Raw genomic sequence first — 461373 nt, forward strand, 5'->3', positions numbered from 1 at the left:
GGTTCACATTTGCACGGTCTGCAATATCTTGAATGGTTATCTCATCGAATTTTTTTTCATTCATCAGCTCGATGACAGCTGTTTTCAAAGATTCCTGCGTTTTAAGAATTCTCCGGTCCATTTTTGCCATTCGGATATTCACCAATCCTTCTATAATAATGAACAGATTCATTTGTTATGTTGAGTTTTGCCATTATATTAGGCTCTCAGTGCGTGAAGTGGCTGGCAGGCCGATGGACAGAGCATCGTATTTTTGGGTTCGGATTATTGATGGCCTTTATTGCTACAGCTGCAATTCTTTTAATAGTACTTATCCATGGCCCTCTAATCAGCTTGTTTATTTCAATTTTCTTGTTCGCAGCTTCCATTGGGATCATTGGACCTATTTCTTTTACACTGGCGATGGAATCGCAAGGGCATATTGCCGGTAGTGCATCCGCAGTACTCGGTACACTTCAATTTTCCCTTGGTGCCGTTACGTCCCCGCTTGTGGGGATCTCAGGTGAGAATTCGGCGGTGGCGTTTGGAATCACTATTTTTGCGACCAGTCTATTATCCATCATTTCTTATTTCTTACTCATTCAAAAGGCAAAAAACATAAGGTTACAGGAGGATTTGAACTATGATTAATGTTAATGCTCGCGCTGTATTCAGCCCGGAAGGCACATTCAAGCTGACCAGCATAAAGCGCGGGGATTTGTAGCCGCAAACACAAGAAATGCTCTATTTCTGCGTTGAACATCATATTACTCCTGAGATTGAGATTATTTCTGCCAGCCGGATTGATGAAGCTTGGACACGGGTGCTTGCTTCAGATGTACGCTACCGGTTTGTAATCGACATTACCACGATGAATAACGAATAATTAAGTGTTTCAGTATAACTTAAAGAGGCACATCTACATGGACGTGCCTCTTTACAATGATGCGATATACTCAAAAGTTCCGGTCTAATATTGCACCCGTTTGTTCAGCCATTACGCGCGGCGGATAGGGCATCCCATTTTTGAACCACCATTCCACGGATCCTATGATAGCAGCCCCTAGGAATTGAAGTACAATGTCATCATTCAGCCCTTTATTGGTTCCTTCAGAGGAATCAAGTTCAACCTTATACTCTTCAACCACCAAATCGAGGAACCGGCTCCGGAAATGGGCAGCACTTTTTGTTGTTAACATGATGGAAAAGAACATATGATTTTTTTCGAAATATTCGAACCATACGTAATTTCCTTCTTTAAAAGTCATCTCAGCTGCCGACTGGCATAGCTCGCGGAGTTCATTGATATGCTCTTCGATAAGTTTATCGAGTAAATCATACTTATCCATGTAATGCAGGTAAATGGTTCCCCGGTTCACATTTGCCCGCTCAGAGATATCCATAATGGTAATATCATCAAAATTCTTCTCAGTCATGAGTTCAAGTATGGCTTTCTTTATTGCCTGTTGTGACTTAATTACTCTTCTATCTGTTTTCTTCATCTACACGTCTTCCTTCTCTCTAATAATCAACAATTGTTAATGGTTTGTTTGATAATCCACAGATCACGTGAATTTGACGATTGAATATACCTGAATGTTAGTTAGAATTATAAACACAGGTTGATTAAACAATCAATGTTTATTTTCTTGGAAGCGGGATAGTTTCAAAATTCTAAGGAGAGCAGGGGGAGAGCTATGAATCGAATTGAAAAGAGCCAAGAAAAGTATAAACAACTATTTGGCAATACTGTCCCTGGAGCATATGCTACGGATCCTGAATTTCAGGACATCCTAAGCCGCTTTATTTTTGGAGAAGTATTTTACCAAGGTAGCCTGAATAATAAAATGCGTGAGTTGATTACGCTAGTAGTGCTTACGGTCAATCAAACGTTGCCCCAGTTAAACGCTCATGTTCATGCTGCATTGAACGTTGGGCTTACACCGGTGGAAATCAAAGAGGCGATCTATCAGTGCGCACCATACTTGGGTTTTCCCAAAACACTGAATGCGATTCAGGAGATCAATGAGGTTTTCAAAGCGAGAAATATTGCATTACCGCTTGAGAGCCAAAAACAGGTGGAAGAAGAGGACCGCTTCGATAAAGGACTTGCTGTACAGATCGAAATTTTTGGCGATGTCATTCAAAAAATGTGGGAAGGCACGCAGTCAAATCAACAACATATCCAGGATTACCTTTCTTCTTTCTGCTTTGGTGACTTTTACACTCGCGGAGGGCTAGATTTGAAAACAAGGGAGTTGCTGACCCTGTGCATTATCAGCGCACTCGGCGGCGCCGAAGGTCAAGTAAAGGCCCATGTGCACGGCAGTACAAATGTCGGCCTTAACAAGGAGACGCTTATTGCTGCAATTACCCACTGTCTGCCTTACATGGGCTTCCCTAGAACACTAAACGCATTAGCCAGCATTAATGAGTTACTTTCTGATAATTAAGGATAAACTGAGAATCAATTTATATAAAAAGGAGACAACAATTATATGTTTAACGAAACGTACACATTGTCTAACGGTGTAGTAATCCCAAAACTGGGGCTTGGTACTTGGCTGCTAGACAACGAACAAGCTGCACAGGCAGTGCATGATGCGGTGTCCCTCGGATATCGCCATATTGATACGGCTCAGGCTTATATGAATGAAGCGGGTGTAGGCAAGGGGATCCGTTCCTGCGGTATCGCAAGAGAAGAACTTTTCATTACGACGAAGGTAGCTGCAGAAACTAAGAACTATAAGGCAGTTACACAATCCATTGATGAGTCGTTAGCCAAAATGGGGCTGGATTACATTAACCTTCTGATTATCCATAGCCCACAGCCTTGGAAAGAGTTCCGTGAGGAGAACCGTTACTTCGAGGAAAACCAAGAAGCATGGAGGGCAATGGAAGATGCATATAAAGCAGGTAAACTGAAGTCAATCGGTCTTTCTAATTTCCTTCAGGATGATGTAGAGAATATTCTTGCGGGTTGTGAGATCAAGCCTATTGTCAATCAGATACTGGCACATGTGGGCAATACTCCGTTTGAATTGATTGAATTTTGCCAAAAGAATGACATCCTGGTAGAGGCCTATTCGCCAATTGCACATGGCGCTATTCTAAACCATGCCGGGGTTACAGAAATTGCGAAAAAATATGGTGTATCTGTGGCTCAGCTTAGCTTACGATATGATATCCAGCTCGGCCTTGTCGTCATCCCAAAAACGGCAAATCCGAATCACATGAGAATCAATGCCGCGCTTGATTTTGTTATCAGCGATGCTGATATGGAAAGTTTAAAAACCGTTGAGCCTATTCAGAATTATGGTGAACATAGCTTCTTCCCGGTTTTTGGCGGCAAATTATAATACAAACAAATAAATGGAGGTATCCATATGGCAAAGTTCGAAGAAGTTAAAAATGGTGTTCTATTTCCGGCAGGACAAAAAAATGAAGCTTATGCACAATATTTTGTGGGACAAAGTTATCTTCAGCCATTAGTTTCTGATCCCAAAGTAAATGTTGGTGTTGGAAATGTGACCTTTGAACCGGGGTGCAGAAACAATTGGCACATCCATCGGAATGGATATCAGATACTACTTGTAACCGGCGGCGAAGGCTGGTATCAAGAAGAAGGGAACCCTCCACAATTTCTGAAAACCGGTGATGTAATTGTTACCCACGATGGTGTAAAACACTGGCATGGTGCTACAAAAGACAGCTGGTTTGAACATATTGCAATTACTGCAGGAACACCAGAATGGTTAGAGCCAGTATCCGATGAGGAATACAATAAGCTTTAGGTGATCATCATGGGGATGTTGCCGGTGGACAAGGACATCGTCATATAAAAACCCGCGCCTAGCGCGGGTTTTCTTTTTGAGGGGATCAGATATATCCATTTGACCATCACTATAAGATAACAAGTCCCGGTAATGAGGAAGCTATTATTCACAAATTCTTTCCAACAAACCTCCGAGCTGTTCTGCAAGTATTTCATGCGGGACAGGTTTTTCGTTCATAAACCACCATTCGACAACGCCCACATAAGAAGAAGCCAGAAAATGGACAACAAGCTCCTTATTAAATCCTTCGTTCTTGCCCTTTGTGTTATCTACTTCGTCCTTAAACTCTTCAATAAGAAACTCCAGGAATTGATTACGGAAATAGGCAGCTCCTTTACTTGCCAGCATCGTGGAGAAAAAAGTGTAATTTTGATCAAAATATTCTGTCCAAATTACGGATCCTGTAACAAAGTCTACATCTGCTGCTGCTTCGCATCTTACACGGAGTTCATTGATATGGGTTTCAATAAGTTTATCCAGTAAGTCGTATTTATCCATATAGTGAAGGTAAATCGTGCCACGACTAACGTTAGCTTTATCTGATAGATTCTGAATAGTTATATCGTCAAAACTTTTTTCAGTCATTAATTCAATAATTGCTGTTTTTAAAGCTTCCTGCGTTTTAAGAATTCTCCTGTCGATTTTAGACATGTTTCTCACCGATCTTTCTTATTGTCATGAATCTTAAATATTATACTTAATTATAATTATAAACAGCTGTTCAATATTTTATCAATATAAATATATGGGTTGCGGAGATAATTAACAAAATCAATGAATTAGTTCAGTAATGTACAAATCGAATGAAATTAACAATAGGCAAAATCCTTAGTTGGAATATAATAATAGACGTGTGAACATTAAAGTAAATGTGAATATTATTTTACTTCAGTTCGCCTCGATATTTGTATAAGCCAGCCCGCTTGCTCCAAACAGGCGATGTGTTCGATATCCTGCCTAACGTGAAACACTGGCGTGACGCGACCAATGATAGCTGGTTTGTGCACCTGGCTATGACTCCAGGAGAAACAGAATGGTTTGAACCGGTCGATGATGTTTGATCAGCTGTAAGGATTCTACTTGAATCTTCTGATTATTAATAATAATTGAAATGGAGGTTTGCTTTATGGATTACATTAAATTTGGAAATACGGGCATGGATGTTTCCCGATTTTGCCTGGGGTGTATGAGCTTTGGAGAAGTGATGCCGGGTGGACATCAATGGGTGCTTGATGAGGAGAACAGCCGACCAATCATTAAGAGAGCTCTTGAGCTGGGTATCAACTTTTTTGACACAGCAAATATTTATGCGAATGGAACCAGTGAAGAAATTACCGGACGGGCATTGAAGGATTTTGCGAATCGGGATGAAATTGTGCTCGCTACAAAGGTCTGGGGAAGAATGCATCAAGGTCCGAATGGCGGGGGGCTTTCACGGAAGTCCATATTAAGTGAAATCGACAAAAGCTTGAAGCGGCTGGGGACCGACTATGTGGACCTCTACATTATCCACCGCTGGGATTACAATACGCCTATTGAGGAAACGATGGAAGCCCTGCACGATGTAGTGAAATCTGGGAAGGCTAGATATATTGGTGCTTCTGCCATGTTCGCTTGGCAGTTTCAAAAGGCTCTGCATGTTGCGGAGAAGAACGGCTGGACCCGGTTTGTATCCATGCAAAATCACTTAAATCTTATTTATCGCGAGGAAGAACGGGAAATGATGCCGCTTTGCAAGGACCAAAAAATTGCTTCCACACCTTATAGCCCGTTAGCATCAGGAAGATTGATCCGGGATTGGTCAGAAACCACGCAAAGATCAGAGAGCGATCAAATTCAAAAAATGAAATATGATGCGACTGCTGACGCAGATCGCCTGATCATAGAACGGGTTGCTGCTCTCGCAGAAAAGCGCGGTGTCCCCCGCATTCATATCGCACTCGCATGGCTGCTTCAGAAAGATAATGTAGCTGCTCCTATAATCGGTGCGACAAAGCTTTCACAGCTTGAAGATGCTGTAGGTGCTCTCTCGGTGAAGTTAAGCCCTGAAGAAATTTCATTCCTTGAAGAGCTGTATGTCCCGCATCCTGTAGTTGGAGCTTCATAAGAATTAATAAATAATAGGAGGAATTGCAATGGAATATGTAACCTTAAACAATGGGGTTAAGATGCCGATTCTGGGATATGGTGTTTATCAGATTCCAGATCACGAGGAATGTGAAAGATGTGTGCTTGATGCGATAAATGTGGGCTACCGCTCGATTGATACCGCACAGGCATACCGGAATGAAGAGGCCGTGGGCCGTGCGATCCAAAAAAGTGGAATAGCGAGAGAAGAGTTTTTCATCACCACAAAGGTTTGGATTTCTAACGCCGGTTATGAGAAAGCCAAGGCTTCCATTGAGGAGTCCTTGAAAAAGCTTCAACTGGATTATCTGGACTTAGTTCTTATTCATCAGCCATTCAATGATTATTACGGAACGTACCGTGCAATGGAAGAACTATATAAAGAAGGAAAGCTTAAAGCAATAGGAGTAAGCAACTTCTATCCGGACAGATATATCGATCTTGTACAGTTTAGCGAAGTGGTTCCGGCCGTAAATCAAGTCGAAACTCATGTGTTCAATCAGCAGCAAAAAGCACATGAAATTATGAAGAAATACAACACACAGATTGAATCATGGGGTCCTTTTGCGGAAGGAAAGAACGATTTGTTTACCAACGCCAGCCTTCAGGAAATCGGCAATAAATATGGTAAATCAACAGCCCAAGTGGCTTTGCGTTTCCTGATTCAAAGAGGCGTGGTAGTCATTCCCAAGACAGTCAATAAAAATCGGATGGAAGAAAATTTCAACGTATTCGACTTTACACTGACGACCGAAGACATGGCAAAGCTGTCAGCACTTGATACTGGCGAAAGCGCCTTTTTCTCACACTATGATCCACAAACTGTTGAATTATTAACGAACTATGGTAAAAACGATTTGTAATCAAGGTTGTCTCATCGATTGGGCTTGGTTGCATGGGGATGTGTCATGCCTATGCCATAAACGCAACCCCAGTTGACCGAAGCATTAAAGTGTTGACACATTCAGTAAAATCAGATGATTGATGCAATTACCGAGCAGCGTTATGCGGATATTTAGAGCAGGTAGCCAATAGGCGAATTCCCGAAAAAGGGCAAAGGCGGAACCATGTAGTTATAAAGGGAAGTCTAAGTAAATCACCACTGATTTCCAGCTAAGTTTTGTATCAACAGATTATTATACTTAGCCGCATGCTTTTGCTCATCAAGAATAATTCCATACAAAGTATCCTTATAAACGCCATAAGGAAGGCCAAACCAGATCTTTCGATACTTTTCTACTGCAGACAATTCACCTTGGAAAGCTTTTTGCAACCCTGCAATATACGAATGAATATGATCAGGACTTTCATTGCTAACTCCTGTCACTTCATGTCCAGATAATTCTCTGTACATTTGCCGAAACATTTGATTATGCCCTCGTTCATCATTCCGAATAGAGGTAATAACTTCAGATTGTTTTTGGTTAGGAGTAAGACGAATGAGTTGGTCATAAAAAAGTTCATCATTTCGTTCCCCTTGGACTGAAGTCCTCATTAATTCAAGCGCGTCTTGCGTCGAGGTTGCCCAAACAGGAACGAATTGCGATCTGAACCAATACGGAAAAATCATATGCATGAACGTAGCCCTCCGATAATGTAAGTAATTTCACTCTCAATTATATGCACATGAGCCTAGGGTGTGATTAAATATGATTTTCGGTTTGATTTACTCAAAGGTTCATATGAGAGACTATAGGGTGCCAGGTAAATGAGCAGTGGACGTAAGTGAGAGGTTGTTGGAGGTAGGTTAGTATGCTTTGATTGGAATGGAGTGAAATTCATCTTTCTACTGCCTAGTACCAGCTGGTACTGGGCTTTTTTTATTCAGATATGCTTAACGGATGGTTCAATTTGTAAGCTGATTGAAAGCGAACGGTTATCGAGGGGGGAATGCATGTGTATCGAATAAAAACATATGATATGCCGACTACAAAAAAAAGAAGTCGACCATCTTGTTGGCAGACCTCTAGTTATTTTCTAATCTGCAGTCAGGGACTGAAGACTTTCAACTATTATAGCAATAATATGTTCTTATTAGGCAGCGGCTTCAGTTTCTTTTTCCCATACCATGTTAATATCCTCGATAACAAAATCAAGGAATCTGCTCCGGAAGAATTGACTTCATTCGAAGGAGATTGGGATAGCAGATTTCCCTGAGTTCATTGATATGTTCTTCAAAAAGCATGAGGTTCTATATGAAAAGTATTATTTTGAACAATGTATTGTGATGCCTATTCTTAGCTACAATGTATATCAAATTGGTGAAAGGTAAGTTGATTCAAACAATAGTAATATTTGAGGCTGTCCGCTTCATTGCATATAATGAAGGTATCCCCTTCGGGGAGATCGTTAAGGGAGGCCGCGATGATTGAGACCGCATTTGACGAATCATTATTTGCAAGCTTGAAACCGGGCTTAACCTCGTTCTGTTACCGAATGTTAGGCTCCATGGACGATGCAGACGATGCCGTTCAGGAGACGAGTATTCGGGTCTGGCAGAGCTGGAGCACGTTCAGACAGGATTCCTCGTTCAAGACATGGGTCTATCGGATTGCCTCCAACCTGTGCTTGGACAAGCTGAGACAATCCAAACGCCGCGCGCTTCCCGTTGACCTGTTCGACCCAGCCGTCGCCATCGTCGAGCCGAGAGACACGCTGCCGGACTCTGCCTGGATCTGGCCGTCTTCCGACTTTGGAGGCAATCCGGAGGACCGGCTCATCCGCAGAGATACCCTTCAACTGTGCTTCATCGCTCTCCTGCAGACCTTGCCTCCGCGGCAGCGTGCTGTACTCATTTTGAAGGATGTATTTGAATGGTCCTCCAAGCAGATCGCGGAAACGTTGGCGATGTCGCCGGCAGCGGTGAACAGCGCCTTGCAAAGAGCCCGCGAAACAATGGACCGGGCCCAGCTTCGCTCGGATGAGCTCAGCAGCATGGACGTTCAACCGGAGCAGCAACTGCTGTCCCGGTATGTAGAGGCCTTCGAGAAATTCGATATTGCTGCGCTCGTCGCGTTGTTCCACGAGGAAGGCTGCATGTCAATGCCGCCCTTCAAGATGTGGATCCGCGGCAAGGAAGATTTGTCCTCCTTCTATTCGCTTACTCGTTGGCATTGCGAAGGTTCGCGATTGGTGCCCATAACGGTGAATGGCGGTTATCCGGCGTTAGCCCAGTATATACCGGCTAAAGAAGGCTCTGACCTGGTACCTTGGGGCATCCACGTCATTGAAACCAAAGAAAATCAAATCCTGCACGTTCAAAACTTCATTCACACGCCGTTATTTACGCGATTTGGGCTGCTTGAGCGAATTGACCAATGAATTTCGTCATTCGCTTACGTCTATATTATTGAGAATAACCAAACGACGAATATCATGAGAGAGGTGTCTATTAAAATGGAAAAGAGTCAACCGACGAAAGTAACCGTGCAAGCCGTGATACAAGCCCCTGTCGAGAAGGTATGGCGCTATTGGACCGAGCCGGATCACATCACGAAATGGAATCAAGCGTCCGAGGACTGGCATGCGCCGAGAGCCGAAAACGATCTGCGGATCGGCGGTAAGTTTCTGACACGGATGGAAGCGAAGGATGGCAGCATGGGCTTTGATTTTGGCGGCGTCTACGATGTCGTGAATCTGCATGAGGCGATCGGCTACGCCATGGAAGACGGAAGAAGAGTGGATATTGCCTTCGTCGATCAAGGGAATGAGACGAAGGTCGTTGAAACGTTCGACGCGGAAAGCTCCAATCCTGTCGAGTTACAGCAAGCAGGCTGGCAAGCGATCATGGACAATTTCAAAGCCTATACCGAACATAACTAATCATCGCGAAAAAGACGCCGGGAAAGATGCCGGCGTCTTTCTTTTTGAGCCCTAAAATCCTCAGGTAGCCTTAACTTTGTGCCGCATCCATGTTCATGTAGTTAATAGCCCATAGATGGCCGTCCAAGTCCACGAAGCCCCAATGATACATGAACTCATGATCTTCAGGTTCAGCGTGCAATTTCCCGCCCAAGGAGAGTGCGTTATTCACGATTTCATCGACCTTTTCCCGGCTCTCGAAGGCCAATGCGATCGTCATCTGCGCATACTTGCTCGTATTGACCGATTCCTTCTCCGTGAGCGTATTGAAGAATGCTTGATTGATCAGCATGACCTGCAGGTTGTCGCCGATCACGATGGCTACCGAATTCTCATTATCGGGGAATTGCGGGTTGAGCTCGAATCCGAGTCCGGTGAAGAACGCTTTCGATTGTTCTACGTTTTTTACAGGCAGGTTGAAGCTCGTGAATACGGATGTTAATGCCATTTTTAAAACACCTCTTCATCAAAATAGTTTGTGTCATTTATGCCTTCGTTTATATAGACGACAGCCGATCCGGAAATTCATCGGTTTCATAGATTCGGAAGACTGAATTATGAAAAATAACTTGGTATTGCATCTTTGTGCCTGAAGAAAGGTGACGGTCGACAAATTTTACAAAAGGAATCTAGATAGACGAGTTGATGATATTACAGATTTTATTACTAATGAGATCAAAACATTATGGGTGTTTTCTCCTTTATAGCAAAATCACACACAAAGCTCAAATAAAGAACACGAATTATACATATCAATCTCTTAGAATAAAGTCAATCAAAGGTTACACATTTAAGAATTCAGAGGAGGAATAAAGAAATGGCATGGTCGTGGAATCAGGTTTATATAGTGCCTTTAAGTATTGGATCGGTAATGTTTGGGAAGAAAACTGTTAATAAAGTGTTATCAAAGCAAATAGAAACGGATTGGACCATTCACGCAGATTATTTCGAGGCAGCGGTACAGAATGAACATTTAAAACGTAAACTTTCCAGCTAACACTAATTATGTCTATTAAATTAAAAGTTCATGATTCAAACATGCTTTCAACATAAATTACACATACTCAAACTTTAGAATAAAAATATAAGTTAAAGAACATTCATAGGAGGATTTCAAATGGAATGGTCTACATTACTCGTGCTGGTATGTCCTGTCATGATGATTGTCATGATGTTTACAATGAAAGGGGGACACGCTCACGGCTCCCACAATCATCGTGTTGCAACTGAAAGCCTGCATGACCAGTTGGTCGATCTGAAAGTTGAAAATGAGCGAATTCAAAAAGAACTGCAAAGCTTAAAAAAATAGATTGAGAAATGATGCCGTAAGCGTTTATCGCTTGCGGCATTTTAATGTAAAGTGCAGAACCCTGTTTCCGTTGTGCGGAGGTTTGCCGTAAAATGACGTGCAAAGGAACGGGATATCGACGTTCCAGTTCAGGGCGCGAGTGTGTAATAAAGAAGAGGAGATCAGGCTCTTAGAAACACTTGAGGAGTGAGCAGCCAATGGTATGACAGCTGATTCAACTGGAGACGATAATGCATACCTATTAGTTTGCATAAATTCCAGAATTGAATAATGATGGAGTGTGATTATATGAAAAGAGGCTTATTAATTTTAGCTACGTCGCTTGTGATCGTCATCAGCGGCTGTGGAAATACCGCAAATAACGGAAACAAAGCGTCCAATACACCCACTAACACTGCATCTAGCATGGATCATTCAGAGATGGAACATGAGAAAATGACAAGTGAAGTGCCTGAAGGATTAAAGGAAGCAGCAAATCTGGAGTTCAAGGTCGGCGATCAGGCCGTCATTACCGAGGAGCATATGGCCGGGATGAAGGGGGCTACCGCAACCATTGTAGGGGCTTACGATACGAATGTCTACGCGGTATCATATACACCGATTACGGGAGGAGATCCGGTTACCAATCATAAATGGGTTATTCAGCAAGAATTAAAAGATGCGGGAGACCAGCTTTATGTGCCTGGCACAGAAGTGGTGCTTAACGCGGATCATATGCCTGGTATGAAGGGGGCTACCGCAACCGTAGATACAGGTGAGCAAACAACCGTATACATGGTTGACTATACCCCAACAACAGGCGGAGAACCCATAAGAAATCATAAATGGGTGACAGGGGATGAGTTAAAAGCGAAGTAAACGAAGATGAAAGAAAGCAGCCGTCAAGGGCTGCTTTCTTTTTTCTATATATAGAGGCATCTTGCAGAAATTTACGTAAATCCTAACTATACTTAAATAATGGCGAAATAGCCACTCACACCTAACAATTCAACTATATACATACACAATACACTCGCATCACCCCAAACTTTCCGATCCCGGCTATCCATAATCTCCAATTACTCTGTGTGGAAAAGGAGGGGCTTCTCCTCCCCATCCCTGACGAAAATACAGCCCTCATCTATAAACAAGGTGTGGGCTGTTTAATGTTTACTTTTTTTCGCAGCTTGTATTCCAGGCTCCAAGTACTTAGTGCTTAAGAACGATATCCGAAATGCCTAAATAACTGTAAAATTGAAGGGATTATCCGGCGAATTACCCATTACATATTCCTTTACGCATACATATCAGAGAGTAAGGATCTTATGAAATGCCGGAATGTTTTCAATGAACAGGGGGTTCCTAATGTCAAAAAATAATTACCGCAGGATCGGCGCAGGCGCTGCAAGCCTTATTTTGGCCGCTGCGCTGCTGCTCCCGGCTGGAGCTGCGTCTTCAGCGCCATTCTTGCCTCCGCTTCCTGGTGGATTTGCGGAAGCTCCGGGCGTAACTCCGAAATGGGGAGGTGATGCCGGAGATCTCGGAGCGGCCTTCAAGGCGATGCTCGCTGAAATGCCGGCACCCAAAAATTATGTTCCGCACACCGACTCTTTATCTCCGATCAAGGTCATCGTCGAGCTGAGAAGCGAACCTGCAAGGGTTGTGGAGCAAAGTGCGGGAAAGTCCTTCTCACCGTCGCTTCAACGAAACAAGCTCCGCGCCGAGCATGCCGCTTTTAAACAGGCGGCCGCCCTCCTGGGTGCTGCGGCAGGCAGCGAATTTACCGAGGTGTTTAACGGGTATGCGCTGACGCTGCCGGGGAATCAGGTGGACAAGCTGCTTGATCTGCCGGGCGTCAAGGCGGTGTATCCGGACGAGGCCGTACAGGCACCGCCAATAAGTGCGGAACCGCTGACTGGTCTCAGCCCTGTTATTGCCAGCGGCGACTTGATCGGTGCGGACATCCTGATTGACGAGGGAATTACAGGGGAGGGAGTAAAGGTAGCCGTTCTCGACACGGGAATCGACTATAACCATCCGCTTTTAAAGGACCATTATGCCGGGGGATATGATCTGGTCGATGAGGATGATGACCCATATGAAACGGACAACCCGAATCAAATCCCTCCGGATGCCGACGGCACTCCTTATGAAACCGCGCACGGTACACACGTGGCGGGCATTGTAGCCGCCGTGGCTCCCGGTGCGGAGATTTATGCGTACCGCGTACTCGGCCCCTACGGCAACGGATCGACGGAACAGACGCTGGCGGGAATCGAAAGGGCGGCTGCAGACGGCGCTAATGTCATTAACATGTCGCTCGGGTCGGGCTATAACCAGTCCTACGCTCCAGACGCCATTGCAGCTGACAATGCGGTGAAGGCAGGCATTACTGTCGTCATCGCGGCCGGGAATTCCGGAGAAGACGGATCTTATACGCTTACTACTCCCGGCGGCGCACATCGCGCAATCACAGTAGGTGCCTCGACTAAGCCCGTCGTGACTCCTGTAATTCATATAGGAGACGCTGAACCCGTTTACGGGCTACGGGCCTCTTTGTCTCCTGAGCTTACGGAAGAAGAATCAGGCGTGCGGGTAGTCTATGCAGGAGCAGGAACCGCAGCGGATTTTGACAAAGTAAATGTTCAGGGAGACTTCGTGCTGGTGGACCGCGGGGGCGGACTGGATTTTTCGACCAAGTCTTTGAACGCCAAAAAAGCTGGCGCAGCTACACTGCTTATCGCCAACAACGAGACCGAACCTGTGCGCCCTACCTTAAGCCGTGCCGGGGATTATATTCCGACCTACGGAATTACATTGGCCGAAGGGAAGGCGGTGAAGCAGGAGCTTGTGAACGGTGAAGGTACGCTGAGTTACGAGTTGATTGAAGAACCGGAGCGACTGGCAGACTTCAGCTCGAAGGGACCGGGGCTGCCCGACTTCATCATTAAACCCGAGATTATTGCACCAGGCGTTGACATCTTATCTTCCGTCCCTGTGTGGGCCAGTATGGATGGTACCTACGATACGGCCTATGCTGAAGAGGAAGGGACAAGCATGGCTGCGCCTCACATAGCTGGTGCAGCCGCACTGCTACTACAGGCAGGTGAAGACATGCTCCAGAAAGCGCTGGATCCGGAACAGATCAAATCCATGCTCATGAACAGCGCAGAGCCGTTGACCGACCGCAAAGGGTATGAGTACGGGTACTTCGAACAAGGCGCAGGTCTTCCGCATCTGGATCGTGTAATTCAAAGTCCGGTTATAGCCAAGGTGTTCGAACAACTGGATCTTGGAATTTCCGGCTTGGAGCCGGATCCTTATTATACAGGGTCCTTGTCGTACGGAATCCAGAACCGGAACAGTACAGTGACCAAAACCGTCTACCTGGATAATTTGTCTGGAGCTCCGCTTGATTACCAGGCAGAAATTGAATGGTACACCAAACATGCGGGACTTAACGCGTATGCAAGTACCGAAACACTTGAAGTTCCGGCAGAAGGCGCCACTTTTGAAGTTACCTTGTCGATTGGCACTGACGCCAGGGACGGGTTCTATGAGGGTGCGGTCAAGCTGACAGGTACAGGGGGGCAGACGCTGTTTCTCCCTTTGGCCGCAATATTAGGGGATAAACTGAAGCCTGATGCCGTTGATTCAGCAAATGTTTATGATCTGGTCTTTTCGCCGAACGGTGACGGCTTGTCGGACATGAACGGACTGTATTTCTCGGTGAATGAAAGGGTTACGGATCTGAATTTTGAGGTCTCGCGCTTTGACTTCAATACGGGAGACGGGAAGGTTGTCGGCGACATATACGCTCATGGTGGCGATTATGCCAAAGGTCGGCATGAAGTCGAATGGGACGGCAGGATCTATGACAGCGGGACGGGACAGCTTGAACCGCTTGAGGACGGTTTCTACATCGTTACACCGGTATACGGGGAAGACCGGATCCGGCTCGGCGAACAACGGTTCAGCGTTGCCGTTGACACCGGCGCGCCCCTTCTTTCTTCCGTAATGCTGGATGAAGTGGAGCCTCGTGACGGAGAGCGGCAGGCGGTGCTGTATGGAGATATTGTGGACGACCTGATGCTTGAGTTGATTTCCGGAACCAACGGGTATGAGATGGAGGATCTGATTGGGATCAGCGCCGTTTACGAAGCGGCGGACGGGACCACACAGCAGACGGACGGCGTCCTGTACCCGGACGGTTATTTTGAAATCGGGGTCCCGCTCCGCGAAGGGATGAACGATTTCTATATTTACGCCTACGATATCGCCGGGAATGGCGCGGCGGACGAAGACTACGCCCAGCTGCTGAAGTACAGCACCGGTGCCGATGCCATTACGGTAACGCCAGCTCTGAGCGCAGCAAGCGTGATGACCGGACAGCCGGTAACCGTGGAAGTCCGGTTCACAGCGGCCGAATCCGTCTACGGCGCGATGATGAGTCTCGCTTATGACGGCAGACTGAAGACTCCTGTCATTCAGCCGAGCGTCCAGCTGGCTACTTATCAGGAGGAGCATGACCCTGGGGTACCGCTAGCGGAATACACTGATTCGTTCGGCATTTCCGACGGACGACAGGTAGTGCGGTACGGTGTGCAGCTGACGAACAGCGTCTATTCCGGCGAAGGCAGCGTTGCTTCCTTTACCTTTGTTCCTGCTGAGGCGGGAAGCTATACGTTTGAGCTGGGAGACCTGCTGTTCTGGAACGAGGGGCGGACCTTTACCGCTGCAGCCGGACTTGCAAAAGCCCAGTTACAGGTAACGGATCCTGCTAAGCCGGAACCACAGCTGCCCGAACAGCCAGGCGGTCAGCCTAATCCAGCGCCTGTAACGGCAGTACCTGTGACGGGGAATACTTCCACAGTAAATTCAGGAATACTTACGGCGAATGCAACCGGTGCTTCAGCTCTACCGTCAGCTGTTCTTGCCGTATCCGACACGGCGCTGAACCAGGCAGTGCTGCAGGCACATTCGGAATATGCGGCGCTTTCGTTAAGCGATGTGCTCTTCGCAAATTATTCGTTCGTCCGGTTGTCGCTGACCTCTGTACAGGCGGATAAGCTGAAATCTTCTGGTATGGGCCTTATGCTGGAAGGACGAGAATTCACTTTATCCATCCCGGCAGAAGCCTTGGCAGACTTTACCGGGACGAAGGGACTGAGTGTAGAGCTCTCGCTTAGTCACATTTCTGGTGTCCTGACGACAAAAGGCCCGGCCGCTGTATCAAGCGCTCCCGTAGTCAGCGTGAAGAACGGGTGGACATCCGGTACACCTGTCATTCTCCGCCTTCCGTTAAACGCCAATACCGGTGATGACCGTAAAACCGGTGCCTATAAGAAAGCAGCGGACGGTTCATGGACCTACCTGCAGTCCGGCAAGCTGGTTAAAGACGGCAACCTGGAGCTTGAAGTGAAGAGTGATGGAACGTATACCGCTGCAGCCGGGACCGGAACGTTCAGCGATCTGGCGGGGCACTGGGCCAAGGACGACATCGAAGTGCTGGCCGCTCATCAGCTGGTGGCGGGAAAAGGCGCGGCAGGTATGTTCAGTCCGAATGACACGGTTAACCGTGCGGAGCTGCTGACTCTATTGGATCGGCTGCAGGGCAAAGGCGATACATGGCTGACACATATTCGCGAACAGGATGCCCGCCGCCCGCTTACCCGCCAGGAGACGGCGGCGCTTGCAACTGCTGCACTGAAGAACGGAGCCGCTGGTTCTAATGTCAGCCTGCCATTTGCTGACAGCCATTCGATAGCTCCGGATGACAGAGCGGCAGTAGCTTATATGTTCGAACAAGGATATATGAGAGGGGAAGGCTTGCTCTTTAACCCGGCCGGAACCTTAACCCGGGCACAAGCTGCTGTCATACTGAGCCGGATTTTACAGGATTTGCGCACCCCATAAGTCTTGGTAAGCAGGAGATAAACTACTAGACCATTGTGATGCTGAATAGTGGGACTTGAAAGGCTGCCTCCGGGCAGCCTTTTTTCGTCTTCCATTACTTCGATGAAAGGATGAGAGAAAATGATGATGTGTTAAGGGACATGGGAACTCACGATTTATTGACAATACACCACGAAGAATCTTTGATGAACGGTTTGCAAGAGTTAAAATCACGGAGGAAGAATATTACCGGATGAAGAGCATTTTGCGGGATTAAAAAATCTTAATGTATACATGGTTATGATTTTTGCTTGCCTTATTTAATACCTCATTTGATTCATCCACATCCTGGTTTGTTTATAATGCTAAAAAGATCATCTTTTGAGGAGACGAGAAAGATTTGTTAAGAAAGAAAAAACTCATTCATCAAGCAATTCAAAACCAGATGCCTGTAAATGTTCACTTGATCAGCGGTGAAACGTATTGTGGTGTATGTATGGAACATGAGAAGCCTGAATTGTTTATCATCATTACGGGGACAGAATCCAGAGCTGTTTTTTATTGGGCCATAAAACGTGTTACATTTATAAACAAGATCGAACAAAAGGAAAGAAGCTCTACTTAATCATTAATCAGATTGTATTTAGCAGATTCTTTCTTTGTGAATGATTCTTTTTAATTCACTTGCTAGGACTTACTTATGCTCGCCATTGATTTTTCCTTTGCGGAGGTAAGCCTCGATAGTACCGTCGGCAAGCTTCGTCAACCGAACAAGATTGTTGCGGGACAGCTTTGCCCATGATCTGATATCTTCGAAAAATCCTTGGTCAGATGCAGTTACCTTTAAGAGCTGCCCGTCTTGCAGTCGGTCGATACTCTTTTTTACTTGAACGATCGGACCTGGACAGCAGAGGCCACAGGTGTCAATGACTGCATCAGCATTCAAATAATCAGGTACAGACAATATTTCATTTGAAGCCGTATTTTTGTTTTGTGGAACATATTTACTAATCTGATACGTCTTGTAGCCACCTGTCAGATTCTTCACTTTGAACCCCTTTTGTGTTAAGATCCGGGAAGCAGTGTAGCCTCTCAAACCGACCTGGCAGTAAACCCATATCTCCTTGCTAGGATCAAGTTCATCCAGACGATTACGCAGCTCGTCGACAGGAAGGTTTATAGAACCCTCAATATGCCCATTCGCATGCTCAAGTTCGCTTCGAACATCCACCAACATGGTACTGTCCAAATTCCGACCGGCCAAATCCCCGGGTACAAATACTTCAGTCATTCCGTTCATTACATTCTCAGCCGTGTATCCGGCCATGTTCACGGGATCTTTGGCTGAGGAATATGGGGGAGCATAAGATAGCTCCAGTTCAGTTAGATCCGTAACGGAACCCTTAAACCGGATTACTGTAGCAATATCGTCGATTCGTTTGTCCACCCCGTTATAACCGACAGCTTGTGCACCCAAAACCCTGCCATCCCCGTTAAAAAGAAGTTTTAAGGAAAGCGGAGTGGCTCCAGGATAATAGGAAGCATGGGAGTTTGGATGTACATATACAACATGATACGGGATGCCGAGCCGCTGCAAAGTTTTCTCGTTATTCCCAGTGGATGCACCAGTTAAGCCGAATACCTTAATAACGGATGTGCCTTGGGTCCCTTTGTAAGTGGTACCTAAACCGCTGACGTTGTCCGCAGCAATGCGTCCTTGCTTATTGGCAGGTCCCGCCAATGGGACGGCTGCCTTATGTCCGTTAACAAAATCCACGATCTCAACAGCATCACCTACTGCGTAAACATCATTTAAATTCGTTTCCATTCTTTCGTTAACCAGAATATGCCCTTTAGGTCCGAATTCAAGGCCGCTATCTTTCAGGAAGGAAGTATCCGGCGAAACGCCGATGGCCAACAGAACTATCTCGCTTCGTAGAACCGTACCACTGGCAAGATGGACCTGAATTTGCTCTCCAGCCTCCTCAAAGCTCTGAACCATGTCTGAGAAAATAAGATTTACTCCATGATCTTCCAGTTCTTTGGATAATACAGCGGACATCTCGGAATCGAAGGGAGCCAGCAGTTGTGGGCCTGCCTCAATGAGTGTTACTTCCAGTCCGGCTTCCTTCAGATTTTCTGCCATTTCCACTCCGATGAATCCTCCGCCGATGACTACCGCAGAACGTGTACCTTCTTCATTCACCTTTGTTTTGATTTTGTCTGTATCTGGAATGTTCCGTAATGTATGAATTTTGGAACTCTCTATTCCAGGTAGAGAAGGACGGATGGGTTTTGCACCTGGCGACAGAATCAAAGCATCATAGTTCTCCTCATAAGAACCTAATTCCTTACTTTGCACAACAACTTTTTTACCAACCGGGTCAATGGAGATCACTTCACTCTGGATGCGAACATCAATATTGAAGCGCTTATGCATGGCTTCTGGAGTTTGTACAAGCAATTTTGAACGATCCTGTATGGAACCCCCAATATAATAAGGAAGACCGCAATTGGCAAAAGAAATATACGGATCCCGCTCAAACATCACAATATGTGCTTCTTCATCCAATCTGCGTAAACGAGCAGCCGCTGAGGCGCCTCCTGCAACTCCACCGACAATCAATACTTTTTTATTCATGTTTGTTCCTCCAGTAATATTTGTATCAGATGTCTGATTCTTTCGTCTTTAACGGAATAAATGATCTTGAGGCTATTTTTTCAGTCTTCACAATACCTAAAGATCTAAGCTTCTGGAGATGCTGGGAGACCGTTGATTGTGGAAGTTCCGATGATTCCTTTTACAATACATAATCTAACCGGATGGGCTAGAGCCTTTAATAATTCAGCTGCCTGAGCATAGGTTTCAAATTGTTTATCCATTGACTGAGAAATCACCTCGATTCATTAAAACATTATATCGCAATATTATGATATAGAGATATTAAATACAATCCCTACATTGTGTCGAAAATATGGCGGGTTGTATGCATCGGCCAATGTAGTTAATTTTCAAATCAATTTGCTTCATCTAAGAGCAAGGTTATTCGTGTTTCTATTCTGTATTATCCAAATTAATAAAAAATCAGTTACTTACAATCACTATTGACAAACGGGTTAAACGCATTTATGATTTAGCCATGCCAATACCAATACCCCTATGGGTATATGTATTAGATAAAAATACTTCAAGGAGGTTCTGAAATTGCCACTAATTAAAGCAGATCAATCACTGGATTGCAAAGGATTGGCATGTCCAATGCCTATCGTGAAAACTAAGAAAGCAATGGACCAGCTTGAAGCGGGTCAGGTCATCGAAGTTCAAGCCACCGATAAAGGCTCTTTAGCCGATCTTAAGGGATGGGCCAAGAATACCGGACATCAATATTTGGGAACCATTGAAGAGGATAACGTGCTCAAACATTATCTTCGCAAAGCCAGCCCGGATGAGATTAAGGAGCAAAAAAAATATATGCATGTTATCACTAATGAGGAGCTTGAGAAAAAACTGGTGAGTGATGAGATAGCGATAATTCTCGATGTACGCGAACCTGCTGAATATGCCTTTAATCGAATTCAAGGTGCGTTTTCCGTTCCTCTCGGTGAACTGGAGAATCGTTTGTATGAACTCAATCCAGAAGATAGTATCTATGTTATTTGCCGGACGGGAGCACGTAGTGATATGGCGTGCCAGCTGCTAGCCGCAAAAGGCTTCAAAGATGTGCATAATGTTGAACCTGGAATGTCAACATGGTCTGGGCCAACAGAATCAAACTAACAAAATAACATAACAATAAATGGAGGTTTTACGTAATGAGTACTAAAGTAGCTATTATCGCAAGTAACGGTGGTTTGTTTGATGCGTATAAAGTGTTCAATATTGCCACAGCTTCTGCGGCAACCGATGCCGAAGTAGCAATCTTTTTCACCTTCGAGGGATTGAACTTGATTCACAAACAGGCTCATCACCAGTTGCCATTGCCGGCTGGACGTGAGCATTTTGCCGAAGGATTTAAAAATGCCAACGTTCCATCCATTCCTGAGCTGGTTGAAATGGCACAGGAGCTGGGCGTCAAAATCATTGCCTGCCAGATGACTATGGATGTGATGAATTTGCAAAAAGAAGATTTTATCGAAGGAATCGAAGTCGGAGGAGCGGTTACATTCCTGGATTTTGCGAAGGATGCCAATGTCTCATTAACATTTTAATCAAAGGAGGAACCGATACATGGAAGCTACAAACGCACTGAGTGTAATGACAGCCGCGGAACTTACAAGATTGGTTCTGGCCAAGGAAGAGCTGTTCATTCTGGATGTTCGCAATGAGAGCGACTTTAAGGACTGGAAAATTGAAGGTGAAAGGATTGATGTCATCAATATCCCATATTTCGAACTGCTGGATGGTGTGGATCCTGTACTAGATCAAATTCCAGATGGCAAAAAGATCCTTGTCGTATGTGCCAAGGAGGGTTCATCCAAATTTGTGGCTGAGCAGATTGCCCAGGCGGGAAGAGGTAATGTGCACTATCTGGAAGGCGGAATGAAATCATGGAGTGAGCATCTGGAGCCTGTCAAGATTGGTGATTTGAAGAATGGGGGATCGCTCTACCAGTTTGTTCGAATCGGTAAAGGATGCTTGTCCTATATGGTTGTATCAGACGGGGAAGCAGCCGTAGTGGATACAGCCCGGATGGCAGACGTTGTTGAAGAATTTGCGAAAAGCCATGGAGCGACGATCAAGCATACCTTAGACACTCACCTCCATGCAGATCATATCTCAGGCGGCCGGAAATTGGCGGAAAAGACCGGAGGCACCTATTGGTTGCCACCTAAAGATGCTGACGAAGTTACTTTTTCGTATGATAAATTGGAAGAAGGACAGGATATTATTGTTGGAAATACAACGATTCGGATTGAGCCGGTATATTCACCTGGACATACAATCGGCAGCACTTCGCTTATCGTAGACGAACAATTCTTATTAACCGGTGACATCTTGTTCATCGAATCGATCGGACGTCCTGATTTGGCCGGCAAAGCAGAAGACTGGATCGACGACCTTCGTGAAACACTCTATAACCGTTACAGAGGATTAACACAGGACTTAATCGTTCTTCCGGCTCATTTCGGTAAAATATCCGAACTTGGGGAGGGAGGAAAAGTTATGGCGAAATTGTCGGAACTCTATGATAAAAATCCAGGTCTGAATATTCAAGAGGAAGCTGCATTCCGGCGCATTGTAACTGAAAACCTGCCACCTCAACCCAATGCATACCAAGAAATCCGTCAAACGAATATGGGGAAAATGACACCGAGTGAAGAAGAGCAGCGAGAGATGGAAATCGGTCCAAACCGCTGTGCTGTTCACGATAAATAAGAGGAGGATTTAATTAAATGCAAGTAGATCTTGTGATCGACACAAAAGGATTAGCTTGTCCAATGCCGATCGTAAAAGCAAAAAAAGCACTGGACGGTCTTACAACTAATCAAATCATGGAAGTACAATCAACGGACAAAGGTTCTGTCAATGACTTTCAGGCATGGGTCAAACAAACCAAACACGAGCTCATTAAATATGAAGAAGAAAATGGCATCTATAAATTCTTTGTAAAGAAGGTATAAAAAACAAGCGGACACGCATCGGCGTGTTCGCTTATTTCAAGCAATCATAAACAATTCGTACACCAAGTGAGCCATAGCTCTCCTCTTTATAATGACCTTTAGGGCATGTCTTGGTACAGCAGTCAGAATTACTGTCTGCATGCAATCTATCGCTGCATACCGGACAATTATCTTCAAAAAGAGATTTCAACACACTAAACATGTTTAATCACTCATTTCGCATGATTTTACTAGGTATTATTATACCCGCATAATTCTGATTCGTATACATTTTTATTGTTTTCTTTTTTACCCTAAAAAGGAAGGTGGGAGCCGGTGGATATACTGCTTTTAATCATAATGGTATTGCTTGGTCTGGTCGGTTCTTTCTTTTCCGGATTGCTAGGGATTGGTGGAGCGATTATTAATTACCCGCTACTTTTATATGTACCCTCTCTTTTTGGGGTAGCTCATTTCTCCGCCCATGAAGTGTCATCGATTAGCATGTTCCAAGTGTTTTTCGCTTCGCTTGCAGGAGTCATTGCTTTTCGCCGAAAAAAGACTAATGGGGCTGTTGTTCATAAGGGTCTAGTTGTATATATGGGGAGCAGCATTCTCATGGGCAGCCTAGCTGGTGGATATATTTCGGGGCTACTAAATGGGGAAGTGATCAACTTGATTTACGGTATCCTTGCAGTACTCGCGGTTATCCTCATGCTTATCCCGAGAAAAGGAAGCGAAGAACAGCCTTATCATCTAACATTCAATAAAGTCATTGCAATAGCCGCGGCTATATTGGTAGGTATTGTTTCAGGAATCGTAGGAGCAGGCGGCGCATTTATTCTTATTCCTATTATGCTTACTGTTCTCAAAATACCCACTCGTACAACCATTGCATCCTCGCTTGCTATCGTCTTTATTTCCGCAATTGGCGGGTTAATCGGTAAAATCTCGGCTGGGGGTATTCCTTTGGAACCTACAATCTACACTGTAATCGGGAGTCTGCTGGGTGCACCACTTGGATCCAAGATAAGCTCCAAAATGAATGTTAATGTGCTGCGGTACGGATTAGTTGTCTTAATTTCCCTTACGGCAGTAAAGGTTTGGTCTTCCATTTTATAACCACCTGTAATAAATATTTAAGATTTGTATAAAAGATTTTTCATGATATAATACCTATAGGGGTATGTGTATTTAGTAAGATGATATAAGTAGAAAGGTGATGATTTATAATGGATTACAATTATCCGGATGAAATGAAAACACGCTTACGCAGAATCGAGGGCCAGGTTCGTGGTGTGCTGCGAATGATGGAAGAAGGAAAGCCGTGCAAAGAAGTTGTCGCTCAATTGTCTGCCGTACGCAATGCATCCGATAAAGCCATTGCCCAAATCGTCGCAGAGAATCTACATCAATGTATTTTAGCTGAACAAGGTGAGGGTAACCAAAATACCGAGAAAATGGTCAAGGAAGCCATCGCGCTTCTAGTAAAAAGTCATTAACGGATAGCTATAACATAAATAATAAAAAATAAAGGAGAGATTAACATGGCATTCAAAATTTCAAAAGTAATCACACCCCAGAAGGTAGCAGCACAGCTCAAGAATGGGGAGTCTCTTAAATTGCTCGATGTTCGTGAACCTGGAGAATGGGCAGAGGGACATATTGCAGGTGCCAAGCATATTCCGCTTGGACTACTGTTGGAACGGCAACAGGAGCTCGATCCCGCACAAGAAACCATTGTCATCTGTCGAAGCGGAAGCCGGAGCGGTCTGGCTTGCGAACTGCTGACTGAAAAAGGATTTAATGTTGTGAACATGACCGGTGGGCTTAATGCCTGGACGGATAAATTGGTTCGTGATTAAGCCTTACAGGACAGTCAGTAACTAGAGGCATCTTCAGCTGCTGCAGCACAATTGAAAGGACTGGATCAACATGATAACACTTTTGTACTTTTTGACTGGGGCAGTGGTCTTATGGTATTTGCGCCTACTATGGCCCGTTCGTTCACTTTCCTATATTAGTGTTCATAACTGGGTCCAAGCTAAGGAAAGTTTAAATTTGAAAATGCTCGATGTCAGGGATGCTTCGGATTATTTGGAAGGACATATTTCCGGCTCGATAAATATATCTTTAGGGCGTCTTCCTTATGTATGGCAACACGATCTATTTCCTGATGATAATATACTAATTCTGTCCAACAATTGGTACCAAAGCAATAAAGCAGCAAGAATCCTCCGTAAGCATGGATTCCGTAGTTTGTTCACAATACAAGGCAATGTTTGGTCTGCACAATCATGCTTTCAAAAAACACCACCAAAAGGAGGAAGACATTGTGGACACAGGCTCAATCATTAACATTGCAGTGATTGTATTGTTGCTCTGGTTTGTTTATTCCCGTATAAGACCGGCTAAAGGATTAAAGGCATTGAGCGCTGAAGAATTCCAAAATATGATGGAGGGCAATGAGAAACGGATGCTCATAGATGTACGGGAGCCGGGAGAGTATAAGACTGGGTATATCAACGGTGCGAAGAACATCCCCTTATCCCAACTGTCTGGACGTTTAGGGGAAATACCAAAGGATAAAGCTGTTTTTTTATACTGCCGCAGTGGTATGCGAAGTAAAAATGCGGCAAGAATTCTGCTGAAAAATGGTCATACAGGGCTTGTTCACCTGCAGGGGAGCTTGAGCGCCTGGAGCGGTAAGCTGAGACGTTGATAAGGGATTCAGCCCTTTAGGACCTCACTATGTTCTGATCTCATAAGAATGATAAGAGGAGGATGAAGTATCATGTTCCATTATACTGTTGAAACAACCAAATCACCTGAACAAGCGATCTTAGCTCTTACAGAAAACCTGAAGGCAGAGAAGTTTGGCGTTCTTTGGCAGATGGATATGAAGGAGAAACTTCACGAAAAAGGCGTCGATCTTGAGATGACCTATTATATCATGGAGGTTTGTAATCCGGTCGAAGCGAAGCGCGTGTTGTCCGAAAATGCTCTCGTTGGTTATTTTCTTCCTTGTAAGGTAGTGGTGTATGAAGAAAACGGAACTACCAAGATCGGATTGCCGAAACCAACAAGTCTCATTGGCCTTGTAGAAAATGACAAGTTAATTTCCATCGCGTCCGATATCGAGAAGCGCCTTATCGCATGTGTGGATAAAAGTCAGTAATGTTCATATTAACTACTGCCTAGTACCAGTTGGTACTGGGCTTGTTTTTTATTAGCTTAATGGAAATGAGAGGTGAGTGGTGATGAGTAATCTTTAATCAATCACTTCCAAAAACTGTATTTGCGGAAATAAAACTTTAATCAGCTCGACAGCCTGCGGATCCTTGATTTGGTAGATAACTTTTAATCCTTTTCTGGACCCCTCAATGATGCCGGCACTACGCAGCTTCTGTAAGTGCATTGACAAGGTGGATTGAGGAAGCTCCAAGCAGTTTTGCATTTCGGTCACATTACAGCTTTTTTTCTCTATCAACCCTTGAATAATACAAAGGCGAACAGGGTGCGCGATGATTTTAAGCCATTCCGCTTTTCTAATATAGTGTTCTTCCATAAAGTTCACTTCCTTATTGGTTTAGTCTTACATTATAACATCATGATATTGAGATATAAATACTACCTAATGATAGCAATATCATCGCGTGGCTCAAAATTGAGGAGGCGCCAGAACCGTTTTATTGGTTACGTAGAGTATAATCATAGTATATAACTCCATACTAATAAAAGGCTGAACCCAAAGTCATAACCATGACTTAGGCTCAGCCTTTTAAAGCTGTGTCAAACCCGTTAAACCGGGCAGTTATTTACAAGCATTGAGTCTATTCGGATTCAGAACGAGAAAATCACCGGGCAGCTCGGACAGCTTGGCAATCAGTTCATCCATACCGGACTCCAGTTTGAATTCCATTTCCTCCCGGTAAAGCGGAACCAAGAAATAAACCTGAATCTGATTTCCATCATTCGTATGGACTGTGCTGACCTCTTCCGGCAGAGCAAACAGGACCACACCAGACAGCTCAGTGTTTGGCGCATATGGCTCGTAATCCTCCGTATTGGGAATGGTATGCCCGTATCCAAGCCACGTTTGATACATATGCGGGAACCGGGCAAGCATCTTCATCAGCCGGATAGGCCAGTAGTTCTCTTCCGCTTCAAAATCCTCTTGTGTAAGCGGCCAGTCCGCCGGCAAAAATATCATCAGCTCCGCCCGTTCAAGATGCTTGTACTCTTCACGGATCTCCTGGGGGAGGGTCATAGGCAGATCGCTCATCCCATTGGTGTATAGCACTCGGTATGGCTCGTCAGGTGTAGCTTCCATAATGTTCACATCAATATGTACGATGTCTGAAATCAGTTCATGAAACACGCCGGTTTCCCGGTTTGGAAAGACTTTATTAAAATGTTCGTTTAATTCTTCCATGTACAAAATTTCGGAGGGAGGCGTAAGCTGTCGCTCATCTGGAGCGTCATAGCCGTAAATTGTGGTGCCGTCTTCCGATTTGCCCATTTCTTTGCCGCCAAACAGTTTTTTGAAAAAGTTCATGTCTTTGCGCTCCTCTGTACGGGTTTTGAATTTACGAGCGAAATATAGAAAGCTGCGATAACTTCCTGATTCTAGGAGGTTCGAACCCCCTCTTGGAAGTATAACAAAAGGCATCGCCCCGGAGCGATGGGTCTATCGATTCGAATTGCCCGGGATATCCATGCAAAAATGGGACATCTGGGCTTGAGCAGGAGGCCGTAAATCTCGATTGCGTCCGAACAGGGGGTCTGTTGGATTAATACGGATCTTACTCTATGTACCTATTTAGTACATTAGGATACTCTCTTGATGTTGACGTAAGTGCTAGACAGTTCAAAATATATAAGAGTATTAACAAACCCGTCAGGCTTACGTTTGTAAAATCACAGGATTAGAATATCTACTTATAAATGGAATAAAATGGTTGATCTTACCTTATCATGCATTGTACAATTTGTAATGAGACTGATGATCATTATGGCAATCTTTAATCTAACTAATAAAAACTGGCCCTACCTATATTTACAACATTGAGCTCTACTGGGAAGTATGGGGAGATAGCATTTCTGTGCCAAGCTAACGCTCATCTTTAAAGACTAGACAAAGACAAGAGAGATCGTAGTGTGTAATGCAGGGTTTAAGAGACGGAGTCTGGAGATCTGCTAAAAAGCGAGGCCTATGCCGATCGTCCTGCTTTCTTGCACTGATGTTAAGTCTATATACTTAGACATAAAAGCGCAGTCGATCATTCAAGGCATTGCTGAGATTAAGCAGATTGAACGTGGATAGGGACAATTAACGAGCTAATTTACATAAATCTAAATATATACTTGTGAGGTATGCGTATGGTAAAGAGAATAAAACTTCGCACGCTGTTTATAGGAGGGTGTATTACCCTCTTTTTTCTTGTTTTGCTCGGCAGAGTATTCTGGATTCAGGTGCTGGAAAGGGATTTCTGGCAATCCATGGCCATAGAGCAAAGGGCCCATACTTCGGTGATTAAAGCGGTGCGTGGCATGATCGAGGACCGCAACGGCAAGGTGCTCGCTAGCGATATACCAGCCTACACAGTAGTGGTTAATCCAGAAGCGATTGCCGCGCTCGGCATAGGGGATGAAGTTATTATCGGCCTGCATGAGCTGCTCGGCAAACCGGAGGATGAGCTTAAGGTAATCGTGGAAGCTAAGGATAAAAACGGAAAGTATCTGAAGAACCGGGAGATACGCAATGAAGGCTGGAAGTTAGACCAGGAGATGCGCGACAAGGTCAATGAGTTCATAGAGAAACTGAAGGATGAACATGACACTCTTGAGACGGGCATCGGCCTGATCAGAGAGCAGAAACGCTACTATCCTCAACAAACTCTGGCTGCACATATTTTGGGTTATACGGACCGCGACGGTAATGCGGTGATGGGACTCGAGAAGTATTTTGACAATCAGCTTAAGGGTGAAAATGGTGAGCTAATCTACCAGAGTGACGGCAAAGGCATCAAGCTACCCGACTCAAAGGATACATATCAGCCGGTTGTTAATGGAAGTGATTTCAAGCTTACAATTGATAGCACAATCCAGTATTATATCGAACAGGCAATGCAGAAGGCATATGAAGTATACAAGCCCAAGAGTATTACGGTAATCGCTGCTGACCCGAGCACCATGGAAATATTGGGGCTGGCGAATATGCCTACCTTTAACCCGAATGAGTTCTGGAACTATGCCTCTGAACCTGGAGTATTCTTCAACCATGCGATCAAAACGAGATTTGAGCCAGGCTCCACGTTCAAGATAGTAACGCTTGCCGGAGCGGTGCAGGAGAAACTATTCGATCCAGACGCAACCTTTATGTCTGGTTCTATCCGCATTAAGGGGTACGGCAAGCTGTTGTATGATCAAAAGAGAAGCGGGTATGGCGAAATTTCCTATCTTGAAGGCGTGAAGCGTTCAAGTAACGTGGCATTCATCAAACTCGGTTATGAGATGCTCGGTACGGAAAGGCTATTGCAATACGTAAATGCCTTCGGATTTAACGAACCTACCGGTATTGACCTGCCGGGCGAAATCAGTGGACTCGTTAATCCGACACCGAATAATGCTTCAGAGAACGCGACAATCGCATACGGGCACGGTAAAGTACAGGTGACTCCTATTCAGCAGCTAACCGCTATGGCGGCTATCGCTAATGGCGGTAAGTTGATGGTACCACATGTCGTCAAGGAAATTACTGACCCGAATAATGGAAAGATAACTACGACCCAGCCAGAAGTGTTACGTCAGGTCATTTCTGAAGAGAGCGCTCGGGAAACTGGAAGTTATCTGGAGCAGGTAGTTGCGGATCAGGTCGTTGGTACTGGACGCCATGCTTATATTGAAGGCTACAGAGTAGCGGGCAAGACCGGAACGGCGATTAAACCTGATGGTAAGGGTGGATATGATCGTGACAAGGTACACGCGTCCTTTCTAGGATATGCACCCGCTAATAATCCGAAGATTGTGATCTATGTCGGCATTGACGAGCCTGCTGATGCTGCTGGCGGTGGTGCTGCGGCGGGACCGGTGTTTAAAGATATCGTATCCAAGGTATTGCCATATTTGGGTGTGCCAAAAGTTACAACGAGCGATGGAGGCAGTACTTCCGTATCCGTCAAGAATGCACCCTCCACACAGCACTCCGCACCAGATCTAGTCGAAAAATCGGTACAGGCGGCTAAGAAATTGCTCATTGATCAGGGCATTGACTTTAAAACGATCGGAGGCGGAAACAACGTGGTCAGCCAGTATCCGGGGGCGGGCACCCTGCTTGCTTCGGGACAACGGATCTATTTGTTAAGTCAGCAGATTAACCAGGCATCTATTCCTGACCTACGGGGACAATCACTACGTGATGCTCTGGAGGTGCTCAATCTGCTAAAGGTCAAGATTTCCGTCGAAGGCGAAGGGTATATCATTGAGCAGACGGAATCAACCCAGAATGGAAAACGGCTAGTACATCTGAAGCTTAAACCGCGCAATGCATACGGCGAAGATATTCCAGAATCTATGGCGAAAGAGGAAGTTGTGGATGCAAGGGATAATGGAGGTTAGCCGTCTGCTTTGCTAGTTAATGAAGTGAGCGAATGTCTGAAGAATTATGCTCTAAGCATCTTTAAATGAATAGACCTCAAAGTAAGTGTGTTGACGTATAAAGCAGTATGTAGCCTGCTTAAATTATTTTGCTAACATGCTGCATACAAATTCTTGAACATAGAGAGCAGGAATTGCCGAATAAGCAAATATAAAAGACGAATCGGGGGAAATTTTTCATTTCACAGCCAATGGGTTTAAATGAAGTTGATGAAAGCTGGCTTGAATATGGGTCAAATCCATCAATTGATTGCTAATGTCACATCTGAGATGCCAATGGTTTATGCACGAATGATTCAGAAAAATGGATAAGTAAGAAACCTAGAGTTGATCTTGTTGAAGATCAGCTTTTTTTAATCCTAAGAGGGAATAGATACATATTCTTGTCCTTTAACGATATATGTTCTTGACCTCAAATAAACCCAAATATAAGGGTGGATTTCGATCTATAGACATATGTACAAAATACGGGTTTTGTGAAGAAGTTGTCAGGAATGATATTGTACAGTCTGATTCACACTGATTTTCATTAGAATTTATTGTTCTTTAAGTTTTTTAATTATAGCTATTATTCGGTTGTTTTTTGTTTCTTCCTTTTTAGCAATTTCAATATAATTGATCTGCTCTCGTTTAATGTAATCAGGCTGACTTAGAAATGTATCCAGCATGTGATGATCTTCAAGGTTTGTTATAAGGTAATCTGGCAAAACAATATTTCGGTTATTCTCAGATTGTTTAAGACTTACATGGAGTTTGTCTCCGAGCTCTTTATGTACAGCTCTCCGGATAAATTCATTATATACAAAGTAATGTCCATTTTAAAATAAGCAACTTTCCATTTCATTTTACCTTCCAGCATCTTGATCTCACTATCAAATTCATAGACCATACTGAATATCACCCCTTAGAATAAGAAAGTTATTTTCTATATTACGCTAGAACTTTTCACCTTCTTCACTCCATTAACAAAATATGGAATATAGTGACTGTATTCTAGCTCTATATGAAAAAAACCTTCTCATTCTGGATAGAGCCTTTGGCAATCCTGTTTCTAAGATTGAGAATCAACGGCTGCCCCGTTCAACTCCACCTGATAGTTCTAATGTTAAGGGGCTCAATGCCTTGGTGTGATTCAGGTAGATGAAAGCGTCATAACGCTTTGAGATCACTGTCGGCACATAGTTACCTCTTTCCCGTTCAGGATGATACACCACACCGATAGCACGATGCCCTACCATCATTTCATCAAGCGCATGATTCCCCGCGTCCATTAATAGCAGCTGATCCTGAGCTCCGTTTCTGTGCAGAAGTTCTTCCCAGCTGTTCTTGATTGCGGGTGGCACCTTCATTTCTTCCATGGTAGCCCCCCAGCTTTTGCCGGCAATGACAGTACCCTCATAAGTTCCAAAACCGATAGCGTACACTTGGCTGCCATGTTGTTCCCGCAGGAGCTGTCCAACATTAACCATTCCTTCACTCGCCATATCCGTTGCCCGGGCATCTCCGATATGTGTATTGTGCTCCCAGACCAGCACCCGTGCATGCTCCCCGTGAAAATCCATCAGCTTCTCCAGTGCCGACACCATGTGCCGGTCACGGATATTCCAGGAATCCGAGTCGTGGCGGATCATTGTCCGATAATACGATTCTGCGCCTTTTACAGCCATTGCATTTAATTCAGCACTGAGCGCATTCTCCTGATCATCGGGATGAGCTTCCTTCCATTTATCCTGAAGCCTGCCCAGCAGGGTAATGACTTCATCCTCACAGCCCTCTCCATACAAGGAAGCAGAAATCCCGTAGGATTGCTCATCTCTGCTAAAAGGTTCAAAGCACTCAAAAGCCTTCCGGGCTGCTTCAAGATCTGCCTGGTCCTGTGTTGCTAGATATTTCAGAATTTCATCCATGGACTCCCACAGGCTGTATACATCAATCCCGTAAAAACCGACTTTTTCCTTATCAGGTTTATCCTTATTGAAATCACGAAGCCACTCGGCAAGCTCCTGAATCTCCTTGTTAGCCCACATCCAGGTTGGCCAGCGGTTAAAGTCATTCAGTGCTGCTCTCGCATCAGCTGCGGCATCCGGATAACCCTTGATATAACGGTTTAAGGTGTAACAGGAAGGCCAATCCCCTTCTACTGCAATGAACCGGAATCCGTGCTCTGCAATCAGGCGTTTTGACAGCTCTGCGCGGACGGAATAGAACTCCGAGGTTCCATGCGAAGCTTCACCTAATAGCACATATTGAGCTTTTTCCGCATGCTTTATCAGCTTATCCATCGATTCTTTAGTTCCAAAGGGCGTAGCCAGCTGGCGTATAGATTCCATAATTAATGATTCACTCATCCTTCATTTTTCCTCCATGATTTCATATTTGTTCAAAGTTTGCGCGTTTTGGAGTGAAAACATGCGGATGAAGGATTATTGAGCTTTGTAATCTGCAAACAAAAAAACAGATACATTGTCCATACAATAGGAATGTATCCGTTTTTATCAGCCGCCAGAAGGCGGAATTTTAAGTAGACAATTCGTCCAGCATCCCCAACAGCTTCTGGTATTGGTCTATGGTGTAATCATCTTCTACTCTATAACCGGAATTATAAAAAATAATATCTCCTGTGCCATGATCCAGCTGATGGCTCGCTTCAAGGATCCGTTTCAGGTTCTTCGCGGTTCCAACGCTGCCTGAAATAAAATCGGTGTCGTCAGGAAACAGCTTTTTCAGCTCATTAGTGAAGTATGGAAAATGCGTACAGCCTAATACAACAGTCCCGTACTGGCATAAATCAAACCTTGATAATTCTTCTTTCAGATAGCCGATAACCTGCTCTTCATTAAACTCATACTTCTCAGCAAACTCTACTAGCCCCGGAAGTGCCAGACAGTCGACGATATCCTGATGATTCAGACGCTTCACCAGATTATTGAATTTTTCCTCTTTCAGCGTAAGGTTCGTTGCCAGCACCAGCACTTTTTTTCGGTTAACCTCCCACTTTTGCACAGCGGGTTTGACGGCAGGTTCTATACCCAGAATCGGAAAATCATACTTTTCACGGAGTTCATCTATCGCAATACTGGTCGCAGTATTACAAGCAATTACCAGAGCCTTTACACCCTGCGCAGCAATAAAATCAACGGCATTAATGATATAGTCTTTGACTTCTTCCTTGGGTTTCTCCCCGTAAGGCAGGTGCACGGTATCTGCATAAAAGATGTAATCCTCATTAGGCAGAAGCCGTAACGCTTGATGAAGTACAGTAATTCCACCGATTCCGGAATCAAAAAATCCTATCCGCATCATTTCACTCTTCTCTGTATGTTGTGTGTTCTATTTTAACATGTTGCTATTCTCTGTACCATTTTCAGCGCCTAAATAAGTCAAAGCAGCAAATACCCTGATAGGCAGAGTGATTGCTGCTTTGCTGTCTCTTTTATAGTATTAACCTTATTTCAAATACGTTCCTGTCTCACCTATTCCACCGCTGCCATTTAGAACATATACCCGTGCATTCCCTTTACCGGAGCAGGTCAATGTTATTGTGCCGTTTGTAACCGTCTTGCTGTCACCTGTCACTGCGTCCACATAGGTTCCGTTCGGAATACCGCTAAATGTGGCATTGCCCGAGATCGTAACAAGCGCAAAGCTGTCTATGCCTTTGGAGGTATCTGTATATCTTCTTTTAAAAGCTAATTCACCGCTTACGTTCTCTGTGGAATATTGGCCTTTTTGCAGCGCCGGCACGGCTCTACGGATCAGATTCAGCTGCCGGATGTGCTTGGCCAGCGGATAATTGAGTGATTCAGCAAGCGTACCGGTTGCGTTCGTATATTTGCCGAAATCCTGTACTGTTACACTGCCTTCAATGTGGTCGCCATAGTATGCACGTCCGGTTGTGCTGAGCGGCGCATTTGGGCCCGGATCGATAACTTTGCCTTTCTGGAATTCGATTTCGGATCCATAAAATATGGCCGGGATGCCCCTGAAGGTGAACATCAGCGCCAGATTCTCGGCCCAAGTGTCCTGCGTGCCGGCGAATCTTTGATTCTCCGGTGCCTGATCAGGTGCATAGTCATGGGAGTCCACATAGGTCACATTCCAGGTAGCATCGTTATAGTACTGATCACCGCTACGCATGCTGAAGGCTTCCTGCGCAGATTTGAATGCCCAGTGCATCGGGAAATCGATGACATCCATGCCTGATTTCATTGAATAATCCGGAGCGTGATACGAATTACCGATAAGAAAAGCATTGTTCGAGGTCGGCTGCCCTGTGGTTGTTGAATTGTCCGCCCATTCCTGTTCGACAGACAGCTTGTTGGAAGCGTAATCATTTTGACCGTCGCCAGGGTACGATTTCGCAGACTTCCAGGTATAGAATGGCGTTGAAATCGCCGGAATACCGCTGTTCCAGACATCTCTATACCGGGTTGCCACTTCACCGAAGATGAAGAAGTTGGAACCGCCTCTGGCTTTCCAGGCAGGTACGAAATACTTATTGAAAATATAACGGCTTACATGCTTCACGGTATCCACGCGGAAGGCATCTACACCCATATCGATATACTGGTTATAGCTGTTAATCAGATACTGATTCACTACAGGGTTCTCGGTGTTGAGATCCACACAGTCACCGGCAATCTGCCCGGTCTGTACCGTATAGGATTCCCAGGATAAGCTCTTCTCCGTGTGATAGATATTATTGTTGGTTTCTGCAGTCTTCATAAGGGCAAGTCTCGCCTGATACTGCTGGTCGGGTGTCATGGTATCGTAGTTGGCCGGAAGCTTATCCGTAATTTTGAGCAGGTTAGCGATCGTGTCTGCCTTGGTGGCATCCTTCTTGAACATCGGGAACAGATTCTCTTCCCCGAAGTTACCGGTATGATTGACGACAATGTCCTGGATGACCTTGATTCCCCTGGCATGGGCGGCATTGATCAGATCCTGGTAGGATGCTCCGGCTGACTCATACCTTGGATCGACTTTGGCAAAATTGATCGCATGGTAGCCATGATAATCATAACCGCTGGCATTCTGTACGACAGGAGTAATCCAGATGGCGCTGAAGCCGAGCGCTTTGATGTAATCGAGCTTTTGAATCAGTCCTTTGAAATCCCCTCTCCAAGCCGGATCCGAATCAGGATTTCCTGCTTTGGCGTCATCCCAGGCATGAACGTTATTGCTGGTATCGCCATCGTAGAAGCGGGAAGTAATCACGAAGTAAATGGAATCCTCCCGGAAGTCCCCTTTATTGCCGATACTGTACACAAAGCTTTGGGTGGTACGGTTACCGGCTGCGTCGATGACAAGGAACTTTAAGGTCGTGGTCTTGGAGATCAGAATTGATGGTCCAGCCAAACCGACCAGTGCATTCCCGGAAATATATACTTTAGAGCCCGTAGTCGGTTCTGTACCATCATCAGTATAATATGCTGTAGTTGTTGCTGCTTTGTTATCTTTGATATTGAAAGAGACGGTTACTGCGGTGGTGGATTGGCCAACCGGTAAATTCGCTGTAAGGGTTGGAGCCTGCAGGTCGGCATTCAGATCAATTACATAGGCAAAAGACGCCACACTGCCTGCCTGGCCGCTGGTATTGACTCCAAAAGCCTTGATGGTTAAGGAGGAGGACACCTGTATAGGCGAGGTGTACAAAGCCGACGCAGTGGTCGGTGTAGAACCGTTGGTTGTGTAATATATTTTATCGCCGCTATTGCTGCTCGAAAGTGCAACCGTTTGTGTAGAATCGTATGTTTTTGGAGCAGGCGAGACTGTGATTACCGGGATCTTCGGCACTTCCGGATTGGCGTCATACCAGACATTATCTGTGTAATACCAGCTCTCCTTAATAGTTCGTGCCAAGTCGGCTGTCTGTTTGCCATTGCTGTCGTTGAAGATTAGGCTTGTGCCTGCTGCACCGGAAATCGTATAACTGTACCAGTCATTTCCGTCTGAATTCATGAGAATTCCCGGCCATGCCCCACTGACCGGCACCGTCGCCGGATTCAAATTCCAGTAATGAATGCGGACCGCTGAATTCCATGTTGAAGGCTTTTTAAAATGAACCGTGATGCCGGTCGCCGTGGATGTTGGCGTCGGTGAGACGGTAGCTGTCGGTGTAGGTGTTGGAGTGACAGTTGGTGAGGCTGTTGGAGTTACGGTAGGTGTAGGAGATGCTGTTGATGTTGGAGTTGATGTTGGTGTTGGTGTTGGAGAAGTCCCAGGCAGAACATTCACATAATCAATATTAATATTTCCGCTGTCGGCTGCATCGTACTTATAGGTAATCGTATTATTGCCTGCCAGCAAGGTAAGCAGTTCCGTTTGATCGGACCAGGTATCCCAATTGGCCAGATTAGCCAAGGTGGTTTGTTTTACCTTAGTGCCGTTAACATAAACAGATAAAGTCTTGGCACTGCCGGAAGCGTTAGCGTAGTGCAGGGTTGCATTATACGCACCTGCAGCTGAGGCCTGCACAGTGAAGGTTGTAGACGCTCCGCTAGCTGTGTATCCGTCCACAAAGCCGGTTCCGGAATAGCCGGTATGATTAGTATTTACTTTGGCGCCGCCTGACAGGACTGCACTTTCCGCTTCGTACTTCCCGGCGGCAGGGATAATGACGGACCAGTTCTTCCCGTTGTTATTGTCCCAGCTGTCTGTCGGAGCAGTAATATGATAGCAATACGTTAATGTTACACCTTCAGAAACAGTGATGTTGGCCGTGAATGTTGTCCCGTTCTTGGTCATGACTGTATCCGTAAGCGTCGTCCAGTTGTTGGTAGTCCAATGCAAAGTTACAGCAGTCGCTGTGGTGTTCGTGTATGTGACTGTATAATTAGTATTACTGGCAGAAGCTCCTCCGGCTGTCCCGAACAAGCCGAAGCACAGTGCAACAATAATCAGCCAAGAAAGAAACCGCCTCGTTTTATTTCTCACCAAATAAACTACCTCCTCATCGAATGTGAATCGATTTTAGAATGCGCAAACGTTTGCAAAAATGAGAATAAAAGAACACCTTACGCATTGACGTTGTAGCATAACCACCCCCAGGGTCCGACGAAAAGATTCATTGTATGCGCTTGCAAAACAAGATTTACATAAGGTGAAAACACGCTTCCCCTTATCCAATGAATTTTTCTTGATTCTGATTATAGTCTCCCGCTTATTCCCGGTCAATGGATCTTTTGAGCTATAATCACAATTTTTTTCTGGCTAATACTCTCTTATTCTAATGATTAGGTATGCAGAAACCGGTTTCCTCTATTTTCAGAAAAGCCTTGAAAGATAGTACGTTTCTGCAGGAGAAGCAGTCTGGTTTATAGCATTGTAAAGATATAACTCTGGTAATTTAAACAAAAGGAGGAGTTCTGATGAACCCCTCCTCTCCCCCTGCTTAATGCCCAATCATATCAATTGTTGATCGTAAGATTAAACCCTGACTGAATGTAATTCAGGCCCGGATAAGCAACGTTGCTGGTGATGAGATTATTAAAGGTCGCTGATCCATTTCCAGTGTAGGTGTAGATGGCGGCACCTTTATGCGGCCCGGAGAATCGAGATGTGGTGATACCGTCAAGTCCTGTACCATTAATATTAATGTTGTTAAATACAATATTTTCAAAACCGCCTCCGTATCCGAACTGAATTGCATCACGCTGGGTATTGATGATATCAATATTGGTGAAGGTTACATTTTTGATTGCATCATTGGAAGCTTCCAGGTCTATCGCACCGCGTTCACCGCCGTACAGGTCCTTGCTGGTGCCGCTGTTTATAATCGTCGTATCCGAGAACACAACACCGGTATTATTCTGGAAATGGTAGCCCGGGAAGACCGTGTTCATCCGGATGCCGGAACCGCCTACTGTATCAATAATGTAGTTATGGTCTGCCTTGTGGCCGCTTCCGCCAAAGAAAGCTATGGCTGCTGCACGCCAGTTATTTTCAATCGTGTTATACGAAAAGGTGTTGTTTACCCCCGCCGGTGCACCGTTAGTGTTGCTGGTCCAAACCGCAAGCCCGTCATCTCCATTGTTCCGGATGCTGCTGTTGCGCACAACCGAGTTACTGGTACCCTGGGAGAAGTTGATGCCGTCGGCCAGATTATTACGGATACGGCTGTTCTCGACAACCAGCCCGCTGGCATAAATCGCAGGGGTATGCGCATAGTCCCCGACCCACATCCCGCATTCAAAATGCTCCACCCAGACATCATGGATAACCGAATTGGTCCCGAAATTGTCCATGAAGCCTTTATAGATTGCATTCTGTCCATAACGGGAACGTAAGTTCGAGTTCATGTAGACGTTGCTGAAATCCAGCTTGCCGGTAACCCGCAGCGAGATGCCTCCACCCGCCGCATTAGGATTTGTAAATTGAATATTGGTGTGCCATAACCCGGCTCCGGTAATTGTGATGTTATTGATTTTATTGCTGACCGAGCCGATTTCCCACATACTGCTTAAGTTGAAGGTGCCCTCCGGGATATAAAGACTTTTACCGGCTGCAACCGCTGCTGTAACGGCAGCTTTGAAGGCAGCCAGATCATCCTGTCCATCGTTCGCCACAGCACCGTGGTCAGTTACGGATACTGAATTTGCCGGACGGACAATAGCCGCAGGAACCGGTTCGATCTCCAGGAAATCCACTCCGTATTCGTTGCTGTCCCCGTTATTCTTCTGGATACGGATGGTATCGCCGGCTTTGAGCGCAGTATCCAGCTTGAAGTGTACTTCATCAAAACGGAACAGCGGACGTCCGGCACTAGGAGCATCACCCGGCATATCGCCCGAGAAATACTGCCAGCTGTAGTACGAAGTCAAAGATACAGTTTTGACCTTACTGCCGTTAACATAGACATCCAGCGAACCATTCAGGCCCATACCGTCCGCTGAATCTGGCATTGTGAATCGCATAGTAACCCCTGCCCCGCCCTGACCGGATCTTACTGTCCATTCGGCATATGATCCGTTTGACGGGAGCGCGATATACTTCTGCCCGGAAGCTTCCGAAGCGGTCAGTGACTGGTCGAAGGTGGGTGCCGTTTGGAGTGTTGCCGCTCCACCTCTTACGGCATCATCGGTATCATACCGGCTGTAAGGCACACTTGCTCCACGCAAAGCGTAGACCACCAGATTTGTGGTGTTCACATTATTGGTCTGTTTCGAGGCTACTTCGTTGGTATCTGCAGCTACGGTCGTAGTCACCGTGTAGTTCCCATTAACCGCTGTCCATGTTCCCGGGATAGCAACAGTAACCGATGCACCTGCTGCTATTGTACCGTTATAAGCGCCATTAAAAGTCTGCAGGGCTGCTCCCGCGGAATTTTTGAGGACTACAGTAATTGCATGAGCGCCGCCGGCAGAGGCAACAGTGCCCTGATTTTTGAGATTTACCGAAAAGCCAACGCTGTTATTGGCCACTGGGGTCGCAGGGCTCCAGGATGTTGTCCCCACCAGATCGGAGCTTGCTACCGGACTCACTACTAGCGCAGAGGCATTATTGTAGCTGTTGTTGGCATCGTTCTGCTCAATAACCGAATTGTTCTCATCCACCTTGGCACTGAACGTATAGCTGGCTGCGGCTTTAGTTCCGGCATTCAGTGATACCGTTGCAGAAGCCCCGGCAGCAAGGGTGCCTACGGATGCAGAGCCTGCGAGTTCACTGTTTAAGTAGAAATTAACAGAGCTCGCTGGAGAAGCTGCACTGCCGTTGTTTTTCACAACCGCACTCAGCGTAATTGCACTGGATTCATCCGGAGCTGACGGTGTCCAGGTCATCCCGGTAATCGTCAAGTCTGGATTGGGTGCCGGTGTGCCATAAACCTGGAATTCGGCAATTTGGCCGGCCGGTGCCCCACTGTTCGATGTAATGTTCAGCTGCAGGCGTTTCACTGTTGCCGTTACCGGAATAGTAACTGTATTGCCAGTAGCCGGATTAAAGGTATATACCTGTGCTGATACCAGATTACTAAAGGCTGTTGTTGCCTGGTTATGACCCAGCACTTGAATGGTTTGGGTACGCGTTCCCCATTCGGTTGCCGGATTCAGCTTCAGGACAATGGATGAAATATTCTGATTGGCCCCAAAATCAAGGAGTAACGTACTTGGGTTTCCGCTGCCCTCCCAGTAAGTGGCGGTGTTGTTGTCATTCGCATTCGTGGCGACATAGGTCTGGGTATACGAGGAAGCTGTAATAGTTGCGCCGATAGCGATGTTGCCGCCTGGTGAAGCTGTTGGAGATACCGAAGGTGTCGGTGTTGGCGTAACGGTTGCAGTCGGTGTCGGCGACGGAGCCGTTGTTGGAGTTGGAGTTACTGTTGGAGTTACTGTTGGAGTTGCTGTTGGCGCTGGTGTCGCCGCGGCAGTACCATAGATCTCAATTTCAGAGAACTGCGCCGCCGGCCAGCCTGTATTGGCTGTCACGTTCAGCCGGACATACCGCGTGCTTGCTGCGCTGAAATTAATGGTGACGGTGTTGCCTCCAACCGAAGGGTTAAACACGTAGGCTGTGCTGCCGACAATATTGGTGAAAGACGAGCCGTCTGTACTGCCTTGAACTGCCAGTGTTTGTGTCCGCGATTCCCAGGCGGCCGGCAGCTTTAATACGATCTGGTCGATGCTTGTATTCGCTCCCAGATCAACCTGAATCCACTGGGGAAACGCGCTGTTCGTACTCTCCCAGTAGGTGTTTTGATTACCGTCTTTCACATTATTCGGTTCATACGTCTGCGATTGGCCGCTTGCAGTGATCGTTTTGCCCAGTGTCAGATTCGGTCCGCCGGCTGCAAACACGTTTCCGAAGGTTCCGGCAGCGAGATACAAGCTTGAGATCAGCATAGCCGCTATTAGAGACCATACGACATACTTGTTGCGCATTATAATCCTCCTCAGCAATGTGTGGATAGTAATGGGTTAGAAGTAACTACCGATCCTCCTTTCCATGAAATACACACTCATTATAGAGACTGATCAGTCCCGGCTATAAGAGGCATTTCTACGAAAAAGATAGGTATTCCCATGTTCTTTGCAATAAAATCCCCACATCGTCTTTATGCAGAAGGATGACTGAGCAATCTATTGTTTCTTTTCCGGATATTTATCTAAATTTACATTTATCTCTTTAGATTAGCCTAATAATTTACGATATAAATAACGTAGATTTTAAACATCCAGAGATGAGAGAGAGTTGTTGTCGTGATGAGCTTCTTGGCGAATCAGAAAGTATCAGTGAAAATTATGGGGTTAGTCGGGTTGTCGATCTTTTTTATGATTCTGATCGGATATTCGGGACTTCACTACCTTAATAAAATCAATGGTAACGCAAAGCAGATGTACCAGCACTATATGGTTCCAAATGAGCTGATAAATCAGATTATTATCAACAACGCCCAGATTAACGCTCTACAGCTGGAACTGATGATACCTGATAACCAGACAATCTCCAGGCAAAAGGAAATCAATGACTCCATTAGTTCAATCATCACCGGCAGTATTGCCGCCCAGAAGCAGATTGAAAGCATTGGCATGTCGGGCGATGTAAAGCAGCAATACGATACCTTTAAAGGCATGATTGCCAAGAGCAACGAAGCCCGCGATCAGATGTTGGGCAAGCTTGAAGCTAACCAGACGGCGGAAGCTTACACTGTATTTGCTAAGCAGTTGTCACCTATCCGCACCGAAATTATGAATATGCTAATATCTATCAAGAATTTGAATCAGGCTTCTGCTGCCGAGCTTAATAACAGCAATAAAAATGATGCCTCAGCGAGCCAACTCAATTTGTTCGTACTGTTGGCTGCATCTGTAGCGGTATGCGGAACTATCAGTTTGCTGCTCTCGCGCATGATTACCCGCCCCTTGAACAGACTAAAATCGCTGATGCAGGACGCCCAGAACGGGAATCTTTCCGTCAAAGGCAATTATAAATCCAAGGATGAGATCGGCGTGTTGACTATCGGCTTCAATGATATGATTGCCGGGCTCCGGGCAATTATAGCGAAGATCGGCGAACATTCCCAGATGCTCTCCGCAAGCTCCCAAGAGCTGCTTGCCAGCTCCATGCAGACCAGTGCCGCCAGCAGCCATATCGCTGAAGAAATTCAAGCGGTAGCAGATGGCTCGGCTATGCAGCTCAGCGGTTCACAGGAATGCAGCCGGGCCATGGATGAGGTTGCTACCGGAATTCAACGGGTTGCCGAATCCGCATCGGATGTATCCAGCATTGCCAGCTATACCACTGAACAGGCCGTGCTGGGCAGCGGGAAAATCACCACAGTCAGCGGCCAGCTGGACACCATCCTTGGCACCTCCCAGGCATCTGCGGCCGTAATTAAGAAATTGGATAATCATTCACAGGAGATTGGTACAATCGTGGGCTTGATCAGCGGGATTGCCCAGCAGACGAATCTCCTGGCACTTAATGCTTCCATTGAAGCTGCACGCGCCGGAGAGCATGGCCGCGGGTTTGCTGTAGTGGCTACAGAAGTGCGTAAACTGGCTGAACAGTCCAATCAATCCTCTGCTCAGATTGCCTCTATTTTGACGGAAATTCAGACGCTGGTGTTGGAAGCCGCCCAAATGATGGACAAGGAAAGCACCGAGATCCAGGTAGGTCTAACGGGCATGCACGAAGCGAAGCAGACATTTGAGCAGATTGTCGGCTACATTCAGGAATTAAACCAGCAGCTCGAAGAAGTCTCAGCCGCTTCCCAGCAAATCTCAGCAAGCTCTGAAGAGGTTAGCGCTTCCCTTCAGGTCACTAGTGAAATCGCAGGCTCTTCCTTATCTAAAACGCAAAATGTCGCAGCCGCTTCCGAGCAGCAGCTGGCGACGATGTTAGAAGTAGAAGGTGCTGTGAAGTCACTTTCAGGGATGGCCGAAGAATTGCAGGAGCTGTCCTCAAAATTTCGAATTTAATATGCACATCTTAACGAAAGAGCCGCCACATCTGCGGCTCTTTTTGAGTTGCTGTATATAATCTTTCTGGAGGGTGGAAATACTAACCAGCACTTCACGGGTTGACTGTTCCTATATTAAGGTTTAAATTTAAATTGTTAATATGTATTAACTATTAAAACTTTTAAATCATTTTTTTAAATAACTGAGGTGATACCTACTGGATAAACACGATCAGCTCGCTGATTTAATCAGCCGGCACATGATGACACTGGTGGCAAGCTACGCGAAGCTGCTGGATAACAACCTGACGGCACCGCAGTATTTCATTCTGCAGACACTGGCGAAGCAAGATCTGCAGACCAGCTCCTATTTTGCCGGAGTATTGGATGTAACCCTATCCGCCATTACCAACCTAAGCAGCAAGCTGGTTCAGAAAGGTTATATTGAGCGGGTCGTTTCTGAAACTGACAGGCGACAGGTGCTGCTGAAGATTACCGAACAAGGCCGTGAAGTCGAACAAAACATGCTGGACCGCTACCGTCAGCTGACCGCAGGGTTATGGGATGAATTTAATGAAACGGAACTGGATCTGATGATCGGATCCTACCAGAAGATGATTGAACATCTGGAACAGATGATGAATGGAACCAAATTACAACTTCAGGGGGAATAATGTCATGGGAAGATTAGATCATAAGGTAGCTATCATCACTGGAGCAGCAGGTGGAATGGGTAAAGCCGACGCCCTGTTATTCGCTAAGGAAGGCGCTAAGGTTGTCGTTACAGACCTCCAGGAGGAGAAGCTGCAGGAGGTTGTGTCGGAGATCAGGGCTAACGGCGGCGAAGCCATCGGGCTGAAGCAAAATGTTACATCTGAAGAGGACTGGGCCAATGTCGTGGAGGAAACGCTTCGCGCTTTCGGCCAGATCAATATTCTTGTTAACAATGCCGGCGTCTCCGATCCTATACCATTCATGGAACAAACCGTAGAGCGCTGGGAGCGGACGATGAGCATTAATGTCACCAGCATTTTTATCGGTCAAAAAGCGGTTATCCCCCACATGATCGCAGCCGGAGGCGGCTCCATTATCAACATCTCTTCGATCGCCGGACTGACCGGCGGCAGCGGTGCAGGTCCTTACACCGCCAGCAAAGGTGCAGTCCGTATGCTGACCAAAGCTACAGCGGTCGACTATGCAAAGCATAATATCCGCGTGAATTCGATCCATCCCGGTTATATCGAAACGCCAATGACAGAGGATCTGCTGAAGGATGAGAAAATGAAGCAGTGGTTCTATTCACAGACCCCGTTGATGCGGCTGGGCACAGCGGATGATATCGCCAAAGGTGTCCTGTTCCTGGCTTCAGATGATTCCTCCTATATTACAGGTGTTGAACTGCCGATCGATGGCGGTTATTACGCCAAATAAGTTGGAGTTATTTCTCCATTACAAAAGCGGCAGGCCCAGACGATACAATTCGTCCAGCCTGCCGCTATTTTTCCAAAATCCTGCTATACCGCCAGATGCACGGATCCGTCCTCGTAGATGTCCACCCTTTGCGCGCAGAGCAGCATCCCAAGCCCGTTCGCAGTCCCTTTTTCACGGATATCCCTTTGCCGGCGTTCCCAGATCTCCCGGTCATGAATAATGTCGTACTGGTAATAGTTTTCGGTGCCCGCTGCTTCCATCACCTCCACAAAGATGAAGTTATCCTGGAATAGTGTACGGAACCAGTCCGCAGCCTCCGGATGGGAACTAAACTTAGGGAGATCCTGCTCAAAGCGCTCCGGCAAATAACGCTGCTTCAACCTGCCGATCCTTATGTAGTACTCTTCCAGATTATCTGAAGTAATCATAGGTTATCCCCCTTATGATGAAATTTGCATAAAAATATCATATTGAAGGCAATAGCGCCTATGACATTATGCATTCCGCAGGATAAGTTTATGGCAAAATAAAAGACCGGGAGATCAGCTCTCCCAGCCTTGCCTGTTAACGGATATAGTTATCGAGAGCCTTGTTGAGATCCTCAAGCACCTTGTCCTGATTGCCGTGATGGACAGCTTTGACCACACAGTTCTCCAGGTGATCCTTCAGCAGCAGCTTCGCCGCTTTGTCCAGCGCTTTCTGGATGGCAGCAATCTGCAGCAGCACCTCTGAGCAGTCGCGGTCTTCGGCGGTCATTACTTTAACAGCACGGACATGCCCTTCAATTCGGGCCAGCCGGTTAACAATCTGCTTACGGTATTTATGCTCGAAATCCTCGTCATGAAAATCCTCATTTGCATCCTGAACCATAATTACCCCCAGCTTCATTCTGTCTTCTCTCACAAATACCAGCTAGAGGTATTATAACAAGAATAGGTATAGTATGTTTGTTTACTTGTATTTTAGACATAAGGATTTATTATTGTTTGTAGTAGAAGGATGATGTAGTCTCGAAATCACTTAATCTTAAGGCGGGGGATACATGGAGAAGCAAAGGTTAATACGTATCTTTGATAAGCAGGCAAACCAATATGAGAAAAATAGAGAAAATGCCAATCAGAAGCGCTGGCGTCAGCATCTTTTAAGTCATGCGAAGGGCGAGTTGCTTGAGCTTGCTGTAGGAGCAGGTGCAAATTTCTCGTACTATCCCCGCGGGGTTAAGGTTACCGCAACTGATTTCAGTGCAGCAATGCTGGAGAAAGCAAAACAGGCGGCAAACCACTATCATATTGATTGTGATTTCATCTGTTCGGATATTGAAGAAATGAGCTTTCCGGATCAATCATTCGATACTATTGTTTCAACCCTATCCTTTTGCAGCTACAATCATCCATTGATGGTGTTGGAAAAAATCAGCCGCTGGTGTAAACCGGATGGGCATATTCTTTTCCTGGAGCATGGGGTCAGCTCTAATCCTGCGGTATCCACAGTTCAAAAAGGATTTAATCCGCTTTTATATCGTGTTTATGGGTGTCATCATACAAGAAATATTGTCGGACTCATTCAAGAATCAGGCCTCATCATTCATAAGGTGGAAAGCTACTGGATGGGTATGGTCCATCTTATTTGGGCAAAGCCGAAGCTTCTTGATTAAAGTAAAGGTAAACAGTAATTATTAGACCAAAAACCCCCGCAGGATACCTGAAGGGGTTTTTGTGGTTACATCATCTCAACAAGCGCAGCCCGCTCAGAATTACCGCAAGCGTACTTCCCTCATGACTGACCACCCCGGAGGGCAGATTCAGTCCGCCCCAGAAGTTCGATACGACAAGGATCAGAATCACCGCAAGCGCGAATGAGATATTTTGTTTAATTACACGGCTGGTGCGGCTCCCAAGGGTTATAGCATAAGGAATTTTAGTGATATCATCGTTCATCAGCACCACATTTGCCGTCTCCAGCGCTACATCACTTCCGGCTGCTCCCATCGCAATGCCGATGGAGGCTGCAGCCAGTGCAGGAGCATCATTCACACCGTCACCGACCATCGCTACTTTGCCATATTTCCGGGACAATTCCTTAATGATGTTCAATTTGCCGTCAGGCAGCATTTCAGCATGAATTTCTTCAATCCCCACCTGCCGGGCAATGGCTTCCGCAGTATGCCGGGCATCTCCGGTAAGCATAACCACGTGTTTGTTCATCGCCCGGAGCTGAGCAACAGCTTCTGCCGCCTGGGCACGAACGATATCCTGAACGGCAAGCATTCCGGCAAAACGTCCACCGGCTTCTACGTATACAACGGTTTTACCGTCAGCCTCCAGCCGTTCAGCTACCGCCTGCTGCTCCTCACCGATAACAAGATTATGCAGCAGACTTCTTTTGCCGATGAGACAAGTTGTATGATTTACGATGCCGCTAACCCCAAGTCCGGTCACAGCCTGCATCGCAGCAGCCGGTTCAAGCATGATCTGCCTGTCCTCCGCGTGATCTAGAATGGCCTTGGCAATCGGGTGCTGGGACAGCTTCTCCAGAGAAGCCGCGAGGTACAGCAGCTCCGTTTCCGTGACTCCCTGTGCCGGGTATACATCGGTAACCTTCGGTTTACCTTCAGTAAGGGTTCCGGTTTTGTCGAACACAACAGTCTGTATATTGCCTATTCCCTCCAGATGAATTCCGCCTTTGAACAGAACTCCCTTACGGGCAGCATTGGAGATTCCGGAGAGGATCGCGGGCATAATCGATGAGACGAGCGCACACGGTGAAGCAACAACAAGGAAAATCATTGCCCGATAGATTGTGTCCTCCCAGGTCCAGCCGAACAGATACGGCGGCAGTATCATCAGCAGCAGAGCAAGCAGAACAACACATTTTGCATAAATACCTTCGAACCGCTCCACAAAAAGCTGGCTCGGCGGAAGCTCGCTTTTAGCCTCCTGTACCATATGTATAATCCTTGAGAGCAAAGTGTCTTCCGCAGCCTTCGTAACCAGAATTCTTAGTGCACCTTGCCCATTGATGGTTCCGGCGAAAACAGCATCATTCAGAGTTTTATCTACAGGAATGGATTCACCGGTAATCGTCGACTGATCCACCGCTGAGCTTCCTTCAAGAATAGTTCCGTCGCAAGGGATGCGTTCACCTGGCCGGACCAGTACGATGTCATCCTTCTGAAGCTGAGAGGCTTTGATCTTCTCTTCAGACTCTCCCTTTAGCCGCACGGCCTCTTCCGGACGGTACTTCAGAATGGCCGCGATATCCTGGTTGGTCTTCTCCATCGAGTATTCTTCCAGCGCCCCGCTTAAGCAAAAAATAAAAATCAGCACCGCTCCATCCAGCCAGTAGCCGATACTTGCTGCACCGACTGCCGCTACAACCATTAAGAGGTCAACATCAAGATCCTTCTCCTTAATTAAGGTTTCCAGCCCTTCCCAGGCCTTGCGGTACCCGCCGACAACATAGGCCAGAACGAATAATATAACCGCTCCTGCCTGCATCTCCTGCTTCTCCAGTACCCACGCCAATACAATCAGGACCAGACAAGCTGCGGCAATCATAATCCCGCCATTCTTCTCCCATAGTGCTCTTATCCCAGACTTCCCGGGTTCACTGCTAAACGTCATTTCTCCCATTCTATCCGCTCCTGTTCCGTTCTAATTAGTGAGAACTATTCTCATAGAATATATCCCCCCCGGGGGCATATTGTATGTGATTTTTGTCCCACGCAGCTCCCATTACCGGGAAAGAGATTGATCTGATCCGAATCTTGCTTTTCCTTGCGGACTATTGTAGCGTGATATAGAACGTGAACTTAAGAATGTTACCTAAGAATTGCAGTAAAGCCTAGTACTTCAGGTTTCACTGCAATTCATCAACTTCATTCTTAAGTTCATCTTGTATAGTAGTTATTTTTGGAAAAAGCTTGTTTTCACAGGAGGCGCTCATGAATTTTGAGCATTATTATTTCGCCGCCGGGTTCAATTCTGTACCGGATGAGCTTGATCTGGCTGTACTGTTCAGCGGGGAAGGTAAACCTTACCCGGGGCATAAAATGGGACCGGCGGTGCATGATTACTATCTGATCCATACTGTATTGGCTGGTGAGGGCATGTTTCAGTGCGGTAATATCTCGCAGAAATGCCGAACCGGCGATACCTTTGTCATTTTCCCTGGTGCACTGTTCAGTTACCAGGCGGATGACACTTTACCCTGGCACTATGTCTGGATAGCCCTCCAGGGCAATTCCGTAGCCGCTCTGCTCTCCGATGCCGGAATTACTAAAGAACGGCCGCTACTGCATGCTGAGAATGTAGATGAGCTGACCAGTCTATACGAACGGACCCGGCAATCCTTTCAGCAATCCCCCTATCCGCGTCTCGAGAGCCTGGAGGCTTCGGGCTGGGCACGCCTGCTGCTTCATAAATTCGGGCTTAGCAATCTGGATGTGCTGCCAGCCCGCCCTCAAGAAATGCCGGAGATGATCGACCGGCAGATTGACCAGGCCATCCGCTGGATCTCGCTGCAATTCCACCAGCAGATCAGCATCGACCAGATTGCCGCAACACTCGGCTACCACCGGGCGCATCTGTCCAAGGCTTTTAAGCAAAGGACTGGCCTGTCTCCTAAACAGTATTTGCTCAAAATGCGGATGGACAAAGCGAAAGGGCTACTGGAAGGAACGCTAAGCATCGATCAGGTCGCTTCCTCTGTCGGCTTTAACGACGCCCTTTATTTCTCCAAGCAGTTCCGTAAATATTTTGGCATACCGCCAAGTGAATACCGGGCAGCCCTGCGGAGCAACAATTAACAGCGGCTTCCCTGAATACAGCAAAACCCCTGCCGGAGTTCGCAGGGGTTGTTCTTTAAGGCATTGCTTTGTCTAAAATAGAACGGACAAACTCCGTTTTCCCTTCTGTGTAGGCCTCTCTGTCATAGCGGTATTGACGTGCCAGGGAGAGCTTTACCTGCTCGTATGCTTCCACAGCAGAAGGATGGGCCCGAAGATAGTCACGAAAGGCGATGTGCTCGAGGTAGCCTTTGCCATCCTGCGGACATACATAAAGATGATAGTTCATAAATCCGTCATCCGCCGTACGATCGAAAACCTCCCTGCCTTCGATTCCCTGATTGCCACGATGCATATAACCATACTGCTGAAACCGTTCTATAATCTCCGGCAATACGCTATAGCTCTCCATCACCAGATCCAGATCAATGATCGGTTTGGCCGATAAACCTTCAATAGAAGTACTTCCGACATGTTCCACAGTGAGGATCAGGTCGCCGACCATCTCCAGCATCCGCTCCTTAATCTTGTTGAACTCTATTTTCCATCCGGGGTTATAGGGAACCACCTCAACAGGGATAACGGAATTTGCGATGACATCCACCTTCTTCACTAAATATTCCCCCTCTGATCGTCAACTATATTATAGCAACACCCGTCAACTGGGATAAAATGCTACCGGGCGTCTCATACTATCTCTAAGCAAACGGAGGTGAAATCTATGCCTAAAAACAGTGCCGATCCTAAGTACGACCGAGCCAATAATCGTGCCGATAAGAAGGACAATCAGCAGAATCACGCTTCCATTACTGAAGAACCGCAAATGCTGACCAATGATAAAGCTGCCGATTATGTCCCGAGTCTGAACGGGGTTACCAAAAACGAAACGTAACATCATTGCCGCCGGGCTGCTCTTTGTCGATTCAGGACAGGAGCAGCTTTTTTTAATATTAAATCTGTAGCAGATTGACTTGTCCAGGCTGCGGGTGATAGTCTTTTCTTCTAGGGTCAATTAAAGGAGAATTCAGGATGAAAAAAGCAACGATGAAGGATATCGCCCGCCTGGCGAATGTATCTGTAGCTACGGTCAGCTATGTACTGAATAATGTCAAAAACCAGACGATTCCCGACCCCACGCGCCAGAGTATTCTGCAGATTGCCAAGGAGCTGAATTATGTCCCGAATCTCGCTGCACGCTCCCTTGTAGTACAGCGGACAGGAATGGTCGGCATATTAATCAACAAATCTCCCCAGCTTCCATATTGGAAGCGCCAGAGCTATATGACGCTGGTGGACAGTCTTGAATCAAAGCTTACGGAGTCCGGGTACCATACGCTGCTGATCAGTCTGGATCCCCAGAATCCGGCGATGGATGTGATCCGTGAACGGAAGCTGGATGCCGTCTTCGTTGTGGATGTCATGGAGAAGATGTTTTACCGGATTTCTGCTAATTTTGTAGATGGCGTGCCGCTAATTCTGATCGACAGCCTGATCGATGACCGGATGTTTAATCAGGTGAACTATAATTATCCGCTTGCTCTAAAATCCGCTATAGCCGCCGCTGCCGTGCCTTCCTGTCTGATTATGGAGAGCTTTCACAACCATGCGCTCACGAACTGGATTGCAGACAGCTCCGGGTTAGGGAAAAAGAATATCTACATTGCTGCTGATCCGGCAGAAGCACCTGGCGCGCTGGAGGACTTCTTGCAGCAGAACCGCGGAAAGCATGTAATTGTGATGAATGAATTTCTGGCAAAAGCGGTTGAGCATACCGGAATCGCCTCCTCCATTACAGCACTGTGTACCTGCGGCATACCGGAGATTGTCGATACCGCCACCCGAGTCATCCGCTTTCAGAACAACCGCGCGGAGACAGCCTTTGAGCTGATGATGTCGCTTAAGCATATTCAGGAGGATCCAAAAATTTTGGCCGGCAATCAATTTTTAGTTGAAGTTCTCCCTTAAATTTTCTATAATAACTTAAACGTTTAAGTTAAGTTAGAATTAGGAGGTTGTTGCCATGATTCCTTCTACTGCCGTTGCCGATAAGCCGTTGTCTGCGGTTCCTTTGCAGTATCCAAGTCTGTACAAGAACCGGGTATTCCTGCTGTTGTTCTCAGCAAGTACCTTATCCATTCTTGGAAATGCTTTTCACAGTCTGGCGCTAAGCCTCTGGGTACTGCAGTCCACCGGCAGCGCAAAAATGATGAGTATCATGACGATCAGTAACCTCATCCTGTGTTCCCTACTGGGCAGCGTTACGGGTACCCTTGCCGATCGTATCGACCGTAGAACTCTGATCCTGTGCTCCTATTTCGTTCAGAGTCTTACGGTACTGGGTATTGCTTTCACGCTGACACAGCCCTCTCCCTCTTTTCTCCTCATCATCTGCCTTACCGGAATGGTTACTGCTGCCGGTCAATTTCAAGCTCCGGCATTTCAGGCTTCGCTCCTAACGATTGTCGGCAAAGAGCATATTCAGCAGGCAGCGGGCTGGATGACATTGTCCGAGAATATCTCACGTACATTGGGCTATGCTCTAGGCGGCATATTTGTCGCTGCTGTAGGCGGAGCCTGGGCTATATTTGTGGACGGAATGACCTTTCTAATGGCGTTCCTGCTGATCCTGGCCGCCGGTTCCTGGTCAAGTAAATCCGCGGCTGTGAAACCGGCCAAATCATTCAAACAGGACGTTGCCGGCGGCTTCCACTACATCTGGGGCCACTCTTTTGCCAGAGCGATTACGATTCTGCTACCCGTACTCTCCTTATTCTTCCTCTCCTGCCTGATGCTTACCCAAGTGATGGCTGTACAAGTATGGAAGGCGGCTCCCTTTCAGTTTGGACTGCTCGAAGGCAGTATTCCGCTGGGGTATATGCTGGGTTCAGGGATGATCATCCTCGCCGGAAGCCGGATCAAGCACCGCGGCCGCGTGGTCTCTGCAAGCCTGCTGCTGTTAGGACCGTTATACATGCTCCTCTCCGTCACCGAATCAATGAATGCTGCTCTCCCTGTCATTCTGCTGATCGGGTTCACCTTCTCTTTCAGTACACTTCTGATCAATATTATCCTAAGGCTGGAGGTACCGGAGGAGCTGCAGGGCCGGATGTTCGGTGTGCTGGGCTCACTTATGAGTGTAGCACCGCCTATGGGGCTGGCGCTATTTTCGGCGGGTGCAGACGAGTTTGGTGTAGCTTCTGTCATGTTCTCCGCAGGTCTGCTGCTAAGTCTATTCGGACTCGTTTCTGTATTTAAGCTTGAACATATCCGTAAATATAAATGAAGTCAGGCCGCTAGTTATGTAGTAAACTAAGTTGGATTAGGGAACCAGAAGGATGAAGGATGAAGAGCGAACAGGAGTGAACAAACCTTGAGCCACTATGATGCCATTATGCGCCGCTTACGCAGCAATCCGCTGAAAAATGTAACTCCCCTCAAAATGATGACTGCTTATCATGAGGTAATAGACAGCTGCCTGATCGAACAGGGGGAGCACTGGGGAATCCTGCTGTTATTGCCTGCAAGCAGCTATTCTTATGATCAAAAGACCTATCCCGAAGCCAATACAATCGTGCTGATGGATTACAGCAGTCCGGAAGTGGTGCCGGCAATCGTAGAACGAATTCCAAGAGACGCTAAGCTGGTGTTCAAGCTGCAGCAGACAGCCCGGATAGCCATTCAGGAATATTTCCCGCTCCATCCGGTACGCAGCTTCTATTCCTTCTCTACCGAACCGGATCAATGCTTCAGTCCGGATGAAGCCGCCATAGTAAGTGAACAGATAGATGAGCGGCTGCTTTCGTTATGGTACAGTAACGGTTATACCCAGGAAGAAATCAGGTATTATTTTCAAGATGGAGCTTTTTCAGTGGCCTTGTATGATGGACGTACTCCGCTCAGCACCTGTATTGTGTTCCGTAACGAGGAACAGATCTGGGAGATCGGCGCTGTGCATACAGCCGAAGCAGGCCGGAGAAAGGGACTGGCAGCACGTGTAGTACGCACAGCCCTACATCACACACTGCAAAGAGGCTACATCCCAAGATATCAGGTACAGGATTCCAATATGGCTTCCATCCGGCTGGCTGAAGCAGTTGGACTAACTCTTGCCGTGAAGCTTGAACACTGGATCAATTACATAGATCACACGAAATAAGTCAAAGCGCATCTCCTATATGTGGAACTTCTATAATATAATGTTCGTATGAGCTTGTAAGAAGTTTACCGACAACAATACATTTAAAGGAGTTTATTCATGAGCTATCAACCCTTTGGACAACAAGAATATTACCCGCCTCCTCCTTCCCAGCCGGCTCACACCAATGGTAAATCCATTGCTGCACTGGTACTGGGAATACTATCAATCATAACCCCTTATATTGGCCTCTTATTCGGGATCATTGCCATTATTATGTCGGCCATCTCCCTGAAGGAGATCCGAAACCGTTATGAAGGGGGCAGAGGGCTGGCCATTGCCGGGCTGGTCTGCGGCATTATCGGGACGATAATCTACGCACTGCTGATCTTGCTATTTATTATTATTATTATATTTGCTGTCGGAGCGGGTAACGATGCAATTAACACCTTCAACTTCAGCACGAACAATATCTAAGTATCGGCTGCTAAAGATAAGACAGATTTAACAAAAGGAAGCTGACACCGGTTTCGATAACCGGTAACAGCAACAGCTTCCTTTTGTTTACTGCGGCGGGGTACCCTTGGACAATAGAATGTTGATGTTCTCCTGCTGGCGGTATTCTGTCGGTGTGAGATGGAATCGCTTGCGGAACATTTGCGTGAAATGCCGCATGTCCTGGTAGCCCACACGCTCCGCTATCTCAGCCAGCTTCAGCTTAGGATTAAGCAGCAGCAGCTTCGCCTGCTCCAGCCGTAGTGAGGTGACGTACTCCTTATACCCCTGCCCGGTCTTGTGCTTGAACAGCTGACTGAAATACGCCGGATTGAGGAATACCACCGAAGCCATTTTTTCAAGCGACAGATCCTCGGCGTAATGCTCCTTAATATAATGGAGGGCGACATCGATCGCCTTCTCCCCGCTGCCCTTGAGCGGCTCCAGCTCAAAAGCCTGTGAGGCCGAAGCCTCCCTCATCCGTTTAACCACCTGGGGAACCGTGCTGAAATCGTAGCTTAAGCCGGAATGCAGGATTTGAAAAGGGACCTTCAAATAATGGGTAAGATGCTCACGGACCTCCTGCTGAAACTCCTCGATCTCCCCGTTCTCCCGTAAAGTAACCAGACCCAGCAGACTCTGCCGGTCATAGCTGACCACAAATCCCCGTCCATGCCGCTCGACCAGCTCAGACAGAACATTTTCCACGATAAAGTGCTCCAGCCTGACGCTTCTGTCCCCGGGATCCATCTGTACCATCACCAGATAGTAATTACTAAAGTCTTCGATAAAGGGACCAATGTCGAGATTGCCGATATCAAGCCCTGATGCAAGCCGCTGGAACACCCCTTCACGCAAAAATCTCAGGCTCGCCCTCAGCCGCTCCCCCTGCCTGGAAATGTCACTATCCTTCTGGATCTCCTCAGTGAGATTGTTGATTATCTCCTGCAGCTTGTTCTTGCCGATTGGCTTCAGCAGATAATCCTTCGCTCCAAGGCGAACCGCCTCCTGCGCATAAGAAAACTCGCTGTGTGCCGAGATCACAACCCATTTCACATACGGATATCTGCGCTTTGAAATCTTCATAAATTCCAATCCGTTCATTCCCGGCATCAGGATATCCGTCAGGACAATGTGGATATGTTGCTCTTCCATCACCTTAACCGCATCCTCAGCCCTGGCTGCAACATAAACCTGATATTCAGGGTATATATTCTCGATTGTGCGCTTGATACCTTCACGGATTACCCGCTCATCATCGGCGATGAGAATGTTCACGTAAGCGTGTCTCCCTCCACATTAATCGGCAGTAGGATCGCAACCTGCGTTCCTATTCCGGGAAAGCTCTGGATCTGCAGGCCATACGTCTCACCGAACATATGCTGCAGGCGGCGGTGCAGATTCTGCAGTCCGATGCCGCTTTTGCCGGCTTCCTTCGGGCTTCCGCCCGCAAGAGAATCGAGCAGCCGCTGAAGCTGAACTTCATCCATCCCGTTCCCGTTGTCTTCCACGATTAATTTAAGAATATTCCCTTCCTCGCGGGTATACACCTTAAGGATCCCCTGGCGGCCTAGGGCTTCTAAACCATGTTTGACAGCATTTTCTATGACCGGCTGCACCGTCATCTTAGGAACCCGGATAGGCAGCCACCGTTCATCGATGTCTGTAACGATCAGTAGCCTGCCTTCCAGCCGGATCGAAATAATCTTCAGGTAGTGGCCGATCTGTTCCAGCTCTTCCTCAAGCGTGACCTCCGCCCCGTCCTCCCATTGACTGCTGTAACGGAACATGGAAGAGAGTGATAACACCAGCTCACCAAGCTGTTCATTCCCTTCCTCATCGAGCATCCAGTAGATCATGTCGAGGGTATTGTACAGGAAATGCGGATTGACCTGAGACTGGAGCGCATGCAGCTCCGCGTTCTTTTCGCTGACCGACGACAGCTTCACCCGTTCGATCAGCTCTTCGATCCGCCGTACCATCCGGTTAAACGAAGCGACGAGAATGTTAATCTCCTGATAAGAGGAGACATTTACCATGCCCCGGAAATTACCGACTTCTACCTGCCGCATTTCGCGTATCATCTTCTTCAGAGGGGAGGATATGCTCCGTGATACAATGAACGCGATCAGCGTGGATACAATGATCAGAATCGAAATGACAACCAGCAGATAACGCTTCATCTCAATCAGTTCCACATTCAGATCTCTGTCCGGTGTAATACTCATAACCCACCAGCCCGAGAAGGAGAGCTTGGAGGCAACAATCAGACGGTTCGATTCCTGCTGGACCATTACCTCCTCTGAGGTCTGCAGGGAAGGCAGATTCTCAACCACCGGCGACGGATCCGTAGCGGATGAGACAAAACGGCCATCCTGTGACATCAGATAGACCTGGCTGTGCGCACCAAGCTTCAGGTTGTCTAATGCATCAAGTACGGGCTGAGGATTAGTCTCATAGAGGACAATACCAATCGGCTTATGCTCATTGAGGTCGAAAATTTGCCGCCCGAAAGCGAATACAGGACTGTCCTCGACCTGGTCAATCAGCGAATGCTCGTAGACCCCCAGCCAGACCATTTTCCCGGAAGAAGCGCGCAGCTGTTTGTACCAGTCCTCAGTCTTGTAATCCGGGTCAACCACATTCATATAGTTACCGTAATTATAGATTTTCCCCTTATCGGTTATGACATGGATTCCTACCAGATCATCACGTGAATAAAAAATAGAGCCGATGATATTGGTGATGGTCTGTTCATTGATAAAGGCTACTGCTGGTTCATCCGTTGTTTCATTGAGCAGGCGAATCATCTCAAAATTATTGCTTAGGGATTTCGATAAGGCATCATACCCTTTATAGAGTAAGGTGAACAGCCCCGCCGTTTGAGCTACATTCTTCTGCGACAAATCGCTGATCTTTTCATGCAATTGAACGGTAGTCCGGTTATAGTACAGCAGGCTGACGATAAGCAGAATACTGGACATGCAAAAAAGAAACAGCAGAAACAACCGATGATGGATGGAATGAAAGCCGTTTCGCATAGGACTCTCCTCCTTCTTAGCACCCTGTCCTGCCGTTCCCTATTATAAATCCAATGCTTTTTGTAAAGCAACGCTAATTAACCCTTGACTGCCCCTGCTACCATGCCCTTCGTAATGCGGTTTGATAGGAAGAAGTAGATCAGAATAACCGGCAGCGCGCCCATGACGAGGAATGCGCCAATATCTCCATAGTTGACCGAATACTGGCTGACGAAGGTATATACCCCGAACGGCAATGTTTTCAGCTTCTCGGATGAGATGAAGGTTGCCGCGAGAATATATTCATTCCAGATATTGATGAAGGTCAGAATGCACACGGTCATCACCGGAGGTATCGACACCGGGAGAATGATGCTGCGGAAGATCCGGTATACACTGGCCCCGTCGATGAAGGCAGACTCTTCAATCTCATGTGGAATGTCCCGCATGAAGCCTGAGAGAATAAAGACGGCGATCGGCGTGGAGAAGGCAATATACGGCAGAATCAGCGACCAGTGCGTATTCAGCACATGAATATGTTTGAAGATGATCATCAGCGGCAAAAGCGTAGCCTGCATCGGGATCATCATCCCCATCAGGAAAATCGTCATCACGATATTGCCGTATTTCCAGCGGAACCGTGAGATCGCATAAGCTACCATCGAGGCCAGGACAATGACGCACACCATCGTTGTTGCGGTAACAAATACACTGTTACTCAAGTATTTCAGATAACTGCCTGACGTGTAAGCCTCACTGTAGTTATGCCATTGGAACGATTTCGGAAAGGAAAAGAAGCTTCCGTCCATAATCTCTTCATTGGTCTTCAGGGAGTAGAGCACTAACCATAACAGAGGATATAACTGCGTGACTACAGGAATGGCGAAAAGAAGATACACGATTCCTTTTTTTAATTTTTGCATGACCGCGCACTCCTTTTCTAATTAAACTTTCGTTCAATCCGGTTAAAGATCGTATTGATGAAGCCGGTAAAGACCAGGCAGACCACAACCAGGAAGGTCGCAATCGCACTGCCATAGCCGTACTTGAAGGAACCGAATGAGCTGTTGTACATGTGCGTGGAGATTACATCCGTTGCATGTGCCGGACCGCCGCCGGTCATAACCATAACGAGATCAAATGCCTGCAGGGAACCGATAAATGCTAGTACAATAGATATTTTAAAGATCGGGACAATCAGCGGGAGGGTAATGTAACGGTCCGCTTTGAAGCCGTCTGCCCCGTCTATTTTTGCCGCTTCATAAAGCTCATCCGGAATATTCTGAACCCCGGTATACTGAATCAGCAAATGATAGCCGAAGTACTGCCACAGGGATACAAAATAAAGCGCGAACATCGCAATTTTGGGCTCAGTCAGCCAGTTATGTGTCCAGCTGTCCAGTCCCAGGGAGACCAGTACGCCGTTAAGCATACCGCCCATGGATGTAGGGTTGTACACAGTTTTCCACAATTGCCCGATGATAACGACGGACAGGATGACCGGTGTAAAGTAAATGGATACAAGTGTGTTGCCTCTTCTCAAATAACGGTTAAGCAAAATTGCCATGAACAGGCACAGGGGAATTTCTATCATGGAAGCAACGGCATATAGCAGGGTCCTTCTTACGGACGGCCAGAACACCGGATCATTAAAGAACATATCCTTGAAATTGCCGAGGCCGATAAATGTCGAAGCCGTTAAGCCATCCCATTTGAGCAGGCCTGTGTATACAGACACTAGAATGGGAACAAACACAAGGCACACATACAAGAGCAGACATGGCAATACGAAGACGGCTATTGTACGCGCTGGCACCTTAAGTACTTTCATCTTTCCCGCCTCCTAAACAAGCAGATTCTTTGTCTATATCCATTAGAACCCGGTGCGAAGAAGCCCTATTCAGCTCACTTCGCACCGGTAATGGTAGCTGTATTCGTTAGTTCTTATTTTTTATTCTTTATTTGCTTCAAAAGCGGTTTGGTGTTCTTTGGCAACTGCAGCGGAATCCACTTTTTGCACGAACAGGTTCTGGATGCTGCTAAGGTGTACTTGGGCAGTGGCCGGGTTCATGGTGTTATCAAATGCCAGGTCGCCGCCCTTCACTTGGTTGAACAGGCCAGCAATGTTAACAGCCAGATCAGAGTAACCGGCAGCTTTCAAATCGCCGTCTACTTTTTGACCGATACCTACTGCATTCTTCAATTCAAATTGTTTCTTAGGATATTCGGAAGCGAAGAAGTTGAGGAAATCTTTGGTTTCCTGCAGGTGTTCGCTGTTAGCCGAAACTGCAAATGCACTGCCTGGTGCCAGCATAAATTCGTTAGGGTCACCCTTGCCGTTAACTGTAGGGAATTGGAAGGCTCCAACTTTACCGGCTACAGAAGAAGCGTCAATGGCGCCTGTTTCCCAGGATCCGATGGACCACATTGCGGCTTTACCGGTTTTGAAAATGTTACCGCCGGCATTGGCATCAATTGAAGTTGCACCGTCAGGGAATGCACCTGCCTGAACCAGCTGCTGGAACGCGTCTACCGCTTCAATGAAGGCCGGATCTTCAAAGGTCTTCTTGCCGTCCAGCACATCCTGGAGGAATCCTGGACCGCCATTGGTGCGCAGCAGGATGTTCATGAAGAGGAACGAACCTGTCCAGGAATCCTTTTCACCGATGGCCATTGGGGTAATGCCTTTATCCTTCAGGATTTTGACATCCTGCAGCATTTCTTCGAAGGTAGTTGGTGTATTCTTGATTCCGGCTTGGTCGAAGAGTTCCTTGTTGTAGTAAACCACTTCGATATTGTTGCCGTCAGGAAGCGCATATACATTGTTATTAAAGCTGTAGTAGTCCAGCAGACCTTTCTGATAGGTATCCTTCAGGCCATTCTGGTCCAGCATATCGTTCAGCGGTGCGAACAATCCGGCATCTACGAATGGCTTCATTTGTGCGGCCGGGTTAACAATCGTAATGTCAGGTACTTCTTTAGAAGCTGCCTGTGTTTTCAGTTTCACTTTTTGCTGGTCTGTGTTCAGGGTATCCAGCTCGATTTTGACATTTGGATGTTCCTTCATGTACTGGTCAGTCAGCTCATGAATCATTTTGTAAGCTGGTGTAGCCGGGTCGGGATAGATGTTCTGGAAGGTGAGCGTTACTTTTTTGCCGCTGTCCGTAGTTGCAGTAGCCGTGTTGCCGCTGTCAGTGCTCTTCGGTGCGTTAGTGGCTGCGCCTTCATTGCTGTTGTTGTTCGAGTTCCCGCAAGCTGCCAGGCTGAGTGCCATTACTGCGGTTAATCCGATTGCAAATGACTTCTGCATTTTTGTTTTGACCATTTGTTTAATGCCCCCTAACTCGTGATAGGCTTATTATCATCTGATTAAGCGCTTCCAACAAGGTGCGAACTACAGAATAAATGTTTGTTTTTTCTATATATCCGTCTTATCCTTTAAAAGCCCGTTCTACGGCGGTTTATCGTTTCTTCCGGAGGACGGGGAAAGCAAAAAGCGGCAGCCAATAGGGATCAATCCCTTTATAGCTACCGCCTCTGCCCCGTGATTTATATGTGTGAAATTGTTAAGTTTGAATCAGCCTACAGATCGTAAGTTCAGCTGAAATAGTAAAATAGTCGATGGTATTGTTATTGTCCCCGCTGCCACTCCTTCAAGACACTCAGCAGTCCGGGAACATCCAGTCCGTCCAGTGAAAAGGCTTTGCGCAGCAGATCATGGGGAATGAATTCATCATACTTCCCGAGGTAAGGCGCCTCATCAGGCCCGAGCAGAGACAGCGGATCTGTTGCCGCAGTGCTCTCGGCAATGATCTCCTCCTCCAGTGTTTCGGCGTCTGTACGCCCGGCCACAACCATATAATACGGCTCCATCGGCACGATGGAACGCAGCCCTAGCCTGCCCTTGAGGTTGTTCTTCAGCAGGCGCTCCAGCGTGCGGAACTGCCGGCTTCCGGCCCAGGGCAGAATGAACATGGAATCACCGCCAGCGGGCAGCACTTCGCGCGTCAGCAGGCCGCTCTCCTTGGCCAGACGGCGTGCCCGTTCAAGCCTTGCTGCGGCGCTTGGTGCAAGATACGGATAGAGTGCCGTTGATCCCAGCACCTCGCGGATTTTGGCCATGATGCGGGTATGCACATCGCCGCCTGCACCCAGCCATAAGGTGTCGACCTTGCCGCGCGAGCTTTTGACATAGACCGCTTTGTGCCGGGTGTCAACCTCCTCAATCTTCCACAGCTTGCCGGCGAGGGTGAAGCAATAGCCGGGCGGCGGGACCGTCGTAATTGAGCCGATTTCCTCGGTGCCGTTATACACCACATGTTCTTCATCGTCCTTGAACACCGCATAGAAACGGAAGTTGTTCACGATCTTCTCCCCGGCCAGACCAATCAGCACCGTGCCTTCCTCCATCTTTTCGATATGACCCATGCCGATCATATATTCCATAAACGTATCATAGTCAGCGGGATCAATTCCCCGGAAGGAAGGCAGGCTCAGGACTGCCTCCTTCAGATCCTCCGGCTCGGCTTCGCCCATACTCTTCAGAATGCTCATCGTCTGATGATACAGCAGCCCTACCGGAAGCTGTCGCACGTTCAGCGGCTCGACCCATTTCTCGCGCACGTAGAGCTCGATAACCGCGATCGCGCGCAGCAGCGTCCACGGCATCCGCGCCGGAAGCTGCGCTTCCTCGTCCTCTTCCTCCGGCGTGACGAAGATCATCTCCGAGGCGGCATCGCCGCGCCGCCCGGAGCGTCCCAGCCGCTGGACGAAGCTCGCGCAGCTGTAGGGTGCCCCGAGCTGGAGCACGCGCTCCAGCTCGCCAAGGTCAATGCCCAGCTCCAGCGTAAGCGTCGCTGCGGCCACTGCCGGACCCGGACCCTGCCGGAGCGCGGCTTCCGTCTCTTCGCGCAGCATCGCGGAGATGCTCCCGTGATGCACATGGAACACATCCCGCTCGCCGCGCTTCGCGGCCATCCGCCGCATCTCCAGGATGGTCTCCTCCGCATCGGTGCGGCTGTTAGTGAAGACCAGCGCCTTCTTCAGATGCGTATGGTCATAGATGAACCCATAGTAAGCCTGGCGCGCCCGTTCCAGATGCTCGGCTTGCACCTCGTCCCGCGCATCAGGGAACGAGAAATGCTCGACGCTGAGGCGGAGCTTGCGTCCCCCTTGCGGCGCCGAGACCTCCACGCTCTCCCGCGTTCCGGCAGCCAGCCATTCCGTCACGGAGGCGTAGTCGCTGAGCGTGGCGGAGAGACCGATCCGGCGCGGATGGCAGCAGGCCATCCGCGAGATCCGCGCCAGCTGGCTGAGCACCTGGATCCCACGGTCCGCGCCCATAAACGCATGCACTTCATCGACAATGATGAAGCGCAGATCATGGAACAAGGCCGGAATGGCGTTCGGCCTGTTCATGAGCAGACCTTCCAGCGACTCCGGGGTAATCTGGAGTACGCCAGAAGGCTTCTGCATCAGCTTCGTCTTATCCGCCTGCGGCACGTCGCCATGCCAGTGCCAGACCGGGATGTTGCCTTCGCGCAGCAAATCATTTAACCGTGTGAATTGATCATTAATCAGCGCTTTGAGCGGCGCAATATATAGGATTCCCACGGAGCCGGACGGGCGCTCGTATAGCTCGGTCAGCGCCGGAAAAAAAGCCGCCTCCGTCTTGCCGGAAGCCGTGCCGGAGGCAATCAGGAGATGATGCGGCGTATCGAACAGCACGCGGCAGGCATCTACCTGCGCCTCACGCAGTGTCTCCCAGCGGTTCTTATAGATGAATTCTTTAATGAAAGGAGCCAGCCTGTAGAACGGATTGTCACTCATAGGTCAAACTCCGCGAGCAGCCCGTCCAGCTCATTCTCTTCTGCAGCAGCCGGTTTGGATGTCCGTTCGCCAACCAGCTTCTCGAAGGAAACCTCCGGGTGCTGGCTGAGCGTATGCAGCAGGTCCATGAAGTCACGCACGACTTCGCGCGGAGTCAGTAGCTCGTCCGCGCCGAGTCTGCCGACAGCCTCCTCCATGAAATGCACCAGCTGTTCCTGTGTCAGCCTGGACTCATAACCGTAATGCAGGGCATGTATATCCCGCAGCTTCTGCAGCAGCACCAGTATCTCTTCATGCGAGAGCATCTCCAGCGCAATGATCGGGCCGGTGAAGTTGTTCAGTCCGGCTGCGCCGTACCGCCCGGCAACAAGCCGGGAACGAAGTGCTTCGTAGCTGAACAGGCCGCGGCGTCCGTCCTCAACGAATTGCGGGGTGCCCCCGATGAAGATCCCGAGGCGTTCGGCCTTACCCTGCATGGTGTCATTGAACATGGTCAGCAGCTTCTCATAGTTGCTCTGGCGGGAGATGCTGTTCGTGATCTTATAGAGATTCACGCCTTCATCAATGAACAGCAGCAGCCCCTTATAACCGATCGCACCGGTGAATTCTGCCCAAAGCTTCATATAATCGTACCAGTTGTCATCGTCGATAATCACGCCTACACCCAGCGCCTTCCGCGCCTCTGTTCGGGTGGCGAACTCGCCGCGCAGCCAGCGCAGCGCATCCTGCTTCAGCTCATCTTCTCCATGCTTATGCCCGTTCCAATACGCGGCCAGCACCTTGGCAAAATCAAAGCCGTGCACCAATCCGCGCATCTCGGAAGCCACGGTATAGATCCGCTGCTCCACCTCTTCCCCAAGCTGCGGGGAATCCGGCAAATAACCGTTCTCCTTCATCACCGCCTGCTGGAGGGTAACAATCCATTTCTGCAGCATGATTTCCAGAGCACCGCCATCAGGACGTGTGCGTGTCGATAGGTGGCTCATCAGCTCCCGGTAGGTTCCCAGGCCCTGCCCCTTGGTTCCGACCAGCCTGCGTTCCGGCGAAAGATCGGCATCAGCGACTACAAAGTCCCGGTCCATCGCATAGTTACGGATAATCTGCAGCAGAAAGCTTTTGCCACTGCCGAATTTACCGGTGATCAGCTTGAAGGCGGCGCCTCCTTCGGCAATATTGTCCATATCTCGGAGTATCGCTTCCACTTCCGGCCGGCGGCCGACTGCAATGTGCTCCAGCCCGATTCGCGGCACTACCCCTGCGGTCAACGAGTTAACCAGCGCCGTTGTCATGCGTTTTGGTATTTTCAATTCATTCATTCCGGAATTCACCTCATTAAATAGTGCAGCATAGGAATCCATTCTTCAGCTACTTGTTCTCCATCGACCAGCAAATCACCGAGGAGGTTCATTGCAAGCTCATTGATTTCATCAAACAGCAGCTCCGGCATCGTTCCTGCGGCAGCTGCTAATTTGTTCACCGTGTAGAGCCCTTCCTCTTCAGCCAGCGCTAGCACCGCTTCACGCTGCAGTGGAGTCAGCTCTGCATTAAACTGTTCCCATTCCGGATGTTCCCCGGCTTCAGTTTGCGCGATCACAGTTTCCATGATATCCGCCACTGCCTCCGGTTCATCCGGCTCTACGCCAGTAACTTGTTCAGCGGGTATGTCCGTCTGCTGTTCAATCATTTCCGGCTCAGCATTCTCATAGTTATTTTCCGGCTCAGCTGATTCCTCCACCGTTAGCAGCGTGCGAACCACCTCGGAATCGTTCTGCAGTTGCTCCAGCTTCCGCTGATCAATGATAACTGCTGGCCCCTTCGCTTCCTGCTCAGCTTTGCGGAACTCCCGCTGCAGATACTTGCTGATCAGCTCGTCCATGTCCGCATCGACCTTAATATCCTTCAGCCGTCCGCGATAGCCCATCAGCTCCCGCAACTTATTCTCGGTCAGACGGAACAAGCGGGTGATCAGGCTGCGTAGCGGCGGTGATTTGCTGATCCTTACAACAGGTACAAGCACTGAATAGCCATAGAGTGAGATGTCATATACTGCACTGCGGAACAAATACCGCTCTCTCATTACCACCGGACCCGGCGGAAACATCTCTATCAGATTCGATCCGTGCTTGCGGGCGACATAAGCATCGATTAGAGCCACAACCAGAGGGATGTATCGTTCGGCAGCTTCTTTACCCTCACCTAAATAGAACTTGGATTTGCTGATATCATAGTCAGACATCACCGTTAAGACTTCGAAGGTCAGCTGCTCCGGGGCAGCTGTCAGGCAGCGCATTAATTCAATCTCTGCCAGATCACCAGCAAGTCCGCGGGAACGGGCAACGATGCCCGACAGCGGAACCTCCAGCTTATGGACGAAAGCGAAGTCGGCCATCCAGCCGCCGAGATATTGATCCAGCCGTTTGTACTGATCCCTGTACGCTTCCCATATCTGGCCAAGCTGGCGGTAACCGTCCTGCGGATCTGTCCAGCCCACCCCGTTGATCAGCTCATACACATGCAGAAAGATATAGGAAAGATCCGTCTTAGGATACCTTCCCTGCCTCACCTCATCCCGCCAAAAGAAATACCATCTGCTCTGTGCTCCGGTCATATGCCCGTAGGTAGGCCAATAGCTCTTAAAGGGGACAAACAGCGCCGCTGGCCCCTTTTCTCCGGCCAATTCCCTGGCACGTGCTACGAATTGGCTTTCTGTTGTCGTCACCGGTTCAGGCTTCTCGTCCATATCCCAGAGCTGAATCTGCACCGCATCCTCTGAACTTTTTTGGGGTTTAGCGGCGGTAGGGATGGTTGTCCCGGATTTCACTTCACTACGCGGAGGGATAGGAACGTTCTGCTCCGTACTTTCCCAGACCAGTTCCGTAAAATGCGGCTGGTTCCTTTCACTTGTCATCTTCATCACTCCAATTCACTGACGGCAGACACGATCTCATCCAGATCTTATGAAAAAACGGTCCTGTTCACATGGTGTGAAGGAACCGTTCTGTTCGCGAATTATCCGAGCCTCTTGTACAATTCACTATTCATATTAGCATTGTTGCCGGAATGACTTCAAGTAGCAGATAGACAAGTTTGTGTACCTATTCGAGTTCGATCCCTTTAGTCTCTTTCCCCAGCAGCAGCACTGCAAATGCACCAATGACAATCGTTACGAAAAACAGCATGAATATCGAGCTGATGCCGACAGATTTTCCTACGAGCACACCGACCAGCAGCGGAGCCAGAATCCCGCCGATCCGGCCAAAGGAGGTAGCCAGCCCCGCACCTGTGGAGCGGATGGCTGTCGGATACAGCTCAGGAGTGTAGGCATACATACCGCCCCATGCGCCGAGATTGAAGAATGATAGGCAGATCCCGGCAGCCATCAGCATGCCTTCTGTCGTCGCGTTACCGAACCAGGCAGCACTACCAGCAGTCAGCAGTAAATAAATAACAAGCACAAACTTACGCCCGAACTTCTCTATGAAATACGCGGCTGTGAAATACCCAGGCAGCTGAGCGAGCGTCATGATGAGCACGTATTCGAAGCTCTTGACGAGGCTGAATCCTTTCAGCACCATCACCGTAGGAAGCCACAGGAACATTCCATAGTAAGAAAAGACAACCGTGAACCAAAGAATCCATAGCATAATCGTCGAACGGCGGTATTCCGGCGACCAGACGGCAGCAATCCGCTTACCCAGCGGTACCGGTGCTTTTTTCTTCATTTCCGCAAACCGCGGAGAATCCTCGATGGCACGGCGTAAATAAAGAGCGTATAACGCCGGAACGGCCCCTATGGCAAAAGCTACACGCCAGCCGTAATCCGGAATGACGAAATAGGCGATTAAGGCCGCAGCGATCCAGCCCACCGCCCAGAAGCTCTCCAGAAGGACGACAGCCCTTCCTCTTTCCGCAGCAGGCATACTTTCGGATACCAGCGTTGAAGCAACGGGTAATTCTCCGCCCAGGCCGAACCCGGCAATAAACCGCAGTACACACAGTATGGCAAAGCCTGCCGCAAAAGCTGATAAGCCGCTCGCCAGGGAGAAGATCAGCAGCGTCCATAACAGCACCGATTTTCGGCCGAAACGGTCGGCCAGAATGCCCGCAGCCGCAGCACCGGCTGCCATCCCTAGAGAATTTATACTGGTTAAGAGTCCGATCTTCTCCGGACCCAGCTCCCACTCTTTGGCCAGCGCGGCTACGACAAACGAGATCATCCCGACATCCATGGCGTCGAACATCCAGCTTAAACCAGCGCTCAGCAGCAGCTTGCGCCTCTTCGGATCGCGCAGCAGCGTCATTTGATTCATCCTCAAGCACCTCTTTCTAACTCCGACTATTCTACCTGGAACGATTTGTTACTCCTACACATTTTAATTTTGCAATGATTAAAAATCAAGGAATAACGCAGCATTAAAGTATTGCCTAGCCAGTGACTGAAAATAACAGGTCTGCACGGAAATTGCCGCAATCATCAGCATGTTCTGTACAGCGTCCTTTTGCGACCGTGTGAGATGCGTAAGCCTGTCCATTCTTTTCTCCAGAAATCCAATGATGGTTCTGTCCGTTTTCCAGGAATATTCCTTATGGGCACTCCGTTCAGCGATCCCCTGTGCCTGCAGAGCCGGACTTGTCTTGAGGTCCTCAAACAGCTCGGCATACCCGTAGTACAGTTCCGCTGGTTCAATCAGATCATCATCATCACGTTCGGGCTTCAGGAACAGGATGCAGAAGAGCTGGCGGATGCTCTCGAAATCAAGCACTGCTTTGAGGTCGTCTATTATAAACAGAAGCGCGGCCTGATTCACAGAATATTTCTTCCCTTCCCGCGGTGATCCTAAATATTCTTTGAAATCGCGTTTCACCCAGTTCTGCATAGCGGTAACAGATAATGTGGAATACTCAATCAGATGTCCCAGGGCAGCAATATCTGCAAGTGATAGGCCTCTGACTCTGGTACCTTTTATAATTTTCTGCAGGATCGGAGGGATATCCGTAGATAAAAAAGCAGGCAGGGATAATCCCTTCTGCACCTCTTCCTGATGGAATTTTGTCCAGGCTTCTTGCAGTATAGACAACGGCTTCCGTTCTCCATTTTCAGTCAGGGATAGCAGCAGACCTGACATTTCTTTGCGGCTCAAAGTAAAAGCTTCCATAGATGGCACCCCTTCGCCATTTGATTTTTCGTTTAAAAGTTCGTACAATAAGTTCATATGAACTCATAATATGAGTATAACCTATTTTAAAGACGAGAGGGATGGTAAAGATTTTATGGGTATAGGACTTAGTTTGACGTTGGTGGCTATTTTGATTATCTTAACCGCTTTTTTTGTAGCTACGGAATTTGCAGTGGTACGGCTTAGAGGCAGCCAGGTGAGCCAGATGGTTCTCGACGGCAAGAAGAATGCACTTGCTGTGCAGCGGGTTTCCGCTAACCTGGATGGTTACCTGTCTGCTTGTCAGCTTGGGATTACCATCACTGCACTCGGTATCGGGGCACTTGCTGAACCGGCTTTTGAGCAGCTTCTGCTGCCACTGTTCGATATGGCGAATATCAGCCACAGCGTCAGTGAGCCTATTGCGTTCGCACTAGCCTTCATCATTGCTACCTTCCTGCATGTGGTCGTGGGTGAGCTTGCTCCGAAGACTGCAGCTATAAACATTCCGGAAAAAATCGGTCAATTTACTTCACCGCTGATTATTTGGTTCTACAAAATTCTTTACCCTTTGATTTGGATTATGAACGGCTCCGCCAATATGCTTGTCCGTCTGTTCGGGATGAAGCCGGCCAGTGAGCATGGTGATGCACACTCCGAGGAAGAAATTCGTCTGATCCTCTCTGAGAGTTATGAGAACGGAAAGATTAACAAAGCAGAATACGGTTATGTGAACCGCATCTTTAATTTTGACGAAATGCTGGCGAAGGAAATTATGGTGCCGCGGACTGATATGATCTGCCTATTCTCCAACCACTCCTTGAAGGAGAATTTTGACATCATCCGTAAGGAACAATACACACGTTTCCCGGTTGCTGATGGCAGTAAAGACAATATTATCGGCATGATCAACACGAAGCAGCTGTATTTACAATATGATAATGATCCTGATTTCGATTTCAAAAAGCTGATTCTGCCGCTGTTGACGGTATCCGAGGTTACACCGGTCAAAACCCTGCTGACCCGCATGCAGCTGGAGCGTGTACACATTGCCCTGCTACTGGATGAATACGGTGGTACCTCAGGTCTGATTACCATTGAAGACATCCTGGAAGAGATTGTCGGAGAGATTCGTGATGAGTTCGACGGTGATGAGAGAAGGAATGTGGAGAAGCTCAGCGATACCCATTACCTGTTCGACGGCAAGGTCTCACTGCTAGAGATTAAACAGAAGGCCGGTATTGATTTGCATGATGACGAGGTAACGACTATCGGGGGCTGGCTCTACAGCCACTTGGACGAGCCGGCAATCGGCAAAAGCATTGACCACGAGCATATTACCCTGACGGTGCGTGAAATGAATAAGAACCGTATCCGCAAGGTTGAGGTGCATATCGGTCAGAAAAATACGGCAGATTCGTCGCAGCATCAGGAATAATCAGGCTCTATGTAAAGTTGAAGGATCATTTATAGTGTGAATCATATAAACTCTTATATAGAAGAAAGGCGCCCCTTTACAGGAGCGCCTTTGTTTTGCCCATATCCGAACGGATCCGATTAACGGTTAAATGGAATTTCTCCCGTTAATTCAAACAGAAATAGCGGCAGAAATTCCAGTTAAGCAATAATCTTGCTCATATAATACTCGTCCACCCATTCTCCGCCGATGTTCAAAGATTTCCTCTTCATGCCTTCAATCTCGAATCCGCATTTCTTATACAGTGCGATACCCCGCTCATTATGAGTCATAACAGTAAGCTCGAGGCGTACAATACCCACAGTGCGTGCCCAAGCTTCCATCTCCTGAAATAATCCGCTGCCGATCCCCATACCCTGATACTGCTGCAAGATACCAATAACAATATAGGCACTATGTTTATTCCGCCTTACGCTGCCGCCCCTGACCGATAAGTATCCTGCAAGCCCGCCATTCACCTCTGCTCCGATCAATATCGAAGTTGAAGACGCGGTAAAACTTTCAATCATTTCTTTGACCTGCTGCAGTCCGGTCTGACGTTCATCCGGCTCCAGCAGCATAAATGAAGACTCCCTGTCCAGAGTATGCTGCAGATTTAACAGTCCGGCAGCGTCCTCTGGAACGAGCTTCCGCAGTGTTACGATCATGGCCAGTCCCCCAATTTCCTTACACTACTCATTCATGTATTTCTTAAACAGCCGGCTCCCATTGCCGTCATAACCGAGCTGGGTGTAGAAATGGTGAGCCTCTACCCTTCTGGCGTTGCTTGAAAGCATGATCTTAAGCGCACCTCTGGATGCAGCCGTTTCTTCCGCATACCGCATCAGTTCGGTCCCATAGCCCTTCCCCCGTAGCTGCGGCGCTGTAACTACGCGTTCAATTACGGCGATGGGACGATCGCCACTTAACGCATCCATGCATAGATGAAGGTGCAAGGTTCCCGTAATCTCACCCGCCACATCATACACGTACAGAAAACTCTCCGGATTGCCCGCAATCTGGCTGATTCTCAAAGGGGATACATGGACCTCCTGTTGATCCGGAAGCAGAATACGGTACAAGGCTTCAATCGCAGCGGCATCCTGCGGCAATGCTTCTCTGATCATCAAAACCGCATTCTCCTTTGTTATTAGATGAATTGTTAAGGTCACCTTCAACAGCGGCAAATCATCAGAACATTCCCATCCGGGTCTTTGAAATTGAACCAGTGATCATGCTCAATATCTGTAAGTATCTCTGCCCCGCTCGCTTTAACATAATCATAAGCAGCATCAATATCCTCTGTGTTCAAATGAAAGGAAGGTACTTTGAGCACGGATTCAGAAGTGAAGATTTTACTGTCTAGAACAATTCCAGGGCCCTGCATCGGCACCACATATAAATGTCCGAACAATACCTCGCCATCCAGCGGAAGTCCCAATAAGCTGCAGTACCAGTTCTTTGACCTTTCAATGTCGCTGACCGGGATGAAGACGGCGCCAATCTGATTCAAAATCGGACTTGTCACAGCGAGTATAGCCTCCTCTTAGAGTCACAGAATAGGGTTTACTACCTATTAATTCGATAAAATCTGCCAATTCCCTGCGTTCTTTAGTGAAGCGGCAACTACTTATGATATAATTTTGACAAATTATAAATAAACGTCAGGAGAATAATTTTGGCTAATTTATCACTCGCGCATTTGAGACTGACACCGCCCAAAATATTATCGCTCGGATTTATCCTTCTGATCGCGGCCGGAACACTGCTATTATCTTTACCTGCGGCTTCGACTGGCGGCCGGATTTCATTCATTGATGCATTATTCATGGCAACCTCAGCCACCTGTGTTACCGGACTTGCTGTTATTGATACCGGTACCGAATTGACCGTATTCGGCCAAGTTGTGTTACTGGTACTGTTCCAATTTGGGGGTCTGGGTTTCGTAACAATGGCGACTTTGATTACGCTGGTGCTCAGTAAACGAATTTCATTGAAAGAACGGCTGCTCCTCCAGGAATCGATGAACCAGAATTCGATGCAGGGAATCGTAAAGCTGATCCGCCGGGTGTTAATCTACTCGCTAGTCATTCAGCTCAGCGGAGCCATTTTGCTTGCTGCAAGATTTTTGAAAGATATGCCGGTTGGCAAAGCCTTGTACTACGGATTGTTCCATAGTGTTTCTATCTTCAACAACGCCGGCTTCGATCTCTTCGGAGACGTCCATGGGCCATTCAGCGGCCTTACCCGTTATGTGGAGGATCCGATTGTGAATATTACCTCCATGCTGCTGATCTTCCTCGGCGGCATTGGCTTTATCGTATTGTCAGACGTAGTAGACTTTCCGAAACGCAAACGGCTGACCCTCCATTCCAAAGTGGTTCTGTCTACTTCGGCAGCTCTGATCGTGACCGGTGCGGCGGTCTTTTTCTGGCTGGAGCTGAATTCTACGCTGAAACCGCTGCATACCGGTGGCAAAATTATGGCCTCCTTCCTGCAGGCTATTACCCCGCGTTCCGGCGGCGTCACTACGATTGAGATCCCGCTGCTGCGCGAATCCACCCAGTTTCTAATGATTCTGCTGATGTTCATCGGGGCTGCTCCCGGATCTACCGGCGGCGGAATCAAAATCACCACCTTTGCCCTGCTGGTCGTTACTGTATATGCCAGAATTCGGGGCAAGGAGGATATCGTCGTGTTCCGCCACCGGATATCCAAGGACAATGTCTATCGGGCGATTACAATGACCCTGTTATCACTGATTCTCGTCGTAACCGCGACCATGCTGCTATCGGTTACAGAGAGTGCTGACTTTCTGACCGTGCTGTTTGAGGCTGTGTCCGCCTTCGGTACCTCAGGTATTACGATGGGGCTGACACCGGAGCTAACGACGGCCGGCAAAATTCTGATCATCATTCTGATGTTCGTTGGACGAACAGGCCCCCTTACTCTAGCTTATGCGATTAAACCCAAAAAAAATAAAGAGCTGTACCGGTACCCCGAAGGCAACATTACAATCGGATAAATGAATAAAAATGCGACCCTTAGCAGGCAGGCACTGTTGTCCTCCTCAAAGCGGTCGCATTTTTTTTGCTTATTATTCTTCTTCGTCCTCCTGGGTGTCCAAAGCGGCATCCAGCAGCTGATTAAAAAAATCATCGTCATTCTCCAGCAGAGTATCCACTTCAAGGAACTGCTCTTCACTTCCCGGCTCGCCGGCGAAGCTTAGGCTGTAGTCCCATTCACTGCCGCGTTTGCTGAAAAAAGTGATCTCATACGGGAACTTATGCTGCTCAATGGTGAATACGGTTCTCCCGACAAAGCTTTTGTCTTCCTCGCGTTTCAGCTCTGCTTTGACAATTTCTACGTTCATGCTTTTTCCTACCTTTCATCAGTTCAATCTCACATCCCCAGTATAGCATTGATATATGGGCAATTTCCTCTCTTTACTGCGCAATTGACTTTTTTCATCCGGCGGTTAATAATTTAATACAATGCATATCTAGAACTAAAAATATACCAAATGGAGGAAAACCAATGATCGATTTTGCAGCAAAGCTTAGTAAGTATGCGGATTTGGCTGTTGAGATTGGAGTTAATGTCCAGCCGGGACAGACTCTGGTAGTGAATGCACCGATTTCCGGAGCCGAGTTTGTGCGCCTGATTACTGCTAAAGCCTACGCCAAGGGAGCAAGTCTGGTCAAAGTAAACTGGAGTGATGAATTCGTCACCCGCCAGCAATTTGAGCATGCCGCTCCGGAAGTATTCACAAAAGCACCTACCTGGTATGCCGGGGAAATGACCGAATTTGCCGAGAATGGCGCTGCCATCCTGAATGTTATCGCAGAAAATCCCGATGCGCTCACAGGCATTGATCCAGAACGTATCGCCAATTTCCAAAAGACACGCGGTGCAGCACTTCAGAGATACCGTGAGCTGCAGATGTCCGACAAAGTCAGCTGGAGCATTGTGGCTATCCCTTCTCAGCCCTGGGCTGACAAAGTATTTCCGGATGTGCCGGCTGAAGAACGCGTGGATAAGCTGTGGGAAGCCATTTTCCATACCGTGCGTTTAGACCGTGAAGACCCGGTAGCCGCCTGGCAGGAGCATTTGGACACCCTGGAGCAGAAAGCCAATGTCCTTAACGCCAAGAAATATAAAAGCTTGCATTACATAGCACCCGGTACCGACCTCACTATCGAGCTTCCGGAAGGCCATCTGTGGGCACAGGGTGACAGCATCAACGCCAAGGGCCATTCCTTCGTCGCTAATATGCCAACCGAAGAAGTATTCACTGCACCGCTGAAGACAGGTGTGAACGGTACTGTTAGAGCTACCAAACCGCTCAGCTACGGCGGTAATATTATTGACGGCTTCTCTATTACCTTTGAGAACGGCCGCATCATCAGTGTAAGCGCCGAACAAGGCCAGGATTCACTGGAATATCTGATCGGCCTGGATGAAGGTGCGAAATACCTGGGTGAAGTTGCGCTCGTACCGCATAAATCCCCGATCTCCGAATCGAACATCCTGTATTTCAATACCTTGTTTGATGAGAATGCCTCCAACCATCTGGCCATCGGCACAGCTTACGCTTTCTGTCTGGAAGGCGGCAAAGAAATGACTCAGGACGAGCTGACTGCACATGGTCTTAACACGAGCGTTACCCACGTTGACTTTATGATCGGATCGCCTGAGATGGATATCTACGGCATTTCCGCAGACGGCACACAAGAACCTGTCTTCCTCAAAGGAAACTGGGCATTTTAATAATTACAGATAAAGATGGGAGGAGCTGAACCAATGCTGGATTTCAAGCAAAAGCTGGAGAATTACGCCCTGCTTGCGGTTAAGATCGGAATCAATATTCAACCCGGACAGACACTGGTGATCAATGCAGATATCGTTTCTGCAGAATTAGTGCGCCTTATCGTGCGCCAAGCCTATGAAGCCGGAGCCAAGCTGGTCAAGGTTAATTATAGCGATGAAATCGTTACACGAACCCGTTACGAACTCGCGCCGTCCGAAAGCTTCCTTGAACCGCCGAAATGGCAGGCGGATGAACTCGAGGACCTGGCCCGGAATGGTGCAGCCTTCTTGAGCGTTGTTTCCGCCAACCCGGATCTCCTCAATGGAATCGAGGCCAGCCGGATCGCCGACAATCAGCGTACAGCCGGTACAGCCATGGCCCCGTATCGTGAAATGATGATGGCCAATCATGTCAGCTGGAGCATTGTTGCCTACCCTTCCACTACCTGGGCGGCCAAAGTATTCCCCGATGCAGCACCAGAAACACAGGTTGATCTGCTCTGGGATGCAATCTTTAAGGCTGTCCGCGCCGATCAGGAGAACCCTGTGGAAGCCTGGAGCAACCATTTGGCCGGCTTGAAACAACGCTGCGACATCCTGAATGAGCGGAAATACCGCAAGCTGCATTTCACTGCAGCAGGCACAGATCTGACCCTTGAGCTGCCAGAAGGACATATCTGGTGTCAGGCTGGTGCTGTAAACGGACGGGGAGTTCCTTTCCTCGCCAACATTCCGACTGAGGAAGTGTTCACGGCGCCGCTTAAGACCGGTGCCAGCGGCAAGGTGAGCAGCACGAAGCCGCTTAGCTACGGCGGGAATATCATCGACAAATTCACCTTAACATTAGAGAATGGCAAGGTAACAGATTTCTCAGCAGAAACAGGTCAAGAAGCCTTGGCTTCGCTGCTTGCGATGGATGAAGGATCTGCTTACTTTGGAGAAGTGGCACTGGTGCCCTTCCATTCTCCAATTTCGGAAAGCGGAATCCTCTATTACACTACCCTGTATGATGAGAATGCCTCCTGTCACCTGGCTCTTGGTGCAGCTTATGCCTTCACTCTGCAGGACGGCATTGCTATGACCAAGGAACAGCTTGCCGGGCATGGAATGAACCAAAGTCTTACCCATGTCGATTTCATGATGGGATCGCCGGAGATGAACATTGACGGCATTACGGATGACGGTAACTCAGAACCGATCTTCCGGGCAGGAAATTGGGCTTCAAGCATCTAACCTCCTTCCTTTTTAATGTAAAAACTAAAGCCCCCCGCTTCTCTTATGAGAAAGCGGGGGGCTTTTTGCTCAAATTTGAAGTTTTGTTCAAATAATATTCACATAATTGTTGAAATTAATTCACAAATATGTCACAATACAATTAAGGTTTGTATTTCCAGCTCATAGCCTTATCAAATTTAGGAGGGAATCCTATGAAAGAATCATTGTCCCAGAACCTGGAGCCGAGAGAAACAGAGCGGACCAAGATTCAGCCTCCCACGGACGCAAGCATCGTAGCCTCCAATGCCATCAAATACACAGCTTACATCATGCTGCTCTTCGGTTTCCTATACTTCCTGATTGCCTACCTGGCACCAATGCTGTAAGGATGTTAAATTATATAATCACTCTAGAAAGCGCTTACGGCCCATAACTTCCCTTAGGAAGCTATAGGCCGTTTTATTATTTACCAAGACATAACTTTACGGATCCAGGCTATTGCTGCAGGTGTCCATACATCCTCCATTGCTGATTGCAGCCAGGCTGCTGCTTCCTCGCGGGAACCCTTAAACGAAGATAGGTTATTAACCTCCATCCAGTGTCCCGCTGTTTCAAAGGACGTGCTGTTCCAGCCGTTAGCCTCGCCTTCGGCATTAAGCCTGGCTTTCACGCCGGAGATCACAATATCCGCTGTTCCTTGCAGCTCAGTGAGAGCATTGTCAAACGCTGTTTTCTTTTCTTTAGCCTTCATATCTGCAAGAGCACGCAGCTCACGTGTTTCAATTCCTTCGTTGTCCCGGATGATCTGCAGGAGTAATACAGCTTCTCTGCTGGCTAAGCCGTTGTTGTAACGCTCCTCAATCTCTTGTATGCTCCCTACTGCAGCAGCAAATGCAGGGAACCAATCCCGCGAGACCAGAATCGCTTTTTTTCGGATGAATTTGCCGTAGCCGGCTAATCCTTCTCCCGGAAATCGGGCACGCCAAGCCCAAGGGTCAAGCTCCGAACCGGTATGCCAGTTCTCTGCCTTGGTCAGTCCGTTTACCGAAGGATGCTCTGGTATCAGCTGGGCCAGCGGCAGAATCCCCAGTCTGGCAATAACCTCCGCCATTTCTTCGAATGTAATTACAATGCCTTGCTCTTCCACACTCTTCATCACGTTTCCTCCCTGCGTTTAATATTCATATGAATTACTCTTTACCACTCTCTTCACCGGATCGCATGCATCGGATTCCGGCAATAAACGTTTTGATCAGCCGGGTTAAGCTAACCTCCAAATCTAACGGCATGCCGAATCCTCCCTGATTCTTGAGGGAAGCAAATCCGTGCAGAATACTCCTCAGCCCGCGGACTGCATGCAGCCCGCCTTCTTCACCAAGCTCATACCCTGCAAGCACATTGATGATTAAAGACAAAATCTGTCCGCCCGCCTCCTCAAGTGAAGTATTTCCCTCTTCCGGAGCCCGTAGCGTAGTTTCATATAGACCCGGATGCTGCCTGGCAAACTCAACATAAGCTCTACTCATGGCATGAACCGCTGCATCTCCACTGATGCCTACGATTGAGGCTTCCATAGCAGTCTGGAGCTGTTCCAGCCCGTGGATAGCCAGCAGTGTGCGCAGCTCCTTAAGCCCATTAACGTGATTATACAACGATGGAGAGCGTACGCCCAGCTTGGCCGCAAGTCCTGCCAGCGTCACTTCTGCAATGCCTTGTTCATCAGCCAATTCCGCCGCTGCAAGTACCAGTGTATGCGTATCTAGCCCTGCTCTGGGTGACATTCAATTTCCTGCCTTTCTCAGTGATTGCTGCGCTTTATTAATGGCCTGCTGCATCGCTGCGTGAGGGTTTTTTAACAGGTTGCCATGACCGGGTGCGAGAATAGTGGGTGATGATCCCAGCAGCTTCTGAGCGCTCGCAAGAGCTAATTCCTTGTTCCAGGTAGCCATAGCCGGAAAAGGGAATAATGGCACTACTGTACCCGAAACAGCCGTCCTCCGGAAGGTCTGGAAAGCATCTCCGGCAATCAGAGCGCCGCTGCGCTGATCTAGAAAGGACATTGATCCCGGGGTATGCCCTGGAGTGCTGATAGCTTGCAGTGACCCAACCAGATCTCCCTCATGCAAAAGTACATCCGCTACGGTTTTTAGTTTTTTCGGTACCGACCCTTTAATCGGTGTCTGAGGCTCACCTGGACGTAAAGAACGGTCACCTCTCAACAAGGCAGCATCCCGCTCAGAGATGTAGACCTTGGCCTCAGGAAGTTGTCTCTTAAGCTCATCTAAGGCTCCCACATGATCGCCATGGGCATGAGTCAGGACAATCCGTGTAATCGGCTTCTGCAGCTTGGCAGCAGCCGCAATAATCCCTTTAGTACTAAACGGCAACGCCGCATCGATTACAGTAAGTTCTTGTTCTTCTATAACTAGATAACAATTTACGGGAAATAAATTCGGCATCCAAGTTAACTGTAATAAATCCCCTGCTTGAGTGACTCTCATGATAACCCCTCCCAAAACTAATGTCATTAGTTACAATATAAACTAATGACATTAGTTTTGCAAGAGGGATCATGAATTATTCCAGCCTGTCCTCCGCATGTTTATTGGAGCGTCTAATCATTAACCACTGAAGCCAGGTAAACCCGATGAAAAAGATTATAGCTCCCACCAGAATGCTTGCTACGCTTTTAGTTACATCTAGCTTCTCCTTTGCCATCAGGTCATCGCCGAACATCCAAACAGCCCAGAACATGCTTGCCGCTGCCCCGCTGATCAGATTTCTTTTCTTCAGACGCTTTACATCTCCAGGCTTGTCCGGCATTAAGAACAGACCTGCTCTAATACTTCTGACCGTAAAATATAAGCAACCGACCATAACGATCAGGAAACTGTCCAGCCAATACTTCAGCTCCCATTCCAGCACAAAAGCTTTTACAATAATACTGATCATGAACCCGACAAATAGAATACCGAAACTGTGAGACCGCAGCTTGTGAACCTCTCCTGTGACTCGCTCATCCTTGATTGCTTTCCGTTTCATCCTTCCTGCTCCTCCCAAAAAAGTTCATCCAGCGTCGTTCCTAGGACTTTGCAGATGGCAATGCACAGACGGATCGTAGGATTGTATTTGCCGGCTTCAATCAGACCAATCGTCTGTCTCGTAACCCCCACTGCTTCTGCGAGCTGTTCCTGGGAGAGATCCTTCTGAACCCGCGCCAGCTTCAGCTTCATGTTCTTAAGTTCACTCACCGGATCCCCTCCTTTATTGATCGCCTTATTTGCCGATTGTAAACTATAACGGACATAATGTACATTATACATTGCATTCACCAAGTAAAAAAAGCATCCCGAGGGATGCTTCTTAAAATCAATGAGAATGATTCAGTAAAGTAAATCAGCCAAAACGGCCCATAATGTATTCCTGTGTCATTTGATTCTCCGGATTGCTGAATACCTTTTCTGTCTTGTCATATTCGACGAGTGAACCCAGATAAAAGTATGCAGTGTAATCTGAGATGCGCGCTGCCTGCTGCATGTTGTGCGTGACGATGACGATACGAAGCTCTTCCTTCAGTTCCTTGATCAGCTCTTCGACTTTACCTGTAGATACAGGATCAAGTGCCGAAGCCGGCTCATCCAGCAGCAGGATCTGCGGATTAACCGACAATGCGCGGGCGATACAGAGACGCTGCTGCTGTCCGCCCGACAAGGCGAGTGCCGAGTCTTTCAGACGGTCTTTAACCTCGTCCCACAGGGCTGCACGGCGCAGGCTGCTCTCCACAATCTCATCCAGTGCGGCCTTACCTTTAATTCCATGGTATTTTGGGCCGAATGCGATGTTGTCATAAATGGATTTATAGAAAGGATTCGGCTTCTGCCAGACCATTCCGATCTTTTGGCGCAGCTTGATAACATCCGTTCCGGAGGCATTGATGTCTACACCGTCAATCCAGATACTCCCTTTCGTTGTCGAACCGGAGATATCATCGTTCATCCGGTTTAAGGAACGAAGGAATGTCGATTTGCCGCAGCCCGAAGGCCCGATCAGCGCTGTAACTGTATTCTGGGCAAAGGGAAGGCTGATCCCCTTTACCGCTTCATATGTTCCGTAAAATATGCTCAGGTTTTCGGTTTGAAATGATTCCCGCACCGCTGCCGCTGTTCCCATCTCTTACTCCTCCTATTAATCTCTAATAATTACTGATTAGTTCATTCTTTTGGATGCTGTAAGCTTGCGGTAAATAAATCTGCCGAAGTAACGGGCAAGCAGGTTAAACAGCAGGACCATAATTACGAGCACCGCCGAGGCTCCGGCAGCGATTTGCATTGCATCCGGGGCCAGACCTTCACTGTTAACTTTCCAGATATGCACAGCCAGTGTTTCGGCCGGACGGAACGGGTTAAGCGGTGAGTTCGAATGCAGCGGATTCCAGTCTGAGAAATTCAGGCGAGGGCTGCTCATCCCAGCTGTGAACATAAGTGCCGCTGCTTCCCCGAAGACGCGTCCTGCGGACAGGATCGTTCCGGTGATGATCGTAGGCAGTGCAACCGGAAGCAATACCGAAGTCACAATCTTCCATTTGGAGAGCCCGAGCGCAAACCCTGCTTCCTTTTGCTGCTTCGGTACGGTTCGGAAAGCCTGCTCCGTAATCCGCACCATCAGCGGCAAGTTGAAGAATGTCAGAGCAATCGCACCGGAGATCAGCGAGAAGCCAAGATCAAAGTAGTTGACGATCAGGAGGAGGCCGAACAAACCCACAACAATAGACGGGAATGATGAGAGCACCTCTACGATCAGACGAATGAAACCGGTGATCTTACCTGGACGTGCATATTCCGCCATATAGATCCCGGCGCCAAGGCCGAGCGGAACGGTGATGATTAAGGTGAGCACCAGCAGATACAACGAATTGAACAGCTGCGGCCCTACTCCTCCGCCTGCGCGGATTTTTTGCGGTGCTGAGGTCAAGAAATCCCAGCTGATATGATTGAGTCCGCGGACCAGAATATAACCCAGCAGCCCAACCAGAATGGCTACAATCAGCAATGCGAAAAAGACGATAAGCGTAGTGGCGATTTTGTCTGCAGTTCTCGGCTTCAAATCTTATTTCTCCTTTCGAGCATTCTTACGAGGAGGACGAAGATAAACGTCATCAGCATAAGAACCAGCGCCATACTCCATAGCGCGTTATTTTGCGGCGAGCCCATCGTTGTGTTCCCCATACTGAGCGTAATTACACTGGTCAATGTGGAAGCCGATTCAAAAAGCGAGCGCGGCACGAAAGGCGCATTACCGATAACCATCTGCACAGCCAGAGCTTCACCGAACGCGCGGGCCATCCCCAGAACTACCCCAGTCATAATGGCTGGCAGCGTAGTCGGAAGAATCACCCGGGAGATTGTCTGCCACCGTGTGGCACCGAGCGCAAATGAGGATTCTTTCAAATTTTGCGGCAAAGAAGCAAGCGCGTCTGCAGCCACGCTTGTAATGGTCGGAAGAATCATAACCGACAGCACAAGCGCGCCTGCAGCAACCCCGATGCCCTGGCCGGGAAAGGTGTTTCGCAAGAAGGGAACAATAACACTGAGTCCTACAAAGCCGTACACTACGGAAGGTATCCCTGATAGCAGCTCGATTACCGGCTGCAGCAGCTTCTTCCCCCAGCCCGGAACAATTTCGGTCATGAACAGAGCGGCACATATACTAAGAGGACTTGCAATAAGTGCAGCGAGCAGCGTGACAAGGAATGAACCAGTAATAAAAGGCAGTGCCCCGTATGAAGGTGTATCCGCTTCAGGTGCCCACTTACTGCCAAACAAGAAATCCGACACCTTCATTTCACCGCTGACAAAGTTAGCGATCCCTTTAGACGCTACAAAATAGACCATTGATACAATGATCACGATTAGTAACAGCACACAAAAGGACATATAAATACGCCCTAAAAAGTCTTCAATATGATGTTTTTCAATCCGTGTTTTCTTTGGTTTTACCCGCAAGGTGCTCCCTCTTTCTAAAGTGAAAAGAGAGGCAGAAGATTTCCGCCTCTAATCACATGAAGTTCTAGTGGATGATATCCAGTGATAATTGTGTTTTTAATTATTTCTTAGTTACGTTGCCTTCCACATCACGGGAAACCTGCATTTGATTTGCCGGAATGTAGCCAAGGTCAACAACGTCGCCGTTTTGTACTTCGTCAGTAAGCATGTAATCAAGGAATGCTTTTACGATCTCATTCGGCTCGCCGTTAGTGTACATGTGCTCGTAAGCCCAAACCGGATATTTACCGCTAATTACGTTGTCTACAGAAGGCTCAACACCATCATAGTTCAGGGTCTTCACGGTATCGTCAAGGTAGGACAGAGCCAGGTAACCGATAGCTCCCGGAGTTTCACCGATCATTTTCTTAACTGTACCGGAGGAATCCTCTTGTACAGAGCCTTGAAGATCTTCCGTTTTGGTTCCAAGCGCAAAGTTTTCAAAGGTTGCACGGGTACCGGAGCTGCTTGGACGATTGATGATTTGAATCGCCTGATCTGCACCGCCTACATCTTTCCAGTTCGTGATTTTGCCTGTGAAAATGTCAACCAGCTGCTGCTTGGTCAAGCTGTCTACGCCTGCATCCGGGTTGGATACAGCGGCGATAGCCACAACTGCTACCTGATGGTCAACCAGTGCTTTTGCTTTTTCAGCATCGGCATCCTTCAGTTTCTCTTCTGCAAATACATCGGAGTTTCCGATATCCACTTGTTTCTCAGCAACCTGTGTCAATCCGGTGCCGCTTCCTCCGCCTTGAACCTGAATGTCAACGCCGTTATTTGCGTCCATGAAGCTTTCTGCTACTTGCTCAACGAGCGGCTGCAGGGCTGTAGAACCCGAAGCCAGGATCGATCCGCTTAAATCACTGCCGCTGCTGCTTTCTGTAGGTGTATTTGTCGCAGCTGCGTTATTGCCCCCGTTATTAGTTGCGGTATTATTTCCGTTGTTGCCGCATGCCGAAAGTGCCACTACGCTGGTTAATGCCAAAGCCATGATCCACGATTTTCTGAATTGCATTGATTTTGTTCCTCCTAAAGTTTGGTTAGCCTCTGCTTTTTTGCTTCGGAAGCATTAGCTTAGGTTTTGTGTGGTTGTGCCCCATCGAATCTGCTTCTGACAAAACTCACTTTGGAAGCTTCCTCTATGTTGTCTCTCTGCTTTACTCTTCTTATTCTAGAGCTCGTTCGTTAGAGAAAAGTCTTGGTTTTGTAAAACGGAAGATAAAAATACTAATAGAAAATGTATATCATTATAGATATAATCTATATTAGAGATATAAAACGATAAATTTTCAGTACGCATCTGGGGGAAAGTCATGAATATAACCAAACTACAAATCGTTGTTCTGATAGAAAAATATAAAAAGGTAACGGATGTGGCTTTTGAGATGGGCTTGAAGCAGCCAACTGTAACCTTTCATATGAAAAGTCTGGAAAGTGAACTGGGTACCTCACTTTTTCAATACCGAAGCGGCCGTGTACTATTGACCGATGCTGGTCGTGCGCTGTATCAATATGCTGTAAGAATCGTTTCCCTGGCTGTTGAAGCAGAGCGTAGTGTTAAGCAGTTCTCTTCGCTTACTTCAGGAAATCTGGAGCTGGAAGCTTCTTATATTCCTGGTACATATGTTTTGCCAAAGCTGCTCTCACAATTCATTAATCTGCATCCGGGCATCGATATCTCATTAAAGGTACAAAGCGACCTGCAATTGCGGGAACGGCTGCGGAGCCGGGAAATCCAGATGGCAGTATTGCATCTGGCGGATAGCGGCGATGACTTTTTTCATACGAAGATTATGGCTGACGATGAGGTGGTACTTATCTTTGCACCGGGTCATCCATTTGCACAAACTGCGGAATTAACAGCCGAGCTGCTAGCGCTTGAGCCGTGGATTCAGCATGAACCCGCTTCTTATTTGGGGGAGACGGCTGACAAATGGGCACAGGCTAACGGGGTCCGGTTATGGAATCATGCTGTGGTGAATTCTCCAGAAGCACATAAAAGAATGGTTAGTGAAGGAGGCTCCGTGGGGTTATTCTCCAAGGCGGGGATCGAAGCGGAATTGGCGCTGGGAAGTCTGCGTTATGCCCCCCTTCCGGGCAATCAGGCGGAACAGGGCGGGTTTGTACTGGCATGGCGGAAAGATCATACGCTGACACCGTTGCAGCAGGCATTTATAGAGGTTGCCGGCGAAAGCGGGTCCGCAGATTAAGCAACATATCGTTTATTAACAAACATTTTCTATATATTACCCAAATGTAGTCGTTATATTTAATGACATTAATAATTATAGTTAATGTCATTAAATAATAATAAACCGGCATGTCTGCTCTGCTTTTTGGGAAAGCTCGCATGATCATGCCGGTTTATTATTGTTTTAGTTTCTCTCAGCAACCAAGGTAAAGGTCTTGGGAATTCCCTTGTCATACACATCTGACGACAGGTTCGGCTCTTCAGCCAGCTCGCGGATGATAAGTCCGCTGCGTGCTGCCGCTGTCACAAGCTCCCCTAGTGTCCAGCGCCGCCAATAAACCACACTATGCTTCTGTTCACTTCCAGGCTCCTGCCCTGTAGCAGGCAGATATTTGGAATACGATACCTTCTTCTCTTCCAGGGTCGTGTCGAAATAATCACCGTCTACCTTATGCTTGCGTACTTTGGCTGTCGATCCCTTAGAGGTAATCAGCTTGGTCGTAACCGGATGGAAATCCCGCAGTACGAACCGTCCCCCGGGAGCCAGCAGCTGATAGACCGTGTCCATAAATGGCGTAAGATCGGTAAAATAATGGACAATCCCCATCTCGGCAAAAACAATGTCATAGGAGCTATCCAATGTTCCTTCTGGCAGCTTCAGAACATCAGAGACGATATACGTTAGCTTCACGCCTGCTTCCTCCGCCAGTTCAGCTGCATAACGAGCGTTGGCTTCAGAGAAGTCTGCTACACTCACCTCAGCTCCGAGCAGGCTGAGCGCCACAGCTTTCATACCATTTGAACCCATGAGGTTCATAATCTTCTTCCCGCTTACCTCTCCTATATAAGCATTCAGCGGAAATAATCTGCTCTGCGGATCTTTAGCCAGCTTTGCGGCAGCTTCCGCAGGTGTGCCGAAACGGCTGGTCCAGGCAGCATACGTATCTTCGTTCCATGTTTCCTCACTGGAGGAAGCCGCTGCTGGCTGGTTCAAATCATGATCATTCATTATGTTAAATACCCCTTTTATGTGTGAAGTTAGCTGTTCCTCTGCTTACGATGCGCTGGGAAGAGAATCTTCAATCCCCAGTGTTTTTTTGCGTCCTGCATATAAGTAGACAGCCAGTCCTGCCATTACAAGCAAGCCCCCGGTCCATTGCAGTCCGTTCAGCTTCTCTCCAAGCAGCAGGAAAGCCAGAATACTCGCCCCAACCGGTTCTCCGAGTATATTCATTGAGACTGTTGTAGCCGATACATACTGCATCAGCCAGTTGAATAATATGTGGCCAAAGACAGTCGGTACCACAGCCAGCAGAACGAAAATCCCCCACTCTTTCGGCGGATAATCAAAGAACGGAATACCGGCCAGCACATTATAAACCGCGAAAACTATAGATGCGGAGATAAATACAATTAGGCTGTACAGATAAGACGGCATACGGGAAACAAGGCGCTGGCCAACCATCATATGTACCGCAACAGCGGCAGTTCCGCCAATGGACAACAGATCACCTTTTACATTATCCGGAGACAGTCCAATATCACCCCAGCCGATAAATACGGTTCCGAAGATCGCAATCCCAAGACCGGTAATCGCAGAGAGTGTGCTTTTCTCTTTATACAGTACATAGCACCCAATCATAATAAAAACGGGTTCCAGCGCCATTATCATCGTTGAGCTGGCAACGGAAGTGAATTTGAGCGAGCCCATCCACAGTAAAAAATGCAAGGCGAGCATCATACCGGAGAATCCGAGCAGCACCCAGTCTTTACGGCGCAAGGCAAAGGCTGCTCCGCTGTAAGGCCGGGCAAACGGCAGCATCAGCAGCGAAGTGAACAACAGCCGGTACATGCCTTGAACAGAGGCCGGAGCCGAGGACCATTTAATAAAAATGGACGAAAAAGAGATGGCCACAATTCCAATCAGCATTAATAGCGGAACCGGAACGGGCGGTTTTTTAGCATTCACAGCAAAGCGTCCTTTCAGGTCAGTTAGATGATACCTATGTAAATTTACCTCAATTTTCGAAAAAAAGCAGCTTTTTCAGGAAAAATCATTTGATAGAGGCACAAGTTCCTGCTGCCCGCTAGAACTCATGCCTCTAAGAGTGTACAGCTATTCAGCTTATGTTAAGGCTTAAGAATCACTTTGATGCAATCCTCTTCTTTCTCTTGAAACACCTGGTAGCCATGCTCCGCTCTGCTGATCGGCAGCCGGTGGGTGATAATGTCAGTGGGATCGAACTTATTCTCCTTGATCATCTTGTAGAGGGTCGGCATGTAGTGAATGACCGGTGCCTGCCCCATTTTCAGTGAAATATTGCGTTCAAATAACTGGCCAAGAGGGAACAAATTATAGTTGAGGCCATACACACCGACTAATTGGATGGTCCCAAATTTACGGACTACCTGAGTCGCAATCCGGAAGGCCCCAAGCGACCCGCCCTGAAGCATCAAGGCTGTCTCCACCTTTTCCGCTACTGTCTTTTTAGCATCCAGCCCGACACAGTCAATGACTACATCCGCTCCGCCGCGGGTAATCTCCTTGAGATGCGCCTCGATGTCCTTGACTTTTTCAAAATTAAAAATCTCCACATTATTTGTCTTTTTGGCATGCTGTAGACGATACGGGACATGATCAACGGCGATCACACGGGAAGCTCCCTTCATCCAGGCGAACTTCTGGGTCAGCAGGCCGACCGGACCGCAGCCCAGGACAATTACGGTATCTCCGGGCTTCACACCAGCACTTTCAACCCCCCACCAGGCGGTAGGTACAATGTCAGAGAGGAAGAGCAGCTTCTCATCCTCCATCTCCGCATCCTCCGGCACCACGAACGGTCCGAAGTTGCCATAAGGCACTCTAAGCAATTCTGCCTGGCCACCGGCATAACCTCCGTACGTATCTGAATAACCCAGGAATCCTCCGGTGTCCTTGGCCTCATTCGAATGATCGCACTGGCTTTCCATCTCATGCTGGCAGAAATAACATTGTCCGCAGGCTACGTTAAAGGGAATGATGACACGGTCCCCTTTTTTCACTTTAGTAACCTCCGGTCCCACATCCTCGACAATTCCCATCGGCTCATGCCCGATGACGTAATCATCATGCATGCCCGGAATTTCGCCGTTATAAATATGCAGGTCGGAGCCGCAAATTGCGGTAGAGGTGATGCGTACAACAATATCGTCCTTTTTTTCCAGCTTAGCGTCGGCTACTTCCTTGACTTCGACTTTCTTTTTCCCTTGATATGTTACTGCCTTCATGACGAGGTCCACTCCTTTGGAAATAGAGTAATGAACTTAGCGGGCTACAGTGGTTAGCAGCATACTATGTTATAACCCTAAACTCCTCTGGCTTATCCCCAAATCTGAAAGTCTTAACCCTCAATATGCCTGAAAAAGTCAAATACACCCTCCATCAGAAGCCAAGCTCCAAGACCAGCGGCTGTCAGAAGAACGATGAACAACACCAGCCAAACCCTGATATGCCGTTGCCGAGTGCTTCTCCTGCTTAGCCCCACTTCCTCATCAGTCTTCCAATACCAGTCCTTACCGGGCTTCATGAGGGTTTCGACGCTCCTTCCGTGCCGGCAGGCGGATACAGCAGCGGGGAGTACATCATCAGCGCATGGTTCTCCGCCACAGCCTCATCCCCTGCAAGTTCTCCGCTGCGTGTCAGCACCTTGCGCCGGATGATGTTGCTGCGGATGTAGCCGCCCCATGGCTCCAGGCTGATCACATGATCCGCCTCGTATACTTCATAACGGTACATTTGCTCCGCTTCGCATCTCCACTCACCATGCAGGTGAGTGGCATCCAGATGAAGCTTCAGCTGATACGTATGCTCTGTATTGTTCTTGAGCTGCAGATCAAGGTAATTATAGGCGCATGTAGCTCCACTGCCAAAAGGCTGAGTCCGGCGCTCATCCGGGAAGACATCATAGCTGTGCCGGTGCCGCTCGGTTACGGTCAGTGGTGTGTGCAGCGTCATCCAGTAGATCAGATTGGATAGCTGGCATAACCCCCCACCCGTGCCGGAACGAAAACCTCCGGAATAGAGAACCATTCCGTCCAGATAGCCTTTGCGGCGGGTCGGCTTGCCGATGCTTCGCCAATAGGAGAAGGTCTCGCCGGGACGGATCAGCAGTCCATCCAGTTTCGCTGCGGCCAGCCTCAGGTTCGTGATTTTATTGTACTGGAGCTGCATATCTACATTCCGTAAACTGCGCAGCAGCGGTGTTGCATGACTGGCTGCTTTATGGTCCAATGGGTCAGCCGTGCGAACCTTCGCCTTTTTAACAGGTCGGGTCAGCCATTGTAAGTATCTCTTCCAGGTAAAATACCGCTTGCCGGCAAACAGCCTCAGCCGGGAACGGCGGATTGGCTTCATCGCGGTTTTCACTGGATTCATTGAAACGTTATTTCATCGGCAGGACTCAGGCTTACAAACCTTCCACCGAGCACTCCATTGTGATGCCTCACAATTTCTTCACCGCTTAGCTTTCCATTATCGAAGGTACTGTGTGCATCCTGAACGAGTATACTGTTGTAACCCATACTGTAGGCACAACGGCACGTAGTATCCAGACAGAACTCCGTTTGCATCCCGCAGATCACAAGATCTGTAATTCCTTGACGCTGGAGCTCTTCATGCAGCCGGGTCCGGTGAAAAGCATCCCAGGTCGGCTTCTCAACGATTGTCTCACCTTCCCGGGGCTTCACAAGGCTGCTGATCTCCCAGGTCGGCAATCCCCTGGTATACTCCTCGTCTTCCGTATGCTGAATATACACAACCGGAATGTTTGCGGATCGCGCTTTATCGAGCAGAGATACAATCCGGTTCATTACATTGTCCACGTCATACAGCTTCATATCCGGATAAGAAAACATCGCCTCTTGAACATCAATAATTAGCAGTGCGGTTGACATTGATAACTCCTCCTTGGCTCTTCGATACTACTTTACTATTTATACTGAAAAAGATTATATCAGACCAAGAGGCCCAGTAGATCCGCAACAGGTGAAATTTCTGGATACGCTTGAATCAGGCGGTCTCTATCATCCACCGGGTTACAATCGCGGCTTGCACGGTTTTGCTACCCGCTTGTCCGGCTAACAATTTGGATGGGGTTTCCATCCGGATCCTGAACCCATCCTGAACGCAGACCGTTCAAGAAATCATGTGGTTCTGACAGCAGCACGCCACCATTCTCCAGCACATATTGTACCGCAAGGTCAGTGTCTTCTGTCCACAGGACAATTTCACTGCCGGAATTCGCCCCTGGTGTCAACCCGTGTATTTTATGGGTAGATTCCTTGGTTGCCAGCCCGACCTTAAACCCGTCCAGCACAAATTCATGATGTACCGCTTGACCCTCAACTTCGGCAGTAAATGTCAGCTTAAACCCAAGCATTTCATAGAACTCCCGTGAAGCGGCTAAATCGCTGACGTAGAGATTAATCTGCGGCGATTTGAATTCCATGGCAGTACCTCCTTTTTTATGAAAAAATGATCATTCCGCTATTCCATATTATAACTTTTCATAAGGCAATACAGCAAAAAAGGGCATCTCAAACACCATCAAATGGTGCTAAGATACCCCTTTGTTCCCTGAAGTTATTTGCCCCGCTTGTTATACCAGATCAGCGCATGCAGCTGCGGCAGCACCCGTGCCCGGTTCATCTCCGGATCAGCGATCACAAGATTGAACAGCCATTCCAGCCGTCCTAAGAGACGTGCCGAGATGTCCCCCGGTTCCGTCACATTCTCATTCCCGGGCTGCAGGTAGAGCGGAACTCCTGGATAGCGCTGATGCACGCTTTTGGCATAGGCATAGTCTTGTTCGTCAAACACCACGACCTTCAGGCTGTGCGCAGCTTTACCTTGCTCCTTCAGCTTAATCATGATGCTGTCCAGCATCGCCCAGTCCGTCTTCATTCCCGAGCTTGGCGGCTTGGGGCTGATCGTCAGTGTATCGATCTCATAGAACCAGTCCTGCCAGCGGCTGCCCTGTGTTTCGATAGCGGCTTGAATGCCGCGCTCATGCAGCAGTGCAACAAATTCCGCCATACTGCTGCCGAGCAGGGCCGGATTCCCGCCGGAAATGGTTACAGAGTCAAAGTTCTGGCCGGCCAGCGCAAGAAGCTCATTCATAATCTCCTCCGGCTCCAGCATCCGTACAATATCCTTGGCAGAGCCATCCCAGGTAAAGGCGGAGTCGCACCAGCTACAACGGTAATCACAGCCGTAGGTACGGACGAACATTGTTTTGACACCGATCACAGCGCCCTCCCCTTGAATCGTCGGGCCGAAGATTTCAATTACCGGTATCTTACTCACAGTCACAGCCCCCGTACAGGCGGTAGGCAGGTCCATCCTCCGGGATATCTGCAGCAATTACCTCTGCCCAAGAGGTTGGCGTCTCCCACAGCTTGACTGAATACAGCGGCAATGATGCCTGTTTCAGTTGATAGGCCACATAGGCAGACATATTCTCTGCAGTTGTACGGAATCCGAGCAGCGCCACTTTAGAACCGGAATTCTGAAGAGTTTCCAGCACAGGCTCATTCCCCATCGCCAGAAAAGCATGGTCCAGACGGTCTACCAGAATTTGCTGCACAATCGCCTTAATGTCGCTAAAATCCACAACAAAGCCTTCATCAGAGTGCCCTGCTTCGGTTAAAGGTTTGCCTTTTAACACAACTTCAAGCTTATAGGTATGCCCATGCAGGTTGCTGCATTTGCCTTTGTGTCCGACCAGCTGATGAGCGGAATCAAAGGTGAATATTTTGCAGACCGATACTTCGCCCAGCATTATAGACCACCTTTCGTTTGTTCTGCCATGTATTGCTCAAGGCCGCGCTGACGCAGCAGACACGCCGGACAGGTGCCGCAGCCGCTGCCCACGATGCCGTTATAGCACGTCAACGTGTGCTCACGGATATAGTCAAAGTGACCCAGTTCATCGGCCAGCTTCCAGGTTTCCTTTTTATCCAGCCACATCAGCGGCGTATGAATAACGAATTCATAGTCCATCGACAGATTGAGTGTCACATTCAGGGACTTCACGAACACATCCCGGCAGTCGGGATACCCGCTGAAATCCGTCTGGCATACACCGGTGATGATGTTGGCATAGCCCAACTGTTTAGCCAGAATCGCGGCAAAGGACAGGAACAACAGATTACGCCCGTCCACGAACGTACTTGGCAGTTCCCCATCTTCTCCGGCTTCAATCTCGATGTCATCCCGTGTTAAGGCGTTAGGTGCTAGCTGATTGAGCAGTCCCAGATCCAGAATATGCTGCTTTACACCAAACTTTGCAGCAATCTCTTTGGCAACTTCAATCTCGGCTGCATGCCGCTGATTATAGTTAAAAGTAACTACCTGAACCTCTTCGAAGTGCTTAATCGCCCATACGAGGCAAGTGGTGCTATCTTGTCCGCCGCTGAATACAACGAGTGCTTTTTTATTCATTTTCCGTTCTCCTCTCCACTACTGCTCTGGGCCTTACCGATTATCAACTTTCTCCGGATACATATCATGATTCATCAGCCGGTGCTCGGCCATCGCTTCATACTTGGTTCCCGGACGTCCCCAGTTGCAGTAAGGATCAATCGAAATGCCGCCGCGCGGTGTGAACTTGCCCCACACTTCGATATAACGCGGATTCATCAAGGAGATCAGATCATTCATAATAATGTTGACACAATCTTCATGAAAATCACCATGATTACGGAAGCTGAACAAATAGAGCTTCAGCGATTTGGATTCAACCATCTTGATATCCGGAATGTAAGAGATGTACATCACGCCGAAATCCGGCTGCCCGGTAACGGGACACAGACTGGTGAACTCCGGACAATTGAATTTCACAAAATAATCACGGCCGGGATGCTTGTTATCGAAGCTTTCCAGGATTTCGGGAGCATACCCGAATTTATATTGTGTTCCCTGATTGCCCAGCAGGGTAACTTCCTGCATTTCCTCTTTCATTCTGCCTTCTGACATGACAAAAAACCCCTCTCTTTTCCTGCGGCTACTGCCGGATTCGGAAAGAAGAACGAGATTTCGAAAACTTGGCTCTACTAAGAAGACAAACCTCAAAGACACCAGGATACGGCATTCTCTAGCCGTCTGGCGGTCAGGTTGTTGTCTTATTGACGCATGGGCATAACATGATAAATATACATTGTCGATATGCACAAAGCGGCCTTAGTTTTTTATAGAGGGAGTTTGCGAACCTCTCCTGCGGCATATACGCAGAATTCTTCTTATACTTATACTAGCGTCTTGAACTATATCATGTTTCGCGGATCGCTGGCAACCCTCAAAGATGATCCAAAATTAGTGAACACAGCATACCTAGCGCGGCCATAAATCCGGTCAGCGGACCTCCCTCCTCATAGGCCTCCGGCATCATGCTGGAGGATACCATCGAAATGATTCCGCCCCCGGCAAAAGAGGCAATAATCGCCGTTGTATATCCGCTGGCATGATCCATAAAGCTATAGCCAGCACCCGAGGCGAGCGTCGAAATAACGAGTACGCTGAGCCAGAGCAGCATCACCTTAGTTTTGCTGTAGCCATCCTGTTTGAGTCCGGCCGTACTGGAGAGCCCCTCGGGAATATTACTGATAAAAATAGCAATAACTAACAGCAGGCTAACCCCCTGACCGGAGATCAGGCTGGCCCCGATCATGATGGACTCAGGAATCGCATCCAGCACCGTACCAGCAAAAATCGCCAGCCCGCTGCCATTTCCCTTGGAGCCGCCAGCACCTCTAACGGACCGTTTGCGTCCGGAGCCGCCTTTTCGCGAGATGTACCAGTCGAACAAGGTGAATACCAGCGCACCGGCTGTAAATCCGATAATGGTCGGGAGAAGTCCACCATCATTAGCGGAATCGTCCAGCAGCTCATAGGCGGCGGCTCCGATTAACACTCCTGTTCCGAATGCCATAATAAAGCCAATAAACTTTGTCCGGATAGGCAGAAAAAGCGCCATTAGCGCACCAATTAGTACAGCAGATCCGGAAACCGCTCCCCACAGGACAGCATTCAACATCAGCTTCACCTTCTACAGTCAATTTGAATTGCATAGAATGCGCATAGTAGTATTGTACACTCCTGAATAAGCAGGCAAACATTGCAGCCGTGTTCTTCCTCCTGCTTCTGTCAATGTACTATGAGTTTCCGGTGAGATTCATACAATAAATCATTAATGTAATTAATCAAAATCTTCAACGTTTATTGCCACAGTTGGCCGTTCAAGCTAATTTTACAAAATGGATTCAATTTCAATGAAAGGGGTAACTTAAAAATTATAATCTCCAATAACAAGGATGGGATCAGCCAATGGAACAAAACGTGCAAAAGCTTATGGAATGGCTTACCTCAGAAGTAAATGAAACGATTGTAATTACTAAAGAGGAGCTGAATGATTTGGATACGGTCCATTTCAGTTTAGAGAGCGTTGATTACCGGGATTCAGAGGATACCATCGATGATTATCTGGGCGACGCGCTGATCTTGAGAGGTTCGGGAAGCACCTTGAATGCAGATGGTGATCTTGTGCCGCTTCCGCAGCAAAGCTATGAAATCGCCGTAAGCGGTCTTAAGCTGCAGACAATTGACGCCGATAAAGTCGAGCTGCAGACGGACCGTGCGAAATATACCCTTACTTTGAGTTAAGCGATATAAAAGGCCGCGGGAATTCCCGCGGCCTGATTTATTCTTCTCCGATAATCTTCACTTCGGTCTCCAGTTCCACGCCGAATTTGTCTTTAACTGCAGCGCGCACGTGCTGAATTAGCCCAATGTAATCACTTGCGGTTGCATTATCCGCGTTAACAATAAATCCGGCATGCTTACGGGAAACCTCAGCACCGCCGATCCGGGTTCCCTGCAGACCGCTTTCCTGAATCAGCTGGCCGGCATAACGCCCTGGCGGCCGTTTGAAGACACTGCCGCATGAAGGATATTCAAGAGGCTGCTTTGACTCCCGCAAGTGAGTAAGCTCATCCATTGAAGCTTTGATCTGAGCCGGATCCCCCGGCTTCAGGGCAAACCGCGCCTCCAGCACAATATATTCTCCACTGGCAAAAATGCTGTGCCGGTACCCCCACTCCAGATCATCTCCTCGTAAAGTGACCATTTCACCCGATTGGTTAAGGGCAAGGGCACTCTCCAGTACATCCTTTACTTCTCCGCCGTATGCTCCGGCGTTCATATACAGAGCTCCACCGACTGTTCCGGGAATACCACATGCAAATTCCAGGCCTGACAGTTTTTGTTCCAGGGCATAATAAGAGGCATCAATAATCTTAGCACCGCACTGGGCAACAAGAAGCTCCCCTTGAATTTCTATTTGGCTAAGCTCCGAGGTCTGAAGGACAATCCCCCTTATACCGCCATCACGGATAATGACATTCGAACCGTTACCCAGAATGGTGAGCGGAATGTGATTCTCGCGTGCATATGTAACTATGGTTCGGATTTCCTCATACGAAACGGGCGCAGCCAGGATGTCCGCTTTGCCTCCTATTTGGGTGAACACATAAGATTTCAGCACTTCACCGCTTCTAACTACTCCAATGGGAAGCAGCTGCTGCAAATCTTCTTGAATTTTATTGATATTCATCGTTCATGCTCCTTTAACTACCTGAAAATGATGATCTACATATATCCGAAGGAAAAAGAATGGCATTAATCTATGCAGAATATACCGAGAACTCAGAGCCTAACTACGGCAACCACAACTGTAACAACGAACAGGCTCCCTTGTCAATGACCGGGAGCCTCGCTTGAAATTGTCCTATATAAATTATGCGGCAATTTCATAAAATATAATCTAAGCCTGTGCCGAAGCAGTGCTGTTACGGTATTCGGCTCTGCGTTTGGCCCGTTCTTCCTCTGTCAGCCGGGGGCAAGTATAGCAGTAGCTTCCCCCTTCTGTACGGTAGTAAAGGCAGCAGCGGTTGCGCATTTGGACCGTAGAAGCCGGATCAGCAAGTGCTTCCACCTTCCGTACCTTCACGTGGAACGGATTTCTCGCAAGCTGAAATACTGCTGCAGGCATTTCGTCCGTCAGATACTTGTAGTCAGCTTGTACGGTCTGCATAAAGACGCTATTATTGCCGTCGGCCAGCATTTCAATATAGTAATTGAATTTGGTTGGCAGCTGTCCCCAAATCTCACTGAGTCCAAGGCCTGAAACCTTAGATAATACACTCAGTAGTGGTGCTGCAGTTTCCTGATAGAATTGTGTTAACCTGCCGTTTCGCCAGCAGATCCGCAGCTCAGGATCCGTAGGAGCCGGACTGAAGTTCGATTCGTCTAAGGAAAAGGCTACCCGCCAGTATCCTTCAGCAGGAATGAGATGCACAGACAGGCTGGACAAGCTGACCTCTGGCATCGCAGAGTAAACAGAAATTGCGTACTGCACGGCAAGCGCCACGTTGCCGAATGACCCGGCGAAATAAGACGCCGCTACTTTGTCATCCAGCCCCTTGATCATTGGCCGGTAGCACTCTATAAAGGCCCTCATGCCCTCTTCACGGGCCAGCTCACTAGCGGCAAAAGAATACCTCGCACCCTCTGGTACTACGGGATGAAGATCAAATTTGCTGCCAAAATCTTTTATCAGTTCAGGTGTCTGTGCCTCATCCATAGTAATTCCTCCTTTGTTCCCTGCACCTTCAGCGGAATCTACAAACCAGCTGCCTTTGAGGCTGCAAGCTCATAAGGCAGGCACAATGGCACGCCGGTACGCGGATCTGGAACAATGTCACATTCAATACCAAATACTTTGCGTAGAACATCGGGTGTCATAACCTCTGCAGGAGTACCTTCACTGATTACCGTACCCGATTTAATCGCCACCATATGCTGAGCATAACGGGAGGCATGATTCAGATCATGCACCACCATGATGATGGTTCGCCCTTCTTCCTCGTTCAATTTCTGCAAGAGCTGCAGCACTTCCAGCTGGTGAGCCATATCAAGGAAGGTAGTCGGTTCATCCAGGAACAGAATATCTGTCTGCTGGGCTAGGGCCATAGCTATCCAGGCCCGCTGGCGCTGGCCACCGGAGAGGCGGTCTATCGGGCGATCGTGGAACTCCTCCATCCCCGTCACTGTAATCGCGTTTGCGATAATGCTGCGGTCCTCAGGCGTCATCGTTCCGAATCCTTTTTGGTGCGGATAGCGGCCATACCCAACCAGTTCGGATACCGTCAGTCCGTCAGGAGCTGTCGGATTCTGCGGCAGAATCGCCAACTGGCGGGCCACTTCCTTGGTGGATAGCGTATGAATCGATTTTCCGTCCAGCATGACACTACCGCTCTTAGGCTTCATAATCCGTGCCATGGTTTTGAGGATGGTGGATTTCCCGGATCCGTTTGCCCCTACCAGCGCCGTGATTTTTCCAGTCGGAAGCGACAAGTTCAGGCCATTAACAATCGTAGCCTCTGCATACCCAATGCTTAACTGTTCTGTGTTCAATCGTTCTGACATGATATCCACTCCTTACGAATTTTTATTATTTCAGGCCTTTGATCTGGCTAACAAATATAAGAAATACGGTGCGCCGATGATTGCCACAACGATACCGGTCGGTATCTCTGCGGGCTGCAGAATCCACCGGGCGATGGTATCAGCCGTAATTAACAGCAGAGCGCCCACTAATGCGCATGCCGGCAGCAGCACCTGATGTTTCGGACCAACCAGCCTGCGGGCCAGATGAGGTGCGATGAGACCCACGAATCCAATGCCGCCGCTTACGGCAACACAGGCACCTGACAGAATGACTGCTGCAGCCAACAGTAGAATACGTTCCTTCTCCACCGACAGCCCGAGCCCTGCCGAAGTCTGATCGCCCAGACTCAACAGATTAAGCACCCGGGACTTATAGAAGGCAAATGGAAGCAGAATGACAATCCAAGGCAAAAGCGCAAGTACAAACCGCCAATCCCCGCCCCATATTTTACCGGCCAGCCAAATCGACACGAATTGAAAATTCTGCGGATCCAGCCTTAAGGATAGAATAAGCTGGAAAGCGTAGATACCCGCTCCTACTGCAATCCCAATCAGAATCATTCTGGTGGGTGACAAGCCGTCTTCACGGCGATAAGACAAAACATAAATCAGTGCGGCAGTAAAAACAGCTCCTACCAGTGCCATCAGCGGAAGTACATAAATATGGGCAGCGGTTGTAGCCGGTACAAACGAGATAAAAATGATGACAGCAAATCCCGCACCAGCATTGATGCCCAGTGTGGATGGCTCGGCCAGGGCATTGCGCGACAGACCTTGCAGAATGCAGCCTGATACAGCAAAGCCTGCACCGACGAGTATTGAAATCACGATGCGCGGCAGCCGGAAATCAAACAGAATGAGCTTTTGCTGCTCAGTTCCGCCGCCAAGCAATGTATGTAAGACATCAAGCGGCGACAAGCGCATGAGTCCGGTATTCATGCTGATCACAAACATGACAATAATGAGTATTGCCAGCAGAGATATTATGGTGATGTCGCGGCTGCGTCGCGGCTTCACTGCGGGAGAGGCTTCGAATCGGTTCATTACAGCTCCCCCTTCCGCTTGCCTGCCAAATATACAAAAAACGGTACGCCGATAACAGCAATTAAAGCGCCAATCGGAGTTTCATAAGGGGCGTTAATAAGTCTGGCCGCAATATCAGCAAAAATAATCAGAAGGCTTCCCAGCACCGCCGAACAGGGCAGGATCCACCGGTAATCCACGCCGACCAGATATCGTGTTATATGCGGTATTATCAGCCCGACAAAAGCGATAGGTCCTACTGTCGAAACAGCCGCTCCTGCCAGAATCACGACGACAATCATTCCGGTAAATTGTACTAGCCTTGTGCGCTGCCCAAGCCCTGCCGCTACATCCCGGCCCAGACTTAGCAGGGTAATCGAGCGTGACAGCAGCATGGCGAGAATCAGTGCTCCCGTAATCCATGGTGTCATGATTCTAAGCTGGGTCCAATTGGCCCCTCCGATGCCGCCAGCCATCCAGAAGGCGATGTCTTGGGAAAGATGAAACAAAATTGCTACCCCTTGGCTCACGGCAAGTAACAACGCGCTTACTGCTGCACCTGCCAGAGTAAGCCGCAGCGGCGTCAGACCGCTGTGGGAAAGTGAACCTATCCCGAATACCAGAATAGATGCTGCTGCGGCACCGATGAAGCAATACAACATGATGTATAAAAAGGATGTCGCTGGCGCTAAGGCAAAGGTTAATGCTAACGCTGCGCTGGCACCTGCATTCAGGCCAAGCAGACCAGAGTCTGCCAGCGGATTACGGGTCATTCCCTGCATAATTGCTCCTGCGACGGCAAGACAGGCTCCGACTAAAGCGCCTGCCAGTGCGCGGGGAATCCGCAACTCCCTGATGATCTGATGCTGCTGTAGATCCGGGTTAAACCTGAATACAGCTTCCCAGACCGTTACCAGCTTAATATCTGCCGCACCTACCGAAACGGAAAGCGCGAGACCGAAGACCATTGCTGCAAGTCCGAAAAGTAAAATGAAAGCTGCCGCAGCTGGTCTAGATTTCAGCGGCATCGCTCCATCCATCTTTGTATGGTTAGCTGTAGAATGTGTAGATGCGGCCATAAGTCTTCCCCTTAATGGATTAAATTCAAGTCATCGATGATAACGAATATCAGTTGATTGATACTGTATATCATTCTCATTATCGCAAATAAAAGAAACATGTACAAGACTCCAAGGATCTCATGAAAAATTTGTTCTATTTTTCACAATACTCCTAAAAAAGATGCAGGCCTTATACCCGAAGGTAAAAGAACCTGCACATTTCCCGAGCGGTTGTGAAATTTCAGCTCACTTATTTTACAAGCGCGCTAAGTACATCATCAATCGTTTTGGAATTAGCATAAGCGCCGCTGTAGAGCCAGCTGCCGGATGCACTGAGTTCGGTAACATTTCCTGCCTTAACCGCAGGAATACCCTTCCAGATGGGTCCGTTCAGAATTTCTGATGCATCTGTTTTATCGCTGTTTACAAGGAAGATATGATCGGCAGTCAGTTCAGCCAGTTTCTCAAGTGAAATTGGATTCCAGGTCGCTCTAGAGTCAGCCGGAATCTCTGTTACAAGGTTAGGAAGCTTCAAGCCAAGGTCGCCGTATAATACAGCGCCACTGCTGCGTGTCTCATCCACAATAAAGAAGCTCTTTTGCACCAGCCACAGAATGGCAACGGATTTGTCACCGAATGATGCTGTAATTTTTTCCTTAGCATCAGCAGCCTTCTGGTCGTAGTCAGCAATTGCTTTTTCAGCCTCAGGAGTCTTATTCAGCAGGTCACCGATTGTAAGCAGCGTTTTGCGCCAGTCCTTGCTGATTTCATCGCCCAGTACATAGGTAGGTGCGATTTTGTTCAGCTGATCATACAGACCATTCTGCACAGTGCCTTCAGACTGGACGATATGGAAGTCCGGTGCGAAGCTGGTTACAGCCTCCAGCGGAAGATCGTAGCTGATTGTAGGCACATCTTTAAGCGCGTCGGACAAGTAGTCCTGAATCCCGTTTGACACCGACCATTGGGCAACTGGAGTTACCCCGAGTGTTACCAGATAGTCTTCCAGATAAGAACCAAGCACACGCTGTGGATTTGCCGGAACAGTTACTTTATGTCCCATGGCGTCAGTCACAGTCTTCTCCGCAGCCGGAGCAGCGGTTTCTGCCGGTGCAGCGGTAGCCTCAGCTGTTGCCGCAGGTGCAGCACTTGAATTAGCCGTATTGCCATTGTTGTTATTGCCGCAAGCGGACAATAAAACAGTCATAGTCAAGAGGCCGGCCAACACCAGCTTCCTACTCCCGGATTTCTTTTGATCAAATAAAAACATGTAATACCCCTCCTGTATATTTATCCTTTTTGGTCAAAGGTTTTTGGAATGCCTTCGCCTTAACTCTTTAAATGATATTGATTCTCATTATCTATGTCAATATATTATTTATTTCCCCATCTGTATACTGAGAATCAGATCGGTTAAATTAAATAAAAAACGGCTGCATCCGTGAAATACGGAAACAGCCGTCTGCTGGAATATACCTGTCTATTTGTGCAAATGATAGGGTACTGTCGCTACAACAATATCTTTTTGATTCATTAAATACGAGCGGATGAACAAGCTGGTCTGGTTATGCAGAATCGCCTGCCACCAATGCTTAGTGATAAACTGTGGAATCAGAATTGTAATATGGTCTGTCGAAGCAGTCTTCCACTCTACCGTATCGATAAACTTCACTAATGGACGGATGATGCTGCGGTAACGGGAACGAAGGACAATCAGGCGGACGCCCGGATTCCATTCCTCCCACTTTTGCTCCATCTTGTGAATCTCTTCTTCATCAAAACCAACGTAGACAGCGACCACATTTTCGGTCAGAGACTTCGCATAGCTGATCGAATGCAGCACGGCACGGGTAACACCAGCGACCGGAACTACTACTGTACTGCCCTTGATACACGGTTTATCTGTAGATGGGCAAATGCGCAGCTGATCTGCAGTATTCAGATAATGGCCGTGAATGCGGTGGAATACGATCATAACAACCGGCAAGAAGATGAAGGCCATCCAGACACTTGAGAATTTCGTAATAATGAAAATCAGTGTAATTGTAAGTGTAGTGAGCATACCCACTGTATTGACGGCGAATTTGTTTTGCCAGCCCTTTGGTCTATCCTTATACCAATGCACCATCATCCCAAGCTGGGATAAAGTGAACGGGATAAATACCCCTACCGCATAGAGCGGAATCAGGCTTTCTGTATTTCCGTGGAACGCAGCAACCAGTAATGCTGATAGCACTCCGAGAAAAATAATACCATTAGAGAAGCCCAGCCGGTCTCCGCGGACCATAAAGGCATGGGGCAGGTATTTGTCTTTGGCGAACATAAAAGCAAGCAGCGGGAATGCCGAATATGCCGTATTTGCTGCCAGGAACAAAATCACAGCGGTGATTCCTTGAATGAAGAAGTACAAACCGCCGCGGCCGAAAGTGGATTCAGCAATTTGTGAAACAACGGTTGCTTTTTCATCAGGCATTACTCCGTACCAGTAGGCCAGAAGGGTAATTCCTGTAAACATAATACCAAGGATAAGCCCCATCATCATCAAGGTTTTGGCTGCATTTTTTTCTGCCGGCGCCTTAAAGTTCGGGATCGCATTCGATACCGCTTCTACCCCGGTCAAGGCCGAACAGCCGGAGCTGAATGCCTTAAGCAGGAGGAACAGGCTGACGTTTGATACAGCGGACCCGATTTCAGGCACATTGGCATGAGCGCCGCCGGTCATGTATTTGAATACTCCGGCAATAATCAGGACAAAGATAGATACTACGAACAAATATACCGGGATTGCTATAAAAGAAGCCGATTCTGTAACACCGCGCAGATTGACAATTGTTAATAGTAATATAACGGATACCGCAATCAGTACAGAATGATCATGCAAACCTGGAAAAGCGGATGTAATCGCGTCTGTACCGGCTGAGGCACTAACCGCAACAGTAAGAATATAGTCTACCAATAAAGAGCCTCCGGCTAACAGACCGGTAGGAACACCCAGATTGCTCTTGGCCACGATATACGCCCCGCCCCCTTGCGGATAAGCGAAGATCGTCTGGCGATAGGACAAAATAAGTATGGCCAGCAAGCCCAGAACGGCTAATGCAATTGGCAGTGAGTACCAGATGGCAGTGAAACCTGCGGCCACCAGTACAATCAGGATTTGTTCCGTTCCGTAGGCTACAGACGAGAGCGCATCAGAAGACAGGACAGCCAGTGCTTTCACCTTGGATAACTTTTCATGATCGAGTTCGTTCGACTTCATCGGACGCCCGATCAATAGTCGTTTTACCTTGCTTACCATTGTAGTAACAGTTCCTCTCTTTGTGAGTTGAAACGGTAGTACCGTGCGCTGTTTTCATAGGCGGATTTCATAAATGCAGGCACAAAAATAAGCATACGGAAATGATCCGCATGCCTAGGCATGGTCATTATCCCACCCTTGCTTACGAGGTTAGCTGGCGGATTCGGGCTGTGGTAGCCCTACAGTTGCGGTCATTCTGGCCGCTTCCGATTCACCCCAATGGCCTTACGGCCAAGTTTGGTTCCCCCGTTTTCCCTTCGGAAAATTCAGCGCATATTCAACTTCTCACAAGGTCTAATGATAGTCTACAATGCATTTACAGTAAAGCTTTGAATCAAATGAAAAAAGAATGAAAAAACATCCAAAACACGCAAATCCAAGATCGGGGATAAGGTGATCTTTCATTCTCTTGCATTATCCCTCATTACCTTGGTTTTTGAGTGTTTTGGATGCTAAATGTGACAGAAAAATCAGGAATAATTTAGGCTTGAAATTCAGTCTACCCTCTGTCTATTCCGTCTGATCAGTCTTGCGTCCGGTCCACAGCAATATTGTGATCAGCACAAACGCTGTCAGAGCCATTAATGGAATTGTAATGAACCCCAATAAGTTAATATAATCCTGATTACAAGGAACGCCGACGGTGCATGGAAGCACTTTGCTCAGCGCAGGAATCTTCTGCTCGGCATAGTGATACAGTGAGATGCTCCCGCCAATAATACTTAATGGCAATACGTAGGGAATGATGCGCTTATCCCCCCGGTACGTGGCAATTCCAAGCAGAAACAGCTGCGGATACATAAAGATACGCTGGAACCAGCACAGCTTACAGGGTTCATATTTGAGGACTTCACTTAAGTACAAGCTACCGGCAACGGCAATGATGGACACAAACCAGGCCAGATACAGACAGTGGCGACGGCAAAAGGTAGAGAATTTCATCACTCGGCAACCACCGCTTCAGAAGCGACTTTGATCTGGGCGTCGATGGCTTCAATATTAAACGGTTCTTTAACCATCACTCCATTAACAAATACGGTTGGTGTTGAACTAACTCCGACGTTTTTAGCAAGATCAATATCGGTCTGTAATTCATCCATATAGGTCTTGTCTTCAATATCTTTGCGCAGCAAATCAAAATCAACCGGTAGGCTTTCCTTCCGGGCCAGATCCACTAAATAGTCTGTGGTCGCCCATTCCTTGTTCTCGTCGCCCTGATTGGCATAGAGAGCGTCATAATAGGTCCAGAATGCATCACTGTTCTGATGATAGACAGACAATGCGGCGAGTGAAGCTGTAGTCGAATCCGGGCCGATAAAAGCCATGTTTACAAAATAAAAGGCTGCTTTATCCTGATTCACATACTCCTGGACAATCTGCGGCTTAATAACACCGGTGAATTGAGCGCAGGCCGGACATTTAAAATCACCGAATTCGACGATTTTGACCGGTGCCTCCTCTTTTCCGAGTCTTGGAAGTTCACTGTAGTTAAAACTTACCGGCTCGGCGGAAGAACCCTCATTAGAATTGTCCTTTGCTGCCAGCAAATATAACCCTACAAAGATAATGATGACTAAAGCTATTGTGCTGACAATCAGGATTCTCGTTTTCTGCTTCTGCTGCTCCAGCTCTGCCTTACGTTTCTCCTGTTTGCTCATTTGGGGAATCGCGGCGGTTTTCCGTTTGTTTTGGCTCAAATGAGAGTTCCTTTCTGTCCATTAGGACTTATAAGATATGAATCATATAATTTAAAATTATATAATTAAACTTCTCACTTTGGCAAACAAGAGCTTACACGGCCTCCGGTTTCATTTGCCTCCCATTCTGTTCATTCTTATCCTGCACTTGTAGAAGCTCCGTCTCCGCGGACGGCAGCCTAATATTCAAAATAAACTCGGTACCTTTATCAACCTCCGACTCTGCCCAGATCCGTCCATTCATTAGCTCTATCAGCTTCTTACAAATCGCAAGGCCCAACCCTGTCCCTTGATACTGCCTGCTATTGGAGGCATCCAGCTGGGTGAACGGCTGAAATAGCAGCTCCAGTTTTTCCTGAGGAATTCCAATCCCTGTATCTTTAATTCTGAATGTTAATCCCTGGTCATTCTCTTGCACACCAGAGGATTCTACAGTTACATGTACCTCACCAAATGGAGTGAATTTCACGGCATTACCGATTAGATTCACCATAATTTGGCGGATCCTCAAGCTGTCTCCGATCAAATATTCTGGAATATCCCCCGATACCTGCAAATGGAGCTGCAGATTCTTTTCTCTGGCGGTTGCCTCAAACAAATGTATACACTCCTCCAGTAACACAGGCAGTTGGAAAGTTTCACTACGCAGCTGCATTCCATCTGACTCCAGACGGGAAATATCCAAAACATCATTTATGACATTAAGCAGCGCCTGACTGCTTTTATATTGCAGCCGCAGCATTTCCTGCTGATCCAGATCCTCAATATCCTCTGCCAAAAGCTGATTAATTCCAATAATCCCATTCAGCGGTGTTCTGATTTCATGGCTCATTATGGCCAGAAATTCACTTTTCATCCGGTCTGCGCTTTCCGCAGCTTCCTTGGCAATAATCAGCTCCTGTTGAAACTTAACAATTGCGGTTACATCCTCTGCAACGATATATACGAGCCGCTGTTTGTCATTGATGAGCGGAAAGACAGTGGTACTGCAGATCAGCCTTCCTCCGCTTTTTATTTTCACTGCAAATTCCAGCTTAGCAGAGTGCCCTTCCACCGCCTGCTTAACCGCTGCCTTAAGTAAGGCCTCATCCTTTGGAGTGCACAGGATCTTTCTGTAATCACCCAGCTCTTCCTTTCCATAACCGGTTGTTTGCCGCAATGAAGGATTGGCGCTGATGACTTTTTTACGGAACGGATCGATACAGAGCACCATATCCGGGCTGGATTCAAACAATGCCGTATACCGCTGTTCATTGAATTTTGCCGAGAAGAGGACCCGTTTACGGTCTTTATAAAGAAGAATCAGTACGATTAGTACGATTAATATAAACGATCCGGCAAGGATCATACCGAGGAATGAATCTGCCAGTAAGGGAGCTGTACTTGAATAACTGAGTGTCTCGTCTGCTGGAAATGACGCACCTGACATCACTGCATAATGTGTTCCTGTTAAGGTAGCGGTCAGTAATGATACAAGCATTATTTTTTTCGCCGTGAACATGTTATAGTCATTTTCTATCCATTTGGGGTTGTACGAAGCAGTAATTACTGGAACAGCTAAAGAGAAAACAATGGACAGCAGGACAGAAAGCTGGCTCTGCTCATAGTCACCGGCAAACTTCATAGACATAATTCCGCTAAAATGCATGATGAGAATACCACTGCTGAACAATATACCGCCAAACGCCAAATAACCCTTGCTGCGTGTATAAGGACTACCTAGGAGCAGAAGAAGCGCGTAAGACGCGGCTATGGACACAACCAGGGACAGCAGCAGCAACGGAAGATCATACGATACCGTGATCTCCAGTTTCATAGCCCGCATGCCGATATAATGCATACTCCACATCCCAGTACCCAGAATGCAGGATATTATAAAGATAAAGCGATACCCTCGCTTTCCCCGAACCAACCGCTCTGCCAGATCAAGGGTAGCAAAACAGGTAAGTAATGCTATTACAACGGAAAAGAGGACCAGCAGCTCACTGTAATGATTCTGATGATGCAGCATTCGCCCCTCCCCCTTTCTTCTTCAGTAATGTAAAAGTATACTATTTACACTACCTTTACCCGACAAGAAACGGCACGAATCGGCCAAATTGGATCATAGCATGGTCAATTTTATCAAAAAAAAGAAACGGAATACTCTCCCAAGGAGATAGTATCCGTTCCGTAAGGCCGTTATTTACTACAAAAGGCACAGCGTAATTGCTCAGCGCCATGCCTCATGTAGATATATATTTACGCGCCGGCTTCCTCCGTCAACAACTGCATCTTCAGCAGTTTAATTCGGGAAATCCGTTTGTTGTCTGTCTCGTCCACCACAAACAGATGGCCGTCAAATTCGAAGGTCTGACCTTTTTGCGGCGGATTAACCTCCAGCTTGGAATACAACCAGCCGCCGATAGTATCATAGTCGTCCGTCTCCATATGAAGTCCCAGCAGGTCATTAATTTCTTCAATCAGCATAAGACCATCAATAGAGTATTCATCCTCCCCCAGCTTCTCAACGCCGGGACGTTCTTCATCGAACTCATCCTGAATCTCTCCGACAATCTCTTCCATAATGTCTTCCAGGGTAACCATGCCCGAAGTACCGCCATACTCATCAATCAGAATAGCAATTTGAGTCTTGGCACGCTGCATTACCTTAAGAAGAGCACTAATCTGGATCGACTCCGGAACCGTAAGAATAGGACGAATCAATTCATTGTACTTCGGAGCCTGCTCACGGATCATATCCTTAATATGAATGAATCCGAGAATGTGATCTTTATCGCCGTCGCAGACCGGATAACGGGTTCTCATTCCATCAAAGGCGATTTCCAGGTTCTCCTCTGTAGAGAGATGGCTGTTTAAACAGATCATTTCAGTACGGGGAATCATGATCTCCCTTGCCATAGTATCAGCAAATTCAAAAATATTGTCTACCAGTGTCATTTCGGTATTGTCGATGAGCCCGCTCTTATTGCTCTCCTGCATGATAATACGGATCTCTTCCTCGGTGTGCGCTGTTGCCAGCTCCGAAGCCGGTGACAAGCGGAAAATGCGAAGCAGTCCCCGGGCCAATCCATTCACGATCCAGATAAACGGATACATGATCCGATAGAACACATTCATGGCTCCCGAGGTTAGCAGAAGTACCGCTTCCGCTTTGTTCACAGCAATGGTCTTGGGTGCAAGCTCTCCAAGGACAATATGCAGAACCGTGATAAACATAAAGGCAATAATCAGTGAAATCACATAAACGGCTGTATCGCCAAAGCCTAAGCTTGTTACAAGGGGCCCCACAATCGTGGCTACTGCCGGTTCTCCAAGCCACCCCAGAGCAAGCGAGGCAAGCGTGATGCCCAGCTGGCAGGCGGACAGATAAGCATGCAGATTGTGTACAATATTTCTTGCTGCGAGCGCTCTTTTGCTGCCTTCCTCAATCAGCGATTCAATGCGGCCACTGCGTACCTTGACCATTGCATATTCTACCGAAACAAAAAAGCCGTTAAACAGCACAAGCAAAATAATAAGACCTACATGTAATATACCGGGTAAAGGGTCGCTCAATTTATACTCCTATCCACCGTCTCCTCATTCGGGCGGATAGGCCCACCTCCTTCGTTTGTTCAAAATGTCAGCCTGTATACCGTCAGCTGTTCCTTTCAGAATCAATTTCCCAATGCCTTCATCTCCTGACTGAAATCACGAATTTATAAATATATACAATATTATATTATTACTCGCAGTACAAAAACAGGTCTAAACCATTGTAAAATATGATCTAGTTGTCTTTCTCTGGGACATCCCTACCCCAAAACGTATAAAATGAAGACATCTGCGTAAAACTTTTAATATATATGTTAAATCCTCAGAGCCCGCCCCGTCAACTTTTGTGCTCTAGTACCAAAGAAACAGCAGACCGCCTTGAAGGGGGTCTGCTGTTTCTTTGAATTGTTTTCTATGGATGGGAAGCAGAAGTAAATTAACGCCAGTTGCGGGTTGGCGGATTGCCTATAACCCCTGGATATTGGTAAACGAGCGGTTCATCGAAGGTTGCGTAATCGAAATTGACCATCAGCAGTACGGTCCGCTGACCGGTAGTCGGATCGCTGATAATGATGTGATCACGGCCGGCTGCTTCAAGAACGCCTTTGTATATCTTAGCATTCCACTCTTTGTTGTTCTCATATGTGTAATAGAAAGTACCTATCTTACCCAAGTTAAGACGGAAAATATTCTCGATATAGGATTGTTCGAAGACCGGGGCGGTTGTCGGCATCACCGTTCCAGTCGGAGTCATCGGACTGCCGCTTGTAACTTGAGGCGGGACAGTTCCCATTGTACCCATAGTACCCACAGATCCCATAGAACCCATAGTTCCCATTGATCCCATAGTTCCCATTGACCCGGCTGGCATCATGCCACCGGAAGCGTTGCTGCCCATCATATAAGTAACGGGACGGTAAGGTTGACCTATCATTTGTAAAAACCTCCTAATAGTTGTTAGCCAGGGAGACAGACTCTCGAATTACTTCCTATCAGTCCGCCTGTCTCCTGCGGGCTGCGTTGCCTAGTAAACAGCCGGGCAATCTCCAGCAGTCGGGGTAAAGAAGCAGTGGGCTTTGTAGCGTCCGGTATTTCTCTGGTTATACCACTCGGCAGGACAAGCTCCCACAGGACGGAAGAACCATAAGGCATTGGAAGCCGGCCAGGTTCTTTCACCTCCTACAGCTCTTTGGGCCAAGCGGATATCCCTATCCCGCGCCCGCTGATAGAAATATCCCTTCTGCGGGGCTTCGAAGCCGCCCGGACTCTGGTACACCATATCATTCACATTGCGAATGTTTTTGAAGTCCAGACAATTGCCTAGAATCCGGTTCACACCTACATTGCCAACCATCAGCATGCCCGATTCCCCATCCTCTTCGGCCTCAGCCCTCATGAGCCGCGCGAGCACCCTTACATCTTCTGAGTTCGCTTTGATGACGGCCACGCTTTCTCCTCCTTGTACTTGATCCGTTAAGGTATCCGTATTCCGGACCGCATGACCGGATTTCCGGTTAACCTGCTTCACAAGCATCCACTTTTCTTAACTGCTCGCTGTATTGTATGTGCATCCGCCTAAGAGGTGACAGTCAGTGCCCAATTTCTTCCCGGGACTTTTATTAGATTGATTTAGGGTTCATAAATCATTTTACGGGTCATACCTCCATCAATCACCAGCTGTGCGCCGGTAATAAAATTATTCTCCGGCTCCGTTAAATAAAGACAGGCCCGGGCAATGTCTTCCGGCTTACCTACCCGTCCGGAAGGATGCTGTCTATGGTCAATCTCACGCAGCTGCGCATAATCACCGGTCTCAATCCAGCCGGGACTGATACAGTTCACTGTGATCCCGTCCTCCCCTAATGTGACCGCCATGGCATGCGTTAAGGCTGAAATTGCTCCCTTGGAGGCCGCATAAGCTTCCGTATTAGGCTCAGACATTAACGAACGGGTAGAAGACAGATTCACAACAGCGCCTCCTGCTGCATTCTTACGCATGATTTTAGCTGCCTCACGGGTGGCCAGAAAAACACTCCGGGCATTGGTGTTTAGCACCTTGTCCCATTCATCCGCTGAGAGCTCGTACAGCGTCTTGATGTGCGCATTGGCAATCCCCGCATTATTTATCAGGATATCGATGGTACCGTATTTGCGGGCAGCATGGTCGACTAAGTCAATAATCTGTCCCTCTATACTTACATCACAAGCCACGAATTCAGCAGTTCCGCCGGTTCGTGTGATTTCCTCCGCTGCTTTCTGCCCAAGAGCTGCATTCAGCTCTGCAATAACCACATTTGCACCTTCAGCAGCATAAGCTCCGGCAATTGCTCTGCCAATACCATGACCGGCACCGGTAACAATAACTGTTTTATCTGCATATTTCACGAGGTTGATTCTCCCTTCAAAAAGTTAGCTTAGCATAATATAAATATCCCCTTGTTCCAAAACCGGAAACAAGGGGATTGTACAGCAAAACGTATTATATAGTAAACAAGACGCCATAAGCTCAGCAGCTCTTTTTGAAGACAAGATCTATTCCGCAGTAGAGTAATGAGGATGCCGCTGAAAACCATGGTATCTTGTCCCCTGGTATGTCAGTAATCCTTTATCCCCTTCTGCACTCATTCCATATTCATTCCCGTCCACCTTGAACTCCATCCGCGCACCATCCTGAGCTTCATAGGTTAAATAATAGGTCGTGCTGGTGCGGCTGGTCTGGCTTTCATCCTGAAGCTGCTGCTGGCGGACTTCACTGCGTTTGCTGACGATACGGGCGGGGATGGTCAGCAAGGGTGAACTGTTGTTGCGGCTCCATTGAAACAATCCCCTGCCCACAGATACAGCAGCTATGCCAATCATCACGACGAGGAAAATCGGTATCACCGTTCCGGTAAGATCAAACATCCAAGAAGGATCCGAGCCCATTCCCATGACTTATTCCCCCTTAATCCCCAAATACTTGCGGCTGCTCCCTGAATCTCTCCAGGGTGCTTCTGTACATGTATATGCCCTTAGCCGCAAATACAGCATCATAAAAAAGAAAATCAGGGACATGGCAGCTGCAATTCTATAAAACATAAACAAAAAGACCACGTTGCCCTCAGTTTCGAGAACATATGTGGTCTTTGCAATCTTCTATTTGTTCTAACATATTAAGCATGTACAAGGTCAAGGAGTTGTTTGGTTTCGTTCTCTTCAACTGGAAGCATACCGTTCTCAGCCCAGCAGGCTCTGCATTGTTCTTCGGTTTCACACAGGTGGGCATCATCGCAGTTATAGCACAATTGCAGCAGGTTTCTAGTCGTATAATCCGTTTCAAAAGTTGTCATTGTAATCGCTCCTCTTTGGGATTAAAGTTTGTGAAAAAATGAACTTGCTTTCTATGTGTTAAATATATCACAGGATTTGTCGTTTGTCATGTGATTTTTTTCACATTTTTAAAGAAAATTTTAAATACGTTTTTTTGCTTAATCATCTTTAGTTAAGTTAGGTTTAATACAACCGTTTTGTATAGCTTTCGTTCAGCGACTCCGCTACCTTCTCTGCACTCATACCAGGCAGCTTCACATGATCAGCTATCATCTGAGCAATATTCGGCAGCTTCTCTTTAGACATCCATGATTCAGGATTCCAGAGGCTGGAACGTTTAAGTGCCTTGGCGCAATGACTATAGCACTCCTCTACTTCTATCACAATCCCGACAAGCGGATTACGGCCATGGGATTCCATTTGCTGCAGCAGTTTCTCGTCCTTGACGATATACGCCCGGCCGTTCACCCGCAGAGTCTCTTCCAGGCCCGGTATCATAAAGATAAGACCAGCTCTCGGATTGGATAAAAGATTCCGCAGGGAATCCATTCTCCGGTTGCCCGGCCGTTCAGGAATGACTAAATGTCTGTCATCCAGAACAAGTACAAATCCGGGGGCGTCACCCCGGGGAGATACATCACAACGTCCCTCATGGTCCGAAGTAGCTATCATTAGCAGCGGCGACTGGGAGATAAACTGCCGGCAATGCCCGTCGAGGATATTAATCACTTTGTTTTTAACGAGTTCGCCCGGGTATCCGAGTATAGCGCGCAATTCTTCTTCCGTTTGGATAGTCTCAAAGTCAGGCACCGTCTTCACTCCGTATGTACGAATTTATAATACAGAATCTTCCTGCCCATTATATCACATAGAACGTGAACGATTGAATGCTTCAAAAAAAGAAGGCTGCCTGGGCAGCCCTCTTTTCGATCCGCAACACTACATAACCCGCCAGCTGACGCCTCCATTGGTTGTCTGCAGCAGTATCGATCTGCGGTCCACTTCTTTTTGGATGAGAAGCCAGCCTACATCGTTTGAGATGAACTGGAGCTTCACAATCTCCGGATATTCCAGCAGCTTGGATTGAAGTACACTGCTAGCAGGCAGTGATGTCCAAGTCTGACCCTGGTTTACCGTTTTGTACATCAGATTTCCATTCAGGATCCAGCCGACATCAGCATTTAAAAAAACAGGGGGCAGATGGCGGTTGACTCCAGTCTGGCTGCTGAGTGCAAAGTTTACGAATTTCCAATTGTCTCCACCATTCGCTGTAAAATAACCATTATAGGTAACGCTGTTTTTTTTATCAATTTGACAGGCTACCGGAAGCCAGCCGGAGGTGTTATCATCCCCGAAAAACTCGGGTTCGCCGGTAATGACCTTATCGCAGCCTTCCCATTCTTCATTCACCAGAATTTCCGGTCCCGGATTCCAGGTTGTCCCGCTATCACTGGTCATATAAATTTTGGGCAGCGCACCCGTCTGGAGTGTCACAAAGCCTCGGTTCATATCCTTGAAAATCATTCCTGTTATAACCCCTGCCATAGGAATTGAATTGTTAGGCAGATTCGGATTATACTGCTCGTTCTGCATTACCATATTCCAGGTTGCTCCGCCATCCGCAGTAACGTACAAGGCCTTGCTCTCTTTGGTGGCATTCGCATCCCATGAGGTCATCAGCCAGCCGTTCTGCGGTGAATTAAAATAGATGGACGATATCGTATTTGAATCGGGAAAGGAAGATACTTTCCAGCTCCGGCCGCCATCTGTCGTACGCAGCACCACTGTCTCTGTCATGCCAAATGCACTACGGATAATCCAGCCGTTACTCGGATCCGTGAAAAAAATCTCTTCGCCGTAAACCGGATTGGACAGGAACTGCACATTGGCAGATGGTGATATATTAGCCCATGTCCCGCCGTTATCCCTGGTCATATAGAGCCGCAGCTCATTTTTGGTGACGCCCCAGGCAAGACCCACCGATGGATTCAACAGCCGGAAATCAGTCAGCCGGGTCTGAATTTGATATTTGGGTGCACTCTCATTCGTTACGTTCTTGGCATCCCCAGGTGTAATCAGGGTTATCGTCTGCCCCTCTTCCGGCGCTTCCGTCGGCTGTGGGGGCTGTGATGGCTCAGGGACCGGGGATGAAGAGCAGGCCGAGAGGATCAGCAGGATCATGAGAAAAGCAATCGCTGTTCTCAGAAGCTTGAAGCCTGTTGTTTCGGATGACAAGACTCTCTCCCCTTTTCGTATCTTGATTATTTTCGATTCAACTTACTGTGCTTGTATCCGTAGAGCCAATAAACCAGCAGGCCGATAATCAGCCAAAGGATAAAGCCGATCCAAGTCTCTCTGCCCAAATTATACATCAAATATCCGCAGGCTGCTGCACTTAGCAGCGGGATGAACGGTACCCATGGTACTCTAAAGCCTCTTTTAAGGTCTGGGTGAGTCCGGCGCAGCACAATAACACCTAGTGATACGACCAGAAACGCAAACAATGTACCGATACTGGTCAGATTAGCCAGCCGGTCAAGCGGGACAAAGCCGGTCAATACCGCAATTATCCCTCCGACCACCCAGGTGCTGCGTACAGGTGTATGTGTCTTCGCACTAACCTTGGATAAAACCTCCGGCAGCAGACCGTCCCGTGAGATGGCGAACAAGAGCCGGGTCTGGCCAAACAGCAATACGAGCAATACCGTAGTCATACCGGCAATAGCGCCAACTGAGATTAATCCGGCAATCGTATTCTGATTTACGAAACGTAAGGCGAAGGAAACCGGATCACTTACATTCAGGCTCTGGTAAGGTACAATACCGGTTAATACCAGAGAGACGGTAATGTAGAGAACCGTACAGATCGCAAGCGAAGAAATAATACCAATCGGTAAATCCCGTTGGGGACGTTTGACCTCTTCAGCTGCAGTGGATAAGGCATCAAAACCAATATAGGCAAAAAATACGGTGGCTGCCCCATTCACAACCCCCTGGAAGCCGAACGGGAGAAATGGTGTCCAGTTTTCCGGTTTCACGTAGAAAACGCCGGTAAAGATGAACAGAAGCACCACAGATAATTTAATTACAACCATAATAGCATTGAACCTGGCTGTTTCTTTGACCCCCCGGGTTAATAAATAAGAAATCAGCAAAATAATTATCACTGCGGGTAAATTAATAAAAGTTCCTTTGTCCGCATTATAAGCCCCGGAGAGCGCCGTGGGCAAATGTACTCCGAATCCATCCAGGAGTCCCTGAAAGTAACCGGACCAACCGCTGCTAACCGCCGCAGCCGCAACTCCATATTCGAGTACCAGATCCCAGCCCAGGATCCAGGCCAGCAGTTCGCCAAAAGCAACATAGCTGTAAGCATAAGCACTCCCGGATACCGGAAGTGTAGAGGCGAACTCTGAATAACAGAGTGCTGAAAGTACACAGGCGAATCCGGCCAGTACAAAGGACAATACCAGTCCGGGTCCGGCATGCTGTGCAGCTGCAACTCCTGTCATAACAAAAATGCCGGTGCCTATAATCGCTCCTACACCGAGTGTGGTAAGATCAAGTGCCCCCAAGGTTTTGCTGAGTTTGCCGGCATTGTCACTAAGAGGTGCAACCAGCGGTTTTTTGCGGAATAAATCCATACTTCTTTTCTCTCCTGTCGATAGTAGATGTGTGTGTTGTGCTAGGGTGAAGTAGTCAGCAATTTGATGCCAAGCCCTATAAAAATAACTCCGGCAGTAAGATTGGCACCCTCTTGCATACGGGGCTTCTCCAAAAACTTACTGCTGAATGCACCTGCAAAATATGCAAGCAGTCCAAAAATCAAAAAAGTCAGAATAATGAAGACCAGTCCCAGCACTACCATTTGCAGCGGTACAAAGCCGTGATCATAATTCACAAATTGCGGCAGAAAGGTGAGAAAAAAAATCGCTACCTTCGGATTGAGGATATTCATCAAGAGCCCTTTCCGCAGCAGTGCACGCTCGTCCTTCTTCTCTCCTGCCTTCAGCACCATTGCCGTTTTGCGGTATTTCAGGGATTTAAAAGCCAAATTGAACAAATAAACGGCTCCGGCAATTTTGAATACCGTAAAAATCACCGGTGATGTAGTCACAATGATCGAGATCCCTAGTGCAGCGGCCAGGGTATGTACAGTGTTCCCCAGTGCCAGTCCGGCAGCTGTATAAACACCCGCCCTGCGTCCATTCGTAATCCCCTGAGTCACGGCAAAGATGAGATCCGGTCCAGGAATCAAAATCAGCAGCACTGCGGCTCCAATGAACAAAAACAAGGTGGATATCGTAAACATAATTCTCCCCCTTCTGCCAAATATTATAGTTAGCATGCCCGTTTTCGGGTAATGGATTAAAAACAGGATGCTTGAAAACACTATACTTAGCGATTATGATGTTTAAGATTGGACACAAAAAATTCAAACTCGGAGGAGATGTAACAATGGCCCCCCCATTCAAGCCCAATCGTGTCGTGGTTATCGGCACAGGTGCAGTAGGAACGACAACTGCTTATACCCTGCTTCTACGCAGACGCATGCAAGAATTGGTACTCATAGATGTTAATCATCAGAAAGCACTTGGTGAAGCACTGGACATGAACCACGGCATGCCCTTTGTCGGCGGTGTGAAGCTATGGGCAGGTACCTACGAAGATTGCAGGGAAGCGGATATTATCATCGTAACCGCGGGTGCATCCCAAAAGCCTGGTGAGACCCGAATCGATCTTCTGCGTAAAAACATCTCGATCTTTAAAGACATCATCCAAAAAATTACGAAATACAACCAGCACGCCATTCTGCTGATTGCAACGAACCCGGTCGATATCCTGGCTTACGCCACTCTTAAAATCAGTGGCTTCGACCGCAGACGCGTCATCGGTTCCGGTACAGTGCTCGATAGTGCACGTTTCCGTTATCTGATCGGGAAGCATAAAGAAATCGATCCGCGCAGCATTCACGGTCAAATTATCGGTGAACATGGAGATTCGGAGCTTCCGGTATGGAGCCTGTCCAATGTCGCCGGAATTGATCTTGGTTTCGACGAAGCTGAACGCCAGGAAATCTTCGAAGACACCAAAAATGCCGCTTACGAAATTATCGATGCCAAAGGCTCTACTTCTTATGCAATTGCGCTGGCACTTGACCGTATTGTCGTTTCTATCCTGGACAATGAAGGTGCTGTGCTTAACGTCTCTACCCTGCTCAACAACTATAACGGGGTTTCGGATGTATTCCTGGGTGCGCCATGTGTGGTTGACCGCTCCGGTGTACGCGAAGTCCTTGATTTACCGCTCAGTGAAGAAGAACAAGCATTGTTCCAGAAATCGGGAGAAAAACTCAAGGCAGAAATCTCTAAGCTTGAACTGTAATCCAATCGCTGCACACAAAAGAAACCGTCCTTCCAGTGTATGGCATACCACCACTGCTAAAGGACGGAGTTTACTCACCATGTCATCTTGATAATATAACATGAAACATTTTTGCCTGACAATGATATTAGTATCTTGGTTGCAATTAACATCCCGCTTGAATGAGTGGAAAAAAATGATCCGCAGGCTGGCGCATTTGCTCCAGCCTGCGGATCATTTTTGCATTATCTGATGACAGGACGTTTATAATACTCCCGCAATACTTGTTCTGCTTCTTTACCATAAATGTCAAAACCGACATTGGAAGAGGCTTCCTCGGCCTTATACAAGCGAGTGCTCCAGTCCCACCAGAAGAATCCTGCAAACCAGGGCTCGTCCCAGAACGTTTCAAGCGCCGAACGGTAAAAATTCGCCTGCTCCTGTTCCGAAGCAGGAAGCTCTTTATGCGTAAAGTCCCACGGCATAGTAGCACAGCCAACCGCGCTGCGGCAACCGATTTCGATAAAGACAAGCGGCTTCCCGAAGCGCTCAGATAACGCCTTCAGCCGCGGCTTCTGTTCCTCCCAGGCGAGGCGCATGTTCTCGTAGGAATCACCCGGAACGGAGGCTACCGGATAATAGGCGCTTGTGCCAATATAGTCTACAGCATCAAGCCAGTCGATGCCCTCCTCTTTGCCGTGATTCGCATTGTATACGATAGGACCGGTGTATAAGCTTTTAACCTCACCTATTAAATTGCGCCATTCTGTTTCCCTTGACTCTGTTGCCACCATTTCACAGCCGATACAGAACATCTCACATTCAAGCTCCTCTGCCAGCTCTGCGTAATGCTTGATGAAATTCGTATAGGATTTAAACCAGGCTTCCCAGTAACTGTCCCCTTCCTCAGGAAAACCGATCCGCGCTCTCCAGATGCCATCCCTTGAATTTACTACCGGCTTCAGGCATACCTTCAGCCCCAGCTCCTTCGCCAGCCGCACGGCATGCTCGATATCCCTGTCAGTCATCGTATATCCGTAATCAAAATAAATATTTGTTGAGTGCACAGTATCTTGCCATGTCCAGAAGGATAAGGCAATCCATTCACTTCCGGTTTCTGCCAGTTTGCGCAGTGAATCCTCAGCATAGGGCTGTCTGAACGCCCCTCGCGTTGATTCCCAGCCATAGGTCATTCCTTTAAAAAACAGTTCTTTCACAGTCCAGTCCTCCTATTAAATGATCGTAACTTGCTTCTCTCAACGCTGCTTATAATAAAAGTTTATATACCTATCTTTTGTTAGGATAATTCAAAAACATTGTAATAACAAGTTATTTATTTATGAATAATGCCTAAAGCTGTTGCAGCAGTAATCTGAAGACAAAAAAAGCCGGCGAACTGTTTAGTCCGTCAGCTTTTCGAAGTATGTTTACATAATGTAGATTATGTTACTCAAATACTTATGCTTCCATCATTGGCATGCTAATCTGCAGTCTGGCCATCGCTTCTTCCTTCTCGCGGCTCGTGATATGTGTATACACTGTTGTCGTTTGAATTGACGAGTGCCCCAGCAGCTCCTGAACCGTTCGCAGATCCGCCCCCTTGCGCAGCAGCATAGTAGCGAAGGAATGCCGCAGCTTATGACTTGAATAGGGCCGGCGGTGCGCCTCAGGTACACCATTCTGAAACCGTCCGAATGTATCAGCTGCGATCCCCTGGATACCACGGATGGAGAGCCTCCGGCCTTTTTGGGAAATAAACATCGATTCCTCTTTGCTGCGCCACGGGGTAAGCCGTTCTTTCATTGCCTGCTCCAGATAAGGAGCTACATCCTCCGGAACCGGAACATTGCGCCATTTCCGCCCTTTCCCGAATACACGGAGTAAGCGGCGTTCCGCGTTATAATCACTCAGATTAAGCGTATGAACCTCACCTACCCGCAGTCCCATATAGGACATGAGTAAAAAGACAGCCAGATTGCGGCTGCGGTATTTGCCGTCTATAGCAGATAAAAACCGCTGCAGGTCGCCTTCATCCAGATAGACTGGTTCACGGTTCTTTTCGGTTTTGGACTTCTTGATGCCTGCCGCCGGGTTGACGCTAAGCAGCTCAAGCTCAATCAGTGCTTTGAACAGGCAGTTAATCGAGGCATGTTTGCGGTTACGTGTAGCATCACTCACCCCACGTTCACGGACAGAAGTCAGATAGGAGACTACATGAAGTTTTTTGACGGATTCAAGCGGTTTGGAGTTTAGACCCTCCAGAAACTCGCGTACATCGGCCAGATAGGATTTCTGTGTATATGCTGTATAACCCGCATCCTTCATCCAGATCAGAAATGCCTCCAGCTCTTCCTCATAGTCTGATTCCGAATCATTCATCACTATCCCCCCATTTCCGAAATCCTATTGTACCATAGACACATTCCCTGTAAAATCAATTCTCTTTCCTAAATCACCACAACTGAATCTCAGCTGTTGGCCGCCTCTTCACGCCACTTGACAGCATGGGTCTGAACTATGTTTAAGAATTCATTAAGTGCAGGTGAAATCCATTTTTTGTGATGATAGACGATCTGCGTGGCTACACGCTGCGCCTCGTCATTCCAATTCAGCCGGGCCAGCTTGCCCTCTGCCAGCTCACTTCTCACCGTTATCAGCGGCAGGAAGGAGATACCCAGTCCCGACATCACACACTGCTTAATTGCTTCAATACTCCAAAATTCCAAGTTAGGATCTGGAAATACGCCATGACTGTTCAAATGACGCTCAAAAAGTGTCCGGTAGGTGCAGCCCGTCTCGGTATGGAGAATGGTTTCATTTTTAAGATCGGTCGGTTCAACCTCCGCTGCCTTCATAAGCGGGTGATCCAGCGGTGCTATCATTGTCATGGCCTCATGAATCAGCGTTTCACATTGTAAATCCTTATACTCCGTCTCCGGCTGAAGCAGAAAAGCAACGTCAAGCTCACCTGTACGGACAAAATCGGTCAGCTCCCAGCAAGCCCCGGGCTTCAGCGTAATCTGAACCTGCGGATGACAGCCGCGGAATTCCTTAATAATTCCCGGCAGCCGGAAGGCCGCCAGCGATTCTGGCGCACCAATGCGCAGTACACCGGACAGCTCCGTCTCTGAGCGCAGCGCATCGCGCGCCAATGAATGCATCCGCGAGATTTCCTGCGCATAGGGAAGTAAGCGGCGTCCGGCATCGGTGAGCATGATCTTTTTGCCGATCCGGTCAAATAAAGGCTGGCCGAGCTCAGCCTCCAGGGACTGGATCTGTGCTGTAATACTGGACTGGGCATAGTCCAGCTTCTGGGCGGCCCGCGTAAAACTGCCAGCTTCCACTACAACCAGGAATGTGAATAAATGCCGTGATTCCATAGAACGTTCATAACCCTCCCCTGATTCATGCTATTATCGGTATTTTGAATGGATAGTATTTAATAATTCCGTTTTTCCAATGGATTCATTATCTGATACTCTATACTTAAATACAAGGAAAGCGGGACTATTATATGAAAGAAAATCATTCACTGGAGCGTAATATCGGGATGCCGCAGGCGATTGCCCTTTACATCGGCGCTGTCCTTGGATCGGGGGTGCTGATTGTTCCCGGTCTGGCGGCGGAAATGTCCGGCCCGGCTTCCCTGCTGGCCTGGGGGTTCATGACCCTGCTCATTCTACCCCTGGCGTTGTCCATGGGACTGCTCTCCGCCAAATACCCAAACGCAGGCGGGGTATCGTATTTTGTCACTTTGGCCTTCGGGCCGAAAGCCGGGAGCCTGGTCGGCTGGTTCTTTCTAATGTCCGTTCCGATCGGCGGGCCGGTAGCTGCTCTGACTGGGGCTGGTTATATGACGGCAGCCCTCGGCTGGGGTGACGGGGCAAGAATTGCGATAGCTGCAGGCATGCTGGCCATCGGACTAGTCACGAACTGGATAGGCATGCAGGTAGCGGGCAAAGTACAAATCGCTGTCGTAATCGCCATTATTTCAGTATTAGTCTTCTCGTTCGCCGCAGCACTGCCGCGGATGGAAAGTGCACATTTCACACCATTTATGCCTCACGGCTGGACCAGTATCGGGCAGTCGGCGGCCATTCTGTTCTGGTGCTTTATCGGCTGGGAGGCAGTATCGCATCTGTCTGAAGAATTTAAGGACCCGCAGCGTGCCGCGGTTAAAGGCGTCACCATTGCCGCCATTATCGTCGGAGTCCTCTACTTCCTGTCGGCACTGGCCACTGTCGGCACCCAAAGCTACCTCCGGGGCGGAGCAGACTCCTCGCTGGTCTGGATCATCAGCCAGCCGCTGGGTTCGTGGGGCGGATTCATAGCCGGGTTAACGGGGCTGTTCATCTGTACAGCTACGATTATTGCTTATACCGGTGCAGCTTCCCGTGTGGCGTTCGCGTTGTCCCGCCAAGGATATGCCCCGAAATGGATGGGGCGTTTATCAGAACGATATCATACGCCTACCGGGGCGATAGGGTTTTTGCTTACCTGTTATGCAGTTGTATTATTCCTGTATGGTAGTGGTCTATTGTCCATTACCACCTTGATTCAGTTTCCTAATGCCACTTTCATTTTGACCTATATTGGCGGCTGTGCTGCAGGCATCCGGCTGCTCAAAGACCACCGCCCCGGTGTCATAATCAGTTGGATTTCTTTTGCGGCTACGGTGGCTGTGTTCCCTTTTACCGGCTGGGCGATTGGCTATCCGCTGGTCATCACTGCGGTATTCACAATTATTATTTTATTAAGAAATAAACATGCTTCTATTGCTGACCTGTCTGAGGTAAATACCCAGCAGGAGAAGTCCAAAGTAATCTAAACATACCTAAACATACACCAAACCGGTTATCCCATACAAACAGGCCGCGTCATCCTTATACCTCAAGGATAACGCGGCCTGTTCTCTTTTCCATTCTGCTTCTATTGAATTACCACAGCAAAAACAGCTGAGGTCTGATTAAGTGTGCTCTTCCCGTCACCGATCGTCCAGCTCGCAAAATAAGTGTAATAATATACCCCCAACGTAATCAAGACTCCGTTGTTTCAGAATGTACAAATAGGTTTATGGAGTGGAGAGAGTCTACCTATATTCAGTTAAAAGGAGAGATAAACTTACTATGTCAGATAAAAAGATCATTCTAGAGCCTGCCGCCCTTAAATTTGCCAATGACAATGCGGAACCCCCTTTTCTGCCTGACCTGGGTCCGGAAAAAGGCCGTGAGATTGTTAACAGCGTACAATCCGGCGAAATTTATAAGCCTGAAGCTGACATTCAAGATCTTACTGTCTCCGGCGGTCCCGGCGGTGAGGTGCGTGTGCGGATTCTCCGTCCGCAGAATACAACTGGCAAAGCTCTCCCTGTTATTCTATATATCCATGGCGCAGGCTGGGTATTCGGCAACAGCCATACCCACGATCGGCTCATCCGTGAACTGGCTGTCGGCGCCGAAGCTGCAGTAGTATTTCCGGAATATAGCCTATCTCCAGAGGCCAAATATCCAACAGCTATAGAAGAAATCTATGCAGTGCTGGAATGGATTGCCCGGGACGGCGCTGAGTACGGACTGGACAGCGGAAAATTGACGGTAGCCGGTGACAGTGTCGGTGGAAATATGACAGCGGCCATTACACTGATGGCAAAAGAACGCAGCGGGCCGAAAATCGTCAAGCAGCTGCTCTTCTATCCGGTTACGGATGCCTCATTTGATACCGAATCCTATCACTTGTTCGCCGAGGGATATTTCCTCCAGCGAACAGGCATGCAGTGGTTCTGGGATCAGTATACTACTAGTCCCGAGGACCGTGCACAAATCACTGCCTCCCCGCTCCGTGCCAGTCTCGAGCAGCTTAGCGGTCTGCCAGAAGCCCTGATCATTACCGGAGAAGCAGATGTACTCCGCGATGAGGGCGAAGCCTATGCTAATAAATTGCGTGAAGCTGGTGTGGCCGTAACGGCTGTGCGTTTCCAGGGTATCATCCATGATTTTGTTATGCTGAATGCCCTGGCTGATACTGAGGCTAAAAAAGGCGCTTTGCTGCTGGCAACCGCTTGGCTGAAGCAATAAATCCTGTCACTACAGATTTCGATAACAGCCTGGCCAGCCCGGAACTCTCCGGAACTGGCCAGGTTTTTTGGTATGCATATGAACTAAAATGATTTTTAGGTTACATAATATTAAGTATGTAAACTAAATAATGTTTTTTTCCATAATCAAGAAACTTTATTGTAATCAGGAAGTCTACTTCATATGAGAAGAAATAAGGAGTTGAGCTGCTTGTCAAAATTCAAACTTAGTTTTACTGCATTTCTGGCCTCCGGCCTGCTTGTTTACAGTATGGCTTCTATAACAGATGCCAGATCATCAATTATCAATCCGCTGAATACCCACTCTGCCCTTTTCGCAGCTGCAAAGGCCTCCCCATCCCCAAAACCTGCAGCCGTTCAAGTGCGCTGGCAGGCAAAAGCAGATGGTGGCGGATTCAGTGCCGGGAAACAGCCCGTCTCGAACGGCGTCATCTATTATTCAGCCAACAACATCCTGTACGCCCAAAATATCAGCACTGGCAAACTGCTCTGGTCTTATAGAAATGCTGTCAATCCGCAAATTGTAACGAATAATTCGGTCTTTGTCTTCGCTAACAGTGATCATCTGCTGAAAATCTCTGCCACTACCGGCAAGCTGATCTGGAAGGTTAAGGTAGCCCAGCTCCCGATGGAAGTCGGCGGGCAAGCGCGTCTGATTAACGGGAAAGTTATTTTTGCCAATGAGCGCGGAGGTATTATCGCCTACAATCCCGTTTCAGGCAAGAAGCTATGGGAAAATCCAAAGATCCCCATGTACGCAGGAAGCCTCTACGGTGAGTATAAAGGGGTTTTAGTTGTATCCAGCACTGTCAATAATATCCGCTCACAATTTTATGGTCTGGACCCGGCAACAGGTAAGCCGTTATGGAGAACGGAAGGAACATATGATCTCATCTCTGTAGATGGAGGGAATTTCGTGCTGCAGAAGCGGGCCAGGGAGCAAAACAAGACAGTAGCAGCCCCTGTGCCGGGTCATTTATTGACTCTGGTGCAAATGAACCCCGCAACCGGAAAAATAACAGGGGAGGAAAATTATCAGTCGCTGGATGATATCAAACGTATGGGCAGCTTCTACACTTTTATTGATAAAACTTATATCTATACGGCAAGTGGAGATCTTGATCAGTCGGAAATTTCGCTTACCCGCTTCACACGCGGCCAAAATGATTCCACTGCTTCCAAAAGCTATGACGGATACGGAACCTGGGTTGCCGGCCCTGTGGAGGGAATGGCATTTTTCCAGCAAGGCACCAAATTAACTGGAGTCAATCTCGCAGACGACCGTATTATAACGTTCAATACCCCCTCCAGCAAAATCGTCAAAGTGGAGAAGAAAGATCATTACGTATTTGCAAGCTATGAGGACGGAAGCTTCTCGGTCATGGATGCGGAGTCTGGAACATCGCTCGGCCAGTTTAACACCGGATTATCCTATACTTATTTCGGCAATGTAGCTATTGATAACGGAACAGCACTGATTCGATTTGAAAGTAAACTGTTCGCTGTCTCATTGCCGAAATAAAAGAAAAGGACTTCCCCCGGAAGTCCTTATTACTGTCTATCGAATTGTCCGCAAATATTCGCCAATTCTTCGGGCAGCCTCAAGAAGCCGCGCTTCATCCTCCACCAGGGCAATCCTTACAAACCCTTCCCCTTGTGCCCCAAAAGCATCGCCAGGAATGACCACCACACCGGTCTTCAGCACCAGCTCATGGGCAAACTGTCGCGACCGTCCCTCCTGTCCCGCAAAAGCATACCCGTCAGGCAGCGGTGCCCAGATGAACATCGTTGCCGCGGGGCTGGGAACGGCCCATCCTTCCTTGGTTAGCGCTTCAACAAACAGATCCCGCCTGCGCTCATACAGAGGGGCCACCTCAAGCCGACCATTCCCCTGCATCGCCATCTCTAGCGCCAGAACCGCTGCTTCCTGCACCGGATTGAACACACCGTAATCAACATTGCCCTTCAATTCACGGAGAGCCGCGACCGCCTCACGGTTACCGGTCATGAAACCGATGCGGCAGCCAGCCATATTAAAGCTTTTGGAGAAGGAATGAAACTCCACTGCCGTATGTATTGCTCCAGGCACCTGCAAAATGCTTATCGGACGGTAATCACCAAAGCCCATCTCGGAATAGGCAAGATCGTGGATCACTAGCACATCCCATTTGCGAGCAAGGGCAACCAGCTTCTCCATATAAGCCAGGTCTACTGTTACAGAAATCGGATTTCCGGGAAAGCTGAGCAGAATAAAGACCGCTTCCTGCCATACTGCCTCCGGTATGCTGTTCAAATCCGGCAGAAACGCATTTTCCTCAAGCAGCGGAAGCGGCCAGGCTCTAACTCCGGCTAATGCCAGCGCCCCTGTGTAAATCGGATAACCCGGGTCAGGTACAATCGCGAGGTCACCCGGATTACACAACGCTAAGGCGAGATGGGCCAAGCCATCCTGCGAACCCATTAATGACACCAGCTCTTCCTCCGGATCAACCTTTACCCCAAACCGCCAATTCATCCACTCCGCTGCCTGCTTACGGAATCTAGCACTTCCTTTGGAAGCCGGATAAGCATAACTATCCTCTCTAAGCACTGCCGCACTTAAAGCTTGGCGAATTTCAGGAGCGGGCGCCTGATCGGGGCTGCCGATGCCGAGATCAATAACATCCAGACCTGACCTCCGGGCCTCCTCCTTCCAGCCGGCCACCTCCGAAAAAATCGATGAGCCTAAATGTGAAAGCTTGTCCGATCTCCATTTTTGCCTGGAGGCTGCTTTGTCTGTTTTCAAAACTCTCCACCTGCCTGTTTTTGAATCATTATAGCATGGGCCGGGAATAGATGGGGGAAGCCAGTTAGCAAATGGTATAAAATAGTAATTTACGCTCTTTTTTTACCGGGAACTTGGCCGCGGACTGTAATAAAAATCGTTATAAAACAAAACAGCGTATAATTTAAGTTATACGCTGTTTTTTCAGGCCGAAATGAGCTGCTTTTTGACCAAAATGACGAACCATTTAAATATGCGGAACTATTAACAACTTCCTCAACAAATCCTCAACAAAATGGAAAGTAGGCTTTACATTTATTATTTTTAATGATATTTTAGTTATGGAAAGCATGCTTTCCATCTTTCGCAGTGAGGTGATCCTTTGAAAAACAGGCTAGAGGAAATACGCAAACAGCACGGTATTAAGCAGGAGGAGCTTGCAGCAGCACTTGAGGTATCCAGACAGACGATCGGCTCGCTCGAAAATGGAAGATACAACCCTTCCATCATTTTAGCTTTAAAAATCGCCCGTTATTTCAACCTGTCCGTTGAGGAGATTTTTATCTACGAGGAGGAACAGAAATGAGAAGATCATCGGCTTTCTACGCAGTACTGCTGTTCATCGGAATCTGCGCAATTGCGGCAAGCTTCTTTTTTAACAATGAGGAATTCAAGGCTCTCTCGGGTACATTGATCGGCATCGGGGCGGGCAGTGCGGGGGTTAGTATATCAAGCTTATTAATGAACCGTGCTGCACGCAAAAACCCTGAGCTTGAGAAGCAGACCAGCATCGATTATAACGATGAACGGAATACGGTTATCCGTAACCGAGCCAAAGCCAAGGCTGCAGACATCACGCAATGGCTGATCATGGCGATCGCCTATATTACGATTCTTATTTCAGCCCCTTTATGGGTAACACTTGCTGTAGTTGTTGTATTTTTGATTTACCATTTCATGAGTCATTATCTGATGGTCCAATACCAAAAAAGTATGTAAAACGCAGCAGCGCCAGCCCGCAAATCAAATACCTTACGGCTGGTGCTGCCTGTGCTTCAGTAGTTGAACCACTAATTCCACAATCTGATAACCTCAATCAGCCCAGTCCCGTTAAAATCCAGCCTGTATACATCCGGTTTGGACATGTTAAGCAGGAAGTCTAAATCGTACTTTTTGTCATAATGATTCATAATCAAAGTCATTACAGCCCCATGTGTGCCTAAAGCTATCTTCCGTCCGTTATAATTCTTTAATAACTCTTCTACAACGGTTACAGCCCGGCTCTGACATTCTGCATTCGATTCTCCCCCCGGCAAAGAAAAACTAGGATCAATAAATGACTTCTCCAATAGCGGAATTAACTCCTCATCAGGCAAACGTCTATCTTCATTTAGAAAGATTCTTTCTTTAAGGTCTTCGTATAAAAGCACCTCTCGGCCGCTGGCCCCAGCCAAATCCCCGATGGTTAAAACTGCCCTCAGATAAGGGCTTGAGACAAAAACCTCTATATCTTCTTGTTTCAATAAATCAGTTACTTGAAGGGCATCCCTCTTCCCTTTTTCCGTCAAACCTCTGGTTCTTTCGTTTTTGCTGCTCTCATTCATTGGTGATTCACCATGTCTTACCATATAAACCGATGTGAGCATAGCTTCCTCCTGAAGTATATTTTTCCGGATGATTAATGAAATACAACTTTCACACTATATTAGAAATAACTGGTATGTCAATGTGAAAAGTACTAGTCTTGCCAGGACAGGCATAGGATAGGGTATTACGAGTGAAGGTGGGAAACCTTATGTCCAAGAATAAACGCGGCAAAGCACTCTGGCGGACGCCGTCCCGCAGCAGAGGAACCTGTCCAATCTGTGGAAGCACACGGATTAAACTGCTCTATATTGGCAAAAGTGCCGACGGCGGTAAGCTGGATGTCTGCAAAAAGTGTGACGGTAAGCAGGTGGTTTAACCACCTAGCCCCGCTTAACGCAGGATGTGTATAGCACTCATAGTTAAGGGGAGCACCGTTTTGCACGGCACTCCCCTTTATTGAAGTTAAGTAAAATCCTGTAATTCATGCTGCGGTACCCAGTTTCGGACTCCGTTATCCTCCAAAATCCCTAAGGTCACATCCGAAATATGCGGGTCAGCCAGCAGCTTGTCCCTCACCTTAAACTTGATATCGTCAGCATCCGCCAGCGATAAGCCCTGCCGCAGCTCGATCAGGCCTTCTACATGATAATAACGCCCCTCCTGCAGAATCCGCATCTGAAAAATATCAGTAACCTGCGGATCGTCGAAGATGATCTTCGCTACCTTATCCTCGATTTCCGGTGGTGCGGCCACACCGATCAGTCCAACCATATTGTCATAACCTACACGGAAGGCTACCCCGATCATCATAAAAGCAATCAAAATGCTCGTGATTCCGTCAAGCAGATGAAAATCGCTCAGCGCGGTGACCAGTACGGCAATCATGGCCAGCAGCCCCCCTGTTGTTGCTACCAGATCTTCATAGTAGACAAGCCGGGTCGGAGGAGCCGCCCGTTTCACATTTTTGAGTGAGACAGTAAGCTTGCTGAACCCTTTAGCCTCAACCCGCGCTTCATGCAGCACTTCATTCATAGCCTTCACCCACACAAATCCGTCTGCTGCAATCGACAGCAGCAGGACCAGAACATTGATCCAATAGCCTCCGGAATCCTCAGCCGGGTGCTTCAGCAGATGGAACCCTTCCAGCATCGTTTCATACGCCATAACTGTAACGACAATTACCGCTACCATACAGAACAGGTTGATGACCCTTCCGAAACCGTCCGGAAAGCGGCGGGTGGGCCTTTTCTCAGCCAGGACACTGCCCGTAAATACAAACACCTGATTGACGGCATCGGCAATCGAATGCATCATGGTTGCGAACATTGAACCGCTGCCGGTCATAGCAAAAGCAACTGCTTTAACCATTGCGATGCAAGTATTGCCGATAGCTGCCGATCCTGAGGATCTGTTGCCTTTTTTGATCAAATTTCCAATCGATTCGCGTTTCTCATCCATAATTCTGGCAGCCTCCTTGCGCATCTGTCCATTTACCGGCACATCCGCACCGCAAATGATATCCGATTTGTTGTCCACTCATCCTATGTACTTATTTAACCTTATGTGGACAAATCCTATCACTTGTAAATAGAGGAGACTGTCATCAATTGCCGCAATCCTTTACTTAAATCCCGTTTTAATCCACAGCCTGGAAATATCGAGAAACCCGAAGGAGCCGGTATGCAGGCCGAACAAACTCTGATTAAGCTGCGCTCTCTTGTTCATATGGCATCCATAGAGTAGCCATGCATTGTCGCGGAGAACGTCTTCCATCTGCTCCAGTAGTCGGCATCTGCCATCTTCAGGCAGCTCTGCAAAGTGATCAAGCTCTTGCTCTAATCTGTCGCGCTGACTATCTTCCAGCAAAACATGAAGATGATTAGACTTGTTCACAAAATAATTGATCATCCCCCACTGCCAGTCATCCTCCAGCACTTCTTCCGCAAACACAAAATCAGCCTGGCACATGATTTCTTTCAGATTATAATCCTTGTAATCCAGCAGTCTAAATTGCAGGCCAATTCCGGCTCCGCGCCGCTGAAGCCATTCCGCTTCCTCCCGTTCATCTTTCTTGGGAAGATAGCCAAGGGTGATGACTTCACCGCTGTAGCCGCTTAAATCAAGCAGCTTTTTCACTTCTTCAAGTGAAGGTTCAACCCATGTGTTCTTTCGGCTTCTCCAGGGAAGGAAACTGTCAGCAGGGGTAATCCGGTTGCCTCCGAGTTCTCTTATCAACGCAAGCGGATGATATAGAAGTCTCATTGCCTGACGAAAATGAAGATTGTGCTGAAGTCCTTCTTTGCGGAAATTCGTGAGGATGTATCTGCATCCCAGAGCCGGATAGTCTATGCTGTTATTCGTGCATGGCTCTGAGGACAGGCGGAATTCCTCTACCTCCGGAAGCTGGTAGTGGCGTTCACTGGCCCTCTGATCCGGCAAATACCAGATCTCCACCCGGTCCAATAGCGGCCGGATGCCGAAATAATCATCAAATGCAGCAAGCACCAGAACATCATCACTCAGATTCATTACCCGGTATGGGCCGGTTCCGAGTGGTTTTTCCGCAGAGAACTCCACATCGCAGGGAAGAACCGACATATAGATTGAACTCAGCAGGTGCAGGAAAAAGCGATTTGGCCTAGACAGATCAAAGCGGATACGATGATCCCCTAGTAGCTCTACACCTGTAATGTGACGGAAGTGCCACAAGGCCGGACTATTCTGATCCTTCAAACGCTGCAATGTCTCCTTGACATCCCTAGCTGTCATGACCCGGCCGTGATGGAACCGCACACCTTTGCGCAGATAAAAAATATAACTGGTATAGGTCTCATTCACTTCCCACATGTGGGCCAGAGCCGGTACAAACCGGCCGCCGGATGCTTCATAAGTCACCAGTGTGCTGTACATTTGACCGATCAGAAAGGCTTCAAAAGCGGTATATACGCAGGAAGGGTCCAGCTTCTGCATATGCCGGTTGCGTGTGATCCGCAGGACATCAAGACCCTCCGTCGATTCAGTCTCACTGTGATAGCCCATTTGCTTATTTAGCATAGTCAGCAGACGTTCCTTTAAAGGGCCGTTTACCTCAGGCAGACCGATTAGGTCTATGCCCTGCTTAATCTTCCCCCTGCCAATAAGCTCCTGTAAGGCATCTTCCAGCACTTCGTCCACACTGCGTATAAAGGTCAGTTCGGAAATGTGTCCTCTGCCTCTTCCCGGCTGCCAGTGAATGAACGACTTCTCTTCAAGCTTGCGCAGGATAAACTTCACATTCCGCGGGGTGCAGCAAAGAATCTCTGCCAGCTGTTCAATACTTACCATCAGGGTCTCATGTATTCTAAAAGGTGTATTAACCTCCGCGGCCAACCGGAGAAAATGAGAGATATTGTTATCCAAGCTCATCGCTCCTTTAAAGGTGAAAGGGGTTGTGTAAAACTTACACTTTTATTTCCCCCTTTTATCTTTACAATTATACATAACAAAGCGTTGATTAACAGTCCCAAAAATCTGAAAGAAGACTAGGAGATCTACAAGCTTATGAAACAACATCTACAGCATATTCATCCTTTGGCATGGACAATTATTATCGGGACCATGTTCGGCCGGCTGGTAACATCGATGAGCATTCCTTTTTTATCCATTTATTTGACCCAGGTGCTCGGCGCTTCCCCTACCCAGACAGGCTTTACAGTAGCGGTTAGCTCGCTTGCAGGCGTGATGATCAGCTTCTATGGCGGGTATATCTCCGATGTGATCGGGCGCAAAATCGTCATGCTGGTCTCTGTATTCGGCTGGGCCTGTGTCTTCTTCGGCTTCTCTGCCGCACAGCATTTGTGGGTGTTCTTCCTCGTAAATACATTGAACGGGATTTGCCGCGCTGTGTTCGAACCTACCTCACGAGCGCTGCTCTCGGATATTACACCGCCTGAGCACAAGCTGCTCGTATTCAATCTAAGATACGCCGCTGTCAATCTTGGCGTAGTCTTCGGTCCGATCATTGGCCTTCAGCTCGGTTCAGCCAAATCGACCTTTCCCTTTCTGATTGCCGGAATCGTCTATATCGCTTATGGACTTGTACTGTTCGCGCAGTTCCGTGCGCACCATTCTACGCTGCCGCAGCGTTCAGAAGCTCAGGCACCTAAACTGCGCGCGGCACTGGCAACCGCTGGCCGGGACCGCGTATTCCTTCCTGTGCTTCTCGGTACCATCTTCTGTGTACTGGGTTATGGACATTTCAGCTCCACGCTAGCACAGTATCTGGCGATGAATACGCATTTTACGAATGGCGGAAAGGTGTTCTCGTATATGCTGTCACTAAATGCAGTGACCGTGCTGGTCGTCCAGTACCCGATTGTCCGCACGGCCAGCAAGTTTTCGCCCATTGTGCCCCTAATTCTCGGGAATATCTGTGTAGCGCTAAGCATGCTGCTGTTCGGAATCGCTGGCGGAGTCGCTCTTCTCATGGCTGGTGTCATCCTGTTCACAATCGGTGAAGTACTGCTCTTCACCATGATGGATATGCTAATCGACCGGATCGCCAAGCCTGAGTGGAAAGGCACTTATTTCGGAACCATCGGCTTCAACGGCCTGGGCAGCGTAATGGCACCTATCCTTGGAGGCATGCTGCTGGATCAGTTTGGCGCCACTAACGGTCCTGCAGTGTTTGTACCGCTGGCACTGACTACCGCCCTCGGGCTTCCGTTTCTGATCACTGCCCACAGAAGATTTAAGGCCAGAGAACTGGCTGAATCCGTAATCGTCAAGCCGTCCAGCGTTAAAATCGGCTAATGTTAAAAGAAAATAAAAGATTAGACTGACCCCGGAAATTGAAACAGCGACAATAAAGGACGAAAAATAAGGTCCTAGACTGTCGCTGTTTTTATTGAATTAAGGTTCTCCGTTAGTCGAAAGCCGCTGCGCTTAAAAGAATTTTAGCATCCCTATTTGGTTGCATTCTTCAGCAAACCATACTGCATTGTCCGACCCGAAAACAATGCCATGAGGTTCCGCATTCGGTGTCGGAATAGGGTATTCGGTAATTACGCCGCTCGTGGTTATACGGCCGATTTGATTTTGCCCCCATTCAGTGAACCACAATTCGCCTTCCATTCCTGGCGTAATTGCATGTGGTCGCGCTTCTTTGGTCGGAATTTCATACTCAGTTATTTGACCACCAGTCGTGATCTTTCCAACTTTATTTCCTTGGATCTCGACGAACCATACCGCCCCATCTGAACCACATGCTAATCCGACAGGACAAGCGTTTTCCGTCGGGATCATGAACTCATAAATTTCTCCATCTGGAGTAATTCGTCCGATCCGATTGGCTTGGTTCTCCGAAAACCACATTGCGCCATCAGCACCTCTTGTTATGAACGAGGGGAAGCAGTTTTCTTGAGGCAAGGAATACTCACTGATCTCGTGATCAATCGATATTTTACCAATTTTATTGCCCGATGTTTCCGTAAACCAAATGGATTGATCCGGTCCTACTGCGATGCCGAACGGCGATGCGGAGCGTGTCGAGACTTCAAACTCAGTCAGTCGACCGTCGGGAGTTAAATAGCCGATCTTGTTCGCTTTATATTGCGTAAACCATAAGCCCCCCTCCATATCGGCCACAATCGACATGACACCAGCCTCGGGCGTCGGAACCGGGTAAGAAGAATATTTTCCATGAACCGTCATACGTCCAATTCGATTTCCTCTCTGCTCTGTAAACCAACAGGCCCCGTCCGGTCCAAATGTGATCCCATATGGCCCTGAGTCTAGTTCGGGAACCTTGAACTCTAGAATTTTAGCTTTCATATGCTATCCCTCCTTAGCACCTCACATCTTTGTTTTCATCTCCAAGAGTTCGCCCAGATTGCCGCTAATAATAGCCCCCATATAACTGTTAATCAGCTCCATTTTGGTATCCCACCATCGAATCTTCAGTAGTTCGTCAACCACTTCCGAAGAGTATCGTTGCCGAATTTCTTTCGCTGGATTTCCACCGACGATGGTATAGGGTCGTACATCTTTTACTACGACGGCACGTGCACCAATAATTGCGCCGTCCCCAATGGAGACACCTGGCATGATCGTTGCCCCTCGACCGATCCAAACGTCATTTCCAATGACGGTGTCTCCTTTGATAGATAGCTGTTCCAGCGTAGGCACATATGCCTCCCAACCATTAGCGAAAATGTTGAAAGGGTAGGTCGAGCCATCCATCCGGTGATTGCCGCCTCCCATAATAAATGTCGTTTCAGCAGCAATTGAGCAAAACTTACCAATCAGTAACTTGGTGCCGATTGCTTCATAATGGTACAACACCTGCTCTTCGAACAATTCGCCATCTTTGGCATCATAATATGAATATTCCCCCGCCACTATGTTGGGTTTATTAATCGTATTTTTGATAAATTGTACATTACGGTTTCCTGGAATTGGGTACTTATCGTTCGGATTCGGCCCTAGCACAAAAATCACCCTCCTTTTTCAATGAAAATTTTGAACATCAAAAAACCTCCTGGTCCTCATGGACAGGAGGTCATAGCACCGAAAGAGAATGCGCGCTTATGCGAATACAAGCAACGGCAATTACTCATTCAAAGGTGCAAAAAGCCCAGACCTCTCCTATCCAGAAAACCAATAAATGCCGAGGTTTTCTTAATGGATAGGATTAATAGATCATGGACTAGATCACCCTTTCGGTTTTAATTACCAAAAGCATACCATAAAATCATATATTTTAACAAATCCATTGGCTGTACAATACTCTTATTGAATGTACTAGCCCGTTAGAGTGAATAAGCTCGATAAGCCCCGTACTTTCATACGGTGTGAAAAGAGCATCCATTATATGGACCGAACGCAACTTAATGGGGTCATTATTTTTTCTAAGCGTAAAGTTCATATCCCTATTAGGTAACATAATATTGTTTATGTTGCTCTATTGGTTTCTTCCAAATAATGTTATACTCTCTGTTTAGAGTATAGTGTTAATTTTCCTATATATTATTGATACATTCGCTGGTATTCCCCTATCCGCTCTTTTATATAAACTCTCACAGTCTGAGGTTCCAAAACCTCCGCATCAGCAGGCAGTGTAAACACCATCCCGCAGGCTTGTTCAAAACTGTACATGTTCACTGTTACAATCTGTGAGTTCCCGTCTTTCACAGTCTGAATGACATCGAATTTTGCTCCAGGTATCTGCTTTCCTTTATCCACTCTGACTGTGACCGGGTAATATTCCGCTGCTCTTCTAGATTGTTTAAAAGCTTCCTCTCCGCTCTTCCAATACATTTCCAGAGAGAAATCTTCAGGCAGCTCATATTTCTCTTCGAGCAGATGTACAGCGCTGATCCGCTCACATTTAAATGTCCGCAGCCCCTCCGCCCTCTCGCATAAGGCCACCAGATACCATTCCCCCTGTTTCACAACCAAGCCGTATGGCTGCAAAATACGCGTAGAGAGATCCCCGCTCACTTTACGATATTCCACTCTGACTTTGTGCCCTGTCCAAAGCGCAGTACGCAGCGTCTCCAGACCAGGCAGCGCAGTATGTCCGCTCCACCATGGTGTATCATCGAAATAAAAAACATTTTTGGCCTTGCGAATATCCGCCTGATAAGGAGCGGGCAGTGTTTTTTCCAGTTTCAGCAGGGCATTGTTCAGCTGGATGCGGGACTCACTCTGACTGCCTGTATGAAATCCCATGCCTGTTAAATAAAGATGAATGACTTCGTCGCCATTCAGCTGCCGTAGATTGACCGTATAACCCTCCATCAGGGAAATCCCGCCGTTCGGTCCGGTTGAAGTAACCATGGGAATCCCCGCTTCGGCCAGCACATCAATGTCTCTATAAATAGAGCGGACGGAGGTTTCGAGAGCAGCAGCCAGCTCGCCTGCCTTCATCTTCCCCCTGGATTCGATCAGCAATATTATCGCAATCAAACGGTGTACACGCACAGTGCACCCCCCTCAAAAAATTTCCTGTCAGTCCGCCCACTATTCTTGCCACTCTGCTGTCAACAATAGAAGTATATTATGGAATGTATCAGAGAGAAGGAGCTGTTGTAAATGAACATTGGCATATTAGGCACGGGATTTGGTGCATACCACGCCTCCATACTCAAGAAATTTCCGGAAATCGGCCGGGTGATCGTCTTCGGACGGAATGAATCCAAGCTGCACAAGCTACAGCAAGAACTGGGTGTTGAGATCACTACCTCCTTAGATGAAGTCATCTGTGATCCCGGCCTTGATATTATTGATATTTGTCTGCCCTCAGCCCTGCATAAACAATACACTTTGGACGCGCTTCAGGCGGGTAAACATGTATTTTGTGAAACTCCGGTCTGCTTGTCTGCTGAAGATGCCGCTGCAATGAAACATGCTGAAGAACAATCCGGAAAGAGCGTCCTCGTCAACCAGTTCATCAAATTTGATCCGGCTTATCAGTATTTGTATGAGTCGGCGGTGCAGAAGAAATACGGCAGGCTTCTTAAAGTACGTTTACTCCGGGAAACCGCTCCCTTATGGGGAGATTTGGGACTGGGCACTATTACTACAAATTTGATGATTCATGATCTTGATTTCGTAAGCTGGCTGTTAGGCGGGACCGCTCCATCCTGGGTATGGGGGAGTCAAGGCGGACAAGAAGGACAAGCACTGGTAGAGGCTATTTTCAACAACCCCAATGTTTCAGCAGAAGTCATTGCTTCGTCGTTAATGCCGGCAGCCTATCCTTTTACGGTGGGCTATGAAGCTTATTTTGAACGGGCTAAACTGGAGTTTCATGAAAAAGATGATATGCAGGGCGGTGTGGATATTGCACTTTACGAATACAGTGAAACAGGCAGTCAAGAAATTGTCTTGGACAAAGTGAATCCATATGAGAAAAGTCTGCAGCATGCGCTACAGTGTTTCCAAGACGGTTCGGAGTCCTTTCTGTCACTGGAACAGGCGCTGATCTCTCTACATACTGCACTGGAGCTGAAAAGTCGCCTGGCTGTTCCTGCAAGTTAAGCAGCTTGCTGTTGCGGATTGGCTAGACACTACGAATTTTTACGTATTCGTCTGCGGTATGTAACAGTAAGCTTAATTCAGGGGGGATCTGGCCCCCCCTTTTTTCTGTATTTTACGGAATTAAGGTGAGTTAAAAGGTGAGAGTAAATGTGAAGTATTGGAGGTGAGTGGATTTTTTGGGTTTATTATTGTGAATTTTTCATATGATGTAATTGCATAAATAAAGAGTATATTTTGCCAGATTTTCTTAAGGTTTTTGATCGAATGACAGATTATCGTAATAGAACGGAAATTAGGTTTACATATATAATATTATGTTAACTATTAATGTTTATGAAATCCTGTCCATCCTCCCCATCTCCTATATCCTGGCGTTCCTTTTTTGGTATAATCAGGTAAATAAGCTTAGGAGGGGATTTTCAATGAAAGATGACCCTGCCAATCCGCAAGAACATAATCCGTATAATGAAGCTATGCGCCCGGCAACGGGCAATTCCTACTGCTATAAGCAAATACCTTCACGTATTGTGCCTGATAACATTGACTGGTATATGGAACCAATGACATTCGAGACGCAGCATGAAGCCTTTGAATGGATCTCCAGCGGTCCTTATAATGAAATCGGCTATCTTTATACCGGATATCAGACAACGGATGAAAAGCTGGCTAACATCCTGCTATTTGAGCTTGTCAGAAGCAATACACTCCACGGTCCGCGTTTTCGGGTCCAGGCTGACTACGAATTCCTGAGTACAGGACTGCTCTATAAAATATGGGTTACCCCGCTTGCTGAGCCTGATGCTGAAGACAAAGCTTGAGTAATTTATGTTTGAAACCAGCTATTCGCCGAGCTTTAAGCTCGATTCGCGCTGGATTGCCACTTGCAATCTTTGGCTATATCTTAATATAAGTTTACATAATATATAATATGTTAACTTATATTTTATGTTGTGCTATTTTATCTTTAAAGATAAGTTTGAACAGCGTAACTGCAGCATAAAAAAATTCCCTAAGTAGCTGCTGGTAACAAGCCACCATAAGCAGGGCATACAGGGAGTGATACATCTCCGCTAAAGGTTAAAATCCGGCGGCCATTTAGCCAATGTATAGCTTCCCACTCTGCCCTGACGTACCCTAATAACCCCAGGAACGGTAACCCTTCTCAGCAATTTCAACCTTTGAGTACCGCTTGGAGGCCGACACCAGCACGATCCATGCGTTATATAAACGGCTGAACCGATTAGCCGGCGTACCCGCTATTTTTTGAGCTTAGGGGCGCTTTCCGTACTGAAATATTGGCTTGGATTCCCCTGTTTCGGATTGAAGCGTTCCTTAAATTCCCCATTCGTATACGCTCCAATAACCCGATGCCAGAAATTGCGGGCTGGTGTATTGGCGCGGATCTGCGACACCTTCCAGTCACCGGGAAACATATCGAATAGTCGGTGTGCGGCCCAGGTACCCACACCGCTGCGGCGGTATTTTTGCAGCACGAAAAATTCAGTCATATAAAACTGCCCTTCAGGATTACGCAGCAGACGGTCCACCAGTGCGAATCCGGCGATATTGCCGTCCGCGGTAAACAGATAAGCGAATTTATTGTTACCGCTGTTCCAGTAAGCTTCTAGACCCGGATATGACGGAAAATTGCCGTCACGGTCTACCTCAAGCTCCAGATACCGGGTGAAATCATATAGATAAAACTGCATAAGTCTGCTGATTATCTGTCTATTCTCCTTGGGAACCAATTCGATTCCAAGTTCCATTAGGTTCACCTCAACGATTCACATTTTACTTCACATCATATAACTTTGTCCCCTCGGGAGCAAGGTCAGTGCGTACACCACCATTCCCGGCCAGCTGCGAAACATGATAAGATAGACAGACACCCGTATTCACTCAACCTTACAGCATACTAAGAAAAAGGTGATTGTCATCAGCATTCAAAAGAACAGCGACCGTAAAAACCTTGATCAAAGGCTGCATCTTATGCCCTGGTTTGTTCAGCAATTCATAGACTATAAACGACCTGATCTGTCACCCTCTACCCTTTTGGAATACATCCGTGATTATGAATCGTTTTTCGGCTGGTTAAGGGCTGAGGGTCTGTCTGCTGCGGACAGCATTGCTAATATCACCCTGCTCGATCTGGAAACGCTGCATATGGATAGTATCACAGGCTACCGCCTGCATTTGACAACACGTGCCGAAGGGACTAACACCCGGGTAACAGTCTCTCGTAAGCTCTCTGCCCTGCGCTCCCTGTTCCATTATCTCAGCCAGATTGCCGAAGATGAGAATTTCTACCCTCTGCTGAAGCGTAATATTATGGCCAAAGTAGAGATCAAGCGGATTCATAAGCCCAAGGATACCGCCGCCAAGCTGAAAGGAAAAATCCTGGAGGATGAGGAGCTGCTGGAGTTCGTAGGCTATATCTATGAAGGCTATGGACGGGATGTAGAAGCCAATAAGCAGGCTTATTATTCCTTTCAGCTGAACCGTGAACGGGATGCCTGTATCGCCAGTCTGATTCTGAACTCCGGGCTTCGTGTATCTGAAGTAGTCAATTTGAACGTCGATGATCTGGATATTAACAATAAGCTGCTCTATGTATACCGCAAAGGGAATAACGATGAAACCTTCAAAACACCGGTTTATTTCCGTGAGCAGGCCAAAGATGATCTTGCGCTCTATTTAAGTCTGCGCCAGACGCGCTACAAAACGCCAAAACGGGAAAAGGCCCTGTTCATTGCTCTGCCAAACGGCAGCCAGGAAGGTAAACGCATGACTAAACGGGCCATCCAGGAGATGATCATCAAATATGCCAAACGGTTCGGCAAACCTTATCTAACGGTTCATAAGCTGCGCCACTCTTTCGCTACAGACTATTATCTGCAAAATGATATCTACAAAACCAAAGAGCAGCTTGGACATGCCTCCACAGAAACAACTGAGGTCTATGCCCATCTTACAGACAAAACGATGTCTGAAGCGATTGAGCGGCGTGTGGAAAGCTGATTATCTTATGTATTACAATATCTAAATACTTAGTTATGGAGGGAATTTCTCTTGTCTGAGACTCAAGACTATTCAACTTATTCAGCGGCTGAACCGCCGCTAAATCTGCGTGCAGACTGCGAGCAGTGCTTCGGGTTATGCTGTGCCGCCCTGCCTTTTGCCGTTTCGGCCGACTTTGCTATGGATAAAGCAGCAGGCCAGCCCTGCCACAATCTGCAGGCGGATTTTCGCTGTGGGATACATACCCGGCTCCGGGAGACTGGTTTTCGGGGATGTACGGTGTATGACTGTTTCGGTGCAGGACAACAGGTATCCAGCGTCACCTATGGCGGTGTGAACTGGCATCAGGCTCCGGACACTGCGTCCCAGATGTTTGAAGTTTTCCCGGTTATGCGGCAGCTTCATGAATTACTGTGGTATTTAACTGAAGCCCTGGGCTGGCCTGCGGCGGGTCCCATTCATCATGCACTGGCTGATATGCTGAAAAAGACAGAGCAGCTCACTATGCTCACACCTGAGTCGCTGCTGGAGCTGAATGTTGGGGCCCACCGCGGTGAAGTTAATGAACTGCTGCTGCGGGCAAGCGAGCTTACCCGGGAAGCAGTTCGCCGCAACTTGAAGCAAACACCAAAACGCCAGAAGAACTACGGCCGCGGAGCCGACCTGATTGGAGCCAAGCTTAAAGGCGCCGATCTGCGCTGCGTTAGCCTGCGGGGAGCTTACCTCATTGCTGCCGATCTGAGCGGTGCAGATTTGCGGGCGGCCGACCTGATCGGTGCGGATTTCCGGGATACGAATATCTGCGGTGCCGACCTTTCTTCCAGCCTGTTCCTCACCCAGTTCCAGATCAATGCTGCAAAAGGAAATGCCGCAACGAAGCTGCCTGCAAGACTCACCGCTCCTACCCACTGGCTTGATTAGAGAGTTGGCTTAACCGAATATCTCCATGGGGATCGAACTTATTCAACCATGATCCGGTCACCTTTGCTTGGAGGCGTAGAAATGACCAGGAATTCAACTTCAGCGCCTGATGTATTGAACATCTGATGCGGAACCAATGGATGAACCTCGATTCCCTCTTGCGGATTAAGCACAATTTCCGTACCCGCTATTTCGAGAGTAGCAGTACCTGAGAGTACAAAGAAGAATTGCCGGGCTTGCTGATGATAATGCTTCACTTCCGCCGTGTTTGCCGGCATTCTTTCATGAATTACACTCAGATTATTGTTTTTAACTAGATGCCAGCCATCGCATAGGTCTCCCCATGTATAGTGTTCCGCATTCTGCTTGCTTATTTTCATCTCGTTCGATCTCTCCCGCTGTTTTGCTTCGTTTAGCGGCGCCGCTGCTCTTGTTCCCGAGTAACGGTACCGCTCCTCCTTCAGACCAGTCTTATAAAAAGTATCATTTCAGCAGCAAAGCTGATTTTTTGGTCATTCTATTGTGAATTTTTCATATGTTGAAATTTTGAAAATCAGATCGTTGTTCCCACAAAAGGTTGGCAATCCCTTCAATGTCGTTGATGCTAAATAGCTTGTCCTGCCAATTTTCCGCGATGGCAGCCTGCTCCATCGTCTCCCAGACGGCGATTGCTGCGATATTGCTGGCCTGCTTGAGCAGGATCCGATCCTCATCGCTATGCAGAAGCACAATTTTGGGATACGCTTCCTGCTTGAATCCTTCAACGATCACATAATCATAGCCGGAGAAATCAGCAATCAGCTTGGATAAGCTGGTGCTCCGTTCTTCAATCACAGAAGTCCGGATATTATTCGTTATAGCAACCGCTGCCGCGCCTGCCTGACGCTGCTTCCAGGTATCTGTTCCGTGATGATCCATATCATAATTATGGGCATCATGCTTGATGACAGCGACACTGCAGCCCCTTTGCTTCAGCAAGGGTATCAGAGCACAAATCAGCGTCGTTTTCCCGCTGTTCTTGTAGCCGACAACCTGGCAAACTGCCGGCAGCTGAACATTTCCCCGCTGTCCGCCGTTCCGCTGCTCTGTCTTACCGGTATTTCCCCTGAGTCTTGTCCTTCTTCCAAATCGCTTCATTCTGCTTCGCCGGCCCTCCATCCCTGCTCTACCCAATAATCTCACCAGGCAATTTCAATATCTTCACCTGATCTCCTGCCGCCAGTCCGCGTGCTTCCGGCGGGACGATGATCAGACAGTCACTGTCTTTAATCGTTACCATGACTGACGACTCATCGATTCCCGCGGGATAGGCGTAAATGCTACCGTCACGGATTTCCAGCCGGGCACGGACAAACCGGGTATAGTTGTTCACTTTGGTATAGTCCGCACCCATAAACGCGGTCCATTCCGGCAAAAGCGGCTGCGCAGCTCCCAACATCAATGAAATGACCGGCCGGGCAAAAAGCTGGAATCCGACAAAACAAGCTCCCGGATTGCCTGATAGTGCCAGAAGCAGCTTCCCGCCCCGCACTGCAGCTGTCGTGACGCTCCCCGGGCGCATGGTAACTTTGTTAAAGAGCATTTCTCCTGTTTTTTCCCGGACCAGATCGCCCATGATGTCATAGTCACCAACGGACACACCGCCCGTTGTAATGACGAGATCATGCGTTTCCAGCGCCATCTGGACCTTACTGCGGGCCAGCTCCAGGTCATCAGCGATCGCTCCAAGCATCACTGCCTCACCTCCGGCCTCCCGTACGAGCGCTTCCAGCATCGGTGAATTGCTGTTGCGTACTTTACCCGGCTGAAGCGGTTCATCTACGGCCAAAAGCTCAGATCCGGTTGCAAATATCGCGATTTTCGGCCGCCGATGCACCTTCACCAAGGGAATCCCAAAAGCTGCCAGCACTGCGATATCACCCGCTGCAATTAAGCGGCCGGCCGGCAGCACCAGCTGGCCTTCCTTCAATTCAAAGCCGCGCGGTGTGATGTTGCTTCCAGCCAGCTGCGGTTTACGAAGTAAGACGAAGGTCTTCCCGTCCCTATCTCTGCTCTCAGTAATTTCGATCATTACCACTGCATCAGCACCTTCGGGCACCTGGGCTCCGGTCATAATACGTGCAGCAGTTCCGGGAGTAAGATCTGCTGAAGGTACAGCTCCGCATGGAATATTATCGATGACTTCCAGCCATACCGGATTCTCTGCATTACACTCCTGAGTATCTGCGGCAATAACTGCGTATCCATCCATACCCGAACGGTTAAATGCCGGAAACGGATTCGGGGCGTTGACCGGTTCAGCCAAATAACGTCCGCAGCTTTGGCTAAGCGGAACCTCTTCTATCCCAAGCACTTTTGCATATTGCATTACCCGGGCTTGCGCTTCCTTCACCTGTATCGCTTTGCGCTGAAATTTATGATCCTGCATATTATCCCTATTATTCATTAGTGCCTCCATTCTCCTTCAGATCGCGGGTTAAGTGATGTTCCAGCACTTGTTAGTGTTCTGACTATTTTAACATGCTTATCTATAAAGTGAAATTTCACTTTGCTGCCGCAACCCAAAAAGGATACCTCCGCTGGCGGCGTAGGCATCCTTGACTATATTTGCACCTCATAGATACTGGTGTATTTCAAGCTTAATCCTGTTGTCATAATCTCAATATGATAGGTTATGAAGCGCGGATGACCCGCACATCAGCCGGAATGACCTTTTCCCCTTCATAGAGCATAAACCGTCCGTTCTGCCACTCTACCCTCAGCAGCCGGTACTCATCTGACTGATACTGCCAGACATGCTGTGTTCCGCCATTCATATAAGGAGTCTGGCCTGTGACAGTCGCATACCCTTCGTATTCTTCCTCAAGAAAATAGGTATAGTCATCCAACTCCAGTGTAGCCGGCACTTCTGCAGGATTATCCAACCGCCCGTCAATTGGCTGATAGAGACTGTACTGCAGCTGTTCCCGCTCTTCAATATATAGATACGCAATCCGGCTGCCGTCACGTAATGTTAGTACGACTGCGTTGCGGCCGCTAGTCTGCGTCCGTCCGGTTACCTCATAGGTTACCAGCGAAACCTCACAAATATCACCGGGAGCGAGATTAAGCATACTTTTCGGCGCAGCCGGTGCCTGGGGTTTGGAGAAGATATTTCCGATTCGTTTCCATATGCTCAATTTCCATCATTCCTTTTGAAAAATTTGTAGGCTATATAAGCTCAATATTAGATTTAGTTTATATAACCCTGTTAGCCCTACCCGCGGATGAAAGCCGCGATAATTAGAGCACCTGTTACATGCAGCGAGCCTGCCAGCAGCCCGTAGCCTATTTTGCCGAGCCGGGTTCCATGGTCAAGGTCAATGGTGGCCCATTTGCCAAGCAGCAGCTCTACAGACTTTTCGAGGATAAACAGCATCCAGAAGGAGACTATGGAGACCACAAGTGCATCTCCCAAACGGCTCGATGCAGCAATAGAGGACGATAAGATATAACCTTGCGCCACGAGTTTCAGCACAAACCGGGTGGTAACCGCCATATTGCCTGCTTTCAATTCTTCCAGATCGTTATAACGGGTAAACAGCGAATCCACGAACATCAGCACAAAAAGCAGCACTGCGCCGCTCACCGTCCACACAACCATGGACACCAGAGTATGGAAATCCATTGCTTTAGCCCCCGCTTGTTCAGTTTGCCAGCCCGGTATAGAAAGCATAGATAAGGCGAAGGAGAAACAACTCTACTGTCTCCCCTTCGCCTGTAACCACCGGCTCAGGACCGGCTAATACCCTATGTTATTGTTTCTCGTACTGCTTCATCAGGGCAGCCAGTTCGTCTTCCACAGCCTTATCCTTGTTAAGGTTCTCGAATTCATCGTCCAGCGATTTGTTGCCTGAGCTCATTTCGTTGCTGGCTTCGGCTTGTGCTTCAGCTTGAAGCATCTTGTCTTCCATCCGTTTCAATCCGGCGGAAGCTGAATCGGAGCTAAATCCGCTCATCGCTTTGTTAATCTCGGTTTGTGCCTTAGCAGCATTGTAACGGGCTACCAAAGTTTCACGCTTGTTCTTCATCTGCGTGAGCTGTTTGCGCATTTCCTCCAGCTTGGCGCGCAGGTTGTCAGCGGATGCTTTGTTCTGATCGAAGCTCGTCTTATATTCAACAAGCTTGACCTCTGCGGCTTTCTTCTCTTCCAGCGCACGGCGGGCCAGATCGGCATTGCCTGCCTGAGCAGCGGTATGGGCCTGCTGGTTACGCTTGGCTACCAGTGCTTCCTGTTCTTCGTACAGCTGCTTGAATTTCTTCTCAATGGCGATTTGGGCGGCAACCGCCTTTTCAGCATCTTCCAGATCCTCGGTCATATCCCGGATGTACTGGTCGGTCATCTTTACTGGATCCTCTGCTTTGTCAATAATCGCATTGACGTTAGACATGGTCAGATCACGCAATCTTTTAAATATAGACATGGTTCATTCCTCCAAAATAAAAGTTATTTGCTCATTTGTTATCTTTTACGCAGGGAGTTCCATTATCGTTTCAAATTTGTTGCGCTAAATATTGATCCACCTTGCTGTTTACCGTTTCGACGACTTTCAGTATGCCTTCTTTACTCAGGTCGTCGTAATGAATGCCCATGACAACTGTGACCGTCCGGTTCAGCGCAGAAGCAGCTCTTAGGGCAATAGCCTCGCTGATCGTATGCTCTTTGTGATGAGGAACGGCCGAGGTCGTTGCTCTCACTGTATCACCATCCGGGTATGCCGTGCTGGCTGCTCCAATATGGCGGACACCGCCGGTAATCAGCAGCAGCAGGTCACGTCCAACGGGTACCGCAGACAGTTCAATATCGTCAAGCTCATATTCAAGTGAAGACAACAGTATCCCCCCTACCCATTATATTAACCTCTGCACACGAAGATATCTCAGGGGGACGGAAAAGAAGTGCCTCCAAGGCAATTAAATGCCGGATTCTTTAAACAATTCCGCGGATCTCGTCCAGTGACGAGATATTCTCCTCATGCATGAACTGCTGCAGTTCTTCCACTAACGAGCTTCCTGCCCGCAGATTCATGAAGTTGTAGGTTCCCACCTGGATAACTGTAGCTCCGGCCATAATAAATTCAATGATATCCGTAGCGGAAGTAATACCGCCCATGCCAATCACGGGGATTGATACACGGTGTGCCACTTGATGCACCATCCGCAGAGCCACCGGTTTGATCGCCGGGCCGGACAAACCTGCGTACAAATTATTGAACACGCTGCTGCGGCGGCGCACATCAATCTTCATCCCGGAGATGGTGTTAATCAGCGATACGGCATCCGCACCTTCAGCTTCACACATTTCCGCCATCTCCGCGATGTCTTCCGCATTCGGTGACAGCTTCACTGCCAGGGGCAGCTTCGTAGCAGCTCTTACGGCACGGACAACCTCCTGTGCGGCTGGAGTCTTCACGCCAAAGGCAATACCGCCCTCCTTGACGTTAGGACAGGAAATATTAAGTTCAATCATATCAACCGCAGGCTTGCCCGCAAGGGTGCGCTGGTCGGCATCACGCTGAATCAGCTCAGCACCCTGCACATAATCCGGCAGCGTATTCCCGCCAAGATTCACGATCCGGGCTGTATCCAGCGTCTCCCAATAAGGAAGCTCTTTGGCCAAAAATGCTTCAACTCCCGGATTCTCCAGGCCGACACTGTTCAGCATGCCTGACGCTGTCTCATACACGCGGACACCAGGGTTTCCGGCTTTGGCATGGAGAGTCAGCCCTTTGCCGGAGATTCCTCCCAGCAGCGAAACATCATAGAGCTTGCCATATTCTTTACCGAAGCCGAACGTGCCTGAAGCCATAACGATCGGATTTTTAAAATGAACACCGGCAATAATTGCCGAAGTATTAGGCATTGTATTAATCATGGAAAAGCACCTCCTCTGCAAGGAACACGGGTCCATCTGCGCAGGCTTTGCGCTGTCCGTCACGGCAGGATACGCTGCATACCAGGCAAGCACCAATTCCGCAGGCCATCCGGTTCTCCAGGGAGAGATACACATGAGGACGTTTGCCGGAAGTCTCGGCAGCAATACCCTTCAATTGCGCTGCCTTCAGCATGGGATGTGGACCACAAACGAAGATATGATCATAACTGGTGAAATCCACACGATCCAGAATCAGCCCGCCGACGTCCACTGTTAGCTCAGCGGCTAATGGACGGAAGGCCTCCGTACGGAAGGATTCCCGGCTGAAACCAAGATATATGTCACTGCCTTGAAGCTCTTTGGCACAATAATAGAGCGGGGCGATGCCGATTCCGCCACCGACCAAGGCGACTTTACCCTCTACGGCCGGAAAACCATTCCCAAACGGCCCTTCCAGCTGAATCTTGTCCCCCGGAGTCAATTCCGCAAAAATTTCAGTACCTTCTCCTACTACATGATATAGAAATTCGACCCCATCATCGTTCACTTGATGTATGCTGAGCGGTCTGGACAGCAGCGGATAGGCCCCCCATGCCCGCAACATGTAGAATTGACCCATTGTTCCGCCGTAATCCCCTTCAACCCGAAGGTGGTATACTCCGTTAACCAGCCGCTCGTTACTTATTACCGTCGCCACGTTATCAAGCTCCTTCAAATTTTATCTTATTAACCATGCCTTAGAAAGAGTTTAAAATCTGTGACAAACTTCACAATAATAAGTGTCTATTTTCGTTTCCAGATTCCGCGTTCATAAGGCCCGGGCACGTTTCCTTTGTCTATTCCGCCGAGGGCTTCCTGAGCATGAAGTGTCCAGTAAGGATCGCTAAGCATCCCTCTTCCAATGGCCACCAGCTCTGCCTTTTTCTCGGCAATCACAGCCTGTGCTTCTGCGAAGTCATCAAGCCGCCCTACGGCAATAACCGGAACCTGGAGACCGCTGCGGATGTACTCTGCCAGATCTACCTGATAGGCCGGCCCTGCATTAGGGCCCCCGTTCGAGCCAATCGGGCCTTCGCCGCCTGAGGATACATGGAATAAATCTACACCAGCCGCCTTATACCGCCGGCAGAACTCCAGCGCATAAGCTTCATTATATCCGCCTTCCACGTACTCCTTGGCGGAGACTCTCATGAGCAAAGGCATTTCGGGCGGCAGCACTTCTTTGACGGCCTGGACTACCTGCTCTCCGAATAATATAGGATCGGCTCCATATTCATCCTCTCGTACATTCGTTAGCGGGGAATGAAACTGATGAATCAGATATCCGTGCGCACCATGAATCTCGACTGTATCAAATCCGGCCTCCACCGCTCTCCGTGCACCTTCCCGGTATGCGGAGACCATCTCGGCAATCCCTTCACCGGTAAGGGCCAGCGGAGTCTTGGAGCGTTCATCGAATGGAATGGCCGACGGGGCTACAGGCGGATCGGCATCGAGCGCTTTCCGTCCGGCATGCCCTAGCTGAATTGCAATTTTGGCACCGTAGGAATGTACGGCGTCTGTTATTTTACGGTAGGCCCCGATCTGCTCATCTCTCCAAATCCCGGTATCCTTATTAGTGATCCGGCCATCCGGATGCACACCGCTCATCTCTACAATAATAAAACCTGCACCGCCTACCGCCCTGCTGACATAATGTACGAAATGCCAGTCATTCGGTATGCCGTCCTGGTTTTCCACCGCATACTGGCACATCGGCGGCATCACTACCCGGTTTTTCAGGACCAGCGCCTTTAATTCATACGGAGTAAACAAATCAGACATTTTCCGTTCCCTTCCTTCACTTTTCATCGATGGGGCTTCCGGGCTAATCTCCCGATTAATCAAGTATACACAACTTTTCTGCAGCGTTAAATCTTTACCTGTATGACAGGAAATCCGGCATAAATCCCCCGCGCCTTGGAGATAACAAGGAAAGAAAATAGTGGCCTGAAGCTGCAATAAGGAGGCGAACCTGCAATGAGGCATCTGTTTAAGAACCGGAAACTCTATATTCTTGCCGGACTGTTCTTTATTCTGTTCAGCCCTGCGGCTTACCCGGGACCCGCTTCAGCCAGCATTCCTGCAATTCAGGAGACATCAGGATATGAACAGAAGCAAGCTGTGGAAAAAGACAACCAGCAGGCTATGCCGGCAAACGCCTCCACTCAAGCTGCAGCACGGCGGAATAAACGAAATAAAAGCCTGACACTCAACCAGCTGCTGAAGAAATACCCGGAAACTTTCCTGACACAAGGACCGCGGAACAGAATGATCGCGCTGACCTTTGACGATGTGCCGGATCCGCGGTTTACACCTCAATTACTGGATGTCCTCCGGAAATATCATGTAAAAGCCACCTTTTTCGTTGTCGGAAGCCGGGCGGAAAAACATCCTGCGCTTGTAGCCTGGATCGTCCGGGAGGGGCATGTCATCGGCAACCATTCCTATAACCATCCTGAATTCGGAAAAATAGGTGTGAATGAATTCCGAACCCAGATTATCCGCACGGAAAATATCATTTCGGCCCTGGCCGGATATAAGCCAAGGCTGATACGGCCGCCTTACGGAGATATCAGCGAATCTCAGCTGAAATGGGCCAAGGCCCGCGGGTACAAGCTGGTGAACTGGAATGTAGATTCACTGGACTGGAGGAGCCTGCCCAAAGCGCAGGTCCGGAACAATATTGTAGCTCATGCTGGGAAAGGTGCCATTATCCTGCAGCACGGTGGAGGCGGCCGGGGAAGCAATCTGCAGGGCACGATCCAAGCGCTTCCGGAAGTGATCACCATTATGCGTAAAAGAGGGTATACTTTTGTTACAGTTCCTCAAATGCTGCAGCTTCCTAAGGATAAATAGCGGATAACAAAAAAACGGATACCCTCCCATTCAGGAAGGTATCCGTTTCTGAGTCCGCAGGCTGTTCAGCGGGCTATTCAATAATATACAGATTCACGTATTGGAATCCAAACTCCGCCACCGAGCTCTGGCTGCCGGGGATAAAGATATCAATCCGGTTGCCCTTGATTGCGCTTCCCATATCTGTAGCGGTGGCAAGGAACGCCTGCTTGGGCAGACCCGGGTGTGAATGTCCGGTTACCAGCACTTTGGTGCCGAGCGGGATCACGCTGGGATCAACGGCAATCGTGCCGAGCTTCAGCGGATTGCCGAAATAATCGACGGCACCCCAATCTCCGTTCTCGCTGGCTGCAGAGGAATAAGCAGAAGCTTTGACCTGCAGCACTTTATCATAGCTGAATTCCTTACCCCATGCCTGGACTGTATTTGTTGCCGCTTCCACGGTCAACCCTGCTGCTGTGATAATGGAAGCCTTGGACGCTGTAGCTGCCTGGGCAACCAATTTCGGTGAAGTGATGCCGGGGATGGTCAGGTTTAGACCCGGATAAATATTTGTGGCGGAAACCCCCGGGTTAGCGTTCATAATTTTGTCCATGCTTATGCCATAATAGTTGGATAGAGTATAATAGGTTGTACCTGCTCCTGCGGTATGTACGCTATCAGCCTGGGCGGGTGCTGCCTGCAGCAACGCACTGATCCCGATGGCCGCAGCAAATGCGGTTATGGCGCTGAATCTGATTTTCATATGTGCCTCCTTCATAGCCTTCTTCATGCTGGCATCTAAAGTGCATAGATTTATTAACACAGGTATGAATATATCACAATTTTGTAACCTATGCCTAAGAAAATGTTACCAATCTGTTATTTATGCGCTGATGTCCGCTTTTTTAAAGGATCCAAAGATTACATAACGTTTATAAAAACCATACATTTCATAAAATATTAAGATTATAAGGCTCAATTAAGCGAAAATTTTACACAGATTTAACATTTCTCGCTTTGGCAAATAGTAGAATGATAGAATGACAAGAAGAAACGGTTTTGCCGTCCTTCTGGGATGTTATCCGTTAAATTAGACATTGAGGCACACTTGGAGGGTCTACGAACGTGAATACAGATGAGAAAAAAAACAACCACACCAGCCCTGCTACCGCTTATCTTAACCGGGATCTGAGCTGGATCGAATTTAACCGCCGCGTGCTGGCAGAGGCTCAAGACCCGGATAATCCGCTGATGGAACGGGCTAAGTTTCTGGCGATCGTGTCCAGCAATCTTGATGAATTCATCAGTGTCCGCGTCGCCGGAATCCAGGATCAGATCAGAGCGGGCTATACCAAAAAGGATTTTACCGGCTTTACTCCTTCCGGACTGTACAAACGTCTGGTCAAACGGGTTACCAGGATCATCGCCGACCAATACCGCACCTTCCGCGACCTCTCCAGGCATTTGCATAAAGAAGGTATCGTTTTCGTCAATTATGAAGACCTGACCCATGCCCAGGAGCAGTCCATTGAAGAGTATTACCGTGATATTATTTTTCCGGTTCTGACGCCGATGGCCGTTGACCAGAGCCGTCCTTTTCCGCTGGTGCACAGCCAGTTCATCTATCTGGCAGTTGTGCTTACCCGTAAAAACAGCCAGGAGGAGGAACCTTATTTCGCGATCCTGCAAATCCCATCTAATCTGCCAAGATGCATTCCGCTGCCCCACCGCTCTAACAGCAAAAAGCGGCAGTTCGTCTTTATCGAGGATGTAATCCGCCATCATATCCAGACCCTGTTCAGCGGTTACGACCCGGTTGCTGTCAGTGAGTTCCGCTTAACCCGGAATTCCGACCTGACTATAGATGAGGAAGGCGCAGAAGATCTGCTGGAGGAAATCGAAAAAGAGCTGCGTAAACGCCGCCGCGGCGTCCCTGCCCGGCTTGAAGTGCAAAAGGGGATTCATCCCTATGCACTGGAGCAGCTGCAGGCCGAATTCGAGCTGGAGGATTTCGTCTTTGAAATTGAGGGGCCGCTTGATCTCGGCTTCCTGCGCGGATTCGCAAACAGCTTAAAAGGGTTCAATTATTTGTTCGATGCTCCGATTGAACCGCAGTATCCGGCGGAATTCGATGAGAATGAGGACTTCTTCGAGGTACTCCGCGAACGCGATGTGCTTGTCTACCATCCGTACGAATCCTTTGATGCGATGACCGACTTCATCACCCAAGCCTCCGAGGATGAGCATGTCATGGCCATCAAAATGACTCTCTACCGGGTAAGCGGCAACTCGCCGCTGATCGCTGCCCTGGCCCATGCCGCTGAATCCGGCAAGCAGGTCACTGTTGTTGTCGAGCTGAAAGCCCGGTTTGATGAAGAACGGAACATCGCCTGGGCACGCAAGCTCGAGCAATCCGGCTGCCACGTTGTTTATGGTCTGGTCGGCCTCAAAACCCATGCCAAAGTCACCCTGATTGTCCGTCAGGAAGGCAACGAGCTGCGCCGTTACGTACATGTAGGAACCGGAAACTACAACGACAGTACAGCCAAGGCTTATACTGATCTCAGCCTGTTCACTGCGAACAATGAGATCGGGCTGGATGCTTCCGAGCTGTTCAACCAGATGACCGGTTATTCCGCCAACTTTGACTGGAATGCCTTCATCGTTGCGCCAACCAATATGAGCCTGTCGCTGCAAAAGCTGATTCTGCGCGAAGCTGAGCATGCCGCAGCCGGCAGACCGGCGCGGATTATCGCCAAGATGAACTCCCTGTCCAATCAGGAGGTCATTGACAGCCTGTATAGCGCAGCCCAGGCCGGTGTGTCCATCGATCTGATCGTACGCGGCGTCTGCTGCCTGCGGCCGGGGATTGAGGGCCTCAGTGAGCGGATCAAAGTCCGGAGCATCGTCGACCGGTTCCTGGAGCATTCCCGGATCTATTACTTTGAGAATGGCGGCAAGCCGGAGGTTTACCTGTCCAGTGCAGACTGGATGACCCGCAACCTGACCCGGCGGATTGAACTGATGTGTCCCGTGAAGGATACCGGGATCCGGGGGCAGATTGTGAAGATTCTCGAACTGACGCTTAAAGACAATGTAAAAGCCAGCTTCCTGCAGCCGAACGGATATTATGAACGCCCGGACGACAAAAAGGCCCCTTTCCGGAGCCAGTTCGCCGCTATGGATGTTAGCCGTTGGAAAGGTAGCCGAGTTTTACCTTCACCGCCCAAGCATTCCTGAACGCCTTCAGAGCGTTCTCTATGTCCTCGAGCCCTATAAGGACTGTCGAGGTGCCATGCAGCTCTAAATCAAGCGTGTTGCCGTGCAGCTGAACTGTGAGGTCGCGGATGATGCCGATTTCGGTACTGTCCAGCGCGATGCTCAGCTGCACAAGTGTACCAAGCTTATGGATCAGCTCTTCGTCGGAAGCCAGCAAAATGTCCTTATGTGTCTGGGACAATTTCTGCTTCCGGCTTTTTGTGCTGTAGGATGCGATCAAGGCACTCAGAATCAGCTGCCGGTGGGTCAGTCCGCGGATCGGCGAGTTCATCAGCCAATAGCGGGTATGCCGCTTGGACTGATAATAGTTGATATTGGAGCCTGTACGGTGCAGCATCACAGAGACATAGATCAGCATTTCCTGCTCGTTCCTGTCCCCTCCCCCTTCAAAAGCATGAAACAAGCGGAGTGCAAGCTTATAGATATGGTCTAAATGCTGCTTGGAGGTGTGAATGTCAAAGCGGATAATCGTGTCCAGACTGAATTCCAGCGCACTGTCACGCACAGGCTGTTCAGGTCTCAGGAGATCATGCAGCATGCCTTCGCGTAGCCCCTCCCCGCTGATCAGCGCCTCTTTTGCTCCGATATATTGATATACGGTATGGAAAATAATCAGCCCGGAGATGATAATATCCGCACGGCTTTTGGAGAGCCCGTCCAGCTCTTTGCGCTTCTCATAAGGCATGGCCGGGAGCGTCTCCATAAACCGGGCGATGGTCTCACCGGATAAGATATAACCATGCGAATTCGGCAATGAATAATCCCGGTTCTTCTGATCGAGCTTGCCGAGTGAACGGAGCGTCCCGCCAAGGCCGTACAAGGGGAGGCCTGCACCGGTGCCCAGCCAGTCATGCTCAACCAGCCTGCCGGTTACATAAGCCTGAAGCTTCTTCACCTGCTCTGCGTTCCAGTTGCCGCTATGGCTGAACATCAGATTCGTATTGACCGCGCCGAACGGAAAGGAAATACTCTGCTGATAGCGGCGCCCGCGGAACAGGGTAACCTCCGTGCTTCCCCCGCCGATGTCGATGACGAACCCGTCCTGAACGTCCGAAGCGTTGATCACACCCAGAAATCCGAAGTAAGCCTCCTGATAACCGCTGATGACTTCTATGGTAATTGAGGATTCGGCCGACAAATATTCTATAATCTCGGAGGAGTTGGCTGCGTTGCGGATCGCAGCTGTGGCTCCGGCGCGGATTTTCTCTACGCCAAAAGCGCTGCAGATTTCCTTGAACTGGCTCAGGACCGGAATGATCGTATCCATGTCCTTCTGCTCCAGCCTGCCCTCTTTTGTAATCTTCTCACTCAGACGAGCAGAGTATTTGCACTCCTTGATAATTTTGTAGCCGCCTTCTGGTGTCGTATCATAGATTACAAGCCGTATAGAGTTGGAGCCAATATCGATTATGCCAATCCGGCAAAGATCATCTCTCATCTGTATGTACTCCTTTTCAAGTTGATTGGCCATTTTATATACTATATCACCCATTATTGCCCCAGCCAAAAGAAAAAAACGGCTTCCGGAGTGTATTCCGGGGCCGTTTTTGCATTTTTATAGCACTTTGCTCAAGAAATCCTGGGTCCGGGCATGCTTCGGATTGCCGAATACTTCTGCCGGTGTACCCTGCTCGACAATGTATCCGCCGTCCATAAACAGGATGCGGTCGCCGACCTCACGGGCAAAGCCCATTTCATGAGTTACAATGACCATCGTCATGCCCTGCTCAGCCAGTTTCTTCATTACCTCGAGCACCTCGCCGACCATTTCCGGGTCCAGTGCAGAGGTTGGCTCATCGAACAGCATCACATGCGGCTGCATCGCCAGCGCCCGGGCAATCGCGATCCGCTGCTTCTGTCCCCCGGACAGCTGTGCAGGGTAAGCATCGCGCTTATCTTCAAGACCTACGGTACGTAGGAGCTCTATGGCAATTTTCTCCGCTTCAGACGTCTGCTGCTTTTTCACTTTCAGCGGAGCCAGCATAATATTCTGCAGGACGGACATGTGCGGGAACAGGTTGAACTGCTGGAAGACCATGCCCATTTTTTCACGGGTCTGATTGATATCATGTTTCTTATCCGTAATGGACTGGCCTTCAAAGGTAATCTCGCCGCCTGTAGGCTGCTCCAGCAGGTTCAGACAGCGCAAGAAGGTGCTTTTACCCGAACCGCTGGGTCCTATGACGACTACAACCTCGCCTTTTTTGATCTCCAGATCGATTCCTTTGAGGATCTCCAGCTTGCCAAAATGCTTTTGCAGGTTGTTAACGGCGATCATCCGTATTCAGCCTCCTTTCTAATATGCCGAGTAGCTTGGATAGTGTAAAGGTCAGTATAAAATACATTACGGCGATGACAACCAGCGGAGTTAATCCCTCATAGGTAATGGTCGTAATGGTTCTTGCTTCAAAGAGCAGATCCGCTACCCCGATCATCGAGACGATGGAGGACTCTTTAATGATTGTAATAAACTCGTTACCGATAGCCGGCAGCACATTTTTGAGCGCCTGCGGAAGCACGATATACCGCATGGTCATCCCTTGCTTCATTCCGAGCGACCGGGCCGCCTCTACCTGACCGCGGTCTACCCCCTGAATACCCGCGCGGAAGATTTCCGCCAGATAAGCCGAGCTGTTAATGGTCAGGGTAATCGCCCCCGATTGAATCGGAGAGAACTCCAGGCCGAATTCCGGCAAGCCGTAGTGGATCAGGAACAGCTGCACCAGCATTGGTGTCCCGCGCAAAAATTCAACCCAGGCGGATGCGATAAAACGTAGAACTCTCCATTTGGACATACGCAGCAGCGAGACAATAATCCCCAGCACAAAGCCGAAGAACACGCCCATTACCGCCAGCAGCAATGTATACTTTAAACCGGAGAAGAAAAAATTGCGGTATTCATAAGCCATATCAAAAATATTCATCTCTTGGCAAAACCTCCTGTTCTTCAATTTTCAAAAAAATAGAAAACAGCGAATTATCGCTATTTTCTACTTAAAGAGCATTACTCTGCAGCAAGTGCGGCCGCAGAAAAACTCTGCATCACAGGTTGTGTCAGGTAAAAAGCTTATTCGCTCTCGGCAAGCTCGCTTGCCGCCGCTACATACTCTTCGATCTTGCCTTCGGAGTTCAGGCGGGTCAAGGTAGTATTTACTTGGTTAAGCAGTTCTGTGTTGCCCTTCTTCACGCCGATTACATAACCGTCATCTTCCACTTCAGGTTTAGCATCCGTAATGACAAGGCCTTTAACATTCTTCACGAAGGATTTGGCAACCGGTCCTTCCATAATGGATGCATCCACACGGTTAGAATTCAGCTGCAGCACGATTTCGGAAATTTTGCCGAGCGAAGTCAGCTGTGCGCCTTCAATGCCTTTGGCAATATCTTCCTGGATCGAACCGGTCTGAACACCGATCTTGGCACCCTTCAGGGAATCCATGGTAGCAAATTTATCTTTGTCAGCTTCACGTACGACTACTGCTTGCTCCGCTTTATAGTAGATGTCGGACAGGTCGACTGCTTTTTTGCGTTCTTCAGTCGGGCTCAGGCCGGAGATCACCATATCCACTCTGCCGCTGGACAGCTCATTTAAAAGGGAATCGAAAGGCAGATCCTTGATGACCAGCTCAGCGCCCATATCTGCAGCGATATCCTTGGCAATGTCGATGTCGAAGCCTACGATAGTGTCTTTGCCGTCAATCACTTTATGGAATTCATATGGCGGGAAATCTGCACTTGTACCCAGTGTCAGCGTTTTGGCGGCTGTACCGGTATTGCCGGCATTAGTGTCCGTTGATGCAGCATTATCATTGTTGTTGCCACAGCCGGTCATCAGTCCTACCGCAAGCAGCATTCCTAAAGAAAGTTTACCCCATTTGTTCATCTTTATATCTCCCCTATTCTCTCTTAAATTCTCTAAGTTGTCCCATTGACCGATTTATTATAAATCACTGCGCATGAATATGCAAAGACATTTTTGTGACAAGACTCGTTCATTTGAAGGTTAAGGCATAGTGATTTCAGCAGCTAAAGCCCGCCCTGTTTTGCACATGTTAAGGCAAGAGGTATATACTAGGTATCATCTCCAGTTGCTTCCGAAATAACCCGGATCACCTGGACTGGTTCACGGGCTCCATCCGTGTGGTATTAATTACCTAATGCTTACGAAACATTTTATTACGGTGTGGCTCAGGTGAATTTACTCACAAAGCATAGATATATGCTCACCAAGCCATTTTATACGACCTCTCAGGAGGATTAGCTCACAAAACTTAGGTATATGCTTTCGAAGCGAGTTTTGTACGATGTGTCTCAGGAGGATTAGCTCACAAAACTAGGTGTATGCTTTCGAGGCGAGTTTTGTACGATGTGTCTCAGGAGGATTAGCTCACAAAACTTTTAGGAGGTGCTCTCATGCTTTTGGAAGCTATGTACCATGTACCCCGTGACAAGTGGGCTTACGCCTACGATACAAAAACTATACATCTGCGTGTACGCACCAAAAGGGACGATGTGGACTGTGTTACAGCCCTCACCGGAGACAAGTATGACTGGGAACATACCTTTTATGAAATTATGATGGAAAAGGCCGCATCCGACGATAAGTTTGACTACTGGGAATGCGCGGTCCGGCCTAAATATAAACGTCTCAGCTACACTTTCCGTGTCAGCAAAGGCCCGGAGGATGTATATCTCCTTGACAATGGCATCCGCACGGAGTGTCCTCAGCCGCCAAATCACTTCTACGAGTTTCCCTACATACACCAAATCGACCTGTTTCAGGTGCCCAAGTGGGCCAAGGATGCGGTGTTTTATCAGATTATGACCGAGCGCTTCGCCAACGGCGATCCCGGGAATGATCCGGAAGGAACCGAGGCTTGGGGCGGAACGCCGAAGCTGGATAATTTTTTTGGCGGAGATCTGCAGGGTGTACTGCATCATCTAGATGATCTGCAGGAGCTTGGCATCAACGCCGTTTATTTCACACCGCTGTTCGTCTCCCCTTCCAACCATAAATATGACATTGTGGACTATAAAAAAGTGGACCCCCACTTCGGGGATAATGAGCTCCTGAAGCGCGTCGTTGAGGAATGCCACAGACGGGGTATCCGGGTGATGCTCGACGCCGTATTCAACCACTGCAGTGACAAGTTCCCTCCATTTCAGGACGTGCTGGAGAAGGGCGAATATTCTGTTTACAAAGACTGGTTCCATATAAACTCCTTTCCTGCTGAGGTTGTCGACGGTATTCCTACCTATGACACTTTCGGCTTTTTTGGCAATATGCCGAAGTTCAACACCGCCAACCATGAGGTCAAAACCTATCTGCTTGAGGTGGCCGAATATTGGATCAAGGAGATCAAGGTCGACGGCTGGCGGCTGGATGTCGCTAATGAGGTCGATCACCATTTCTGGCGCGACTTCCGCAAGGTTGTCAAGGCCGCGAACCCGGACGCTTATATCGTCGGCGAGGTGTGGAGTGATTCCCTGACCTGGCTGCTCGGTGACCAGTTCGATTCGGTCATGAACTATCCATTCTCCGGCACGGTGCTGGAATTCTTCAACGGGGGCATGGACGGGATTACCTTCGGACACCGGATCGGCAGCTTACTGATGCGCTATCCGCAGCAGACAAACGAGGTTGTCTTTAATCTGCTGGGCAGTCATGACACCCCGCGTCTTCTGACGGTTGTCGGGGAGGATAAACGCAGGCTGAAGCTCGCCGTCGTCTTCCTGTTCACCTTTATGGGGACACCCTGCATTTATTATGGCGATGAGATCGGGCTCACGGGCAATGAGGACCCCGACTGCCGCAAATGTATGGAATGGGATGAGGAGAAGCAGGACCGGGAGCTGTATGATTTCTACCGCATGATGATCGCCCTGCGTAAGGAAAACAAGGCGCTGCGCGAAGGCCGCTTCCGCATCCTCCTGGCCTGCGAGAATGATCCGTGCATCGTCTATGAGCGGGCGGATGAAATTATCCATTTCACGGTCTGGATGAACAATTCCCCCGTCCCCCGCACACTCAGCCACCCGATGGAGACCGACGACTGGCTTGATGCGCTGACCGGTGACCCGGTAGCTCCCGTAGATGGAATGATGAATATCTCGCTTGATCCGTATGGCTACCGGATTCTGTACCGTAATCTGGAGCAGCCTTCGATTTAAAACTGTTACCTTCAATACAAAAAAAAACCAAAGGCAGCCTTGAACTGAATACAGTTCTAGACTGTCTTTGGTTTTGTCTGGCTCACGTTGCCCCTCATTATTTTAACTCATATGGATTAATACTGCCCGTTAGTTCAAGTTTTTGGTAAGAAGTATTTCCAATGGTTGTGTATCAAGTATTAAGCATCCTGCATCTTTGTAGCCTAATTTTCTATAAAAATGTTGGGCTCCTTCATCAGCCTGAGTGGATGTCATAATCAGATTGTAGCCCTTTTGTTTCATTTGTTCTTCCCAGAAGAGGACAACTTGCTTGCCTGCCCCCTTATCTCGATATTGTTCATCGACCCAAATCATGTTCATGAATGGGGTGTTGTCCCAAAAGTACCCATACCTCATCCATCCGATATTACTATCATCCTGATTTCGCAGAATGTATATTTCATTTCCCTTTATTTTTGGCAGTATTAAGCTCTCAGAAATATGATGGTCATGGTTTCGTATGTATTCATAGTCTGACTCCGTTGCAAAGGCGATCCTCAACTTAATTCCTCCTTTATGCCGCATTAAAAAATCTAATGACATTCTAACAGAACATTAATAAGCACCGACAATAAATAACATCTTTAATTAAACTCTACTGCCCGTTAGCTTAACGAGAGCATGCAATCCATAACTTTATTTTTATGGGCTTGTGCCTTGTTATTCAGACTCATACTAGATCTCTCGAACGGCCGTACATAATAATTGCATTTGTCCTCTTCATGCATTACACTCTTTATATTGACAAATTTGCAGGTCTATAAAAGGAGGTCCACGCGCCTATGTGCCCCCGTACTAAAGAACAAAATGAGCTCATACGGTTGCAGCGCCGAGAACAGATCCTGGACTTCGCCGCGCGTGCCTACTTCCGCACCGGCGGCAGCTTTGATATTCGGGACGTCGCCCGCGAGGCCGAGCTCGGTTACGGCACGGTATACCATTATTACCCGAACCGGCATTTACTAATAGAAGAGGTGTTGGCCAGCGGCTTTGAAAGATGCGAGCAGGCCCTGGCAGAATGGTCTAACCTCAGCCGCAGCACCTCGGATAACAGGCAGCTATTGACGTATTGCAAGATGCTGCTCCGGCTGTGGCAGTCGGATGCCCGCGCATATCTCGTCTACAAAATGGCGACGGAACATTATTCAGGCTTGCCTGAGAAGGATCAGCATCCCGCCCGGAGACGATTCCTGGAACGGCTGTACCTTCCGCTCAAATCGATCGCGCAGAGCGAAGACGACAGTATCGATTATATGCTTGCCGTGCTGGTTGGCTGTTGCAGTGTGCACTACTATGCAGGCACTTCCGAGCTGGACGTCGACCGAATTGCCCAGCTTGCGATGCAAGCTATTACGAAGGAGTAATGATAACAAACATGGTCATCTTAAAAAGCAAACATGAAATCGAAGGCATCCGCAAAGCATGCCAGGTGGTGGCCGAATGCCATCGTACGATCGCCCCGCTCATCAAACCGGGTATTACGACGAACGAGATAGAGCGCATATTCGAGGACATTATTTTGAAGCACGGCGCCAAGCCATACACGAAGGGCTACAAGGGCTATCCATATGCGACCTGTGCCTCAGTCAACGACGTGATCGCTCATGGCTTCCCTACAGATAGGCCCCTTGAGGAAGGCGATATTGTGACGATCGACACGGTCGCAGAGCTCGACGGCTGGCTCGGCGATTCAGCCTGGAGCTATGCGGTTGGCAAGATCTCTCCGGCCGCTGAGAAGCTGATGCGCGTCACCAAGGAATGCCTTGACCTCAGCATCGAACAGGCCCGGCCCGGCAATCGGCTCGGTGACGTGACGAGCACAATCCAGCGGCATGCCGAATCGAACGGCTTCGGCGTTGTGCGTGACCTTCTCGCCCATGGCATCGGCCGGGACCTGCACGAGGCGCCTACGTATATGCATGTCGGCAAGCCCGGCAATGGCCTCCGCATCAAGGAAGGCATGGTGTTCACGATCGAGCCCATGATCACCGAAGGCACCTACTACATGTCAATCGATCAGGACGGCTGGACCGCCCGTACACTGGACCACAAGCTCGCCGCCCAATATGAGCATACAATCGCCATCACTGCTGAAGGTCCACAAATCCTGACCGCGCAATAAAATAAAAAGAGGCCGGCCAGCGAAATGGCCGACCTCTTTTTTATGGGTTACGCCAGGATACACCCAGCCATCCTGATAGGTTAGGTTGTAAGATCATCAATCGCCTGGACAGCTAGTTTCAAAGCTTTTATTCTTCGCTCCAGCAGTGTTCTTTGCGGACTACCCGTCTTTGACTTTGCATAACTGTTTTGAATGGATGGAAATAACCCTATAATCACCTGACGGGCTTCTGCTAAATCTTCCTGTATGTAATTAAGTGGCTCTTGATTCCAGACGTGTTCAAGCATGGCTAAACCGATGGAAACAGCTTTAAGCCGCTTCTTTACAAGGGTTGTATTGGCGCCATTTTGAGTCATCTGGGACAAAGCATTTTCCAGTTTACGGATTGTCGATTCTAAGGATTTAATGGATTCCAATTGATCAGCTTGTGATACATTTTCCATGCGGGTACTGTCCTTTCTTTTGATTCTGCTGATTTGCAAAAAAGAACACACTGCTAAGATTTGATCCTGGCGGTGTGTTCTTCTGCTTTTGAGGTGTGAACGTTTTTTTATTATAAGCTATTCCGTGATGCTATCATAGATGTCGATGTACTGCTGTGCGGAAACACTCCAGCTGTAGTCACCGGCGAAGGCGTTTTTCGTAACCTTTTTCCAGTGCTCCGGTTTGTGGTAGTAGGATACCGCCCGGCGCAGGGTAAACATCATATCGTGGGCATTGTAATCCTTAAAGGTGAAGCCGTTGCCCTCGCCAGTCTCCTCGTTATAGGCATGAACCGTGTCGTTGAGCCCGCCGGTTTCGCGCACGACCGGAATACTTCCATACCGCAGGGCCAGCAGCTGGCTGATGCCGCAAGGCTCAAACTTGGATGGCATCAGGAAAATGTCGCTTGCCGCGTAGATTTTACGGGATAACGCGTCATTGAACAAAATCTGGGAAGAAAGCTTGGTCGGATAACGCCATGCCGCCTCACGGAACCAGCGCTCATAGGATTCGTCACCTGTACCGAGCAGGACGAATTGGATATCGTCATAATACAGCAGCTCATCGAGTACCCGTGTCAGCAGATCCAGGCCTTTGGAATCGACCAGCCGTGTAACCATCGCAACCATCGGGATGTAGGGTGCCACCGGCAGACCCAGTTCCTGCTGCAGACCCAGCTTGTTCTCGGCTTTTTTAGCCAGATTTGAGCGATATTTCGTGAAGATTTTGCTGTCCGTATTCGGATTATAGCTCTTGGTATCAATGCCGTTTACGATTCCGCTCAGGCTGTCGGCGCGAGAATTCAGAAGCCCATCCAACCCGTAGCCGTAATATGCTGTACGGATCTCATCCGCATACGTCGGGCTGACCGTAGTGACATGATCGCTGTGGACGATTCCGCCCTTCATGTAATTCACGTTGCCGTAATACTCTACGCTGGTAAAATAACTGCTGTCCAGACCGAGCAGCTCACCCAGCACCGAATACGGGAAAACGCCCTGATACAGCAGATTGTGAATGGTGAATACCGTGCGCATGTTGCTGTAGAAAGGAATATGGCGGTAGTGCGCCTTTAGCAGCAGCGGAACAACGGCAGCATGCCAGTCATGGCAGTGCAGCACATCAGGCTGGAAATTAATACTCGGCAGACACTCCAGCACCGCGCGGTTAAAGAAGGCAAACCGTTCACCATCATCCATATATCCGTAGATGCCGTCCCGGCCAAAATAATATTCATTATCCACGAAATAAACAGGAATGCCTTCATAGACGATTTGTTCAATGCCGCAATATTGATTGCGCCAGCCGACAGGCACATCGAGTACAGCCACAGGCTCCATCTGCGAGCGGAATTGCTCGGGAATCCCTTTATATTTAGGCAAAATCACCCGTACATCCACCCCTGCACCCTTCAGCGCCTTGGGTAAAGCTCCAATGACATCGGCCAGACCTCCCGTTTTGATAAACGGATGGGCTTCGGCGGCGGCAAATAAAACTTTCATTCCAATTTCCCCCTTAGTTGTACGAATTCTCTATACCAAACCTGCTTTGGACTTGCGTCCCGCCTTTTTCAGTACCAGAAAACTAAGCGGCGGAAGTGTCAGCTCCAGGCTGTTCAGCTGGTTATGCCATTCTTTCTTGCTGCTCTTCATCGGTTCATTGTGAATCCCGGAACCCCCAAACTCGATATTCTCCGAGCTGAATAGTTCTTCATACGTACCCGGCCGCGGGACGCCGATCCGGTAATCACGCCGTTCCACCGGCTGAAAATTAATAATGATCAGCAGGGTGTCTACAGGCTTCTTGCCTCTGCGGATATAGGAAACCACGCTTTGGCCATTATCGTCTGCATCAATCCACTGATAGCCCTCCATATCATGATCCAGCTCCCACAGTGCCTTCTCTGTCACGTAGAGTTTGTTAAGTGCAGCGGTAAAAGCAAGCATCCGGCGGTGGCTTTCGTAATCCAGCAGCAGCCAGTCGAGCTGCTCCTGATCCTTCCACTCGATAAACTGTCCAAACTCACCACCCATAAACAGCAGTTTCTTGCCGGGATGGGAGATGTGATAACCCAGCAGCACGCGCAGTCCGGCAAACTTTTGCTCGTAGGATCCGGGCATCTTGTCTAACAGTGATTTCTTGCCGTGTACGACTTCATCATGAGACAGCGGCAGAGCATAGTTCTCGGAATAGGCGTAGCAGATGGGAAAGGTCAACAAATTATGATGATAGGGCCGGGCCCCGAAATCATGTTCTATGTAACCCAGTGTGTCATTCATCCAGCCCATATTCCATTTGTAATTAAATCCCAGGCCGCCTTCATGTGCAGGCGCAGTAACGCCCGGCCAGGCGCTGGACTCTTCAGCCATCATCAGCGCTTTTGGATAATAATGAAAAATGGTCTTGTTCAGCTGCTGAATGAAACTGATCGCCTCCAGATTTTCCAGTCCCCCGTTCCGGTTGCGCCGGTATTGGTGTTCCTGCTTCTCAAAATCGAGACGGAGCATGCTTGTCACCGCATCTACACGCATTCCGTCAATATGATAAACATCGAACCAGAACAGTGCATTTGAGATCAGGAAAGAGACAATCTCCGGCTTGCTGAAATCAAAGGAAAGGGTCCCCCAGCCCGGCTTCTCGGCCAGCATAGGATCGGCATATTCATACAGCGGAGTTCCGTCAAACATTCTGAGGCCATGTGCATCTTTGGCAAAATGCGCCGGAACCCAGTCCAGAATAACACCGATGCCGGCCTGGTGAAGATGATCAATCAGGTACATCAGCTCCTGTGGCTCTCCATAACGGCTGGTTGCAGCGAAATATCCCGTTCCCTGGTACCCCCATGATAAATCATAAGGATGTTCGGCGAGCGGCATAAATTCCACATGGGTATAATTCATCTCCACCAGATAGGGGATCAGCAGATCGCTCATCTCACGGTAGGTATAGAATTCACCGTCTTCCTTCTGCTTCCAGGTGCCGAAATGCATCTCATAAATGTTCATCGGCCCGTTGTATGGTGCTTTGTTCTTCCGCTTCCACTGATTGTCGCCCCAGCTATAGCCGCTGATATCCGCAACAACCGAAGCCGTGGCCGGCCGCACCTCTGCCTTAAACGCGTAAGGATCTGCCTTCAAAAAGCTTGCACCGTCAGCCGATACAATCCTGTATTTGTAAAAAGTTCCCGGCTCTATGCCCGGAAAAAAACGACTCCAAAATCCTGAATCGGGTATCTTATATAACGAGTCCACGTCCTGCGTTCCATCCCAGCCGTTATGATTACCAGCCAGTCCTACATATGTCGCATGAGGAGCCCACACGGTAAAGCGTACGCCCGTCATTCCTTCTTCAGCGGCAATGTGCGCGCCCAGCATCGTATAGCTGCGATAATTCGTGCCCTCATGGAACAGGTAAATATCATCAGATGACGGGAGGTTTACTGTCTTAAATATGTCAGGCAAATCATCACCACCTTTTTGTATAGGATGCACCTATAACATTACCCGAATGTTGGGCGTTTGAAAATGATTTATAAGGCAAAAACAGGGTTTCTCTGAATAAAGAAAATTATTCTGTAATTTTTCCTGCTGTATAGCAATATATTTCACCTATGTCGTTTCAAGCGCTTGTAGTGAGTTTATATTACAAGCATTGACAAAAAAATGGGAGGGATAACAAATGAGTAAAAAAGAATGTGTCGCCATGCTGCTGGCAGGCGGGGAAGGCCGGAGATTGGCCCCCTTAACTTCCACTATGGCAAAACCCGCAGTCCCTTTCGGAGGACAGTATAGAATCATTGACTTTCCCCTCAGTAATTGCGTGAATTCCAAGATAGATACCGTTGGCGTACTGACACAGTACGAAGCGAACTCCTTGCATCAGCATATCGGGTCAGGTGAGCCATGGGGGCTTCATTCCAAACCAGATCAGGGCGTAAAGCTGCTGCCTTCCGGAGTAGAAGGCCGTGACACTTATACGGGAACAGCAGATGCCATCTATAAGAACATTGAATTTATTGACAGCCATAATCCGGAACATGTGCTGATTCTTTCAGCTGATCATATTTACCATATGGATTATCGCAAAATGCTCGATTATCACATCGGCAAATCCGCTAAGGCAACCATTTCAGTTATGGAAGTCCCATGGGATGAAGCCAGCCGCTTCGGGGTGATGAATGTTAACGAAGAACTCCAAATTTCCGAGTTTGCGGAAAAACCAAAAGTGCCGCAAAGTAATCTTGCTTCGATGGGAATTTACTTGTTCGAGTGGTCCTACCTAAAGGATCATTTGCTGCGCGATGCCGCTAATCCGGCCTCCAGCCATGATTTCGGTAAAGACGTTATTCCGACGATGCTTGACGGCAATGATCAGTTGTTTGCTTACCGCTTCAAAGGATACTGGAGGGATGTAGGCACCGTAGACAGCCTCTGGGAAGCTCATATGGACCTTCTACAAGAGGATGAAAACAGCTTTAAGCTGGATAATGCACAGTGGCCAATGTACAGCCGGGCCCGCCGTAACAAACCGGCGGCTGTTAAACCGCGCGTACAGATCAAAGCAGAGGATTGCTTAGTGAACGAATCTTGCCTGCTTGAAGGCAGCCTGCAGCGTTCCGTAATCTTCGGGGGTGTAGAAATCGGCAAGCTTAGCCGGATTCATCACAGTATTGTAATGCCGAATGTCCGCATCGGGCGCGGCGTCCTGATTGAGAATGCGATCATCGGCGAAGGTGCGGTCATTAAGGACGGAGCAGTCATCAAAGGAAGCAGCGACAATATCGTCGTTGTCGGCCCTAATGAGATTGTGGCCGCCAAACCCGTTATCCGTACACAGCCTTCCCGTCTGCTGCAAGAGGTCTATGAGAAGACCGGCAGACTCCGGGCTGAAGGGCTTCCTTCTTAAGCCTCTTCCCTCAGCATAATCAAACAAATAAAAGGGCTGAATTACCGGTCTTGCCGACCGGTAATTCAGCCCTTTTAGCTATATCTTAATCAGGAGCGGACGCTTATTCGTAGCCATTCTCCGGAAGAGCCGGAGCTGTCGGACGCTCTTCGGTAAGCGGCAGAATAACTGTCACCTGCGTACCTTTGCCGAGCTCACTATCCATTTCCAGCTTCCCGTTATGAAGCTCCACAATCTGCTGGGATATCGCAAGCCCGAGTCCGGTCCCTCCATTCAGCGCATCGACCTGGAAGAACCGGTCACGCACCCTGGAGAGATGCGCTTCGCTGATGCCGATTCCGCTGTCCCGCACGATTACAGCCATTTCACTGGCTGACAGGCGCTGGGCGGACAGGACGATGCTGGAATCTTCCGGAGAAAATTTCACGGCATTATCGACAAGATTGAGGAATACCTGCTTCAACCGGTTCGGATCACCTTTGATATAGATCGTGTCCTCACACTCCAGCACCAGATGAATCCGCTTCTTCTCCGCTTTGGCCCATATATTCAGGATCGTCTCCTGCAGCACTACCTTAATGTCCATCAGAACGATGGAGAGCTTCATTTCATTCTGCTGCAGCTTCGAGAAGTCCAGAATCTCTTCAACGAGTCCGATCAGGCGGTCACTTTCCTTGGAGATAATCCCCATACCCAGCTTGGTCTCTTCCGGGTCGTAGCCGCCCGAAATCAGCGTCTCACTCCAGCCCTTGATACTGGTGAGAGGTGTCCGCAGCTCATGAGAAATCGAGGAGATAAAGTCGTCCTTGATCTGATTGCTGCGGATAATTTCATCCGCCATATAGTTGAGCGTAGAGGCCAAATCACCGATTTCGTATCTATAATTACCTTTGATGCGGGCGGTGAACCTCCCCTTCGCCATTTGGGCCGAAACCGCGGTAATATTGTTCAGCGGTTTAACAATCGAATTGGCCAGGCCGAAGCTGAACAGGACTACAATCACCATTACCGCCGCACCGATACCGATGGATGCCAGTGTAAGATTCAGCAAATCTTTATCGATCCGCTCCATCGAGGTAAGATATCTGATTACATACTTGTCGCGGCTGCTGACCTGAATTAACTTGGAGACAGCCATTACACTTTCATTCGTTCCCGCTTGTCTGCCTACCCACCGGCCGATACTGCCGCCTACTGCTTCAGGTACGTCACTGGTAGTAATGGTACGGTCAGGCTGAAAGCCCGTTGAACTGGTAAGGATATCCCCGCTGGTTGACAGGACTTCCAGCTCTGTATAGTCCATGCTGAAGAAATCAAGCACCTTTTGCAGCTGATTGGGCGACCGCTCACCCGAAATTTCATACTTCAGGAATTCTTCCGCCGTGCTGATGTGGGTCGTAATCTTACTGTACACGCTGTCGTAATAATACGTCCGGATTGCCAGCAGGAAGATAACCTCAACGAGGAGAAGCGCCACAAAGACTACCAGTATATAATGCAGTACAATCTGTCTGCGCATCCCCTTCTTGATCATTGTCCTTGACCCTTCCATTTATAGCCGTGCCCCCATACAGTCTGCAGGTATTCAGGCTCCGACGGATTGTTTTCGATTTTTTGGCGCAGCCGGCGGATGTTCACATCCACAATTTTGGGATCTCCCATGTATTCCTTACCCCAGACATGATCCAGCAAGGAATCGCGGCTGAGCGGCGTGTTTTCTTTCTCCAGGAAAAATTGCACCAGTGAAAATTCAGTCGGCGTCAACTCAATGGCTTCCCCGCCGCGTTTGAACTGCTTAGAGATCAGATCAAGTGTAAACGGACCGGAATGGAAGGACACCTTCGCCGACTGCTCGCGGTGCACATTAACCCGGCGCAGCAGCGACTGAATACGGGCAATCAGCTCCGTCGGACTGAACGGTTTGCTGACATGGTCATCTGCTCCTACGGAGAGCGCGTAGACCTTATCCTGTTCCTGTACCTTTGCCGTCAAAAAGATAATCCCAAGCCGCTCGTTGGTTTCCCGGATACGCCTGCACACCTCAAAGCCGTCGATCCCCGGAACCATGACATCCAGCAGTGCGATATCAATATCGGGTACCGTAGTCAGCTTATGCAGCGCTTCGTTGCCGTCAGCCGCCTCCAGCACTTCAAACCCGTTGCGTTTAAGATTAATAACAATAAAACTGCGGATAGATTCTTCATCCTCCAGAATAAGTACTTTACTCATCGATTCCCTTCCTTTCGATTGGAGCGGTTATTTTATCGCTGTCGCTCCCGCCCGTGCTCTGCACCAGTTCTCCCCGGTAGCCGATTACCTTATCCATATCGCGCCCCAGAACTTTCCATCCGCTATTTTTGACGCGGTCCCATTCTATCTGCGTGAAGAAAGATACCTCTACAACCGTCTCCCCTGTATCAGACAGAATAAACTTCAGGGACTTATCCTGGACAGACTTCGTATCGACCGTAATCCTCCCGTGCCACTCCGGCAAGAAATCAATCACGAAACGGTCCGACGGATCACGGTATTTCTGCGCCGTAAAGGTCAGCCCGTCCTTGCCGTCCCATTTGTAATAGGAAGTGAAATAAGGGATGGTCTCCGGATCAAAATATTCCCAGCCTTTCGGCGGCTCAAGCAATCCAATTTCAATAATGCCGTCCCCGTCCATGTCTTCACTGATGATTTTTCTGTCCTTAAAGGTACGGGCATCCCCTGGTATCACCACGCGCAGCTTGTTATTCTCCATAACAACCATTGTCGTATAAGCCGAGCGGGAATCCACTGCCGCATCCAGTACTATACCTTCTTTATTCTCTGCTACTTTTCCTGAGACAATATTGTAATAATTATAGAAATAAGGGTCCAGGTTATCGAGCTGATCAAGCACCTTGAAGCCGTCATTAAACTGATAGGTGGTGATTTTGTCCACTTCATTGCGTTTGAAGTACACAACCGTAATATCGGAAATCCCGTCCTCGTTCAGGTCATCAATCAGGTATTTGGTATAGGGTTGTGCAAGCCGTTCCTCCAGCTCACCGCCGGAATAGGAATACACCACTACCCCCTTCTCATCACCGCGTGAATAACCGGTAATAATGTCCAGCTTCCCGTCACCGGTTACATCCTTCAGATCCACCGATTCCAGCTGCGTGCCGTCACCGTCAAAGACGAGCTTCTTTACCCAGCCATCCTCCACTTTCTCAAGAATCATGCCGTGGATTAGAACAGACTCATTCTCGGTTAAGTAAAAAACCAGCGTCTCCATCTTTCCGTCCTTATCGAGATCCTCCGTAAAAATGGAACTGTCCTCATCTCCCGCCGGACGGATCAGCGATGCGCTGGCCGGCATCTGTGATTTAATGGCCATCATCAGCGAAGCTTTGTCGGCAGAGAGCTCCGGCGACTTCATCTTCGAAACAGGATCGCTGATGAAGGTACAGCCCGACAGTAGGGACATGGAAAGAGCTACCGCCGCCAGACGCCTAAGAACACGTATATTCAACTTCATCACTCTTTCCTTGTTTCGTGGCTCAAATAAGCTACAGATGGATACGTTCCTGCGAAGTCAGACGGCGTCCTTTGACATCATGTTTAATTTTGCCGTCTTCCAGCACCCATAAACGTGTGGCATACCGTTCCGCCAGCTCCAGCGGCAGTACGGTCACTACCGTAAGCCCCGTTTCTTTGCATAGCTTGCGCAAGGTCTCCAGAACACTCTCCGCTGTCTTCGGGTCAAGACCGGTCACCGGTTCATCAGCCAGAATCACCTTCGCTCCATGCACTAGCGCACGGGCAATCGCCACCCGCTGGCGCTCACCGCCGCTGAGCTGGCTGGTCTTCATTTTAGCTTTATCAAGCAGCCCGAGCAAATCGAGCTCGTCCATCGCACCCATATAATCATCCGAGCGAACCATCCCCGTGACCATCCGCCACAGCGGAGTCTGTGAGGATTGGCCGATCAAAACATTCTTCAGTGCAGTACGGTTCGGATTCAGTTCCGCATTCTGCTCCAGATACGCCCACTCGCGGCGGATCTTCCGCCTGCCGGTGAACATATTTCCCCGAACGTTAACCCCGTCTACTCTAAAGTTCCCCTTGTCCCATTTCTCGCGCAGCGCCAGGCAGCGCAGCAGCGTCGACTTGCCGCTTCCGCTGGCCCCCAGCAGCACAACCAGTTCACCCGGTTCTAATTGAAAGCTAATATCCCGCAGAACAGGAAGTTTATCCTCCCCGACTGCTTTGGCTAAATGTTCAACTGTGATCATAGTTCAGCCTCTCCCTGTCTTCATCTCTAATCTATAGTGTACTCTGAAAGCGGGATCAATTTCCATGCGGACATCCGTTCTTATCTTACCTCAATTCAGCTGCCGTGGCGAGAATAATAACCCCGCTAAGCCGAACAATATATAGAAACCGCCAAGCAGCGCGAACACGCCGCCGCCCCAGCCGAACTCAAGCAGCAGGCCGCCAAGACCCGGGCCGATAATACTGCCTACACTATAATGAAACGAAGAAACCACATTGGCAGCGGGCAGCAGATGACGCGGCAGAATATCTGCTGCATAGCTAAGTCCCAGCGAGAAAAAGGAACCTACAAGCCCGCCGGCCACCATCAGCAACAGCAAGGTCAGCAGAAAATGATCTCCTGCAAGCGGCAGCAGCGTGAAGGCCAGCCCGCCGGCCACACCGGCAAAAATCAGTATTTTCTTCCGTCCGTACCGGTCACTCCACAGTCCCAGCGGCAGCTGAAGTACCAGGCCGCCAATGCCTGCGAACGGCAGCAGCGCAGCGATTTGATCCGCGCTGAAGCCTGTACGCAGTCCGTACACCGGGAAATTACTGTTCAGGCTCGCCTCCATATAGCCGTATAGCAGTGCCGGAATCAGTGCATACCAGGCTAACTGGTAGCTCCGTCCAAACCGTCTGGCCTGGCCCTCCCCATGTTCCACTTTATCCGGATGAGAGTCAGGCAGCTTGAGCAGAACCAGCAGCAGAACGAGCACAAACAAACCGGCAAGGATCAGAAAAGGCGCTGCCTGGCCAAACCGCAGCAGGCTTATGCCAAGCGGCCCAAGACTGAAGCCCAGGCCGTAGGACATCCCGTAAAGCGAGAGATTACGGCCCCTGTGCTCGGCGGGTGTCATAAGCAATACCCAGAGCTGAGCGGCATAATTAATGGCGGAGTCGCCGATGCCGACGAGCAACCGCAAAATAAACCAGGCCTTGATCCCGGGCAGCAGCGGGAACAGCAGCAATGTCACCAGCACAAGGCTAATCCCGGAAGCAATTAGCTTCTTAAAGCCGATTGCGCCCAGTACCCGTTCAGCCACAAGGGTCATAGCGAATGATCCGACATAAAGGGCAGCGGCGTTAAGCCCGTTAAGAGAGGAAGAAACTCCTTTTTGCTCCAGGAGAATGGAGAGCACCGGCAGCAGCAGCCCTTGGCTGAGCCCGGCGGCGATAATAACCGTAATAAGGATGATGTAATTCAGCCTGCTATTCAAATGATGTGAAGCCTCCTAAAAGTTTTGTGAGCATATGCTTCCTTAGATTAGTTCTTCATATAAAACTTGCTTCGGTAGGCAAACACCGAACATTATAGTGGACAACCTTCTTCAAAACAAGAGATAATATATAGAAGTGACCGATTTCCTGGGGGTGCATGCTGCATGGGTTATGAACTGAAAATTGATGTTTCACCTGTATACGAACTGCTCGACAGTTTCATGCTATATGTAACTAGAAAATGGATTTCCAATCTGGATATGGGTCCCGACTGGATTCGTGATATTGACGGCCGCATTCTTCCGCAGCAGGTGACTGCGCTCAGACAGGCAGCCGAATGGCCTTTTACCGACTATGATGTGCTCTATGTCTGGGCTTACCACCGCCAGCCGGCATCGAAGGTGACGCAGTTCCTGGAGGAGCTGGAAGCTTCTTCGCTCGAGGAATGCTTTGAACGCACAGCGCCGCTTTTCCCCAACTTTACAATGGAAGAATGCGCGCGGATCAAAAAGGACTATCCCCCGCTCCTGCAGCTATGGTATGAGCAATACTTCCGCCATGTGGAGCCAAAGCTCCTGCCCATACTCATCGAAGACGCTTCAGAGAAAAAAATGCTCGAGAGCAAAATGGGCGCTGCTGCGCTGATTGAATATGCATCCGGCGGCGTGGTGATCGAGGATATCCCTGATCTGCGGACAGTGGTGCTCCTGCCTACCATACATAACCGGCCGATCAACATGTATTGCTTCTACAATACCCTGATGATTATACAGTATCCTGTAGATGTCCCCTCGGACAATGAGGACGAACCGCCTACCGTGCTGCTGCGCCTGACCAAGGCGCTGTCCGATCCGACCAGGCTCCGGCTGCTCCGTTATGCGGCCCACGAGCCCAAAACATTGTGGGAGCTGCAGTCGGACCTGAACCAGACCAGTGATATGCTGATGCATCATTTACTTATGCTGCGTGTCGCGGGCCTGCTGCGGGTCCATCTAGGCAGTGAAGGTGAAGGCAACGAGCGCTATAGTGTCCGTCCGGACGGCGCCTCAGATCTGCAAATGTTCTTAGAGTCGTATATTCGTTTATAATAGTTATACACAGACAGAGAAAGCTGACAAAATTTATAGGAGTGAGCGTTATGAAATATTTGACCCAACAAGTTATCTTCGATCTGGACGACACCCTGGTACATTGTAATAAATATTTTGACCTCATTCTGGGGCAGTATTTCGAACTGATGTCCGACTGGTTCAGCGAGTTTGGACCGGCAACCAGCGAATTCCGCAGCAAGCAGGTGGAAATCGACGTGGAGACGGTAAGTACCAGCGGTCTTGCCAGCGACAACTTCCCGAAATCCCTGATTGCCACTTACCGCTTTTTCTGCGCCAAATATAACCGTGCGGCCGATCCCTATCAGGAAAAGCAGCTGATGAAGCTCGGTCTCAGCGTCTACGACCAGGAAGTCGAAGCTTACCCGGGCATGGTGGAGACACTCGATGCGCTGAAGCATGACGGTCATGACCTGTACCTCTATACAGGCGGGGACGATACGATCCAGCAGCGTAAAATTGAGCAAATGAAGCTCGACGTTTATTTTGGTGACCGGATTTTTATCCGCCAGCATAAAAATATCGAATCGCTTGAGAATATTCTGACTTCTTATCCTTTTGAACGGAAACGCACCTGGATGATCGGCAATTCACTGCGCACAGATGTACTTCCTGCCCTGACTGCGGGTATCAACAGTATCTATCTGAAACAGCAAAATGAATGGCTCTATAACCTGATCGAGCTCCAGCGGGAAATGCAGCAGTCGGTCCTGACCATCTCCTCTATTCATGAGGTCCCTCCGGTCATCCGCTCGGCATCGCAGCGCAAAAATCACGGCTGATAATGAACCAGGCCTTCTGTTAGAAATGCCATAGGCAGCCTGCACCAGGTGTGTTTATACTGTTTGAGTAGATTTTTCATCTCATGCAGGAGGTACAAATGAACAATAACGTGAATCCTAAACACACACGGAATAAGATGACCTCCCCTACCCCCGCAACGGACAACAAACGTCTTTTGCCGATGCTGCTGGGCGTCGTGGTGGTCATTCTGGTCATTACGCTGGTCTATGTCACTACAGGCGGTAAAGCCAGCGACAGCGATGTTTTTGAGGGGCTGCCCAACTACACGGATGTCAAAGGCACTATTGTGGTTGACGGGCTGAAGGTTGAGAAGCAGCCGCATCTCGGCAGCGGGAACGCCAAGGTCAAGGTCATTGAATTCGCCGATTTCAAATGCCCGGCCTGCAAGAAGTGGACAGCAACTTATCTGGATACCTTCATTAAGGATTATGTAGACACCGGAAAAGCGGACTTCTACTTCATGAATTTCGCATTCATTGACCGGGACTCCTATCTGGCAGCAAGTGCCGGGGAAGCTATTTATAATCAAAGCAATGAAAAGTTCTGGGAATACGTGCATAAGCTATATGCCAATCAAGGCGACGAAAGCAAAATCTGGGCGACGCAAAAGTTCATTCTTAATTTCGTCAAAGAGAACATCGAGGGCATTGATTACGCCCGGTTTGAGCAGGACTTGAAGAACCACACCTATATGTACGATGTTAAGGAAGACTTCAAAATTGCCGGAGCCTACGGCGTAAACGGCACACCTAAATTCATGGTGAACGGTATTCTGCTGAAGGATTCCTCTTACGAGGGGCTGACCGCAGCGGTTGAAAGCGGATTGGCAGAAACCGCCAAGTAATCCCGCATCATTTAAGCACTCCGCAAAAAGATAAGGATGCGGCACGGCAGGAATCCCTGGCCCGGGCCGCATCCTTTTTTTTGTATTCTTCAAGGAAAATTTATTAGATCATTCGATGCTAAGCTGCCCCGTATCCATATTGGCCAGTACCAGCTTGCCTTCGAGCGGAGCGCCGTCCTCAGCTGTCAGCTTCAGCTTGCCGGTTCTGCCTTTTTCAATCAGCGCCTTCACCTGGGCGTCGGTAAGTGTCCGGCCATGATTTTCTTTCCAGATTACAAATTTACAGCCTTCTTTATAGTGCGAGCAGCCATATCCTTTACGCCCCATAAAGATCGTTCCCCCGCAGCCGGGACGCGGGCAGGCTCCGATGATCTTCGGTCCAGTATCTGCTGCAGTCTCAGCACCAGCTTTAGGCTGACCTGCACCTGCGGTTGTACCGGCAGAAGCACTGGCTCCTGCTCCACTGCGTTTGCGGGAGGCGCCGTTCCGCCCTTTGGAACCCGCCTTAATTGAAGGCGTTTCGCCTTCAAAGGAGGTTTTGGACGCGCGCGACTGTACCCGAACCTTCTCTACGATCATCGAGGCGAAACGTTTGACATTCTCCATAAACTGGCCGTCCGCCGCCGTACCTCTGGCAATTTCATTCAGGCGCCGTTCCCATTGTCCGGTCATTTCCGGCGAGGTCAGCAGCTCAATCCCCGCTCCGCGGATCAGCTCGATCGCTGTCCGTCCCTTTTGGGTAATCGCGATCTTTTTGCCCTGCATTTCAATGTAGCCGACGTTCTTCAGCCGCTCAATCGTTGCTGCCCGGGTAGCCGGAGTACCAAGACCTGAATCCTTCATGGCATCGCGCAGCTCCTCGTCTTCTATCTGCTTGCCTGCGCTTTCCATCGCTTTGAGCAGGGTCCCCTCCGTGTAATGCTTAGGCGGCTGCGTGTCTTTTTCCTTAACTACCGCGTCGCTGCAGAGGACCTCGTCAGTCGGGGAGATGGAGAACGGCTCGTTCACCTCAATCTCCTCTTCCTCTTCGTCTTCCTTGCCCTTCCCCTTAGCCGACTTCGCTTTATCCTTCTTCTGGTCGCCATAAATGACCTTCCAGCCGAGACTCAGCAGTTCTTTGACCGTCGTTTTGAAGCTCTCACCTTCAACTTCAGTAAAGACCGTATGCACTTTATACTCCGCAGCCGGATAGAACTGTGACAGGAAGCGCCGCACAATCAGGTCATACAACTTAGCCTCATCTGCGCTTAGCCCCGATGCTTTGCGGTTTGTCGGCAAAATGGCATGGTGATCTTCCACCTTGGAGGGATTGCAGATAAATTTATTGCCTTTATGGACCAGATTGCGGTTCGCACCTTTTACCCATTCGTCATAGGAAGTCCCTTGCAGCGCAGACAGCGTCTTATGCATCTCAGGGATGTTCTGCTCCGTTACATAGTTGGAGTTGGTCCGCGGATAGGAAATCACCTTATGCTTCTCGTAGAGCGCCTGGGCGATATCGAGTGTTTTTTTGGCCGAAAAAGCGTACTTACCGTTCGCCTCACGCTGCAGCAGCGTCAAATCGTACAGTTTGTTCGGATACTCCTTGGTATCTTTGACCTCATAGGACGTAACGCGCGCGGGTTTCCCCTTGACCTTGGCAGCCAGCGCTTCAGCCTTCGCACCATCCGTAAGGCGGTCCCCCTGCCACATACCCTTATAAGCTACCTCGTTCTGCGTGAAATGACCCTCGACTTCAAAAAACTTAAGTGATGAAAAAGCTTCAATCGTCTTCTGGCGGTCATAAATCAGCGCGAGCACCGGTGTCTGCACCCGGCCCACGGACAGCAATACATTATGCTTCGTGGTGAATGCGCGGGAACCGTTCATCCCGATCAGCCAGTCGGCCTCACTGCGCGCCCTGGCGGCTTTGGTCAGATTCTCATACTCCGAGCCATCCTTCAGCTCCTGGAATCCTTTGCGGATCGTCTCCGGCGTCAGGTCGGAAATCCACAGCCGCTTCACCGGCTGGCCCAGCTGCAAATGCCGCTGAATCAGCGAAAAAATATGCTGCCCCTCCCGCCCGGCATCACAGGAGTTGACCAGCAGATCACTGCGTTTGGCCAGCTCGCCGATCACCTTCAGCTGATCAATTGTGCGGGCGTTCGGCACCAGCTTGAACTGGTCGGGAATGATGGGTAAATCGTTAATATTCCACTTTTTGTATTTGTCGTCATAAGCTTCCGGTTCGGCGAGTCCGATGAGATGACCGATCGCCCAAGTAATGATGTACTGCTCCCCTTCTAAATAGGAACGGTAATTTTTGGCCTTCGGTTCTATTGCGGCGGCGATATTCCGCCCCATATCCGGTTTTTCCGCAATAATGAGTGTCTTCAAAAAAAATCGCTCCTTAACCTTCAATCTTCCAAAATGCGTCCAGTTTTCTATTATACCATTATGTTAAACGAAATTCCCGCTAATAATCAGTATAATCATTTAGAAGGGAGACGCGGAATAAGCTTGGGTAAGCCCTTGAAAGTTAACATGGAGCCATTACTGCATTATGCATAATAACGAAGAGAACACTCCGGACGGGATTACTTATTTCAGCTGCTCTCTTAATACCGCTCCGAGCTCGGAGGTATAACGGGTTAATCTCAGGCTTATTTCTGTCTTCATGACATCACGGGTCAGTCCAAACCGCTCCTGGTAGCCGCGAAACAGAATTTTATAGTACAACAGGAAATCCTCCTGCTCATCCTCCAGCACTTTTATATTCCGCTGCTTGAGCTCCCGCTGCAGCCGGTAGGTATCCTGCATCACCCGATTCTGGATATACCGTCCGGCCATTAAATACGTCCGGGTAAGCATGTTGCCCGACCGGTCAACCTCCTGCATACTCTTGCTGACCATGGTGTCTATGTAAGGAAGCAAAATGAGATCCCGGACCATCGTGCGTTCCAGGGTAGTGAGCATTTTTCCGCTGTCGCCCTCTTCCTTATCCTTTTGCTCATACTGTTCTACATGCTCGGTCATTAGCATTTTGGTTTTCCACCTCTCGTTTCCGTTTAGTTTGCTCATTTATAATGCCCCCCAATCTGTTCGGCGCGTTCCAGAGCAACCCCGGATTCAAGCAAGGAGGACGCCCGGATCAGCGCTTTGCTGCCATACCGTGTTTTGATCTGATCGATGGTACGCTCTCTTCTATAGGTCCGTTCCCGGTCGTCAAACAGCGTAAGCTGCAGGACACTGTCATCGGTCAAATGGGAAATAGATATAGATAAACGGCTTAAAGGCATCCCGGTCCAATGGTCGATAAACAGGTGATAAGCCGCTGCTGCAATCTCATGAGTTAAGGACGACGGCTCCGGCAGGGTCATCTGACGGCTATACGAATTGGACCTGTTACCGTCTGTTTCCGAGACTGCAATAGATACCACTGATCCCATATACCGGTACCGCCGCGCCCGCTGGCACACCTCAATGACCAGTTCCAGCAGTACGACCTCAATATCCTCCAGCCGGGTGTACAGGTTCCAGCGCAGCGCCTTCCCATGACCCACCGATTTGATCTGATGGCGGATTCCTGTTACTACCGGGCTAGGATCGATGCCGCGGGCCGTCTGCCAATAATACTCCGCCTGGATATCGCTCTGTTTGCCCATTGTCATACGCATTCTCCGCTTAAACTCCCCCAGCTCCATCCGCGCAATATCACCAATGGTGGTTATCCCCATACGATAGAAGTTTTTACTCATCCGGCCGGCCACCATAAACATTTCATGTACCGGCAAAGGCCAGAGCTCTTCAGACAAATTGTCATACCCGAGCCGGAAAATCCCGCCTTCCCGCTTCTTCGAAAGGTTGTTTGCCATCTTGGCAAGTATTTTTGTCGATCCGATCCCTACCCTGGTCCAGACACCGGTAGATAACAGGACATGCTGCTGGATGCTGCGAATGATCTCCTGCGTTCCTCCTCCAAAAAAGGTCAATGAGCCTGTTACATCCAAGAACTGCTCATCGATGCTGAAAGGCTCCACAAGGTCCGTATAACCATGGTAAATTTGCGAAATAAGCAGCGATACCTTTATATAAGTACTCATTCGCGGCCGTATAACCACAAGTCCGGGGCACTTGGCCATGGCTTCACCCACACGTGAGGCGGTGGTTACCCCCTGGGCCTTGGCGATGGGGCAGGCTGCTAGCACAATGCCGTTCATCCGCGCCGGATCCCCCACTGCGACAGGCTTATCTTTATATTCAGGGTGAGCAGCTTTTTCGACGCTGGCGTAAAAGGATTGGCAGTCCGACAGTAAAATAATTCGCTCTTTAGACATAGCGTTTCTCCTGTAACGGTTGCCCTGGCAGCATGCGGTCGTCACAGCTGCCGCAAACCTTGATCTTCCGCTGAGTAATCTTGCCGGCATTGTCCAGGTATATGAGTTCAAGTGTTTGGCCGATACTCATTCTCACGATTGATCGCCTCCGCAAATATAAGAACATTTGTTTGTATTATAACCACGATAGGGATTTTTAAGCAATGGTTTGATTTTCCACGCCAAAAAAAATCCCCGCCAGCCACTTAAGGTTGACGGGAAAAGCATTCGAACGGTTGAATTTGAAAAATATGGTTGTGAAATCGACATGAAAAATTTACTATTGTAAAAAGACATAGTTGATGGAGGGGATAACTTGACTACTAACCAATGGATACCGATTCTTGCTGCGTTTATCGGAGCTGCTTGCTGCTGGGCCGCACTCATTAATAAGCGTAAGAATAAGTAGAATCACAGTGAGTGCCTGTTCGCCGGGTCCCGCTCTTCTTACAGTTACTTGGAGGTGTTTTAATGAATAATATTGGGTTCTCAGGAATCACGATGATCTTATTGATCCTGGGTTTGCTTCTGCTTGTTTTCTTTTCAGCCCTGGTTAGGAGCATCCGGAATAAAAAATAGCAAAGTCGTAGTGCATGCAAGGCTTGTCGGGTTATGATGAGCCACCAATTGGATTCAATACACCGTTCAAGCCCTCTTCTGCTTCCACTTTAAGGCTAGCTGTTTCTTACTTCCTGTGTGCTGCAATTATCCGGGAGAGCGCCTCTGCGCTGCTAATCACTTCCTTCGCATTGCTTCTGCGGTCCCAATACTCTATCTTGCGCTCACCGGCAGACTTGCCGACGACCAGCACAACCGGAATGCCGATCAGACCGGCATCCTTGAATTTGACCCCTGCCCGTTCATCCCGGTCATCCAGCAGCGTCTCAATCCCTTGCCGGGTCAATTCACCGTACAATTCCTCAGCCAGTGCAGTCTGTTCTGTGTCTTTGGCCGACATCTGGAGGATATGAACCCGGTATGGCGCAAGACTCTCAGGCCAGATAAGCCCCTCGTCATCACGGCTCTGTTCAGCGACTGCCGCCAGCAGGCGTGAGACGCCAATACCGTAACAGCCCATGATCATGGGCTTACTCCGGCCGGAGGCATCCAGGTAGGTGGCACCAAGCTTCTCACTGTATTTGGTACCCAGTTTGAAGACATGTCCGATTTCGATGCCCTGATGGAAATGCAGTACGCCATTGCCACATTTCGGACAAGCCTCCCCTTCCACGGCATTGCGCAAGTCAGCCACATGCTCCAGCGGAAAGTCACGTCCAGGCACAACGGACCGCAGATGATAATCCTTTTCTCCCGCTCCCGCTATTCCCTCCGCCATTGCGGCAACAGCTGCGTCAATGACCAGCGGCAGCTGCAGTCCGACCGGCCCGACATATCCGCTCTCCACTCCGGCAGCAGCCAGTACATCACTATAATCAGCGAGGGATACCTCGTTAACGCCGATAGCTTTGGCTACCTTAATCTCATTAACCTCATGATCGCCCCGGACAAGCACGGCAAATGCTTTGCCGTCCCCTTCATAAATCAATGTCTTGATGATACCCTCCGGCTTAATCTGCAGCTGCTCTTCCAGCTGGGCAATCGTCCGCAGTCCTGGTGTATGGAATTTCTCCATAGCCGCCCGCTCCGCCAAGTCCGCATGAACCGCAGCCGCTGGCCTATTTACCTCAGCCTGCTCAAGATTAGCCGCATAATCACAAGCAGAGCAAACGGCGATCGTATCCTCACCGATATCGGACAGCGCCATAAATTCGTGATTCTCCCCTTCACCGCCGATCGCCCCGGCATTCGCCTGGACGGCCTTGAAATGCAGCCCGCAGCGGGCAAATATCCGCTGGTACGCCTCATACATCAGCACATAGGCAGCATCCAGCCCTTCCCAATCCGTATCGAAGGAATACGCATCCTTCATCAAAAATTCCCTGGCCCGCAGCAGACCGGACCGCGGCCGGCGTTCATCACGGAACTTGGTCTGGATCTGGTACAGTGTAACCGGCAGCCTGCGGTAAGAACTGATTTCACCACGGACGAGTGCGGTGATCACTTCCTCGTGGGTCGGTCCAAGCACAAATTCCCGTTCATGACGGTCCTGGAGCTTGATCAGGTCCTTACCGTATACCTCATAGCGTTCCGATTCCTTCCACAGCTCAGCGGGCAGCATGGAGGGAAGCAGCACCTCCTGGGCTCCGGTAAGCTCCATTTCCTCCCGCACAATATTCTCAATCTTGCGCAGTACCCGGCGTCCCAGCGGCAGATAGGTATAAATCCCGGCCGCGAGCATGCGGATGTATCCGGCCCGCAGCAGCAGCTGATGGCTTGCTGTTTCGGCTTCAGCCGGCGCTTCGCGGAGAGTAGTCACTAATAGTTTGCTTTGGCGCATAATAATCAACCTCTCTGATTGGATCAGACCTGTCTAGGTCTGCCTTATGGTCTGGAACGCAAAAAAGACATATCCGTCAGGGACGAATATGTCGTGTTACCACCCTAGTTCAACCGTCAGGCTAAGCCTGGCAGTCCTCTATCCGGATAACGGCCGGGGCCGGCAGCACTTCAAACTCAATACTGCAGCTTCCAAGGCAGGGTGCGCTTCCATCGCTAATTGAAGGACCTTTCAGCCGGTGAGCCCTCTCTCTGTTCTAACGAATTCAGAAACGCAGATCCTTGATCAACGCTGTTACGTGATTAATATGGTATTTAATCTATATGATATTGCAGAACGCGTCAAGCCTGTCATGAAAATGCCATGAACGGAGCAGCGTATCCCGAAGTTTATGGCATACGTTTACACTTTGAAAGTTAAAAATTGTTAATTAAAAGTTTCTTAATTCATGGGCTTACATATGAAATTATTATGACTATATACCGAATATATGAATAGAGCATATCCAGGCTACTTTCAGCCTCTAATGCATCCAAGGGGGAGACATTGCCATGTATACAAAAATAAAACACACTATCCACAACTTCACGTCACGTTCGCTGCAAAGGAAAATGATGATGCTCTTTGCCATTATGCTGATTATACCAATCATCACGGTAAGCTACTTTTCCTTTACCACCTCCAGCAAGCAATTGGAGTTCAGAATGCAGGAAGCCACGCATACAAGCGTTGACATGCTGGCGAATAATATCAGTGAAACGGTGACTGCTGCCAAGGAGAATGTACAGCAGCTTAGCCAGCAGCTGAACTCCGCTGATCTTGACAATAAGACAGCCGGGACCCGTACGCTGATTGATTTGTTCGTGAAGGAACATCCGGAGCTTGAAATACTTACTTCGGGGAATGAGAACGGAGCCTGGATGAAATCACCTGACCCCGGCAAGCAGGATTATGATCCGCGCACCCGCGACTGGTACATCGAAGCGATGAAAAATCCCGGTAAAGTCACACTCACCGGCCCAAGCATATCTGTAACTACCGGCAACTACACCCTGTTCATCTCTGAATCACTAAAAGACGGCAAGGGAGCCGTTGCTACCACCCTTAATCTGAAAGTGATCGGTGAACGGATCAGCAATATTAAGCTTGGCAAAGAGGGCTATTACTTTGTGGTTGACCGGAATAACAAGTTCGTCTCCCACCCGGTCAAAAAAGCCGGTGATGATATTGTGGATGATGTCGCTAAACTTCTGGTCAATGACAGTGGCAGCTTATCCTATACCAATCCTGATACCGGGGTAGAGATGCGCGGTTATTATACTACCGACCCTACGACAGGCTTCATCGTCGTTGGTGTGCTTCCCGCCCAAGAGTTCTCGGACGCTGCTATGCCGATTGTCTACACGAGCTCAATTGTCCTGGGAATCGCGCTGGTTATCTCCCTGATCTTGATGTTCTTTATCGTAAGGGCAATCTCCCGGCCGATCAGCAGGCTGAACCACTCCGCCCGCCGGGTTAGTGAAGGGTATCTGAATGAACAGATTAAGATAGACCGTGCCGATGAAATCGGCGAGTTAGCCAAGAACTATAATCTCATGGTGGAATCGCTGCGAAATATCGTGACAGACATCTCGGATACTTCCGGCCTCTTGGCCGCATCCAGCCAGCAGCTGACGGCTACGACCGAAGAGAATGCCAAGGCGACCGCCTATGTGGCTGAGCTCGTTCAGGATTCAGCCGCCGGAGCCGATACACAGACTTCGGCTATGATCGAGACTTCCCGGGCCATGGAGGAAATGTCCGCCGGAATCCAAAAAATTGCCGAAGCCGCTGCTTCCATCGTCGATTCCTCGGCAGACACCGAAGCCGATGTCCACAGCGGAAGCCAGAAGATTGAACAGGTCAGCCGCCAAATGGATGCTATCCGCGAGTCCACTCACCTGTCTTCAGAGCTGATCGGGCAATTAAACGGTTTAAACACTCAGGTGTCGGCGATGAGCAGTGCGATCTCCAACATTGCCATGCAGACTAATCTGTTGTCACTCAATGCCGGAATTGAAGCAGCACGCGCCGGAGAACACGGCAGAGGATTCGCCGTCGTTGCAACGGAAGTTCGCAAACTAGCCGATCAGTCCAAGTCCACCGCCGGTAATATTCAGGAAACGATCGAGCAAATGACAGTGCTGATTGATCAAACCTATGAAGCGATTCATAACCGGGTTGCGGCAGATGTCGATCTGGGCATCCAAGTGATGGATGAAGCTAAAGCAGCTTTCGTGAATATTGAACAATCCGCTGCCAGAATCAACGGCCAGATCCATGACATCTCGGCAATTACCGAAGAAATGTCTGCCGGGGCTGAGGAAGTTGCTGCTGCGGTCCAAGAAATCTCTAACATCTCACGCACCACATCCGACGCTCTACAGAATGTTACCGCGGCAACAGAGCAGCAGCTCGCCTCAATGGATGAGATCACCGCTTCTTCCGGTGAGCTGTCCAAGATGGCCGGTGACCTGCAGCAAAAAGTCGAACGCTTCAAGCTGGAGGAGTAGGCAAATCGCCTATCCCTCCTCCCCTTCCGGAGGATCCGCCATACCGCAAAAAGCCGTCCCCCCCATTTCCATTGGGGGGACGGCTTTTTTAGATCCGGCAGATATATAATTTAGACGAGAACGGTCGATCCCATCAAATATTTGTCAACCTCACGAGCGGCTTCGCGGCCTTCATTGATAGCCCAGACCACGAGACTTTGTCCGCGGCGCATGTCACCGGCAGCAAAGACCTTATCCACATTCGTATTGAACTTGCCGTAACGGGCTTTCACATTGCTGCGGCGGTCCGTATCCAGGTTCAATTCCTGGATGATATCCTGTTCCGGTCCGTCGAAGCCGATCGCGATCAGCGCGAGCTGAGCCGGATATACCGCTTCTGTTCCCGGAATAGGCTGATAGATCTTGCGGCCCGTTTCATCCACCATACGGCGGATTTGCACGGTGTGCAGCTCTTTCAGGTTGCCTTCCTCATCACCGACGAATTTAGTAGTCATGATGGAGAATTCACGCGGATCATCGCCAAAGATTGCTTTGGCTTCCTGCTGTGCATAGTCAAGTGTGTACACATTCGGGAATTGCGGCCACGGGTTCGCGATCGGGTCGCGTTCCAGCGGTGCTTTTTCATGTGTACCGAACTGGGTGATGCTATTGCAACCATGCCGCAGAGATGTCGCCACACAGTCGGAACCGGTATCTCCGCCACCCAGCACAATCACATCTTTGCCTGCCGCAGATACGTAATTGCCATCCTCCAGATTGGAGTTCAAATAGCTCTTAATCGTGCCGTTCAGGTAATCCATCGCGTACATTACACCGTTCAGCTCGCTGCCTTCTACATTGAACCGGCGCGCTTTGGTCGCTCCGCCGCACAGGACAACAGCATCATATTCGTCAACCAGCTGCTGAGCAGGAATATCCTTGCCAATCTCTGTATTCACTACGAAGTTAATGCCTTCAGCAGCCAGCAGATCAACCCGGCGCTGTACCACGCGCTTATCAAGCTTCATTGTAGGAATACCATATGTCAACAAACCGCCGACGCGGTCGCTGCGTTCAAATACAGTCACTGTATGTCCGGCTTTGTTAAGCTGAGCGGCTGCCGAAAGGCCTGCCGGACCGGAGCCGACGATGGCTACTCTTTTACCGGTGCGTTTCTCAGGAGGATTAGGGACGACCCAGCCTTCCTCAAAGCCTTTATCAATGATTGCAAGCTCAATCGTCTTAATGGTAACCGGCTGGCCGATCAGGCCGACGGTACAGGAACCTTCACAAGGTGCAGGACAGATGCTGCCCGTAAATTCAGGGAAATTATTCGTCTTGTGCAGACGCTCCAGCGCTTCCTTCCACAGTCCCCGGTAGACCAGATTGTTCCACTCGGGAATCAGGTTGTGAACCGGGCAACCCGATGTGCCGCCTGACATGTCAATGCCGGTATGGCAATAGGGGGTTCCGCAGTCCATACAGCGGGCACCCTGCGTCCGAAGCTCGTCCTCGGTAAGATGATGATGGAATTCTTCCCAGTCTTTGACGCGCTGTTCAGGATCCCGGTCACCTGGGAGCTGGCGCTTATACTCCATAAATCCAGTAGGTGTAGACATATTTACGTTTCCCCCATCCGTTCTCTTCGTGTTGATTATAGTACATTGTAGCATACTGCGGCAGATTCATGTCGATCAGCGCAATGAAGTACCTGCACATTCTATACTATTTTTAAGTTTAGCAATTCTAATTTTAACTATATTAGCATTCAATACTTTCGCACTGTAATGGATTAATCTGCTGATTATTTGTACTATTTCACATGTTGTGTCAGAGAAAACGCTTTTTCGTTAAACCGTACGTTGATAAACGTAGAATCGGTAATCATACGGGTTCTGCTCATCGCGAATTCCCTGTATATTGGAGACCTCTTCCCATTCATCCCACTCTACTTCAGGAAACTTCGTCTCTCCCGCAAATTCCTCATCAATCCGGGTCACGATCAGCTTATCGGCATACGGGAGCATCATCCGGTAAATCTCAGCTCCGCCGATGACCATCAGTTCATCTTCTTTGAGTCCTTCGGCCAGCGCTTCCTCCAGCGAATGAATCACTTCCGCCCCTTCCGGCTGAAAGCTGGTATCCCGTGTTATCACGATACTCTTTCTGCCTTTAAGCGGCTTTCCGCCGAGCGATTCCCATGTTTTGCGGCCCATAAGCATCCGTTTACCGAGAGTCTGCTCTTTGAAGAAGGCGAAATCCCGCGGCAGATGCCATGGCATATCATTATCCTTGCCGATAACGCCATTAGCGCCCATCGCCCAAATCATGCTGATACTCATATTTATGCCCTCCTTGTCAAAGAAACATCATGTCCCCAAAAAGATTAGATTGCGACCGGAGCTTTAATTCCCGGATGGTATACATAATTCTCAAATTCGAAATCTTCAAAAGTATAGTCAAAAATACTCTCCGGCTTTCTGCGAATATTCAGCTTCGGCAACGGATGCGGTTCCCTGGACAATTGGGTAGCCACCTGTTCCAGATGATTTGTATAAATGTGCACATCGCCGCCGGACCAAATGAAGTCGCCTACCTCTAGTCCCGTCTGCTGCGCTACCATATGTGTAAGCAGTGCGTAGCTGGCAATATTAAAAGGCAGGCCAAGGAAGGTATCTACCGACCGCATGGTTAGCATGCAGGAGAGCTTGCCGTCCGCTACATAGAACTGAAAGACAAAGTGGCAAGGCGGCAGCTTCATTTCCTCAATCTCGCCTACATTCCAGGCACTGACGATATGGCGGCGGGAGTCCGGGTTGTGCTTGATCGATTCGATCACTGCGGAAATCTGGTCAATCGTCCGGCCATCCTTACTCTCCCAGGCCCGCCACTGCGAACCGTACACCGGTCCCAGCTCACCGTTCTCGTCGGCCCATTCATCCCAGATGGAGACACCGTTCTCCTTCAGGTACGAAGTATTTGTATCTCCCTTTAAGAACCACAGGAGCTCGTATACTACTGATTTCAGATGGATGCGCTTGGTTGTAACCAGCGGGAACCCTTCGGACAGATCAAAGCGAAGCTGACGCCCAAATACAGAAAGTGTGCCGGTTCCTGTGCGGTCGCTTTTTGTTGTGCCATGATCGAGTACATCCTGAAGTAAATCCAAATATTTACGCAAGGTATTCGCTCCCCTCCCCTTTTTTTCTTCTCCCAGTTTACCATGACCTGACCGCCCTTGTAACTTCCCAAAGCGCAGAAAATGCAATTTCCTGCTGATCCCTCCCGGCCATCCGTACAGTGATTCCCTCTTCCTGTAAATAGTGGAAACTATGCTGCTTATAAAATCCAATTCCGCCAATTTCGACTATTCCCAGATCTTCAGCTCCGTACGTCCCTCTTCAGCAATCAGCTTAGCCTGACCTCCTATCGGAAAAGTGATCAGCGGAGAAGTATGCCCAAAGTTCACATCGGCGATGACCGGAAGCTGCTGCAGCTCCTTTTTACTCCTAATGATCGTACACAGTAATTCCGGCGTTATCCGCGATGCCCTTTGAAATCTGCCGATTACCAGCCCTCTGACCTGCTCAAAGCCCGGCTGATGAATCAGAGATTGCAGATCCCGGTCGAAGGTTTCCGGACTGGATTCAAAGTCATCCTCCAGAAACAGAATTGCCTCCTCAAGGCTTGGCATAAACTCCGTACCCTGCAGCAAATTCAGCGTACACAGATTCCCCCCGATAATGATGCCTTCCGCTGCTCCTGAATGGATCGTATATGGACCGGCGTTAGGCTCAAAGATACGATTGTCCTGATTCCGAAACCATTCATCGTCACTCCACTGCGCAGAGGGTTGTACAAGGATCTCCACGTCCTCCATCATCATCTGGATAAAGTGCTGGATCGTATATTCATTCCCGTGCCGCATGGCCAACGTCGAAAAATGAGGACCTGAATACGTAATCAGTCCGGTTCGGGTGTATATCGCACTTCCTAGCGCTGTAATATCAGAGTAACCGCAGAGACGTTTGGGATTAGCGGCAATCAGCTCATAATCAAGCTCCCGCAGTAACTGGTTACAGTTGTGGCCCCCCAAGGTCGTCAGTATCCCCTTAACCTTAGGGTCGCGGAACGCCGCATGAATATCTTCTACTCTGGAGCTGACAGAAGAGGATGAGAACACATCCAACTCATAAGCATGCTCGGCAAAAGAAACGTTGAACCCGAGTCCCTCCAGCAGCCCTTTGGATGCCTCAATTTGTTCAGGGGCTATGATCCCCAGACTATTGGATGGTGAGATGATGCGGATTTCGTCTCCGGCCTGCAGTTTAGCTGCTCTCATAGTTTTAAATCTGCGCTCTCCGCTTTCCATAAGGTCGTGTTTCGTTTCAATGCCGTAAGTGCGGGCTTCTTGTTCAGAAATATTTCGCATGAATTAAGCCCTCCAAAATAAAAGTATAATTCTAAAAAAAGGGACTCCCTCCGCCATTCCCATGACATTGGAAGTCCCTTCTATGATGTGTCGCGTATGCAGACGGTTATTTATTATTTCACAACGTGGATTGGGTGGCCCTCTACCAGCTCAGCCGCTTCCATGACAATTTCGCCAAGGGTAGGATGGGCGTGGATTGTCAAAGCGATGTCTTCGAGCGTAGCGCCCATTTCAATTGCCAGACCCAGCTCAGCAATCAGGTTGGATGCTTCAATACCCACGATTTGTGCACCCAGTACGAGGTTGTTCTCGCTGTTAGCCACAATCTTGATGAAGCCTTCCGGAGCGTTCAAGGAAACCGCACGGCCATTGCCCGCGAACGGGAATTTGCCGGCTTTTACTTTGTAGCCCTTGTCTTTAGCTTCTTTTTCAGTCAGGCCTACGCTGGAGCACTCAGGATCGGTAAATACAACCGCCGGAATGACTTTGTAGTCAACAACTGATTTGTGGCCGGAAATCGCTTCTGCAGCGATCTTGCCTTCATAGGAAGCTTTGTGTGCCAGGGCCAGCCCTGGAACGATATCGCCGATAGCATAGATGTTAGGGATATTAGTGCGTCCTTGGTGGTCAACTTTGATCAGACCGCGTTCGTCAAGCTCGACACCGATCAGATCAAGACCCAGTTCGCCATCTGTGTTTGGACGGCGTCCTACAGTAACGAGCAGGTAATCCGCTGTAATCTCTTTGGACTCGCCGCCCACGGAGTACTTCACGGTTACTTCCTTGTCGTTCTGAACAGCGCTTTCCGCTTTGGCATTTGTTACGATCTCAATGCCTGTCTTCGCCATGTTCTTGGCAACCAGACGGGTCATATCTTTATCGAAGCCTGGAAGTACAGTGTCCAGACCTTCAATGATCGTTACTTTAGTACCGAATTTGGAGTACATCTGGCCAAGCTCGGCACCGATGTAGCCGCCGCCGATAACGATCATGCTCTTAGGGATCTCAGGCAGATCCAGAGCTTCTGTCGAGGACAGGATACGTCCGCCGAACGGGAAAGGCTTCAGCTCAATCGGACGGGAACCTGTCGCGATGATACAGTTATTGAATTTGTAGCGTGGGGATTCATGCTCATTGAACAAACGGGCTTCGTTTGTGCTGATGAACATAGCTTCTCCGCTAAATACTTCGATTTTGTTACCCTTCATCAGGCTGGTAACACCGGTGGTCATTCTTTTCACGACACCGTTTTTGAATTCCATAGTTTTGGACCAGTCTACCTTTACGTTCTCAGCAGTTACACCGAAAACTTCGCCGTGCTGTGCAGCTTCATATTGATGGGCTGCAGAGATCAGGGCTTTGGACGGAATACATCCGCGGTTCAAGCAGACACCGCCGAGCTCTGATTTATCCACGATCAGTACCTTCTGGCCGAGCTGGGCGGCACGAATTGCCGCCACATACCCGCCGGGACCTGCACCAATTACCAATGTGTCGATTTCGATTGAAGCGTCTCCGACTACCATTTATTACACCTCCATAACTAACATATCAGGATTTGCAAGCAGGGTCTTAATGTAATTCATGAAGTTCTGGGCTGTTGCACCATCGATAATCCGGTGGTCAAAGCTCAAGGACAGGGCCATTACAGGAGCTGCTACGATTTCGCCGTTCTTCACAACCGGTTTCTCAGTGATACGTCCGGTACCCAGAATGGCAACTTCAGGGAAGTTGATGATCGGAGTGAAGAACATACCGCCGGCGGAGCCGATGTTACTGATGGAGATCGTGCTGCCTTTCATTTCATTAGGAGCCAGTTTACCGTCGCGTCCGCGAACAGCCAGATCAGTGATGGCACTAGCGATCATCCAGATGCTCTTACGGTCAGCATCCTTGATTACCGGAACGATCAGACCATTGTCTGTATCTGTTGCGATACCGATGTTGTAGTATTTCTTGTAGACAATTTCGTTAGTGGCTTCGTCAATCATCGCATTAAGCGCAGGGAATTGACGGGAAGCTGCAACCAGTGCTTTGACGATGAACGGAAGATAAGTAACCTTCACGCCTTTCTTCTCGGCAACAGGCTTCATGCGGGCACGGAAGGCTACCAGCTCGGTAACATCCACTTCGTCCATGATAGTAACATGCGGTGCAGTGTAAGCCGATTTAACCATAGCGTTAGCGATAGCTTTACGGATACCCTTGAATGGTACGCGTTCTTCTTCCAGGCTTACATTGCCGGATGCTGCAGCTGGAGCTGCTGCTTTTGCTGCAGGCGCTGCTGCCGCTGGAGCAGTAGCTGCTGCCGCAGATGCTGCAGGTGCTGCCGCTGCTGGTGTGGCCGCAGGTGCTGCGGAGCCGCCCTTCAGGAAGGCTTCAACATCTTCGTGAGTGATCTTGCCGTTCTTGCCGGAGCCGTTCACTTTGGAGATGTCAACGCTTTGGTCACGGGCGAATTTGCGTACACTTGGTGTAGCCAGAATGTCACGGTTAGGAGCTGGAGCAGCAGCCTGTGCAGCAGCTGGTGCCGGTGCAGCTTCCTGAGCTGCAGGAGCTTCAGCATGGCCGCCTTCCTGCTGTGGAACTTCGCCTTCAGCAGCGATAATGGCTACAACTTCCCCTACGCGGCATACCTGTCCGTCTTTCACACGTACTTCAAGCACAGTACCGTTGACCGGGCAAGGAACCTCTACTACTGCCTTGTCATTCTGCACTTCCATTACGATATCGTCGTCAGTTACTTTATCGCCGACTTTGATATGCATTTTGATGATTTCGCCTTCGTGCAGACCTTCACCCAATTCAGGGAAACGGTATTCAAAGTTCACAGCGCCGCCGGTTGCAGGGCTGCTTGTTGCAGGAGAAGAAGTAGTATCCGCTCCGCCTTTAGCTGCATCTGCCTCTTGAGTGGACTGCGGTTCTGCATGGCTTGCTTCCTGCTCAGGAACATCGCCTTCTGCATCGATAATTGCCACAACTTCACCTACGCGGCAGACTTGACCGTCTTTAGTGAAGACTTCAAGCACTGTGCCGTTGACCGGGCAAGGAACCTCTACTACTGCCTTGTCATTCTGAACTTCCATTACGATATCGTCATCGGTTACTTTATCGCCGGCTTTGATATGCATTTTGATAATTTCGCCCTCATGCAAACCTTCGCCCAGCTCAGGGAACCGGTACTCAAATTTTGCCACCTTGATAACCTCCTAAAAGTTTTGATAGCATAAGCTGCCTGTATTCACTTCGCAAAACTGACTTCGAAAGCATACGCCTAGTTTGTTAGCATCTACTTCTTCGAATCACTTCGCAAACTTGCATCGAAAGCATACGCCTAGTTTTGATAGCATAAGCTGCCTGTTATTCACTTCGCAAATCTGACTTCGAAAGCATACGCTTAGTAAGTATTTTTAATGTATTGCAGAAACGGGTGCCGCCCTTAAATAAGGACGGCAGTTTGAAACTTATTTAGAATTCCATTACTTTCTTCACGGCTGCAATGACGCGTGCCGGTGTAGGAATCCAAGTATCCTCGATTTGCGCGAAAGGATAGATGGTATCCGGACCTGCTACACGAAGAACAGGCGCTTCAAGATGCAGAATTGCTTTTTCATTGATTTGAGCGATGACTTCGGCAGCAACGCCGGAGCTCTTTTGTGCTTCTTGAACTACAATGGCACGATTGGTCTTCTTCACAGAAGCAACAATGGTATCGATATCAATCGGGCTAACGGTGCGCAGATCGATAATTTCAGCCTTGATGCCTTCCTTCTCAAGCTGATCAGCGGCTTTGGTGGCAGTATGTACCATCAGACCGTAAGAGATAATAGTAACATCCGAACCTTCGCGGACAACGTTCGCTTTGCCCAGCTCGACGGTATACTCACCTTCCGGTACCTCTGCGCGGAACGCATGGTACAGGTTCAAGTGCTCCATGAAGAATACAGGGTCATTGTCGCGGATCGAAGCGATCATCAGTCCCTTGGCATCATACGGGTTAGAAGGAATAACAACTTTGATCCCCGGGCTTTGGGCAATCAGGCCTTCAAGAGAGTCAGTGTGAAGCTCAGCAGCCTTGACGCCGCCGCCAAAAGGAGTACGGAACACGACTGGAGCGTTATATTTGCCGCCGGAACGGTAGCGCAGGCGTGCAGCCTGAATAACGATCTGGTCAAGAGCTTCAAAAATGAAGCCGACAAACTGGATTTCAGCGATTGGACGGAAGCCCTGTACCCCGAGACCAAATGCCAGACCGCCGATTGCGGACTCGGCAAGCGGTGTATCGAACACACGGTCTTCGCCAAATTCTTTCTGCAAACCTTCTGTTACACGGAATACGCCGCCTACATTACCAACGTCTTCTCCAAAGATCATAACATTAGGGTCACGATTCAGTTCAACGCGCATTGCGTCACGGATTGCTTCTTTCATATTCATTTGTGCCATTGCCTGATATCCCCCTTATTCAAAATCGGCTTTTTGCTCTTCCAGATGTTTCGGAGTTACCTCGAACATGCTGTCGATCAAGCCTGAAACGGTCATTTTTTCGGTTTGCTCTGCTTTTTTGATCTGCTCGTTCACAGTCGCTTTCGCTTCTTCTCTTACGCGCAGCGTGTCTTCCTCGGTCCATAGGCCTTTCTTTTCCAAATACTTGGCAAGACGGGCGATAGGATCCTTCTCGTTCCACTGGCCTTCTTCATCCTTGGAACGGTATTTGCTGGCGTCATCAGACAGGGAATGCGGACGGAAACGGTAAGTCACAGCTTCAATCAGCGTAGCTCCTTCGCCTTTGCGTGCACGTTCTGCAGCTTCCTGCACTGCCGCAATAACTGCGAAGACATCCATACCGTCAACTTTGATACCAGGGATACCGGCTGCTACTGCTTTGTGAGCAATGGATTTGGCAGCCGTCTGCTTAGCGAACGGAGTCGTAATCGCATAGCCGTTGTTCTGTACAAAGAAGATGACCGGCAATTTGAAGCGTCCGGCAAAGTTCAGGCCTTCATAGAAGTCGCCTTCGGAAGAACCGCCGTCACCTGTATAAGTAATTGCAACATTCTGTTGCTTCTTCAGTTTGAAGCCCATTGCGATCCCTGTAGCGTGCAGAATTTGCGCACCTATGATGATTTGTGGCATTAATACATTAACACCATCCGGAATCTGGCCGCCGTGCTGGTGACCGCGGGAATAAAGGAAAGCCTGATATAATGGAAGTCCGTGCCATACCAGCTGTGGAATATCACGGTAGCCCGGGCACACGAAGTCTTCTTTCTGAAGTGCGAACTCACTGCCGATCATGGTTGCTTCCTGGCCGGATACCGGCGCATAGAAACCAAGGCGGCCTTGACGGCCAAGATTGACGGCGCGGTCATCCCATGTACGGGTGAATACCATGCGGTACATAATTTCTTTCAGTTGATCATCGGTAAGTGCAGGCATCATGTCCTTGTTGATAACTTCTCCATCTGGAGAAAGCACCGTAAGGGCCTCCACGTCCTCTGTATACACTTCATAAGGAACTCTAGTCATCATCTTCACCTCAATAAAAAAATTTGAATATCAGTGGTCTCTGTTATAGAATTATTATACACCTGTTTTATCTGTTTCGTCAAAGAAATACGCATAAAATTTATGTTTCCATAAATTATGTATGTATAACAGGTGATCAATTTTCCTATAACAGATTTGCTTTTTTCAAGCAGGTAAATGATCTTTGGCACATTTACCGCTTGGGTAATTTTAACGCAAGCACACGGTTAATGCAAAATTCGACAAGAAAGGTGACGATTCAGTGATGAGTGAACCTGTTTTTCTGAAACGTACAATCGTTAAACAAACACTTTGGAGCGAGCATCTGCAGGAAGAACGAAAGCTCCGGATTTATCTTCCCCCAGGCTATAACGAAGTACTCAGCTATCCTGTTGTTTATTGCCAGGACGGAGAGGAATTCTTCAATTTTGGCCGGATCGCCACCCTCGCCGGGCAGCTCATTATAGAGGAAGACATTGAGCCGTTCATCATCGTAGGCGTTGAAGTGAATGTCGCCGTCCGGACACAGGAGTATGCTCCCTTTGGCAGCCGGTTCAGACAATACCTTGCCTGCTTTGCCGAAGAGATTATTCCCTTCATTGAACATAATTATCCGGTCCGCCGTACCCCGGATGAACGGATCATTGCCGGAGACTCCCTGGGAGGCAGCGTTTCGCTACACCTGGCCCTTGCCTACCCCCGCCTGTTCAACCGCGTCCTGAGCCTTTCAGGCGCCTATTATCCGGAGTCCCGCGACATTATTGCCCTGGAGGAGGATCTCTCCTGGCTGGACATTAATATGTTAGTAGGACTGCAGGAGACAGATTATCAGACGGATACCGGAGTATACGATTTCGTCCAGATGAACCGGGAAACCAAAGCCCTGCTTGAATCCCGCGGTGCAACGGTCTCCTACCGTGAAAAGGACGGCAAGCATCTTTGGGGATTTTGGCAAAAAGAACTCCCAGAATCATTACTCTATTTCTTTACCCCATGAAACAGCATAAAAAGGCGAAAACGTGAACATTATGCCAGAGTATGTACATCTACAGCTTGTTTGCGCTTCCATTTTGCGGCGGGCACACGGTGCCCGTCCTCTTTTTCTAGGATGGCAACCGATTAAGCCCGGATTTGAGTGTACTAAAGCTTTTCTGAAATAATCCGCTCCAGCAAAACATCGCAGCCGGCATTGATAAGGTCATAGACCTGCTCAAAATTACCTGTAAAATAAGGGTCCGGTACCTCACGCAGTTCTTCGTCCGGCAGCAAATCCATGAAAAACAGCAGCTCTGCCTTATCCCCGCCGGGAAGCTTGCGGACATTGACGCCGTTGGAGTTGTCCATGCAGATGATATATTGAAACTTCTCAAAATCACCACTGCTCACCAGACGTGCTGTCATATTCTCATAGCTAATCCCCTTCTGGTCGAGAATACGCCGGGTCCCTTCATGCGGCACTTTACCAATATGCCAATCCCCTGTTCCTGCAGAATCCACACCGATACGCTCTGACAGATGGCGTTCCGCGATTTTGCTGCGGAGAACTGCCTCAGCCATAGGCGAACGGCAGATATTACCCAGACATACGAATAACACATTTACGATTTCTCTCACCTCCCGGAGATCTTTTTTTTGCCATATAAACTGTGCGGCTTCTATATAGAAGAAACCCGCTCTATACATTTTACCGCTGCCTGGTCCAATTGTACAACTTTTCGATCTGCATTATACTTGTTCAGGGTGACAAACTATACATCAGAAGAAGGAGGGGGATTGTTTTGCCATCCAAACGAGTTGTTATATTCGCCGGCGGTGCGCTGTCCGAGGACTTGCTGCAACAAATAGACGAAGATGATTTTATAATCGGAGCTGACCGCGGAGCTTTGTTCCTGGTTTCCCATGGCTTTACACCGGATATTGCTGTCGGCGACTTTGATTCCGTCAGCCCGGAAGCGCTGGAACAGATTCAAGCAGGCAGTAAACAAACAATTACCTGCGACCCGATCGACAAGGATTTGACCGACAGTGAAATGGCGCTTGACCTGGCACTGGGCACCCAGCCTGAATCCATCCTGCTGATGGGTGTAACAGGCACACGAATGGACCACACTCTGGCCGGCATCCAGATGATGACGAGAGCAATGCAGCGGCAGGTGAGCTGTTCAGTGATGGATTCACATAATTATATCACCCTTACCGGGTCGCAAGCTTTTGTTCAGGAACGCGGATTCACCTATGTCTCCCTGCTCCCCCTGACACCGGAAGTAACAGGAATCACCCTGCAGGGCTTTCAATATCCTTTGGAGAATGCCACGTTGAAACTGGGCCAATCTCTGGCTGTCAGCAACCGGCTGATCGAGGAGTCCGGCACGGTTACTATCCAAAGCGGACTGTTGCTGATCATCCAAAGCAGGGATTAATACATAGAAATCCGGAGACATCGTTGTAACCTTTGTTTCAAAACCTAAAAACCGGGAATCCCTTGCCAGATAAGGAGTTCCCGGTTTTTTTGCGTCTATTAGAACGATAAATATTAAATTTTTGTAACTTTTAATGATTTTTTAATAAAACGCTTCCAACCCGCTCCCAGCTTGAATCCAAGACAGTTATGGGAAAATATAGGCGGTGAATAAACTGATATACTACGAAACAGAGAAAGAAGAATACAAGATAGATACAAACCTGGGAGGTACTACAACATGAACAAGCAACAATGGTTCAAACAAGCGATTATCGTGGGGATAAGCACTACAATTGGCCTAAGCACTCTGATGGCTACAGGAGCCGGTACAGCACCAGTTGCTGCCGCATCGGTATCGTCCTCTACTGGACAAAGCATTGTAAACTTAGGCAAAAAATATTTGGGTGTGCGTTATCAGTTCGGCGCATCTACTTCTACTACTAGATATTTTGACTGCTCCTCTTTTACTAAATATATCTTCGCCAAATATGGCATTAACCTGCCGCGTACTTCTGTTGCTCAATCAAAAGTCGGAAAAGCCGTATCCAAAGCGAATCTCCGTGTTGGCGATCTGGTCTTCTTCTCCAGCGGCAGCAGAGCTAATGGTAAAAACGTGACTCACGTAGCGGTATACGCCGGCAACGGCAAGATTCTACACACGTATGGTTCCCCCGGTGTCACAGTGTCAAACCTGAACTCCGGCAACTGGAAAAGAACCTACCTGAAGGCACGCCGCGTACTGTAGAGCTTCTTAATAACAATCAGCCTGCAGGGCCGCCTTCGGGCGCCCTCATTATATATCCGGTTCCGCGTACCGTATGAATCAGCTTATTGCGATGGCCTTTGTCAACCTTCATGCGGATATGTCTGATATAGACATCTACCACATTGGTGTCTGCAGGAAAGTGATACCCCCACACCTGCCTTAAGATTTCGTCCCGGGGACAAATTTCCCCTTGATGCAGAGCGAGATAATAGAGCAGATCAAATTCTTTGGGGGTCAGCATGAGCTCGATTCCATCCCGGCTGACCAGCCGGCGGCTGGAGTCGAGCATTAGGCCATCGACCTTAAGCAGGGATTCAAGGCCGCGCCGTCGTCCCGTAAGCCAGAGCAGGTTCATTACTCTGCATCTGAACTCACCCATGTGCAGCGGCTGTTGCATATATTCATTTCCACCCGCTTCAAATACCGCAACGGCATCATCGCCAGCACCCTCACTTGCAATAACCATCACCGGCAAAAAGGTCCCCTGTGCCCGGAACTCCGAAACGATGCTCCAACCGGCCCATTCCCCGGCATTTAGCAGCTCCGCCAGAAGCAGAACGGGATGAACTCTGGCTAATAATAAGCGAAGATCCTCGAGATCTTCGCTTATTGCCGTCTGCAGCCCCAGACTGCCGAGAGCTTCTTCAATCTGCAAATGTACCTTTTCCCTGTTGCGGATGCTTTCCTGCGTTTCACCGGCTTCACGGGCAGTCCCAGATATATACCAGGCGATGATTTCGTTCATGGTCTCCCCTCCCCGCATCCTTTTCAGCCTTGCGGCAGTACACCAGCCGCAGATCAAGCTTAGATTTCCCCCAAAGCAAAGAGACCATTCCACATAGGAACGGTCTCCACAATAAGTTTTACTACATTAACCAAAATACCGGTGATATACGCTGCGGGCGGCTGCTACATCACTAGTCCCATGAATCAGAGCCCGCCCGTCGGCAAAAATCACCAGACGGTAAGGTTCCTCCGTAAACGAAACGAGATAAGGATTGCTCTCGACCTTTCCGCTTCCCAACCTGGAGAGCCGTGCAGCCGTCTCCTGCAAATCCAGCTTTTGGCGGTGTGCCGGCCGGATTTGTACAGTATCCCTACCGCATAACACATCACTGCGTTCTGTATTAGCAGCGGTCAGATAAGGATAAATCGCATGGCTGCCACAGGACGGGCAATCCGCCTTCTTCGCCGCCTTTACCCCAATCTCCTGGTGCTCATTGCGCCACACATCAAAACTCAGTAGCTTGTCCCGAAGCTGGCCCTGCCGCCCCCCTAGCAATTTGAGCGCTTCAGCAGTTCCGTTAGCCGTAACTAGCTGTACCGCCTGCGGCAGAATGCCAGCAGTGTCACAGGTATCTCCGCCGAGCGGAACGGTACCCAGCAGACAGTTCAGACAAGGAGTTTCTCCCGGCAGAATCGTGTAGGTTATCCCGTAGCTGCCGACACAAGCTCCATAAATCCAGGGAATCCCGTGTTTCTGAGCCATGTCATTGATTATCAGCCGTGTATCAAAGTTATCTGTACCGTCCATGATGAGGTCCACTCCGGGCAGCAGGCCTTCCAGCTCTTCCGCACGAACATCCAACACATGGGCCTCAATCACGATCCCGGAATTAATCTGCTCCAGCCTGGCTTTTGCAGCCTCAGCCTTTGGCATTCTGCTGCTGGCATCTGCTTCTGTATATAGCTGTTGCCGCTGTAGATTACTCCACTCCACATAGTCCCGGTCGGCAAGAATCAGTCTTCCGACACCGCAGCGGGCGAGTGTCTCAGCAATGCCGGTACCGAGCGCACCTGCACCGATGATTAACACACTCGAACGGGCGAGGCCCGCCTGCCCCTCCGCCCCAAACGGTGCAAAGCGGACTTGGCGCGAATAGCGGCCGTCTCTACCTGAACTATTGATATCTTCACTATGGCTCATTCCTGACAGTCCCCCCATATTGAAAAGCCGGGAAACAGCAGCTGGTCCACTGCTTTTCCCCGGATTTTAGATTAAACTATACCGTCTGTACCTGTGCTGACCACTGCTCGACATCCCAAATCTTCGTGACCCAATCCTCGTAGAAATCAGGTTCATGAGAGACAAGCAGAATCGTGCCTTTATACTCCTGCAATGCCCGTTTCAGCTCCGCCTTGGCTACGATGTCCAGGTGGTTCGTAGGTTCATCGAACAGAACCCAGTTGCTCTCACGCATCATCAGCTTGCATAGTCGCACCTTAGCCTGTTCACCCCCGCTCAGCATGCTAAGTGGACGGGTAATATGCTCGTTTTTCAGACCGCAGCGGGCCAGATGGCCGCGCACTTCATTCTGAGTAAGACTGGAAAATTCGTTCCACACGTCATCTATCGGTGTAATATTGGCTGCCTTAACCTCCTGCTGAAAGTAGGCTGCATTCAGATAATCACCCAGGTAGGTTTTACCGCTGTATACCGGAATTACGCCCAGAATCGACTTCAGCAGCGTGGATTTACCGACACCATTGCAGCCGACAATCGCAATCTTATCCCCGCGTTCAATCGTCATATTCAGCTTAGGCAGCAGCGGACGGTCGTAGCCGATTTCAAAGTCAATGCCCTCGAATACGGTTTTGCCGCTGGAGCGGCTCTCTTTGAACGAGAAGCTCGGCTTCGCCGCCTCCTCCGGCCGGTCAATCCGCTCAATGCGGTCGAGCTGCTTTTCACGGCTTTTCGCCCGCCCAGAAGTGGAAGCACGCGCTTTGTTTCGTTGGATGAAATCCTCCTGCTTCTTGATATAATCCCGCTGCTTCTCATAGGCCTCAATATGCTGGGCCTTGTTCATTTCCGCCATATCCAGAAATTTCTCATAGTTCGCAGTATAACGGGTCAGCTTGGCGAACTCCAGATGGTACACCACATTAACGACTTTATTCATAAATTCAGTATCATGGGAAATCAGCAAAAAAGCATAAGGATACTGCTTCAGGTAGTTGGTCAGCCAGTCGATGTGCTCAACATCCAGGTAGTTGGTAGGCTCATCCAGCAGCAGTACATTCGGCTTCTCCAGCAGCAGCTTGGCCAGCAGAACCTTCGTCCGTTGTCCTCCGCTCAGCGAAGCTACATCACGATCCAGACCGATTGCCGACAAACCCAGACCGTTGCCCATTTCCTCGACTTTAACATCAATCAGATAGAAATCTCCCATATCCAGCTGCTCCTGAATTTCACCCATCTGCTCCAGCAGCAGCTCCAGTTCTTCAGGTGAAGCATCGCCCATTTTCCCGGTAATCTCCATCATTTCACTCTCCAGCTCAAGCAGCGGCAGGAAAGCATCCTTCAGCACGTCACGCACCGTTTTACCTGGTGTAAGGTTCGTATGCTGATCCAGATAACCGTAGCGCACTCTCGGTGTCCATTCTATTTTTCCGCTATCCTTCAGTAAGGTTCCGGTCAAAATATTCATCAGTGTCGACTTGCCGACGCCATTCGCTCCCACCAGTCCAACATGCTCGCCGGCCAGCAAGCGAAAGGACACATTCGTGAATAACTGCCGGTCTCCAAAGTTATGGGAAACGTCTTCTACAGTAAGTAAACTCATAAATTCTCAGTAAGCTCCTATCTATTTTTAACATGAGGCCAATGTTCTGTCAGTACATATAACGACCATTTTAACACAAGTAAGGGCTCCACTGAAATAGGGATTTACCTATTCTGCGCTCCACAAGAAAATTAAATTGATATTTTTACATTTTTTTCTGAAATAACCCGCTTCGTTTTGCAGAAATATGGAGTCTGCCAGTCTTCCTCAGCAGCTGCCCTAGGACCTGAACTAACTTACCGTTATGCTCAAAAGGATCCTGTTGCAGTGGCAGGCTGCTCACCTCCACTTGTCCGCCCAATGCCGCAGCCAGCAGCTCCGCGGATGACCGGCTCGCCAGCGGCAGGCAAACCTGCCAGTTCGTATGAAGCGTAAGTCTGTTCCGGCGCAGCCAGTGCAGCGTATCCTCCAGCCGCCAGGCTGATCCGGAAGCCACCAGCAGCGGTATATCACTGTCTGTAAACTCCTCGAGTGCCCCTTCGTAACCGCCGGTTCCAAGATCCATCACGATATATGTATAGTTTTTATTTAGCAGTTCCGTTAAATCACCTTTCACCGGACGCTGCCAGAAATCAATTCCTTTCCAGCTAAGCGGAGCCTCAGAAGTGCCCATTTTCCCTGAATGTACCGGAAAATCAAGCAGGCTGCAGATCCGATCATATATGGAAGATTCCGGGCTGAAGTCAACCCATGCGGTGGGACCCTTCCGGGCCAGACCGCTGCTCACTGCTAGTGAGGTATGCGTCGTTCCAAGACCTGCGGATACGCCGAGCAGTGCAACAACAGCAGTCTGGCGCTTTACGGATAATGCCGGCCGTATCCCGCTTGTAGACGGTTCGACTATAGAATCTGAAAGAGGCTCAAGCGCCTGTAATACTTCTTCCGCGCTTTGAAATCTTTCCTCCGGATGATAGCGCAGGAGCCGCCGGATAACAGGAATCAGAGCCGCCGGAATTCTGGCGTTTAGCTTGGCTTCCATTCCCGGCACCCAGCGGCTGTACGACCCGCCGGAAACCATATACAGCATAATCGCTCCCAGGCCGTACAGATCCGACGCTGGCCCGCTCTGCCCGCTGCCGTATTGCTCGGGAGCCGCGAAACCGGCGGTACCGAGCTTCTCCGTATCCTCTCCTGCTCCCTTTCTATAGCTGCGGGCGATTCCGAAGTCTATCAGCATCAGCCCGCCTGCTCCGGTCAGCATAATATTAGCCGGCTTAAGATCGCGGTATATAATCGGCGGATGCTGCCCATGCAAGAACGCAAGCACTTCCAGCAGCTGGCGGGTATAGGCAAGGATCCGTCCCGGCTCCAGCGGTTCAGCATTTGCCTTCATAGATTCGGCCAGTGTCACCCCTTCAATATAATCCATGATCATATACCAGTAGCCTTCTTTATCCGGCGCTAAAAAATCGGTAACTCTCGGAAGCAGACGGTGGTTCAAAGAGATCAGCAGTTTCGCCTCCGCTTCCACGGCTCCCGCTGTCTTTTGATGGCTGATGCTTTCCTTAACCGCCCACAGCTGCCCTGGCAGCCGCATATCCTCAGCCAAATAGACATGGCTCATTCCACCGGAGCCGATCAGGTTCATAATCCGGTACCGCTCTCCTATTAACTGTCCGGGTGCCAGTTTTGTTTGAAAGGTCATCGTTAACATCCCCCTGATTAAACTTATACAAAATCCTATTTATATAACAAAAAAAGAGAAAGCACGCCGCAGCTGATGCCATCCGGTACGAGGCCGGTGGTGCAGACAACGGGATACTTTCCCTTTGGATGATACAATTTAGCGATAATATTTCATCTGATTAATATTTAATCATATAAAGCGTTATCTCGTCACGGTTATGGAACAGCTGTTTCGCCCGCTGAACCTGCATCCGCTCGCCTTCAAACATGGCGATAATCTCCTTGATTACAGCCAGCGGCTTCTTGTGCATCAGCTTCACTGTGACTACCGCTGTTCCGCCAGGTGCAAGGCTGTGGAGCAGGCCGGTGACCAGCTTCGCCATCAACTTCGGACTCCAGCTCATATCGCAGACCAGCAGATCAAATTCATTATCCCGGAATTTGACTTCCCCGGCATTTTTGCGCAAGATCTTCAGCCCGGGCAGATTGCGGAGCGATTCATGCATCAGTGCAGGATCAACCGCGGTTACTTTAAGTCCGCGTTCCAGCAGGAATGAGGTCCAGCCGCCGGGTGAAGCACCAATATCAACCGCATTACGGAAGCTTGAGAACGGAATGGCAAATTCCTTCTCCGCCTCCATCAGTTTGAATTTCGCCCGTGAGATCTGTCCGTCTTCCTTGCGGAAGCGGATCATACCGCCGTTCCAGCTGGACAGATTGTCCTCAGGCCGGGACACCCCGGCGTAAAGCGCTTCTCCATCTGCATAGACGGAAATCACCCAGGCAGGGTCCTGCACGGTGAAATCAGCCTCCAGGCTTTGCACCCGCTCCTGCAGCCACTCGCGCAGCTCACCAGGGCTGTCCTGCCAGAACGAGGTCGCTCCCTTGCGGACATGCAGCGACACCTTCTCACCTTCCAGCTCGCTGCGGCGGCTTAAATAAACGGCCAACCGTTCCAAAGCGGAGAGATCACCCTGATCCTGAAACTGTACCGGCTGAATATGCCGCAGGAAGATCGGCAGATTCGCGCTAAGTACCCGCGATACTTCTTCCGGTTCACCCTCCAGTGTGGCCAGGAAAATCTCTCCCGGCAGCAGCAGCGTGCTTTTCACCGCCCCGAACAGGCGGCGAAGCTCTTCCTGAGCGTATGGGGCAAAGCCGTGATTGGCCGTGCAGATGTAACGTGAAAGAATCTTTTCTTCCGGAGCAGCAGTCTGCTCTCCGGTTGCTTGTGTTAAATCGTTCAAATCATCTGCCTCCAGGTCTGATTTTAATCCAGGGACGACCGTTATCCCATTCAACATCGACGGGAATATCAAAAGTAGCCAAGATCATATCTTTCGTTAACACTTCTTCTTTGGGGCCGGAGCCCGCCAGCTTTCCGTCACGGATCAGCGCCACATGGGAGAAAAGCGGTACGATTTCCTCAACATGATGTGTGACATAGACTACCGAAACATTCCGCTGCTTCAGCTTGTCAATCTCTGCAAGCATTTTCTCACGTTCATAGAGATCAAGTCCGGCACAAGGCTCGTCCATGATGAGCAGCTTAGGGTCGGCCATCAGGCATCTGGCCAGCATTGCCTTTTTGCGCTCTCCCTGAGACAGGGTTCCGAACGGATGATAGGCGAGATCACCCAGATTCATATCTTCAAGCAGCTTAACTGCCTGTTCCTGTACCTGCTGCGGAATCGCCTGATAGAAGCGAAGATAAGCGTAGGCGCCGGTGGCAACCACTTCCCATACAGGATCGCTGAGCGACAGCTTTTCCATCAGCGAAGGGCCGATGTAACCAATTTCCTTGCGTACCTCACGCAGATCGCATTGGCCGTATTTATAACCGAGCACCTCAACGGATCCGCTACTCGGGAATAAATATCCGGTCATCATCTCCAGAATTGTGGTCTTGCCTGAGCCGTTGCGCCCAAGAATGACCCAGTTCTCACCCTGCTTCATTTCCAGTGATACATCGTCAAGAATCAGGCTTTGTTCTCTCCGCAGCGTTAGATGTTGTAATGATATCATTTATGAGGTCACTCTCCTTATGAATTCCAGCATCCGTTCTACAGAGCCCATTGAATAATAAATTTCCGGTTCAGCAATCCGGTCAGCAGAGGTCACCAGAAGTGCTGGCACGCTGGATATACGGTACCGGCTGACCAGCCCCGGCAGCATATTTATATTAGCTTCGGCTATAACCAGCTCAGCAGGCAGGAGATGCGAGGCAACCTCCAGCATGCGCCGGGCGGCCTTACAGGTACCGCACAGCGGGGTATGCAGGAATACAACCAAAGGCTCACCGGACTGAATCAGCTCCTCCATAAGCTCCTGCTCGCTCAAGCTTTTAAATTCTGTCATTTACCGGCCGCTCCTGCAGCGATCCCGGCAAGCACTTCATCAGTAACCGGCCCATTGTACAATTCGGTTCCCTCTGGTCTTGCGACATAAAGCAGCTCATACATTTCTCTGCGGCCCCAGCTGCTGGAGGTATGCAGGTAAATTTGGCGCGGAAACAGCCCCTCAAGCACCATACGTCTGCACACCTCATCCCCGCTGTAATCATCCGGCCCCATGTCATAATCGAGCGACAATATATTAACCTCGCACTCACGCAAGAGCAGCAGGCATTCTTCAGTTGTTCTTGCCAGCGTAAAACCCTGCGGCAGCTTGCGGCAATCGTCCATAAATATATTAATCACGGCTACTCCTCCGCTTCATACCATTTCAGCACAGCTGCAATTTCCTGGCGGTGGCTTCCGTCAGGCCCTTTCGCGGTCTCCATGGCAACAACCGCATGACGGATGGGCTCTGAGAGCAGCAGCTCCCGCAGACTGTGCTCCCCGATATAGCCCTTCCCGACCCCGGCATGCCTGTCCCTCCGCAAACCGAAGGGAAATAATGAATCATTCAGATGAACCGCAGTAAGATTACGCCAATAATCCAGTTCAGTCCCGCGCTGCAGCAGCTTCTCTGTCTGCTCGGGATTCCAGATCCCAGCGGCAAAAGCATGGCATGTATCAAAACAGAACCCGATCTTCTCCGGAAAACGGCTAAGCTCACGGACTTTGACCAGCTCTTCGAGTGTCATGCCTTCACTTCCGTGATTGCCGGCCTGATTCTCGATCAGCAGCTTTGCCCGGCCATCCCAGGAGCTAAGGGTATCGTTCATACATTGTATAATATTTTGGTAGCCTTGTAACGGCTCCATTCCGGCAAAATGTCCAAAATGCACTACAATACCAAGCGAGCCGCAAGCCTCGGCGATCTCCAGATCATTGCGCAGTGACGCTACCATTACCGATCTGGATGCAGCGCCCGTTGTATCAGCCGCCATATTGGTCGGGTAAGGGGTGTGGGCGATGGAGACCATATTGTGCTTGCGGCAAAAAGCGGCGCAGTCCTCCGCATCCCGCCTATCAAGCGGCTTCGGCTTCAGACTGCGCGGATTTTTCGGAAAATATTGAAAACATGCCGCACCGCTCTCCCAGGCAAAACGGGCCGCTCGGCCGTATCCGCCGCGGATGCTGACATGAGCCCCGATTTTGGGGCTACCCTTCATGCTGGCAGTCCGGGCAATAGAACACCTTGCGTCCGGTCAGCTCTGTTTTGACAATGGTTCCCCCGCCGCGCAGGCATGGTTCGCCTTCCCGGTCATATACTTTACACTGATCATTATACGAGCCGGTAACGGTATCGCCGGCCATAAACGGCATCTCCATGTATCCGCCGATTTCGGTTGCTTCCGTCAGTACTTTGCGCATACTCTCGTACAAGCGGTTGATGGCCTCCGGCGGCAGGTTCTGCACAAGCGTAGAAGGCAGCAGCCTGGCTTCAAAAGCAATCTCATCCGCGTAGCAGTTGCCGATTCCCGCCATAACCTGCTGATTCACAAGCAGACTTTTTAGCGCCCCTCTCCGGCCCTTCAGCAGCGCAGCGAACCGCTCTGCGGTCATCCGGCGGTCCAGCAACTCAGGTCCCAGCTTGCCCATGGCCGCTTCGCTTTCCTTCACCGACAGCAGATGCAGGTACCCCAGACGCAGACCCATGAAGTATAGAATATGGTCACCAAATGCCAATTCCACCTGTGTGCTCCGTTCAGGACGCTCCTCCTCCGTGCCGTAATACAATATGCCGCCCAGCATCAGGTGAAGCAGCAATCTGCGCCCGTCATGCAGGTGGAACAAAATATGCTTCGCCCGGCGTTCCACAAAAACGATACGGGCACCGAGTAATGCGTTCCTAAAGTCCCCGGCCTCCATATTGATGGTTTTCTCTCTGTTCACGGTCACACCTGTAATCGGAACATTTATAAGATGCTGACTGAGCAGCTTTCTGTAATTCTCCATTTCCGGCAATTCCGGCATTCAACATCGTCCCTTCTAGGTTGGTAACAAACTCACACCTTTGCCATTATACACCGAGCATCGATATTAGTTCAGCTAAATCGCTGCAAATTTCATCCGGTGTCACGCCTGTTACTGTTTTATAGTGTTCAAGATTGTCCTGAGTAGTCAAGCCTGTCAGCACAAGGATCGTCCGGCAACCCGCATTGGCCCCCGCCGAAATATCCGTCCGCATATTATCGCCGACCACAACAGCCTCTTCCTGCTTAATGCCCAGCACCGACACGGCATAATTGATCAGGTGTGATTCCGGTTTGCCGATAACTACTGGCGACACACCGCTAGCGGCTTCGATGGCTGCAGCAAGCGTCCCCGCTCCCGGCATCACTCCGTCATCCGACGGCAGCATCAGATCGGGATTAGTCAGCACAAATTTCGCACCGCCCATGATCCAGCGGGAAGCCTGTGCCAGTGAATCATATGTAAAAGATCTGTAGATGCCCTGCACAACATATTGCGGGTCATCTGTGACAATCGTCAAGCCAGCTACGGCGCAGGCTTCAATCAGGCCCTCTTCTCCCAGTATCGCCACCCTAGCTTCCGGTGATTCCTCAGCGATATAGCGTGCAGCTGCCAGCGAGGAAGTGCAGACTTCACCCGCCTTGGCTTCAATGCCCATTCCGCTCAGATGTGCGGCTACATTAGCGGGGGTCCGCGAAGAATTGTTCGTTACAAACAAAAAAGGTATACCTGCCGCACGTAGCCCTGCTACCAGTTCATCAGCGCCGGGGATCATCCGGCCACCGTGAAATAAAGTTCCATCCAGATCAATGAGCAAGCCTCCGATATCCTTCATAATCCCCCTCCAGTTCCTTTGGATATTTAATTAACACCATTAATTAGTAATCTCATTAATTTTAGAAACCAGCTTTTATTACCGCTCTAATTTCAGCTGTGCCGTTACAGAACACAAGATTATATGTGGTTAACAGGCAGGATAATCCCGCCCTCATTTCGCCATATTCTCCTCTGCTTCGTACGCTTGCTAAGGCTCTTTTGCTTAAATTTTAACATCCTTAGTCGAACGTTAGCGAACCGCTGCAGCGTCAGGCTATTTTTGACACTACCCTGTCATTTCCTGCGCTTTCCCGGAAAATAATTTGATTTCCTCAGCCATTTCCCCGGGGATTTCCCAGCTTCTCCGCTTACTTTCTCCGGTATACGGGGAAGGTGCAGAACTCCTCAGCAAGCAGGGTTTGAGGGAAAATCGCCTGTGCTTCCTCCAGTAATGGAGTCAACTCCTCCTGTGACACGTAACGCGAACTGAAGTGAGTCAGCAACAGTTCACGGCCTTCCGCTTCTCGGGCCAGTTCTGCCGCCTGGACAGCAGTGCTGTGGTGATACTGGTAAGCCATCTCCGCCAGATCATGGGCGAAAGTTGCTTCATGGATAATTAGATCAGCCCCCTGCGCCAGCGGCAGACTCCCCGGGCAAGGTCTGGTATCCCCCAGAATGGTTACGATGCGCCCTTTTTTGGGCTCATGGACCACTTCGGAAGCCCGGATTGCTACTCCGCTCTCCGTAGTCACATCTTCGCCCTTCTTGAGCTTACCATATAACGGGCCAGGCTTAAGTCCATAGCTCTGGAGCAGCTCCGTGTTCAGACTGCCCGGGCTGTCTTTCTCCGTTACCCGGTATCCATAGCTGTCAATCCGGTGCTCCAGCAGACCCGCCTCAACCTTAAAGGTTTCATCCTCAAATACCAGCCCGCCGGTATGCTCCACAATCTCGAGCTTGTAAGGCATGCGTGATTGGCTTACGGACAAGGAAACGTCCAGGAAAGCCTTCAGTCCCGGAGGACCATACACTGTCAGAGGAGCCGTGCCGCCCTGATACCCCCGGCTGGACAGCAGCCCCGGCAAGCCGAAAAGATGATCACCATGCAAATGGGTAACAAACAGCTTCTCCAGCTTGCCCAGCCGCAGCGGTGAACGCAGCACCTGATGCTGTGTCCCTTCTCCGCAATCGAACATCCAGAAACTGCGTCGTTCCTCCATCAGTCTGAGGACAATCGAGGTTACATTGCGCTGCAGTGTGGGAACACCGGCATTCGTGCCAAGAAAATAAATTTCCATCCTAAATCCTCCTTTCCTTCTTCTTCGAATGAACACGCGGCCTTTGCCGCCGCATCTCTGAAATGAATTTTACCCTTTTTGGGAGAGGAAATCATCTTTACCTGTATCCTTCCCAAAATAACTTCATACTCCAGCAAAAAACCTCCCTGTACGGGAGGTCCGCTGTGAAGGGGTTCTCCCCCTTCCGATCAGTTGTGTATCCTCAAGAGAGTCTATAGCTTCTCCACATTAAAATACTGTGCTTCCGGATGGGCGAAAACCATTGCCGATACTGAAGCTTCCGGCTCCATCATAAAGCCTTCAGTCAGATGAACGCCGATATCCTCCGGAGAGAGGAGCTTAAACAGCGGCCCCTGATCCTCAAGATCCGGACAAGCCGGATAACCGAAGGATACGCGGATCCCCTGGTAACGTGCACCATGTCTCTGCTTCATGGTCATATCGGCAGGATCAGGGAAGCCCCAGGTATCCCGCATCATATGATGGACACGCTCGGCCAGGCCTTCGGCAACCTCCAGCGCCACGGCCTGCAAGGCATGGGAGCGGAGATAGTCGCCTTTTTCCTTCAGCTCTGTCGACATTTCACGGACCCCATGGCCCGCGGTCACGACCAGGAACCCGACGTAGTCCATGATGCCGCTGTCCACCGATTTCAGGAAATCGGCGAGGCAAAGGTAAGGTTCAACATTCTGCCGCGGAAACGTAAAGGTATGCAGAATGTTGGCGGTGTTCTGCGGGTCGTAGATCAGAATATCATTGCCCCGGGATTGTGCCGGGAAGAATTGGTACATCGCATGCGGCGTAATCGTACCTTCAAGGATTGCCTGATGCAGAATATCGTCCACCGTTTCCTTAAGCTCTACCGTACGCGGATCTCCGGCGGCAAGCTGGGCTTCCACTGAACCGCGCAGACCCAGGTGATGGCCAAGCAGCATCTGCATATTCACATAGGGAACAATATGGCCCAGCGGATAGCTGCGCAGGACATGGCGTTCCAAATCCGGCGGGGTGAACACAGGTGCGTCTGCTGAGATCTTCGAACGGACAGCCCGGGTCAGGACCGGAAGCTCCTGCTGCGGAGCCACAACGACAGCCGCTTCTGCTTCCTGGCGCACTTCTTCCTCAATCTTCACCCGTTCCTCCGGATTCATCAGCCGGTTAGCGATATCCAATCCATCCATAGCATCCTTGGCGTACAGGACAAGGCCATCATATTCCGGGCGGATGCGTGTCTTGGTGAATTTACGTGTCAGAGCAGCGCCGCCTACCATAATAGGCACATCAATTCCTGCAGAACGCAGATCCTGAGCGGTTGTAACCATCTGCTGTGCCGATTTGACCAAGAGGCCCGAGAGCCCGATCGCATCGGCCTTTTCCCGTTTGAATGCTTCAATGATATTCTCCGGTGGTACCTTTATACCCAGATTGATGATCTCATAACCGTTGTTGGACAGGATAATCTCGACCAGATTTTTGCCGATATCATGCACATCCCCTTTGACGGTGGCCAGCATAATCTTCCCCTTCACAGAGGTCTCATCCTTCTGCATAAATTGCTCCAGATGTCCGACAGAAGCCTTCATCACTTCAGCGCTTTGCAGTACCTCAGCAACGATCAATTCATTGTTATTAAACAGTCTGCCAACCTCGGACATTCCAGCCATCAGCGGACCATTGATGATTTCCAGCGGACCGCTTTTCGTCAGGGCTTCATTCAGGTCAGGAATCAAACCTTCCTTGGTGCCTTCAACAACGTAAGAGGCGAGCCGTTCCTCCAGCGAAAGATTGGATATCTTCTCTTTCTTCTCCACTTTCTTCTCACGAAAAGCTGCAACGAATGCTGCCAGCGTCTCATCATTGGTGTTGTAGATCAATTCTTCGGCCAGACGGCGCTCTTCTTCCGGAATGGAGGCATACCGTTCAACCTTCTCGGTATTTACAATCGCATAATCCAGTCCGGCTTTGGTGCATTCATACAGAAAGACCGAGTTCAGGACCTCGCGTCCCGCTTCCGGAAGCCCGAACGAAACGTTACTGATCCCCAGAATCGTATGCACCGCAGGTAAAGCTTCCTTGATCAGGCGGATGCCATCAATCGTTTCTTTGGCGGAACCGATATACTGCTCATCTCCGGTACCGACAGGAAACACCAGCGTGTCAAAGATCAGATCCTCTGCAGCCAGTCCGTACTTGTTCACAAGCAGATCGTAAGAGCGTTTGGCAACCTCCAGCTTGTCTGACGCTTTAATCGCCTGTCCGGTTTCGTCAATCGTCCCTACGACAATTGCCGCCCCGTACTTATGAATCAGCGGAGTTACCAGCTCGAATTTCTCTTCACCATCTTCAAGGTTAATGGAGTTAATAATCGCCTTGCCCTGGCAATATTGCAGCGCCAGATCAATCACCTTAGGATCAGTGGTATCGATCATCAGCGGTACCTTAACCTTTTTGACTACGAGTTCCAGGAATTGCTTAATGTCTTCGCTCTCATCGCGGTCCGGGTCCTGCACACAGACATCGATCACCTGCGCACCGCTCTTAACCTGAGCACGGGCTATTTCCGAAGCTTCCTCGTATTTGCCTTCCACGATCAGACGTTTGAATTTCCGTGAGCCCAGCACGTTCGTGCGTTCACCGACCATGTAAGGACGATTGTCACTCTCTACATAAACAGGCTCAATCCCTGACAATGCCGGCGGGTGAGATCCATCCAGCTTGCGGGGTTCGTAGGTTGTTAGCAGCTCGGCCATTGCCCGGATATGATCCGGAGTTGTTCCGCAGCAGCCTCCGGCGATGTTCAGCCAGCCCTTTTCAGCAAAGCCTGCCAGCTTACGGGCCAGTGAATCCGGAGATTCATGATAGTTCCCGTTCTCATCCGGCAATCCGGCATTCGGATAACAGCTCACAGCCGCCGAAGAAATCGCTGACAGGGAGCGGATATGATCGCGCATGAACTCCGGTCCGGTCGCACAGTTAAGTCCGATGGAGATCGGCTTCAGGTGCTCAAGCGAGATGTAAAAGGCTTCAATATTCTGACCCGCCAGAGTTGTTCCCATCGGTTCAATCGTTCCCGAGATCATAACAGGCAATGTAATACCCGTCTGCTCAAAAGCATTTCTGATCCCGATACTGCCTGCCTTCACATTTAATGTATCCTGGGAAGTCTCCAGCAGCAGAGCATCCACTTTTCCGTCAATAAGGGCAACGGCCTGCTCCTGATAACTGCTAACCAGCTCCTGAAAAGTCACGCCTCCGGTCACGGAGAGCGTCTTCGTGGTCGGCCCCATTGCGCCGATCACATAACGGGGATGTTCAGGCGTATCGTATTTGTCTACGGCGTTCCGGGCAAGCCTAGCTGCTTCCAGATTAATCTCCCGTGCCCGCTGGGGAATATCATATTCCGCAAGCACCACAGAAGTCGCACCAAAAGTGTTCGTCTCAATCAAATCCGCGCCGGCTTCAAGATATTTTTCATGGATGTCCTGAATAACCTCCGGCCGGGTAAGCACCAGCATTTCATTACAGCCGTCCAAGTCTTCTCCGCCAAAATCCTCACCGGTAAGGGGCACTTGTTGAATCATTGTACCCATTGCTCCATCCAGAATCAGTATGCGCTGCTGCAAGCTTTCAGCAAGTGTATATTTAGCCACTTCATATCCCCCCAGAAAAACGTTAGAGTAAGTTTAGCAGAATAAAGCAAAATCGGAAAGCCTTCCTTTCCACTCTGCATAATTGTTATTATTTGTAGGCAGTCCTCAGGAACCATTATTAAGGTAATACAGTGAGTTCTTTACTCGGCATGGAATGCTGTGTGCGGGCCGTTACATGGGATGTAACGCTATATTTGCCCTCTTGAGCAAAGCTGCCTTCAGCCTCATATGTACCGCTCCCGGAGGATGTTCCTTTCAGCTCCAGCTTTATAGATTCATCATTTATGTTCACGATTTCAAAGAGCACTTCCTTGGCATCATCTACCGCTTCACCGGCCTGAGTAACCACCGCTTTAAAGCTTACTGGCTCGTGTACCTTGACTTGCTCCGGACTCCAGCTCAGCTCGACCTTAATCGGTTCCATGGAGACGTTTACGGCAGCCTGCATATGGTTATGCTCTGAACTGTTTTTTGAACATCCTCCTAGTGTTGACATCGAGACAATAAATAAAAGTGCTATGAGCTGCTTAGGTTTGATCATCAGGCATCCTCCAGTCGGATAGTCGGTTTCCTTATGAAGCTTACAGCGCGAGTAAACCATTCTTTCTCTATTATACACATAATATTCACTTTTTCAGAGAATGACTACCTTTTCACATATATTCATATCATACAAAAAACCGGCTCCCTAATGAGAGACCGGTTCTGAAAGAATTGTTATAGCGATTGTACCAGCGGAAGGAGCTCGGAGAGATGCCCGATCTGGTAGTCCGGCCGAATCTCCGGATTAGCCTTTTTACCCGTCCGGTTAATCCAGACCGTGGTAAGACCTGCAGTCAGACCGCCTAGAATATCCGTCGTAAGCTTATCACCGACCATAACCCCTTGTTCCGGAGCAATGTCCAGCAGATCAAGCGCATGTACGAAAATATCTTTGTCGGGCTTACCTTTACCGAAGCTTCCTGAAATGACCACATGATCAAAATAAGGGATAAGCTCCGGAACACCGTCCAGTTTCTCCTGCTGAAGAGCCGGACACCCGTTTGTGAGCAGCAGCAGCTTCACCTTACCGCGAAGCTCATCCAGCACTTGAAGCGTTTCTTCATACATATAAGGCCGCTTCCGGCGTTCCTCGGCAAATTTGGCGGCTAGTTGTTCAGCCAGTGCTTCATCGTCGACTCCTAAGGAAGCCAGGCCGCGTAGCCAGGATTCTTTGCGGTATCCCGGAGCAAGCTGCTCCAGTTGTCGGAATTCCGGCTGCTCCCCGGCTGTGAAATTCGCCCATAGTGCTTCGAAGGGATTGATTCCGATCATCTTCGTAAATGGAAACGTCTCATATGTCTCGTAAAGGCTTCTGGCTTCCCTGCGGACAGCTGCTTCCAGCTCCACAGGATCAACGTCGTTTCCTGCTGCCTCGCAGGCCGCACGGAAAGCTTCTTCAACGCTCCGTTCATCCCAGAGCAGTGTATCGTCAAGGTCAAATAGTACGGCGGTAATCGGCATAATAACGCTCCCTCTCCCTATGCTGGTCTAATTTGCTACTCGTACACTACTTCAATATTATTAGCTTTTGCGAACTCTGTGAGGCGTTCACCCATTGCCGCGGTGTTATAACGGTTCAGGAATCTGGAGAACACCCATTGCTTGCGCTTGCCTTTATATTTAAGGGAAACCATACTGCGGGACACAATAATCTTCTCAATTTCTGATGCCTGCAGCCAGCGTTCACGATTATATTTAATAGTAGAAACTCTGGCCCGTTCAACCTTCAGGTATGGACGGCGGAAGAACAGAAGCGCAGCCAGTAAAAAGTAAAGAACAACACCGAGCCAATTGGCGAGAATCCCACTGCCTTGAGCTTCATCTACAGAACCAACTACCCAGAACATGATGCCGAGCAGCAGCAGAACTAATGGAAAAACGATGTTGCGGCCTTTAAAAATATCGCTGTCTTTGGCAGCTGACGCTGATTTTGAAGCATAGATGGTTTCTTTACCTTGCTTCTTCCGTTGCTTATTGACTTGCTGTGTGTTGCGTTGAACCATTCTTTCCCAAGAACGGGCCATGTGAGTTCCCCCTAGTCATCCTAAAATATCTATGACAAAGGCACAGGACTAATGTTTAAGCCCCTTGTTGCCCTGATCATCGTTATCCACGATTTCAATCGTATCAAGTTGTGCACGGAAGTTGCTGCGGATGTTGCCCAGATAGATCTCGCGGAGCTTAGCGCGTTCTGCCAATTCCTCTTCATTCAGGCCGCTGCTTTTCTGTTTGCGGGCCAATTCATTGATGCGTGCGACCAATTCGTCTATATTCAATGCTTTCCCCTCCCCTATAAATTCATTCTAACTTTGCCATGAGAAAAAGAGCTTGTCAAGGTCTCCTCCCTGAAAGCTCTCCATGTTATTCTATCGTGTTAAAATTATAGTTAATATACAGGCAAGGTTAGCACATCTCCGGCCTGGATGTCACTGCTCTTCAGTCCACTTGTCTCTTTAATTCCTTCTATATATACAACGATCCTCATGTTATCCGGTTTATGTTCACGTGCAATGCTCCAGAGTGTGTCACCGCGCTCAACAACTACCCGCTTACCTTCTGTCATTGAGGACACCGAACCGGCAAAAACATTACCTACAACTGTAAAACCTGAAACTACGAGCATAAACACTAAGGCAAGCTTTATAAAGTTATCTTTCACAAATACCTTCATCAGCATACTGAACAAAGAGGCTGCGGAATCCTTTAGATTTGAAACATAAGTTGAAGCAGAATCATCTCCGGCAGACTGAACCTCACGGGCTTCATCGTAGATGCTGCGGTATGTACTGTATTTTAACATTATCATCGACCTCCAAACACTTGTTCTTAATTTCAAAAATAATATAACACGAACAAGTGTTTTGATCAATAGTTTTTTCGAACAATTGTTCCCCTAAATTTATGAGCAAGCTTTAGGGTCATTTCCAACTGTTACTATGCTAATTTGAAAATTTTAGAACTTATGTTTGTACGAACGGAAGTTCTATGTTATAATTTTCCCAAACATACTATATGGGGTTGATTCCAATGTCAAAGATTTCGAGTCGTCAGCTGGCGATCCTGGAATTTATACGTAACGAAGTCCGCAGCAAGGGTTATCCTCCGTCTGTCCGGGAAATTGGGGAAGCTGTCGGTCTTGCATCCAGCTCCACAGTACATGGTCATTTGGATCGTCTTGAGAAGAAAGGCCTTATCCGCCGTGACCCTACGAAACCGCGTGCGATAGAACTGCTTGGACAGGAAGATTCTGAGAATGTACATCAATTTGTACAAACAGTAACCCGCATTCCTGTTGTAGGTAAAGTCACCGCCGGGGTGCCTATTACAGCTACAGAGAATATCGAGGACTATTTCCCGCTTCCTAGCCACTATGTAGGCGACAACAAGGTTTTCATGCTCTCTGTACTAGGAGACAGCATGGTTGATGCGGGAATTATGAACGGCGACTACGTCATTGTCCGCCAGCAGCAGACAGCAGACAATGGAGATATCGTCGTTGCGATGACTGAAGAAGATGAAGCTACTGTTAAGACATTTTATAAGGAACGAGATCATATCCGCCTGCAGCCGGAGAATCCGGCTTATGAACCGCTCCGCTTGAACCGTGTTACCATTTTAGGCCGAGTCATTGGACTTTTCCGTGATATCCACTAGAATCTCCCCCTCACAAAAGCTGTTTCGCCCTCCAGGCGGAACAGCTTTTTCCGTTCTATTAGCAACACAATAAAATAAGAACACTTGTTCTTAATGGTAAAATTCATCACCACTACCCTCTTATAACGGAACCCCAGCAGCATTCCACACATATCCTGGTAGCAAAAGGAGTGCTGATGACTTTGCCCAATTACCGGATAATTGTTGATCTGTCGCAGCGCATGATGTATTTACTGGATAATAACATTGTGACCCGTGGTTTTCCCGTTGGAATCGGCACCATGCTAACAGTTTCACCTGCAGGCGAGTATACTATCATTAACAAACAGCCCAACCCTGGCGGTCCCTTCGGAGCCTTTTGGATGGGGCTGTCTAAACCGCATTACGGCATTCACGGAACGAATAATCCTGCTTCGATCGGTCATAGGGTCTCACATGGCTGCATCCGGATGTATAATGAAGATGTTCTTGCTTTATCTCGTATAGTCCCCATTGGGACGCGCGTGACAATTAGGGAGTAAATCCAGTGCATAGTCCGCATGTTACTCCATGACAAAAGAACACCTCTACCCGCGCTTGCACGGACAGAGGTGTTTTTCATTTATTCATATGATGTTCAAACAGCTTATTAGGGCTATCCCCAACAACAGCTTCGGCTACAGCACACTGCGCAAAAGTCTGATCGCAATACGGTTCAGGCGCAACGCTTCCCGGATCGACACCCTGGCAGCCAGTAATTCACGTCTGGACCGGCTGGGATTGGGCACCCGGCGCAAATTCTCATTGATTTCCTCAAGGCGCTCCCGTAAAACCGCTCTTTGTGCCAGCAATACACGAATCGCTCTGCGAATTCTTAACCGTTCTGTTTCTGTCATAATTCCACCTCTTTTACGTTTGATAGTATAAGAGATGCAATTATGGCTTCATCGGTTTGTGTGAACTGGCAGTTGTTATTTTTTGGGCAGTCGCACCCGGAATTCATACTCCGTACGTTTGTAAGCCATTCCCGCCAGCATGATATAATCAGGTGTCCATTTTTGCAGAGGTCCTGCGTAATCAGCGATAACATGCGGCTTTCCGTCTAGCATCTGTACTACGTATATATTCGCCTCAGCGAGCGCAGCAGTGAACAGGTCAGCATCGCTTACCAGCACCTTATAAGTCGCATTCAATACGGTCCCTCCTTATTGGCTGATTCATATTTAGCGCGGATTTCAAGGTTTTTGGAATAATTGTACAGGTCTAGGGCCGTTATCCCTCTGCGTGCAAGCTTAACAAACAACACAAAAGCGTAGATACACGCCACAGCAGATGTCAACCAGATCAACACGGCAAACACTCCGAATCCACTCAGAAAATAAGCCCCTGGCGTTACACTCATCGTTCGTCTACTCCTTCGACAAGCCATGCAATGGCCTGTAAATGATATTAATATCTGCCATAGCCCAGGTCCGTCTAACGGCCATGATAAAAAGGTAAAAACAATAGTGCAAGGCCAATAACTGCAAAAATTCCTGTGCCGATAGCAGAAAAAACAAAATATGCTTTTGGCGGTTCCTTGAAAGCTTTCCAGCCTTGGGTAATCTGCCAAAAATAACGTGGTTTAATCGTAGCAAACACCGCTGTTCCCGTCCAAAGCACAAGAAACGCGGTCATAAACCAGGCAATTCCTGCAGGCATCCCTACCACTTCCATTCCAAATTAAAGGCTATGTCCATACCGTCATTCCAATATAATCCAAATGTGAATTGCTGTAAATGAGAAATCATTCTAACCCATGTATACAAAAAGGCATTACCATGAGCTTCCCCGTTAATGGAGCCCTCTGATAATGCCTTATTTTATCTGTTCCGGAATTTACTCCGCAAACAATAAACCGCATTCAACCTATAGCATAGAAAAGAATCAAAACCACGATGGTCAAGGATGAGGCGAACGACAACCAAGTAAAAAAATGCTTCCAGTAGTTATTTTTCATCTGACTTGTATACCACCAATATTGTGCTCCGCTGGTGCTCTGCACCATCACGCGAAGATTTGACAACTGAACCATAACAGATGTTAACTACCTGCTCATCCCGTAGCCCTTTGAGGAATTCATTCGCCTTGTTCTCCGCATAAAAATTATCCCCGTCCACAAATTCTTTTACCTGTATCATAATATCCTCCTTTAATTGCATTCAATAAACCGCATCAAGATCATATGGGAATCCCTATATTTAAAAGCGACGAAATGCACATGGCCCATCACCCCTTGGCTAACATTTAATGTAAAATCCTTCTAAACGAACAGCAAGGCACTCCGCAGCTCTCTGTGGAATGCCTTACTATCAGCCTAGCTTACCATTCCACATAACAATAATCAAACTGTATTGGCTCAATTTTTCCAATTTAAGTGACATAACAAAGTAGAATCATGCTGCTAAAGCATATATCTATTATTAGGAATCTTTATAAACTGCAACAATTCTATCTGAAGTTGGAAATAATGCATAAAAGATTATAATACAATAAAAATTATCAGGAGGATTTCTCTATGCCCAGTTATTATTTTAAAGAAATATGGACTCCTCTAAAGCTGGTCGGGATCAAGTTTTTCCGGGACGACGAGCTAAGGCTGTGGGTTAAATTATGGTCAAAAAAGCGCACGCTGCTTCGTTAAGTTAATATTTTATCTCATCACCATCCAGCCGTGAGAATACATCTAAATCCACAACGCCATGTCCTTTCCAGAGCTGACCTTGCCGGATCGTTCCTTCTTTTCTAAAATAATTCCTCAGCAGTACCTTCTGGGATTTACTATTCTCCGGCATTACAAAGGCTTGAATACGGTTGATCCCTAACTCCTTAAACAAATATTCCGTCATCGCCTGAACTGCTTCTGTGGCAATCCCCTGACCCCAAAATCTATCGTCAAGCCTGTAGCCTATGGTGATCATATTTACATCCTGAACATAATCAAATATTTCTGCCACGCCAACAATACGTTCTGGCTCTTTGTTCAGGCAGATTCCCAGGAAAATCGTCTTCTTCTTAAGAAAATCTCTTTCAAAATGTCCTATCATATTGGCCACTGTCTCTTTATTTTTCTTGAGCATTACTGGAGAGTGCACGAACAACCTCTCATTGCTATAGATTTCAAACAGCTCGTCGAGATCTGAATCAGTTATTTTCCTTAATGTAATTGCTGCGGATTCAATTTGTGGAAATTGGTCAAATGGGCTTTTACTCATTTATCCCGCGCCTCTCGTTATATAATCCAATCAATGCCTAGCCGCTATTAATTTACCATATATCACAATATCTTTCTATGTATTGCCGCTACATTCATTAGAAAAAAAGTGCTATCACCCTTTCCCACTCGTAAACCTGGGTACGGTTTATGACCTGGGTCGTGTATAATGATCTGAACATTACTTAATAACTTGTTAATTCAGGGTTTTAAACAAATTACTTTTTTAATGCAAGGTGTTCCTTCTATTTTATGTGAGCATTTTGTATTTTGTGGGCACTACTGATTTGTAAATTAACAATTGATAAAAAGGGCCGTCCAGGGTTACTCCTGTGACGGCTCTTCATTTGAACGATATATTTTTTCTTCAATCGCTTCGAGTATGAACGCATTGCGACTCATGCCCACTGCCTTTGCTGCAATGTCAATACGTTCTCTGTCGCCCTACCATCTTTACAAGTCAGGCAAGCTTACAATCGAACACGGCCCAGAGCTGATACAGTGCTTCCAAATTAATTCTCGTTACTGCTGGGACACTCATAAGCTGCGGCAGCGATCAAATTTGGCAGATTCCACGCAGAACACAGATTGGTTCAATGAACTGCGGATAAGAGAAGAAGTCCTTGAGCTGACTGGGAGGGCACAGACGCTATGAAATGGGGAGAGTTAGAGCCGGGGCTGCCAGTGAGGATCATTAGTGGTTATCATAAGGGTAATACAGGTAAGGTATCGGCCGTTGAAACGTTTGGGGCGGCCCATACCAAATCGGGGCTCTTGTGGACATTGCGGAGCCGCTGTCGCCAGGCTGGGAAGAGTTTGAGTTATAGACTTCAATACCCCGCTAATATAATCACTGGCTGGGGGCTTTATTACTTAATGTGATATTTAAGTACTTCCCCGAGTTCCGAGTAATATTGGGTTAATCGCAGGCTAATTTCCGTCCTCATTACATCGCGTGTCAGTTCAAATCGCTCCTGGTAAACTCGAAACAGAATTTCATAATAAATCAGGTTCAAATTATTACACAAACAAAACCCACCAAAAAACTGGCGGGTTTTGTTTAGTTATTCCAATTCCAAAACGCGTTAGCTCTAGTAATAATCAATCTTTCAATCCATGTGGCAAAATCAATGTTGAATCTAATCGTTGGGGTTTCGAACCCTTGCTCGTGATTTTGAAACAATAAGTAACCCTTATTTTCTTTAACCTTACTAGAGTCTATGAGAAAAAAGTCTCCTATATAATAAGCGATTGGAATCCAATGATCAGGGATGAAATCGAAGTGGCACTCAGCAATTTTTGATAAGCTGAAGAATTCTACTCCCGAACCATACTGATCTTTAAACAGAAATGCACCATTTGAAAACTGTAAAAACTGCTTGTATTGTTCAGGAAACAACCAGCCGTTTTGTGAGGCGTAACTTTCTATCTCCTCCAAAGAAACCGGTGGGTTAAAGATACATTCCGTTTGATATATAATACCGTTTGCATTATATTGCAATATGCGATTTCCATCTAATATACTCTTTAAAGAATTTAAGTTACTTAATAGCTTATCCAATATTACTCATCCTTTATTGTAACTCGCCCACCATGCCGTAATTAAAAGTTGATGAACTAATCGTGGAACAGGCATAAGGTTAGAGTTTATATTTTGACCACCATATTCTCTCGATTTAATATGATGAATATCGTAGTCTTCCCAATTACAACCCGGATTCCCATAAGTGCTAATGTACCAAGAAATATAGGTCCCTCTATCGGTATTAGTCCAGGTTACTGGATTAGATACAGGTGTCCAAGTTGTAAAATATGGTTCAATATTAGTTTTCCCAGAAAAACTATCAACATATTCATAATAAGGCATAGCTGTATTATTATACAAATTAGGTACAGTTTGATTGAAGTAAGATCCGGCTATTCCCCCAGTGTCAGTAATGTTGCAGAACCCCCCCTTTTTTTCTAATATTTAATTATAACTCTTATACTTGCAACTAATTTATCTCCAGCTTTCATCGAGCTATTTTGTGCGGTTTTTGCTGTTGTATATGCCCCACCTTTTGAAGTAGCAAAAAATAATGAATTTGTAACTGATACTTTATCAGGCTTGTCACCTTAATTAGCTGTGTACTCAATTATATGCTGAACTTCTCTGCTATTGAGTTCTCCAGTAACATAATTTGTAAACATAATTCCACCATTAGCAGCTGTTTGAACCAACCCTAAACTACTTACTTTTTTCAACTACTTTTTCATTAACATAATCCTCAAGAGATATCGTGTTTCCGGCCTCGTTGAAAAGCACGACATTAACGTCATAGTAACCTATAGAGCTATTCTCAGACAGTTCTGGAGAGGACCCTAGATATTGGTAAGCTTCTTGTAAAAGAACATCATCAGGAAATTCCTCTATTTTAGATTTTATAGATTCAACTTCTTCTTCAAAAACAGCTATCTTCGATTCATTATATTCCTGGTTTGCTTTTTTAAAGGACTCACTATTAACTGAATATTCTTGGCTCACATCTTCTGCAAATACAGGTGATGCCAATGAAAAGAGTAGAATTATCGAGAATAAAAGTTGGTACAATTTCTTCGACATAAAGCATTTCGTTAGTAATATATTATCGAAAAAGCGGCCTTTTTTTCAATTATTACCATATAATTCCTTTATATGGAATAATGTACATAGCTAAAATTGATAAGTTTTGTATTATTTTGAATAATTTTAAAATTGAATTTAGTTCTAATTTCACTAGCGAAAATAAAATATACACCTACCTAGTATAACCATTCAAAACTCAAACTCTCCACGACGATAATAAGCATCGGCTATCTTTATACTATCCCAGCTAAATTTCCGTAATGGTCCACCATAATCAACTGTGCAGCCGGCAAGATCCCCAGAGGTCTCAGATATGGTAACCCGTTTCTGGATTAACGCAGCAGCAATAAAATTCCGCATCTGTTTAAATACTTTGTATACATTACTCAAAATAATTCATTCACTAAAAAAGAATGTTAACAGAGCTATTCCTAGTACAATAACTCCTATGATCATCATCACAATCCATTTTCTGTTTTTCAAATAGTAATATCCCCCAATTGATAATAGTGCCCCACCCATCATTGCCATGATTAATGATTGTCTCTGATCCCCACCATCATTATCATTAGTTAATAAAGATATGCCTAGAAGAATAGCTGCCGCACTAAAGTGGACACCAAAGGCTCTTAAGGTTTTTTTCATCGTTACACTCCTTAAGATAAACTGCCCCACCGAACTGTAGTAAGGGTATCAGTTATTCCGTATAACCCCAATATAATTCATTTTCCACATTATGTATTGTTGATTATGTATCTCGTCCAATAAATTCCTGTGATACTCAAGTGCAACTTGATGAGTTATCCATATTTTACCTTCAGCTTTCTTCATAACACTTACCATAAGATCACGTGATCTTTTGGTAAATCTATAAAGGTTAATCAGTGTGTTTGCATCAAATACAAAAAGACAATTGCTCCATAATTTCTGAAAGTCTTCCGGAGTCGGAGTGTTGTATCCGCTAAATGTATCTCTCAATGCATTATCCCTCGTATTTATTCTTGAAGCAGGAAATGATATGAAATTTATTCAAGAACGCTTAGGACATGGCAGCGTGAAGATCGCTTCTGATGTTTACTCCCACATATCCATAAAAATCGAAGTAAGGAGCATGGAAAAATATGAAGCACATATAAAATCCATCCTCGAATAGCCCTAACAATTTTGTGGGCAATTTGTGGGCACCGTCTTATTAAGGCCCCAAAACACCCCCTACGCCCACACAAAGAAAAACCCCCGGCGCCAGAGGCGTCAGGGGTTGCTTACATCCTAGTAAAGAGTCATGTATTGAGCTCTTTCCCACTCGTGAACCTGGGTACGATAGATGTCCCATTCGATTTCCTTCAGTTCATAGAAGTGAGCCAAAGCATGTTCACCAAGGGCTTCAGTGATAACATGGCTGCGGATCATTTCGTTCAGTGCTTCTTTCAGATCGGACGGCAGGCTTGGAATGCCTTCTTCAATCCGTTCTTCCTCAGACATCACGTAGATGTTACGGTCGATCGGAGCCGGAAGATCAAGTTGCCGCTTGATTCCGTCAAGACCTGCCTTCAACATTACAGCAAGTGCAAGATACGGGTTAGCTGCAGGGTCCGGATTGCGGACTTCAATACGTGTACTGAGTCCTCTGGAAGCCGGAATACGGATCATCGGGCTGCGGTTGCTCGCAGACCAGGCTACGTAGCAAGGAGCTTCATATCCAGGAACCAGACGTTTGTAAGAGTTTACTGTAGGATTCGTGATGGCAGCAAAAGCACGTGCGTGCTTCAGGATACCTGCCATGTAGTACCTTGCAGTTTTGCTCAGGCCGAGCGTATCACTTTCATCATAGAACATGTTCTCATTGCCTTTGAACAAGGATTGGTGAGCGTGCATCCCGGATCCGTTCATACCAAACAGAGGTTTAGGCATAAAAGTAGCATGCAGGCCATGCTGACGGGCAACCGTCTTCACGACGAGCTTAAAGGTTTGAATTTGGTCAGCGGCTTTGATCGCATCAGCATATTTGAAGTCAATTTCATGCTGGCCGGAAGCCACTTCGTGGTGAGAAGCTTCAATTTCAAAGCCCATTTCTTCAAGTGTCAATACGATTTCGCGGCGGCAGTTCTCCCCAAGATCCATCGGCGCCAAATCGAAATATCCACCCTGGTCATTCAATTCTGTAGTAGGATTACCCTTCTCATCGGTTCTGAACAGGAAGAATTCCGGTTCAGGTCCAACATTCATAGCAGTGTATCCCATCTCTTCTGCTTCCTTGAGACAACGTTTGAGAATACCGCGCGGATCGCCGGCAAATGGTGTTCCGTCAGGCATGTACACATCACAAATCAGACGTGCAACCCGGCTGTCCGTCACCCAAGGGAAAATCACCCATGTGCTGAGGTCCGGATAAAGATACATGTCAGATTCCTCAATACGTACATAACCTTCAATGGACGATCCATCGAACATCATTTTATTGTCGAGCGCTTTTTCAAGCTGGCTTACAGGAATCTCAACGTTTTTGATCGTTCCGAGCAGGTCGGTAAATTGCAGGCGAATAAAACGGACGTTTTCTTCCTTGGCGATGCGGATAATATCCTCTTTAGAAAAGCTCACTTTACCCTCTCCCTTTCAACTCTCTTTAGTTGTTTATTTATTAAAAAACCGGGATAGCTCGCCTTGAATAAGAGATACTTGTCCCGGTCTTTTACCCGAAACCAGTTCCTGCTTAAGCAAACGGTGAAGCTGTGAATCAGACAACTCTCTACGTCTAACCTCTGTATCAGGGGTAATTACCGTAGCTTCTTCGGATTCCTTCGAGACAGGGTTCATTACCTGCTTAATGCCGGCAATATTAACACCTTTCTCAATTAATGCTTTGATCTCCAATAGGCGCTCTACATCATTAAATGAGAACAAACGCTGGTTGCCGGAAGTGCGCGCGGGCACAATCAGGCTGTGTTGCTCATAATAACGAATTTGTCTAGCAGATAAATCGGTTAACTTCATTACGATTCCTATAGGAAATAATGCCATATTTCTGCGGATTTCATCACCCATGACTCATCCAACCTTCCAATGATCTTTTTCTCATCTCATTGTACATTTCTTAATTTGGCGTGTCAATGGTATGTTAGTTTTCTTTACAACATTAGTAGATTACTGCGAAACAGCAGGTGAACTGGGTGTAAGCTACAAAGGATGAAGTCTACCGCAGTATATCACATCGGACAATCCCGAAGCAAAAAGACGGCGGAATTATAAAATAAGCGTACCGCCTGTTTGAAAAAAAATAACCCTGCTTCAATAAGCAGGGTTATTAAGTATTATCTTCCGCCTGTAAAAGGATTAATCTCATTCGTAAGGTCTCTTCCGGCTTTTTTCTCCTCAGCGGAAATCCGCTTGCCCAGAGCAGCATAATACCAAGCCATAGGGAGAACAGTTAGTAGCAAAATGCCAATACTTATAAGTGCTGTCATAATTATCAGCTCCATTCTTACTGATATTATAACATATTTTCCCATATGAAAAAATGACTTGCTATAAGAGTTTGCGCTCCCGCATACATTGCAGTGCCATTAACACGCCGAATTTCACATGGGAATAGGTTAACCCGCCCTGCATATAGCCGATATACGGCGCCCGGATGGGTGCATCCGCAGATAACTCCAAGCTTCCGCCCTGGATGAACGTTCCTGCCGCCATAATGACAGGATGCTCATAGCCAGGCATATCCCATGCTTCAGGAACGACATGGCTGTCAACTGCCGCGGCACGCTGAATACCTTGCACGAAGGCTATAAGATGCTCCGGACCGTCAAAAGCGACTGCCTGGATCAGATCGGTACGCGGCTCGTTCCAGGCTGGCTTAGTTGTAAACCCGCAGCGCTGGAACACTGCAGCAGCAAAGATACTGCCCTTCACAGCCTGTCCAACGGTATGCGGCGCCATGAACAGCCCCTGGTAAAGACCACGGGTCGTCCCGAGCATCGCACCAACTTCACCGCCGATGCCCGGTGCGGTCAGCCGGTAGGCTGCCAGTTCTACAAGGTCGCTGCGCCCGCAAATATAGCCGCCGGTCTCTGCAATCCCGCCGCCGGGGTTTTTGATCAGCGAGCCGGCAACAAGATCAGCCCCGACCTGCGGCGGTTCCAGCATTTCGGTGAATTCACCATAGCAATTGTCTACAAAAACAATAAGCTCAGGCTTCAAAGCTTTTACTTTGGTCACCATTTCTCCGATTTCAGCAACAGTAAAGGAAGAACGCCAGTCATAACCGCGGGATCTTTGAATCCCGATGACTTTTGTCTGGTCATTAATGGACAGCGCTACTTCATCCCAGTCAATTTTTCCGTCAGAGGTAAGCGCAGTCTCTTTGTAGCCGATCCCAAAATCGGCTAATGAGCCTGTTCCGTCACCCGGCTTGCCCACTACTTTATGCAGCGTGTCATAGGGGCGTCCTGTGATATACAACAGCTCATCTCCTGGACGCAGAACTCCAAAGAGTGCCGTGGAGATGGTATGTGTCCCGGAAGCGAAATGCGGGCGTACCAGTGCGCTTTCTGCGCCAAAGATATCGGCATACACCAGATCCAGGACCTCACGGCCCCGGTCATTATAGGCGTATCCGGTTGACCCCGCAAAATGGAAGTCGCTGACCTGCTGGCGCTGGAACGCCTCAATCACCTTCCACTGATTGTGATCCACTATCTTGTCGAGCGCTTTAACCGCACCCTCAATCTCAAGCTCAGCGGCCTCTGCCGCCTGTAAAATATCCTCTGCAAAAACAGCCATTTCCCCTTATTCTCTCCCAACATTACATTTACTTAACATGTACAGTTACTGTACAACAAACTCAGCAAGCTTGTATCCCCACTTTTCATAATCCTCTTTGTTCAAGCGGACGCTGTAAAGCACATCATTCTCTTCGTAATTGGTTTCCAGCACCTCTCCGACCCGGTACAGCAGTGAAGACAGGTCCCCGCGATCTCCGGGAATCCGGAAAACAAGCGTATCACCAGCCAGTTCATCGGCGATCAGTCCGGTTACACGGGTCAGATCCTCAGCATTAAACGCACTGATCTTCAGATAGCCTTGGCCCGACGGCAGCATCTCCAGCTGTTCCGGCTGGCAGAGATCGCTTTTATTAAACAGAACGACCCTTGGTTTGCCGGCAGCTCCGAGATCCTGGAGAATTGAATCCACAACCTCCATTTGCTCCTCACGCATCGGAGAAGAAGCATCTACTACATGGAGCACCAGATTGGCTTCATTTACTTCTTCCAGAGTTGCCCGGAAGGAGGCCACCAAATCATGCGGCAGGTTCTGAATGAACCCTACCGTGTCAGTGAGTACGACTTCTTTGCCCACAGGAAGCTGCAGGACACGTGAAGTCGGATCCAGTGTAGCGAACAGCTGATTCTCAATATAAACATCAGCATCCGTCAGCTGCTTCAGCAGTGTAGATTTGCCGGCATTGGTATAGCCGACCAGCGCTACCTGAACAGCACCGCTCTTGCGGCGGCGTTCACGGTGCAGCTCACGCGTCTTGACGACATCATCCAGCTGGCGCTTCAGTTCCGTGATCCGGTCCCGGATATGACGGCGGTCTGTCTCCAGCTTGCTCTCCCCTGGACCTCTGGTGCCGATTCCGCCGCCAAGCCTGGACAAATTCTTGCCGTGACCTGACAGACGGGGCAGCAGATAGGAGAGCTGTGCCAGCTCCACCTGGATGATGCCTTCCCGCGTCTTAGCTCTCCCGGCAAAAATATCCAAAATCAGCTGCGTACGGTCAATGATTTTTAGATCCAGAGCTTCTTCAAGGTTGCGGACCTGGGCTCCGGACAGCTCCTGGTCAAAAATTGCCGTATTAGCTCCCAGGCCGTCTGCCGCCATCCGCAGCTCTTCTACCTTGCCTTTGCCGATAAACCATTTCGAATCGGGAGTTTCCTTGTTCTGGCGGAGTACATCCAGCACCTCCACCCCGGCAGTCTCAGCCAGTTGAACCAATTCTTGCAGTGAAAGCTCAGGATCGATGCCCGTGCGTTTGATTTTGTCTGTGACCAGACTGACCAGAATGGCCCGGTCCTGAACATCCGTTTGTGTATCATGTGTTATTGCCATGAATGTAGTACTCCTTATCCTTTTAGCTCTTGGGATTTATCTTTCATTATCTGTGCTTTACTCAACATCTGCGGCCTACAGCTTGAAATCCTCCGTCCGCAGCGTCATTAGCTCCTGCTTGCCGGGGCTGTTGCTCTCATATTGATTTAGCAGTCGCACCGCTTGCGACCGTACGGCCTTCTCAATGGAATTACGTACATAGCGGGCATTGCTGAAAGCATGAAGACTTTCCGTCTTCTCAATCAGCAAATGCTGCTTTAGTTTGAGTATAGCCTGCGGCATTAAAATATAGTCCCGCTCTTTGGCCATCAGCTCGGCAATCTGCAGCAGCTGATCGATCGTATAGTCGGGAAACTCTACCTGAATCGGAAAACGAGAAGGCAAGCCTGGGTTGCTCATAAGGAAATAATCGATCTCACCGGAATACCCGGCCAGAATAAGCACAAATTGGCTGCGGTGATCTTCCATAGATTTAACAAGTGTATCTATCGCTTCCTTGCCAAAATCCTTATCTCCACCCCGGGCAAGGCTGTAGGCTTCATCGATAAACAGAATGCCACCAAGCGCCTTTTTCACCAGATCCCGTGTTTTTTGTGCGGTATGTCCAATGTATTCACCTACCAGATCCGCACGTTCTACTTCGATAAGGTGCCCTTTGCTCAATACGCCCATTCGCTGAAACAGCTTAGCTACGATTCTTGCCACGGTTGTTTTACCGGTTCCGGGGTTCCCCTTAAAAACCATATGATACGCCTGACCGCCACTGGCCAGCCCCGCCTCGCTGCGCATCTGTGCGACTTGCAGGAGCGCGTAGATTTCAAATACAAGTTCCTTGATATTATCCAGGCCGACAAGGGCATCAAGTTCCCGGCTTAATTCCTGGAATAATCCGCTATGGCCGTGATTTTTGGTGGGCACAGCCCCGCTGCTGTGTTCACCTGCCGCAATGTTTACCGCAGGTGGCTCTTGATTCCGCAGCACAATATTAATCTGGCGTGACGGTCTGCCTTCCTCCCGTCCGCTTGCCGCTGCTACGCGTCCGTTCACCTTGTTCACCTCATTATCCAGGGCTGACTTGCTCTAACTCAAGTCTATTCCGCCTATTGAGGTCTTATTAGCAGTTTCGGGATATTTATGCTTGCCATGTTCATTACATGGACAGCTGCTGCATTTTCCATTTGGTATATGCCAGAATTTCCCGGGTCTTATATTTCAGCATGGACATGGTTTGAGATTCTGTCAGACCCAGCTGCGGCGAGGCATAGCCGAATTTCCTAGCCATCTCCAATGCCCGCTGTCCATGAAAGGTATGGGTAATGATTACAGCTGACTTCATTCCCTCCTGCTGCATAATCTTTTGGCTGAATTTCAGATTCTCGTAGGTGCTGGTAGATTCATTCTCCATCAGAATCGCGTCATCAGGTACACCATGCGCCACCAGGTAATTCCGCATTCCTTGACCCTCGGTATATTGATAATCTGCCTTATCCAGACCTCCAGAAACGATAATGCGGCTGAACATCCCTTCATTGTACAGCTTCAGTCCATAATCCAGACGCTCCTTGAGACCCGGACTGGGTTCATCTCCCCACATGGACATCCCCAGGATAATGCCGGCATCCGCCTTCGTCATCGGCGTAGTTGTCTCCGCATTATTAATAATATTAAATACAGCCGCGCACCAAAGTAAACCTGCAACCACCAAGATAAAACAGGCGATCAGCAGGTTGCGCTTCGGTCTTGAACGCCCTCTCCGGGATACCTTGCGGATGGGAGATGAGCCTTTTTGGTATACATACCATTCCATTTCTATTTCCTCCTGAATTCTCCGTGGTGAAACAATTCGGCACGGTGCTTCAGAGAAAGAGCAAAATAAGGAAAGGCGTGTGCGTCTATGCTGCGCAGAATACTCTTGGCTGTTGCCCAGGCCAGATTATAGTCACTGTCCGTAATATCTTCCCGCTCCAGTGCTTCCTCAAGCTCATCCTCATCGAGCAAAAATACCTCACCGTTCCACAGTACTACAACATCCAGATACAAATCATCAAACCAGGGGACACCTTGATCCGTAACCCCCTGAACCTTGCAGGTGTCTATGTACCATTGTACAATATTCTGCCGTTCATCAAACATGGCCGTTACAATATAATGGCTATCCTTGGGAAAATACTGCAGCCATGAATAGCCTTTGTCCGCGATACGGTATGTATGTCTGCCGTAGCTCTTCCACAGAGGTTCCTTCAGCCCGTAAATAGTATAAAGTGTGATATAACCGCTGAATTCCCGGGTTTCCACATAGCGGCAGGCAAAATGGCGGCGCGTAATCCGGCGCCAGTTGGCCCGGTCTCCGAATTTACGTTTCATATGAATAACCCTCTCGAATAATGGTGTATCCAGCTTAACACATTTGGCAGACACACTCAAAACAAGACTTACAAAATACGACTTCTGTCTGTGCCTACAGTTCTACGCACACAAAAAAAAACGGCAGCCGTACCTCCAAAGATTCAGAGGTACGGCCGCCGGAATTATGCCTGACTGGCAAAAACCATTCTAATACTTGTTCTTCCTAATTCTACAAAGGAGCTGCCGGATCCGTTCCTGCCTCGGTACTGTCATCCGGCCCGGCGTTGCCGCTGCCCGGTGTAACTACCGGAGTGGCAGTCGGTGCCAATGTGGCTGGAGGCGGGGTGGTAGTACTCTCAGGGGAATTTGTAGGTGCTCCGCCGTTTCCGGCTCCATTCCCTGCACCATTGCCGTTCCCATTCCCTCCACCGTTACCATTACCATTGCCGTTGCCGTTATTGCCGCCAGGAACACCGTTTCCGGCACCATTCCCGTTCCCGTTATTTTCACCGTTACCAGGGTTATCTGTCGGTTGATTGGGATCAAGCGTCGGTTCCGGCTCCGTTGTAGGGGCTTCATCCTGTACTGCAACAGTAACAGCTCCGGAAGGCTCGCTTTCCGTATCCAGTTCAGGATAGTAAGCTGTCACATAATACTCATACGTTAATCCAGGCATAGCGCTGATATCGCCTACACTGGAAGACATCGTGTTAAGTAACTGACTATAATCAGCCTCTGAAGTCTCGCGGCGGTAGATGCGGTATTCCACACCTTCCGTCTGCGCAGGCTCCCAGCTGAGGTTAACGGTCATCGTGGATGGGTCATAAGCTGCAGTTAAGCCGTTCACTGGCTGCACCGTTTCAGGTGTTGCCGTTGGTTCAGTCTTCACCGCACCCTCAGGTGTAGGGAAGGACTTGCTTGGGACTCCCTCCAGCGCCTCTTCCATCACCTTCCCCCAGAAGGCGGCAGCAAGCGGGCTGCTGTTCTTAAGCAGGTGGGTCTTGTTAGGCTTGTCATACCCCATCCAGACAGCTGCGGTCCATTCCGGCGTATATCCGACGAACCAGACGTCACGGTTAGAGCTGATTCCTTCATAACCGCTTTGAGTGGTACCGGTCTTACCGGCAACCGGACGGTTAATTTTTGCTTTTTTACCTGTTCCGTCTGTGACGACCTCTTGCATCATTTGGGTCATCTGGTAGGCTGTATTCTCACTCATTACCCGCTCAGGGGTTGTGTTCGCTTTATATACCGTTTCTCCATCGCTGTTGGCAATCGACTTAATCGAGTATGCTCCCCTCAGTTCCCCGCCGTTTGCAAAGGAACTGTAAGCCTGGGCCATTTCCAGTGTATTCGTCCCTTTACTCATTCCGCCGAGCGCGAGCGACAGATTCTTATCATCGTCACTCAGATTAATACCAAGTTTTTTCGCAAACTGGAAGCCGGTATTCACACCGATTTCATTCAGCAGCCAGACCGCCGGAATATTCTCTGACTTCGTAATCGCCGCGCTCATGCTGATCGTTGACGAGTACCCGTGCAGGTTGTTCGGACAGTAGGTACCGAAGCACTGTTTCTCGTTGCTGAGCATGGATTCGCTTGTAAACTTGCCTGATTCAAGTGCCGGTGCGTAAGAAACAATCGGCTTAAAGGAAGAACCCGGAGAACGACGGCTGCCGTTAACACGGCTGAAGCCTTTTTTCTCATAGTTACGTCCGCCCATCAGGGCGACAATGCTGCCGTTCTCCTGATTGATGATGGTCATGGAGCCCTGTACAAGCTCATCGTCCACACTTTCCTCAAAGTTATCTTTGTCGGCAAAAGCATCCTCCACGGTTTCCTGGGCATGCTTATCCATCGTGGTATAGATTTTGTAACCGCCGATGTTCAAATCGTCCTCTGTCAGTCCGAATTTCTCTTCTGCTTCATCAATTGCAAAATCAATAAATGCCTGATAACGCTGCTTGCTTTCCGGCGGCTTGTAGTTATAATCCACCACTTTAGCCTCATCCATCTGTTCCTTGGTGATATAACCCTGATCATACATGAGCTGCAGGACTACTCCCCGGCGCTCTTTGGAGAGCTCAGGATTGCGGAGCGGATTGTAGCGGGAAGGGCCCTTCGGCATCGCTGCCAGGGTTGCAATCTGCCACAATTCCAAATCCTTAAGGTTACTCTTGCCGAAATATCGAATCGACGCTGCCTTGATGCCATACACCGTTCCGCCGAAGGGAATACGGTTAAGATACATCGTGATAATTTCAGGTTTGGTCTTTGTATTCTCCAAAGCTACAGCAATGGATACCTCTGTTGCTTTACGGAAAAAGGTCTTATCGCGTGTAAGGAAGATATTCTTGGCCAGCTGCTGGGTAATGGTACTGCCGCCCTCCACCATACTGCGGGCTGCAATATCCTTTACGGCTGCGCGGCCGATCGACCAGAAATCTACACCTTTGTGTTCAAAGAACCGTTTATCCTCTGTTGCAACGAAGGCGTTAACCACCTGCTCCGGAATGTCCTCGTATTCGACCGGATCGCTTTTCTCGAGCGACAGCTCTCCGATCAGGTTCGCATTCCGGTCAAAAATTTGCGTTGGCGGATTCACCGTTAGTTTGTCCTGATTCTCATTCAACAACTTCTGGCCGTTAAGCATGATGAACAGGTAGCCTCCAAGCGCACAAAAAATCGCCAGCGCCATTGCAAAAAATAAACTCCACAGCACACGTTTCTTGGTTAGAAACTTTTTCTTTTTCTTAGACTTCCCTTTGGAATTCGACTGGTTCTGTTGTCTGTTTCTATTGTTCGTCCTGGATATTTCGTCTCTGGACATGCTGCCTCCTGACTCCCTTTCGGAAATATCTTCAAATTTGTCGGCACGAATGAAAAGAACAACCTTCGCAGGTTGCTCTCGCGCACTCTATTCAAACGGTTTATAAACAAAAAAGTTTCGCTTTAAAACAGTAAATGTTATTCTTCGTTACCGCTATCCTGCATCAAAGAGACGCTGCGCTGCGGTGTGAAGGTCGAGATCGCATGCTTGTACACCATTTGCTGGCGCCCGTCACTGTCGATGACAATTGTAAAATTGTCAAACGCTTTAATGATTCCCCGGATTTGAAAACCGTTGGTTAAATATACTGTAGCAGGGATATTCTCTTTACGCAGCTGGTTCAAGAACGTATCTTGGATGTTAATGGACTTGTTCATATGACGTACCCCCAATGGTTCAATTAGATTGTTCAGAAGTATATTCAACACCTGAGAGAAACTTTCCTGCTATTATACCACGTAACATGCAGTTACATCAATTAAGTAAATAGTGCGGACTGGTTTGTTCGATGTGTACAATCGTGTGATCATAGCCTGTTCTCTCATGTATATGTTAAATCTTCGGCCCCTTCCCGTCAATCTCGCCGCTTTTGGTTGTTACTGAAAAGGCAATAACCCCGCCTGTCTTTGGACAGGCGGGGCTCCATGCAAAGGTTAAATAAGCGGAGACTGGATCAACGTTGCAAAATTAAACGGATGGACATGCCCGTCGTTCAGTGTGGTCTGTCCTGTGACAAAGTGAACGTGCTTACCATTGCCTACGGGTATTGCCGGTCCTGTCCGGATCTTTTTAAGGTTGTGAAAATGGCCGGCAAAATCCGTTTTGCTGAAATCAATTTCATGAACATGGCTGTTTCCGACCCGGATGGCTTGCCCAGTAATTCCTGCGAAGCGATGATTATGCCGGTCCGCGCCTTCTTCGGCCAGTTTCGTACTGCCTTCAAATTCATGCACATGCCGCTGAGCCCGTTTGGGGTATTTAGGCTTTTGCTTAATAGTTGAACTTCGCTTTTGCATCCTGTGCCCGCCTCCTTACAATTATGAATTCCAATAGCATTCTATTAAAAAAGTTAATTGTTAGTGCTAGGCAAGTTTCAGAGAAATAAAGATACTACTGAACCTATTTTGCTAAAAACAAAAAAAGATGCCTTAAAGTGCACATTCACACACTTCACAGGCATCTTAAAGCTGCAGACTATATTAGCAATAATTATTGTATCAAAGCGTACCCTCAAAACGGCGGGAGATAATCTCATGTATTTTCACAAGATTCTCCGCATAATTCTGTTCATTAAAATCTTCAATCCACTGGATTTCCTTCATATGACGGAACCAGGACAGCTGCCTTTTGGCGAACCGGCGGGTATCGCGTTTAAGCAATGTAACTGCCTCTTCCTGCGTCAGCTCTCCTGCCAGATAAGCCGCTATTTCCTTATATCCCAGGCCCTGCAGCGATACCAGGCTTCTATTGTAGCCTTTGTCGAGCAGCCCTTGCACTTCTTGGATTAACCCCTGTTCCAGCATCTGGTCAATGCGGTCCTCAATACGCTTATAGAGGATCTTTCGGTCCATAGTCAGACCTATAAGACACAGCTCGTACGGGGATTCCTTCTTCTGATCTGCCTGGGCAGCGGAAAGGGTGACCTTGGTCTGGTGATGAATTTCCAGCGCGCGGATAATCCGGCGTCGGTCATTGGGATGCAGCCGGGCAGCACTGTCCGGGTCTACGGCAGCAAGCCGGGCATGCAGCGCCTCTGCCCCGTGCTCTTCAGCAAACGCATCCTGCTCACTCCGGAACGCCTCATCCGCAACTGCCTCAGAGAAGCGGAACCCGTAGCACAGAGACTCAATATACAGCCCCGTTCCGCCAACAATAAAGGGCAGCTTGCCTCTGGCACTGATCTCTTCTATCAGCCTTTTGCCCTGCTCCTGAAATTCTGCTGCTGAATAGGCATCCTCGGGATCATGAATATCGATCAGATGATGGGGAATACCTTTCATTTCAGCGGTGGTGATCTTAGCTGTCCCGATGTCCATCCCGCGATACACCTGCATGGAATCTCCGGATATGATTTCGGCATTATAAGCCGCTGCCAGCTCCAGGCTCAGCCTGGTTTTGCCGACTGCCGTCGGCCCCAGCAGCACCAGTACTTTATGTTTAGCCTCAGTTGTCAATGTGTATCACCCCGTACGATATTTTAGCGCTCCCCCGGAGCAGCTCCTCGAAACCGAGCCGGGCAAATTCGCCGCTTAATGCCTTCTCCTTGAGCAGGACGGTTTTCCGGGCTACCCGGACCGCTTCTGCGACACTCTCGGCCGAAAGGGCTGCCGTGTTGGCAAATTGGCGCAGCGGCGAGATCGCCGAGGAGTCCATCAGGGGAACCCTAAACATCGGGTCAAAATAAACAATATCGATGCTATTGTCCGGCAGAGCGCGTAAATACTGTAAATGCTCGCTGTGCACCACTTGGATACGCCGCAGCGCTTCATTTACTTTAATCTGTCCAGAGGTATAGTGCCTCATGCCTTCAAGAAGCAGGGCATAGAGCGGCAGTGAGCTCTCCAGTGCTGTTACAGCCGAATCTGCGCCTCCATGCACCGCAAACAGAAGTGAATCACTGCCAAGACCTGCGGTGCAGTCCAACACACTGTCTCCCGGCTGCATTCCTGCAGCTTCGATCATGGGATCAGGTTCGCCTTTCAAAATCCGTTTCGCCCGGACAAAGCCCATGCTGGGATGGAACTCCATAGGCGGCATTCCCGGCGTAATCAGCCGGACTGCTTCCTGGAGCACTACCAGGATTTGCTCATCCCCGTACCGCTCTACCAGCTTCTTCATGGACATTTTGCCCCGCGGCGCAAAGCTTGTGCCGGTATGCTCAGCCAGGCCTTCAGCCCGCTGAACAATTTCCGGTATCGGGTCAAAGCCCGTTGTTATAATCATGTTGCCTCCGATCTGCCTGCCTTCTTAATCTTTACTACATAACACGTTTGAACAGCTTCTCCAAATCATAGGCGGAGAAGGATACAACGATCGGGCGTCCATGCGGGCAGGTATAAGGCTGCTTGCAGGCTGCCAGCCTTGAGAGAAGCGCTTCGACTTCCGGCTCCGTCAGCTTCTGGTTAGCTTTAATGGAAGCCTTGCAAGAGCAGAGAATGGAGGATTTCTCGCGCAGCTTCGCCAGATCAATCGAACGCTCGCCCAGTACCCATTCCGCCATTTCTTCTACCAGCGCCTTTTCTTCCCCCTCCGGAAACCAGTAAGGCAAAGAGCGGACCAGGAATGTCTGGCCGCCGAAATGCTCCAGATAGACGCCAGCCTGCTGGAACCAGTGAAGCCGCTCACTGAGCTGGCGGCTCTCCGATGGTGTAAACTCCAGAGTAATAGGCAGCAGCAGCTCCTGCGAGGCATCCTCTGGACGACCGAACTTCTCATAGTAATATTCGTAGTTAATCCGTTCATGTGCAGCGTGCTGGTCAATCAGATACAGCCCGCTGTCATTCTGGGCAATGATATAGGTGCCGTGATGCTGGCCGATATAGTTCAGTTCAGGAAACTGCGGAAGACCGGGTTCGGCATTACCGCTAGGGGCGTATAACTCCTCTGCCGCAGGCAGGTTTCCTCGCCCGGGCATGGCTGCCGGCTGACGGTAGCTGCCGCCGCCCTCGCTTGTCCGGGGACGCGCAGGGTTCTGGGGATAGCTGCCGTTATAGGCAGACGCACTCTCCCTGGCCTGAGGCTGGAAGGCCTGTACAGCTCCGGGCCACTGATCGCGGGCGCTGCCAAACAGCGGCGCATTGCTCTCTGCGCCGCCACGGCTCACAGCCGGGGAGCCGAAGCCGCCGCCGGATACACGTGGATATGTCTCTCCTCCAGGGCCAGGCAAATCCTGTACTACTGGAGTTCCTACGGCAGACTCCGGTGGCTGCGGTATAGTTCCTTTGGTAAAAGCAAACTGCTCCTGAATGAAGGAGCTGCTGCCTTTCCCGCCGAGCACTTCCTTACCAGGGCGGGGAATCAGGCTTTGACCGAGCAGAACCTTGCGGAGCTCCTGTTCAACAAAGGCATACAGCTCATTTTCCTTACTAAAGCGGACTTCCAGCTTCGCCGGATGCACGTTGACATCGACAAGCGACGGATGCATATCAAGCTGCAGCACAAGCAGCGGATAACGGTTGATCGGCAAGAGTGTATGATATGCCCGCAGGATCGCCGCATTCAGGCCGTTGCTGCGGATATAACGACCGCCCACAATCGTGGTGACCGCATTCCGGTTGGAACGGGTCCATTCCGGCCGGCTGATATAGCCTGAGATCCGGTAATCCGGATCTTCTGCACTTACCGGCAGCATCGCCTTAGCTGCGGATGTACCATAGACAGCAGCGATGACCTGAAGCAGATCACCGTTGCCGAGGGTATGCAGCAGCTGGTTGCCATTATGATGCAGCGTAAAGGAGATATTCGGATGTGCCAAGGCCATCCGGTACATCGCATCCGAAATATGCCCCAGCTCTGTCTGGATGCTCTTCATATATTTCAGCCTTGCCGGGGTATTATAGAATAATTCCCGTACAGCCAGATCACTGCCCTTCCCGGACGGATTATCTTCATTGCGGATCAGTTTACCGCCTTCGATATCGATCACTACGCCTTTACCGTCATCGCTGCTTGCGGTCAGCAGTGATACCTTTGACACGGCCGCAATACTGGGCAGTGCTTCGCCCCGGAACCCGAGGCTGGTGATCTGGAACAAATCACGGCCATTGGCAATTTTACTCGTTGCATGGCGGTAAAAGGCGGTCTCGCAATCCTCAGGCTCGATGCCTGAGCCGTTGTCTTTAACCCGTATACTCTGCAGGCCGCCCTCTTCTACCGTAACTTCAATGCGGGTACTTCCGGCATCAATCGCATTTTCTACCAGCTCCTTTACAACAGAAGCAGGACGCTCTACCACTTCTCCGGCAGCAATCTGGTTGGCAATATGCTCGTCCAGCACATGAATTTTGGCCATGAATCGTTCACCTCGCGGTTATATAGATTGAAGTTATGACTATCAAATATTGGAATTAGCCGCGGATTTTAATCCGGCGTCTGCCGCACTATTATAGGCCCTTTGCTTTCAATTTAAGCTCGTTCAGCAGGCTCATAGCCTGAAGCGGAGTCATATTCATGAGGTCAGCGCCCTGCACGGCAGCGACCAGCTCCTTCACTATAGGGTTCTCCTTCGCTGCAGGCACAGCTGCAGTTTCCACACTGCCCTTCCGGCTCTTGCGCGGCTCTTCTTCCCCGAAAATCGACAGCTGGACCACTTCCTGTCCCGGTGCAGCTTCAAAGGAAGCCAGCGAAACCGCTGCCTCGGCATAAGCCGTACCGCCGGAAAGAGCTGCATTGGCAGAAGGTGAACTCTCTGTTCGCAGAGCATCCATTGCTGGCGCAGCAGAGCTTGCCTTCGGATGGCCTAAAGATTGCTGAACTTCTCTAACTTCGCCAGACAAGCCCCGTTCTTCGTAACCGGCACCGTAATTTAGGACTGCGCTGCCCGGAGGTGCCGCTTGCTCAATGCTTTGGAGTAATCCGTATGCCCGGTCAATAATGCCTTCAGGCAGTCCTGCCAGCCGTGCGCAATAGATGCCGTAGCTGCTGTCAGCCGCTCCAGGTACGAGCTTGCGGAGGAAGTTCACTTTGTCGCCGCTTTCCTGAACAGCCATTGAATAGTTGCTCAGCCCCTGGAGACTCTCCTCCAGATGAGCCAGCTCATGAAAATGCGTCGAGACAAGCGCTTTGCAGGCAATCGTATCATGCACGTATTCAATAACCGCCTGGGCAATCGCCATCCCCTCGCTGGTCGAAGTTCCCCGCCCAAGCTCGTCGATAATAATCAGACTGCGCGAGGTTGCTTTTTCGGTCATGACCTGAATATCAGCCATCTCCACCATGAAGGTGCTCTGCCCGCCGATCAGGTCATCCGCTGCTCCAATCCGGGTAAAGATTCGGTCAATCAACGGCACCTCAGCACTCGTTGCCGGCACGAAGCAGCCGATTTGCGCCAGGATACAGATGAGCGCTACTTGGCGCATATATGTGCTTTTACCAGCCATATTCGGTCCGGTAATCAGCAGAATATTGCCTTCGTCCTTGGTGAGTGTACTGCCGTTAGCAATAAAGGCTGAATCCTTCAGCACCGCCTCCACAACAGGGTGACGTCCGCCCTCCAGCCGCAGGTCATATCCGTCCGACAGCTTAGGCTTAACAAAACGATGCTCGGCGCTGACCGCTGCGAGGCATTGATAGACATCGATTTCCGCGACTTTTTCGGCCAGGGCCTGCAGGCGCGGAATTTGTGCGGCAATGCGGTCACGCAGTTCGGTAAAAAGACTGTATTCCAGATCTGTCATCTTATCCTGTGCTTCCAGAATTAAGGCTTCCTTCTCTTTGAGCTCCGGTGTAACATAGCGTTCGGCATTAGCCAGCGTCTGCTTACGCTCATATCTGCCTTCAGGCAGCGAAGATAGGTTGGAACGGGTGATTTCAATATAATAGCCGAAGATTTTGTTATAGCCGATCTTCAGGGACTTAATGCCTGTCGCGACCCGCTCCTTCGCCTCCAGTTCAGCAATCCAGCGTTTGCCGCTCGTGCTGGCTTCACGCAGCTCATCCAGACGCTCATGGTAGCCTGTCCGGATTATCCCGCCGTCACGCACTGACACGGGTGCATCTTCAACAATCGCCATATCAATATCATCACGCAGCTCGGCACACTCATCCATGGAGGCTCCGATTTCCCGCAGCGTCGCCGACCCGGAAGTCAGGCACATGTCCTTGAGTGCCGGAATCTGTGCCAAAGACAGCTTAAGTGCGTTCATGTCGCGGCCGTTGGCACTGCCGAAGGCAATGCGTCCGACCAATCGTTCCAGGTCATAAATCTCTTTGAGGGCTCCGCGCAGATCTTCACGTACGATAAACTGATTATATAAATAATCGACTGCTTCCAGCCTCCGCTCAATCGGAGCACGCTGCAGCAGCGGCTTATCAATTCTCCGGCGCAGCAGACGGCCGCCCATCGAGGTTTCGGTGCGGTCCAGCAGCCAGAGCAGCGAGCCTTTTTTGGAGCGTTCACGCACAGTCTCGGTCAATTCCAGATTTCGGCGGGTAAACGGATCAAGAATCATATAATTCCCAGGCTCATAAGGCGAAATCTGGCTCAGCTGGCCGAGCGAACGGCGCTGGGTTTCGCTTAAATAGGAGATCAGGAGCGCCAGACACTTGCCCCGCTCCTTTTCCAGGCGCACCCATGCCGCTTCACCAAACTGGCGGCGGGCTAATTCCTCTTCCCGTTTATCCCAAGGAGTGTACACTACAGGCTTGGCCAGCAATGATGCTTCACTACGGAGCTGCTCCAGCAGCGCGGCATCCCCGATAATCTCCGCCGGTTCATAAATACCAATCTCGTCACGCAGCCACTCTGCTCCTGACAGAACAGACGTTACGTACAGCTCCCCTGTCGTCAGATCGCAGGCAGCCAGCGCCATCATTCCGTCATCTTCAGTGACACACACGAGATAATTATTGCTTTTATCCGTAATAATCTTCCCGTCCATAACGGTCCCCGGTGTCACCACACGGACGATATCGCGCCGCACCATACCTTTGGTTACAGCCGGATCATCAAGTTGCTCGCAGATCGCGACTTTGTAGCCTTTTTCAATCAAACGCTGTATGTAACCTTCGGCTGCATGATAAGGCACCCCGCACATCGGAATCTTCTCATCACCGCCGCCCTCCCGGCCGGTTAACGTTATCTCAAGCTCCTTCGAGGCAAGAAGCGCATCATCAAAGAACATTTCATAGAAATCGCCCAGCCGGAAAAAAAGGAATGCGTCCTGCGCCCCTTCCTTTACCTTTAAATATTGCTCGATCATCGGCGTATATTTTGCCATTGTTAACCTCCATGCAAATTCTTCTGTATTCTCTATTATACCAGAAACTCGCATAGCAAAGTTACTCTGCCAAATCATTAACCATTATTACCAGTAGTCCGGTAAGCAAAAGGCGCCAGGCAGATGACCAGTCCATACATTATAATGTAAGATTATGGACAGAGACAATTTCTAACGCAGACAAGGAGAGGATTTGGATGATTCGAAAATTGCATGAAGCTGACCGGACACGGCTGATGGAACTCGTCGGACGCAATCCGGCAATCAACCTGTATATTATCGGGGACGTGGAGAATTTTGGCTTTGATCAGGAGTTTATGGAGCTGTGGGGCGAATGTGATTCCGCGGAGGGTCCGCTAAAAGCAATCCTCCTCCGTTACTATAACAGTTATCTGCCTTATGCCGAGGGCCCATTTGATGTTGACGGCTTTGCCGGGCTGATTCGCATGAATAAAGGGGCTGAAATGATTTCCGGAGCTGCAGATGTTGTGCAGGCTTTTAGAGGACGGATGAATATCCGGGAGGAAAAGCAAATGTACTTCGCGGAGCTGAAGGAATTGAGAGACGTTACCCGCCCCGCTGCAGATGCTTCGATTGACATCCAAAAGGCGGCGTTACACCATGTTGATGCCATCTGTACACTGACAGACCAGATCGATGAATTTCTCAGCAGACCTGACGATTCGCGGAAAAGTCTGCACAAAACGCTAGAAAGCGGCACGGGCCGAACTTATTTCGTGGAGCAGAACGGGAAGATTATTGCCACAGCATCCACCGCTGCAGAGAATTCCCTGTCGGCAATGATCGTTGCTGTAGCAACCCATCCGGAATACAGGGGTCAAGGACTTGCGTCTCGCTTAATGACTCAGCTGTGTACCGATATGCTGGCCGAAGGCAAATCCCTGTGCCTCTTCTACGATAATCCTCAAGCCGGCCTGATCTACAAAAAGCTGGGCTTCCGCGATATCGGCTCATGGACGATGATGTATTTAAATCCGCCATTATAATTTGTTTACAGGGACAAATAAAAAAGATAAGCGCTGAGGACCTTTGAATCGATTCCGGCGCGCTTTGTGAGCAGATCAGAGGGATTAATACCTTTGATTTTGGCTGCGGCGCGCTTTGTAAGCAAATCAAGGGGATAAATACTTTTGATTCTCTCGCTGGCGCGCTTTGTGAGTAAATCAGAGGGATAAGTACCTTTGATTCTCACGCTGGCGGCACATGTTCTTCATTCAGTCTGTTTGTCCTGCCACAACATGCGGATGTCGCGTGACTCATCCCATGTCCGTTCTGCTGCGATGTACTCCAGCAGCGGTTCAATATACCGGGCGGCCTGCGCATAGCCGCGAAGGGACCTCAGCTGCGCCTGCAGCGGGATAAAAGCTGCGCGCAGCGGGGTTTTGTTGCCGCTGTAATAAGCGGCATGCAGGTCTTCCCGGTCGAGCGGGCGCAGCGCAAGGTCTTCGTAGCGGCTCACAATCAGGTGAGCCAGGAAGACCGCGCCTTTGGCGATGACCGGGGACACCAGGAAGCTCGGCAGGGTCCGGTATTCAAAGCCGCCATGCGGCTGAATCCGGAAATCGCCGAGCACTCCGTATCGCGGACGCCGGGCAGTCGCCCTGGCGTCCTCGAGCAGCATCAGCGGCAGCGCGAGGTAGTTGTCGAGCGCGCGCAGCAGCGGCGCCGTCAGCGTCACGCCGCTGAAGTGCAGATGGCCGCCGAGGGCCCAGCCTCTCAGCGGCATCCCTCCCGCACGCCAGCTTAGCGAGCGGTCGGCGACGAGCCGGTCCGCTGCCCGGGCGGCGGACATCAGCTGCGCCAGCAGCGCGCGCGGTTCCCCGCGCGGCGCAGGGCGCAGCTCAGCGACCGGGAACAGGCCCTGCGTTCCCGGAGGCCCGGCGTCGCAGCCCGCGACGCCATCCAGGGGCAGGAACCGCGACGCGGGCACGACGCGGCCGGAGCTTCCCCGGAGCAGGAGGAACTCCGGGTCCATGCCCATCAGCAGACTGGGGCGGCCGGGCTGCTCCCGGGCCAGTGCCAAGGCCAGCGCCCGGGAAGGGGCCTGGAATGGCGCCGGCAGCGGCTGGCCGGGTGTGTTAAGCAGCGGAATAACATCCTCTACTGCATAATGCCGGTCGCCCATAGCGGTTAACCACACCTCTCCACTATCCAGCCCCAAGCTGTAAAGTGCGCGGATCGCAGTTCCCCGCAGCAATCCGGCTGTTCCGCGCCGCATGACCGGAAGACTGCTCCCCTCCTGCTCGCCTTCCCAAGTGCCAAAGCCGCTTGCTACATTCCCAAGCCCGTCTCCGTCTGCGAATCCCGCATTGACTGTCTCCCGCTCAGTAGCGGTTCGACGACCGCTGCTATGCCGGTCCTTTCTCATAGCCTGTCCTGTACCTAGTGACTGGAGCTGAATTACCTCAAGATTAAACACACTAACCCGGTAACGCTGTTTATACGTAATGCTCACTGGTTCAGAACCATATGTATTTACTGCCTTTTTATTAGAATTACCAGTCTCCGCTTGCCTCGGCTTTGCCCTTACAGCAGGATTCATTGCCGCTTGGAGCCCGCAGCGCAGCAGTCTGGCTTCCCGCTGACCCGGCGTTAACCCGACGAACACGTTAAGCCCTTCATTCATCGCCTGACTCCTTCCCGTAATCTCTCTTACCGAATCATCCGCTGAATCCTTCTAACAATCGCTTCATTCACTCACCATCTGATTCCTTCCCACCATCGCTCCGTTCACTCATCACCTAACTCCTCCCGCCACCGCTCCATTCACTCGCCACCTAACTCATCCCCGCTATCGCTCCATTCACTCATCATATAATCCCTTCCTGAATTGCCCCATTCACTCATCACCCAACTCCTCCCGCCATCGCCCCATTCATTCCTCAACTAACTCCTACCCACCAATGCCCCATTCATCCCCCCTCAAACTCCCCTCCGCAACACCCTTCATTCACCAACTCTAACCCCCACCGCTTCCTCATGCTTTTCAGTCCTTTTGCCGTAGCCCAGTGGACACCGCCCCTCGCCAGCCTCAAGGCAATCATCAGAGGCATCCACCTGACCTCATACCTTCCGGTATTTCCTGTACAGAAATAAAATTAAAAAAGGAGGGCATTCGCCCTCTTCGCCGCCGCCCTCTTTACATATAATGGACCATAACCCATCAGTATTCAGCCGGCGGCGGCGCCTTCCTTCCTTACAGCTCATCATCCAGGGCGTCAGGGTCCAGATCATCATAATCGAAGCTTTCACCATCGAAATCATAATCTTTGTCTTCCAGATCGTCGGCCTGATCACTGACATACACACGGACCTTGGTCTCAGCCACCAGTTCCGCCTCAAATTCCCGTTCCACACGGAGCGTAACACTTCCGCCGCCTGGTGATACTCCTGCTTCCACACAGTTTGGTTCCTGCGTTGCCTCCGCAGAGACCTCAACCGTGGAAGCACGGTGTCTCGGATCCAGGTATGACAGCGGAATAAGCTCCACGTAGGAAACCGTTTCTTTGGCTACCTCGGTTTGCTTGTTTTTGTCATACGAGTACCAGATGTTTACATCGTAAGTACCAATTACTTCGATTCCGTTCCCGGCGGCAACCGCTTCGTACTGGTGGTTAATGATCCAAGCCCCCAGAATACTAGTCGGATGATGTGGCGGAGTCACGGTATGGGTTGCTGTAGAGAACTTACGACCTTTGCCGCAAATTGCCTTCGTAATGATCTCCCTTGTTTGACGTTTATGGCTTAATGACATCTTTAAACCTCCTCCATACAATCATTCACTATCAAGTGTATGCACGTTCTGGGCATTTGTTGATTGTTAGAGTAGAAATAAATTTGGGTAAGCCCTCCATCCGCCCCGTTATAAGATTCATAGTTCATTTTATTGCTGAAATCACCCGGTTATGATACCTAGTTCAAATGGTTTTGCTTATAAAAAAACATCAGCACCCCCATCCTCGGGAGCGCTGATGCCTATTGAAACTTCAATTATCCTTACTTCATCGTACAAGCTGCTTTCCTAGATTCGTTCCAGGAACCAGACCTTTTAAAGAATTACTGCGGAATGACCCGCACAATCCCCAGATCCCGGTGCCTGCTCAGATCAATGAAATCCTCCTCAATGTTAACGAGCGGACGCAGCGGGTCATGGGCGAGAATCAGAATGATTTTACCGACCCGGCCGTCTGTCAGCTCTACATCATTCCCTAACATGGACTGCATCAGCTTATTAATAAAGACACTGCAAATATACGGGTCAAGCTTACCGAATGCATTATCCTCCATCTGCCTCAAAACCTCATATAACGGCGCTGCAGGACGGTAGAACCGTTCGGAGGTCATGGCATGGAAAATATCAGTTACCGCAACAATTTTGCTGAAATCGGTGATCCGGTGTCCAAGTACGCCAAAGGGATAGCCGCTGCCATCCATCCGTTCATGATGCTGCAGGGCCACAAGCGCCTGTTGATGGTTCGTACCTACGGTATCCCTGATCAGTTCATATCCGTACGTGGTATGCTTCCGCATCAGTGCCATTTCTTCCTCATCCAGCGGACCGGCTTTAGTCAGTATTTCCGATGGAATCATGATCTTCCCGATGTCATGCAAGGTTGCCGCGATGGTCAACATACCCAGCTCTTCCGGCTTAAGCTTAAGCCATTTGCCGAGGAGGGTAGACAGAATCCCGACAGCCACATTATGTCTGTATGTATAATCGTCCTTCGGCTGCAATGCAGCCAGTATTCCAAAGAAATCGTTCTTTTCGCTAACCTGCTGGATAAAAGGAATAACTTCATTTCTCAGCTCGATCATTGGTAGACGTTTGCTTTTGTTATAGCGCAGCTGTTCAAAAATACTCTCCATTGCAGCAGTACAATCATCTACAGCAATCTGATAAAAGGTCGCGCTATCCACCTGAACGACATCCTGAGGCTGGAGCATAATTCTATGCTGGCTGATCAGACGGATATGGTCACCGGTTAATAGTGTCTTCGCGGGCAGAACAAATACACCCTTATGATTGAATAGATTGTCTACAAGCTGCTTGCCAAGATATTGTTCATTATTGATGTTGTTTATTGTTCTCACCTGCCAGAGCAGAAATTCACGTGAGCGAACGATCTGCAGAATTGAACTTCTTCAGCCCTATTGCTTCTAATAACAATAACAGTAATCGGTTTAACGGAACAAAAACTGAAGGGGGGGACGATTCAAACTCACTTTTTGTTTCTATATATCTTATCGTAATTTTACACAGTAATGTGAATACCTGTCTCTGAATTCCTACTATGTATGTATTACCAATTGCCCTTGAAGGAGGACAGGCGTTTCACCGGCTTCACTTCAACCGGAACTTTATGGCGTTTGGCAATTTTTAAGTACAGCGCCAGCTCACGGCATACCTGCAAAATCGCAGAACGGACCTCGAACTCCTCCCGTGTATCCGGTAGCTCCATCTGCTGAAACTCCTGCTCGACTCCCTCCAGCAACCGTTCTGTCCGGCCTGTGTATTCCTCCGCCAGCACATCCCCGCTCAATTGGTCGAACAGCTCGGCCACCATGTCCCCATGCGGAAGCTGCCGGTAGACCTGGGAGAGCAGCTGCATCATATTCTGGATCGATTCCAGCTGTTCCTTGCGCATATAGAAGTAGACATTCCATGCTTCGTCCGGATGAATCACATGATTCTCCATTTCTCGTGAGGCTGCTGTCAGTCCCCGCTGCACTGCCTCGTTCGCACCGATCAGCTCCTTGCCGTCCCACAAATAGGAAGGATCACGCAGCGTTGTAGCCATCTGTTTGAAAATCACTGAAAAATACCCGTCGACCTCCTTGCGGATACCGGATATGACACTCCCAGTCTCCGGCATATAAATCAGATTCACAAGACCGGCCGATCCGAGTCCGATTGCCAGCAGTTCAATCTGCTGGAGCAGGACATGCACGGAAAGCTCAGCTTGTCCAAACACACGGAATACGATAACAGAGCTTGTTACAATCCCTTCCTTGAAGCCCGACTTGACGATCATCGGAAAGCCGAAAAGAACGTAAAGCCCCAGCACCCAATAATGAAAACCCAGCACATAAAAAAGAATACAGCCTATTAAGAGTCCCACAAGCGAGGCGGAAAAACGCGCCGTGATTGTTCGAAGACTCCTTTTACGCGTTGTTTCTACCCCGAGAATCGCGAGCAGGCCGGCACTTTGCGCATTAGGTATACCCGCGGCGGCTGCCAGCAGAATTGACAGCAGCGTGGCAGCCGCTGTTTTGATAATCCGAAATCCCATGAACATACCTCTCCTTGAATGTTTTGCTTCATTTTGCAGGGTAAGATATAGACATGGTACAAGATTTTGCAAGGAGACACAATATGACATAAGTTTCAAATCCTCGACAATAGCAGCTTCTCCACGTACACGACCAGTTGGTACATTGCTGTAGCAACTGCTGCGATTATCAGCAGGCTCGACATCACGAGCGTAAAATTGAACACCTGAAACCCGTAAATGATCAGATACCCGAGTCCCGATTTGGCCACCAGAAACTCGCCGACGATCACTCCCACCCAGGACATGCCCACATTTACCTTCAACGTAGAGACAACTGTAGGAAAAGATGCCGGAAGGATCACTTTGAAAAATTCCTGCACACGCGATGCCCCGAATGAACGCACGACTTTGACCAGATTGGGATCAACACTGCAAAAGCTGTTATAAACCACCAGCGTAGTAATGATAACCGTTATGGATAAAGTGGTGACTACTATCGCAGTAAAGCCGGCTCCGAACATCACGATGAAGATCGGCCCGAGGGCCACTTTCGGCATACTGTTGAACACTACCATATACGGGTCAAGCACTGCCGATAAAAAGGGCGACCACCAGATGATGACGGCCAGCAAGGTGCCGAGCAAGGTTCCCAGCACGAAGCCAACTACCGTTTCTCCTACGGTCATCCCTAAATGCGGCCACAGGCTGCCGCTGGCCATATCCTCCCAGATTTGCCGGAAGACCTTAGTCGGATAGCTGAACAGCAGCTCATCGATCCAGCCCAGTCTGGCGCCTGCTTCCCACACAAGGAAGAAAAGGATTAGCAGGCTGCCGCGGACGGCCATAACCCTGCTGCGCCAATGCCGTTTTTTCTTCTTATAATCCAGATGCTTCTGCTGCAGCCACAGCTCCCGGGGAGCCGGATTCTCATTCACTTCGTCTGATTTCACGGGCTTTCCCTCCCTGCCAGCTCCATTTCCTTCCATACTTCATGAAAAAGCTCCGCAAAACCGGGCAAATCCCTCGCGTATAGCGGAGGTGTGCTGCGGATGTCTTCAGGCACCTCAAAAATTCTGCGGATCCGCCCCGGATTGCGCTGCAGCAGGATTACTCTACTGCTGACGGCGATCGCTTCGGACAGATCATGAGTCACTAGAACCGCTGTCGTACCGCGCCGGCGCAGGGTTTCCGATACCAGATCCTCTAATTGCAGCTTAATCTGGTAATCAAGTGCCGAGAAAGGCTCATCCAGCAGCAGCAGACCCGGATCCGTCGCCAGTGTGCGCACCAGTGCTACCCGCTGGCGCATGCCTCCAGACAGCTGGGCCGGGTAGGCCTGCTCTTTGCCTGCAAGGCCCATGTCCGCCAGAAGCTCCAAGGTTTTTGAGCGGGAAGCAGCATTCAGGTTTCCGGTCAGCTCCAGTCCAAGCAATGCGTTATCAAGGATGGTCCGCCAAGGAAACAGATAATCCTGCTGGAGCATATATCCTACCTCGGGAGAGGGTCCCTGAATCAACCGTCCGCAGACCGAGACTTCGCCGCGTGATGGCTGCAGCAGCCCTGCGATGATGGACAGCAGTGTCGTTTTCCCACAGCCGCTCGGTCCAACGAGGCTGACAAATTCACCCTTTTCCACGTTCAGATTCAAGTCCTCGATGGCAAGAGAAGCCTCGCGGTCACCCAGATAGGCGTGCGTTACTCCCTTCAATTGCACAACTGGAAGCATATCAGCCCCTCCTAAAAGTTTTGTGAGCACTGCTCCTTTGACTGATCTTCGTACAAAACTTGCTTCGGAAGCATACGCGTAGTTTTGTGAGCAATACTCCCTTAACTGATCTTCGTACAAATCTTGCTTCGGAAGCATACGCGTAGTTTTGTAAGCACTGCTTCTACCTAATTACTTGGCTGCTCCTGATTTAATGCTGGCTTCAGCCTTCTCAGCAAAGCTGTTATCGACAATTTTGCCAGCTGGAACACGTTCCTGCAGTTCTCCTGCATTCTCGATCACATCGAGCAGATTGTTCCATTCCTTGTCATCAATAACCGGATTTACTGCATAAGTGTCCTGTTCCTTATAGCGCTTAATCGCAGAGATGACGATATTCCGGTCCGTCTTATCAAAATACGGCAGCACCGCATCAGCGATCTCTTCAGGACTATGCTCCTTCACCCACAGCTGCGCCCGCTGGATCGCGTTTGTGAATTTTTGTACGGTGTCGCTATTTTTATTAATGTAACTTTTCTTAGACATAAAGACTGTGTATGGCAAATAGCCGCTTTCTACACCAAACGAGGCGACTACCGAACCCCGCCCTTCACTTTCAAATATGGATGCCTGCGGCTCAAACAGCTGCACGTAATCCCCTGTACCTGAGGCGAACGCACCGGCGATATTGGCAAAATCAATATTTTGGATCAGTGTGAGATCCTTCCCGGCATCAATGCCTTTGTTCTGCAGGGTAAACGCACCAGCCATCTGCGGCATTCCGCCCTTACGTTGTCCAAGGAAGGTTGCCCCCTTCAGCTGATCCCAGCTGAATTCACCTTCTGCCTTGCGGGCGAACAGGAATGTGCCATCCCGCTGGGTCAGCTGTGCAAAATTGATTACCGGATCATCAGCTCCCTGCTGGTATACATAGATTGATGTTTCTGATCCAACCAGCGCCACATCAATGGCTCCGGAGAGCAGGGCAGTCATCGTCTTATCGCCGCCTGGAATGGTCTGCAGCTCGACCTCCAGCCCCTCATCCTTGAAGAAGTTCTGCGATAAAGCCACGTACTCAGGTGCATAAAAGACAGAACGGGTAACTTCGCCGACCTTCACCTTTACCGCAGCCGACTCTCCGCCGCAGCCCGCGAGCACTGAAAAACACAAGATGACGATCATGAGCGCCAGTATCTTGTTTTTCATCCTTCATTCTCCTTTCTTCCCGGGTCTCTTGCCCTTACCTAAAGCATATGCACATGCCTATGGAATGGTTAAAGCTGTTAAATAATATCGTTTGCGCATGAATTGCAGCCATATTTCGGGTTCAATCAACCAATTCCCACTGGACATCGGGTATTCACAAAGAAATACACAGTCATATTCGGATTATATCGAAGTAAAACAATGTATTCCGACGAATAACACTGATTATTATTTGAATTTGGACATATTTAACGATATTTCACACTTTTAAGGGTGTGCAAACGTTTTACCTAAACCAATTATTCCACTACTATAATTATTAAAGCGCTTACGATGATACATATTATTGAAGAAACTAATTAAAAGGGGTTTTTGCAGATGAATCTTGATCTTACCCGGCTCCCGGGACGCCGTATTTGGTATTCTTTGGCTGTGACCGGGCTTGCTGCCGCTGTCTTGGCAGGCTGCTCAAATAATGGGCAGGACAATCTTAATAACAGCAGCCGGACCGCTGTATCGAGCCCGCAGGTTTCACCTTCCCCTAGCTCCGCTGCAGCTCCGGCGCAATCCCCGAAGTCAGCTTCAGCCTCCGGCACTGCTGTGGATGAACAGCCCTCCACCGTTTTTTATGAGGTTTTCGTCCGTTCCTTCAGTGATTCTGACGGCGATGGGATCGGTGATCTGCGCGGACTTACCGAAAAGCTCGATTATTTAAATGACGGAAATCCTGACACTACAGATGATCTGGGTATCGGCGGGATCTGGCTGATGCCGGTTAATCCGTCCCCCAGCTATCATGGTTATGATGTCACCGATTACCGGAGCATTAATCCGGACTATGGGACACTACAGGATATGCAGCAGCTTGTGAAGGAGGCTCATAAACGGGGAATTAAAGTCATCATGGATCTGGTTGTCAATCATACTTCCAAGGAACATCCATGGTTTGTGGAATCCGCTAAGAATAAAGACAGCAAATTCCGGGACTTCTATGTCTGGGCAGAAGATCAGAACCGCCCGGTTAGTGGAACCAGTGCTGCCGGAAGCGGAAATCCCTGGCACTCCCTGCTTGGCAGCCATTACATGGGCACTTTCTGGGACGGTATGCCGGATCTGAATTTCGACAATCCGGAGGTTCGGAGCGAAATGGAGGATATCGGGAAGTTCTGGCTGACACAAGGTGTCGACGGCTTCCGCCTGGATGCGGCCAAGCATATTTATGAAGATCTTTTGTCTGACAAAAGCGCTGCTACAACAGCAAAGAACGTTGCCTGGTGGCAGGAATTCCGCAAAGCGATGAACGAGGTTAACCCGAAAGCCTATATTGTAGGAGAAGTATGGGAGAACTCCGCGGTTTCTGTTGGTGCGTATTTGGACCACGCCTTTGACTCGGGCTTCAATTTTGGCCTGGCCGAGGCGCTGGTCAATTCCGCCAAGACGGAAAAAGACAGCGGGGCTGTTTTTACCCTGGAGCGTACCTATAAGCTGTATTCACAGATTTCCGGGGGCAGCTTTACGGATGCTATCTTTCTGACCAATCATGATCAGAACAGGGTGATGAGCCAGCTCGGGAACAATCCTGACCATGCCAAAATGGCTGCAGCAATGCTGCTGACACTGCCTGGTAATCCATTTATTTATTACGGGGAAGAGATAGGCATGTTAGGCCAGAAACCGGATGAGGGGATTCGTGAGCCGATGCAGTGGTCTGCGGACGGGCAAAGTAAGGGTCAGACTACGTGGGAGCAGAGCAGCAATAATGCCAGCAATCCGGGTGGTGATGTGGAAAGCCAGCTGCACGGAAGTAGCTCGTTGCTTGACTGGTATCGCCAGCTTATTGCACTCCGGAGCAGTGTACCGGCGCTCCAAAGTGGAGGAATACGTGATTTCGTCTCCGGTAATGAGGGGATTATGGCCTTTGAACGTATTACAGCCGGGCAGCAGGTACTGGTCGCCCTCAATCTGACAGGCAAGCCCCAAACCCTCAATCTTCAGAACGGAGAAAAGGGCAAACCCTATTCCAAGATCTTAAAAGCCCTTCCGGGGGAAGCGGAACTAACAGGAGAAACCCTCACGCTTCCACCGTATACAACAGTCATTCTGGAGTAACCGCATGCGAAGAACATAACATCCACTGGCATAACGCGGAGCATACTTCTGCTTTGGTGGCAGGTATCGCAATCATCCAGTCTTCAGTGGACACGCTGCTCATCCGGAGCAGCCAGCCGCCGGCGGCGTCTTCCATATAACAGGCATGCTGTAATGTCCAGCCACCCTTGCTGCGGGAACATAGCTTTAATTCTCCGTCCGCAGTCGGGCTTTTCAATACTCTGGCCAGCTGTGCGGAATTGGCCAGGTCGCCAGTCTCTGCAATCAGGCATTCTGCTAAAAAATACAAGGTACAAGAATTAGCCTTCGCCTTCAGCTCCTCGAATTTCCGTTTGGACATTTGTAGAGCTGGCAGATTTGTGGGTACTGAATCCGTATAATCAAAACAATTAAATAAGTAATAGCATGCCCGCTTCACCTTTCCGGGCTCCGTAAGCTCATAGCCGAAGGAGTCCGGATCGTGAATGCTGTAAATACATGTCCGTTCTTTATGTACTTGCAGGCAAAGGTCATGGGTATGATCTCCCTCGCTGTATTTCAACCGGCATATCCGTTCCGCAGACACTGCCTTTTGCAGTAAATCCGATACTTCCTTCCCCTCAAAAGCTTCAGGGAACAGAAAACGCCCCAAGTATGCCTTCTCATTATTATTCACAGCCCTATTTCCTTCCCGGATTCCCAGGAGCACAGGAATCGCCAGCAATAAAATGCTCCAACCTACTAAACTTGCAATCTTTATGTTATCATAAGCTAATTTTAAGGTAAAATTAAGAAATCAAGGGTATGATCATAGCATGAAATACTTGTAGCGAGGTGATTTCAAAATGAGAATGCTCATCACATTTCAGAACAAACTGGTACCGGTTTACTTCACTACAGAAAACAAACAACCTACACAAAAGGTGCTCCGGCTCCTGAACAGTACACTTGAACTCAAGATCCAGAAGGGTAAAAGCGCTCTGCAGAAATGTTTGAATTCACTAATTAGTATCGAAATTAAAGGCTCTGAAGCTATATTGCACAGTTACAGTGAAAATGATTCACTCGCGTTATCCCTCTATTGATAGAGGGATTTTTTTTGCGCAGAAAAAAAGCACGCTCTCTCTTTACGCAGAAAGAAGGTGCTCCGCTCTATATGTTGGCCGAGTTGCTGTACGTCAGCGGCAGGCATCAGCTTATCCGGTGGTTTTTGTATTCTTCCTTTTCAGCCTTCTGAATCCGCAGCTTGAACAACTTCACCAAATTCAGCCGTGTCTGCTCTTCGTGACAGTTGTCCAATTTCTTAATGATAAACCGGTCGATGGACATGTCATTCGCTCCTTTTCCAGATTCTATTCCCTGCAAGAGCGGTTAGGAAATAATTCCCTTCCCCCTCGTAACACCTATATAACCGGGACCCGGGAACCTTAAACTCAGCTCGAAAAGGCAAAAAAAGGCCGGTGTCGGCGCATATTCACTACATATTGATGTTCTGTTTCATATTGTTTCCATGCAGCTGAAGATATGGTAGCCCCGCAAAGAAAAGAGGATTCCTGTCGCTAAAAAAAATTTTTGTTTCGACGGATATTTACAAACTAAATATTAAATGCTATATTATCGATAGTTAATATTAAATATATATTTAAGGAGAAATCATAATGTATAATGTTCTTTTTATCAAAGCAAACAACCGTCCTGCAGAGCAAGCTGTCAGTGTTCAACTTTACAACGCTTTCCTCGCCAGCTACAAAGAGTCCCACCCGGAGGATCAAATCACTGAGCTTGATTTGTTCGCTGAACAACTTCCTTACTACGACAATACCCTGATCACTGGTATCTACAAAGCAGCCCAAGGATACGAAGCAACCCCTGAAGAAGCTGCCGGTGCTGCACTTGTTAAGAAATATCTGGATCAATTCGTTGCAGCTGATAAAGTTGTATTCGGATTCCCGCTCTGGAACATGACTGTTCCTGCTGTACTGCACACATACATTGACTATTTGAGCCAGGCAGGTACCACATTCAAATATACTGCTGAAGGTCCTGTAGGTCTCCTGACCGACAAAAAAGCAGCTGTTCTGAACGCCAGAGGCGGCATCTACTCCGAAGGTCCTGCTGCAAGTGCTGAAATGGCTGTCAACTTCGTTAGCGGCCTCCTGAACTTCTGGGGCGTTCAAGATATCACCAAGGTAATCATCGAAGGACACAACCAGAACCCGCAGCAATCCGCTGAGATCATTGCCAAAGGTCTGGAAGCTGCAAAATCCGCTGCTGTATCGTTCTAATACAGCGCCAGCGTTAAAGGTCCGGTAAGCAGTTTAGAAATCAGCTTTTCCATCAGGCATCTGTATTATAGAAACCGGACTTTTATTTATATATAGCAAAGGCACAGCTCCCGAGGGCCGTGCCTTTGCACATAAGAAGGCCATCAGAAACCTGAGCAGTCAGCTGCAGGGTTTCTGATGGCCTTCTTCTATTTCAAGCTCTAATGGTCAATGGAATCCCGTCTGCTCGTGATTCCTTTTCTCGGAAGTTTGGCTAAAGAGCCTGATCAATACTCATCTAGTACCCGCTGCCATCCGGAATTACGTGTCCGCGGAGCTGCCTTTACTGCTGCGGCAGCCGTTTTCCGTTTTTGCTTGACCTCTTTGCTGTTTTGGTAACGCAGCTCCTTTTGGGTTTTGCGGTAGTTAAGCAGCCGCTTCTCCTCCAGGACACCGCTTGCTACGGCTTCAAGCACCGCACAGCCTTCCTCCCGTTCATGCTTGCAGTCACTGAAGCGGCATTCTGCCGCCAGGCTGCTGATATCTCCGAAAGCAAGGTCAAGTCCGCCATCATCCTCCCACAGCTGCAGTTCACGCATTCCCGGGGTATCGATAATAATCGCTCCGTCCGGCAGGACGAACAGTTCACGGTGGGTTGTTGTGTGCCTACCCCGGCTATCCCCTTCTCTGACATCCTGGGTAAGCTGCAGGTTCTGACCGCTTAGCCAGTTGACCATCGTCGACTTGCCGCAGCCGGAAGAGCCGGTCAGCGCTACGGTCTGCCCGCTGCGGATATACGGCAGCAGCTTATCACGTCCGTCACCGAGCAAAGCGCTGACCGCATGAATAGGGACACCGGGCGCGGCCCGCTCCATCTCCGCAATTTTCTGATCAGCATCCAGGCACAGATCGGCTTTGGTCAGCAGGATAACCGGATTTGCTCCGCTGTTCCAGGCCATGATCAGATACCGCTCCATCCGCCGCACATTAAAGTCATCGTTTAATGCACTAACAAGAAATAAAGTGTCCACATTGGCAGCTACAATCTGCTCCACTTGCGTATTTCCTGCCACTTTACGCGAGATAACGCTGTGTCGGGGAAGTACACCATGAATGACGGCATGTTCTCCGCCATCCTGCATTGCCAGGGTGACCCAATCACCGATTGCCGGGAATTCTCCCGAGTCTGTGAGGGTATGCCGGAGCCGTCCAGCCAGTTCCCCCCAGGTTTCCCCCGTCTCCGTCATGACCCGGTATTTGCTTCCGAAATCACCGGTAATTCTGCCGGGAATACGTCTATTGCCTTCCTGTTCCTGTTCGTGGTGCTTCTCGCTCCACTTGTTTTGCCAGCTTTCATTCCATCCGTATTGTTCAATAGTCATTGTAGGTTGGTTCCTCCTGAATAGTTGTGAGTGATTTGATGCTGTTTTACTTCATACATTTTTGCTTCCATCTGTTTTCTGGGAACACAAAAAGCCGCCGGAACAAATTGTTCCGGCGGCGGATTTCAGATCCGAAGAAATGAAATCAGGTACAGAAAACTGCGGTCTGCCACGATTGGTGATAGACCAGCACTTCTCCGTGCGTCATATAGGCATAACGAATACATGAATTGTATCAGTCATGCCAAACCACGCAAAAAAAGCCGCCGGAACTCAATACGGTTCCAAGACGGCTCTAAAAGGCATCATAAGAGCTTACCCGCTAAGCTGCGTCACATTACACTGCAGCCGCTGTTCCCGGAAGACACGTATCCACAACAGTTATTACCGATAGCGAAAGTACTGTATAAACTGTCATATAACATCGTCTCCTTCCGAACTAATATGCTGTAACTATAAACGCTCTTTCCGTAAATTGTCAACTGTAAGCACTAAAAATTTTCTATATGCTGAATTTTACCTAAATCAGATTTTTCAGCTCATCCAATTCGTCAATCGTTTTCCATGGATGCACATCCAGGTTATTGTCCCAAGGATGATTACGTTTGAGCCAGACCGTCTCCATTCCCGCCTTGCCTGCCCCCCAGATGTCATTAACCGGATGATCTCCGATAAACAGCGTATGTTCCGCACTAGTCCCGAGACGTTCCAGCGCCAGCCGGTAAATATCCGGATCAGGTTTGCTGATCCCGGCTTCACCTGAGATCACGATGGCCTTGAAATAGCCGCGTAATCCGAGCAGGTCGATTTTACCGTTTTGCAGATGCTTCTTTCCGTTCGTAACCAGACCAAGGATATAGCCGCGGTCGCGGCAATAATCCAATGTCTCCACCGCATACTTCATGAGTGCCCCGTGGCTGGTATAAGTCTCGTCATAATATGCCCGGATATCAGCAGCTACTACCTGAGTTTTCCAAGGGAGCACTTCACTAAGCTCTGCAAAAAATCCGTCTTTATCCCGGTAGCCGTCTGCATCCCGTACAATCATATCCTCCACAACACGGTGAGCTTCTTCCGCAGACAAATGCCCCAGCAGATCCTTTACAAACTGCGTACTGAAACTGCGGAAGGTATGATCGCGGTCCATGAGTGTGTTGTCCAAATCAAACAGCAAGGCCTGCTTTTCCTTCATCCCATAAATCTCCTTCTCTACTGCATTTCTAGAGATTCATTGTACTATGTCCCCCCAAGCAAAGAAAAGACTGCCCTGCAGATCAGAAGTCCGGGACTTCATGCTGCTGAACAGTCTTTTCATAACGCTATATCTATTCAAAATGCTCCGGCCGGTGCGTCAGCATCATTTCTTCCTCAGTAATGTAAAGCGGGAACGGTGGTGTTTCCTTCAGATATCGTTCAGTATGCAATAGACGGTAGTGTACTTCAGGCAGCCAGGCGTCCTCAATAAGCGGCAGCTTACCGGTATCGCTAATGTAATTATCCACAGCAGATTGAACCAGGTCCAGGTAATAAGGTACCAGCTTGTCAGCTTCCTCGAAAATTTCAAAGGTCTCACGCGACATATAGAACTTCTGCTGCGGCACTCCGCCTAAATAACGTTTCAGCCGCGAAAGATCAATGCTCTTATCCTCCAGAATCAGTGCGGTACGATTAATCGGCGCAGGCATGTCTTCTTCAAATTGCCTGACAGCCTGCTTAATTTGCGGCAAGGTCACTGTGATCGAATCTGAGATTGTATTTTTTTTAGCGCGTTTGAATATCATACTGAAAGTCTCCTCTCGTAGTATATGTCAGATAACGCTTACAATTCCAGTTTATTCGTTTTTCGGACATTTAATCAGCAGACCAATCAACTGTCACAAATTCTCCCCATCTATAAGATCATTAAGTGACATTTTTAAACAAGCACCAGTTATAGGGAACAAATGATCACATAAAAGAAATACGCACATCATCCTGAATTTCGAGCTATTTTGTAGGACTGCTTCTTCCGTTACTTCACATTTTCCCAATGCGTCCACATTTCGGGTGGGTTAAGTTCATATTTGTCGTTCTCCCGGTACATGAATTGATGCATAATAAACTCGCGGCGGATCGTAGCAAAGTCCTCATGGAACTGCTGGATGAACTCGTTGATCGACTTCTCGGAATATACAGTACCCGGTTCCAGCTTCTCGACAATATACTGCAGGGCGATCAGCTTTTTCTTGTATTGTGCAGGAATCTGGCGGAGCCGTCCGTCTTTGGCAAAAAAGTTGCGCAGCACCGATTCCTTCAGGCTGCTTTCCGGTGACTGCTGCTCCATCTCTTCCGTCCCTTTGGAAAAGATAAAGTTCAGTGAGGCATTCGAGCCGGCCTTGATAAACTCGGGATTCATCTTAAAATACACGGTATTCTTGTCTCTGCGCTCCATGATCATCGAGGCTTCGCGCAGTTTCGCAGCATGATGGGTCACGGTCGGCTGCGACAGATTTAAGCGCTCGGCAAGCGCCTGCCCATGGATCTCATCTCCTTTGGATAACAGCAGCAGAATGCGGAGTCTGGTCGGATCGGATAACGCTTTATGGTAGTTCACAATTTTATCAAGCTGCACTGGGGTCACGCTCCCGTAGAGTTCATAAGCTAACAAATATAGAGATAATTCATTTAGATATATATCTAATTATATCCCAAAAATGATTGTCCGGCAACTGCGATTCGTGATCTTTCCGCTTAGATGGTGTAAAATTTAAATTTAAGGTACCATTTAGGATAGAAATTATCTTCCAGGAGGTCGCAGTTTATTATGAAAGACGTCATTATTATCGGAGCAGGTCCTTGCGGGCTCTCAGCAGCTATAGAGTGTCAGCGCCAAGGGCTATCCAGCCTAATTATCGAGAAAAATTTCATCGTTCATTCCATTTTTCTGTATCCGACCAGCATGCAGTTTTTCAGCACAACGGCATTGTTAGAAATTGGAGATGTGCCGTTCACCTCGCCTAATGACAAGCCCTTCCGCCATGAAGCACTGGTCTATTACCGCCGAGCCGCTGAGCAGCACGGTCTGGAAATCGCCTCTTATGAAGAAGCGCTGAGTGTTGAACGGAAGGAGGACGGCAGCTTTACGGTACATACGGTTAACAAACGGGGCGTACACCAGAGCCGTCAAGCTGCCAATGTGGTTATCTCTACCGGATATTTCGACCAGCCCAATCTGATTGGCATCCCCGGGGAGGAGCTGCCAAAGGTTACACATTATTTTGGTGAAGCCCATCCTTACACAGGAATGAAGGTGACCGTCATCGGCGGCAGTAATTCTGCTGTAGACGCGGCACTGGAGCTTATTCGTGTCGGCGCGTCCGTGGATATGGTCTATCGCGGAGCCAGCATTTCGGAGAACATCAAACCTTGGGTCCGGCCGATTTTTGAAAGCATGGTTACCAAAGGGAAAATCACTCTGCATCTGGAGTCCCGGGTCACAGAAATTACGCCGGCTTCTGTTACCGTAACCAGACATAGCGGTGAAAGCACCGAGCTTGAAAATGATTTTGTGCTGGCTATGACCGGGTTCCGCCCCAGCCGGACGTTATTATCTTCGGCAGGGGTGCATATGAACGATGATTTGGATAAACCGGCATTTAATCCGGCCACCATGGAGAGCAATATTCCCGGACTCTATGTTGCAGGAGTTATCGCTTCGGGCCGCAACGCCAATGAAGTCTTTATTGAAACCGGGCGGGGGCACGGCAAGCTGATCGCAGATCATATCGTCTCAAAACAGCTTACTTAAGATAAGGAGTCCTCTTGCAGATGGATATCACCTCTCTGCTGCTGCTTGGCCTGGCGGCGCTCGGCGTTATCAGCAGTAATTCACCTATCACAATTGCTATGGTCGTCCTGCTATTGCTGAGAGTGCTTGGGCTGCAGCAGACCTTTCCCTGGCTGGAAAAGTACGGCTTAACGCTTGGAATCATCATCCTCACGATCAGTGTGATGACCCCCCTAGCCAGCGGAAAAATCTCGCTGCAGAGTATCTGGCACTCCTTTTTCCACTGGAAATCACTGGCGGCCATCGCTATCGGGATGCTTGTTGCTTACCTCGGCGGACGCGGCGCTGTGCTGATGGGCAGCCAGCCGACAGTCGTTGCCGGCCTGCTGATCGGAACCGTGCTTGGCGTCGCTTTATTCAAGGGAGTACCCGTCGGACCGCTGATTGCGGCCGGCATCCTCTCGCTGATTATCGGCCGGGGGTAAGACTCCTCTACTTCATATCACAGCAATGGCTGCCTCATTCGCTCTAGACGAGCAGGGGCAGCCTTTTGGGGTTTGCAGTTCACTTTTATTAACTCTATTTCAGTAATTTCCGCCCTCTACCCGGTACTGTTTCTCCAGCTCAGAACGGTAATGCGGGTCATAAGTAATCTGCTTCGCCGGAGTACAGTCAAGAAAACCGGGATTGCCTGATGGCTTTACCGAACCCCCCGGAGACCACACAGCTTCCTTTACTTTACGGACGACTTCTTCGTCAATATAGATATCTTTCGCCTCTGCACTCTCTGCTTCAACGATGCTTAGAGGGACCGCCAGCACCTTGCTCTGCTCACAGTTATGATGATTTGCATAAGTGACAGTGATCCCGAGACTAACCCAACCGCAGTCTATCGGCTGCCGCGTATATATTTCCACGAGCAGTTCATTCACCCGAGCTGGCTCAAGTAGAGTAAATCCCGCAGAATTTTCTTTCAGGCAGCCACCGCAGGCTTGCCCAAGGTAGACACCGGCCGGCAGCTGCAGCCCGACCTCAGCATGCTCCACTGCCTCCAGCGGACCGATTTGAATCCACAAGTGATTCAGACCCTCTTCATTCTCGATAGCTGATTTGGCAAAACGCGCTTTAATCATCCTATTGGCCCTCCTTTAGCATTCTGGCTATCGTATCCTTAAGCTCTAACCGGAGCTCAGGGGAGATACGCGGACTTACCGTCAGCATCACATCTTCACTGACCACCAGCGTCTCACCCGACAGAATCTGCTCCGACTGAAAAAACCTCAGACGTCCTCCAATCTTCGCTATCTCTTCCTCTGACAACTCCGCCAGCTTGGCCTGAATCTCAGCCAGACTCTCCCCGCTCTTGGACAAGGTTAGAATAGCCCGCAGATGCATCAGATGACGGTCTGTATATACACGCTTATTTCCGGCAAGCTCCAATGCAGGTAACAGTCCGATCTGAGTGTAGTACCGTACGGTTCTCAGGTTCATAGCCGGTTCTTCCTGCTGCAGCAGTTCCGCCAGCTGTTTGCCGGTATAGGTATTCATTGCTCCCAGCTCCTTTCAGCTTGAGTTACAGTCAAATGTTATAGTTACACTTTACTGTAATCAAAGTATAAATGCAACCAAAAACGGCCCCCCAAGGACTCTTGAGGAACCGCTTATTATTGTCAATTGTTCTACACTTTAAGGCCGTCTATAGCTGTCTACATTACTGTCAACCGTCCAGCCGCTGGACATTGAATAGCCGGGCATAGCTGCCCTCCAGAGCCATCAGCCCTTCATGGGTTCCGCGTTCAGTGATTTCCCCGTTCTCCAGAACCACGATCTGATCTGCGTGAGTGATGGTCGATAGCCGGTGAGCAACGATCAGCGTGGTACGTTCCGAGGATAGCGACTGCAGCGACTGCTGAATCAGATGCTCTGATTCCAGATCCAGCGCCGAGGTTGCTTCGTCCAGAATCAGCACCTTCGGGTCTTTGAGGAAGACTCTGGCGATCGCCACACGCTGCTTTTGCCCCCCTGAGAGCTTCACTCCCCGTTCCCCGACCTCTGTGTCATAACCGTCAGGCAGCTGCATGATGAAATCATGGGCATTGGCCGCCTGTGCTGCGGAGATAATCTCTGCTTCACCTGCCTCTGGATTCCCGAATAGAATATTATCGCGTACCGAGCCGCTGAACAGGAAGTTGTCCTGCAGCACCATCCCGACTGTGCGCCGCAGGCTCTCCTGGGTCAGCCCTCTGATATCCTGCCCGTCCATCAGCAGGCGTCCCTCAGTAATGTCATAAAAACGCGGAATCAGGCTGATCAGCGAAGACTTGCCTCCACCGCTCATACCGACAAAAGCAACCGTCTGTCCCGGACGGATACTTAGGTTGATCCCCTTCAGCACCCAATCGTGCTCATCGTTGTACTTGAACCACACCTGGTCAAAATCAATTGCTCCTGCCGCATTCTTAAGCGGCTTCGCCCCCGGCTGATCAACAATATCATAGGGCTCCTCCAGCAGCTCCATAACCCGCTCCAGCGATGCCGAAGCCTGGGTCAGGACCGTCGACGAGTTGATCAGCCGACGCAGCGGAGCATACATCCGGTCGAGGTAGCCAAAGAAAGCGACAAAGGTGCCAAGTGTCAGATTTCCGTGGATGACCTGGTAACCGCCGTATCCGATGACCAGCAGCGGGGCCAAGTCTGTCAGCGTATTGATAATAGCGAAGGTAACCGCGTTCCAGCGAGTCTGGGCCATTGCTTTTTCCAGAAATTTACCGTTTATGCCCTCGAACTGCTTCTGATCCACACGTTCCATGGTAAAGCTGCGGATAATGGCAATGCCCTGAATCCGTTCATGTAGATATCCCTGAATGGCTGCCAGTGCCTGTGACCGGTCCTTGGTCAGAACTTTCAGGCGCTTGTATAAAGTGTTTACAGCAATGCCGTAGAGCGGCAGAACCGCAATAGATACGAGCGCTAACACCGGATTGAGGTAGAACATGAATGCCAGTGCGATGACTAGTGTAAACATATCCAGCCACACATTCATCATTCCGACTTCGACAAGGTTTTTGGACTGCTCCACGTCATTAATGAACCGGGAGATCGCTTCACCGACTTTCGTATTCTGGTAATACCGCAGTGATAGGCGCTGCAAATGACTGTACAGCTTATTGCGCATGTCGAACAGCACTTTGCTGGTGATCAGCTGGGCAAAATATTGGCGGTAATATTCTACCGGCCCTCTGACAAGGACAAACAGCACAAATGCGCCGCTGAGTACAATCATGAGCTTCGACACCCGCTCCGGGACAGTCAAGGCTGAATTCGTCAATAGATCGTCAACCACATATTTCAGAATCATCGGCAAGGTCAGCGGAATACTGAATTTGATCATGCCGATAATCAGCGTCAGCACTATCCATTTCATATAAGGCCGGACAAAAGTATAATAAGATTTCCATTGCTTCACAAAAGGTTACGCCCTTTCTTTTCCCAAGCACGCTTGGGTACTGTTGACATTTCCGCTCTACAGTGTTTTTATATTTTTAAGTCCATAAGTACGATTGCAGTACCCGAACTTCAGGAGGATAATGATGTCTAGACAATTTGTGACGGAAGCCGTCATGATGGCGATCTACGGCCAGCTTCTCGTACCGCAAAGCCCTGTGGAATATATTGTGCCCTATACGACCGTAATGGAATTATACGAACTGCGGGACAGCGAAGAACCGCTCATGAACCGGGCAGACGATGATTTGCACGTCAAACTCAAGATCCGCGAATTGATCGCTTATTTTGAGGAGCCGCTCAATTCCAAGAAGATTAACCGTTGCCTGTCCGTTCCCTGGGCTAAGAGCTCGGGCATTCTGCTCGGCGGGCAAGCACAGATTACCATCATCAACAGCATCGACAATGCGGCTTACGGAGAGCTGTTCGACCCGATCGAGACCGAACTGCTGCTAACTTCACAGCGGGAGAAGGTACCGATTCTGACGGACCAATTCGAGCTGATCCAGCGCATCATCGAAGGCGGAATCCCGGTACAGGTGTATGACATTGACGATTTTGATTTTGCCATGGAGGAAGAAACCTTTCACCGTTCCCAATGATGCTGCCCCCGGATGGGCAAGGCAGCCTTACCGGTTCTTATTCCTGCACAAAAAGCCCCTGCCTCTTGGCAAGGGCTTTTTGTGTCAGACTAGAATTTCAGCCTCATACTTGCGAAACATTACCGGCCACGGGCAGAGGAATATACTTATACTCAATATCATCTTCAGCCTCTACATAGATGATTGATAAGCTATAGCCTTCCATGTACCAGAGATCCTGCTCCTCCATATAAAAAACAATGCCTTCCTGCTCGGCCTGTGTGGCAGGACGGGCAGGCGCTTCAGTAGCGATTCCCAGCGAAAAACCGGGATGCAGCCCTCCGCCTGAGCTGTAACGCGGAAATAAACGGATATAATCGCCTGTCTGCAGCGTAAGCTCCTTCTTGAACCAGGCAGCGGCTTCCGGACTAATTACCATATCCATTCCTCTTGATGCACCTCCGTTTCTTCTTATCATACTTAAAAGATGACCATATTCCAAATCATCCGTTCTATTTTATCATACAGCTTATTCAGAATTTGTTCAAAATTATGTTTGACATTCGTTAGATACTGGTGATAAACTCGGAACATAACGAAGCGTCTTCAAGTTATTACCAAAAAAACATTGAAAGGGTGAGCGCGGTGTTGACCATTGTACCAGTTGATTTTAATAACATTGTCGGCAACTACACACAACAGCATACCGAAGCAGCCCAAGTAGTGGAAACCCACTGAATCATGCGCACGGCCGTACTTGATTTCAGTCAGGCTAATCTCTTCCATGTCTTATGTGCTGCATTATAGCACCGTGGACATGATAATTGCTGTATCTTACAGGCATATCATCCGTTTAGCGGAGGATATGCCTTTTTGTATGCTGTTAAAGAGTTATCCACTATTGACCAGATTCCAAAAGCACGCAACGAAACCGACAAAACACCTTAACACGAAAGGAAGGGATTCCCCTTGTTCTCCGTACTCCGCGATCTCGGCTGGTTTTTTCGCCGGGAAAAAAGGCGCTATTCTGTTGGCCTTATTTTACTAATTGTAGTTGGTGTATTGGAACTGCTGCCCCCTCGTCTGCTTGGCAATGCCATCGATGAAATTGTACGCGGTTCGATCACCTCAGGTTCCTTGATGAAATACATCGGACTTATCGTTCTAATGATGCTCATTATTTACTGGATCACTTACATCTGGATGCACAAGCTGTTCGGGGGCTCCAACCTGGTAGAACGCCTGCTGCGCTCCCGGTTCATGAACCATCTGATGACGATGACTCCCTCCTTCTTCGAAAAAAACCGTACCGGTGACCTTATGGCCCGGGCAACCAATGACATCCGCGCCGTAGCAACAACCGTAGGCTTCGGCATGCTGACGCTGGTGGATTCAACGGTCTATCTGTCCGTAGTGCTGCTGGCGATGGGATTTCTGGTCAGCTGGAAGCTGACGCTTGCGGCGGTTCTGCCGCTTCCGCTGATCGCGGTTGCGATGATTTTCTACGGTAAGGCTATCCATGACCGCTACAGCCTGGCACAGGATGCCTTCGGTGACATGAACGACCAGGTGCTGGAATCGGTGTCAGGGGTGCGGGTAATCCGTGCATATGTACAGGAAAGACTTGATGAGAAACGATTTGCCGACATTACAGATGATGTATACCGCAAAAATATGGCGGTGGCACGGGTCGATGCCTTCTTTGAGCCGACCATCCGCTTTTGCGTAGGACTGAGCTACATAATTGCCCTCACTTATGGAATCTATCTTGTCTTCCGTAATCAAATTACACTTGGTGACCTTGTCTCCTTCAATATGTACCTCGGGATGATCGTCTGGCCGATGTTCGCGATCGGCGAGCTGATCAATATTATGCAGCGCGGCGGCGCTTCACTGGAGCGGATCGATGAAACCACGAACACCCGTCCGGATGTGGAGGATGTCGCCCAGCCGGTTCCGGTAGCCCAGCCTACAAGTATTGAACTAAAAGATGTAACCTTCCGCTATCCGACTTCAACCGTCGATAATCTCAGCGGAGTGAGCTTCTCCCTGTCCCAGGGACAGACGCTGGGTGTAGTCGGCCGCACCGGCAGCGGTAAATCTACGCTGCTGAAGCAGCTGCTGCATGAGTATCCGGCCGGCGAAGGTGAAATCAAGATCTCGGATGTTCCCATTCAGAACATCGCACTGGACCGCCTGCACAGCTGGATGGGCTATGTGCCGCAGGAACAGATCCTGTTCTCCAAGTCTGTGCGTGAGAACATCCAGTTCGGCCACCATAATGCCAGTGATGAGCTGATTATGCAAGCGATCACGGCAGCCGCTTTCCAGAATGACCTTGGCACTTTGTCTGACGGTCTGGATACACTGGTCGGCGAACGCGGCGTCTCCCTCTCGGGAGGACAGAAACAGCGCGTCTCGATCTCGAGAGCCTTTATCGCCAATCCCGACATTCTGATTCTGGACGATGCGCTGTCCGCCGTTGACGCACGTACCGAAGCCCGGATTATCGGGAATATCCGCGAGGAACGCGCCGGCAAAACCACACTGATCTCCACCCACCGCCTCTCTGCCGTTGAGCATGCCGATCTGATCGTCGTGCTGGATAACGGGCATATTATTGAACGCGGAACACATCAGGAGCTGCTGGCCATGAACGGATGGTACCGTGAGCAGTTTGACCGCCAGCAGGTGGAGAACAATCTAGATTAATTCATGAATAACGTATAGGGAGGTGTCACCGTTGACACAGAGTACAGGCAAACGTCTGCTGCAGTACGCACTGACTGCCAAAAAAACCTTCATCGCAGCGCTTCTGCTGCTGACCATCGGCGTAGCGGCTGAGCTGGCGGGGCCTTTTATCGCCAAGAACATGATTGACAACCATCTGCTCGGGATTGAGAAGCCATACTATCAGACCTCCTCTTCCGAAGATGCGGCTGAATATAAGAATAACTTCTATAAACGCGGCGACCGTTTCGCCGGGGGTGAAGCCAAAGGCCAGGAGATCCGCCTCCTGCAGGTAGGCAAGAGCTTCTATTTCATCAATGAAGCAGTCAGCCAGGCCGAAGGGGACCGTTCCTTCAAGGATGGGGAGCTGCAGATCAAGTACGGGGATCAAATCTCCGTCTATCCGGCCGTAAAGCTGTCTGCAGACGAATTATTTGCTTTTTATAAGCCTGAATTTCCGGGGATTTATGAGCTGGTGGGGCTGTATGCCATCTTCCTGGTCATCTCTATTCTGGCCGAGTTCGGCAAAACCTACTGGCTGCAATCGTCAGCCAATCAGGTCATCCGCAAGCTGCGAACCGACGTATACGCTCATATCCAGCGGCTTCCGGTGTACTTTTTTGACAATCTGCCTGCGGGCAAGGTCGTCTCCCGGGTGACCAATGACACGGAAGCAGTGAAAGACCTATTTATAGCCGTGTTATCCAATTTCAGCACAGGCATTATTAATATCATTGGCGTGTATGTTGCCCTGTTCCTGCTCGATGTGCGGCTTGGCCTGATCAGCTTGTTCATTGTGCCGATTATTGTACTGTGGATCGTGCTGTACCGCAAAGTAGCCACTAAATACAATACGATCATCCGTTCAAGGCTGAGTGAAATCAATGCCATTATTAACGAGTCGATCCAAGGGATGTCGATCATCCGGATTTTCCGCCGCCAGAAGCAGAGCCGCGAAGAATTCGAGCATCTCAACGATGATTATATGAAATATCAGAATAAAATGCTTAATCTGAATGCCCTCACCTCCCACAATCTTGTGAACTCACTGCGTAATCTCTCCTTTGTGCTGGTGCTGTGGTATTTCGGATTTGGCAGCCTAAACGGCTCCACTTTCGTGTCGCTTGGCGTCCTCTATGCTTTTGTCGACGTGCTCGGGCGGATGTTCCAGCCGATTACCGGTATGGTGAACCAGCTCGCGAACCTGGATAGCTCCATGGTCTCCGCAGGCCGCGTATTTACACTGATGGATGAGCCGGGTGAGCCAGTTACAGACGGTTCGATGCCGCGCTATAAGGGGAACGTGGTCTTCAATAACGTCTCCTTTGCTTACAAAAAAGATTTCGTTCTGCGTGATATATCCTTTGAAGCACGTCCGGGTGAAACGGTAGCCTTGGTAGGCCATACCGGTTCAGGAAAAAGCTCGATCATCAATCTGCTGTTCCGCTTCTATGATCCGCAGCGGGGTACAATCACGATTGACGGCCAGGAGGTTACTTCCATTCCCAAGCAGTGGCTTCGCAGCCACATGGGGATCGTGCTTCAGGACCCGTATCTTTTCACCGGCACCATCGCTTCCAATGTCAGTCTCGGGGATGAACGCATCAGCCGGGAGCGGGTAGAGCGGGCGCTGCGTGAAGTTGGTGCGGATAAACTGCTGTCCCATCTGCCGCTCGGCTTCGATGAACCGGTAGTAGAGAAAGGCAGTACACTATCCGCCGGCCAGCGCCAGCTCATCTCCTTTGCCCGGGCACTTTCATTCGATCCGGCAATTCTCATTCTGGATGAAGCTACCTCCAATATCGATACCGAAACGGAGAGTATTATTCAGGAAGCGCTGGAGGTGCTTAAGAAGGGCCGCACCACCTTTATCATCGCCCACCGCCTGTCGACCATCCGCAGCGCAGACCAGATTCTGGTGCTGCACCACGGAGAGATCGTCGAGCGCGGCAGCCATGATGAACTGATGGCCCTGGGAGGCCGTTACTTCCGGATGTACCAGCTCCAGCTCGGAGCCGGCGCTGCGGGCGCAGTGGAAACTCCAGTTGCGACTGCAGAACCTTCCGCAGCTCCGGTACTGCAGCCTTCGCTTAAGCAAGGGTAAGCCACACTGCCCATGGTATGGAATCCAAATAAGACAGTCCTCAGTTATTGAGGACTGTCTTTTTTAGAGAGAACCGAACCTAATCTCATGACCCGCCGGTTGTTGCAGAAGAATTCCATTGAAGATGGAACATTTGTTCTATATAATGGTAAACAATACATAAATGAACGGAGGAATCTAATGTGATTACTTATAGACTGAGCAAGCAGCAGGCCCGGATGTTTTTGCTGCATCACCAGCGACTGGTTCCTGGAGGTCTCTGTGGCGGTAAGCAGAGTATTGTGGACTATGTCCGTCATGTTGGCTGCATTCAATATGATCCGCTCAGCATTGCCGGACATAATCATGAGCTTGTACTTCAGGCACGTGTTCCGGGTTTTGTCCCCGGGCTGGCGAATGAACTGCTGTACACAGACAGAGTACTGTACGACGGCTGGGACAAGAATATGTCGATCTACTGCACAGAGGACTGGCCCTATTTTCGTCGGTTAAGAGACCAGGCGTTAGCACGGCAACATGGAAATGAAGTTCTGCTTAAGACGATAATGCAAGTACGGGAAGCGCTGATCGAGCGCGGGCCGCTCTCTTCTCTGGATCTGGAAGGGAAAGAGAAAATGAACTGGGCCTGGGCTCCGGCCAGAATTACGCGTGCTGCGCTGGAAACGATGTATTTCCGGGGCGAAGTTTCCGTACATCACCGTGTACATACCCGCCGTTATTACGACTTCACCGCCCATCTGCTGCCGGAACATATTCTAAACACCGATGAACCTAATCCCACACAAGAGCAATATAATGACTGGTATGTGCTGAGGCGTATAGGCAGTATCGGGCTTCTGTGGAACAAATCCGGTGATGGCTGGCTCGGCATTTCCGGGCTGAAGAGCAAAGAGCGGACTGCAGCTGTAGAGCGCCTGCTGCTGAATGACAGTATACGTGAGGTGCATGTAGAAGGTCTTAAGCTGCCGCTGTATATGCGGAGTCTAGATGCACCGGAGCTTGAAGCAGTGCTGCTGCGGGAAACGGCAGGAGCCGATGACCAAGCCGGGACCATGAATGGTGACAGATTCGCAGCTGCGCTGGCTCCGCTCGACAATCTGCTGTGGGACAGAGAGCTGATCCGGCAGCTGTTCGGGTTCCATTACCGCTGGGAGGTGTACAAGCCTGCAGCAGAACGGGAATTTGGCTATTATGTGCTGCCCCTGCTCTACGGCGACCGTTTTACGGCCAGATTTGAGCCGGTGATGAACCGGAAAAACGGTGTTCTGTCAATCAACAGCTGGTGGTGGGAGCCTGGCGAAATCCTTACCGCCGAGATGATCCCGGTGATCGCTGATGCTATCGCATCGCTTGCCCGCTGTAACAGGGCTGTCGGCGTAGTCTTCTCACCGGAGGTCATCCAAGGCTGCGGTCTCCAGGAGCTGTCGGATGCGGTAAATGACCTGTGCAATGCACAAGCGTAGATTATAGTAGTAACTCTTCTATAAACAAACAGACTCTCTATACACAGATAATCTGTGTTTAGAGAGTCTCTAATGGACGTTATGTATATCCATCTTCTTAGATGGCTATTTGCTATACGTCTGCTACCTGTAAAGTAGAATCCGTGTATTATTCTTTCATTCAATAAACCGCTCCTCTTCCAACCCCAGTTTCGTATACATCTCCGTGCAATACCCCTGCAATTTAATTTCCAGTCTGCTGGCCTTGTTCTTAAATCTTTTCAGCTCGCGGATCATATGCGCCCTGCCCCCCGGAGTAAAGGTCTCCTGGATTCGCTCCTTGAAATAATCATGAACGATGTGATTGCGCTGCTTCCATACGGCCTGCAGCTGGTTCGTCTCTTCTTCCGAGAATGGAAAATGATGCTGGATTTCTTTGATGAGTTGGCCGAGTGAATTGCTGAGTTTGCGCTGATACAAATCAGAGAGATCCGCTTCTGTGGGCGTTTTCCCCTGAGACAGCTTCGTGAGCAGCAGCAGGTTGGTCAGCTGCTGTTCCAGAGCCTGACAATAATAGACTGCCAGTCCGAAATAAGCAAATAGCTCTTTGGATTGTTCACTCTCCGGTAGTTGTGTATCCTTCATCTTTCCTCCCCTTCTTTATCTGTATATTTTTATTGTCTCATAAATTCTTGCCGTAATCCATGCGGCTTGAGCGGTACAAATAAAACCCGCACAACAGCATGATGTACATCAGAACATGGGCAAAGGAGCCAAGCAGACTCCTAAAGGACAGCTCGTCCGCGTTCATCAGCGCATTCATCATCGGTGCTGCCGGAGGTAAGAGGACAGGCACCACCGGGCCCGGAATGAGCTCTTCGAGCTTCTTGCCGCCGACGGACACAATCAGAATAATCAGGAGGATTCCAATAGCATAGCTGCTTTTGGGCACCCAGGAAGTCTGTAAATAAAGGGCAATGGATATACCGAGCATGCCCAGCAGCATATGCCCGGCAAAAGCCAGCGTCATGTGATAAAGCCCAGCAGGCTCAACGAAGCTCCCGGTCACAACCGGATAAACAACCGTCAGCAGAGCGAGCACTAGTGTGAGCAAAGCAAGCGTCAGTATCCCTCCCAGACCATATTTCACGCTACTCCGCAAATGTACAATGGTTACCTGCCGCTGCACCGCCTGTTCATGGTTAAGAAAGCTGAGTCCCATCCAGGCACATCCTATAAACAGAATGACGGCGGTAGCCGCATAGCTGCTCATTACCGGATTAGGCTTATAGGTATAGAGAAAGAGCACGGAGATTACAATGGAGGCTACTGGTGCAAAATATCGCTGCGAGAACGTATAACTCTTCAACATATAGGCGATAAGCGGTCTCATCATGCGGTGGCCTCCCCGCTCTGTTTTGGATCCATCCACTGTTCGAGTCCGCTCTTGCCACTGCGTTGTTCCAGCGATAGGACTGATCCGCCCATATCCAGGATATGGCGCAAAAATTCATCCGTCCACGCAATTTCTACTTCCCATTCCATACACTCTTCTCCAGTATAGCGATGATGTACGTACTGGGAGGAAATATAGCCGGTTAGTTCTGTCATTGCTGTATGTGCCTGTTGCGAAAGCGCCGTGCTTAATATGTATGATGAAGGCTTGTCCCGAAGCTTCCCAGCATCTGTTATCATCAGTGTCCTGCCCGCCTGAAGCACATGTACTCCGGCATCCAGAGCTTCTACACATAATGGTTCATGGACGGAGAAGACAAGAGCGGTACCGCTGTGCTTCAATTCCTTCAGGAGTTCAATTAGCGTATGCTGTGCCGGGAGATCAAGTCCGGATAATGGCTCGTCCAGCAGCAGCAGCTCCGGTTCACCAAGCAGGCTCTGAATCAGATTCACCTTTTGCAGCATGCCCTTGGAGTATCCTGTCATAGCCTGTTTACGAAACGGCGATAGCTGGAAAGCCTCAAGCAGCTGAACAATCTTATTCTCAAGCAGTGCCGTTGACATCCCGCTAATCCGGCCCATATTATATAAATACTCTTCCGCTGACATCCTGAGCCCGGGAAACGCCTCAGGCGCATAACTGATTCTGAGCTTTGGTTTCGCCGGGAGCAGGCTCCCGGAAGAAAGCTTGAGCAGCCCGGCTAAAATCGCAAGCAGCGTACTTTTGCCTGAGCCGTTGCGACCGATTAGAGCTGTGGCTGTTCCGGTATTAATGGTCATGGATATATCATTTAGAACCGGGTGACCATTATACAGCTTGGTTGCCCCGGATAAGTGTAACAATTGCTGCTGTTGAAGTGTCATTCCGCTGACTCCCCCTCAGAGATAAGCTTACCCTGCAAATTTCATTACGATAGAAGCCGTATCAGAAGCCGCATAACTTACTTCTTAAATTATTCGCCGGATTACCCCTGCTTTCCTCTTGAAGCTGAGAGTTTGACTGACGTATCCAAACAAAAAAGCCAGAATCCCTTCAGTTACTTTACCGAAGGCGGCTCTGGCTTTGTATGGCCTTTGTCAGTTCACTGTATTAAGCGTATACCTCTACGGCACCGCTAATCAGGCGGCAGGCCATTGCAGCACTACGGCAGGCATCAATGCACTCCTGGCAGTGTGTCTGCTTATGTCTGCTGCTCTCATCGGCACAGCGTTCGCAGATTTCCGCGCACAGGCGCAGGATTTCAACCACGAATGGACTTTGACGGGTCATTGCCTGGATGGCATAAGAACAAATATCCGCACATTCCCGGTCAAGACGGATGCTCTCCCGTAGGGTTGCAAGATCATATTCTTTCAGGCTTGCGACATAGCTATAGTTACAGGCATTCATAGATTTGATACATGCGTCAATGCATTCCTGATATTGAATTCGGGTCATAGCCTTATACCTCCTGCGATCATTATAGGTTATGCCTATGTATTAACCTGCAAGGTAAAGAACGAACCAAACGACTCAGGAAGGACCGGATGTGCTGACCGGAATAAGGATTGTTGCCGGAGCTGCATGAGCCTTACGGATGTAGTCCTTATCCTGGACATAGGAAGCCTGTATTACAGGCTTCTCCGGACAGTGCCTGGCCGGGTCAGTGTGCGCTTCTCCAGCTGCAAAAGCTGAGTGCGCAGCTCACCGGACGAGAAGTGCTCCCCGATAAATACCGCTACATCAGGCACCTCACCCTGAGGGGTGATTTTCATAAAATCGGCTTCTCTATAAGCATATTGGAACAAAAACCGGCTAGAGGTGTCGCTAAACGTAACAATTCCTTTGGCCCGGTATACATCGCGTGGCAGCTCTTTAACGAACTGCTCAAATTCCTCACTGTTTACGGCACGCTTAAAATAATGGGTATAAGCCATAACATGGTCATGGGTAGGGTGGGCATGCACCGTGTGAGTCCCTTGGGCAGACTCTCCGCCCTCCGTAATCCCTTCCTCTGCTTCTTCATCGTCCCGCCCTTCCAGATGTACCCCGCCCAAACTTCCCAGCAGGATCTCCGGTTCCAAACCGCAGCGCACTGCCGGCAGGATCTCCGCATAAGCATTCCATTTGCGCAGCACATCCGATATTTCATCAGCTTCCTCAGCTGTGACCCGGTCAGTCTTGTTCAAAATAAGCACGGATGCGCAGCGGATCTGTTCCTGCATCAACCGGTACGTTGAACCCTGCTGCGAGCGGTACAGCTCAAGGAGATGCGCAGCATCAACGACAGTAATCAGACCTTTCAGCTCCACCAGCTGATAAAGAGAGGTTTCGGTAACCGCATCGACGATTTCCAGCGGATTCGCAGCACCTGTGGCTTCAATGACCACAACATCCGGTGATTCTTTCTTCACCAGCGTTGTCAGCTCTGTGCTGAGGTCGCCGCGGCTGGTGCAGCAGATACAGCCGCCGAGCATCTCTGCCATCGGAACCGATTGCTCTACCAGAAGCCCGTCCAGATTAACTTCTCCTAATTCGTTCATCACCACTGCCGGGCGGAGACCCTGGGCTTTCCAGTGGTCCAGCAGCCGCTGCAGTAAGGTTGTTTTGCCGCTGCCTAGAAATCCTGACAATATATAAACCGGCAATGCCTGTTTCAAGTTTCATCGCTCCCCAAAAATACCGTTATGGTAGCGAGTTTACTACAAATATGTATACACAAGCAAGGAGCAGCTGCGGGGGACTCGCCCCCGCCCCTGATAACCCCGGCTTGTCTTTGCTCTCTTCTTCACCTATTATGAGGGTAAAATGACTAATAAGGAGTGGTCCCATGTCATCCGTTGATGAACATCGCCGCGAAGCACCGCAAACGGTATCCTGTTATATTATTACGGTCTCGGACACAAGAACGATGGAAACTGATACCGGAGGAGCGTTAATCGCTTCCATGCTGGAAGAGGCTGGTTATCAGGTTGTGGGCCGCAAGATCGTTAAAGATGACTATGAAGAGATTCGCGAGCTGGTCTACAAAAGCTCCGTCCATTCCGGAATCGAAGCCGTGCTGCTGACCGGCGGTACGGGAATATCTCCCCGCGACACCACCTATGAGGCCGTTGCCTCCCTGCTGGACAAATCGCTGCCGGGCTTCGGTGAAATATTCCGCCTGCTCAGCTTCACAGAAGACATCGGCTCCGCCGCCATTCTAAGCCGGGCCATTGCCGGCACCATCGGCAGCACGGCTATTTTCTCGATGCCCGGCTCCACCGGAGCGGTCAAGCTGGCCATGAGCCGGCTGATCCTTCCTGAGCTGCGTCATGTCATGCGCGAGATTTATAAACAGGGTTAATGGCTTCCCAGGTGTTCCAGCAGTCCGCCAAACAGCTCTTTAGCTTGTCTGGTGTATTTGCCCTTCTCCTTTTTCATGGAGGTATGGAGCAGAGCGGCGTGGCTGCTGGAAGAGAGCCTATGCATTTCTATGATCTGATCATGCTGACCGCTGCCTTTAAATAGGATTCCAGCAGTTAATGCAACAGTGAGCAATAGTAGCCGTTGATTTCTCATGAATATCCACCTCTCAGCCAGGATAATGTTAAATCCTCTTATTCTAAGATGGCTGAGTAATAGCTATAGTATGCAGCCGCTGGCTTTGCTTCACTTCCGGCATACAGACTCACTTATTAATAGAGTTAATCTCTCGGTGGTTCTTCATGAACATCCGTATCAGGCAGGGTAGTCACCCAGCGTGTAAATTCAACTGTGAGCCCAGCCCTTGTTGGAGCACAGAGAAACGGCCCAGCCTGCACAGCCGTCTTATACGGAAAACGGGCAACCCGGATCGTACGCCAAGGATGTATATCCGTTCTGGCTCTGAGAATAACAGCATCTTCTAAGCGTGAGGCACGGATGGTGATATTCTCTCCAGTCCATTCAGGTACAGGGGACAAGGACCAGTCCGAGTACTCATCCGTAACAACGGCTCCGACATGGGGCACGCCATCATTCAGCTCTATTCCAGCTTTTATCCACTCTGTGGGGCTATGCCACAACATAATCCCAGCCTGGTCATATAACGCTGTAAGACTTCCGCTTGCAAAACTGACTTCAACCGCAGATGAATCCTCCCAGTCTGCAAGCAGCGCGTGCCCGTTGTCATGCTGGAATTGATACATTGTTTTCTGCCAATAATCACTGCCTTCTACTGCTTCAACAACCAAGCTTCCCCCATGCTCCATTACGGATTGCGGCTGATTGCTCCATACCCCATCCTGCCAATTCACCGGCTTCTTCATCTTACCGCACCCCTTCGTATCAGATTCATCAGAAATCGATTCCAGTTTAACCTTTTTTTATTTAAAATGCTGCAATTTCTTTTTCATCAGCGTATTGATTTGCTCCGAGCTCATAAGCATAACTACGATAAAGCCGATCATGGCGCCCGGCAGAATCATGAAAGTACTCCGGGCAGCAATCCACCCCAGCATTGGCGGCAGGAAGGCCCCACCGGTATAAGCCAGCGCCATCTGATAGCCCATGATTTTCTGGGAATTCTCTTTGCCGAACCGGGCTGGAGTCTCATGTAGCATACAAGGGAAAATCGGCGCCGACCCCAGACCAATCAGAATAAAGCCAATTAACGAAAATACCGCTGGAAGCGGCAACGCCAGCACCAATGCACCTAACAGTGAAATCACCAGACCTGCGCGAATCAAAACTTGGTTACTGTATTTAAAAGTAATGAATCCGGTAATCAGCCGCCCGGCAGTGATTCCCCCGTAGTAGAGTGAGACCCAGCCGGCGGCAGTTGCTGCAGACAGATCCTTGGCATTGACCAGAAAACTGCTCCCCCATAATCCAAGCGTTGCTTCAACACCGCTATAGAACAGGAAGGTGATCATTGCCAGTTTTACGCCTTTAATCTTCAAAACATTACGTTCCGTACCCGCAGGTCCGGCAGCCTCTCCAGGCTGTACCGCTCCCTGGCCATTTTTCTCTGTTTTTTTCCATAGAGGCAAGGTCACAAACAGCAGGAACACTAATGCAAACTGAATCAGGCTGACGGTTAAAAAGCCTTTTCTCCAGGAGTCTCCGTTCGAGATATAGCCCGACATAAGGATTGGACCGAGCATGGCTCCGATTCCCCAGAAGCAGTGCAGCCAGCTCATATGATGCGCTTTATAATGAGTCGCCACATAGTTGTTCAGACCGGTATCAATGGAACCGGCTCCAAGTCCCAGCGGTAAAGCCAGCACAGCCAGCCAGATCACTGAAGAGGAATATGAGAATCCCAATAACGCAAGGGCTGTTACAGCGACACTGATAAAAGTAACCTTGCCCGTGCCCAGACGCTGCAGCACAGCGCTGCTAGCCAAACTGGAGATAATCGTTCCCCCGACCACCACCATCGACAGCAGCCCCGCAGTTTCTACAGGTGCCCCGTAATCCAGCCGCATAATCGGCCAGGCTGCGCCAAGCATTGAATCCGGCAGTCCTAAGCTGATAAAGGCCAAATAAATTATGATTAGAAAGAATGTTGCCATTTTATTTTCCCACCTACGTTTCAGATTTGGTTAATTGCAGGCCCGGTTCCAGTGTCCGCAGTGTCTGCACGATCATGCCCTGTAAATAGTCTGCTGCAAAATCTTCGGTCAGTCGGATGTCCGGAACGGTACTGCCCGGTAAAAATAAGCTGCATTGTTCCACTACCGAGCGCAGATGATGATCCGTTAAAAAGCTTCCGTATAGCACCACAAGATCAGGATTCAGCACACTGTTGACCGCAGCTGTCAGTTTGGCGATGGCTTCGGTAATCCGCTCAAATGACGTAATCAGCGAGGGATCCCCCCACGGAATACCCAGCGGAATATTGGCTACCTCACCGGCGAAGCCCCGTTTGCCTTTATGCAATCTGCCATTGATGTATATTCCTGCCCCGGGGCCAAAACGGTCCGGAAAATACATATACACTACCGAGGATTCCGCAGTTTCCTGCAATCTGTTGCAGTACCCGATCACTGCAGCATTGACATCGTTCTCCAAGACAACCGGTTTGCCGTAACGGTTCTTGAAGTGCTCTGTTACAGAAATGTCGCGCAGAGCGATATAGTCAGAGACCAGCATTTTCCCGTCGATCTCTGCTCCCGGCAGACCGAAGCCAATCGCCTGAATAGCGGAATACTGCAGCATAGCCTCGTCAATCAGCGTTTCAAAGCTGCTGAGATCAATCCGGTTCACCGGTATACTTACCTCATGCAGGCGCCGACCCGACAAGGTGACGACCGTTCTGCGGATCTGAATCCCGCTATCCTCTTCATATGGAAACAGAATCAGGGCCAGTGAATGTTCGTCGTTATATATGTATTGCTGGGCCGGTCTGCCCCCGCTGGAGGAAATCATATCCCCCTCCCTCACTTCCTGCTGCTCCACCAAATATTGCAGCACTGTGCCTACTGTAACAATGCTAAGACCCGTGTTCTCGGCTATTAGCCGCTTCGTCGCCTGCCCCTGCTCCTTCAATTCTTTACGTACCAGATTAATATTCACTTCTCTGATAACCAGCGCATTGCCGCCAATATTTTTCATCCTGTTCACCCCGCTTTATATAATACTTTATAAAAGTATTTTAATAAATAGACTGTTTACATATTCTTTCGGATACTTTTTCGGATATTTGTACAAAACCATAAATTTAAAAGCCCGGCAGAGTTCTGCCGGGCAAAGTTCTTCATTATAGACAACAGCTTACAGATCAGGATGCTCGTGTTTTGCTTTGAGACGGCTCCAGCGGCGCTGAACTTCGCTCTCGAAGCTGCGCAGTGCCGGTTCGTTCTCCGGCTTCAGCAGATGGCGGGTTTTGCCCATTGTCTTCAGCCAAGCGGAGACCTCAATACGTTTGTCCTTGTCTTCCGGATTGTACGTAATGTTCGTTGTGCCGTGTTCCACTTCATACAGCGGGAAGAAGCAGGATTCTACCGCCAAGGATACAATATCCGCGCCATCTTTGTCCTCGGACATCCAGTTGAGCGGGCAGGCAATCAGAATTTTACCGTAGACCAGGCCTTCATTCTGTGCATACCACTGGGCCTTGGCAGCCTTCTTCAGCAGATCCTGCGGATACGCTTCACAGCCGGTGAACACATAAGGAATATTAGTAGCCGCCATAATCTGGGCTGTGTCCTTATGCTGGGTTAACTTACCCTGCTGGGTCTTGCCGATGCTTGAAGTAGAAGTACGGTGACCGAGCGGTGTTGAATACGACTGTTGTGCACCGGTGTTCATATAACCTTCATTGTCATACTCGACGATAATCATTTTGTGTCCGCGCAGGGCAGCACCAATGGCTGGCCCCATCCCGATGTCCATACCTCCGTCGCCGGTTACCATTACGAATGTAAAGTCCTCTTTCAGGCCCAGTCCGTCGAGCTCACCGCGGCGTTTGCGTTCCCAGAACATTTCGACCACTCCGGACAGCGTTGCTGCACCGTTCTGGAAGAGGTTATGGATGAACGTTGATTTATGCGATGAATAAGGATAACCGGTAGTAGTTACCATTGCACAGCCCGTATGGTACAGCGCAACGATATCGCCTTCAATTCCCTTGAAGAATAATTCAAGACCCGAGAAAATCCCGCAGCCCGGACATGCCCCGTGACCCGGAGACAGCCGTCTCGGTTTCTTCATCAGGCTGCGAACCGGAGGAACCCTCACGGCCAGCTTGCCGGTTTCTTCATTCTTAGTGACAGTAATCAATCCTGTCTTCAGCAAGTCGAAATTCATTGGCTTCAGCAAGCGCTGAGGCGCCTTATCGGGTTCACCCGGATTGTGGCCATAGTAATCAAATGGTACTTCTACACGGTCAGCTGCAACAGCATCCATCGCCAGCTGGAAGAAATGATGGCCGTCTTCAGCATAGAAGTCCTTGCCGCCAAGCCCGTAAATCCGGCTGATTACTTTGGTCGTTGTGTTTCCATAAGTGAACAGTGCCGCCTTGATTTCGTTAACCATATTACCGCCGTGTCCGCCGACGGAATCTGCACGATCACCGACCGTAATGGCTTTAACATTCTTGAGCGCTTCAGCAATTTGCTTCTGCGGGAATGGGCGGATCATATTCGGTGAGATCGCACCTGCTTTGATTCCCTGCAGACGCAGCTGATCCACAACATCCTTGATGATCTCGGATGCGGAGTTCATCAGGAAGACTGCCACATCGGCATCCTCCATCCGGTACTGCTCAATCATAGGATAGTGGCGTCCGGTCAGCTCAGCAAATTCCTGGGCGATTTCTTCGAATACTTCTCCGGCATTATACATCGCCACGGATTGCTGATAGCGGTTATTAATATAATCCGGTTCATTCATATAAGGACCGACTGTAACCGGGTTGTTGCGGTCTAGGGTATCGGTGAAGCCAGCCGGCGGCTGTTCGCCTACGAATTTATGGACATCTTCGCGGTGGGCAAAAGCCTGTACCCGGCGCTTCTGGTGGGAAGTAAAGTAGCCGTCGGAAGCTACCATAACCGGAAGACGAACTTTTGCATGTTCTGCCAGCTTCAGTGCCATCAGATTCATGTCGTAGACCGACTGCGGATCACGACACATCAGAATCGGCCAGCCGGTATTGAGTGCAAAGTACAAATCGGAGTGGTCACCGTGAATGTTGAGCGGTCCCGAAATCGAGCGGCAGATCAGGTTCATGACCATAGGCATGCGTGTACCGGCTTGTACAGGCAGCTGTTCAAGCATGAACATGTATCCTTGGGCGCTCGTTGCGTTAAATACGCGTCCGCCTGCTGTAGAAGCGCCATAACAAATCCCTGCTGAACTGTGCTCGCCGTCCGATGGTACGAGCATAATATCATGCTGTCCGCTGGCTTTCATCGTATCGAGGAACTGGGCAACCTCCGTCGATGGCGAGATCGGGAAATACCCCATGACATGATAGTTGATCTGATGTGCAGCATAGGCTGCCATCTCATTGCCTGATTCATATAGGAATTTCTGCTCTACTTTGGAAGAGCCTACTTCTTTTTCATAATCAATAGCCATTGTTCATTCCGCCTTTCTTACCAGATTATAATTGCGTGACCAGATCAAATGTATGATGCACAGTGTGGCTGTCTGCGTAGCCTTCCTTCTCACGGATACTGGATAGTGCCGAGGTCGGGCAGGCGCCGACGCATTTCAGGCAGCCTTTGCAATATTGATAATCGATACCCAGCAGGAACATTTGCGAGCGTCCCTTGCGGTCAAGCCGTTCTTCCCAGACAAAACACTGGTCAGGGCAGACGGTGTCACACTGCGCACAGTTGATACAGGACTCGATCTCAAAAGCCGGAATCATGCCGGAACGGGAAATACTCAGGTTCTTCAGGAAGCTGCCGCCTGGATTGATAATCGTGCCCCCGATAGGTTGAGTTTCATAGCCGAGCGGCGAAATATCGGAACGAACGTATTCAGGCATGCTATCCCCTGCCGCAAGGTCGAAGTGCATAAACTTCACTTCATTGTAGCCGCGGTCAAAGGTCGTAATTGCCGATTGTACAGCCTGCGGATATTTTTTGCCGAGCGACTTCTCGATAACGCCCTTCATCGTCTCGGTATCCAGGAACGGGCAGAGCCGGAACAGCGCACCCAGCATCGCCATGTTTACACGGTTCTTCTCTTTCAGTGCAATGCTTGTCGCGTCGATCACGGCAATTGTACCAGCCTTCATCTTCAGCAGCTCTTTGAGTTCTTCCGGCGTCTTGGCCGAGTTCACAAGAACAGTACTGTCTTCATTAATTCCGCTGGTCACATTGACGGTCTTGGCAAGCGCTTCGTGGAATACACCAACCACATGGGGACGCTCTACCGGCGAAGTATCACGGATGTGCGTATTTAAATCACAGAACCGGATGTGGGCCTTTACAGGAGAGCCCTTTTTCTCCGAGCCGTAAGACGAGAAGCTGACGCCGTTCAGTCCTGCTCCGACGACCCCCGCCTCTGCGAGCATCTTACCGGCCAGGTTAGCGCCGAGTCCTCCAATGGACTCCAGCCGGATCTCAAAAAATCCGAGATCGTTTACTTTTGGTAATTGTACCACTGACATAACCCCTTCCTGAGTGTCAAGAATAATAACATCCTTTTGACTTTTTCATTGATTGTAACGTGATAATAACTGTTGCGAATGTGATAAATCTTGCATTTTCCACACCTGGGGAATCACAATTATTTATGGATTTCGATTGGTTTCTTTATACGCGACAGTGCGGCGTTACTTAGAGAGAAAGTAATCTGCCATAGAAATTGCAAAATGTGAAAATTGTGTGTAATCCTTCATTTCCCAAGGGTTTCTTGAATACAAGACCAACCTTAATTTAGCAATAAAATTAAAAATTAAGATGTTAAATTTATCACATTAATCATGATTAATATCACAGTAGGAATCTGCAAGCGTACGAAAAAATAAAAAAGCCCATCCGCAGATGGGCTGACAGGCTGGCTTCTAATAAGTCCACCAGTTGCCGGACATCACGATCATCGAAAACAGCTTGATGCTGTCCTCGTAGTAATCTTCAGCAGCACTGCCGGCCGTGTGGCTCCAAAGTGAATTCAGCCAGCTCTGGTTACTAGAAGAGGTCATTGCGCTTACTCCAAATGGAGCATAAAAGGCTCCGCTGTTATAGCTGCCAAACGTTGTACCGTTAAGCTTATAACCGTCTTTGATGCTTCCAGGCGTACTGTTTACTTTGGTCTTGATCCAGCTGTTAAGCTGCGTAAGCTGGGCAAGCGCACGATTGTCACCGGAAACCAGATAGTCGGTAGTGATCCGCCATGGCGTACGACAGGAGTTATAGTTGTAATTCCCGTCATTGGCATCCTCCAGAAAGCCGGCTGCAGCTGGTTTATAGACACCACCGGAATAGACCACGAAATCAGGCAACAGGCCAGTGCCCGCACTATAGCCCGTGTAGAGGCTGTTTATAATGGAGTACGTTTTATCGGCTACACTAGTCCAGCGCGTATCACCGGTTGCCGCCTTGAACGCCTTCAGATGATCCAGCATGAAGTCTGAGGGCCGTGTAGCCGTGTTATAGTTACCGCTGTTCGCCCAGTCGCCCAGACGGATCGTCCACTGCGTCTGATTGATCTCATTGTCCATGATGGCTCCAATGATATTATTCGCAGCCTGCAGATAATTGACCGTGCCCGCACTGCCCCACTGCCGGTCTGCAAGCAGAAGCGCAAAAGCAATATCCATATCCCCGTCAGTGGCGGAATCCTCCCCCTCGATATTCTGAAAGCTGCTGTTCTGCTTCCAGGACATCAGATAGGGATTGATGGAACTGGGATGGGCGGTGTAATAATTATATAGTCCGTTAAAATACGTCTGCGCATTGGTGTCATATCCGGCCATCAAAACTGTGAAGAGCATGCCATAACCATGGGCTTCGGAAACGGTTTCCCCGTCTGAGTTATATTTAACATAGTATTTTCCGGTACCAGCCGGTTTAAGATAAGCAGCTTTCCACTCATTCCACTTCGTCTTGACTGAGTTGTCCATACTAGTCTGCGTAACATTATTCGGTTTGATGGTCCCGCTGGTATAGGTAGTGTGCTGCGGAAACGGCTTGTTGACGGCAGCCAGTGCAGAGCCGGCCGGCAGAACAAATAGTGCCAGACATAAAATAATAAAACTCTTCCATCCCGGCTTACCCTTGCTTTGCTTGTTCATAACGATTCACTCCTCAAGTTTGGTCAGCCTCCAGCGGCATGGTCACGCAACACATGGTACCCGGCTGTCAACGCAAATGCTTAAGCCAATGATTTCATGAAGCAATGAAACAGGCAAAACCAGATTCGCACACCTCCCTCTATTCGGAATGGGGGTTTTTCTTAATCAGATCGAAAGTTAAAGCGCTTAAACTTTCACGGCAAAAAAATAATTGTGCCGACATGCTAAATATAGTCTTCCATTTTATTCCTGTCAATATATAAAACGGCCAGAATAGTGCATAAAGAAGCTGCCCTTCGCCACATGTCTATATTGCGGAAGGACAGCCTTTTAGATAAACCTTAGACAACAAATCTTCTATTCTACATCCTGCTGCATATGCTCTGCGATCAGTTCCTGCTTGCGAGTCCATACTTTTTCACTGAGATTTACACGGTACACCTCAGGATTCAGCTTGCGGAGATACTCCGGCCAGAACAGATCGAGCTGTTCCTGATGATAGCTGCGGATTTCATCCAGCGCAGGCAGCTTGTAGACCTGGAATCCGTTCACAAATATCGGCTCTAGCATCGGCAGCGCCTCATACTTGTCGACGTTCTTGCGCAAATAAGGATGCAGCGGATTGAACAGCTTAATGCGGCCGCCGCTGCGCGGAGTCTCCTCTTCAGGGAAGCTGATATAATCCGCCATCGCCTTGCCATTGGTTCCGACTATGCGGAACACTTCTTTTTTGCCTGGAGTCGAGACCTTCTCAGGGTTGGAGGAAATCTTGATCGTCGGAATCATTTCACCTGTAGGCGACTCAATTTCAACCAGCTTGTACACGCCGCCAAGTGAAGGCTGGTCAGAAGCGGTAATTAGCTGTGTGCCCACGCCCCAGGTATCGATGGCTGCACCCTGCAGCTTGAGGTCCATAATTGTATTCTCATCCAGATCATTGGAAGCAACAATCTTAACATAGTCCAGGCCGGCCTCATCCAGCATCTTGCGTGCCTGGATCGACAGATAGGCCAAGTCTCCGCTGTCGAGGCGGATGCCGTTCATCCGCTTGCCCTGTGCTTCCAGCTTCTTGGCCGTGTTAATGGCATGCGGCACACCGCTGCGGAGTGTATCAAAGGTGTCAACGAGCAAGGTAACGCCATCCGGCATTACTTTGGCATAAGCATCAAAGGCTTCCTGCTCACTTGCAAAGCTCTGTACCCAGGAGTGTGCATGAGTACCTTTAGTCGGAATGCCGAACATTCTGCCGGCCAGCATATTGGAGGTGGCATGAAAGCCGCCGATATAAGCCGCACGTGCACCCCATACTGCCGCATCAGCCTCCTGGGCTCTGCGGGTTCCGAATTCCAGCAGGGTATCACCGGGAGCTACCTGCTTGATCCGTGAGGCTTTGGTAGCTATCAGCGTCTGATAGTTCATGAAGTTCAGAATCGCCGTTTCGACAAGCTGGGCCTCCATAATTGAGCCTTCAACGCGTACAAGCGGCTCATCCGGAAAGACAAGCGCCCCTTCCTTCATGGAGTGGATCGACCCCTGAAAATGAAACTGCAGCAGCTCCTCAAGAAAGGCAGGTGCATAATTCTCTTCCTGCTCGGACAAATAGCGGACATCATCTTCGGTAAAGCGCAGGTCACTGATGTACTGGGCAATGCGCTCCAGACCCGCAAATACGGCAAACCCGTTCCCGAAAGGCAGCTTGCGGAAGTAGGCTTCAAACACCGCTTTGCGTTTATGGGTTCCGTTCACCCAGTGGGCATACATCATATTGATCTGATATTTATCGGTATGTAGAGCAAGCTCTCTCCTCAAATCCTCATCTCCTAAATTCTCTCTAGTATGCGGTAACGACCTTCGCTCCAAGACTCCCCTGGAAATGCCCTAATGCCCAAAGATGACCGTCCGGGTTAAAACTGGCCACAGCGTCTTCGTGTATGATGAGATCAAACCCTTTGTTGTATGCATCAACTGCGGTGTGCAGAACACAGATATCGGTGCAGACGCCGATCAGATGCAGCTCCGTAATCCCGCGTTCGCGCAGCTTCAGCTCCAGATCGGTGCCGCTAAAGGCGCTGTAACGCGTTTTGTCCATCCAATAGATCGAAGACCGGCTGGCCTCATATACGTCTTTCAAAGTGCCGTACAATTCCCTGCCGCGGCTGTCCCGCAGATTATGCGGCGGAAACAGTTTGCTCTCCGGATGATACGGATCATCCGCTTCATGCAGATCTACAGCCATTACCACGTAATCGCCGTTCTCGGCAAACTTCCTGGTCAGTTCGCTGACTCTTGGCGCAATATCAATCCCCGGCTGCCCGACAGGCAGACTGCCGTCAATAAAATCATTGGTGAAATCTATCACGATCAATGCCTTCATTATACTGGCCTCCTTAAGGCTGGGTTAAAGGGTTATCCGGTTACCAGACATCTTCCTACGTATAGATAGACAATAACGGCTCATGGTCTGTGAACATATACAGTTGTGCAGGTCGCTGGGAGTACTGGTTGGAGCTGACCGGATTGCCGGCTTCGTCCCGTACTTCCTTTAATATACCCTGACGGCTACGTGTTGAAGTAATTTTGCGGATGAAGTTCGGCTCTTTGAATTCCGGCACTACCGTTTGAATTACCTGATACAACTCGCTTAATGTGAAGTGCCGGGGCAGAAACTGCCGGGCAATCGTGGTCTGCAGCATCTGCTGCTGAATCCGCAGGTAGGCATCAGTGATGATGTCATGATGGTCAAAAGCCAGCTCCAGCTCCTCCAGGGCTTCCTGAAGCGTAAACAGTCCGACTTCGCCCGCGTCATCAGAGGCTTGTCTCTGCTCCAGCATCCATTCCTCCACCAGCGCAAAAAAAGCATGGCTGATAATCCACCCGCGCGGATCACGGCCAGGCGTACTATACACGCCAAGGTATTCCAAGTGCCCGCCGTCGACACCAGTTTCTTCTTTCAGCTCACGTGTTGCCGCATCATATATAGATTCATCTTCCTGGCAGAACCCGCCCGGTAAGGCCCACATCCCGGCACATGGCCATTTTTTCCGCCGGATCAGCATTACCTTTAGTTCGCGCAGGGGAAGTGTCTTGGTGACTGTCTTCCGTTCCCGCTTGGTCAAAGTGAACATCACAATGTCGGCCGGAACTCCGTCCGGGGTGCGGTACTTTTTGGCGTTATAGGTTTGTTCCACGTTCTCGCTCACTTTAGATCATCCTTTGCCGCAGCTTTTGTTTGCTGTTCGTATCTTTTAATGTACCAAACCTGAACTTCTAAAATCAACAAATCTGCCGCATTTATATTTGAATAAAGGGACGGATCTGCATCCGCCCCTCCGAAAATGGTTTAATCTCCGCATGTGGACGGCGGCGCTTCTGTTCCGGCTTCCACATTGATTTTCTCTGACACAGTGTCCCGGATTACGGAAATAACCAGCTGCAGCAGGTAATTAATATCGCTCTGGCTCTGCTGGAACTCATTCACGACCGGAATCCCGTCGATTTCATCCTGCAGGACTTCGATTTCCTGTTCAATCTTCGCTACCATATCTTTATTGCCGAAGCTCTCAAAGGCGACAATCTCCTTCTGCTTCTTCTTGATCGTGGCAATCAGCCCCTGGACCCGCTCGTGATTCTGGATTTTGAGCTCAGCCTGCTGGAAATGCCGCACTTCTTCACTTGTCGAAATCATTGAAGCGAGTTCCTTCGCTTTGCCCATAATATCCTCACGCACAATCAGATCACGGGTGTTGAAGCTCTGCATGCCATATTTATTGACACTCGGGTTTTCCTGGCTCACTAACATCGCCTCATTTCACTATAATTTAGAGAACCGCTGCGGCTTCCGCTACATAGTCCCCTTTAATGTACCAAGTTTTGGTATCTGTAATTCTAACCTGTACAAAGCTGCCGATCAGCTCACGCGGACCTTCAAAATGAACCAGCTTGTTGGCTCTGGAGCGCCCGGAGAGCACACTTGAGTTATTCTTGCTCTCACCTTCTACCAGCACCTCTACCAGCTCACCCAGCATCCGGTCGTTGCTGACCCTGCTCAGTTCTTTAATCAGGTCATTCAGGCGCTTCAGGCGCCCGTTCTTAACCTCCTGCGGAACATTATCCTCCATCGCGGCTGCCGGTGTTCCCTCGCGAGGAGAATAAATGAAGGTATACGCCATATCATAACCTACTTCGCGGACTAGCGACAGGGTCTCTTCAAATTGTTCCTCGGTTTCACCCGGGAAACCTACGATAATATCGGTCGTCAGCACCGCATTGGGCACACTTGCTTTGATCTTGCGGACCAGCTCCAGATAAGCTTCCCTGGTATATTTACGGCTCATCTTCTTAAGTACCGCTGTACTTCCCGACTGCACCGGCAGATGAATATGCTCTGTCAGATTGCCACCTTTGCCTAGCACTTCAATCAATCTATCGTCAAAATCACGGGGATGAGAAGTCATGAAGCGGATACGCGGAATATCAATCAGCCGCATGTCATCCATCAGATCCCCGAATGTATAGTCTTTGTCTATAAAATCCTTGCCGTATGCGTTCACATTTTGCCCTAGCAGTGTTACTTCCTTGAAGCCCAGACGGGCCAGCTCCCGCACTTCGGCAATCACATCCTCCGGCCGGCGGCTGCGCTCCTTGCCTCGGGTAAACGGCACGATGCAATACGTACAGAACTTATCGCAGCCGTACATAATATTAACCCAGGCGCGCATGCCCTCCCGCTTTTTCGGAAGATTCTCAATGATGTCGCCTTCCTTGGACCAGACCTCTACCACAAGCTCCTTGCTGAACAGGGATTCCTTGATAATCTGCGGCAGCCGGTGAATATTATGTGTCCCAAAGATCATATCCACGAAGCCGTGTTTGGCCATGATCCGGTTAACGACACCTTCCTCCTGTGACATACAGCCGCAGACTCCCAGCAGCAGGCCCGGCTTTTCCAATTTCAGCGTTTTGAGATGGCCCAGCTCACCGAATACCTTATCTTCTGCATTCTCGCGGATGGCACAGGTATTCAGCAGAATGATATCCGCATCATTCCGGTCTTCCACCGGAAGATAGCCCATTTGCTCCAGCATGCCCTTCATCGTCTCGGTGTCATGCTCATTCATCTGGCAGCCGTAAGTGGCAATAGAGTAATAATGCTGTTTATGGCTGTTCAGTTCACGGAACTGCTCCATAATCCGGGTCGTTTCCTCATCATCAAAATGGATGACCTCAATCTCCTGCTTCCCTCTGCGCTTGCCTTCTTTATAGTCGGGATTGGAATTGATCTGCACCGTCCGGCCTTTGATTCTATAAGTGGTCTTGCCTTCTTCTTCACTGATGACTTTGGCATCAGAAAAATCAAAATATTTCGAGTAATCCTTCGAACCGCCCTTGCCGGATTTTAAGTCCGGTGAGTTATTCCCCATTGTCATATGTTCACGTCCTTTATGAATGAAGCATGATCAATAAAATCACAGCAAAATAATCTTGCTAATTAAAAATTATAGCATAAATAATGGAGCCTAATCCATCTGCCGTCTAGAGGAGCCTACACTTCCAGCAGGGGATTGAATCCGCATACAAATAAACCTCCCTACCGGAATCCGTAAGGAGGCTATCATTAGAATTAATCAAGTTTATCTCTCAGCGGCGGAAGTACATACGCATATAGACTAGATCAAGCTTGGAATTTTTGACACAGATAAAAAACATCCTCATTTCCTGAAATCAACCCCCCATAAAATACCTTAGCCCAAGTTTAACAGTACAGCGTTACATTTACGTTACACTTTTCTACAATAATCAGCATATTATGATAAAATAACAACTTTTTTCGCTATAATAACCATAGATAGACTATGCAGCCGTGCAGAGGAGTACAAAGATGGAGTATATCTTGGAAAATGGTTTAACACTTAATTACGAATATGCTCAAGCCAAGCAGCCAAGCCCCGAAACCGAGACTCTTGTGCTTATTCATGGGATGGGGTTTGACCTCAGATGCTGGGACCGGATTATTTCTTATTTGAAGGAAGATTATCATATTCTCAGATATGACTTCAGAGGACACGGGTTAAGCGGGACGGGAGACATTGATCCAACTAAGCTGGCCTCCCTCTATACCGAACATCTTCATGCGCTTGTGCAGCATCAGGAGATTGACCAGTTCCATATTCTCTCCCATGGAGCGGGGTGCATTATTGGGCTATATTTCAGTAAAGCTTATCCCGGGAAGGTACGCAGCAATGTGTTGTTATCCCTGCCGCTCTTTAATTCAACCAATACTGCCTATAAATATGCGGATTACCGAAAAGATCTAATGAAGCATCAGTCCATGCGTACCTTAGCCGACCACGTTATTCCGAACGTGACCCTTTTCCGGCAGGGCAGCCCGGAGATTGACAAGCTGTATGAAGCCTTCTCCAAAGTAACCGTTGATGTCTATGTTGAACTGCTGGATTTCTTTGCCGAAGCGCACAGTGAAATTATGGAAATGTTCAAACAGCACACAGGCCTTACCCTGCTGTTGACCGGTGAGCGTGACCCCATGTATCCGCCATACCTGTCCAGCCTGATTGCTTCAGCCAATCCCAATTGCCGTTTTATGACGATCTATAATTCGTCTAATATGGTATTTTATGACCAGCCTGAGGAAACCTACAAGCAGATCAAAATGTTCTTCGCCAGTGAATGGAGCCACCGGGCACCCTTGGACCCTTTATTAATGGATTTGCATGCGGATTTCTTGGGAATGGTAGACACTGTTCAGGAGCAGCAGGTCATTGCCTCCCGTTTAAAGGTCGTCCTGCTGAAGCCATTTCAAGTGTTTGTGGATGATTCAGAGATCCTCAGCGGCTGGGGAAGAAGAAGCGCCAAGGAGCTACTCATCTATCTGCTGCTGAATCCTACCGTAACGAGGGACCAGCTGTGTGAGGACCTGTGGAAGGATATGGAGCCGGTCAAAGCCCGGAATCAGCTGCGGGTCTGCCTGAATCATCTGAAGCAGCTACTGAATAATGACGAGACGAAGCTCATCTACAGCAGCAACCAGCAAATCTCGCTGCAGGCTCCGGTAAATGTAAATTGTGATTTGCTGACTCTGCTGGACCGGACTAAACAAGCGCTTGAGGAAACAAACCCGGAACAGAAGGACAAGTGCATTCAGGAAATTTTCCAGCATATCCATGAAGATATGTTCCGCAACCTGAACCAGGAATGGAATTTGAATTTTAGAATGCGGCTGGAAATCCAGCTGACTACACTGGTGTATTATCAAGCAGACAGATTGGCGGGCCAGGGCAATTACACTGGCGCCATCGCCTGCCTAAAATATGTATTATTATTCAATCCCGAAGAATATGATGCCTACGAGCGGATCGCCCATCTCTGTGAGCAGAACAATCAGAAGCATGAAGCCAGAAAATGGCGCTCGAAAGTGGAGAAGCTGCAGCCGGCAAAAGGGCAGACCCCGATGTAAAGCGTTGCTAACGCCCTTAACTCTTGGTCAAATACACAGCGGCATTATTACCTCCGTATCCATGTGAAGTGATCAGCACTTCTGCAGAGGGCTTCAGCAGAGTTTCTGTAATCAGCGGCAGATGCTCGAACCCCCATTGATCGGTCCGGATGGTACGGGGGACAAACTGATGCTGAAATCCAAGCAGCGAAGCAATGATCTGCGCCAGTCCGCTTGCGCTGAATGGATGCCCGATCAGTCTTTTGACTGAGGTTAAGGGAACACCGTGTCCAAAGATATCCCGGGAGACAATATCTTCGATGCTGTCGTTGGCGGCATACCCCATTGCCTGGCTGTTATAATAGTCCGGGATTCTTTGCCCCAGCACACTGCTCACAGCTTGCTTCATGCTGCTGCCTGTCCGGTCATGCCCATTGATGGATTCCGCGTCATTGTTCGTCACTACGGCATCTATATATCCGTAAATAGCTGCATTTCGGGCCAAGGCATGTTCTTCCGTCTCCAAAATCAGGCATGCCGCTCCTTCCGATAATAGGAAGCCCTTGCTTCTCTTGCTGAAGGGGGAGCCTGCATATTCTGCCTGCTGATTAAACGGCAGTGCTCTGATCTTGCCGAATCCGAATACGGTTACTTTGTTATTGCTGCTGTCCGCAGCACCGACTATGGCGGTATTGATCTTGCCGTTCTGCAAGTACATCATTGCATCCTCCACAGCCTCCACTCCGGCGGTGCAGCCCGTGGTCACCGTTTTGGTAATCCCCTTCAAATGAAAAAAGCTGGAGACCGAAGCCGCAAGACTATGATAATGCACCAATCCGCAGCAATAGACAGGCATTTCTCTGAATTTATCTGCCGATGAAATCCAGACCATTTCTTCTAGCGGAGTGGTTCCTCCCATTGTTGTTCCCATAAATATACCAGTTGAAGTTCCGTCGTCCCCCAGGTCCAGATGTGCCATCTCAAGGGCTTCCCAGATCGTACAGATGGCCAATTTGGCGATCCTGGGTAATGCCCTGAAGTGCTTGCCCTCAAGTTCTCCTAGTCCCTGTACAACCTCTCCGATCAGTAAATCCTCCCGGTTTGGGGTAATCTCGTTCCTAATAGAAAACTTATACTCTCCGCTGATCAGATGATGAAGCAATTCTTTGTTATTCTCGCCATTCGGAACCTTCACTCCGAAACCGGTAATCACTATACGCTTGCTCATCCCTTATCATCCTTTTCATCAAAATTATTAAGATGACACAAAGAGGCTTCCCCCGCATGCGTGTTTTGGATTCTGCTTGCCAAAACTCACCACCTGGTGGAAGCCCTCTAAGTAGATAGTATAGTTATAATCTTTAGCTGAAATTGAACTTAGCTCAACGTCCGGGTCGCCTCTGAAGTAAACGGAATAATCTCATCCGTCCGTCCGCTCTGTACTTTGGCCGGCCATGCAGGATCGCTGATCAGCGCCCGGCCTACAGCAACCAGATCGAATTCGGCCTTTTCCAGTCTTTCCAGCAGACGGTCAATGTTGTCTTCCTCATTCTGTTCTGTCACGCCGCCCGTAAATTCACTGTTCAATCCTACAGACCCCACGGTAATCGTAGGCTTGCCGGTAATTTTCTTGGTCCAGCCGGCCAGATTCAGCTCTGAGCCTTCAAATTCCGGCAGCCAGAAACGGCGAGTGGAGCAGTGGAAAATATCAACACCGGCATTGCTAAGCGGTGTAAGGAACCGGGCCAGCTCTTCCGGTGTCCGGGCCAGTTTGGCAGAATAATCTCCGCTCTTCCACTGCGAGAAGCGCAGCACGATTGGGAAATCGGGGCCGACCGCACGGCGGCAGGCGTCAATGACCTCGACGGCAAAGGTCGTCCGGGCTTCCAGATCACCGCCGTATTCATCGGTGCGCTTGTTGGTTTTCTCCCAGAAGAACTGGTCGATTAGATAACCATGGGCACCATGCAGCTCAATTCCGTCGAAGCCAATCCTTTTGGCATCCGCAGCAGCCTGGGCAAACGCAGCAACAATCCCGTCGATTTCCTGCTGTGTCATCGGCTCGCTCACCTGCTCACCGGCCAGGTTCAGTCCGGATGGGCCAATCGGCAGCGCCTCAGCGTTCGGGAGCTCCCCAATGGTGCGGGCCATGCCGACATGCCAAAGCTGCGGAATAATTTTGCCGCCAGCTGCATGAACTTCCGCCACCACATTCGCCCAGCCTGCAAGAGCAGCTTCCCCATGAAAATTCGGGATGTTCTGATGGCTGACTGCCGAGGGATGGTTAATAGCCGTGCCTTCGGTGATGATCAGCCCTACCCCGCCCTCCGCACGTCTGCGGTAATAAGCAGCTACATCACTGCCTGCTACACCTTCGGGCGAAAAGACGCGAGTCATCGGGGCCATTACAATTCTATTGTTGAGCGATAGCGAGCCTGCCTGAAAGGGAGTAAACAATAAATCTGTATTCATATCGTACCTCCATTAAATAATATAATTACTTTAAGTAAGCATATTATGACGCTTATCAGGAGCAAAAGCAAATTGGAGATAGCTTTAGTTACCACGCACTTTCTTAACTTAAAAAACCGGACAACGCAGTTGACCTGCCGATTGTCCGGTTCTTATTCTTAAGCTATATTTATTGAAGAAAAATTCTACAATTCCAGGATGCCCGCTTTTGGTGTTACACGGAACGCAGCAGCCAGATCAGCCAGCTGACGGTCGGTAATTTTCTGTTTGATCTCTCTACCGCCAATTAAATTGTAAACGATCGCCGCTTTTTCAATCGTTTCTACAAGGCCAAAGGTAGCATCCATAGTTGCACCGGTAACGAAGATTCCGTGCTGCGGCCAGACAACAACGCGGTAGTCCTTCATCTTGTCGGCTGTGGCACGGCCGATTTCACTGCTTCCCGGAACAATCCAAGGAATGACGCCAATACCGTCAGGGAATACAACCAGGCATTCCGTACACATTTCCCAGAGGGTTTTGGTGAACTTCAATTCATCCAGATCATGGGTAAACGTCATGGCGATTACATTGGTTGCATGGGTATGCAGCACAATGCGGTGCGTCGGATCAACCTTCAAACGTTCGATGTGGCTCATGAAATGGGAAGCCAGCTCACTTGTCGGTACAGCACCGTTGCGCAGCCCCCACAGTACTTCTACGCTCTCTCCGCTCTCCGATACACGCAGTACCCCAAGGTTCGCTTCCGGGTCTTTAATCACATTGCGGAAATATTTACCGGAGCCAGTAACGATAAAGTATTTACCCGCCAGCTCAGTAACCGGGAAGGTAAGCTGAATCGTACGTAATGACTCGCGGATGTTAATATACTTGGCAACTTCCTCTTCGTCCAGCAGATAGCTGATATTGCCGCCGTTCAGCTCATCCCAGCCCAGGGACCACATGTGATGGGTGATTTCGGACATTTCCTGGATAAACGGTGCTTCGGTGCTGGCGATGTAACCTTTAGTTTCAATTACAGATGTGCTCATATGTTTTCTCTCCTTTGGTTGCCAATCTATTGGGAACTACCGCTCAAAAAACTTACCGTACCGAAAGTACTTCCTGCTCATAAGCCTTCACATCAGCCAGCCAGCCTTCGCGGACCGGTGTGTTCTGAGATGCACAGTAGTAATCCCAGACCGCTCCAAACGGATACGATTTGAATTCCTCCACAAGTGCAAGGCGTGAAGTATAGTCTCCGGCCAGTTCAATCGCTTTGAGTTCAGCAATTGGCTCCAGCATGGCACGCAGCAGCGCCTTGATGGTGTTGCGTGTGCCGATTACCCAGGCTGCGATATGATTGATGCTGCCGTCGAAGAAGTCCAGTCCGATATTTGTCCGCGGCAGCAGGTCTCCGCGGACCAGCTCACGGGCAATTTCCAGCAGCTCATCATCCATCGTAACGACGTGGTCGCTGTCCCAGCGGACCGGTCTGCTGACATGCAGGAGCAATTGTTCGCTGAACATCAGGATTGAGGACAGCTTGTTGGAGATCACTTCGGTCGGATGGAAATGCCCGGCATCGAGACAGATCGCTTTACCCCGGGTCAGCCCGTATCCCATATAAAATTCATGCGATCCGACAACATAGCTCTCAGAGCCGATGCCGAACAGCTTACTTTCCACTGCATCGATATTGTACTGCGGGTCAATGACTTCGCTGAACACTTCATCCAGCGAATCCTTGAGGCGTGCGCGCGGCGCCAGACGGTCGACCGGGGTATCCTTATAACCATCCGGTACCCAGAAGTTAGTCACACAAGGCTGTCCCAGCTCACGGCCGAAGTGCTCGGCGATTTTGCGGGAAGCTTTGCAGTGCTTGATCCAGAAGCTGCGGATTTCTTCGTCCGCATGGCTCAAGGTAAAACCGTCAGCAGCTTTGGGATGGGAGAAGCAGGTCGGGTTAAAGTCTAGCCCCAGTCCCTGTTCCTTGGCCCAGTCCACCCATGGTGCAAAGTGACGCGGCTCCAGCTCATCCAGATCCACCTTCTCATCTGTATCCGCATAGATTGCATGCAGATTCACTTTGTGTTTGCCCGGGATCAGCGACAAAGCCTTTTCTAAATCCTTGCGCAGCTCATCCGGCGTGCCGGCGCGGCCGGGGTAACTGCCGGTTACGGCGATACCGCCGCTCAGTTCCTTGTCTTTGAACAGAAACCCGCGGACATCATCGCCCTGCCAACAGTGAAGGGAAATTTTGATCCCGGCAAGTTTCTCCAGTACCTCATCCACATTGATTCCGTGGGCGGCGTACAGCTTCTTCGCTTCGTTATAGCTGTTAATGATGCTCTGATCCATGATGAGTCCTCCTAAAAGTTTTGTGAGCATCCGCTCCATCTGAGTTCCTTCGTACAAAACTGGCTTCGAAAGCTTACGCTTCGTTTTGTGAGCATCTGCTCCATAGTGATATTTATTTGCCGTCCCCTGCAGCGGCTACTGTGTGCAGCTCTTCCCAACGGACTAGCAGCTCCTTAAGCTGCGGCAGCGGGCGCGGCAGGTAAGACTTAATCTTAAAGGACTTGCCAATAATCGTTCTGGCCTCTTGGATATTTGCAACTGTACCTGTTTGAATCATCTGCACCGCAAGATTGCCGAGTGCTGTCGATTCAACCGGACCGGCCAGCACCTCCCTGCCGATGATGTCAGCAGTCAGCTGGCACAACAAAGCGTTGTTCGCGCCACCCCCGACGATTTGCAGCACCTCGACCGGTCTGCCGGTCAGATGCTCCAGCTCCGCCAGATAACTTCGGTAAGACAGCGCCAGACTGTCAAAGATACAGCGGGCAAGCTCGCCCGGCGATTCCGGAACAGGCTGGCCGCTCCCGGCACATGCCTGGCGGATCTCTTCAATCATGTTGTCCGGATTCAGGAACCGCGGATCATTGCACGGAATCAGGCTGCGGAAGCCTTCGGCTGCTCCGGCAAGCTCAGCCAGTTCACCGAAGCTGTACCGCTCCCCGTCCAGTCTGCGGACTTCCTGGATCAGCCACAGTCCCATAATGTTTTTCAGGAAACGGTACGTTCCGAAAGCGCCCCACTCATTGGTGTAATTGGCTTCCTTCGCCGCCGGAGTATTAACCGGCTGTTTCAGCTCTACACCAAGCAGTGACCAGGTGCCGCTGCTGATGTAGGCGGAGGAACGTCCATTTTGCACAGGTACACCCAGTACCGCAGAGGCTGTGTCATGTGTTGCTGCACAGATCAGTTCACATTCAGGCAGATCATACTGTTCCATAAGTGTATCGCTAATTGTACCTAGAACCTCCCCCGGTTCGGTAAGCACGGCGAACTGATCTCTTTGCAGATGGAGCAGAGCCAGCAGGTCCGCATCAAATTCACGTTCAGCCAGATTTAGCAGCTGTGTCGTAGAAGCATTGGTAACCTCGTTAATCTTACGCCCGCATAATCTATAGTAGAGATAATCCGGCACAAGCAGAATCTGATCGGCTGCAGCCAGCTCCTCACGGCTATGGGCATACAACTGGTATAACGTATTAAAGGTTAATTGCTGTATTCCGGTTTTGGCATATACCGTTTCAGGAGAAATCAGCTTCGCCACTTCCTCCATTACACCGTCTGTACGGCGGTCACGGTAAGCATACACCTCCTGCATCCGGTTTCCCTCAGCATCCAGCAGCACATAATCTACGGCCCAGGTATCGATTCCGAGTGTACACTTGGTGATGCCGGATGATTTCACCTTTTGAAGGCCGAGCAGGATCTCATCGAACAAATAATCGATATCCCAAAAGCAGGAGCCGTCTCGTTCGGTAAAGCCGTTGCTGAAACGGTGAATTTCCTCCAGCGAGAGACTTCCGTCCGCTAGTGTTCCGAGCACAAGCCGCCCGCTGGAGGCGCCGATATCGACGGCGATATGATAGTTCATAGGGAATCTCCTTCGTTCATAGTCATGAAGCTGTTTAGAGAATTTTACGGAACAGGGCGATGACTTCTTCCTTCGTAGGAATGAACGGATTACCCGGTGCGCAGGCATCCTTCATTGCGTTCTCGGAGAGAAGATCAAGATCCACCTCTTCAACACCCAGCTCGGATAATTTAGCCGGAATACCGACTTCCTTCGACAAGGCCTTGATCGACTCAATAACGAAATCCGCACATTCCTTATCGGTTTTGCCGTCCACCTGAAGGCCGATGGCCTTGGCGATGGCCCGGAATTTCTCAGGTACATATTTGGCATTCTCTTCTTCAACAAAAGGCAGCAGCATCGCATTGCATACGCCGTGCGGCAGATCATATACCCCGCCAAGCTGGTGGGCCATCGCATGTACATAGCCGAGTCCGGCATTGTTGAACGCCAGCCCGCCGAGGAAGATCGCATATACCATCTGTTCCCGCGCTTCGATGTCATGGCCGTTCTTCACTGTACGTGCCAGATTGCCAAAGATCAGCTCAACAGCCGCAAGTGCAGTAGCATCTGTAACCGGATAAGCGCCTGGTGTAACGAGGGCTTCAATGGCATGGGTCAGTGCATCCATACCTGTTGCCGCTGTCAGTGCAGCCGGCTTATCTACCATTAGCTCGGGGTCGTTCACGGAAATGGTCGCGATGCTGTTCTTATCGACCATAACCATCTTAACCTTGCGTTCTTCATCCGTAATTACATAGTTAATCGTAACTTCGCTTGAGGTTCCGGCAGTGGTATTGACGGCAACGATCGGCAGCGATTTATTCTTGGACTTGTGTACTCCCTCATATTCGGCAATATGTCCGCCGTTAGTAGCAACGATACCGATAGCTTTGGCTGTATCCTGCGGCGAACCGCCGCCGATGGAGATCAAATAATCACAATTATGCGATTTCAGAAAATCCACGCCGTCGTGAACATTTTTGCAGGTCGGATTAGGCTTTACTTCATCATATATCACATACTCAATCCCCGCTTCATCCAGTACGGCCAGCAGCTTGCCGCTGGTCCCGCTCTGCATCAGGAACTTGTCGGTAACTACCAGTGCTTTCTGCAGGTTCAGTTCTTGAATGTATGGGGCGATTTCCTTAAGACAGCCTTTTCCCATAATGTTGATCGAAGGAACATAATAGACATGAGTACTCATTGAATGACCAGCCTCCCAGCAATTTTGTGTAACAGGAATCTCTTAAGTTATCTTCATCTCTGCAAGGTTTATCCCGGCTGCGGCACCTCAGGCTGGTCTCTGGAGTCATCGCAGCGGACCGTGCTCAGGCGCTAGTCTTATGAAGCATGCGCTTTCAAAGAGAAAATGAACATCTTTATCGTACCGTCATAAATCTGTGTTGTCAACAAATAATATATAATTTATGTTGTTTTTATTTGTTTATTGTTTGTTATGTAGGGATTACAATATAATAAATGTTGTTTTCAGTTATTTTATTGCAAAACACAGATAATTAAGTCTATATTTATATAACAGAATTTATATAACAGAATTTATACAGCTCCGGAAAGGTGATTACGATGCTGGCTGCCGAAAGACGCAATAAAATAATAGATCTTGTCCATCAGGACAAGCGGGTGCTGGTCTCCGATTTAAGCCGCATGTTCGAGGTGACGGAAGAAACGATCCGCAGGGATCTGGAAAAGCTGGAGAAGGACGGTATTGTCAGCCGGACTTATGGCGGGGCGATGCTGAACAGGCATACCAATGAGGATCTTCCGTTCGTAACCCGCAACGCAATTAATACGGATATTAAACGCAACATTGCGCTGAAGGCGCTTGATCTGATCAATGACGGGGATACGCTGATGGTAGACCCCAGTTCAACCGCCTTTGAGTTCCTCAAGCTGCTGGGTAACAAAAATAATCTGACGGTCATCACCAATTCAATCAACATTTTGCAGGAGTTCGCGAGTTCCGGCATGAACATCATTTCCACCGGCGGTTCCCTGCGCCACCGCTCACTGTCACTGGTCGGTCCGGTCGCTCATGATACGATTCAGCGCTACAATGTCGATACGGCTGTGATCAGCTGCAAGGGAGTGGATATGGAACGGGGAATTACGGATTCTAACGAGCCGGAATGCGAGCTTAAGAAATATATGCTGCGCCAGGCCGAGAAGGTCGTGCTGCTCGCTGACCATACCAAGTTTAATAAGACTGCCTTTACGCAGCTGGTAGAGCTGGGCAAAATTGATGTACTGATTACTGACCGTAAACCCCCGGAGCCTTGGCTCAAGCGGCTGGCTGAGGAGAATATTGAAGTTCTCTATTAATAGGTTTAATGCGATATACAAAAAAGGACATCTCCCCTCTACCTGGCTGGGGAAACGTCCTTTTTTTGTGCTGCAACGGTGTAGTTAACCTTTGGACAGCATAATATTCAAAATCGTCTCATCTGTTGCGGCAAGCCCTTCCTGGACCAGCCGTTCCATGTTACGGATCGTATCCTCGACCTTTTCAAAAATCACGCCGTCACTGTCGGACGGTGAAATATTATTCATCGCCAGCGTTGCCGCTTGGATCGCAGCATTGGTGGAGGTGGAAATTTTGAGCGCGCAGGTTGATTTCGCACCATCACAGATCATACCTGACAAAGAAGCAATCGTATTCTGGATTCCATGTTTGATTTGTTCTAGACTGCCACCCATGAGGTAGACAATGCCGCTGTTTGCTCCAACTCCACCGGCAATGCCCGACCCGCACAGCGGTGAGAGGCGTCCGATATAATGTTTGACATGCACGGTAACCAGGTTGCTGAGGGCGATGGCCCGGGCCAGCATTTCATCATCTTTGCCCAGAAGCTCCGCCAGCTTAATAACCGGCAGTGTACAGGCAATGCCCTGATTGCCGCTTCCGGCAGTGGTCATCACGGGCATAGCGCTGCCGTCCATCCGTGCATCGGAGGCCGCAGCCGTAGCGGCAATAACCGAATTAGCCACATCATTACCGAACAGATTGACAGCGGAGCGCTGACTCATCTTTTTGCCGACCTGAAGGCCATAGTCTCCCCGCAATCCCTCGTCCGAAATCGCCTTATTCATTCTGGCACCTTCCAAGAGAAACTCCAGCTCTGAATAATCCGTGTTGCAGACAAATTCAAAGATTCCTTCCAAAGAAACCGCATAGGCTTCCGGGCTCAGCAGTTCGTCCTCCCCGCAGTCCCCCTTGTCCTTTTGGATCCCGACCGGCATCCCATCCTTCTCCAGTAAGACAATATTGGTATGCTCTCCCGAAATAATTGCCGTAGCCTGGTGGTTAGCGCTGCTGACCCGGGCTTCAATATATAGTTTCTCAAGGGTATCTTTCAGTTCCACATCCAGCAGCTTGCGCCCGATGATTGCGTTAGCCTGCTCTAATTCTTCTGCGGTCAGTCCGGAGAGAATCTCCAGCTTCCTGTGTGACCGGTGGATGACTGCACCAAGTGCTGCCGCAATTGGCAATCCGGTCTGACCGGTGCCGGGAATCCCGACTCCCATGGCATTCTTGATTATATTTCCGCTAAGATGCAGCTGAATGGACGTAATCTCCTCCTGCAGCAGCTCAGCCGCCAAAGAGACGGCATAGGCCACAGCGATCGGCTCTGTGCAGCCTTCGGCGGGAACGATTTCCTTTTTGAGTATTTCCAATAGATTAACCATAGATAAGATCACCATTCCTCTAGTTGCCGGAGTTTATCCATTTATAGTACAACAGAGTGCAGGTTCAGGGGAACTGTATATTGACTTTGGGAAGATTTACTTTGGTTCTGCTTCATTCATAAATGCCCTGAAGTTCTCGGCAATTGCCTTGGATTGGGTGTGGTGTAAATAATGCTCTCCTTCAAGTGTCACCACTCTGCCATGATCCAAAGGCCGGACCTGCGCTTCATGCTGCGGCAGCCAGTCCTCAACCTCTGTATTATCCGCCTGTACAAATAAGATAACTGGGAAAGCTTTCGGGAAGCTTAGCTGCTGAGCGTCTTTAAAATTCGCAGAGATATGCTTCATCTCGTTCAAAGTCGTATCGTTGTTCGAGTTTTTATACGAAAGCATCCGCATCTGCTGTTTCGTCTGATCATCGAAGGATGATGATGCATACGGGTCACCGCTTATTTTCATAACGAATCTTAGCAGACCTGATTTCTTGAGGAATTTGAACGATTTCATCGGAAATTCAGCGTCCATCCCGCCTTGTTCCGGAACACTGCTGTCGATCCCGGCAAAGGCGGTCACTTCCTCCGGATACTTGTTCACGTAGTCCAGGGCATATATGCCTGCAATGGAGTGCCCCATCAGGATATACCGGTCAATATTCAGCTGCTGCAGAGCCTCATGAATTTCCTTTACAATATTCGCAGTTGTCCGTTCGGAATCGGTACCATCACTTAATCCATAGCCGAAGGGCTCTATCGCCACCACCCTGTAATAGGGGGACAGTTCATCCATCAGCAGCTTAAAATCAAGGGCCGGGGCCGCTGTGCCGAATCCGGGCAGGAGCACGACCGTTTCATCCCCTTGCCCCTCTATGGTCACATTCATCTGTTTGCCGTCCACTGGCACCAGCTGCCCATAGGGGATTATTTTTCCTTGTTCGGATTTGCTGCTGACCACATTCACTATAAACACTATCGCCAGAAACAACGCTGCTGCAATAGCTAAGATACCGATTATTTTAAGTAAAAGCCTTAGTATCCTCTTCATTCTATTGCCTGTCCGCGTGTTCGTTCTCTGAGATTGTTCCACTGACATCTTCCCCTGTCCGTACTGTTTTTTTCGGCTGGCTTGAACGAGCCGTTAAGATCAGCTTAACGAATGAAGATGTACTCCGAGTGACGGCAATATGAACGCAGTATGAACAGGTAAAAAATGCTGTAGTATAGAAACGCGGATCCCGAGCCTCGGTGGCCCTCTATGATTCTAACTATTCTGCTATCCGATGAGCGGTAAGGTCACAATTATAACCGTACCCCGGCCAGGTTCGCTCTCCACCCGGATGCTGCCTTGATGCAGCAGTACAATCTGCTTCACGATAGCAAGCCCCATGCCGCTGCCGCCATATTGGCGGCTGTGCGAACGGTCTGCCTTAAAGAAGCGTTCAAAGATCCGCTGCTGATCCTCCTGTGAAATTCCGATTCCCGTATCGGAGATCCGGACGGTCACATCGCCATTCTCCTGTAGGATGCTGACAGTGATCACGCCGCCATCCGGGGTGAATTTGATGCTGTTGCCAATAATATTCGTCCACACCTGATTTAACTGATCATAATCGGCTGTCAGCAAGGCGGGTATCAGATCAAGCTCGAATGTAATATTGCGTGCTGACCATTGTGGCTGGAGCGCAACAATCACCCGCCTGAGCTGTTCATCCAGAATGAACTTGACCCGCTGCTGCAGCTGTGGCTGTGATTCAAGTACACTCAGTTTAAGCAGACTATCGCTCATCTTGGATATCCGTTCTGCTTCAGCCATGATAATCTGGAGATAACGGCTTCGTTCGTCGTCTGTGATATCCGCCTGCTGAAGTGCAAGCGCATAACCCGAGATCGAAGTGAGCGGTGACTGTACCTCATGAGATACGTTTGATACGAATTCTCTGCGCATCTGCTCCAGCTGCTGCAGTTCACGCATCATTTGTTCGAAGCTACGGGCCAGCGTCCCAAGTTCCCCCGACTGCTTAATGTTCAGCTTGACGCTGAAATCACCAGCGGCGATCTGCCGGGTCGCCTGTGTCAATTTTTTGATCGGACGGATGAGGTACATGGCGGCCACCAGAATCAGCAGGCTTCCGGCAATCAGCGAATACATCAGAAAGTTAAGCACCCATTTTATAATAAAAGTGGTTGATGAAGGCGCACGCTGCTCCACGAACATTGCTTTCGTCCCTATCTCTGTCTTGAGCGGCAGCCCTATGAGTATCGGATCAATCCCGTCTGTCCGGGTTTGAACAACCTCTCCCTTCAGGACGTCCGCGATTTGTCCGGCAGTTACATGGAGAGGATCATGTCCGTCAATTGCACTGAAGATCTGCAGCTGCCCCTTCCTGTCATAAATACGGACATAAAAAGAATTAAGCTGCTTCATCCCGCTGACGTACGAGTCTGCTTCCCGCACCGGTAACAGGTCGTAAATGCGGGAAACATCCTGGCCAAAATCCATCAGGGTAACCCGCAGATTGTCATTCAATTGATCTTCATAGATCCATGTAGCCACAAAAAAGGCAATGACAGCGCCCCCGACTACGGAGAACAGGAAGGTCAGAACAACACGTATATATAAGGATTTAATCATTCGGTAACCTCCAGACGGTAGCCAAGTCCGCGCACGGTCCCGATCTGGAAATCAGTGATATGCGCGAACCGTTCCCGCAGGCGTTTAATATGTACATCAATCGTCCGTTCATCCCCTGGGTAATCAAGCCCCCAGATCTGTTCGATCAACTGTCCGCGTGTGTAGACCTGTCCGGGAGTTCCGGCAAGCTTATACAGAAGTTCGAATTCCTTCAGCGGCAGGGTGAGTGCCTCAGTGCCTATCATGATCTTATAGGTCTGCCGATCAAGAGTGACGCTGCCCAGCCGAATCATCTGTGTAGTGCCGATTTTATAGCGTTTCAATAAGGCTCTGACCCGGACCGTTAACTCCAGCGGATCGAAAGGCTTCGTCAAATAATCATCTGTGCCGAGTTCAAACCCCTTCACCTTCTCCCAGGTTTCGCCCCTGGCAGTCAGCATTAGCAGCGGCAGATCAGGGCTGGCTCTCCGTAGCTCCTTGCATAAGGTCCAGCCGTCCATCACCGGCATCATAATATCAAGTACAACCAGATCAACAGGCTGCGAAAGATAAATACTCAGTGCCTCCTTGCCGTCCGCAGCCTCGGCTGTGGTAAATCCGTCGTTCCGCAGAAATAAACAGACGAGTTCGCGAATGTTCGCATCGTCGTCCGCAACCAGTATAGTAGGCATCTGTTCCCTCTTTTCCTTGATTCAGCTTATCGTAAAGTAATCATTATACTATAAAGACATGCGATTCAAATAATCATCCGTGAACCGGATATTACAGAGCACAAAAAAAAGCGGCAACCCCAGTGCCCTTTAAGGACAATGAAATTCGCCGCTCTTATATTAACCCTGCTATAAAGATAAGGCTTGTGCCAAAGTTCAAGCAATATAGATGTGCCGCTTATATGGTTTCTACGGCATGTCCGCCAAACTCGTTGCGCAGCGCGGCAACTACTTTGCCGGTGAAGGTGTCAGTCTCCAGCGAACGGTAGCGCATCAGCAGCGCCATTGCGATAACCGGTGTAGCCGCCTGCAGATCAAATGCTGTTTCCAGTGTCCATCTGCCTTCTCCGGAGGAGTGCATAATCCCTTTGATCTCGTCCAGCTTGGCATCCTTCGAGAAGGCGCGTTCCATTAGCTCCATCAGCCATGAGCGGATAACGGAGCCGTTGTTCCACACACGGGCTACCTCCTCGAAGTTAAAGTCAAAGCCGCTTTTCTCCAGCACTTCAAAGCCTTCCCCGATTGCGGCCATCATGCCGTATTCAATCCCGTTATGCACCATCTTCAGGAAATGGCCGCTGCCGGACTTGCCGGCATACAGGTAGCCATTGTCCACAGAGGTATCACGGAACAGCGGCTCGGCAATCGTCCAGGCTTCCTCGTCTCCGCCGATCATGTAGCAGGCGCCATTGCGTGCCCCTTCCATCCCGCCAGAGGTTCCGGCATCCAGGAAGTATATCCCTGAATGTTCGAGTTCATCATGGCGGCGGATGGATTCCTTGTAGTGCGAGTTCCCGGCCTCGATGATAATGTCGCCTTTGGACAGAAGCGGGGTCAGCTCAGTAATTACAGAGTCGACAAACTGATGCGGCACCATAATCCAGGCAATCCGCGGAGTATCCAGCTTGCTCACGAGTTCGGCCAGATTAGCCGCCCCTGATGCCCCCTTCGCTCCAATCTCTTCAACGGCAGCGGCATTCACGTCATACGCCACAACCTCATGTCCATGCTCCAGCAGGTTCTGGCCCAGATTGAAGCCCATTTTTCCTAATCCGATCAATCCGACTTTCATTACATATCCCTCCGAATTGTATTTGTATAGGCAAGTGTTAAGAGTACAAAGGGTACAGGTTAAGCTCCGGGCCGGATAACATCCGCTTCAAATCCGCGGAAGCTGTTCTGCTTGGACTGCTCCGCAGGCGTTACCTCATCGAGCCACCAGTGGTCCTCTCCAAGCAGCTCATCTGCTGCATCCGGTCCATAAGAACCCGAAGCATACGTATGAAGCGGCAGCGTTCCTTCTTCCGTTGCTTCGATAATCGGCTGAACCCATTGCCAGGACAGTTCCACTTCATCCCAATGGGCGAAGAAAGTCGCATCCCCGAGCAGCGCATCATAGATCAGATTCTCATAGGCTTCCGGCAGGTCCGAATTGGCCGAATCATGTTTGATGCTGACCGGCTCAAGCTGGCCGTGCTGGCGCGGGTTTTTGGTATTCAGCTGCAGTGAAATGCCTTCGCCCGGCCCGATTTCGATTACCAGCAGGTTCGGGTCCAGCGGGACCTCCCCTCTGTTTTTGTTATGGAAATCATTAAACGGTTCCTTGAATTCTATAACGATCCGGGTCGATTTCTCTTTCATGCGTTTGCCGGTGCGGATATAAAAAGGTACTTCATTCCACATCGGATCATCAATCCACAGGCGGGCGGCGATATAAGTCTCATTCTGCGAGGAAGCTTCAATACCCGGTTCGGCGGTGTAGGCAGGGACCTTGTTACCTTTAATCTCACCAGCGCCGTATTGTCCGCGCACCACATGCTGAGTGACCTCTTCCTTCAGCAGCGGACGTAAGGACTGGATCACATGCCGCTTCTTGCTGCGGACATCCTCAGGTGTGCTGCCTTTAGGAAGCTGCATGGCCATCATCATCAGGAGCTGAAGCATATGGTTCTGGAACATGTCGCGCAGCGCACCCGCCTTGTCATAATAGCCTGCCCGCTCTTCCACACCGACAGTCTCAGCAGCTGTAATCTGGACATTCGCGATATAACGGTTTTGCCATAATGCCCGAAGTACAGGGTTCGAATACTTCAACACTTCCAGGTTCTGTACCATCGGCTTGCCGAGGAAGTGATCAATCCGGAAAATTTCTTCTTCCTTAAAGGCCGCATTCAGGCTGTTATTCAGCTCCCGCGCCGACTGCAAATCTCTGCCGAAAGGCTTCTCGATGATCAGGCGTTTCCAGCCGGTTGTGTCACCAAGACCGCTAGCTTGGATATTGCCGGCAATCGGACCGAAGAATTCAGGACCGACCGACAGATAAAACATCCGGTTACCGGGGATATTCAGCTGTTGTTCACGGCGGCGTACATGACCCAGCAGCTTGGTATAATCCTCCGGACGTCCCACGTCCAGCACGCTATATTCGAAAGCCCGCAGAAAATTCTGCAGCCCGGCTGACTCTTTTACCGGACGGCGGGAAAAGGTACGCAGCGAATCCAGCACCTGCGCCTGGAACGTTTCATTACTGAGTTCTCTTCTTCCAAGTCCAATTACGGAAAGAGGGCCGGAAAGCTTGCCATCTGCGAACAGATTATATAAAGCCGGGTAGATTTTGCGTTTAGCCAAATCTCCGGTAGCGCCAAAAAGCACAAAAGTTGATGATTCCACTTTCATTCCTCCCGTTATTATCTAATGTTTATTAGGTTACTTATAATTACTCGCAAACTTTAATATAACACATCATACGACTGTAAAAACCATTCGTCAACCTCATTTCGACATTTACGAAAAGTACTTATTTTCACGAACTTCTCACTATGTTATAGTTAGCGAGATATTATTAATAACTTCAAAGGGTGGATGCAAAGTGACCCAGGAGATTAGACCATTACTTGCCAAAGTAGAGCACGCTTATCATATCGTTGGGAAGAAATGGGTGAATCTGATCATTCATGTGCTGATGGAAGGGCCTAAGCGGTTCAGTGAGCTGCATACCATCATCCCGGATTTAAGCAAACGCATGCTGAATGAACGCTTGAAGGAGCTTGAAGGCTGCGGTCTGCTCAGCCGTACAGTCATCCCTGACCGGCCGGTCCGGACGGAATATTCGCTCACGCAAAAAGGGCAGGAGCTTGGAGCTGCGCTCTGCCATGTTGAGGATTGGGCGGTAAAGTGGCTGTGATGATGTTAACGTAAAAAAAGCGGAGCCTGCGGCTCCGCTTTAGGTCATTCATTTTGCTACATCGTACTATCCATTAATCCTATTTAACATACTGCTGATATTCTGCCTGAACTTTTTCCGGCGTTAGTACATTGTTGTAGATCTTCAGTTCGTCGATTAAGCCTTTGTAAGGAGTATCCCAGTAATTCACACCCAACGTGAAGATCCCATTATTATTCTTGAAAATATTTGGGAAGTCGGTGCCTGAAAACTTCTCTTCGCCGTTGATATACAGCTTGACCGTTCCGTTTTGGACTGTAAAAACAACATGCGTCCATTGATTTTCAGCAACTTTGATTCCGGCTGTTGCCCGGTAGGCCGCATTCGCCCATAGCACTGTTTCTTTGTCAGCGAGCTGCGGAACAAGGCTGATCCAGCTGCTATTCGAGCTTGCTCCAAAGAAGGCCGTCGTAAAGTTGGTCAGCAGCTCTGGATTTAGCCACATGGAGACGGAGTAGCTATTGCTGTTGATCAAGCCGTCAGGCAGGCGGATTCCGGACATGCCGTCCAATAGTGCAGCTTGACCCGAAATTCCAGTTCCGTAGGTGATACTTCCAACAGTAGTACTGTCGATTAGCGAACCGGTTACTCTGCCTTCACCGGTGAGCTGGAGCGAATCCTTCAGGTCCCCGTTAAAAGAGTACACGGCGACAAGCCCGTCCGTTACTTTTACAGTATAGCTGCCTGTGACACTGCTGCCATCTGTGGAAGTAGCGGTAATGACCGTTTCACCAACTGTCTTCGCAGTCACCACACCAGTTACGGAATCAACCGAAGCAATTTCAGGTGCGCTTGAGGTCCATGTCAGAACCTGGTTTCCGGCATTACCCGGAAGGATGACAGGCTGCGGAGTAAAGGTATTGCCTGTGGCTACACTTTTCTCTGCATCCGCAAAAGAAATGGAAGTCACCTTGACATTTGCATCTGGTTCACCGTTAACAAGCCAGCCGACGGCTTCCGGAGTCAGTGCCTTCTCATAGACCCGGAACTGGTCGATGAGTCCCTTATAAGGGATATCCCAATAGTTGACACCAAGGGCAAACACACCGTCCGTTCCTTTGAAAACATCTGTAAAGGAGGTGCCTGAATATTTCAGCACTCCGTTCACATAAAGCTTAACTGCTCCGGCATCATACGTGAATGTGATATGCGACCACTTGCCTGCCGGAATCTGCAGACCGGCATCCGCGTCCAGCCAGGTATCACTGCCGAACCACATCCGTGTGGTGGCTGCACCATTTCCGTATGGTAGAAGGCTTATCCAGTTGGTTGAAGATTTGGCCCCGAAAAATGCCGGTGTATAGGCTGTCAGCTGCTCTGGATTCAGCCATAGGCTAATTGTATAAGCATTGCTGCTGATCAGTCCGTCCGGCAGGCGGACACCGGAGCTGCCATCCAGCTTAACGGCTTGGCCGACTTCTCCATCCACATAGCTTACTTTTCCATCAGTGGTGTTGATCAGCTTGCCTGTAGCTGTGCCTGCTGCCAGGCGGTCACCGCTCTCTGCCAGATTGCCTTCAAAATCATACGCTGCAACCAGGCCGTCTTCGAGCTGAGTGCCGCTGAGCTGTACTACTACCACTGTAAAAGTCTTGGTTTTGGTCGCTTCACCAAGCTTGATAGTGGCTGTAAGCTCCACAGTTGCATTTCCGCTGCCCGCTGCCGGACGGATTACTTTACCGTCTGCTGCAACTACAGCTTCGTTGGAAGAAGCCCAGGTAATAACGGCTCCATGTACGCCAGAAACTGGCAGTTTCAGATCACGGTAGATCTTGCTTGTATCGCCCAGCGTGAGGCTATTCGCCACATTTACAACCAGTTCATCATCGCTAAGCAGTTCAATGGCACTGCCCCAGACTGCTACTCCCTGGTCGGACATTGCCGTAAAGACCATAACATTGTCCTTCCGGGTAGAATCCCATTGCTTTACAAAAACACCTTTGTAAAGTCTTTGCACAGGACTGCCATTGTCTGTTTCGTTGATCAGCAGATGGGCGTAATAATCGCCCGCAAGCTCCCAAGTCCCGCTAACCGCTCCGCCAAGGGTACCGTCTTCCAGCAGTTCAACATCAACTGTGGATTTGATCTTGGCCGAGGTATCCTCGCCGTGATTAACGAACTGATAAGCACCGATTACATCAGCCCGCTCTACTTTGGAGAGGGTCTCACCGGAATAACGGTGCGGTGCAACAACCGGCCAGGCATCTTCATTCATGAACATTTGATGTACCCGCACCTCATGGGTTTCGCCGCGCAGCGGGAATCTCGTATGGAAGAAGTTGAAGATCTTGCCCTCTTCCTCGTCATAATAAACTGAATTATGACCTGAGGATACATAACCGTACGTAGGGAAATCAGCCACTCCGTTCAGATTGCTGAACAGGAAGTTCCCCAGCAGTTTATTACCAATGGCCGAATGATCTTCATCGGTCGCCAGTACAGCATCTTGGCCAGTAGCATCCTTATATGGACCGTCCGGATTCGCGGAACGGAACAGCCGCATATTGTAACCGCCGTCAGATGCTAGTCCGCCGTAAGTCACATACAGATAGTAATAGTCCGTTTTCTTATCATAGACTACATAAGGGCCTTCGCCCGATTTGAAATTACCGCCAGAAATCTTTGTTCCGAAATAACGGTCAATGATTCTGCCGTCTGCCGTCGTGCCGTCTTTTCCCGGATACTTCGGCTTGCCGGTAGCCGGATCTACTTCCAGCACAAAAATCCCGCCTGACCAAGATCCGTAGGTCATCCACAGCTTGCCGTCCTCATCATAGAACAGGGTCGGATCAATAGCGTTAGTGTACATTTTGTTATTGTACGTACCATTCGTATTGAACCAGGCCGGATTCATGCCATCCAGTTTCCCGTCGTCAATCAGCGCCTGAATGTTGGTATTGGTCCACTTTTTGTTAATTGTACTATTGGCATCATATGCTTCGTCTGCAGTGAATCCGGAATACAATACAGTTCCGCCATAGACGTAAGGTCCTTCAATATTCTGCGAAACTGCGTAGCCAATAGCAGAACGGATATAGGTGGAAGAGGTGCAATAATACATCATATAAGCGCCTTTGCTTCCATCCTTGTTCACATAATCCGCATTCCAGAACACATCGGGTGCCCAAACGGAGAAGCCGCCTTTGCTGTCCGAGTCATTCTCCCCGGCCCAGGCGAAGGATTCCGCCAGATTCGCCGACAGATCTCCGAAGATCGCGTTATCCGGTGTAGTGTAGCCGTTAGTGAAGGTGCTCCAGTTCATCAGATCCTTAGTTTTGGCTGCTGCAATATGCGAACCAAAGACATAATAGGTATCCCCGTCCTTAACCACCGATGGGTCATGCACGGATACGTTGCTGAACACCGGTGCAGTCGCTTCCGGTGAAGGAGCAGGCGAAACCGTAGGAGATGGTGCCGGCGTAGCCGTAGCTGTCGGTGCCGGAGTAGCCGTAGCTGTCGGTGATGGTGTAGTTCCGCCGCCGCTGCTTACTGCCGCTGTCGCTGTGGCTGTAGCTGTCGGTGCCGGTGTCTCCACCTTGATCAGGGAGCTGTACTTCTGATCAAATGTCACCTTTCCGCCGCCTTGAACATTGATAGCTTCGCTCACATTTGGAATCAGATTGATGATTTCTGTTCCGGCTTCCAAGCGGATGCCGGCCTTGCGGTTCAGTGTCATTTCAGAGATTTTGCCTTTGCTTAAGTACAATGTCGGCTCGCCGAGTGCGTTCATGATTACCGAGTCGAAGCTGCCGCTCAGTTGAATGACTGCAGACTTAGGCAGTGTCTGTTCCACTGTGACTTTACTGAACCCTGTTCCGGTTGCCGCAGCATCTTCTTCGAGTTTGACACCCGACTGAACCTTTACCTCCGCCACAGCACTGCTGCCTTTAGACGCAATGCGCAGCTTTCCGTTCTTTTTGTCAGCGACTAAGACAGCAGCCGTTGAATTGTTCAGGACGACGCTGTTTTCCCCGCCGCCAGTCACCACGATTTTCCCTGCAACCTTTACATTATCAAGTGTAATATCCCCTTCAGCAATGCCTTCGGTGAGATACAGATTACCCGCTATGCTAGTGTTCTTAAGCTCTACTCCTGCGGCACCGATAACCACATTCCGGGTATTTAGAGCGTTATAACTGCCACTTTTTAGAATGATTTGTCCTGACAGCTTGCTGATCATGCGCAGTGCTTCAGCTCTGGTTACCGAACGCAAGCCTTTGAAGCTGCCATCCCCGTAACCGCTGAGGAAACCGTCGCCCAGCAAGGAAAGCACGGCTTCCCTGCTCCACTCCGGAAGGTCCGCAGCATCTTTTGGTGCAGCAGCAGCCGAAGCAGCATCTAACTGAAACAGCCGGTACAGCATTACAGCTGCTTCCTGGCGGCTTACAGTCTGATCTGGACGAAATGTTCCGTCGCTGTAACCCGACACATATCCCGCAGAGACCGCTTTCATAATCTCAGTATAATAAGAGCTGCCTTCAGCAACATCACTAAAACTGCTCCCGCTCAGGGTTTGCAGATTGAACACTCTGTTGACCAGTGTAACCCACTCTGCGCGGGTGATATTCTGATCCGGTTTATACACGCCGTTCCCGTAGCCCGTGATTAGCCCGTTCTCTACCCATGACTGAAAATCAGCCTCTGCCCAATGTCCCTTATAGTCAGACACCGTGGTTTGGGTAAGCTGTCCTGTTTTGCCGGATTCGTTCACCGTCCCGGAAGCTGCCATCATCGGCGAGGGTACGAGCAGCAGCAGCGCAAGGAGCGAAGCTGTTAGCTTGCCAGTTGTTTTGTTCAAAATGTAAAATCCTCCGATTCTAAAGAGTAGTTTAAGAAGAAACTAAACGGTAGTTCTGGTTCGCAGCAGCCTCCTTTGCTATTTAGATATTAAAACGCTTTCATTGAATAATTGAAAAAATGTTCTCCAGCGAGTTTTGGTTTATTTTATATAAATACGAACCAATTATCGTGAGAACAGCTTGAACGGTTTTATTTTAATGGCAGAATCAGCAATTAGTCAATTAGAATTTTTTATTTAACTAAATCTTTTCATGTTTTTGTTGATAATAATCGACAGCAAACAAAAAAGCATGAATTGAATCCTCAAGATTCGTTCCATGCTTTTGGTTAACTTTTGCTATTCAAACATCAGATACCAGTAAATTGCAGCTTCATTCGCGTGGGGATGCAACCCCTTGTAGAGAAGATAATCAAATCCGCCGATCACAAAACCGCAGCTTTCATAGAATTTGCATGCCCTGACATTGTTGTTTTGCGTTTCTAACATGAGGCCCGGCATGCCGCCCGCCTCCGCCCAGAGCCTGGCTCGCCCGATCAGCTGCCTGCCGATGCCAAATCCCCTATATTCGTTGTCTACTTTCAGATAATCTACATAGCCGTATTTGTTCCAGTGTTTTTTCAACAAAATCTGCCCTACAATGACTTCCCCCGCATAGGCTAAATAACATGTCTTATTGGGGTTTCCGATATATTCCTTGAAATCACCGGCAGATAGTTCTTCATAACTTTTCCGGTAACTGGCCAGCTCAATAACTTTATATTCTATCTGCCCGCCGTTAATAGTCAGGTTCAGCATGGAATCAATGATAAAACTGCTGTCCATTTCTATGCTCCGGGCTTGCTCCAAGTGGCTCAGTTTCCTGATCTGAATGTCCATAGGTTCACTCCATCAACAATTTCGATATTACACTTGCAGCAGCCATGCTTCCGCATCAGCTTCCAGCGCGAACATTCTGAAGGCATTCCCTTGGCTCAGCTCTGCCAGCAGCTCTTTGAATCTCCCCTTGTCTGCCTGATCCCCGTTTATAATAGCAGCCGCAGTGATCCGGTAGTTGATAAATTTTTGCAGTGCCGTTCCGGCCAGACCCGTCCGCAGATTATAAAAGTCCTCTGACAGCACCTCTTCATGAAGCAGCACTCTATAAATATCATGCTCCATGCAGATGCCGACCAGATCCAGAATATCCTGTTCTGTGCTGAGCTTGCCGTCCGTTAACCTGTAGTTAATGTACTGCTGGTCTTCTTTGGTAATCACTTGAATATTCACAGCATCCACTTCCTTTTCATTTTCATGAATAATAGCCTCACGGATCTCGCCAATCCATTGCAGCTCACTGGTGTAGGTAGAGAGGATATTCGCATCGATCATCCGCCAGATCAATGCTTCCCGCGGGCTTCTGTCCGGTGCAAAAACACCCTTTACCGCCTTCCCCTGTTCCAGATGAATCAGTGAGCGGATTTCCTGCTCGTAGCCGGCAAGCATCTGCAGGATTTCGTCCGTCTCCAGCCCGTTACACCAGGCTAGCTGGATAAGAAAAGTCTTCCGGACTTCCGGCTGCTCCGGGGAGGACAGCACCCAGCGTCTGAGCTCCTGCTGCCCTGCAGCAGTAATTGTATAGATCTTCTTAGAAGGCGAGCTCTCCTGGTGCTGTACTTCATTCGTTACATACCCCTCGTTCAAAAGCTCTACCAGCGCTTTGTAAATCTGGTTATTGTTGCCCGACCAGTACATGAACGTGGATTCCTGGATAAGCTTCTTCAAGTCATAGCCGCTTAACGGCCTGCTGCTCAGGAGGCCTAATATGGCATTATTGATCGACATCTGCACTCACTCCGTTTGTTTTATCATAGGTTAACAGTAACATATGATGCGTATACATTACAAATCTTATTTCCATACGCAAAAAGAGCTGCCCGGAATCTGTTGAGATTCACTGGAACAGCTCTAACTAAGGTATTGTTCGTCTGCGTTTATAGTATTTCTGGCTTCGCTCATCCAGCTGCGTCAGTCCAGCAGATTGTACTTGAACAGGTAACTGCCTGATCCCAGCTTACATTCTACTCCTCCGCTTACAGCCTTCATCTCCCGGATCCCTGCCGCCTGTCCGGCGGACAGCGCTTGTTCCTGCAGTTCCTCCAGCTGTGCTCCCGGTAGTACCGCCACTCCGCTGGCATTGGCCGGAATTGAAATCCCAATCTCCATCATGCCGTCTGCCGAACGTCTCCAGGAGGACGAGACCGGACCATACATCGTCTCAACCGCAGCCTGTGCAAAATCCATACCTGCGCCAGGCTGCGGCTTGATGTGGATCACCTTGAACCCGGGCTCTGCTTCCTCCGGTCCGATTCCGGCAACATAGCGGTACAGCCATTCTCCGATTGCGCCGTAGGCATAATGGTTGAATGAATTCATGTCCGGGCTCCAAAAGCTGCCGTCCTCTTTGATCCCGTCCCAGTGCTCCCAGACCGTCGTTGCGCCCTTCGTCACCTGATACAGCCAGGACGGGTAATCCTGCTTAAAGAGCAGTTCATACGCAAGTTCCCCCTTCCCGCATTCACTGAGCACAGGATTTAGATACGGGGTACCGACAAAGCCGGTCGTCAGGTGATTCCCCGCCTCCGCCAGCAGCTCGGTAAGCTTGTGGACCGCCCGCTCCTTCGCCTCTCCTTCAACGAGCCCGAATCGCAGCGCCAATACCTGTGCAGTTTGCGTCGGAACCGCAAGACGCCCCGAGGGCGTGAGGAATTCGCTGCGGAAAGCCTCGGTTATTTTGCCATGCAGCTCCTGATAATAAGCAGCCTCCTCAGCCAAACCCAGTATAGCTGCCGCTTTGGAGGTAAGCTCGACGGAATAGGCATAGAAAGCGGTAGCCACGTAATCCCGGTCTGTAGCTCCTACATAGCTGTCCGGTTTGGAGTCAAGACCCAGCCAGTCACCGAAATGAAATCCGGTATTCCACAAATACGGATTGTCTCCTTCTCCATGGATATATGAAACCCATTGCTTCATGCTGGCGTACTGCTCGGCAAGCAACCTGCGGTCACCATACATTTCGTAAATCGTCCACGGGACAATCGTTGCGGCATCCCCCCAGGCGGCAGAGGAGTGTTCAGTGTCGCCCCAGCCTTCAGAGAACGTATCCGTGAGATTCGGAATATAGAACGGGATGCCTCCGCCGGGCAGCTGGTCCGCTTTCAAATCCCGCAGCCATTTCGTGAAGAACGGCCCGGTATTCATCAGATAGGAAGCGGTACGGACAAACATCTGGGCATCGCCGGTCCAGCCCAGCCGTTCATCCCGCTGCGGACAATCGGTAGGCACATCGAGAAAATTGCCCTTTTGACCCCACAGGATATTATGATGCAGCTGATTCACGAGGGGATCGGAACATTCGAAATGGCCGGTGCGCTCCATGTCCGAGTGCAGGACGACCCCTGTGAAATCCCCCAGGCCGACAGACTCCGGGAATCCAGTAAGCTTCGCATAACGGAACCCCTGGAATGTGAAATGCGGCTCATACGTTTCTGCCGCTCCTCCTTTCAGCGTATAAGAAATCAGCTGCTCAGCAGCACGGATATTATCACGGTAGAAGTTGCCCTCACGGTCCAGAATTTCCGCATGCTGAAGCTGAACCGTCCAGCCACGTTCTCCCTGAACCGTAAACTTCAGCCAGCCGACCATATTCTGGCCCATGTCGAGGACGGTGTCACCCTGCGGTGTTGTCAGGATGGCAATAGGCTGCATCTCCTCGATCTTGGTAACCGGAACATTTTCCTGGGCGGTGATAATCTCCTTAGAATGTTGATGAAGCTCTACCGGATACCAGCCATTCGGCGACGGGTCCATAATATCCCGCTCCAGGCGGGCATCATACCGTTCCCCCATATAAATCTCCGACATCCGCACCGCACTTTCCGCAGCCAGCCACTGCGGGCCTGTAAGAAAACGTTCCTCCCTGCCGTCTTCATACCATAGGTGCATTTCCAGCAGCAGGGCAGCCACAGAACCGTAGATCTCTTTATCCTGTTTATATCCCAGATAGCCTTTATACCATCCGTTTCCTAGCAGTGCACCAAGTGTATTCACACCTTCATGCAGGTAACTGGTGACATCATAAGTCTGGTATTGCAGCCGCTTGCCATAACTCGTCCAGCCCGGTGTAAAATAATGATCTCCCACCCGGCTGCCGTTCAAATGCAATTCATATAATCCGAGTGCGGTAGCATATATTCTGGCTCTGGCCACAGTCCCATCGACTTGTACGAACGTACGGAGCAGCGGGCATGCCTCAGCATCCTGGGCAAAACAAGCTGCAGGGGCGCTGATCCAATCCCCCTGCCACGCCCCTTCAGCCAGCAGGCCCGTTTCAAAATAAGCCGTTTCTGCCGACCATGCTGACCCGTTCCCTTCCTGATCCCACACCTGAACACGATAATAATACCGCGTACGGGCCTCCGGCTTCAGCGTCGTCAATTCAACATGCACGGATTGTGCGGACTGTACTTTTGCAGAATCCCATAAGATCATCTGGAAGGCAGCATCCCGGGCAAGCTGAATCCGGTAAGCCGATTGTAAACAGTTCCAGCTGTCGGAGCGGAGCTGCCAGCTGATTCTTGGTGCCGGCACATCAAGGCCAAGCGGATTTTCCTTATACTCGCAGCGGAGTTTAGTGACCCACAACATAGGTAAGATTCCTCCCTTATTAGCTATAAAACGTCCTTTGTCTTATAATTATAGCTGCGTTACCGCTTACATTAACGGGCATTCAGGCCATAACCTCCCGGTAATCAGGCCATTTTGCAGGAGGAGGATTTCCATGCAGCGAAAAGCCGAACTGTTCACAAGTGATACTTTCTTGCAGAATCAATTGCATCTGCTGGTCAACCGCGCGACGGAGGACTTCGCCGTTCCTTTTCATGCGCATGATTTTATTGAATATTGTTATGTAGCAGAAGGCCGGGGGTTCCATCATATCGAACAGGATACTTTTCCTGTGCAAAAGGGCATGCTCTTCGTCATACCGGTGGGCGTGTCACATGTGTTCCGTCCTGCTACATCCGAGGCCCACGGCAACCGCCTAATTGTCTATAATTGCCTGTTTGATGGTCATATGGTCGATCGTCTTTCCGTTATTGTGCAGGAGTCCCACATCCGCGAGCATCTGGGGAGACTTGGGAGGAGCGACTCACCATACTTTTCCGTTTTCGATGATAAGGGGACGATCGAGCGCCTGATGCTGAGTTTATACCGCGAAGGCTCCGGATATAGAGAGGGTTCCGCAACCATGCTGATTGCCCTGCTGAGCGAATTGATTGTCACAGTATACAGAACGAAAATAGCTCCTGTAGACAAATCTCCGGCAGAGAGCTCTGACTTTACCGCGATTATCCACTATCTGGATCACAATCTTTCCGGGACGCTTACGCTGGCGGGTCTGTCGGAAATGTCGAAATGGAGCGTAAGACATCTGCAGCGCATGTTCCGCACCCATACCGGACAGCCATTTGGCTCCTACCTGCAGAACCTGCGGATTCAGAAGAGCTGTGAGCTGCTACGGACTTCCAAGCAGAAGGTCCAGCTGATTGCCGAGTCTGTCGGCTACCGCGACATGGATTCTTTCAACACGGTCTTTAAAAAAATTGTAGGAGTCACTCCCCGGCAATACCGCAAAACCGTTCAATCCACCACCAGAGACCCGCTCAATCTTTTGTAAATGAACAGCCGTACCGGATTCCCTCCTCCCAGATCCAGAAGCACCTGCTAATTACTTCATGGTACAATACGGCTAGAGATTATATCCTAGGAAAGGGCGGTTGATCCTGCTGATTTATCTTATTAAATTTGCCTACAGCTTCATTCTGCCGCCAGGCCTGTTTATTGTCCTGCTGGCTGCATTGGTCATTTGGCTGTGGCGTAGCAGCCGCCGTCAGGCCATCGTGTTGTCAGCCGTAACGCTGCTGCTCTATCTCTCGATGACTCCTTGGGTAGGCGACGCGCTGATCCGCAGCCTGGAGAATAATTACGAGCAGCCAGACAATATTACCGGCGATGTTATTGTGGTGCTGGGCGGAGGCGCAACCTCCGGCACTCCCGATATCGACGGTGAAGGGAACCTGCTGGGTTCAGCCGCCAACCGTCTGCTCACCGGAGTTCGGCTGCACCGTCTAGACGGACTCCCGGTCCTTTTCTCCGGCGGACAGGTGTTCAGTGACAGCGGCAACGAGGCCGATACCGCGAAACGGCAATTGCTTGGCCTCGGGATTCCGGAAGCAGACATTCTAACGGAGAACCAGTCGCTTAATACGGAGCAGAATGCCGTAAATACCGCTGCACTTATGAAGGAACTGGGGCTCCGTCAGCCTATTCTGGTGACATCTGCCTTTCATATGTCCCGGGCGATGGCACAGTTCCATGAGGCCGGACTGGATCCGCTGGCCTATCCGACAGACTATACTTCCAGCCGGGGTACGGCACTGTATCCCGGGAAATTCGCTCCTTCGGGGAGTGCTATGCAAAGTACCGGACTGGCACTGAAAGAATACTTGGGACTTTTGGCGGCCCGGTTTTGATTGGTTTATATTGCAGCAAAAAAGCAGTGGCTCCGGAGAATCTTCGGACCACTGCCTTTTCAATACCGGTATTATTTGATTAGCTCGCAAAATACGGCTCCGGTCATGTCAGCAAGCTCCTGCGGGACCAGCTCCATCTGCATGCCGATTTTACCTGCGCTGACGGCCATCGTGTCGAGAATTTCCGCGCTGTGCTCAATAAAGGTCGGATACAGCTTTTTCATCCCGACAGGAGAACAGCCGCCCCGGACATAACCTGTCCATTTCAGCAGATCCTTCATCGGCAGCATCTCGATTTTTTTCTCCCTGGCGGCCTTGGCGGCCTTCTTCAGATCAAGCTCTTCGGCTACGGGAATGACAAATACATAAAGGTTCTGCCCGCTGTGCGAGACCAGCGTCTTGAAGACGGTTTCCGGTGCCTTACCGATTTTCTCGGCAACCGCTGTGCCGTGGACGGCTCCATCCTCATTGTCATATAAATGGATCTCGTAGCTGATGCCCTTGGCGTCCAGCATCCGCAGGGCGTTCGTTTTGCTTATCTGCATCTTTCCTCAACCTTTCCGGCCGTGCGATCCGTTCTGGAAGGTGCGCTGCCATATGTGTATATTGGAAGTATTATAACACAAGCATGAATGAAATCAGGTCACAACCGCCTGAATTGAAATCACACCGGCAGCCGGAACCTCCAGTACATGAATCCCTTTGCCCATCGCCGCCAAAACCTGTGAAACGGTATTCCCTTGACAATCGCGGATCATGACCCACCGCTGCCCGGCGTCCCTGTCCAGCTCCAGGACCAGCCGGGTAAGCAGCGTTCCGTTCACCACCAGCACTTCTTCCGGAAGCTCACCGGATAAGGGAATTACCATATCCAGATAGGCAACGGCGATCAGCTTCCGGGAATTCCGGGCCATGACCAGCGGGTAGAGCAGCTCCGGATGCCAGGGCTCAAGACTGCCTTCCAGCAGCACATCCCGGTGCTCGCGCCAAAACCCAAGCCAAAAGGTCAGCATCTCCAGATGTGGCTGCGGCAGCTCTGCCAGCCGGACGGAAATCTGCGGCACAGCGAACAAGATGTTGATAAACTGAAGCGCAGCACCCGCGGCAGACTCCTCCAAATTCCACATCAGCATGTCGGAATGAGCCGCCGTATTGCCGCAGATCAGCCTGATGTCTATCGTCTTAATCCGGTTCTGGACCGCATCATTCGGGCAGTCTCCCGCCCGGAACATATTGCCGTATTTGCGCATCAAGGGGCCGGTATAGCTTTGGCGGAATTCGATCAGAATGTCCGGCTTCAAGCGGCGCAGCCGGGTGATAATTCCGCCCAGCAGCAAGTCAACAGCCACCGGAACAGAGGCCGTGTCACGTCCGCTGTCCATCCTCCCTGCATCCTCCGGAAGTGCGTAGAAGCTGTCAACGAAATCCAGCTTAAACCCGTCCAGATTCCACTCCAGCAGCGCCTGCTCATAGATACCGGTCAAATATTCCCGCACCTCGGGATAACGCGGATCGGCTACCCCTGCACCGAAGCCTTCATGGAAATAGAGCAGTTTGTCCTTGAATCTCTCCCATACTCCGCTGTGCCTGCCAATGAACGGAACCGCATACCACAGCATATATTTCAGCCCCGACTCCTGCACTGCTGCGACATGAGCCTTCATATCGGGTATTTTGCCGGCGCTGGCCTTCCAGTCTCCGCAATAGGCATAGCCGCGGGCGGCATCCGATGTCTGCCAGCCGTCGTCCACAATGACCGCCTTGCAACCCAGCTCTGCTGCCCGTTTGCATTCTGCTTCCACCGCTTCCGGCGTCAGCTGCTGGTGAAAGCTGTACCAGGTGGAATACATCGGCTCCCGGGCCGTGTCCGGCACAAAGGCAGGCTCATGGCCATTGAAGCCGGCCCACCAGTCCGCTATACCTGCCAGCGCCTGAAAGTACGGAATCCTGCGGGAATCCAGCCTTAGCCGGGCTTCATAGAAGGCCAGCGGCGCACCCGGTTCAGAGAACAGCGTCACAGAACAGTGAAAGTTGGCCGTCTCTTCATTTAATCCTGCATGCAGCTTCAGCGGGTTCATGACATCCGAGCAGGCAAAGCTCAGCACATTGTGGCCACGGTTGCCGTAAAGACAGACGACAGGTGCGGAGGATGCCGATCTGGAGGCAAAACCTTCCCACCAGTCCGGTATCAGCGCCCGGCTGCGCTCTGCAGCCGGATGCCACAGACCTTGGACATCTATTGCCTTACAGCTCCAAGTAAAGGACAGCTTAGGAGGCAACGCCGGAACAGCTGCCGTAAGCCTAAGCGTCACGACTTGTACTCCGCTCTCTAGCTGTTCCAGTGAAAGTGCGGTTTCAAAGTCTGTAGAACCGCCTTCCAGGGTTATTTCATACTTTTCCGTGACTATTGATTTTTTCAAATGGACCGAAGCTCCTTTAGCGCGGATAAGGCAGCGGAACCGCTACATCCGGCGGGGAATAGTGATCTGGATACAGGTGCCAATCCCGGTACGGCTGCCAATGACGACGCCGTAGCGGCTGCCGCCATGCAGCTTAATCCGTGAATCGACGTTGCGGATGCCATAGCCGATCCGGGGACCGTCAGGGTCCAGAATCTGCTGGATCGTCTCAGCTTTCATACCGACACCGGTATCGATGACTTTGAATACGATGTCCGAATCGCGCTTCTCCACCACCAGCCGGATGCCGATGGTGCTTCCGAACCAGGCATGCTCCAGCGCATTTTCCAGCATTGGCTGCAGGATCAGTTTGACGGTCGTGAACTCCAGCACTTCAGGATCAATGTCGTAATAGACATTCATCCGGTCACCGTATTTAATACACTGAATGGCAATATAAGCTTTCGCATGTTCAATTTCCTTGCCTACTGTCGTGAGTATTTCACCCCGGTTCAAGGAAAGCCTGTAGAATTTGGCCAGCTCCTGGACCAGCAATTGCAGCGTCTGAACATCGCCGAACTGGGCCAGCCTGCTAATGGATGAGAGGGTATTGTAGAGGAAATGGGGGTTGATCTGTGCCTGCAGTGATTCCAGCTCTGCTTCTTTTTTCTGGAGGCTTACAGCATAATTGCGGTGAATCAGTTCTTCGATGTTGCTGCCCATCCGGTTGAAGGCTGCAGCGATCTGTCCCAGCTCGTCGTTGCCCGTATAGCTGATCCGCTTCTGAAAATCCCCGTCCCGGAAGTCATTCAACGAGCCTACAATCTTCTGAATCCGCCGCGAAAAATAACTCGACACCCCGATTCCGAGTCCAGCCAGTACAATCGCGCTGACCAGACAGACGAGCAGGGTCATCCTTCGCACCTTATCCGCACTTTCATCGAACAGACTGTTCGGAACATAAGCCTGCAGCTCCCAGCCCAGTCCATCCAGCGGCTCGCTCAGCAGCAGCCGGTTTCGATCCATACTGCCGCTCTCTCCGGCCGTATTTTCCGGTGAGGATTCTATGACCACCCTGCCGGTTCCATCAACCACACGCAGTGTGCTGTAACCGCCAATTTTCCGGTAATCTACGGCGTCCAGCAGATCGCTGATCTGCACTGAAATCCGGATCATGCCAATACTCTTGCCGCGCTGTACATCATCCATCCGCTCCAGCAGCGAGATATTGCCGTTCGCCTCATCGCGCAGAATCTGCCGCCAAATACTTTGGCCCGCCATGGTTTCAGAGAGCCTCAGTTCCCGGTACCAGGCTTCTGCTTCAATCCGCTTCAGATGAAAAATTTCGTACCGCTTAGTCGAGAGCAGCGGATTCTGGCCATTGTCATAATAGAAGACCTCAGACAGGCTGTCGTTCTGAAGATAGACAGATAAGCCTATATTACTACCCGTATAGTTTAGAAGATTCTCAAGCGCCGGCATCAGTGTCTTGGTCATCGTCTCATAGCTGTACCAGCCTTGATCGTAGCGGCGCAGTGCGCTTTGCAGACTGTAATTGTAATACAGCATATTGGATATCCGTTCGATATTGTCCGTGTGATAGCGGATATTATCACGCATCTGCTGGAGTGTGCCTTGAATATTCTCCCGCGTCTTCTCTTTTAGCGAGTTCACGGAATTCGTGTAGGCGAACCCCCCTACCGTACCTACAGCGAGTAGCAGGCACAGCACATAAGGCAGGATCAGTTTATAGCCAAAGGGCATATTCAGCATGCGCCGCATGTTACAGATGTCTCCGGTAATCGCCTGGACTGACACCGTAATGTTCCTTGAATTGCTTGCTGAAATGCGACAGGTTTTTGTAGCCGGCCTTGTTTGCGGCTTCATAGACCTTCAGCTTAGGATCGCCGAGCAGCTGCTTCGCCCGCTCCAGACGTCTCAAGGAGACATAATCCGAGAAATAAATGCCCGTCTCCTCGAAGAAAATCTGCCCCAGATGGTTGGGTGAGAAGGAAAAATGGTTTGCGGCATCCCGCAGCATTACATTATGCTCCAGACGCTCTTCAATATAGGCTTCGATTTCCTCAACAAGCTTTCGTTTCTTGCCCTGGCGTTTGCGCTGAAGCCGTTCGGACAGCTCGAACATCCGCCGGCGGAGCCAGGACTTCATATCCTGAGTCGTCTCCAGGTGATACAGAATACCCAGCTGCTTCCGGTCCAGCCCCAGCAGCAGGTAGAAATCCTCGTTAATCGTATGCAGATAAGCGTCCAGCTGCGAAACAATATGCAGGATCAGCTGATAGATCTCCAGCTTGGTCTCCATCTTGCCCACCCAGATGAACAGTTCTTCATTACAATCGTCAATATCAACCAGCCGGTAAGAGGACACCGCCTGAAACAGGGACTGCAGAATGCCATCCAGATCCCGTGCATTAGCTGAAATCGGCTCCTTGGCATCAGTGTGGTGGATCAGCCTGCCTTTGCCCAGGAACAGCTTCAGGCCCAGCGCTTCCTTTGCCTGCTGAAACGACTGATGCAGCTCGCTCAGCCGGTTTACAACCGGACCGATTCCGATTGTGACCGTAAGCAGAGTGCCGCTGACCGCCTGATGAATCAGCCCCTGCAGCCTTCCGCTGTCGTAACTCTTATCCAGAATGAATGCAAAATGGAACCGATCCAGCCTGCAGGCCTGAATCCGTTCCCCGGCGCAAAACTGCGCAACTGCCGTGTCAAGCTTTTGCTCGATACCCGTCTTCACGGCATCCCCGTAGCCGTTCAGCTTCCAGTTCAAATCATCCGGTTCCAGCACCGCTGTATATAGGCTGGCAGCATGCCAGGATATTCCGATCCGCTGCAGCATCTGCAGCACCTTCTCTTCATCCGGCCTTCCGTCCAGGAGCTGCTTGAAAAGTTCCCGCTTGAGCAACGGCTCTGAATCGGAAATGTACTGCCGGAGATGGGTATTCACCTGCTCCCGGTCCAGGGACAGCTTGACTTCTTCCAGTGTCCTGCGCATATCTTCATCGTCCACCGGTTTTAGCACATAACCGGAGGCACTCATGGAGATCGCCTGTTTGGCATACTGGAAATCCTCATAGCCGCTAACAAACACGATTTTCAGCTTCGGGTTCAGCTCCAGCGCTCTGCGGGCAAGCTCCATTCCTGACATAATCGGCATTTTGATGTCGGTGACAACAATATCAACAGCGTTGTTCTCCAGCATTTCCATTGCTTCAAATCCGCTGCTTGCCGTAGCGCATACGGACATTCCGAGCGCTTCCCAGTTCATGAAACGCCTCAGTCCCTCCAGGTCAAGCAGTTCATCGTCCACCAGCAGCACCTTGTACATTTCATCCCACCCTTGTAATCCGTTTAGATGAAACCAAAGATTCTGCCCCATTGATGCTAATGCTGTTCAGACTCCAACTAAATTTACATTTATTAGTTAAAAGGGGTACACTTGGCTTCAGTATACCCCACGTCTCCATCAGACTCTAGCGTTATTTCATCTTGCTCAGATTGTTCTGCCATCTTTCGGTCTGGAACTGCAGCAGCTTCGCATAACCGGCTTTATCGGCATCTTCGCCCGCTTTTTTCAACAGGGAGAGCACTTCCTCATCACTTTTTGCATAAAGTGCTTTGGCATACGCCTCAAGGAAAATATCGTTCACGGCGGAGGCAATCGTGCCCTCCTCGGAATCAGGCAGCGGATCGAGATTCACAAACTCCGTGAAATTTTTGGAAGTTTTCCAGGTCACCTTCTGCTGGGCAAGCGTTGTCCAGTTCTGCTTTTCTGCCGGCAGCTGGGCATCCATCTTGGCTTTGGTCTGATCAATAAAGGTCGTGTTGCCAACCCAGTTGAACCGGCCGATTCTTTCTTTGTCCTTATCGGCTTGCGGGGTGTTCAGCCCCTTCTCATTCAGAATCGGTACACCGTCGGCATCTGTCTCATCCCAATACAGGCCTTGCCGCCCGAAGTTAATAATCCGCTGCCCCTCTTCGCCGGTTAACCAGTCGAGATATGAGAAAATCGCTTCAGGGTCTTTAGCCTTCTTGGTAATGACGAGTACATTCCAGCCAAGGGAATTGTAATTGTTCGGTGTAATCTTCGCAGGATCGAGTCCCGCCTTATGAATCGGCCAGATAATGTCGTATCCGCTCTCCGGATCCACCGTACGCAAAGCATTGTTGGCATCCCGGCCTGGGTTAACCACATCGCCATCCGCATAAACGGCCACCCGGCCTGTCACCAGCTTCTCAGTCACCTGATTGCCCGTCTGTGTGAAGGCATCCTGGGTGATCAGCTTCTCACGGAACAGCTTGCTGGCATACTGCATACTCTCAATGAACACAGGATCCTCAAAAATCGATTTCAGCTCATTGCCTACCGGATTGATTTTGGCCAGGTAAGGTTTGTTCTCGGCAAATCCGCCATACATAGTTTCGAGCCCGCGTCCCTTGGCTCCAATCTCAAGCGGGATAACATCGCTGTATTTTTCTTTTACCAGCTTCAGGTAAGCATAGAGATCATCATAGGTTTCCAGCTTCGGCGAGCCGAGCTCTTTATAGATTTTCCGGTTGACGATCCAGCCGCCGTTCCCGTTCGGGCTTGACGTATACCAGTTCGGGAACTGGTACAGCTTGCCGTCATCCGAGCGGAGCATACCGAGCGTCGCTTCACCGGCGTTATTTTTCAAATTAGGATATTTATCAAGATATTCATCCAGCGCCACCAGCAGACCTGCCTGCCGCAGCCTTTCTACATTCGCACCCCGGTCCATCATGATGACGTCCGGCAGGCTGCCTGAGGCGATCATCGTACTGAACTTGGTTTCTGCCGCCCCGCTTGATTGCACGGCTGTCATATTAACCTTAAGGTTATCCCGAATCCAGGCAGTGGTGGAATCCTTCCCCCACGGCTCCGTTGTATCCCAGTCATAATTGCTGTAATAACTGAAGGTGACCGGTTTCACTGTACTTCCTGCAGCAGCAGCTGTGGCTTCTGCCGTCTCTGCGGGAGCTGCCGTCTCTGTAGCAGCCGCCGGTGCTTTGGTTGGTTCCACAGTACTTTGCACACCGGCATTACTATTGCCTCCTCCGCACCCGGACAGAAGCAGCACGAAACCCAATACAGCCGACATCAGCGGCAAGCTCTTTTTACGCTCCAAATGAATAACCCCTCTCTTATACTTACTATACACAGTAATGCGGCTATTCCTTGAGTGAGCCTATCAGCACACCTTTGACAAAATATTTTTGCAAAAACGGATAAACCATAATAATCGGCAGCGTTGCCACCATTGTCGTGGCCATAATCAGCGATTTGGTTGTAACTGACTTCATCATCGCCTGCCGGTCCTGCGCCGCCGCATTGGTCCCGATAGACTGCAGCTGATCTGTGACAATATTGGAATTGAGGATCTGCTTCAGCAGGGTCTGAATGGGAATCAGCTTCGGATCATTGATATAAATGCTGGCCGAGAACCAGTCATTCCAGTGCCAGACTGCCGTGAACAGTGCTAAGGTTGCCACAACGGGCCCTGAAATCGGCAGTACGATGCGGAGCAGCACTCCGATATGATTACAGCCGTCAATCCGCGCCGACTCGGCCAGCCCTGCAGGCAGCCCCAGAAAAAAAGTCCGGAAAATAATCATGTTATAGACACTGATCAATCCCGGAATCACCAGCACCCAGAAGGTGTCCATCATGCCAAATTCGCGCAGCAGCAGGAAGGTTGGAATAAGCCCGCCGCTGAAATACATCGTAATGACGCAAAACACCATATAATATCTCCGGCCCAACAGCTCCTGCCTTGACAGCCCATAAGCGAGAATGGCCGTGAACAGCACTGACAGCACCGTCCCCACCACCGTCCGCAGCACCGAGACCAGAAACGCCTGGCCGATCCGGCTGTCATGAAAGACCACTTCATAATTGTCGAGGGTCGGGCTGCGCGGCCAGAACGTAATGCCGCCGAAGGCCGTGTCCGCCCCCGTATTGAAGGATATGACCAGCGAGTTCCAAAAAGGGTACAGGGTGACGAAGCCGAGCAGCAGCAGCAGGATATAAATCAATACTTGCAGCACCTTATCGCCCCGCGTCAGCTTCATCATAACCTGTTCCCCGCTTCCCCATAGACTGTAACAAAAGAATAGCCTTTTGTGTGAATGTGAAGTGTGCCTGCTTCTCTGCCGCTTACCATAAGCTTGAACCCATTTTTCTGGCCGCCTTGTTCGCGATTGCCAGCAGGCTGACGCTAATGACCGCCTTGAACAATCCTGCCGCCGCCGCATAGGAGAACCTGCTGTTCAGAATCCCCATCCGGTAGACATACGTATCGATCACATCGGACACATCCCGCAGAATCGGGTTCGTCGCCAGAATCAGGATATCCTCGAATCCGGCATTCAGAATATTGCCCACAGCCAGAATCATGAAGATGATGATCACCGGCCGGATGCAGGGCAGGGTAATCAGCTGAATCTGCTTAAAACGGCTCGCCCCGTCAATGGAAGCGGCTTCATACAAATGCGGATCGATGCCGGCAATCGCTGCCAGATAGACAATTGCCGCAAATCCAATTTCTTTCCATACTCCCGTAGCGACCAGAATACCCCAGAAATATTCCGGCACGGACAGAAAACTGATCGGCTCCGTCGTCAGATTAAGGCTCATCAGCAGCATGTTAACGCTTCCATTATCAGTCGAAAGCATCGAACCGACGAACCCGCCAACGATTACCCAGGAGAGAAAATGCGGCAGATAGCTGACCGTCTGAATGATCCGCTTAAACATCATCTGCCGCACCTCATTCAGCATAAGCGCCAGCAATATCGGGGCCGGAAAACCAAATAGCAGCTTGAGCAGGCTGATGACAATCGTGTTGCGCATAACCGTCCAGAAGTCAGGCGAATCAAAAAACGCTTCGAAGTGTTTAAGCCCGACCCATGGACTGTTAAAAAAACCGCCGAACAGCTGATAATCCTGAAAAGCCATCAGTACCCCGTACATAGGCAGATAACTGAAGATAAGGATGAAGATCAGCGCCGGCACCACCATCAGCTGTAAATCCCACTGCCTGATCCACCTGGACCACCAGGAATCAGAACTCCCTTTCTGCGTTTGAAGCACCCTTCGTTCGATCTGCACGGTTGTCATCCTTCCTGTGTCTTTGCTTTACACTTTCATCTTATGCCCAGCAGGAAGGACGTACCAGTACCGCCGTCAACGAAAAGTGTGGTTCAGCAACGATCCCTTTGTTCCCTTAAAATCGCTGCTTATTCCGGTTCGTCAGGGAGTTTGACAGCGTTGATGTCATCGATATAAAGCGTTCCGCTGCCCGGTGTGCCGCTGCCCTGCGCAATGTAGAAGGCAAACTCCTTAATCGATCCGAGATCAATCACCCCGTTGCCTCCGGTAGACCAGCCCGGCCGGGCAAACACCGTAAATGGAAGGGTCACTAGGACCGGCTCAGTACCCTGCAGCTTCAGGCTGGCCTCCCAAACTTCCCCATTCGTCTCATGGAACTGCACAGCCAGCTGCCGGTTCGATCCGTCCGGCTGCAGCCAGAAGGATATGGCTTCCATTCCCGGCCACTCCTTGCCCATGCTGCGGAAAACGCCCGCATAGCCGGGATTACCCACGGTGTAATCCAGCTTCAGCCCGTAGCTGCCTCCGCTCAGGTGGTACGTGTCCAGCGTAACCGTCGCCGCATTGCCGGAGACATTGCGCTGCCATTTGTTTCGCAGTTCCCCGTTGGATCCGCCGTAGCCCTCAAAATCATCGATCAGGTAGCTGTCTGCAGGCGGTGGAACGTACGGCCCGTTACCCGTTTCCCCATTGTTCAAGGCACGGGGATGGCTGTAAAGGGACTGGATGCTGCTAAGCGAATTTTTATCGGTCAAATACTGCGACCACGTCATGAAATACACATACCGCGATTGTTTGCTCTGCAGCATTTCCATGTCCGGCAGTTCTCCGTTCTCGCCAATGGCAATCGGTCTGCCGCCGCTGAGCTGAACCAGTTTGCTGTAATACGTATCACGGTAATCATTGTTGTAAATATCCATAGCCAGTACGTCAACCCTGTCATGGCCGGGATAATATGGAGCCGAATCATAAGCCCAGGAGCTTTCCGCATTCGGGCTCCAGACCCAGATTAAATTATTCAGCCCATGCATATTGGTGAGCCGGTCGTACATATTGTTCCACAGCTGCTTGAACAGCTCCGGCCGCGCCCCCCACCAGAAAAACTCGGCATTCATCTCATGATACGGCCGCCACAGGACCGGAATATTCTCGTCCCTTAGCTGCTCCAGGTATCCGGCCACCTCGTCAATCTGTGCCGCCCACTGGTTATACAGTTCAGTGCCGGGGGTGACGATATCCGTCATCTCAGCCAGCGTTACATCTCCTGTAACACTTTCCCAGCCGGCGGTTGCCGGGTCCATCGGCCGCGGCTCGTGGTAAGTCAGTGTGACCATCGTTCCGTTCTGACCTTTAAGGATCGCCTCGTCAATCATGGTCTGGCGTAATTCGCCGAGGTCTCCGCCGGTATAGTAAGCAAAATCCGAACCCCACAGAGCGGGATAGTAGCCGGTCAGCTCTGCAGCGGTGTCATACCACTTTGCAGGCTCTTCGTAATAGTTATGCTGTCCCGTATAAACAGCATTTCCTACCGACGCATATAAGCGGTCCAGCAGTGCTTTCGTGGCCTCGGAAGCCCCCGGATTGACCGGGTGCATCTTCAGCGTAGTCAGCTGAAGCGTGCTTGCAGCGGAAACAGCAGTCCCTTCACTCACCGCTTTTACGGAAATATCGTACAAGGTTTCAGGCGATAAGCCTTCCAGTTTGTACGTGTATAGAGGATTCCCGTTAATAGCGGGAATAGAGAGGCTGGACCATGTGCCTTCAGCGGCTTTTTTGTAAGAAATTTCGTAAGACTTCACGCCAAAAGGGCCTGTAGAAGCTGCCCATTCCAGTTCCGCAGATACGCCGTCGATGTTACCGGCTGCCAAGCCTGCCGGAGCACCGGGGGATAGATCTGTCGGAAGCTGTGGCATTGCGCCAACAAATACCTGATCCAGCAGGATATTCGCGCTTGTAACATTCGCAGTCATCAGACGCAGGAATTCGGTATTGCTTCCAGTATTCAGCTGCTGCACAGTACGCGTCCAGCCCGAAGCGGCACTGGTTGTGACCGGAAGCAGAGTCTTACCGCTATCCTGATAGACAATAAGGTTTACTGTAAGGCTGCCAGGCGGCGCGGCCGCAGGCTTGCTCCAGTAAGACACCATATAACTGCTAGTGTCAGCGGATATTTTCCCCGACTGAAGCAAGGATTCCGGATTGAGCTGGGCCGCATATTGACCCGAATAGGTGTCATAGGTTACGGTTGAAACCGTCCCTTTTTGTTTCCACGGGGAAATCAGACCACTCTCAAAATCTCCATTTGCCACAAGATTGGCACCCGGGGTTGCTTCAAGCCCCATGCGTGAATCGGAGAAGTTACCCGCGGCATCCCTGGCTCGCAGCATAATGGCGTAGACGGAAAAGGGGTCAAGACTGCCCAGTGTATAGGTGTACTCCGTAACAGTATCCTGATGAGGTACGGACACTACAGTCCAGGCAGGGTCATCTGTTTTTTTGTATGACAGCTGGTAGGAATCTACCGCCATATCATCAGTCGACCCGGACCAGGTCAGCTTCAGTGAATCCGGCTCCCGCTCGGTCTGCCAGGCGCCGGGTATGGTCGGCCGTTCTATATCGACATTCTCCCGGATAACCGCGTCATCAATGTAATAGTCTTTACTTGTACTGTTCCAGAAGGACAGGCGGATATACTGCACTCCCGGAGCCGGTGTATAAAGCAGCTGCCGGTATTCCCAGCTGGTGGAGCCCGAGAATTGCAGGACCTGCTTACCTTGCTGCGTGCCGAAGATATCCATATCGACCGATGCGCTCGTTACCCCTGTCCCGGCGAATTTCACCCATAGCCCGACTCGATAGGTTTTGCCTTGCTGTACCGCCACTGACGCTGATGCTCCGCCCGTATTACGTTTCACCTGCAGACTTTTTTCTCCTCCATGCTGCTCACTTGTCACCACAACCGGACTGCCCCACTTCTCCCATCCGGTGTCCCCTGATTCAAACCCCGGATTGCTCAGCATATTCTCCCCTGCAGCCCGCGAAGGTGCAGCAGGCACAATGATCGATGCAACAAACAGAGCGGCGGCCAGCCAGCCATACAACCATTTTTTGCCCGTTCGTGCAAACACTTGGATCAAACCTCCATTTGAATTTCAGCCGGTTGGATTACGATCTTTCAATCGTCCGGTTCATCAAATGTAAGCGTTTTCTATTGTGGTCAACAAGGACCCCAAGCAACGAAAACTGTGCTTGAGCAACGACTAATTCCAGCTTGATAAGGAATATAGATAGAAGGTTTCAGATCGAAAGATAGCGGGGGAACATTGCCTATGACGGGACAGGATATAATAGACGATTTACTCTATCTATATTCCGTTAGGCTGGACGAAAAGTGCCTATATATAGAGCGAACTTATGAATTTTTCTATTTAGGGGATTAGCCGTGCAATCATTATTAGACAGATTTTCTCCAGCTAATTGCTCATGTACAGCCCTCAATCAGCGATACTTTAAAAAATTAGCTGGAGTTATTCAACTTCTATTCTGATTCCAGTTCATCGGGATTTATTAAATAGAATTTTTCCAATTTGCAAAATTATTCTTGGCTTATCTCTGTACGGAACGCCCCGTTGCCGCAGGTTACGGCGAGTACCTGCCTGCTGTCACAATCCAGAGCAATGCCTTTCCAGCGCACTGCACCAAGTGAGTCATCTGCCCACGTCTCCCAGGTGATTCCGCCATCCCGGCTGCACACCACCTTGGATTCATTCAGGGTGTGAACCATCGGCTCGCTGGCCAGAATCAGCAGATCCCTCCCCCCTTCACTCTTGCCCACAGCCAGTGCGGAAACATTGAACGGCTCGGCTGTACCCGCCGGGAACAGCTTGCTCCAGCTCTTGCCATTATCGGCGCTGCTCCACAATCCTTCCGAAATAAACCCGGCGTACAGTGTCCCGCTGCGAGTGGCAGAATAGGCTACCGCATTCAGCACTGAGGCTGGACCCCTTCGTTGAAAAGGGAGCCCCGCTCCAATGGACTCCCAGGTGTCTCCGCTATCCGCTGAACACCAGATGCCCTCGCTCCACTCTCCTGTAAGTATATGCCCAGCCCGGAAGGGGTCTGCAGCCAGCAGCTGATTAGCGCCGCACGCGTTCTTAACCTGATGGACGACCACGGACAGGAGCTCTGCTTCAATCCAGTTTTTGAGGTGAGGGAGTGTCAACACATGATCCGGCGGGCGAAATGTGGTCTGCTTCCACGTCAGCCCTCCGTCTGCAGAACGGTATACGCCAGCCCCTGAGGAAATATCGCCATCGATGTAGGCGTAGAACATGCCGGAAAGAATACCATCCTCCCGCAAAGCCTGGACGAACAGGCCCTTTTCAAGGGTAAGCACCGCCTCAGCAGTCTGCCCCCCGTCTCTGCTTAAGGCGATACAGGCGGTACGACCATGGCCAACAAGCCCGTAAACATAATGTTCAGGATTTGTCCTGGAGACGGCCACAGCGGTACTCCCCGAGTAACCTGCCAGTCCGGGCAGATTGCGGAAGGTCACCCCGCCATCCTCTGTCACCTTGGGCGAATGGTCCGCCATGGTGACACAGAATTTGCCGGGCTGGCCGGGAGCTGCGGCTACTGCTTCCATACAGGTGGTTTCCAGCCCCCGGAAATGACCTGCCCGCCAGGTATTTCCGCCATCCTCGCTAACCGCGACTCCATACCAGTTGCACAAATAAAGCCGGTCTTTATTCAAACGGTCCACGATCAGCTTCGAAATCGCCCAGCCTGCTGCCGCTGCACGTGATCCCCCGTTGAAGCTATCCATATATGCCGGAAACCCGCTCAAATCTTCATCCCTGTGCTGCCGGAGAAGCTGCCATTCTTCTCCGCCGTCCCCGGAAAAATATATGGGAATGGGCGGAATATCCTTCATATGTGGCCGCACATCAGGGGCTGTATACCACCGCTGCGGGTTGTGGGGATCCTGAACCACCGTGCCGTAGCGTTGTTCACCGGACAGGAGGCCAGCTCCGGTGGATACCCAGGTCCGCCCGCCGTCCCTGCTGCTGCGGATGCCGCCCCAGATGCAGGCGACCATCAGTCGCTGCGGATCACGGCTGTCAAAGCCCAGCTCGGCAAAGCTCGCTCCTTCATACAGCTGCTGCCAGGATTCTCCCAGATCCGGGCTGGTATAGAGCCGCCCTTGCTTGCCTCTGGGCTGATCCTGGAGCAGACCCAGCACCCCGCCTTCGCCCGTCTCCACATAGTCCATATTCAGGTCATCATCGCTAATGGTGCCTGCGAACAATACACCAGGAATAGCCGGGTGAAAAGCGACGCAGCCGAATCTCTCCTCCGGCAGCAGCGTTTGCTGCCAGGTCTCGCCTTCATCGCGGCTAATCCACAAACCGCCGGTATAACCCCCGGCAGCCACGATATTCGGATGATGCGGATCGACCGCAATGACCTCACCGTACATCCGGGTCGGCCCATTTCCGTAGAATCCCATACCGGTGCAGACTTCCTTCCAGCTTCCGCCGCCATCGGATGATTTGTGTACCGCACCGTAAAATTTCCGGCTTCTCACTTCACCTGAGCAACGGAACATCACCTGCGGGTGATGACTGCTGATGGCAAAGCTCTGTACCTGATGATGATAGCTTTGGGTTAGGCCGCTGTTCAGCGTCTCCCAGCTCAGTCCCCCGTCCAGGCTGCGAAAGACGCCCGCCACATCGCAGCGGGCATAGAGAACTCCGCTATCCGCCGGATGCTGCAGCAGACCGGTGATATATCCGCCTCCGCCGAGCGCAGCAGGCGACCATACTTGTGCTGTCCTAAGTGAATGATTCAGCAAGTTCGTCCCTCCTCTGTTCCATCACCATAAGTCTACCTTCATGCTTAGGATAGAGGCATCCCCTCCGGCAACGGATTATGCCGCTCAGCAATGAATTTGTAACACCTGAACCAAAAGACCCTTGGTTTCCCAAGGGTCTCATTGCTGCTATCTGCCAAAGTCTGCTGCTTCAGCCTCCTGACAGCGTCCGGAGGTCTGAAAGCCCAGTGCCTTCTATCTTTACTTACCTAATCTCTGGGATAATTGATAGCCATAATATCCATAAAAGGAACCTTGGTGATCTCTTCATTCAAACTGAGATGCACCTTTCCGGTCCGCGAGTCCATGCCGACGATCTGCCCCCGGAGCTCTTCTTCCTTCCCCCACACGGTCAGCAAAATGACCGACTCCTCTTGCATCGCTTCCGTCAGCTGGTTGCCAATCTCCTCCAGCACAAATTCATCTCTTGTCGGCCGTTTGGCCACTTTCGCTTTTGCCACGATATTCCTCCAATAAGCCATTACTCGGATTACGATTATGCCGTCATATGAATGCTCCTATGTATTATAACATGGACTTCCCCTGCATCAACCCGCCTAGCCTAGTTGTTTTCATCCACTGCTGTTTTATTTAGAGAGAATTCTCACTCATTTTAATGTAAAATATAGTTAATTCTTTTATCTATCGTTAATCGAGGTGTGAAGGATGAGAAGGTGGGACTTATTGAAAAAATCTTTATTTCTGTTAATCGCGATCTGTTTTGCAGGCACATCTTTTGCAATACGATTTATTCACGCGGATTGGGCGTATAAATTTGTTGTAAATGAAGGAAAGTCTTATATCATTTCAGACAACCGGGTAGAACCCGAACAAGTTGATTCAATCATTGGCAAGGTTACAAAATATTCAGATTTTGAAGACACCTACTCAGGTAATTTTTCGAACCACTTTCCGAAGGGAACTAACTATTACAATATCAAAGGTGTTAGCACTAATGAGGCGATTGCGATTAAGTTGAGTGATGGATCGTTTATTCAAGCGAACTATAACGGTGAGTATCCTGGCGGAGACTCATTTAAATGGACAACTATTCTATGGTCAATTGCAGGTCTGTTCTTGCTCGTTGTGGTGACTTTTAATTGGATAAAAAATAGGAAATAAATTATTATACTGAATTGTTAAGCTACATTTCTAATAGGACGGAGGTTTACATTGAGGAAACTAATAAAAATGCTTGGGATCTTATTCAGTATAGCAACTGTTATTATTGCAATATCTTTTTTTATAGATGAAGGCTATAAAGATCAATCCAGACTTTCATGGATGATGGTTACAATGTGTGGCTCAATGATATTTAATGGTAGTGCTTCTTACTTAAAAAATAGATAAACCGGACTGCTCTCCGTAGGAATCGGAATATTAATTTTGATCGCCTTAGCAATCCTGACGGTTGGGCAGTCTAATACTTTATTGTCTTCAAACAGCAGCAGTGAACAGTTAAAAATTATGGAGGTGTCTCAGCAGCCATGAACCGCTCCATGAGGCACCCCCATTATTCATTAAATTTCACTTACTATGCAGATATTATAAGTATGAGGGCGCTAGCCGCGTTTGGCTGCTTGGATCAGGCCGGTAAGGTATTGCTTTTTGTCCCCCACAGCTTTGTCAGCAAGCTTCTTCAACTTGTCCGTCCCACCCCAGATCAGGTAAACAAGATGTTCCACCTGGTAGTATTTGAGGCCGCGGACTTGATCAAGCAGGAGTCTAAGCAGCTCTCCATCCTGCAATTCATCCCTAATCTTCAGCTTCAAGGTTTCGGTGCTGTACAGCATACACGTCACCAGTAAGGGAAGAGTCTCTCCGTTAAGGCCGTAATGTTCGGATAAAGCTGCTGTGAAGCCGTTCTGGACCGACTGATGTTCAACGTCTACCTTCTCCATATATTGTCCGGCCAGCGGGAAATATACCGGATCTGTGAGACCAAGTCCGAAGACCGCATAGCTGCCCGGCATGCAGCTCTTCTCCCCTTCCGTATCCGTATACCATTCGAAGGCTTCCATAGCCGCCTTGGCGTATTCTTCCAGCAGCGGGTGCACCTCCGGATATTCAAGCGCATTCGCAAAAAAGCGGTGCGTGCCCGACTTGGCCAGTCCTTTAATCGGCAGCCAGCACTTCACTGCAGATTTCAGCTTAATCTGATAGCTTTTGGGAAAGCCCAGCTTAAGCAGATTAATCAGAAACCGGAGCGCCTGTGCATAGCTCTCCCCTGACTCCTGTTTAATATGGACGCTTACCTCGGCAAACACATCATTAGCGCTGCATTCTACCCGTTCACCGCGTATTCTCACATCATCTTCAGCAAAGGCTCCGCTGCCCTGCTTCATCAGTTGTTCAGCCCGGCTGCTGCCGAGCTCGATCGCACAATTCAAGAAGGTAAGCCCCACACTTCTGCTGAAGGAAGGCTCATATTTGAGGATACAAATGGCGGCATAAATTACAAGCTCGACGGAGCTTTGCCCGGTCATGTCCAGCATTGCTCCACTTTTCTTCTTATATTCCCTCTGCCACTGTGTACCTGTGTTCTTGAAGTAACGGGGTAGCCACTGATCTTCTACCCAATTCCTTAAGGCCACTGTCAGAGTACGGCGGTGCTCCGCAAGATGCTTGTTCCCTCTGTTCAGCTCCTGTATTCTCTCAAACACAGCGATGATTTTGCCGGAATCCAATTCCCCATACAGACCTTCATCCAGCAGATGCCGGGAAAGAAAAAACGTTTCTAACGGCTTGGTCGGATATTTCCCGGCTTCGAGCTTGCCCGAGATATAAAGGCTGATCCGTTCCAGCAGCTGCTCTTTCTTCTCCTCATCTACATAATCGAGAATACGTACATTGACCTCTCCGCCGCGGACCCCGAACTTCCCGTCAAACGTAAACCGGTAGTCAATCACCGCCCGCGGTAATGTACTTATGTGGTGCTGCATATACGCAGCCAGCTCAGGAATCAGCCCCCGCACTTGCTCCTCTGTCAGCTGTTCACTGGTATTCTGTTTACTGTTACCCGGCAGTGATAGATCGAGCACGTTATCTGTCATGTCCACTCTGCCATCCGCATATTCAAGGAGCGCATAGCCGTGAATGCCCACCTGAAGCGTAGTGCGTTTCACAGTTTTTTCTGCGTCCTTATCGTTGATATAGGCCATCCATTGGTCTATTTCCTTCTTCACTTCTTCAAGAATTGCTTCCGCCATATGATTCATGTCCATTACATACTCCTTTACACAGCAGTATCGGCAGGGAAATTGTTCCTGCTAACTCTAGCATAGCCTGTCCGTGCAGCCGGAACAATTAGACGTTAGTAGTATTGCACTTTATTCCTTGGCGGCCTTCGTTCCGCCGTCAGTGCGGTTCTAACCTTTTATTTAAAAAGCTGCCACAAGGGCAGCTCTTTACACTCAGCATTCAGCTCTGGCGGTATCCCTCAACCAGTGCAATATACGTTTCGTATTGTTGTTCCCATGCCCTTTTGCGGTCTTGAAACACAACACCGTCCAGCAGCGCCTCAATCACATCCAGACAGACATGCCAGCCGGCGAGGTCTTTTGGAGTATGATCCGTGAGTGTACCTATTGTTTCTATCAGCAGCAGGCGGCAGCCCTCCGGCTCGGCAGCCAGCTCGAAACGGACCTTATCTTCGCCCCAGCTATATTCCAGCACCGAAGCCGGCTTACACTCGGAAATCCTCATTTCGATAAGGTTGCCGTCCTGCATATCAAATACCATACTGCCGCCGGTCCGCAGCTCTTTCACGCGCAGCTCGGAGAACCACTCCGGCAGCAGGTCATTGTCAGTCAGATAAGCCCAGACCTTTTCTACAGAATGCTTGTAATGACGTTCAAAGGTGGCTGTAGTGCCTTCAGGCACTCTTTTCAACTTAGCGGTCATCTTGATCCCTCCTGTTTAACGTAATCTGCAGCAACGTGCAGCAGAACCTGTTACCCAGACTGTAAAGGATTCACAGCTGAATCGCAAATAGGTTTAGACAGCATAATCCTCCATGCTTATCCTCTTACCATTATGCAGAGCTGCTGATCCTTCACCCTCGGAAACTTCCAGTCTCAGCTGATCTCCGCCGGAAGTATTATATTCCGCCGCCAGTACAGTCACTGCCTCAAAAACAGGCGCTTTAGCCGACATCTCTAATGCAAATTCTGCAAGGCTGACAATGCCGCGCTGTACGGCTTGTTTGACTTCCATCGCCTCGACCACTACACCGCCCGGCATCCCTGACGCTTGTACCTCTAAGTAATCCTTCCGTTCAACCAACTCATACGTGTTGGATAAATAGACGGCAAAATAAACGTTATCAACAAGCCCGAACAGCGCCTGCGGCTGCTCCAGCCACTGGCCTTTCGGCAGAACACCGATGACTGTGTTATCTTTGCCTTTAGGTACAGGAAACAAAGATATAACCGTACCTTTGTGATAAAGAACCTCCATATAAGCACTCTGGTGACGCGGATCGCCTTCCTGATACCCTTTACCCGGATGGAAAAAATACAGCTGATTGGCCCCGGCCTCTCCGCTAACCGGCAAAGAGTAGGCCCAGCGTAGCTGTTCATTGTCGAACTCCTCCACCCGCTCCCACAGTCCCCCGGCAGCATATTCTCCGGTGATATAAGCGTAGGAATGCAGCAGCGGCTGTGGAGCGGGATCACCGGACACCACCTTCTGCGTCAGCTTCTTCACCTCCGCCGGTGTCCGGCGGTCAAGCGCAAGCTCACGGATCTGAGCCGGTGCTTCGTAGAACAGAAAACCGGCATATTCCGTACGCGGCATCCTGCCGGGAAGACTGAATTCCCCGAACTGCACATAGTCGTGCAGCACATTGCGGTCGCCCGGCACATCATGCGGCCAGCCGCGGGAATGAGCACCGGCCCACGCTCCGCGGAAGTAGAACGCCGCCCGTTCACTCCACAGGTGATCGAGCATTTCACCAAGAACGGCCTTCACTCCGCTGTCCTCCTCCAGCTCCCAGGCGCAGGTGAACGCCTGCACCCAGTGCCAGAACCACGGCAGGCTGCCATATTCCGGCATCCCCTTAGCCCGGATATAGGCCAGCATTTGCTCCAGGCTTGCCCGCCCGTCTTCGCGCAGCTCCTCATCCCCGAACAGCCGGCCGAAGATCAGCTTCGCCGCCGTGTATTTAGCCTCGTGGTGGCCATAGTTCTCTATGTCTTTGCGAAAGAAGCCGCTCCGGTAAATATGCCCGATCGCCGTATGGAAGGCAATCCGCAGACCGGCACTGAACAAGCTGCTGTACTGCCTGCAGAACCAGGCCATCAGACTGCCCATAATCTCTACCGGGAGTTCATGCGGGGCGGCTTCCCGCGGAACCGGGTGCAGGCTAAGCGGCCAGTGTCCATAAAGGGGCGTCCCGGGCTCCCTGTTCTGCAGCAGCACCGTTTCCAGCAGCACTGCCTCTGCCTTCTTCCTCGCAGCCTCCCTGTCTGAATCCAGCCGGAAACTGTCATCTACAGCAGCTGCAAACAGATAGCATGCATAATAGAAGTTGTTGCGCACATCATCATGGAACCACAAGCCGCTATCCAGCAGCGGAAGCCGTTCGGCTTCCCCTGCTACTTTATTGATGATTTCCTTCTGACGGTCTTTATAGGAATGACTCCGGTTACTGCTTGGTTCCGCCGACATCATTTTCCCCTCCCAGGGTTTCATTTTTACTATATTGTGCACGCTTTCAGTTCATATGGCAATCGGAAAACCGAACAAATAAACTAAAATAAACGTACTAAAAAAGATTATGTCTTGCCAAATGAACGTATATGGATTAAATTGTACCTATACGAACGAAAATACGTTTGCGAAGGGGATTGAATCCGCAATGGAAAGACGTTTTGCATCACACCCGAATGAAGTTAAGCAGTTTGACACCGAGCGCCTGCGCAAGGAGTTCCACATTCCTGTCATTTTTGCTCCGGATGAACTGAAGCTTGTCCTGACCCATGAAGACCGCATGATCGTTGGCGGTGCTAATCCGGTAAATGAGGATGTCGTACTGACCACTGACCTGAAAGAGCTTGGAGTAACCTACTTCCTGGAACGCCGCGAGCTCGGGATCATCAATGTCGGTGGCAAAGGTTCGGTAGTTGTCGACGGAACCGAATATGAGATAGATTTCAAAGAATGTCTGTATGTCGGACAAGGATCCAAGGATGTCGTGTTCAAAAGCGCCGACAGCGCAAAGCCGGCAAAGTTCTACCTGAACTCGGCTCCTGCACACCAGTCCTACCCTACTACCAAAACAACGCTGGCTGAATCCGAATCCGGCGCACTTGGCGGCCTAGAGAACTCCAACGAACGCACCATTCACCGCTTCATCCATACGAACGGCGTACAAAGCGCGCAGCTCGTTATGGGGATGACCCAGTTGAAACCGGGCAGCATGTGGAATACAATGCCTTCCCATACTCACCCGCGCCGGATGGAAGCTTACTTCTATTTCGATCTTCCGGACGATTCCATTGTGTTCCACCTGATGGGCGAGCCTACGGAAACCCGCCACATCGTGATGCACAACGAACAGGCGGTTATTTCTCCAAGCTGGTCGATTCACAGCGGTGTAGGTACACACAACTATACCTTCATCTGGAGCATGGCCGGAGACAACAAACGATATGATGATATGGACCCCGTAGGTATGAAAGAATTAAAATAGAATAAAAACAACTACGGAAAGACGAGGCAGGCGGATGAACCCGATACGGCGACACGAGATGATTATGGAAGTAATGCTGAACCAGAAGGATGTAACGGTGAACGAGCTGAGCGAGAAGCTCCAGGTAAGCGGAAAAACAATCCGCGAGGACTTAAGCAAGCTGGAGGAGCAAGGACTTATTATGCGTGTGCATGGCGGTGCTGTGCTGGCACAAAGCGATCAGTTCGGCATTCTGCCTGTAAGGACCCCGCTGGATAAGTACTCCGACGAAAAAACCGAGATTGCTCTGCGCGCTATCACCCATATCGAAGAGGATGACATCATTGCCCTGGACGGCGGAAGCACTACGCTGGAAATTGCCCGGCGGCTGGATAATATGCCTCTAACGGTTGTTACCAATGATGTATATATCATCAGCGAGCTGGTTCCTAAAAATAACATCCGTCTGGTCGTTCCGGGGGGTTACCGTGTCCGCAATATGCTGGCCGGTCCCGAAGCCGTCGCCTACGTGCAAAAGCTAAATATACAAAAAGCATTTTTGTCGGCTACAGCCGTGCATATCGAGCATGGACTGTCAATTTACACCGGAGATTTAATTGATTTCAAGCAGGCACTCGTTACTACTGCGCGCAAGGTATTCGCCGCTTGCGACCACCACAAATTCGGGCATACCGCGCTGCGCACCTTTGCTTCATTACAGGAAGTCGATGTGCTGCTTACAGACAGCGGTCTTGTGTCCGAAACGGCAGAACAGTTCCGCAGTGCAGGCATCAATATTGAAGTCGGTTAAATCTCATTACAAAGACGGGAGCTGCTTCTCAGAGTAAGACTCCCCTATCCATCTACCATTACGTAAATTAAAAGGAGCGAATTATATTATGTCATCATTATTCAGTTTGGCAGGCAAAACAGCAATCGTAACCGGAGCAGCTCAAGGTCTTGGTCAAGGCATTCTGCTGGCCTTCGCTGAAGCAGGCGCAGACGTTGTATCCATTTCCTTGAACAGCAGTGAAGAATCCGTAAAAGCGGCTGAAGCTTACGGCGTTAAAGCTCTCAGCATCGAAGCTGACCTGAGCGATCACAGCAAGCTGCAAGGAGCATTTGACCAAGCGCTGGAATTGACCGGCCATGTGGATATTCTCGTGAACTGCGCAGGCATGATCCGCCGTACTCCAGCCAAAGACCACAGTGAAAAAGACTGGTTCGACGTTATCAACCTCAACCAGAACACTGTATTCCTGCTGTCGCAAATCGCCGGCCGCCACTTCCTGGAAAGAGGAACCGGCAAAATCATCAACATCTGCTCCATGCTCTCCTACCAGGGCGGTATCAACGTTCCTGGCTACACAGCAAGTAAACATGCCGTTGCCGGTCTGACCAAAGCCTTCGCTAATGAATGGGCACAATACGGCCTGAACGTTAACGCTATTGCTCCAGGCTACATGGCAACAGAAAATACAGCACCGATCCGTGCTGACCAGAGCCGCTCCGACTCCATCCTCGACCGTATTCCTGCAGGTCGCTGGGGAACTGCCGAAGACGTTAAAGGCCCTGCTGTATTCCTGGCTTCCGCTGCTTCCGATTACCTGAACGGCCACGTACTGGCTGTAGACGGCGGATGGCTGGCTAGATAATAACCGTTTTTCCTCCGAATGAATTAGGTTGATCACATACAGCTTCACCCGGATGCCTCAGACATCCGGGTGTTTTTTTGCTGATATTTAAGATGTTTTCGAGAAGATCATATATCCCATCCGCCTGAGAATATCCGTGTGGTATAGGTTCATTTAACTCAGTTCCACAAATTCCTCCGGGTGTGTACGGATATACGCAGCGATGTTGGCCAAACTCTGCCCGGACAGCTGCCCGAAGCGTTCGTATAACCCTCTGATCTGTCCGGCCAGTTCTTGATCCTGCTCCATATCTTTGAATGCAGCCTCACTCCACTGCAGTCCCAGCCTGTTGTTCCGCAGTTCCAGCATCCTTCTGGTCTCCTCCAGCAGCAGGATCATTGCAGTATCTTCAAAGAACAACAACCCTTCTTGGACTCCGTTCCAATATCCGGGTGTATCCAGCATATAGGAAATCCAGGCATAATACTCCGCTGCGGACTTGTGGGCGTGATCGAAGAATACCCGGAACATGCAAAGCGCCTTCTGCCCCCTGCTGAGCTGAGCTATTACCTCTGCTTTGACTTCAGGAGATTTGCCGCGGATAAGCGCAAACGCCGGTTCCATACAGTGCCGCCCCAGCCGCTCATCACTTAAAGTCTGAAATGTTACAGAATCCATCTTGGCCAGATACATAACACCGCTCCTCTGTTTATTTACCTAAATAATCTGATCTGATACGGGCTCATCAGTCCATATACAGCAGCACATTTCGAATCTGCTCTGCTGCCAGTTTATTCTGTTGATCCAGCGGGTCCAGTGAAATATTGCCGGTTATAATGATCAGTCCTTGATCATAGTAAATTTGTTTCTTGATACTATTCATCACGGCTCTGAGCGGTACAAAGGTCCGCCCATTTCGGATCTCAACCTTTGTTATGGAGGTCTTCTGATTGTGATATTGCACGGTGGCTTCCAGCTTCTTGGCATTGACGCTAATTGAAGCACCGAACTTTGCGGCAATAAATTTCAGAGGAACCATCGTTGTACCTTCCCGGAGGTAGGGCACCACACTGGAATTAGCAGCATCAATTACAGCCTTATTGCCTTTGACCAGTACAACAGAGTGTCCGATCGACATTACAACAGCATCCTGCAAAATATCATCCACTAAGTCATTCACGGCCGGCTGCCCGACACTCTGGCACGAACTGCCCTTATACAGCACCATATAATCGGTGATGATATCTATCGCTTCTTGTCTCATATCCTTGGTCAGCTTCGTATCGTTAAGCACCTGCTCCGTTATGACCCAGCTGCAGTCCATATTCTGCTGCGATTCCGCCAAGGCTTTGATCAAGGCAACCGTCAGGCTGTCCGGTAATGCCTTCTGTGCTGCGGTAATCCAGGTGATATCCGGGTCCAGATAATGGTCCAGTACCTTAAGATAGCCAATAACAAACATCTCCTGCGCACTAAGCTTAGACTTGTCTAGTGACGCGGTTGATTTGCCGTATACCAGCTGCGCATATTCCTCTGCATGCTCTTTATCCGACCAGCTTATATCGGCATACAGAGCATTAATAACAGCTGCCTTCTCATCCAGCTGATGGTTAGGGGATACCAGAAACTCTGCAACTGTGCGGCTTAACCCGTTTTTCTCGGCATCGGCTACGATATCCACATTCAGATAGGCTTTATAAATAGCGGTTGATGTAACGGGAGAATCCGCGTAAACAAGCGAAGTCCCGTTTCCCAGAAACAGGCCTGACAAGATCAATGATACCGCGATGACCAGTTTGCTCAGACGGGAGTTCAACAGGGTGTTCATATACATTCCTCCTTATGCTATATTTAGCTGACGTGGTATAAAGATGTGCTCTAAAAACCTTAACCAGAGATGATTTCCGGCAATCTCCACCTGGGTTAAGAGCCTAATCTTACTTGTAAAAGGGGTTTAAAGCATGAATGAAGAAATACTGACTACCTTTGATGATCTTGGCAATGTTACCGGTGCTGCCCCCCGCGATGAGGTGCACCGTCTGGGGCTGTGGCATGAGACCTTTCACTGCTGGTTTGTCGGCCAGGAGCCTGAAGGCTTATCCATTTACCTTCAGTTGCGGAGTGAGCAGAAGCGGGATTATGCGGGGCTACTGGATATTACCGCAGCCGGACATTTGCTGGCCCATGAGGTTCCGGAAGATGGTATACGTGAAGTACAGGAAGAGCTGGGTATCTTGGTAACTTATCATGAGCTGTTTCCGCTTGGGATCATTCCGTATACGATGGATAAGGAAGGTTTCCTCGACCGTGAACGGGCTCATGTGTTCTTGCATAAGAACACCCTGCCTATGGAGGCCTTCAGCCTGCAGCAAGAGGAAGTAGCCGGAATCGTAACTGCCAGTTTTGCTGACTTCAGTAAGCTCTGGGAAGGCCAAGCCGATTCGATCCGGATCCGCGGCTTCCGGATGGACGGGGATTCACGGAAGCCTATCGACGAGCTGGCCGATATCAGCCGCTTTGTCCCCCATGAGGCAAGTTATTACTTGCAGATCATCGCAGGCATTTCCGCCACTTTTGCTTAATTATACCAAATTCCGTACTGGATTATGGAGATTTCAATGACCAAAACGCGTCTTAGCCCTTCCTTTTATTATTTATGGGGGACCCAATCGGCAGCAAATTCTGCAGATGTCCTCTACATTATGGCCTTAACCGTACTGGTGCTGGACCATACGGGCAGTCTAATCTCAGCCACACTGGTCCCGCTCTTCCGTTCACTCTCGCAAATGCTCAGCGGCCTGATCGCGCCTCTCCTGATTGCACGCTTTAGACTTTCCCGGCTGCTCCTGCTCTCCCAGACCGGACAATTTCTGTTTTTTGCAGCAATGGCAGTCTACTTGGGAGTCCAAGGCAGCGGTGCTTCACTGTTAATCTTGTTCACGCTGATCTTTGCCATGTCTTTTCTGGACGGCTGGACAGTTCCGGCGCGTAATGCACTCGTTCCGCGGCTTACCAGCTCGCGTGAAGGACTGCTGCGGGCCAACGGCCTGTTATCCGTCAGCGACCAGATCGTGCAATTTGCCGGGTGGGGACTTAGCGGGATCATCATTGTTTGGATCGGAACAACTTCTACCCTTCTACTTACCGCAGTTATCTATGCCCTGGCAGCCCTGCTCACCCTGCGGATTAAAGAACCGCAAACCAGCAGGGAGACAAACAATCCTTCCGGTAATGCTGCCGAGAGCCTGGCTGTTCCTTCCCGAGGGTCGGTCTTGACCGAAGGCTGGAAGATCATCTGGCGAACACCAAGTCTGCGGGCGCTAACTGCGATTGATGCCATCGATATGCTCGGAGGTTCCGTCTGGGTCGGAGCGTTTACCCTGATTTTTGTGCAGGAGGCGCTGGGACAGGGTGAGGAATGGTGGGGATTTATCAATTCCATATATTTTGCCGGCACGATCGGCGGGGGATTGCTGGTAATCTCGGCGGTCCGGCGAATCGGCAGCAGGCTGCTGCGCTATATGCTGATTGGCATGGCCGGTTACGGCCTGCTTACTTTTCTGTATGCTATCAACACCCATCTGGTTGCCGCGTTGATACTCGTGCTGGCAATGGGACCATTCGCTGAGCTTAGCGCCGTGACCCGCAGAACACTTGTCCAGCACAGCGTGAACAGCGAGCAGCTGCCGAAGGTTTTGTCCGCACAGGCAGCAGTCCTTCATCTCTTCTTCTGCATCTCGCTGTTTGGCATGGCCTGGGCGGCTGAAACCTTCGGCATTGTGAAGCTGTACATCTTTGCCTCCTGCCTGACCTACTCGGCCGTTGCCGTCGGGATAATATATGCTAAATCTCTACGGAACGTCGAAGAGAGTTCGTCCAGAAATGAACAGACTCATTAAACGGGCACTGGAGCCAAGGGACTAATCAGCTCTCTGCCTTCAAGAGAATCATCCGCTCCAAATGACAAAAAGGGCCATTGCTATCTGCAGCAATGGCCCTTTTTACGGTTAAAGTTAAATCAGTGCGTTGAAATGACCCTCCGAGTCCACTGTAGCCGTCCGGGGATCGGCCAGACCGATGCCCTTAAAGCCCCCTTTTCCTAAAGTCTTCCAGATTGGGGGCTGATCTTGCAGGGAAGCAGATACCACATCAACTGATGTGCTGCTCCCGATTTTTCGAGTGAGCTGGGCCTCTAACAGCCGGATTTGCCGCTGCAGCTGCTCCCTACGGTTAATTGTCTGCACCTCATCGCTCTGCGCCGCATTCACCTTGTCCAGCTCCATCATAAGCCGGTCGCGTTGCTTCTCCAGGGAACTGACATCACTCTGAGTACCGCCGTAGGCGGCAATGGCCTGCACCGGGCTGATTCCGGATAATGCTTGTGATATCATAGTCTCCCCTCCATTTCCATGACTTCTATTAATCTCTATTACCCGGTTGTGCCCGCCATGACAACATCCCAACGGTTCAGCCGCGATAATTATTGTATAAAATATCGTTTTCCCCGTTCCATAAGATGCATGCACCGCACCGGAAATTATGCTAGCATAACATTTATAATAAGCCACAATATTTGAGGTGATCGGAATGTTAGAACGTTCCATGGAAAATGTAATGGAATCTGCGAAGGGAAGGAGTGATGTGTAGAACAATAAAGAAATGAGGACGATGAAAATGAATACAACCCATACTATCCATAGCGATGGATTTGAACTGAATTATTGTGTTAAAGGAACTGGAAAGCCGGTTTTGGTGATAGGCAGCAGTGTTTATTATCCTCAACTATTCCCGGAAGACTTATATGATACCTTCCAGTTTATTTTCCTTGATCATAGAGGATTTGTGAAGCCGCCCCGTATACTGCAACCCGAAGATTATAGATTGGACAAAGTATTAGATGATATAGAGACAGCGAGACAGGAGCTTAACTTAACCCATTTCATCCTGTTAGGGCATTCAGGACATGCGTTCATGGCCTTGGAATATGCCAGAAAGTATCCCTCCCATGTCCATAAAGTTGTCTTATTAAATTCGGCACCAACAAACAGCAAGGAAAGACAGCGTCAAAGTTTTGAATTTTTTAATGAGACGGCAAGTCCAGGGAGACAAAGGCAGTTTGAGTTGGATTTTTCTCTGTTAGAAAGTGACATTCAGAAGGATCCTGAGCGGCGATTCGTTCATATGTGTATCCGGATGAGCGCCCAAAGCTTTTATGACTATACCTTTGATGCAGCTTATATGTGGAAAGATGTCTACACGAATATGCCAATCATGGATCATCTGTGGGGGGAAGCATTCGGAGAATTGGATCTTATCCAATCTCTCGCTACTCTCAACAAGCCGGTATTTATCGGTTTAGGAAGGTATGATTATTTGGTAGCCCCTGTTTCACTTTGGAATTCTGTAGATGAAACCTATGCGCACGTGAAAAAAGTGATTTTTGAGCATAGTGGTCATAATCCGATGTTTGAGGAACCCCAAACCTTTGACAAAGAACTACGCCAGTGGATTCTTGAGGACAATTGAGGCTTTCCTTTGTATAACAAAATCACTAAGTATAACAAAACCACTAAGTTAATGCTTAGTGGTTTTCGTTATGCTAGTCGAACCTTTGCAGCGATTCGAAATGCAGAGTCCAAAATTGGAAAATCTCATTTACGGCTTGATGAGACCCGCCTGCTTTTTGAAAGGACTCCCTAATATTGGCGACAGATTGCTTAAAGGATGAGTGACTTAATACATGGTCTGCGGCTTCCCGTAGTTGATTTGCGGTCAAGCTTTGCATTTGTAATTGAATGCCCGCTCCAATAGTGGCGACTTGTCTGGCAAGGATCGGCTGATCCGCGCTTTGCGGGATTACAATTAGCGGAACCCCGTAATAGAGACCTTCATGGGTACTGTTCATTCCGCCATGGGTAATGAATAATTTCGCTTGTTGCAAGACATCCGTTTGCGGAACGTAATTTTTAACCGTGAAGTTTTTAGGAATTTCCCCTAAATCTGATATGTGAACTTTATTCCCAATTGCCATGACAATCGGATGGTCCGTGTTCTTAAAAGCCTCCAAACAAAGCTTATAGAAATCAATAGCTTGGTTAAATACCGTACCCAGTGAAATGTAAATAAGGTTTTTTTCCTCGATTGCAGGAGAGCCGAAGTTTTCTTGAGTGAATCCCGAAGAGATGGATGGGCCTACAAATTTATACGTTTGGTCAAACGCTTCTCCGTCCGGCTGAAACTCTCTTGTTGTATAAACAATTGTAAGCGGTGCAGGATTACAAAACACTTCGTAAGGAGAATGGATCTCCACCCCGTATTTTTCCTTCATCATTGCCGTCAGGCTATTAAATTTATCCTTTATAGGTTCAGCTATTTCTGGAGAGACTTCTGTGAACAATGGTTCCAGCATTTTATGGAATGAATCTTTGGTCTGCGCAAAAGAAGTGGAGGAGTTGACTGCAGGAAGCTTAAGAATATGAGCAAGCATATGTCCGCAGCCAAACATGGAATCATGGATGATGTAATCGAAATGCTCTCCTTCGATCTGTTCAAGAACGCTTGGTATAATGATATCTGCCGTAAGTAAAAGACCGTTGACTCTCTCAAGTACATAGTTTCTTCCGCCTGAGATAAAGGCTTTGATCAATTTTTGATCATCAAAGGTTCGTACCGAAGCCCCCGTCTTTTCTATTCGTTCCCGGAAAGCCTCTATACAAAAGTACACCACCTCTTCTCCACGCGAAATAAGCTCCTGCACCACTCCGATCGTTGGATTGATATGTCCCTCTGATCCGCCATTAATAAATAAAACACGTGCCATATACTCCACTCCTTAAGTATACTGTTCAATCCCGCCCGTTCCATGCTCATTTTAGCAGCAAAGAGGCGATGCCTGCCACGGAAACTAGCAGAGAAGCCGGATATTATAGCGGTCACTGTTGAAAATCAAAAAACTAACCCTTTGAATTACAATTGACGGTTAGTTTATTCGGTGTTAAATTTAATCACATAGGAATAGGACCGTTGCTTTCCCAGTTTCCCAATTTTCATTACGCAAATAAAAAACTAAACTCATGGAGGAGATGAAGTGAACGTAATCGGATCATTGCCACGAGTCAGGCTGGGGGCTTGGCCCACCCCCTTACAGCCTGCAGAACAGTTGTCCTTGCAATTAGGATGTCCTCTCTACATCAAAAGAGAAGATATGAGCGGGCTTGGAGGCGGCGGGAATAAGGCGAGAAAACTCGAATTTCAGCTCGGCAAGGCAGTAACAGACGGTATAACCCATGTGATTACAACAGGAGCCGTACAGTCAAATCATGCCCATCTTACAGCCGCTGCTTCCCGCAAGCTCGGATTAAAGCCCCATCTGGTGTTGAGCGGTATCCCGGGTACGGAAAAACACGGCAATTTATTCTTGGATCACTTGTTGGAATCCGAGTTTACCTTTGTCACTCCCCCTGCCGGGCGTCCACCGCTGGAGATGGTTAATGAAGTCATGGCTGAAGTGGCCAGCCAAATTACGAACAAAGGCGGTAAACCCTGCATTATTCCTGAAGGCGGCACAGACCCTCTAGGGACAGTAGGCTATATTCTTGCCGTGGAGGAACTGGTTCAGCAGCTCGATTCGCTCGGATTGAATAAGAAAAGGATCCTTATTGTCGTTGCTACAGGCACATGTGGAACACATGCCGGGTTAGTGGCCGGAGCCAGCGTCGTATCCCATTCGCTCGATATTTTGGGTGTCAGCGTAAGCGGCAAAACACCTGTCAAAATTGAGAAAACGGCAAAAGTGGCTACCGAAACATTGCGTCTTGCCGGGTATAGGCATGAGGTGTTGTCTGACGGGATTTGGATAGAGGATCGTTTTATCGGATCCGGATATGGAGAGGTCACGGAGGAGTGCTGTCATGCGATTTATACCGCTGCCGCAACCGAGGGGATCTTCCTTGATCCTGTGTATACCGGAAAAGCGATGGCGGCGCTGCTGCACATGGGACAGACTGGGCAATTAATCCAGTATGACGCGGCTGTATTCGTTCATACTGGAGGTTTCCCGCTGTTATTCCATTATGATTCAGCTATTACTTCCTATAATAAAATGAAGGTGAGATGAAGAAAGATGTCAATAAATGGACAGCAAACGACTATCGCTGCTGAGGTCGGCAAAGATTTGAAAGTGATTGCTGAAGGTCTACTGGAGGATGTCTTCAAAATTATTCGAAACCTTCCTCCCGAAGCATTGAACTGGAAGCCAGAGCATATGAACAACAGCCCTTTTGTCCTTGCCTATCATTTGCTTGGCTCTGCAGGCTATTGGATCGGCGAAGTGGTTGGCGGCATTCCGGCGGACCGCAACCGGGCTAATGAATTTGGTGTATCCGGCGATCATGAACAACTGGAGGATTTGTTGACCGAGACCAAAAAAGACTCACCATGACGTTCGATAATATTCAGGACAGCCAGTTGCTGCCTGCTCCCATCGATTTAAGCCGCGGCGTTCTGTGCTGGGGAGAAGTTCCTGAGGAGGGCCGCACAGCTGCATGGGTGCTCGTCCACGATCTTTGCCATATTGCTTACACACTGGGGCAACTGGACCGCATTAACCGCCTTTGGGAAACCCGCAGTAAAGCGTAATGTATATCCACGAAATAAAGGGCAGAACTCCTACTGATAGGAGTTCTGCCCTTTATTTGATTGGTCTTTTCATTTACGGATCAACTCTCTGGCTGCTCTTCAGATTTCAGCTTAAATCTCGAAGCCTTCATTCGATTTCCGCATAGTTTCATTGAGCACCATTTCCGTTTGCCGGTAGAATCCAAGTAGAGCCAAATACATTGAGGATTCTCACAGCGGTGCAGCTCAGGAAGCTTGCCGCTTGTGCATATATCCAAGGCGTCTAGAGCGATCAGGGAAAGGAGCGATGATTGAAAAGATCCAGTAGGTACGGGAATCAGGCGGTCTTCCTTATATTTATAGGCAAAGGGTGCGTTCTTGGTGAATAGTTCCAACTTCTCGATCAATTCAAGGGGGGGAATTCCGTTGTTCGCGGCTTTTTCAAACAGTTCACGAATAATTGCCCGCAATGTCTTAAGCGCATTAAGCACTCCTTCATCCGGCTGCCCGCCAAGGTCGGCGAACTGTTCCTGTGAAAAAGCCCCCATGTGTACCAGCGTTTGAAACCAGTGTATGAGGTCATCTATATTGGAGAGCAAATCAACTCGCTTCCCTCTCCTCATTTCTTCTGTATTAATCAAATCCAGTGACGGATTACCGGAAAAAAAATTAAATTTAGCCCTCATGATAACTCCTTAAGCAGCTTAGTCATTGTCATCCTATTATCTTATCACAATCAAAAGTTCTGACAAAGCATATTAACCGGTCTTTACCCCATGCTCTTTGAGGAAACCACGATAAATCACACAACAAAAAAGAACAGCCTGCTGGCTGTTCTCTATCGCTGCCTTAGAAGCAGGTGAACGAGCGGATCCGGTTCAAATCAATGCCAAAGTAACCCCAGAAGAACCCAAACCATCTGAACCCTGCAACAGAATTGCGTCCGACGAATACCGGGAAGAACCAGAATTGCTCGCCATTGTTCAGCCAAATATATGTGTTGCGGAACAGGCAGGGTCTGATCCCGCCTGGGTCGACGGCAAATGTGGTGACCGACATTTGCGGTACGAATTGCGGCGGCGGAGACGTCGGGGCTTGAACGCCCCCCGGTGCACCTCCCGGAGTTCCGGGAAATCCGCCTGGCCCCCCTGGTCCTCCTGGTCCTCCTGGTCCGCCAGGTCCGCCCGGGAATCCCGGAAATCCTCCACCGGGTCCCGGCGTTGGAAAAAATCCCATATGTGATCGCTCCTTTCATTGAGTAGGCATAATCATCATATGTATTCGCGGAGAAGACGCTTGGGCGGATTCCATGGAAATGTAAATTTTCTCGAGCTGCTAAATCTTCTTTTGAGAAGAAATAACTTATGTAGCTTCAACCAAGTGTGTATCCTTCCGCTTACGCCGAAAGAACGGTTTGCCCTTCGACCAGTTGATGAATGGCTGCTCTATGACATAATAAGAGATCGTCGCCGCCGCATACGAGATTGCGACAACCGATATGCTAATGCCCAGCCATCGCCACACATCAGCGATCCCGAAATAGCGATAATCCTTGATGCCGTACTTTTCGATTAACGTAATGAACAAATAATGCCAGATATATAGACCAAACGAAACCTTCGCAGTATATCGGAAAAAGCGGTTATCCAGCCATCGCCCTAGGATCACGCTGAACGGTGCTGACAATAGCACGACCCCGAACAAAATGGCATAAGCGGGAAAGTAGTACGGTTGATGCTGAAGGCTGAAATCAAATTCGTCTTGATGGCGCATACGCCAGATTAGCAAACCTGCAAGCACCAAGGCGGCTATGCCGACTGCGTCAAAAAGCCCAAGCTTGCGCAGTCGCTCAATTGCGGAGCCGCGCTGCAGAATCGCGACGGTCACGCCCGCAGCAAGAATGCCGATGGTAAAGTGCCCGAAGAAGCCGATAGGATTGTAATTCGGCATCCAGTATTTCGCACCGCCGAGCTGGCCATAATCCCAGCCCCGGCCATTCTCGCCAGGCGTAAACCAACGGTGTACAAGCGAGTTGGCGACCAGCATCACTCCAAACGCGGCGACCCAGAACACGATCGCCTTTCCGAAGGAACGGCGCTTGCTGAGCATAAACAATAAAGCCATAAATAAAGGCATAAGTATGTAGGAGAACACCTCGAAGCTGATCGACCAGAATGGCCCATTCAAGTCAGACGGGAAAAACGTGGTATAGTGAAAGCCCGAAGTAAATGTAAAACCCGTTAAGATTCGCCGCCACAAGAACTCCGTAGGAATATCCAGTCTCCATACAAGCAATAGGCAAACCAAAAACGAAACATAAAAACCGGGCATAATTCTTGCAGCGCGGCGGACTGCATATTTCCGGATACTAGGATACGCCTCATTATCCAAATATGCACTCCAAAAGGGAAACGACAGCAAAAATCCGCTTAACACGAAAAACAGGCTGACCCCGCTGTTCCCAAGCAGGACAACCGACTGCACTTCTTGAAGCCAATGTTTTTGCGCGGGCATTGCCAGACGTTGTGATACATGATGCAGGATGACTGACAAGCAAGCGATCGCACGAACGCCATCCGCTCCTGTTAATTGGGTATTGCCTAACCTATACCTTGACATCAGCTATTCCTCTTTTCCGAATTGACTTCCCGACAAATGATCGCCCGCGTAGACAACGAAATGGCCGTGGAACCTGACAGGATAACCGAAGCTAGAACACCGTATCCGCATGCCCGCTACTCCCCCGCTTACAATGGCTATGTACATCAATTTCAGGTACTCCTATCTTTCCATAAATCATTGGAAAATCCTTCAAGGATTATGCTATTCCGTAAAAAATATGCCATGGCTGCAATAGTCCCCATGGTGCATGATTGTCATTTGAAAGACTTTGGATATTCCTGATCCTACGAGAGTAAAATAAATGATGACCTGCCTTCTAGGTCAAAATTGATGGATAACGAAAATATATATATATTTTTCTGCTGAATCGTTATGCTTTATGGTATGGATTAGAGAAAACTTTCACAAGAGTTCAACTTTAAATATAAGGAGAAAAAGCCATGCGCAAAACTAAAATTGTCTGCACTATTGGTCCCTCCAGCGAAAGCCCTGAAATGCTTCGGAAGCTGATCCAAGCCGGTATGAACGTCGCCCGCCTGAACTTCGCCCACGGAGAGCTGGACGAGCATGCGGAGCGCATCCGCCGCATCCGGGAGGCAGCCAAGGAGCTGAACCAATATGTTGCCGTCCTGCTCGACATCAAAGGTCCGGAAATCCGCATCGGTAAGTTGGCCTCGGACTACGCGGAGCTGATACCGGGTGAAGCCGTGGTTCTGACCACAGAGGAAGTGCTCGGCACCAAAGACCGCATTCAAATCACCTACAAGCAGCTGCCCCAAGATGTGAAGCCAGGCAGCATCATCCTGATCGATGACGGTCTGATTCGTCTGGAGGTCGTAAAGGCCGAAGGTACCGAGATCACTTGCCTCATCACGAACGGCGGCAAGCTGAAGCAGCGTAAGGGCGTCAATGTTCCCGGCATCAAAACGAGCCTTCCCGGCGTAACCGAGAAAGACATCCGGCACATCAAGTTCGGTATAGAGCAGAAAATCGACATCATCGCCCAATCCTTTGTCCGCAAAGCCGAAGATATCCTCGAGATTAAACATATCCTGAATGAGCACAAGGCCGGCCATATCCAAGTCATTGCCAAGATCGAAAATGATGAGGGCGTGGAGAACCTGGACGCGATCCTGAGTGTAGCCGACGGCCTGATGGTAGCCCGCGGCGACCTGGGCGTAGACCTGCCGGTGGAGGACGTGCCGCTGGTTCAGAAAGATATGATCAAAAAGTGCAACCTGGCCGGTAAACCGGTCATCACCGCAACCCATATGCTGGAGTCCATGCAGATGAACCCGCGACCGACCCGCGCGGAAGCGGGCGACGTCGCCAACGCTATCTTCGACGGCACCGATTCCGTCATGCTATCCGGCGAATCCGCCGCAGGCAAGTACCCGCTTGAGTCCGTCGAGACCATGGCCCGCATCGCCGCCCGCGCCGAGTCCGTCCTGGGACACTATGGCCGCTGCAGCTGTAATGGTGGCGAGGCTGCCACAGACGTAACCGGCGCCATCGGCGAGGCCGTTGCCCGCACCGCCCTCGTGCTCTCCGCCAAGGCCATTCTCGCCCTCACCGAAAGCGGCTTTACCGCCCGGACAATCGCCAAGCACAAGCCGGTTGCACCGGTTATCGCCGTATCCACCAAGGAGAGCGTACTGTATGCCCTGTCCATGACTTGGGGTGTAACCCCGCTGCTCCGCAGCGAGTCCGCTTCCAGCACTGATACAGCCGTAGCAGCCGCCGTTGAACTGGCCAAGTCGGCCGGTTACGTACAAGATGGCGACCTGGTGGTCATCACCGCAGGCGTCCCTGCAGGCCGCACCGGAACCACCAACCTGCTGCGGGTTCACAAAGTAGGCGAAGCGCTCTAAAAAATAAAACATCCGTAGCAGGAGCCACCACACCTGCTACGGATGTTTTGCTGTTCAAATATTTCGTATCTCATACTCAAAGGGTTCTTCACACGAATAAATCTCATGGAAAAACCCGAAATAAGGGATATCGTCTTCCAGACATTTTATGTAATACGACAGCTCCTCATCACACTCCGGCTCTTCGCCATTGTTTCGCATTACCTCGAATGCATCTATAATACCCTCCATGAGATTTACTTGGATAAGCAAGGGCAATTTATTCAACATCGAAGGATCCATCCTGGTTTCAGATCTGTATCCCTCGAGGACTGTTTCAAAATAATCCTCCATAAACCTTTTACGCTTACCGGCGTCTGGTTCAGATTGTATCCATCCCATGCCGTTTCCCCAGATACTGGCCAAGTCAAACATATACCACCCGAAACATGAATTATCGAAATCGTATACGGTTATTTGCCCGGTATCAAAATCTATCGAATAATTCCCATCATTATAATCAAAATGGATCATTCCGAAAGACTCATGGTCCGTGTCTAATCCTTCCAGGGATTTAAGGAGCCCCAGCAACTTCTCCTTAAGCAGAGGTAACGAGCCGGGGATCAGTTTATCGATATATTCAGCATTATATTTATCAAAAAAACTGTACCGGGAATGGACTGGAGCATACCCTTTTGATAATTGGTGCATCGTCCCCAGAACTTTACCGCAGTTATAATAGTATTCAGAAATAGGTACGCCTTCCCGATACCGGTAGTGATTATCCACAAGCATTTTTCCTTTAGCCTTTTCAAACAGGCAGACAAAAAAGGTGTGATGATTATGCGTTATCTCTTCCAGCAGATTCCCCTTCCGGGAACTAATTACATTCGAGACACTACCGCCATGTTCGAATAAATACCTCACATACTCAAGCTCACCCAGAAAATCTTCCCGGCTTCTGTCATTTAAGAAGGCGATTCGGAGTATTTTTGCACCGGTGCCCTCCTTCTCACAGGTATAAACAACATTACGCCCTCTCTTATGAGACTTAACCGGCTTAATGTTATAGCCTGCTAATCCGTACAACTCTGATACAAATGGCAGTAAATAGGCATCACTGATTTTAACAACCTCGTTATAATTTATAATATCTCCTCCAGTAAAAAAATTTGCAATTCTTCCAACGTCCTTCTGTGGACTTAAATGATACTCACCTTGTTTAACATTTACACGTCACTCCTTCGGGCATATTTTACCTAAAATACCATATGAATCCCAGGTAAACTTTGAGTATAATGAAATTCAACTTTTTAAAGCACTTGCCTCATTATCGGTAATCTTGAAAAAAGTTACTGCAATCATTGAAAATATGATTAGTATGAAATATCATACTATGGTGTAGATTGATTATTAAAGGAGAGATTTATGATGCATCAAAAAAAAGAAAATAGTCACGGATTCGGGCATGGCAAAGTGCTGGGAACAACATCCATGGGTGAAAGAGGACAAATTGTTATTCCTAGAGAAGCAAGAGAAGAACTTGAACTCAAGCCTGGTGAGAAATTCATCGTTTTCGGGAACAAGCGCAAGGGAGCCGTCATTCTGGTCAAAGCAGAAATGTTCAACAAATTTGCGGATTTCTTCATGAGTGCTTCGAAAAAGTTTGAAAGTATGGCCCAAGCGATCTTTGATAAAAGCACTACTGTTTCTGAAGATGAGGATCATGAACCTGAGGTCGATGAAAAAGGACCTGAGGCCGACGAAAAAGGATGAGCGAATTCTTTAAATTGATGAAGGATCTCCGGTTCAGAAGAACCATGCGGATGATTTTTAAGTTCGCCTGGGATTTCTGGTGGCTGGGCAGGCAAAAGCATTTTATTTCAGGACGGCGCTTAGAAGCGAAAACAAAAGCCTTATATCGAAAACAGGCCACCTATTTTACGAAGACCGCAATGGATATGGGTGGATTAATTATCAAGCTTGGGCAGCATGTTAGTGCGCAAGTGGATATTTTGCCGAAGGAAATTATTGATGAATTGTCAAAGCTTCAGGATTCCGTAGACTCCGTAGATTTTTCCGAGATACAGCAAAAGGTAGAGCGTGAACTCGGAGTATCCATAAGCGAGATTTTTGCTGAGTTTAATACAACTCCTATCGCAGCGGCTTCCTTAGGACAGGTACATCGGGCGACATTACGGACAGGTGAAGACGTTGCAGTAAAAGTTATGCGTCCCGGGGTCGAGGATATTATTGCAATTGATTGGAAATCCATACAAGTTGCAATCCGGTTATTAAAACGCTGGACCAAGATTAGAGACTTCATGGACCTCGATGCAGTATATGACGAGTTTCACGAGACCGTTATGGATGAGCTCGATTATCAAAAAGAGGGGCGAAATGCAGAAGAATTTCAGCTGCAATTTATCCATCGGGATGATGTTGTTGTTCCAGCCATTCATTGGTCCTATACAAGTTCAAAGGTTATAACGATGGAGTTTTTGGAAGGTGTAAAAATCAACAATTTTGCCCAGCTGGATGCTTGGGGTGTAGACCGGACTAAATTAGCGAAGTCATTGATCGAAATCTTCATAGAACAGATTCTGTTAGAAGGCTTCTTTCACGCAGACCCGCACCCGGGAAATGTTCTCGTACAGCCTGACGGCACCATAGCATTAATCGATTTTGGAATGGTCGGACGAATTCCCGAGGATATGAAGGCACAGATGGTAGCCCTTCTTATGGCCGTGTATTTAAAAGATGCTCACGGCGCCATCGATGCCCTTACCCGTTTGAGATTTTTAAGACGGAATGTAGATTTAGAGGTGTTTTCAAGGAATCTTACGTCATTATTTGAACAAATCAACGGGGATACGTTTGACCTCAGTTTTGTGACATCAGGTGACAATGCAGAAGAGTTACGGGATTTCCTCTATTCTCAGCCCTTTCAGTTACCTGCAAATACAACATTTTTGGGAAAAGCCATAGGCACGGTGTATGGACTTTGTACGGGACTGGACCCGGAGCTTGATTTGATTGGGACCGTTAAGCCTTATGTTGAAGAGGTTGTGCGCAGCGATTTACGGGGAAGTGTCTTCTCCAACGTTGTAGATGAAGGCAAGAATCTTCTCAAAGGAATCCTTCCTACGACCAAGAAGTTCATTTCGGCAGTAGATAAAATGGATAGCGGAAATTTACGGGTAAAGCTATCGAGTTCCTTTGAGAAAAAATTGATAGAAACGCAAAATAAGAATACACAGCGAATTATTGCAACCATCATTGGAGCTGTATGCCTTCTGACGGCTACAAACATGTGGAATGAAGTGAATCATATGGTTTCTTATGTGCTCGGCACTGTGGGGCTGCTCATTATGCTTAGCCAACTCAAAGTGAGAGAACGCCGCCGTGATGTAAGACATGCAAGGCAGATGAGGGCTATGCGGGAAAATAATAGGTTTGAAAAGTCGAAGTTTACATCCCGTGAATAACGGCCAAATAACAGCGGGCAAGCGTCTAATCCTAGTCCGAGCCACAAATGATTGCGGCTGTTCTCCATACGGTCTGAATATTTTCTGGAGAATGAGGAAGGATCGGGCGCGCAAGCTGTTACGGCGAGAAATATAAAAGCAACGTTTTGCGCAAAGTCAGGTTGTCATTTCGCAACAATCGGCACGGCTGGAAACGCAGCTGAACTACTCTCCATTTGAGCCCGATTTAAATTAACATTTAATCGCAACAATGACAGCTGCCGTCATTCCACTATCGTTTTCCATTAGTGTAAAAGTCCTTATCGAATGATCCGATGGGTAATTGACTATAGTCTAATTAGACTGTATAATTCGGTTTAGTCTAATTAGACTATATTAGTGGTGTACAGGAGTGAGGACTAAATGATTAAGTCATTCTTAATGTTGGGGCAGTCTAATATGGCAGGCCGTGGATTCCTGCATGATGTCGAACCGATTATTAATGAAAAAATAAAAATGCTGCGCAATGGACAGTGGCAGATGATGACAGAGCCGATTAATTATGACCGTCCGGTTTCCGGTGTAAGCCTGGCGGCTTCTTTTGCCGATGCCTGGTCGAAGGCCAATCCTGACGAAGAAATTGGTTTGATTCCTTGTGCGGAAGGCGGCAGTTCCTTGAATGATTGGCATCCGGAAGGCAACCTTTTTCAGCATGCTTTATCCGAAGCCCGCTTCGCTCTGCGGTCCAGTCAGATCTGCGGAATCCTGTGGCATCAAGGTGAGAGCGACAGTTATCGTTCGCTGCATGAATCTTATTACGAGAAATTAACCTTTATCATAGAGAGCCTGAGAAACGAATTGGATCTTGATGAGGTGCCGTTGATCATCGGTGGACTTGGTGATTTCCTTGGGAAGACCGGCTTCGGACAGCATGCGACAGAGTATCAACAAGTCAATGAACAATTGCAGCACTTCGCTAACGAACAGCAAAATTGTTATTTTGTAACAGCGGCAGATTTGACTGCGAATCCTGATGGCATTCATTTAGACGCGGTTTCACAACGCAAATTCGGCTTCCGCTATTTCGAGGCTTTTTCGAAAAAGTGTCATGTCATGGAGCCTATTCCTGGGGAGGATCAGTCGCTGAAAGTGGATCGGGATTATTCAAAAACAGAACAGACCTACCTTCATAGCCTGGATTTGGCTTCGGGTAAAATCACGTACGGGGAATTCGAGGCACAGATGGTAAAGGTGATGAAGCCATGATCCCCTTACTCATCCTTGGCTTACTCATCCAAACCCCTGGTGCTCACGGCTATGAACTACTGGCTTTAATGGAAAAGCGCCATTACAAATACATTGTAAACTTCACGAAGGGCTCGTTTTATTACAATCTGCAGCAACTTGAAGAAAAAGGTTGGATTGAACAAATTCAGAAGAAACCTTCAACCATTGGACGCGAGATTCGGAACTTTAAAATCACCGGAGCGGGAATGGCTGAATTCGAAAAATTAATGGTCAAATACGGCACTAAATCGGAATATGTGAACCTGCAATTTTATGGGGCGCTCCTCTTTGCCGATCAATACGACAAAAACAAATTGCTGGAACTGATCCAATCGCAAATCGACCAGACTAAAACCCGAATTGCACTCCTTGATGAATACCTGTCCAACATACAAGAACTTCCCGGCACAATCGATTACTACCGCCGCATGAACGAAAATTCCCGTTCCCATCACTTGATTAACTTAGAGTGGTTTGAACAATTGAAAACAGAAATAGAGGGACCTGTTGCATAATACAAAAAGGAGCTAAGTAAACTGCTCCCCATAGAATAGATACATTGAAAAAAAGTGGTTAGGCTGTGGGAGCCTTTTTGTATTCCGGTAATGGCTTTCAAATATAGCCAGGAATCATTATTGTGTTGAACCGCGTCCTGAGTTTTGCGCCATCAAAAATAGTTCTGTGAACCTCACCGATTCTGTGCTCCCCACTCGCACAGCTGCTCCAACACAGGCAGCAGCGTCTGCCCTCTCGGTGTTAGCGAATACTCCACTTTAGGCGGAATCTGCGGATACTCCACGCGCTTCACTAGCCCGTCGGCCTCCAATTCCTTAAGCTGCGCGCTGAGAACTTTGTACGTCACCGTTCCGAGCTGTCTCTGCATTTCGTTGAAACGAATTGACTGCTTGGCGGACAGCAGATACAGAATCGCCATCTTCCACTTCCCGCCGATCACGGACATCGTATAACCGAACGGTGTGGCCTGGATCACTGTTTCCTTGCCCTTCAAATCGGAAATACCCATGTTCACACTATCCTTTCGGATAGTAGCCCACTTATTTGTGCGTACTATCCCTTTATTTTCGCCCAGTCTATACTAGCCTTACTTTAAAGTAAAGGGGCAAAAGTAATGACGACCATTCAAACGTACAACCATACTCTCTGGGATCACGGGATTTCGCAGGGGTACCTTGTCGAAACCACACTGTATATCTCGGGACAGTTCTCCCATAACGCGGAGGGCAAGTTCGTCGGAGCAGGCGATATTCGGGCACAGGTGACGCAGACGCTGGAGAATTTGGATGCCGTGTTACAACAGTTCGGAGCGACGAAACATAATCTGGCTTACGTGGAGCTGTATTTAACGAATGCATTGGAGCACGGTGAAACCGCGATCGAACTGTTCAAAGAGTATGTCGGGGAGCATCGTCCGGCGGGAAGCATGATCGGGGTAACTTACCTGGCATTTCCGGAACAGTGGGTAGAGGTTCGGGCTGTGGCGCATCTCGATCATCTTGGTAGCTAAGATGGGGTTTATTAGAGGTAATCGAAGGTTATTTCGACACGTTCACTGCGATGGTTGAAGCGGCAAGTTTTAGAGCCGCCCAGTACTGGGCGGCTCTTTCTTGTTCTTTTATGTTAATCTGACCGCTGCCGCTGTCGGATTCGCTCCTACCATCATATCGCCACTACCATCCCTTTGGCTACCTACACAATCTCTTTATTAAAATGTCCTCTTGTGTCGGTATCCTGATTAAAGACAGCATTATTCATTGAGCCGTTTAATTTGCCTGAGGCCATATGAATGACTTTCACAACCTGCTCTTTTGATTCAACTGTGAAGTTTAATCTGAACGCTTCGATTCCTTTGATGTTTGGTAACTCATCTAAAAGATTAAGCGTCTTCCCGTTAAGAATAGTCGTTGTACAATCATCATGGGAAAGGATAGGGAACGTTCCGTGCTCATCCTTTAACTCATAGCTCTTCGTTTTGCAGATCCTGCATTGATTCATTTTTTTCATCGGACAATATTTTGTAAACATCAAAGGAGCCTTGCCATATACAATCATTTCCAGTGCAGGATAGCCGTCATTTTCTTCATAATAGGCATTCATTAAATCTTCAATTTGGCTCTTATTCAATTCATAAGATAAAGTGGCTCGTTTTGCACCTAATTTATATAATTCATAGCAACTGGTAGCATTAATAACATTTAGAGAATAGTCCGTAACAAACGGATTTGTTTCTTTGTAGTGATAAATGCCGCCATATCCTCCGATTAGCAGCTGCCCTTCTTTTTCCTTATAATCATTCTGATTTCTTCTAACCACATTTTCAAAATAGATTTCCTTAATTCCACAGCTCACGCAAGCATCATATTGTTCCTTATTCGTTACAGAGGCTGTAAGGTATGGTTGTTCAGGGGCAAAGCTTATTTTTTCTTTTGCATTCAGAGCCTTGGTTCTTTTCTTCTGGCTGTTAAGCTTTAAGTCATATAAGCCCTGTACAATATCTCTTCTTGCTGCATTTAACAGTTTAGCTGGAATAAATGCATTGCATTCCTCAAAATCGACATGATTGAGTTCGAATATCGTATCATTTAATCTTGAGAATTGCTTGATTACCTGGTCTTTTGTTGTTGGATTATTAATGGCTTCGCCCAGTATTTCCTCGCTTTCATATGAATAATTAAAGCCTAAGCCATCAGCCTCTATGAAAAGCTTTGAATCTGGATATGCATGTACTTTAATATCCAGGTTAAACCGCTTAAATTCTTTTTCCAGTGATGCTTCTAATTCTTTTTGGTAGTAATAATCCTTCGTTTTATATACTAAATCTCCCGTAGACATCTTTTCTGTAACTTTGATATAGCAAACATCATCTGCTTTGTTAATTAAGCCGCCATCTTTATCGTACAGTTTTGCAACTGTTAGATTAACATCTTCATTGTTATGACTTATTCGGATGGTATCATTTTGATTTAAGGTACGTGTAAGTGTTATTTCATACCTATCTTTTTCGATCTTGCTGATGGTTCCAATTGGATAACCAAAGTTATTTGGCCTTGAGATGTTTGTAATATTTCTCCTGTCTTCGTGAAACAAATATCCTTTAGTAAATGTCCTATTGAATGTTTTTTTCAGATTTTCTTTATCTTCTTCGGTTATTTTATGATCTAAGGCCATGCGATATTTGGATACAACATTAGCAACATACGTGGGCGCTTTCATTCTGCCTTCTATTTTTAAAGAATCGATTTCTTTTAAATCATGGATGTAATCGATTGTGTTTAGGTCCTTAGTAGATAGAATATAGCTTTTCCCTAAAGATGTATCTGTTGTCTTATCCATTAGTTCATACTCCTTACGGCATGAACCCACACATCTACCGCGATTTGCGCATCGATTGCCGAGTAATCCTGACATTAGACAGTTTCCCGAATAAGATACACATAAAGCACCGTGAACGAAAATTTCTAAAGGTATTTCGGCTATTCTTTTGATCTCTTTTACTTTTTCAATCTCAACCTCACGGGATAGAACAACTCTTTTAGCACCAAGTTCTTTAAATAATAAAGTTCCGTCTACATCGTCTATTCCCATTTGAGTTGAACAATGTGCTTCCAGATCATGAAAGTTTTTAACGATATAATCGAAAGCAGCCAGGTCCTGGACGATAATGCCATCCACACCGATTTCATTTAATTCGTGTATCTGCTCCTTCATCTCTTCAACTTCGTTTTCGAAAACGATGGTATTCATTGCAACATAGATTTTAACGTTCCTCAGGTGCGCATACGTAACAGCCTCTTTTAACGATTCTAAATCAAAATTAGAGGAGTATGCGCGTGCACCAAATTTTTGCATTCCTAAGTATATTGCATCACAACCATTAGATATTGCAGCTTTTAAAGCTTCCATATTTCCTGCTGGAGCTAATAATTCAGTCATTTTTTTCTCCTTATACCCATAAATTAAAAAAGTTTGTAGTTACTTGTGATTCGTTCTCCGTAACACTCTATCACCGAATTACTCCTCAAAAAAAGCTCAGGTCAAGACCTGAACTTTTTTGTATATACATGATCATATGAAGTACTAAAATCTTACTCCAAACAAACCACCACTTTGAGTTTCATCAGTTAACCTGACAGGCAGGACATAATCAATAAAATAGATTGATCAGACACAATCGTCCCCCATTTTCGCATATTTCATTCCTATATTTTACACTGATTTAAGGATAATAGAAATAAATTATTTTCGCCCTACTTATGATACGGTTCACCTTATACGCTATAACGGTTAATTTTCTACGAAGAAAAAAGCGCTACAAACATATTGTTAACACTCTACACTTTCAATAGATGGCACCCATCTTTCGGGAATCCGACGTATTCTCATGGCTTTTGTTCATACTACCTCTCTCCATTTTCAGCAGCAGGTAATAGGATAACATTACAAACATAAAGACCACGACAGACTTTATACTTCCCATAGGGTTGCCGACAGCCATCTCAGACCAAAACGCGGAAATACAGTCAATAGTGAAACCGGCATACGCCCATTCTTTCAGCCTGTAATACTTAGGAACCAGCAGTACGAGGATACCGATGATTTTTGCTACTCCAAGAAGAGTTAGGAAATAGACCGGGTAGCCTAGCAGTTGAGTTGTTTCCACAAAACTTTTGGAGGAATGAGTAATCTCATTGAAGGCACTGAGTGCGAATCCTGCGAGCGTGCAAGCCGTAATAATCCAATAAGTAATCTTGATTTTTTTCATCTTGATAGCTCCTTTTCGGTATTTTTTGATTTCCCTGTAATTTAATTGTAGATGGAATCGGAAACGGGCAGAGCTGTCAAAAGTCAAGAGTTTATAACAAAAAAGGCAGAACCTTTGTGCACTAAAGCATGATAAATTCCATGCTCTATGCCAAAAGTCATGCCATTTAGATGATTGCCTGATGACGAACTGCAAAGAGTGCAGCTTGTGTTCTGTCCCGCAGACCCAGCTTAGCTATGAGGTTCGAAACGTGATTTTTCACTGTGCCTTCTGTGATGACAAGGATACTTGCCATCTCTTTATTATTTAATCCCTGACCCAATAAAGCGAGGATCTCTTTCTCGCGTTCGGTCAGAGCCGCTAAAGCGACAGTTTCCTTAGTGCTGAGGGGATTTGTTTTATCCAAGTTCGATTCCGAAATTTTCTTAAACTCATTCAACAGCATGGCCGTAATATCGGATTGAAGCACCGTACCTCCGTTATATATGGTTTGAATGCCGCTGACGATCGCCTCGGAGGGCATATCCTTCAGCAAATAGCCATGGATACCTGTTTCCAAAACCCGCATGACTAACTCCACGTCATCGAAGGTAGTCAGTATCAAAATCTTGGTCTCGGGGATATGCTTTAAGATCAACTCCGATCCTTCGATGCCGTCCATTCCTGGCATTCGGATATCCATCAGTACCACGTCCGGCTTCCACTCCAGCGCTTTCGCATATGCATCCCTGCCGTCAATTGCCGTCCCTACAATTTCCATCTCCGGCTCAAGACCGATAAGAGCGGCAAGCCCCTCTCTCATGAGCCGCTGGTCATCTACGATCAAAACTTTCAAAGCAGGACTCGCTTCCTTTCCAAGGCAGAATAGGGAAATGCCCCCTCAACAGCAAACCCTTCATTCCGATCCAGGTAAAATCGTACCTCTCCATTCCACTCCCTCGCCCTTTCCTGCAAACCGATTAGACCAAAACCTGGTTTTAATTCATCAGGGACGACCCCATCGTTACGTATGCTCAGCGAAAATCCGCTCTCCGAGTAGGCTAATGTCACATTCACATTCTTTGCTTGGCCGTGCTTCTGTGCATTGGTAAGGGACTCCTGAACCATGCGATAAGCCGTTAACTGGAGGTTGCGGGGCAGAACAACGGGAACCCCCTTTTTTTCAAAAGTGGTTTGTATTCCGGTGAATTTCGAAAACTCGGCGCTTAACCTCTCGAGACTGTCATTCAGAGAGATACCACCCGCCGGTTCATCCCGAATAGCCCTTACCGACAGCCGAATCTCTTGCAGGGACGATCTGATTAACTCTTCGCATTCTAGATAGATTTGCTGACTGCGTGGGGAATCCGCAATGTTCAGCTTGCGAGCCAACTGCATTTGAACCAATAATGCCGTTAATTTATGGCCTACCGTATCGTGAATATCCCGCGCAATGCGCACCCTTTCCCTTGTTGCTGCCCACTCTTCCGTTTGAAGCGCATACTCCTGCAGCTGCTCGTGTGACTGCATCAGCTGGGCATACAATTGCGTTACATCTTCCCGAGCGCGTTGATAATACTGGATAACTGCGCTTACGATACCTGAGAATATAATAAACGAACAAGAAACAAAATAGCTGATTATTTCGAGTTGTTTATATAAATACCAATCAATACTGCCCATTGTTACAAGATACATGGTAAGCAGCAGGATGCAAGTAATGACCAGCATTCGAGTGCTTTTGACTAACATCAGAATCGCCAAAGCGGTAATCCCGATGAATAAATGATTCGGAAAATCCCCACTTATATAAACATAGCCGTAAGCAGCAGATGCCAGGAAATCGATGAGGAGGACGTGAAGAAGCCAATTCTTTTTTTTCTTCCTATGGAGATAAAATAAATTAATCCCAAGGAACATCAAAATTGAAATCACAACAATGATCAAATTCCAAAAAATTATAATCGAATGTTCAAAATAAAAAACACCGGTTAAAGCTAAATCAAGGATGAGCTTCACACCAAAAATGAGTCCCCATAAAAGGGGGCTCTTTCTTATATTCTTAATCGCTTGGATCATAGACTTCTTCACCTCACTTCCCCCATATTAACACATATAGTTATTGATTGTGGTAAGGTTTACCATTTACCGAATATTCACCTTCCCGATGCAAGCCTACTGGCTAAGGGATACAATCCTTAGAGATATATATTGACACATTATATATCGTTCTGATATATTACAGGCGTGATTTACAAATATTTCTACATGACAAGGAGGATGAATTTTGAACACACAGGATGTTATTTTAGGCCTGCTTATGAAAGAAGCATTGACCGGATACCAAATAAAGCAGTTATTGGAGGATGTGTTCTCTAATTTCTATAGTTCCAGCTATGGAACCATTTATCCCACACTTGCTCGAATGGAAAAGGAGGGGTTCATCACTAAGGAAAATGTGCTCCAGGACGGTAAGCCTAACAAAAATATTTTATATATAACGCCTAAAGGAAGAGATCATTTTAACGCTTATTTACTAGCCCCGCTAGAAGGAGACAGCATCAGGAAATCCGATTTTATGATGAGGCTTTATTTTGGTGAATTCGTTGGGTATGACAAGGTGATTATCTGGTTGAAGCAAGCCCAAGAGGAATCACAAAAAAAGTTAGATCAATTACTTGGACAATATTCGCTATATAAAGATGAAATGCATCCAGCCCAGATCATCTGCATTCAAATTGGGATAGAAGAGTATCAGGCTAAACTTACAACCATTGCCGAGGGGGTGGTGAGCCTGGAGAGGTTATTGCAAGAGCAGCTCTGAACGTAGTGAATTTGAAACGAACGACTACGATATAAATTGTACAGACATGTTGATGATGTAACGTTCACAAAACTTTTAGGAGGAATGTTATGAAAACCATTTTTATCACAGGTGCTTCAACAGGCATTGGTAGAGCTACAGTAAAACATTTTGCTGAAAGAGGATGGAACGTAGTAGCCACAATGCGCTCACCTGAACAGGAAACTGAATTCATATCATTAAGTAATGTGTTAGTGCTTAGGCTCGATGTTGAGAAGGAAGACACGATTCACCATGCGTTAGCAGAAGCGACCCAGCGGTTTGGTAAAATTAATGTTCTTCTTAATAATGCTGGGTATGGAACAATGGGTCTTATAGAAGCAGCTACGGAAGAGCAGATTAGAAGACAGTTTGAAGTGAACGTTTTTGGTCTGATCCGAATGACTAAAGCCATGCTGCCACATTTTAGATCCAATCAAGAAGGTATGTTGATCAATATCTCTTCTATGGGCGGGAGAGTGACCTTTCCAACGATGTCTTTGTATCATTCATCCAAATTTGCGGTGGAGGGTTTTTCCGAGTCGGTATTCTATGAATTAGCCTCACAAAACATAAAGGTAAAATTGATTGAACCCGGTGCTATTAAAACGGACTTTGGCGGAAGATCGATGGAGTTCTTTTTTAATGATGCATTAACAGACTATAAGCGATTTACTACTGCATTTCGGAATAAATTGGGTGAGATGGAGAAACACCCGTCATACTCCTCACCTCCAGAAATTGTAGCCGAAACCATATACCAAGCGGCAACCGACGGAACAAATCAATTCCGATATGTCGTAGGGGAAGATGCCAAGATGCTCATTCATATGAAAGAAAATACGGATGAAGTGCAATACCTAACAAATATAGTCCAGCATTTTTCCTGAAAAGGAACCTGTGTTCAGACGTCCCATCCCTCAAACCATCGCTTCAGAGATCTTAGAAAGCTCTGAATCAGAGATGATCTGCCAGCCCCCGGAACAATACAGCTACAAGGGAATTAGCCGTCATTTGTGGTAAGGTTCACCGCAAATAATCTTCAACACGAAAAAAAACCGTTTCACAAGCAGCTCCATCATCTGACATCGCACTATTATCCCTCTCACAAAAAAAAAGACCCGATCAGCCCCCATCGGCTTCTCGGGTCCCTCATATTTTACTTCGCCTTACGCTTCAGCATCGCCAGGCCATTCACCGGCAATTCCAGCTCTGCCGGCACCTCGGCTCCGGATTCCAGATCGGTATAACCGCGTCCGTCCAGCTTGACCGTCTGTACATCACCGCTGAAATTCTGCACGAAAATATACTCATGCTCGCCGTCTGTGCGCAGCTGTGCGGTTACTCCCACAGGCAGATTAGACTCCAGGGTACGGGTGATTCCTGCCTTGGAAGTGATCGCCGCATACAGCTCCACGTAGAAAGCCAGATCTTTGACACGTGTAGCCAGATGGTACGCCTCACCTGCACCAAGCTTGTTCAGTGTCAGCGCCGGGCGGCCGGCATAGAAGTCGCTGCGGTAATGGCCAAGCGCCTCTGCGCCTTCCAAGTGAATCAGCTCAGCAATTTCATGCGCATCGTAGTCACCGGACAGATTCAGAACATTCCCGCTTTCCAGCACCAGTCCGTTGAGATCGCGGCTATGCAGCCCTTCGGTCTCTTCAGCCCAGATACCCAGCGTCTTGCGAAGCGGGCCAGGGAAGCCTCCAAGATGGCAAAGATCTGTCTCACCAACAACTCCTGACCAGTAGGTAGCCAGGAATGTACCGCCCTGCTCTACATATTGTTCAATCCGCTGCCCGTTCTCCTCACTGATTAGATACAGCATCGGTGCGATTACCAGCTTATAGCGGGACAGATCATCCCCGGAGCCGATCATATCGACCGCAATGCCCTGCTCCCACAGCGCACGATAGTGCTGCAGTACAGTCTCTTCATATTTCAGGCCGGAATTGCGGATACCCTGGGCATCCTTGACCGCCCAGCGGTTATCCCAGTCATACAGGATGGCCGTCTCGGCAGGTGTCGAAGTGCCTACAACCTCGGTTAAGCCGGCCAGAATTCGGCCTACTTCGGCCACATCCTTGAATACCCGGGTCTCGCCATGACCGCTGTGATCCAGTACAGCACCGTGGAACTTCTCACTGGAACCGCGGCTTTTACGCCACTGGAAGTACTGCACGGAATCCGAGCCATGCGCAATCGCCTGCAGGGATGACAACTTGTGCATACCCGGCCGCTTCAGTTTGCTGACCGACTGCCAGTTCGTCAGTGATGGAGTGCTCTCCATGAGCAGGAACGGCTTATGCTTGAAGCTGCGGAACAGATCATGGTGCATCGCTGTCCAGGCGGCCAGCCGGGCATCGTCGCCGTCCTCGGTGTAGCCCCAGTCCGGATAAGCATCCCAGGAGACCACATCCAGAATTTTGGCCAGCTCACGGTAATCAATACCGTCGATCATGTGCATATTGGTAGTAACCGGTAGATCCGGGTTGTAATCCCGTACCGAAACAATTTCATGACGGCAGAAATCAATCGTCCGCTCGCTGACAAACCGGCGCCAGTCGAGGTTCAGGCCATGTACCTGAGTCTCACCGTGCGGAGCCGGGGAATCAATCTGCTCCCATGAAGTGTACGTATGACTCCAGAAGGTTGCCCACCAGGCATGGTTAAGCTCATCGAGGCTGCCCTTATATTTGACCTTCAGCCATTCCCTGAACGCATTCTGGCAGAGATCACAGTGGCATTCGCCGCCGAACTCATTGGAAATATGCCAGCCGATGACCGCCGGATGATTCGCATAACGCTCCGCCAGCTTGGCGTTGATCAGCGCTGTCTTTTCCCGGTAGACCGGTGAAGTGTAGCAGTGGTTATGGCGGAAGCCGTGCAGATTGCGGACACGGTTCCGTTCAACACGCAGAACCTCAGGATATTTCTCTGACATCCAGGCCGGACGCGCGCCGCTTGGAGTCGCCAGGAAGGCGTAAATGCCGTTCTCTGCAAAGGAATTCAGTACATTATCCAGCCATTCAAATGTAAACACGCCTTCTTCAGGCTCCAGTGACACCCAGGAGAAAATACCAACGGACATCACATTGCAGCCTGCCAGCTTCATCAGCCTGATGTCCTCGCGGAGAACCTCCGGGTATCTTAGCCATTGCTCAGGATTATAGTCGGCTCCGTGCAGCATAACGGGAACCTTGCTGCTGAATGCAGGGGATTTTAGACTCATAATTATATATTCATCCTCTCATTATCTTCCATGTTAGGATGGGACTTTTCTCTGATTGATATCATTCAGAGGTCCTGTCCATTTCACGGATATTCATTTATACTATTTATAATATAGGATAAAGGTTTCCTAACTGTAGGAATAATCCCGCGATTACATAGTACAAAATGAATATGAGGTGAAAATTATGCTGCCTTTCTCCCTGGTGGAGCTGCCCCGCGATTCTGTTGAATTCCCGCTCTATCCCTACTCGGTCGGCCGCCACATCCAGTACCATCACGTCCGTCCTTCCGGTTTCCCTGTGCATCAGATTTTCCTGATCCGCAGCGGCAGCGGGCTGTTCCGCGACCTAACGGACGGCACCGAGACACTGCTGACTCCCGGCATGGTCTTTGCCTATCCGCCAGACCGGGGGCATGAATATTATCCGCTGTCCCACGAGCCTTGGATTGTCGGGTTTATCGGTTTACTGGGCAGCCAGTCCGAACCTGTGCTGGAGGGGCTGCGCCTGCTCCCCTCTGAGCCTTGTCTAACCGGGCGTTTCGAAGAATGCTGGGAGGCCATTGCGGAAATCTGGCATACCGTGGACAAGCATAATGCCGCGCGTCTGGATGAGCAGACCATGCAGGAGCTGTCTGTCACGCTGTACAGGCTGCTCTTAATGCTGCGGCGCAGTGAACCCGGCGCCAGTGATGCTAACCGTCCGGAGGCCGAAACGGTCCGTAACGAGGCACTGCAAAAGGCGGTCCGCCTGATCAACGAGCATTTTACCGAACCGCTCCTGATTGCCAATCTTGCTGCCGCCGTAGGTTACTCCGTGCAGCATTTCCAGCGCCTGTTCCTGCAGGAATACGGTGTCACTCCGCATAAATATCTGCAGAACCTGCGGCTGCAGCGTGCACTGCAAATGATTACCGAAAGCCCGGAACGGCCGGTGCAGGATCTCGCGCTGAACGTCGGTATGGAGACCAATTATTTCATCCGCGTCTTCCGTAAGACTTACGGCTGTACGCCGGGGGTGATGCGCAGCCGTCTTGCCGGTGAACGGGACATCCCTCTGGGATAGGCTCATACAGCCCGCCTCAACAATGAACAGGCTCCTCCCTTATTTAGAGCCCCACTCTTCCATTATGAAGAACAGGGTGCTGTTTATATTTCGCAATGATGCGACTGAAGCGACATTTGTAGTACTTTTATCAGATTTCGCAGCAGACAGACGCCTGTGTTTCCAGCACCGTACCAATCCGCATAGCGACATCCTGATGGGCCGGGTGTATAAGGTATTCATCCATGTCTGCTAAGGAAGCAAACTTTGTGATCAGGATCAAATCGTATGCTGAGGGGCCAGGGCGAACGTTAGCTTTAGCCTGAACATCGAGAAGAACATCTATTTTCCCTCTCATGCCCAGCAGAACGGTTTGAATTTGCTCGATATGCTCCGGTCTATCGTCCTTCAGCTTCAACAACAAATGATTTACTATCATTTTTAGGTTCACCTCGTTCCGTATTTGTTCACTTGTTACAATCCTTTAGATAACCTTATCGTAAGCTGCTTGATCTTATGGTTCTCAATCTGAAAATAGAAATCCAAATTTAGAGGGTCCGGGAGGCCGGTTTTGTCGAAGTCCCCGTCAACCTTAAAAACCACTATGACTTCTTCCTCATGCTGTTTAACCTGCTTGGGTTCAAGCGTTATGTTAGCAGCAAAGTGATGATCAGCACTCCATTTTTTTATAGCAGTTTTGCCACCCCACTCTTTGCCTTCATCGAACACAAGTGCATCCTCCGAAAAGCAGTCGATATAAGCATCCGGATCGGGTTTATTGGCAGCGGCTATAAAATCTTGTATTACTTGTGGAAGCAAACTAGTATCCATTAGATCAACTCCTTTATACACCCGTTACACAGTGCGGATGGTTCCGCCGTCTATGACATACTCACAACCTGTAATATAAGAGGCTCTGTCTGAGGCAAGGAAGGCCGCAAGCTCGGCAACCTCCTCAGGTTTGGCCGGACGGCCGAGAGGAATGCCACCTAACTCGTCCATTAACTGCTGGCGGGCAGCTGTATAGTCCGTTCCGGCTTGTTCAGCCATTCTCCCGATTAAGCGTTCCGCTGCTTCCGTTTCGGTAAATCCCGGCGCCAGTGCGTTGATTCTAATCCCCATAGGGCCGAACTGGGTCGCCAGGTTTTTACTGTAGTTAACCAGCGCAGCTTTGGCAGCCGAATAAGGCATAGTCATGGTGCCGGGAAGCCTACTTTGAATAGAGGAGACATGGACAATTACCCCACTTTGCTGTTCGGCCATGTAGGGTAAAAACCCGCGATCGAGCCCGACGGAAGAGAACAGGTTCGCATTGAACGTCGTTTGCCAATCTTCATCTGTTTGTGTCAAAGCTCCTGCTGTACTTGTGGAGGAACCGCCTACATTGTTAATTAAAATATCCAGACCGCCAAATTTCCGGATTGTTTCCTGAACAATATGATCCACGCCTTCCGGAAGGCTCACATCGGCCTGAATGAACCCTACTCCCTCAGGTAATGACTCAGGTATAGATCTTGCCGTAGCTACAACCTCAGCTCCCGCTGCATGCAGACGCTTTACGATCGCGAGGCCAATTCCCCGGGTTCCGCCGGTCACAAGTACTCTTTTTCCAGTAAATTCTTTACTCCCATTGAGTAAGTACGGGCTGTTATTCATCGTTTGTTGAATCCTCCTTGTATGTTTTGAATACAAGGCTAGTGTAATCAACAGAACCTGACAGCTGCGCGTCCAGTTATGATAAATATTTTTCGGCCATTTTGGCCGTGCGGGTTTTCATCTCCAGCCTGACAGATGCCGGCTCCATAACTTCCAGTAAATCTCCATAGGAAAGAAGATATTGAATAAGCCATTCTCCGGAGGGCATATCTGAAGTGACCCGGAATGATCCGTCTTCCTGTTTCAAAATGTCCTCTTGCTTAAACTCATCCACGATGCGATAGGCTCCCGCTGGTTCTATTTTTAATACCAGAGGGATTCTCGGCTTTTCATTAACACTAATAATTTCTTCACGGGAATTCCCGGCAGACTCCATCCTCTCCTGCTCCTGCAAAAGCTCTGAGAGTTCAACCCCGTTCCCATCTGAAAGCCCTACATTCGACATTCTGGTAATCTTAAAGGTTCTTAGCGCAACTTTATCAAAACAATAGGCTTCGACATACCAGGCTCTATTCTTAAATAGCAGTTTCACTGGTGCAGCTCTGCGGCTTTTTTGTTCCCCGGCCGCGCTCAAGTAGGTAAACAAAATCACTTTATGCTCCAAAATGGCCTGTTTTAGTAATGTATACAGCTCTTTTTGCTTTCGCCCGCTTCCCCATGGGGAGAAATCGACTTCAATCCAGTTTGTACTATTTTTCCTGAACAAGCTGCTTAACTTTGAGAAGACCTCGTCGGAATCAGGCAATCGGGCTACAGCCAAGCTTTGCAGGGCAAAAAGGATCTCATCCTGCTCCTTGTCAGTAAGCAAGGATTTGTTCAGGACAAACCTGTCGGATAGGAAAATACCGCCGCCTTTTCCTTGGCTGGTATAGACCGGAATTCCAGCCTGGTTCAAGGCTTCAACGTCCCTATAGACCGTTCGGACTGACACCTCGAACCGTTCAGCCAGCTCTGGTGCCGTAACAGTCCCCTTTTCCAATAAAATGTAAGTCATTTGAAGTAATCTGCTAATTTGCATTCGTTCACCTCTTGGTTAGTATAAACAAAAAAACTTAACAAGTTTATGTCAAGTTAAGATTAAGGAGCATTTTACCATAATGCAGAAACTTATGATTTAAATTTCACAGCTGCCCCTGCGGAGCTTTTTCCGGATGTTTAGATGAGTTAAGCAGTACCACGCCGCCGATAATCGCAGCAATGGCGATGAAAGACACGAATGTAAAATGATCGCCCCACACCATCACACCGAGCAAGGCTGTCACTGCCGTCCCGACACCCGACCATACCGCATAAGCAAAGCTTAACGGAATGACCCGCAAACTCATGGACAAGCTGAAAAAGGACAGCCCCATCCCCACGACTACCCCCAGGCCGGGCAGCAGATTCGTGAAGCCGTCGGATAATTTAAGCATCGTTGTTCCGAATATTTCAAAGCAGATGGCCATAGCCAGGTATATGTAACTTTTCAATTGAATCCCCATCCTCTTCTTTGCCCGTAAAATCAATGCGCCCCGCCGGTAGCAAGCTTCAGTGTAATGACGCCGCCGATGATGAGCAGCAGTCCCAGTATTTTTTTTGTATTTAACCGTTCTTTATAAAAGAAAACCCCCACCATGGCTGTTAACGCCGTACCCGCTCCGGACCAGATTGCATAAGCACTACCGAGGGAAATTGATTGCAGTGCCAGAGACAGAAAATAAAAAGCCGAGCCCAAACCCAATATTACACCAATCGAGGGATAGAGCCGTTTGAAACCGTCGGATAATTTGAGCAGCGAGCTACCGCAGACCTCAGACACAATGGCAAACGCCAGTAACACAAAGGGGTTCACAAGACTCTTCCTCCTAATTCGTCATTTCCAGCAGTTCCTGAATGACTTTTTCGCGCAGCTCTGCGTCCAGATTCCCCAATGAGAACATTTCGGAGAACCAGAGGCCGTCAGCAGCCAATCTTATAATGGTGGACCGCACAGGGTCGATCCCGTCGTTCTCGATGTCCTTTTGCCACAGCGTATATTGTTCCTGCAGTTTTCCGAGCAGTTCCGGCTTGCTGAAAAGCGCCGCGGTAAGCGCTGTGCTGATTCCATTCACATCCTTAATATCACAGGCCACCGATTCTGTGTAAGCTCTGCTCCACTTGCCTTGTTCAGTTACTGAAACTGCAGCCCGATCCTGGACATCGGTGACAAAGCCGCATGTCAGGTCTTCGACCAGACCCTGAATCAGGGCATTTTTATTTGGAAAATGGTGCAGCAGTCCGCCCTTGCTAACGCCTGCCTCCCTGGCCACTGCTTCGAGTGTAAGCCTCTCTACACCCTGATTCCTGATCACGAAGGAGGCGGCAGTTAAAATAACCGTCCGCTTCGAATTAATGTTCATATGGTTCACCTCCGGATTTACTATACCGTCCGGACGGTTTTTATGTCAAATGAATTGCGCAATTACTGAAAAAGCCCTAGGTTATGGTGGATAATCTTCCTTTTGAGTGCCGGAGATGCGCTTTATTTGCTGAAAATTCTTTTTGTGGCAGTTTTTCGGAACATCAAAAAGACTGCACGCAGTAAATATTTACTGTGTACAGTCTTTTCGAATAATTAACTTAACGGCTACTATCGTTACACCGCCGCAAACTGGCTGTTATACAGCTTGGCATAGTGTCCACCGCTGGCGAGCAGCCATTCATGCGTCCCGCTCTCGACAATATCCCCGTCCTTCATATACAGGATAATATCCGCCTCGCGGATCGTAGACAGCCGGTGGGCAATAACGAAGCTGGTCCGGCCGGAGATCATCTTAAGAAAAGCCTTCTGGATGCGGATTTCGGTCAGCGTATCAATGCTGCTGGTCGCTTCATCCAGAATCAGCATCGGCGGGTCAACCAGCATAACACGGGCGATGGTGAGAAGCTGTTTCTGCCCCTGCGACAGATTGTCGCCGGAGCCGCTGATCTTCGTAGCGTAGCCTTCAGGCAGCCGCTTAATGAAGCTGTGCGCATTTGCCGCTTTAGCGGCAGCGATCACCTCGTCCTCTGTAGCCTCCGGCTTGCCGTAAGCGATATTATCACGGATCGAACCTCCGAACAGCCATGTATCCTGCAGCACCATCCCGAAATTCTGCCGGAGACTGTCACGGGTAATCGTTCGGATATCTACGCCGTCAATCCGGATGCTTCCGCTATCCACATCATAGAAGCGCATCAGCAGGTTGACGAGCGTTGTCTTCCCTGCCCCCGTCTGCCCGACAATCGCCACCCGTGTTCCCGGCTTCACTTCCAGGCTGAAACTGCGGATCAGCGGCCGTTCCGGTGTATAGGCAAAGCTGACCTTATCGAAGGTAATCGTCCCTTGGCTGATACCAAGGACATGAGCGTCTGGAGCATCCGGAGTTTCCGGCGCCAGGTCCAGAATCCTGAAGATCCGCTGAGCTGACGCCGTAGCCGATTGGAGCTGGGTAATAACGCCGGTAATCTCATTGAACGGCTTCGCGAACAGGTTCGAGTAGATCAAAAAGCTCGACAGATCCCCCACCGTAAAGTGTCCGCCGATAACCAATGCACTGCCGATCATGGCAATGACTGAAAAAGTAATATTGTTGACCAGCCGGGTTGTCGGGTTGGCCAGCGAGCCATAGAACTGCGATTTGACGCCGGTCTGGTATAGTTCGTTGTTGCGTTCCGAGAACCGCGCGAACGAGCGGTCCTCATAATGGTAAGCCTGCACCACTTTTTGCCCGCCGACGATTTCTTCAACATAGCCGTTCAGACCGCCGAGGATTTTGGCCTGCTCACGGAACAGACGCTGAGAGCGTGTGGTGATGAAGCGAGCGACAAAATAAGTCGCGGGTGCAGACAACAGCACCACCACCGTCATGACCGGACTGATATAGAGCATCAGCCCAATCGCTCCGGCGATGGTGACAATTCCGGTCAGCAGTGTGGAGAAGCCCTGCAGCAGGCCATCAGAAACGGCATCCATATCATTGACAAAACGGCTGATGCTGTCTCCCTGCGGATGATTGTCATGGAATTTTAGCGGAAGTGTATCCAGCTTATCGAATAATTCGCGGCGCAGATCATAGACCGTTTTATACGCTATTTTGTTAGTGTAATAGGTGAGCAGCCAGCCAAAGAAGCTGCCGACAATATATACCGCAGCCAATAGCAGCAGCAGGCGGAGGATGGCCGGAAAATCCACATTGTCCGGACCGATCATCTGATCGACCGCCCGGCCGATCAGGAGCGGGCCGATGAGGCTGGCAATCACACTCAATATGGCGCAGATTACCGCTGAGGTGGCGATCCCCCGGTAATGTCGCGTATAATTCAACAGTCTCTTCCATGTATCCGTAGTGTTCATTGCGCCACCTCCCTGCTGGACAGCTGCGATTCACAAATTTCCCGGTAGACGCCGCAGTCCGCAAGCAACTCCTGGTGAGTGCCGGTTCCGGCAATCCGGCCTTCATCGAAGACGATGATCTGATCAGCCTGCTGCACGGTGCTGACCCGCTGGGATACCAGCAGCACCGTCATTTCCCGGCTGTGAAGCTTCAGCGCCTTACGTAAGGCGGCGTCAGTAGCGAAGTCGAGCGCGCTAGAAGAGTCATCTAGAATAAGGATCGGCGGCCGGCCGACAACCGCACGGGCGATCGTCAGACGCTGTTTCTGACCTCCCGATAAATTCAAACCGCCGCGGGCCACCGGCGTATCCAGCCCTTCCGGTAGCTTGCGGATAAATTCATCCGCCTGCGCTACGGCAGCAGCCTGCATAAGCTCCTCCCGGGAAGCCTCATGCTTGCCCCAGCGGATATTCTCTGCGATCGTGCCTGTGAACAGCAGCGCCTTCTGCGGTACGATGCCGATCATGCTCCGCAGCTGCTCCAGCGGATAGTCTTTGACATTCACGCCCCCGACTTTGATCTCACCCTCTACCGCATCATAAAACCGCGGAATCAGATTTACAAAGGTCGATTTGCCCGAGCCGGTGCTGCCGATCAATCCGACCGTCTGGCCGCGCTTGATGGAGACCGAGACATCCTGGAGTGCAAGCTCTCCGGTACTGTTATAGCCGAAGGAAACATGCTCGAAGGAGATTGCAGGGGCATCATATTCTGCTGCAACAGCAGCGGTATTCCCTTCATCGGAAACCGAGGTGGCTGCCGCCAATACTTCACTTACCCGGTTCGCAGATGAGGAAGCCTTGGTGAACAGGATAACCAGATTCGAGACAACAATCAGCGCCAGCAGAATCTGGGTCACATAGTTGATAAAAGCGATAATCTCACCCTGCGAAAGCCGTCCGGCATCGATGTGTCTGCCGCCTGCCCAGAGGATGGCGATAATAGCCGTGTTCACGACCAGAGTCGTCATCGGACCGAGCCAGGCGGAGATACGTCCGACCCGGATCGCGGTTGCGGTCAGGTCATCCGATGCAGCATCAAAACGCCGCTTCTCCCGGCGCGACTCAGCAAAGGCGCGAATGACACGGATACCGGACAGGTTCTCGCTGAGCACCAGCGCCAGATGATCCAGCTTCTGCTGGTATTTGCGGTAGAGTGGTGAGCTGCGGGTGATGATGAAATACAGAATCACCCCGAAGACTGGCGTAGCCGCAAGCAGGATCAGCGACAGCCGGAAATCCAGAATCATCGACATGATAATCGCTCCGATACAGATAAACGGCGCCCGGACAACCAGCCGGATCAGCATGGCCACTGCCAGCTGTAGCTGGTTCACGTCATTAGTGATCCGGTTGATCAGCGAAGGTGTACCGAAGAGGTCCAGCTCCGCATAAGACAAGGAAGAGATATGCTTGAACATCTTGTTACGAAGTGATGTGCCGAAGCCCTGGGATGCGCGGGCCGCATAATATTGGCAAACCATGGAACAGCCGAAGCCAAGCAGCGTCATGAACAGCATTAGCCCGCCCATCTTGTACACATAGGCACTGTCATTCTTACCGATCCCGTTATTAACGATCAGCGCGACAATCGTCGGCAGCAGCAGCTCCAGTATCGCCTCAAGCAGCTTGAAGATCGGCCCGAGAATAACCTCTTTTTTGTACGGTTTTAGAAAAACAGCCATTTTAAACATCATTACCTCACCAGCCTATACAATATGTAACCCCTATGAAATCATGAAAAGACCCGTTATGATTATGTCATATCCGTTTACATATTAATAATATTGGTTTCGTATCAATGCGATACGAATTGCATATATCAAATCCGGAGGTTTTCATATGGATATCAGACAGCTCAAATACTTTTTGGCTATTGCCGAAGAAGGACAAATCACTTCGGCGGCAAGGAAGCTGCAAATGGCCCAACCACCGCTCAGCCAGCAACTGAGGCTGCTGGAGGAAGAGCTCGGCGTGAAGCTCGTGGAGCGCGGCCCGCGCAGCGTTCAGCTCACCGATGCCGGTGTGATCCTGCGCGGCCGGGCACAGCAGATCCTGGAGCTGGCAGACTCGACCACCCGGGAAATCAATGATTTTGTGAATGGGCTGCAGGGAACGCTCTCGATCGGAACCGTCTCCTCTTCTGCCGCAACCCTGCTGCAGGACCGGCTCCTGGAATTCCATAGAAGGTATGCGGGTGTCAAATTTGAAATCCATGAAGGCAATACATATACGATTATTGATCTGCTGAATAAAGGGATCATTGAAGTCGGTATTGTCCGCACCCCGTTCAACAGCACCAATCTAGAATGCGTGTACGCAGCGGCTGAACCTATGATTGCCGTGATGACCGCCGAATATGACTGGAGCAGTGCGCACACCTCCATTGATATTGGCGAGCTGAAGAGTAGACCCCTAATCATCTACCGCCGCTTTGAGCAGCTGATCCGTGAAACCTGCCTGGAGCATGGCTTCAATCCCGATGTATTCTGTATGAACGATGATGCCCGCACAACCCTGCTCTGGGCCAATGCCGGGCTTGGCATCGGCATCATTCCCAGATCGGCGCTCGGCCTGGCCGACAACAGCAATCTGCTGTTCAAGGAAATCCGCAGCGAGTCCCTGCATACCCGCATAGCGGCTGTATGGGTCAAGGATAAATTCCTGTCCTCGCTGGCCGCTAATTTTATTGCTAGCTTCAGAAGCAATTAGCTAATATCAGCCTAGCAGTGACTAGTTCCGGTCGATTCCGGGGACTTAGCAAAACCTAACAAAACAACCCGCCCCGGCCAGCGCCGGAAGCGGGTTGTTTCAGCTGCACTCCCTGGCAGGGATGCCGCGTAGTTTAAACCATGATTTTGCAAATATCGTTCGTGAACTGTACCGGATCATTCACCTGCAGACCTTCGATCAGCAGCGCCTGATTGTATAGCAGATTCGTGTACAGGCCCAGCTTCTCCTTGTCCCCTTCGGCAGCAGCCTTCAAGGATTTGAAGACATCGTGGTTCACGTTGATTTCCAGCACCTTGTCAGCTTGAACCTCTTGGCCGTTAGGCATCGCTTTGAGGATTTTCTCCATCTCAATCGTCAGCTCGCCTTCGGTGGACAGGCAGACCGGATGGGATTTCAGCCGCTTGGAGGCTTTGACTGCCTTCACTTTGCCGGACAGGATTCCCTGCATGGCTTCGAACAAGCTCTTATTCTCATTTTCTTCCTCTTCCGACGGTTTGTCTGCTGCATCTTCGATGCCGAGGTCCCCGCTGGAAACGTTTTTGAATTCTTTTTCCTTGTAAGACATAATCATCTTGATTGCAAATTCATCGATATCGTCAGTGAAATAGAGAATTTCATAGCCCTTGTCCGAAACCATCTCCGTCTGCGGCAGCTTCTCGATCCGTTCCACTGATTCTCCGGACGCATAGTAGATATACTTCTGGTCTTCCGGCATTCTCTCTACGTATTCAGCCAGCGTAACCTGTTTCTTCTCCTTGGAAGAGTAGAACATCAGCAGGTCCTGGAGGGTTTCTTTTTCCATGCCATAATCATTGTATACCCCGAACTTCAGCTGTCTACCAAAAGATTTATAGAACGTCTCGTATTTCTCACGCTCGTCCTTAAGCAGGCTCAGAAGCTGGCTCTTGATCTTGCTCTTGATGTTCTTCGCGATAAGCGTCAGCTGGCGGTCATGCTGCAGCAGCTCGCGGGAAATGTTAAGCGACAGATCCTCGGAATCGACCATCCCTTTGACGAAGCTGAAATAGTCCGGCAGCAGGTCGGCGCATTTGTTCATGATCAGCACGCCGTTGGAGTAGAGCTCCAGGCCTTTTTCATACTCTTTTGTGTAATAGTCAAACGGAGTATTCTCCGGAATGAACAGGATCGCGTTATACACCACAGCGCCATCGGCACTGATATGGATATGCTTAAGCGGCTTGTCGAAGCCGTAGCGTTTCTCCGAGTAGAAGTTGTTGTAATCCTCTTCGGTCAGCTCGTTCTTATTTTTGCGCCAGATCGGCACCATACTGTTGACGGTCTGCTCTTCCTGAACCTGTTCGAACTCGCCTTCGCTGCCTTCCTTCGGCTTGCTGGAGGTGATGTCCATCTTGATCGGGAAGCGGATGAAGTCGGAATATTTCTTAACGATTGATTTCAGGCGGTATTCTTCCAGGAATTCGTCATAATTATCTTCTTCGGTATTCGCTTTAATCTTCAAAATAATTTCGGTACCGACAGCATCCTTCTCAGCAGGCTCAATCGTATATCCGTCTGCTCCTTGCGATTCCCATTTGTACGCCTGGTCACTGCCCAGCGCCTTACTGATCACAGTAACATCCTCAGCAACCATAAAGGCGGAATAGAAACCAACCCCGAACTGCCCGATAATGTTATGGCCGTCCTTGGCTTCATTATCCTTCTTAAACGCAAAAGAGCCGCTGTTCGCAATAATACCCAGGTTGTTCTCCAGCTCTTCCTGCGTCATCCCGATCCCGGTATCAGAAATTGTCAATGTCCGGCTCGCTTTATCCGCAGTTACTTTAATGTAGTAATCCTCTTTATTGAACACCAGACCCTCATCGGCCAGTGCTTTGTAATAGATTTTGTCGATGGCATCGCTTGCATTCGAGATCAGCTCCCGCAGGAAAATCTCCCGCTGCGTATAGATGGAGTTAATCATCATTTCAAGCAGTCTTTTGGATTCGGCTTTGAACTCTTTTTTGGACATGAATATAGTAATCTCCTTTCAAAAATATCCTTCGGATTACTTCCGGATGATTAGCACTCCACAATGATGAGTGCTAACACTTCCTTTTATATACCATATCCACGTTTTTGATGTCAATATCTTGCTGCATTGAGATTCATTTTTGGCCCATGATCAGTAACGTACATGGAATCCTTCCAGGAGAGTTTTCCATAAATAGTCATTATCGTGAAACTCATCCGGCACCAAGGGGATTTGCAGGGCACATACATTAGGAAAAGGCCACGGGGTTTCCACAATTCCGCTTACCGGGGCATGATTAATCACGAGCAAATTGAATTCACCGGCCACCTGCATATTTAGCACCTCCAGCAGCTCTGCCGTTTCATGTATAGTTCCTTCAGTTCGGATAAACAGAATCCGGTTCGAAGACCTGAGGGTATCCAAAAACCGCGGGACACGCCGGGTGATTTTCTCTCTAAGCTCCGGGTAGCTCAGCAGCTGGGTTGGAGTATTCTCAGGAAGCGGAAAGTCGTGGTGGGAGAAGATATGGTACGCTGCATCCCTCACAATATAGCAGCCTGCATGTTCATTAATGCCGGTAATCGCCAGATTAGGGAATTCCATAAAATTCATAAACTGATTCCGCAAAAGATGGCTGACCCCCGGCAAAGCAGGTGACTCCACCCAGTCAAGGACGCCTCCAATTTTTCTGAGCATATGACGCGACAATTGATCCGCAACCAGACAGTTTTTCCCTAAACTGAAAATGACATCGTAAGTTCCTTTGATCCCATTGAAATCCATGACCCATTCCCCCTCATCCATTTATCTTTATTTAATTAATTCCATAGATAAAGGGTTTGGACTATCCGGACGATATCCAGACATCTGGTCTAGTATGCAGGTCAGCCTTTCTGATTCTCGCGTACTATAAACCAATAAAAGTATAGGATGGTGAAAACATTGGTTAAAATATCAGTGCTCATGCCGGTTTATAATATGGCTCCGTATATTGAAGAAGCGATCTGCAGTATATTAACGCAGACCTATTCCGATTTTGAGCTACTTATTATTGATGACGGGTCAACCGATGGAAGCTTAGATATTATTAAAAAATTTGATGATAAGAGAATAAGAGTCATAGCGCACACGGTGAACCAGGGATTAATAGAGACCTTAAACGAGGGCATTGATTTATGTACAGGGGAGTATATTGCGCGGATGGATGGTGATGATATTGCCTTGCCCCACCGGTTTGAACGTCAAGTGGCCTTCATGGATATCCACCAGCACTGCGGCGTTTGCGGTTCTCAGGTCTATTTGCTCGGTAAAGGCGGTGTCACCACGAAACCTATGAGTCACGATGCGATCAGATGCTGGCAGTTATTCCATTGCACCATTGTGCATCCGACGGTGATGATCCGAAAATCCGTTCTGGAGGAACATGGCATCAGGTATCTCTATTATTTTCATGCGGAGGATTATGAAATATGGAACCGGTTAGCCGCAGTTACCCAGATGGTGAATCTGCCGGAGGTATTGCTGATGTACAGACAACATCCAAATCAGATCTCCAGTATCCACCAAGGAGTACAAGAGGTCCAATCTGAATGTATCCGCAGAGATCAGCTGCGTTTGCTTGGTATCGAACCCACTGCTGAGGAGTATCAGACTCACTTGGATTTTTGCCATTTTAGAATTCGGACAGGTGAACCCGATCATTATAACCGATGCTTGGCTTGGGCACACAAAATCCTGGAGGGTAATTTGCGGCAGCAAGTATATGACCACCAGACCTTAAACTCGGTATTATCGCAATGCTTCAGTTTATCCAGATATTAACATCAAAGTGTTACAGACTTCGCCTCAGCATCCGCTTGCAGCATCTGAATCAGGGATTGCAGCGGCAGTGACTTCCACTTCTTCGGATGAATGAGCAACTGCAGGTCAAAATGAATCTCCGGATGGGCAAATGGCAGCTCGGCCAGATTCCCGCGTTCAATCTCTTCCTCAGCCACAATTCTCGGAAGCAGGGCAATCCCTAGACCGTTCCGCACACAGCGTTTGATGGCTTCCAGGTTGGATAGCTCAAAGCCGATCCGGAACACGATTCCGTGCTCCCGGAGCAGATTCTCAAACAGGCTGCGGTAGATACAGCTCTCTTCCGAGACAATCAGCTCACAGTTGTTCAGATCCTGCAGGGTAATATTCGTAAGCTTCGCCAGCGGATGATCAGCGGGTGCCACGAGTACCAGCGGCTCATCCCGGATAATCGTTCTCTCCAGCAGCGAATCGGTCGTACTCCGGTCCAGCATGAGACCGATATCCACCTCTCCGTCCCTGATTTTGGACACCAGATTCGCTTCCTGCTCCGTTTGCAGATGAATATTCAGTCCGGGAAATGTCGTCCGCAGCTGCTGCAGAAACGGCGGCAGGTAAAAAGCGGCCAATGAATCAATTGTTCCAATAGTCAGCGTACCGCCGATCTGCTGGGCAATCGTTTCTTTGGAGCGGTCATATAAATCAAGAATCTCCACGAACAGCTTCAATAGCTCTTCTCCAGGCGGGGTCAGGCGCAGGATACGTCCATGACGTTCCATTAGCGTGACTCCGTATTCTTTTTCAATCTTCTGTATCTGCATGGTTACACTAGACTGGGCATACCCCAGTTCTTCTGCTGCACGCGTGAAGCTCTGACGCTTCGCCACCTCGCGGAAGGTCCGCATATATGTTAAATCCATTGATCTCACCTCTTAGAACGTGATATAACATCAATATTATTGATGACCCATATCATTTATTATAGCTAACGCCGATGGAATGTTCCATGCTAAAGTAGAATAAAAGGATTTAAAAATTTGGAGGACGATATTCATGTTAACAGAAGAACAGATTTATGGAATCTATGTTCCCGTGGTAACACCGTTCAATGCCGCCGGCGATATTGATCTACCTTCGTATCAGCGTTATGTGAACAACATCATCAAGAACAAAATTCATGGTCTGGTCGTAAATGGAACCACTGGAGAATCGCCGACAGTCAACATACAAGAATTACAGACACTGATTACTGCCTCACAAGAGCTGCTGCAAGGCAGTGATATTCCGCTGGTCATCGGTACAGGTACCAATGATACAATGTCTACCGTCGCCCGTACAGAGCTTGCTGCGAGACTGGGAGCCGATGCTGCACTCGTTGTCGTGCCTTACTACAGCCGTCCCTCTCAAGCGGGCATCATTGCCCATTTCCGCAAGGCAGCCGAAGTCGGCATTCCGATCATCGCCTATGACATTCCCGGCCGCGCCGGAGTCGGTATGACCGTTGATACCGCCCGCACCATCCTGGAGATGGACAACGTTGTCGGCTTGAAGGACTGCTCCGGTTCGCCGCTGCTCGTCTCTGAGCTGTCCCGCCTCGGCTCTAAGCCGGTGCTCTGCGGAGACGACCTAAGTTTCTTCGACATGCTGGGCTGCGGAGCCGCCGGAGGCATGCTGGCTTCCGCCAACGTGCATACTGCGAAGTTCCTGAGCATCTTCGAACAGTACAAAGCCGGCAAGATTGAAGCTGCCAGAGCCGAATATGACCTGCTGGTGCCGCTCATGAAGTTGCTCTTCAAGGAATCGAACCCAGCCCCGATCAAATGGCTGCTCAGCGTGCAGGGTGAGATTGCTTCAGATACCCTCCGACTGCCGATGACCTCGATTAGCGAATCGCTGCGCGAAGAGCTGGGTGCTTATCTCGCCGGTTAAGTCCCTCGCCATTAAATGATGACCTTAGAAGCAAAACCCGTATTGTACACTCTTTGCAGAGCGTGCAATACGGGTTTTTGTGTATATTGGGTCTACTAATTTATATTAATGTACAAAAAACAGCGTCCTCCCCTTTAAGGAAAGGACGCTGCATCATTGATAGAGTAGCTGATTATTGCGTTCTGCCGGCATTAACCGGAGCTTTATTGCCGTTTCGGTTCGGGCTTGACTGGCCGCCCGGTCTGCCCTGGCTGCCGTTTGAGCGGGCTCCGGGTCTGCTTGCGGCAGAACCATTAGCTGATCCGCCGGCTGCGCCTGGCCGGTTACCCTGCGCACCTTTGCCATATCCGCCTGTTCTATTCCCTTGAGAGCCGTTAGCACCACTCTTCGGCTTGTTCCCTTGCGTGAACCATTCCGATTTCGGCTTACGCGGCGGATTCGCTTTGGATTTTGCTGCCGGTTTGGCCGGTGCTTTAGCCGGACGGTCATTCAGCAGCGCCAGTGTGCTTTTGGACATCGGATAGTCATGTTCCTTGATTTCCGGAATCGTCTTGCCGATCAGCTTCTGGATATCCTTCAGGTAAGGAATCTCTTCCTCTTCACACAAGGAAATGGCAACTCCGCTCATTCCTGCACGGCCGGTACGGCCAATTCGGTGGACATAGGTTTCCGGAATGTTCGGCAGGTTAAAGTTAATTACGTGGGACAGTTCATCAATATCGATCCCCCGGGCAGCAATGTCAGTTGCCACGAGCACGCGGGTCGCCCCGCTCTTGAAATTGCGCAGCGCATTCTGGCGGTCATTCTGCGACTTGTTGCCGTGAATCGCTTGGGCGGTAATATTAATTTTGGCCAAATCACGTGTCACCCGGTCAGCGCCGCGTTTGGTGCGGGTGAAGACCAGTGCCGACACAATCGATTGGTCCTGCAGCAGACGGTTCAGCTGATTCTGCTTGTTGCCGTTCTGCAGCAAATACACAGACTGTTCGATACGGTCTACCGTAGAAGATACCGGGGTAATCTCGATTTTCACCGGATTCACGAGCAGCGTCTTGATCAGCTGTGAAATCTCAGACGGCATCGTCGCGGAGAAGAACAAGGTCTGCTTTTTGCTCGGCATTTTGGCAATAATCCGTTTAACGTCATGAATGAAGCCCATATCCAGCATCCGGTCGGCTTCATCCAGCACCAGAATCTGCACATATTGCAGGTCCACATGCTTCTGGGCGATCAGGTCGATCAGACGGCCCGGTGTGGCGATCAGGATGTCCGCTCCCTGGCTTAACGCCCGCTCCTGCGCCTTTTGCGATACACCGCCGACAATGGCTGTAGAACGGATACCAGTGAATTTGCTATAGGCCTGGATATTTTCATAGATTTGCAGCGCCAGCTCCCGGGTAGGGGTGAGAATCAGCGAACGAATGCGGCGTTTTCCGCCGGTAACGGCCGGCTGCTGGCTTAACAGCTGGATGATCGGCAAAGAAAAAGCAGCCGTTTTACCTGTTCCGGTCTGTGCGCAGCCCAGTACGTCTCTGCCAGCCAGAGCTGCAGGTATAGCTTCTTCCTGAATCGGTGTTGGGGATGTATAGTTTTCCAGGCTTAACGCCTTGAGAATCGCTGGGGTTAAATTGAGCTCATTAAAAGTCATGTATGTCTCCTTAGTTTGTAATACATATATTTTCAGATCACCCGGCTTTGCGGGATTACGTTTATTCCTGCGCTTCCACATATCGCAGAGCTAAGTCATAACACATAATGATACCACAGATCCGGATATAAAATAACCCTGCAAAATTGAATCCCGTATTCGGACTCAGAAAACGTCCCATAAAAAAGGAGCGGAGGACTGTTCCCCCGCTCCCTACTGTATAAAATGTAAGACTAATCTACAATTTCAGCTGTGTCGCCGTTGTTGGCACCTGCAGCATTGGCTTCGTCGGTGTCGATATGCATATCAAGTTTAAAGCTGTCGGATACACGTGCAAGCACGTTTTCGAGCACCAGACCGCGTTCTCCGCCAAGGCGGACTTTCAGCATTTGCTTGTCGGAAATGCCCCAAGCTTCTGCTTCGGAAGTATGGAAGTGAATGTGACGGGCTGCAATAATAACGCCTGTTTCCAGTTCAACTTCACCGGCTGGTCCTTTAAGAGTAATGCCTGGTGTGCCTTCGATATGTCCGGATTCACGGACAGGGGCTTTCACGCCAAGGCTGAAAGAGTCTGTGCGGGAAATTTCCAATTGCGATGCCGGGCGGACAGGTCCGAGAATTCTAACTTTGTCGAACTTACCTTTGCTGCCGATTACCGCTACTTGCTCGTTTGCTGCGAATTGTCCTGGTTGGGAGAGCGGTTTGAACTCAGTCAATTGATAGCCTGGGCCAAACAACGCTTCCACATGCTCCTGCGTAAGGTGAATATGTCGGGCCGACACACCTACGGGTACAGTCTTGCTCATTGTAAAGTCACTCCTTGTATTTTCTCTAGTATCTGTACAAGCCACTGAACATTATACCTCTTCTTACCCAAAAATAAAAAGACCCTCTTCACAATGAGCGTCTTTTTTTCTATATTCCACTGCTTTTGAACCCTAATGTGTCACGGTTTCGCCATTTAATCTACCCTGTTCCGAAATGACATGACTTTATGGCCTGGGTGGTAAATGCTCGCTTAAAAACCGCATTGCATTGTCATACAACCAGCCCCGTACCTCATCCTCCGGATAATATTTTACCAGCAGTTCGGCGAACTCCGCATATTTCCCCGGATGCTCCAACCCCTCTACCCACGCATCAATGCCGTCAAAATCAGAGCCGAACATCAGATGTTTGGTCCCCCCTAAGCTGCAGACATGCTCAATATGCCTCCGCACATCATCAGGTTTCGCTCCGCCTCCATCACGGACAAACCAGGGAACGAAGGTAAGACCCATCCGCCCGTCCATAGTGATCAGCGTCTTGATCTGCTTATCGCTCAGGTTACGGGGATGGCCGCAAATGGCTGCTGCATTGGAATGCGAAGCTATAAACGGACGTTTACTGCGCTCGGTCAGCTCCCAAAATCCTGTTGGCGCCAAATGTGACACATCCAGCAGCATTCCGCTTTTGTTACACCATTCGATCAGCTGCCGTCCTTTTTCCGTAAACCCGCCGTTTCTTGCCTCCAGCACGCCGTCCGCCGCCCAGTTGGCATAATTCCAAGTTACTCCGAACAATCGCACTCCTAGCTCAAAACACAGCTGCGCATAGAACAGATTGCCCTCCAGGCCGTCTACACCCTCCAGAGAGAGCACTCCCCTGGCCGTTGCGGACGCAGTAACTTCTACTGCCTCCTCCTTCCAGCGCAACCACTGCAATTGCTCTGAGCCAATGATCTTCTCCCGGAACAGATCGAGCTGGCCGAGCACACTTTCAAAGCTTGGTCTTCCTCTAGCCTCAGACAAATAAATCGCGAAAACCTGCATTCCTACATTTCCCGCAGCAAGCCGCTCCATAGTAACATCCAGCCGGCCGTCATTTTTAAAGCTGATCTCCGGACTTGCCTGCAGCTTACTCAGTACGTCACAATGAAAATCCGCAACTTTAAACCCACCTGCTGTCTTCATCTGTCCACCCGCTTTCAACATCGTTTGCTGAAGTTCTGCCTTAGGCTACATTATCATCTTAGTCTATGCCTTTTATGATCAGCTTTTTCCTGCACAGCAAAAAACCTGTTTACTCGAAGTAAACAGGCCCATCAGAATAAGTCCATTAATTATCTGGGTTCAACAATCAGTTTAATCGCCGTCCGATCCTCTCCATCAATCACAATGTCAGTGAAGGCTGGAATGCAGATCAAGTCGACACCGCTTGGTGCGACAAATCCCCGGGCGATGGCAACAGCTTTGACGGCTTGGTTCAGCGCTCCTGCTCCAATAGCTTGTAGCTCGGCCGATCCACGTTCACGAAGAACACCCGCTAATGCGCCGGCAACGGAATTTGGATTGGATTTAGCTGATACTTTTAATACATCCATAGTAAGTACCTCCCCTGGGAAAATGATGGTGTTCTTCCACTACTGTAGATGTTATTCGCGGGAGAAGAAATAATTCCTTCTTTTTGCGGACTACTCTGGAGAAAATAGTACAAAAGATACTCTTTTTCGATATAAAAAATATCACACTTTACCCAAAATCGGCGATTTTTCCCGAATTACCTATTTCATGCTGTCCAGATTTAGCTCATGATCCATTCATCTTCACGCAAGCGAATTTTCTCCAGACGTGTGGCTTTTCCTGTAGCCTCGTCAATCTCCGCGAATAACCCGTGTAACTGCCATTTGCCTTCATCAACCACAAACCGGGCTGGAAGCTGGGTAGTGAATTTATAAAGGACCGCATCCTTTTCCATACCCAGAATTCCTTCTCTTGAACCAACCATTCCGGCATCAGTTAAGTAGGCGGTTCCGCCAGGCAGGATCACATCATCATTGCTCTGCACATGTGTATGGGTGCCGACTACTATCGAAGCCAGTCCATCCATAAAATAACCCATTGCAATCTTTTCGGAAGTTGCTTCCGCATGGAAATCAACAAGGATGCATTTATGATTCCGGCGCAGCTCCTCCACGATCTCTTCACCTATGCGGAATGGATCATCAATCGCCGGCAAAAAGGTACGGCCCTGCAAATTTACAATCGCCAGCTGTTTACCGTTGCCCTTAACCACAGTGTACCCTCTGCCTGGCGTTCCCGGCGGAAAATTGGCCGGACGGATCATCCGCGGCTCGTCGTCGATAAATTCAAAAATATCCTTGTTGTCCCACGTATGGTTGCCCAGCGTAATGCCGTGAACCCCCCAGTTAAAAAACTCATTGGCAATCGCAGATGTAATCCCTCTGCCGGCTGCAGCATTCTCGCCGTTGACGATAATGATATGCGGCTGATATTTACTTTTCAGTGAAGGCAGCATTTCACGCAGTGCTTTTCTGCCGGTATTGCCTACTATGTCACCTATAAATAAGACTTTAATGTCGTTCTCCTCCTAAAAGCATACTGTAAAGATATCCTTCGCTTACATTTAATGAATCTGTATGAAAGAAAAAAGGCCCCGCACGGGGGCCGATTTCCTTGCTTATTTAGCGTATTCAACAGCCCGTGTCTCGCGGATAACGGTAACCTTGATGTGACCCGGATAATCCAGCTCACTCTCGATCATCTTCGTTATGTCGCGTGCCAGACGGAAGCTTTCTGCATCATCGATCTTCTCAGGCTGTACCATAACACGAACCTCGCGGCCCGCTTGGATAGCATAAGACTTCTCGACGCCTTCGAAGCTTTCGGAAATCTCCTCGAGCTTTTCCAGACGTTTGATGTAGGTTTCCAGTGTCTCACGGCGTGCGCCAGGACGTGCTGCCGACAATGCGTCAGCCGCTCCAACCAGCATCGCAATAACCGAAGTAGCTTCGCAGTCTCCGTGGTGGGACGCGATACTGTTGATAACAACAGGATGTTCTTTGTATTTCTTCGCCAGTTCAACGCCAATCTCAACGTGTGAACCTTCCACTTCATGATCCAGTGCTTTACCGATATCATGGAGCAGCCCGGCACGTTTAGCAAGCACGATGTCTTCCCCAAGCTCACCGGCCATAAGTCCAGTCAAATAAGCAACCTCCATGGAGTGCTTGAGTACATTTTGACCGTAGCTCGTACGGAACTTCAGACGGCCGAGAATTTTGATCAGATCCGGGTGCAGACCGTGAACGCCAACCTCGAAGGTTGCTTGTTCACCGTATTCGCGAATCCGTTCATCCACTTCTTTGCGGGATTTCTCCACCATTTCTTCAATCCGCGCCGGATGGATACGTCCATCAGCAACCAGCTTCTCAAGTGCCGTGCGGGCCACTTCGCGGCGAATCGGATCAAATCCCGACAAAATAACGGCTTCCGGCGTATCATCGATAATGAGATCAATACCAGTAAGAGTTTCCAGTGCACGAATATTACGGCCTTCACGGCCGATAATCCGGCCTTTCATCTCTTCATTCGGAAGTGTTACCACAGACACGGTTGTTTCAGCAACATGATCAGCTGCACAGCGTTGGATAGCCAGGGTAATGATTTCGCGGGCCTTCTTGTCCGCTTCCTCCTTGGCCTGCTGCTCAATCTCTTTGATCATCTGCGCAGTCTCGTGGCGAACTTCCTGCTCTACATTACTTAGAATGATACTTCTGGCATCATCGATGCTCAGATTGGAGATGCGCTCCAACTCGGTAACCTGATTCTTGTAAATAACATCAATTTGCTGTTGCGTTTCGTCAATTCGTTTCTCTTTGTTAGCTACTTGTTCTTCTTTTCGTTCAAGCGATTCCATTTTTTTATCCAGAGATTCTTCCTTTTGCAGCAAACGTCTCTCTTGCCGTTGGATTTCATTCCGACGTTCACGAGTTTCTTTCTCAGCCTCAGTACGGATTCTGTGGACTTCGTCCTTAGCTTCGAGTACCGTTTCCTTCTTCAGCGCCTCAGCCTCTTTCTTCGCGTTCTCCACGATGACGACGGCTTCTTTCTCGGCACTTGAAATTTTAGCTTCTGCAAGGGATTTACGAATAAAATAACCGAATCCAAAGAATATTGCAGCTACAACGAGAACGATTATGACCCAGATTGCAGGATGCATCTGTTCACCTCCTCGTTGGTTCCTCCAAGGAACAAGCCTTGGGAATTGTGCAGTTGTTAAACTATCCGTTCATCACCATACAAAAAACCGGTAATACACCGATTGCCATACTGCACATGCTGCACATGCACACTGCCCGCCTTATCCGGCGATTACATTTCATATGAGTTGTACGCGAACCGGTTCCTAAGATTCAGCTTTTTGGGAAGGAAAAAGGATTCTTAGTTTATGCCGATTCATGTTATATTTTATTATTTATAAAAAGACATTGTCAAGAGAGTCGATAACGCCATTAAAGTCAAGAGAATCAGTCAGGATCGTAAAACTCTTCATCTTCACCTGCAAAATCCTCTTCCTCACGTAAAATATTCATAACCTGCCGGACTAAATCACCGGAAAAGCCGCGCCGCATCAGGAAAGCTCCTGTCTTTCTGCGTTTGTCGTTAACATCCCCGCGGATCATATTCCATTTCTTCCTTCCCGTCTGCAGAGCGCTCTCCAGCTCTTCTTCGGGCGAAATATTCTCAAGCGCTTCCGAGATCAGCGATTTATCGATCCCTTTCTCACGCAGTTCCTGGCGAATCCACAGTTTGCCCTTACGCTGATTCATAATGCGCTGTTCTGCCCATTGCTTGGCATATAATGGATCATCAATGAGACGCTCCTGCTGCAGGCGCTGCAGCACTTCAGCAATAATAGTCTCTCCTATTTCCTTCTCCCTTAAACGGCGGGCCATTTCCTGCGCCGTCCGCGGTTTGCGTTCCAAGTAACGCAGACCCTCAACGTACGCCCGCTGGCGTTCGTCGGCCACAACAATTTCCTCTAAATCATCTTTCATGAACGAACTTCCGGAAATCATCCGGTATTTAATCATGACATCCTCATGCACTGTCATGTTGTACTCGCCGAAATGTATGATATAGCGGTGATCCGATTTCTTTTGCCGCTCTACTTTTGTTATAACAAGCAGTTCACCTTCCGGAAAATCGGCCAGTGCCTGTGCTTCCTGTTCTTCAGGTTCGGGATTCAGTTGAATTACCATCGTGGCCTATCACCTCATGCTATTTCTTATATATAGATTGGACTTGTGATTATTTATAGAAAAGCGCCCTGCAACAACATTCACAGGGCGCCTTATTAGCTTAGTGGTGCTATTCGATTTCGAGCAGCAAGTTTTCTTCTTCCTCTTGTTCTGCCGCAACCTCTGACTCTGATGGTGCAGCTACAATCGTAGTTAAATTGCTTGCTTCACGGATCTTGTTCTCAATCAGCAAGGCAATGTCCTGATGTTCTTTCAGGAATTGCTTGGCATTCTCGCGTCCTTGACCCAGACGTTCACCTTCATAGGAATACCAGGCACCGCTCTTGTTGACGATATCCATTTCCGTTCCGATATCTACAAGGCTTCCTTCTTTGGAGATGCCTTCACCGTACATAATATCAACATCTGCCTGTTTAAACGGAGGCGCTACTTTGTTCTTCACGACCTTGATCTTTGTACGGTTACCGACCACATCATTGCCCATCTTGATGCTCTCTACACGGCGTACATCAAGCCGAACCGAAGAGTAGAATTTCAGGGCCCGGCCGCCAGGGGTTGTTTCCGGGTTACCGAACATCACACCAATCTTCTCACGCAGCTGGTTGATGAAGATAGCGATTGTATTCGACTTGTTGATTGCACCTGACAGCTTACGCAAAGCCTGGGACATCAGACGAGCCTGCAAGCCGACGTGGGAATCCCCCATATCGCCTTCGATTTCCGCCTTCGGTACCAGCGCTGCTACAGAGTCTACAACAATAATGTCTACGGCACCACTGCGAACTAGGGCCTCAGCGATTTCCAGCGCCTGCTCACCTGTATCCGGCTGAGACAGCAGAAGCTCATCAATGTTTACGCCAAGCGCATTGGCATATTTAGGATCGAGCGCATGCTCTGCATCGATGAAAGCGGCTTGTCCTCCAAGCTTCTGTACTTCAGCGATGGCATGAAGAGCAACCGTCGTCTTACCGGAAGATTCCGGTCCGTATACTTCAATGATGCGGCCTTTGGGAAGTCCGCCAATACCCAGTGCAATATCAAGTGCTAAGGCTCCGCTAGGTACAACTTCCACTTTCATATGAGTGGATTCTCCCAGTTTCATGATCGAACCTTTACCGAATTGTTTTTCTATTTGACGAAGCGCCATATCAAGCGCTGCACGACGATCTGACAATCAGACCACTTCCTTCACTTGTTTATAGTAATATAATAACGTGTTTTAGAGGTCTTGCCAAGCTTTTTTTCGAACATACATTCGTTTTTTTTGTTTTCCTCAGGGATACTCCCTTTTATTGTAAGCCTCCTTCCGGTTTGATGCTTCCTACACAATCATTAACCAGCCGGAGTACAAGACTCACACACAAAGGAGCTGCCGGCAGGAAAACGCCGCAGTTATAAAAACAAAAAACCGCAGCAAATGGTTCACAATGCCACGGTTCTTCCGTATAGAGAATTATATAACGTTAATAAGGGTTATTGCAAGGCCGAACCTTCCAGAGGCGTCTCCACCTTGCGTTCCTCCAGCCTGCGCCAGAGACGGTACAGCAGCGCTTTGACAGAGCGCAGACGGATATTCTCACGTGTGCCTTTAAGGTTAAGCTCAAAGACCTCGGTCTTCTGTCCGCGTTCCGCCAAACCAACGAATACAAGTCCTACAGGCTTGCGTTCCGAATATCCCGGTCCCGCTACCCCGGTAACGGACAACCCGAAGTCGCTATCAGCCAGCATTCTTACCTGATCGGCAAGCACCTCTGCCACCTCACGGCTTACAGCACCGACTGCATCAGCACCTTCCAAATAAGAGGCAGGCACATTCAGCAGCTTCTTCTTCAGTTCATTGGAGTAACAGACAATGCCTCCTTTAAACATAGATGCGCTTCCTGGTATGTTCGTAATACTCTCCATCAATAAACCGCCGGTACAGCTTTCCGCCGCACTAAGTGTCAATCCGGCGTCTGCCATCCAATCCACCAGAAGCTGTTCCAGCGGAACATCAATATTGGCATACATATGCTCGGGAAGGATCTCTTTGATTGTCTGCTCCAGCACATCCAGCTTCTCCATTGCTTCACGCTCAGAAGGCGCTTTTGTTGATATCCGTACCGTCACTTCGCCTTCCTTGGCATAAGGGGCTATCGTCGGATCGCTCTGACCCCGAATCAGATCAATCAGTTTGTCCTCGAGCAGTGATTCACCGATACCGGCGAATTTAAGCATTTTAGAGTAAATCGGCATTTCATTCGTGAGCGCATGCTGCAGCAGCCATGGCTTGGCTTTGTCAATGAACATCGGCTTCATCTCCCGCGGCGGGCCGGGAAGCACAATGTAGTATTTATCCTCATGAGCAAAAGCTAGACCCACTGCCAGACCGATTTCATTCGGCAGCGGTGTTGTTCCTTCGATAATGAGTGCCTGCTTGCGGTTGTTCTCAGTCATTACGATTTTGCGGTCATCGAAAAATCTCTGCACATGATCCATCGCAAGCTGGTCGATATGAACCGTACGGCCCAATGCTGCAGCCAGCGCTTCCTTGGTAAGGTCATCTTCGGTCGGGCCGATTCCGCCGGTGAACAGAATAATATCCGCACGGCTTTTGGCAATTTCTATAGCTTGCTGAATACGGCTGCTGTTGTCTCCAACCACTGTTTGAAAATAGACGTCTATTCCCATCGCGGCCAGCTCTACCGATAGAAACTGCCCGTTGCTGTTTACGATTTGTCCTAGCAAAAGCTCTGTGCCCACGGCAATAATTTCTGCTTTCATAGCTGGTTTCTCCTCCTGGCTATAGGTTGGATGAGTAATTTAATCTAAGCGTTATGCAGCTCCAGCAATTCCTTGTTTTTCACAAAGTAATCAACCCCGGAGTAGATCGTGATGATAGCTGCAGCCCAAATGGCGATATCATCCACCGGGATGCTGACGAACTGAAACGGGAAATTGTTGAGCAGTAAAAGCGAAATGGCGACAATCTGTGTAACCGTCTTAATCTTGCCCCATTTGCTGGCAGCTACTACCTTGCCTTCAAGCAGTGCCACCTGACGCAGTCCGGTTACCGCAAACTCGCGGCTGATGATTACGATAGCAATCCAGGAATCGCATCTTCCCAGCTCAACGAGCGAAATCAGTACTGCAGAAACCAGCAGCTTGTCCGCGAGCGGATCGAGCAGCTTGCCAAGATTGGTGACCATGTTATATTTCCGGGCAATGTAGCCGTCTATACCGTCTGTGCTGGCGGCTAGAAGGAAAATTACAGCTGCGATCAGATGATTAACCGAAAGCTGAAATGACCCCCAATGGATAGGCTCCGGATAAAACTTAAAATTCACCAGCAAAAAAAACATCATAATCGGGATAAGACAAATACGTGCAAGCGTAATGCGGTTGGGCAAATTCACTGAAGTTCCTCCCCTGATCCTTACAAATTACGAGATTCCACAATTTTCATCAAAACTGCTTAGGCTAGTATATTATAGCCATATGTAGGTGTCAAAAAAACTGAAAGCACCCCGCAAAGATGGGTGCGTAAGCACTGCGGGGTACCTCATCAGCTTACTTTAAATTGTTAAACTGCAAATCAAGCGGCAAATCGGCTTTTCGTAAAATTTGGATAATTTGCTGCAGATCATCCCGGCTTTTACCGGTAACGCGGATTTGATCGCCTTGAATCTGGCTTTTTACCTTCAGCTTGGAATCCCGGATGAGAATATTGATCTTTTTGGCATTTTCCTGATCAATTCCCTGTTTGAGGCCCAGGCGCTGACGGACAGTTCCCAGCGAAGCCGGCTCAACTTTGCCAAAATCCAAATTTTTGAGTGTAATCCCGCGTTTAACCATCTTCGACTGTAAAATATCAATGACAGCATTTAGCTTATATTCATCCTCAGAGGCAATAATAAGCGCGTCCTTCTCCAGCTTAAGACTACTCTTGCTGTTCTTGAAGTCAAACCGGTTATCGATCTCCTTCTCAGTCTGGTGAACAGCATTCGTTAATTCCTGCATGTCCATCTTGGATACAATGTCAAATGAACTTTCCGAACTCATTATTCCACGTCCTTTGCTACAATTATTCTTTTCCTATTATATGAGAAAGGGCAGATGAAGTCTATTTATGGAAAGAAACTGCCCGGCATGCAAGAAGAAACGGCTGTGCTTCTCTTATAAAGAGAGCACCCGTTTCTGTGAAAAACAATTGTTTGTTAAAGGCTCCGCAGGCACAAACACGTCCCCCGGCAAATTCTCTTCCGGGAGACGCTGAGCAGGCACTTTTATCTGCTGCGTGCGGGAGCCCGGAACATATCCAGAATCCCCAGCACAATATGCGCCAGTCCAAAGCCCAGAATTCCATAGCCCCAGGCGCTCGGTGTCAGATAATACCCGAGGAGACTGACGATAATGCCCAACCCTGTTACGATCCAGCTAACGGTCATGAGTGAATACACCTCACTTTGGCGTAAGAACTGTAAGTCACTCTTAGGTTCTCCAGATTACCAAAATCTATACTCTGCTGCCTTATTCAGCTGTATTGCTGCTGTCACCGTCAGTAGCGCCATCCGTTCCTGCGTTTGTGGCCTCTGGATTATCAGTGCCGGCGGAGGTGCCGTCATCCAGTTCTAGCAGCAGCCGGGATGAGGTCTTACCGTCCGTAATCTCCTGGCCATTTACCGTAATACTTGTCGCCGGAGAATATCCTGATTTGATATACATTCCTTCGGCACCAAGTGTGAAGCTCATAGTGTCGCCTGCAGCGGTATTCCCGAAGCTGAGTTTCTCGCCTTTGGAATTCTCGCCTTTGTATACTTCAAGCCAGCTTACACCGGTAGCAGCAATCTCTACCTGTACAGCACTGCCTGAAGGAGCTGTCACTTTAAAAACTGTCGTTTTGCCCGATTTGCGGTCCTCCGTAACCGTAACCGGCAAATTAGACGGCGAAGGAATTGGTGTAGCTGTCGGAGCTACAGTAGCTGTGGCTGTCGCTGTCGCTTCACCCGCCGCGGCACCATCCGAAGCTGTAGGTTCGCCCCCGACAATTCCGCCGCCCACCGCCGTTGGCGACGGCTGAATCTTGGAGGGATCCTGCTGCTCTTTCGTCAAATTAGCCGAATCCACCTTCTCAGGATCAGCCTTGTCCATGTTGGAAGAGGCATACAAATAAATCACTACGATAATCAACACGGGGAAAGTCCACATCAGGACTGTCGGCAGCCACTTCGCATTCCGTTCGGTTTCAGGTCTGCGGCTGCGCTTCTGAATAACTGTCTCCATCGTTGTATCCACAGGAGCCGCCGGCACATTGCCGTGCTCCTCCATCAGCTCGTCCGGATTGACTCCGACCGCTTCCGCGTATGTTTTGATAAATGCCCGGACATAAAAACTTCCCGGGAGTACCTTATAATCCCCCGCTTCGATGGCTTCTAAATATTTCTTACGGATTTTCGTTACTTCCTGGACATCGTCAAGACTCATCCCTTTTTGCAGACGTGCCTCCTTCAAATGCCGGCCCAGTTCCGACATACCATCACCTCCAAAAAATTAATTGTTATAGATCATCACTGTAGCTCGTCGTAAACGAGTCGTACAAAATCTCTTCTGCAGGGTTGTTGCGCAGTTCGATAATGATATCGAAGTCGTCAAAGGTATACTCGGATTCCCGTACAAAAATATCCGGATGCTCAATCACCTTCGTGCTCGGCATACCCATAACTTGCTGCAGCAGATTATAATGCTTCTCGTTAGAGCGGATTGTGCTTACAATGCCGTCAATAATGAAGACATTATGCGGATTCATTTCATCCTCAGCCAGCTGGCTGCGCACGGTTTGCCGCAAAAGTGTTGATGATACAAACGTCCAGCGCTTCTGAGCGCAGACACTGCCGGCGATAATAGATTCCGTTTTGCCTACACGCGGCATGCCCCTTAGTCCTATAACCTGATTGCCTTCCCTTTTAAACAATTCACCGAGGAAGTCCACGAGCAGTCCCAGCTCATCCCGGGTAAAGCGGAATGTCTTGCGGTCATCCGAATCCCGGTCAATATATCGTCCATGACGGACGGCCAGCTTATCCACAAGACGTGGAGAACGCAGAGCCGTAACCGTAATATTATCCACTTTTTTGAGCATTTCACCCATCAGCATAATCTTTTCATCATCGCTTGTTTCAAGCAGCATTCCGCGGGTTTTGCCTTCCACACCGTTAATGGTCAGAATATTGACTTCCAGCATTCCGAGCATTGAAGCGATATCCCCAAGCAGACCGGGTCTGTTCTTATGTATCTTGTACTCCATATACCACTGTTTATATTCCACTGATTTGCACCTCATAGATTCCTTTTCCCTATAGACTTTGCCACAACACAAATGAAAACGGCTATGCCGTCCTTAAATGTCCGGTTTCGTCACGGGTCATGTTAATGATATATAAAATGAAAATGAAAGGCAAGGTCACTGCTGTAATAATTGCAGAAAAGCTCCCGCGAGGGGAGCTTATTCCGCATGCCTATGCGTTTTTCTTCGCCAGCTTGACCATGAGTCCAGCAATGGTATGCTTCTCATCGTCCGTACCGACATCCCACAGTTCTTTGATCGCACGGTTAGAGTAGTTGCTCGGATCGACTTTTTTGTCGAGGAATTCCCCGATTTCAAAAGCCAGCTTGGTGATGGTTTCATCGCTCATCCCCATTTTTTCAGCCTGAATGACCCGTTCACCCAAAAAGCTCTTCCATGTATCAAAGTTCTTCACTACGGTTTCTGTTGACATCTTAAATCCTCCTTCATGTTTACGGTCCGCCCGCCTGATTCAGGTGACAGCCGCCTTACGTGATGATTTAAAAGCAACAGTATTAATATGTCTCGTACGTATTCTTCTTATGCTGGAGCATTTCTCCAAACCAGGCCGGGTATTATGTAATCCAGCCGCCGTTCGGACTGATTACCTGACCCGTGATATAGCCGGATTCCGGAAGGGCAAGAAAATAAACAAGCGAAGCCACTTCCTCCGGTGAAGCCAGACGGCCTGCAGGGATTTCGTCCTCCAGCATACGCAGCTCGTCTTCCTGTAGATTGTTCAGCATGGCTGTGTTGACTGCCCCGGGAGCCACAGCATTCACCGTTACCCCTGAAGGAGCCAGCTCCTTGGCCAGTGCCTTCGTAAAAGCATTCACACCGCCCTTGCTGGCGGAATAAGCCACCTCACAGGAAGCGCCAGAAATCCCCCAGACGGAGGATACATTGATAATCCGGCCGTACCGCTGGGAAATCATGTAGGGCATAAAGATCTGGCTGCACAAAAAAGTACCCTTTAAGTTGACCGCCATAACCTCATCCCATTCTTCCTCCGTCACATCAGCAAGCATGCCATAATGCGCCTTTCCGGCATTGTTGACCAGAATATCAGGAAGCATGCCGATGCTTTCCAGCCTTTCAGCCATACGCAAAAGCTGGCTGCGGTCTTTCATGTCCGCAGCCACAGTCATTACCTTAGCTCCCAGCGCCAGACAGCGCCGGGCTACATCATTTGCCGCTTCATGCGAATGCATATAATGAATGACAATGTTCATCCCTACAGAAGCAAAGCGTTCAGCGATGGCTCCGCCGATCCCCCCGCTGCCCCCTGTAATGAGCACTGTCATTTCCCCTATAGGTTTGCTGCTCTCTCCCGGTAAGGCCATTAAGGACTCACCACAAGCGACACGGCTAGCTGTTCCCAGTCCACATGGTCATGCAGGCGGGTATTAACCTCATCCAGTGTAATGGATTCATAAATTGGAAGCACTTCGAACAGGTCACCCCCGCGGAACTGGTAACGTGTGAATTCGTGGGCAATACTCTCCGGTGAATTCAGCATCCGCAGATAACCGCCGATTTTCTTTTTGCGTGCCCGTTCAAAATCCTTCTCTGCAAATCCGGATTCAAGAACCGCATTGATTTCTTCTTTGATCCGCTCCAGGAGCAGACCCGGGTCTTTGGTATCTCCGCCAATCGCTGAGAAAGCATATTGCGGGGAACTGTTAAATTCATGTCCGAAGCTGTCGGAGATTAATTCTTCATCATACAGCTTCTGATATAGTGCTGTGCTGCTTCCAAGCAGCAGATCGAGCATCAACTTGGTTATCAGGTCACGCCGTACCGCCGCTTCCCCGGTTAAGCCTTCCACCTTTTCTTTAAATCCGAACAGGCATTTCGGCATAGACACGGCAAGCCGGCTTTCTTGATGCTTCTCCGCAACCTGGACGGGTTCTTCTTCGAAAATACGGGTGATTTCGCCCTGCTTTTCGTAAGACTTAGCCGCCTGGTTGTTGCGGATTAGCTCAAACACCTGTTCAGGATCTACACCGCCAACAACGAAGAGCAGCATATTACTGGGATGATAGAAGGAGTTGTAGCATGTATACAGCGTTTCTTTGGTGATAGTAGCTATCGATTCGATCGTACCCGCAATATCAATATGCACCGGATGTTTCGCATACATCGCTTCAATCAGACCGAAGTATACACGCCAGTCCGGATTATCCGCGTACATATTGATTTCCTGGCCAATGATCCCCTTTTCCTTCTCCACATTTTCATCCGTGAAATAAGGGCGCTGCACGAAATCAACCAGTGTAGTGAGATTGGTTTCAATATTTTCGGTAGCCGAGAATAGATATACGGTCTGATCAAAGCTGGTAAAAGCATTTGCCGATGCGCCGTTAGAAGCAAATGTGGCAAAAATGTCGCCTTCCGGCTCCTCAAACATCTTATGCTCCAGGAAGTGGGCAATACCGTCAGGAACTGTTGTCTCTTCCCCGCCTGCCACTTTAAAATGGTTGTCTACCGAGCCGTATTTAGTTGCAAAGGTGGCGTAGGTTTTTTTGAAGGCTGGCTTTGGAAGCACATAGACCTGCAGACCGTTATCCATAACCTCGTGATAAAGTGTTTCTTGCAGTTTGTCGTAATGGATCTGTTTCACTGCTATTCCCCCTTCCCTGTCAGGAAATAAATCGTATCAAGCTGGAAGGTGTCGGCTGCCGCCTTCACTTCTTCCGCGCCGATGCCGTCCACCTCTGCAAGCAACTCCTGGGCAGAACGGTCTTTTCCGGACAATTGGCGGTTGAAATCGAACGAAATCAGTTCAAATGCGGAGTCTTGAATTTCAGACAGCAGATTACGGATCATCGCCTTGGTCTGGCTCAGCTCGAGGTCACTGATATTTCCGGCTTTCAGCTCATCGAGCTGCTTGCGGATAATATCAACGGCCTTGCCGTAGTTTTGGGTTTCAATCCCCGACTGGATGGTACCGATGCCCTTATGTCCGTCATACCGGGACGAAGCGTAATAAGCCAGACTCTCTTTCTCACGTACATTGACGAAGAGTTTGGAGTGCGGATAACCGCCCAGGATCCCGTTGTACATAAGCGCTGAAGCATATCTGTCGTCTTTGTAGGTAATTGAGGTACGAAGCCCCATGTTCAGCTTGCCTTGATTAACGTCCAGCTTCTCTTCCACCGTACGGACTTCCTGTACAGTTACCGGCTTGAAGTTGGAGGTATAAGATTCACTCTGCTTGTGGGCACGGCCGAAATGGCGGATTACCAGCTTCTCGACTTCTTCCGGAGTCGTATCCCCGACCACATATAAATCAAGAATTGCACCGTTTAACCATGCAGTATATGACTCATACAGGTTCTCAGGGGTGATTCCGTCAAGATCCGCTCTCTGTCCAAGCGGATGCAGACGGTAAGGCTCCTGGCGGCACATTTCCTCAATGCAGCGTTCAGCGGCATAACGTATTTTATCGTTTACGATCGCTTCCAGCTTCTTGCGCACTGTTTCCCGCTCTGTTGCAACATAGGAGGCCCGGAAGCTTCCATTCTCCAACAGCGGGCGGGTCAGCACCTCGCCGAGAAAAGCAAACGACTCGCCAAGCAGACTCTCCTTGCTCTGTACAAACGAATCATTGATCGTATCCATCCGGAACTGGACGATCTGATAGTCCCCCCGTTTGTAGATGTCGAAACCGAATCCGGCTCCGTACAGCTCCTCCAGCCGCTCACGGAATTGTGTCGTTTCCGGATATGTAGCCGTACCTCTGCGGAGAACAAAAGGCGCGAGTGCCGTTGACGTCACCGTGCTCTCATCAAGCGGAACACCGGCATAGAGAGAGATGGCGAATGTTTTAAACGCCTTTGTCGGCAATACGTGGATACGCATACCGGCAGCGTTGCCATGTTGAAATCCATTATTTGTCAAGTCCAAAACTCCTTTACGGCGTGGATAGATGCTTTACAACAAGTTTATGAAGTATTATCCATTCTAAACCATTCCAAAGTAAGGAAGCAACCGGAAGAAAGCGTACCGGTTGCTCTTGGTCGGTTTATGCAATGTGAACAGCTAAGGATGTGCCTGTATCTGTCCAGTTCTTACATGCAGAAAATATGCTCACCGATTGTTTTGACCTGCGGACGGGACCAAATCCATTTTGAGGTAGCCGTTTTTGGATTAAAATAATACAGGCATCCGCCGGAAGGGTCCCAGCCGTTAAGAGCCTGCTGAACTGCTTTACGGGCCTGCTCATTTGGCTCCAGATAAATTTGACCGTCAGCTACAGCCGTAAAGGCTCCAGGCTGAAAGATTACACCGGAAGGTGTATTCGGAAAGCTAGGAGATTTCACCCGGTTCAGAATAACCGCAGCAACCGCCACCTGGCCTTCAAACGGTTCACCCCGTGATTCACCATATACAGCATTAGCCATAATCTTCAGGTCATTTTCAGATAAGCCCATCGTATTGCCTGAAGACAGCTCTGCTGTTGTATTCGTTTTACCGGAATCGGCTGCCGCCGTGTTGCCGTTGGCAGTATTCTTTTTAGCAGTAGTAGTTGATGGCTCTGTCGGCTTCCAGGCTTTGGTCGCATTGTACAGCTTCAGCTTTGTTTTTGCCCCGACTACACCATCCGCCTCAATTCCGAATTTCCACTGGAACCAGGTTACCGCATTTTTCGTCTTTGTACCAAACTGGCTGTCTATCTTGCCTGCGTAATATCCCAGGTGCTTCAGTCTTCCTTGCAGTTCATAAACATCTTGGCCTGATGAGCCTACCTTCAGCGGGGTAGTTCCAAAGGCCGGAAGTACCTCTTCCTCAGAAACAGTCATAACAGATGTAGCCTGCTGGGGATTGGCATAGACGTCTTGATCCTTAAAGAATAACCCCGCAAACGGTGCGGCTGCCATTGCTAGGGTCAGTAAGGCAAAAATCCACTGATTATGTTTTTTCATTGGGGTCGCTCTACCTTTCTCTTGTAAGTTCAACATGGATGGCTAAAGTTATTATGAGGACCGGGAGGACATCCTATGCATGAACTGGCCAGAACGGTAATTCTGCGGGTAAACAAACCTTCTCTACGCAGCAAAAAAGCATCCTTTCCGCAAAGGAAGGATGCTTAATCTACAAACTGTTATGAGCTGATCCGGTTATGCTGATACTGCTCAAGTGACATCAGCACTTCACGCGGCTTACTTCCCTCGTAAGGACCGATAACCGACCGGGCTTCCATGGCATCAATAAGGCGGGCAGCACGTGTATAGCCTACACGCATACGGCGCTGGAGCAATGATACAGAAGCTTGCTTCGCTTCCAGTACGATCTGAACCGCCTGTTCATACAATTCATCCTGCGGCTCCTGATCTTCTGAGATCATCTCATCCACCTCAGGAACAAGGGATTCATCGTATTCGGCCTCTCCCTGGCTGCTGACGAACTGCACAATCGCTTCAACTTCCTGATCACTCATGAAGGCACCTTGTACCCGGACCGGCTTGGAAGCGCCCATCGGCAGGAAGAGCATATCGCCGCGTCCCAGCAGCTTCTCAGCACCCGGCATATCCAGTATCGTCCGTGAATCGACGTTCGAAGATACTCCGAAGGCAATACGAGATGGAATGTTGGCTTTGATCAGACCTGTAATAACATCTACTGACGGACGCTGAGTGGCAATGATCAGATGAATCCCTGCAGCACGCGCCATTTGCGCCAGCCGGCAGATGGCATCCTCTACATCGTTTGCTGCAACCATCATCAAATCGGCAAGCTCGTCCACAATAACGACGATATACGGCAGAATGGCAGCCGGGTTGTCCTTCATCAGATTGTTATAGCCTTCTACGTTACGCGTCCCTGATTTGGAGAAGAGTTCATAACGTTTCTCCATCTCCACTACAATCTTCTTCAGGGCTAGACTTGCCCGCTTCGGATCCGTGACAACCGGGGCCAGCAGATGCGGAATACCGTTATAGACATTAAGCTCGACCATCTTCGGGTCAACCATCAGGAACTTAACCTCGTCCGGTTTGGCTTTATACAAAATACTGGTGATAATTCCGTTAATACAGACGGATTTACCGGATCCTGTCGCACCCGCAACAAGAAGATGGGGCATCTTCGCGAGATTCCCGACAATCGTCTGACCGGAAATATCACGGCCGAAGGCAATCGACAAGCGCGATTCGGCATCCTGGAAAATTTGGGTCTCCATTACCTCACGCATCGTTACGATGGAGACTTCTGGATTTGGCACCTCGATGCCGATCGCCGATTTGCCGGGAATCGGTGCTTCCATGCGGATATCCTTAGCAGCAAGCGCAAGAGCGATATCATCGGTCAGATTGACAATCCTGCTGACCTTAACACCGATGTCAGGCTGAATCTCGTACCGGGTAACAGCCGGTCCGCGCACCACTTCAAGCACCTTGGCCCGGACACCGAAGCTTTCCAGCGTGGCCTCCAGCTTGCGTGCAGTCTGCATATAATCGTTCTGGTCACCCGCTTTACCGCCGCTGTTCGGTTTGGCAAGCAGCCGGAAAGGCGGAAGCTTATAGGGCTTGGGCGGCGGCGGAAGCGGCGGTGCCGGAACCGGTTCGCCACTCTCAGTCGTTGTAAGCAGTCCGTCAAGCTCAACAGGCACATCCTCCTCCGGAACCTCACCGGAAGGAGGATGAACTGTTGCCGGACTTTCCTGCATCCCGGGACTACGGCTACCGCTGCGGGCGGCAGGAGAGAACTCGCCCCACTCATCCCGCTCCTCTTCGCTTAAGCCTTCTGAACGGATATGTTCGAAGAAGTCACGGATAATAGGGGTAACCGGCTCCAGATCATCCTCCGGAAATTCGGGCCCGAGATCATCGGGATGAGCATGTCTTCTGTCCGCCTCCAGTCCAGTAATAACCGGAAGACCAGGCGAAGCCGAACCGGACAAAAGAACACCGGATGACTCGTCCTCCTGATCCTCTTCCCCGTGATTCTCCGTCCGGGAAGTCCCGCTAAGCCAGCCTCCGATTCTCTGGAAGAACAGCGGCTGGCTTCTTCTAGGCAGTGACGGCTCGTCCTCTTCCTCATCCTCATCATCAGCCACAGGCGGTAGTACCGGTGTTCTGCCGGATCTGGAAGAACGGGGCGGAACCGGAACCGCAGCCGGACGGTTAGCCGCCTTCAGCCTTATGCCCTCCACCAGCTTCACTGAACGGATCCGCAGCAGCGTGAACAGCTCGACATAGGAAAGATTCGTTACAAGCATGAAGCTGATTGCCAGCATCACGATCATGATCAGCTTAGCACCCAATGTCCCGAAGAGCCACAGCAACGCCGCAAACTCCAGTGCCCCGATGTAGCCACCGCTAATGTCCTTGCCCAGCATATAAACGCTGCTGTCGCTGGATCCAGGCTTCAGTGCCCCGGAAAGATCATTATGTATTTGCGACAGTACATTGCCTGGATGCAGCATCGATATGGGTCCCAGCTTCTGCTGCATAGCTGAAATCGAGCTCATCAGGCATAATGACAGCACAAGCAGCACCGCCCCTGTATAGCGGCTGTTCCACCCGGACGGCCATTTTCGGTGGATCATAACCATCAGACCATAAATAATGCCAAACAGCGGCAGCACAAAATAAAATCTGCCCAGCAGATATCCTGCCATACTGGACAGAGAACGCCCTACAGCCGCTTCGCCGGATAAGGCAATTACGGAAATCGTAATAAGCATAATACCGTAAATTTCATATTTTAAAACGCTGCCGAGCAGCGCTTTTTTCTTTTTCTTCTTTCGTTTAGCCACGCCAGCCACCCCCGGCAACATTATACCATATAATGGCGTGGCGTACCTATGTTCTCTTTTGTCAAAAAATACATCTTTTTGGTTATCCGTTATTCACTAAAATCTATGACTGTTCCAGGAGCAAAAGCCGGATCAAGATACTTGTCTAAGGGACACCCAAGCAGTCTTACAATCCGTGCCTGACCGCTCTCAAGCTGCTCAACTTGCATTAACATTCCCTGAATGGTCACTTCCATTGTGGGTTGAGCGGTGCTGATAGCTCCCTCAAAAATCTGCTCCAGCGGCAGCACTGTGTAGAAGGTCATTGAGTCAGCCCTCCCTGCATCAGCTCACCGGATACATTCGAAGCAGACATGCCGGCAATCATAGTATTAAGATGGGCCAGGGCAGCCCCTATTCCGCCTACCTCATCCATTAAGCCGTATTTAACGGCATCATAACCTCCAACTGCTGTACCGATATCGCGGTTAAGCTCACCGGTTTTGAACATCAGATCCTTAAATTGCTGTTCACTGATCCGGGAATGAGAGGTGACAAACCGGACCATCCGCTCCTGCATCCGCTCCATATATTCAAACGTCTGCGGTACACCGATTACTAGCCCGTTCATGCGGATCGGATGAATCGTCATGGTCGCACTTTCCGCAATGATCGAATAGCTTGAGGCTACAGCGATAGGCACACCTATGCTATGACCGCCGCCGATGACCACAGTAACAGTTGGCTTGGATAAAGAAGCTATCATCTCGGCAATTGCCAGCCCTGCCTCCACATCACCCCCGACTGTATTTAGAATGATCAGAAGGCCTTTGATGTTCTTGTTCTGCTCCGCCGCAACGAGCTGAGGAATGATGTGCTCATATTTGGTGGTCTTATTATGTGGCGGCAGCACGAAATGCCCTTCGATTTGGCCGATAATTGTCATGCAGAAAATATCCGGTTCCCCGCTTGGGACCACCGTCTGCCCTAATTCTTTCAGTACCCCGACCGTTCCGGGAAGAATTGGTTCTTGAGAGGCAGGTTTTACCTCCTCCGGCTGAATTCCCTCGTTATTGCTCATATTTGATCCATACGTATATTCCAATGCAGCTCACCCTTTCCGCTTGCAGCTTCTAGCCGCTGCAGCCAGCCATACTAACTTTTCTTAGTATGACATTCTGAGGGACCCCCTTATACAGACACCCCCGATAAAATGTCCGCCTGAACGCCGTCTTGAATTACCTAATTTCAATAATGTACCAAAAAGCCCCTCCGCCCCAGGAAACCGTCCAATATTTCCGGGGTAGAGGGGCTCGTAGGCCCTGCTTATTTATGTTTTGAGAAGAAGCAAGCTTCTTACACTTCCATGATAATTGGCAAAATCATCGGTCTGCGGCGTGTCTGTTCATACAAGAAACGGCCGAGCGAATCTTTTACGCTTGTTTTGAGCGAAGCCCATTCATTGACCTTCTCGCTCATCAGGCGCTGAAGCGTGCCGGAAACAATCCGGTTAGCTTCATCCAGGAGCCCTTCGGACTCACGGACATATACAAAGCCGCGGGAGATGATATCCGGTCCGGAGACAATGGCTCCGTTCTGCTTGCTCAGCGTTACAACAACCACTAGGATACCGTCCTGAGACAGCAACTTACGGTCACGCAATACGATATTACCTACATCACCTACACCCAGACCGTCGATCAGCACGTTGCCTGCTGTAACCTTACCGGCTCTGCGTGCTGCTCCGCCCTGAATTTCAACAATTTCACCAATTTCTGTGATGAAAATATTGCTGGATTCTACTCCTACGGATTCAGCCAGCAGTGCATGTCTGCGCTGCATCCGGTATTCACCGTGGATAGGAATGAAGTATTTCGGCTTCATCAGGTTGAGCATCAGCTTGAGCTCTTCCTGGCTGCCGTGACCGGATACGTGAACACCGGAATTGGATCCGCTATAAATGACGTTGGCGCCTAGGCGGAACAGTTCATCAATAGTACGGCCGACATATTTCTCATTACCTGGAACCGGTGTTGCCGCAATGATAACAGTGTCGCCCGGCAGAATGTCCACCTTGCGGTGACTGGAGCGTGCCATGCGGGTAAGTGCAGACATCGGTTCGCCCTGGCTGCCTGTGCAAAGCACAACCACGCGGTTGCCAGCCATTCTGTTCATTTCTTCCGGTTCAATCAGCATGCCGTCTGGCACGTGCAAATATCCCAGCTCGGAAGCAATTGCGACAACATTCACCATACTGCGTCCGATAACTGTAATCTTGCGTCCGGTAGATTCAGCGGCGTTCACCACCTGCTGAATACGGTGTACGTTCGATGCAAAAGTAGCAACTACAACGCGCTGGTCGGCTTTGCGGAAGATATCTTCCAGCACGATGCCGACATTTTTCTCTGATGGCGTGAAGCCAGGTTTCTCGGCATTGGTACTGTCGGACATGAGTGCAAGTACACCTTTTTGCCCGATTTCCGCCATCCGGTGCAGGTTGGCAAATTGACCGTTGACTGGTGTATGGTCAAATTTGAAGTCACCTGTATGAACGACATTGCCTTCCGGTGTCTCGATGCATACGCCGACTGAGTCAGGAATACTGTGGTTGGTTCTGAAGAAAGTTACCCGCAGGGAAGTCCCCAGTTCAATCTCAGAATCTTCATTGATCAGAATCCGCTTGGTTTCGCCAAGCAGGTTGGCTTCCTTGAGCTTGTTATCAACAAGGCCCAATGTAAGTCTTGTCCCGTACACGGGAACATTCAAATTCTTCAGCACATACGACAGACCGCCAATGTGATCTTCGTGTCCATGAGTGAGTACAATACCTCTTACTTTGTCACGGTTCTCCGTCAAGTACGAGATATCAGGGATAACAATATCAATACCGAGCATGTCCTCTTCAGGGAACTTCAGTCCCGCATCCACGACCACAATGTCGTTTCCGTATTGAACTACATACATGTTTTTCCCGATTTCTCCGACTCCGCCCAAAGCGAAAATCATCAATTTATCGTTGTTATTTTTTTTGGACAAATGAATCTAACCCTCCTATGATGTTGGACGTCATACTTTTATTTACAAATAATTAAGCTCCATATTTCAGCGGCGCTGAACACATAGTTCAAATTGCCGATAGCTTCCAATCCACAGGGATATTCCGCCTAAGTCTGAAAAATTGCGCAATGCGAAAAATCCCGAAACCCGAGCAGTGAGTAGCTTCTTGAAACGGATATCACCCGTCAACCTTCACTGCCGCGCCCCTCGCGCGAAAAATCGGCAGCAATAGCACAGACTTATACAAGGACCTATCCTGTCTCACAATGTAAAAAACATTGACGGAAGATTACCGCATATTTAATTAACCGCACCCAGTCACTTAAGAACATTATACATGATTTTTTTGGCAAAAGACAAGTCATCGGCTTCGTAACGTTATTCTTTCCTTAAAATACAGGCATTATTTGAGGAAAAGTTTGATCGGGGGACTAAGAAAAAGAGGCATTGAAGGCATTTAGGGACTGCCACCTGGGACACAGATTTAATAGAAAATTAATGTAAACGATGATAACTTAATTATTCATACAAAAAACCGGCAATCCCTCCGGGATGCCGGTCTAATGCAGAAGATCTTGCTAAACCCATGAGGCCTATTTCAGCAGGGATTCAATAAATGCGGCCTCTGCTTCATTCGGCCCTACCAGGGGGAGCCGCACAGAGCCTACATCGATTCCGCGCAGTCCGAGGGCGTATTTCACAGCAGCAGGGTTAGGCAGCGGCTGAGGACATTCAAACAGCCCCTTGAACACCGGAAACAGCTGACGGTGCTTCGCGCCTGCGCGCTGCACATCGCCAGAGAGAAAAGCATTAATCATCTCTGACATTTGCGCACCGATCACATGGCTGGCCACGCTGATAATACCATGTCCGCCGACGGCGAGTGTAGCCAGACCTGCAGAATCATCACCGGAATACACATGAAAATCATCCGGGCAAGATGTTGCGATCAGTGTAATCTGATCCACGGATACACATTCCTTCGTGGCGACGATATTCGGAATCTCAGCCAGCCGCAGCGTTGTTGCAGCGCTCATGCTGACACTTGTACGGCTGGGAACATTATAAAGAATACAGGGCAGCGAAGTATCCGCAGCAATTGCCGAGAAATGCTGATACAGCCCCTCCTGATTCGGTTTGTTGTAGTAAGGAACGACAAGAAGCACTCCGTCTACGCCGAGTTTCTCCGCTTCCTTCGTAAGATGTATGGAATGTCTGGTGCTATTGCTGCCCGTTCCGGCGATGATCTTACAGCGTCCGTCCGCTTTTTTCAGAACAAAAGAGAACAGCTGCAGCTTCTCCTCGTCAGTTAAGGTGGGGGATTCCCCGGTCGTTCCGCAAACCACCAGTGCTTCGGATTTCTGCTCTTCAATCAAATAATCCACTAACCGGGAAGTTGCTTCCCAGTTGATTTCTCCAGCCCCGTCAAAGGGTGTTACCATCGCAGTGATTAGTCTACCGAAATCCACTTTGAATTCCTCCTGTCAGCGGTGCAATTCAAATTTAGCATGCAGCGCACGCAGCGACTGCACCATATCTTCCTTTTTCACAAGAACCCAAATAGTGGTATTCGAATCTGCCGACTGCAGAATCTGAATATTTTGCGAGCTCAGTGCTTCAACGATCCGGGCCATAATTCCGGGCACACCGTTGATGCCGCCGCCGATGACCGATACTTTGGCACAGCCGGACAGGCTTTTGGGCCGGAGTCCCAGCTCCTGGAGCGCAGCGATCGCCTGCTCTGATTTGTCGTCATTCACAGTATAAAGTGCTTCCGAAGGCGTTACATTGATAAAATCCACACTGATGCCGCTATCGGCCATACTTTTGAAAATCTGCAGCTGCACTCCCGTGCCGTTACCATCAGGACATTCCACGGATATTTGAGTAATATTGCTTACATAAGCGATCCCCGTCACAAAACGGTCTACAATGCCGTGGGAAACGTCACTGAACCCTTCAGGATGGGTGACCAGTGTTCCTTCCGCTTCGGAGAACGTAGAGCGCACACGAACCGGAACCTGGGCTTGCATGGCAATCTCCACGGCACGCGGATGAATGACCTTAGCCCCCTGGTATGCCATATTACAGATTTCAGTATAACTGACATAGGTCAGCGGCTTAGCATCTTCCACAATCCGCGGATCAGCCGTGAGAATTCCATCCACATCGGTATAAATATCGACCATATCCGCACGAAGTGCAGCTCCCAGGGCCGTAGCCGAGGTATCGCTGCCGCCTCTTCCAAGAGTTGTGAAATCCCCGGCTTCGGTCTGACCCTGAAACCCGGTTACTATTACTACTTTATGCTCACGCAGTTCCCGTAGAATCCGTTCTGTGCGCACATCCAGAATTCTTGCATTGCCGTAGCTGCTGTCAGTCAAAAAGCCCGCCTGAGCCCCTGTCAGCACGGTGGAACGGATGCCTTCCTGCTCCAGCAATCCGCATAGTGTAGTTGCAGAGATGATCTCTCCGCAGCACATCAAAAGGTCCTTCTCGCGGTCCGGCAGCGAATTGCCGTTCTGCACGGCCCAGTCCAGCAAGGTGTCAGTAGCATAGGGCTCGCCTTTGCGGCCCATGGCTGACACTACAACAACAAGGCTGAATCCGCTGGCAAGTTCCCGTTTGACATGGCGGATAACATGCTCTCTGGCCATCGGAGTGGAAAGTGAGGTACCGCCGAATTTTTGCACTAAAATACCCATTATATAATTCCTCCATTACTTCTCTAAGCAAGCACACTGGTGATGCGCAGAAGAACTGTCTAAATCCAAAGAAACGGCTCTTGATACGCCAGGTCTATACTTTGATACACAGAATAAACTGCCATCCTTACTATTTACAGCCGGTTATGCAAAGCCTCGTCCGATATTGACTGTACCAATGCACTCCCTATAATCATTCCCGCTGTTCTCGGAGCAACAATACCCGGAAGTCCCAGTGCAGCGATGGCCTTGATCCCGTGCTGCTCTGCATACCGGAAATCACATCCCCCGGGGGCAGAGGCCAAATCAATAACGACGCAATGCTTGGGGATTCTCGATAGCACCTCAGCTGTAAGGATCATGCTCGGTATGGTATTAAAGATGAGATCGGCTTCCTTCACCTGCTCCAGCAATGCATCAGTCATAAAGGGCTTCCAGCCCATCTCCTCTGCGCGCGCGTAATGCTCCGGCTTCCTGACTCCCATCTTGACACGGGCTCCCAGGCCCTGCAGCGTTCTGGCCATCGTAAACCCGATTCTGCCCATGCCAAGCACCACCGAGCACGAACTATGAATGGTAAAATCGGTATTCTGAATGGCCACAACCAGCGCACCTTCTGCAGTCGGAATAGAATTGTAGATAGCCACATCATCCCGGCTCATCAATTCAACCAGTCTCAGCGAATGGCTGGCGCACAGGCTGCGCAAATAGCTTTTGGCTATACCAGTATACACCGTACAGCCTGTTGGCAGCGCTGCAAAATGTTCCTCCAGTAGCCGGATGGGGCCGGAAGAAAACGCCGCGGTCAGGTTCCCCTCTTCGTCACAGCCCGCCGCCGGCAGTACGAGTACATCCGCGCAGCCCAGCAGTTCCGTCGAGAGCGGCTCCAGCTTCACATCTGGAATAGGAGTTTCCCATTTATCAAACCCGGCAGCATAGACGATAGCATCCATTTCGACGCATTTGCGGATCACTTCAAGCTGTCTTGCGTCCCCGCCCAGGAACACGGTCCTGATGCCAGTCAGCATAGGGATGACGCTCCTCTCAAATTACAATTCCAATTCCGGGATTGCTGAAAAAAGTGTTGAACCGCCCTCAGAATGAGGACGGCAGATTTGAAGCCTATGATCAGGTCTGTTCTGGCAGACTTTCATGCTATGCTGAATGAAACCGTTCGATAATCATCGGCTGCAGCTGTTTGCCCTGCAGGGCTGCGTAGCAGGCCTCGGGAATGAGTTCCATGCGCGCTACAAGCGAATTAGGCTTGCCTTCGGGGTTATCCTGGCCGAACGGTACAAAATAAATATGTTTGGCTACAAGAAGCTTCGCAATATTCGCTGCGTTCAGGCCCAGCCCGTCATTGGTGGAGATCGCCAGCACGAGCGGACGGCCATTACGCATCTGCGATTTGGCTGCCATCAGTACAGGGCTGTCAGTCATCGCGTTAGCCAGTTTGCTCGTTGTATTCCCTGTGCAAGGAGCTATAGTGAGCACATCGAGCAGCTTGGATGGACCCAGCGGTTCCGCTTCAACAATTGTAGAAATGATATCATTCCCCGTTATATCTTTCAACTGTTTTAGCCAATTTTCCGAAGTGCCGAAGCGTGTGTCCGTGTTCAGCACAGATGCCGAAACAATCGGCACTACATTCGCCCCACCGTCCATAAACCGCTGAATCTGCGGCATCACCTCAGCAAACGTGCAGTGTGAGCCGGTAATGGCATAACCTACTGTTTTTCCATGCCAATCCATTTATTGGTCCCCCTTGTTTAAAGTCTCCTCCGAGATCGACTGTACCAGCGCACTTCCCATAATCATCCCGGCACTTTTCGGGGCTACGATCCCTGGCAATCCGGGTGCAAGCATAGCCTTGATTCCCCGCTTCTCCGCATACCGGAAATCACAGCCGCCCGGAGCTGAGGCCAAATCGATAATGACGCAATGCTTAGGTATCCTGGAGAGCACCTGCGCCGTGATAATCATGTTCGGTATAGTATTAAAGATCAGGTCGGTATCCGTCACCTGCTGCAGCAGCTCACCGGTCATAAAGGGCTTCCAGCCCATCTCTTCCGCACGGGCAAAGTGATCCTGCTTCCGTACACCCACTTTTACAGTAGAGCCTAATCCCTGCAATGCCCTTGCCATCGTAAATCCGGTCCGGCCCATGCCCAGCACCATCGAGACGGAACCGTGGATCGTAAAATCGGTATTCTGAATGGCCATGACTAGTGCGCCTTCCGCTGTCGGAATGGAGTTATAAATCGCTACATCATCCCTGTTCAGCAGCTCTACGAGCTTCAAGGAATACTTAGCGCACAGACTGCGCAAATAATTTTTGGCCATACCGGTATATACGGTTGAGCCCTGCGGGAGTGCAGCAGCATGCTCATCCAGCAGCTGCAGGCGTCCGGTGGAGAACAGCGCGTTGATATTTCCTTCCTCGTCACATCCTACCGTAGGCAGCACCAGTACATCCGCACTGCCGAGCAGCTCCGGCGACAGCTGTGCCAGGTTCACCCCCGGGCTAGGGGCTTCCCATTTTTCGAACCCGGCGGCGCTTACCGTCGCATCCATTTCCACGCATTTTCGAATCACTTCAAGCTGTCTCGCGTCCCCGCCCAGGAACACGATCCTGATGCCAGTAAGCATAGGGATGACGCTCCTTTCCACATACACTATCGACTATAGAGCATCTTATGCCGGGTCAGGCGGATGGGTGATGAGCGGAGAATAATTCCTGGGCGAATATCTCGGGTAGTGTGTAGGAGGGCAAATCTAGAAGCTGAGGATTGCCGGAGCAGATGTGTATAAAGGGACCTCCTTCCGAAAATAAAAAAAGCTTGCGGATTGCGCCCTGTTTGGGGCGGATTATCCGCAAGCTTTTATATAAAAATTTAGAACTGCATCACTTTACTTCCCTGTATGACCAAAGCCGCCGGCACCGCGCTCGGTTTCAGACAGCTCTTCAACTTCTACCAGTGTCACAGCCGGAACAGCCTGGAAGACCATTTGGGCAATCCGCTCATTGCGGGCAATCGCAAAAGGCTCCTGACCCAGGTTAATCAGCAGCACCTTGATTTCACCCCGGTAATCAGCATCGATGGTGCCCGGTGTGTTGAGGCAGGTAATGCCATGCTTAAAGGCCAGGCCGCTGCGCGGGCGGATTTGTGCCTCCAGCCCGTCCGGCATCGCCAGGGCGATTCCCGTAGGGATCAGTGCACGCTCACCCGGAGCAAGCACCACCTGCTCGGTTACAGAGGCATACAGATCATACCCGGATGCCTGCTCCGACATTTTGCGTGGCAGCAGCACATCCTCATTTCCCGGAAGCTTGTTAATTTGAACGTAATAAGACAAGATCATCTCTCCTAACATTGGCTATAGCTTTATCTGTCGAGCCGACCATCGCCAATGCGAGAGGTGCAGCAAACATTTGATCCAGCAGCTGGTTCACATCATCCATCGTTACACGCCCGATTTTGTTAATCATGTCATCCAGTGTATCATGTCTTCCCAGCATCAGCTCGTTTTTACCGATCCGGTTCATCCGGCTGCTGGTGCTCTCGAGGCTTAGGATCAGACTTCCTTTGAGCTGCTCCTTGCCTTTTCTCAGCTCATCTTCACTGATACCCTTTACAGCAAGCTCATGCATCATTTCCTTGATCAGCTCCGTAACCTCTTTGGTCTGCTTCGGCGCTGTCCCCGCATATACGGTGAATAGGCCGCTGTCTGCCTGGGAGCTATGATAAGAATACACGGAGTAAGCCAGTCCGCGCTTCTCACGGATCTCCTGGAACAGGCGCGAGCTCATCCCACCGCCAATAGCGTTGTTTAAGAGCACCATCGGATATTGCAGCGGACCGCCGCTCTGTACACCCGGCAGGGAAATACAGATGTGGTTCTGCTCCGTTTTTTTGCGGTGGAACAGCAGCTCGCCATGGAATTCAGGTGCTGTCAGCGCAGCAGCCTCGCCATGATTGTCAAAAGAACCAAAATGGCGCTCCAACAGCTCTGTCAGATTATCATCGATGTTGCCCGCTACGCTGATCACCGTATTTTCAATAGTATACTGAGCCTTCATATAGGCGCGCAGATCATCCGGCGTCATTTCCAGCAGGCGTTCCTTTAGACCAAGAATCGAATACGCCAGCGGATGTTCCCCGTAAGCGGCTGCGCACATCAGGTCATGGACCAGATCATCCGGCGTATCCTCGCACATGGAGATCTCCTCAAGGATAACATTCTTCTCCTTGGCCAATTCTTCGGCGTCCATTCGCGAACGGAAGAACATATCGGAGAGCACATCCACTGCAATCGGGAGATGCTCATCGAGCACTTTTGCGTAATAGCATGTATATTCCTTCGAGGTGAATGCATTGACGTTGCCGCCAATCGCATCAAACTGCTCGGCAATATCCTTGGCGCTGAAGCGGTCAGTGCCCTTAAACAGCATATGTTCAATAAAATGAGAAATCCCGTTATTCAAGGGGTTCTCATTGCGGGAGCCCGTTTTGACCCAGATTCCAAAGGAAACGGATCGGCCGGTGGGAATTTTCTCTGTCACCACTCGCAGGCCGTTTGATAATACGATTTTGTCCAATTCTAAGTCCTCCTGGCACAGCCTTGTTTCTGTCCTGTAGATTTGTTAAGCGCGACTCTAATCCTACCAGAAATTAACGACTCACTCAACTTCGGAGGGCATCAGGCGCTCTGCTGACAACGTCTGGCTGACTGTTCCAAGCTGCAGGCCCTTTGCTCTGATCGCCCGTATCATGCCTTTCAGTGCCTTGGAGGAAGATGCCGTCGGATGCATCAGTATCAGCGTTCCCGGTTCTGTCTTGGCACTTATTTTAGCAATTACAGATTCCGGGGAAGGATTCCGCCAATCGACCGTATCCAGCGTCCACAGCACCGTTTTCAGCCCTAAGGATGCAGCTATGTCCACCGTTTCCTGATCAAAATCGCCTGAAGGGGGAGCGAACCACTGATTCGTAACTCCCAGGCTCTCCTTGAGGAGGATTTGTGTCTTCTGGATCTCCGCTGTCGCCCGGGCCCGGCTTAATGTACTCATATTCGGATGAGTGTAAGCATGATTCTCCATTTCGTGACCACGCTTCTGCATCTCTGCAGCCAGTTCTTTATTTTTACTGAGCCAGCTGCCGTCCAGAAAAAAGGTCACCTTCACCTTTTCCTCATCCAAAATGTCCAGCATCGGTTCAATATACTGATTGCCCCAGGCCACGTTGATCATCAGCGAGACCATAGGTTTGGCCGGATTGCCCCGGTAGATCGGATGCGCCCCGAGATCATTTAAGGAGACCTTAGGCCGGATTTGGCGGTAAACCAGCTTAAGGCCGTCACCCGGACCTTTCAACAGTGCGTTGCGGTACGTAGCTTCTACATCTACCTCCAGCCCGTTATAGCCCGGTATGGCTTTCCAAATGCGGTCTACAGTGGCATCTACAGGTGCTGCATTCAGCTTGGCTGCCTCGCTCTGAACCAGTAAACGCAAATCCTCATTTTGTTCCTTGGGATGATTAGCCATTACGGCCAGTCCATCCTCCGGCTTAAGCTGGGCCAGCATTTCCTTCACGGGTCTGTATGTACTGCCAATCCCGATTACAACAGCGATACAGGCCAGCACAAGTGCTGCCTTGTCCGTCTTCATGACGTTTTTCCTCCCCGCGCACAGTTCGTAACAGGACTCTTTGTCCCAGACTATGAATGACAGGAGAAAAATATGCTTCTTACCCGGCTTAAGCACGCCAAAAAGAAACGGAATTACCGCCCTGCCCGGGAAGAAATCCGTTTCTGCAAATAATCTGGTCTGGAAATTATAGCCTATTTAAAAAAAGAGCCAGACGCAAATGCTTCTGTCTCTTCTTAAAAATATCCGTAAAGCCTGCTGCAAAAAAGGCAATCCGCAGCTTACGCTTTCGCTCCGGCTTCCGAAGTCAATACCGCTTTGCGCGACAAGTTGACGCGGCCCTGCTGGTCTATTTCGGTTACTTTTACAGTAATCGTATCGCCGATAGCCACAACATCTTCTACTTTCGCTACGCGCTCTGTGGACAGCTGGGAGATGTGTACCAGCCCGTCTTTGCCGGGAATCAGTTCAACAAAAGCACCGAACTTCTCTATGCGGCGAACCGTACCTACATAGATTTCACCAACTTGGACTTCCTTCACAATGCCTTCGATGATGCCGCGGGCTTTTTGGATCATGGCTTCGTCGGAAGAGCCGATAAATACGCGTCCATCCTGCTCGATGTCGATCTTTACGCCGGTTTCTTCGATGATCTTGTTGATGATCTTACCGCCGGCACCAATAACATCACGGATTTTGTCCGGATTAATGTTGATGATAATGATCTTAGGTGCATATTGGGACAGGCTAGGTCTTGGCTCAGAGATAGCTTCCATCATCTTACCGAGGATGAACAAACGTCCTTCTCTGGCTTGCTCCAACGCTTCCTTCAGAATCTTGCGGTCAATACCGGCAATCTTGATATCCATCTGAATTGCGGTAACACCTTCTGCAGTACCCGCTACCTTAAAGTCCATATCACCCAGATGATCTTCCATACCCTGGATGTCTGTCAGAATGGAGACATGTTCTCCGTCTTTGATCAGACCCATAGCTACGCCGGCTACAGGAGCCTTAATAGGTACCCCTGCATCCATCATTGCCAGAATACTGGCGCAGATACTTGCCTGGGAAGTCGAACCGTTGGATTCAATCGCTTCCGATACCAGACGGATCGTGTATGGGAATTCAGTTTCACTAGGAATAACCTTGGAAAGGGCGCGTTCACCCAGTGCCCCGTGACCGATTTCGCGGCGTCCCGGTGCTCTAAGCGGGCGGGCTTCCCCTACGCTGAACGGCGGGAAGTTGTAATGATGCATGAAACGTTTGGTTTCGGTCGGATCGATACCGTCCAGAATCTGCACATCTCCAAGCGCACCAAGTGTACATACGCTGAGAATTTGTGTTTGTCCGCGGGTAAAGAGACCGGAACCGTGTGTGCGCGGCAACAGTGCCGTATCACATTCGATAGGACGGATTTCATCCAGCTTACGGCCATCCGGACGCACTTTGTCATGCGTAATCAGGCGGCGCACTTCATCCTTGACGATGTCATGCAGTACTTCCTTAACGTCTTTCAGAAGCTCTGGTGTCTCTATGTATTTCTCCACGAAATACTCCACCGTTTCGCTGTTGATCAGATCGATAGCATCCTGGCGTGCATGCTTCTCGGCAATCTTGACAGCTTCTACCAGACGGCTCTGCGCAAAGGCACGAACCTCTGTGTTCACGTCAGCATTTACCGCGTGCAGCTTCACAGCCATTTTTTCTTTACCGGCAACTGCTACCAGTTCTTCAATCACTGCTACGATCTTGCGGATTTCTTCGTGCCCGAACATGATTGCTTCCAGCATCACGTCTTCCGGCACTTCGTTCGCTTCCGCTTCAACCATCATGATGGCATCTTTCGTTCCGGCAACTACGACATAAATGTCGCTGGCTTCCTGCTGGGCAACGTCCGGATTAATGACGAATTCGCCGTTGACCCGTCCAACCGCCACTCCGCCGATCGGCCCGTCAAACGGCACATCGGAGATGCTCAGGGCAGCAGACGTACCAATCATAGCCGCGATGTCCGGGGCACAGTCCTGATCCACACTCATAACCATGTTCAGTACTTGAACGTCGTTACGGAATCCTTCCGGAAACAACGGACGAATCGGACGGTCGGTCAGACGGCTGGACAGAATTGCTTTCTCACTCGGTCTGCCTTCCCGCTTGATAAATCCGCCCGGGATTTTACCTACTGCATATAATCTTTCTTCATAGTTAACCGTAAGCGGGAAAAAATCCAGATCTTTAGGCTCACTGGAAGCTGTAACCGTACACAATACTGCAGTATCTCCGTAGCGTACCATAACGGCGGCATTTGCCTGTTTGGCAAGGCGGCCGGTCTCCAGCACCAGGCGTCTTCCGCCAAGCTGCATTTCTACACGTTGTTCCATAAAACCCCTCCTTGAATAGTAGTAAGCCCGCTATCGAACCGCAGGCTGTAGCGTAGTTCTTCATGAACCGTAAGGCTGTCTCAGATTATCAGAGCACGCACCGGTTCTGTATGTTCTACAAGCAAAAACGGCTTGTCCTCAAAGAGAGGTGAAATAGCCGTTTGTGCGAATCATATCCATTTGCCACTGTAAAAGTTTTCCCTAAATTTTCAAAAAGCAACCCGGCTGTCCCGCTGTCGATCGTAAGAAGGACATACGGTATACAACCAGGCTGCTTTAAGGTTACTCTTATGGGAAATTAACGACGCAATCCCAGTTTCTCGATCAGGGCGCTGTAACGTCTGATGTCTTTGTTCTTCAAATACGCCAGCAGTTTACGACGTTGTCCAACCATCTTGAGCAGTCCGCGACGGGAATGATGATCCTTCTTGTGCGTACGCAAGTGGTCAGTCAAATTAACGATGTTCTCCGTAAGGATAGCAACTTGCACCTCAGGGGATCCAGTATCGGATTCATGAGTTTTGTGCTCGTCGATCAATTGGTGTTTACGTTCTTGAGTCAATGCCATCCTGTTCACCTCCTTCATTATAATCGCCAGTAGCCTCGTCGCCGTCGGTGAGAACGTGCAACCAAGCTAAGGTTATGATGCTGTCATTCCAGCAACGTTAATCAGTATAGCATCTTCGAAGACAAAAGTAAACGCATGTCCAAAGAAGATTATGAAGGATATCCCAGCAACACTTTGGCTGTCTCGGCATCCTTGGAAATTTGCGAGATCAAGGCATCAATGGACTCGAATTTCCGTTCAGGACGGATAAAGCCTTCAAGCTCTACAGTGAGCTCCTGTCCATAGATATCTGCGGCAAAATCGAACAGGTGTACTTCAAAACTCGGTGCCACCATCCCGTCATGGAATGTGGGCTTGACACCAACATTCATCACCCCGTACAAGACTTCCTCCTTAAAGAAGACCTTAACGGCATAGACCCCCTTGGCCGGAATGACATACCGGTCTTCCAACTGGAGATTGGCGGTCGGGAAGCCGATGGTGCGCCCGCGCTTCTCACCATGTCCGACGATCCCGCGCAGATGATAACAGCGTCCAAACCAGCTATTCGCAAGGGCCAGATCACCGCTCTGCAAGCTCTTACGGATCCCGGAGCTGCTAACCTTCTCCCCATCAAGCAGGAACGGAGGAACCGTCTCCACACTCATTGCCCCAAGCCCCAGCTCACGGAGCATGTCCGCATCGCCTTCGCCCAGGTACCCGAAGCGGAAATCAAACCCGACTACTGCAGTTATAATCTGCAGCGGCAGCAGCATAATGGAGACAAAATCCTGCGGGCTGACCCGGGAAAGCTGCTCATTAAAATCAATTATATACAAAATATCGACACCCATACCGGACAGAAGCTCCTGCTTATCCTTCGGCGGGGTCAAATATCCATCATAGTCGCCTTTGCCCATAACATCCTTGGGATGAGGATGAAAGGTCATCACTGCAGCCGGTACACCTTGTCTCCGGGCCAGAGCTACAGCGGATGTAATGACGCTGGCATGTCCGCGGTGCAGTCCGTCAAACTGGCCCAGTGCAGCTACTTGCGGCTGTGCCCACTCGGCTGCGGTCTCCGGCGGCATTGGATAGCTTAAGGTTACGGTTCTCACGCTGTTTCTCACCTACAATTCACAAATGAAATAAATAAATTAACCTTGTGCGAAGACTTTAACAGGTGCAATAGCACCCGATTCTTCCAGCTTGTAAATACCCAGGAATTCTCCCTGAAGATCGTAAAGCCGAAAGTCCCCGCTCTGCTTCACTTCGGGTGCCACATACCGGATCGAAAGACGTTGTCCCTGCATGGCAGCCTTCTTCTTCTCATCGATCACGGAGTGCCGCGGCAAGTGGGAAATAGCCTCGTCTGCCGCAATCAAATGCTGCTCAAGAGTGCCTGCTTCTTTATGTTCGGCAATCTGCTCAAGTGTCAGACAATGGCTGGCAGAAATCCCGGCAGACATCGTACGCGTAAGCTCGACCATTACACCGGGAAGTCCAAGCGCACGGCCAATATCCACACAAAGTGTACGGATATAAGTGCCCTTCGAACACAATACGCGGAAAGTAATATCAGGATAATTGCCGTTCCAGACCATATCCGTCATTTCAATTTCATAGATCTCCACTTCGCGGCTTTTGCGTTCGACAGTTTTGCCTTCTCTGGCCAGCTCATAAAGACGCTTACCGTCAACCTTGACCGCAGAATACATCGGAGGAACCTGGGAGATCACTCCTTTGAATGAGTTCAGCACCTCAAGCACTTCGGCTTCAGTAACATGAACTTCATCCACCGACTCCGTAATCGTACCGGTCATATCTTCTGTATCACTGGATAAGCCAAGTCTGAGGGTCGCAACATATTCCTTGGGCAGCTCCTGGATATATTCCACCACCCGGGTAGCCCGTCCGAGACAAAGCGGAAGCACTCCGGTCACTTGAGGATCAAGTGTACCTGTGTGACCAATCCGTTTCATTCCAAGAATCCTCCGGGCCTTGGCTACAACGTCATGCGAAGTGTATCCTGCAGGCTTATAAACCGCCAAAACACCTGTAAGTTCACTCATAGATGACGTCTAACCTCCTCAAGAACCATCGGAATAGCCTGTTCCATTGTTGCATCAAGACGGGCACCGGCAGCACGGGTATGACCCCCGCCACCAAATACTTGTGCAAGTGCCGCGACATCCACTTTACCGGCTGAGCGCAAGCTTACTTTCACAGCATGCTCATTGATTACTTTGAAAAGAATACCAACCTCAACCCCACGGATATTACGGGGATAATTCACTATGCCTTCCAAATCTTCATTGGCTGCTCCACAGTCAAGCATATCCTGCGGCGTTACATGCACCCAGGCAATATCACCTTCGGGGGACATCTCTAGTGTATTCAATGCACGGTTCAGGACTTTCACCTGAGGCAGGGTCATTTCCTCCAGCAGGTTCTCCGCCAGTTCAGGACCGTTTACCCCCATAGCCAGCAGTTCAGAGACCGCAGCCATCACTTTGGGTGATGTATTGGAATAGCGGAATCCGCCGGTGTCAGTTAGCAGTCCCGTATAAAGCGCCGTGGCAATATCGAGGTTCCATTCTACTTGAAACGTCTTCAGCAAGTCGAACAAAATTTCCGCAGTTGCAGCAGCATCCGGCTTAATGAGCGTCACGAAACCATAACCGTTATTGGTAGGATGATGGTCAATATTCACGATGAGCGCATCACTGGCAAAATAACGCTGGGTCAGTCCCACACGCTGAAAATCTGCACAATCGACGCAAATAACATTGCTGTATTGGCGCTGCAGCTCACCTTCCGCCAAATTGACAATTTCACCGGCATGCCATAAGTATTCCATCCGCTGCGGAATCGGACCTTCATTCAGCATAGTATATTTTTTGCCCAGACATGAGAGAAGCCAGCCCACCGCGAGGGTGGAGCTGACTGCATCTCCGTCCGGCTGAACATGCGACACTACAAGGTAATCGTCGTGTTCCAGCAGAAACTTACGGGTCTGCTGGAGACTTTGTTCATAGCTCTGCATTCGCCGTCTCCTTTATGTTTCCTAGCTTTCTTCGTGCTTGATTTCGCCGAGCAGCTTCTCAATATGACTTCCGTATGCAACGGATTCATCAATTTTGAAGATCAGCTCAGGCGTATGACGCAGGCGGATCGCCTTGCCAAGCTCAGAGCGGAGAAAGCCGTTAGCTTTCTCAATCGCTTTGAGTGAGCCTGACTGCTGCTCCGCATCCCCGAACACGCTCAGGTATACTTTGGCCTGAGATAGATCGTTCGTCACATCTACCCCGGTTACGGTAACGAAACCAATGCGCGGGTCTTTCAGTCCGCTTTGGATAAGCTGGCTCAGTTCTTTCTTAATCTGCTCGCCAACCCGTCCGGCTCTGATTTTAGACATCTGTATTCACCTCTTTGCTTAGCGCTCAACCTTTTCCATGATGAACGCTTCGATGATGTCGCCCTCTTGGACGTCATTATAGCGTTCCAAAGTTATGCCGCATTCATAACCCTGCGCCACTTCTTTGGCATCGTCCTTAAAGCGTTTCAAGGTGTCGATCTTACCTTCGAACACGACGATTCCGCCGCGGATCAGGCGCATTTCGGCATTGCGGGTGATTTTGCCGTCTGTAACCATACAGCCTGCAACGCTACCCACTTTGCTGATTTTGAAGACATTACGTACTTCGGCATGGCCAATAACATTTTCTTTGAAGATTGGATCTAGCATGCCCTTCATGGCACTTTCAATCTCTTCAATAACGTTATAAATAATGTTGTGCAGACGCACATCCACTTTTTCTTGTTCTGCAGCGGCTTTGGTCTGGGCGTCCGGACGAACGTTAAAGCCGATTACGATCGCATTTGATGCTGCCGCGAGTGTAATATCGGATTCCGTAATCGCACCGGCACCGCTGTGGATAATCTTGACGCGCACGCCTTCGACTTCGATTTTGGCCAATGAGCCTTTAAGCGCTTCGACCGAACCCTGTACGTCACCTTTGATGATAACGTTCAGATCTTTGATCTCGCCGTCTTTGATGTGCTTGAACAAGTCGTCCAAAGTTACACGGGTATTGGTATTCAGCTCGGATTGACGCTGTGACGTCGAACGTCTGTCAGCGATCGCACGGGCTTTACGCTCATCTTCAAAGGCCATGAACGGATCGCCCGCCTGCGGCACTTCGGTCAAACCGGTAATTTCCACTGGTGTGGAAGGTCCGGCTTCCTTGATTTTGCGTCCCTTGTCATTGACCATGGCGCGTACGCGTCCGAAGCAGTTACCTGCAACAAAAGCATCTCCGACTTTCAGGGTACCGTTCTGTACGAGAATACGGGCAACTGGCCCGCGGTTCTTATCAAGCTCTGCTTCAATCACGGTACCGCGTGCCCGTTTGTCCGGGTTCGCTTTGTACTCATTGACTTCAGCTACGAGCAGAATCATTTCCAGCAGTTCTTCCAGGTTAATACGCTGTTTAGCGGACAGGTTGACGAAAATGGTGTCGCCGCCCCACTCTTCCGGAACCAGCTCATAGTTGGTAAGCTCCTGCTTCACACGGTCTGGATCTGCGCCCGGCTTGTCGATTTTGTTGACTGCAACAATGATCGGAAGTCCGGCAGCCTTCGCATGGTTGATCGCTTCCACCGTCTGCGGCATAACACCGTCATCGGCAGCTACGACGATAATCGTCATATCTGTAACTTGGGCACCACGGGCACGCATCGCGGTAAAGGCTTCGTGACCCGGTGTATCCAGGAACGTAATTTTCTTGTGGTTGATTTCGACTTGATAAGCACCAATATGCTGAGTGATCCCGCCGGCTTCGCCGCCAGTTACGTTCGTCGAACGAATCGCATCGAGCAATGTTGTTTTACCATGGTCAACGTGACCCATGATCGTTACAACCGGTGGACGGGTCATCAGATCCTCTTCGGAATCATTCTCTTCCACGGTTTCGAAGCTGTCTTCATCAACTGGAATCTTCACTTCTACTTCAACCCCGAATTCACCGGAGAGCAGCAGGATGGTGTCGATGTCGAGCTCCTGGTTAATTGTAGCCATAACACCCATCAGGATCAGCTTCTTGATTACTTCCGAAGCATCCTTATGCAGCAATTTGGCTGTTTCGCCAACGGTCATGCTGCCGCGAACAATGATCTTTTTCGGTGTGTTGTCGATCTTCTCACGGTGTACCATTGGCTGGTTTCTGCCGCCGCGGTTGTTCTTGCCGCCACGGCCGCGGAAATTCCCGCCCTTGCCGTCTTCAAACCGTTTTTGGCTGCCGTTGTTGTTCGGTCTGCCGCCGGTAGTGTTCTTCTTAGGACCTCTGTCGCCGCCACGGGAGAAGTCTCCGCCGCCGCCTTGACCTTGTGGACGGCTGTCTGTACGCGGAGCGCTTGAGCCTTGTGGACGGTCACCAGTACGTGGTGCACTGCCTTGACCTTGCGGACGGTTGCCGCCGGTGGAGCTGCCTTGCGGACGGCTTCCGCCGGTGGAGCTGCCTTGCGGACGGCTTCCGCCAGTGGAGCTGCCCTGCGGACGGTTGCCGCCGGTGGAGCTGCCCTGCGGACGGTTGCCGCCGGTGGAGCTGCCTTGCGGACGGTTGCCGCCGGTGGAGCTGCCTTGCGGACGGTTGCCGCCAGTGGAGCTGCCTTGCGGACGGTTGCCGCCGGTGGAGCTGCCTTGTGGGCGGGAATTCTGTGTGGAGCCTGATGTAGTTCTGCGGGAATCTTGTCCGCTTTGGGGCCTTGGGGACGTCGTCGATTGGTTGTTGTTTTGGTTACTGTTCATACCTACCTGCTTTTCCGGTTGATTTTTGTTGGCATTCTGAGCACTCTGCGGTTCGGCTGTTACCGTTCCGGTAGTTACCGGACGGCTGCTGGTGCCGGTGTCACGCTTGGCTGCAGCGTTTGATTTGATATCCTTAAAGAATTGCTCGACTTTTGTTACCGAGCTATTCTCCATCACACTCATATGATTATTCACAGGAACATTCAAACGCTTCAGAATTGTAATGATTTCTTTACTGCTCATGTTCAAAGATTTCGCGTATTCATACACGCGCAGTTTATCCTTATTGTCTTCTTTAGTCAATAACTCCACCTCCGACAGTATCTCCAAGCGTTCTGGAGATCATTTCCGCGAATCCTTTATCCGTAACGGCCAGCACTACGCGCTGGTCTTTACCAATACTTGCACCGAGTTCATCCCGGTGAAATGCGATTACTAGTGGAATATCGTAGGTCCCGCATTTATCACGGAACTTTTTTTGGGTATTATCTGAAGCGTCACCTGCAAGGACGACCAGCTTCGCCTCCGATGACCGTACTGCCTTGAGTACAGCCTCGTCGCCGGTGACAATCTTGCCTGCTCTCATGGCAAGCCCTAAATAAGAAAGTGTCTTACTCATTGTCCTCACTATCCTTTGCTGCTAAAAACTCTTCTTCCACGGATGCAAAATCCCTGGCTAGCTGAGCATAGATTTCAGGACTCACTTGACATTTTAACGCACGGTCAAGCGCTTTGTTCTTTTGTGCCAGTTTAAAGCATTCCAGTTTACCGCAGATGTAAGCACCACGGCCTGACTTCTTGCCTGTCAGATCGATCAGCACTTCGCCCTCAGGCGTGCGAACCACGCGAATCAGCTCTTTTTTGGGCATCATCTCCTGGCTGGCCACACATTTGCGCAGCGGTACCTTTTTTTGCTTCATCCTAATCGCCTCCCGTCAGTCAGCAGCTTAATTAATCAATGGAGACGGAATCCTGATGCATTTCATCGCTAATTGTTTTCGGTCTGCCGTATTCCTGCTCCGCTTGAGTTTCGCTCTTGATATCAATTTTCCAGCCGGTAAGTTTGGCCGCAAGGCGGGCATTTTGCCCCTTGATGCCGATTGCCAAGGATAATTGATAGTCAGGAACGATGACACGGGCCATTTTCTCAGCTTCAAAGACTTGAACCTCAAGCACTTTGGACGGGCTGAGTGCATTAGCCACATATTCCTGCACCGCATCAGAATAACGCACAATATCAATCTTCTCGCCGCGAAGCTCTGTAACGATGGTCTGCACGCGTGTACCTCTTGGGCCAACGCAGGAGCCAACCGGATCCACCTCTTCATTACGCGAGAATACAGCGATCTTCGAACGGAAGCCTGCTTCGCGGGCCACAGAACGAATCTCAACAACGCCGTCAAAAATCTCAGGAACCTCCAGCTCGAACAGACGCTTCAGCAAACCCGGATGACTGCGGGACAGCATAATTTGCGGCCCTTTGGTCGTATTCTCCACTTTGGTGATATAGGCCTTGATCCGCTCGCTCTGCTTGAACTTCTCACCCGGCATCAGCTCGCTCAGCGGCAGAACCGCTTCGATTTTGCCAAGATCTACATAAATATTCCGCATATCCTGACGCTGTACAAGGCCGGTAACAATATCATCTTCCTTGTCAATAAAAGCGTTATAGATAAGGCCCCGCTCTGCTTCACGAATACGCTGGGTTACAACCTGCTTGGCGGTTTGCGCCGCAATCCGGCCAAAATCGCGTGGTGTTACTTCAAGCTCGGCAACATCTTCCAGCTGGAAATGAGGGTTGATCTCTCTGGCTGCCGGCAGGGAAATTTCAGTCCGGGTATCCAGAACCTCCTCGACAACCAGCTTACGGGCGAATACTTTGATTACGCCTGTGTTGCGGTTCATGTCCACACGCACGTTCTGCGCCGCATTGAAGTTGCGTTTATAGCTGGAGATCAGCGCAGCTTCGATGGCTTCAAACAGCACATCCTTGCTGATGCCTTTCTCCCTTTCCAGTTCATTCATAGCTTCGATAAAATCCATACTCATGAAATTCCGGTCCCCCTTTCAAGACGTTAAAAAATAATGGCCAATCTCGCGCTGGCGACTTTGGCATACGGCACTACATGTTCTTTTTTGCCCGCGGAGATGAGCAGTTCCTCGTTCTCGAACGAGAGCAAACGACCTTCGAATTCTTTGAGGCCTTGAATCGGCTCATAAACCGTTACATATACGTCCTTGCCTACCGCTTTGGCGACATCTGCCGCTTTCTTCAGCGGGCGTTCTGCGCCAGGAGAAGAAACCTCCAGGAAATAGGCTTCAGGGATAGGATCATTCTCATCCAGCTTTGAACTGAAATATTCGCTAATGGCACCGCAGTCATCAATATCAATGCCGCCTTCTTTGTCTACGAATATGCGCAAAAACCAGTTGGAGCCTTCCTTCACGTATTCAACGTCCACCAGTTCGAAACCATTGTCCTCGAGATAGGACCCGAGCATCTGCTCTACCGTTTGTTTAATTTTGGATTTGGGTGTGCTCAAAAGAAAATTACCTCCACGAACTTGTCTTTTGCTATATACCAAAGATAAAGAGTGGGTTTCCCCACTCTTTACACAACGGACTTATCTCATTATTACCAAAAAAATTATACCATAGTGCATCTACACTGACAAGTGCTAGCCCTTGACTCCCCGTTTGGAGATGCTGTTCAGGCTGTTCAAATCCGCTTTGCGGGACAGTTAAAACAGGGAAAGCTGATTGCTCTCCGGTAGTCCCCGGAAGCAGCCCATGCCATTCAACAGCTCAATCACAGTCTTGCTCGCTTTGGATTTCTGCTGGAAATCCTCAATCGACAGGAACTCTCCCGCATCCTTAGCAGCAGCAATATTAATGGCGGCATTGTCACCAATTCCCGCAAGCGAGGAGAACGGCGGAATCAGGCTGGTGCCGTCAACGGTAAACTTCGTAGCATCGGAACGGTAGAGATCGATATTTTTAAAAGTGAAGCCGCGTGCAGTCATCTCCAGCGCCATCTCAAGGACAGGAAGCATCGCTTTTTCCTTAGGCAGAGCCTGGAAGCCCTTGCCTTCAATCTCCACGATCTGACGGTTGATTGCTTCATACCCCTTACAGCAGAGTTCAATATCAAAATCGGCTGCACGGACTGTGAAGTAGGTCGCATAATATTCAATTGGATGATACAGCTTGAAGTAGGCGGTCCGTACCGCAGAAATAACATACGCTGCGGCGTGGGCTTTCGGGAACATGTACTGGATCTTCAAGCAGGAGTCAATGTACCACTGAGGGACCTTACACTTCTTCATCTCTTCAATCCATTCGGCGGACAAGCCTTTACCCTTACGCACACTCTCCGTAATTTTGAAGGCAAGCCCCGCATCCATACCCGCTTTGTAGATCAGGAACAGCATGATATCATCACGGCAACCTATAACGGTCTTGATGTTACAAGTGTTATTCTTGATCAGCTCCTGGGCATTACCAAGCCATACTCCGGTTCCGTGAGACAGTCCTGAGATCTGAAGCAAGTCGGCAAAGCTGGACGGCTTGGACTCTACGAGCATCTGGCGGACAAACTTGGTCCCCATTTCCGGTACCCCATAGGTTGCTACAGGCGTCCGGATCTGATCCGGGCGGACCCCAAGCGCTTCGGTGGAATTGAACATGCTCATTACCTTCGGATCGTTCATTGGTATGGTTGTCGGATCCACACCGGTCAGATCCTGCAGCATCCGCATCATGGTCGGATCATCATGACCCAGAATATCGAGCTTGAGCAGGTTGGCGTCAAAGGCGTGATAGTCAAAGTGTGTTGTCTTCCATTCTGCTGTGACATCATCCGCCGGATACTGAACCGGGGTAATGTCTTCAATTTCCATATAATCCGGCAAAACAACGATACCGCCCGGATGCTGTCCGGTACTGCGCTTAACGCCTGTGCACCCGGCTGCCAGACGCCCTACCTCGGCTCCGCGCCAGCGTTTCTGGTGGTGCTCTTCATATTTCTTGGTGAACCCGAAGGCCGTCTTCTCTGCCACAGTACCGATGGTTCCTGCACGGAATACATTATCCGGCCCAAACATTGTTTTGGTAAAGTTATGAGCATTCGGTTGATATTCCCCGGAAAAGTTAAGGTCGATATCGGGAACCTTATCCCCTTTAAAGCCCAGGAAGGTCTCGAACGGAATATCCTGCCCTTCCCCTTTCAGATTACCGCCGCAGTTCGGACAGGCCTTGTCCGGAAGGTCAAACCCGCTCGGCACACTGCCGTCGAGAAACCACTCACTATGGCGGCATTCCGGATTGGTACAAATATAATGAGCCGGCAGCGGATTAACCTCAGAAATCCCGAGAAAGGTCGCCACGACTGACGAACCTACTGAACCACGTGAACCAACCAGATACCCGTCCTGGTTGGACTTCTTAACCAGACGTTCAGAGATCAGATAGTTGGCGGAGAACCCGTATTTAATGATTGGTGCGAGTTCCTTCTCCAGACGGGCCACGACTACCTCTGGCAATTCTTCGCCATAGATCGACTTGGCAGTGTTGTAGCAGGTATTGCGGATTTCATCATCTGCGCCTTCAATAATTGGTGTAAACAGCTGATCAGGGAACAGTTCATATTCCTCAAAGCGGTCAGCCAGTTCCACCGTGTTCGTGACGACGACCTCCATCGCTTTTTCCGCACCCAGGAATTCGAATTCGGCAAGCATTTCATCCGTGGTCCGGAAATGGGCATCCGGCTTGCGCTGGTCCTTCAGCGGGCTGAATCCGGTGATTCCGTGAATTGTAATGTCGCGGAATAGCTTGTCCCGCGGCTCCAGATAATGCACATTGCCTGTCGCGATGACCGGCTTGTTCATCTGCTCGCCGATTTCACAAATCTTGCGTACAACATTGCGTAAGTCCTCGGCGCTGGCCACAAATCCTTTATCTACCAGATGCATATACATCGTCAGCGGCTGAATTTCCAGAATATCATAGAACTGGGCAACCTCTATAGCTTCCTCTACCGTCTTGTTGAGCACTGCTTCAAAAAATTCGCCTCGTTCACAGCCGGAAATCACGATCAATCCGTCGCGGTGTTCTTCAAGCTTGGATTTAGGAATACAGGGTACTCGTTTATAATATTCTGTATGCGACATCGAGATGAGCTTGTACAGATTCTTTTTGCCGACTGGATTCAGCGCATAAATTCCGCAGTGAAACGGCCGGACGTTCGACAGATCATTGCCGACATAGTCATTCAGCCGTTCCAGTCGGGTCAGCCCCTTCAGCTTCTCGGCATCGGCCAGCAGGCCGTTTAGAATGCCCCCCAGTGCCACTGTATCATCTACCGCACGGTGATGGCTCTCCAGCAGGACTTTATATTTATCGGCGAGCGTGTTCAGCCGGTGATTCTTCATGCTAGGGTAGAGCAAACGTGCCAGCTCCAGTGTATCGAGTGAAGGATTCGGCAGTTCAGGCTGTCCCAGCTTACGCAGGGAAGCCTGTATAAAGCCCATATCGAACCGGGCATTATGGGCAACCAGAATGCTGTCACCGACAAAATCAACGAATTCTTTGAGCACCGGTTCCAGATCGGGAGCATCCTTGACCATCTCATCTGTGATATTGGTCAATTGCTGGATATGGTACGGGATTTTCTCGTGCGGATTGACAAAGGTCGTATAGCGGTCAAGCTCCTTGCCCTCGCACATTTTGATCGCTGCAAGCTCCGTAATATTGTTGCGGGTGATCGACAAACCGGTGGTCTCGATATCAAATACGACGTAGGTAGCAGTCTTAAGATCCATCGGCTGAGCATTCTCAACTATGTTTACTGCATCATTTACGACGTTGGCTTCGACACCATAAATCATTTTGATCTTATTCTTGTGTGCAGCATGGTTCGCATCCGGGAAGCTCTGTACGTTACCGTGATCGGACACAGCAATCGCCGGATGGCCCCATTTTGCCGCTGTTTTGACATAAGCGGTTATGGGCGCCACGGCATCCATCGTACTCATTGTCGTGTGCAGATGAAATTCAACCCGTTTTTGCTTCGCGGTATCTTTGCGGGCCGGAGGAGCGTTTACTTCTGATAAATCCGAAGGAATCATCACCAGCTCAGGAATCTGCATAAAGCGGTCATATTCCACCTTACCCCGGGCTCTAACCCATTTCCCGTTGGCAAGCTGCCCCATGATCTTCAAATCTTCTTTCGTCTTCGCGAACATCTTGATCTGCAGGGAGTCCGTGAAGTCTGTGATGCAGAAAGTAAACAAGGTATTGCCGTTACGCAATTCCTTGCTTTCTAGTCCGAAGATAGTGCCCTGAATCGTAATCTTTTTCTCTTCATCCTGAATTTCCAGAATCGGCACAGCCTGCTCCTTGATCTCATATCCGATCTGAAGCTTGATGACTTCGTTCGGATCGCTCTCCTCCTCAGGTTCATCCGGTTCACTGGCCATCATCATCATCTCAACCAGCTCACGCTGTTCCTGCTGCAGTTTTTGCTGGAATTCTTCAAAGGCATCGGCTTTGGTGCTCTCATCCTGAGCAATCTGCAGTTTCACCTTCAATGAAAGCCCAAAATATTTATCATAAAATTTGATAATGGCTGCTTCGATACCTTTTTTACGGGCCAGCTCCAGTGACATCGTGTCACTCAGGCTAAGCACAAGTGTATTGTCTTGAAGCTCTTGCGTAGACCGTGTAAGCCAGCCGTTCACTGAAGGAATCTCCCGCTGCGCCCACTCCAGAAATAGCCCCCAGTATTCCTGTACAAGCTCCTGCCTGCCGACGGTTTGTTCATCATATAGGAACAGGAAGCTGACCTTGGCAATATGCTGCAGCTTCTCACGCATTCTCACACAAAATGCCCGGTACGTCTGTGCCGGAACAAGACTTTCTTTGGCAATGACAATATGCCAGTCCTTATTGCCGCGGCTAATTTCTACACGTTCAATCTGTCCATCCAAAAAATAGGGATCAATCAACGCTGGCGGGATTTCCCCCTGCTTCATCAGGAGCTCGAACCTTCTTCTTCTCTCCGCATTCTGTTCCATGCTTTCCCCACCTAACTTACGTAAGAGTTAATCTCCGAGGTTTGTCTGTTTGAATTGTAAAAAGCTTCCAGGTCGAAAAAGCATTGGGTTCTTTCGGCCCGCCGACTCCTCTCGCCAGAAGCTACATTCACATACTCACTATTATAATAGGTCCCGGCTTAGTACGCCTTGGCAAAAACAACCGTATGCTGGGCAGGCTTGCCGCAGCAGATGCAGGTCGTCTTCTGCTCAGCCGGATTAAACGGAATATTGCGGCTGCCCGCTCCCGTCTCTTCTTTTACTTTATCTTCGCACTCCTCGGTTCCGCACCAGCCTGCCAGAGCAAAGCCGCGTTTCTCCTCCATCGATGCTTTCATTTCATCCAGTGAATCTACCGAATAGAAGTGGTCTTCACGGAACTTCAGGGCACGCTCAAACATTTCGTTATGAACCTGCTCTAGCATTGCCTGGATCTCTTCCACAAGATTGTCCTGCTGAACGATCTTCTTCTCCCCGGTAATACGGGATACCAGTACGCAGACACCGTTCTCCATGTCACGCGGGCCGAGTTCCAGACGGACAGGCACACCGCGCATTTCATATTCGTTAAACTTCCAGCCTGGAGTTACATCGGCACGATCATCCACACGTACACGGACACCGGCGTCCTTAAGCTGCTTGAACAGCTCATCGGTCCGTCCGATAACCGCTTCACGGGTTTTTGGAGGTCCGATCGGAATCATAATAACCTGAGTCGGAGCTACTTTAGGCGGCAGAGCCAACCCGCGGTCATCCCCGTGCACCATAATCAGCGAACCGATCAGGCGAGTCGTAGAGCCCCAGGAAGTCGTATGCACATACTCCAGGGAATTCTCACGGCTTAAATATTGAATGTCAAAAGCGGTCGCAAACTTCGTTCCCAGGTAGTGAGAGGTCGCCGCTTGTACAGCCCGTCCATCCTTCATCATTGCTTCAATAGAGTAAGTATCGACAGCTCCGGCAAAACGCTCAGAAGGTGTCTTCTGGCCGGTAACAACCGGAATCGCCAAATAGCTCTCAACAAAATCACGATAGTTCTCCAGCATCCGCATGGTCTCTTCACGGGCCTCAGTTTCGGTCTCATGCGCTGTGTGGCCTTCCTGCCAGAGGAATTCCGTCGTCCGGATGAACGGCAATGTGCGCTTTTCCCAGCGGACCACATTGGCCCATTGGTTGATCAGCACCGGTAGGTCACGGTAGGATTGAATCCATTTGGAGTACATGTGCCCGAACATGGTCTCCGAAGTCGGGCGGATCGCCAGACGTTCTTCCAGCACATCGCCGCCTGCCTCAGTTACCCATGGAAGCTCCGGATTAAAACCTTCGATATGATCCTTCTCTTTCTGGAAAAAGCTCTCCGGAATGAACACCGGGAAATAGGCGTTGCGATGGCCGGTAGCCTTAAGGCGACGATTCATTTCCTCCTGGATATGCTCCCAGATTTCGTAGCCTTCCGGTTTGAAGACGATACAGCCGCGGACCGGTGAATAATCCATCAGGTCTGCTTTCTTGATTACATCGATATACCAGCGCGAGAAATCTTCGCTCTGTGGCGTAATTTCCGTAACGAACTGCTTATCTTTAGCCATGTAATGAAATCCTCCTAAATTGCCCTGCAAAAGGCAGCCTGACAACGCGCCATTTGGTCTGTCTTTTGCGGGGTCCGCCATAAATCTAATTGCATCAATTAAAAATCAGCCTGTGATCAGGCGCAGTATATCATTATAAGTTACAGCGATCATGACCAGGAACAGCAAGGCAAACCCGACAAAATGTACCATGCCTTCGCGCCCCGGATCAACAGGTTTGCCGCGCAGCGCTTCCACACCGAGGAAGACCAGTCGGCTTCCGTCTAGCGCCGGAACCGGCAGCAGATTGAAAATCCCCAAGTATAAGCTTAGAATGGCCGCCCAATACGTCAGATACTGAATCCCCTGCTGGGCAATCTGGCCGGTCATCTTCGCCGTTCCTACCGGTCCTGAAATGTCATCCATATTGAAGTTGTTGATCAATTGTTTGAATCCGGTAAAGATCAGTTTAGTCGTATCTACCATGGCCGTACTCGACTTGGTAATCGTCTCCCCAAAACCGGCTCGGCGTGTCTGCAAGTCAGGAGTGATCCCTACCTTGCCGCCTTCTTCACCTTCCATACTGCGGGGAATCATCGTCACCTCATAGGTTTCATCGCCACGCTGAAGGACCCAGTTCATCTCTTTGCCCTTGGATTCGGAGGTTAGCTCAATCATCTTCAGATAATCGCCGCCAATCTTCTCTCCATTAACAGAGACGACTATATCACCCTTCTGGAGCCCTGCTTCTTGCGCCGGCATTCCCTCGCTGATATCCCCAACCTTCACAATGGTAGGATTCTCCACTGGGATTCCTGCCATCTGCAAATGAATTGCAAACAGGACAAAAGCAAGAATAAAGTTCATTACCGGTCCGGCAACAATCGCTAAAGCACGCTGTCCGACGGTTTTGCTGCCAAATTGACGGTCTTTCGGTGCAATCTGTGTCTGCTGGCCGCCTTTGATCATCATCGCCTGCGGATGAACATCATAGGTAGTGACTTCACCATCGACATCAAGCCGGATTGTCAATTCATTCTCAAGATCAGTATACTGTGCCTCGCCACGGATCACATTTCTGCGGGTGTCGAGCGAATCAAGATAGATATTTTTGACTTTATTGTCTTGTCCCAGCCTGACGGCGATCATCTGCCCCTGGCCGATTTCAATGATTTCAGGATCTTCCCCGGCCATCCGCGCATATCCGCCGAAAGGCAGCAGACGGAGTGTGAACTGCGTTTCACCGCGTTTATAAGAAAACAGTTTCGGGCCGAAACCGATAGCAAATTCACGTACAAGAATACCGGCGCGTTTGGCGAAATAATAATGTCCCCATTCATGGACGGTCACCAGAACAAAAAACATAAGCACCGTTAAAAAGACGACTCTTACCATTTCCATCCGTAACATTCCCCCTTTAGGTGTAAGACCGAAGTATGTCCTCTTAATTTATCATTATTCCAAGGCCCGGCACAAGAGAATCAACAGTCTCAGCCTATTTTTCAGGGTAACGCAATTTTTCCAACTCAACAGCACAAATTTGTTATATTTACAGCTTGGATGCAAGCTCCCGGGTAGCCGCATCACAGTATTCTATCTGCTCTAAATCGGGATTACCCACATTTTCATGCTGCTGCAGTACTTCTTCAATAATCTCCTCAATACGCAGGAATGAAATCTCATGACGCAGGAAGCGGGCAACGGCGATTTCATTGGCAGCATTAAAAGCTGTGGTTGCCGTTCCTCCCGTTTTCCCGCATTCGATCGCAAGCCGCAGGGCCGGATAACGGATATAATCCATTTCGCGGAAGGTCAGGCGTCCGATCTCAGCCAGCGATAAACGGGCTGCTGGTGAAGACCAGCGGTCCGGATAGGTCAGCGCATACTGAATCGGCACGCGCATATCAGGAGTACCAAGCTGTGCAATGATACTGCTGTCGCGGAATTCCACGTAGGAGTGGATAATGCTCTCCGGGTGCAGCAGCACATTCACCTGCTCATAGGGCAGGCCAAACAAATGGTGGGCTTCAATCACCTCAAGCCCCTTATTAACCATGGTTGCCGAATCGATCGTAATTTTGGCCCCCATACTCCAGTTCGGATGACGAAGCGCGTCCTCCACGGTAACATCCTTAAGCTGATCGCGGGTATAGTCGCGGAAAGAGCCGCCTGAGGCGGTAACTGTAATGCTCGCAACATCGGCGCGGTTTTCACCGTTCAGACATTGAAATATTGCCGAGTGCTCACTGTCTACCGGCAGCAGCTTGACCCCTTTTCGTTCAGCCAGCTCTGTTACCAGATGTCCTGCTGTTACAAGTGTTTCTTTATTAGCCAGTCCGATATGTCGCCCGGCTTCGATAGCAGCAAGCGTTGACTTCAGTCCCACACTGCCTACCACAGCTGTCACAACCGTATCAGCAGCTCCTCCGGCAGCGATTTCAACCAATCCCTCGCTGCCGTAGTAGAGCTCAACACCGGATGGCAGGCTCGATCTGATGTCATCCGCAAGCTGCTTGGTGGAAACAGACACACGTCGTGGCTGAAACCGGTGCACCTGTTCTAATAATAGGGCAGTATTGCTGCCAGCAGCCAGCCCATCTACTTCAAAGGCCTCCGGATGCATCGCAACGACATCCAGCGTCTGCGTGCCAATGGATCCGGTTGAGCCGAGAATACTAATTTTTTTCACCGTTGCACCTTCTCCCCGTCGTTTAATAGTAAGGCATCAGCATTACGATATGTACGAAAGGAAATACGATAATCCAGCTGTCGCAGCGGTCAAGTATGCCACCATGACCAGGCAGCAGAGAGCCTGAATCCTTAATACCGTACACCCGTTTATAGGCAGACTGTACAAGATCTCCAAGCTGACCGAGAACAGCACAAGAAATACCGATTAGCAGTGCTCGTCCGATAGTCAGCAGATCAGGAACAAATAGTGCAAAAATAACCGAAATAACAACGGAAATGAGGACCCCTCCAAGGGCGCCTTCAACCGTCTTATTGGGACTGATCGCCGGCCAGAGCTTATTCTTCCCGAAGCTTCTGCCAACGAAATAAGCACCTGCATCACTGCCCCAAATGCAGCAAAGCAGCAACAGCGTCCAGAAGAGGCCATGTTCATCACCCGCAGCACGGGCCGTACCCATATAGGAGAAACCCATTCCTATGTAAACAATTCCGGTAAACAGAAGTGCAGTGATCTTAATATCCTGTTTATTTTTAGTGAATACTGTCACGAGCAGGAACAATAACAGCATCAGCCATATGCCCTGTTCCCAGGACAGCCATGGGGAGACATCAAGCAATCCCCAAGGAATCATGAAACAAACGATCGAGGCATACCCCAGTAGTGAAGTGCTACTGAATGGAGAAAGGCCCGTCATTTTCACAAATTCAAACATCCCGATGAGTGCCATGGCAGTCAGTAGGAGCTGATAGGACCAGCCCCCTAAAGCACACAGGCCCAAAAAAACTGCTCCGGCAACAATTCCGGTAATCAATCGTTGCTTCAAAGGTTTCCATCTCCCATCAGGCTACTTCAATCCGCCATAGCGGCGTGTACGGCGCTGATACTCGGCAACAGCCTGCAATAAATGCGATTTGTCAAATTCCGGCCAGTACACATCCGTAAACCATAGCTCACTGTATGCGATCTGCCAGAGCATGAAATTGCTCAGCCGCATTTCTCCGCTTGTTCGGATCAATAAATCAGGGTCAGGCAAACCCCCGGACAATAATCTGCTGTCAATCAGTTCAGATGTAATCTCCTCTGGAGAGAGCCGTCCTGCCTTAATATCATTGCCCAGTTCGCGCATACAATCTTCTATCTCTTTACGGCTCCCGTAGTTCAGCGCAAAATTTAAGATTAGTCCAGTATTATGCTTCGTCCGCTCTACTGCCTCTTCCATAGCCTTGCGGGTATGATTGGGCAGTGCATTACTGTCACCCATAACACGTACCTGTACATTTTTCTCTATCAGTTCATCCAGTTCAAGCGCAAGAAATTCCACAGGCAGACGCATCAGGAAATCCACTTCATCTTTAGGCCGCTTCCAGTTTTCCGTAGAAAAAGCGTACATCGTGAGGAATTCTACTCCCAGATCATTTGCGGCTATGGTTGCGCGTTTTACTGCTTTCATCCCGTTTTGATGACCGACAATGCGCGGAAGGCCGCGGCGCTTAGCCCAGCGACCATTACCATCCATGATTACCGCCACGTGCCGGGGAATGTTGTCCGGTGAAATCTCGACTGGCTGTTCTTCCTGCCTGTCTTTACGGCTAAGCCATGCTTGAACCCGTTTGATCATTTCCGTTTCCTCCAAGCTCATATCAGAAAGAGACAAACCCCACCATATAAGGAGGGGCCTTGAGGTCTCTTGATTATCATTATACTTCCATAATCTCTTTTTCTTTGGACAAGAGCACCTTATCGACTTCAGCTATGAACTTATCCGTTGATTTCTGAATATCTTCCTGGTGTCCACGCGATTCATCTTCCGAAATGCCGTTCTTCTCCATCTTCTTGATGTCATCGTTAGCATCACGGCGGATGTTACGGATGGCTACCTTCGCCTCTTCACCGAACTTCTTGGTGAACTTCACAAGTTCAGTACGGCGTTCCTCAGTCAGCGGAGGAATGGATAGGCGGATGATTGTACCATCATTGGCAGGTGTTAGTCCAAGATCGGACTTCATAATCGCCCGTTCAATGTCGGCTACCGACGATCTGTCCCAAGGTTGGATAAGCAGTGTCCGGGAATCCGGTGTACTGATGTTGGCCAGCTGGTTAACCGGCGTAGGTGCACCGTAATAATCAACTTGAATGCGGTCCAGCAGCGCTGTCGATGCGCGTCCTGCCCGCAATGTAGCCAAATCGCGTTTTAGGGAAGAAATCGCTTTTTCCATACGCTCCTCGGCATTTTTCTTAACTGCCTGTGGCATTAATCTACACTCCCTTTAACAATCGTCCCGATTTTCTCACCGAGAACGACACGTTTAATATTGCCTTGCTCTGTAATAGCAAACACAATGAGCGGTATATTATTATCCATGCACAGCGAGGAAGCGGTAGAATCCATAACTCCAAGGTTTTTGTTCAGGACTTCCATGTAAGTCAGTTGTTCAAACTTCTCAGCTGTAGGGTCCTTGAATGGATCCGCAGAGTAGACACCGTCTACTTTGTTCTTCGCCATAAGAATGACTTCTGCTTCAATCTCAGCTGCTCTAAGCGCTGCGGTTGTATCCGTTGAGAAGAACGGGTTTCCTGTACCTGCGGCAAAAATAACCACGCGTCCCTTCTCCAAGTGACGGATCGCCCGGCGGCGGATGTAAGGTTCGGCAATTTGCTGCATGGAAATGGAGGTCTGCACCCGCGTTGGAACATCGATTTGCTCCAATGCATCCTGCAGAGCAAGCGAGTTCATAACTGTGGCGAGCATCCCCATGTAATCGGCTGTTGCACGGTCAATGCCACTCGCACTGCCGGCGATCCCGCGCCAGATATTTCCGCCACCGCATACAATGGCAACCTGAACGCCAAGCTCGACCACTTCTTTCACTTGCTCCGCGATGGAAATAATCGTCTCAGCATCAATACCATATCCGTTTTGTCCTGACAGTGATTCCCCACTTACCTTAAGGACGACTCTCTTAAATACCGGCTGTTCCAAATGTATACCCTCTCTTTCTTACAAAAGACGGAACACTACGTGCATGTGTTCCGCTCTTTTGATGCTTGCCATTATTCAGTTCAATGAAGCTGTAATTAAGTTTATCTTTTATTGATTAACTTGTGCCATTACTTCTTCAACAAAATTGTCAACTTTCTTTTCCAGACCTTCGCCCAGCTCGTAACGAACAAAACGACGGATAGAGATGTTTTCACCGATCGTGCTGATTTTTTCATTCAGCAATTGGGAGATCGTTTTGTCAGGGTCTTTAACGAAAGGCTGTTCAAGCAGGCAGTATTCTTCGTAGAACTTGCTGATGCGGCCTTCAACCATTTTTTCAACGATTTTCTCAGGCTTGCCTTCGTTCAGTGCTTGGGCTTTCAGAATTTCTTTTTCTTTCTCTACAGCTTCAGCAGGAACTTCTTCACGGCGAACATACTGCGGGCTAGCTGCAGCGATCTGCATTGCGATATCGCGTGCGAATTCTCTGAAGGAATCAGTCTTACCTACGAAGTCAGTTTCGCAGTTGATTTCCACCAGTACGCCGATACGTCCGCCAGCGTGGATGTAAGATTCAACAGTACCTTCAGTAGCGATACGTCCTGCTTTGTTTGCTGCTGCGGAAAGACCTTTTTCGCGGAGCAGTTCAGCGGCTTTAGTGATATCGCCGTTTGCTTCTTCAAGTGCTTTCTTACAGTCAAGCATACCTGCGCCTGTTCTTTCACGAAGTTCTTTTACGGATTTTGCGTCTACTGCCATTGTTATTCCCTCCAGATAATTGTCGTTTAATTCCATTTAAGGCCATTATCCTAAAAAAAGGGCAGTGAGAGGTTATCCACCTGCCAACCACCCTTTTCATTTAAGTTCTAGTTTAAGTTCCGGTTGCTACTTAAGCAGTAGTTGTGTCTTCGCCCTGGTGAGCTTCAACAACAGCGTCTGCCATTTTACCAGTCAACAATTTAACGGCGCGGATAGCGTCATCGTTACCTGGGATTACGTAGTCGATTTCGTCCGGATCACAGTTAGTATCAACAATAGCTACGATAGGAATACCCAGTTTGCGAGCTTCCGCAACAGCGATACGCTCTTTACGCGGGTCAATAATGAACAGCGCGCTTGGCAGACCTTTCATGTTCTTGATACCGCCCAGGAATTTTTCAAGACGATCTTTCTCTTTGCGGAGAAGGATAACTTCTTTCTTAGGCAGAACTGCGAAGGTACCGTCTTCTTCCCAAGCTTCCAATTTCTTCAGACGGTCAATACGTTTCTGAATAGTCTGGAAGTTAGTCAGGGTACCACCCAGCCAACGTTGGTTGATGAAGAACATCCCCGAACGTTCAGCTTCTTCTTTTACGGAATCTTGAGCTTGTTTCTTTGTTCCTACGAATAGGATTGTGCCGTTGTCGCCAGCGACGCTTTTTACAAAGTTGTAAGCTTCCTCTACCTTTTTAACCGTTTTTTGCAGGTCAATAATGTAAATTCCGTTTCTTTCAGTGAAGATATAACGATCCATCTTTGGGTTCCAACGACGAGTCTGGTGACCGAAGTGTACCCCAGCTTCGAGAAGCTGTTTCATGGAGATTACTGCCATCTTCACACACCTCCTAATTTTGGTTTATTGTGTGTCTCCTCCGCCGCGCGTCATTTTTCTACAAGACTTTCTTCTGAAGAAAGCACCCCTTGTCGAAATCAACCGGCGTGTGTTTTAACACCGTCAATTACTATACCATAATAAAATAATGTATGCAACGATTCATGAAATGTTTTGTGATTTTCTGCCTTAATATGAGTTCATTTCACTGTAATCAGCTTCTCAATTATGGAGTTTACGCTTTCCCCTTTGGTGAAATTGTAGCTTCCATATTGAATTTTTGCATTAATTTTGCGGCTCATGGCAGTTTTAAGAAACTCGGTCTGCTCCTTAATGACCCCTGCCTTTGCCAAAAGCTGTGCAGTTTCTGTAAGTGTGCTGCCAGCCGGAATGCGAACAGCAACAACTCCGCTTACTGCGGCCTGCGGAGTTGCCGGTGCCTCTGGGGCTGTTCCTGCGCTTTGTAACGGCTTGGAAGGCACTGCCGGCTCTGTGGGCGCAGCAGCAGCACTAGGCTGTACAGCGGCCTCCGGTGACGCTGCAGCGGAAGAAACTGGAGATGGAGTGCTGGCGCCATCGTTTGCCTTCGGAGTGTCCTTAACATCAGACTTATCGGCAGGATCAGTAGCTTGCACCGCTGGCTCTGGACTCGCTTGGGGATTAGCCGCCGGATCTGTTACTGTCAGATTCAGTTTAGCTGCTTGCTGTATGAGCTCTTCTTTTGTTAATGACGGTGCTGCCCCGCCGGAGATCATCAGCTGAAGGAGAAGAGCGCCTGCTATGAGCCCGGTTCCCAGACCGAACATAAACGAGCGGTTCTTGATCATACCGATTCCTCCTGCTTTGCCAGCTGCAGAATGAGCTGGACTTCACCGCGCTGAAGTCCAGCTGTTTTGGCAATGGAGTCAATAGACTTGCCTTGTTCATGCAATTCAAACAGCCGCGGATAACGCAGCTTGATCGAACTAATAGGTTTTGCCTTTGGCTCAGGAGGCACAGTCTCAGCACTTCCCGGAGGAGCCTCTGCAGTAATCTTACCTGCATTGTCTTTAACAAGAGCCATCAGCTGAAGCAATCCCTTTTCTTCAGCCGTTAGCCTGGAATCAAGCAGCAGCATATCTTTTTGCAATTCGGCGACCTGCTCCCGGAGTCCGCCAATCTCTTCCTGCAGAGCTGCTTTGGTACTCTGCGACTGCTGCTTAATGCTGCCGACAAGCTGTATCATCTCGTTATTCTCACGCTCGATGTCGGCCATATAGAGTTCAAGTGCTGCTTCGGTGTCTTTCAGGCTTTGCTTCTCGGCCGGGTCTGATTGTCCGCGTACCGGCAGCCTAAGAGCATAGACAATAGCAACAGCACCTACCAGCACGATGTATACCCATGGTTGCAAATGCTTTATCTCCTTTTTATATCATTTGAGCATCTCAGAGACTGAGATCAATGCGGCGGCCTTTATAGGGATGTTCTGCATCATGGACGGCGTCCTGCTTGGGTTCCCCTTGGTCAGATGACTGATTCCCCCGGCCATTCCCCCGGCCGCTGTCATTACGAAGCTTCGCGTCCGCAGATTCATCAACCTCTGTTGTCCGCTGGGCCAGCTCAGCGCTGTGCTTCACATTCTGTGCAGCCAGCTGCTGCTGATCAAGTACTGGACGATGCAGGTGCTCATTCTGAACCTTCCCTGCATCCGTTGTCCTAGGTAAGGCAATTTGTAATTCAACCGGTTTTAGGCTCATGATAATCCCCTTCCCGAAAGACAACTTTGTTCATTCATAACATAAAACAATGGCCGGCTGCCTTACGCCGCCCGCCTTGTTAAATATACGGGGTTAACGAAATATCGCCTTCCGTATAACGAAATACAACCCGTTCCGTCGGATCTTTGACGAATCTGGTATATCTGCCGATTACAATTTTAGAACCGCCATAGATCGTTTTGATCACTTCCACTTTAGCTCGAGTCGTATCTTCAAGCATCTTCTCAATTTCCAGCACACGTTCTTTAATCCGCTTTTCCTCACGCATGTGGGACTGTTTGGTAGCGTTCAGTTTCACACGAAGCGCCACTTTATCAGGTGACAGCTGGCCGTTGTTCGCGAGCTGATTTAACAGATAAAGCGCCTTAGTGGTTTTGTCCTCATTTTCGAGCAGCAGTTTAAGTTCATGACGAAGCTCATTAATCTCATTACGCAACTCAGGAACTACTCCCACTTCAATTGCCGTGGAGGTTGACATCGTATTCCCGATAGTCCGGGCTACAACTTTTTCCCCAGCCTGCACAATTCCGCCTACGATGAGGCCTTTTGTTCCATTGCACAAAACATCACGCCCTGCGCGTATATTCGAATGCATTATGCTCTGTGATACAATCACATCTTCACCAGCAACTACATTCCCATCCTGAATAAAGGATACCTTAACATTTTTGCCGGCACTGACAATGCCTTTATTGTAGCCAATAATTCCCCCGGTAATTTCTATCGAACCGCCGGAAATCAACTCCGCGCCTTCCACGCCTCCGACAACACGAATGTCCCCTGCAGATTTCACAGTAAACCCGGTCAACACGTTGCCGCGGATAACTACTGTGCCCACAAAGTCAATATTACCTGTGCTGTAATCCACATCACCATTGACTTCGTATACAGGAAATACATTGATCTTTCCTTTGTCTGTAAGCGTCACTAAGCCGTCAATGGCCGCGTACATCGCAGTTTCGCTCTGGTCGACCAGTACGTTCTTACCAACTTTGAAGCGAGCTTCTTTCCCTGCTCTGAAAGGAATTTCCTCTCCGGTGACTGTTTTCCCCTTCTGTCCGGGTACCGGCGGAATCGTTCTCCCGATGATTTGTCCCTTCAAAACATTATGCAGACGTACCAGATCTTTGTAGTCGACTTTACCGTCTTCCTTTTCCAGCGGTTTGCGGTCCTCTTCAAGATCTACGGTAAGAACAACCTTTCCGTCAACACCATGCACCGGCTCATCACCAATTGCAATGGGTACTCTGCTGAAAAAATACTCTTCAGGGTTGCTGCTGATCCGCTTCACAATATCCCGCTGTATACCGTAACGAACCTCATGACTGTGCAGGAAGCTCTCCAAATCTTCGAAGGAACAGGTGAAATTCTCATCCTTCTTGGAGAACTGTAGGTAGGCAATCCCTTTATCCTCAGAAAACGTAATACTTACGTATTGATCCAAAGCATAATGACCGATCAATATTGCTCCCCCTTGTCACCGTCTCCGGTTAATCATTCTGCATGAGAAGGTCGCGATTTTTCTCAAGCGTTCCTCTCAAGCGCAAAATCGCCTTTGAATGAAGCTGCGAAATTCGAGAAGGAGATAAAGACATCACCTCAGCGATCTCGCTTAAAGATAAATCCTCATAATATAAAAGGGACACTACGGTCCGTTCTTTCACCGTTAATTTTTCGATGCCTTTGGTGAGTGTATCTCGCAAGTAAAACTCATTCACTTTACGGTCTGGATTCTTAGCTTTATCGTCCACCAGGATGGACATCCGTGTCTCCGATTCTTCTTCACGAATAGGGTCTTCCAATGAGCAGAGCGACATGACTGCAACATCCTGCAGCATGTTTTGAAACTCCGGCTCAGAAATATTTAAATATTGGCTCATTTCCTCGTCACTGACTGATCTTAAATATTTCTGCTCCAGCTGCTGGTAGGCATCCTCGATTTTCTTGGCTTTTTCACGAACAGATCTGGGAACCCAATCGCTTTGGCGTAACGAGTCCAGAATAGCACCGCGTACACGCCAAGAAGCGTAGGTTTGAAATTGCAATCCGCGTTTGTAGTCGAATTTCTCAATCGCATCAATAAGACCCATTACACCATTACTGGCCAAATCGTCTTTTGATACATTTTTGGGAAGTCCGACAGCCAACCGGCTGGACACGTAATCTACAATATGGAGGTAATTCTCAATCAGCTTTTTTTTGGCTTCAGGATCACCGTGTTCTTTCCACTGTTCCCAAAGCACGTCTGTTACCGATAGAGAAGCTTTATGCTCGTTCAATGGCTTTCACCCTTCCCAAAGTTTAGTCAGCGGGCATTATGCGGGAATGATAGTCGTTTGGCCGCAAGCACTCGCTTATTCTTCTTTCAGGTGACGAACGGCCTTGGCCAATTCTTCAGGATCTTTCATGGAGACCAGCTTGGGCGGCTGCAGCGGTGTAAAGCCTTCACTGCCTCCGCTTCCCTCTGCCGGCTTTGGTTTGAGAAGGTTGATTAATTCCTCATCCTCGTCCGGAGTACTGAGATCAAGCTTAGTACCAAGCATATCATCTTCCGCGGCATTTTCTCCGGTTATATCTGGTGCCTGGGACTGTTTAACAATAAAACCCAATACCCATCTCAGGAGGAATGCAAGCACAAACCAGATAATAAATCCATAAATCCCCCGAATAAGACTCGTCCCAAGTAAATTATGCCCGTAATTCGTAAGAAAGGTAAATAAAAAACCAATCACTCCGGATAAAATGCTTAGTAATATTTTTCCCATCACTATATTTCCTTAGAGCCTTTTTGCACACTGCGGATATAAAGCACTCCTGTGCTGCAGGCAATTTCTATCGTACGCCCAAAATTCCCGCCTGTGTCTTCGGCAATTAAGGGGATGTTCAAAGCCTCTAGAGCTAGCTTGCAGGATTCCACGTTACGAGGCCCGATCCTCATGGTGTCATTCCCCCCGGCAAAGGCAAACATTTGAGAGCCACCGGCCATCTTGGCTACGATCCGACTACGTACCGCTCCAAGCGCCAGTAAGCGGGACAACAGCTCCGGCACTGCGGTATCCGCAAACTTGGCGATGTTCATTTGACCCTCACGAGCGATCTCCGACGAAGGCAGCATCACATGCGCCATCCCCGCCAGTTTCTTCCCGGGATCAAACATTGTAAGACCTACGCAGGAGCCAAGTCCAGTGGTGCGGATAAGACTCTCTTGGCTGCCTACATTAAGATCTGCCATTCCAACCTTAATAATGCTTTGTTCTTCAATCATTATCAAACGGTACTCCTAATGATTTGAAAATTTTCGGGAATGATTCGGGATCAGGAATAAGGAAAAATTGTCCTTCTATTTCATTCTGGCCTTCCAGGAACGTCGTATCAATAAGCAATGCGTCATCCCCCATTTGGCCGAACTGCAAGAGTCCATAGCCCAGGATCGCCCCGGCCATATCCATCGCAAGTGCAGGCACAGTCGGATACATGGACAGTGACGTAAAGTCTGCAAGGGAAGAAAGGTAAGAGCCGGCCAGAATATTGCCGATTTCACTCAAAGCAGAGAGCTCCATTTCACCCAGCTCCTGATCAGGAGAAATCTCAATACCTGCGACGCGGTTAAGAAGGTTCATAGCCGCTTCCGGTGTTAGGATGAAAAAGAGATTGCCGGGAGCCTCACCTTCAACTCGCAGAAACACTGCGTAAACCAGTTCTTCCGCTCCGCCGACCTTGTCAGTAATTTCTTCAAAGCTCAGGAGCTGCACTTTGGGTACAGCCATATCAATCGGCTTATTCAGAAGCTGGGATAATGCGGTGGCGGCGTTACCTGCCCCAATATTACCGACTTCCTTTAAAACATCCATTTTAAAGTCCTTGAAGTTTTTGAACAGCTCCATAACCTAGCCCTCTAGGCTTTCCAGTTGCACGATTTCACTCTTATTCAGCACTTCAGTCAAGTTGAGCATAATCAGCAGCCGGTCTTCCCCGATTTTGGCCACTCCATCCAGATATTTCGCCTTGATACCGCCCACAACATCCGGTGGTGTGTCGATGGAATCACGGTTCAAATCAATGACATCATTAGCGGAATCAACAATAAATCCTACTTCCATCTCATTCACATTAACGATAATAATTCGGGTCTGATCCGTGTGTTCTGCTTCTTGAATACCGAAACGGCCGCGCAGATCAATTACAGGAATGACTACACCCCGCAAATTAATGACTCCTTTGATAAAGGAGTAGGTCTTCGGCACACGGGTAATCGGCATCATACGTTCAATGGTTTGGACTTTTTCCACTTCAATCCCGTATTCTTCAGAGCCAAGCTTGAATACTATTACTTTGATATCATCAGCCATGGAATGAACCTCCCTGTTCTATCCTAATTATTTTATAAATGCATTCGGATCAATAATAAGTGCAACCTGCCCGTCACCAAGAATAGTCGCACCGGAAATGCCTTGAACCTCAGGCAAATATTTACCCAGATTCTTAATTACAATTTCATTTTGTCCGATGAAATCCTGCACAGCCAGTGCAACTAGACGCTCGCCCTTGCGGACAACGACGATTTCTGTTTCTTCTTCCGTGCTTTCATCAAAATCAGGTACTGCATAGAATTTGCTTAGCGAAAGCAGCGGAATATGGCTGTTGCGGAACTCAATCATTCTGTTACCATGGATTGTACGGATCTGGGTATTTTTCACAATTCCGGTCTCTACAATCGATGAAAGCGGAATTGCATATTTTTCAGAACCAATCTTTACTAACATGGCAGCAATGATAGACAGGGTCAATGGCAGCTGTACCGAGAAGTTTGTACCTTTGCCCGGGGTCGAATAGACAACCACATTTCCGCCAAGCGAAGTGATCTTGGATTTTACAACGTCCAAACCTACGCCACGTCCTGAGACATCGGAAATGACTTCTGCTGTGCTGAAGCCTGGTGCAAAGAGAAGTTGAATGGCCTCGTCATCTGAATAGGAAGCAGCTTGTTCTTGAGTGATAATTCCTTTTTTGATTGCAGATTGCAAGATCTTCTGCGGCTTGATTCCGGCACCATCGTCCTCAATTTCAATAAATACGTGATTGCCGCTATGGAATGCCCGCAGATTAACTGTACCAGTATCCGACTTTCCTGAGGCAAGCCGGTCTTGAATCGACTCTACACCATGGTCAACAGCGTTGCGCAGCAAATGCACCAGCGGATCTCCAATTTCATCAATGACCGTGCGGTCCAGTTCGGTTTCCGCTCCTGTAACCACAAGATCAATCTTTTTGTCCAGGGATTTGGCGAGGTCACGAACCATGCGCGGGAAACGGTTGAATACGGTATCTACTGGCACCATCCGCAGTTTCATAACAATGTTCTGCAAATCGCCGCTGACACGTCCCATATGCTCAACAGTCTCAGTAAGGTCACCGTTCTGCACTTCGGAAGCAAGCTGTTCCAGACGGACACGGTCGATCAGCAGCTCGCTGAACAGGTTCATCAGCACATCCAATCGTTCGATATCTACGCGGATCGTTCTCGAAGGTGCTCCGCCAGTCCGTACCGGCGCTGATTTTCCGTTCTCCTCTTTCGCTGCAGAAGCTGCTGGAGCTTTTGCAGGGGCAGATGCCGAAGATTCTTGTACAGGGGCAGCAGGAGAAGCTTCCGCTGTAGCAGCAGACATCTCTTGAGCCATCTGTGATAAGGACTCTTGGTCAAGCGCTACTGCAGTAACCTTGTCGATCTCAGACAAGTTCAAAATCATTCTCTGAATCTCACTAGCGTCCTTTTGGGTTATGTAATAGAGAGAGAATCCATAGTCGAATTTCTCCTGCTCTATGTCCTGAACCGAAGGGAAGGATTTGACCACTTCTCCTGAACGCTCCAGGAGATCAAAAACCATATAAGCCCGTACCGCTTTCAACTGACAGTCCTTACGGATTGCTACGTCGACATACAGCACCTGATGTCCTTCCTGCAGCGATTGCTCCAGAACGGAGTACTGGAACTCATCCAGAGATATTTGGGCATCGCCAGTGGTTGCAGCGGCAGCTGTTACTTCAGCTGCAGCACCGGCCGCAGCAGGAACTTCTCCCCGAACGATAGCCTGAAGCGAAGATACGATGGCAGTAACATCGGCTTTACCTTCTCCTCCGCCCGTAATATCCTCTACCATGGATTCCAGGGCATCCAAGCTTTTGAACAATGTGTCAAAAATGAAATCCTGCATCCGCAGTTTATTATTGCGAACCAGATCAAGTACATTTTCCATCTGGTGGGTTAGGGAAGCTAAATCCTCAAACCCCATTGTAGCTGCCATACCCTTTAGGGTGTGCGCAGAACGGAAAATCACCTGCACAATACTAATATCTTCAGGATTTGCTTCCAGCCCCATCATGCTCTCATTCAATGACTGCAGATGATCATTTGACTCATCAATAAACATGGATAAATATTGGTTCATGTCCACTAACGAGCACCTCCCCTTCGAGTTCGCTTTTCCTTTATTTTACACTTTGTACCAGCCGTGGTGCGATTTCTTGCAGCGGCAGGACATATTTAACACACTTTAATTCCACTGCCGAACGAGGCATTCCGTATACAACGCAGGTTTCTTCACTCTCGGCAAACGTTGAGGTGACCCCTGTATCGTAAAGTGCCTTCATCATTTTTGCTCCGTCACTGCCCATCCCCGTCATGATTACCGCATGGCGCTCCAGCGCTGTCAGCGGCAGCAATGATTCGAACATTGTATCTACGGAAGGCCGGTGGCCGTTGCGTGATTCTTCATTCGTAAGCTCAATTGCATATTGTCCTCCGGATGCCGGAACAACCTTAAGGTGAAATCCGCCAGGGGCGATATATGCCGCTCCCGGACGCAGGATCATGCCATGTTCAGCTTCCGATACCTCAAGCGGACTAAAGGTGTTCAGCCGCTGGGCCAGCGATTTAGTGAAATTGGGCGGCATATGCTGCACAATAACAATCGGCGCCGGAAAATCAGCCGGAATATTCTCCAAAAATGTTTTGAGTGCCCGGGGACCGCCTGTAGAGCAGCCTACTGCAACCAGTTTACGAAGACCTTTGGTTCCCAGTTTGCGGTCACTGCCTGAAACAGGCGGCTCATTAAACGAAACGGAAGGCAATTCAGGTATCGAACGGCTTTCTGGCAAAGCAGGAGCGGATTCTTTCTTACCCCGGGTTTGCAGTTTCTCGGGAGCAGCAGGCTTAGGAGGGACAGCAGAAGGCTTGGACAAATTCAGGTTTGTCCCGTTGCCGACAGAAGTCTTGTCAGGTAATTTGTTAATCTGCCTATCAGCCGGTTTCGCTTGGTTTCCAGCAGGCTTAACAGGAGCTTCTGTAGCTTTCTTTGGCTGAACAGGCTTACGTACAGTAGGCTCTGGAACAACTGTTGGGCTTGTGGCCGGCGGTGAGGCAGTGTCTGACGCCATAACATCAGCGTTGTTGATTCTCGCTTCACGCTGCTCTCGGGCCAGCATAGCTCCCTTCATCTGCTCCCTTAGTGCTATCCCTACTGCTGTAATATCCTGTGAATTTGAAATCGACGGCTTACGGATAAAATCGAAAGCACCCGATTCAAGTGCAATGATGGTTTCCCTCATGCCTTCTTCATTGATGCCTGACAGCATAATTACCGGCAAGGGATGCTCGGCCATGATTACTTTAAGTGCCTCCAGGCCGTTCATTTCCGGCATTTCCACATCCATGGTCACCAGATCCGGAAGAAACTCATTCACTTTCTCAATCGCTTCCCGCCCGTTGGCAGCAGTCGCGGTTACTTTGAAGTTAGGTTCGTTTTCAATTAAATCGGAAATGATCTTACGCATAAATGCAGAATCATCCACAACTAATACTTTATATGGCCTCATAGCATTTCCACCTCTGCCCATCTAATTCTGAACAATTACTGTTTTCGCTTCAACCACTTGTTGATAAATCCCTTGATGCCCTGCACCTTGGTTGTATCCGCCGAATCGGCGGCCAGGTAATTGAGGGCAAGCCGTTGCACGTCTTTGGCTGCTGCACTGTTCGGAAAAGCCACTGAGAATGGAACTTGTTTTTTGACTGCCTGAACCACATGCGCATCACTGCTGATAAATCCCAAGAAAGAAATGTCCAATTGCAAAAAGCGGCTGGCCGCCATGCGGATTTTATCGCTGGTGCCTCTTGCTTCCCTTTCATCCCCCGCCTGATTAACAATCAGCTTGAAGGAGACATTAGGATAAGAATTGTGCACAACCTTCATCAGTGCGTATGCATCCGTTATTGCGGTTGGCTCCGGTGTTGTCACCACCAGACAATCATCTGCTGAGGTTATAAATTTTAGCGTCTCCTTGGAAAGCCCCGCCCCCGTATCAAACAAGATGAAATCCATCGTGTCGGCGATTTGTGCAATTTGAGTTGTAAAGTAATTCAGGTCGGTTTCAGAGAGGGAAAAAAGCTCATCCATACCCGAACCGCCTGCAATAAACGGCAGACCGCCAGGTCCAATCTGGATAATCTGTCCGATATCCGCTTCTCTTTTTAACAGATGGTACAGATTGTATTTAGCCGATACTCCCATAAGCACGTCGATGTTGGCCATCCCGATATCGGCATCGAACAAAAGTACCCGCCTACCCATCGCTTTTAGAGCTAAAGCAAAGTTAAGCGTGAAATTCGATTTTCCGACACCGCCTTTCCCGCTGCAGACGGTAATGATCCGGGCGGAGGCTCCGCCACCGGACACGCGTTTGGAGTCCTGGCTTGATACCAGCTGTCTCAAAGATTGCGCCTGATCCATTAAGACCCTCCTGTTCCCAGCAGCACTCCACTGAGCTGTTCTTTGGTAGCCATTAGCAGATCATCAGGAACATTTTGTCCATTAGTCATATAAGACAGTTTGAGCGGAAAGTCATTTAAGACATTGAACAATGGCCCGTAGCTTCCAGTCTCATCCAGCTTGGTGAAAATGACTTTGTCGAGCTGATAACGGCCAAAATGCTCTACAATCATTTTCATATCACGGCTTTTTGAAGTCATGCTTAATACCAGGAAGGTCTCACTTTTCAGCTCTTTAGCCAGCAGACTTTGCAGCTCGGCGACAAGCATTTCATTGCGGTAATTTCGGCCTGCCGTATCCATTAACACCAGATCGCAGCTTTCTAAGCGGAACAGTGCTCTCTGTAAATCCCCTGGTGACTGTACAACCTCCAGAGGAATATTCAAAATAGCGGCATATGTCCGAAGCTGCTCTACCGCCGAGATCCGATAGGTGTCAGAGGTGATTAACCCAACCTTCCTGCCTTGCTTGAACAATTGCTCAGCGGCCAGTTTGGCGATTGTTGTCGTCTTACCAACACCGGTAGGACCAGCGATGTAAACAATTCGCGTATCCGGTGCGATTCCAGTAGAAATCCTGCCGGCAAGGAATCCGTCCACCTGCTCTTTTAACATTTCTTCAAAGTGTTCTGATGTCCAAGTACGGCCTTCGTCATTCCAGCGGTCAAAAACATTGCCGATCCATTCATCTACGAGCACAGCATCCGTTTCCTGTTCGATTAACCGGCGTTTGAACTCATCGAGAATCTCAGGCAGTTCAACTCCGCTTGAGGAGAAGCGGGCAATCCGCTCCATCCAATGCTTCATATCCCTGATCTCCCGGAGCACATCGCTTTCCAGCATTCCGGGAATAGGCTGCTCCAGATCAGTATTAAGTTTATCGTAGAGGGCCGATAAGGAGGTGCTTTCTTCCTTTAGTGGTTCAGCCGGTTGCTTATCAGCCGGTTTGTTCTCCGCTGGTTGGATTCGTTCCTCTTCCTGATCAAGAGGCGGAAGAACAGCTACTGCCCCTCTGGCCTCCTGCGCTTCAGTTAATGCAGCAGCAATCTCTGCAAAGGACTCGGCAGCCCGTTCTTTTAGCGGCATCTGTGACGAAGAAGCAGCTTTTTGATAAGCCTGCGGTACAGCGCTGCGCGGAATATTTACCGGAGGTGCTGTCGTGGCATTACTCGGTACAGCTGGCTTCCGCGTTTCCTCAACTGCAGCTACCACCTCAATCTTCTTTTTTTGGAACATTCCCATAAATCCGCCGATTTTAATCTCTTTGGTGCTTAGGATGACGGCATCGCTTCCCAGCTCGCTGCGGATGGAATGCATCGCGTCAGGCATCGTATCGACCACATAACGCTTCACTCTCATAAGTTCACCACCCCAACGCTTTGAATTTCAATATTAGGCTCCAGCTCGCTATAAGATAACACTGGAATATCTTGCATCGTCCGTTCAATAACCTGCCGCAAATACATCCGGATGGTTGGGGATGTCAGCACAATCGGCTGTTGTCCAGACTGAAGAAGACGGTTAATCTGCTCTGTAAGACGTTGATATACCGTTTGCGTCGAAACCGGATCGAGTGCCAGATAACTTCCTTGCTCCGTCTGCTGAACACTTTCGGAAATCTTTTTCTCCAGATTAGGCCCAACTGTAATGACCCGCAAAGTCTCTCCCGCCTGTGAAAATTGCTGGGTGATCTGCCTGGACAATGACTGGCGTACATACTCGGTCAGAATATCCGGATCTTTAGTATACGTGCCATAATCTGCCAGTGTCTCGAAGATCGTAACCAGGTCACGAATCGAAATCTTCTCACGCAGCAGCTTGCCAAGAACCTTTTGAATATCGCCGATAGCAAGTACTGAAGGAATAAGTTCATCAACCAGCACAGGATAATTCTCCCTGAGGTTGTCGACCAGCTGCTTCGTCTCTTGGCGTCCAAGCAGCTCATGACCATGACGTTTGATCAGCTCTGTTAAGTGAGTAGCCACAACGGAAGGCGGATCTACTACGGTATAGCCGGATAACTCCGCACGTTCTTTAACTGAATCATCAATCCACAGTGCAGGCAGTCCAAACGATGGCTCCACCGTTTCTATGCCATTAATCGACTCATCATCATACCCGGGACTCATGGCAAGATAGTGATTAAGTAATAATTCACCGCCGCCGACGTTATTTCCTTTAATTTTGATGACATATTCATTCGGTTTTAGTTGAATATTGTCGCGAATACGTATAACAGGAACAACAAGACCCATTTCCAGCGCACATTGACGTCTGATCATGATAATCCGGTCAAGTAAATCCCCGCCCTGACCTGTATCTGCCAGCGGAATCAGTCCATATCCAAACTCGAACTCTATCGGATCAACTGTCAGTAAGTTAATTACACTTTCTGGACTGCGTACTTCTTCTATCTGCTTCTCTTCCACCAGCTGCTCCTCGGCAATCAGCTTTTTATTAGCCTTTTGGCCCATACTGTAAGCTGCATATGCCATAAGCCCTGCCAGCGGCAAAGTGGACATTACCGTAATTGGTGTGAAGAACCCGAGAAAAGCGATGGTTACAGCTACTATGTACAGCAGCTTCGGATAAGACAATAATTGACCTGTTAGATCTTCTGCGAGGTTGCCTTCCGATGCTGCCCGTGTAACAATCAGACCAGAAGCAGTTGAAATGAGCAGAGCCGGAATCTGGCTGACCAGACCATCCCCAATTGTCAGTACGGAATAAGTCGAAAGCGCATCCTGGAATGAAAAACCATGAACAGTCATTCCGATAATAAAACCGCCGATCAGGTTGATCAGCAGGATGATAATGCTGGCAATCGCGTCTCCCTTGACGAATTTACTTGCTCCATCCATGGCCCCGAAGAAGTCGGCTTCACGTTCAACGTTACGGCGGCGTTCCCGCGCCTGTTGTTCATTGATCATACCGGCGTTCAAATCCGCATCGATACTCATTTGTTTACCTGGCATCGCATCCAGTGTAAAGCGTGCACCTACCTCAGCGACACGTTCCGAACCTTTTGTAATTACTATGAACTGGACAACGACCAGAATCAGAAACACAATGAATCCGATGGCAATTTGCCCTCTGGCGATCCAGCTACCGAAGGTTGCTACAACCTCACCGGCATGACCATCAGAGAGAATCAATTTGGTAGTTGAGATATTTAGAGCAAGCCGGAATAAGGTCGTGATTAAGAGCAATGACGGAAATATTGAAAATTGCAGCGGGTCCTTCGTATTCATTGCTACCAAAATGATGGTTAACGCTATTGAAATATTGACTATCAGCAGTACATCCAGAAGCCACGCCGGGATAGGCAGAATCATCATAAGCACAATACCGATTATGCCCAGTAGAACTGTTAGATCTTTAGCTTTCAATGTCCTTTTCCTCCCCCGGGCTTATTTCCTCTTGCCTTTAAGCTTATATACATAGGCCAGCACCTCGGCAACCGCCTGGAACAGATCTGCAGGAACCACATCACCGATCTCTGTCCTCTGGAATAATGCCCGTGCCAGCGGCTTATTCTCCATAGTCATAACACCATGCTCCTTAGCCAGCTCTCTGATGCGGAGCGCCACATAATCCTGGCCTTTGGCAATAATCTGCGGAGCTTCCATTTGGGATCCATCATATTTTAGGGCAACTGCAAAGTGCGTTGGATTAGTAATGATTACGTCCGCTTTGGGGACTTCCTGCATCATCCGCTGCATAGCCATTCTGCGCTGGCGTTCCCTGATTTTCCCCTTAATGATGGGATCGCCTTCCATCTTTTTGTATTCATCCTTAATTTCTTGCTTCGACATTTTCAGGCTTTTTTCATGCTCATACTTTTGGTAAATATAGTCGAGGACCGCCATGATGAAGAGTACAGCCCCAATTTTTATTCCAAGGTTCATCGTCAGCTTGGCTACGAACCGGAAAACGCCTTCTGCATCAATATGTGATAGAGAAGCGAAACTCTCTTTTTCACCCCAAAGTGTGCTATATACTAGATAGGCGATTAAAACCAGCTTAAAGATAGATTTAAGGAATTCCACAAATGATCGCATGGAGAAAATATTTTTGAATCCTTTAATCGGATTAATTTTACTGAACTTAGGTGTTATTCCTTCCCCGGTAGCCATAAATCCGACTTGGGCAAAATTCACAACCAATGCCAGCAAAAAAGTAATTCCGAGCAACGGGGCAAGCAGAATTAAAATTTGCATACCATACTCGTTAAACATCTTTGAAACGTTCTCAGCAGTAACCTCCATCATCATACGATTCTGAAAAATGTCCAGAAAAAGCGACATGAACCGTTCTTTCATGAAGCCCCCGAACATAGTCAGGCTGAGAAGTGCCGATAACAACACAACCGCACCGGATATTTCAGCACTTTTGGCTACCTGGCCCTTTTTTCGGGCATCCTGCCGCTTCTTAGGAGTTGCCTTTTCAGTCTTATCTCCCCCGAAATGCTGAAGATCCAGTTTATAGCGTTTGGTGTTCGGCATGTTACTCTCTCCCAACAGCCATCTAAGGGCTTTTTCCAATAAGATTCAACAGATTTTGCATGGACTCAAACATAATGTCGAAGAGATTCTGGAAAAGAACGGCCAGCCCCGGCATCAACAGTACGAGCAGTGCAAGACCTATAATGATTTTGAGTGGAACCCCGATGACAAAAACATTATATTGTGGGGCAGTTCTCGCTAGAAATGCCAGACCCACATCGGTAAGGAACAATGCGGCCACGAGCGGTGCCGACATTTGAAAGGCCAGCGTGAAGGATTGGGCAAACGTACGGACTAGAAAATCCGAAAGGCTGCCATCCTGCATTTTGAGCAAAATATCATTGTTGAGTGGTACCCATTTATAACTGTAGATGATTGCATTCAACAGATAATGATGGCCATTCATCGTTAAAAACATCAACAGGGCGATCATATACTTGAAGTTGCCGATAATAGGAGCAGAAGCGCCAGTCATCGGATCAATTACATTCGCAATCCCAAAGCCGATTTGTATGTCGATAAAAGAGCCCGCTGTTTGAATAGTCATGAACATCAGGTAAGCGATAAAGCCAAGCAGTAGTCCTATTAACACTTCTCTTATAATCAGTAAAATATAAGTTAGATCCTGTGTAACAGCAATCCCCGTTCCCCCCGCGCTAAAAACGACCAATGCTACAAAAAAGGACAGTCCGATCTTGAACGTTGTCGGTACGCTTTGCGAAGAGAATACAGGAACTACAACAAAAAAGGAGGTAATTCGACAAAAAATCAACAAAAAGACGGGAAAACTTTGCAGCAAGGTCTCCATGTCCATCCTCTTAACCGATATACATATAGAGACTGCCCAAAATTTGGCTGGTGAAGTCCACCAGTTTAGTGATAATCCAAGGTCCGAACAGCAGTAAGGCTAGCAAAACGGCAACAATTTTCGGAACGAATGCCAAGGTTTGCTCCTGAATCTGCGTTGTTGCCTGAAATATACTGACTATTAGTCCTACCACCAGACCAAGAATCAGCATGGGGGCGCTTGTTTCCAGCACCAAATATACGGCTTGGCCCGCTAGACCGATAATAAACTCCGTATTCATCCCTCAAGCCTCCTCTTAAGCGTCAGGTGTTAAAACTAAGCAGTAGTGATTTAATGACTAAGTACCAGCCGTCTACCAGTACAAAGAGCATTATTTTAAAAGGTAATGAGATCATAACCGGGGGCAGCATCATCATCCCCATGGCCATCAATGTACTTGAAACAACAATATCAATAATCAGAAAGGGAATGAAAATCATAAAACCCATTGTAAAGGCTTTTTTCATTTCACCGATTGCAAAGGCCGGCACCATCACCGTAAGCGGTATGTCGCTATAAGTAGCAGGTTTGACTGATGCATTATTGCCGGTGTAATTCATAAAAAGCAGCAGATCTTTGGTGTTTGTCTGCTTAAACATAAATTCCTTCATAGGATCGGCTGCTTTGGCAAGCGCCTCGGACTGGGTAAGCGTCCCTTTCATGTACGGCTGCAGCGCCTGTTCATTCACCTGAGAAAGCGTAGGTGACATGATGAACAAGGTGAGGAACAAAGCAAGTCCTACCAGCACCTGGTTCGGAGGCATTTGCTGCGTTCCTAGCGAAGTTCTGACAAAACCCAGCACGATGACGATCCGTGTAAAACTGGTCATAAGCACTAAAAAAGACGGGGCCACACTCAGTACCGTCACAAGGAGCAGTATCGAGATGGAACTGGTCCCTCCGCCGGCGGAACCATCATTATCGCCAACCTGAATATTAATATTCGGAATAGGATCAGCGTGAATTGGATGCAAGAGCAGAACACTAAACATACCTAGCAACAGAAAAGAAAGAATCAGCTTTTTTTTCATAAATCCCTCGACTCATCCTTAAGACCATCATCCCGGAGAAGCTCTTCCATTTTCTCTTTACGCTCAGGTGCCAGCGCAAGCTTGGATTGCAACGTCTCATAAAAAGAGGATGTTTCGTTAAGTTCGATTTCCTGAGAAGGCACTTCTCCGCGCACCTTGGCTTTGATCTTAGCTATAAGCGGCAATAGAAAATTATTCTGTCCTGAAGCTTGATCCTCAAACCGAGAAATAATAAGTGCTACTTCAGCAGGGTCAGTGATTTTATCCAGTATCGAAATATTCTCACCAACCCCGATCAAGTAGAGGCTGTCGCCGATTTCAACAATCTGCACAGACTTATTGGGACCCAATCCGAGCGCACCAAGCGTACGGATGGACTGCCCACTCATTAATGTCTGATTGCGGCGCCCTAGGAACCGGATCAGCAGCACTATGAGGATGATAATGATAGCAAGGACAAAAATAACTTTCAGTAAACTCAGCAGGGGACTACTATCTCCGAGCGTTCCGGAAGCGGATAACATGCCTCGTGCCTAGACGCCCAGCGTTTTGTTAATAGCTTCGATAACACGGTCTGCCTGGAAAGGCTTCACAATGAAATCTTTGGCACCTGCTTGAATAGCGTCAATTACCATAGCCTGCTGACCCATGGCTGAACACATGATGACTTTGGCGTTGGCATCCACTTTTTTAATTTCTTTAAGGGCGGCAATTCCGTCCATTTCAGGCATGGTAATATCCATCGTGATCAAATCCGGACGCAGCTCCTTAAACTTCTCAATAGCCTGCGAACCATCCTGGGCTTCACCCACTACCTCAAATCCGTTTTTCGACAAAATGTCACGGATCATCATTCTCATAAATGCTGCATCGTCCACGATTAGAATTCGGTTAGCCATTTTTAAAAAATCCTCCCTAAGTATGCTTATTGTAATTTTTGAATTCGGTCCCACTGGCTGACGATATCCGTAACGCGAACTCCGAAGTTTTCGTCGATAACCACGACTTCCCCTTTGGCGATCAGCTTGTTGTTAACCAGAATGTCAACTGGCTCACCCGCCAGCTTGTCCAGTTCGATAATCGAACCTTGTGACATCTCTAAAATATCTTTTATCTGCTTCTGGGTCCTTCCTAATTCTACGGTTACTCTCAGTGGTATGTCCATCAATAAATTTAAATTGTTTTCATCAATGTTGCCAAATGCTCCAGCACTCAAGTTAGCAAACTGTACAGGCTGTACATTCACATTGCGATTTGGAGGCGGAGCCTGCGGCGGAGTCTGCGCATATGGCATTCCCTGCGGCGGCATTCCATAAGGCGGCATGCCGGGCATTCCATAGGCAGGCATGCCGGCTGGAGGATAATAATAGCCTCCTTCCATCCCCGGGTAAGGGGGCATTCCCTGCG

434 protein-coding genes, 3 pseudogenes and 2 riboswitches (2 of these 439 only partly in view) are annotated in these 461373 nt (G+C 49.1%); of the genes and pseudogenes, 108 read left to right on the plus strand and 329 right to left on the minus strand.

Translation table 11 applies throughout. The features are described 5' to 3' along the window. On the minus strand, nucleotides 1-130 hold the beginning of the coding sequence (locus L6H70_RS04155) for a TetR/AcrR family transcriptional regulator (RefSeq protein ID WP_236330052.1). Its footprint begins 419 nt before the window's first position; the window shows 130 of its 549 coding nt (coding positions 1-130); it begins with the start codon at nucleotides 128-130; its stop codon lies beyond the left edge, outside the window. A 50-nt stretch (nucleotides 131-180) separates the two neighbouring features. Between L6H70_RS04155 and L6H70_RS04160 the strand changes: the two genes are divergently transcribed. Continuing rightward, entirely contained in the window at nucleotides 181-630 is a 450-nt protein-coding gene (locus L6H70_RS04160; protein ID WP_236330054.1) for an MFS transporter, read from the plus strand. A 76-nt stretch (nucleotides 631-706) separates the two neighbouring features. Continuing rightward, nucleotides 707-865 (plus strand): annotated as a pseudogene (locus tag L6H70_RS04165) (alcohol dehydrogenase); the annotation flags it as partial. Between the two features lie 70 nt (nucleotides 866-935). On the opposite strand, the gene L6H70_RS04170 reads toward L6H70_RS04165, so the two are convergent. Continuing rightward, nucleotides 936-1481: a TetR/AcrR family transcriptional regulator gene (locus tag L6H70_RS04170; protein ID WP_236330056.1), complete on the minus strand. Its 546-nt coding sequence runs from the start codon at nucleotides 1479-1481 to the stop codon at nucleotides 936-938. Nucleotides 1482-1676: 195 nt separating this feature from the next. On the opposite strand from L6H70_RS04170, the gene L6H70_RS04175 reads away from it, so the two are divergent. The 3 genes from L6H70_RS04175 to L6H70_RS04185 are packed head-to-tail and all read left to right on the plus strand — an operon-like array spanning nucleotide 1677 to nucleotide 3773. Continuing rightward, nucleotides 1677-2432, plus strand: coding sequence for a carboxymuconolactone decarboxylase family protein (locus tag L6H70_RS04175; RefSeq protein ID WP_236330058.1), 756 nt, complete (start codon nucleotides 1677-1679; stop codon nucleotides 2430-2432). Between the two features lie 45 nt (nucleotides 2433-2477). Next, nucleotides 2478-3338: an aldo/keto reductase gene (locus L6H70_RS04180; RefSeq protein ID WP_236330060.1), complete on the plus strand. Its 861-nt coding sequence runs from the start codon at nucleotides 2478-2480 to the stop codon at nucleotides 3336-3338. Between the two features lie 27 nt (nucleotides 3339-3365). Further along, nucleotides 3366-3773, plus strand: a complete 408-nt coding sequence (locus tag L6H70_RS04185) for a cupin domain-containing protein (RefSeq protein WP_236330062.1) — start codon at nucleotides 3366-3368, stop codon at nucleotides 3771-3773. Nucleotides 3774-3917: 144 nt separating this feature from the next. On the opposite strand, the gene L6H70_RS04190 is transcribed toward L6H70_RS04185, so the two are convergent. Beyond that, nucleotides 3918-4466 carry a TetR/AcrR family transcriptional regulator gene (locus L6H70_RS04190; RefSeq protein ID WP_236330064.1) on the minus strand — a complete coding sequence of 183 codons (549 nt, stop codon included), beginning with the start codon at nucleotides 4464-4466 and terminating at the stop codon, nucleotides 3918-3920. Between the two features lie 475 nt (nucleotides 4467-4941). Here L6H70_RS04190 and L6H70_RS04200 point away from each other — a divergent pair, with 475 nt between their 5' ends. Continuing rightward, nucleotides 4942-5922, plus strand: coding sequence for an aldo/keto reductase (locus L6H70_RS04200; RefSeq protein ID WP_236330066.1), 981 nt, complete (start codon nucleotides 4942-4944; stop codon nucleotides 5920-5922). 28 nt (nucleotides 5923-5950) lie between these two features. After that, entirely contained in the window at nucleotides 5951-6805 is an 855-nt protein-coding gene (locus tag L6H70_RS04205) for an aldo/keto reductase (RefSeq protein WP_236330068.1), read from the plus strand. Nucleotides 6806-7038: 233 nt separating this feature from the next. On the opposite strand, the gene L6H70_RS04210 is transcribed toward L6H70_RS04205, so the two are convergent. Then, nucleotides 7039-7518, minus strand: coding sequence for a ferritin-like domain-containing protein (locus tag L6H70_RS04210; protein ID WP_236330070.1), 480 nt, complete (start codon nucleotides 7516-7518; stop codon nucleotides 7039-7041). 746 nt (nucleotides 7519-8264) lie between these two features. On the opposite strand from L6H70_RS04210, the gene L6H70_RS04215 reads away from it, so the two are divergent. Beyond that, nucleotides 8265-9263, plus strand: coding sequence for a sigma-70 family RNA polymerase sigma factor (locus tag L6H70_RS04215; protein WP_236333114.1), 999 nt, complete (start codon nucleotides 8265-8267; stop codon nucleotides 9261-9263). Between the two features lie 75 nt (nucleotides 9264-9338). After that, a complete protein-coding gene (locus L6H70_RS04220; RefSeq protein WP_236330072.1) occupies nucleotides 9339-9764 on the plus strand; it encodes an SRPBCC family protein in 426 nt (141 codons plus the stop codon). Nucleotides 9765-9834: 70 nt separating this feature from the next. Here the strand turns inward: L6H70_RS04220 and L6H70_RS04225 are convergent, their stop codons facing one another. Continuing rightward, nucleotides 9835-10251, minus strand: coding sequence for a VOC family protein (locus L6H70_RS04225; RefSeq protein ID WP_236330073.1), 417 nt, complete (start codon nucleotides 10249-10251; stop codon nucleotides 9835-9837). Nucleotides 10252-10620: 369 nt separating this feature from the next. Between L6H70_RS04225 and L6H70_RS04230 the strand changes: the two genes are divergently transcribed. The 5 genes from L6H70_RS04230 (at nucleotide 10621) to L6H70_RS04260 (ending at nucleotide 17611) form a co-directional block, all read left to right on the plus strand. Continuing rightward, the gene (locus L6H70_RS04230) at nucleotides 10621-10800 is read left to right on the plus strand and encodes a hypothetical protein (protein ID WP_236330076.1); all 180 of its coding nucleotides are present in this window, start codon (nucleotides 10621-10623) and stop codon (nucleotides 10798-10800) included. Nucleotides 10801-10920: 120 nt separating this feature from the next. Beyond that, a complete protein-coding gene (locus L6H70_RS04235) occupies nucleotides 10921-11112 on the plus strand; it encodes a DUF2933 domain-containing protein (protein ID WP_236330078.1) in 192 nt (63 codons plus the stop codon). A 288-nt stretch (nucleotides 11113-11400) separates the two neighbouring features. After that, nucleotides 11401-11970 carry a YdhK family protein gene (locus L6H70_RS04240; protein WP_236330080.1) on the plus strand — a complete coding sequence of 190 codons (570 nt, stop codon included), beginning with the start codon at nucleotides 11401-11403 and terminating at the stop codon, nucleotides 11968-11970. A gap of 486 nt (nucleotides 11971-12456) precedes the next feature. Continuing rightward, nucleotides 12457-17007 carry a S8 family serine peptidase gene (locus L6H70_RS28675; RefSeq protein ID WP_279306726.1) on the plus strand — a complete coding sequence of 1517 codons (4551 nt, stop codon included), beginning with the start codon at nucleotides 12457-12459 and terminating at the stop codon, nucleotides 17005-17007. A gap of 379 nt (nucleotides 17008-17386) precedes the next feature. Then, complete coding sequence (locus L6H70_RS04260) at nucleotides 17387-17611, plus strand: hypothetical protein (protein ID WP_236330082.1); 225 nt, start codon at nucleotides 17387-17389, stop codon at nucleotides 17609-17611. A gap of 93 nt (nucleotides 17612-17704) precedes the next feature. Here the strand turns inward: L6H70_RS04260 and L6H70_RS04265 are convergent. Together L6H70_RS04265 and L6H70_RS28870 are read right to left on the minus strand one after the other, a co-directional pair. Beyond that, nucleotides 17705-19627: pseudogene (locus L6H70_RS04265) on the minus strand (FAD-dependent oxidoreductase); the annotation flags it as partial. Beyond that, nucleotides 19624-19881 (minus strand): annotated as a pseudogene (locus tag L6H70_RS28870) (ArsR/SmtB family transcription factor). The pseudogenes L6H70_RS28870 and L6H70_RS04265, both read right to left, overlap by 4 nt. A 310-nt stretch (nucleotides 19882-20191) precedes the next feature. Here L6H70_RS28870 and L6H70_RS04275 point away from each other — a divergent pair. The 10 genes from L6H70_RS04275 to L6H70_RS04315 all read left to right on the plus strand — a co-directional run bounded on the left by L6H70_RS04275 (nucleotide 20192) and on the right by L6H70_RS04315 (nucleotide 25765). Beyond that, nucleotides 20192-20764 carry a sulfurtransferase TusA family protein gene (locus L6H70_RS04275; RefSeq protein ID WP_279306727.1) on the plus strand — a complete coding sequence of 191 codons (573 nt, stop codon included), beginning with the start codon at nucleotides 20192-20194 and terminating at the stop codon, nucleotides 20762-20764. 35 nt (nucleotides 20765-20799) lie between these two features. Next, nucleotides 20800-21195: a DsrE/DsrF/DrsH-like family protein gene (locus L6H70_RS04280; RefSeq protein WP_236330086.1), complete on the plus strand. Its 396-nt coding sequence runs from the start codon at nucleotides 20800-20802 to the stop codon at nucleotides 21193-21195. Between the two features lie 19 nt (nucleotides 21196-21214). After that, entirely contained in the window at nucleotides 21215-22363 is a 1149-nt protein-coding gene (locus tag L6H70_RS04285) for an MBL fold metallo-hydrolase (RefSeq protein ID WP_236330089.1), read from the plus strand. 17 nt (nucleotides 22364-22380) lie between these two features. After that, on the plus strand, nucleotides 22381-22608 hold the full coding sequence (locus tag L6H70_RS04290) for a sulfurtransferase TusA family protein (protein WP_236330091.1): 228 nt from the start codon (nucleotides 22381-22383) through the stop codon (nucleotides 22606-22608). A gap of 315 nt (nucleotides 22609-22923) precedes the next feature. After that, nucleotides 22924-23709, plus strand: coding sequence for a sulfite exporter TauE/SafE family protein (locus L6H70_RS04295; protein WP_236330093.1), 786 nt, complete (start codon nucleotides 22924-22926; stop codon nucleotides 23707-23709). Between the two features lie 110 nt (nucleotides 23710-23819). After that, nucleotides 23820-24089 (plus strand): metal-sensitive transcriptional regulator, encoded by a 270-nt coding sequence (locus tag L6H70_RS04300; RefSeq protein WP_236330095.1) that lies wholly within the window; start codon nucleotides 23820-23822, stop codon nucleotides 24087-24089. 45 nt (nucleotides 24090-24134) lie between these two features. Further along, entirely contained in the window at nucleotides 24135-24452 is a 318-nt protein-coding gene (locus tag L6H70_RS04305; protein ID WP_236330097.1) for a rhodanese-like domain-containing protein, read from the plus strand. Nucleotides 24453-24654: 202 nt separating this feature from the next. After that, nucleotides 24655-24945, plus strand: a complete 291-nt coding sequence (locus L6H70_RS28875) for a rhodanese-like domain-containing protein (RefSeq protein WP_423802803.1) — start codon at nucleotides 24655-24657, stop codon at nucleotides 24943-24945. Continuing rightward, nucleotides 24833-25309 carry a rhodanese-like domain-containing protein gene (locus tag L6H70_RS04310; protein ID WP_236330099.1) on the plus strand — a complete coding sequence of 159 codons (477 nt, stop codon included), beginning with the start codon at nucleotides 24833-24835 and terminating at the stop codon, nucleotides 25307-25309. The genes L6H70_RS28875 and L6H70_RS04310 overlap by 113 nt, the downstream gene beginning before the upstream one ends. A gap of 72 nt (nucleotides 25310-25381) precedes the next feature. Beyond that, nucleotides 25382-25765 (plus strand): DUF302 domain-containing protein, encoded by a 384-nt coding sequence (locus L6H70_RS04315; protein ID WP_236330102.1) that lies wholly within the window; start codon nucleotides 25382-25384, stop codon nucleotides 25763-25765. 93 nt (nucleotides 25766-25858) lie between these two features. Here the strand turns inward: L6H70_RS04315 and L6H70_RS04320 are convergent, their stop codons facing one another. Further along, nucleotides 25859-26155 carry an ArsR/SmtB family transcription factor gene (locus tag L6H70_RS04320; protein WP_236330104.1) on the minus strand — a complete coding sequence of 99 codons (297 nt, stop codon included), beginning with the start codon at nucleotides 26153-26155 and terminating at the stop codon, nucleotides 25859-25861. 246 nt (nucleotides 26156-26401) lie between these two features. After that, nucleotides 26402-27145 carry a suppressor of fused domain protein gene (locus tag L6H70_RS04325; protein ID WP_236330106.1) on the minus strand — a complete coding sequence of 248 codons (744 nt, stop codon included), beginning with the start codon at nucleotides 27143-27145 and terminating at the stop codon, nucleotides 26402-26404. An 824-nt stretch (nucleotides 27146-27969) separates the two neighbouring features. Here L6H70_RS04325 and L6H70_RS04330 point away from each other — a divergent pair. Beyond that, nucleotides 27970-30207 (plus strand): penicillin-binding transpeptidase domain-containing protein, encoded by a 2238-nt coding sequence (locus L6H70_RS04330; RefSeq protein WP_236330108.1) that lies wholly within the window; start codon nucleotides 27970-27972, stop codon nucleotides 30205-30207. A 575-nt stretch (nucleotides 30208-30782) separates the two neighbouring features. Here the strand turns inward: L6H70_RS04330 and L6H70_RS28880 are convergent. The 5 genes from L6H70_RS28880 to L6H70_RS04350 all read right to left on the minus strand — a co-directional run bounded on the left by L6H70_RS28880 (nucleotide 30783) and on the right by L6H70_RS04350 (nucleotide 41123). Further along, complete coding sequence (locus L6H70_RS28880; RefSeq protein WP_423802768.1) at nucleotides 30783-30953, minus strand: YdeI/OmpD-associated family protein; 171 nt, start codon at nucleotides 30951-30953, stop codon at nucleotides 30783-30785. A 357-nt stretch (nucleotides 30954-31310) separates the two neighbouring features. Beyond that, nucleotides 31311-32594 (minus strand): erythromycin esterase family protein, encoded by a 1284-nt coding sequence (locus L6H70_RS04335; protein ID WP_236330110.1) that lies wholly within the window; start codon nucleotides 32592-32594, stop codon nucleotides 31311-31313. Between the two features lie 169 nt (nucleotides 32595-32763). Further along, complete coding sequence (gene murI / locus L6H70_RS04340; RefSeq protein WP_236330112.1) at nucleotides 32764-33546, minus strand: glutamate racemase; 783 nt, start codon at nucleotides 33544-33546, stop codon at nucleotides 32764-32766. Between the two features lie 147 nt (nucleotides 33547-33693). Further along, nucleotides 33694-37185, minus strand: coding sequence for an alpha-amylase family glycosyl hydrolase (locus L6H70_RS04345; RefSeq protein ID WP_236330114.1), 3492 nt, complete (start codon nucleotides 37183-37185; stop codon nucleotides 33694-33696). Nucleotides 37186-37655: 470 nt separating this feature from the next. Next, a complete protein-coding gene (locus L6H70_RS04350; RefSeq protein ID WP_236330116.1) occupies nucleotides 37656-41123 on the minus strand; it encodes a discoidin domain-containing protein in 3468 nt (1155 codons plus the stop codon). Nucleotides 41124-41453: 330 nt separating this feature from the next. On the opposite strand from L6H70_RS04350, the gene L6H70_RS04355 reads away from it, so the two are divergent. The 3 genes from L6H70_RS04355 (at nucleotide 41454) to L6H70_RS04365 (ending at nucleotide 44575) form a co-directional block, all read left to right on the plus strand. Further along, nucleotides 41454-43163 carry a methyl-accepting chemotaxis protein gene (locus L6H70_RS04355; protein WP_236330118.1) on the plus strand — a complete coding sequence of 570 codons (1710 nt, stop codon included), beginning with the start codon at nucleotides 41454-41456 and terminating at the stop codon, nucleotides 43161-43163. Nucleotides 43164-43404: 241 nt separating this feature from the next. Continuing rightward, nucleotides 43405-43818, plus strand: coding sequence for a MarR family winged helix-turn-helix transcriptional regulator (locus L6H70_RS04360; RefSeq protein ID WP_236330119.1), 414 nt, complete (start codon nucleotides 43405-43407; stop codon nucleotides 43816-43818). Between the two features lie 4 nt (nucleotides 43819-43822). Then, nucleotides 43823-44575 carry an SDR family NAD(P)-dependent oxidoreductase gene (locus L6H70_RS04365; RefSeq protein WP_236330120.1) on the plus strand — a complete coding sequence of 251 codons (753 nt, stop codon included), beginning with the start codon at nucleotides 43823-43825 and terminating at the stop codon, nucleotides 44573-44575. Nucleotides 44576-44658: 83 nt separating this feature from the next. On the opposite strand, the gene L6H70_RS04370 is transcribed toward L6H70_RS04365, so the two are convergent. Next, the gene (locus L6H70_RS04370) at nucleotides 44659-45003 is read right to left on the minus strand and encodes a hypothetical protein (protein ID WP_236330122.1); all 345 of its coding nucleotides are present in this window, start codon (nucleotides 45001-45003) and stop codon (nucleotides 44659-44661) included. 136 nt (nucleotides 45004-45139) lie between these two features. After that, a complete protein-coding gene (locus L6H70_RS04375; protein WP_236330124.1) occupies nucleotides 45140-45463 on the minus strand; it encodes a metal-sensing transcriptional repressor in 324 nt (107 codons plus the stop codon). A 154-nt stretch (nucleotides 45464-45617) separates the two neighbouring features. Between L6H70_RS04375 and L6H70_RS04380 the strand changes: the two genes are divergently transcribed. Next, a complete protein-coding gene (locus L6H70_RS04380) occupies nucleotides 45618-46229 on the plus strand; it encodes a class I SAM-dependent methyltransferase (RefSeq protein ID WP_236330125.1) in 612 nt (203 codons plus the stop codon). Nucleotides 46230-46299: 70 nt separating this feature from the next. Here the strand turns inward: L6H70_RS04380 and L6H70_RS04385 are convergent, their stop codons facing one another. Beyond that, nucleotides 46300-48207 carry a heavy metal translocating P-type ATPase gene (locus L6H70_RS04385; protein WP_236330127.1) on the minus strand — a complete coding sequence of 636 codons (1908 nt, stop codon included), beginning with the start codon at nucleotides 48205-48207 and terminating at the stop codon, nucleotides 46300-46302. Between the two features lie 311 nt (nucleotides 48208-48518). Here L6H70_RS04385 and L6H70_RS04390 point away from each other — a divergent pair, with 311 nt between their 5' ends. Further along, nucleotides 48519-49382, plus strand: coding sequence for an AraC family transcriptional regulator (locus L6H70_RS04390; protein WP_236330129.1), 864 nt, complete (start codon nucleotides 48519-48521; stop codon nucleotides 49380-49382). Nucleotides 49383-49437: 55 nt separating this feature from the next. On the opposite strand, the gene L6H70_RS04395 is transcribed toward L6H70_RS04390, so the two are convergent. After that, nucleotides 49438-49974, minus strand: a complete 537-nt coding sequence (locus L6H70_RS04395; RefSeq protein ID WP_236330132.1) for a GrpB family protein — start codon at nucleotides 49972-49974, stop codon at nucleotides 49438-49440. Between the two features lie 108 nt (nucleotides 49975-50082). Here L6H70_RS04395 and L6H70_RS04400 point away from each other — a divergent pair, with 108 nt between their 5' ends. From L6H70_RS04400 to L6H70_RS04420, 5 genes are all read left to right on the plus strand, one after another. After that, on the plus strand, nucleotides 50083-50253 hold the full coding sequence (locus L6H70_RS04400) for a hypothetical protein (protein WP_236330134.1): 171 nt from the start codon (nucleotides 50083-50085) through the stop codon (nucleotides 50251-50253). 137 nt (nucleotides 50254-50390) lie between these two features. Further along, nucleotides 50391-51326, plus strand: a complete 936-nt coding sequence (locus tag L6H70_RS04405; protein ID WP_236330136.1) for a LacI family DNA-binding transcriptional regulator — start codon at nucleotides 50391-50393, stop codon at nucleotides 51324-51326. Between the two features lie 55 nt (nucleotides 51327-51381). Beyond that, nucleotides 51382-52644 (plus strand): MFS transporter, encoded by a 1263-nt coding sequence (locus tag L6H70_RS04410; RefSeq protein WP_236330138.1) that lies wholly within the window; start codon nucleotides 51382-51384, stop codon nucleotides 52642-52644. Nucleotides 52645-52731: 87 nt separating this feature from the next. Then, nucleotides 52732-53517: a GNAT family N-acetyltransferase gene (locus L6H70_RS04415; RefSeq protein WP_236330140.1), complete on the plus strand. Its 786-nt coding sequence runs from the start codon at nucleotides 52732-52734 to the stop codon at nucleotides 53515-53517. Nucleotides 53518-53616: 99 nt separating this feature from the next. Beyond that, on the plus strand, nucleotides 53617-53973 hold the full coding sequence (locus L6H70_RS04420) for a DUF4190 domain-containing protein (protein ID WP_236330142.1): 357 nt from the start codon (nucleotides 53617-53619) through the stop codon (nucleotides 53971-53973). An 87-nt stretch (nucleotides 53974-54060) separates the two neighbouring features. On the opposite strand, the gene L6H70_RS04425 is transcribed toward L6H70_RS04420, so the two are convergent. The 10 genes from L6H70_RS04425 to L6H70_RS04470 form a co-directional block, all read right to left on the minus strand. Then, nucleotides 54061-55269 (minus strand): response regulator, encoded by a 1209-nt coding sequence (locus L6H70_RS04425; RefSeq protein ID WP_236330145.1) that lies wholly within the window; start codon nucleotides 55267-55269, stop codon nucleotides 54061-54063. Further along, nucleotides 55266-57032, minus strand: coding sequence for a cache domain-containing sensor histidine kinase (locus L6H70_RS04430; RefSeq protein WP_236330147.1), 1767 nt, complete (start codon nucleotides 57030-57032; stop codon nucleotides 55266-55268). Before L6H70_RS04430 ends, L6H70_RS04425 begins: the two co-directional genes overlap by 4 nt. Before the next feature lie 77 nt (nucleotides 57033-57109). Beyond that, nucleotides 57110-57934, minus strand: a complete 825-nt coding sequence (locus L6H70_RS04435) for a carbohydrate ABC transporter permease (RefSeq protein WP_236330149.1) — start codon at nucleotides 57932-57934, stop codon at nucleotides 57110-57112. 17 nt (nucleotides 57935-57951) lie between these two features. Then, complete coding sequence (locus L6H70_RS04440; RefSeq protein WP_236330152.1) at nucleotides 57952-58842, minus strand: carbohydrate ABC transporter permease; 891 nt, start codon at nucleotides 58840-58842, stop codon at nucleotides 57952-57954. A gap of 120 nt (nucleotides 58843-58962) precedes the next feature. After that, entirely contained in the window at nucleotides 58963-60336 is a 1374-nt protein-coding gene (locus L6H70_RS04445) for an extracellular solute-binding protein (RefSeq protein WP_236330154.1), read from the minus strand. A 305-nt stretch (nucleotides 60337-60641) separates the two neighbouring features. Then, on the minus strand, nucleotides 60642-62840 hold the full coding sequence (locus tag L6H70_RS04450; protein ID WP_236330156.1) for a DEAD/DEAH box helicase: 2199 nt from the start codon (nucleotides 62838-62840) through the stop codon (nucleotides 60642-60644). Beyond that, complete coding sequence (locus tag L6H70_RS04455) at nucleotides 62837-64156, minus strand: ATP-binding protein (protein ID WP_236330158.1); 1320 nt, start codon at nucleotides 64154-64156, stop codon at nucleotides 62837-62839. The genes L6H70_RS04450 and L6H70_RS04455 overlap by 4 nt, the downstream gene beginning before the upstream one ends. Nucleotides 64157-64164: 8 nt before the next feature. Beyond that, nucleotides 64165-65748 carry a TerB N-terminal domain-containing protein gene (locus L6H70_RS04460; RefSeq protein ID WP_236330160.1) on the minus strand — a complete coding sequence of 528 codons (1584 nt, stop codon included), beginning with the start codon at nucleotides 65746-65748 and terminating at the stop codon, nucleotides 64165-64167. Between the two features lie 187 nt (nucleotides 65749-65935). Further along, nucleotides 65936-67150, minus strand: coding sequence for an MFS transporter (locus L6H70_RS04465; protein WP_236330161.1), 1215 nt, complete (start codon nucleotides 67148-67150; stop codon nucleotides 65936-65938). Between the two features lie 78 nt (nucleotides 67151-67228). Continuing rightward, on the minus strand, nucleotides 67229-67996 hold the full coding sequence (locus L6H70_RS04470) for a DUF1836 domain-containing protein (RefSeq protein ID WP_236330162.1): 768 nt from the start codon (nucleotides 67994-67996) through the stop codon (nucleotides 67229-67231). Between the two features lie 115 nt (nucleotides 67997-68111). Between L6H70_RS04470 and L6H70_RS04475 the strand changes: the two genes are divergently transcribed. Then, entirely contained in the window at nucleotides 68112-69434 is a 1323-nt protein-coding gene (locus L6H70_RS04475) for a hemolysin family protein (RefSeq protein ID WP_236330164.1), read from the plus strand. A 179-nt stretch (nucleotides 69435-69613) separates the two neighbouring features. Here the strand turns inward: L6H70_RS04475 and L6H70_RS04480 are convergent, their stop codons facing one another. The 3 genes from L6H70_RS04480 to L6H70_RS04490 are packed head-to-tail and all read right to left on the minus strand — an operon-like array spanning nucleotide 69614 to nucleotide 70980. Continuing rightward, on the minus strand, nucleotides 69614-70120 hold the full coding sequence (locus L6H70_RS04480) for a GNAT family N-acetyltransferase (protein ID WP_236330167.1): 507 nt from the start codon (nucleotides 70118-70120) through the stop codon (nucleotides 69614-69616). A gap of 24 nt (nucleotides 70121-70144) precedes the next feature. Then, the gene (locus tag L6H70_RS04485; RefSeq protein WP_236333120.1) at nucleotides 70145-70579 is read right to left on the minus strand and encodes a GNAT family N-acetyltransferase; all 435 of its coding nucleotides are present in this window, start codon (nucleotides 70577-70579) and stop codon (nucleotides 70145-70147) included. 47 nt (nucleotides 70580-70626) lie between these two features. Continuing rightward, nucleotides 70627-70980 (minus strand): VOC family protein, encoded by a 354-nt coding sequence (locus L6H70_RS04490; RefSeq protein WP_206100213.1) that lies wholly within the window; start codon nucleotides 70978-70980, stop codon nucleotides 70627-70629. 150 nt (nucleotides 70981-71130) lie between these two features. Between L6H70_RS04490 and L6H70_RS04495 the strand changes: the two genes are divergently transcribed. Continuing rightward, entirely contained in the window at nucleotides 71131-72477 is a 1347-nt protein-coding gene (locus tag L6H70_RS04495) for a TrkH family potassium uptake protein (RefSeq protein WP_236330168.1), read from the plus strand. Nucleotides 72478-72549: 72 nt separating this feature from the next. Here L6H70_RS04495 and L6H70_RS04500 read toward each other — a convergent pair whose 3' ends face one another. Next, nucleotides 72550-72825, minus strand: coding sequence for a hypothetical protein (locus tag L6H70_RS04500; RefSeq protein ID WP_236330170.1), 276 nt, complete (start codon nucleotides 72823-72825; stop codon nucleotides 72550-72552). A gap of 164 nt (nucleotides 72826-72989) precedes the next feature. Between L6H70_RS04500 and L6H70_RS04505 the strand changes: the two genes are divergently transcribed. From L6H70_RS04505 to L6H70_RS04515, 3 genes are all read left to right on the plus strand, one after another. Then, nucleotides 72990-74222, plus strand: a complete 1233-nt coding sequence (locus L6H70_RS04505; protein WP_236330173.1) for an aminopeptidase — start codon at nucleotides 72990-72992, stop codon at nucleotides 74220-74222. Nucleotides 74223-74255: 33 nt separating this feature from the next. Then, entirely contained in the window at nucleotides 74256-75494 is a 1239-nt protein-coding gene (locus tag L6H70_RS04510; RefSeq protein WP_236330175.1) for an aminopeptidase, read from the plus strand. Between the two features lie 194 nt (nucleotides 75495-75688). Beyond that, entirely contained in the window at nucleotides 75689-75862 is a 174-nt protein-coding gene (locus L6H70_RS04515) for a hypothetical protein (protein ID WP_206105357.1), read from the plus strand. Between the two features lie 80 nt (nucleotides 75863-75942). On the opposite strand, the gene L6H70_RS04520 is transcribed toward L6H70_RS04515, so the two are convergent. The 9 genes from L6H70_RS04520 to L6H70_RS04560 form a co-directional block, all read right to left on the minus strand. Next, a complete protein-coding gene (locus tag L6H70_RS04520) occupies nucleotides 75943-76632 on the minus strand; it encodes an AlkZ-related protein (RefSeq protein WP_236330177.1) in 690 nt (229 codons plus the stop codon). 34 nt (nucleotides 76633-76666) lie between these two features. After that, the gene (locus L6H70_RS04525; RefSeq protein ID WP_236330179.1) at nucleotides 76667-77257 is read right to left on the minus strand and encodes a TetR/AcrR family transcriptional regulator; all 591 of its coding nucleotides are present in this window, start codon (nucleotides 77255-77257) and stop codon (nucleotides 76667-76669) included. Then, nucleotides 77258-77977 carry an MBL fold metallo-hydrolase gene (locus L6H70_RS04530; RefSeq protein ID WP_236330182.1) on the minus strand — a complete coding sequence of 240 codons (720 nt, stop codon included), beginning with the start codon at nucleotides 77975-77977 and terminating at the stop codon, nucleotides 77258-77260. It abuts the gene before it with no gap. Between the two features lie 76 nt (nucleotides 77978-78053). After that, nucleotides 78054-78518, minus strand: a complete 465-nt coding sequence (locus L6H70_RS04535) for a DUF6773 family protein (RefSeq protein ID WP_236330184.1) — start codon at nucleotides 78516-78518, stop codon at nucleotides 78054-78056. After that, on the minus strand, nucleotides 78515-78709 hold the full coding sequence (locus tag L6H70_RS04540) for a helix-turn-helix transcriptional regulator (RefSeq protein ID WP_236333122.1): 195 nt from the start codon (nucleotides 78707-78709) through the stop codon (nucleotides 78515-78517). The genes L6H70_RS04535 and L6H70_RS04540 overlap by 4 nt, the downstream gene beginning before the upstream one ends. 163 nt (nucleotides 78710-78872) lie before the next feature. After that, nucleotides 78873-79646 (minus strand): phosphate ABC transporter ATP-binding protein PstB, encoded by a 774-nt coding sequence (gene pstB / locus L6H70_RS04545; protein ID WP_236330186.1) that lies wholly within the window; start codon nucleotides 79644-79646, stop codon nucleotides 78873-78875. Between the two features lie 36 nt (nucleotides 79647-79682). Further along, a complete protein-coding gene (gene pstA, locus L6H70_RS04550; protein WP_054940782.1) occupies nucleotides 79683-80579 on the minus strand; it encodes a phosphate ABC transporter permease PstA in 897 nt (298 codons plus the stop codon). Beyond that, the gene (pstC, locus tag L6H70_RS04555; protein WP_423802804.1) at nucleotides 80576-81409 is read right to left on the minus strand and encodes a phosphate ABC transporter permease subunit PstC; all 834 of its coding nucleotides are present in this window, start codon (nucleotides 81407-81409) and stop codon (nucleotides 80576-80578) included. Before pstC ends, pstA begins: the two co-directional genes overlap by 4 nt. 169 nt (nucleotides 81410-81578) lie before the next feature. Next, nucleotides 81579-82535 (minus strand): phosphate ABC transporter substrate-binding protein, encoded by a 957-nt coding sequence (locus tag L6H70_RS04560; RefSeq protein ID WP_236330190.1) that lies wholly within the window; start codon nucleotides 82533-82535, stop codon nucleotides 81579-81581. Nucleotides 82536-82833: 298 nt separating this feature from the next. Here L6H70_RS04560 and L6H70_RS04565 point away from each other — a divergent pair, with 298 nt between their 5' ends. Beyond that, complete coding sequence (locus tag L6H70_RS04565) at nucleotides 82834-83730, plus strand: LysR family transcriptional regulator (RefSeq protein WP_236330192.1); 897 nt, start codon at nucleotides 82834-82836, stop codon at nucleotides 83728-83730. 165 nt (nucleotides 83731-83895) lie between these two features. Here L6H70_RS04565 and L6H70_RS04570 read toward each other — a convergent pair whose 3' ends face one another. From L6H70_RS04570 to L6H70_RS04625, 12 genes are all read right to left on the minus strand, one after another. Continuing rightward, nucleotides 83896-84720 (minus strand): class I SAM-dependent methyltransferase, encoded by an 825-nt coding sequence (locus tag L6H70_RS04570; RefSeq protein ID WP_236330194.1) that lies wholly within the window; start codon nucleotides 84718-84720, stop codon nucleotides 83896-83898. 45 nt (nucleotides 84721-84765) lie between these two features. Then, the gene (locus L6H70_RS04575) at nucleotides 84766-85680 is read right to left on the minus strand and encodes a DMT family transporter (protein ID WP_236330196.1); all 915 of its coding nucleotides are present in this window, start codon (nucleotides 85678-85680) and stop codon (nucleotides 84766-84768) included. Between the two features lie 161 nt (nucleotides 85681-85841). Further along, nucleotides 85842-86978 carry a zinc-dependent alcohol dehydrogenase gene (locus tag L6H70_RS04580; protein ID WP_236330199.1) on the minus strand — a complete coding sequence of 379 codons (1137 nt, stop codon included), beginning with the start codon at nucleotides 86976-86978 and terminating at the stop codon, nucleotides 85842-85844. Between the two features lie 113 nt (nucleotides 86979-87091). After that, entirely contained in the window at nucleotides 87092-87277 is a 186-nt protein-coding gene (locus L6H70_RS04585) for a hypothetical protein (RefSeq protein ID WP_236330200.1), read from the minus strand. Next, nucleotides 87274-88125: a VanW family protein gene (locus tag L6H70_RS04590; protein ID WP_236330202.1), complete on the minus strand. Its 852-nt coding sequence runs from the start codon at nucleotides 88123-88125 to the stop codon at nucleotides 87274-87276. The genes L6H70_RS04585 and L6H70_RS04590 overlap by 4 nt, the downstream gene beginning before the upstream one ends. Then, on the minus strand, nucleotides 88122-88643 hold the full coding sequence (locus L6H70_RS04595; RefSeq protein ID WP_236330205.1) for a cysteine hydrolase family protein: 522 nt from the start codon (nucleotides 88641-88643) through the stop codon (nucleotides 88122-88124). The genes L6H70_RS04590 and L6H70_RS04595 overlap by 4 nt, the downstream gene beginning before the upstream one ends. A 167-nt stretch (nucleotides 88644-88810) precedes the next feature. Continuing rightward, on the minus strand, nucleotides 88811-89197 hold the full coding sequence (locus tag L6H70_RS04600) for a VOC family protein (protein ID WP_236330206.1): 387 nt from the start codon (nucleotides 89195-89197) through the stop codon (nucleotides 88811-88813). A 134-nt stretch (nucleotides 89198-89331) separates the two neighbouring features. Continuing rightward, on the minus strand, nucleotides 89332-90054 hold the full coding sequence (gene queE / locus L6H70_RS04605) for a 7-carboxy-7-deazaguanine synthase QueE (RefSeq protein ID WP_236330208.1): 723 nt from the start codon (nucleotides 90052-90054) through the stop codon (nucleotides 89332-89334). Next, the gene (locus tag L6H70_RS04610; RefSeq protein ID WP_236330210.1) at nucleotides 90047-90529 is read right to left on the minus strand and encodes a 6-pyruvoyl trahydropterin synthase family protein; all 483 of its coding nucleotides are present in this window, start codon (nucleotides 90527-90529) and stop codon (nucleotides 90047-90049) included. The genes queE and L6H70_RS04610 overlap by 8 nt, the downstream gene beginning before the upstream one ends. Continuing rightward, nucleotides 90529-91191, minus strand: coding sequence for a 7-cyano-7-deazaguanine synthase QueC (gene queC, locus L6H70_RS04615; RefSeq protein WP_236330212.1), 663 nt, complete (start codon nucleotides 91189-91191; stop codon nucleotides 90529-90531). The genes L6H70_RS04610 and queC overlap by 1 nt, the downstream gene beginning before the upstream one ends. Before the next feature lie 33 nt (nucleotides 91192-91224). Continuing rightward, nucleotides 91225-91725 carry a preQ(1) synthase gene (queF, locus tag L6H70_RS04620; RefSeq protein WP_236330214.1) on the minus strand — a complete coding sequence of 167 codons (501 nt, stop codon included), beginning with the start codon at nucleotides 91723-91725 and terminating at the stop codon, nucleotides 91225-91227. 198 nt (nucleotides 91726-91923) lie between these two features. After that, nucleotides 91924-91967, minus strand: a riboswitch (PreQ1 riboswitch). Nucleotides 91968-92044: 77 nt separating this feature from the next. Continuing rightward, on the minus strand, nucleotides 92045-92782 hold the full coding sequence (locus tag L6H70_RS04625; RefSeq protein ID WP_236330216.1) for a ZIP family metal transporter: 738 nt from the start codon (nucleotides 92780-92782) through the stop codon (nucleotides 92045-92047). A 290-nt stretch (nucleotides 92783-93072) separates the two neighbouring features. Here L6H70_RS04625 and ymzB point away from each other — a divergent pair, with 290 nt between their 5' ends. Further along, a complete protein-coding gene (gene ymzB / locus L6H70_RS04630) occupies nucleotides 93073-93408 on the plus strand; it encodes a protein YmzB (RefSeq protein ID WP_236330218.1) in 336 nt (111 codons plus the stop codon). Between the two features lie 37 nt (nucleotides 93409-93445). On the opposite strand, the gene murB is transcribed toward ymzB, so the two are convergent. From murB to L6H70_RS04735, 21 genes are all read right to left on the minus strand, one after another. Beyond that, nucleotides 93446-94357, minus strand: coding sequence for a UDP-N-acetylmuramate dehydrogenase (murB, locus tag L6H70_RS04635; protein WP_236330220.1), 912 nt, complete (start codon nucleotides 94355-94357; stop codon nucleotides 93446-93448). A gap of 210 nt (nucleotides 94358-94567) precedes the next feature. After that, entirely contained in the window at nucleotides 94568-95386 is an 819-nt protein-coding gene (locus L6H70_RS04640) for a (2Fe-2S)-binding protein (RefSeq protein WP_236330222.1), read from the minus strand. 38 nt (nucleotides 95387-95424) lie between these two features. Then, complete coding sequence (locus L6H70_RS04645; RefSeq protein WP_236330225.1) at nucleotides 95425-96231, minus strand: ABC transporter ATP-binding protein; 807 nt, start codon at nucleotides 96229-96231, stop codon at nucleotides 95425-95427. A 30-nt stretch (nucleotides 96232-96261) separates the two neighbouring features. Beyond that, complete coding sequence (locus L6H70_RS04650; protein WP_236330227.1) at nucleotides 96262-97296, minus strand: FecCD family ABC transporter permease; 1035 nt, start codon at nucleotides 97294-97296, stop codon at nucleotides 96262-96264. Next, nucleotides 97296-98354, minus strand: a complete 1059-nt coding sequence (locus L6H70_RS04655) for a FecCD family ABC transporter permease (protein WP_423802769.1) — start codon at nucleotides 98352-98354, stop codon at nucleotides 97296-97298. The genes L6H70_RS04650 and L6H70_RS04655 overlap by 1 nt, the downstream gene beginning before the upstream one ends. Before the next feature lie 232 nt (nucleotides 98355-98586). Beyond that, entirely contained in the window at nucleotides 98587-99543 is a 957-nt protein-coding gene (locus L6H70_RS04660; protein ID WP_236330229.1) for an iron-hydroxamate ABC transporter substrate-binding protein, read from the minus strand. A gap of 273 nt (nucleotides 99544-99816) precedes the next feature. Further along, the gene (locus L6H70_RS04665) at nucleotides 99817-101634 is read right to left on the minus strand and encodes an APC family permease (protein ID WP_236330231.1); all 1818 of its coding nucleotides are present in this window, start codon (nucleotides 101632-101634) and stop codon (nucleotides 99817-99819) included. Between the two features lie 124 nt (nucleotides 101635-101758). Beyond that, nucleotides 101759-101916: riboswitch (cyclic di-AMP (ydaO/yuaA leader) on the minus strand. A gap of 228 nt (nucleotides 101917-102144) precedes the next feature. Then, nucleotides 102145-102576 (minus strand): disulfide oxidoreductase, encoded by a 432-nt coding sequence (locus L6H70_RS04670; protein WP_236333126.1) that lies wholly within the window; start codon nucleotides 102574-102576, stop codon nucleotides 102145-102147. Beyond that, nucleotides 102576-103292 carry a DsbA family protein gene (locus L6H70_RS04675; RefSeq protein ID WP_236330234.1) on the minus strand — a complete coding sequence of 239 codons (717 nt, stop codon included), beginning with the start codon at nucleotides 103290-103292 and terminating at the stop codon, nucleotides 102576-102578. Before L6H70_RS04675 ends, L6H70_RS04670 begins: the two co-directional genes overlap by 1 nt. 133 nt (nucleotides 103293-103425) lie before the next feature. Further along, nucleotides 103426-105342, minus strand: a complete 1917-nt coding sequence (locus L6H70_RS04680; RefSeq protein WP_236330238.1) for an ATP-binding protein — start codon at nucleotides 105340-105342, stop codon at nucleotides 103426-103428. 55 nt (nucleotides 105343-105397) lie between these two features. Then, nucleotides 105398-105553 carry a hypothetical protein gene (locus L6H70_RS04685; RefSeq protein ID WP_236330241.1) on the minus strand — a complete coding sequence of 52 codons (156 nt, stop codon included), beginning with the start codon at nucleotides 105551-105553 and terminating at the stop codon, nucleotides 105398-105400. Nucleotides 105554-105572: 19 nt separating this feature from the next. After that, complete coding sequence (locus L6H70_RS04690; protein ID WP_236330244.1) at nucleotides 105573-106889, minus strand: hemolysin family protein; 1317 nt, start codon at nucleotides 106887-106889, stop codon at nucleotides 105573-105575. Between the two features lie 415 nt (nucleotides 106890-107304). After that, on the minus strand, nucleotides 107305-107802 hold the full coding sequence (gerQ, locus tag L6H70_RS04695) for a spore coat protein GerQ (protein WP_236330248.1): 498 nt from the start codon (nucleotides 107800-107802) through the stop codon (nucleotides 107305-107307). Nucleotides 107803-107892: 90 nt separating this feature from the next. Continuing rightward, nucleotides 107893-108315 (minus strand): cell wall hydrolase, encoded by a 423-nt coding sequence (locus L6H70_RS04700; RefSeq protein ID WP_236330251.1) that lies wholly within the window; start codon nucleotides 108313-108315, stop codon nucleotides 107893-107895. A 182-nt stretch (nucleotides 108316-108497) separates the two neighbouring features. After that, the gene (locus L6H70_RS04705; RefSeq protein WP_236330254.1) at nucleotides 108498-109253 is read right to left on the minus strand and encodes an SDR family NAD(P)-dependent oxidoreductase; all 756 of its coding nucleotides are present in this window, start codon (nucleotides 109251-109253) and stop codon (nucleotides 108498-108500) included. A gap of 147 nt (nucleotides 109254-109400) precedes the next feature. Then, complete coding sequence (locus L6H70_RS04710; RefSeq protein ID WP_236333128.1) at nucleotides 109401-109793, minus strand: DUF2500 domain-containing protein; 393 nt, start codon at nucleotides 109791-109793, stop codon at nucleotides 109401-109403. Between the two features lie 227 nt (nucleotides 109794-110020). Then, nucleotides 110021-110197: a hypothetical protein gene (locus L6H70_RS04715; RefSeq protein ID WP_167347614.1), complete on the minus strand. Its 177-nt coding sequence runs from the start codon at nucleotides 110195-110197 to the stop codon at nucleotides 110021-110023. A 163-nt stretch (nucleotides 110198-110360) separates the two neighbouring features. After that, nucleotides 110361-110996, minus strand: coding sequence for a pyridoxamine 5'-phosphate oxidase family protein (locus tag L6H70_RS04720; protein ID WP_236330257.1), 636 nt, complete (start codon nucleotides 110994-110996; stop codon nucleotides 110361-110363). Nucleotides 110997-111116: 120 nt separating this feature from the next. Continuing rightward, nucleotides 111117-112412: a WD40/YVTN/BNR-like repeat-containing protein gene (locus tag L6H70_RS04725; protein ID WP_236330259.1), complete on the minus strand. Its 1296-nt coding sequence runs from the start codon at nucleotides 112410-112412 to the stop codon at nucleotides 111117-111119. Nucleotides 112413-112438: 26 nt separating this feature from the next. After that, on the minus strand, nucleotides 112439-113821 hold the full coding sequence (bcaP, locus tag L6H70_RS04730; RefSeq protein WP_236330261.1) for a branched-chain amino acid transporter BcaP: 1383 nt from the start codon (nucleotides 113819-113821) through the stop codon (nucleotides 112439-112441). Nucleotides 113822-113862: 41 nt separating this feature from the next. Continuing rightward, the gene (locus L6H70_RS04735; protein ID WP_236330263.1) at nucleotides 113863-114489 is read right to left on the minus strand and encodes a LysE family translocator; all 627 of its coding nucleotides are present in this window, start codon (nucleotides 114487-114489) and stop codon (nucleotides 113863-113865) included. A gap of 146 nt (nucleotides 114490-114635) precedes the next feature. Between L6H70_RS04735 and L6H70_RS04740 the strand changes: the two genes are divergently transcribed. Next, nucleotides 114636-115562 (plus strand): L-lactate dehydrogenase, encoded by a 927-nt coding sequence (locus L6H70_RS04740; RefSeq protein WP_236330266.1) that lies wholly within the window; start codon nucleotides 114636-114638, stop codon nucleotides 115560-115562. Nucleotides 115563-115786: 224 nt separating this feature from the next. Here L6H70_RS04740 and L6H70_RS04745 read toward each other — a convergent pair whose 3' ends face one another. The 3 genes from L6H70_RS04745 to L6H70_RS04755 form a co-directional block, all read right to left on the minus strand. Continuing rightward, entirely contained in the window at nucleotides 115787-116758 is a 972-nt protein-coding gene (locus L6H70_RS04745; RefSeq protein ID WP_236330269.1) for a glycoside hydrolase family 113, read from the minus strand. A 241-nt stretch (nucleotides 116759-116999) separates the two neighbouring features. Beyond that, nucleotides 117000-117920: a tyrosine-type recombinase/integrase gene (locus tag L6H70_RS04750; RefSeq protein ID WP_236330272.1), complete on the minus strand. Its 921-nt coding sequence runs from the start codon at nucleotides 117918-117920 to the stop codon at nucleotides 117000-117002. A gap of 89 nt (nucleotides 117921-118009) precedes the next feature. Next, nucleotides 118010-118921, minus strand: coding sequence for a LysR family transcriptional regulator (locus L6H70_RS04755; RefSeq protein WP_236330275.1), 912 nt, complete (start codon nucleotides 118919-118921; stop codon nucleotides 118010-118012). Nucleotides 118922-119055: 134 nt separating this feature from the next. Between L6H70_RS04755 and L6H70_RS04760 the strand changes: the two genes are divergently transcribed. The 3 genes from L6H70_RS04760 to L6H70_RS04770 all read left to right on the plus strand — a co-directional run bounded on the left by L6H70_RS04760 (nucleotide 119056) and on the right by L6H70_RS04770 (nucleotide 123157). Then, complete coding sequence (locus L6H70_RS04760; RefSeq protein WP_236330278.1) at nucleotides 119056-120369, plus strand: APC family permease; 1314 nt, start codon at nucleotides 119056-119058, stop codon at nucleotides 120367-120369. Nucleotides 120370-120667: 298 nt separating this feature from the next. Then, nucleotides 120668-121615, plus strand: coding sequence for an alpha/beta hydrolase (locus L6H70_RS04765; RefSeq protein ID WP_236330281.1), 948 nt, complete (start codon nucleotides 120668-120670; stop codon nucleotides 121613-121615). A 210-nt stretch (nucleotides 121616-121825) separates the two neighbouring features. Then, nucleotides 121826-123157, plus strand: a complete 1332-nt coding sequence (locus L6H70_RS04770; protein WP_236330285.1) for a PQQ-binding-like beta-propeller repeat protein — start codon at nucleotides 121826-121828, stop codon at nucleotides 123155-123157. A 36-nt stretch (nucleotides 123158-123193) separates the two neighbouring features. Here L6H70_RS04770 and L6H70_RS04775 read toward each other — a convergent pair whose 3' ends face one another. After that, nucleotides 123194-124420, minus strand: coding sequence for an aminotransferase class I/II-fold pyridoxal phosphate-dependent enzyme (locus tag L6H70_RS04775; protein WP_236330288.1), 1227 nt, complete (start codon nucleotides 124418-124420; stop codon nucleotides 123194-123196). A gap of 361 nt (nucleotides 124421-124781) precedes the next feature. Here L6H70_RS04775 and L6H70_RS04780 point away from each other — a divergent pair, with 361 nt between their 5' ends. After that, nucleotides 124782-124985, plus strand: coding sequence for a helix-turn-helix transcriptional regulator (locus tag L6H70_RS04780; protein ID WP_054940818.1), 204 nt, complete (start codon nucleotides 124782-124784; stop codon nucleotides 124983-124985). Then, entirely contained in the window at nucleotides 124982-125398 is a 417-nt protein-coding gene (locus L6H70_RS04785; protein WP_236330291.1) for a hypothetical protein, read from the plus strand. The genes L6H70_RS04780 and L6H70_RS04785 overlap by 4 nt, the downstream gene beginning before the upstream one ends. A gap of 71 nt (nucleotides 125399-125469) precedes the next feature. Here the strand turns inward: L6H70_RS04785 and L6H70_RS04790 are convergent, their stop codons facing one another. Further along, on the minus strand, nucleotides 125470-126045 hold the full coding sequence (locus L6H70_RS04790; RefSeq protein WP_236330294.1) for a histidine phosphatase family protein: 576 nt from the start codon (nucleotides 126043-126045) through the stop codon (nucleotides 125470-125472). A 149-nt stretch (nucleotides 126046-126194) separates the two neighbouring features. Between L6H70_RS04790 and L6H70_RS04795 the strand changes: the two genes are divergently transcribed. Then, nucleotides 126195-126362, plus strand: coding sequence for a hypothetical protein (locus L6H70_RS04795; RefSeq protein ID WP_236330297.1), 168 nt, complete (start codon nucleotides 126195-126197; stop codon nucleotides 126360-126362). Nucleotides 126363-126448: 86 nt separating this feature from the next. On the opposite strand, the gene L6H70_RS04800 is transcribed toward L6H70_RS04795, so the two are convergent. Both L6H70_RS04800 and L6H70_RS04805 read right to left on the minus strand, forming a co-directional pair. Beyond that, nucleotides 126449-127444, minus strand: a complete 996-nt coding sequence (locus L6H70_RS04800; protein ID WP_236333130.1) for a cation diffusion facilitator family transporter — start codon at nucleotides 127442-127444, stop codon at nucleotides 126449-126451. Between the two features lie 162 nt (nucleotides 127445-127606). Then, nucleotides 127607-129385, minus strand: a complete 1779-nt coding sequence (locus tag L6H70_RS04805; protein WP_236330300.1) for an ABC transporter substrate-binding protein — start codon at nucleotides 129383-129385, stop codon at nucleotides 127607-127609. A 141-nt stretch (nucleotides 129386-129526) separates the two neighbouring features. On the opposite strand from L6H70_RS04805, the gene L6H70_RS04810 reads away from it, so the two are divergent. Then, nucleotides 129527-130777: an MDR family MFS transporter gene (locus L6H70_RS04810; RefSeq protein WP_236330303.1), complete on the plus strand. Its 1251-nt coding sequence runs from the start codon at nucleotides 129527-129529 to the stop codon at nucleotides 130775-130777. Nucleotides 130778-130909: 132 nt separating this feature from the next. On the opposite strand, the gene L6H70_RS04815 is transcribed toward L6H70_RS04810, so the two are convergent. The 3 genes from L6H70_RS04815 to L6H70_RS04825 form a co-directional block, all read right to left on the minus strand. Further along, nucleotides 130910-131797 (minus strand): Vgb family protein, encoded by an 888-nt coding sequence (locus L6H70_RS04815; protein WP_236330305.1) that lies wholly within the window; start codon nucleotides 131795-131797, stop codon nucleotides 130910-130912. Nucleotides 131798-131818: 21 nt separating this feature from the next. Continuing rightward, nucleotides 131819-132463, minus strand: a complete 645-nt coding sequence (locus L6H70_RS04820; protein ID WP_423802770.1) for a Vat family streptogramin A O-acetyltransferase — start codon at nucleotides 132461-132463, stop codon at nucleotides 131819-131821. 528 nt (nucleotides 132464-132991) lie between these two features. Further along, nucleotides 132992-133948 carry a helix-turn-helix transcriptional regulator gene (locus tag L6H70_RS04825; protein WP_236330311.1) on the minus strand — a complete coding sequence of 319 codons (957 nt, stop codon included), beginning with the start codon at nucleotides 133946-133948 and terminating at the stop codon, nucleotides 132992-132994. 111 nt (nucleotides 133949-134059) lie between these two features. On the opposite strand from L6H70_RS04825, the gene L6H70_RS04830 reads away from it, so the two are divergent. Together L6H70_RS04830 and L6H70_RS04835 are read left to right on the plus strand one after the other, a co-directional pair. After that, on the plus strand, nucleotides 134060-135007 hold the full coding sequence (locus L6H70_RS04830) for a Gfo/Idh/MocA family protein (protein WP_236330314.1): 948 nt from the start codon (nucleotides 134060-134062) through the stop codon (nucleotides 135005-135007). A gap of 422 nt (nucleotides 135008-135429) precedes the next feature. Continuing rightward, on the plus strand, nucleotides 135430-135825 hold the full coding sequence (locus L6H70_RS04835) for a hypothetical protein (protein ID WP_236330317.1): 396 nt from the start codon (nucleotides 135430-135432) through the stop codon (nucleotides 135823-135825). Nucleotides 135826-136263: 438 nt separating this feature from the next. Here the strand turns inward: L6H70_RS04835 and L6H70_RS04840 are convergent, their stop codons facing one another. Beyond that, nucleotides 136264-136773, minus strand: a complete 510-nt coding sequence (locus L6H70_RS04840; protein WP_236330320.1) for a GNAT family N-acetyltransferase — start codon at nucleotides 136771-136773, stop codon at nucleotides 136264-136266. A 169-nt stretch (nucleotides 136774-136942) separates the two neighbouring features. On the opposite strand from L6H70_RS04840, the gene xerS reads away from it, so the two are divergent. Together xerS and L6H70_RS04850 are read left to right on the plus strand one after the other, a co-directional pair. Then, a complete protein-coding gene (gene xerS / locus L6H70_RS04845) occupies nucleotides 136943-138025 on the plus strand; it encodes a tyrosine recombinase XerS (RefSeq protein ID WP_236333133.1) in 1083 nt (360 codons plus the stop codon). A 51-nt stretch (nucleotides 138026-138076) separates the two neighbouring features. Further along, a complete protein-coding gene (locus tag L6H70_RS04850) occupies nucleotides 138077-138946 on the plus strand; it encodes a pentapeptide repeat-containing protein (RefSeq protein WP_236330323.1) in 870 nt (289 codons plus the stop codon). A gap of 38 nt (nucleotides 138947-138984) precedes the next feature. Here the strand turns inward: L6H70_RS04850 and L6H70_RS04855 are convergent, their stop codons facing one another. The 10 genes from L6H70_RS04855 to L6H70_RS04900 form a co-directional block, all read right to left on the minus strand. After that, nucleotides 138985-139326, minus strand: a complete 342-nt coding sequence (locus L6H70_RS04855; protein ID WP_236330326.1) for a cupin domain-containing protein — start codon at nucleotides 139324-139326, stop codon at nucleotides 138985-138987. A gap of 151 nt (nucleotides 139327-139477) precedes the next feature. Beyond that, the gene (gene mobB / locus L6H70_RS04860) at nucleotides 139478-140083 is read right to left on the minus strand and encodes a molybdopterin-guanine dinucleotide biosynthesis protein B (RefSeq protein WP_236330329.1); all 606 of its coding nucleotides are present in this window, start codon (nucleotides 140081-140083) and stop codon (nucleotides 139478-139480) included. Nucleotides 140084-140111: 28 nt separating this feature from the next. Beyond that, nucleotides 140112-141392 (minus strand): molybdopterin molybdotransferase MoeA, encoded by a 1281-nt coding sequence (locus L6H70_RS04865; RefSeq protein WP_236330333.1) that lies wholly within the window; start codon nucleotides 141390-141392, stop codon nucleotides 140112-140114. 226 nt (nucleotides 141393-141618) lie between these two features. After that, a complete protein-coding gene (locus L6H70_RS04870) occupies nucleotides 141619-142125 on the minus strand; it encodes a DUF4178 domain-containing protein (RefSeq protein WP_206100270.1) in 507 nt (168 codons plus the stop codon). 77 nt (nucleotides 142126-142202) lie between these two features. Continuing rightward, nucleotides 142203-142613 carry a DUF350 domain-containing protein gene (locus L6H70_RS04875; RefSeq protein WP_206100271.1) on the minus strand — a complete coding sequence of 137 codons (411 nt, stop codon included), beginning with the start codon at nucleotides 142611-142613 and terminating at the stop codon, nucleotides 142203-142205. Nucleotides 142614-142740: 127 nt separating this feature from the next. Continuing rightward, nucleotides 142741-143409, minus strand: a complete 669-nt coding sequence (locus L6H70_RS04880) for a PspA/IM30 family protein (protein WP_236330336.1) — start codon at nucleotides 143407-143409, stop codon at nucleotides 142741-142743. A 70-nt stretch (nucleotides 143410-143479) separates the two neighbouring features. After that, the gene (lpdD, locus tag L6H70_RS04885) at nucleotides 143480-143818 is read right to left on the minus strand and encodes a prenylated flavin chaperone LpdD (protein ID WP_236330340.1); all 339 of its coding nucleotides are present in this window, start codon (nucleotides 143816-143818) and stop codon (nucleotides 143480-143482) included. 97 nt (nucleotides 143819-143915) lie between these two features. After that, nucleotides 143916-144848, minus strand: coding sequence for a dihydroorotate dehydrogenase (locus L6H70_RS04890; protein ID WP_236333134.1), 933 nt, complete (start codon nucleotides 144846-144848; stop codon nucleotides 143916-143918). 4 nt (nucleotides 144849-144852) lie between these two features. After that, entirely contained in the window at nucleotides 144853-145557 is a 705-nt protein-coding gene (locus L6H70_RS04895) for a dihydroorotate dehydrogenase electron transfer subunit (RefSeq protein ID WP_236330342.1), read from the minus strand. A gap of 86 nt (nucleotides 145558-145643) precedes the next feature. Continuing rightward, nucleotides 145644-146684 (minus strand): NADH:flavin oxidoreductase/NADH oxidase, encoded by a 1041-nt coding sequence (locus L6H70_RS04900; protein WP_236330344.1) that lies wholly within the window; start codon nucleotides 146682-146684, stop codon nucleotides 145644-145646. A gap of 195 nt (nucleotides 146685-146879) precedes the next feature. Between L6H70_RS04900 and L6H70_RS04905 the strand changes: the two genes are divergently transcribed. Continuing rightward, on the plus strand, nucleotides 146880-147758 hold the full coding sequence (locus L6H70_RS04905) for a polysaccharide deacetylase family protein (protein ID WP_236330347.1): 879 nt from the start codon (nucleotides 146880-146882) through the stop codon (nucleotides 147756-147758). A gap of 73 nt (nucleotides 147759-147831) precedes the next feature. Here the strand turns inward: L6H70_RS04905 and L6H70_RS04910 are convergent, their stop codons facing one another. Continuing rightward, a complete protein-coding gene (locus L6H70_RS04910; protein WP_236330350.1) occupies nucleotides 147832-148503 on the minus strand; it encodes a 3D domain-containing protein in 672 nt (223 codons plus the stop codon). Nucleotides 148504-148865: 362 nt separating this feature from the next. Between L6H70_RS04910 and ppk1 the strand changes: the two genes are divergently transcribed. After that, nucleotides 148866-150980, plus strand: coding sequence for a polyphosphate kinase 1 (gene ppk1 / locus L6H70_RS04915; protein WP_236330352.1), 2115 nt, complete (start codon nucleotides 148866-148868; stop codon nucleotides 150978-150980). On the opposite strand, the gene L6H70_RS04920 is transcribed toward ppk1, so the two are convergent. The 4 genes from L6H70_RS04920 to L6H70_RS04935 form a co-directional block, all read right to left on the minus strand. Then, nucleotides 150928-152457: a Ppx/GppA phosphatase family protein gene (locus tag L6H70_RS04920; RefSeq protein WP_236330355.1), complete on the minus strand. Its 1530-nt coding sequence runs from the start codon at nucleotides 152455-152457 to the stop codon at nucleotides 150928-150930. The two genes, ppk1 and L6H70_RS04920, sit on opposite strands and share 53 nt — an antisense overlap. A 117-nt stretch (nucleotides 152458-152574) precedes the next feature. Further along, the gene (locus L6H70_RS04925) at nucleotides 152575-153297 is read right to left on the minus strand and encodes an amino acid ABC transporter ATP-binding protein (protein WP_236330357.1); all 723 of its coding nucleotides are present in this window, start codon (nucleotides 153295-153297) and stop codon (nucleotides 152575-152577) included. Continuing rightward, complete coding sequence (locus tag L6H70_RS04930; protein ID WP_206100281.1) at nucleotides 153284-153943, minus strand: amino acid ABC transporter permease; 660 nt, start codon at nucleotides 153941-153943, stop codon at nucleotides 153284-153286. The genes L6H70_RS04925 and L6H70_RS04930 overlap by 14 nt, the downstream gene beginning before the upstream one ends. 143 nt (nucleotides 153944-154086) lie before the next feature. Next, complete coding sequence (locus L6H70_RS04935) at nucleotides 154087-154902, minus strand: transporter substrate-binding domain-containing protein (RefSeq protein ID WP_236330361.1); 816 nt, start codon at nucleotides 154900-154902, stop codon at nucleotides 154087-154089. A 530-nt stretch (nucleotides 154903-155432) separates the two neighbouring features. Between L6H70_RS04935 and L6H70_RS04940 the strand changes: the two genes are divergently transcribed. Beyond that, entirely contained in the window at nucleotides 155433-157190 is a 1758-nt protein-coding gene (locus tag L6H70_RS04940; RefSeq protein WP_236330364.1) for an alpha-glycosidase, read from the plus strand. Nucleotides 157191-157319: 129 nt separating this feature from the next. Here the strand turns inward: L6H70_RS04940 and L6H70_RS04945 are convergent, their stop codons facing one another. Beyond that, nucleotides 157320-157730 carry a GNAT family N-acetyltransferase gene (locus tag L6H70_RS04945; RefSeq protein WP_236330368.1) on the minus strand — a complete coding sequence of 137 codons (411 nt, stop codon included), beginning with the start codon at nucleotides 157728-157730 and terminating at the stop codon, nucleotides 157320-157322. Between the two features lie 281 nt (nucleotides 157731-158011). On the opposite strand from L6H70_RS04945, the gene L6H70_RS04950 reads away from it, so the two are divergent. Both L6H70_RS04950 and map read left to right on the plus strand, forming a co-directional pair. Continuing rightward, nucleotides 158012-158593 (plus strand): TetR/AcrR family transcriptional regulator, encoded by a 582-nt coding sequence (locus tag L6H70_RS04950; protein WP_236330370.1) that lies wholly within the window; start codon nucleotides 158012-158014, stop codon nucleotides 158591-158593. Nucleotides 158594-158604: 11 nt separating this feature from the next. Next, nucleotides 158605-159351, plus strand: a complete 747-nt coding sequence (gene map, locus L6H70_RS04955; RefSeq protein WP_236330373.1) for a type I methionyl aminopeptidase — start codon at nucleotides 158605-158607, stop codon at nucleotides 159349-159351. 80 nt (nucleotides 159352-159431) lie between these two features. Here the strand turns inward: map and L6H70_RS04960 are convergent, their stop codons facing one another. The 3 genes from L6H70_RS04960 to glgB form a co-directional block, all read right to left on the minus strand. Then, complete coding sequence (locus tag L6H70_RS04960) at nucleotides 159432-159794, minus strand: hypothetical protein (protein WP_236330376.1); 363 nt, start codon at nucleotides 159792-159794, stop codon at nucleotides 159432-159434. Between the two features lie 117 nt (nucleotides 159795-159911). After that, a complete protein-coding gene (gene glgA / locus L6H70_RS04965) occupies nucleotides 159912-161336 on the minus strand; it encodes a glycogen synthase GlgA (RefSeq protein WP_236330378.1) in 1425 nt (474 codons plus the stop codon). A gap of 30 nt (nucleotides 161337-161366) precedes the next feature. Beyond that, nucleotides 161367-163295: a 1,4-alpha-glucan branching protein GlgB gene (glgB, locus tag L6H70_RS04970; RefSeq protein WP_279306728.1), complete on the minus strand. Its 1929-nt coding sequence runs from the start codon at nucleotides 163293-163295 to the stop codon at nucleotides 161367-161369. 217 nt (nucleotides 163296-163512) lie between these two features. Between glgB and L6H70_RS04975 the strand changes: the two genes are divergently transcribed. Beyond that, nucleotides 163513-164739 carry a glucose-1-phosphate adenylyltransferase gene (locus tag L6H70_RS04975; RefSeq protein ID WP_236330382.1) on the plus strand — a complete coding sequence of 409 codons (1227 nt, stop codon included), beginning with the start codon at nucleotides 163513-163515 and terminating at the stop codon, nucleotides 164737-164739. Between the two features lie 103 nt (nucleotides 164740-164842). Here the strand turns inward: L6H70_RS04975 and L6H70_RS04980 are convergent, their stop codons facing one another. The 5 genes from L6H70_RS04980 to L6H70_RS05000 form a co-directional block, all read right to left on the minus strand. Beyond that, nucleotides 164843-166273, minus strand: coding sequence for a sensor histidine kinase (locus L6H70_RS04980; RefSeq protein WP_236333138.1), 1431 nt, complete (start codon nucleotides 166271-166273; stop codon nucleotides 164843-164845). Beyond that, the gene (locus tag L6H70_RS04985; protein WP_054940854.1) at nucleotides 166270-166968 is read right to left on the minus strand and encodes a response regulator transcription factor; all 699 of its coding nucleotides are present in this window, start codon (nucleotides 166966-166968) and stop codon (nucleotides 166270-166272) included. Before L6H70_RS04985 ends, L6H70_RS04980 begins: the two co-directional genes overlap by 4 nt. After that, nucleotides 166961-168244 carry a hypothetical protein gene (locus L6H70_RS04990; RefSeq protein ID WP_236330385.1) on the minus strand — a complete coding sequence of 428 codons (1284 nt, stop codon included), beginning with the start codon at nucleotides 168242-168244 and terminating at the stop codon, nucleotides 166961-166963. Before L6H70_RS04990 ends, L6H70_RS04985 begins: the two co-directional genes overlap by 8 nt. Before the next feature lie 37 nt (nucleotides 168245-168281). Next, nucleotides 168282-169007 carry a phosphonate ABC transporter ATP-binding protein gene (locus L6H70_RS04995; RefSeq protein ID WP_236330388.1) on the minus strand — a complete coding sequence of 242 codons (726 nt, stop codon included), beginning with the start codon at nucleotides 169005-169007 and terminating at the stop codon, nucleotides 168282-168284. 90 nt (nucleotides 169008-169097) lie between these two features. Then, nucleotides 169098-170246: an MFS transporter gene (locus tag L6H70_RS05000; RefSeq protein ID WP_236330391.1), complete on the minus strand. Its 1149-nt coding sequence runs from the start codon at nucleotides 170244-170246 to the stop codon at nucleotides 169098-169100. 165 nt (nucleotides 170247-170411) lie between these two features. Between L6H70_RS05000 and L6H70_RS05005 the strand changes: the two genes are divergently transcribed. The 3 genes from L6H70_RS05005 to L6H70_RS05015 all read left to right on the plus strand — a co-directional run bounded on the left by L6H70_RS05005 (nucleotide 170412) and on the right by L6H70_RS05015 (nucleotide 173004). After that, a complete protein-coding gene (locus L6H70_RS05005; protein ID WP_236330394.1) occupies nucleotides 170412-171335 on the plus strand; it encodes an ArsR/SmtB family transcription factor in 924 nt (307 codons plus the stop codon). A gap of 50 nt (nucleotides 171336-171385) precedes the next feature. Beyond that, nucleotides 171386-172138, plus strand: coding sequence for an HAD family hydrolase (locus L6H70_RS05010; RefSeq protein ID WP_236330398.1), 753 nt, complete (start codon nucleotides 171386-171388; stop codon nucleotides 172136-172138). A gap of 98 nt (nucleotides 172139-172236) precedes the next feature. Next, nucleotides 172237-173004, plus strand: a complete 768-nt coding sequence (locus L6H70_RS05015; RefSeq protein ID WP_236330401.1) for a DsbA family protein — start codon at nucleotides 172237-172239, stop codon at nucleotides 173002-173004. A 108-nt stretch (nucleotides 173005-173112) separates the two neighbouring features. Here L6H70_RS05015 and L6H70_RS05020 read toward each other — a convergent pair whose 3' ends face one another. From L6H70_RS05020 to L6H70_RS05040, 5 genes are all read right to left on the minus strand, one after another. After that, on the minus strand, nucleotides 173113-175380 hold the full coding sequence (locus L6H70_RS05020; protein WP_236330404.1) for a type IA DNA topoisomerase: 2268 nt from the start codon (nucleotides 175378-175380) through the stop codon (nucleotides 173113-173115). 204 nt (nucleotides 175381-175584) lie between these two features. Continuing rightward, nucleotides 175585-176064, minus strand: coding sequence for a YhjD family protein (locus L6H70_RS05025; protein WP_236330407.1), 480 nt, complete (start codon nucleotides 176062-176064; stop codon nucleotides 175585-175587). After that, the gene (locus L6H70_RS05030) at nucleotides 176061-177320 is read right to left on the minus strand and encodes a DNA polymerase IV (protein WP_236330410.1); all 1260 of its coding nucleotides are present in this window, start codon (nucleotides 177318-177320) and stop codon (nucleotides 176061-176063) included. Before L6H70_RS05030 ends, L6H70_RS05025 begins: the two co-directional genes overlap by 4 nt. Continuing rightward, nucleotides 177313-177456 carry a hypothetical protein gene (locus L6H70_RS05035; protein WP_236330413.1) on the minus strand — a complete coding sequence of 48 codons (144 nt, stop codon included), beginning with the start codon at nucleotides 177454-177456 and terminating at the stop codon, nucleotides 177313-177315. The genes L6H70_RS05030 and L6H70_RS05035 overlap by 8 nt, the downstream gene beginning before the upstream one ends. 588 nt (nucleotides 177457-178044) lie before the next feature. Further along, nucleotides 178045-179757: a proline--tRNA ligase gene (locus tag L6H70_RS05040; protein ID WP_236330416.1), complete on the minus strand. Its 1713-nt coding sequence runs from the start codon at nucleotides 179755-179757 to the stop codon at nucleotides 178045-178047. A 551-nt stretch (nucleotides 179758-180308) separates the two neighbouring features. Between L6H70_RS05040 and L6H70_RS05045 the strand changes: the two genes are divergently transcribed. Beyond that, nucleotides 180309-182309 (plus strand): methyl-accepting chemotaxis protein, encoded by a 2001-nt coding sequence (locus L6H70_RS05045; protein ID WP_236330419.1) that lies wholly within the window; start codon nucleotides 180309-180311, stop codon nucleotides 182307-182309. Nucleotides 182310-182419: 110 nt separating this feature from the next. Here the strand turns inward: L6H70_RS05045 and L6H70_RS05050 are convergent, their stop codons facing one another. The 8 genes from L6H70_RS05050 to pdhA all read right to left on the minus strand — a co-directional run bounded on the left by L6H70_RS05050 (nucleotide 182420) and on the right by pdhA (nucleotide 192249). Next, entirely contained in the window at nucleotides 182420-183907 is a 1488-nt protein-coding gene (locus tag L6H70_RS05050; protein ID WP_236330422.1) for a glutamate synthase subunit beta, read from the minus strand. A 231-nt stretch (nucleotides 183908-184138) separates the two neighbouring features. Beyond that, on the minus strand, nucleotides 184139-184630 hold the full coding sequence (locus L6H70_RS05055) for a dihydrofolate reductase (RefSeq protein ID WP_236330424.1): 492 nt from the start codon (nucleotides 184628-184630) through the stop codon (nucleotides 184139-184141). A 44-nt stretch (nucleotides 184631-184674) separates the two neighbouring features. Beyond that, nucleotides 184675-185469 (minus strand): thymidylate synthase, encoded by a 795-nt coding sequence (gene thyA, locus L6H70_RS05060; RefSeq protein WP_236330427.1) that lies wholly within the window; start codon nucleotides 185467-185469, stop codon nucleotides 184675-184677. A 186-nt stretch (nucleotides 185470-185655) separates the two neighbouring features. Next, nucleotides 185656-186630, minus strand: a complete 975-nt coding sequence (locus L6H70_RS05065; RefSeq protein ID WP_236333141.1) for a S66 peptidase family protein — start codon at nucleotides 186628-186630, stop codon at nucleotides 185656-185658. A 203-nt stretch (nucleotides 186631-186833) separates the two neighbouring features. After that, nucleotides 186834-188246: a dihydrolipoyl dehydrogenase gene (gene lpdA / locus L6H70_RS05070; protein WP_054940869.1), complete on the minus strand. Its 1413-nt coding sequence runs from the start codon at nucleotides 188244-188246 to the stop codon at nucleotides 186834-186836. Between the two features lie 3 nt (nucleotides 188247-188249). Next, entirely contained in the window at nucleotides 188250-189917 is a 1668-nt protein-coding gene (locus L6H70_RS05075) for a 2-oxo acid dehydrogenase subunit E2 (protein WP_279306729.1), read from the minus strand. Nucleotides 189918-190188: 271 nt separating this feature from the next. Beyond that, a complete protein-coding gene (locus tag L6H70_RS05085; RefSeq protein WP_054940871.1) occupies nucleotides 190189-191166 on the minus strand; it encodes an alpha-ketoacid dehydrogenase subunit beta in 978 nt (325 codons plus the stop codon). Nucleotides 191167-191181: 15 nt separating this feature from the next. Next, nucleotides 191182-192249, minus strand: coding sequence for a pyruvate dehydrogenase (acetyl-transferring) E1 component subunit alpha (gene pdhA, locus L6H70_RS05090; RefSeq protein ID WP_236330430.1), 1068 nt, complete (start codon nucleotides 192247-192249; stop codon nucleotides 191182-191184). A gap of 265 nt (nucleotides 192250-192514) precedes the next feature. Here pdhA and L6H70_RS05095 point away from each other — a divergent pair, with 265 nt between their 5' ends. After that, nucleotides 192515-193246 carry an alpha/beta hydrolase gene (locus tag L6H70_RS05095; protein WP_236330433.1) on the plus strand — a complete coding sequence of 244 codons (732 nt, stop codon included), beginning with the start codon at nucleotides 192515-192517 and terminating at the stop codon, nucleotides 193244-193246. 143 nt (nucleotides 193247-193389) lie between these two features. Here the strand turns inward: L6H70_RS05095 and L6H70_RS05100 are convergent, their stop codons facing one another. Continuing rightward, complete coding sequence (locus tag L6H70_RS05100) at nucleotides 193390-193854, minus strand: low molecular weight protein-tyrosine-phosphatase (RefSeq protein WP_236333144.1); 465 nt, start codon at nucleotides 193852-193854, stop codon at nucleotides 193390-193392. A 173-nt stretch (nucleotides 193855-194027) separates the two neighbouring features. On the opposite strand from L6H70_RS05100, the gene L6H70_RS05105 reads away from it, so the two are divergent. Both L6H70_RS05105 and L6H70_RS05110 read left to right on the plus strand, forming a co-directional pair. Beyond that, nucleotides 194028-194669, plus strand: coding sequence for a thiamine diphosphokinase (locus L6H70_RS05105; RefSeq protein WP_236330436.1), 642 nt, complete (start codon nucleotides 194028-194030; stop codon nucleotides 194667-194669). A 279-nt stretch (nucleotides 194670-194948) separates the two neighbouring features. Further along, a complete protein-coding gene (locus tag L6H70_RS05110; protein WP_236330439.1) occupies nucleotides 194949-195455 on the plus strand; it encodes a C40 family peptidase in 507 nt (168 codons plus the stop codon). A 16-nt stretch (nucleotides 195456-195471) separates the two neighbouring features. On the opposite strand, the gene L6H70_RS05115 is transcribed toward L6H70_RS05110, so the two are convergent. From L6H70_RS05115 to L6H70_RS05200, 18 genes are all read right to left on the minus strand, one after another. After that, on the minus strand, nucleotides 195472-196221 hold the full coding sequence (locus L6H70_RS05115; RefSeq protein ID WP_236330442.1) for a winged helix-turn-helix domain-containing protein: 750 nt from the start codon (nucleotides 196219-196221) through the stop codon (nucleotides 195472-195474). A gap of 126 nt (nucleotides 196222-196347) precedes the next feature. Beyond that, complete coding sequence (locus L6H70_RS05120; protein ID WP_236330445.1) at nucleotides 196348-197403, minus strand: ThiF family adenylyltransferase; 1056 nt, start codon at nucleotides 197401-197403, stop codon at nucleotides 196348-196350. Nucleotides 197404-197479: 76 nt separating this feature from the next. Then, nucleotides 197480-199039, minus strand: coding sequence for an ABC-F family ATP-binding cassette domain-containing protein (locus tag L6H70_RS05125; protein WP_236330448.1), 1560 nt, complete (start codon nucleotides 199037-199039; stop codon nucleotides 197480-197482). A 145-nt stretch (nucleotides 199040-199184) separates the two neighbouring features. After that, nucleotides 199185-200684 (minus strand): serine/threonine protein kinase, encoded by a 1500-nt coding sequence (locus tag L6H70_RS05130; RefSeq protein ID WP_236330451.1) that lies wholly within the window; start codon nucleotides 200682-200684, stop codon nucleotides 199185-199187. A gap of 160 nt (nucleotides 200685-200844) precedes the next feature. Beyond that, nucleotides 200845-201912 (minus strand): SAM-dependent methyltransferase, encoded by a 1068-nt coding sequence (locus L6H70_RS05135; protein WP_236330454.1) that lies wholly within the window; start codon nucleotides 201910-201912, stop codon nucleotides 200845-200847. A 1-nt stretch (nucleotide 201913) separates the two neighbouring features. Further along, nucleotides 201914-202690: an ABC transporter ATP-binding protein gene (locus L6H70_RS05140; RefSeq protein ID WP_236330457.1), complete on the minus strand. Its 777-nt coding sequence runs from the start codon at nucleotides 202688-202690 to the stop codon at nucleotides 201914-201916. Beyond that, on the minus strand, nucleotides 202691-203023 hold the full coding sequence (locus tag L6H70_RS05145) for a thioredoxin family protein (RefSeq protein ID WP_279306730.1): 333 nt from the start codon (nucleotides 203021-203023) through the stop codon (nucleotides 202691-202693). It lies immediately after the preceding gene. Continuing rightward, a complete protein-coding gene (locus L6H70_RS05150) occupies nucleotides 203020-203364 on the minus strand; it encodes a cyclic-phosphate processing receiver domain-containing protein (RefSeq protein WP_236330459.1) in 345 nt (114 codons plus the stop codon). Before L6H70_RS05150 ends, L6H70_RS05145 begins: the two co-directional genes overlap by 4 nt. A 2-nt stretch (nucleotides 203365-203366) precedes the next feature. Beyond that, nucleotides 203367-204224 carry a deoxyribonuclease IV gene (locus L6H70_RS05155; RefSeq protein WP_236330463.1) on the minus strand — a complete coding sequence of 286 codons (858 nt, stop codon included), beginning with the start codon at nucleotides 204222-204224 and terminating at the stop codon, nucleotides 203367-203369. Beyond that, entirely contained in the window at nucleotides 204214-205029 is an 816-nt protein-coding gene (locus tag L6H70_RS05160; RefSeq protein ID WP_236330466.1) for an Fpg/Nei family DNA glycosylase, read from the minus strand. The genes L6H70_RS05155 and L6H70_RS05160 overlap by 11 nt, the downstream gene beginning before the upstream one ends. Before the next feature lie 46 nt (nucleotides 205030-205075). After that, nucleotides 205076-205864, minus strand: coding sequence for a TIGR01457 family HAD-type hydrolase (locus L6H70_RS05165; RefSeq protein WP_236330469.1), 789 nt, complete (start codon nucleotides 205862-205864; stop codon nucleotides 205076-205078). Between the two features lie 349 nt (nucleotides 205865-206213). Next, on the minus strand, nucleotides 206214-207143 hold the full coding sequence (gene rnz, locus L6H70_RS05170) for a ribonuclease Z (RefSeq protein ID WP_236330472.1): 930 nt from the start codon (nucleotides 207141-207143) through the stop codon (nucleotides 206214-206216). Between the two features lie 212 nt (nucleotides 207144-207355). Next, the gene (gene metH, locus L6H70_RS05175) at nucleotides 207356-210733 is read right to left on the minus strand and encodes a methionine synthase (protein WP_423802805.1); all 3378 of its coding nucleotides are present in this window, start codon (nucleotides 210731-210733) and stop codon (nucleotides 207356-207358) included. 178 nt (nucleotides 210734-210911) lie between these two features. Further along, nucleotides 210912-211334: a FixH family protein gene (locus L6H70_RS05180; RefSeq protein ID WP_236330478.1), complete on the minus strand. Its 423-nt coding sequence runs from the start codon at nucleotides 211332-211334 to the stop codon at nucleotides 210912-210914. Nucleotides 211335-211510: 176 nt separating this feature from the next. Then, nucleotides 211511-212296, minus strand: coding sequence for an HAD family hydrolase (locus L6H70_RS05185; RefSeq protein WP_236330480.1), 786 nt, complete (start codon nucleotides 212294-212296; stop codon nucleotides 211511-211513). A gap of 35 nt (nucleotides 212297-212331) precedes the next feature. Next, complete coding sequence (locus L6H70_RS05190) at nucleotides 212332-212859, minus strand: hypothetical protein (RefSeq protein ID WP_236330483.1); 528 nt, start codon at nucleotides 212857-212859, stop codon at nucleotides 212332-212334. Between the two features lie 48 nt (nucleotides 212860-212907). Continuing rightward, complete coding sequence (locus tag L6H70_RS05195) at nucleotides 212908-213111, minus strand: DUF896 domain-containing protein (RefSeq protein WP_206100403.1); 204 nt, start codon at nucleotides 213109-213111, stop codon at nucleotides 212908-212910. Nucleotides 213112-213221: 110 nt separating this feature from the next. Then, the gene (locus L6H70_RS05200; RefSeq protein ID WP_236330486.1) at nucleotides 213222-213635 is read right to left on the minus strand and encodes a LysM peptidoglycan-binding domain-containing protein; all 414 of its coding nucleotides are present in this window, start codon (nucleotides 213633-213635) and stop codon (nucleotides 213222-213224) included. A 227-nt stretch (nucleotides 213636-213862) separates the two neighbouring features. Here L6H70_RS05200 and lexA point away from each other — a divergent pair, with 227 nt between their 5' ends. Both lexA and L6H70_RS05210 read left to right on the plus strand, forming a co-directional pair. Further along, nucleotides 213863-214489: a transcriptional repressor LexA gene (gene lexA / locus L6H70_RS05205; RefSeq protein WP_028530732.1), complete on the plus strand. Its 627-nt coding sequence runs from the start codon at nucleotides 213863-213865 to the stop codon at nucleotides 214487-214489. 182 nt (nucleotides 214490-214671) lie between these two features. After that, a complete protein-coding gene (locus tag L6H70_RS05210) occupies nucleotides 214672-215010 on the plus strand; it encodes a L,D-transpeptidase (RefSeq protein ID WP_236330489.1) in 339 nt (112 codons plus the stop codon). Nucleotides 215011-215145: 135 nt separating this feature from the next. Here L6H70_RS05210 and L6H70_RS05215 read toward each other — a convergent pair whose 3' ends face one another. From L6H70_RS05215 to L6H70_RS05240, 6 genes are all read right to left on the minus strand, one after another. Further along, complete coding sequence (locus L6H70_RS05215; protein ID WP_236330492.1) at nucleotides 215146-215364, minus strand: hypothetical protein; 219 nt, start codon at nucleotides 215362-215364, stop codon at nucleotides 215146-215148. Between the two features lie 75 nt (nucleotides 215365-215439). Next, entirely contained in the window at nucleotides 215440-215661 is a 222-nt protein-coding gene (locus L6H70_RS05220) for a hypothetical protein (protein ID WP_236330496.1), read from the minus strand. After that, on the minus strand, nucleotides 215658-215870 hold the full coding sequence (locus tag L6H70_RS05225) for a hypothetical protein (protein ID WP_236330499.1): 213 nt from the start codon (nucleotides 215868-215870) through the stop codon (nucleotides 215658-215660). Before L6H70_RS05225 ends, L6H70_RS05220 begins: the two co-directional genes overlap by 4 nt. 74 nt (nucleotides 215871-215944) lie before the next feature. Then, complete coding sequence (locus L6H70_RS05230) at nucleotides 215945-216184, minus strand: DUF6199 family natural product biosynthesis protein (RefSeq protein ID WP_236330502.1); 240 nt, start codon at nucleotides 216182-216184, stop codon at nucleotides 215945-215947. A 272-nt stretch (nucleotides 216185-216456) separates the two neighbouring features. Beyond that, nucleotides 216457-216648, minus strand: a complete 192-nt coding sequence (locus L6H70_RS05235; protein ID WP_236330505.1) for a sporulation protein Cse60 — start codon at nucleotides 216646-216648, stop codon at nucleotides 216457-216459. A 504-nt stretch (nucleotides 216649-217152) separates the two neighbouring features. Then, nucleotides 217153-217722 (minus strand): GNAT family N-acetyltransferase, encoded by a 570-nt coding sequence (locus L6H70_RS05240; protein WP_236330508.1) that lies wholly within the window; start codon nucleotides 217720-217722, stop codon nucleotides 217153-217155. 420 nt (nucleotides 217723-218142) lie between these two features. On the opposite strand from L6H70_RS05240, the gene L6H70_RS28885 reads away from it, so the two are divergent. Beyond that, nucleotides 218143-218376, plus strand: coding sequence for a DUF7667 family protein (locus L6H70_RS28885; RefSeq protein ID WP_423802771.1), 234 nt, complete (start codon nucleotides 218143-218145; stop codon nucleotides 218374-218376). A gap of 214 nt (nucleotides 218377-218590) precedes the next feature. On the opposite strand, the gene L6H70_RS28960 is transcribed toward L6H70_RS28885, so the two are convergent. The 20 genes from L6H70_RS28960 to mutS form a co-directional block, all read right to left on the minus strand. After that, nucleotides 218591-218749, minus strand: a complete 159-nt coding sequence (locus L6H70_RS28960; RefSeq protein WP_480244182.1) for a YhjD family protein — start codon at nucleotides 218747-218749, stop codon at nucleotides 218591-218593. Nucleotides 218750-218781: 32 nt separating this feature from the next. Beyond that, entirely contained in the window at nucleotides 218782-219282 is a 501-nt protein-coding gene (locus L6H70_RS05245; protein WP_236330511.1) for an SMI1/KNR4 family protein, read from the minus strand. A 666-nt stretch (nucleotides 219283-219948) separates the two neighbouring features. Continuing rightward, nucleotides 219949-220323, minus strand: coding sequence for a hypothetical protein (locus L6H70_RS05250; RefSeq protein ID WP_236330514.1), 375 nt, complete (start codon nucleotides 220321-220323; stop codon nucleotides 219949-219951). A gap of 399 nt (nucleotides 220324-220722) precedes the next feature. After that, nucleotides 220723-220971 carry an LPXTG cell wall anchor domain-containing protein gene (locus L6H70_RS05255; RefSeq protein ID WP_236330518.1) on the minus strand — a complete coding sequence of 83 codons (249 nt, stop codon included), beginning with the start codon at nucleotides 220969-220971 and terminating at the stop codon, nucleotides 220723-220725. A gap of 48 nt (nucleotides 220972-221019) precedes the next feature. Continuing rightward, nucleotides 221020-221304 (minus strand): PIN-like domain-containing protein, encoded by a 285-nt coding sequence (locus tag L6H70_RS28890; RefSeq protein ID WP_423802772.1) that lies wholly within the window; start codon nucleotides 221302-221304, stop codon nucleotides 221020-221022. A gap of 291 nt (nucleotides 221305-221595) precedes the next feature. Next, a complete protein-coding gene (gene glnA, locus L6H70_RS05260; RefSeq protein ID WP_236330521.1) occupies nucleotides 221596-222924 on the minus strand; it encodes a type I glutamate--ammonia ligase in 1329 nt (442 codons plus the stop codon). Between the two features lie 33 nt (nucleotides 222925-222957). Further along, nucleotides 222958-223368 (minus strand): MerR family transcriptional regulator, encoded by a 411-nt coding sequence (locus L6H70_RS05265; RefSeq protein WP_019910684.1) that lies wholly within the window; start codon nucleotides 223366-223368, stop codon nucleotides 222958-222960. 266 nt (nucleotides 223369-223634) lie between these two features. After that, the gene (locus L6H70_RS05270; protein WP_236330524.1) at nucleotides 223635-223787 is read right to left on the minus strand and encodes a hypothetical protein; all 153 of its coding nucleotides are present in this window, start codon (nucleotides 223785-223787) and stop codon (nucleotides 223635-223637) included. 61 nt (nucleotides 223788-223848) lie between these two features. Then, nucleotides 223849-225102 (minus strand): methionine gamma-lyase family protein, encoded by a 1254-nt coding sequence (locus L6H70_RS05275; RefSeq protein ID WP_236330527.1) that lies wholly within the window; start codon nucleotides 225100-225102, stop codon nucleotides 223849-223851. 45 nt (nucleotides 225103-225147) lie between these two features. Then, a complete protein-coding gene (gene hflX / locus L6H70_RS05280) occupies nucleotides 225148-226431 on the minus strand; it encodes a GTPase HflX (protein ID WP_236330530.1) in 1284 nt (427 codons plus the stop codon). Between the two features lie 75 nt (nucleotides 226432-226506). Further along, nucleotides 226507-227478 (minus strand): AAA family ATPase, encoded by a 972-nt coding sequence (locus L6H70_RS05285; RefSeq protein ID WP_206100412.1) that lies wholly within the window; start codon nucleotides 227476-227478, stop codon nucleotides 226507-226509. 103 nt (nucleotides 227479-227581) lie between these two features. Beyond that, nucleotides 227582-228238 carry a YdcF family protein gene (locus tag L6H70_RS05290; protein WP_236330533.1) on the minus strand — a complete coding sequence of 219 codons (657 nt, stop codon included), beginning with the start codon at nucleotides 228236-228238 and terminating at the stop codon, nucleotides 227582-227584. A 2-nt stretch (nucleotides 228239-228240) separates the two neighbouring features. Continuing rightward, a complete protein-coding gene (locus L6H70_RS05295; RefSeq protein WP_206100414.1) occupies nucleotides 228241-228795 on the minus strand; it encodes a ribonuclease FAU-1 family protein in 555 nt (184 codons plus the stop codon). A 211-nt stretch (nucleotides 228796-229006) separates the two neighbouring features. Beyond that, complete coding sequence (locus L6H70_RS05300; protein ID WP_236330536.1) at nucleotides 229007-231607, minus strand: transglycosylase domain-containing protein; 2601 nt, start codon at nucleotides 231605-231607, stop codon at nucleotides 229007-229009. A 137-nt stretch (nucleotides 231608-231744) separates the two neighbouring features. After that, nucleotides 231745-231984 (minus strand): RNA chaperone Hfq, encoded by a 240-nt coding sequence (gene hfq / locus L6H70_RS05305; protein ID WP_054940907.1) that lies wholly within the window; start codon nucleotides 231982-231984, stop codon nucleotides 231745-231747. A gap of 276 nt (nucleotides 231985-232260) precedes the next feature. Further along, nucleotides 232261-232623 carry a YmaF family protein gene (locus L6H70_RS05310; RefSeq protein WP_236330538.1) on the minus strand — a complete coding sequence of 121 codons (363 nt, stop codon included), beginning with the start codon at nucleotides 232621-232623 and terminating at the stop codon, nucleotides 232261-232263. A gap of 201 nt (nucleotides 232624-232824) precedes the next feature. Next, a complete protein-coding gene (gene miaA / locus L6H70_RS05315; RefSeq protein WP_236330542.1) occupies nucleotides 232825-233781 on the minus strand; it encodes a tRNA (adenosine(37)-N6)-dimethylallyltransferase MiaA in 957 nt (318 codons plus the stop codon). Continuing rightward, on the minus strand, nucleotides 233771-234550 hold the full coding sequence (locus L6H70_RS05320) for a class I SAM-dependent methyltransferase (RefSeq protein ID WP_236330547.1): 780 nt from the start codon (nucleotides 234548-234550) through the stop codon (nucleotides 233771-233773). The genes miaA and L6H70_RS05320 overlap by 11 nt, the downstream gene beginning before the upstream one ends. A 34-nt stretch (nucleotides 234551-234584) precedes the next feature. Then, on the minus strand, nucleotides 234585-236618 hold the full coding sequence (mutL, locus tag L6H70_RS05325; RefSeq protein WP_236330549.1) for a DNA mismatch repair endonuclease MutL: 2034 nt from the start codon (nucleotides 236616-236618) through the stop codon (nucleotides 234585-234587). Nucleotides 236619-236709: 91 nt separating this feature from the next. Next, nucleotides 236710-239544 (minus strand): DNA mismatch repair protein MutS, encoded by a 2835-nt coding sequence (gene mutS / locus L6H70_RS05330; protein ID WP_236330552.1) that lies wholly within the window; start codon nucleotides 239542-239544, stop codon nucleotides 236710-236712. A gap of 197 nt (nucleotides 239545-239741) precedes the next feature. On the opposite strand from mutS, the gene L6H70_RS05335 reads away from it, so the two are divergent. Continuing rightward, nucleotides 239742-240551, plus strand: a complete 810-nt coding sequence (locus L6H70_RS05335) for a GNAT family N-acetyltransferase (RefSeq protein ID WP_236330555.1) — start codon at nucleotides 239742-239744, stop codon at nucleotides 240549-240551. Nucleotides 240552-240775: 224 nt separating this feature from the next. Here the strand turns inward: L6H70_RS05335 and L6H70_RS05340 are convergent, their stop codons facing one another. From L6H70_RS05340 to L6H70_RS05370, 7 genes are all read right to left on the minus strand, one after another. Then, nucleotides 240776-242191 (minus strand): putative amidoligase domain-containing protein, encoded by a 1416-nt coding sequence (locus L6H70_RS05340; protein WP_236330558.1) that lies wholly within the window; start codon nucleotides 242189-242191, stop codon nucleotides 240776-240778. Nucleotides 242192-242761: 570 nt separating this feature from the next. Beyond that, nucleotides 242762-243319, minus strand: a complete 558-nt coding sequence (locus L6H70_RS05345) for an outer spore coat protein CotE (RefSeq protein WP_054940911.1) — start codon at nucleotides 243317-243319, stop codon at nucleotides 242762-242764. Nucleotides 243320-243621: 302 nt separating this feature from the next. After that, nucleotides 243622-244656, minus strand: coding sequence for an HD-GYP domain-containing protein (locus L6H70_RS05350; RefSeq protein WP_236330563.1), 1035 nt, complete (start codon nucleotides 244654-244656; stop codon nucleotides 243622-243624). Nucleotides 244657-244865: 209 nt separating this feature from the next. Then, on the minus strand, nucleotides 244866-245855 hold the full coding sequence (locus L6H70_RS05355) for an aromatic acid exporter family protein (protein ID WP_236330566.1): 990 nt from the start codon (nucleotides 245853-245855) through the stop codon (nucleotides 244866-244868). Nucleotides 245856-245950: 95 nt separating this feature from the next. After that, entirely contained in the window at nucleotides 245951-246787 is an 837-nt protein-coding gene (locus tag L6H70_RS05360; RefSeq protein ID WP_236330568.1) for an ABC transporter permease, read from the minus strand. Then, nucleotides 246784-247563: an ABC transporter ATP-binding protein gene (locus L6H70_RS05365; protein ID WP_236330570.1), complete on the minus strand. Its 780-nt coding sequence runs from the start codon at nucleotides 247561-247563 to the stop codon at nucleotides 246784-246786. Before L6H70_RS05365 ends, L6H70_RS05360 begins: the two co-directional genes overlap by 4 nt. Before the next feature lie 171 nt (nucleotides 247564-247734). Then, nucleotides 247735-248748 (minus strand): ABC transporter substrate-binding protein, encoded by a 1014-nt coding sequence (locus L6H70_RS05370; protein ID WP_236330573.1) that lies wholly within the window; start codon nucleotides 248746-248748, stop codon nucleotides 247735-247737. Nucleotides 248749-249126: 378 nt separating this feature from the next. Between L6H70_RS05370 and L6H70_RS05375 the strand changes: the two genes are divergently transcribed. After that, nucleotides 249127-250857: an alpha-amylase family glycosyl hydrolase gene (locus L6H70_RS05375; RefSeq protein WP_236330576.1), complete on the plus strand. Its 1731-nt coding sequence runs from the start codon at nucleotides 249127-249129 to the stop codon at nucleotides 250855-250857. On the opposite strand, the gene L6H70_RS05380 is transcribed toward L6H70_RS05375, so the two are convergent. After that, on the minus strand, nucleotides 250844-251512 hold the full coding sequence (locus tag L6H70_RS05380; RefSeq protein WP_236330579.1) for a hypothetical protein: 669 nt from the start codon (nucleotides 251510-251512) through the stop codon (nucleotides 250844-250846). The genes L6H70_RS05375 and L6H70_RS05380 overlap by 14 nt on opposite strands. A gap of 169 nt (nucleotides 251513-251681) precedes the next feature. Here L6H70_RS05380 and L6H70_RS05385 point away from each other — a divergent pair, with 169 nt between their 5' ends. Further along, nucleotides 251682-251921 (plus strand): hypothetical protein, encoded by a 240-nt coding sequence (locus L6H70_RS05385; protein ID WP_036687997.1) that lies wholly within the window; start codon nucleotides 251682-251684, stop codon nucleotides 251919-251921. Between the two features lie 106 nt (nucleotides 251922-252027). Here the strand turns inward: L6H70_RS05385 and L6H70_RS05390 are convergent, their stop codons facing one another. Further along, on the minus strand, nucleotides 252028-252165 hold the full coding sequence (locus tag L6H70_RS05390) for a hypothetical protein (protein ID WP_236330583.1): 138 nt from the start codon (nucleotides 252163-252165) through the stop codon (nucleotides 252028-252030). Between the two features lie 329 nt (nucleotides 252166-252494). Here L6H70_RS05390 and L6H70_RS05395 point away from each other — a divergent pair, with 329 nt between their 5' ends. Beyond that, nucleotides 252495-253121 (plus strand): FMN-dependent NADH-azoreductase, encoded by a 627-nt coding sequence (locus L6H70_RS05395; RefSeq protein WP_236330586.1) that lies wholly within the window; start codon nucleotides 252495-252497, stop codon nucleotides 253119-253121. A 266-nt stretch (nucleotides 253122-253387) separates the two neighbouring features. On the opposite strand, the gene rsgA is transcribed toward L6H70_RS05395, so the two are convergent. From rsgA to L6H70_RS05415, 4 genes are all read right to left on the minus strand, one after another. Next, a complete protein-coding gene (gene rsgA / locus L6H70_RS05400; protein ID WP_236330590.1) occupies nucleotides 253388-254482 on the minus strand; it encodes a ribosome small subunit-dependent GTPase A in 1095 nt (364 codons plus the stop codon). 520 nt (nucleotides 254483-255002) lie between these two features. Then, nucleotides 255003-255674 (minus strand): HAD family hydrolase, encoded by a 672-nt coding sequence (locus tag L6H70_RS05405; RefSeq protein ID WP_236330592.1) that lies wholly within the window; start codon nucleotides 255672-255674, stop codon nucleotides 255003-255005. Nucleotides 255675-255807: 133 nt separating this feature from the next. Next, on the minus strand, nucleotides 255808-256263 hold the full coding sequence (locus L6H70_RS05410; RefSeq protein ID WP_236330595.1) for a DUF3939 domain-containing protein: 456 nt from the start codon (nucleotides 256261-256263) through the stop codon (nucleotides 255808-255810). A 230-nt stretch (nucleotides 256264-256493) separates the two neighbouring features. Then, a complete protein-coding gene (locus L6H70_RS05415; protein ID WP_236330598.1) occupies nucleotides 256494-257093 on the minus strand; it encodes a DUF2087 domain-containing protein in 600 nt (199 codons plus the stop codon). A 192-nt stretch (nucleotides 257094-257285) separates the two neighbouring features. Here L6H70_RS05415 and L6H70_RS05420 point away from each other — a divergent pair, with 192 nt between their 5' ends. Further along, nucleotides 257286-258269, plus strand: coding sequence for a YpdA family putative bacillithiol disulfide reductase (locus L6H70_RS05420; protein WP_236330602.1), 984 nt, complete (start codon nucleotides 257286-257288; stop codon nucleotides 258267-258269). Between the two features lie 20 nt (nucleotides 258270-258289). Then, nucleotides 258290-258733 carry a DUF441 domain-containing protein gene (locus tag L6H70_RS05425; protein ID WP_236330604.1) on the plus strand — a complete coding sequence of 148 codons (444 nt, stop codon included), beginning with the start codon at nucleotides 258290-258292 and terminating at the stop codon, nucleotides 258731-258733. A 99-nt stretch (nucleotides 258734-258832) separates the two neighbouring features. On the opposite strand, the gene L6H70_RS05430 is transcribed toward L6H70_RS05425, so the two are convergent. The 3 genes from L6H70_RS05430 to L6H70_RS05440 all read right to left on the minus strand — a co-directional run bounded on the left by L6H70_RS05430 (nucleotide 258833) and on the right by L6H70_RS05440 (nucleotide 261714). Further along, nucleotides 258833-259381, minus strand: a complete 549-nt coding sequence (locus L6H70_RS05430; protein ID WP_236330607.1) for a hypothetical protein — start codon at nucleotides 259379-259381, stop codon at nucleotides 258833-258835. Between the two features lies 1 nt (nucleotide 259382). Further along, nucleotides 259383-259796 carry a MerR family transcriptional regulator gene (locus L6H70_RS05435; protein ID WP_236330610.1) on the minus strand — a complete coding sequence of 138 codons (414 nt, stop codon included), beginning with the start codon at nucleotides 259794-259796 and terminating at the stop codon, nucleotides 259383-259385. A 169-nt stretch (nucleotides 259797-259965) separates the two neighbouring features. Next, the gene (locus tag L6H70_RS05440) at nucleotides 259966-261714 is read right to left on the minus strand and encodes an ABC transporter ATP-binding protein (protein ID WP_279306731.1); all 1749 of its coding nucleotides are present in this window, start codon (nucleotides 261712-261714) and stop codon (nucleotides 259966-259968) included. Nucleotides 261715-261838: 124 nt separating this feature from the next. On the opposite strand from L6H70_RS05440, the gene L6H70_RS05445 reads away from it, so the two are divergent. After that, nucleotides 261839-262354: a hypothetical protein gene (locus L6H70_RS05445; protein WP_054940926.1), complete on the plus strand. Its 516-nt coding sequence runs from the start codon at nucleotides 261839-261841 to the stop codon at nucleotides 262352-262354. Nucleotides 262355-262457: 103 nt separating this feature from the next. Here L6H70_RS05445 and L6H70_RS05450 read toward each other — a convergent pair whose 3' ends face one another. Continuing rightward, nucleotides 262458-262778, minus strand: coding sequence for a HesB/YadR/YfhF family protein (locus tag L6H70_RS05450; protein WP_236330616.1), 321 nt, complete (start codon nucleotides 262776-262778; stop codon nucleotides 262458-262460). A gap of 524 nt (nucleotides 262779-263302) precedes the next feature. Between L6H70_RS05450 and L6H70_RS05455 the strand changes: the two genes are divergently transcribed. The 3 genes from L6H70_RS05455 (at nucleotide 263303) to L6H70_RS05465 (ending at nucleotide 268630) form a co-directional block, all read left to right on the plus strand. Then, nucleotides 263303-265045: an ABC transporter ATP-binding protein gene (locus tag L6H70_RS05455; RefSeq protein ID WP_236330619.1), complete on the plus strand. Its 1743-nt coding sequence runs from the start codon at nucleotides 263303-263305 to the stop codon at nucleotides 265043-265045. 31 nt (nucleotides 265046-265076) lie between these two features. Next, nucleotides 265077-267167, plus strand: coding sequence for an ABC transporter ATP-binding protein (locus tag L6H70_RS05460; RefSeq protein WP_236330622.1), 2091 nt, complete (start codon nucleotides 265077-265079; stop codon nucleotides 267165-267167). 182 nt (nucleotides 267168-267349) lie between these two features. Next, nucleotides 267350-268630 (plus strand): winged helix-turn-helix domain-containing protein, encoded by a 1281-nt coding sequence (locus L6H70_RS05465; RefSeq protein ID WP_236330625.1) that lies wholly within the window; start codon nucleotides 267350-267352, stop codon nucleotides 268628-268630. Between the two features lie 156 nt (nucleotides 268631-268786). Here L6H70_RS05465 and L6H70_RS05470 read toward each other — a convergent pair whose 3' ends face one another. The 5 genes from L6H70_RS05470 to L6H70_RS05490 all read right to left on the minus strand — a co-directional run bounded on the left by L6H70_RS05470 (nucleotide 268787) and on the right by L6H70_RS05490 (nucleotide 272704). Then, on the minus strand, nucleotides 268787-269254 hold the full coding sequence (locus L6H70_RS05470) for a hypothetical protein (RefSeq protein WP_054940931.1): 468 nt from the start codon (nucleotides 269252-269254) through the stop codon (nucleotides 268787-268789). Nucleotides 269255-269291: 37 nt separating this feature from the next. After that, nucleotides 269292-270005, minus strand: coding sequence for a hypothetical protein (locus L6H70_RS05475; protein ID WP_236330628.1), 714 nt, complete (start codon nucleotides 270003-270005; stop codon nucleotides 269292-269294). Then, nucleotides 270002-270928: an ATP-binding cassette domain-containing protein gene (locus L6H70_RS05480; RefSeq protein ID WP_236330630.1), complete on the minus strand. Its 927-nt coding sequence runs from the start codon at nucleotides 270926-270928 to the stop codon at nucleotides 270002-270004. The genes L6H70_RS05475 and L6H70_RS05480 overlap by 4 nt, the downstream gene beginning before the upstream one ends. A 226-nt stretch (nucleotides 270929-271154) precedes the next feature. Next, a complete protein-coding gene (locus L6H70_RS05485; protein WP_236330634.1) occupies nucleotides 271155-271502 on the minus strand; it encodes a four-helix bundle copper-binding protein in 348 nt (115 codons plus the stop codon). Between the two features lie 173 nt (nucleotides 271503-271675). Further along, nucleotides 271676-272704 (minus strand): CobW family GTP-binding protein, encoded by a 1029-nt coding sequence (locus L6H70_RS05490; RefSeq protein ID WP_236330638.1) that lies wholly within the window; start codon nucleotides 272702-272704, stop codon nucleotides 271676-271678. A gap of 170 nt (nucleotides 272705-272874) precedes the next feature. On the opposite strand from L6H70_RS05490, the gene L6H70_RS05495 reads away from it, so the two are divergent. After that, nucleotides 272875-273390, plus strand: a complete 516-nt coding sequence (locus tag L6H70_RS05495; protein ID WP_236330641.1) for a MogA/MoaB family molybdenum cofactor biosynthesis protein — start codon at nucleotides 272875-272877, stop codon at nucleotides 273388-273390. Here L6H70_RS05495 and L6H70_RS05500 read toward each other — a convergent pair. From L6H70_RS05500 to miaB, 12 genes are all read right to left on the minus strand, one after another. Next, the gene (locus L6H70_RS05500; protein WP_236330644.1) at nucleotides 273387-273605 is read right to left on the minus strand and encodes a hypothetical protein; all 219 of its coding nucleotides are present in this window, start codon (nucleotides 273603-273605) and stop codon (nucleotides 273387-273389) included. The genes L6H70_RS05495 and L6H70_RS05500 overlap by 4 nt on opposite strands. A gap of 125 nt (nucleotides 273606-273730) precedes the next feature. After that, nucleotides 273731-274333, minus strand: a complete 603-nt coding sequence (locus L6H70_RS05505) for a DUF1349 domain-containing protein (protein ID WP_236330647.1) — start codon at nucleotides 274331-274333, stop codon at nucleotides 273731-273733. Between the two features lie 57 nt (nucleotides 274334-274390). Continuing rightward, a complete protein-coding gene (locus L6H70_RS05510; protein WP_236330650.1) occupies nucleotides 274391-275581 on the minus strand; it encodes an MFS transporter in 1191 nt (396 codons plus the stop codon). Nucleotides 275582-275594: 13 nt separating this feature from the next. After that, a complete protein-coding gene (locus L6H70_RS05515) occupies nucleotides 275595-276623 on the minus strand; it encodes an ROK family protein (RefSeq protein ID WP_236330653.1) in 1029 nt (342 codons plus the stop codon). 159 nt (nucleotides 276624-276782) lie between these two features. Continuing rightward, nucleotides 276783-279089: a thiamine pyrophosphate-dependent enzyme gene (locus tag L6H70_RS05520; RefSeq protein WP_236330656.1), complete on the minus strand. Its 2307-nt coding sequence runs from the start codon at nucleotides 279087-279089 to the stop codon at nucleotides 276783-276785. A gap of 25 nt (nucleotides 279090-279114) precedes the next feature. Further along, nucleotides 279115-280125 (minus strand): 2-oxoacid:acceptor oxidoreductase family protein, encoded by a 1011-nt coding sequence (locus L6H70_RS05525; RefSeq protein ID WP_236330659.1) that lies wholly within the window; start codon nucleotides 280123-280125, stop codon nucleotides 279115-279117. Between the two features lie 402 nt (nucleotides 280126-280527). Next, complete coding sequence (locus tag L6H70_RS05530; RefSeq protein WP_236330661.1) at nucleotides 280528-281757, minus strand: family 8 glycosyl hydrolase; 1230 nt, start codon at nucleotides 281755-281757, stop codon at nucleotides 280528-280530. Between the two features lie 357 nt (nucleotides 281758-282114). Beyond that, nucleotides 282115-283566: a nicotinate phosphoribosyltransferase gene (locus tag L6H70_RS05535; protein WP_279306732.1), complete on the minus strand. Its 1452-nt coding sequence runs from the start codon at nucleotides 283564-283566 to the stop codon at nucleotides 282115-282117. Between the two features lie 22 nt (nucleotides 283567-283588). Next, on the minus strand, nucleotides 283589-284131 hold the full coding sequence (locus L6H70_RS05540) for a cysteine hydrolase family protein (protein WP_236330664.1): 543 nt from the start codon (nucleotides 284129-284131) through the stop codon (nucleotides 283589-283591). Between the two features lie 55 nt (nucleotides 284132-284186). Next, on the minus strand, nucleotides 284187-284957 hold the full coding sequence (locus tag L6H70_RS05545; RefSeq protein ID WP_042177372.1) for an NUDIX domain-containing protein: 771 nt from the start codon (nucleotides 284955-284957) through the stop codon (nucleotides 284187-284189). Between the two features lie 140 nt (nucleotides 284958-285097). After that, nucleotides 285098-285514, minus strand: a complete 417-nt coding sequence (locus L6H70_RS05550; protein ID WP_423802806.1) for a YlbF/YmcA family competence regulator — start codon at nucleotides 285512-285514, stop codon at nucleotides 285098-285100. A gap of 61 nt (nucleotides 285515-285575) precedes the next feature. Next, nucleotides 285576-287183 carry a tRNA (N6-isopentenyl adenosine(37)-C2)-methylthiotransferase MiaB gene (gene miaB / locus L6H70_RS05555; RefSeq protein ID WP_236330670.1) on the minus strand — a complete coding sequence of 536 codons (1608 nt, stop codon included), beginning with the start codon at nucleotides 287181-287183 and terminating at the stop codon, nucleotides 285576-285578. 452 nt (nucleotides 287184-287635) lie between these two features. Here miaB and L6H70_RS05560 point away from each other — a divergent pair, with 452 nt between their 5' ends. Beyond that, a complete protein-coding gene (locus tag L6H70_RS05560; protein WP_236330672.1) occupies nucleotides 287636-289228 on the plus strand; it encodes an alpha/beta fold hydrolase in 1593 nt (530 codons plus the stop codon). Between the two features lie 16 nt (nucleotides 289229-289244). Here L6H70_RS05560 and L6H70_RS05565 read toward each other — a convergent pair whose 3' ends face one another. From L6H70_RS05565 to L6H70_RS05590, 6 genes are all read right to left on the minus strand, one after another. Then, nucleotides 289245-290435 (minus strand): beta-ketoacyl synthase N-terminal-like domain-containing protein, encoded by a 1191-nt coding sequence (locus L6H70_RS05565; protein ID WP_236330675.1) that lies wholly within the window; start codon nucleotides 290433-290435, stop codon nucleotides 289245-289247. Between the two features lie 149 nt (nucleotides 290436-290584). Then, on the minus strand, nucleotides 290585-291679 hold the full coding sequence (locus L6H70_RS05570; protein ID WP_236330679.1) for an NADH:flavin oxidoreductase: 1095 nt from the start codon (nucleotides 291677-291679) through the stop codon (nucleotides 290585-290587). A gap of 185 nt (nucleotides 291680-291864) precedes the next feature. Further along, a complete protein-coding gene (gene rhaD, locus L6H70_RS05575) occupies nucleotides 291865-292710 on the minus strand; it encodes a rhamnulose-1-phosphate aldolase (protein WP_236330682.1) in 846 nt (281 codons plus the stop codon). Between the two features lie 52 nt (nucleotides 292711-292762). Further along, nucleotides 292763-294019 carry an L-rhamnose isomerase gene (rhaA, locus tag L6H70_RS05580; RefSeq protein WP_236330685.1) on the minus strand — a complete coding sequence of 419 codons (1257 nt, stop codon included), beginning with the start codon at nucleotides 294017-294019 and terminating at the stop codon, nucleotides 292763-292765. A gap of 112 nt (nucleotides 294020-294131) precedes the next feature. Continuing rightward, nucleotides 294132-295607 carry a rhamnulokinase gene (gene rhaB / locus L6H70_RS05585; protein WP_236330688.1) on the minus strand — a complete coding sequence of 492 codons (1476 nt, stop codon included), beginning with the start codon at nucleotides 295605-295607 and terminating at the stop codon, nucleotides 294132-294134. 34 nt (nucleotides 295608-295641) lie between these two features. Then, nucleotides 295642-296793: an iron-containing alcohol dehydrogenase gene (locus L6H70_RS05590; protein ID WP_236330692.1), complete on the minus strand. Its 1152-nt coding sequence runs from the start codon at nucleotides 296791-296793 to the stop codon at nucleotides 295642-295644. 380 nt (nucleotides 296794-297173) lie between these two features. Here L6H70_RS05590 and L6H70_RS05595 point away from each other — a divergent pair, with 380 nt between their 5' ends. Then, complete coding sequence (locus tag L6H70_RS05595; RefSeq protein WP_236333150.1) at nucleotides 297174-297929, plus strand: DeoR/GlpR family DNA-binding transcription regulator; 756 nt, start codon at nucleotides 297174-297176, stop codon at nucleotides 297927-297929. An 84-nt stretch (nucleotides 297930-298013) separates the two neighbouring features. On the opposite strand, the gene L6H70_RS05600 is transcribed toward L6H70_RS05595, so the two are convergent. The 6 genes from L6H70_RS05600 to zwf form a co-directional block, all read right to left on the minus strand. Beyond that, nucleotides 298014-299282 carry an L-cysteine desulfidase family protein gene (locus L6H70_RS05600; protein ID WP_236330696.1) on the minus strand — a complete coding sequence of 423 codons (1269 nt, stop codon included), beginning with the start codon at nucleotides 299280-299282 and terminating at the stop codon, nucleotides 298014-298016. A 108-nt stretch (nucleotides 299283-299390) separates the two neighbouring features. Further along, nucleotides 299391-300335: an alpha/beta hydrolase gene (locus tag L6H70_RS05605; RefSeq protein WP_423802773.1), complete on the minus strand. Its 945-nt coding sequence runs from the start codon at nucleotides 300333-300335 to the stop codon at nucleotides 299391-299393. 228 nt (nucleotides 300336-300563) lie between these two features. After that, nucleotides 300564-301922, minus strand: coding sequence for a sensor histidine kinase (locus L6H70_RS05610; RefSeq protein ID WP_236330702.1), 1359 nt, complete (start codon nucleotides 301920-301922; stop codon nucleotides 300564-300566). Continuing rightward, nucleotides 301919-302593 carry a response regulator transcription factor gene (locus tag L6H70_RS05615; RefSeq protein WP_236330704.1) on the minus strand — a complete coding sequence of 225 codons (675 nt, stop codon included), beginning with the start codon at nucleotides 302591-302593 and terminating at the stop codon, nucleotides 301919-301921. The genes L6H70_RS05610 and L6H70_RS05615 overlap by 4 nt, the downstream gene beginning before the upstream one ends. 217 nt (nucleotides 302594-302810) lie before the next feature. Further along, nucleotides 302811-303704 (minus strand): phosphogluconate dehydrogenase (NAD(+)-dependent, decarboxylating), encoded by an 894-nt coding sequence (gene gnd, locus L6H70_RS05620; RefSeq protein ID WP_236330707.1) that lies wholly within the window; start codon nucleotides 303702-303704, stop codon nucleotides 302811-302813. 59 nt (nucleotides 303705-303763) lie between these two features. Next, nucleotides 303764-305302: a glucose-6-phosphate dehydrogenase gene (zwf, locus tag L6H70_RS05625; RefSeq protein ID WP_236330710.1), complete on the minus strand. Its 1539-nt coding sequence runs from the start codon at nucleotides 305300-305302 to the stop codon at nucleotides 303764-303766. A gap of 199 nt (nucleotides 305303-305501) precedes the next feature. On the opposite strand from zwf, the gene L6H70_RS05630 reads away from it, so the two are divergent. Then, nucleotides 305502-305816, plus strand: coding sequence for a winged helix-turn-helix transcriptional regulator (locus tag L6H70_RS05630; RefSeq protein WP_054940956.1), 315 nt, complete (start codon nucleotides 305502-305504; stop codon nucleotides 305814-305816). 79 nt (nucleotides 305817-305895) lie between these two features. Here L6H70_RS05630 and L6H70_RS05635 read toward each other — a convergent pair whose 3' ends face one another. From L6H70_RS05635 to L6H70_RS05650, 4 genes are all read right to left on the minus strand, one after another. After that, complete coding sequence (locus tag L6H70_RS05635; protein WP_236330713.1) at nucleotides 305896-310653, minus strand: LamG-like jellyroll fold domain-containing protein; 4758 nt, start codon at nucleotides 310651-310653, stop codon at nucleotides 305896-305898. A gap of 339 nt (nucleotides 310654-310992) precedes the next feature. Further along, nucleotides 310993-311532, minus strand: coding sequence for a GNAT family N-acetyltransferase (locus L6H70_RS05640; protein ID WP_236330716.1), 540 nt, complete (start codon nucleotides 311530-311532; stop codon nucleotides 310993-310995). A gap of 27 nt (nucleotides 311533-311559) precedes the next feature. Then, nucleotides 311560-312477 (minus strand): PadR family transcriptional regulator, encoded by a 918-nt coding sequence (locus L6H70_RS05645; RefSeq protein WP_236330718.1) that lies wholly within the window; start codon nucleotides 312475-312477, stop codon nucleotides 311560-311562. A 183-nt stretch (nucleotides 312478-312660) separates the two neighbouring features. Continuing rightward, on the minus strand, nucleotides 312661-315339 hold the full coding sequence (locus L6H70_RS05650) for an alpha-L-rhamnosidase (protein ID WP_236330721.1): 2679 nt from the start codon (nucleotides 315337-315339) through the stop codon (nucleotides 312661-312663). A 133-nt stretch (nucleotides 315340-315472) separates the two neighbouring features. Between L6H70_RS05650 and L6H70_RS05655 the strand changes: the two genes are divergently transcribed. Beyond that, nucleotides 315473-316369 carry a helix-turn-helix domain-containing protein gene (locus tag L6H70_RS05655; RefSeq protein ID WP_236330724.1) on the plus strand — a complete coding sequence of 299 codons (897 nt, stop codon included), beginning with the start codon at nucleotides 315473-315475 and terminating at the stop codon, nucleotides 316367-316369. 109 nt (nucleotides 316370-316478) lie between these two features. Next, nucleotides 316479-317225: a YdcF family protein gene (locus tag L6H70_RS05660; protein ID WP_236333152.1), complete on the plus strand. Its 747-nt coding sequence runs from the start codon at nucleotides 316479-316481 to the stop codon at nucleotides 317223-317225. Nucleotides 317226-317296: 71 nt separating this feature from the next. Here the strand turns inward: L6H70_RS05660 and ybaK are convergent, their stop codons facing one another. The 10 genes from ybaK to L6H70_RS05710 all read right to left on the minus strand — a co-directional run bounded on the left by ybaK (nucleotide 317297) and on the right by L6H70_RS05710 (nucleotide 333128). Beyond that, complete coding sequence (gene ybaK / locus L6H70_RS05665) at nucleotides 317297-317770, minus strand: Cys-tRNA(Pro) deacylase (RefSeq protein WP_236330727.1); 474 nt, start codon at nucleotides 317768-317770, stop codon at nucleotides 317297-317299. A gap of 93 nt (nucleotides 317771-317863) precedes the next feature. Beyond that, complete coding sequence (locus tag L6H70_RS05670; protein ID WP_236330731.1) at nucleotides 317864-319645, minus strand: glycoside hydrolase family 36 protein; 1782 nt, start codon at nucleotides 319643-319645, stop codon at nucleotides 317864-317866. Nucleotides 319646-319687: 42 nt separating this feature from the next. Further along, complete coding sequence (locus tag L6H70_RS05675) at nucleotides 319688-321406, minus strand: sensor histidine kinase (RefSeq protein WP_236330734.1); 1719 nt, start codon at nucleotides 321404-321406, stop codon at nucleotides 319688-319690. A 1-nt stretch (nucleotide 321407) separates the two neighbouring features. Continuing rightward, a complete protein-coding gene (locus L6H70_RS05680; protein WP_236330737.1) occupies nucleotides 321408-322973 on the minus strand; it encodes a response regulator in 1566 nt (521 codons plus the stop codon). Between the two features lie 151 nt (nucleotides 322974-323124). Continuing rightward, nucleotides 323125-324765: an extracellular solute-binding protein gene (locus tag L6H70_RS05685; RefSeq protein WP_236333154.1), complete on the minus strand. Its 1641-nt coding sequence runs from the start codon at nucleotides 324763-324765 to the stop codon at nucleotides 323125-323127. Between the two features lie 70 nt (nucleotides 324766-324835). Continuing rightward, nucleotides 324836-325738 (minus strand): carbohydrate ABC transporter permease, encoded by a 903-nt coding sequence (locus tag L6H70_RS05690; RefSeq protein WP_236330739.1) that lies wholly within the window; start codon nucleotides 325736-325738, stop codon nucleotides 324836-324838. Nucleotides 325739-325820: 82 nt separating this feature from the next. After that, nucleotides 325821-326684, minus strand: a complete 864-nt coding sequence (locus tag L6H70_RS05695; RefSeq protein WP_236333156.1) for an ABC transporter permease — start codon at nucleotides 326682-326684, stop codon at nucleotides 325821-325823. 218 nt (nucleotides 326685-326902) lie between these two features. Next, a complete protein-coding gene (locus tag L6H70_RS05700; RefSeq protein WP_236330743.1) occupies nucleotides 326903-329902 on the minus strand; it encodes a glycosyl hydrolase in 3000 nt (999 codons plus the stop codon). 467 nt (nucleotides 329903-330369) lie between these two features. Then, complete coding sequence (locus tag L6H70_RS05705) at nucleotides 330370-332628, minus strand: beta propeller repeat protein (RefSeq protein WP_236330746.1); 2259 nt, start codon at nucleotides 332626-332628, stop codon at nucleotides 330370-330372. A 227-nt stretch (nucleotides 332629-332855) separates the two neighbouring features. Then, nucleotides 332856-333128, minus strand: coding sequence for a YolD-like family protein (locus L6H70_RS05710; protein ID WP_279306733.1), 273 nt, complete (start codon nucleotides 333126-333128; stop codon nucleotides 332856-332858). A 202-nt stretch (nucleotides 333129-333330) separates the two neighbouring features. Here L6H70_RS05710 and L6H70_RS05715 point away from each other — a divergent pair, with 202 nt between their 5' ends. Further along, nucleotides 333331-333768, plus strand: a complete 438-nt coding sequence (locus L6H70_RS05715; protein ID WP_236330749.1) for a hypothetical protein — start codon at nucleotides 333331-333333, stop codon at nucleotides 333766-333768. A gap of 440 nt (nucleotides 333769-334208) precedes the next feature. On the opposite strand, the gene L6H70_RS05720 is transcribed toward L6H70_RS05715, so the two are convergent. The 3 genes from L6H70_RS05720 to L6H70_RS05730 all read right to left on the minus strand — a co-directional run bounded on the left by L6H70_RS05720 (nucleotide 334209) and on the right by L6H70_RS05730 (nucleotide 338316). Next, nucleotides 334209-335864: a DUF6138 family protein gene (locus L6H70_RS05720; protein WP_236330752.1), complete on the minus strand. Its 1656-nt coding sequence runs from the start codon at nucleotides 335862-335864 to the stop codon at nucleotides 334209-334211. A 202-nt stretch (nucleotides 335865-336066) separates the two neighbouring features. Then, entirely contained in the window at nucleotides 336067-336549 is a 483-nt protein-coding gene (locus L6H70_RS05725) for an SRPBCC family protein (protein ID WP_236330755.1), read from the minus strand. Nucleotides 336550-336642: 93 nt separating this feature from the next. After that, nucleotides 336643-338316, minus strand: a complete 1674-nt coding sequence (locus L6H70_RS05730) for a hypothetical protein (RefSeq protein WP_236330758.1) — start codon at nucleotides 338314-338316, stop codon at nucleotides 336643-336645. Nucleotides 338317-338506: 190 nt separating this feature from the next. On the opposite strand from L6H70_RS05730, the gene kduI reads away from it, so the two are divergent. From kduI to kduD, 3 genes are all read left to right on the plus strand, one after another. Beyond that, nucleotides 338507-339340 carry a 5-dehydro-4-deoxy-D-glucuronate isomerase gene (gene kduI, locus L6H70_RS05735; RefSeq protein WP_054940971.1) on the plus strand — a complete coding sequence of 278 codons (834 nt, stop codon included), beginning with the start codon at nucleotides 338507-338509 and terminating at the stop codon, nucleotides 339338-339340. A gap of 34 nt (nucleotides 339341-339374) precedes the next feature. Continuing rightward, nucleotides 339375-340130, plus strand: a complete 756-nt coding sequence (locus tag L6H70_RS05740; protein WP_236330761.1) for a DeoR/GlpR family DNA-binding transcription regulator — start codon at nucleotides 339375-339377, stop codon at nucleotides 340128-340130. Nucleotides 340131-340218: 88 nt separating this feature from the next. Next, complete coding sequence (kduD, locus tag L6H70_RS05745) at nucleotides 340219-340974, plus strand: 2-dehydro-3-deoxy-D-gluconate 5-dehydrogenase KduD (RefSeq protein WP_236330764.1); 756 nt, start codon at nucleotides 340219-340221, stop codon at nucleotides 340972-340974. Between the two features lie 153 nt (nucleotides 340975-341127). Here kduD and L6H70_RS05750 read toward each other — a convergent pair whose 3' ends face one another. Both L6H70_RS05750 and L6H70_RS05755 read right to left on the minus strand, forming a co-directional pair. Further along, nucleotides 341128-341646: a hypothetical protein gene (locus L6H70_RS05750; RefSeq protein ID WP_236330768.1), complete on the minus strand. Its 519-nt coding sequence runs from the start codon at nucleotides 341644-341646 to the stop codon at nucleotides 341128-341130. 52 nt (nucleotides 341647-341698) lie between these two features. Further along, complete coding sequence (locus L6H70_RS05755; RefSeq protein WP_236330771.1) at nucleotides 341699-342781, minus strand: stalk domain-containing protein; 1083 nt, start codon at nucleotides 342779-342781, stop codon at nucleotides 341699-341701. A 133-nt stretch (nucleotides 342782-342914) separates the two neighbouring features. Here L6H70_RS05755 and L6H70_RS05760 point away from each other — a divergent pair, with 133 nt between their 5' ends. Both L6H70_RS05760 and L6H70_RS05765 read left to right on the plus strand, forming a co-directional pair. Further along, the gene (locus tag L6H70_RS05760; protein ID WP_236330774.1) at nucleotides 342915-343535 is read left to right on the plus strand and encodes an NUDIX hydrolase; all 621 of its coding nucleotides are present in this window, start codon (nucleotides 342915-342917) and stop codon (nucleotides 343533-343535) included. Nucleotides 343536-343571: 36 nt separating this feature from the next. Beyond that, nucleotides 343572-344852: an MFS transporter gene (locus tag L6H70_RS05765; RefSeq protein WP_236330777.1), complete on the plus strand. Its 1281-nt coding sequence runs from the start codon at nucleotides 343572-343574 to the stop codon at nucleotides 344850-344852. A 114-nt stretch (nucleotides 344853-344966) separates the two neighbouring features. On the opposite strand, the gene L6H70_RS05770 is transcribed toward L6H70_RS05765, so the two are convergent. Then, the gene (locus L6H70_RS05770) at nucleotides 344967-345344 is read right to left on the minus strand and encodes a hypothetical protein (RefSeq protein WP_236330780.1); all 378 of its coding nucleotides are present in this window, start codon (nucleotides 345342-345344) and stop codon (nucleotides 344967-344969) included. Between the two features lie 283 nt (nucleotides 345345-345627). On the opposite strand from L6H70_RS05770, the gene L6H70_RS05775 reads away from it, so the two are divergent. Continuing rightward, entirely contained in the window at nucleotides 345628-346479 is an 852-nt protein-coding gene (locus L6H70_RS05775; RefSeq protein ID WP_236333158.1) for an alpha/beta hydrolase, read from the plus strand. 73 nt (nucleotides 346480-346552) lie between these two features. Here the strand turns inward: L6H70_RS05775 and L6H70_RS05780 are convergent, their stop codons facing one another. Further along, complete coding sequence (locus L6H70_RS05780; RefSeq protein WP_236330783.1) at nucleotides 346553-347773, minus strand: macrolide family glycosyltransferase; 1221 nt, start codon at nucleotides 347771-347773, stop codon at nucleotides 346553-346555. A gap of 267 nt (nucleotides 347774-348040) precedes the next feature. On the opposite strand from L6H70_RS05780, the gene L6H70_RS05785 reads away from it, so the two are divergent. The 3 genes from L6H70_RS05785 to L6H70_RS05795 are packed head-to-tail and all read left to right on the plus strand — an operon-like array spanning nucleotide 348041 to nucleotide 349590. Continuing rightward, the gene (locus L6H70_RS05785) at nucleotides 348041-349069 is read left to right on the plus strand and encodes a 1-aminocyclopropane-1-carboxylate deaminase/D-cysteine desulfhydrase (protein WP_236330786.1); all 1029 of its coding nucleotides are present in this window, start codon (nucleotides 348041-348043) and stop codon (nucleotides 349067-349069) included. 6 nt (nucleotides 349070-349075) lie between these two features. Then, the gene (locus L6H70_RS05790) at nucleotides 349076-349393 is read left to right on the plus strand and encodes a hypothetical protein (protein ID WP_236330789.1); all 318 of its coding nucleotides are present in this window, start codon (nucleotides 349076-349078) and stop codon (nucleotides 349391-349393) included. Then, on the plus strand, nucleotides 349390-349590 hold the full coding sequence (locus L6H70_RS05795; RefSeq protein ID WP_236330792.1) for a hypothetical protein: 201 nt from the start codon (nucleotides 349390-349392) through the stop codon (nucleotides 349588-349590). The genes L6H70_RS05790 and L6H70_RS05795 overlap by 4 nt, the downstream gene beginning before the upstream one ends. An 80-nt stretch (nucleotides 349591-349670) precedes the next feature. Here the strand turns inward: L6H70_RS05795 and L6H70_RS05800 are convergent, their stop codons facing one another. From L6H70_RS05800 to L6H70_RS05810, 3 genes are all read right to left on the minus strand, one after another. Beyond that, nucleotides 349671-350255, minus strand: a complete 585-nt coding sequence (locus tag L6H70_RS05800; RefSeq protein ID WP_279306734.1) for a CGNR zinc finger domain-containing protein — start codon at nucleotides 350253-350255, stop codon at nucleotides 349671-349673. 163 nt (nucleotides 350256-350418) lie between these two features. Then, the gene (locus L6H70_RS05805) at nucleotides 350419-350805 is read right to left on the minus strand and encodes a collagen-like protein (RefSeq protein ID WP_236330797.1); all 387 of its coding nucleotides are present in this window, start codon (nucleotides 350803-350805) and stop codon (nucleotides 350419-350421) included. Between the two features lie 126 nt (nucleotides 350806-350931). Then, nucleotides 350932-352188 carry an acyltransferase family protein gene (locus tag L6H70_RS05810; RefSeq protein ID WP_279306735.1) on the minus strand — a complete coding sequence of 419 codons (1257 nt, stop codon included), beginning with the start codon at nucleotides 352186-352188 and terminating at the stop codon, nucleotides 350932-350934. Nucleotides 352189-352631: 443 nt separating this feature from the next. Between L6H70_RS05810 and pyk the strand changes: the two genes are divergently transcribed. Further along, nucleotides 352632-354062: a pyruvate kinase gene (gene pyk, locus L6H70_RS05815; RefSeq protein ID WP_236330803.1), complete on the plus strand. Its 1431-nt coding sequence runs from the start codon at nucleotides 352632-352634 to the stop codon at nucleotides 354060-354062. Between the two features lie 54 nt (nucleotides 354063-354116). Here the strand turns inward: pyk and L6H70_RS05820 are convergent, their stop codons facing one another. Next, nucleotides 354117-355190: a phosphotransferase enzyme family protein gene (locus tag L6H70_RS05820; protein WP_341482735.1), complete on the minus strand. Its 1074-nt coding sequence runs from the start codon at nucleotides 355188-355190 to the stop codon at nucleotides 354117-354119. A gap of 282 nt (nucleotides 355191-355472) precedes the next feature. On the opposite strand from L6H70_RS05820, the gene L6H70_RS05825 reads away from it, so the two are divergent. The 4 genes from L6H70_RS05825 to L6H70_RS05840 all read left to right on the plus strand — a co-directional run bounded on the left by L6H70_RS05825 (nucleotide 355473) and on the right by L6H70_RS05840 (nucleotide 359310). Then, complete coding sequence (locus L6H70_RS05825) at nucleotides 355473-355817, plus strand: AbrB/MazE/SpoVT family DNA-binding domain-containing protein (RefSeq protein ID WP_236330811.1); 345 nt, start codon at nucleotides 355473-355475, stop codon at nucleotides 355815-355817. Next, nucleotides 355814-357529 (plus strand): ABC1 kinase family protein, encoded by a 1716-nt coding sequence (locus tag L6H70_RS05830; protein ID WP_236330814.1) that lies wholly within the window; start codon nucleotides 355814-355816, stop codon nucleotides 357527-357529. Before L6H70_RS05825 ends, L6H70_RS05830 begins: the two co-directional genes overlap by 4 nt. A gap of 402 nt (nucleotides 357530-357931) precedes the next feature. Next, a complete protein-coding gene (locus tag L6H70_RS05835; RefSeq protein WP_236330817.1) occupies nucleotides 357932-358774 on the plus strand; it encodes a sialate O-acetylesterase in 843 nt (280 codons plus the stop codon). After that, nucleotides 358771-359310, plus strand: a complete 540-nt coding sequence (locus L6H70_RS05840) for a helix-turn-helix transcriptional regulator (RefSeq protein ID WP_236330819.1) — start codon at nucleotides 358771-358773, stop codon at nucleotides 359308-359310. Before L6H70_RS05835 ends, L6H70_RS05840 begins: the two co-directional genes overlap by 4 nt. Nucleotides 359311-359483: 173 nt before the next feature. Here L6H70_RS05840 and L6H70_RS05845 read toward each other — a convergent pair whose 3' ends face one another. Further along, a complete protein-coding gene (locus L6H70_RS05845) occupies nucleotides 359484-359819 on the minus strand; it encodes a winged helix-turn-helix transcriptional regulator (protein ID WP_236330822.1) in 336 nt (111 codons plus the stop codon). Nucleotides 359820-359924: 105 nt separating this feature from the next. Here L6H70_RS05845 and L6H70_RS05850 point away from each other — a divergent pair, with 105 nt between their 5' ends. Further along, nucleotides 359925-360320, plus strand: coding sequence for a RidA family protein (locus L6H70_RS05850; protein ID WP_236330825.1), 396 nt, complete (start codon nucleotides 359925-359927; stop codon nucleotides 360318-360320). Between the two features lie 182 nt (nucleotides 360321-360502). Here the strand turns inward: L6H70_RS05850 and L6H70_RS05855 are convergent, their stop codons facing one another. The 4 genes from L6H70_RS05855 to L6H70_RS05870 form a co-directional block, all read right to left on the minus strand. Next, nucleotides 360503-362746: a U32 family peptidase gene (locus L6H70_RS05855; RefSeq protein ID WP_236330828.1), complete on the minus strand. Its 2244-nt coding sequence runs from the start codon at nucleotides 362744-362746 to the stop codon at nucleotides 360503-360505. 406 nt (nucleotides 362747-363152) lie between these two features. Next, nucleotides 363153-363575: a DoxX family protein gene (locus L6H70_RS05860; RefSeq protein ID WP_236330831.1), complete on the minus strand. Its 423-nt coding sequence runs from the start codon at nucleotides 363573-363575 to the stop codon at nucleotides 363153-363155. Nucleotides 363576-363741: 166 nt separating this feature from the next. Beyond that, on the minus strand, nucleotides 363742-364410 hold the full coding sequence (locus L6H70_RS05865; protein ID WP_279306736.1) for a response regulator: 669 nt from the start codon (nucleotides 364408-364410) through the stop codon (nucleotides 363742-363744). After that, nucleotides 364407-365645: a sensor histidine kinase gene (locus tag L6H70_RS05870; RefSeq protein ID WP_236330834.1), complete on the minus strand. Its 1239-nt coding sequence runs from the start codon at nucleotides 365643-365645 to the stop codon at nucleotides 364407-364409. The genes L6H70_RS05865 and L6H70_RS05870 overlap by 4 nt, the downstream gene beginning before the upstream one ends. 196 nt (nucleotides 365646-365841) lie before the next feature. Here L6H70_RS05870 and L6H70_RS05875 point away from each other — a divergent pair, with 196 nt between their 5' ends. Next, the gene (locus L6H70_RS05875; protein ID WP_236330837.1) at nucleotides 365842-366378 is read left to right on the plus strand and encodes a PadR family transcriptional regulator; all 537 of its coding nucleotides are present in this window, start codon (nucleotides 365842-365844) and stop codon (nucleotides 366376-366378) included. An 89-nt stretch (nucleotides 366379-366467) separates the two neighbouring features. Continuing rightward, on the plus strand, nucleotides 366468-367286 hold the full coding sequence (locus L6H70_RS05880) for an SDR family oxidoreductase (protein WP_236330840.1): 819 nt from the start codon (nucleotides 366468-366470) through the stop codon (nucleotides 367284-367286). A gap of 269 nt (nucleotides 367287-367555) precedes the next feature. On the opposite strand, the gene L6H70_RS05885 is transcribed toward L6H70_RS05880, so the two are convergent. Further along, nucleotides 367556-369628: a beta-galactosidase gene (locus L6H70_RS05885; protein WP_236330843.1), complete on the minus strand. Its 2073-nt coding sequence runs from the start codon at nucleotides 369626-369628 to the stop codon at nucleotides 367556-367558. Between the two features lie 187 nt (nucleotides 369629-369815). Between L6H70_RS05885 and L6H70_RS05890 the strand changes: the two genes are divergently transcribed. After that, nucleotides 369816-370694, plus strand: a complete 879-nt coding sequence (locus L6H70_RS05890) for an AraC family transcriptional regulator (protein WP_236333162.1) — start codon at nucleotides 369816-369818, stop codon at nucleotides 370692-370694. Nucleotides 370695-370824: 130 nt separating this feature from the next. On the opposite strand, the gene L6H70_RS05895 is transcribed toward L6H70_RS05890, so the two are convergent. The 9 genes from L6H70_RS05895 to L6H70_RS05935 all read right to left on the minus strand — a co-directional run bounded on the left by L6H70_RS05895 (nucleotide 370825) and on the right by L6H70_RS05935 (nucleotide 378416). After that, a complete protein-coding gene (locus L6H70_RS05895) occupies nucleotides 370825-371112 on the minus strand; it encodes a Dabb family protein (RefSeq protein WP_236330846.1) in 288 nt (95 codons plus the stop codon). Nucleotides 371113-371147: 35 nt separating this feature from the next. After that, entirely contained in the window at nucleotides 371148-371504 is a 357-nt protein-coding gene (locus L6H70_RS05900) for a nuclear transport factor 2 family protein (protein WP_236330848.1), read from the minus strand. Between the two features lie 24 nt (nucleotides 371505-371528). After that, nucleotides 371529-372329 carry an SDR family oxidoreductase gene (locus L6H70_RS05905; RefSeq protein WP_236330851.1) on the minus strand — a complete coding sequence of 267 codons (801 nt, stop codon included), beginning with the start codon at nucleotides 372327-372329 and terminating at the stop codon, nucleotides 371529-371531. Between the two features lie 76 nt (nucleotides 372330-372405). Then, a complete protein-coding gene (locus L6H70_RS05910; protein WP_341482700.1) occupies nucleotides 372406-373347 on the minus strand; it encodes a helix-turn-helix transcriptional regulator in 942 nt (313 codons plus the stop codon). Between the two features lie 103 nt (nucleotides 373348-373450). Next, on the minus strand, nucleotides 373451-373798 hold the full coding sequence (locus L6H70_RS05915; protein ID WP_236330857.1) for a DMT family transporter: 348 nt from the start codon (nucleotides 373796-373798) through the stop codon (nucleotides 373451-373453). A 32-nt stretch (nucleotides 373799-373830) separates the two neighbouring features. Next, complete coding sequence (locus tag L6H70_RS05920) at nucleotides 373831-374160, minus strand: DMT family transporter (RefSeq protein ID WP_236330861.1); 330 nt, start codon at nucleotides 374158-374160, stop codon at nucleotides 373831-373833. Between the two features lie 13 nt (nucleotides 374161-374173). Beyond that, nucleotides 374174-374707 (minus strand): TetR/AcrR family transcriptional regulator, encoded by a 534-nt coding sequence (locus tag L6H70_RS05925; protein ID WP_236330864.1) that lies wholly within the window; start codon nucleotides 374705-374707, stop codon nucleotides 374174-374176. A gap of 236 nt (nucleotides 374708-374943) precedes the next feature. Beyond that, nucleotides 374944-376683 (minus strand): ABC transporter ATP-binding protein, encoded by a 1740-nt coding sequence (locus L6H70_RS05930; RefSeq protein WP_236330867.1) that lies wholly within the window; start codon nucleotides 376681-376683, stop codon nucleotides 374944-374946. Further along, nucleotides 376680-378416 carry an ABC transporter ATP-binding protein gene (locus L6H70_RS05935; protein ID WP_236330870.1) on the minus strand — a complete coding sequence of 579 codons (1737 nt, stop codon included), beginning with the start codon at nucleotides 378414-378416 and terminating at the stop codon, nucleotides 376680-376682. Before L6H70_RS05935 ends, L6H70_RS05930 begins: the two co-directional genes overlap by 4 nt. A gap of 148 nt (nucleotides 378417-378564) precedes the next feature. On the opposite strand from L6H70_RS05935, the gene L6H70_RS05940 reads away from it, so the two are divergent. Further along, nucleotides 378565-379434: a LysR family transcriptional regulator gene (locus L6H70_RS05940; RefSeq protein ID WP_236330872.1), complete on the plus strand. Its 870-nt coding sequence runs from the start codon at nucleotides 378565-378567 to the stop codon at nucleotides 379432-379434. Nucleotides 379435-379567: 133 nt separating this feature from the next. Here the strand turns inward: L6H70_RS05940 and htpG are convergent, their stop codons facing one another. Together htpG and L6H70_RS05950 are read right to left on the minus strand one after the other, a co-directional pair. Beyond that, complete coding sequence (gene htpG, locus L6H70_RS05945; protein WP_236330874.1) at nucleotides 379568-381445, minus strand: molecular chaperone HtpG; 1878 nt, start codon at nucleotides 381443-381445, stop codon at nucleotides 379568-379570. 153 nt (nucleotides 381446-381598) lie between these two features. Beyond that, nucleotides 381599-382231, minus strand: coding sequence for a DUF1796 family putative cysteine peptidase (locus tag L6H70_RS05950; RefSeq protein WP_236330877.1), 633 nt, complete (start codon nucleotides 382229-382231; stop codon nucleotides 381599-381601). A 159-nt stretch (nucleotides 382232-382390) separates the two neighbouring features. On the opposite strand from L6H70_RS05950, the gene L6H70_RS05955 reads away from it, so the two are divergent. After that, on the plus strand, nucleotides 382391-383269 hold the full coding sequence (locus L6H70_RS05955) for a glycosyltransferase family 2 protein (RefSeq protein ID WP_236330880.1): 879 nt from the start codon (nucleotides 382391-382393) through the stop codon (nucleotides 383267-383269). A 2-nt stretch (nucleotides 383270-383271) separates the two neighbouring features. On the opposite strand, the gene L6H70_RS05960 is transcribed toward L6H70_RS05955, so the two are convergent. Beyond that, nucleotides 383272-384168, minus strand: a complete 897-nt coding sequence (locus L6H70_RS05960; RefSeq protein ID WP_236330882.1) for a LysR family transcriptional regulator — start codon at nucleotides 384166-384168, stop codon at nucleotides 383272-383274. Nucleotides 384169-384301: 133 nt separating this feature from the next. Here L6H70_RS05960 and dapA (L6H70_RS05965) point away from each other — a divergent pair, with 133 nt between their 5' ends. Continuing rightward, nucleotides 384302-385177, plus strand: a complete 876-nt coding sequence (dapA, locus tag L6H70_RS05965) for a 4-hydroxy-tetrahydrodipicolinate synthase (RefSeq protein ID WP_236330885.1) — start codon at nucleotides 384302-384304, stop codon at nucleotides 385175-385177. A gap of 172 nt (nucleotides 385178-385349) precedes the next feature. On the opposite strand, the gene L6H70_RS05970 is transcribed toward dapA (L6H70_RS05965), so the two are convergent. The 73 genes from L6H70_RS05970 to fliY form a co-directional block, all read right to left on the minus strand. After that, nucleotides 385350-386825, minus strand: a complete 1476-nt coding sequence (locus L6H70_RS05970) for a DEAD/DEAH box helicase (RefSeq protein ID WP_236330888.1) — start codon at nucleotides 386823-386825, stop codon at nucleotides 385350-385352. Between the two features lie 233 nt (nucleotides 386826-387058). Beyond that, nucleotides 387059-387631 carry a phosphate propanoyltransferase gene (gene pduL / locus L6H70_RS05975; protein ID WP_236330891.1) on the minus strand — a complete coding sequence of 191 codons (573 nt, stop codon included), beginning with the start codon at nucleotides 387629-387631 and terminating at the stop codon, nucleotides 387059-387061. Between the two features lie 186 nt (nucleotides 387632-387817). After that, nucleotides 387818-388777, minus strand: coding sequence for a dipeptidase (locus tag L6H70_RS05980; protein WP_236330894.1), 960 nt, complete (start codon nucleotides 388775-388777; stop codon nucleotides 387818-387820). Between the two features lie 149 nt (nucleotides 388778-388926). Next, nucleotides 388927-389187, minus strand: a complete 261-nt coding sequence (locus tag L6H70_RS05985; RefSeq protein WP_019910496.1) for a stage V sporulation protein S — start codon at nucleotides 389185-389187, stop codon at nucleotides 388927-388929. A gap of 200 nt (nucleotides 389188-389387) precedes the next feature. Further along, a complete protein-coding gene (locus tag L6H70_RS05990; protein WP_054941023.1) occupies nucleotides 389388-390182 on the minus strand; it encodes a TIGR00282 family metallophosphoesterase in 795 nt (264 codons plus the stop codon). Nucleotides 390183-390284: 102 nt separating this feature from the next. Then, nucleotides 390285-391826 carry a ribonuclease Y gene (rny, locus tag L6H70_RS05995; RefSeq protein WP_054941024.1) on the minus strand — a complete coding sequence of 514 codons (1542 nt, stop codon included), beginning with the start codon at nucleotides 391824-391826 and terminating at the stop codon, nucleotides 390285-390287. 307 nt (nucleotides 391827-392133) lie between these two features. After that, nucleotides 392134-392868 (minus strand): regulatory protein RecX, encoded by a 735-nt coding sequence (locus tag L6H70_RS06000; RefSeq protein WP_236330899.1) that lies wholly within the window; start codon nucleotides 392866-392868, stop codon nucleotides 392134-392136. 109 nt (nucleotides 392869-392977) lie between these two features. Then, nucleotides 392978-394042: a recombinase RecA gene (recA, locus tag L6H70_RS06005; protein ID WP_279306737.1), complete on the minus strand. Its 1065-nt coding sequence runs from the start codon at nucleotides 394040-394042 to the stop codon at nucleotides 392978-392980. Nucleotides 394043-394341: 299 nt separating this feature from the next. Beyond that, nucleotides 394342-395631 (minus strand): competence/damage-inducible protein A, encoded by a 1290-nt coding sequence (locus L6H70_RS06010; protein ID WP_236330901.1) that lies wholly within the window; start codon nucleotides 395629-395631, stop codon nucleotides 394342-394344. A gap of 44 nt (nucleotides 395632-395675) precedes the next feature. Next, nucleotides 395676-396263, minus strand: coding sequence for a CDP-diacylglycerol--glycerol-3-phosphate 3-phosphatidyltransferase (gene pgsA, locus L6H70_RS06015; protein ID WP_236330904.1), 588 nt, complete (start codon nucleotides 396261-396263; stop codon nucleotides 395676-395678). Between the two features lie 154 nt (nucleotides 396264-396417). Then, nucleotides 396418-396909: a YajQ family cyclic di-GMP-binding protein gene (locus tag L6H70_RS06020; RefSeq protein WP_025704683.1), complete on the minus strand. Its 492-nt coding sequence runs from the start codon at nucleotides 396907-396909 to the stop codon at nucleotides 396418-396420. 224 nt (nucleotides 396910-397133) lie between these two features. Next, nucleotides 397134-397295, minus strand: a complete 162-nt coding sequence (locus tag L6H70_RS06025) for a hypothetical protein (RefSeq protein ID WP_167347618.1) — start codon at nucleotides 397293-397295, stop codon at nucleotides 397134-397136. 82 nt (nucleotides 397296-397377) lie between these two features. After that, nucleotides 397378-398379 (minus strand): helix-turn-helix domain-containing protein, encoded by a 1002-nt coding sequence (locus tag L6H70_RS06030; RefSeq protein WP_236330908.1) that lies wholly within the window; start codon nucleotides 398377-398379, stop codon nucleotides 397378-397380. 25 nt (nucleotides 398380-398404) lie between these two features. Further along, entirely contained in the window at nucleotides 398405-399172 is a 768-nt protein-coding gene (locus L6H70_RS06035) for a DUF3388 domain-containing protein (RefSeq protein ID WP_082451853.1), read from the minus strand. A 190-nt stretch (nucleotides 399173-399362) separates the two neighbouring features. Then, nucleotides 399363-399623 carry a DUF3243 domain-containing protein gene (locus tag L6H70_RS06040; RefSeq protein WP_236330909.1) on the minus strand — a complete coding sequence of 87 codons (261 nt, stop codon included), beginning with the start codon at nucleotides 399621-399623 and terminating at the stop codon, nucleotides 399363-399365. A 142-nt stretch (nucleotides 399624-399765) separates the two neighbouring features. Beyond that, entirely contained in the window at nucleotides 399766-400533 is a 768-nt protein-coding gene (ymfI, locus tag L6H70_RS06045) for an elongation factor P 5-aminopentanone reductase (RefSeq protein WP_236330912.1), read from the minus strand. Then, a complete protein-coding gene (gene yfmH, locus L6H70_RS06050) occupies nucleotides 400533-401813 on the minus strand; it encodes an EF-P 5-aminopentanol modification-associated protein YfmH (protein ID WP_236330915.1) in 1281 nt (426 codons plus the stop codon). Before yfmH ends, ymfI begins: the two co-directional genes overlap by 1 nt. A 2-nt stretch (nucleotides 401814-401815) precedes the next feature. Continuing rightward, a complete protein-coding gene (gene yfmF / locus L6H70_RS06055) occupies nucleotides 401816-403054 on the minus strand; it encodes an EF-P 5-aminopentanol modification-associated protein YfmF (protein WP_236333166.1) in 1239 nt (412 codons plus the stop codon). Nucleotides 403055-403263: 209 nt separating this feature from the next. After that, entirely contained in the window at nucleotides 403264-404118 is an 855-nt protein-coding gene (gene sleB, locus L6H70_RS06060; RefSeq protein ID WP_423802774.1) for a spore cortex-lytic enzyme, read from the minus strand. 179 nt (nucleotides 404119-404297) lie between these two features. Further along, nucleotides 404298-406952 carry an FtsK/SpoIIIE family DNA translocase gene (locus tag L6H70_RS06065; protein WP_236330917.1) on the minus strand — a complete coding sequence of 885 codons (2655 nt, stop codon included), beginning with the start codon at nucleotides 406950-406952 and terminating at the stop codon, nucleotides 404298-404300. A gap of 89 nt (nucleotides 406953-407041) precedes the next feature. Then, nucleotides 407042-407257, minus strand: coding sequence for a YlzJ-like family protein (locus L6H70_RS06070; protein WP_236330920.1), 216 nt, complete (start codon nucleotides 407255-407257; stop codon nucleotides 407042-407044). Beyond that, nucleotides 407254-408012, minus strand: a complete 759-nt coding sequence (locus tag L6H70_RS06075; RefSeq protein ID WP_236330923.1) for a ClpP family protease — start codon at nucleotides 408010-408012, stop codon at nucleotides 407254-407256. Before L6H70_RS06075 ends, L6H70_RS06070 begins: the two co-directional genes overlap by 4 nt. A gap of 275 nt (nucleotides 408013-408287) precedes the next feature. After that, nucleotides 408288-409967 (minus strand): ribonuclease J, encoded by a 1680-nt coding sequence (locus L6H70_RS06080; RefSeq protein WP_236330926.1) that lies wholly within the window; start codon nucleotides 409965-409967, stop codon nucleotides 408288-408290. Nucleotides 409968-410581: 614 nt separating this feature from the next. Further along, nucleotides 410582-411457 (minus strand): 4-hydroxy-tetrahydrodipicolinate synthase, encoded by an 876-nt coding sequence (dapA, locus tag L6H70_RS06085; RefSeq protein WP_236330929.1) that lies wholly within the window; start codon nucleotides 411455-411457, stop codon nucleotides 410582-410584. A gap of 15 nt (nucleotides 411458-411472) precedes the next feature. Continuing rightward, nucleotides 411473-412693, minus strand: coding sequence for an aspartate kinase (gene dapG, locus L6H70_RS06090; protein WP_236330933.1), 1221 nt, complete (start codon nucleotides 412691-412693; stop codon nucleotides 411473-411475). Between the two features lie 134 nt (nucleotides 412694-412827). Next, nucleotides 412828-413721: a dipicolinate synthase subunit DpsA gene (dpsA, locus tag L6H70_RS06095; RefSeq protein ID WP_236330936.1), complete on the minus strand. Its 894-nt coding sequence runs from the start codon at nucleotides 413719-413721 to the stop codon at nucleotides 412828-412830. 127 nt (nucleotides 413722-413848) lie between these two features. Beyond that, entirely contained in the window at nucleotides 413849-414445 is a 597-nt protein-coding gene (locus tag L6H70_RS06100) for a dipicolinate synthase subunit B (protein ID WP_054941035.1), read from the minus strand. Then, nucleotides 414446-415342 carry a dipicolinate synthase subunit DpsA gene (gene dpsA, locus L6H70_RS06105; RefSeq protein ID WP_236330939.1) on the minus strand — a complete coding sequence of 299 codons (897 nt, stop codon included), beginning with the start codon at nucleotides 415340-415342 and terminating at the stop codon, nucleotides 414446-414448. A gap of 261 nt (nucleotides 415343-415603) precedes the next feature. Next, entirely contained in the window at nucleotides 415604-416050 is a 447-nt protein-coding gene (gene dut, locus L6H70_RS06110) for a dUTP diphosphatase (protein WP_187388785.1), read from the minus strand. Then, nucleotides 416028-417293: a M16 family metallopeptidase gene (locus L6H70_RS06115; RefSeq protein ID WP_236330943.1), complete on the minus strand. Its 1266-nt coding sequence runs from the start codon at nucleotides 417291-417293 to the stop codon at nucleotides 416028-416030. The genes dut and L6H70_RS06115 overlap by 23 nt, the downstream gene beginning before the upstream one ends. 81 nt (nucleotides 417294-417374) lie before the next feature. After that, nucleotides 417375-418361 (minus strand): polysaccharide deacetylase family protein, encoded by a 987-nt coding sequence (locus L6H70_RS06120; RefSeq protein WP_236330946.1) that lies wholly within the window; start codon nucleotides 418359-418361, stop codon nucleotides 417375-417377. Nucleotides 418362-418621: 260 nt separating this feature from the next. Continuing rightward, the gene (pnp, locus tag L6H70_RS06125; protein ID WP_236330951.1) at nucleotides 418622-420724 is read right to left on the minus strand and encodes a polyribonucleotide nucleotidyltransferase; all 2103 of its coding nucleotides are present in this window, start codon (nucleotides 420722-420724) and stop codon (nucleotides 418622-418624) included. A 298-nt stretch (nucleotides 420725-421022) separates the two neighbouring features. Continuing rightward, the gene (rpsO, locus tag L6H70_RS06130) at nucleotides 421023-421292 is read right to left on the minus strand and encodes a 30S ribosomal protein S15 (protein ID WP_019910460.1); all 270 of its coding nucleotides are present in this window, start codon (nucleotides 421290-421292) and stop codon (nucleotides 421023-421025) included. A 149-nt stretch (nucleotides 421293-421441) separates the two neighbouring features. Further along, nucleotides 421442-422389 carry a bifunctional riboflavin kinase/FAD synthetase gene (locus L6H70_RS06135; protein WP_236330954.1) on the minus strand — a complete coding sequence of 316 codons (948 nt, stop codon included), beginning with the start codon at nucleotides 422387-422389 and terminating at the stop codon, nucleotides 421442-421444. Nucleotides 422390-422428: 39 nt separating this feature from the next. After that, entirely contained in the window at nucleotides 422429-423343 is a 915-nt protein-coding gene (gene truB / locus L6H70_RS06140) for a tRNA pseudouridine(55) synthase TruB (RefSeq protein WP_236330957.1), read from the minus strand. Then, nucleotides 423340-424317: a DHH family phosphoesterase gene (locus tag L6H70_RS06145; protein WP_236330960.1), complete on the minus strand. Its 978-nt coding sequence runs from the start codon at nucleotides 424315-424317 to the stop codon at nucleotides 423340-423342. Before L6H70_RS06145 ends, truB begins: the two co-directional genes overlap by 4 nt. Before the next feature lie 21 nt (nucleotides 424318-424338). Continuing rightward, entirely contained in the window at nucleotides 424339-424689 is a 351-nt protein-coding gene (rbfA, locus tag L6H70_RS06150) for a 30S ribosome-binding factor RbfA (RefSeq protein WP_054941043.1), read from the minus strand. A gap of 18 nt (nucleotides 424690-424707) precedes the next feature. After that, entirely contained in the window at nucleotides 424708-427383 is a 2676-nt protein-coding gene (infB, locus tag L6H70_RS06155; RefSeq protein WP_236330963.1) for a translation initiation factor IF-2, read from the minus strand. Further along, on the minus strand, nucleotides 427376-427699 hold the full coding sequence (locus L6H70_RS06160) for a YlxQ family RNA-binding protein (RefSeq protein ID WP_036724725.1): 324 nt from the start codon (nucleotides 427697-427699) through the stop codon (nucleotides 427376-427378). The genes infB and L6H70_RS06160 overlap by 8 nt, the downstream gene beginning before the upstream one ends. Continuing rightward, complete coding sequence (gene rnpM, locus L6H70_RS06165; protein ID WP_054941045.1) at nucleotides 427692-428000, minus strand: RNase P modulator RnpM; 309 nt, start codon at nucleotides 427998-428000, stop codon at nucleotides 427692-427694. Before rnpM ends, L6H70_RS06160 begins: the two co-directional genes overlap by 8 nt. 31 nt (nucleotides 428001-428031) lie before the next feature. Beyond that, nucleotides 428032-429129, minus strand: a complete 1098-nt coding sequence (gene nusA, locus L6H70_RS06170) for a transcription termination factor NusA (RefSeq protein WP_206100564.1) — start codon at nucleotides 429127-429129, stop codon at nucleotides 428032-428034. 26 nt (nucleotides 429130-429155) lie between these two features. Then, entirely contained in the window at nucleotides 429156-429623 is a 468-nt protein-coding gene (gene rimP, locus L6H70_RS06175) for a ribosome maturation factor RimP (RefSeq protein WP_038593427.1), read from the minus strand. Nucleotides 429624-429821: 198 nt separating this feature from the next. Continuing rightward, nucleotides 429822-434153 (minus strand): PolC-type DNA polymerase III, encoded by a 4332-nt coding sequence (locus L6H70_RS06180; RefSeq protein WP_236330965.1) that lies wholly within the window; start codon nucleotides 434151-434153, stop codon nucleotides 429822-429824. 158 nt (nucleotides 434154-434311) lie between these two features. Next, nucleotides 434312-435760: a proline--tRNA ligase gene (gene proS, locus L6H70_RS06185; RefSeq protein ID WP_236330968.1), complete on the minus strand. Its 1449-nt coding sequence runs from the start codon at nucleotides 435758-435760 to the stop codon at nucleotides 434312-434314. Between the two features lie 105 nt (nucleotides 435761-435865). Continuing rightward, nucleotides 435866-437140, minus strand: coding sequence for an RIP metalloprotease RseP (rseP, locus tag L6H70_RS06190; RefSeq protein WP_236330971.1), 1275 nt, complete (start codon nucleotides 437138-437140; stop codon nucleotides 435866-435868). Nucleotides 437141-437288: 148 nt separating this feature from the next. After that, on the minus strand, nucleotides 437289-438428 hold the full coding sequence (locus tag L6H70_RS06195) for a 1-deoxy-D-xylulose-5-phosphate reductoisomerase (RefSeq protein WP_236330974.1): 1140 nt from the start codon (nucleotides 438426-438428) through the stop codon (nucleotides 437289-437291). Nucleotides 438429-438450: 22 nt separating this feature from the next. Next, the gene (locus L6H70_RS06200; RefSeq protein ID WP_236330977.1) at nucleotides 438451-439254 is read right to left on the minus strand and encodes a phosphatidate cytidylyltransferase; all 804 of its coding nucleotides are present in this window, start codon (nucleotides 439252-439254) and stop codon (nucleotides 438451-438453) included. Between the two features lie 21 nt (nucleotides 439255-439275). Next, nucleotides 439276-440049, minus strand: coding sequence for an isoprenyl transferase (locus L6H70_RS06205; protein ID WP_236330980.1), 774 nt, complete (start codon nucleotides 440047-440049; stop codon nucleotides 439276-439278). Nucleotides 440050-440128: 79 nt separating this feature from the next. After that, nucleotides 440129-440683, minus strand: coding sequence for a ribosome recycling factor (gene frr / locus L6H70_RS06210; RefSeq protein ID WP_054941051.1), 555 nt, complete (start codon nucleotides 440681-440683; stop codon nucleotides 440129-440131). Then, nucleotides 440683-441411 (minus strand): UMP kinase, encoded by a 729-nt coding sequence (pyrH, locus tag L6H70_RS06215; RefSeq protein WP_054941052.1) that lies wholly within the window; start codon nucleotides 441409-441411, stop codon nucleotides 440683-440685. The genes frr and pyrH overlap by 1 nt, the downstream gene beginning before the upstream one ends. A 108-nt stretch (nucleotides 441412-441519) precedes the next feature. Beyond that, the gene (tsf, locus tag L6H70_RS06220) at nucleotides 441520-442170 is read right to left on the minus strand and encodes a translation elongation factor Ts (protein ID WP_054941053.1); all 651 of its coding nucleotides are present in this window, start codon (nucleotides 442168-442170) and stop codon (nucleotides 441520-441522) included. A 130-nt stretch (nucleotides 442171-442300) separates the two neighbouring features. After that, nucleotides 442301-443002: a 30S ribosomal protein S2 gene (gene rpsB / locus L6H70_RS06225; protein WP_036692565.1), complete on the minus strand. Its 702-nt coding sequence runs from the start codon at nucleotides 443000-443002 to the stop codon at nucleotides 442301-442303. Between the two features lie 200 nt (nucleotides 443003-443202). Further along, complete coding sequence (locus tag L6H70_RS06230) at nucleotides 443203-443829, minus strand: hypothetical protein (RefSeq protein ID WP_236330983.1); 627 nt, start codon at nucleotides 443827-443829, stop codon at nucleotides 443203-443205. Further along, complete coding sequence (locus L6H70_RS06235) at nucleotides 443826-444392, minus strand: hypothetical protein (RefSeq protein ID WP_236330986.1); 567 nt, start codon at nucleotides 444390-444392, stop codon at nucleotides 443826-443828. Before L6H70_RS06235 ends, L6H70_RS06230 begins: the two co-directional genes overlap by 4 nt. 34 nt (nucleotides 444393-444426) lie before the next feature. Further along, nucleotides 444427-444738, minus strand: coding sequence for a hypothetical protein (locus L6H70_RS06240; RefSeq protein ID WP_236330989.1), 312 nt, complete (start codon nucleotides 444736-444738; stop codon nucleotides 444427-444429). A 79-nt stretch (nucleotides 444739-444817) separates the two neighbouring features. Next, nucleotides 444818-446221: a DUF342 domain-containing protein gene (locus L6H70_RS06245; protein WP_236330992.1), complete on the minus strand. Its 1404-nt coding sequence runs from the start codon at nucleotides 446219-446221 to the stop codon at nucleotides 444818-444820. A gap of 28 nt (nucleotides 446222-446249) precedes the next feature. Beyond that, nucleotides 446250-447038 carry a FliA/WhiG family RNA polymerase sigma factor gene (locus L6H70_RS06250; protein WP_236330995.1) on the minus strand — a complete coding sequence of 263 codons (789 nt, stop codon included), beginning with the start codon at nucleotides 447036-447038 and terminating at the stop codon, nucleotides 446250-446252. Nucleotides 447039-447113: 75 nt separating this feature from the next. After that, nucleotides 447114-447524, minus strand: a complete 411-nt coding sequence (locus L6H70_RS06255) for a hypothetical protein (protein WP_341482702.1) — start codon at nucleotides 447522-447524, stop codon at nucleotides 447114-447116. A gap of 2 nt (nucleotides 447525-447526) precedes the next feature. Further along, on the minus strand, nucleotides 447527-448024 hold the full coding sequence (locus L6H70_RS06260; RefSeq protein WP_236330998.1) for a chemotaxis protein CheD: 498 nt from the start codon (nucleotides 448022-448024) through the stop codon (nucleotides 447527-447529). Continuing rightward, nucleotides 448017-448643, minus strand: a complete 627-nt coding sequence (locus tag L6H70_RS06265; protein WP_054941061.1) for a chemotaxis protein CheC — start codon at nucleotides 448641-448643, stop codon at nucleotides 448017-448019. Before L6H70_RS06265 ends, L6H70_RS06260 begins: the two co-directional genes overlap by 8 nt. Nucleotides 448644-448646: 3 nt before the next feature. Then, nucleotides 448647-449108, minus strand: coding sequence for a chemotaxis protein CheW (locus tag L6H70_RS06270; protein ID WP_054941062.1), 462 nt, complete (start codon nucleotides 449106-449108; stop codon nucleotides 448647-448649). A 27-nt stretch (nucleotides 449109-449135) separates the two neighbouring features. Next, nucleotides 449136-451211, minus strand: a complete 2076-nt coding sequence (locus L6H70_RS06275; RefSeq protein WP_236331001.1) for a chemotaxis protein CheA — start codon at nucleotides 451209-451211, stop codon at nucleotides 449136-449138. Between the two features lie 34 nt (nucleotides 451212-451245). After that, nucleotides 451246-452631: a protein-glutamate methylesterase/protein-glutamine glutaminase gene (locus tag L6H70_RS06280; RefSeq protein WP_236331004.1), complete on the minus strand. Its 1386-nt coding sequence runs from the start codon at nucleotides 452629-452631 to the stop codon at nucleotides 451246-451248. A 35-nt stretch (nucleotides 452632-452666) separates the two neighbouring features. Then, the gene (locus L6H70_RS06285) at nucleotides 452667-453545 is read right to left on the minus strand and encodes a MinD/ParA family protein (RefSeq protein WP_236331005.1); all 879 of its coding nucleotides are present in this window, start codon (nucleotides 453543-453545) and stop codon (nucleotides 452667-452669) included. Next, nucleotides 453545-454942: a flagellar biosynthesis GTPase FlhF gene (flhF, locus tag L6H70_RS06290; protein ID WP_236331009.1), complete on the minus strand. Its 1398-nt coding sequence runs from the start codon at nucleotides 454940-454942 to the stop codon at nucleotides 453545-453547. Before flhF ends, L6H70_RS06285 begins: the two co-directional genes overlap by 1 nt. Continuing rightward, on the minus strand, nucleotides 454939-456972 hold the full coding sequence (gene flhA / locus L6H70_RS06295) for a flagellar biosynthesis protein FlhA (protein ID WP_236331011.1): 2034 nt from the start codon (nucleotides 456970-456972) through the stop codon (nucleotides 454939-454941). Before flhA ends, flhF begins: the two co-directional genes overlap by 4 nt. Before the next feature lie 21 nt (nucleotides 456973-456993). Further along, nucleotides 456994-458088 (minus strand): flagellar biosynthesis protein FlhB, encoded by a 1095-nt coding sequence (gene flhB, locus L6H70_RS06300; protein WP_236331015.1) that lies wholly within the window; start codon nucleotides 458086-458088, stop codon nucleotides 456994-456996. Nucleotides 458089-458110: 22 nt separating this feature from the next. Then, nucleotides 458111-458896: a flagellar biosynthetic protein FliR gene (gene fliR / locus L6H70_RS06305; RefSeq protein WP_236331018.1), complete on the minus strand. Its 786-nt coding sequence runs from the start codon at nucleotides 458894-458896 to the stop codon at nucleotides 458111-458113. 10 nt (nucleotides 458897-458906) lie between these two features. Continuing rightward, the gene (gene fliQ, locus L6H70_RS06310; RefSeq protein WP_038593488.1) at nucleotides 458907-459176 is read right to left on the minus strand and encodes a flagellar biosynthesis protein FliQ; all 270 of its coding nucleotides are present in this window, start codon (nucleotides 459174-459176) and stop codon (nucleotides 458907-458909) included. Nucleotides 459177-459198: 22 nt separating this feature from the next. After that, nucleotides 459199-459966, minus strand: a complete 768-nt coding sequence (fliP, locus tag L6H70_RS06315) for a flagellar type III secretion system pore protein FliP (RefSeq protein WP_236331020.1) — start codon at nucleotides 459964-459966, stop codon at nucleotides 459199-459201. Beyond that, nucleotides 459963-460490 carry a flagellar biosynthetic protein FliO gene (locus L6H70_RS06320; RefSeq protein WP_236331023.1) on the minus strand — a complete coding sequence of 176 codons (528 nt, stop codon included), beginning with the start codon at nucleotides 460488-460490 and terminating at the stop codon, nucleotides 459963-459965. Before L6H70_RS06320 ends, fliP begins: the two co-directional genes overlap by 4 nt. 9 nt (nucleotides 460491-460499) lie before the next feature. Continuing rightward, on the minus strand, nucleotides 460500-460865 hold the full coding sequence (locus tag L6H70_RS06325; RefSeq protein ID WP_019910416.1) for a response regulator: 366 nt from the start codon (nucleotides 460863-460865) through the stop codon (nucleotides 460500-460502). Between the two features lie 26 nt (nucleotides 460866-460891). After that, nucleotides 460892-461373 carry the final stretch of a flagellar motor switch phosphatase FliY gene (gene fliY, locus L6H70_RS06330; RefSeq protein WP_236331027.1) on the minus strand. Its footprint extends 829 nt past the window's final position, so the window shows 482 of its 1311 coding nt (coding positions 830-1311); the start codon falls outside the window, past its right edge — the gene reads right to left on this strand; the stop codon is at nucleotides 460892-460894.

Source organism: Paenibacillus auburnensis (assembly GCF_927798115.1).
GTDB lineage: Bacteria > Bacillota > Bacilli > Paenibacillales > Paenibacillaceae > Paenibacillus_AQ > Paenibacillus_AQ auburnensis.

What these genes read in the sequence shown, in the direction of transcription:
- L6H70_RS04170 (WP_236330056.1), bottom strand. Translation starts at nt 1,481, where the DNA reads ATGAAGAAAACAGATAGAAGAGTAATTAAGTCACAACAGGCAATAAAG.
- L6H70_RS04175 (WP_236330058.1), top strand. Translation starts at nt 1,677, where the DNA reads ATGAATCGAATTGAAAAGAGCCAAGAAAAGTATAAACAACTATTTGGC.
- L6H70_RS04180 (WP_236330060.1), top strand. Translation starts at nt 2,478, where the DNA reads ATGTTTAACGAAACGTACACATTGTCTAACGGTGTAGTAATCCCAAAA.
- L6H70_RS04185 (WP_236330062.1), top strand. Translation starts at nt 3,366, where the DNA reads ATGGCAAAGTTCGAAGAAGTTAAAAATGGTGTTCTATTTCCGGCAGGA.
- L6H70_RS04190 (WP_236330064.1), bottom strand. Translation starts at nt 4,466, where the DNA reads ATGTCTAAAATCGACAGGAGAATTCTTAAAACGCAGGAAGCTTTAAAA.
- L6H70_RS04200 (WP_236330066.1), top strand. Translation starts at nt 4,942, where the DNA reads ATGGATTACATTAAATTTGGAAATACGGGCATGGATGTTTCCCGATTT.
- L6H70_RS04205 (WP_236330068.1), top strand. Translation starts at nt 5,951, where the DNA reads ATGGAATATGTAACCTTAAACAATGGGGTTAAGATGCCGATTCTGGGA.
- L6H70_RS04210 (WP_236330070.1), bottom strand. Translation starts at nt 7,518, where the DNA reads ATGCATATGATTTTTCCGTATTGGTTCAGATCGCAATTCGTTCCTGTT.
- L6H70_RS04215 (WP_236333114.1), top strand. Translation starts at nt 8,265, where the DNA reads ATGAAGGTATCCCCTTCGGGGAGATCGTTAAGGGAGGCCGCGATGATT.
- L6H70_RS04220 (WP_236330072.1), top strand. Translation starts at nt 9,339, where the DNA reads ATGGAAAAGAGTCAACCGACGAAAGTAACCGTGCAAGCCGTGATACAA.
- L6H70_RS04225 (WP_236330073.1), bottom strand. Translation starts at nt 10,251, where the DNA reads ATGGCATTAACATCCGTATTCACGAGCTTCAACCTGCCTGTAAAAAAC.
- L6H70_RS04230 (WP_236330076.1), top strand. Translation starts at nt 10,621, where the DNA reads ATGGCATGGTCGTGGAATCAGGTTTATATAGTGCCTTTAAGTATTGGA.
- L6H70_RS04235 (WP_236330078.1), top strand. Translation starts at nt 10,921, where the DNA reads ATGGAATGGTCTACATTACTCGTGCTGGTATGTCCTGTCATGATGATT.
- L6H70_RS04240 (WP_236330080.1), top strand. Translation starts at nt 11,401, where the DNA reads ATGAAAAGAGGCTTATTAATTTTAGCTACGTCGCTTGTGATCGTCATC.
- L6H70_RS28675 (WP_279306726.1), top strand. Translation starts at nt 12,457, where the DNA reads ATGTCAAAAAATAATTACCGCAGGATCGGCGCAGGCGCTGCAAGCCTT.
- L6H70_RS04280 (WP_236330086.1), top strand. Translation starts at nt 20,800, where the DNA reads ATGAGTACTAAAGTAGCTATTATCGCAAGTAACGGTGGTTTGTTTGAT.
- L6H70_RS04285 (WP_236330089.1), top strand. Translation starts at nt 21,215, where the DNA reads ATGGAAGCTACAAACGCACTGAGTGTAATGACAGCCGCGGAACTTACA.
- L6H70_RS04290 (WP_236330091.1), top strand. Translation starts at nt 22,381, where the DNA reads ATGCAAGTAGATCTTGTGATCGACACAAAAGGATTAGCTTGTCCAATG.
- L6H70_RS04300 (WP_236330095.1), top strand. Translation starts at nt 23,820, where the DNA reads ATGGATTACAATTATCCGGATGAAATGAAAACACGCTTACGCAGAATC.
- L6H70_RS04305 (WP_236330097.1), top strand. Translation starts at nt 24,135, where the DNA reads ATGGCATTCAAAATTTCAAAAGTAATCACACCCCAGAAGGTAGCAGCA.
- L6H70_RS28875 (WP_423802803.1), top strand. Translation starts at nt 24,655, where the DNA reads ATGCTCGATGTCAGGGATGCTTCGGATTATTTGGAAGGACATATTTCC.
- L6H70_RS04310 (WP_236330099.1), top strand. Translation starts at nt 24,833, where the DNA reads ATGGATTCCGTAGTTTGTTCACAATACAAGGCAATGTTTGGTCTGCAC.
- L6H70_RS04315 (WP_236330102.1), top strand. Translation starts at nt 25,382, where the DNA reads ATGTTCCATTATACTGTTGAAACAACCAAATCACCTGAACAAGCGATC.
- L6H70_RS04320 (WP_236330104.1), bottom strand. Translation starts at nt 26,155, where the DNA reads ATGGAAGAACACTATATTAGAAAAGCGGAATGGCTTAAAATCATCGCG.
- L6H70_RS04325 (WP_236330106.1), bottom strand. Translation starts at nt 27,145, where the DNA reads ATGAACTTTTTCAAAAAACTGTTTGGCGGCAAAGAAATGGGCAAATCG.
- L6H70_RS04330 (WP_236330108.1), top strand. Translation starts at nt 27,970, where the DNA reads ATGGTAAAGAGAATAAAACTTCGCACGCTGTTTATAGGAGGGTGTATT.
- L6H70_RS04335 (WP_236330110.1), bottom strand. Translation starts at nt 32,594, where the DNA reads ATGAGTGAATCATTAATTATGGAATCTATACGCCAGCTGGCTACGCCC.
- murI (WP_236330112.1), bottom strand. Translation starts at nt 33,546, where the DNA reads ATGCGGATAGGATTTTTTGATTCCGGAATCGGTGGAATTACTGTACTT.
- L6H70_RS04350 (WP_236330116.1), bottom strand. Translation starts at nt 41,123, where the DNA reads ATGCGCAACAAGTATGTCGTATGGTCTCTAATAGCGGCTATGCTGATC.
- L6H70_RS04360 (WP_236330119.1), top strand. Translation starts at nt 43,405, where the DNA reads ATGATGACACTGGTGGCAAGCTACGCGAAGCTGCTGGATAACAACCTG.
- L6H70_RS04365 (WP_236330120.1), top strand. Translation starts at nt 43,823, where the DNA reads ATGGGAAGATTAGATCATAAGGTAGCTATCATCACTGGAGCAGCAGGT.
- L6H70_RS04370 (WP_236330122.1), bottom strand. Translation starts at nt 45,003, where the DNA reads ATGATTACTTCAGATAATCTGGAAGAGTACTACATAAGGATCGGCAGG.
- L6H70_RS04375 (WP_236330124.1), bottom strand. Translation starts at nt 45,463, where the DNA reads ATGAAGCTGGGGGTAATTATGGTTCAGGATGCAAATGAGGATTTTCAT.
- L6H70_RS04380 (WP_236330125.1), top strand. Translation starts at nt 45,618, where the DNA reads ATGGAGAAGCAAAGGTTAATACGTATCTTTGATAAGCAGGCAAACCAA.
- L6H70_RS04385 (WP_236330127.1), bottom strand. Translation starts at nt 48,207, where the DNA reads ATGGGAGAAATGACGTTTAGCAGTGAACCCGGGAAGTCTGGGATAAGA.
- L6H70_RS04390 (WP_236330129.1), top strand. Translation starts at nt 48,519, where the DNA reads ATGAATTTTGAGCATTATTATTTCGCCGCCGGGTTCAATTCTGTACCG.
- L6H70_RS04400 (WP_236330134.1), top strand. Translation starts at nt 50,083, where the DNA reads ATGCCTAAAAACAGTGCCGATCCTAAGTACGACCGAGCCAATAATCGT.
- L6H70_RS04405 (WP_236330136.1), top strand. Translation starts at nt 50,391, where the DNA reads ATGAAAAAAGCAACGATGAAGGATATCGCCCGCCTGGCGAATGTATCT.
- L6H70_RS04410 (WP_236330138.1), top strand. Translation starts at nt 51,382, where the DNA reads ATGATTCCTTCTACTGCCGTTGCCGATAAGCCGTTGTCTGCGGTTCCT.
- L6H70_RS04420 (WP_236330142.1), top strand. Translation starts at nt 53,617, where the DNA reads ATGAGCTATCAACCCTTTGGACAACAAGAATATTACCCGCCTCCTCCT.
- L6H70_RS04430 (WP_236330147.1), bottom strand. Translation starts at nt 57,032, where the DNA reads ATGCGAAACGGCTTTCATTCCATCCATCATCGGTTGTTTCTGCTGTTT.
- L6H70_RS04435 (WP_236330149.1), bottom strand. Translation starts at nt 57,934, where the DNA reads ATGCAAAAATTAAAAAAAGGAATCGTGTATCTTCTTTTCGCCATTCCT.
- L6H70_RS04440 (WP_236330152.1), bottom strand. Translation starts at nt 58,842, where the DNA reads ATGAAAGTACTTAAGGTGCCAGCGCGTACAATAGCCGTCTTCGTATTG.
- L6H70_RS04445 (WP_236330154.1), bottom strand. Translation starts at nt 60,336, where the DNA reads ATGGTCAAAACAAAAATGCAGAAGTCATTTGCAATCGGATTAACCGCA.
- L6H70_RS04450 (WP_236330156.1), bottom strand. Translation starts at nt 62,840, where the DNA reads ATGAGTGACAATCCGTTCTACAGGCTGGCTCCTTTCATTAAAGAATTC.
- L6H70_RS04455 (WP_236330158.1), bottom strand. Translation starts at nt 64,156, where the DNA reads ATGAATGAATTGAAAATACCAAAACGCATGACAACGGCGCTGGTTAAC.
- L6H70_RS04460 (WP_236330160.1), bottom strand. Translation starts at nt 65,748, where the DNA reads ATGACAAGTGAAAGGAACCAGCCGCATTTTACGGAACTGGTCTGGGAA.
- L6H70_RS04465 (WP_236330161.1), bottom strand. Translation starts at nt 67,150, where the DNA reads ATGAATCAAATGACGCTGCTGCGCGATCCGAAGAGGCGCAAGCTGCTG.
- L6H70_RS04470 (WP_236330162.1), bottom strand. Translation starts at nt 67,996, where the DNA reads ATGGAAGCTTTTACTTTGAGCCGCAAAGAAATGTCAGGTCTGCTGCTA.
- L6H70_RS04475 (WP_236330164.1), top strand. Translation starts at nt 68,112, where the DNA reads ATGGGTATAGGACTTAGTTTGACGTTGGTGGCTATTTTGATTATCTTA.
- L6H70_RS04480 (WP_236330167.1), bottom strand. Translation starts at nt 70,120, where the DNA reads ATGATCGTAACACTGCGGAAGCTCGTTCCAGAGGACGCTGCCGGACTG.
- L6H70_RS04485 (WP_236333120.1), bottom strand. Translation starts at nt 70,579, where the DNA reads ATGATCAGAGAAGCATTGCCGCAGGATGCCGCTGCGATTGAAGCCTTG.
- L6H70_RS04500 (WP_236330170.1), bottom strand. Translation starts at nt 72,825, where the DNA reads ATGAACGTAGAAATTGTCAAAGCAGAGCTGAAACGCGAGGAAGACAAA.
- L6H70_RS04505 (WP_236330173.1), top strand. Translation starts at nt 72,990, where the DNA reads ATGATCGATTTTGCAGCAAAGCTTAGTAAGTATGCGGATTTGGCTGTT.
- L6H70_RS04510 (WP_236330175.1), top strand. Translation starts at nt 74,256, where the DNA reads ATGCTGGATTTCAAGCAAAAGCTGGAGAATTACGCCCTGCTTGCGGTT.
- L6H70_RS04515 (WP_206105357.1), top strand. Translation starts at nt 75,689, where the DNA reads ATGAAAGAATCATTGTCCCAGAACCTGGAGCCGAGAGAAACAGAGCGG.
- L6H70_RS04520 (WP_236330177.1), bottom strand. Translation starts at nt 76,632, where the DNA reads ATGAAGAGTGTGGAAGAGCAAGGCATTGTAATTACATTCGAAGAAATG.
- L6H70_RS04525 (WP_236330179.1), bottom strand. Translation starts at nt 77,257, where the DNA reads ATGTCACCCAGAGCAGGGCTAGATACGCATACACTGGTACTTGCAGCG.
- L6H70_RS04530 (WP_236330182.1), bottom strand. Translation starts at nt 77,977, where the DNA reads ATGAGAGTCACTCAAGCAGGGGATTTATTACAGTTAACTTGGATGCCG.
- L6H70_RS04535 (WP_236330184.1), bottom strand. Translation starts at nt 78,518, where the DNA reads ATGAAACGGAAAGCAATCAAGGATGAGCGAGTCACAGGAGAGGTTCAC.
- L6H70_RS04540 (WP_236333122.1), bottom strand. Translation starts at nt 78,709, where the DNA reads ATGAAGCTGAAGCTGGCGCGGGTTCAGAAGGATCTCTCCCAGGAACAG.
- pstB (WP_236330186.1), bottom strand. Translation starts at nt 79,646, where the DNA reads ATGGGAACAGCGGCAGCGGTGCGGGAATCATTTCAAACCGAAAACCTG.
- pstC (WP_423802804.1), bottom strand. Translation starts at nt 81,409, where the DNA reads ATGTCCTTTTGTGTGCTGTTACTAATCGTGATCATTGTATCAATGGTC.
- L6H70_RS04560 (WP_236330190.1), bottom strand. Translation starts at nt 82,535, where the DNA reads ATGCAATTCAGAAAATCGTGGATCATGGCTTTGGCATTAACCAGCGTA.
- L6H70_RS04565 (WP_236330192.1), top strand. Translation starts at nt 82,834, where the DNA reads ATGAATATAACCAAACTACAAATCGTTGTTCTGATAGAAAAATATAAA.
- L6H70_RS04570 (WP_236330194.1), bottom strand. Translation starts at nt 84,720, where the DNA reads ATGAATGATCATGATTTGAACCAGCCAGCAGCGGCTTCCTCCAGTGAG.
- L6H70_RS04580 (WP_236330199.1), bottom strand. Translation starts at nt 86,978, where the DNA reads ATGAAGGCAGTAACATATCAAGGGAAAAAGAAAGTCGAAGTCAAGGAA.
- L6H70_RS04585 (WP_236330200.1), bottom strand. Translation starts at nt 87,277, where the DNA reads ATGAAGCCCGGTAAGGACTGGTATTGGAAGACTGATGAGGAAGTGGGG.
- L6H70_RS04590 (WP_236330202.1), bottom strand. Translation starts at nt 88,125, where the DNA reads ATGAATCCAGTGAAAACCGCGATGAAGCCAATCCGCCGTTCCCGGCTG.
- L6H70_RS04595 (WP_236330205.1), bottom strand. Translation starts at nt 88,643, where the DNA reads ATGTCAACCGCACTGCTAATTATTGATGTTCAAGAGGCGATGTTTTCT.
- L6H70_RS04600 (WP_236330206.1), bottom strand. Translation starts at nt 89,197, where the DNA reads ATGGAATTCAAATCGCCGCAGATTAATCTCTACGTCAGCGATTTAGCC.
- L6H70_RS04610 (WP_236330210.1), bottom strand. Translation starts at nt 90,529, where the DNA reads ATGCTGGGCGAAGTATCGGTCTGCAAAATATTCACCTTTGATTCCGCT.
- queC (WP_236330212.1), bottom strand. Translation starts at nt 91,191, where the DNA reads ATGAATAAAAAAGCACTCGTTGTATTCAGCGGCGGACAAGATAGCACC.
- queF (WP_236330214.1), bottom strand. Translation starts at nt 91,725, where the DNA reads ATGTCAGAAGGCAGAATGAAAGAGGAAATGCAGGAAGTTACCCTGCTG.
- L6H70_RS04625 (WP_236330216.1), bottom strand. Translation starts at nt 92,782, where the DNA reads ATGTTGAATGCTGTCCTGTGGGGAGCGGTTTCCGGATCTGCTGTACTA.
- ymzB (WP_236330218.1), top strand. Translation starts at nt 93,073, where the DNA reads ATGGAACAAAACGTGCAAAAGCTTATGGAATGGCTTACCTCAGAAGTA.
- murB (WP_236330220.1), bottom strand. Translation starts at nt 94,357, where the DNA reads ATGAATATCAATAAAATTCAAGAAGATTTGCAGCAGCTGCTTCCCATT.
- L6H70_RS04640 (WP_236330222.1), bottom strand. Translation starts at nt 95,386, where the DNA reads ATGGATGAGGCACAGACACCTGAACTGATAAAAGATTTTGGCAGCAAA.
- L6H70_RS04645 (WP_236330225.1), bottom strand. Translation starts at nt 96,231, where the DNA reads ATGTCAGAACGATTGAACACAGAACAGTTAAGCATTGGGTATGCAGAG.
- L6H70_RS04650 (WP_236330227.1), bottom strand. Translation starts at nt 97,296, where the DNA reads ATGAACCGATTCGAAGCCTCTCCCGCAGTGAAGCCGCGACGCAGCCGC.
- L6H70_RS04655 (WP_423802769.1), bottom strand. Translation starts at nt 98,354, where the DNA reads ATGGCCGCATCTACACATTCTACAGCTAACCATACAAAGATGGATGGA.
- L6H70_RS04660 (WP_236330229.1), bottom strand. Translation starts at nt 99,543, where the DNA reads ATGACTGTTTTATTGTCCGCTTGCGGCAATAACAACAATGGCAATACG.
- L6H70_RS04665 (WP_236330231.1), bottom strand. Translation starts at nt 101,634, where the DNA reads ATGGTAAGCAAGGTAAAACGACTATTGATCGGGCGTCCGATGAAGTCG.
- L6H70_RS04670 (WP_236333126.1), bottom strand. Translation starts at nt 102,576, where the DNA reads ATGAAATTCTCTACCTTTTGCCGTCGCCACTGTCTGTATCTGGCCTGG.
- L6H70_RS04675 (WP_236330234.1), bottom strand. Translation starts at nt 103,292, where the DNA reads ATGAGCAAACAGGAGAAACGTAAGGCAGAGCTGGAGCAGCAGAAGCAG.
- L6H70_RS04680 (WP_236330238.1), bottom strand. Translation starts at nt 105,342, where the DNA reads ATGCTGCATCATCAGAATCATTACAGTGAGCTGCTGGTCCTCTTTTCC.
- L6H70_RS04685 (WP_236330241.1), bottom strand. Translation starts at nt 105,553, where the DNA reads ATGGCGCTGAGCAATTACGCTGTGCCTTTTGTAGTAAATAACGGCCTT.
- gerQ (WP_236330248.1), bottom strand. Translation starts at nt 107,802, where the DNA reads ATGATAGGTCAACCTTACCGTCCCGTTACTTATATGATGGGCAGCAAC.
- L6H70_RS04710 (WP_236333128.1), bottom strand. Translation starts at nt 109,793, where the DNA reads ATGGGCTCGGATCCTTCTTGGATGTTTGATCTTACCGGAACGGTGATA.
- L6H70_RS04715 (WP_167347614.1), bottom strand. Translation starts at nt 110,197, where the DNA reads ATGACAACTTTTGAAACGGATTATACGACTAGAAACCTGCTGCAATTG.
- bcaP (WP_236330261.1), bottom strand. Translation starts at nt 113,821, where the DNA reads ATGGATTTATTCCGCAAAAAACCGCTGGTTGCACCTCTTAGTGACAAT.
- L6H70_RS04735 (WP_236330263.1), bottom strand. Translation starts at nt 114,489, where the DNA reads ATGTTTACGATATCCACCTTGTTTTTGTTCATTGGAGCCGCAGTGCTG.
- L6H70_RS04740 (WP_236330266.1), top strand. Translation starts at nt 114,636, where the DNA reads ATGGCCCCCCCATTCAAGCCCAATCGTGTCGTGGTTATCGGCACAGGT.
- L6H70_RS04750 (WP_236330272.1), bottom strand. Translation starts at nt 117,920, where the DNA reads ATGAATGATTCGGAATCAGACTATGAGGAAGAGCTGGAGGCATTTCTG.
- L6H70_RS04755 (WP_236330275.1), bottom strand. Translation starts at nt 118,921, where the DNA reads ATGGAATCACGGCATTTATTCACATTCCTGGTTGTAGTGGAAGCTGGC.
- L6H70_RS04760 (WP_236330278.1), top strand. Translation starts at nt 119,056, where the DNA reads ATGAAAGAAAATCATTCACTGGAGCGTAATATCGGGATGCCGCAGGCG.
- L6H70_RS04765 (WP_236330281.1), top strand. Translation starts at nt 120,668, where the DNA reads ATGTCAGATAAAAAGATCATTCTAGAGCCTGCCGCCCTTAAATTTGCC.
- L6H70_RS04785 (WP_236330291.1), top strand. Translation starts at nt 124,982, where the DNA reads ATGAGAAGATCATCGGCTTTCTACGCAGTACTGCTGTTCATCGGAATC.
- L6H70_RS04790 (WP_236330294.1), bottom strand. Translation starts at nt 126,045, where the DNA reads ATGCTCACATCGGTTTATATGGTAAGACATGGTGAATCACCAATGAAT.
- L6H70_RS04795 (WP_236330297.1), top strand. Translation starts at nt 126,195, where the DNA reads ATGTCCAAGAATAAACGCGGCAAAGCACTCTGGCGGACGCCGTCCCGC.
- L6H70_RS04800 (WP_236333130.1), bottom strand. Translation starts at nt 127,444, where the DNA reads ATGGATGAGAAACGCGAATCGATTGGAAATTTGATCAAAAAAGGCAAC.
- L6H70_RS04810 (WP_236330303.1), top strand. Translation starts at nt 129,527, where the DNA reads ATGAAACAACATCTACAGCATATTCATCCTTTGGCATGGACAATTATT.
- L6H70_RS04815 (WP_236330305.1), bottom strand. Translation starts at nt 131,797, where the DNA reads ATGAAAGCTAAAATTCTAGAGTTCAAGGTTCCCGAACTAGACTCAGGG.
- L6H70_RS04830 (WP_236330314.1), top strand. Translation starts at nt 134,060, where the DNA reads ATGAACATTGGCATATTAGGCACGGGATTTGGTGCATACCACGCCTCC.
- L6H70_RS04835 (WP_236330317.1), top strand. Translation starts at nt 135,430, where the DNA reads ATGAAAGATGACCCTGCCAATCCGCAAGAACATAATCCGTATAATGAA.
- L6H70_RS04840 (WP_236330320.1), bottom strand. Translation starts at nt 136,773, where the DNA reads ATGGAACTTGGAATCGAATTGGTTCCCAAGGAGAATAGACAGATAATC.
- L6H70_RS04855 (WP_236330326.1), bottom strand. Translation starts at nt 139,326, where the DNA reads ATGAAAATAAGCAAGCAGAATGCGGAACACTATACATGGGGAGACCTA.
- mobB (WP_236330329.1), bottom strand. Translation starts at nt 140,083, where the DNA reads ATGAAGCGATTTGGAAGAAGGACAAGACTCAGGGGAAATACCGGTAAG.
- L6H70_RS04865 (WP_236330333.1), bottom strand. Translation starts at nt 141,392, where the DNA reads ATGAATAATAGGGATAATATGCAGGATCATAAATTTCAGCGCAAAGCG.
- L6H70_RS04875 (WP_206100271.1), bottom strand. Translation starts at nt 142,613, where the DNA reads ATGGATTTCCATACTCTGGTGTCCATGGTTGTGTGGACGGTGAGCGGC.
- L6H70_RS04880 (WP_236330336.1), bottom strand. Translation starts at nt 143,409, where the DNA reads ATGTCTATATTTAAAAGATTGCGTGATCTGACCATGTCTAACGTCAAT.
- L6H70_RS04890 (WP_236333134.1), bottom strand. Translation starts at nt 144,848, where the DNA reads ATGCCTAATACTTCGGCAATTATTGCCGGTGTTCATTTTAAAAATCCG.
- L6H70_RS04900 (WP_236330344.1), bottom strand. Translation starts at nt 146,684, where the DNA reads ATGTCTGATTTGTTTACTCCGTATGAATTAAAGGCGCTGGTCCTGAAA.
- L6H70_RS04905 (WP_236330347.1), top strand. Translation starts at nt 146,880, where the DNA reads ATGAGGCATCTGTTTAAGAACCGGAAACTCTATATTCTTGCCGGACTG.
- L6H70_RS04910 (WP_236330350.1), bottom strand. Translation starts at nt 148,503, where the DNA reads ATGAAAATCAGATTCAGCGCCATAACCGCATTTGCTGCGGCCATCGGG.
- L6H70_RS04920 (WP_236330355.1), bottom strand. Translation starts at nt 152,457, where the DNA reads ATGAGAGATGATCTTTGCCGGATTGGCATAATCGATATTGGCTCCAAC.
- L6H70_RS04925 (WP_236330357.1), bottom strand. Translation starts at nt 153,297, where the DNA reads ATGATCGCCGTTAACAACCTGCAAAAGCATTTTGGCAAGCTGGAGATC.
- L6H70_RS04930 (WP_206100281.1), bottom strand. Translation starts at nt 153,943, where the DNA reads ATGAATATTTTTGATATGGCTTATGAATACCGCAATTTTTTCTTCTCC.
- L6H70_RS04935 (WP_236330361.1), bottom strand. Translation starts at nt 154,902, where the DNA reads ATGAACAAATGGGGTAAACTTTCTTTAGGAATGCTGCTTGCGGTAGGA.
- L6H70_RS04940 (WP_236330364.1), top strand. Translation starts at nt 155,433, where the DNA reads ATGCTTTTGGAAGCTATGTACCATGTACCCCGTGACAAGTGGGCTTAC.
- L6H70_RS04950 (WP_236330370.1), top strand. Translation starts at nt 158,012, where the DNA reads ATGTGCCCCCGTACTAAAGAACAAAATGAGCTCATACGGTTGCAGCGC.
- map (WP_236330373.1), top strand. Translation starts at nt 158,605, where the DNA reads ATGGTCATCTTAAAAAGCAAACATGAAATCGAAGGCATCCGCAAAGCA.
- L6H70_RS04960 (WP_236330376.1), bottom strand. Translation starts at nt 159,794, where the DNA reads ATGGAAAATGTATCACAAGCTGATCAATTGGAATCCATTAAATCCTTA.
- glgA (WP_236330378.1), bottom strand. Translation starts at nt 161,336, where the DNA reads ATGAAAGTTTTATTTGCCGCCGCCGAAGCCCATCCGTTTATCAAAACG.
- L6H70_RS04975 (WP_236330382.1), top strand. Translation starts at nt 163,513, where the DNA reads ATGAGTAAAAAAGAATGTGTCGCCATGCTGCTGGCAGGCGGGGAAGGC.
- L6H70_RS04980 (WP_236333138.1), bottom strand. Translation starts at nt 166,273, where the DNA reads ATGATCAAGAAGGGGATGCGCAGACAGATTGTACTGCATTATATACTG.
- L6H70_RS04985 (WP_054940854.1), bottom strand. Translation starts at nt 166,968, where the DNA reads ATGAGTAAAGTACTTATTCTGGAGGATGAAGAATCTATCCGCAGTTTT.
- L6H70_RS04995 (WP_236330388.1), bottom strand. Translation starts at nt 169,007, where the DNA reads ATGATCACAGTTGAACATTTAGCCAAAGCAGTCGGGGAGGATAAACTT.
- L6H70_RS05005 (WP_236330394.1), top strand. Translation starts at nt 170,412, where the DNA reads ATGGGTTATGAACTGAAAATTGATGTTTCACCTGTATACGAACTGCTC.
- L6H70_RS05010 (WP_236330398.1), top strand. Translation starts at nt 171,386, where the DNA reads ATGAAATATTTGACCCAACAAGTTATCTTCGATCTGGACGACACCCTG.
- L6H70_RS05015 (WP_236330401.1), top strand. Translation starts at nt 172,237, where the DNA reads ATGAACAATAACGTGAATCCTAAACACACACGGAATAAGATGACCTCC.
- L6H70_RS05025 (WP_236330407.1), bottom strand. Translation starts at nt 176,064, where the DNA reads ATGAGCAAACTAAACGGAAACGAGAGGTGGAAAACCAAAATGCTAATG.
- L6H70_RS05030 (WP_236330410.1), bottom strand. Translation starts at nt 177,320, where the DNA reads ATGTCTAAAGAGCGAATTATTTTACTGTCGGACTGCCAATCCTTTTAC.
- L6H70_RS05040 (WP_236330416.1), bottom strand. Translation starts at nt 179,757, where the DNA reads ATGCGCCAAAGCAAACTATTAGTGACTACTCTCCGCGAAGCGCCGGCT.
- L6H70_RS05045 (WP_236330419.1), top strand. Translation starts at nt 180,309, where the DNA reads ATGTATACAAAAATAAAACACACTATCCACAACTTCACGTCACGTTCG.
- L6H70_RS05050 (WP_236330422.1), bottom strand. Translation starts at nt 183,907, where the DNA reads ATGTCTACACCTACTGGATTTATGGAGTATAAGCGCCAGCTCCCAGGT.
- L6H70_RS05055 (WP_236330424.1), bottom strand. Translation starts at nt 184,630, where the DNA reads ATGAGTATCAGCATGATTTGGGCGATGGGCGCTAATGGCGTTATCGGC.
- L6H70_RS05065 (WP_236333141.1), bottom strand. Translation starts at nt 186,630, where the DNA reads ATGAGAGCAGCTAAACTGCAGGCCGGAGACGAAATCCGCATCATCTCA.
- lpdA (WP_054940869.1), bottom strand. Translation starts at nt 188,246, where the DNA reads ATGGTAGTCGGAGACGCTTCAATCGAAATCGACACATTGGTAATTGGT.
- L6H70_RS05085 (WP_054940871.1), bottom strand. Translation starts at nt 191,166, where the DNA reads ATGGCACAAATGAATATGAAAGAAGCAATCCGTGACGCAATGCGCGTT.
- pdhA (WP_236330430.1), bottom strand. Translation starts at nt 192,249, where the DNA reads ATGACTAGAGTTCCTTATGAAGTGTATACAGAGGACGTGGAGGCCCTT.
- L6H70_RS05095 (WP_236330433.1), top strand. Translation starts at nt 192,515, where the DNA reads ATGAGTGAACCTGTTTTTCTGAAACGTACAATCGTTAAACAAACACTT.
- L6H70_RS05110 (WP_236330439.1), top strand. Translation starts at nt 194,949, where the DNA reads ATGAACAAGCAACAATGGTTCAAACAAGCGATTATCGTGGGGATAAGC.
- L6H70_RS05115 (WP_236330442.1), bottom strand. Translation starts at nt 196,221, where the DNA reads ATGAACGAAATCATCGCCTGGTATATATCTGGGACTGCCCGTGAAGCC.
- L6H70_RS05120 (WP_236330445.1), bottom strand. Translation starts at nt 197,403, where the DNA reads ATGAGCCATAGTGAAGATATCAATAGTTCAGGTAGAGACGGCCGCTAT.
- L6H70_RS05125 (WP_236330448.1), bottom strand. Translation starts at nt 199,039, where the DNA reads ATGAGTTTACTTACTGTAGAAGACGTTTCCCATAACTTTGGAGACCGG.
- L6H70_RS05130 (WP_236330451.1), bottom strand. Translation starts at nt 200,684, where the DNA reads ATGACCTTTCAAACAAAACTGGCACCCGGACAGTTAATAGGAGAGCGG.
- L6H70_RS05140 (WP_236330457.1), bottom strand. Translation starts at nt 202,690, where the DNA reads ATGATATCATTACAACATCTAACGCTGCGGAGAGAACAAAGCCTGATT.
- L6H70_RS05145 (WP_279306730.1), bottom strand. Translation starts at nt 203,023, where the DNA reads ATGACAGAATTTAAAAGCTTGAGCGAGCAGGAGCTTATGGAGGAGCTG.
- L6H70_RS05155 (WP_236330463.1), bottom strand. Translation starts at nt 204,224, where the DNA reads ATGAAGGGTAGCCCCAAAATCGGGGCTCATGTCAGCATCCGCGGCGGA.
- L6H70_RS05160 (WP_236330466.1), bottom strand. Translation starts at nt 205,029, where the DNA reads ATGCCGGAATTGCCGGAAATGGAGAATTACAGAAAGCTGCTCAGTCAG.
- L6H70_RS05165 (WP_236330469.1), bottom strand. Translation starts at nt 205,864, where the DNA reads ATGAAGGATATCGGAGGCTTGCTCATTGATCTGGATGGAACTTTATTT.
- rnz (WP_236330472.1), bottom strand. Translation starts at nt 207,143, where the DNA reads ATGGAAATTTATTTTCTTGGCACGAATGCCGGTGTTCCCACACTGCAG.
- metH (WP_423802805.1), bottom strand. Translation starts at nt 210,733, where the DNA reads ATGGGTACAATGATTCAACAAGTGCCCCTTACCGGTGAGGATTTTGGC.
- L6H70_RS05180 (WP_236330478.1), bottom strand. Translation starts at nt 211,334, where the DNA reads ATGATCAAACCTAAGCAGCTCATAGCACTTTTATTTATTGTCTCGATG.
- L6H70_RS05185 (WP_236330480.1), bottom strand. Translation starts at nt 212,296, where the DNA reads ATGCCGATTACCGCCGTACTATTTGACCTTGACGATACACTGCTCTGG.
- L6H70_RS05190 (WP_236330483.1), bottom strand. Translation starts at nt 212,859, where the DNA reads ATGGCCCGTTCTTGGGAAAGAATGGTTCAACGCAACACACAGCAAGTC.
- L6H70_RS05200 (WP_236330486.1), bottom strand. Translation starts at nt 213,635, where the DNA reads ATGTTAAAATACAGTACATACCGCAGCATCTACGATGAAGCCCGTGAG.
- lexA (WP_028530732.1), top strand. Translation starts at nt 213,863, where the DNA reads ATGTCAAAGATTTCGAGTCGTCAGCTGGCGATCCTGGAATTTATACGT.
- L6H70_RS05215 (WP_236330492.1), bottom strand. Translation starts at nt 215,364, where the DNA reads ATGACAGAAACAGAACGGTTAAGAATTCGCAGAGCGATTCGTGTATTG.
- L6H70_RS05225 (WP_236330499.1), bottom strand. Translation starts at nt 215,870, where the DNA reads ATGAGTGTAACGCCAGGGGCTTATTTTCTGAGTGGATTCGGAGTGTTT.
- L6H70_RS05230 (WP_236330502.1), bottom strand. Translation starts at nt 216,184, where the DNA reads ATGGAAGTGGTAGGGATGCCTGCAGGAATTGCCTGGTTTATGACCGCG.
- L6H70_RS05235 (WP_236330505.1), bottom strand. Translation starts at nt 216,648, where the DNA reads ATGATACAGGTAAAAGAATTTGTGGACGGGGATAATTTTTATGCGGAG.
- L6H70_RS05240 (WP_236330508.1), bottom strand. Translation starts at nt 217,722, where the DNA reads ATGAGTAAAAGCCCATTTGACCAATTTCCACAAATTGAATCCGCAGCA.
- L6H70_RS28885 (WP_423802771.1), top strand. Translation starts at nt 218,143, where the DNA reads ATGTCAATACGTTCTCTGTCGCCCTACCATCTTTACAAGTCAGGCAAG.
- L6H70_RS05250 (WP_236330514.1), bottom strand. Translation starts at nt 220,323, where the DNA reads ATGTCGAAGAAATTGTACCAACTTTTATTCTCGATAATTCTACTCTTT.
- L6H70_RS05255 (WP_236330518.1), bottom strand. Translation starts at nt 220,971, where the DNA reads ATGAAAAAAACCTTAAGAGCCTTTGGTGTCCACTTTAGTGCGGCAGCT.
- L6H70_RS05265 (WP_019910684.1), bottom strand. Translation starts at nt 223,368, where the DNA reads ATGGGTGATGAAATCCGCAGAAATATGGCATTATTTCCTATAGGAATC.
- L6H70_RS05270 (WP_236330524.1), bottom strand. Translation starts at nt 223,787, where the DNA reads ATGACAGCACTTATAAGTATTGGCATTTTGCTACTAACTGTTCTCCCT.
- L6H70_RS05275 (WP_236330527.1), bottom strand. Translation starts at nt 225,102, where the DNA reads ATGGCTGTTTTTGCAGAGGATATTTTACAGGCGGCAGAGGCCGCTGAG.
- hflX (WP_236330530.1), bottom strand. Translation starts at nt 226,431, where the DNA reads ATGGCAATAACACATGATACACAAACGGATGTTCAGGACCGGGCCATT.
- L6H70_RS05290 (WP_236330533.1), bottom strand. Translation starts at nt 228,238, where the DNA reads ATGGAATGGTATGTATACCAAAAAGGCTCATCTCCCATCCGCAAGGTA.
- L6H70_RS05295 (WP_206100414.1), bottom strand. Translation starts at nt 228,795, where the DNA reads ATGAAACGTAAATTCGGAGACCGGGCCAACTGGCGCCGGATTACGCGC.
- L6H70_RS05300 (WP_236330536.1), bottom strand. Translation starts at nt 231,607, where the DNA reads ATGTCCAGAGACGAAATATCCAGGACGAACAATAGAAACAGACAACAG.
- hfq (WP_054940907.1), bottom strand. Translation starts at nt 231,984, where the DNA reads ATGAACAAGTCCATTAACATCCAAGATACGTTCTTGAACCAGCTGCGT.
- L6H70_RS05310 (WP_236330538.1), bottom strand. Translation starts at nt 232,623, where the DNA reads ATGCAAAAGCGAAGTTCAACTATTAAGCAAAAGCCTAAATACCCCAAA.
- L6H70_RS05320 (WP_236330547.1), bottom strand. Translation starts at nt 234,550, where the DNA reads ATGATTATAACAACGGGCTTTGACCCGATACCGGAAATTGTTCAGCGG.
- mutL (WP_236330549.1), bottom strand. Translation starts at nt 236,618, where the DNA reads ATGGCCAAAATTCATGTGCTGGACGAGCATATTGCCAACCAGATTGCT.
- mutS (WP_236330552.1), bottom strand. Translation starts at nt 239,544, where the DNA reads ATGGCAAAATATACGCCGATGATCGAGCAATATTTAAAGGTAAAGGAA.
- L6H70_RS05335 (WP_236330555.1), top strand. Translation starts at nt 239,742, where the DNA reads ATGATTCGAAAATTGCATGAAGCTGACCGGACACGGCTGATGGAACTC.
- L6H70_RS05340 (WP_236330558.1), bottom strand. Translation starts at nt 242,191, where the DNA reads ATGAATGAAGGGCTTAACGTGTTCGTCGGGTTAACGCCGGGTCAGCGG.
- L6H70_RS05345 (WP_054940911.1), bottom strand. Translation starts at nt 243,319, where the DNA reads ATGTCATTAAGCCATAAACGTCAAACAAGGGAGATCATTACGAAGGCA.
- L6H70_RS05355 (WP_236330566.1), bottom strand. Translation starts at nt 245,855, where the DNA reads ATGGGATTTCGGATTATCAAAACAGCGGCTGCCACGCTGCTGTCAATT.
- L6H70_RS05365 (WP_236330570.1), bottom strand. Translation starts at nt 247,563, where the DNA reads ATGCTTCCAGTTGTGCAATTGAAGGGAGTAACGCACGCCTATCTGGGT.
- L6H70_RS05370 (WP_236330573.1), bottom strand. Translation starts at nt 248,748, where the DNA reads ATGAAAAACAAGATACTGGCGCTCATGATCGTCATCTTGTGTTTTTCA.
- L6H70_RS05375 (WP_236330576.1), top strand. Translation starts at nt 249,127, where the DNA reads ATGAATCTTGATCTTACCCGGCTCCCGGGACGCCGTATTTGGTATTCT.
- L6H70_RS05385 (WP_036687997.1), top strand. Translation starts at nt 251,682, where the DNA reads ATGAGAATGCTCATCACATTTCAGAACAAACTGGTACCGGTTTACTTC.
- L6H70_RS05390 (WP_236330583.1), bottom strand. Translation starts at nt 252,165, where the DNA reads ATGTCCATCGACCGGTTTATCATTAAGAAATTGGACAACTGTCACGAA.
- L6H70_RS05395 (WP_236330586.1), top strand. Translation starts at nt 252,495, where the DNA reads ATGTATAATGTTCTTTTTATCAAAGCAAACAACCGTCCTGCAGAGCAA.
- rsgA (WP_236330590.1), bottom strand. Translation starts at nt 254,482, where the DNA reads ATGACTATTGAACAATACGGATGGAATGAAAGCTGGCAAAACAAGTGG.
- L6H70_RS05405 (WP_236330592.1), bottom strand. Translation starts at nt 255,674, where the DNA reads ATGAAGGAAAAGCAGGCCTTGCTGTTTGATTTGGACAACACACTCATG.
- L6H70_RS05410 (WP_236330595.1), bottom strand. Translation starts at nt 256,263, where the DNA reads ATGATATTCAAACGCGCTAAAAAAAATACAATCTCAGATTCGATCACA.
- L6H70_RS05420 (WP_236330602.1), top strand. Translation starts at nt 257,286, where the DNA reads ATGAAAGACGTCATTATTATCGGAGCAGGTCCTTGCGGGCTCTCAGCA.
- L6H70_RS05425 (WP_236330604.1), top strand. Translation starts at nt 258,290, where the DNA reads ATGGATATCACCTCTCTGCTGCTGCTTGGCCTGGCGGCGCTCGGCGTT.
- L6H70_RS05430 (WP_236330607.1), bottom strand. Translation starts at nt 259,381, where the DNA reads ATGATTAAAGCGCGTTTTGCCAAATCAGCTATCGAGAATGAAGAGGGT.
- L6H70_RS05435 (WP_236330610.1), bottom strand. Translation starts at nt 259,796, where the DNA reads ATGAATACCTATACCGGCAAACAGCTGGCGGAACTGCTGCAGCAGGAA.
- L6H70_RS05445 (WP_054940926.1), top strand. Translation starts at nt 261,839, where the DNA reads ATGTCTAGACAATTTGTGACGGAAGCCGTCATGATGGCGATCTACGGC.
- L6H70_RS05450 (WP_236330616.1), bottom strand. Translation starts at nt 262,778, where the DNA reads ATGGATATGGTAATTAGTCCGGAAGCCGCTGCCTGGTTCAAGAAGGAG.
- L6H70_RS05470 (WP_054940931.1), bottom strand. Translation starts at nt 269,254, where the DNA reads ATGAAGGATACACAACTACCGGAGAGTGAACAATCCAAAGAGCTATTT.
- L6H70_RS05475 (WP_236330628.1), bottom strand. Translation starts at nt 270,005, where the DNA reads ATGATGAGACCGCTTATCGCCTATATGTTGAAGAGTTATACGTTCTCG.
- L6H70_RS05480 (WP_236330630.1), bottom strand. Translation starts at nt 270,928, where the DNA reads ATGACACTTCAACAGCAGCAATTGTTACACTTATCCGGGGCAACCAAG.
- L6H70_RS05485 (WP_236330634.1), bottom strand. Translation starts at nt 271,502, where the DNA reads ATGACCCGAATTCAATATCAGGAATGCATTGACGCATGTATCAAATCT.
- L6H70_RS05495 (WP_236330641.1), top strand. Translation starts at nt 272,875, where the DNA reads ATGTCATCCGTTGATGAACATCGCCGCGAAGCACCGCAAACGGTATCC.
- L6H70_RS05500 (WP_236330644.1), bottom strand. Translation starts at nt 273,605, where the DNA reads ATGAGAAATCAACGGCTACTATTGCTCACTGTTGCATTAACTGCTGGA.
- L6H70_RS05505 (WP_236330647.1), bottom strand. Translation starts at nt 274,333, where the DNA reads ATGAAGAAGCCGGTGAATTGGCAGGATGGGGTATGGAGCAATCAGCCG.
- L6H70_RS05510 (WP_236330650.1), bottom strand. Translation starts at nt 275,581, where the DNA reads ATGGCAACATTCTTTCTAATCATAATTTATTTGGCCTTTATCAGCTTA.
- L6H70_RS05515 (WP_236330653.1), bottom strand. Translation starts at nt 276,623, where the DNA reads ATGAAAAATATTGGCGGCAATGCGCTGGTTATCAGAGAAGTGAATATT.
- L6H70_RS05520 (WP_236330656.1), bottom strand. Translation starts at nt 279,089, where the DNA reads ATGGCTATTGATTATGAAAAAGAAGTAGGCTCTTCCAAAGTAGAGCAG.
- L6H70_RS05530 (WP_236330661.1), bottom strand. Translation starts at nt 281,757, where the DNA reads ATGAACAAGCAAAGCAAGGGTAAGCCGGGATGGAAGAGTTTTATTATT.
- L6H70_RS05540 (WP_236330664.1), bottom strand. Translation starts at nt 284,131, where the DNA reads ATGAAGGCATTGATCGTGATAGATTTCACCAATGATTTTATTGACGGC.
- L6H70_RS05550 (WP_423802806.1), bottom strand. Translation starts at nt 285,514, where the DNA reads ATGCAGAGCTTCAACACCCGTGATCTGATTGTGCGTGAGGATATTATG.
- miaB (WP_236330670.1), bottom strand. Translation starts at nt 287,183, where the DNA reads ATGACAATGGGGAATAACTCACCGGACTTAAAATCCGGCAAGGGCGGT.
- L6H70_RS05560 (WP_236330672.1), top strand. Translation starts at nt 287,636, where the DNA reads ATGGAGTATATCTTGGAAAATGGTTTAACACTTAATTACGAATATGCT.
- L6H70_RS05565 (WP_236330675.1), bottom strand. Translation starts at nt 290,435, where the DNA reads ATGAGCAAGCGTATAGTGATTACCGGTTTCGGAGTGAAGGTTCCGAAT.
- L6H70_RS05570 (WP_236330679.1), bottom strand. Translation starts at nt 291,679, where the DNA reads ATGAATACAGATTTATTGTTTACTCCCTTTCAGGCAGGCTCGCTATCG.
- rhaD (WP_236330682.1), bottom strand. Translation starts at nt 292,710, where the DNA reads ATGAGCACATCTGTAATTGAAACTAAAGGTTACATCGCCAGCACCGAA.
- rhaA (WP_236330685.1), bottom strand. Translation starts at nt 294,019, where the DNA reads ATGGATCAGAGCATCATTAACAGCTATAACGAAGCGAAGAAGCTGTAC.
- rhaB (WP_236330688.1), bottom strand. Translation starts at nt 295,607, where the DNA reads ATGAACTATCATATCGCCGTCGATATCGGCGCCTCCAGCGGGCGGCTT.
- L6H70_RS05590 (WP_236330692.1), bottom strand. Translation starts at nt 296,793, where the DNA reads ATGAGTACTCATGTCTATTATGTTCCTTCGATCAACATTATGGGAAAA.
- L6H70_RS05595 (WP_236333150.1), top strand. Translation starts at nt 297,174, where the DNA reads ATGCTGGCTGCCGAAAGACGCAATAAAATAATAGATCTTGTCCATCAG.
- L6H70_RS05605 (WP_423802773.1), bottom strand. Translation starts at nt 300,335, where the DNA reads ATGAAGAGGATACTAAGGCTTTTACTTAAAATAATCGGTATCTTAGCT.
- L6H70_RS05610 (WP_236330702.1), bottom strand. Translation starts at nt 301,922, where the DNA reads ATGATTAAATCCTTATATATACGTGTTGTTCTGACCTTCCTGTTCTCC.
- L6H70_RS05615 (WP_236330704.1), bottom strand. Translation starts at nt 302,593, where the DNA reads ATGCCTACTATACTGGTTGCGGACGACGATGCGAACATTCGCGAACTC.
- gnd (WP_236330707.1), bottom strand. Translation starts at nt 303,704, where the DNA reads ATGAAAGTCGGATTGATCGGATTAGGAAAAATGGGCTTCAATCTGGGC.
- L6H70_RS05640 (WP_236330716.1), bottom strand. Translation starts at nt 311,532, where the DNA reads ATGGACATTCAGATCAGGAAACTGAGCCACTTGGAGCAAGCCCGGAGC.
- L6H70_RS05645 (WP_236330718.1), bottom strand. Translation starts at nt 312,477, where the DNA reads ATGTCGATCAATAATGCCATATTAGGCCTCCTGAGCAGCAGGCCGTTA.
- L6H70_RS05650 (WP_236330721.1), bottom strand. Translation starts at nt 315,339, where the DNA reads ATGTTGTGGGTCACTAAACTCCGCTGCGAGTATAAGGAAAATCCGCTT.
- L6H70_RS05655 (WP_236330724.1), top strand. Translation starts at nt 315,473, where the DNA reads ATGCAGCGAAAAGCCGAACTGTTCACAAGTGATACTTTCTTGCAGAAT.
- ybaK (WP_236330727.1), bottom strand. Translation starts at nt 317,770, where the DNA reads ATGCAGATAAGCAAAACGAACGCCCTGCGGATGCTGGACGCCAAGGGC.
- L6H70_RS05675 (WP_236330734.1), bottom strand. Translation starts at nt 321,406, where the DNA reads ATGCGGCGCATGCTGAATATGCCCTTTGGCTATAAACTGATCCTGCCT.
- L6H70_RS05680 (WP_236330737.1), bottom strand. Translation starts at nt 322,973, where the DNA reads ATGTACAAGGTGCTGCTGGTGGACGATGAACTGCTTGACCTGGAGGGA.
- L6H70_RS05685 (WP_236333154.1), bottom strand. Translation starts at nt 324,765, where the DNA reads ATGTCGGCTGTATTGGGTTTCGTGCTGCTTCTGTCCGGGTGCGGAGGA.
- L6H70_RS05690 (WP_236330739.1), bottom strand. Translation starts at nt 325,738, where the DNA reads ATGATGAAGCTGACGCGGGGCGATAAGGTGCTGCAAGTATTGATTTAT.
- L6H70_RS05695 (WP_236333156.1), bottom strand. Translation starts at nt 326,684, where the DNA reads ATGGTGGTGCCGGCGCTGATCTTCATCCTTATCTTCAGTTATCTGCCT.
- L6H70_RS05710 (WP_279306733.1), bottom strand. Translation starts at nt 333,128, where the DNA reads ATGGCTTATTGGAGGAATATCGTGGCAAAAGCGAAAGTGGCCAAACGG.
- L6H70_RS05720 (WP_236330752.1), bottom strand. Translation starts at nt 335,864, where the DNA reads ATGAATCATATGGCGGAAGCAATTCTTGAAGAAGTGAAGAAGGAAATA.
- L6H70_RS05725 (WP_236330755.1), bottom strand. Translation starts at nt 336,549, where the DNA reads ATGACCGCTAAGTTGAAAAGAGTGCCTGAAGGCACTACAGCCACCTTT.
- L6H70_RS05730 (WP_236330758.1), bottom strand. Translation starts at nt 338,316, where the DNA reads ATGTCGGCGGAACCAAGCAGTAACCGGAGTCATTCCTATAAAGACCGT.
- kduI (WP_054940971.1), top strand. Translation starts at nt 338,507, where the DNA reads ATGGAAAGACGTTTTGCATCACACCCGAATGAAGTTAAGCAGTTTGAC.
- L6H70_RS05740 (WP_236330761.1), top strand. Translation starts at nt 339,375, where the DNA reads ATGAACCCGATACGGCGACACGAGATGATTATGGAAGTAATGCTGAAC.
- kduD (WP_236330764.1), top strand. Translation starts at nt 340,219, where the DNA reads ATGTCATCATTATTCAGTTTGGCAGGCAAAACAGCAATCGTAACCGGA.
- L6H70_RS05750 (WP_236330768.1), bottom strand. Translation starts at nt 341,646, where the DNA reads ATGTATCTGGCCAAGATGGATTCTGTAACATTTCAGACTTTAAGTGAT.
- L6H70_RS05755 (WP_236330771.1), bottom strand. Translation starts at nt 342,781, where the DNA reads ATGAACACCCTGTTGAACTCCCGTCTGAGCAAACTGGTCATCGCGGTA.
- L6H70_RS05760 (WP_236330774.1), top strand. Translation starts at nt 342,915, where the DNA reads ATGAATGAAGAAATACTGACTACCTTTGATGATCTTGGCAATGTTACC.
- L6H70_RS05765 (WP_236330777.1), top strand. Translation starts at nt 343,572, where the DNA reads ATGACCAAAACGCGTCTTAGCCCTTCCTTTTATTATTTATGGGGGACC.
- L6H70_RS05770 (WP_236330780.1), bottom strand. Translation starts at nt 345,344, where the DNA reads ATGATATCACAAGCATTATCCGGAATCAGCCCGGTGCAGGCCATTGCC.
- L6H70_RS05775 (WP_236333158.1), top strand. Translation starts at nt 345,628, where the DNA reads ATGAATACAACCCATACTATCCATAGCGATGGATTTGAACTGAATTAT.
- L6H70_RS05780 (WP_236330783.1), bottom strand. Translation starts at nt 347,773, where the DNA reads ATGGCACGTGTTTTATTTATTAATGGCGGATCAGAGGGACATATCAAT.
- L6H70_RS05790 (WP_236330789.1), top strand. Translation starts at nt 349,076, where the DNA reads ATGTCAATAAATGGACAGCAAACGACTATCGCTGCTGAGGTCGGCAAA.
- L6H70_RS05795 (WP_236330792.1), top strand. Translation starts at nt 349,390, where the DNA reads ATGACGTTCGATAATATTCAGGACAGCCAGTTGCTGCCTGCTCCCATC.
- L6H70_RS05800 (WP_279306734.1), bottom strand. Translation starts at nt 350,255, where the DNA reads ATGAGGGCTAAATTTAATTTTTTTTCCGGTAATCCGTCACTGGATTTG.
- L6H70_RS05805 (WP_236330797.1), bottom strand. Translation starts at nt 350,805, where the DNA reads ATGGGATTTTTTCCAACGCCGGGACCCGGTGGAGGATTTCCGGGATTC.
- L6H70_RS05810 (WP_279306735.1), bottom strand. Translation starts at nt 352,188, where the DNA reads ATGTCAAGGTATAGGTTAGGCAATACCCAATTAACAGGAGCGGATGGC.
- pyk (WP_236330803.1), top strand. Translation starts at nt 352,632, where the DNA reads ATGCGCAAAACTAAAATTGTCTGCACTATTGGTCCCTCCAGCGAAAGC.
- L6H70_RS05825 (WP_236330811.1), top strand. Translation starts at nt 355,473, where the DNA reads ATGCATCAAAAAAAAGAAAATAGTCACGGATTCGGGCATGGCAAAGTG.
- L6H70_RS05830 (WP_236330814.1), top strand. Translation starts at nt 355,814, where the DNA reads ATGAGCGAATTCTTTAAATTGATGAAGGATCTCCGGTTCAGAAGAACC.
- L6H70_RS05835 (WP_236330817.1), top strand. Translation starts at nt 357,932, where the DNA reads ATGATTAAGTCATTCTTAATGTTGGGGCAGTCTAATATGGCAGGCCGT.
- L6H70_RS05840 (WP_236330819.1), top strand. Translation starts at nt 358,771, where the DNA reads ATGATCCCCTTACTCATCCTTGGCTTACTCATCCAAACCCCTGGTGCT.
- L6H70_RS05845 (WP_236330822.1), bottom strand. Translation starts at nt 359,819, where the DNA reads ATGGGTATTTCCGATTTGAAGGGCAAGGAAACAGTGATCCAGGCCACA.
- L6H70_RS05850 (WP_236330825.1), top strand. Translation starts at nt 359,925, where the DNA reads ATGACGACCATTCAAACGTACAACCATACTCTCTGGGATCACGGGATT.
- L6H70_RS05855 (WP_236330828.1), bottom strand. Translation starts at nt 362,746, where the DNA reads ATGACTGAATTATTAGCTCCAGCAGGAAATATGGAAGCTTTAAAAGCT.
- L6H70_RS05860 (WP_236330831.1), bottom strand. Translation starts at nt 363,575, where the DNA reads ATGAAAAAAATCAAGATTACTTATTGGATTATTACGGCTTGCACGCTC.
- L6H70_RS05880 (WP_236330840.1), top strand. Translation starts at nt 366,468, where the DNA reads ATGAAAACCATTTTTATCACAGGTGCTTCAACAGGCATTGGTAGAGCT.
- L6H70_RS05885 (WP_236330843.1), bottom strand. Translation starts at nt 369,628, where the DNA reads ATGAGTCTAAAATCCCCTGCATTCAGCAGCAAGGTTCCCGTTATGCTG.
- L6H70_RS05890 (WP_236333162.1), top strand. Translation starts at nt 369,816, where the DNA reads ATGCTGCCTTTCTCCCTGGTGGAGCTGCCCCGCGATTCTGTTGAATTC.
- L6H70_RS05895 (WP_236330846.1), bottom strand. Translation starts at nt 371,112, where the DNA reads ATGATAGTAAATCATTTGTTGTTGAAGCTGAAGGACGATAGACCGGAG.
- L6H70_RS05900 (WP_236330848.1), bottom strand. Translation starts at nt 371,504, where the DNA reads ATGGATACTAGTTTGCTTCCACAAGTAATACAAGATTTTATAGCCGCT.
- L6H70_RS05905 (WP_236330851.1), bottom strand. Translation starts at nt 372,329, where the DNA reads ATGAATAACAGCCCGTACTTACTCAATGGGAGTAAAGAATTTACTGGA.
- L6H70_RS05910 (WP_341482700.1), bottom strand. Translation starts at nt 373,347, where the DNA reads ATGCAAATTAGCAGATTACTTCAAATGACTTACATTTTATTGGAAAAG.
- L6H70_RS05925 (WP_236330864.1), bottom strand. Translation starts at nt 374,707, where the DNA reads ATGAACATTAATTCGAAGCGGACGGTTATTTTAACTGCCGCCTCCTTC.
- L6H70_RS05930 (WP_236330867.1), bottom strand. Translation starts at nt 376,683, where the DNA reads ATGAACACTACGGATACATGGAAGAGACTGTTGAATTATACGCGACAT.
- L6H70_RS05935 (WP_236330870.1), bottom strand. Translation starts at nt 378,416, where the DNA reads ATGTTTAAAATGGCTGTTTTTCTAAAACCGTACAAAAAAGAGGTTATT.
- L6H70_RS05940 (WP_236330872.1), top strand. Translation starts at nt 378,565, where the DNA reads ATGGATATCAGACAGCTCAAATACTTTTTGGCTATTGCCGAAGAAGGA.
- htpG (WP_236330874.1), bottom strand. Translation starts at nt 381,445, where the DNA reads ATGTCCAAAAAAGAGTTCAAAGCCGAATCCAAAAGACTGCTTGAAATG.
- L6H70_RS05950 (WP_236330877.1), bottom strand. Translation starts at nt 382,231, where the DNA reads ATGGATTTCAATGGGATCAAAGGAACTTACGATGTCATTTTCAGTTTA.
- L6H70_RS05960 (WP_236330882.1), bottom strand. Translation starts at nt 384,168, where the DNA reads ATGGATTTAACATATATGCGGACCTTCCGCGAGGTGGCGAAGCGTCAG.
- dapA (WP_236330885.1), top strand. Translation starts at nt 384,302, where the DNA reads ATGTTAACAGAAGAACAGATTTATGGAATCTATGTTCCCGTGGTAACA.
- L6H70_RS05970 (WP_236330888.1), bottom strand. Translation starts at nt 386,825, where the DNA reads ATGACTTTTAATGAGCTCAATTTAACCCCAGCGATTCTCAAGGCGTTA.
- pduL (WP_236330891.1), bottom strand. Translation starts at nt 387,631, where the DNA reads ATGAGCAAGACTGTACCCGTAGGTGTGTCGGCCCGACATATTCACCTT.
- L6H70_RS05980 (WP_236330894.1), bottom strand. Translation starts at nt 388,777, where the DNA reads ATGAAGACAGCAGGTGGGTTTAAAGTTGCGGATTTTCATTGTGACGTA.
- L6H70_RS05985 (WP_019910496.1), bottom strand. Translation starts at nt 389,187, where the DNA reads ATGGATGTATTAAAAGTATCAGCTAAATCCAATCCAAATTCCGTTGCC.
- rny (WP_054941024.1), bottom strand. Translation starts at nt 391,826, where the DNA reads ATGCATCCTGCAATCTGGGTCATAATCGTTCTCGTTGTAGCTGCAATA.
- L6H70_RS06000 (WP_236330899.1), bottom strand. Translation starts at nt 392,868, where the DNA reads ATGGTAATTCAACTGAATCCCGAACCTGAAGAACAGGAAGCACAGGCA.
- L6H70_RS06010 (WP_236330901.1), bottom strand. Translation starts at nt 395,631, where the DNA reads ATGAAAGCAGAAATTATTGCCGTGGGCACAGAGCTTTTGCTAGGACAA.
- L6H70_RS06020 (WP_025704683.1), bottom strand. Translation starts at nt 396,909, where the DNA reads ATGAGTTCGGAAAGTTCATTTGACATTGTATCCAAGATGGACATGCAG.
- L6H70_RS06025 (WP_167347618.1), bottom strand. Translation starts at nt 397,295, where the DNA reads ATGACCGTTAGCTGGATCGTAACAGGGTTGGGCATTATCGTCAGTCTC.
- L6H70_RS06030 (WP_236330908.1), bottom strand. Translation starts at nt 398,379, where the DNA reads ATGTCGGAACTGGGCCGGCATTTGAAGGAGGCACGTCTGCAAAAAGGG.
- L6H70_RS06040 (WP_236330909.1), bottom strand. Translation starts at nt 399,623, where the DNA reads ATGTCAACAGAAACCGTAGTGAAGAACTTTGATACATGGAAGAGCTTT.
- ymfI (WP_236330912.1), bottom strand. Translation starts at nt 400,533, where the DNA reads ATGGCCTTACCGGGAGAGAGCAGCAAACCTATAGGGGAAATGACAGTG.
- yfmF (WP_236333166.1), bottom strand. Translation starts at nt 403,054, where the DNA reads ATGCGTATCCACGTATTGCCGACAAAGGCGTTTAAAACATTCGCCATC.
- sleB (WP_423802774.1), bottom strand. Translation starts at nt 404,118, where the DNA reads ATGAAAAAACATAATCAGTGGATTTTTGCCTTACTGACCCTAGCAATG.
- L6H70_RS06070 (WP_236330920.1), bottom strand. Translation starts at nt 407,257, where the DNA reads ATGACCTTCTACACAGTGCTGCCGCTGGAGCAGATTTTTGAGGGAGCT.
- L6H70_RS06075 (WP_236330923.1), bottom strand. Translation starts at nt 408,012, where the DNA reads ATGAGCAATAACGAGGGAATTCAGCCGGAGGAGGTAAAACCTGCCTCT.
- dapG (WP_236330933.1), bottom strand. Translation starts at nt 412,693, where the DNA reads ATGGGTATTTTAGTGCAAAAATTCGGCGGTACCTCACTTTCCACTCCG.
- dpsA (WP_236330936.1), bottom strand. Translation starts at nt 413,721, where the DNA reads ATGCTGACTGGCATCAGGACCGTGTTCCTGGGCGGGGACGCAAGACAG.
- L6H70_RS06100 (WP_054941035.1), bottom strand. Translation starts at nt 414,445, where the DNA reads ATGGATTGGCATGGAAAAACAGTAGGTTATGCCATTACCGGCTCACAC.
- dpsA (WP_236330939.1), bottom strand. Translation starts at nt 415,342, where the DNA reads ATGCTTACTGGCATCAGGATCGTGTTCCTGGGCGGGGACGCGAGACAG.
- L6H70_RS06120 (WP_236330946.1), bottom strand. Translation starts at nt 418,361, where the DNA reads ATGAAGACGGACAAGGCAGCACTTGTGCTGGCCTGTATCGCTGTTGTA.
- pnp (WP_236330951.1), bottom strand. Translation starts at nt 420,724, where the DNA reads ATGGAACAACGTGTAGAAATGCAGCTTGGCGGAAGACGCCTGGTGCTG.
- rpsO (WP_019910460.1), bottom strand. Translation starts at nt 421,292, where the DNA reads ATGGCATTGACTCAAGAACGTAAACACCAATTGATCGACGAGCACAAA.
- truB (WP_236330957.1), bottom strand. Translation starts at nt 423,343, where the DNA reads ATGAGTGAACTTACAGGTGTTTTGGCGGTTTATAAGCCTGCAGGATAC.
- L6H70_RS06145 (WP_236330960.1), bottom strand. Translation starts at nt 424,317, where the DNA reads ATGCAGAGCTATGAACAAAGTCTCCAGCAGACCCGTAAGTTTCTGCTG.
- rbfA (WP_054941043.1), bottom strand. Translation starts at nt 424,689, where the DNA reads ATGTCTAAAATCAGAGCCGGACGGGTTGGCGAGCAGATTAAGAAAGAA.
- L6H70_RS06160 (WP_036724725.1), bottom strand. Translation starts at nt 427,699, where the DNA reads ATGAGTAAGACACTTTCTTATTTAGGGCTTGCCATGAGAGCAGGCAAG.
- rnpM (WP_054941045.1), bottom strand. Translation starts at nt 428,000, where the DNA reads ATGAAGCAAAAAAAGGTACCGCTGCGCAAATGTGTGGCCAGCCAGGAG.
- nusA (WP_206100564.1), bottom strand. Translation starts at nt 429,129, where the DNA reads ATGAGTATGGATTTTATCGAAGCTATGAATGAACTGGAAAGGGAGAAA.
- L6H70_RS06180 (WP_236330965.1), bottom strand. Translation starts at nt 434,153, where the DNA reads ATGGAACAGAATGCGGAGAGAAGAAGAAGGTTCGAGCTCCTGATGAAG.
- proS (WP_236330968.1), bottom strand. Translation starts at nt 435,760, where the DNA reads ATGGCTAAAGATAAGCAGTTCGTTACGGAAATTACGCCACAGAGCGAA.
- rseP (WP_236330971.1), bottom strand. Translation starts at nt 437,140, where the DNA reads ATGGAAATGGTAAGAGTCGTCTTTTTAACGGTGCTTATGTTTTTTGTT.
- L6H70_RS06205 (WP_236330980.1), bottom strand. Translation starts at nt 440,049, where the DNA reads ATGATCAAACGGGTTCAAGCATGGCTTAGCCGTAAAGACAGGCAGGAA.
- frr (WP_054941051.1), bottom strand. Translation starts at nt 440,683, where the DNA reads ATGCCACAGGCAGTTAAGAAAAATGCCGAGGAGCGTATGGAAAAAGCG.
- tsf (WP_054941053.1), bottom strand. Translation starts at nt 442,170, where the DNA reads ATGGCAGTAGACGCAAAATCCGTAAAAGAACTTCGTGAAAGAACAGGC.
- rpsB (WP_036692565.1), bottom strand. Translation starts at nt 443,002, where the DNA reads ATGGCAGTAATCTCCATGAAACAGCTTCTCGAAGCTGGGGTACACTTC.
- L6H70_RS06230 (WP_236330983.1), bottom strand. Translation starts at nt 443,829, where the DNA reads ATGATCAAGAACCGCTCGTTTATGTTCGGTCTGGGAACCGGGCTCATA.
- L6H70_RS06240 (WP_236330989.1), bottom strand. Translation starts at nt 444,738, where the DNA reads ATGAGCCTAAAACCGGTTGAATTACAAATTGCCTTACCTAGGACAACG.
- L6H70_RS06255 (WP_341482702.1), bottom strand. Translation starts at nt 447,524, where the DNA reads ATGGGAAAAATATTACTAAGCATTTTATCCGGAGTGATTGGTTTTTTA.
- L6H70_RS06260 (WP_236330998.1), bottom strand. Translation starts at nt 448,024, where the DNA reads ATGATTGAAGAACAAAGCATTATTAAGGTTGGAATGGCAGATCTTAAT.
- L6H70_RS06265 (WP_054941061.1), bottom strand. Translation starts at nt 448,643, where the DNA reads ATGGAGCTGTTCAAAAACTTCAAGGACTTTAAAATGGATGTTTTAAAG.
- L6H70_RS06270 (WP_054941062.1), bottom strand. Translation starts at nt 449,108, where the DNA reads ATGGCTGATGATATCAAAGTAATAGTATTCAAGCTTGGCTCTGAAGAA.
- L6H70_RS06280 (WP_236331004.1), bottom strand. Translation starts at nt 452,631, where the DNA reads ATGAGGCCATATAAAGTATTAGTTGTGGATGATTCTGCATTTATGCGT.
- L6H70_RS06285 (WP_236331005.1), bottom strand. Translation starts at nt 453,545, where the DNA reads ATGGATCAGGCGCAATCTTTGAGACAGCTGGTATCAAGCCAGGACTCC.
- flhF (WP_236331009.1), bottom strand. Translation starts at nt 454,942, where the DNA reads ATGAGAGTGAAGCGTTATGTGGTCGATACGATGCCTGACGCGATGCAT.
- flhB (WP_236331015.1), bottom strand. Translation starts at nt 458,088, where the DNA reads ATGCCGAACACCAAACGCTATAAACTGGATCTTCAGCATTTCGGGGGA.
- fliR (WP_236331018.1), bottom strand. Translation starts at nt 458,896, where the DNA reads ATGGAGACCTTGCTGCAAAGTTTTCCCGTCTTTTTGTTGATTTTTTGT.
- fliQ (WP_038593488.1), bottom strand. Translation starts at nt 459,176, where the DNA reads ATGAATACGGAGTTTATTATCGGTCTAGCGGGCCAAGCCGTATATTTG.
- fliP (WP_236331020.1), bottom strand. Translation starts at nt 459,966, where the DNA reads ATGAAAAAAAAGCTGATTCTTTCTTTTCTGTTGCTAGGTATGTTTAGT.
- L6H70_RS06320 (WP_236331023.1), bottom strand. Translation starts at nt 460,490, where the DNA reads ATGTTATCCGCTTCCGGAACGCTCGGAGATAGTAGTCCCCTGCTGAGT.
- L6H70_RS06325 (WP_019910416.1), bottom strand. Translation starts at nt 460,865, where the DNA reads ATGGCTAACCGAATTCTAATCGTGGACGATGCAGCATTTATGAGAATG.